The following is a 460,107-nucleotide window of genomic DNA, read 5'->3' on the forward strand; positions in this document are numbered from 1 at the left end:
CCGTCCGCCGACGCCGCCCGCGCGGCAGGCCTGCGCGTCGCGGCGGTCGCCGCGGCGCCCACCGACGCGGCGCTCGCCGCCGCCGTCGTCACCGCACTTGCGGCCCCGGCACGACCCTGGGCCACCGCACCCGAGGAGGAGAACGCACTGTGAGCAACTCAGGGATCGTCTATCGGCCACGGCGCCTGCGGGCCACACCGCGCATGCGGCGGCTCGTCGCCGAGAACCGGCTGCACGCGGCCGACCTGGTGCTGCCGCTGTTCGTCAAGGAGGGCGTGACCGCGCCCGTGCCGATCTCCTCGATGCCCGGGCAGGTGCAGCACACCGAGGAGTCGCTGCGCGACGCCGTCGCCGACGCGGCGCGCGCGGGGCTGGGCGGGGTGATGCTGTTCGGCGTCCCCGCAGTGCGCGACGCCGTCGGCTCGCAGGCCGACGCGCCCGACGGCGTGCTGCAGCGCGCCATCCGCATCGCGCGCGAGGCGATCGCCGAGGTGGAGGGCGCGACCGGGCGCCCCGGGCCCGTGGTCATGGCCGACACGTGCCTCGACGAGTTCACCGACCATGGGCACTGCGGGGTGTTGGTCTCGACAGGATCGACCACCGGGGCAGGCTCGACCGGCGGGGGCGGCTCGACCAGCGGGGGCGGCTCGACCAGCGGGGGCGGCCCGACCGACTCGGCTGGCGGGGGCGTCGAGGTCGACAACGACGCGACGCTCGAGCGCTACGCCGCCATGGCCGTCGCGCAGGCCCGGGCCGGCGCCGAGGTCGTGGCGCCCAGCGGCATGATGGACGGCCAGGTCGCCGTGATCCGCGACGCGCTCGACGACGCCGGGTTCACGGGAGTGTCGATCCTCGCCTACTCGGCCAAGTACGCGAGCCCGTTCTACGGCCCGTTCCGCGAGGCCGTCGACAGCGCGCTCCAGGGCGACCGCCGCACGTACCAGATGGACGCCGCCAACGGCCGCGAGGGGCTGCGCGAGGCCGACCTCGACCTGGCCGAGGGCGCCGATATGGTCATGGTCAAGCCCGCGGGCTCCTACCTCGACGTGCTGCGCGGCGTGGCCGACCGCTCCGACGTGCCCGTGGCGGCGTACCAGGTCAGCGGCGAGTACGCGATGATCGAGGCCGCCGCGGCCAACGGCTGGATCGACCGGCGCGCGTCGGTGCTCGAGAGCGTGCTGGGCATCAAGCGCGCCGGGGCCGACATCATCCTCACGTATTGGGCGACCGAGATCGCCGACTGGATCAAGGAGGCCTGAGCCTGTGAGCACGCCCGCCGCAACCCCCACCGAGTCCGGCGCCGTCGAGGCGAACCACGCCGCGTTCGTGCGCGCCCAGGCCGCCATCCCCGGCGGCGTCAACTCGCCCGTGCGCGCCTACGGCTCGGTGGGCGGCGACCCCCGCTTCCTGGCGCGCGCCGCCGGACCGTACGTGTACGACGTCGCCGGGCGCGAGTACGTCGACCTGGTCTGCTCGTGGGGTCCGGCGCTGCTGGGGCACGCGCACCCAGACGTGGTCGAGGCGGTGCGGTCCGCCGCGGCGCGCGGGCTGTCGTTCGGCGCCCCGACGGTGGCCGAGGTCGAACTGGCCGAGGAGATCCGCCGTCGGGTGCCCGCTGCCGAGCGCGTGCGCCTGGTCTCGACGGGCACCGAGGCGACCATGACGGCGATCCGGCTGGCGCGCGGCGTCACCGGCCGCCCCCTGATCGTGAAGTTCGCGGGCAACTACCACGGGCACGTCGACGCGCTGTTGGCCGAGGCCGGCTCGGGCGTCGCCACGCTCGCGATGCCCGGCACGGCGGGCGTGACGGCGGCGGCCGCCGCCGAGACGCTCGTGCTGCCCTACAACGACCTGGCCGCCGTCGAGCGGGCGTTCGCCGAGCGCGGCGCGCAGATCGCGGCCGTCATCGTCGAGGCCTCGGCCGCCAACATGGGCGTGGTGCCGCCGCTGCCCGGCTTCAACGCGGGCCTGCGCCGCCTGACGGCCGCGCACGGCGCGCTGCTGATCCTCGACGAGGTGCTCACGGGCTTCCGCGTGGGTCCGTCGGGCTGGTGGGGGCTGGAGGGCCGGGCCGACGCGGGCGGGTACACGCCTGACCTGTTCACGTTCGGCAAGGTCGTGGGCGGCGGCATGCCGGTCGCGGCGCTCGGCGGCCCCGCCACGGTGATGTCGCAGCTCGCGCCCGAGGGGCCCGTCTACCAGGCGGGCACGCTGTCGGGGAACCCCGTCGCGGTCGCCGCGGGCCTGGCGACGCTGCGCCTGGCCGACGACGCCGTCTACGCGCGCGTCGACGCCGCGGCCCGGGCGCTGTCGGACGCCGTCGGCGCCGCGCTGGACGCGCAGGGTGTGGCGCACCGCGTGCAGCGCGCCGGGTCGCTGTTCAGTGTGTTCTTCGGACCCGCCGCCGCGGCCGACGGCGTGCGCGACTACGCCGACGCCCAGGCGCAGGAGGCGTTCCGCTACCGCGCGTTCTTCCACGCGATGCTCGACGCGGGGGTCAACCTGCCGCCGTCGGTGTTCGAGGCGTGGTTCCTGTCGGCGGCGCACGACGACGACGCGCTGGGCCGCGTGGTCGACGCGCTGCCGGCGGCGGCTCGGGCGGCGGCCGCGGCGACCCCCGAGTGATCGACTGACCGGGTCGGTCGGCCCCTGCCGCGACAGGGCCGGCCGACCCGGCGAGCGCCGACGGCTCGTCAGGCCGCCGCGCCCAGGTAGCCGTTCGGGTCCAGGATGTACTTGCGGGCCGCTCCCTGGTCGAACTCGGCGTAACCCTGAGGCGCCTGGTCGAGCGGGATCGGCGTCGCGTTGACGGCCTTCGCGATCGCGACCTTGTCATGCAGGATCGCCTGCATCAGGCCCCGGTGGTACTTCATCACCGGGCACTGCCCCGTGGTGAACGCGTGAGATTTGGCCCAACCCAGGCCGAGCCGCAGCGACAGCGATCCCACCTTGGCCTCCTGCGTCGCGGCGCCGGGGTCACCCGTGACGTACAGACCGGGGATGCCGAGCGCGCCTCCCGCGCGGGTCACGGTCATGAGCCCGTTGAGCACCGTCGCGGGCATCTCTCGCGCCGCCTCGACGCCATGCCCGCGCGCCTCGAAGCCGACGGCGTCCACACCACAGTCGACCTCGGGCACGCCGAGGAGCTGCTCCAGCTGGTCCTCGACCGGACCCGCCGAGACGTCGATGGTCTCGCAGCCGAACGAGCGCGCCTGCGCGAGCCGGTCCGCGTTGAGGTCGCCCACAACGACGACGGCCGCGCCGAGGAGCTGCGCGGACGCGGCAGCCGCCAGGCCCACCGGGCCCGCCCCGGCGACGTACACCGTCGAGCCGACGCCGACGCCCGCCGTCGTCGCTCCGTGGAAACCCGTGGGGAAGATGTCCGACAGCATCGTCAGGTCAAGGATCTTCTCCAGCGCTTGGTCCTTGTCGGGGAACGGCAGCAGGTTGAAGTCGGCGTAGGGCACCAACACGAACTCCGCCTGCCCGCCGACCCATCCGCCCATGTCGACGTACCCGTACGCCGAGCCGGGCCGGTCGGGGTTGACGTTGAGGCAGATTCCCGTCTGCCGCTCTTTGCAGTTGCGACACCGCCCGCACGCGATGTTGAACGGCACCGAGACGATGTCGCCCACCTTCACGAACTCGACGTCGGAGCCGGTCTCGACGACCTCGCCGGTGATCTCATGGCCGAGGATGAGTCCCTCGGGCGCGGTGGTGCGGCCGCGGACCATGTGCTGGTCGGAGCCGCAGATGTTGGTCGCGACGGTGCGCAGGATGGCTCCGTGCGGCACCTTGCGGCCGACGTTCGCCGGGTTGACCCCCGGCCCATCGGTGAGCTCGAAGGTTGGATAGTCGATGTCGACGACCTCGACGCGTCCCGGTCCCTGGTAGGCGACTGCTTTGTTGCCTGGCATGGGTGCTCCTTCGGTTGTCAGCCCTGACATGCGGCGCGCGACCGCGCGCCGACCCCGTGACGCCCGGCGAGGTCCGGCGCCGCCGGCTCGTCGGTGAACAGGAGGTACTCGCGACGCTAAGCGAGCGGGCGTAGCGCGGACGTAGCGCGCCCGACCCCGCCGGCCAGTCGCCCACCGGGACGCTCAGTCCCGCAACTCGCTGTCGATGCGCTCGATGGCCGCGAGCGCCTCCTGCCGAGGCGGTGATCCTGGCGCGAACGCGGCGACCACGGCGCCCCAGAGCGAGGCGTCTTGACGGTTCTCAGGGCAGCGCGCCAGTTCGAGCAGCAGGTGGGGCTCGCCCGCCTCACCGACGGCGGTGCGCAGGCGCAGTGCGACCTCACGCCGCACCGTCTCGACCCCCGGCGCGGTCGACCAGGGCAGCACGCCACCGGCATGCGCACGCACCGCCTCTCCGAGCCGCCCCGACCGCACCAGCGACACGACACGAGCCGCGTCCGTCGTCGGCCGCCGCCGGAACCGGTAGGGCCGGGGCCGCACCGACTCACGACCGGCGAGCGGGGCGAGCGCGGCCCGTAGGCGGCGCATCTCGGCCCGCACGACGGCGGGATCGCGCCCGGCGCGCTCGAGTTCGTGCGCGAGGTCGTCGGCGGTCAGGCCCTCGGGGCGCGTCGCAAGCAGCAGCGCGATCTCGCTGTGCCTCGCGCTGAGGCTGAGCTCGCCGCGCGCCGTGCGCAGCACCGCGTGGCGCCGGGCGATGACGTCGAGTTGACTCGGGCTCTCGTCGTCCGTGGCCGCCGTCGGCTCTGGGCGGTCGATCGCCACCCGGGCCTCGACGGCGGCCGCCGCCGCAACCAGCAGGGCGAGTTCGTTGCCTCGTTCCGCACTCGGCGACCCGGAGAGGTCGAGCACCCCGACGAGGTCGCCGCTGGCGCCCCGCACCGGGACGGCCCAGCACGTCAGCGGCGGATCGAGCCGTGCCCAGTGCTCGGCTCCGCAGACCCGCACCGGTCGGCCCGCTGCCACCGCAGTGCCCAGCCCGCTGGTGCCCACGACGCGCTCCGACCAGTCGTACCCCGCACGCACCCCGGCGTTCCCCGCGCGACGACGCGCGTCGCTAGACCCGTGGACGGCGAGCACGCGCCCGCGGGGGTCGGCGACCACGAGCACGAGTCCCTCGTCACGCACCGTGGGCGCCAGCAGTGTCTCGATGACCGCCAGGTGGGGGCAGAGCGGTCCCGCCCGCAGTCGGCGAGCGGCCTCGTCGTCGGACAGCGCGCGCCGAGGCGTCGCACGGGTGCGCGGGAGCGGTCGTGACCGGGCCCATGAGGCGCGCAGGAGCGCCGACAGTTCGGCAGGCGTGGGTGGAGCCTGGACGTGCGGCAGCGTGACCACGTGACACCTCGGCGTTGAGGGTTCGTCCGCCCACGGTAGGGCAGACGGCGTCGCCCTGAAACCCTCGGCGCCGCCGGTCATCTGGTGGGCCGCGGGTCGGGGGCGGCGACGGCGGCCGCGGCGACGGCCTGATCAGGGGTGGGCGACGTCGACCGTGAGGCGGAGCGCGGCGGCGTCGAACGCGACGGTGATCGCCGGATCGGCGTCGCCCCTGACGCCGAGGAAGACGTTGACGACGCCCCCGAACCACGGGCGGATCGCCACCTGGCCGAGCGCCGGGCCGCCGACGTCGAGGACCTGCGGGTCGAGTTGCGTCGACTGCCCGTTCTCGTCGATCGGTGGCGCCATTCCGGCCAGGCGCAGCAGGACATACTGGTCTGCGGCCACATCGACGCGGTAGCCGGACTCCTCGTCGGTCGCGGTCTCCACGTGCTCGACGCTCCACCCGGGCGCGCCGGTTCCCGTGAGGTCGAGGACGAGGCGGTCGACGCCGTCGTGCGTCTCGGCGTGCGCGCCGATGGGCGTGAGCGCCGCGTCGTCGCTGGGCGCCGAGTCGAGCCACCACCAGGCGTCGGCGTCGGTCTGGAGCGGCGCGATGTCCACCGCGGCGCGTGAGGCCGCGTCGGCGTCGCGCTCGACGTCGTCGCCCGACGTCGCTGCGGCCGTCTGCACGGAGCGGGCGTCAGGGCCGTGGTCGGGGCGGGCGCCGCATCCGGCCACGAGGAGCACGGCGGCGAGGATCGACGTGGTCGTGGCGAGCCGGGTTCGGGTGCGCATCGTCGCTCTCTGGTGCGGTGGCGGGCAATACCGCGAGTCTTGCTGAATCTTGACTAAGACTTGACTATCGGGCGCGTCTCGACATGGTCCGTGGCATCGATGGCGTCCGCGCGCACACCGGGTGGCGCGCGCCGCGCGGACCCGTTGACTTCTACCCCCCGGGGGTATAAACCTGAGGCATGACCGAGTCCACCCACGACGCGCCACACGGCTACGCCTCCGACAAGGACGCCTACCTCAAGCGCATGCGCCGCATCGAAGGCCAGGTGCGCGGCATCGCCCGAATGATCGACGAAGACGTGTACTGCATCGACATCCTCACGCAGGTGTCGGCGGTCACCAAGGCGCTGCAGGCCGTGAGCATCGCGCTCGTCGAGGACCACCTCGGCCACTGCGTCGTCGACGCCGCCCGCAAGTCGCCGGACGCCGGCGCCGAGAAGGTGCACGAGGCCGCCGAGGCCATCAGCCGCCTCGTGCGCAGCTGACCACTCCCCCCGTCCCAAGGAGCCTCCATGACCACCCTCACCACCCTGTCCGTGACCGGCATGACCTGCCAGCACTGCGTCGCGGCCGTCACACGCGAGCTCAAGGCCGTCGACGGCGTCGGGAACCTCACCGTCGAACTGCGCGCGGGCGACGCGTCCGTCGTCTCGGTCCACTCGGCCTCCCCGCTCGACGAGGCCGCGCTGCGCGAGGCGATCGCCGAGGCCGGCTACGACGTCGCCAAGGTCGACGTGCTCGAGGACGCGCTCGCGGCCCAGATGACCGAGCGCTCGGACCAGTACCGCGCGACCGGCACGCGGTCGGCCGAGCCGGAGCGCGCCGGGCACGCCCACGCGCACGCCCACGGTGGCGGCCACGGTGGCGGCCACGGGCAGGGCGGCTGCGGCGGCGGCTCGTGCGGCTGCGGCGGCAAGGGCCGCCAGGGCCTGGGCGTCGGCCTGCCGATCGTCCCCCTGGGCTGATCCACGAACCCTGGGCTGATCGACCGGCCCCGGGTTGATCCACCACTCCCTGAGCTGACCCACCGGACCAGGCGACCGCCCGGACCGAACCCCCGCCCGCCACGCGGCGCCGGGCACACGACAACGCCCGGCGCCCGCGATGGTCGGCACGACCGACCGGCGGCCCGCCCTGATCGGAGCGCTCATGAGCACCGACACCCTCTCCCCCCAGCCCGTGCGCGAGGTCGACCTCGCCGTCACCGGGATGACCTGCGCGTCCTGCGTGGCGCGCGTCGAGCGCAAGCTCGCGAAGCTGCCCGGCGTCGTCGCCACCGTCAACCTGCCGCTGGAGAGCGCCCACGTGGTGCTCACCGCCGAGGTCGACGACGCCGCGCTGATCGCCGCCGTCGAGGCCGCCGGCTACGAGGCCGAGGTCACCGACTCACGCCCCGCCCCGGGCGCCGAGGCGCCGCCGTCGGACACTGCGAGCGCCGCAGACCGCGCGCAGGCCTCGCACGGGCCCACCCACGACCTACCCGAGGCCGTCCGCCCCACAGGCCACCGCGGCTACGCGGGCGACATCGACCTGCACGGGCGCGACCTGCTGCGCCGCCTGTGGGTCGCCGCCGTGCTCTCCGTGCCCGTCGTGGCGATCTCGATGATCATGTCGTGGCACTTCCCCGGCTGGGGCTGGGTGGTCGGCGTCCTCGCGCTGCCCGTGGCGACCTGGGCGGGCTGGCCGTTCCACAAGGCCGCGTTCCGCGCCGCCCGGCACGGCGCCGCGACCATGGACACGCTCGTGTCGATCGGCGTCATCGCCGCGGTCATCTGGTCGTGGGTCGAGGTGGTCCGCGGGCGCGAGCACGGCGTCTACTTCGAGGTCGCGGCCGTCGTCGTCACGTTCCTGCTCGCCGGCCGCTTCGCCGAGCACCGCTCGCGCCGCCGCGCCGGGGACGCGCTGCGCACCCTGCTCGCGCTGGGCGCAAAGGACGCCGAGCGCGTGGCCCTCACCGACGACGGCGCCCCGCGCCGCCGCGCCGACGGCGCCTGGGACACCACGAGCGTGCCCATCGAGGACCTGCGCGTGGGCGAGGTCTTCGCCGTGCGGCCCGGCGCGACCGTCGCGACCGACGGCGTCGTCGTGGACGGCGCCTCCGCCGTCGACACCTCCCTGGTGACCGGCGAGCCCGTGCCCGTGGACGTCACGGCAGGCGACGCCGTCGTGGGTGGCACGGTCAACTCCTCGGGCCACCTGCTGGTGCGCGCCACCCGTGTGGGCGCCGAGACCACGCTGGCCCGCATCGGCCGCCTCGTGGCGCAGGCCCAGACGGGCAAGGCCCCGATCGCACGCCTCGGCGACCGCATCTCGGCGGTCTTCGTGCCCGTGGTCATCGCCCTGTCGATCGCGACCCTCGTGGGCTGGCTGCTGGCGACGGGCGACGTCGACCACGCGTTCACGGCCGCCGTCGCGGTGCTCATCATCGCGTGCCCCTGCGCGCTGGGCCTGGCGACGCCGACCGCGATCCTGGTGGGCACCGGCCGTGGCGCGCAGCTCGGCGTGCTCATCAAGGGCCCCGAGATCCTGGAGCGCACGCGCACCATCGACACCGTAGTGCTCGACAAGACCGGCACCGTGACCCAGGGGCGCATGGCCCTGGAGCACGTGACGCCGTCGACCGGCGTCGACGCCGACGAGGCGCTGCGCTACGCCGCGGCGGTCGAGGCGCTCAGCGAGCACCCCATCGCCCAGGCGATCGCCGCCGCCCCGGCGCTGGCCGCCGAGGCCGCGGCCGCGCTCGCCGCCGCCCCCACGGGGTCGGGCGCCCTCACGGCGCCCACATCACGGGTCACGGCGCCCGCCGCGCCCGAGACGGTCCCGCTGGAGGTCTCCGGGTTCGTCGCGACGCCGGGCGGCGGCGTCGAGGGCGTCGTGCGCGTCGCGCACGCGGGCCTGTCCCCGTTGGGCGCGGGCAACGCGCGCCGCGTCGTCGTCGGCCGCGTCACGTGGCTGGCCTCCCAGGGCGTCACGGTGCCCGACGACGTCGCCTCCGCCGTCGACGACGCCGAGCGCGGCGGGGCCACCACCGTCGTCATCGCCTGGGACGGCGCGGCGCGTGCGGTGCTGGAGCTGCGCGACCCCGCCAAGCCGACGTCGGCGCAGGCCGTCGCCGAGCTGCGCGACCTCGGGCTGCGGCCCGTGCTGCTGACCGGCGACAGCGAGGGCGCGGCGCGCGCCGCGGCGGCCGCCGTCGGGATCGACCCCGCCGACGTCGTCGCGCGCGTGCTGCCCGAGGAGAAGGCCGCGGCGGTCGAGCGGCTGCAGCGCGAGGGACGCGTCGTGGCGATGGTCGGTGACGGCGTCAACGACGCCGCGGCGCTGGCGACCGCCGACCTCGGGCTCGCGATGGGCACGGGCACGGACGTCGCGATGGAGGCCGGCGACATCACGCTGGTGCGCGGCGACCTGCGCGCGGCCGCGAGCGCCGTGCGCCTGAGCCGCGCGACGCTGCGGATCATCAAGCAGAACCTGTTCTGGGCGTTCGCCTACAACGTCGCCGCGATCCCGCTGGCCGCCGCCGGCGTCCTCAACCCCATGATCGCGGGAGCCGCCATGGCCGCCAGCTCCGTCCTCGTCGTCGCCAACTCCCTCCGCCTCCGCCGCGCCACCTAACCCGAGATACCGACCCTCCGCCGAAGTACCGGTCCTCAGTCACGGAACCCCCCGATTCCGACCGAGGACCGGTACCTCGGCGGGGTTCCGGTATCTCGGGGTGGGGAGGGGGTGGGGTGGGTAGGGTTGGGGGGTGCGGGGGCGGCGGGGGGTTGTCTGGGAGATCTGGATCCTGCTGGGGCTCAGCCTCGGGAAAGCCGGGGTGTACGCGCTCGTCAACATCGCCGGGCGCCTGACCCAGGGCACGCCGCTCGCCGACCAGACGGCCACGCTCAACCCCTCGCAGTCACCGCGGCCCCTCCTCGACCTGACCTATCAGCTCCTGACCATCGGGTTCACGCTCGTCCCGGTGGCGCTGGCCGTCTACCTGCTCGCGATCCGCCGCGGCGCCCCGCCCGTCACCCGCGCCATCGGCCTGGACTGGCACCTGCGCGGGCGCGACGCCTTCGACCCCGACGTCGCCGCGCCTCTCCCCGCGCCCAGTCACGCGGCCAGTCACGCCTCCAGCCCCGCCTCCGGCTCCCCGCCCGTTCTCGCGTCCGGCCGACGACGGCGCGACGTCGGGTGGGGCTTCGCGCTCGCCGCCGCGATCGGCGTGCCAGGCCTCGCGTTCTACGCCGCCGGGAGGCTGCTCGGCATCACCGTGTCGGTGCAGGCCTCCGCGCTCGACGACCGCTGGTGGACCGTCCCCGTGCTGGTGCTCGCGGCCCTGCAGAACGGGGCGCTCGAAGAGGTCATCGTGGTGGCCTATCTGTTCGAGCGCACGCGCGACCTGGGCTGGTCGCCCACAGACCGGATCGACTGGAGGTTCCTGGCCTCCAGCGCGCTGCTGCGCGGCAGCTACCACCTGTACCAGGGGTTCGGGCCGTTCCTCGGCAACGTGGTCATGGGCGTCGTGTTTGCGTGGTGGTACCGGTCGCGGTGGGGACGACGCCGCGTGCTGCCGCTGGTGATCGCGCACACGCTGCTCGACGTCGTCGCCTTCGTGGGGTACGCGCTGATTCCCGCGGGGTGGCGGGAGGCGCTCGGGATCACGTAGGCGCCGGGGGTGGTTTCGACAGGCTCAACCACCGGGGTGGCGGGGGTGGTTTCGACGGGCTCAAGCACCGACGGGCTCAACCGACCGACGGGCTCGGCGCCCGGCGGGCGCGTTGGGCCTGGGGGTCCGGAATCGGCAGGGACGCCAGCAGGCGGCGCGTGTACTCCTCGCGCGGCGCCCCGAGCACCTGCTCACCCGTGCCCTCCTCGACCAGCCGCCCGTGGTAGAGCACCGCGATGCGGTCGGCCAGCAGGTCCACCACGGCCAGGTCGTGCGAGACGAACAGGCACGCGAACCCGAGCTCGCGCTGCAACTCGGCGAACAGGTCGAGCACGCGCGCCTGCACCGAGACGTCGAGCGCCGACGTCGGCTCGTCCGCGATCAACAGCTCGGGGTCGAGCGCGAGCGCCCGGGCGAGCGAGGCGCGTTGGCGCTGCCCGCCCGACAGCTCGTGCGGGAACCGGTCGCCGTACGCGCGCGGGAGCTGCACGGCCTCCAGCAGCTCGTCGACGCGGGCACGCGCGGCCCCCGGCGAGGAGGCCCGCCCGTGCACCACGAGCGGCTCGGCCACACACTCGGCGATGGTCAGCAGCGGGTTGAACGACGTCGCCGGGTCCTGGAACACGAACCCGAGCCGCGGCCGGATGGCCTTGATCGCGCGCGCCTTGGCGCCACTCAGCTCCGCGCCGAGCACCGCCAGCGACCCGCCCGAGACGGGCTGCAGGCCGGCGATGGCGCGCGCGATGGTCGTCTTGCCCGACCCTGACTCGCCGACCAGCCCGAGCACCTCGCCCGGGCGGATGCGCAGCGAGACCCGGTCGACGGCGGTGAACGGCGGCTGGCGGAACCGGCCCGGGTAGGTGATGACCAGGTCGGTGGCCGCGACCACCGGCTCGGCCGTCTCCCAGCCGTCGGCCCGCGCCGCCTCGCGCGCGACGGCTCGCGCGCGCCCCTCGCCGATGCGCGGCACGGCGCCGAGCAGGCTCTTGGTGTACGCGGCCTGCGGCGCCGCGAACAGCTCGTCCACGGGCGCCTGCTCGACGACCTTGCCCTCGTACATGACCGCGACGCGGTCGGCGAGGTCGGCGACGACGCCCATGTTGTGCGTGATGAGCACGATCGCCGCGCCGGTCTCGTCGCGCAGACGCCTCAGCAGGTCGAGGATCTCGGCCTGCACGGTGACGTCGAGCGCCGTCGTCGGCTCGTCGGCGACGATCAGCCCGGGCCCCAGCGCCAGGGCCATCGCGATGACGATGCGCTGCTTCTGCCCGCCCGAGAACTGGTGCGGGTAGTGGTCGACGCGCTGGGCGGGGTCCGGGATGCCGACCTGCCGCAACGCCTCGACCGCGCGCGCCCGCGCCTGGGCGCGGGACATGCGGGTGTGCGCCCGCAGCCCCTCGGCGATCTGCCAGCCCACCGTGTAGACGGGGTTGAGCGCCGTGGACGGCTCCTGGAACACCATGGCGACGTCGCGCCCGCGCACCTCGCGCAGCCGCGCGCCCGTCACGGCGACGACGTCGGTGCTCGCGCCCGGCGTCCCGTCGGCGCCGGGCTTCGCCGTCAGGACGACGGCGCCGCGCGTCGTGGCCGTCTCGGGCAGCAGGCCCAGGATGGTCTTGGCGGTCACGGTCTTGCCCGAGCCCGACTCGCCGACGATGGCCAGCACCTCGCCCGGCGTGACCTGCAGGTCGACGCCGTCGACGGCGCGCACGGGGCCGGCGTCGGTGGCGAAGGTGACGGCGAGGTCGGTGATCTCGACGACCGGGGGGTGGGGGGTCATCGGTCGACCTCCGGGGTGGGTTCGAGGGGGTGGGTGGTTTCGACAGGCTCAACCACCGGGGGGTCGGCCACCGGGGGGTCGGCCACCGGGGGCTTGGCGCGCACGCGCGAGCGCAGGCGCGGGTCGGCCAGGTCGTTGAGCGACTCGCCCACGAGCGTCATCCCCAGGGCGACGATGACGATGGCCACGCCCGGGAACACCGCCGTCCACCAGATGCCCGAGGTGACGTCGGCGATGGACCGCTGCAGGTCGTAGCCCCACTCGGCGGCCGCGGTCGGCTCGATGCCGAACCCGAGGAACCCCAGGCCGGCGAGCGTGAGGATGGCCTCGGACGCGTTGAGCGTGACGATGAGCGGCAGCGTGCGGGTCGAGTTGCGCAGCACGTGGCGCGTCATGATGCGGCGGTGGCCCGCTCCGATGACGCGCGCGGCGTCGACAAAGGCCTCGCCCTTGACGCGCAGCACCTCGGCGCGCACCACGCGCAGGTATTGCGGCACGAACACGACCGTGATGGCCAGGGCGGTCGCGCCGACGCCGCCCCACAGGTTCGACTGGCCGCGCGAGATGACGATGGCGCCCAGGATCGCGAGCAGCAGCGACGGGAAGGAGTAGATCGCATCGGCGAGCAGCACCAGCACCCGGTCGAGCCAGCCGCCGAAGTACCCGGCGAGCAGGCCCAGCAGCACGCCGACCACGATCGAGGCGAGGATCGAGACGATCACCACGAGCAGCGCGGTGCGCGCGCCGAAGATGACGCGTGAGAGGACGTCGTACCCGCCCACGGTGGTGCCGAGCAGATGCGCCGACGACGGCGCCTGCTGGGCGCCGAACGCGACGCCGTCGCTGCGCAGCTGGCTCTGCCCGTAGGGCGCGAGCAGCGGCGCGAGCGCCGCGACCAGCACGAACAGCCCCGTGAGCACGAGCCCGGCGACCAGCATGCCGCGTTGGAGCCCGACGCTCTGGCGCACCTGACGCACGACGGGCGCCCGGCGCAGCCGCGGCCACCGGCCGCCGTCGTGCGCGGGCGCGGCGCCGGTGACGGCGACGGGCCCGGAGGAGGCGACCTCGACCATGTCAGTACCTCACTCTCGGGTCGACGAACGCCGCGATGACGTCGACCAGGAAGTTGGTCACCGCGACGACCACGGCGATGAGCGCGACGATGCCCTGCACGGCGACGAAGTCGCGCGCCTTGAGGTACTCGGCGAGCTGGAAGCCCAGCCCGCGCCACTCGAACGTCGTCTCGGTCAGCACGGCGCCCACCAGCAGCAGCGCGACCTGCAGCCCGATCACGGTGATGACGGGGATGAGCGCGGGCCGCCACGCGTGCGCCGTCACGAGGCGCCGCTCGCGCACGCCGCGCGAGCGGGCCGCGTCGACATACTCGCGCCCGAGCGTGCCGATCATGTTGGTGCGCACCAGGCGCAGGAACACCCCGGCGGTCAGCAGGCCGAGCGCGGTCGCGGGCAGCGCGGCGTGCGTCAGCACGTCGCCCACCACCTGCGGGTCGCCGGTGCGCAACGCGTCGATGAGCATGAAGCCCGAGGCCGCGTCGGCCTTGCGCATGGCGATCTCGCCGCTGGTGGACACGCGGCCCGCGACGGGGAACCACCCGAGCCCGACGGCGAAGACCAGCTTGAGCAGCAGGCCCGCGAAGAACACGGGCGTGGCGTAGGCGAGGATCGCCAGCACCCGCAACACGGCGTCGGGCCAGCGGTCGCGGAAGTACGCGGCCACCATGCCGAGCGGGATGCCCAGCACGAGCGCGACGACGACGGCGTACGCGGTCAGCTCCAAGGTCGCGGCGCCGTAGGTGGTCAGCACCTCGGTCACGGGCCGGTGGTCGGACAGGGTGGTGCCGAAGTCGCCACGCGCGATCCCCGCGAGGTACTCGCCGTACTGGGCGAGGATGGGCCGGTCGAACCCGGCCTCGTGGATGCGCTCGGCGAGCTGTGCGGGCGTCAGACGGCCGCCGAGGGCGGCCGTGATGGGGTCACCGGTGGCGCGCATGAGCGCGAACACCGTGGTGACCAGGATGAACACTGTCGGGATGATCAGCAGGAAGCGCACCAGGACGTAGCGTCCCAGTGCGCCTCCTGCCGTGGAGCCGCGAGCCACGAGAAGGACGTCAGCCCTTGGCGAGCGCGCCGTAGCGGAACTTGAACGACGCGTCGAGCGTCTTGTCGGCGCCCGTCACATCGGCGCCGACGACGGCGGTCTGCGCGCCCTGCAGGTACGGCACGGTCGACAGGTCGGCCGCGACGGCGTCCTGGATCTGCTCGATGAGCGCGGTGCGCTCGGCCGGGTCGGTGGCCACACCCTGCTCGTGGATCAGGCCGTCGACGGTCGGGTTGTCGTAGTGGTTGCCGAGGAAGTTCTCCTTGAGGAAGAACGGCGTCAGGTAGTTGTCGGCGTCCGAGTAGTCCGGGAACCAGCCGAGCTGGTAGGCCGGGTAGACGTCGCTCGTGCGGTCCTTGGAGTACTGCACCCACTCGGTGGTCTGCAGGTCGACCGTGAACAGGCCGTCGGCCTCCAACTGGTCCTTGATCTGGGCGTACTCGTCGCCCGACGACGGCCCGTAGTGGTCGTTGGAGTACTGCAGGCTGAGCTGGACCGGGGTCGTGACCCCGGCGTCCGCGAGGGCCTGCTTGGCCTTGTCGACCGAGGGGCCGCCCTCGCCGTCGCCGTACAGCTCCTTGAGCGACTGCGTGGCGCCGGTCAGGCCGTCGGGCACGTAGGAGTACAGCGGCGTGTAGGTGCCCTTGTAGACCTGCTCGGAGATCGCCTCGCGGTCGATGAGGTCGGCGACGGCCTGGCGGACCGCGAGCGCCTTGGCCGGGTCGGCCTCGGCGGTCTGGGCGCCGTACGGCTGGGTGTCGAAGTTGAACGTGATGTAGCGGATCTCGCCGCCGGGGCCGTTGACGACCTTGACGGCGTCGTTGGTCTCCAGGTCGGCGATGTCGGTCGCCGACAGCGACCGCCAGGCGACGTCGATGTTGCCCTGCTCGACCTCGAGCTTGAGGTTCGAGGAGTCGGCGTAGTACTTGACGTTGACCTCGGCCGTCGCGGGGGCGCCGAGCAGGCCCTGGTAGCCGTCATACGCCTCGTAGCTGATGAGCTCGTTCTGCGCGTAGGAGGTGATCGTGTACGGGCCGGCGAACGCGTCGCCGTCGACGATGGTCTGGTCGGGCGTGACGGCGTCGGGCGAGAAGACCTCCTCGTCGACGATGGGGCCGACCGGCGAGGACAGCACCTGCGGGAACGTCTGGTCGTTCTCGGACTTGAGGTGGAAGACGACGGTGGTGTCGTCGACCGCCTCGGTCGAGTCCAGGTTCCACAGCAGCGACGACGGGCCGTCGGCGGCGGCGATCGCGATCTGGCGGTCGAACGTGAACTTGACGTCCGACGCCGTCAGGTCGTGGCCGTTGGCCCACTTGAGGCCCGGCTTGAGCGTGACGGTGTACTCGGTCGGCGCGGTGAACTCGGCCGACTCGGCGATGTCGGGCTGGACGTCCGGGCTGCCGTAGGGCGTGTTGAGCAGGAAGGGGAACACCTGGTTCATGACGGCGAACGAGCCGTTGTCGTAGGACCCGGCCGGGTCGAGCGACGTGACCTTGTCCGTGGTGCCGATGGTGAGCGAGTCGGCGCCGCCCGCGGCGCCGGTGTCGCCGTCGCCTGCGCCGCATCCGGCCAGCGCCAGCGCGATGGCCGTGACACCGGCCCCGGCCGCCAACGACCTTGCCCTCGGCGTGCGGATTCTCGTCATGGTCTATCCCCTCTCGACTGCCGCGGCTCTCCCCCGCGGTGCCGCAGTCCTAGCACAGCCGATGACCTGTTGTGTTAACGCTCTGGGCAACTGTGATGACACCGTGATGGTCACCTGGACACGCCAGGGCCCCATGCCGGGCGTCGCCCCGACCTAGACTGCGATCCATGCCCGAGACGGTTCCCCCCGGTGCGTCCGCGAGCCCTTCGGGTCCGCAGACCGCCGCCCTGCGAGCCGTCCTGTTCGACGACGCGACGCCCGCCGACACCGACTTCGTCCGCGTTGTCGACACGCCCGAGCAGCGGGTGCGCCACCCGTCCGACGCCCTGGGGATGATCGCCTCGGCCCTGGGCATCGCGCTGGTGCTCGTGCTGTCGGTCATCGCTCACGGCACCACCGCGGGCGTCACCCAGGACGTGCGCGGCTTCGCGAGCCTGCTGGGCGAGATCCTCGTCGTGCCGGTCAACGTGCTCGAGGGCCTGGTCACGATCGTGCTGCCGATCGCGGTGCTCATCGAGCTCGGCGTGCGCCGGTTGGGGCGGCAGGTGGTCGAGTCGATCACCGCGGCCGCCTGCGGCATGGTGCTGGGCGTGGTGACGCTGCTGCTGGTGCGCCACCTGGGCACGCCCGACTTCGTGCGCGGGCTGTCGGTGCTCGACGCGGGCCAGTGGCGCCTGACCATCCCGGCCTACGTCTCGGCCGTGGCGGCGCTGCTGACCGTCGCCGGCCCGCGCACCCGCCGGCGCACCGTGCGCTGGTCGTGGAACATGCTGACCTTCGCGCTGCTCGTCGTGCTCATCACCGCCAAGGTGTCGCTCCCTGGGGTGCTGCTGTCGCTCCTGCTGGGGCGGCTGGCGGGCCAGGCGGTGCAGTGGGTGTCCGGCGTGCGCTCCGAGCGCGCGTACGGCCCGACCCTGGTCCAGGCCGTGCGTCGTGCCGGGTTCCGCCCGACGGCGCTGGTGCGGGTGCGCGACCTGGGCGCGGCCTCGGGCGTCGACGACCTCACGCGCGTCGGCGACGCCGCGGCCGTCACACGCTCCTCCGACCCCGCCGCCGTCGCGCTCGCGCGGGCGAGCGACAACCGCGTCTACGCGATGCTCGCCGACGACGGCGCGCGCTACGACGTCGTCGTGCTCGACGGCGACCGGCAGGTCGTGGGCTTCGTGACGCGCCTGTGGCAGGCGCTGCGCATGCGCGGGCTTGAGGGCCGCGCGGCCATCTCGCTCAAGTCGGTCGCGGAGCGCACCGCGCTGCTGTCGTACGCCGCGGCCGGCGCCGGGGTGCGCACGCCGCGCCTGCTGGGCATCGGCATGGCCGACGACTCGGCGGCGCTCGTGCTCGAGCACGCGCGCGGCGCGGTCTCGCTGCGCGACCTGCCCGCCCACGACCTGGACGGCACGCACGGCGACACCGTGCTCGCCGAGGCGTGGGCGCAGCTCCTGCGGGCGCACGCCGCAGGACTGACGCACCACCAGCTCACGGCCGACGTGCTGCTGGTTCAGCACGACGAGGAGCCCGGCACGCGTGAGCGTCCGCACCCGGCCGAGGACGGCAAGGGCGCGCCCCGCGTGTGGATCACCGGCTGGGAGCAGGGCGAGATCGCCTCCTCGACGCTCACGCGCCGCCTCGACTTGACCCAGCTGCTCGCACTGCTCGCGCTGCGCGTGGGCCCGCGCCGCGCGGTCGCCTCAGCCGTGCGGGCGCTGCCCGCGGCGGATATGGGCGCCATCGGCCCGCTGCTGCAGACCGTGGCGCTGCCCACCGACACGCGCATCGAGGTGCGCCGCTCCAAGGGGCTGATCGACGAGCTGCGCACCGCGCTGGTCGAGCGCCTGCCCGAGGCGAGCGTGCAGCCGGTGCGCCTGACGCGCGTCGGCGCCCGCACGGTGATCACGCTCGCGCTGACGATCGTCGCGGTCTCGGTCATCGTGACCACCATCAACTTCCAGCAGATCCGCGACGCGGTCATGGAGGCGAACCCCTGGTGGGTCGCGGCGTCGTTCGCCTTCGGCGGCATCACCTGGTTCGGCGCCGCCCTGACGCTCGCGGCCTTCACCCCGGGGCGCCTGTCGATCTTCAAGGCCACCCTCGCCCAGATGGCGGGCTCGTTCGTGGCCCTGGCCACGCCCGCGGGCATCGGGCCGGCCGCGCTCAACATGCGCTTCCTGAGCCGCAAGGGCGTCTCGACGCCCATGGCCGTGGCGACCGTGGCCCTCATGCAGTTCTCGCAGATCGTGGTCACGGTGCTGCTGCTGGTCGTGCTGTCGCTGACCACCGGGTCGGGCGCCCTCGTCGAGCTGCCCTCGACCACGATCCTCATGGCGATCGTGATCACCGCCGTCATCATCGTGGCGCTGCTGTTGGTGCCCGGCATCCGGCGCTGGGCGTGGGGCAAGGCGCGGCCCACGCTCGAACAGCTGTGGCCGCGCCTGTCGCAGATGCTCGGGCAGCCCACGCGCCTGACGCTCGGCCTGGGCGGCAACGTCGTCATGACGATGGGCTACGTGCTCGCGTTCGACGCCGCGCTGCGGGCCTTCAGCCATCAGCTCGGCGTCGTGGACGTCGCCGTCATCTACCTGGTCGGCAACACGCTCGGCGCGCTCATCCCGACCCCGGGCGGCGTCGGCGGCGTCGAGGGCGCGCTCATCGCGGGCCTGACGACCGCAGGCCTGACGGGTGGGATCGCGTTCTCGGTCACGCTGCTGTTCCGCGTGGTGACGTACTGGATCCGCGTGCCGATCGGCTGGGTCGCGATGCGCTACCTGGAGTCGAAGGACGAGCTGTAGCCGCGCGCCGTCTGGCCGCGCACAGCCGCGCACAGTCTTCGGGGCGGGCAGGCAGCGCCTGCCCGCCCCGCGGACCTGACCGCCTCGTGCGAGGCGGACGGCTCACTCGCCGGTGACGGCCTTCTTCAGCACCGAGCCGGCCGAGACCTTCACGCCGAAGCCGGCGGGAATCTGGATCTCCTCGCCCGTGCGCGGGTTGCGGCCCGTGCGCGCGGCGCGCTCGACGCGCTCGACGGCGAGCAGACCCGTGATCTTGACGGCCTCGCCCTTGCTGAGCGACTCGACCAGCACCTCCTGGAACGCGTTGAGGGCGTCCTCGGCCTGAGTCTTGGTGAGCTCAGACTTGGCAGCGATCGCCGAGACGAGCTCGGACTTGTTGAGCGACATGCGGTTCCCTTCCTCTGTTCACGCCGCACGGCGGTTGCCTGTGGGCGTCACGTTCGGGCCTCCCACGGCCACATCAGGCCGGGAGACTGGGAACACACTAGGGAACAGCAGCCGAAATCCGCGACTTCTCGCCGTTGTGTCGGGCTGTGCGTGCCGCGTGTTGCGCCACGCGCCGTCGTCGGCCCGCGGCGCGCCGTCGCCGACTCGCCGCGCGGGTGGCCACACCGTGCGCGACGATGTGCCCAATTCGGCCCCACCTCGGGGCCACCATCCGGACAGGTCAGCGCGCACAGGGAGGTCGCACTGCGCCACGCCCCGTCACGAGCCGCCCGCGCCGTGCTCGCCCTGGTGGCGGCCGCGATCGCCGTCGCCACCTCGGCGGCCGCGTCGCCGCGCTCGCCCGACTCGCCCCCGCCGGCCGCGCTCTCACGCGCCGACGCCGCCTGGGCCGCGTCCCTGACCCGGGCCGCTCAGGTGTGGGCGAGCGCCCACACCGCGCCCACCCCAGCCGACTACCGCGCGCAGGCCGAGGCGTTCCTCGACACGCTGCCCGGCGGCGACGCCGTCACGATCGAGTGGGGCGATCCCGAGGGCCACCTGGGCGGGGTGTGGATCCCCGGGCCGCCCACCATCATCCTCAACGCCCAGCGCCTCGACGGACGCGTCGAGGCGACCCAGGACGTGCTGCGGCACGAGATCGCGCACGTCCACCAGAACCTCGCGCTCACCGCGTCGGGCCTCTCGCTCGCGCAGTACACCGCGCGGCTCGACGCGCTGTTCGACGGCGACGGCGTCGAGCGCTCGGCCGACGCCGTCGCGGCGCTGTTGGGCGCCACGACGCTGCGCTACCAGAGCGAGTTCACCCCGGCCCAGCTCGACGCGGCCCGCGAGATCCTGGCCGACCGCGTGCCGTGACCGCTCGCGGCACACCGAAGGCCCCCTGACCCCGGCCGCACTCGGGCGACTGGGGGCGGTCTCAGGGGGCCTTCGGGGGCTTAGACCGTCGGGTTCTCGAGCGTCCCGATCCCGGCGATCGAGACTCGGGCACGCTGCCCGGGTCGCGCCGCGGCGGTGGTGCCCGGCGCCCCGGTCAGGACGACGTCGCCGGGCCCGAGCGTGAGGTGCTGCGTCAGGTAGACGAGCTGCTCGGCCACGTTCCAGGCCAGCCCGGCGGTGCTCGACCGCGCCTGGGTGACGCCGTCGACGTCGACCACGATCTCGACGTCGGACGGGTCGAGGTCGGTCTCGATCCAGGGGCCAATCGGGGTGAACCCGTCGCCGTTCTTGGCTTGCGTCATCTTGTCGTCGAGGGCGATCTGGTCGACGGCGGTCACGTCGTTGCCGATCGTCCAGCCGAGGATCACGTCAGGGACCTCGTCGATGGTCAGGCGCCGCGCGCGGCGCCCGATGACGACGGCGAGCTCGCCCTCGACGGCGGTGGCGCCGTCGACGCCGGACAGCGCGACCGGCGCCCCGGGGCCGACGACGCTGCGGGTCGACTTGCTGAACGCCTGCGGCGCCAGCGCGCGGTCGCCCGGGCCCGAGTTGTGGGCCATGCCCATCACCACGTACGGCTCGCACGGGGCGAGCAGCTCGGCGCCCTGCACCGGGTACCACTCGTCGAGCAGCCGCCGGTCCGGGTCGTACAGGTCGCTGACCACGACCCAGCGGTCGCCGTCCTGGGCCACCGGACGTGGGCCGTTCGGGGTCCACACCCGTCCGAGCCTCATCCCTGGACCCCCGCTGCGGGGGCCGCGTCGACGGACTCCCCGGCGAACTCGATGACGACCTTGCTCGACGTGCGCGGGTCGGCCGCGCGGTCGAACGCGGCCAGGGCGTCGCGCGGGCCGAACACGTCGGTCACCACGTGCCCCAGGGCCGGGGTCGTGGCGAGCATCGCGACGGCGTCGTCGAGCTCGTGGTCGAACCGGAACGAGCCGCGCACGTCGATCTCGCGGGTCACGACGTCGACCAGGGTGTACGGCCGCGCGTCGCCCGGCAGCATCCCGAGCAGGACGACGACGCCGCCGCGCCGCGTGGCGCGGATGGCGGCGTCGACGGCTGCGGGCGCGCCCGCGCACTCGAGGACGACGTCGAACGCCTCGGCGGGCGCCTCCTGTGCGCCGACGCGCACGACGTCGGCTGCGCCGAGGCGCCGGGCGATCTCCAGCGGTGCGGCGTGCAGGTCGCTGACGGTCACGCTCGCGGCGCCGCTGGCGTGGGCCGCGCCCGCGGCGAGCAGTCCGATCGGGCCCGCGCCGCTGACCAGGACGCGCTTGCCCACGACGCCGTCGGCCCTGGCGATGGCGTGCAGGCCGACCGCGAGAGGCTCGGCGAGCACCGCACGCCGCAGCGGCAGGTCGTCGGGCAGCACCCGGATCTGGTCGGCGCGGACCACCGCGAGGTCGCTCATGGCGCCCTGCGTGTGCGGCGTCGTCGCGGCGCTGCCGAGGTAGCGCGAGCCCGGCCAGATGTTGGGGCGCCGCTCGATCCCCGGCTGCGGGGCGCCGGGTGTGGCGGGGTGCACCGTGACGGGCGTGCCCGCGGGCAGCCCGGGCGCGTCGACGGCGACCCGTCCGCTGATCTCGTGCCCGACGACGAGGGGCTCGCGCACCTCGAACGCGCCGACGCGACCGGAGCGGTAGTAGTGCAGGTCGGAGCCGCAGACTCCCGCGTACCCGACGCGGATCAGGACCTCGTCGGGGCCTGGCACGGGCTCGGAGCGGAACTCGAGGCGCAGGTCCTCGGCGCCGTGGACGGTGATGGCGCGCATCGTCATACCACCGCCGTCATGCCGCCGTCGACGAACAGCGTCTGCCCGTTGACGAAGTCGGAGGCCGGGGAGGCGAGGAACAGCAGCGGGCCGACCAGGTCGGCGACCGACCCCCACCGCGCGGCCGGCGTGCGGCCGACGACCCAGGAGTTGAACGACGTGTCGTCGACCAGGGCCTGGGTCATCTCGGTGTGGATGTACCCGGGCGCGAGCGTGTTGACCTGGACGCCCGAGCCGCCGAGCTCGGCGCACAGCCCCTTGGTCAGCATCACGACGCCGCCCTTGCTCGCCGCGTACGGGGTGATCGTGGGGCGGGCCAGGCCCGACTGGACCGAGCCGATGTTGATGATCTTGCCGCCGCCGCGCTCGACCATGCCGGCCGCCACCCGCTGGGCGACGAGGAACGGCGCGGTCAGGTTGGTGGCGAGCACCTGGTCCCACTCGGCGGTGGGGAACTGCAGCACCGGGTGGCGGCGCTGGATGCCCGCGTTGTTGACGAGGATGTCGATCTGGCCCAGCACGTCGAGCGTCTCGGCGACGCCGACGCGCACCTGGTCGGGTGAGGTGACGTCGAAGGAGACGGCGTCGACCTGCGCGCCGGTCTGGTCGGCGAGCCTCGCGGCGGCCTCTCGCACGCGGGTGCGGTCCTGCCCGTGCAGGGCGACGCGGCAGCCAGCCTGGGCCAGGCCGGTGGCCAGGGCGTACCCGACGCCGCGCGAGGATCCGGTGACCAGCGCGTGCCGCCCGGTGAGGTCGAACGCGGCGCTCATGCGACACCCGCCGGCTGGCGAGCGGGCTGGCTGGCCTCGGCGGCGCCGCCGACGGGGTCGCCCAGGGCGGCGTCGGCCGTCAGCGTCAGGTCGCGCGCGACGGTCTCGGGGGTCACGAACGTGGTGGCGAACGTGATGCCGGCCAGCACGAGGACGTAGGCGGCGATGGGCCACCAGGCGTTGCCGGTCGCGGTGAGCATCCAGGCGCCGAGCACGGGCGCCAGACCGCCGGCGATGACGGCGGAGAACTCACGGGCGCTCGCCACGCCGATGTAGCGGCGGCGGTTGCCGAACAGCTCGGGCATGAGCGCGCACTGCGAGCCGAGCATGATGCACACACCGAACGAGATGCCGATGGTGATGACGATGGTGGTGCCCCACGCGGTGCCGAGGCTCAGCAGCCACCAGCCGGGGACGGCGAGCGCGAGCAGCACGACGGCGCCGGCGCGGTAGACGGGCAGGCGGCCGTACTTGTCGGACGCCTTGCCGGCCAACGGGACGGTGATCATTCCGATGACCGAGCTGATGGCGACCGCGAGGGAGCCCCAGGACTTGGTGACGCCGGCGGTGACCGCGAACGAGACCGCGAGGGTCTGGAAGATGTAGGAGCCGCCGTTCTCGGCCATGCGCAGCCCGATGCCGATCAGGACGTTGCGGCGCGAGTGGGTCATCAGGTCGCGCAGCGGGTGCTCGGCGACCTGCTCCTGCTCCTCGAGGTGGATGAACGTCGGCGACTCGCGCAGCTTGACGCGGATCCAGACGGCGACGGCGATGAGGATCGCCGAGGCGAGGAACGGCACACGCCACAGCCACGCCTCGAGCACGTCGTCGGGCGCCAGGGTGACCAGGGCGAACACGCCCGAGGCGAGCAGCGTGCCGGAGAAGATGCCGATGAAGGGCAGGGCGGCGAAGAACCCGCGGCGCTGCACGGGGGCGTACTCGGCCATGAGCGTCGTCGAGCCCGCCTGCTCGGCGCCGGCGCCGAAGCCCTGCGCCAGGCGCAGGATGACCAGCAGCACGGGCGCCCAGACGCCGATCTGCTCGCCGGTGGGCAGCAGGCCGACCATGGTGGTCGACACGCCCATGAGGGCGATCGTGATCATCAGGACCCACTTGCGTCCCAGCCGGTCGCCCAGGACGCCGAAGAACAGTCCGCCCACGGGGCGGGCCAGGAACCCGACGCCGAACGTCGCCAGTGACGCGACGAGGCGCAGCCCGTCGGGCAGGGCGGGGAAGAAGAGGTTGCCGAAGATGAGTGCCGCGGCCAGGCCGTAGATCGCGAAGTCGTAGTACTCAAGCGCACTGCCGACGGAGCTGGCGAGGGTGGCGCGGCGCAGGTTCTCGGCGTACTCCGGGTCGTCGGAGCCTCGGGGATCGGCCTGCGCCGATCCGGTCAAGGGGCTGGTCATGTAGCGCTCCCAGGTCGGGACCCGGCCGACGCGGCGCCTGTAGGCGGGCCGGCCGGGTCGATTGCGCGCGCAGCTTTGCGCACCCCTGGACCGTAACAACCTGTTGAACGCGATTCAACTCCTTGAACGAATCCGGGACCTTGGTCCCGAATCCGTCATCCCACCGCGGGCAGCGGTGGGGCCATCGGGTTGGACAGGTGCTCGGCCGCATCCCGCAGCGCGGCCAGCACGTCCTGGCGCCGGGGCGCGGACAGCTCGGGCTGGATCGGCGAGTCCAGCGTGGAGACGCCCAGGGCCAGCACCTTCTCCCCACTCAGGCGCGCGGGGACCGCCACGGCCATCGCGACGACCGAGGGGAACACCTCCCCCTCGTCGATCGAGTAGCCGCGCTCACGCGTCGCCCGGAGCTTGGCGAGCAGGCCGTCGACCGACTGCGTCGAGCGCTCGGTCAACTGCGGGAACGACGCCGAGCGATAGCGCTCGCGCACCTCGTCGTCGGGCAGCGTCGCCAACAGGGCGTTGCCGACCGCCGTCAGCGCCGCCGGGAACCGGTCCCCCACGCCCGCCGTCAGGCGCAACGGCGCGCGGCCCTCGTGCCGGGCGAGGTAGACCACGTCGGTGCCCTCGAGCACCGCGATCTGCACGAGCTCGTGACTGAGCACGGGCGACTCGGCGCAGACCCGGTAGAACTCCCGGATCTGGTTGAACGAGGCCAGGTAGGCGCCCCCGAGCTCGACCGTGCGCCGCCCCAGGACGTACCCCGTCTCACGGCGCTGGACCAGACCCGCCTCTTCGAGCACCACGCAGATATTCGACGTCGAGGACTTGGCGGCCTCGATCTGGCGGGCGATCTCGGTGAGCGGCACGGGAACCCCGCGCGCCTCGGCGAGCAACGAGAGGATGCGCACCGCACGGGTCACGGCCGGAGCGAGGCTCGACTCAGAGTTCTCCGACACGGTGACGCCTCCAGACGACAGTGTGGGCATCGGACCATCGTAGCGGCGGGGCGAAAACGCCCCGGCTCAGAAGAACGCGACGGTGTCGACGACGTTGCGCAGGGGCGCCCCGGCCAGGAGCCGTTCGACGTTCTCGCAGAAGAGCTCGGCGAGCAGCAGCTCCTCCGTCGCGTTGTTCGCGGCGGTGTGCGGGCTGACGACGACGTTGGGCAGCGTCCACAGCGGGCTCTCGGAGGGCAGCGGCTCGACCTCGAACACGTCGAGCGCGGCGAAGCCGACGCGGCCGTCCTGGAGCGCGGCCGTCAGGGCCGACTCGTCCACGACGGTGCCGCGGCCGACCGAGACGAACGTCGTGCCCGGGCGCACCTGGGCGAAGACCTTCTCGGAGATGAGGTGGTAGGTCGCGTCGGTGCCCGGCAGGGTGTTGACGATCGCGTCGGCCTCGGCGGCCACCTGCTCGATCTGGTCGGGCGCGTAGACGCGCTCGACCCCCTCGACCGGGTCCGTGGTCAGGTTGACCCCGAGCACGCGGGCGCCCAGCAGCGACGCCTTGCGCGCGACCTCGCGGCCGATGCTCCCCAGTCCGACCACGAGCACGGTCTGCTCGCGGATCTGCCCCATGGCCCAGCGCCCGCTCCACTCGCGGCGCGCCTTGTGGTCCGCCAGGCGCGGCAGCTGCTTGGCGCCGGCCAGCAGGCCGAACAGCGCGAACTCCGACAGCGGGCCCGCGTGCACGCCGGCGCCGGTCGTGAACGTCACCCGGTCGAGCTCGTCACGCGTCAGGCCCGCGTCGCGCACCTGGCTGCCGCCGCCCGCCGCCATGACCTGCACCCAGCGCAGGCTCGGGTTGGCGCGCACGGTGCGGGCCAGGGCGCGCGAGTCGACGTCGGGGATCCCGTACAGCACGTCGGCCGAGTCGACGAGCGCCTCGAACGCCGCCTGCTCGGCGGGCGTGCGCCGGTAGGAGGGGTCACCGCCGAAGTCGGCGGCCCAGCGCTGCGGGGGCAGCAGGCTCTGGTCGCGCACCAGCTCGACCTGCGGCAGACGGTCCTCGATGTAGGTGCACAGGTGCTCGGGCAGGGGGGTCGCCACGGCGACGCGCAGGCGGTTCTTGGTCATGTCTGTCCTCACCTCGATGTGTCGGGACACGGACGTGGTCCCGACGTCGAGGGTAGCGGATCGTTCAGTGGGCTGAATGCGGTTCGCTATACTGGCCACTATGACGAGTCAACGCGGACCTTTGCAGAACCCCCACACCACGCCCACCGACGCCGCCCGCGGCGTCGGGTTCATCGGACTCGGCTCCATGGGCCTGCCGATGGCGAAGAACCTGGTCACCGCGTCCCCCGCGGGCACGGTGCACCTCATGACGTTCGCCCCCGGCGACGTCCAGCCGCTCATCGACGCCGGCGCCGTCTACCACGCGACCGCGCGGGAGGTCGCGCAGGAGTGCGACCTCGTCGTGCTCATGGTGCCCGACCTGCCCGACGTCGTCGCCACGCTCGACGGGCCCGACGGCCTGCTCGCGGGGCGGCGCGGCCGCCTGGTGGTCGCGGTGAGCTCCAGCGTGTCCCCCGCCGGGCTGCGCGCCCTGGCCCGGCGCCTCGACGAGGAGAGCGACGGGCAGGTGCGCGTCATCGACGCGCCCGTCAGCGGCGGGACCGAGGGCGCCGAGGCCGGGACGCTCGCGATCATGATCGGCGGCGAGGAGTCCGACGTCGCGCGGGCGCTGCCCGTCTACGAAGCCATGGGCACACCCGTGCGCCTCGGGCCCATCGGCGCCGGTCAGGTCGCCAAGGCGTGCAACCAGATCATCGTCGCCGCGACCATGACCGCCCTGGCCGAGGCCGTCGTCCTGGCCGAGCGCTCGGGCCTCGACATCGCCCGCCTGCTCGACCTGCTCCAGCAGGGGTTCGCGGGCAGTCGGCTGTTGGACGTCAAGAAGGACCGCCTGATCCGCCACGACCACAGCCCGTCCGGCGCGGCGCGGTTCATGGTCAAGGACCTGGCGGGCATGCTCGCGCAGGCGCGCTCCGTCGGCGCGCCGACCCCGATGACCGAGGCGGCGCACCGCCTGTTCTGCGACCTGACCGCGCAGGGGCTGGGCGACCAGGACCTGTCGGTCGTCCAGGCCTACCTCGACTCGCACGTCACCCCCACCATCGAAGGAGCCCCGGCATGAGCGCCGACACCACCCCGACCGCCCCCGCCCTCGCGCAGATCGGTGTGACCGGTCTTGCGGTGATGGGTCGGAATTTGGCGCGGAATTTGGCGCGGCATGGGTACACGGTGGCGGTGCATAACCGCAGTGTGGCCAGGACGCGGTCGTTGGTCGCGCAGGCGGGCGATGAGGGGGTGTTCGTGCCGTGCGAGTCGTTGGCGCAGTTTGTGGCGTCGTTGGAGCGTCCGCGCAAGGTCGTGGTGATGGTCAAGGCCGGGGCGGCCACGGACGCGGTGATCGATGAGCTGACGCCGTTGTTGGAGGAGGGCGACATCGTGGTCGACGCGGGCAACGCCCACTACCCGGACACGGTGCGTCGGGAGGCGGCGCTGCGGGAGCTGGGTCTGCGGTTTGTGGGGGCGGGGGTCTCGGGCGGTGAGGAGGGGGCGTTGCACGGCCCGTCGATCATGCCCGGTGGCACACGCGAGGCGTATGAGGTGTTGGGCCCGATCTTGGAGGACATCGCCGCGAAGGTCGACGGGGTCCCGTGTTGTGCGTATGTGGGCCCGGACGGGGCGGGGCACTTCGTCAAGATGGTGCACAACGGCATCGAGTACGCCGACATGCAGCTGATCGGTGAGGCGTATGACCTGCTGCGTCAGGGGTTGGGCGCCTCCGCGGGCGAGATCGGGGAGGTCTTCGCCCGGTGGAACACCGGGGACCTGGAGTCGTTCCTGATCGAGATCACCGCGGACGTGCTCTCGCATGTGGACGCCGAGACCGGGGCCGCGTTCGTCGACGTGGTGGCCGACCAGGCCGAGCAGAAGGGCACCGGGCGTTGGACGGTGCACAGCGGCCTGGACCTGGGGGTGCCGATCACCGCGATCGCCGAGGCCACGTTCGCCCGCGCCCTGTCGGGCGCGACGGCCGGGCGCCAGGCCGCGCGCGCCGCGCTGCCCGCCCACGCCCCCGCGTGGCAGGTCGCCGACCGCGACGCGTTCGTCGAGGACGTGCGCCAGGCCCTGTACGCCTCGAAGGTCGTGGCCTACTCCCAGGGCTTCGACCAGATCGCCGCGGCCTCGGCCGAGCACGGGTGGGGCATCGACCGCGGCGCGATGGCCCGCATCTGGCGCGGCGGGTGCATCATCCGCGCCCGGTTCCTGGACCGCATCACCCAGGCCTATGAGCGCGACACGGACCTGCCGCTGCTGCTGGCCGACCCCTACTTCACCGACGCCGTCGCCTCGGGCCTGGCCGCCTGGCGGCGCGTGGTCGCCGCCGCCGCCACCCACGGCGTGCCCACCCCCGCGTTCTCCTCCGCCCTGGCCTACTACGACGCCGTGCGCGCACCGCGCCTACCCGCCGCGCTCATCCAAGCCCAACGCGACTACTTCGGCGCCCACACCTACCACCGCACCGACAAAGACGGCGCCTACCACACCGACTGGTCCGGCGACCGCACCGAGTCGAACGCATGAGCGCGACCGCCGGCCGGATCGTCGTCATGGGCGTGTCCGGCTCTGGAAAGTCCACGGTCGCCGCCCTGCTCGCGCAGCGGCTCGGCGTGCCGTTCGCCGAGGGCGACGAGTTCCACTCCCCGGCGAGCCGGGCCAAGATGGCCTCGGCCGTGCCCCTGACCGACCAGGACCGGGCGCCCTGGCTCGCCTCGCTGCGCGACTGGGCCGCTGCCCAGCCCGCGGGGTGCGTCGTGTCCTGCTCCGCGCTGCGCCGCAGCTACCGCGACGTGCTGCGCGCCGCCGGCCCCGACGTCGTCTTCCTGCAGATCGACGTGCCCGCCGAGACCCTGCGCGCCCGCATGGACGCCCGCGAGGGGCACTACATGCCCACGGCGTTGCTGATCTCCCAGCTCGCGACGCTCGAACCACTCGGCGACGACGAGGCCGGGCGCCGGCTGGACGGCAGCGCGGACGTGGACGACGTCGTCGGCGCGGCGCTCGACGCCGTCGCGGCGCCCGACGTCGTCGCGGCGACCGCGCTGGGCTGAGCGATTCGCCGCGCGGGCCCGCCGGGAGTGCCCCGACGGGCCCGCTTGGGCGTCCGTTCTACCCCGGCGGGCCCGCTCCGCCATCAGTCCTGTCCGGGTGGACCCGCTGCGCCATCAGTCCTGTCCGGGCGGGCCGAACACGCGCGCGCCGCGACGCCGCCCCCAGGCGAGGCCCGCGAGGGCGACGGCGAGCACCGCGACTCCCGCCGCGATCCAGCCGACCACCGCGCCGCCCGACGGGCTCGCCGCGATCGGCGCGGGCGTGGGCGAGGCCGTGTCGGCCGGGCTGTCGGCCGTCGCGTCCGTCGGGGTGTCGGTCGCCCTGTCGGCCGTCGCGTCGGCCGGGCTGTCGGTGGCGGCGTCGGCCGGGCTGTCAGTCGCGCTGTCGGCCGGGCTGTCGGCCGCGGCCTGCGTGGGCTCCGCGACCGGGCTGGGCGCGGGCGCGGCCACGGTGAAGGTGAGCGAGCCCTCGACGGGGTGCCCGTCGGCGGACACGATCCGCCACGCCACCTGGTAGGCGCCGTGGGGCGCGTCGGGCGGCAGCGGCGCGGTCACGGTGACGCCGTCGACCTGTGCGGGCTGGGCGCCGACGTCGACGCCGTCGGCCGTCACGACCACCTGTGTGCCCGTCTCCAGCACCTGCTCGCTGAAGGTCAGCGTGACGGCGGCGGGCACGGCGTCGAGCGTCGTCCCGTCCGCCGGGTCCGACGACACGAGCCGGTCGTGCGCGCTCGCCGGCGCCGCGAGCCCCACGAGCGCCGCGCCCACCGCGAGCAGCGCCACCAACAGCGCGGACAGCGCCCGCGCGGGCACGGTCTGTCGCGCAGGCGACACCCCGCGAGCGACGGGCGAGGCCGGGCGCGTCGCCCCGGACGGCGCGGGCGTCAGCGGGCGACGGGACGCGCGAGAGCGCGCAGAGGTGAGGCGCGGTGAGGACATGCACGCACCTTACGACCGCGCCCACACCCCGATGACCGGGCGGACGGGTCGATCGATGTGAGATCGCCCGCGCCCACGGCGAGACGGCGGGCGGCGTCCGCCACCGCCGTCGGGCAGACTCAGGGGCATGTCCAGCAGCGAGTTCTGGTCCGCCTACGCCCACGGGTTCGCCCGGGTCGCGGCCGTGACCGTCCCCGTCCGCGTCGGCGACCCGGCCGCCAACGCCGCCCACGTCATCGAGCAGGCGCGCGCGTGCCATGACGACGGCGTGGCCGTCGCCGTCTTCCCTGAGCTGTGCCTGTCGGGGTACGCGATCGACGACCTGTTCCTGCAGGACCCGCTGCTCGAGGCCGTCCAGGACGCGCTGGCCGACGTCGTCGACGCGTCCGCCGACCTGCGCCCCGTGCTCGTGGTGGGCGCCCCGCTCGAGGCGGGCGCGCGCGTGCTCAACTGCGCCGTCGTCGTGCACGGCGGGCAGGTGCTCGGCGTCGCGCCCAAGTCGTACCTGCCCACCTACCGCGAGTTCTACGAGCGACGCTGGTTCGCGCCCGGCGACGACCGGCGCGGGCAGAGCCTGCGGCTGCTGGGGCAGGACGTGCCGTTCGGGCCCGACCTGATCTTCGCGGCGTCCGACGTCGCGGGGCTGCGGCTGCACGTCGAGGTGTGCGAGGACATGTGGGTGCCCGTGCCACCGTCGGCCGAGGCCGCGCTCGCGGGCGCGACCGTGCTGGGGAACCTGTCGGCGTCGCCCGTGACGGTCTCGCGCGCCGAGGACCGGCGGCTCATGGTGCGCTCGGCCTCGGCGCGGTGCAGCGCCGCCTACGTGTACGCGGCCGCGAGCCAGGGCGAGTCGAGCACCGACCTGTCGTGGGACGGGCAGACGATGGTCTACGAGTGCGGCGACCTGCTGGGCGAGACCGAGCGGTTCCCCGACGCCGCGCGGCGCGCCGTCGTCGACGTCGACCTCGACCGGCTGCGCCAGGAGCGGCTGCGGCAGGGCACGTTCGACGACAACCGGCGCACGCTCGCGGCGCGGACCGGCGACTTCCGCACGGTCGAGTTCGAGCTGCGACCGCCGTCGGGCGACATCGGGCTGCGGCGCAAGGTCGACCGGTTCCCGTTCGTGCCCGACGACCCCGAACGGCTCGCGCTCGACTGCTACGAGGCCTACAACATCCAGGTCGCCGCGCTCGAACAGCGGCTGACCTCGATCGGGGCGCCCAAGATCGTCATCGGCGTCTCGGGTGGGCTCGACTCGACCCACGCGCTCATCGTCGCGGCCAAGGCGATGGACCGGCTGGGGCGGCCGCGCTCCGACATCCTCGCCTACACGCTGCCGGGGTTCGCGACCGGGGAGGCGACCAAGGAGCGCGCGTGGCGGCTGGGGCGCTCGCTCGGCGTGAGCTTCGAGGAGATCGACATCCGGCCCGCCGCCGAGCAGATGCTGCGCGACCTGGGGCACCCGTACGGGCGCGGCGAGCGGGTCTACGACGTCACGTTCGAGAACGTCCAGGCGGGACTGCGCACCGACTACCTGTTCCGGCTGGCCAACCACCTGGGCGGCATCGTGCTGGGCACCGGCGACCTGTCGGAGCTCGCGCTCGGGTGGGCCACCTACGGCGTCGGCGATCAGATGTCGCACTACGTGGTCAACTCCGGGGTGCCCAAGACGCTCATCCAGCACCTGATCCGCTGGGTCATCGCCTCGGGGCAGTTCTCCCCCGAGACCGACCAGGTGCTCGCCGAGATCCTCGACCAGGAGATCTCGCCCGAGCTGGTGCCCGCCGACGCCGACGGCGCCCTGCAGTCCACTCAGGCCAAGATCGGGCCCTACGAGCTGCAGGACTTCACGCTGTACTGGACGCTGCGCCACGGGCTGCGCCCCTCGAAGATCGCATTCCTGCAGTGGCACGCGTGGCACAGCGCGGCGCTCGGCGAGTGGCCGTCCGGCTTCCCGCACGACGATCGCTCCGAGTACGACCTGGCGACCATCCGGCGGTGGATGGAGCTGTTCTTCCGCCGGTTCTTCGCCAACCAGTTCAAGCGCTCGGCCATCCCCAACGGCCCCAAGGTCTCGGCCGGCGGCACCCTGTCGCCGCGCGGCGACTGGCGCATGCCGTCCGACGCGACCGCCACCGCCTGGCTCGCCGACCTCGCCACCCTCCCCCCCACCTGACCCGCCCCCACCGCCGCTCCACACTCGCCCGGCCCCGGCCCCGGCCCGAGTTCGAGCATTTGCGCGGTGTTCGAGCGCTTGTCGCGCCGTTCGAGCGCCCGGGGGCTCGAACTCGCATCGAATGCTCGAACTCACGGCCCTCCGCTTGAGCCCCGCGCGCGCGTTCGCGTCGGCGCGACGGTCGCGCGATGGGTTGACTTTCCCGGTGGGAAAGTATGATCCTGGTTTTCCTGCTAGGAAAGTGAGGGGTCGTCATGAGCATTACTCCGGATGAGGCCCGGGCCGCGCTCGCCGCAGCCGACGCCGGGCGCCGCGCCGTCGCCGACGAGGTCGGGGCGCCCGCCTGGTACTGGTGGGGCCTCGGCGTGTGTTGGATCGCCCTGGGCGCCATCAGTGATCTCGACATCGCGTGGTTGACCACACTCGCCACGCTCGTGTTCGGCGCCGCGCACGCACAGATCTTTGGGCGGGTCGCGGGAGGCCGACGGCGCACCGGCCTGGTGAGCGTGCGCGCCGAGGTCGCTGGTCGCCACACGCTGCTTCACGTCTGGCTGCTGCTGATCGCCCTCATCGTCGTCGGCGCCGCGTTCGCCCTGATCATCGCCGCCGACGGCGCCGCGCACCCGGGCACGATCGCCTCGCTGCTTCCCGCGGCGATCGTCGCCGCCGGCGGGCCGCGCCTCGTGCGCTGGTCAGCCGCACGGGCGGCACGGCGATGAGCGGCGCGGAGGGCGGGGGCACGCCCGTCCCTCACGACCCCGCACGCCGAGGCGGACGAAGGACGGGCGCCGGCAAGGGCGTCTCGTCCACACGCGCTGGCGGCGCCCCCTCCCGCAGCGAGCCCCTCGCCCCCCTGGGCGCCGCAGGCTCGCCGCCCGGCGACCCGCGCGCGCGGGGACCGCACTCGGTCACGGTGACGGCGGTCGAGCCACGTTTCGACGAGGTCATCCACCCGGCCACGCGGCTGCAACTGGTCGCGGCCCTCGCGGCCGCCGACTGGGCCGAGTTCGCGTTCCTGCGCGATCGGCTCGCGATGTCCGACTCCGCGCTGTCCAAACAGCTCAGCGCGCTGGAGGAGGTCGGCTACGTCACCACCGACCGAGTGCTCGACGGCGGACGACGACGCGTCCGAGCTCGCCTCACCGCAGCCGGCCGCACCGCGCTGGCGTCCCACCTGGCCGCCCTCAACGCGCTGCTCGGCGCTGCACCCGACAGCGCACCAACCGCGAACTAGACCTCGCTACCGCGAACGGCCCCGCCACGCCCGAACCACCCACCCCCTGCTCAGCCACTACACCCGCTGGGCCACCCTCGTGCCAGCGACCCGCGCCCGCCGCCGCGAGTTCGAGCATTCGGGTCTAGTTCGAGCCCCCGGGCGCTCGAACACCACGACGAATGCTCGAACACTCCGCAGATGCTCGAACGCGCGGGGCGCCGGGGCGCCCGGGCACGGCGCGGCGCGCGGGGGCGTGCGCGGGGGTGGGGGGTCAGGGGGTGGTGAGGAAGGCGTGCATGAGGGGGCCGCTGGTGGTCGAGCCGCGCTCGCCGACCTCGACGAAGACCGCCACCGCGAGGTCGCCCGCGATCGCGATCATCCAGGTGTGCTGCTGCGTGCCGTCGCCGAACTGGGCCGTTCCGGTCTTGGCGCCCACGATGCCAGGCACGTCGCGCAGCACGGTCGCGCTGCCGCTGGCCACGACTCCCGCCATGAGGTCGCGCAGCGTCGCGGCCTCGTCGGCGGTGAGCTTCGAGTCAGGCACGTCCTTCGCCTCGGCGGGCGTCGCGGGCTTGACCAGCACCGGGTCGACGCGCTTGCCCGCCGCGACGCTCGCCGCGACGCGCGCCATCGTGAACGGCGACGCCTCGACGCGGTCCTGCCCGATGAGCGTCGCCGCGTGCTGGGCGGGCGTCGCGTCGCTCGGCACGTTGCCGTAGAAGACCGGCGCCCCGACGGGGGTCTCGACCCCGAGCCCGAGGTCGGTGGCGGCGGCGACGAGGTCGTCCTGTGAGACGACGTCGTGCTGGGCGATCATCGCGGTGTTGCACGACTGCGCGATGGCGGTGCGCAGCGGAATGTCGCCAAGCGCGCTGGCCGGGTACTCGGGCACGTTCTGGAACTCGCGCCCATTGACCGTGATGGTGGGCGTGCACGCCACCAGGCTGTCGGGCGTGATGCCCCGGCGCCCGAAGGCGAGCGCGTCGATGACCTTGAAGGTCGAGCCGGGCGCGTACTTGCCCAGCAGCGCGGTGTCCAGCCCGTTGCTGCCCGGCCCCGACGCCGCCGCGAGCACGTCACCCGTCGAGGGCCGGATCGCGACGATCGCGCTCGCCGGTCCCACGTCGGCGAGCACCTGCTCGGCGCGCTCCTGCAGGCCGACGTCGAACGTGGTCTGCAGCGGCGTCCCGTCGACCGCCTCCTTGGTGAACACCTCGCGGGCCGTCGAGGCGTCCGCGTCGGGCTTCGCGGCGGTGACGACGACGCCGGGCGAGCCCGCGAGCTGCGCGTCGTACTGCCGTTGCAGGCCCGAGAGCCCGGTGGTGTCACCCTGCTTGATCCGGCCGCCTGACTGCTCGATGATCTCGGCCGTCGCCTCGCCCGCGCGGCCGAGGATCGCGCGAGCGAACGTCGAGGTGGGGGCGAGCGCCGCCGATCCGGGCAGGACGCCGACCCCGGGGATCTGCCGCGCGGCCTCGATGTCGACGCCCGACCCCTCCTGGCGCAGCGTCACGAGCTCGACGAACGCCTTGGGCCCCGCCGACAGCACGCGCTGGGCGTAGGCGTCAGCGTCGACCGCCACGCCGCCCTGCGCGACGAGCTCGGCGAGCGCGCGCGCCGAGGACTCCCACTGGTCCTGGGCGGCGTGCGTCTTGTCGACGCCGACGCGCCAGACGTCGCGCGTGGTGACCAGCGGCTCGCCCGTCCCGTCGAGGATGTCGGCGCGCTTGGCCTGGACGGTCGAGACGGTCAGCCGCTCGCCCGGCTGCAGGTCCGGCACGAGGAGGGACGGCGTCCACGCCGTCGTCCATGTGCCGGGGCCGTCCGAGCCCTCGGGCGCGTCGGCGTAGGTCAGCTCGGCGCGCGTCAGGTAGGTCCAGTCGGCCTCGGCGCCAAACTGCCACGACCACTGCAGCGTGGCGGTGGCGCGTCGGGCGGCGTCCTCGCCGTCGGGCGCCGTGACCTGCGTGAGCGAGACGTCCGGGTGCTCGCCGCCGACGGCCGTGAGCAGTGGCTCGAGGATCTCGGTGAGCTGCTGCTGCGGGTCGCCGGAGGTGTCCTGGGTCAGCGCCACGCCGTCGAGCGAGCCTGACTGCAGGCCCGCGACCAGGGCCTTGGCCGCGTCGTCGGGCTGCGGGACGCCGTCTCCCGTGCAGGCCGCGAGCGGCATGGCCAGGACGGCGGTCAGCAGCAGCGCGACGAGCCGCCGAGGCCGGGCCGCCCCGGCCGACGGCGCGGCCGGCGCGGACGACGACGCGCGGCGTCGCGCGATCTCGTGCGGAGTGTTGCGGTGCGAGGTGGTGCGGGGGTGGGTGCGCACCCGGGCAGGCTAGCCGACCAGACCGACAACCCGACATCGCCGCGCGCGCACGTCCCCCCGCCGAGCCCCGAGCCGTCGGGCCCGCGAGCCCCCAAGCCCCCGCGCCGTCAGTGCGCCGGGACCGCCTTGACGACCGGATCCCACGCATCGCGCACCAGCGGCGCGGTGTCCTCGTCGGTTCGGCCCGCCCAGACGCGCACCTCGGCGATGGTCTCGGCCAGCAGCGTGCGCAGGCGGGCGTCGACGTCGGGAGCGAACGCCTCGCTGATGCCCTGCACGGCGGTCGAGACGACCGACGGCGTCGCGTCGCGCACAAACCGCTTGGTCCGCATGTGGCTGCCCGCGCAGAACTTGCGGGCCCACTCGGCGGTGCGCGGCGCCTGGTCGAGCGCCTCGACGCTCTCGGGCTCGAGCGTCCCCTCGGGCCGGTCGTCGAGGACGTCGAGCATGCGCTCGCAGCCGATGATCGCCACGGCGAGGGTCTGCTGGCGGTCGGCCGGGGCGACCGGCAGCGCGGTGCGCGCGGCGCGCAGGGCGATGCGCACGTCCCAGCGCGGGTCGCCGCTGGTCAGACCGATGACCGACGGGATGAGCGGCGCGAGCCTCGGGCGGGCGCCGTCGGACGTCAGGTCGTTGACCGCGCGCGCGAGCATCGCGAGCAGCGGGTGCGTGCACTGTGGATGGTCGCTCCACCGCTCGCCCGCGAGGAACGACGCGAGCTCCATGAAGCACGCGCCCTTCTTCGGGTTGCGGTGCTTGCCTCTTCCCAGCATGGGAAGGGCGTCGAAGGACGAAGTCGCGCTGTGTGTGCTTACCACCGTTCCACCCCCGTATCGGGTCCGGGTCCGTGTGCGCTCGGGAGGGGCCCGGGCTGGGTTCCAGTGTGCGCGCGGTGTGACGTAGATCGCAATCGAACGCAAGTCGCAACGTGTCCGGCCGCCGCGGCCCGACCAGCAGATGAGATAAACCGTCCCGTGATGTCGGGGGCTGGTGGCACGATCGAGGGGTGCGCCGATCCACGACGGTTCCGCTGGTCGCCCGCGAGCTTGAGGTGGCCACCTTTCGGCGCGCGCTCGACGCCGCCGCCACAGGCCGCCCCGGCGTGCTGATGGTGGGCGGTGACGCGGGCGTCGGCAAGACCCGGCTCGTGACGCACCTCGCGCAGGCCGCCGAGCGGGCCGGCGCACGCGTCGTCGTCGCGCACTGCGTGGACCTGGGCGAGGTCGGCATCCCCTACCTGCCGTTCTCCGAGGCGCTGACGCTGCTGCGCGACGCGGGCGGGCCCGTGGACACCGCGATCGGCGACCGTCCCGCCCTGGCCCGGCTCATCGACCCCGCCTCGGCCCCGTCTGCGGGCGACGACGCGGCCGAGCGCCTGCAGTTGTTCGACGGCATCGCGGGCGCCCTGGCCGCCTCGGGGGCGCCGGGCGCCCCGCTCGTGCTGGTGCTTGAGGACCTGCACTGGGCCGAGCCGTCGACACGCGACGTGCTGCGGTTCCTGGTGGCCCGGTTGCGCGCCGAGCACCTGCTGATCGTGGGCACCTACCGCACCGACGACGTCGGCCGCCGCCACCCGCTGCGCCCCCTGCTGGCCGAGCTGTCACGCTCCTCGGCCGTCGGCCGCGTGGACCTGGAGCCGTTCACCGCCGACGAGCTGCGCGCCTTCACCACGGCGTTGGCCGGCGCCCCGCTGCCCGAGGACGAGTTCGGGCAGGTGCTGCGCCGCTCGGAGGGCAACGCGTTCTTCGCCGAGGAGCTGCTGCGCGCCGACTGCCCCTCCGACGGCCTGCCGTGGTCGCTCGCGGAGGTGTTGCACGCCCTGCTCCAGCGGCTCGACCCGGCCGTGCAGGAGGTCGCGCGCGTGCTGTCGGTCGCAGGCCGCACCGTGCGCGAGGACCTGCTGCGCGCCGCGGCCTCGCGCACGCGCGCGCTCGCCGATCCGGCCACGCTTGACGCGGCGCTGCGCAACGCCGTCGCCCAGCAGGTCCTGGAGGTCGAGGGCGAGAACCTCGCGTTCCGCCACGCCCTGTTCGCCGAGGCGCTCTACCTCGACCTGCTGCCGGGTGAGCAGGCGGCGCTGCACCGCGCCTACCTCGCGGCGCTGACCGACGACCCGACGCTCGGCGTGCCCGCCCAGCGCGCCCACCACGCGCTGCACGGGCACGACCTGGCCACGGCGCTCGCGGCGTCGCACGAGGCAGCCGACCGGGCCGCGCGGCTGCTGGCTCCCGACGAGGAGCTGCGCCATCGCGAGCAGGTGCTGTCCCTGTGGGACTCGGTGCCCGACGCGGCCGCGCTGACCGGCCAGGACCGCATCGCCGTGGCGCTCGCCGCCTCCGAGGCCGCCAGCCGCGCCGGGCTGTTCCCCCGCGCCGAGCAGCTCGCACGCGTGGCGGTCGACGCGCTCGACGCCGAGCCGCGCCGTCAGGCGGTCGCGCGCGACCTGCTGGCGCGGCATCTGCTCGACCTGGAGCGCATCGAAGCCGCGTTCGAGCAGGCAAAGCTGGCCGTCGACGCGCTCGCGGCCGAGCGTGACGCCGGCTCCGGAGCGTCAGCGGACCTGGCGCGCGCCACCGCACGCCTGGCCCGTGGGCTGCTCAACCTCGACCGCGACGCGGAGGCCGCCCAGTCGGCGCAGGCGGCCGTCGCGGAGGCCCGCGCGGCGGGCGATCCGGGCGTCGAGGCCGACGCGCTGACGACACTGGCCGTCCTCGACGTCGACGATCCCGGCGCCGCCGCCCGCCTGCTGGCCACGGCCCGCCGCCGCGCGGTCGAGGCGGGAGACCTGCTGGTCGAGTTGCGCACCACCCAGAACCTCGCGACGACGTACTACTACGCGGGGGACATCGACAGCAGCGAGGCCGTCATCAGCGAGGGGGTGCGGCGGGCCGAGGCGACCGGGCTGGGCTGGAGCGCCGCGGGCATCCAGCTGCACGTCTTCGACGAGTTGGTGCGCTACGTGCGCGGCGACCTCGCGGCCCGCCCGACGCCGCCCGGCGTGCCCGCGCAGGCGGTCCCGTTCCTCACCTCGGTGCAGCAGTACGCCGCGGTCGCGCGCGGCGACACCGACGCGATCGCGCGTAGCGAGTCGCTGCGCGAGGCGTGGGAGCGGGACGGCCAGATCGCCCTGTACGCCGGGGGCACGCAGGTCGACGCCCTGACGTGGGCGGGGCGCCACGCCGAGGCCGTGGCCCTCGCCGTCGAGCTCGCCGACCACCTCGGCAGGGTGTGGACCGAGTTCTTCCTCGGGCGCATCTGGATCAGCGCACTCGCGCTGGCCGCGCTGGCGGACGCCGCCGAGCGTGAGGCGCCCGGCGCGAGCCGGCAGGAGGTCGCCGCGGCGCGCGCGGAGCTGCTCGCCGTCGGTGACACGCTCGCGCAGGTCGCGCACACCACGGCGGTGCGCGGGCGGCCCCGCGGCGGACAGCTCGGACCGGAGGGTCGCGCCTGGCTGCTGCGCGTCGACGCCGAGCACGCGCGGCTGCGCGCCACGGCGTCGGACGCTCCCGCCGACCCGGCGCTGTGGGAGACGGCGCTGGGCGCGTTCGGCTACGGGTACCGCTACGAGTGCGCCCGCACCCGGTGGCGCTGGGCCCAGGCCCTGCACGCGGCCGGCGACGGCGACGCGGCGGCGGCGCAGAGCGCGACGGCGCTCGCCGAGGCGGAGGCGATGGGCGCGACCCCGCTCGCCGACGCGCTGCGCGAGTGGGCGCGACGCGCGCGCGTCGGCCTTGCGGGGTCTTCCCGCCGCGCTCCCGGGCCCGGCCCCGCCCCGTTGACCGACCGCGAGGAGGAGGTGTTGGCCCTGGTCGCCGAGGGCCTGTCCAACCGGCAGATCGGCGAGCGGCTGTTCATCAGCACCAAGACCGTAAGCGTCCACGTGTCCAACGTGCTGGCCAAGTTGGGCGTCTCGGGCCGCGCCGAGGCGGTCGACGTCGCCCATCGCCGGGGGCTGCTGCGGGTGTGAGGTCCGTCTCCGGTTGGCGCTGGGGCCATGGGTCCCTGGCCGAAGATGACTGTCGCCGGTGGAACGGGGGCACATTGTGGACCATCCTGGGACGATGGCCCCGGACGTGCAGGCTCTCAGGCAACCGCGCCTCGGCCTCACCCACGCGGACGACGAGTTCGACCGGATCGCCCGGCTCGTGTGCCGCCAGCTCGACGTCTCGATCGCCACGGTCGCGCTGCTGTCGCCGGAGGGTGTCGTCCTGCCCGGCTCCCTCGGCATGCCAGAGCCCTACCAGTCCACGCGTCGCATCCCGCTCGATGGCACGCTGACCCGCCGGGTCGTCGAGTCGGGCAACCCGCTCGTGCTCCAGGACGTCTCGGCCGATCCGTCCGCCGCCCGGATCTGCGCGATCTTCGGCGTCGAGCACGGCGCCGCCGTCGCGCTGCCCGTGCACGCCGGCGACAACCGCCCCGTGGGCGCGCTGGTCGCCATGGACACCGCGCCGCGCGTGTGGACGGGCGCGGACCTGGCCACGTTGTCCGACCTCGCGGCCTCCTGCTCGGGCGAGATCCGCCTGCGCACCGAGCGCGAGCGCGCCCGCCAGGCCGAGCGCGCCGCACGGCGTGAGCAGCGGCGCTCGCAACTCCTGCTCAGCCTGTCCGAGGCGTTCGCGGGCGCGACCACGGCCGCGCAGGTCGAGCGCGCGATCCGCGGCGTCGTCGACCGCGGCATGGGCGCGTCGTCGAGCTATCTCGCGCTGGTCGACGCCGACCGCCGCGGCCTGACGTTCGTCAGCACCGCGCCCGACGTCGCCCCCGCCCCCCGCAGCGGGCGTCGGTCGTCGCGGGCGCGCATCGACGACGACCTGCCGGTGAGCGAGGTGGCGCGCACCGGCGTGCCGCAGTTCTTCTCGGGCGCGCGGGAGCTCGTCGCCCGCTACCCGCTGCTCGGCGGCAGTCTCGACGACGACGGCGCGTGCTCGCTCATGCCCGTGCACGCCGACGGCCGCGTCGCCGCCGTGGTGTGCACACGATGGGAGTCCGAGCGCGCCCTCGACCGCGACACCGCGTCGCTTGAGGCGACGCTCGCGCCCTACGTGGCGCACGCGCTCGACCGGATCGCGCTGCTGGAGGCCCGCCGACGCGTCTCCACGACGCTTCAGGCGGCGCTGCTGACAGCGCCGCCCGCGGTCGCCAACCTCGACATCGCCACGACCTACGAGCCGGCGACCCGCACCGACCAGGTCGGCGGGGACTGGTACGACGTCGTCGCGGTCGACGACGACACGACGGTGCTGATGATCGGCGACGTCACCGGGCACGACATGCAGGCCGCCGCGCACATGGGCCAGTTGCGCTCGATGCTGCGCGCGCTCGCGTGGAGCCACGACGAGACGCCGTCGGTGTTGCTGACGCTGCTCGACCGCGCCAACCACCAGCTCGGTCCGCGCGCCGGGGCGACCGCCGTCGTCGTGCGCCTCGAACGCCTGCCCGTCGTCGGCGAGCAGGGTCACAAGCCCGGCACGTACGCCGTGACCTGGTCCAATGCGGGGCATCCGCCGCCGCTGGTGCTGCGCCAGGACGGGTCGGTCGAGGTGCTGCGTCGGCCCGCCGACCTGCTGTTGGGCGTGCTGCCGGCCACCCGGCGCTCGGATCACTCGACCACGTTGCGGCCTGGCGAGACGCTGCTGCTGTACACCGACGGACTGGTCGAGCGGCGCCGCGAGACCATGGCCGACCGCATCGCGCTGCTCGCCGAGACGTTCGCGCGCACGGCCGCCGCCGCGACGGCGACGCTCCCGGCCACGCTCGTGCGCACGATGGTGCCCGCCCCCCAGCGCGACGACGTCGCGGTGCTCGCGGTGCGGGCGCGCGAGGCGGCGTCGGTGACGGCCGAGGCCCCGGTGGACGTCGACGGCGTGGTGGCGACGTCGCTGGTGCGCGCGGAGCGGCGGGTCGCCGACTCGCTCGCCGACCTGGGGCCGGCGCGGCGCTGGATCGACGACATCCTGGAGACCTCCGGCGTCGCGCAGCGCGAACGGCGCACCGCGATGCTGCTGTCGAGTGAGCTGCTGACCAACGCCTTGGAGCATGGCGGCGGGCCGGTGACCGCGACCGTGATGATCGACGCGGAGAGCGCGCACGTGCGCGTGGGCGTCCGCGACGCCTCGACCGAGCGGCCGCAGCTGCGCAACCCCGACCCGCACGAGCTGTCGGGGCGAGGCGTGCTGTTCCTCGATCGGCTCGCTGCACGGTGGGGCGTCATCGACCACGACGGCGCCGAGATGATCGGGCGGCACGGGCAGGACGTGGCCGGCAAGACCGTCTGGTTCGAGCTGCGCACCTGACCCGGGATCCGTGTCACCCGCGCGGCGTAGCGTGTGATCCATGACACAGGCAACCCAGGTCACTCCGGTCGACGCGGTGGCCGTCGAGCTCGACCGCTACCGCTCCGAGCTCACGGGCTTCTGCTATCGCATGCTCGGCGGGGTCTTCGACGCGGACGACGCCGTGCAGGAGACGATGCTGCGCGCCTGGCGCGCCTACGACCGGTTCGAGGGGCGCGCGTCACTGCGCTCGTGGCTGTACCGCATCGCGACCAACGTGTGCTTCGACCACCTCGGCTCGGCCGCCCACCGGCGCGAGCGCCCCATGGGACTCGGCGCCGCGCAGGAGCCGACGCTGGAGAACTTCGGCGAGACGCTCGCCGAGGACCGCTGGGTCGAGCCCGTGCCCGACGACGCCGTACTGCCGCGCGAGGGCGACCCCGCACAGGTCGCGGTGGGGCACGAGTCGATCCGCCTGGCGTTCGTGGCCGCGCTGCAGCACCTGCCGCCGCGGCAGCGGGCCGTGCTGGTGCTGCGCGAGGTGCTGCGCTGGTCGGCGGCCGAGACGGCGGACCTGCTCGACATGAGCGTCGCGGCCGTGAACTCGGCGCTCCAGCGGGCGCGCGCGACGCTCGACGAGAAGGCCCCGACCCCCGAGGCGACCGCGCACACGCCGGGCGAGGCCTGGCGCGACGCCATGCTGGAGCGCTACCTCGACGCGTTCGAGCGGTACGACATGGATGCGCTGGTCGCGCTGCTGCGCGAGGACGCCCACCTCAACATGCCGCCGTACGCGATGTGGGTCCGGGGTCCGCGCGACATCGCCGCGTGGATGCTCGGCCCGGGCGCCGAGTGCCGTGGCTCGCGCTGCGTGCCGGTGCGGGCGAACGGCTCGCCCGCGTTCGGGCAGTACCGGCCCGACCCCGTGCGCGGCGGCCACTTCGCCTGGGGTCTGGTGGTCCTGGAGACCGACGCCGACCAGGTCACGGGCATCACGACGTTCCTCGACGTCGCGTCGTGGTTCCCGCGCTTCGGGCTGCCGCTGCGGCTCGACGACGGCACGCACGACGACGCCACGCATCACGACGCCGCGGACGACGGCGGTCTCAGCCGATCGTCAGCGCCTTGACCGCTCCCGCGAGGGTGACGTCTTCGGGGTCGTCGAGGTCCTCGACCGTCGCGATGATCGCGTGCTCGCCGGGCGCGACCTCGGCCAGCGCCGCCCGGACCCGGTCACGGCCGAGCGAGCTCAGCGCCTGGCTGGTGAAGCCCACGTAGGCCAGGCCTCCGGCCAGGCCCAGGAACGGGGCGGTGAGCGTCAGCCAGATCAGGTCCCACCGGAAGCGCTTGCGACCCATCGCGGGCGCCACGACGTGCGCGACGGGCTGCGCCGTGTACCTGCTGCGCTCGCCGTCCCAGCCGATGAGGTAGGCCGAGCCGACGCCGGACTCGCCCAGCCGGGCCCGGGATCGCAGCGACACGGCCGCGGCCGTCGCCGACTCCTGGTCGGGGAACACCCACAGGCGCAGCGTGTCGTCATAGGTCTGAGTGCTGTCGCTCATCGCGTCTCCCGCAGTTTCTCGCACTAATCCCCGGACATTCCAACTGCACATTCAGTTTCGCAGGTCGGCGTGGCGCGCGCGAACCCGCGTGGGGCACCCGGGCGCAAACGATCACCCGCGGCGGCCCGCCCCTGCGACCCGGTCACCAGCAGCGCGCATCCGCGGGTCCGTGGGACGCTGGCGCACGTGAGCCTGCTCTTGCTCGACACCGCGTCCCTGTACTTCCGCGCGTTCTACGGGGTGCCCGACTCGCTGCGCTCCCCGCGCGGCGAGCCCGTCAACGCCGTGCGCGGGCTGCTGGACACCATCGCGTTCCTCGTCACGGAGCACCGCCCCACGCGCCTGGTCGCCTGCTGGGACGACGACTGGCGCCCGGCCTGGCGCGTGGCGGCCATCGCCTCCTACAAGGCGCACCGTGTCGCGGTCCCGGGGGGCGGGCCTGGCGGCAGGGACGTCGAGGACGTCCCCGAGGCGCTGACGCCGCAGGTGCCCGTCATCGCGGCGACGGTGGAGGCGTTCGGGATCGCCCGCGTGGGCGCCCCCGGCTACGAGGCCGACGACGTCATCGGCACCCTGGTCGCACGCGAGGCCGCGCGGGGCGCGGCCGCCGAGCCGATCAGCGTCATGACGGGCGACCGCGACCTGTTCCAGCTCGTCGACGACGCCGCCGGCGTGCGCGTGCTCTACCCCGCTCGCGGCGTGCGCGACCCCGACGTCGTCGACCAGGCGCGGCTCGCCGAGAAGTACGGCGTGCCGACCGGATCGGCGTACGCCGACATGGCGGTGCTGCGCGGCGACCCGTCGGACGGCCTGCCCGGGGTGCCCGGCATCGGCGAGAAGACGGCGGCCGGGCTGCTCGCGCGCTTCGGCACGCTCGACGGCGTCCTGGCGGCGCGCGACTCGGGGTTCGGGCTGACGGCCACGCAGCAGCGGCGGCTGACCGAGTCGGCGACGTACCTCGACGTCGCGCCCGCGGTCGTGCGGGTCGCGCGCGACGCCCCGCTGCCCGCGTTCGACGACACGCTGCCGCGCGCGGCCGCGCACCCCGAGGCTCTGGCCGAGCTGACGGCGCGCTGGGGTCTGAGGTCGAGCGTCGACCGCGTGCGCAAGGCCCTGGCCGCCACCGGCTGACCCCACCCGCTGGTTGACCCCACCGGTGGTTGAGCCTGTCGAAACCACCTCCCGGTTTCGACGGGCTCACCCAGCGGGGGCCCGGTTTCGACAAGCTCAACCAGCGCAGGGCCCGGTTTCGACGGGCTCAACCAGCGGCGTCGGTGTCAGCCCGTGTTCTGCAGGCCCGCGGAGACTCCGTTGACGGTCAGCAGCAGCAGGTGCTGCCAGCGCTCGCGCCGGGCCACCGCGTCGGTCGACGGCTCCGAGGCGCCGTCGGTGCGCAGCGCACGCAGCGCGCGCACCTGCAGCAGCGAGAGCGCGTCGACGTAGGGCGAGCGCAGTTGCACGGCGCGGCCGAGCACGCGGCGCCCCGCCAGCGGCCACGCGTTGCCCGTCACGCGCAGCACCCACTCGCGCGTCAGGCGCAGCTCGTCGAGCACCTGCTGCGCGAGATCGTCGCGGTCGCCGAGGGCCAGGTAGCGGGCGGCGATGCGCTCGTCGGTCTTGGCGATCGACATCTCGACGTTCTCGAGCAGCGTGTTGAACAGCGGCCAGTCGTGGTAGGCGGCCTGCAGGTCGGCGAGGCCGCCGTCGCGCGAGTCCGCGTAGTCGCGCAGCGCGGTGCCCAGGCCGTACCAGCCGGCCAGGTTGATGCGCGCCTGCGACCAGGAGAACACCCACGGGATCGCCCGCAGGTCGTCGAGCGAGTTGACCGACAGGCCGCGCTTGGCGGGGCGCGACCCGATGGCGAGCATGCCGATCTCCTCGAGCGGCGTCACCTGCGCGAACCACTGGGGGAAGCCCTCGGCGCGCACCAGGTGGTGGAACCGCTCGCGCGAGCTGACGTCGAGCGACGCGGCCAGGGCCGTGAACCGCTCGGTCGCCTCGGCGTTGCGCTCCTCGACCGACGGCGCCGAGGCGAGCAGCGTCGCGGCCGCGACCTGCTCGATGTGCCGGGTCGCGATGACGGGGTCACCGTAGCGGGCCAGGATGACCTCGCCCTGCTCGGTGAGCTTGAAGCGGCCGGCCACCGAGTGCGGCGGCTGGGCCAGCACGGCGCGGTTGGCGGGGCCGCCGCCACGGCCGAGCGACCCGCCGCGGCCGTGGAACAGGGTGAGCTCGATGTGGTGGCGGTCGGCCCACTCCGCGATGCGCGACTGAGCGCTGTGCAGCGAGAGCGTCGCGGCCACGGGGCCGACGTCCTTCGACGAGTCGGAGTACCCGAGCATGACCTCGACGCGGCGGCCGTTGGCCTCCAGGCGCGCCTGCACCTGCGGCAGCTCGAGCATGGCCTCGAGGATGTCGACCGACCCCTCCAGGTCCGCGAAGGTCTCGAACAGCGGGATCGCGTCGATGACGGGCCGCTCGTCAGGGTCCGGGAACGCGTGCTCGGCGAGCTGGTAGACCGCGGCCAGATGCTCGGGCGCCTGCGTGAACGACACGATGTAGCGGCGGGCGGCCCGCTCGCCGTAGCGGCTCTGCACGTAGCCCAGCGCGCGGAAGGTGTCGAGCACCTCGCGCGTGCGCGGGCTCAGGTCGGGGCTGGAGGCGCCCAACTCCTCGATCTCGGCGAGCGCGGCGGCGTGGACCTGCGAGTGCTGGCGCACCTCCAGCTCGGCCAGGTGGAACCCGAAGGTGTTGACCTGCCAGATGAGTTTCTGCAGGCTGCCGTAGGCGAGGCGGGGCGCCCCGGCCCGCACCAGCGAGTCCTGCACGACGGCGAGGTCCGCCTCGAGCCGCTCGGCGGAGGGGTAGGCCAGGTCGGCGTCGCGGCGGCGGGTGGCGGCGATGCGCTCGGCGATCATGACCAGCACCGCTCGGTGCGGCTCGCCGGGCGACTCCTCCTCGGCCTTGGCCGCGGCCTCGGCCGACAGCTGCCGCAGGCGGTTCCACAGCGAGAGCAGGGCCTCGGACGGCGGGGTGTCGCCCGCCGCGACGGTGAGCTTGCGCGCGGTCAGGAAGGCCTCGGCCTCGAGCGCCGCGAGCGCGTGCTGCGAGGCGAGCGCGGCGGCCTGGCGGGTGATCTCGGGCGTGACGTTGGGGTTGCCGTCGCGGTCGCCCCCGATCCACGTGCCCAGCCGCACGAACGGCCGCACCACGGGCGTCGCCCGGCCGGCGTCGTCGCCCAGGAGCCAGTCGTCCAGGCGGCGGTACACCTCGGGGAAGGTCTGGAAGAGCGTCGCGTCGAACACGCCGACGGCGGACTTGACCTCGTCGATCACGGTCGGCTTGGAGGCGCGCAGCGGCTGGGTTCGCCACAGCACGTCGATCTCGGCGAGCAGACGGCGGTCGGTCTCGGCGAGCGCGGTGCCGCGCGGGTGCAGCGTGTCGCGCTCGGCCAGCAGGGTCGAGATGCGGCGGACCGAGCGGGACACCGCGCGACGGCGCGCCTCGGTCGGGTGCGCCGTGAGCACGGGGCGGAACTCGATGTTCTGCAGGCGGCGCAGCGCCTCGTCACGGCCCACCTCGTCGGCGAGCTGCGTGAACGCCTGCGGGATCGACTCCTCGATCACCGCGGCGCTGCCCGGCTCCTCCTGCTCGCGCTCGCGCAGCACGCGCACACGGTGGTACTCCTCGGCGAGGTTCGCCAGGTGGAAGTAGCACGTGAAGGCGCGGGCGACGTGGTCGGCGCGATCCAGGGAGAACGAGTCGACGAGCTCGGCCGCGGCCGCCAGCGCGCCGTCGTCGTCGCCGTAGGCGCGGATGGTCAGCTCGCGCAGGCGTTCGACGTCGTCGAGCAGGTCCTGGCCGCCGGCCTCCTTGAGGATCGTTCCGAGCAGCCCGCCCAGGAGGCGGATGTCCTCGCGCAGCGGGTCAGGCATCTCGTAGCGCGCGACGACGCGCTCGGTGGCTTGCGGGTTGATCTCGCTCACGGCCACGAGAGTAGCCGCGCCACCCGGGAATGCGGCGCCCCGTCCACTCGGTGGTCCGTCCACAGGCCTGTTCGGCGTCGCGTCGCACCCCCGCACCCGCGCCGATCCGCGGCGCGCGAGGGTGCGGGGGCCGGTGCGCGCGAGCGCGCACCCCGCGTCAGAGCGCGGCGGCCGCGAGCGCGGCGGCCTCGCCCGCCCTCGCGATCTCGACCCGGTCGAGCGCCTCGATGGGCAGCGCCGACGACGCCCCGAGCCCGTGCGCCTCGGGATGCGCCGTCGTCCAGGTCGCCGCGACGCTGCGCCCGCCCGCGCGGTCCACGAGCACGAGCTGGTAGGTCACCTCGGCCGGGTCGTAGCCGCCCGCCGCCGGCCCGCCGGTGAGCGCGTAGCGGCAGCTCCACTCCAGGCGGGTGCCCCAGGGCGTCGGGGTCGCGACCAGGTCGGCGTGCAGGCCCGTGTCGCCCACGGGGACCAGTTCGATCGTGCGCGCCGCCTCCGACGCGGCCGACGACGCCGGCGGCGCCGTGGGGCTCGTGTCCACCAGCCCACTCACCGGCCCACTCACCGATCCGCTCACCAGCCCGCCCGCGACGCCCGCGACGACCGCGAGCGCCGCCCCCGCCGCCGTCAGCCGAGCGCGATGGCGACGACGCCCGCGCCGCGCGGCCGCGGCCAGGCGCGCGAGGGGGAGAACGTCGCCCTCGGCGGGTTCGTCGCCGGCTCCCTGCCCCGCGCCCACCGCGCCCAGCAGGCCGGGCAGGCCCGCGAGCGCCGCCACAGCGTCGCGGCACGCGTCGCACCCGACCAGGTGGGCCTCGAAGTCGCGGCGTTCGCCCGGGCCGAGCGCGCCCAGCACGTACGCCCCGTCCCAGTCGGCGAACGGGTCGAAGGCGTCGGCGTGCGGATCGGGCCTCACGGCGTGACTCCCCTCTCCTGGAGCGCGAGGCGCAGCGCGCGCATCGCGTAGTGCATGCGGGACTTGACGGTGCCGGGCGGCACACCGAGCTCATCGGCGAGCTGCGCCACCGACCGGTCCCCGTAGTACGCGCCGACGACGACGGCGCGGTGCTCGGGGGTGAGCGCGGCGAGCGCGTCGCCCACGAGCCAGGCGTCGAGCACGGCCTGCGTGCGATCGGGCTCGGACTGCTCGGGCACGGCGGCGGTCGAGCGCTCGTGGGCGTACCGCGCGCTGCGCCGCGCGTCGATCACGAGGTGGTGCGCGACGGTGAACAGCCAGGCGCGCACCGAGTCGGGCGGGCGTTCGAGCACCTCGGGGTGGCGCCAGGCGCGCAGCAGGGTCTCCTGGACGACGTCACGCGTCTGCTCCTCGTCCGAGGTCAGGTGCCGGACGTAGCGGTGCAGCGCCGCGGCGTGGGCGCCGTGCACGGCCACCAGAAGATCGTCGTCGCGCGCCACGCCTCACTCCGGGGCCAGCACGAGCGAGAACTCGACCGAGCCCGCCGCCTCGACCGTGACGAACCCGAGCGACGGCGCCTCGACGCCGTAGTCGGCGAACGTGACCGGCACGCTGCCGACGACCTGGATCGCGTCGCCCCCACGGGTCTGCGCGACCTGCGCGGCGACGTCGACCCGCCGGGTCACGCCGTGGATCGTCAGGTCTCCCGTGAGGGTCACGGCGGTGGCGCCGTCGGGCAACGGGGTGGGCGAGGTGAGCGCGAAGGTCGCGGTCGGGAAGTCGCCGGTGCGCAAGGCGGTGCTGCGGAAGTACAGGTCGCGCGGCGGCTGGTCGGTGGCCACCGACGCCATGTCCACGGTGACGCTCGCCGCGGTGAGCGTGCCGTCGTCGAGCGTGACCTGCGCCCGCACCTGCGGCGTGCGGCCCGTCACGGTGGCGTCCTCGCCGCGCAGCACCTCCTCGACGCGGTAGCCCGCGTAGGACCCGTCTTGCGCGGTCCACACGCCGTCGAGCCCGGCGGCGAGCGGCGCCGCGTCCGCGGCGTCGAGGGTCGGCGCGGCCTGCGCATTGCGGTCGGCCCAGCCGGCGTACAGGCCCGGCCCCCAGATCACGGCGGCGCCGACGAGCACGACGACGGCGCCCGCCACGCCGATCCCGACCTTGACCCGTGTGCGCACGATCCGCCCCTCCCCCGGACGCCGGAGCCGCATGACGACCCCGCCCGATCGCCCGACTCCGATCCTGCGACTCCCTGTGGACGACGACGAGGCGCGCCGCCGCCCGGTTCAATCCTGCGCCCGCGGGCCCGACGCGGCCGCGGGTGGGCCGCGCGAGTGGGCCGAGCGGGCGGGCCGCGGGTGAGCAGCGGCGAGCGTGAACCGCGGCGGCCCACGGCTCGTCGTCATCCAGGGAGGCGCCCCGGCCCAAACGTCGGCGTCCCCCCACGCGCCACACGAAAGGGGACCAGCCATGCGACGCGCATCACCACACCTCAGAGCCATACCCGCCAGGGCAGTGCTCGCCGTCGGGCTCGCTCTCGGTCTGGCCGCCGTGGCGGCCGGTTGCGCGAGCGGCGGCGCCGCGGACCCCGGGCCGGCGGCCACGGCGTCGGCGCCACCCGGCACGGCGCTGTCCACCGCCCGCACCAGCCTCGGCGACGTCGTCGTGGACGGGCGTGGCATGACCGTCTACATCTACACACCCGACCGGCCCGGCTCGGGCCGCAGCGCCTGCACGGGCGCGTGCGCCGCGCAGTGGCCCGCCGTCCACGCCGAGACCGCCACACCCCAGGTCCAGGGCGTCACGGCCGAAGTCGGCACGATCACGGGGACGGACGGCATGCTCCAGGTCACCCTCGACGGGCGCCCGCTGTACACCTACGCCGGTGACGGCGCCCCGGGCGACGTCACCGGTCAGGGGCTCGACGACGTGTGGTGGGCCGTCGCGCCCGACGGGGTCGAGGTCACCGAGGCTCCGGCGCCGCTCATGCCGGGCGGGTACTGACCATCCGGGCCTGACCATCCGGGCCTGACCATCCGGGCCGACACCCCGCCGTCGGCCTCAGCGCAAGAGCGCCTCCGACCATGCCTCGGCCGCAGCGCCCTCCTCGGACCCGGCCGGGTCGGCGGGCGACGCGCCCGCGGGGGTGGTGGCCGCGGCGCTCGCGGCCATCGCGGCGGCGGTCGCGGCGGCACGCTCGCGTCCGCGCTTGGCCGCGTCCACGGCACGCGCACGGGCGCCGTCACGCACGCGCCGCCAGACGGGGACCAGCCGCGCGCGCAGGAGGTACGCGGCCGCCGCGAGCGCCACCACCGCCGCCGCGATGATCCCCAGCGTGATCAGCCCCGCCGTCTTCCACCCGGACAGCTCGGCGACGACGGATTCGCTGCCCTCCGCGGCGTCGTCGACGCTGAGCCCTCCCGCCCCGAGCACCACGGACCGCACGTCGGCCACGCCCCAGCCGCCGAACGGGTCCTCGACGGAGGCGCGCAGCCGTGCGCGGAAGAACCCGTCGCCGTCGACGCGCCATCCGGTCGCGCCGAGCCCGGCGAGTCCGGCGGCGCGGGCTGCGGCGTCGAGCCCGTGGGCCGAGGCCCGCTCGATGGTGAGCGTGTACACGGCGGCGTCGTCGCCGCGGTCGACCCGCAGCGAGGAGCCGTCGCCGCCTGAGAGCATCGCCTCGAAGTCCTCGCCCACGACGTCGTCGGTCGACGCCGCGAGCGTGAGCACCACGGTCTGCGCGAACGTCAGGTCGGGGAAGGCGTGGGTCGTGACGTGCGCCGAGGTGATGGGGACAGGGCGGACGAACGTCAGCGACGCGCCCTCCTGCCCGAGGTCGTACTCGCCCGCGCCCGACTCCTGCCCTTCGCCCCACGCGCCCTCCGGCTGCCACTGGCGCGGCAGGACGAGCGTGTCGCGCACCGGGTAGGCCTGCGGCGAGCACAGCGAGCAGTCCGCCGTCGAGGTCACCGTCAGGCGCATGGCGGGCGGGTTCGCGGTGAACGACCGCCCGACCGTGAATGTGGCCTCCCCGCCGCCGAGCGCCTGGGACGTCGCCTGGGCGAGGTCCGCGGCGGGGGCGGTGATGGTCATCGTCCAGGTCTGCGCGCCGTCCACCTCCGGGCCCTCGCGCAGGTCGCCTCCCGCGGGGGTCGCCTCGGCGAGGAACGCGTCGAACTGGTCGGGATTGGTCGCGTAGGCGTCTGCCCCCATCGCGTAGTCGATCGTGCGGGTGGCCTGGCCGTCGTCGGACAACTCGGTGCGCAGGGTCACGGCCCGCATCCCGACGTCGCGGATCTGGTCGACGCCCAGCGGCTGGTACGCCTCGAAGGTGCGGCCCGCGGCGCGCACCGTGGAGTCGCCCTCCTCGATGACGTTGCCGCGCGCGCCGTCGTCGACGACGCCGTCGTCCACCAACCCCTGCTCAAGCCAGGCGAGCAGATCGCGGGACGTGAAGTTCTCCCGCACGACGACGCCCTGGAGGAACAGCGTGTCCTCGATGCGCAGGTCGATCGTGGGAATCTGCGTCTCGCCGCTCGCCGCGAGCAGCGAGGCGACCTTGGCGCGGTACTCCTTGAGCGAGCCGAACTCGAGTGTGAAGTCCGCCGCGACCTCGCCGCTCTCCTCGGGCGTTCCGTCCCCCTGCGGCGTTCCGGGCTTTTCGGACAGGCCCGCGTAGGTGAGCTCGGGCGGCAGGTGTCGCCGGATCGAGGCGTCGAGCGCCGCGTTGCCGCCGCTGACGTACTCGTCGCGGTCGTCGGTGGAGAGCGTGAGCGTCATGACGCGTGACCCGCTGCCGTCGGCGGCGACGTCGAGCACTGTGTCCAGACGCGCTCCGCAGGCGCCCAGCACCGCGACCATGACCGCCGCGGCGCACGCGGCGGCGATCCGGCTCATGTCAGCGCGTCCCAGATCGCGGCCAGCCCCACGAGGGTGGCGAGCATCCCGACGACGCTCAGCAGCAGGCCGAAGACGAGGTTGAACCAGATGTAGGGCATGAGGATCGACCGCCCCCGCCCGGCCTCGCGCGCCATGCCGATGTACAGCAGGGGCTCGGAGGCCATCGTCGCGATCAGCAGCAGCGCGCCGACGACGATGGCCGCGAACGCCCGCGCCCCATCACCGGGCAGCAGGCTCAACACCACCGCGACGGCGACGACGAACCCGTAGAGCGCGACCACGGTCGCCACCAGGCTCGACGCCGCCGAGAACGCGATGCCCGGCACGCGGGTCCGCAGCGCCCACCAGACCGTCAGGCAACGCAGCACGCAGAACCCCAGGACGGCGAGCGCGACGACGGCGAACGCCTGCAGCGCCATCCCGAACGACCCGCCCGCGACCGCGACCCCCAGGAGCGCCACGAGCCCGACGAGGACTCCCACCCCCGCCACGACGACGAACCACGTCATGCGGTTGCCGCTCGCGCGGACATGGTCGAGCGCAGCGACCGTCTCCCCGCGCCAGACGTCCCGCGGCACGCGCAGGAAGACCGGAAGCGTCTCGACGACGACGCCGCGGGCGGCGGTCGGTGCTGGTGCTGGTGCTGGTGTCGGAGCCGGCGCCGGCTCCGACGTCTCTGGGTTGGGTCCCCTGGTGGACTCGGCCATCTGTGCGCCCCCTTGCGTCACAGGGCGCCCCCTGCGCCCTGTCAGGAGCCTAGGAATTCTGGAGGTTTCCGCAACTTTTTCTGTGAGTCTGCCGCAGGCAGACCTCAGGGGCGCACGCCCCGGCGCGGGATCGCGACGACGTCGATCAGCACGCTGCGCCGCACCCCGGCCTCGCGGCACGCCTCGGCCGCGGCGGCAACCAGCAGCGTCACGGCCGCGTCGCTCCACTCGGCGACGTCGGCCTCGAAGGTGATCCGGTGGCCGCCGGCCGGGAAGTACGCGAGCACGGGCGTCGGTCCCTGCGCGTCGAACCCTCTGCCCAGGGCGCGCAGCGACGCCACCAGGGGGCCCAGCAGGAACCGCAGGTACGTGCCCACGACGCAGGCGCCGCGCACGACGTCGTCCGCGTCGCCCGAGTCGATCGTGACCCGGACGCTCGCGCGCGGGCCGCACGACGGCATCGCGAACGCCCGGCCGACCGCGTACACGCAGTCCCCGGCGTCACCGGCCAGGTGGACGGGGACCAGCGTCTGCACGCCCGTCAGCGTGAGGGCGCCCAGGCGGCGGGCCGGGGCCAGCGCCGCCGTCAGCAGTTGCGGGATCGGCAGCGGCGTCGGGGTCGGCGTCGGGCACAGGCCGTGCTGGAGCTGGAACCACGCCACGTTGGTGCCCCGCGTCGACTCGCTCCACCTCGGGGACGCCTCGCCCATGGTCCACGGCGCGGTCGGCTGTCCGTCGCCGTCGTCGCAGTCGCCGTCGTCGTCGCCGACGAGGTTCCACCCCGCCCCGGCCGCCGCGTGCACCAGCGCGCGGTACGGGTCGGCCTCGAACTCGGCGGGCTCCAGGTCGCGCAGGTGGCCGTGCCGGGCGAAGATGCCGAAGAGAGACAGGAAGAGCCTGGAGTCCCTCACCATGTCCCCTCCGCCTCACCCGTGCACGACCACCTGCTGACGAGGGCGTCCCTAGCGCCGTCGTCACCGCATACAAAGCCTTGCGCGGGCCTGCGCGCGCAACGCAAAGCGACACAATCGCCCGCGAACGATCACTCGCGCAGCGCCCGGCTCGGCCTACCCTGGCCGCCATGAGCATCCGCATCGGCGCCCATGTCGACGCCGCCGACGCCGTCGCGCAGGCCCAGGCCATCGGGGCGCAGGCCGCGCAGGTCTTTCTGGGCGACCCGCAGGCGTGGAAGGTCACCGGTCCCGGCTATCCCGGCGGCCCCCAGGCGCTGCGGGACGACGCCGCGGCCGCGGGCGTCGACCTGTACGTGCACGCCCCCTACGTCATCAACGTCGCCTCGACCAACAACCGCATCCGCATCCCCAGCCGCAAGCTGCTCCAAGCCACGCTCGACGGCGCGGCGGAGATCGGCGCGAAGGGCGTCGTCGTGCACGGCGGGCATGTGACCGGCAAGGACGACCCGGCCGTGGGGTTCGACAACTGGCGCAAGGCGGTCGACTCGCTCAACACCGACGTGCCCGTGCTCATCGAGAACACTGCGGGCGGTGACTTCGCGATGGCCCGCCACCTGGAGCGGGTCGAGCGGCTGTGGGCCGCGGTGCAGGCCTCGGCCAACGCGAGCGTCGTCGGGCTCACGCTCGACACCTGCCACGCGTGGGCGGGCGGCGTCGACCTGACGACGGCGGCGGCCGACCTCCGCGCGATCACGGGTCGCATCGACCTGGTGCACGCCAACGACTCCCGCGACACCGCCGGCTCAGGCGCCGACCGGCACGCGCACCTCGGCGAGGGTCAGATCCCGCCCGACCTGCTGGTCCAGGTCATCGCGGACGCGGACGCCCCGGTCATCTGCGAGACGCACGGCGACATGGGCCCCGACATCGCCTGGCTGCGCGAACGCCTGGCGACGCCCGCCTGACGCGTCCGAGCCCGCGTCACGAGCCGCCGCCCTTCTTCATCTCGACCATGAGCTGTTCCGCGTCGAGCGCCGACAGCGTCCGCTCCAGCTGGTGCGAGTCGTGCGCCCCGGAGCGCCGGGCCTCCAGCAGCGCCTTGCGCTGGGCGTCGATGATCCGCAGGCGCAGCGCACGGTACTGCGCCACGCGCTCGGCCGACTCACGTGCGTCGGCGTCGTCGGAGGCCTGCCCGCGCACGACGTCGGCGCGCACCCGCGCCACGACGTCGGGGGCGTAGCCGGTCCCGTCCGCGCGGACGAGGGCGGCGTCGTCGAGCAGGTCGCGCGCCGCCGAGTCGACGATGCGGCGCAGCGCCAGCACCTCCTCGCGGGAGACCTCCCCCTGCCCGGCCAGGCCCAGGCGCCGCACGATCCATGGCAGCGTGCCGCCCTGGATCAGCAGCGTCGCGGCGGCGACGCCGAACGCGACGAGCACCACGAATGAGCGTTGCGGGAACCCGGCGGGCAGCGACTGGGCCGCCGCGACGGTCACGACGCCGCGCATCCCGGCCCAGATGAGCAGTCCGCCCTCGCGCGGGCCGAGCGGCTTGGCCGTGAGGTAGTCGATGTCGGCCACGCGTCGCACCAACCCCGACTGGAGCCGCTGCACGCGCGCCACGGGCACCTCGCGCGGGCCGGCGCCCGGCCGTCCCGCGCCCGGCATCGGCAGGCGCGTCGGCGCCTCGCCCTCGCCGGGCTCGACGCCGCTCATGCCGTCGAACGCGCCCGGCCCGAACGTCACGACGCCGCTCGGCCCGGCGTCGGCCAGGCGCGTCTCCAGGCGCTCCTGCGCGCTGGCCAGCACGCCGCGCGACGCCGCGGCCCGCCGCGCCTTGCGCGCGAGCGACCGCAGCAGCGGCGCGACGTAGGCGGTGCGCACCACGAGCACGCCGAAGGCCGCGATGGCCGCGACGCCGGCCGCCAGCCACAACGACCCGCCCTCGGCGCGCACGTCCTGGACCATCTTGGGCAGCTCCAGGCCCATGAGCAGGAACACCCCGCCCTCGAGCAGCAACTCGATCGTGGCCCAGTTGGAGTGCTCGAAGATGCGGTCGCGCGGGCGCAGCCAGGCGGCCGAGCCGTAGCCGGTCACGAGCCCCGCGGTGACGACGGCGACGAGCCCCGACGCCTCCAGGTGCTCGGCGGGCAGATACGCGCCGAACGGCACCACGAACGAGACGGCGGTGCACAGCGCCGCACTGCCCACCGCACGCCGCACCACCAGGCCGATCATGCCGACGGCGGCGCCGCACAGCACCGCCCCAGCCACCGCCCAGGCGAAGTCCCCGACGATCTCGCCGAACGACACGGCCGTCGCCGTCGCCGCGACGGCCGAGCGCAGCAGCACCAGCGCCGAGGCGTCGTTGAGCAACCCCTCGCCCTCCAGCACCGTGACCACGCGCGGCGGCGCCCCGAGCCTCTTGACGATCGACGTCGCGACCGCGTCGGTGGGCGAGACGATCGCGCCGAGCGCGATGCCGCCCGCCAGCCCCAGGTCGGGCAGCACGAGCGAGAACACGAAGCCGAGCAGCACCGAGGTGACCACGACGAGCGCGACCGACAGTCCGCCGATGGTCGCGAAGTCGCGGCGGAAGTCCATGGTCGGCATGGCGACGGCCGTCGAGTACAGCAGGGGTGGCAGCACGCCCGCGAGGATGACCTCGGGCGGCACCGCGATCGCGGGCACCGCCGGCAGGGCGCTGAACGCGACGCCCAGCACCACGAGGATCAGGGGCGCCGAGACTCCGGTGCGCGGGGCCAGGGCGGTCACCGCGATGACGGCGACGCCGGCGAGCAGTCCGACGAGCAGGGGGTCCATGGGGGTCATCCTCGCAAGTGGATCGCTGCCCGAACAGACAGATCCCTGTCACGGGCTGGCACGAGCCAGTCACACCCGACGGTTGAGCCCGTCGAAACCGCCCCCCACCCCGGTGGTTGAGCCTGTCGAAACCACGCCACCGGTCGCGTCGGGTGGTTTCGACAGGCTCAACCACCGCGAGGGCTCAACCACCGCGAGGGCCGGCTCAGACGCGGATGTCTCCCGGACCGCGCAGCGGCGTCCACGCGGCCAGCGCCTCGGGCGCCGCCTCCCCGCCGCCGGGCCGCACGTCCCCGGGTCGCACGTCCGCGGACACGAGCGCGCCGAGGTCCATTCCCGAGAGTCCCGCGATGTCGGCCACGGGCGCCTGATAGGTCCGGAACGGGCCGAGCGGCGGCGCGTCGTCGGCCGCGAGCGCCCGCGCGGCCGCCTCGGCGAGCGCGCCGTCGTCGAGCAGCGGCGTCTGGTCGAGCACGAACCCCGCCGAGGCGAGCGTGACCTCCTCGCGGACGGGGCCGCCGTCGGGGGTCTGCCAGCGCGCGAGGGTCCACGCGGCGACCTTCCAGAAGCGGCGAGGGATGCCGACGCCGCGGTAGACCGGGTCGTCCGGGGCGAGCACGGGCCCGGTGAGCACCACGACGCGGCGGCGGTGCGCCTGCGCGTAGGTCAGCACGTGGTCCTCCAGCCCGTTCCACAGCTCCTTCGACTGGTTGAAGCGGCCCACCTGCGGCGCGGCGTTCGGGTAGACGAAGGTGGCCTCGCCGGCGGCCTTGGCCTCGGCGGGCGTGCCCCACATGGGGTCGCGGCGGCGCACCAGGTGGCCCCGATCGAGCGCGTTGCGGTGGTAGAGCTCGGGCCCGGCCTGCTCGGACGCGGGCGCGCGCGGGTCGAGGCGCCAGGAGCCGGCGCGCGGCAGCGCCTGGAGCCGGGCGCCGTCGATCCCGACGACGGTCGCGGCGGCCAGGCGTCGCGCCGGGTCGAGCAGCACCGTGAAGCGGGGGTAGTCGAGCCGGCGCAGCGAGCGGCCGTCGCGCGGCCGCGGGATCGGGACGGACAGGTCGAGGAACGCGGCGTCGTAACCGGGCACGCGTCCACCTCACCACGCACGGCGCCCCCCTGCGCGCGGAGAGCGCGCCCTCAGGCGACGCGCACCAGCGTGCTCCCGTCCGAGCACAGCAGCCGCCCCGCGACCGCGGCGCACTCGCTCTGGGACGGCACGAGGGCGTCGGCGTCGGCGCCGTCGAGCCGCCACACGACGGCGCCCGTGCGCAGGTCGTAGGCCGTCCACGCGGTCGGCTCCGCCCCGTCGGCGGCGCCGGGCGTGCGCAGCACGGCGACCGTGCCGTCTGTCCAGGCGCCGCGCGCGTACCCCCAGGTCCCGCCGGACCCGGGCACGCCGGGCAGGGGCGCGGTCCACCGCGTCTCACCCGTGCCCAGGTCGACGGCCCACATCTCGCCCGATCCCCCCGCCAGCAGCATCACGCCGGCGGCGCGCACCAGCGCCCCCTCGCTGCGCGGGCGGTCGGGCACTGCCCACCGCTGCGCGCCGTCCGCTCCGACGCCGATCAGGCTCGTGGCGTCGCGCATGACGATCACGCCGGCGCCTTGCGCCCCCTCGCCGCCGACGACGACGCCGCCCGTGCCGTCGGTCGCCCATGGGTCGAGCACTCCCCCGGGCAGGCGCATGACCTCACCGCCGTCGTCACCGACGACGACGGTCGAGGACGTCCGGCCGTCCCAGCCGCCGTCCGCGGACACGGAGATGCCCAGACCCCCGTCGGTCAGGGCCGAGACCATCAGCATCCCGGCGAAGGACGCCTCGCCCACCGGGTGTTGGTGCGCGACGCGCCCCGACGCCGTCAGCACCACGTCCACGCCGCACATCCACAGGCGCATGCCCTGGTCGGCCGTGCTCGCCGCCACCGTGCGACCGTCGAACCGCGGCTCGCCCGCCCCGTCCCAGGTGGTGCACGACCACCAGTTGGAGCCCTCGTCCACGACGTCGGCCTCGATGCGGGTGTCCCAGCGGGCCTCGCCCGTCAGGGCGTCCTCGGCGCTGACCTGGACGTCGGGCGGCTGGAACTCGTGGTTGAGCCGCCAGCCCATGGCCGTGTCCACCACCAACTCGACGCCCTCGGGGGGATCGCCGAGCTGGCGCACGCGCACCAGCGTCCCGCGCGGGCCGGGCAGGAGCGTCGTGTGCTCGTCGAGTCCGTCCGGGACGCGTGTGGTGACCTGGCCGTCCGCGTCGACGACGGCCACGGTCGCGTCCTGCCCTGCTCCGACGACGCACACCACCTGCGTGACCCGCCCGATCGTCAGGCGCGACTGGCCCAGGTCTCCGGGCCCCGTCCCGCACGACGCCTCCGCGTCGAGCGGCGCCTGCCAGCGCTCCGCCCCGGTGTCGAGGTCGAGGCCGTGCAGCACCGTGCGGGACTCGCGTCCGTCGCGCGCCGCGAGCGACGGCGGCCCGTCCAGATCGCCTCGGGTCTCGGCGAGCACGACGACGTCGCCGAGCGCCGCGATCGGCCAGAGCCCGGCGCCGGCCTCCTCGCCGCCGATGGTGGACGACCAGCGCTCGTGGATCGGCTGCGACAGGTCGGCGACGCCGCCCGGAGCGGCGCGCAGCGTGGCCTCGCGCTCCCGGTCGCGCAGCACCGCCGCGGCGCCCGCGGCGCCGACCGCCAGGGCGAGCACGACGCCGCCGGCGACGAGTTGGGGGCGGCTGCGGCTCCGCAGCCACCCGAGCGCGCGGCGCACCGCCGTGGTCAGCATCGAAGGCGGGATCGAGGGCGGGGTCGGGTCGGGCGCTGCGAGCGCGAGGACGGGACCCGGGCCGTCCGCGTCGTCGTCGGGCACGAGCTCGAAGGTCAGGCCGCCGGAGCGGCCATGTCGGGCCACCGGACCAGCGTAGCCAGCACGGCCGCGACGGCGTCACATCGGCTTCGCCTGAGCCGCGGCCTGGCCGGGCCCACGTGAGGGGTACAGGCTGGTGGCGTCACCACGCCCGGGCCGCCCCCACCGCTGGAGGTCGTCATGCGTTTCTGGATCTGCGCCACGTGCGGCGTCGAGCACGCCGACCGCCCGCGTGTGTGCGCCATCTGCGCCGACGAGCGGCAGTGGGTCCCCGTCGACGGCCAACTCTGGACCACGCTCGACGACCTCGCCGCCGCGGGCGCCGGCGTCGCGTTCGCCCCGCTGGAGCCGGGGCTGTGGGGGCTCACGGTCGAGCCCGCCGTCGTCGGCATCGGGCAGCAGGCCAAGCTGCTCGTCACGCCTGACGGGGCGCTGCTGTGGGACCCGCCCGCCTTCGTGGACGACGCCGCCGTGGCGCGTGTGCGTGAACTGGCGGGTCCGGCCGGCGTCGTCGCGGTGGTGGCCAGCCACCCGCACATGTTCGGGGTGCAGGTGGAGTGGGCGCGGCGGCTTCGCCCCGGGGCGGGGCGCGCCCTGCCCGTGCTGGTCGCCCGCGCCGACCTCGACTGGGTGGCCCGCCCGGGCGAGGAGATCGTGGACTGGGAGGGCGAGCGCGAGGTGCTGCCGGGGGTCACCCTCACCCAGCCGGGAGGGCACTTTCCCGGCTCGGCGGTCGCGCACTGGGCCGGCGGCGCCGGCGGGCGTGGGGTGCTGTTGAGCGGGGACACGATCTTCGCCAACCCCGATCGCGTGTCGGTGAGCTTCATGCGCAGCTATCCGAACCGCATCCCGCTGTCGGGCCGGGTCGCCGAGCGGGTCGCGGCGCATGTGGGCCGGTTCTCGTTCGAGCGGCTCTACAACAACTTCGACGGTGTGATCCCGCGCGACGCCCGCGACGTGGTGATCCGCTCGGCGCGGCGGCATCGGGAGTGGACCGAGGGCGCCCACGACCACCTGACCTGACCGTCCGGTGGTTGAGCCTGTCGAAACCACCCCATCACGGAACAGGTGGTTTCGACAGGCTCAACCACCGGGGCGCCGGTCAGCAGCAGCGGGCGCCGGGGTTGGCGTCCTGGTCGGCGTACCGAGCGCGCCAGTACTCGCTCACGCTCGGCACGGGGGCCGACGGGTGGTGGCGGCGCAGGTGGGCGACGTACCGCTGGTAGTCGCTCTCCCCCAGCACACCCTTGACGTACCACGCCAGGGCGCGCCATGCGCGTCTCACGCTCTCCATCCCGTCAGCCCCCGTGTCCCTCAGCGTGTCTTGCGGCCTCGTCCCATGATCACGCTCAGTGGGACGACGTCGTCACGCGCTCGCCGCCGCGCTCGGCGTCGTAGGCGGCCCACTGGGCGGCGACCTGCTTCTCGAGGTCGGTCATGACGAGGCTGCTCGGCGCGAACCGGTGCGACGGCGCGTCGGGCTCCTCCGTCGTCGGCAGGCCGCCCGCGCGGATCGCCCGCACGCTGACCCACACCGCGACGGCGGCGACCACGAGCACGAGCAGCGCGAACACCACCGAGAGCGTGCCCTGCACCGCGGTGTTGCGGATGACGGCGTCCATCGCCTCGGGGGTCTTGGCCGTGCCGAACGACGTCTCGCCCGCCTCACGCGCCCGGCGGAACGCGTTGTGCTGCGCCCAGAAGCCCAGCGCCGGGACGTCGCTGAAGATCTTCTGCCACGAGGCCGTCATGGTCACCGCGAGGTCCCACACGAGCGGCAGCGCGGGAATCCACGCCCACTTGAGGTAGCCCTTCTTGATGACGACGACGGTCACGAGCGACAGCGCCATGGCGGCCAGGAGCTGGTTGGCGATGCCGAACAGCGGGAACAGCGTGTTGATGCCGCCCAGCGGGTCGGTCACGCCCATGAGCAGGATGGCGCCCCACAGGCCGCACACCACGATCGACGCGATCCACGCGCCCAGGCGCCACGACGGGTCGCGGAACCGCTTGAGGCCGCCGCCCAGGTTGCCCAGGGTGTCGGTGAGCATGAAGCGCGCGACGCGCGTGCCGGCGTCGACCGTGGTGAGGATGAACAGCGCCTCGAACATGATCGCGAAGTGGTACCAGAACGCCTTGAGCCCGGCGCCGCCGAGGAACGAGTGCAGGATCTCGGCCATGCCGAACGCGAGCGTCGGCGCGCCGCCGGTGCGCGAGATGATCGACTCCTCGCCGACGCTCTCGGCCGCGGCCGCGATCGCCTCGGGCGTGATCGCCGTGCCGCCCGCCAGCGGCAGCGAGTTGACGTACTCGGCCGCCGTCTCGGGGGTGCCGCCCGTGAGGTTGGCGCCCGCGTTGAGCGTGAAGTACAGGTGCTGGTCGATCGACACGGCGGTGACCAGCGCCATGATCGCCACGAACGACTCGGTGAGCATGCCGCCGTAGCCGATGAGGCGCAGCTGGCTCTCCTTCTCGACCAGCTTGGGCGAGGTGCCGGACGAGATCAGGGCGTGGAAGCCCGACAGGGCGCCGCAGGCGATGGTGATGAACAGGAACGGGAACAGCGAGCCGGCGAACGCCGGGCCGGTGCCCGTGTGCGCGAACTGCGAGACCGCGGGCGCCTGCACGACGGGCTGCGCGACGAGCACACCGACGGCGAGCAGGATGATGGTGCCGACCTTCATGAACGTCGACAGGTAGTCGCGCGGGGCGAGCAGCAGCCACACGGGCAGCACCGAGGCGAGGAACCCGTAGCCGACGATGAGCCACGCGATCGTGGTCTTGTCGAGCGTGAAGATCTCGGCGCCCCACGTCGTGCCGGCGACCCAACCGCCCGCGATGATCGCGAGCACCAGCAGCACGACGCCGATGACGGACACCTCGGCGACCCGGCCGGGGCGCAGGTAGCGCAGGTAGACGCCCATGAACAGCGCGATCGGGATGGTCATGCCGACCGAGAACACGCCCCACGGCGACTCGGCGAGGGCGTTGACCACGACCAGCGCGAGCACGGCGATGATGATGATCATGATGACGAACACGCCGATGAGGCCCGCGGCGCCGCCGACCGAGCCCAGCTCGTCGCGGATCATCTGACCCAGGGACCGGCCCTTGCGTCGCGTCGAGAGCCACAGCACCAGGTAGTCCTGCACGGCGCCGGCGAGCACGCCGCCGATGATGATCCACAGCGTCCCGGGCAGGTAGCCCATCTGCGCGGCGAGCACGGGGCCGACGAGCGGGCCGGCGCCCGCGATCGCGGCGAAGTGGTGGCCGAACAGCACCCGGCGGTCGGTCGGGGCGAAGTCATGACCGTTCTCGTGCTGCTCGGCGGGCGTCGCGCGGTCGTCGCGCGGGCGCACCACCTTGTACTCCACGAGCCGCGCGTAGAAGCGGTAGGCGATGACGTACGTGCCGACGGCGGCCAGCACGAAGTAGGCCGCGTCGACGTCCTCGCCGCGCAGGACGGCGATGAGCGCCCACGCGACGGCCGCGACCAGCGCGATGACCGCGAAGACGATCTTCTTGCGGGGGGTCATGGGTCGTCTGTCGACGATGGCGACGGGTGGCTGGTCCGGATCGGTACGGACCAGTTCGACGTGCTCTGACGTGCGCACAGGGGCCTCCTTGCCACTGGGGTGTGTCTGACGGAACGGGCGATTCCTCCCCGTTCCGCGGCGCCCACGATAGTGGCCCGCGTCACCACGTCCACCGCAACTCGGGGGTTCTGGCTGCAAGCAACCCGGGTGAAACCTGAACGGGACCCTGACGGACCGCTGAGGACAGCGGACCGTCAGGGTCCCGTTCGGTCACAGGAGGGCCCGGCGAGGCCGGGTCGCTGCGAGGCTCAGTGAGCCGAGGTCACTTCTCCCAGCCGACGTTCTCGACGTGGGGGTTGATCGCCTTGAAGCCGCTCGACGACGCGATCGAGGAGCCGCCGTAGTTGGCCAGGCCCTTCTTGACGGCCAGCATGACCGGGCCGTTGTTCAGCGGGAAGGTGCCGTACAGCGCGAGGGCCTTCTTCTCGGCCTCGTTGAGCTGCTTGATCGCGGCCGCGGTGTCCTCGATCTGGCCGGCCTTCTTGAAGCCCTCGTCAGCCTCGGGGTCACCGATGTAGGTGAAGTTCGAGTCCGAGTCCGAGCAGTAGAGCTGGCAGCCTGAGGTCGAGTAGCCGTACGGGTCGGAGGCCGACCACGCCATGATCAGCACCTCGTACTGACCGCCCAGCACGACGTCGCTGAACTTCGAGGGGTCCTGGTTGTCGAGCTGGACGTCGATGCCGGACGCCTTGCCCATCGCCTGGATGGCGTTGGCGATCGCGGTCTGCGTCGGCGAGTCACCGAAGAAGGTGTACTTGAGCGAGACGGGCGTGCCGTCCTTCTCGTAGATGCCCGTCGAGTCGTTCTTGGTGTAGCCCGCGTCCTCGAGCGTCTTGCCCGCGGCCTCGACCGAGTAACCCGAGTCGGCCGGCATGTTGTCCTCATAGCCGTCCTGGAACGGGAACATGATCTCGGAGCCCAGCGGCTCCTCCTGCCAGTTCAGGCCCTGGAAGTCGATCTCGTTGATCTTGGTCCGGTCGATGGACTGCGTCAGCGCCTTGCGCACCGCGATGTCCTTGAGCGAGTCGGCCTTGGTGTTGAGGGTCACGACACCCGACGACGTCGCGGTGTTGACGCGGATCTGCACGTTGTCCATGCCCTGGGCGACCTTGAGGCGGTCGGCCGCGGAGACGCCGGTCGCGTCGATCTCACCGTTCTGGAAGGCGTTGATCGAGGCGGAGGAGTCCATCACCTTGAAGGTGACCTTGTCGAGCAGCGGCTTGGTGCCCCACCACTTCTCGTTCGGCACGAAGGTGGCCTGCGTGTCGTCGAACGAGTCGACCTTGAACGGGCCCGCGGCCCACTCGTTGTGCGGGTTGTTGACCCAGCCCTCGGTGAACGTCGCCACGTCGACCGCCGCCGGGTGCTCGATGTTCGCGAACAGGAACTGGTAGGGGTAGAACGGCGTCTCAAACGTGACGACGGCCTGCTTGGCGTTGTCACCCTCGGTCACCGAGGCGACCTGGTCGTAGCCGGAGGTCGACGGCGGGTTGTAGCCCTCGGTCTTGCCCGACTGCGTCTTCCAGGTGGCCTCGAAGGCCGTCCAGTCGATCGGCGTGCCGTCGTTCCAGGTGGCCTTCTCGTTGATGTCGTAGGTGACGACGAGCGGGTCTTCGGACGTGACCTCGACGTTGGTCAGGTAGTCGGGGTTCGGCGTCGGGTTGCCCGACACGTCGTAGTCCCACAGCTGCGGCTGGTAGTACGTCCAGAACTGCGCCATGTAGGCGGTGTTGCCGTCGGTCGAGAACGAGTTCCAGTTCGGCCCGACCTCGGTCGTGGCCAGGGTCAGCGTGCCGCCCTGCTGGAGCGCGTCGCGGTCCTGCGGGTTGTCGTAGGCGACGCCGTCCTCGGGCATCGGGTAGTCGGCGCCCATGGTCTTGGCGTCGAACCCGGCGAGCGGCTGCTTCGCGGTGGCGTCGTGCTCGCCGTTGTCGGCGCTGTTGTCGCCACCGGAGCCGCACGCCGAGAGCGCGAGCGCCAGCGCAGTCACGACGACGGCCGCGCGGGCCCCCGTCTTCTGGAAGCTCTTCATCGGTTCTCCTCTTTGTCCAAGGTGTTCAGGGACAGCGGAAAGTGGCAGGCGGCGGCGTGGTCGCCTCCTGCCGTCGTGGACAGCACCGGCAGTTCGGTGTCGCAGCGCCGCTGCTGGTCGGCGGGCAGGAGCGCCCGCACCTGGCAGCGGCCGGCGAACCGGCAGCCGGCGATCTCCTGTGCCGGGCTGGGCTGGTCGCCCGTGAGCACGATGCGCGTGCGAGTGCGCTCGAGCTCCGGGTCGGGCAGCGGAACCGCGGACAGGAGAGCTTGGGTGTAGGGGTGACGCGGGGCGGTGAAGACCGCCTCCGTGTCGCCCTGCTCCACGACCTGGCCCAGGTACATGACCGCGACGCGCGCGGAGATGTGCCGGATGACCGACAGGTCGTGTGCCACAAAGAGGAACGCGACGCCGAGTTTCGCCTGCAGGTCCTCCAGCAGGTTGATGACGCCGGCCTGGATCGACACGTCGAGAGCCGAGACGGGCTCGTCGAGCACCACCAGCCGCGGGCGCACGGCCAGGGCTCGCGCGATGGCGATGCGCTGACGCTGCCCGCCCGAGAACTGCGCCGGGAAGCGGTCGACGTGGTCAGGGTTGAGCCCGACCAGGCGCATCAGCTCGGCGATGCGCTCGTTGATGCGCTCCTTGGACCAGCGGTGCACCATCAACGGCTCGGCGAGGATGTCGTAGACCGGCAGGCGCGGGTCGAGCGAGCTCATCGGGTCCTGGAACACGATCTGCAGCTCGCGGCGCAGCGCGGCGCGCTCGGCGCGCGGCAGGTGGTCGAGGTTCTTGCCGAGCACCGAGATCGTGCCGCCCTGCGGCACGGCGAGCTTCATGATCTCCAGCAGCGTCGTCGTCTTGCCCGACCCGGACTCGCCGACCAGCGCGAGCGTCTCGCCCTCGCGCACGTCGAACGTGACGCCGTCGACGGCCTTGACCGTGCCGACGCGGCGGCGCATGAGGCCGCCCTTGGTCAGCGGGAAGTGCTTCTTGAGGTCGGTGACCTCAAGAACCGTGGCGCGCTCGGCGCGCGGGACGTCGGCCAGCGTCGAGGCGGCGGCCTCCTCGACGGAGTAGACGTCGTCGTAGGTCAGGCCGCGCTCGGCGATCTCGTCGGCGCGCACGCACGCGGCGAGCTGGTCCTCGCGGCCGGCGACCCGCGCGAGCGGCGGCTCGGCGGTGCGGCAGCGGTCCTCTGCGAGCGGGCAGCGCGCCGCGAACGGGCACCCGACGGGCAGGTCGACGAGCGAGGGCGGGGAGCCCTGGATCGGCACCAGACGGCGGTTCTCACCGCGGTCGGGCCGCGGCACCGCGCCCAGCAGGCCCATGGTGTACGGCATCGCGGGGCGCGCGTACAGGTCCAGGACCGGCGCCTTCTCCACGGGGCGGCCCGCGTACATGACCAGGACGTCGTCGGCGACGCCGGCGACCACCCCGAGGTCGTGGGTGATCATGACGACGGCGGCGCCCGTCTCACGCTGGGCCTTCTTGAGCACGTCGAGCACCTGGGCCTGGATGGTGACGTCCAGGGCCGTGGTGGGCTCGTCGGCGATGATCACGTCAGGGTCGTTCGCGATCGCGATGGCGATCATGACGCGCTGGCGCATGCCGCCCGAGAACTGGTGCGGGAACGACTTGAGGCGTTCGGCCGGGTTGGGGATGCCTACCAGGTCGAGCAGCTCGATCGAGCGCTCGCGCACCTGCTTGCGGCTCAGGTCCTGGTGCAGGTCGAGCGCCTCGGCGAGCTGGTCGCCGATCGAGAACACCGGGGTCAGGGCCGACAGCGGGTCCTGGAAGACCATCGCCATGTCGTTGCCGCGATGCTTGGACAGCTCGACCTCGGACAGGCCGAGCAGTTCGCGGCCCTTGAGCCGGATCGAACCGGTGGTGCGCGCGTTGCGGTCGAGCAGGCCCATGACGGCGAGCGACGTGACCGACTTTCCGGACCCGGACTCGCCGACGATGCCGAGCGTGCGCCCGGGCAGCAGGTCGAAGGAGACTCCGCGCACCGCACGGACCGTCCCGGCCTCTGAGGCGAAGCTGACGTGCAGGTCCCGCACCGACAGCACCGCCTCGGACGCCGCGCCCAGGGGGTCGAGGATGTGCCGGTTCGCCGTCGCCGCGTCGGCGACCGCGTCCTGCCTCATCACGCCTTGCCGCTTCACGCCTTGCCTCCCGAGCGCGAGTAGGGGTCGATGGCGTCGCGCAGGCCGTCACCGATGAGCTGCATCGAGTAGGTCAGGGCGACCAGGAAGACCGACGGCGCGATCAGCACCCACGGCGAGGTCAGCACGACCGACTGCCCGGCCTGCAGGATCGTGCCGAGCGACGTGTCGGGCGCCTTGACGCCCAGCCCGAGGAACGACAGCGCCGTCTCGGAGTTGACCGCGCCGACGACGCCCAGCACCGTCTGGATGATGAGCACCGAGCCCAGGTTGGGCACCAGGTGCCGCCGGATGATCGTGAACGACCGCACGCCCATGTAGCGCGCCGCGTGCACGTAGTCGAGCTCGCGCAGCGACAGGGTCAGCGTGCGCAGCACACGCGCGTATCCGATCCACCCGAACGCCGTCAGCGCCAGCGTCAGCGTCAGCCAGCCGCCCGTGCCCGATGCGCTGCGCGTGATCATCGCGATGAGCAGGAACGAGGGGATGACCAGCAGCATGTCGAGGATCCACATGCCGACGCGCTCGACCCAGCCCTCGAAGAACGCGATGGTGGTGCCGATCAGCGCCGCGACGAACGTGATCGCGACCGACGACAGGATGCCGATGAGCAGCGACCGGCCCAGCCCCCGGGCCACGAGCGCGAAGACGTCGGAGCCGCCGGTCGTGGTGCCGAACCAGTGCTCGGCGCTGGGCGCCTGGGCGAGCGCGAGGAAGTCGGGCTCGTCGAAGCGCCACTGCCCGATCATCGGGCCGAAGACGGCGAAGAGGATGAGCAGCGCCAGCAGCACCAGGCCGGCGACGGCCGAGCGCCGTCGGGCGAAACGCCGCGCGATGAGCGCGAAGCGGCCGGTGCGGCGCAGTCCGCCGCCTTGTTCGTCCGCGACGACCTCTGCGGCCGTGGCGGCGGTGACGACGAGTTCTGAGTTCGCCATGGCTCCCCCTCAGCTGATCCGCACGCGCGGGTCGAGCCACGACACGGCGACGTCGGCGGCCAGTGCGCCGACGAGCGTGCACGCGCCGCCGAAGGCCGCGATCGCGACGGAGCCGTTGATGTCGTTCTGCACGAGCGTTGTGATGAAGTACTTGCCCAGGCCGTTGATCGCGAACATCGTCTCGGTGATGACCGCGCCCGTGAACACGCCCGCGATCGAGAACGCGACCATGACCGTCGTCGGGATGAGCGAGGTGCGCAGCGCGTGCTTGCGGATCGCGACGTTGAGCGGCAGGCCCTTGGCGCGGGCCGTGCGCACGTAGTCGGCGTTCATCGTGTCGAGCAGGTAGGTGCGCTGGGTCAGGTGGTAGGTGACGGCGGTGATGACCGTCAGCACGATGGTGGGCAAGATCAGGTGCTGGCCCAGGTCACTGAGCTTGAGCAACCAGTTGTTCCCGTCGTAGCTGTGCAACCCCGTGACGTAGAAGAGGCGGAAGCCGAGCGCCTTGTTGAGGTAGATCGCCCCGATCACGACGAACAGCGCGAGCACCGCCGTCGGCACCACCAGGAAGAACGTCGAGATGCCGCCGAACACGCGGTCCTGCCACTGGTACTGGCGGATCGCGGTGTGCACGCCGAGGCCGACGCCGATGACGATGCCAAGCACCGTGGCGAGCGTGACGAGCTGGACCGAGGCGCCGATGCGGGTCGCGATGGCGCCGGCCACGGGCTCCTGGGTGGGGCTCAGGCCCCAGTTCCAGTGCAGCACGATATTGGTCAGCCACGTCCAGTACCGCTCCAGGAGCGGCGTCTGGTCGTTGATGTTCGCCGCGGTGAGCGAGGCGTTGATCGACGCCATCGGCGGGCGGGGGTTGCGCGCAAGGTAGTTCGAGCGCGGATCCATGAAGAACGACGCCAGAAAGTACGTGAGCGACGTCGCGAGGAACAGCATCACGACGTAGTTGAGGACGCGACGCGCGAGGAACCGCACCATCAGGCGCTCCGCCCAAGGACCTGGTCACACCGGGGCATTCCAACCTCTGTCTGGCTCTTGGGGGCTTGATGAGCCGCCGCTTAACCGTCTGTTAACAAACCGAACGAATCGGCGCGAGCAACTTACGCCCGACACGGGTGCGCCTTGAACCACGCTCGGCGCACAGGGCGCCACCGCGGACGTCTCAATGGGTGGGAAATCGGCGTCATTGCTGGCCAAACACGAGATGACCCACTATGTTGCGATTCGGTCACGATGTCCTCGATGGGCGTCGCTTTCTAGACTCCGGTCATGGCTGATGACCCGACGTCCCGGCGGAGCACCGCTGCGCGCGAGCGACCACCGGTGCTCGGCGTCACCCTCGCCGTCCTCGCAGGGGTCGGCGCGGCCACCCAATCACGCGTCAACGGCACGCTCGCGGACCGCATCGGCTCGGGCTTCGAGGCGGCCGTCATCTCGTTCGGCTCCGGCCTGCTCGTGCTCACGCTCGCGCTCGCGCTGTGGCCCGGCGCCCGCGCCGCGCTGCGGCGCGTGGTCCGTGGCCTGCGCGGCGAGCCCGGCGCCGGCCACGGTCTGGGCGGCGTGGCGCCGCGACTGCGCTGGTGGGAGTGTGTGGGCGGCGCGGCGGGCGGGTTCTTCGTCGCGACCCAGGGCCTGACCGTCGGGACGCTCGGCGTCGCGGTGTTCATCGTCGCGATCGTGGCCGGTCAGTCGGTCAGCTCGCTCGTCGTGGACCGCCTCGGCCTCGGCCCCGGGGGCGTGCGCCTGATCACCGTGGGCCGCGCGCTCGGTCCGGTGCTCACCGTGGCCGCGGTCGCGGTCTCGGTGTCGGGCTCGCTGAGCGCGCCGGGAGCCCTCGGGCTCGCGCTGCTGCCCCTGCTGGCGGGCGCGGGCTCCTCGTGGCAGCAGGCGGTCAACGGACGTGTGCGGGCCGTGGCGAGCGACGCCCCCGGCGGCGCGGCGCCCGGCGTCTGCGCGGCGACGTTCCTCAACTTCCTCGTCGGCACGGCCGTGCTCGCGGTCGCGCTCGTCATCTCGCTCCTCGTCCAGGGCCCCCCGCGCGGCACGCTCCCGTCCGAGCCGTGGCTCTACGCCGGCGGGGTCCTGGGCATCGCGTTCATCGCGATCTCGGCGGCGATCGTGCACCGCATCGGCGTGCTGCTGCTGGGCCTGGGCATGATCGCGGGCCAGGTCGTCGGCGCCCTGCTGCTCGACGTCGTCACCCCGGGCGTCGACCCGCCGGGACCGGCGACCTATATCGGGGCGGTCCTCACGCTCGTCGCCGTCGCGGCGCCCGCGCTGCTCCACCGGCGCCCCGCGCCCTGAGCAGGTGGCGAGTCGCGCTGAGAATCGCTCTGAGGTTCGCGATGGGGGTCGCGCTGGAGCCGAGCGCGGTGGCACGGTGGGCGCATGACGCCACGCCTCGACCCGAAGCACGCTCTGCAGGACTACCTCCAACGCGCCCGCGACGCGCTCGTGTGGAAGGCCGAGGGCCTGTCCGAGCGTGACCTGCGCCTGCCGCGCACCGCGACCGGCACCAACCTGCTCGGGCTGATCAAGCACTGCGTCGCCGTCGAGGTGGGCTACCTCGGCTACACCTTCGACCGGCCCTGGCCCGACCTCGACGAGATTCCCTGGCTGCGATCCTGGGTCGACCCGAAGACGCCCGAGATCGCCGAGGAGGACCTGTACGCCACCCGCGACGAGTCGGCCGCGTGGCTCATCGACCTGTACCGCCGCGCCTGGGCGCACGGCGACGCCACCATCGCCGCGCTCGACCTCGACTCCCCCGGCCGCGTGCCGTGGTGGCCCGCCGAGCGCGCCGACGTCGACCTCCACCTCGTGCTGGTCCACCTGCTCGCCGAGCTGCACCGCCACGCCGGGCACGCCGACATCGTGCGCGAGGGCGTCGACGGCCAGGCCGGGGTGGGCAAGGCGCACTCCAACCTGTGGACAGCCGAGGACGACCGGCCCGCCTACGTCGCGCGGCTGCGCGAGATCGCCGAGGGGTTCCCGGCGCAGTGAGGTGCGCGTTCGTGCGGCGCGGCGCACGCGTGCGCAATACCGTCATGTGAGATGGCCTGCGATCCGTCCCGGCATGGAGGTCCCTCGTGATCGAACGCGTCGATCCCGCGTCGCTCTATCACAGCCCCGCGTTCGCGCAGGGCTCGATCGCCCCATCAGGCCGCACGCTGTACGTGAGCGGTCAGAACGGCGTCGACGCCCGCGGGGCCATGGCCAGCGGCGTCGTCGCCCAGGTCGCCCAGGCGATCGCGAACGTCCGCGCGGTGCTCGCGGCGGCCGGGGCCACGCCCGACGACGTCGTCAAGCTCACCATCTACCTGGACCAGCGCGTCACCCCGCGCGAGGCGTACGACGCGGCCGTCGAGGCGTGGGGGGCACGGCGCACAGCGGTCACCGCGCTCCTGGTCGCCGGGCTCGCCGTGCCGGGCGCGCTCGTCGAGATCGAGGCCGTCGCGTCGCTGCCGGACTGACGCCGCCGGCCCTGCCCCCCGCCGGCCCTGCCCCCCGCCGGCCCTGCGCCCGCCGGCCCTGCGCGCGCCGACGCCGTCGCGCCGCTACGCCACGAAGAGGCAGAACGGGTGCCCGGCCGGGTCGGCGAGCACCCGCAGGGGCTCGGCGGCATCGTCCGACTGATCGAACAGCAGCGCCCAGCGCGATCGCCCGCTCGGTCTGCTCGTCGAGCGCGGCGACGTCGGGCACGGTGGAGTCGAGGTGGAGTTGCTGCGGCACGTCGGGCGCGGGCCACGTGGACCTCGCCAGCGCGTCGACCTGCTGGAACGCGAGTTGTGGCCCGGCCGGGTTGCGCAGCACGAGCCAGTCCGCGTCGTCGTCACGGCCCTCGGGCGGGGGCTCATCGCCCGCGCGGTACTCCAGACCGAACAGCCGTCGGTAGAACTCGGCGAGCCCGCGCACGTCGGTCGTGTCGAGCACCACCTGCGCGATCAGCGGATAGCGGGTCATCGTGGCCTCCTGCCCGCCCACGGTATCGGCGAGAATGGCTCGGTGCAGTGCCACCACTTCGACGCCGGGCGCTGCCGCTCGTGCACGCTGCTCGACGTCGCCTACCCGACGCAGGTGGCCGACAAGGAGCGGCACGTGCGCGACCTGCTCGCCCCCGTGCTGGGCGCCCGCGCGCGTGACGTCGCGTGGCTGGCGCCTGTGACGAGCGCCGAGGGCGGGTTCCGCAACAAGGCCAAGATGGTGGTCACGGGCAGCGTCGAGCACCCGGTCATCGGCATCCTCGGGGCGCTGCCCTCGGGCGAGGCGGGCGGCGTCGACCTGACCGACTGCCCGCTCTACCCGCCCACGCTGCAGGCGGCGTTCGGTCCGCTGGCCGAGCTCGTCACCCGCGCGCGGCTGCAGCCCTACGACCTGACGCCGGCACGCGGGCGCGTCACACCGCGCGACGCCGCCCGACGCGGCGAGCTCAAGCACCTGCTGGTCACGGTCTCGCCCGCGGGCGAGCTGATGGTGCGCCTGGTGCTGCGCTCGCAGGAGCCGGTCGCGCGGGTGCGCAAGCACCTGCCGTGGCTGCGCGAGGCGCTGCCGAGTCTGGCGGTGCTCAGCGTCAACCTCCAGCCCGAGCACAAGGCCGTGCTGGAGGGCGAGCGCGAGATCGTGCTGACCGAGCGCGAGACCCTGCCCATGACGCTGCCGGGCGCGGCGGGCGAGTTGACCCTGCACCTGCGCACGCAGTCGTTCTTCCAGACCAACACCGCCGTCGCCGCCGCGCTGTACCGCCAGGCGCGCGCATGGGTCGACGACGCGGCGCCCGCGAGCCTGTGGGACCTGTACTGCGGCGTCGGCGGGTTCGCGCTGACGTGCGCGGCGCCCGGACGGCAGGTCATGGGCGTCGAGCTCAGCGCCGAGGCGGTGGCGAGCGCCGAGCTCACGCGCGCCGAGCTCGGCGCGTCGCCCGAGGGGGCCGCGGCGATGGCCGGGGTGCGGTTCGCCGCGGGCGACGCGACGGCGTACGCGCTCGCCGCCGCGCCGGGCGACGCGCCCGAGCTCGTCATCGTCAACCCGCCCCGGCGCGGGGTCGGGCCCGAGCTGGCGGACTGGCTGGAGGCGTCGTCGGCGCGCTGGGTGCTCTATTCGAGCTGCAACGCCGTGACGCTCGCGCGGGACCTGGAGCGCATGCCCTCGCTGCGGCCCGAGCGAGCCCGGCTGCTCGACATGTTCCCGCAGACCCGCCACTACGAGGTGCTCACGCTCCTGACCCGCGGGTAGCCCGCGATCCTCACCGTCCGCCGAGCAGCGGCGACAGCGTCGCGGTGGTCCCCTGCGGCGCCGGGTCGGTGAGGGCGAAGGTGACCTCCCGCTCGGCGCACGCGACGCTCGACACCAGCCACGAGCCCCGCTCGACGCCCCACACGCCCACCGGAGCGGTCCACACGAGCACCCCGTGCCTCGCCAGATCGGCGCGCTGACCGGCGTCGAGCGTGGCGTCGGCCGTGGTGAGCGCGTCCCCGCGGCCCGTCCCGACGCCGGGGGCCGTGACCGCGTAGACGGTCAGTCGGTCGCGGCCAGGCGCCGCGCAGTCGCCGGACGGGACGACGACGGTCAGCGTCGAGGCCGTGACCGGATCGGGCGGAGGCGTCGGGGTGGGGGTGGAGGTCGACGGCGTGTCCGACGGCGGCGTGGGCCTCGGGCTCGCCGTCGGCGTCGGCGTCGGGCTCGCCGTCGGCGTCGGCGTCGGGCTGGGCGTGGACGTCGGGCTCGGCGTGGGCGTCGGGATCGGCGTGGGTGCCGCCCCACCCGGCGCGTCGGGCTCGCCCGGCGCCTCGTGTGCTGGGGAACCCGCCGCCGGAGAGTCCCCCGCGGGAGAGGCCGCCGCCGCGTCTGCGCCGTCGGCCCGCCCGCGCGAGTCGAGGGCCGAGGCTGACCGCGAGCCCGGGTCAGCGCCCGCCCGAGGCGTCGGGGTGGGCGCAGGCCACGTGCGCGCCGTCGACTCGTCCGCCGTCACACCGAGGTCGGCGCTGAGGTCCGCGCCGTCCGCGCCGTCCGCGCCCGAGTCTGCGGCAGGGTCCGCGGCAGGGTCAGCGCCAGGATCGGCGTCGGCGCTCCGACTGGCGCCCACCCCACCGTCCAGCGACGCGCCCGCCGCGGCGTCGGCGTCGGCGCTCTGGCCGCTGAGCGCCAAGGCCGCCGCGACGACCGCCCCGACCACCACCACGCCCGCGGCTGACCCCACCACGGCGGTCGCTCGCGTCCCCGCGCCGGTCAGCTCGCGCAACGCGTCGCCCGCGCGGTCACGCGCTCGCCCGACGACGGCGCCGACGGCGCCCAGCAGTGCGCCCCACCCACCGCTCGCGCCCGCCGCGGCGGCGCCCAGGACGACCGGTCCGGCGCCCACGACCACCGGTCCGGCGGCCGCGAGGCCGGCCGTGCCGGCGAGCAGCGCGGGCGCGGCGTCGCGCAGCGCCCAGGCGGACTGCCGCACGTCGATGAGGGCGCGCATGCAGCCCTGGCAGCCGAACAGGTGCTCCTCGAGCACGTGCCGGGAGCGGACGGGCAGGCGGTGGCGCAGGTAGTCGTCGAGCCGCGACCGCGTCGCCGAGCAGGCCTGTGGGGCGTGCGGCGAGGTCGCGCGGGCGTGCGCGGCCGCGATGCTCGTGCTCAGCGCGTTCTCGGCGCGCCGGAGCCGACGCCCGATGGCGGCGACCGGCAGGCTCAGGACCGCCGCGATCGCGGCGTCGTCGGCGTGGTCGATGTGCCGCAGCCACAACAGGCGCTGCTCCTCGTCCCCGAGGCTCGCCAGCGCGGCGCGCACCAGGTCGGGGTCGGCCGTGCCGGGATCGCCCGGACCGTGGCCGGGCGCCGCCGCGCGCATCGCGACAAGAGCCTCGTCCACCGTGCGCGGCCCATCGCCCTCGATCGTGGCCACCGTCCTCCGCCCTCGCTCACGCGACGCCGTCGGGGGCCGCCGCGGGCGCCATGATGCCATCCGCGCGCCGGATCTCCTACCCGTGGGCGGTCAGCGCGGACTCAGGCCGAAGCCGCCGACGCGGCGGTGAGCGGAGCGCGGTCTGCGGCTGCGACCAGCGAGAACAGGTCCTTGGGGTCCGATGGCTCGGCCACGAGATCAAGCCACGCGAGCAGCGGGTCGGGCGCCCGGCCCTGCCCCAGCAGGTCCTCGCGCACGAACCGCAGCGTCGTGAGGTCCTCGACGCCAAACCCGACCGAGTCGAAGACCGTCAGCTCGCCCGCGTCGCGCCGGCCCGGCGCCTCGCCCCGCACGATCCGCCACAGCTCCGTGACCGGGAAGCCGGGCGGCAGGTTCTGGATCTCGCCCTCGACGCGCGTCTGCTCCTCGTGCTCGACGACGACGACGCTCGCCCGCCGCAGTGTGGCAGGCTCCAGTTCGGTCTTGCCCGGGCAGTCGCCGCCGATGGCGTTGAGGTGCTGGCCGTCGGCGACGTCGCGGTCGAGCAGCACCGTGGCGTTGCGCTTGTCGGCCGTGCAGGTGGTCACGACGTCGGCGCCGCGCGCCGCCTGGCCGGGGTCGTCGCAGGGCGTGACGTCGAAGCCCAGCGCGGTGGCGTTGCGCGCCACCTTCGCGGTCGCGGCCGGGTCGACGTCGTACAGGCGCAGGCGCTCGACGCCGAGCTCGGCGCGCATGCCCAGCGCCTGGAACTCGGCCTGGGCCCCGCAGCCGATCAGGGCGAGCGTGCGCGCGCCGCGCGGGGCGAGGCAGCGGGCCGCGAGCGCCGACGTCGCCGCGGTGCGCAGCGCGGTGAGGATCGTCATCTCGGCGAGGAACGACGGGTAGCCGTTGTGGACGTCGACGAGCATGCCGAGCGCCGTGACTGTCTGGTAGCCGCGTGAGGGGTTGAGCGGGTGGCCGTTGACGAGCTTGAAGCCGAAGGTCGTGGCGTCCGAGGCGGGCATGAGCTCGATGACGCCGTCGCGCGAGTGCGAGGCGACGCGTGGGCGCGTCTCCAGCTCGGGCCAGCGACGGAAGTCGCGTTCGAGGGCGTCGGTGAGCTCGGCGATGACGCGCTCAGGGCCGCGCCGGGCGACCCAAGCGGCGGTCGCGGGCACGTCGAGGCACGGCACACGTGTCATCTCAGACCTCCAATCCAGCGGCGGCCCCGGTGGTTGAGCCTGTCGAAACCACCCCCACGCGGGGCGCGGTGGTTTCGACAGGCTCAACCAGCGCGGGGCGCAGCGTGAGCGTGCAGCACTTGACCGAGCCGCCGCCCTTACGCAGCTCGTCGAACTCGACGCCCACGGGCTCGAACCCGCGCTCACGCACCTTGGCGCGCATGCCCGTCGCGGCGGCGTCGAGGTAGACGTGCAGCCCGTCGCTCACGGCGTTGAGCCCGAAGGCCGCGGCGTCGGCGGCGTCGGCGAGGATCGCGTCGGGGAACAGGTCGCGCAGCGTCTCGCGCGACTTCGGCGCGAACGCCTCGGGGAGGTACGCGATGAGCGGCGGCGCGTCGTCGCGCCCGTCGTCGCGCCCGTCGTCGAGGACCGCGAGCGCCGTGTCGAGGTGGTAGTAGCGCGGGTCGACCAGGTCGAGCGTGACCAGCGTGACTCCGCGCGCGGCGAGCCCGAGGCGGCGGTCGAGCTCACGGTGCGCGGCGCGCGTCGTGCGCATCCCGGCGCCCGCGAGCAGCAACGGCCCGGCCAGCAGCAGGTCACCCTCGCCCTCGTCGACCTCGTCGGCCTGCCCGAGCGCGGCGCCGCCGGGTCCCAGGACGCCGGCGCGCGCCGCGGCGTCGAACCACCGGGCGTAGGCGGCGCCCTCCGCCCGCCGCTGGGCGTGCAGGAACCGCGCGGCGAGCGCGACGCCGTCGACGACGACGCCGCCGTTCGCGGCGTAGACCATGTCGGGCAGGCCAGGCTCGGGGTCGATGACGTGGACGGTGTGTCCGTGGCGCTCGTACGCCTCGCGCAGCGCCCGCCACTGCGCGAGGGCGCGCGCGGCGTCGACGGGGACCGTGCGGTCCATCCACGGGTTGATCTCGTAGACGACGTCGAAGTGGGTGGGCGGGCACATGAGGAACGTGCGCGGGCGCGCCGTGCGTCCGCCGGGCCGCAGGGTGCGAGCCAGGCCGACGCCGGGCAGCGCCGGGCGCGCGCGCAGGTCGCTGGTCCTCATGGCGTTGACTCTACGGATGGGGCGTTGCGCTCCGAACCCCGGTTTGTTGCGTTCAAACGGCCGTTTGTCGTCCTGATCCTCGCTCAGACAGCACCTTGATGCGGATTCTGCTCGTACGCTGACGCTGTGGACGACCTCAACCGTCGCATCGTCGGGCTCCTGCTGCGTGACGGCCGCGCGACGTTCCAGGAGATCGGCGCCGCCGTCGGCCTGTCGGCCCCTGCGGTCAAGCGGCGCGTCGACCTGATGCGCGCCCGGGGCGAGATCTCGGGCTTCGCGGCGATCGTCGATCCGCACGCGCTGGGCTGGGACATCGAGGCGTACATCGAGATCTTCTGTCGCGGCAACGTCTCCCCCGCCGAACTCCAGCGTGAGCTGGGCGGCATCCCGGAGGTTGTCGGCGTCGCGACGATCACGGGCGACGCCGACGCGATCGTGCACGTCATGGCCGCGTCGATGGCGGGCATCGAGGAGTCGGTCGAGCGCATCCGCTCGACCGGGCGCGTCGAGCGGACGCGGACGTCCGTGGTGATGTCGCGCCTCATCGACCGGCCCGTCCGCCCGCGCGGCGGCGCCTGAGCCACCACCGGCGGCAGGTTCGGGAGCGAGCGCAATTCGACAGGGAGACTGAACAGTCCTACTGTTGTTTCCGATGCCTGACACAACCATTCCCCTCGATCCCACGGACGTCGCCCGCGACGTGCGCACGGTGTTCGCACGCCTGCGCCGCCGCATGCGCGCCGTCGCCGCCAGCGACGCGCTCAGCCCGTCACAGGCCGCCGTGCTCACGCGGCTCGGCAAGGGCGAGGCCGCCACCGCGAGCGCCCTGGCGACCCTGGAGCACGTGCGCCCCCAGTCGATGGCGGCCACGGTCGCCGCGCTGGAGGAGCGCGGGCTCGTCACCCGTGCAGCCGACCCCGACGACGGCCGCCGCCAACTCCTGCGCCTGACCCCGGCCGGGCGCGAGGCGTTCGACGGCGACGTCGCGGCCCGCGCCGAGTGGCTGGCCGAGACGCTGCGCGCGAATCTCGACCAGGCCGAACTGCGCACGTTGGCCGAGGCCTTCGCGCTGCTCGAACGGATCACCCAGTGACCACGAACCACACGGTGACCACGAACCACACCATGACGACCGACCACACCGCTACGACGCCCGCCCCCGCACCGGGCCCCGTCCCTGGCCCGGCCGACGCGCGCTTCCCGCGCCGCCTCGTGGCCCCCATGGTGCTGGGCTCGGTGCTCAACCCGCTCAACACCTCACTGCTGTCGGTCGCGCTCATCCCCATCGGCGTCGCGTTCGGTGCACCCCCCTCGCAGACGGCGTGGCTCGTCAGCGCGCTCTACCTCGCCTGCGCCGTCGGGCAGCCCGTCACGGGCCGGCTCGTGGACGCCTACGGCCCGCGGCGCCTCTACCTCATCGGCGCCGCGATGGTCGGGGTCGGCGGCCTGCTCGGGGCGTTCGCCCCGCACCTGGGCGTGCTGGTCGCCGCGCGCGTGCTCATCGGGCTCGGCACCTGTGCGGGGTATCCCGCGTCGATGTCGCTCATCAAGCGCGAGTCGGCGCGCACAGGCCTGTCCTCACCCGCGAGCCTGCTGGCGGCGCTGTCGTTCGCCAACCAGGTGATCGCCGTCATCGGCCCGTCGCTCGGCGGGCTCCTGGTCGACCTCGGCGGCTGGCGCGCGGTGTTCACCGTCAACGTGCCGTTCGCCGCCGCGTGCCTGGCGCTCGGCGCGCTGTACCTGCCGCGCGAGCCGCGCGCCGCGTCGGGCCCGGCTGCGGGCCACACCCCGACGGGCGCAACGCCACCGGGCCTCACGCCGTCGGGCCTCACGCCGTCGGGCCTCCCGGCGCCGGCGGCGACGCCGCGGCGACACTGGGACCTGGCCGGCATCGGGCTGTTCTCGGCCGCGCTGGTCGCGCTCATGCTCTTCCTCATGGCGCCGTCGGTGGCCCGCGCCTGGCTGCTCGTGGTCGCCGCAGCGGCCGGAGCCGGGTTCGCCCTGCGCGAGCTGCGCGCCCCCGACCCGTTCCTCGACGTGCGCGTGCTCGGCCAGAACCGCCCACTGCTGATCACCTACGCGCGGCAGTTGCTGACCGGCGTCGTCATGTACTCGGTGATCTACGGGCTGCCGCAGTGGCTCGAGCACGGCCGCGGGCTCACGCCCTCGCAGACCGGCCTCATCCTGCTGCCGATGTTCGCCACCGCGATGGTCGGCACCGCGGTGACCCGCAAACAGCGTGGCGTGCTGGGCCGCCTGCTCGTGGGCTCGGCCCTGCAGCTCATCGCGTGCGTGGCGCTGCTCGCGGTCCACGGGTCGACGCCGGTGGTCGTGCTGTGCGTGATCATGGCCGTGTTCGGCCTGCCGCAGGCCCTCAACGGCCTGGCCAACCAGAACGCGCTGTACGACCAGGCCACGCCCGCGCAGATCGGCGCGGCCTCAGGCCTGTTCCGCACCTTCATGTACCTGGGGGCGCTGACGTCGTCGGCCGCGACGGCGTCGGCCTACCGCGACGCCGCCGACACCGCGGGCCTGCACACCCTGGCGGTGTTCGCCGCCGTGTGCGCGGCGCTGCTGCTGGCCACGGTCGTCACCGAGCTCGCCCTGCGCCGTCGGCGGGTCGCGTCGCGCGACCAGGCGTAACCCGGCCCCACCACCCGGCCATCGTGGCCGCCGGCTGCGGCGCGCCACCGCGCCGCCCTCGCCCCACCCCTGCCACCTGCCACCCACTCGGCGCTGCCCTCGGGCGCCGCCCCCACATCACAGGAGCCACCATGCCCGTCACCGCACTCGACCCCCGCACCGCGCTCATCGTCGTCGACCTGCAGGCCGGCATCGCCGGCTCGCCGACCGCGCCGCACGCCGCCGCCGACGTCGTCGCGCGCTCGGCCCGCCTCGCCGACGCCTTCCGCGCCCAGGGTCTGCCCGTCGTGCTCGTGCGCGTCACCGCCCGGCCCGACGGCGCCGACGCCGTCCCCGGACGCACCGACGCCTCGGCGTCGGGCGCGGCGCCGCTCGCCCGCCCCGCGGGCTGGGACGTCATCGTCGACGAGCTCGGCGGACCGACCGGCCAGGACGGCGACATCGTCGTCACCAAGCGCAACTGGGGCGCCTTCTACGGCACCGACCTGGACCTGCAGCTGCGCCGGCGCGGCGTGACACAGGTCGTCATCACGGGCATCGCGACCTCGATCGGCGTCGAGTCGACCGCCCGCCAGGCCGCCGAGCACGGCTACCACGTCACGATCGCGACCGACGCCGTCGCCGACCGCAGCGCCGCCGACCACGAGCACGCGGTCACGCGCATCTTCCCGCGCTTGGCGCAGACGGGCACGACCGAGCAGATCCTGGCGCTGCTGACGGCCTGAGCCAGGGATCGCCCGCCCGCCGGTCGAGCCTGTCGAGACCCCGGGCGGGCGCGCTGGCTCCGGTGGCTCCGGTGGCTCCGACGGGCTCAGCCACCCGGGCGCGGCGCGTACATGATGAGCGCCACCCCCACGAGGCAGACGAGCGCCCCGATCACGTCCCAGCGGTCGGGCCGGAATCCGTCGGCGACCATGCCCCACGCGAGCGACCCCACGATGAACACCCCGCCGTACGCCGCGAGGATGCGCCCGAAGTTCGCGTCGGGCTGCAGCGTGGCGACGACGCCGTACAGCCCGAGCGCGATCACGCCCGCACCCACCCAGGCCCAGCCGCGGTGCTCGCGCAGCCCCTGCCACACGAGCCACGCGCCCCCGATCTCCAGGAGGGCCGCGACGACGAACAGGGCGATGGAGCGCACGGGCACGGTGGCCTCCGAGTGACAGCGGGGCGGGACTCACCGCCAATCGTCGCCGCTCGGGTGCCATCGGGTCGCGGGGTGGTCCAGGATGGAGACGCCGACGACCAGCACCTGGAGGACGACATGCCGAGCACCACGCCGCGGACGACCAAGAGGTGCGGCCTGAGGAACCTGCTCACGGCGGCGGCGATCGCGTTGAGCGTGGCCGCCGTCGTCAAGGAGTTGCGCACACCCGCGCCCGAGCGCACCTGGAACGGCAAGGTCGCCGCAGTGCCCTACGACTTCCGTGTGCCCACGCTCGCGCGCGCCAAGGAGCGCCTGTGGGACCCCGAGGCGGCGAACCTCGTCGGCCCGCGCGTCTTCGGCGTCGGCTGGACGCTCAACGTCGGCAAACTCGTGGCCGAGGTCCGCGAGGTCCTGGCAGCCAAGCCCCCGGCTGCCTGAGCGCGGGGCCAATGGGAGGATCGAGCGCGTGAACGCCCTCCCCCCTGCCTCCCCGCCCGACTCCGACGCCGTCGTCCAGGACGCTGGCGGCCTGCCCGACGTGCGGCTCGTCGTCGCGGACATGGACGGCACACTGCTCCACCCGGACGGCCACGTCCCCGAGGACTTCTGGCCCCTCCTGGAGCGCATGCGCGAGCGCGGGATCGCCTTCGCGCCCGCGAGCGGCCGGCAGTACGCGACGCTCGCGCGCATCTTCGCCCAGCACCTGGAGGGCATGTCGGTCATCGCCGAGAACGGCACCTACGTGGTGCGCGACGGCGTCGAGGTCAGCTCGGTGACGCTCGACAAGCGCGTGGTGGCCGAGGTCGTGCGGGCGATGCGAGCGGTGGCGGCCACCGGACGCGACGTCGGCACGGTCGTGTGCGGCAAGCGGTCGGCGTACGTCGACCGCGTCGACGCCGCGTTCTGGGACCAGGCGCACCGGTACTACGCGGCGCTCGAGTCGGTCGTCACGCCGGTTCCCGTCACCGACCTGGAGTCGGTCGACGACGACATCCTCAAGGTCGCGGTCTTCGACTTCGACGACGTCGAAGCAGCCGTCGCCCCAGCGCTCGCGCCGCTCGCCGAGACCGAGCAGGTGGTGGTCTCAGGCCACCACTGGGTCGACATCATGCGCACGGGCGTCACCAAGGGCACCGCCGTCGAGCGGCTGCAGGCCGAACTCGGGATCACGCGCGAGCAGACGGTCGCGTTCGGCGACTACCTCAACGACCTGGAGATGCTCGACGCCGCGGCCTGGTCGTTCGCGATGGCCGACGCGCACCCCCAGGTCCTCGACCGCGCGCGCTACGTGGCGCCGTCGGCGGGCGAACACGGCGTGGTGCGCGTGCTGGAGCGGCTGCTGCGCTGACGACGGCGTGGCAGGAGGAGCGCCACCGCGAGCCCGGTGATGAGCGACCCGTGCCACCACCACGGCGTGCCCGCGGAGAACAGCGACTCGCCGAGCACCGCGACGCCGCACCGTAGGCGATGAACGCCACGCCCACGGCGACCTCGACGAAGCGCTCACGCGAGGACGCCCGGGCCACCCCCACAGGGCGGTCCGGGCGTCAGTGCTCGGCGGCCGGGTTCACTCGGCCAGGATCACCCGGCCGGGCAGATCAGGCCAGGTCGAACCGATCGGCGTTCATGACCTTGACCCACGCCGCGACGAAGTCGCGCACGAACTTCTCCTTGGCGTCGTCGCTCGCGTACACCTCCGCCAGCGCCCGCAGCTCGGAGTTGGAGCCGAAGACCAGGTCGGCGCGCGTGCCGACCCACTTCTTCTCGCCGGTCGCGCGGTCGCTGCCCTGGTAGGCGTGCTTGCCCGGGTCGAGCGCCTTCCACTCGGTGCCCATGTCGAGCAGGTTGGCGAACCACACGTTGTCGAGCACACCCGGGGTGTCGGTGAAGACGCCGTAGTCCGAGTTGTCGTAGTTCGTGCCCAGGACCCGCAGGCCACCGATGAGCGCGGTCATCTCGGGGGCGGAGACGCCGAGCAGGTTGGCCTTGTCGAGCAGCGAGTACTCGGCCGGCAGCGGCGACTTGCCCGTGTAGTTGCGGAATCCGTCGGCGAACGGCTCCAGCCACGCGAACTGGTCGAGGTCCGTCTGCGCCTGGCTCGCGTCGACGCGGCCGGGCGTGAAGGGCACCTCGACGTCGACGCCCGCGGCGGCCGCCGCCTGCTCGACGCCCACGCCACCCGCGAGCACGATGACGTCCGCGACGGACGCACCGGCGTCGTCGGCGAGACGCTCCAGCACCGGCAGGACCTCGGCGAGCTGCGCCGGGTTGTTGACGTCCCACGACCTCTGCGGCTCCAGGCGCAGGCGGCCGCCGTTGGCGCCGCCGCGCTTGTCGGAGGAGCGGTACGACGACGCCGCGGCCCACGCGGTCGAAACCAGCTGCGAGACCGTGAGGCCCGAGCCGGCGATGGCCGTCTTGAGCGCCGCGACCTTCTCGTCGCTCAGGTCGGGCAGCGTGCGCGCGGGCAGCGGGTCCTGCCAGATGAAGTCCTCCGCGGGAACCTCGGGGCCGAGGTAGCGCGCCTTGGGGCCCATGTCGCGGTGCGTCAGCTTGAACCAGGCGCGGGCGAACGCGTCGGTCAGCGCGGCCTGGTCGTCCTTGAACTTGCGCGAGATCGGCTCGAACTCGGGGTCGACGCGCAGCGCGATGTCCGAGGTGAGCATGCGCGGCTCGCGGCGGCCGTCGGAGTGCGCGAGCGGCACCAGGTCGGCGCCGCCGCCGTCGACCGGACGCCACTGCTTGGCGCCGGCGGGCGACTCCATGAGCTCCCACTCATACGCGAACAAGATATGGAAGAATTCATTGTCCCAGCGTGTCGGGTGGTAGGTCCAGGTGACCTCCAGGCCCGAGGTGATGGTGTCGTCGCCGACGCCGGTGCCGTAGTTGTTCTTCCAGCCCAGGCCCTGCATCTCCAGGCCCGCGGCCTCGGGGTCGGCCTCGAGGTTCGAGTCGGGCGCCGCGCCGTGGGTCTTGCCGAAGGTGTGGCCGCCCGCGATGAGCGCGACCGTCTCCTCCAGGTCCATGCCCATGCGGCGGAACGTCTCCTTGATGTCCACCGCGGAGGCGAGCGGGTCGGGGTTGCCGTTGGGACCCTCGGGGTTGACGTAGATCAGGCCCATCTGGACCGCGGCCAGCGGCTCCTCCAGGTCGCGCTCACCCGTGTATCGCTTGTCCTCGAGCCACACCGTCTCGGGGCCCCAGTACACGTCCTGGTCGGCCTCCCACACGTCCGCGCGGCCGCCGCCGAAGCCCAGCACCGGGAAGCCCATGTCCTCGAGCGCGACGTTGCCGGCGAGGATCATGAGGTCGGCCCACGAGATCTTCTGGCCGTACTTCTTCTTGACGGGCCACAGCACGCGGCGCGCCTTGTCGAGGCTGACGTTGTCGGGCCACGAGTTGAGCGGCGCGAAGCGCTGCTGGCCCTCACCGCCACCACCACGGCCGTCGTGCGAGCGGTAGGTGCCCGCCGAGTGCCACGCCATGCGGATGATGAGCGGCCCGTAGTTGCCGAAGTCCGCCGGCCACCACGGCTGCGAGTCGTGCAGGACCGCCTTGATGTCGTCCTTGACCGCGGCCAGGTCGAGGGACTCGAACGCCGCCTTGTAGTCGAAGTCCGCACCGAGCGGGTTCCCGACGACGGGGTTCTTCGCGAGCATCTTCAGGTTGAGCTGGTTGGGCCACCAGCGCTGGTTGGTCGCCGCTTGCGTGGGGTGCACGGCCTGGCCGCCGTGCATGACGGGGCAGGTGGCCTCAGGGTTCTCCGACATGAGATTCCTCTCGTGGACGGGGTGATCAGTCGTGGGTTGGTCAGTCGGTGGGGTGATCAGTCGAAGCGGTGCTGTGCTCGCGCCGGCTCGTCCACGTCATCGGGCCGAGAGGCCTGGCACGGCCGCGCATTGAGGGCACAGGCCCCAGAACACGACCTCGGCCTCGTCGATCCGAAATCCATGAGCGTCCGACGGCGTCAGACAGACCGTCTCACCCACGGCGCAATCCACGTCGACGACGGCACCGCACGATCGACACACAAGGTGGTGATGGTTGTCGCCGACGCGCGTCTCGTAGCGGGCGACGGAGCCGGCCGGCTTGATGCGACGCAGGATGCCGCGTTCCGTCATGGTGTGCAGCGAGTCGTAAACGGCCTGGTGAGAGACGTCGGGCAGCGCCTCGCGGACGGCGTCGATGAGCGTCTCGGTGTCCGCGTGCGGCAGCCGGTCAACGGCGGCGAGCACGGCGAGGCGAGGCTTCGTGACGCGCAGTTGCGCGTCACGCAACATCGCCTGCGCCCACGCTTCCTCGGTCACACGCCAACTGTCGCGGGTTTTCTGGAATGAGTCAAATCTATGCGGCCGGTGGCGCGAGCGGTTGCGCCGCAGCGCTGCGCGCACGCAGAGGCAGGCGACGACGCAGGCGCAGGGAGACGAGAGTAGGGCCGGAGTCGTCCCGGTCCCTCTGTGGGCAGCGCGGTCGCGAAGGTTGTCCACAGCACGCCGGCGGACGGGTCGCGGCTACGGTGGCGCGGTGTCAGCGGAGGAGTCACGAGATGTCGCGAAATGGCCTCTGACCTGGGCATTCGAACACGTGTTCGATACACTGGAGTAGTGGCCGCGGCGCTGGCGCGCACACCGCCTCGCCGACCACGATCGGGATTGGGACCACGGCAGTCACCGCACGGGCTTGCCCACGTCGCGGGCTTGCCCACGTCGCGGGAGTGCTCGCGTCGCGGGAGTGCTCGCGTCACGCGAGAGACCGGGCACGGGATGGTCCACGCAGCGTCCTCGCTGCGCGAGGCTCCATATCGTCACGAGGGGAGGGTGAGCATGGGTGAGCGGGCGAGCCACGCGTGGGGCATCAGCGGCGCTGGCGCGTTCCGGCCGCCGCAGCCCGCCCCAGCAGCGGCGCCCGTGTCGACGCCCGTGTCGACGCCAGCGCCCGTATCGATGCCAACCCCCTTGTCGGCACTGGCACCGACGGCGTCGCAGGCACTGACGGCGTCGCAGGCACCTCTGTCCGCACCCGCCCCGCGGTCCGCGGCCGCCCCCATCTCAGCGCCGACGCCCGCTTCGGCGCCGACCCTCGGCTCAGCGCCGACTCCCGCCTCAGCGCCAACGCTCGACTCAGCACCGACACCCGCCTCAACGTCGGAACCCGCCTCGGCGCCTCACCCCATCGACGTGGTGAGCGCGGTGGATGTCGTCGAGGCGGGGGTCGAGGCGTTGGCCGCGCTGGTCGCCGCGGGGGGACTGGACCAGGTGCCGACAAGGGTGCTGGGACGGGTCGAGTCGCGCCTGCGTCGTCTGGAGCAGCGGCAGGCAGCGGTGCGTGCAGCGCTTTTGCCGGTGGTCGAGGCCGAGGGGTCCTGGGCGTTGGACGGCTCGCGCACATTCGGGGCGTGGCTGGCCCGCCGCGACGACATCTCGGTCGGCGCGGCCAACCGGGAGGTGCGCGCGGGGCGGGTGTTGCGCGACCACCTACCCGCGACGCGCGCCGCCGCCCTGGACGGGCGGATCGGAACCGAGCACGTGGCCGCGATGGTCGCGGCGTGCTCGACCGACGCACGCACAGCCGCGCTGTGCGGTCCCGCGGAAGGGCTGCCCGTCCGTCACGACGACCAAGGCCGCGCGCTGCCCACCCCCACCGGAGAGGGGTTCTTGCTCGACCAAGCGCGCCTGTGCACGCTGCGCGGCTTCCAACGCCTGGTGCGCCGCTTCGCGCACGTGGCCGACCCCGACGCCGACGAGCGCGGCTACTCCCGCGCTGCCGAGCGCGAGCACCTTGAGGTGTCCGCAACCCTGGGCGGGTGGCACCTGGCCGGGTTCCTCACCGAGGAGCACGGCCAGGCAGTGCGCACGGCCCTGGACGCATTGACTCCCGCGCCGGCCGCGGGCGACGACCGGACCCCGACCCAACGCCGCGCCCAAGCCCTGGCAGACCTCGCTCGCGCCTGCCTCGACCACGGACACACCGGCGCCGGAGCGGCTGTGCGCCCCCACCTGACGGTCACGGTCTCCTGGACCGAGCTCCACCACCTCCTAGCCGCCGACACCGGGAGCCACCCCACCGACCGCCACAGCACCGTCCGCCACCCCGACCACCTCGACTGTGGCGGCCACGCCGGTCGCGGCGGCGACATCGCACGCGGCTGCGGCCCTCGCCCTGGCCCCGGCGCTGGCGCCGACGGTGGTGCGGGCCGCGGAGGCGGATACAGCGACGGCAGCGCGGGCAAGGTAGGCCGCCTCGCCACCGGTTGTGGTGGCGGAGGCGGATCTGGCTACGGCGGCGGAGGCGGTCACGCCGATCATGCTTGTGCCGATCACGCTTGCGGCTGCGGCGGCGGGGGCGGTCACGCCGATCGCGCTTGTGCCGATCCTGCTTGCGGCTGCGGCGACGGGCAGCCGAACGAGGTGGCAGCGCTGCTCGCGCTCGAACGCACGCCCGCGATCCTCGAGGGCTCGACCGGACCCCTGCCCGACAGCGTGCTGCGCAGACTCGCATGCGACAGCGAGATCACCCGCGTCGTGTTCGGCCCCGACTCCCAGATCCTGAACGTCGGGCGCGCCCAACGCACGATCAGAGGACCCCTGCGCCGCGCGGTCGTCGCCCGAGACCGACACTGCGTCTGGCCCGGATGCGAGCAACCGCCCAGCCGCTGCGAGGTCCACCACGCCCAACAGCACTGGGCCGACCACGGACCGACCTCCACCACCAACGCCGCCCTCCTGTGCTGGCACCATCACACTCTCGTCGACACCACCGGGGTCACCATGACCTGGAACCCCGCCGACCCCAGCGGCAGCAACTCCACAGTCAGCGACCCCGAGGCGAGCCACCCCACGCGCCCGCGACCCGCCGCCACCCGCGCGCCCTCCGCCGGCCACTGGACCCTCACCGACCGCCACGGCAACCCCATCACCACGCCCAGCCCCTGGACGACCAGCACCACCGACTCCACCGACTCCACCGACTCCACGAACGCCACGGCCGCATGACCGGCGCCACGACGATCCGGCGAGCCGACGACACGGCGGCCCAGCCACCCGACCACCCAGCGCCGCCACGCGGCCACCCGACCACGCAGCCACCCGACCCAGCCCGGCTACCCGACCACCCAGCGCGGCCACCCAGCCACCCGACCCGGCACGGCCACCCGGCGACCCGGCGGCAAGTCGAGAGAGCGACGCGCGAGAGAGCGACGCGCGAGAGCGCGAGAGGGCGCCGTTGTCCCGTGACTCCGTGACTCCGTGACTCCGTGACTCCGTGACTCCGTGACTCCGTGACTCCGTGACAGCCAATCCGTGACGCCGCCGCACGAGGCGTCGGCCCAGGCAGAGGCGCCGCGATCGCCCACCTCGGGCGACAGGCGTGAACCAGAACCCCCATCACCTCGGGCCATCGCGCGCTGAACCGGACCCTCAGCGGTGACCATTGGAGGCGCACGTGCCCGCGCCCACGGGGGGAGCCCACCATGCCACAGCCGGTCACCCATGCCCAGGCGGCAACCAGCCAACACCGGAGCAATCGCGAGTCTCTGCGCGCGCTCGTCGAACACGGCGACTTCGCCGCCGCCCAGGAGTGGCTGGGCGCCCATCAGGTCTGGGAGATCGTCGACGCGATCGACCGTATGGGCCCCGTCGACGCCGTCGCCGCGTTCCGCCTGCTCGACTCCGACCGCGCCTTCGCGGTGTTCGAGGACCTTGAGCCGAGCGGCCAGCAGGCGATCCTCGAGGTGATGCGCGGCGCGGAGTTCAGCGCGTTCGTCGACTCGCTCGACCCCGACGACCGCGCCCGCATGCTCGGAGAGCTGCCCGCGAAGGTCGCCCGACGCGTCCTTGAGGGCCTCAGCCCCGCCGAGCGCGCGATGACCGCCACGCTGCTCGGCTACCCCGAGCACTCGGCCGGCCGATTCATGACGCCACAGGTCGTCGTCCTGCGCGAGGGCCTGAGCGTCGCCGCGGCGCTGGCCCGCGTGCGCGACCGCGGCGCCGACGCGGAGACCGTCTACACGCTCCCCGTCGTCGACTCGCAGCGCCGCCTCACGGGCGTCGTCGAGCTGAGCGAGCTTTTGCTGTCCGACGACGCGGCGACCGTCTCCGACCTCGTCGTCACGCAGCCGCCGCGGGTGCGGGCCACCGAGCCCGCCGAGGCGGCAGCCCGCCTCATGGCCGACTCCAACGTGCGTGACCTTCCCGTGGTCGACGCCGAGGACCGGCTTCTGGGCCTGCTGACGTTCGACGACGCCGACGAGGTCATCGAGGACGCCGAGACCGAGGACGCCGCCCGTCAGGGTGGCGCCCGCCGCTGGGAGGGCCACTACATGGCGGTCTCGGTGCTGCAGCTCGCCCGCACCCGCGCGGTGTGGCTGGTGCTGCTGCTGGCCGTCTCGCTCCTGACCGTGACGGTGGCGCACGCGTTCGAGGAGGCGTTGGAGCAGGTCGCCGCGCTCGCATTGTTCATCCCGCTGCTCATCGGGACGGGCGGCAAGGTGGGCACCCAGGCGTCGTCGGCGTGTGTGCGCGCTCTCGCGATCGGCGAGGTGCGCCCGAGCGACCTCGCCCGGGTCACCATGCGCGAGGCCGCGACCGGCCTGCTGCTGGGCGCGGGGCTCGGCCTGCTCGCGATCGGCGCGGGCCTGTGGTTCACCGGGCTCGACGTCGCCGTGGTCGTCGGCGTGTCGCTGCTGCTCATCTGCCTGCTCGGCGCACTCGTGGGCGGGCTGAGCCCGCTGGTCGCGCGGCGCTTGGGCATCGACCCCGCCCTGGTCTCGGCGCCCGTGGTCACGACGGTCGTCGACGTGCTGGGCCTGGTCATCTACTTCCTCGTCGCGAGCATGATGCTCGGCCTGTGACGGCGACCCAGGCGCCCGTGTCCAGATAGTGAGAGGCTGCTCGTCCGGCTTCCGGTCACGGTCGCCTGGGTCTACCGTCCGCGACCATGGCCACGATCACGTCCGAACGCCCCGCGCGCTCACTGTTCGCCCCTCCCCCGACGCGTCTGCCCCGACCAGCCGCACCCGCGCTCCCGCCCGTCTCGCGCGTTCCGCTGGCGCTCGCGCTCGTGATCGCGGTCGCCCTCGACGCGTGGACCTGGGCCCAGCACGGCGCCAAGCCCGCGGTCGTGCTCCTGCTCGGGTTCGGACTCGGCGTCGCGCTGTTCCACTCCCGCTTCGGCTTCACCTCGGCGTGGCGCCAGCTCGTCGCGGTCGGCAACGGCACGGGTCTGCGCGCGCACACGCTGCTGCTCGGCGCGACCGCCGTGCTGTTCGCGCTCGAGATCGGGACCGGGGCCGGCGTCTTCGGCTCGGTCGCCTCCCCGAGCGCGGGACGGATCGGCGTCGGCCTGCTCGTCGGCTCGTTCCTCTTCGCCGTCGGCATGCAGGTGGGCGGCGCGTGCGCCTCGGGCACGCTGTTCGCCGTCGGTGCGGGGCAGACGTCGATCGTCTTCACCCTGGGCGGCTTCATCGTCGGCTCGACGCTCGCCGCGTGGCAGGCGCCGCTGTGGCAGGACCTGCCCGCGTACGACCCGGTGCTGTTCGTCGACTGGTTCGGCGGCTCGGGGTGGGCGTGGGCCGGCTCGCTCGCCGTGACGCTCGCCGCCCTCGCCGTCGTCTGGGGCGCCTCCCGCGCGGTCCAGGCACGTCGCACTCCCCCGCCGCTCGACGTCGTCCCCTCAGCCCGCAGGCCGCTCACCCGCGTGGTGCGCGGCTCGTGGCCGCTCGCGGTCGGCGCGATCGTGCTCGCCGTGCTGGGCGGCCTGGTCCTGCTGGTCTCGGGCAGCGCGTGGGGTGTCACCAGCGCGTTCGCGCTCTGGGGCGCCAAGGTGGTCGGCGCCCTGGGCGGGCACCCCGAGACGTGGGCGTACTACCAGTCCGACCAGCAGGCGGCGTCGCTCGCCGGGCCGGTGCTCACCGACCGCACCAGCCTGCTCAACATCGGGATCATCGTGGGCGCGGCGCTCGCCGCGGCGGCCGCGGGCGCGTGGCGGCTGCACACGCGCGTGCCGCTCAACGTCGCCACGGGGGCCGTGCTGGGCGGCGTCCTCATGGGGATCGGCGCGCGCCTGGCCGGTGGGTGCAACATCGGCGCCTACCTCGCGGGCATCGCCTCGGGCTCGCTGCACGGGTGGGTCTGGGGCGCGGTGGCGCTGCTCGGCACGTGGGTCGGGCTGCGCCTGCGCCCCGTCTTCGGCCTCTCCGTTCCCCGGCCCCGCGACTCGGTCTGCTGAGCACCGTTTGTCGAGCACCGTCGCGGCGGGGCGGACCCCCGCCGCGACGGCCGCGAGGACCCTAGAAGACCTGCCGCAGGTTCGCCCGCGTGAGGTCCACGAGCTCGTCGCCGCGACCAGACAGCAGCGTGCGCAGCGTGTACAGCGCGAAGCCCTTGGCCTGGTCGAGCTTGATCGACGGCGGGATGGTCAGCTCCTGGCGCTCGGTCACGACGTCGACCAGCGCGGGCCCGTCGTAGGCGAACGCGTCCGCGAGCGCCTGCTTGAGGTCCGCCGACCGCTCGACGCGGAACGCCTTGAGCCCAGCCGCCTCGGCGATCGCGGCGAGCGACGGGTTCTGCAGCCCAGTCGTGTGGGTCACGAACCCGGCCGACTTCATCTCGAGCTCGACGAAGTTCAGCGAGGAGTTGTTGAAGACGACGACCTTCACGGGCAGCGAGTTCTGCGTGAGCGTGAGCAGCTCTCCGAGCAGCATCTCGACGCCGCCGTCTCCCGAGAGGGTGACGACCTGGCGCCCGGTCGCGGCCGCGGCGCCGACGGCCTGCGGCACGGCGTTGGCCATCGACCCGTGGATGAACGAGCCCAGCATCGAGCGCTTGCCGTTCATGCGCAGGTAGCGCGCGGCCCAGATGACGGGTGAGCCGACGTCGGGGATGAACACGGCGTCGTCGGCGGCGAGCTCGTCGATCAGGCGGGCGACGTACTGCGGGTGCAGCGGCTGGTCGCCCTTACGCGGCGTGGCGAGGTCGTCGAGCTTGGCGCGCGTCTTGGCGTAGTGCGCGAGCGAGTCGTCGAGGTGGCCGCGGTCGCGCCGGCGCCCGGCGGGCTCGTCGAGCAGTGGCAGCAGCGCGTCGAGGGTGTCGCCGACGTCGCCCACGAGCCCGAGCGTGAGCGGCACGCGCCGGCCCAGGTGCTCGCCGCGCAGGTCGATCTGGATGACCTTGGCCTTGTCGGGCAGGAACGCCCGGTAGGGGAAGTCGGTGCCGAGCATGACCAGCGTGTCGGCGTTCTCCATCGCGCGGTACCCGGAGGCGAACCCGAGCAGGCCCGTCATGCCGACGTCGTACGGGTTGTCGTGCTCAACGTACTCCTTCGACCGCAGCGTGTGGACCACGGGCGCGGCGAGCGTGTCGGCCAGCGCGACGACCTGGTCGTGCGCGTGCTGGGCGCCGGCGCCAGCCAGGATCGTCACGCGTCCGGCGTCGCGCAGCAGTGCCGCGGCCTCGGCGAGCTCCGACGGCGAGGGCAGGATGCGCGGCGTCGTCGCGCGGATGGGCGTCACCGTGGTGTCCTGGGCCTCCGCGAGCGCGATGTCGCCGGGGATGACGACGACGGCGACGCCGCGCTTCTCGATCGCCGTCTGGATGGCGGTGCGCAGGATGCGCGGCATCTGCAGCGGCGAGGACACGTATTCGGAGTAGACCGACGCCTCGCGGAACAGCTCCTGCGGGTGCGTCTCCTGGAAGTAGCCGCTGCCGATCTCGGCCGTGGGGATGTGCGCGGCGATCGCGAGCACGGGCACCCGCGAGCGCTGGGCGTCGTACAGGCCGTTGATGAGGTGCAGGTTGCCGGGTCCGGCGCTGCCGACGGCGACGGCGATCTGGCCGGTCAGCGCCGCCTCGGCGCCCGCGGCGAACGCGGCGGCCTCCTCGTGGCGCACGTGCACCCAGTCGATGCCGGAGCCGCGCAGCGCGTCGGTGAAGCCGTTGAGCGAGTCGCCCGGGATGCCGTAGACGCGCTTGACGCCGGCGGCGACGAGGGTGTCGACCATGTTCTTGGCGACGGTGGCCATGTTGTCCTTCTTCGCGGGTGGTGGTTCGGGGGAGGTTGGGGGTGGCGGATCGGAGTGGGCTCGGGCCGGTGTCAGGGCTCGGTCGCCGCGATGCCCGGCCAGACGAGGTCGCAGACCCTGGTGGCGAGGTCGGCGTCGAGCGGGGCGTGGCCCCAGACGAGCCGGTGGTAGACGGGGGCGAAGAGCGCGTCGACGACGAGCTCGACGTCGACGTCGGCGCGCAGGTCGCCCTGGGCGACGCCGCGGGCGACGTGGTGCGCGGCGCTCTCGCGACGCGGGTCCATCCACTGGGCGAGCAGGGCGCGGGCCACGCGCTCGTCGCTCGCGGCGGCGGCGAGCAGCTGTCGCAGCAGCGCGCCGGCCGGGGTCTGCCGCAGCAGCCGGACCAGGGCGTCGACCTGCCCGGTCAGCGCCTGCCGGACGGGCAGGGCGTCGTCGAACTCGATGCTCTCGTGGAACCGGTCGAGCAGTGCCTCGGCGAGCACCGCGGCCGACGACGGCCACCACTTGTAGATCGTGGTGCGCGAGACGCCTGCGCGGGCCGCGACGGCGTCGATGGTGGGCACGCAGGTCTCGGCGAGCGCGAGGTCGGCGGCGGCGTCGAGGATCGCCCGGCGCGCCGTCTCGGAGCGGGGCCTGCCCGCCCGAGGCGCCGCGACGTCGTCGGAGCGCCTATTACTGAACACGCTGTTCACTATACGCGCGCAGGGGCCGCCAGGCGCCGCGCGCGAGGTGTGACGTCCAGAACGCCAGGACGCCGGGAGCGACGGGGCGGCCGCCGAGCGGTCCGCACGCGCCGCGCGCTTGCGCCCCGTCGTCGGCCCCGCCACTGTGGAGTGCGCCATGAAGCCATTCCTGCTGCTCGCGACCCGCGAGGAGGACGACGCCGCCGCCGGCGAGCTGGACGGCGTGCTGCGCTACGGCGGGCTGACGGCGGACCAGGTGCGCCGCGTCCGCCTTGAGCGCGAGCCCCTACCCCGCCTCGACCTCGACGACTACTCGGGTGTCCTGGTCGGCGGCGGCCCCTTCAACTCCTCGGACCCGCCCGGGGCCAAGTCGGCGCTGCAGCGGCGTGTCGAGCACGACTTCGCCACGCTGCTAGACGAGGTCGTCGACCGCGACTTCCCGTTCCTGGGCCTGTGCTACGGCGTCGGGACGCTCGGCGCGCACCAGGGCGCCGTCGTCGACCGCACCTACGGCGAGCCCATCGGCCCCGTCTCGATCGACCTCACGCCCGACGGCGTCGCCGACCCGCTGCTGGCCGGCATGCCGCCGCGCTTCGACGCGCTGGTCGGGCACAAGGAGGCGGTGCGCGAGCTGCCCGCGCACGCGGTGCTGCTGGCGTCGTCGGCGACCTGCCCGGTGCAGATGTTTCGCGTGCGCGAGAACCTCTACGCGACGCAGTTCCACCCCGAGCTCGACATCACACGCCTGCGCGAGCGCATCACGATCTACCGCGACCACGGCTACTTCGCGCCCGAGGAGTACGAGGAAACCCTGGAGCGCGCCTCGGCGCGCCCGGTCCCCCACCCCCATCGCATCCTGCGCGCGTTCGTGGAGCGGTACGCCCGCCCGGCCCGGCTACCGTAGGCGGATGCTCCAACTGGGTGACGTGACCTACCTCGTGCGCGACCTCGACGAGGCGATCGCCTTCTTCGTCGAGGCCCTCGGCTTCGAGGTCCGCTCAGACGAGGTCCGCTCAGACGAGGTCCGCGCCCCCGAGGGCCAGCCGCAGCGCCGCCGCGTCGTCGTCGGGCCCGACGGCGGTGGCGCGGGGTTCGTGCTCAAGGTCGCCCCCGAGTCCGACGCGCTCGGGCGGCAGGCGGGCGGCGGCGTCGCGTTCTTCCTGCGGACCGACGACTTCGCGGCGCAGCACGCCCGGATGCTCGCCCACCGCGTCACCTTCCGCGAGGCGCCGCGCCACGAGCCCTACGGCACGGTCGCGGTGTTCGAGGACCCGTATGGCCAGCCGTGGGACCTCATCGAGCCGTCGGCCTGAGTGCGGGCCGAGTAAGCGCCGCTCGGGCGACTACGGCGCCGCTGGCCGCTCGCAGGCCGGTGGGCGCACCACGGTCAGCGGCCCCTCCTCGGGCGTCGGGGGCTCGAAGTGGTCGAAGTACCGCGCCGCCGTCGCCTCGTCGAGCCTGACGTCGTTCGCCGTCCCTCCGTCGCGGGCCGCCACGCGCGCGAGCGCGACCTGGCGCGGTGTGGCGAGGTAGACCGTCTCGGGCGTCACGCCAAGGGGCGCGAGCAGCGCGCGGTACTCCTCGCGCATGCGCCGCGACCAGAACGACAGGTCGACGACGACGTCGCCGCCCGCCGCGACGATCGAGACCAACCGCTCCTGGACCTGCCGCTCGAACTCGTCCCGGACCGGCTCGGGCAGCGGCTGCTCCCGGTGGCCGGCCGCCCAGGCGGCCTCGTCGATCGAGAGCCGCACGAGCCCCTGCGCCTCCAACCCGCGGGCGTAGGTCGACTTCCCGGCGCCGGCGGGCCCGCACATGAGCACGACGCGGGGGCGAGTGGCCATGAGGGGACCCTAGCGGTCTCATCCGCGCGATCTCACCGTTTGCTGTCATGATCCGCCCCGCTTTCGCGTCCACACCATGAGGGGGATGTGCGCTGCGACGCAGACGCGCTCCCCGGCCCCTCTCCCGCACGACGTCAGGTGGTGAACGGTGCTCGCGGTGACCGCCAGAGGGCTGGCGATGGTCGACTCCCTGTCCTGTGAGGTGTGTGACGCGCCCATCGGCGTCGGCTGCGCCGAGAGCGCCCATCTGGCTTGGGCGTCGCGCGAGGTGAGCTGCGACTACTGCGGCGCCGCGCGGGGGCAGACGTGCGACCGGTGCTGCCCCCTGTGGATCGTCCCCGCCGCCGTGCTGCGCGACGCGCCCCTGCTGCGCACCCACGCCCTTGACCGTCTCGTCGCGCTCTCCGAGAGTTACATGTGTCGAATCTGCCTGCGGGTTCGCTGCGCGGAGGAGTGCAACCAGCGCCTGCACACGGCCTGGTGCGCTCAGTTCACCGACTGCGCGGTGTGCGGCGCGGTGATCGGTGAGATGTGCGCGACGGGGTGTGCCATGCGCGAGTTGGTCGCCAGCGTCGCCGAACTCGTCCAGGAGGGTTGAGACGTGCCCGACGACGCCACACCACGCCGGCCGCGCCGACCCTGGTCCGCGCCGCCGTCGGGCACGGGGGGCACAGCGCCGCCGTCGGGCACAGCGCCGACCGGACCGCCGGGCCCCGCTCCCGGTCGCACGCGCGTCGGCTGGCTGATGGCGCTGCTGGCCTTGGGGGTGCTGCTGGTCGCGGGCGGGATCGGCGGCGTGATCCGGCACGCCGGGCAGACGGGGGCGCACGACCACCTGCCGCGGGATCTGGCGGGGCAGCCCGTCCGGCTGGAGGAGGGCACCGAGCCGACCGACGACCAGGTCGTTCGGATGCGCGCGGTCGACGACGACGGCGCGCGGTTCCAGGCCGCGAGCGTCGGGCTCGACGTGCCGTTGGGGTCGCTGACGGAGGTCGACGCGCAGATCGTGCCGCCCGGGTTCACGACCGCCTACCGGGTCCGCAACCGGGGCGTCGACGTCGAGCACGCCGCCGAGGGGACGGTCTACGTCGTGATGCACTCGCTGCGCGGCCGAGGCACGGCCCCCGGGGACTACCTGGCCGACAGGGAGACCGGCGCGTCGCGACTGACGCCGGGCGACCCGCTGCGGGTCGTCGACGGCGGCCGCGCCGTGGAGTACACGGTGACGAGCGCGGAGTTGGTCGACAAGGACGCCCTGCCCGCGACCGCGCAGGTCTGGACCGACGAGCCGGGCCGTCTCGTGGTCATCACGTGCATGCAGCGCGCCGGTGGGGAGCCGTCGCTCCAGAACCTCGTCGTCTACGCCACGCTCCGCTGAGCGCCCCGTCGGCGCCGACGCCGGCGCCGACGCCGACGTCAGGGAACCTCGATGGCGGCCGTCCTGGTGGCGCCGGTCCGTCCGGACTGGGGCTCGACGTACCAGACGGCGAACGAGTGCGCGCCCGAACCCATCCCAGGCCAGACGGCCCGCAGGACGCCGTCGGCGGGGATCGGCATCGCCTCGGCGGGGGTGGCGTCGAGCGCGGCGCTGACCCACCGGCCCGGCTCCCCCGTGATGGGGACGACGAACTCGCCGTCGGGCGCGGACTCGACCGGTCCAATCTTGGGTGCGTCACGCTCGACGGTGACCGGCGCCGACTCCTGCGACCGCAGCCCACGCGCCTCCTGAACGGCCCGAAGCACCTGCCGTCCGGTCGGCAGGCTCCACGCGTCGATGCGCCACGAGCCCGACGGCGCCACCCTCGCCTCCCCGACCGCGGACCCCGACCGGTCCAGCACCACGACGCGGGCGCCCGGCTCCCCCACCCCCGCCAGGATCGGCAGCAACCACGGCTGGTCGTCTCCCGTCTCCAGCACGGGGACCGCGGGGGGCGCCGGCTCAGGTGACGCCGCGGGCTCGACCCGGACGGGGGGCGGCACCGGCGCCGCCGGAGCAGCCGTGAGCGGCGGCGCCGTCGGCGCCGTCGAGGCCACCAAGGTGGGCGTGGGTGTGGGCGTGGGCACGTCGCCGCGGCCATTCAGCCATAGGCCCGACGCCACCGTCGCGCCCGCGACGCCGACCGCCGCCCAGCCGGCGACGGCCTTGGTCTGCGCGCCGAGCGCATGCCACCAGCCGTGGGGCGACCATGCTGATGACCCCCAGGCCGAGGACCCCCACGCAGAGGACCACCAGGCGGGGGACCACCAGGCGGGGGACCACCACGCCGAGGCCACCGCGGCGATCGGCGCCGGGATCGCGACGCCGGCCGCGGCCAACAGCGGTCCGATCGCGGCCGGCAGCCGATCCCCCAGCACGCGCACCGACAGCGCGGCCTGGCGGCACCGGGCGCACGTCTCCAGGTGCCGCTCCAGTCGGCGAGACACGCTCGCGGGAAGGCCGTCGCCGCGCTGGCGGCGGACCATCACCCCCAGTGCGCTCTGACACTGTGGCGCCAGCTCGGGCTGCGCCAGGTGCGCCGTCAGCCATGCGCGGCGCAGGCTCTCCCGGGCCCGTGCGGCCAGGACCGCGACGCCGTTGGGGGCGAGGCCGTAGTGCGCGGCCAGGTCAGCCGGGGTGCGCCCCTCCACCACCGTGTACCACAGCACCTCCTGGTACCGCTCCGGCACCCGGCCGAACGCCTGCGCGAGCAACGACCTGTCCGCGACGATGTCGTCGAACCCCCGCACGCCCGTGGGCGCTGGCGCCGCCGACTCGACCTCGACGGCGCTGCCGAGGGCCGTCGCGTAGGGGCGGTGCGACCAGTTGATCGCCACATGGCGCGCCGTCGTCAACGCATAGGACCGAAACGTGTGCGTCGGGCCTCCCCCACGCTCGATCGCCTCCAGGACCCGCAGCATCGCCTCCTGCGCGACGTCGTCGCAGTCACGCCCGGCGCCGAACCGCCGGGCCGCCGTCCGCACGAACCGCCAGTGCCGATCGAACAGCACCCGAAACGCGGACCCGTCGGGGTCGCCGCGGCGCAGCTCGTCGATCAGGTCCGCGTCCGAGACGTTCTCCGAGCGCGCGGCGTCCCACGTGCTGGGCCTGGGCGACCTCAACGCCGCCCTCCGCGCGCAGGACCGGGCCCGGCGCCGTCACCGGCGCCGGGCCCGAATCCGTGTCGCATCATCCGCGCCCCATCACCCGCGCCGACGCCGCAGGGCCAGCAGTCCGGAGCCGGTCAGGATCACGCCGGCGCCCACCGCCGCCAGCGGCGCCAGCAGCGAGCCGCCTGTCTCGACCGGCTCCCCGCCCGTGCGGACCGAGGCGCCGTTGGCGCCCGGCCCCTTCCCACCCGGAAGCGGCGTCCAGGTCGGCAGCGGGGTCGGCGTCGGAGTCGGGGTCGGGGTCGGGGTCGGGGTCGGCTCGACGGTCTCCACGGTCTGCTCCGTGGTGCAGCCCTCCTCAGTGCCCTCCTCACAGTTCGACGGCACCTCTTGCTCCGGGTCCTGCGGGTCGACTCCCTCCGCGATCACGTGGTTGACCAGTTGCGTGCCACCCGGCAGGCCGTCGTCCACGGTCACCTGGTAGGTGAGCGCCACCGCCTGCCCGGGGGCCAAGGCGCCCGTCCACGTCAGCGTCGTGCCGTCGGGGGTCGTGTCGTCGAGGGTCGGCGGCTCGACCGACTGCCCGTCCACGGTGGCGGCCGGCGAGTCGTCGACCAACGTCGCGCTGTCGAGCACGTCGGCCATGTCGTCGGTGATGGTCACGGGGTCCAGAGGCATGGTTCCCGTGTTCGTCCCCGTGACGGTGTAGGTGATGGTCTGCCCAGCGGTCACCGGCGCGCCCGACTGCGGATCCGACGACTTGGCCGTCGTCAGGCCCCACGTCATCGGTGTGTTCGCGACCTGTCCCAGATCGATCGTGAGGTGCTCGGCGTCGATGGTGACGGAGTGCTGTGTCGAGTCCAGGAGATGCCCGCTGGGCGCCTGGATCTCGGTGAGGGTGTAGTCGCCGAACTCCAGCCGCTCGACCCGCAATTGTCCGACGGCGGGGTCCGTGTCGTTCTCACCGTTGTCGATCACGGGGAACGTGCCCCCCGGCCCCTCAAGCGACCACGCGGAGCCGTCGAGCAGGGCGCCGTCCGCGCCGACCTTCGACCACGACAGCGTCCCGGCCTCGACGACCAGGTCCACGGACGCCCTCGCCATCGGGAACAGCGAGAGGCTGTCGATCGCCAGGTCGTTGCCGGACCCGCCCTCACCGAAGTTGCGCACGCCGATGGTGATCGACGTCGCCTCGCCGGTGTCGAAGACGCCGGTGGAGTGCGTCCATTCGGTCAGCGAGTTCAGGCAGCCGGCCTGCGTGAGCGCCGGCTGGGACGAGCCGATCAGCTCATCGTGGTCGCCGGCGTCGAGATAGAACGCGGTCTGCACCGGCTGCGTCGTGTTCGGGTTGTTCGACAGGTTCGCCACATACCCGGAGAACGTGTAGAGGGTGTGCGGCTCCAAGCCCGAGATCGTCGTGGTGATGATGTCGTGTGTGCCCCACCCGATCGCGCCGTTGACCACCAAGATCTTTCCCGCGGCCGCCGACTGCGCGTCGCTCACCTGCAGGGTGTTGAGCGCCGGGTTTCCGCTGTCGTAGTACTCGCAGATCTGCTCCGAGGTCGGGTCTTCCATCGGGTTGGTGACGCTGCGCAGGTCAGACCATTGGTTGTAGTAGTGCTCCTCGGGTCCGTTCAGGGTCGCCGTCGGCCAGATCGTGTACTCCCCGTCACACGGCGAGTACTGGTGCGCGCCGGTGCAGTTGGCCGAGTTGGGGTCGGTCATCGCGGTCGGGTCGTGGTAGCCGTACAGCGTGCTGTCTGCGGGCAGTTGCGGCTTGGACTCGCCCAGATAGTCGAAGGTGCCGTTGTTGAAGTCGGTGATCAGGTTGGTCGACAGCGAGACGCGCCCGATCGTGACGTCGGGCAGCGTCCCGGTGTATATCGCGGGCGCCACGACGCGGATCTGGCCGGCCAGGGCCGCCGCGCTGTCGACGCGATAGATCACGGGGTCCGGCGACGTCGGGGTCAACGGCGTCGACCCGTCGTACACCGACCACCCCTCGGGGATCCCGGACAGCAGGTAGGAGTCGTACTCGACGCCCGAGTCGTTGGTGTCGGTCACCTCCAACGTGAACCCTTGGGGGTCGTTGACCCCCACCACCGCCGGAACGGCCCACAGCGCGAGTCCGTCGTCGCCCTCCGCGGCCGCGGCCGGTCCGGCGAGCGCACCCAGGCCGATCACCGGGATCGCCAGTCCCAGCACGGCGGCAGCGATCGCCGCGGTTCCTTGTCGAGTCGTGCGTCTCACGAATCACTCCATTGTTCGAATTCGTCCACGGAAACCCGTGCGCAAACCAGTGCCCCGTGCAGTGCGTCGGGACCGCGGCGAGGCCTCAGGCATGACACCTGCGCGATGTGATTTGGCTCACAACTGCGGCGCCGCGTGGCGGCACTCGCCGCGGTGCGGGGGCGTGCCGACCGTGGGCCTCACGCGACCTGCCCTGTGGCAGGACCGGCGCCTGCCGGATCCGACCTGACGGGTCTGTGACGCTCTGGCTTCGTCGGTTCGTCGTGCGCCCCGGGCGCGTTGCTGCGCCCGGGCGGTCGCGTTCGACGTGAGCCGACCGACGCGTCGCCGTCGGGCGCCTGCGCAGGCGCCCGGGGCCGCGGTCATTCTTCGCCGCAACGAGAAGAATGATTTCTTTGCGACATTGTCGCCGCGCACATCGACCATTCTCGTCGAACCCCCCGACCATATCGATCAGGCGCCGCGAGGCATTTCTTCGACGAGGAGTCGGCCGCCATGGACACCATGAGAGAAGACCCCAGAGCCCGCTGACCTCGACGATTAGCGGTCATGCGCGCGCGGACCGCGGCGCGATGGGCCAGTCCGATGACCTGTCCGCGGCCGTGCCGTGCGTGGCTGGGCGCGGATTTGTGGGGACGCGCGCGAACGCCGGGCCGGCCCCGGTGGGGGCCGGCCCGGCGCGGGTGATCGGTCAGTGGTCGCCGTGCGGGCCGGGCGCCGCGCTGCCGGTGTACTCCCCGAGGTCGGAGACGAGCTGCGTCAGCGTCGCGTCACTCTCGTAGCGCCGCTGGTGCAGCGCGGCGATCTTGGCGCCCAGCTCGGGGTCGTCGTCGTCGGTGAGGTCGAACGACGCGAACTTGTCCACGAGCGGCAGGCCGACACGGTCGGTGCTGCGGTGCGCGGGGTGGATGAGGTACTCCCAGTAGCCGTCGAGGTCGTCGATGACGAAGCTGGCGCCCCACTCGTACTCACCGCCGTGGTCGCGCCCGACGACGAACGAGCGCACCGACGGGATGACGCGGCCCTGGTTGCGCAGGCTTTCGAGGGCCTCTTCGAGCTGGGTGGGGGTGACGCCGGGCTTGATGGTGAAGCGGTTGCCGTGGACGATCATGGTCGTTTCCTTCCGGGGTGAGGATCAGCGGTGTGGATCAGCGGCCGCGACGCGGCAGCAGCAGCGAGGCGGCGAGTGCCGCGCCCACGAGGGTGAGGAGACCGGCGGCGACGAATGCGCCTTCGGGCCCCGCGGAGGTCACGAGCGGACCGGCCGCCAGCGGCGACAGGAACTGCCCGAGGAAGATGCCGGTCACGAGCCCGGCGAGGATGCGGCCGCGGCGCCCGTCGGGCGCGAGGTCGCCGAGGCGGAGGTTGAGGTTGGGCACGGTGAGCCCGACGCCGGCCCCTCCGACGAGCAGCCCGATGACCACGAGGCCCAGGCCGCCCGCCTGGCCGATCAGCGTCCAGCCGGCGCCCAGCAGGGCGAGCGCGGCCAGCGTGATCGCCGTCGGCGACAGGCGTCGGCGCACGGCCGGGAAGGCGAGCGATCCGGCCAGGCTGGTCAGCGTGGACCCGGCGATCGCCACGCCGACGACGCCGGGCCCGGCGCCCATCTCGCCCAGCAGGAAGGGCAGTTGCGTGGGCGCCATGTAGAAGACGGCGGTCGCGGCGAGGGCGAGCAGGTACAGCCCCACCACACGGCCGGCGAGGCGTGGCGACGGCGTGCCGGACGACGTCGTGCCACCCGAGGGCCGCGCGGCCGGGACCGACCGCGTGCGTGGGACCGCGACGAGAGCCAGGGCCGCGATCGGCGCGGCGACGGCGTAGAGCCAGAACGGCGCCCGCCACCCGACGTCGGCGAGCAGCCCGGCGAGGGGCAGGAGCACCACCCCGCCGAGGCTGGCCGCCGCCTGCTGGTAGCCGAGGTAGGTGGCCCGCCGCCGACCGGTGAACCAGTCGGTGAGCAGGGCGCCGACCGCCGTCGTGACGGCTGCGACACCCAGGCCGAGCACCGCCCGGGTGGCCAGCAGCGTGCCAAGGTTCGGCACGACGAGCCCCGCCGACCCGGCCACCGCGTACACCGCGAGCCCGCCCAGCAGCACCGGGCGGCGTCCGATCCGGTCGGCGAGCACGCCCGCGAGGGGCGCGCCGACGGCGATGGCCAGCGAGGTGATGGTCAGCGCAAGCCGGACGGCGGTCTGGTCGTCGAAGTGGCCGGCCATCGCGGGCAGGCTCGGGGCGATCAGGGCGGGGGCCATGATCGTCAGCCCCGCGGAGGCGAGGACCGCGGTCCGGGCGAGCCGCCCGGGCGGGGAGCCTGGTCGCGTGGCCGCGCCGAGGGCGTCCGTAGTGAGCGCGTCCGTGGTGAGCGCGTCCGTGGTGAGCGCGTTGGTGGTCATGGCGTCAGTCCCACAGACTCAGCGCGAGCGCGAATGTGAGGACCGGCACGAGCAGCCAGGGCTCGGCCAGGACGAACAGTGCGGTCAGGCCGAGCGACATCCAGGCCAGGACCTTCGCCCACCGGCGCCGAGGCGCCCTCTTCGCTCGCTTGGTCGCCTTGGCCTCGGCCTTGGTGCGCAAGAGCGTGAGCCAGGCGCCGAGGGAGGCGTCGAGCGCGGCGCGCTGGCCCTCGGCGTCGGCCCGGACCGGATCGCCGTCCCAGGACTCGGCGGTGCGCACGATCGTCGCGCCGCCCTCGGCCGCGAACGTCCACTCGTGGATGCCGGTGACGCCCTGCGCCGGGCCGCCCCACAGGATGCGGCGCGGTGCGTCGAGCGCGTAGACGGTCGAGGTGACGTCGATTCCGTGGGTGCTCCACCGGAACGACGCGCCCGGGACGAGGGGGCCGTCGATGTGCGCCGAGGCGACGTCGGTCTGCCAGGTGGGCCACGCGGCGACGTCGGTGTGCAGGCGCCAGACCAGGTCGATCGGCGCCTCGATGCGAACCTCGCGGCGGACGACGACGGGGGCGGACTCGTCGATGGTGGTGGGGAAGGTGTCGGTGGTGCTCATGCTGGTCTCCGTTCGAAATAGAGTGAACAGTCACTCACTTGTGAGCCGATGAGGGCGTACACAGGGGGTTGCTGGGTGGGGTGGGCGCGGCTCGACGGGCCGGGACTCAGCCGGGGTGCCGGATGCCGTCAGTGAGCAGGCGCGCCCAGGCTTCGGGGGCCTCGGAGATCTGCGCGGTGACGATGAGGTGGCACAGCTGGCCGTAGGCGACGAACCGCTGCACGGCCTCGTCCGAGGCGCGCGATCGGCTCTGGGCGTAGTCCACGACCTGGTGCAGTCCGGCGCGCAGCGCCTGGCCGATCTCGGGGAGGTCGGCCACCGACTGGGCGTGCACCTGGAGCATGAGCAGCGTCCGGTCGGAGATGAGGCGGGCGTAGGCGTCGCCCATGGCGAACAGGACGCCGTCGGGCGACGGGTCCTCGGCGCGGTCGGCGCCGGCGGCGAGCGCCTCGACGACCTGGTCGAAGCAGGTCTCCAGCGCGGTGACGAACAGACGCTCCTTCGTGGGGAAGAGCTTGACCACGTACGCCGGGGAGATCTTGGCGGCACGGGCCACGTCGGCGATCGTGGTGCCGTGGTAACCGCCGCGGGCGAACTCCCGGACCGCCGCCGAGGCGACGACCGGCTTGCGGAGCTCCGCGGTGGAGAGCGTCGTTCGGTTCATGTGAGTGACTGTACATTCACTCTTCCGAAAGCGCCACCCTGTGCGAGCATGCCGATCGTGGCCGCCCACAATCTTGATCACCTGCGCACGTTCCTGACGGCGTACCGAACCGGCTCGGTCAGCGACGCCGCGCGGCTGCTCGGAATCTCGCAGCCCACCGCGTCGAGCCACGTGCGGGCGTTGGAGGCCACCCTCGGCTACCAGTTGTTCGACCGGACACCGGCAGGCCTGGTCGCCACCGCACGCGCCACCATGCTCGCCCAGCAGGCGGCCCGGCACCTGGACGCGCTGGAGGACCTTGTCGAACTGTCGGGCGAGGCGGGCGCCGTCGTGCACGTGGGCGGCGCGGCCGACCTCGTCGCCGAGGTGCTGGCTCCACACGTGCCCGAGCTCGTCGCGGCGGCAGGCGGCCCGGTGCGCCTGCACGTGGGCATGGCCGACGACCATCTCGCGCAACTGCGGCACGGTGATCTCGACGTCGTCGTCAGCTCGGTGCGCCCGCGCGCCCAGGGGCTGAGCGGCTCCCCGATCGCCGACGAGGAGTTCGTGCTCGTCGGCGCGCCACGCTGGGGGCAAGGGCTCACGGACGGCCCCGGCGTCGTCGACGAGCTGGAGCGCATCCCGGTCGTGGCGTTCGCCGAGAACCTGCCCATCATCCGCCGCTACTGGCGGTCGGTCTTCGGTCACCGGCCCGACACCGTCCGCGCGGTGGCCGTGGTGCCGGACCTGCGCGCCATCCGCGCGGCGGTCGTCGCCGGCGCCGGCATGTCGGCGCTCCCCCAGTACCTGGTGCGCGATCAGCTCGCGGACGGGTCGCTGGTCGAGCTGCACCGGCCGCAGATCGGGCCGCTCAACACGCTGTACCTGGTCACTCGGTCCGGGAGAACCGAGGCGAGCCGGAGCCTGCGCGACCTGGCCGCCGTGATCACACGCGTCGTGATCGCGCGGGTCACGACGGCCGAGGTCTGACGTCCACCAGCGACACTCAGGCGGCGAGCAACTCCAGGACGGCGGCCGCGACCGCGTCACTGGACTGCGGGTTCTGCCCGCTGACCAGGTTGCCGTCGCGCACGACGTGGCTGCTCCAGGGGGCGGCCGACTCGACGACGGCGCCGCGCTCGGCCAGCGCGTCCGCCACGAACCACGGGGCGTTGACGCCGAGCCCGCCCGACGTCTCCTCCTCGTTGGTGAACACGGTCAGCCGCCGCCCGGCGAACGCGAACTCCCCGTTCCAGCGGGTCGCGCTCAGCAGCGCGGCCGGGCCGTGGCAGAACGGCGCGACCACGCGGCCGGCGTCGTCGGCCGCGATCAGGGCCGCGCCGACCGCCGGGTCGCCGGCCAGGTCGGCCATGGGCCCGTGCCCGCCCGGCAGGACGACGGCGTCGAACTGCGTGGCGTCCAGAGTGGAGAGGTCCGCGGGCTGCTCCAGCACGGCCTCGATGTCGCTCAGGTAAGCGGCGAACTCGTCGACCTTGCCGGCGTCGCCGACGACGGCCACGTCGAGCGAGCCAGGGTCGACGGGCGCCCGACGGCCGCCGGGCGTCGCGACGACGACCTCGTGGCCTGCGGCGGACAGCGTCCGGTGGGCCACCACCAGCTCCTCCGCCCAGAACCCGGTTGGGTGGGCCGAGCCGTCGGCCAGAGTCAGCGAGTCTGCCGCCGTGACGATCATCAGGATGCGTGACATGCGACACAGCGTGCGCGCCCGCGGCGGCGACGGCCATCAGCGGATTTGCGTGCGGCCATCAGCGCCAGCGACAGGCTCACCGTTCCGAGCCGCCGGTGAGCGCGGCCACATCGTCGTCGCCCAGGAGCAGGCTGGCCGCGCCGAGGTTCTGCTCCAGGTGCCGGATCGAGGTCGTCCCGGGGATGGGGAGCACGTGGGGTCCGCGGCGCAACAGCCAGGCGAGCGCGACCTGGGAGGGCGCGGCGCCGAGGCGGCGGGCGACGGCGTCGACGGGTCCGCCGGGTCGTGCGTGCTCGCCGATCGCAAGCGGGAAGAACGGGATGAACGCGATGCCGTGTGCGGCGGTGTGGTCGACGACCGCGTCATGCCCTCGGGCAGAGAGGTTGTAGAGGTTCTGCACGGCGGCGATCGGAGCGATCGTCTGCGCCTCCTCCAACTGCTCGACCGTGACCTCGGAGAGGCCGAGATGTCGGACCTTGCCCTGCTCGCGCAGCTCGGCCAGCGCCCCGACCTGGTCGGCGATCGGGTAGGCGGGGTCGAGTCGGTGCAGCTGGAGCAGGTCGATCGTCTCGACCCGCAGCCGACGCAGACTCAACTCGGCCTGCTGCTTGAGATAGGCCGGGTGCCCGAGCGGCGCCCACTCGGTGGGCGACGGGCGCACGTTGCCCACCTTGGTCGCGATCACGACGTCGTCCCGGTAGGGGTGCAGCGCCCGGGCCACCAGTTCCTCGCTCTCCCCGAGGGCGTAGGCGTCTGCCGTGTCGATCAACTGGACGCCACGGTCGACCGCGCGCCGCAGCAGCGCAATCGCCTCCGCCGGATCCGCGGGAGCCCGCCAGATCTGAGCGCCTGCCTGTGTGCCGTCTCCGGTGGCGTCGGTCAGCCTCATGGCGCCCAGACCGATGCGGCGGACGGGCAGGCCACCACCCAGGAAGAAGGTGTCGCCAGTAGGGGTTGTGATGTCTGTCGTAGGCGTCATGGGTCCAGACGGTAGGAACTACCACCAATGTCAGATGCAAGGGGGACGCGATGAGCGGTCCGCACGATGACGTCCTGAGCATCGGCGAGCTGTCGCGGCGGACACGTGCAAGCGTCCGATCCATCCGCCACTACGAGCAGAGCGGGCTGCTCGACGCCGCGCGCACGAGCACCGGTCACCGCCGCTTCACGGCGGACGACGTGGAGACTGTGCGCCGCATCCGCCTGCTCCTCGACGGCGGGCTCTCGCTCGCCGTCATCGCCAAGGTCCTGCCCTGCTTCGCCGACGAGGGCGCGACGCTCGACGCCTGCGTCGCCGAATACCTGCGCGACCACCTGCACACCGTCCAGGAGCGCATCGCCCACCTCGACCGCCAGCGCGAGAGCATCACTCGACTACAGCAGTTGGTGAGCGCCTGAGGTCTGGCGTCAGACCTGGGGCCCTGAGGCCGCCGCCCGGCGCCACGCGGAGACCACAAAGTACCGGGCGAAGCGCGCGAGGGTCGCAGCCGACGACGCACCGTGCCGCCCGCCGGCCCGCAGCGAGCCCACCAGCGGCACGAGGCCCGGCAGGGAGATGCGGACCACACCGGCGCCGTGCCAGGGCACGCCGTCCAGGTGGTGGTCGATCGAGACCGGGAGCGTCATCAGGTCGCGCAGGTGAGGCAACGGGCCGCCCGAGTGGGTCTTGCTGCCCACCAGCTCGCCGTGGCAGCGCTCACCGTCGGTGTAGCGCAGGTCATAGCGCATGAACGTGCCGCGCACGTCGGGGAACAGCTCCAGGGTCCCGGTGACCTGCACGCGCGTGGCTCCGAAGGAGGCGACACCGGCAACCGCGGCGGCGGGGGCGGCGTGGCCCGGCGCCGTACGGACGTCGGGCAGGTCGACGGTGAGCCCGAGCCGCAGCGGCTCGCAGACCGATCCGCCGTCGGGACGGGTCATCGTCGCCGCGCCCGCCATGGCCTCGCGGAAGTGCACGGGCCAGGGTGACGGGTCGTAGGAGCCGCCGCGCGCCTGACGCCACTGCTGCACCGCCACCATCGCCTCGTCCTCGGGGACCGGTGCGGGCCGCACCCGCGCCCGTTCGGGTGCGACCCAGCCCGGCTCGCCGGTCAGGTCACGCACCGCGGCCTCGACGTGGCGCTCGGCCAGTGCGGCGATCGTCGCCGACGGGTTGACCCCCGTCGACGCCGGGACGCCCGCGCCGTCGACGACGTACAGGCCCGGGTATCCATGCACGCGGCCGCGCTCGTCGATGACTCCCGTCGCCGCGTTCGGCCCGATCGGCGCGCCGCCGAGGTTGTGCACGGTCGCCCCGGTCCGCAGCACGCTCCAAGACGGCAAATACCGCACCCGGCCGCCGAGCTGGCGCGCCGTCTGCCTGGCCGCCCGCATCTCGGCCCGGTACAGCCCGCCGTTCGGCTTGTTGCGCCAGGCGACCCGCGCCTCGCCCTGATGGTCCAGCGTGAGCACGCCGTCGGAGGTGTCCCGCCCCATCATCAGCAAGGCCATCGTCTCGTCCCTGCGCCCCGAGCGCCGCCGACGGCGCGGCCGCGGTGGCCGCCGCGCCCGCGAACCCGCACGTCCGCGCAGCGGGTTCAGCGACCGCACCAGACCGGCGATCTGGGCCGGATAGGCGCCGTCCTGCACCTGGAACCAGACCTTCTCGTCGCCGATATGGCAGTCGACCACCGTCGTCGTCGTGATGGTCGGGCCACGCCCGGGCTGCAGCTCGGTGCGCGGACGCGAGACGAACGCGAGGAAGTCGCCGTTGCCGGAGAACCCGCGCCCGAGCGTCGGCGACAGGTCAGGAAGGGTGCGATGCACGTCGCGGTTGCGCAGCAGCAGCTCGGTCGTGGCCACCGCTCCCGCGGCCAGGAAGACGGCGCGGCCGATCACCGAGGCCTGCGCTCCGCTCGCATGGTCGACGAAGTGGACACGGTAGCCGTCCGCCTCGGGCTCGATCCGGTCGACCTCGCACCCGGTCAGCGGCGTCGCACCGTGACGTTCGGCGACCACCAGGTAGTTGCGGTCGAGGCTGTTCTTGGCGCCCTCATTGCAGCCGAACATGCACTCTCCGACGAACGTGCACGCGGGCCCCTGTGGCGCCGGCGCGCCTGCGTCCGCACCCTCGGCCTGGTCGGCGAACGTGACCGCCAGGAGGGGCCGGAGCGTGCCGGCCGGGCGGTGCAGGCGCGCGGCGGCGTCCTCCATCGCCGTCGTACGGGCGGGGACGTCACCGGTGAGCGGGTCGACGCCGACGGGCCGCACACCGAGCATGTGGGCGGCCAGGTTGTAGTACGGGTCGAGCGACGCGCGGTCGAACCCGTCCGGCCATGACTCGAAGACCTCATGCGGGGGGCGGGTGAACACGTTCGCGTACACCAGCGACCCGCCACCCCAGCCGGCCGCCTGGACGCCGATCATCGTGTCGAGCCACCGCACGTCATACAGACCACGGTCCTTCGCCCACAGCCAGCCACGGTCCAGGCTCGTGTCGTCCCGCGGGAAGTCGCCCGGCGACCACCGCCGGCCGCGCTCGAGAACCGCCACGCTCTGGCCGGCCTGAGCCAGCCTCGCGGCCGCCACCGCGCCACCGAACCCGCTCCCCACCACGACCGCGTCGAACCGCTCAGGATGTGCCACGGTGTTCCTCCCCAGGTGGTGAAAGCGCACGTCAAGCGGAACCGTAAGTCACCGCGGCCTCACACCCCGCCGCGCCGCGCACCCACCACCCGGCACACCCGGCCGAACGGTCTCCAACTGTCGACGTGCAGTGCAAGGTGCGCGGACACGCCGCCCTGCTCTTCTCAATCCTCATTCTGGGCGTGTCGTCAGCCGCGCGGCGCGAGCAGTGCCTGCCGAAGCTCCTCCGCGATGGCGATCGTCTCGGCGACACGGGCCCTTGCGAACCCGTCGAGGTCCTCGCTGCCCGCCGGCAGAAGGCTGAGCGCCTTCCAGATCCATTCGTTGTCACCCGGCTTCATGCCATGGCGGAGCCGGAGAGGTGTCGTCACTTCCTGGACGTGTCCACGGCGGGCATCCTTCTTGCCGTCCAGGGCAGTGATCGCGATGACCACTCCAACCTCGAGCCCCTCCGTCGCCAGCCACGACAGGCCCGCTCCCACGCGGGCGTACTCCGCCGACACCGGAAGGAACAGGTGCGTCCGTCTCCAGTCGGTACGCAGTTCGTGGGAGATCGCCATGTCGGAGAAGGCGTCGTCGATGGCGGCGCGCAGAGCGGCGTCGAACTCACGGTTCGCCTCCGTGCGTAGGGCAGCCCACTCCTCGATCTGCGCGCGGTGGCGAAGGTAGAAGCTGAGTTTGGCATTGTCGGTCACGCGGGACGTCCTCCGTACTCCTCGATGGTCTCCAGGTAGTCCCGAACTCCCGGGTGCGGGTTCGTCCGCCCGACGGCGGCACTCAGCAGCGAGGAGACGGACTGCCAGGTCAGCAGCCGCCACTCGTCGTCCGGCCGCGCAGTCGTCGGAGCGATACCCGACCGCGTCAGGAAGACCAGCGTCGGGGACTCGTCCTCCCACAGCTCGGCGAGCCGCTGGCACTGCTGAGGCTGCTCGGCCGCCCAGACCTTCGCCTCCAACACGACGCAGATGCCCGCGAGCGGCACGCGAACCACGATGTCCGCCCGCGTCGGATACGGCGCGACGTCGTCGACGCGGCCGTCGATCCGGTACTCCTCGGTGACGATGGTCGCCGAGTGCAGCGCCCGCTGGTCGACGTCCGTGACACCCACCTGTGTGAGGAAGGCGCTTAGGAGGGTCGAACCGAGTCCGTGCCACCCGTCCGGGGTGAGCAGCCACGCCAGACCGGCGCACAGGTGCACCTCGCTGTGGTGCAGGCGCATCGCCCGCAGAAGCGTCCGACCGCCAGGCTCGCACGCGAACGCGAGCTGGCCCCGGTGCTGGACGCCATCACCGTACCGACCCGGTTCGTGGTCGCGTCGGGCACGTCGCTGGGCAGCAAGGGCGACGAGCAGGACCGCATCCGGGCCAGCCTCGACGCGGTCGTGGCCCGCAACCCCAACCTGGCGATCAGCGCGAAGGTCGCCAGCAACCACGACCACATCCTGCGCAAGGACTTCACGGCCGTCGCCGACGCCGTGCGCGATGTGGCGCGCCTGCACACCACGGCGGAGCGGTGACCGCAGGATGCCGACGATCGCGGTGCTCTCCGACGTCCACGGCAACACTCCGGCGCTGCGCGCCGTGCTCGCAGAGATCGACCGGGAGCGAGCGGACCTCGTCGTCAACCTCGGTGACATCGTCTCGGGCGGCATTGACCCGCGCGGCACCGCGGCCCTGCTGCGCCAGCGGCCCGACGTCGTGAACATCGCCGGCAACCACGAGCGGCAGGTGCTCACCGGACGCGTGGACCAGATGGGCGCCTCCGACCGGCACGCCTACGAGGCGCTCGACGAGGCCGCCCTGGACTGGTTGTCACGGCTGCCCGCCCGCACCGAGCCCCGTCCGGGCGTGCTCGCGTTCCACGGCAGCCCGGACGACGACCTGTGCTACCTGCTGCACACCGTCGACCCGGACGTCGCCGGCGGACTGCGCGAGGCGTCCGACGCCGAGGTCTCGGCTCGCCTCGGCGAGCACGCCGGCCGGTATGCGGTGTACCTGTGCGGGCACACCCACCTGCAACGCTCCCGCCGGCTGCCCGACGGAACCCTGGTCGTCAACCCGGGCAGCGTCGGGTGCCGGCGTACGAGGACGACCTCCCTGTGCCGCACCGCGTCGAAGCCGGCTCCCCCCGCTGCGCACCGGCCGGGTAGGCAGCCCTTGACCGCTCGGCGCGCTGAGGGCCTTCGGGATCTGGACACCAGCCCAACCACGGAACTGACGGGAAGAAGGCCGAGGCCGCGTTCACGATCTCGTTCGCACGGCGCAGCTCGGCGTTCTCCCGCCGCAGCCGCCTCAACGGTCGAGCCAGCGCAGCAGCGAGTAGAGCAGCAGCGTCGAGCCGGGCATGAAGTTGTTGCCGTGGTGGTAGGTCGGGTCCATGGTCGAGGCGATGATCCGGCCCGGCGTCGAGGTGCGGTCCTCGTAGAGCATCATCCCGGCGTCGTGCGGGAAGCCGTCGGGTCCGGGCTCCTCGGCGACGACCAGCGGCGTCACCTCGTGCGCGGTGCGCAGCATCCCGTGGAAGTGCCACACCACGGACTTGGTGGACAGGTACTCCCACACCTCGTGCTCCTCTGAGCGGGTGCGGATTCCCGGATCCTCGGCCTCCCGCCACCACCAGAAGTTCGTGGGCCGGAACTCCCACTCCACGCCCGGTATCCAGGTGTGCGCCCCCGACTCGCCGAGCACCACGAGCGTGCCGCCGCGCTCGGCCACGGCCAGCAGCTCGGCGGCGTGCGAGCGCAGCAGCTCGGCGTGCAGGCGGTCGGCGACGATGACGACGTCGTGCTGGTCCAGGTCCCCGGGCTGGAGATCGAGGAGGTGGTAGGGCTGCACGCCGTGCACGGCGAGCGTGCGGTCGCGCAGCGTCGCCAGGTGGAAGTGGGACCCGCCGTGCACGAGCGCCGGACGGCGGCCGCGGGCGGCCGTCGTGGTGCGGCCCGCCGGGTCCCTCCGCTCTGCCTTGGCGGCCGCACTGGCAAGGGCACGCGCCGCCGCGACGTCGGCGTCCGACACCGTGGCCCGGGCCGCGCCGTCGGCGCCCTCGGCCAGCCATGCGAGCAGCTGGGGGAACAGGCGGGCGCCGGTGTCGCCGTCGTGCCGGAACGCCGGGAAGTCGAGGCCGCCGTGCACGAGCACCTGGCCGGCGCCGAGCGGGTAGGCGTAGTCGACGGGCAGGCGGTGCGGCCCGATCCGGGCGATCACGCTCGCAGCCTCGGGCAGCCGGTCGCTGTATCCGCGTGCGTAGAAACCGGTGACGCCGCGCCGCTGCGACACGTCGGCGCCGTCGACGCCCTCCCACACCGGGTGCGGGTCGCCGGGCGTGATCTCCAGGTCGTCGGGGCCTGTGTAGTCGAGCCGGTGCCAGCGGCCCAGGCCGGGCAGGAAGTCGGTCACGGGATGGCCCATGACGGCGACGCGGCCACCGCGCGCGACGAGGTCGGTGAGCAGGCCGGCATGCCGGGCCAGGAACACCTGGTCGGTGTTGCCGTTGATCACCAGGCCGCGCACGGACGACAGATCGAGCGCAGGCAGGTCGTACACGTCGACAGTGCGCACCCCCGAGGTGTCGTTCTCGAGCTTGGTGCCGGTCATGCCGGTGTACGAGCCCTGCGTGACGTGCAGGACGGCGGCGGGCGCGGCCTCGTGGGTCGCGGCTCCTGGCGCTTCGGCGACGGTGGTCATGCGGTGGTCTCCTCCCAGCGCGTGAACAAGACGGTGCGGGGCGTCCCGGCGTCGTCGACGACGGCGCTGCGCACGCCGATGCCGTAGAGCGCGGTCAGGACGTCGTTCGTGACGAGGTCGGACACGGGCCCGTGCCGCACGTCGTCGGGGGCCTGCATGACGACGACGTCGCCGCCGAGGTGCAGGACGTGGTCGGGGTGGTGGGTAGTGAGCAGGACTCCGGTGCCCTCCGCGGCGAGCTGGCGCAGCAGGCCGAGGACGACGGCCTGGTTGCGCAGGTCGAGCGCGGAGACGGGCTCGTCGAGGATTATCAGGCGGCACTCGGACGTCAGGGCCCGCGCGATGAGCACGAGCTGGCGCTGGCCGCCCGACAGCTCCCCGAACGCGGCGTCGGCGAGGTCGGCCGCCCCGACGCGCTCGAGCGCCGCGGTCGCGATCCCTCGGTCGGCCCGTGAGGGGCTGGCGAACGGGGAGACCGCGTGCGCCCGCCCCATGAGGACCATGTCGAAGACCGTGTACGCGAACGCACCGGTGCCGGTGGCCTGCGGTACGTAACCGATCCTTCCGGAGCGCTCGACGGTGCCCTCGATCGGCTTCTGCAGACCGGCGATGCAGCGCAGCAGGGTGGACTTGCCCTGCCCGTTCGGGCCGAGGATCGAGGTGATGCCGCGGGCGGGGACGTCGAGGTCGACACCGCGGAACAGCCAGTCCTTGCTGCCGTAGCGGTGGCCGAGGCCGCGCAGGCGCAGCGCGGGCTCCTCCGTCGTCGAACCGCTGCTCGCGGTGACCGGTGCCGTCGGCGCCCTGCGGGTGACCAGAGCCTCAGACATCGCCGAATCCCCTCCGTCGGGACGTGCGCAGCAACCACACGAACACCGGCGCGCCGATGATCGCGGTGAGGATGCCGAGCGGCAGCTCACCCGGCGTGAGCGTGCGCGAGAGCGTGTCGATGACCGTGAGGTACGCGGCACCGAGCAGGAACGTGGTGGGCATGGACACCCGGTGGTCCGGGCCGACGATCATGCGCGCGATGTGCGGGACCACGAGGCCGACCCAGCCGATGACGCCCGAGACCGCGACGGCTCCGGCCGTCATGAGGGCCACCATCGCGAGGAGCAACGCGCGCAGGCGGCCCGGGTCGACGCCGAGGGAACGGGCGTCGTCGTCCCCGAGCGACAGGACGTTGACCCGCCACCGCAGCCCGATGACGACCACCGCACCGATGAGCACCGGCACGGCGGCGATCGCGACCTGCGCGTAGCTCGCCGTGGCGAGCGACCCCATCAGCCAGAACGTGATGGACGGGAGGGTGGTGTACGGGTCGGCGACATAGGTGACCAGCGAGACCAGCGCCCCGAAGAACGCGCTGACCACGGTTCCGCCCAGCACGATCATGAGGATCGCGTTGCCCGACCGTGTGCGGCCGATCTGCATGACCAGCCACAGCGCGACGAAGCCGAACAGGAACGCCCCGCCCACCAGCGCCGCCGAGCCGAGGCCCAGCAGGAGGGCGAGCACGCCGCCGAACGACGCACCTGAGCTGACGCCCAGGATCTGCGGGCTGACCAACGGGTTGCGGAACACCGCCTGCAGCGCCGAGCCGCCCAGCGCGAGGCCACCCCCCACCAGCATGGACAGCAGCACACGCGGGGCCCGCACCGACAGCACGACCTTGGCCTCCGCCTCGGTCCACGTCTGGGGGACCGCCAGGAACGGCACCCGGTCCAGCAGCAGGCGCGCCGCCTCGTTGACCGGCACGGTGTAGCGCCCGACGGCCACCGCCACCAGCGCGACGGCCACCAACGCGACCACGAGCAGCGGGACCACGAGCGAGCGCGGGGCGCGGCGGTCGGCGTCGGGCGCCCGTTCGGGCGCCGACACCGACGACGGTTCGACCGTCGCCTCAGGCGAGAAGGGACGCATAGCCCGCGCTCCCGGAGTTCGCCTCGGCGTGCAGGATCTGATCCAGGTCGGCATCGGTGAGGTCGTAGCCGTACTGGTCGGCGAAGACCTCGCGGGCCTTGGCCCGCAGGTCGTGCTCGGCGCCGTGCAGCACCGTGGACGCCCACTGCCACATGAGGTCAGACTCGGTGCACGGCACGTCCCACGCGTAGGCACCGATGGGGGCCTTGTAGACGCGCTGGTCGCGCACGGCAGGGAGCGTGCTGAAGCGCTCGTCTGCCAGGAGCTCGGCCGGCGTCGTCGGGTCGTAGTTCGAGATGACGATGACCTCGGGGTCCCATGCGAGGACCTGCTCGAGCGTGACGGACGCGTTCGAGCCGCTGCCGGCACCCGCCGCGACGTTCTCGCCGCCGGCCAGGTCGATCCAGTAGTGCATGTAGGAGTCCTCGGCCGCCGAGGTGAGCTGGTCGACGACGTTGTACAGGTAGAGGACGCGCGGCTTGGTCTTGCTGTCGGCAGCCTTCTGCACGGTCTGGCGCACGTCGGCGAACCGGTCGAGCGTGGCCTGCGCGCGGTCCTTCGCGCCGAGCAGGTCGCCGAGCATCCCGATGGTGAACTCCAGCCGCTCTTGCGTGCCGTACTCGCACAGGAGCACCGGCAGCCCGGCCGCGCGGATGGGCTCGATGATGTCGTCGCCCTTGTCGCCCCACGTGATCACGACCTGCGGGTCCTGGGCGAGCAGCTCCTCGACGTTGGGCATGAAGTCGTTGCCCGCGATCGTCGGGGTGTCGAGAAAGGCCGGGAAGACCGTCCTGAGCATGCCTTCCTTCGCGTAGCGCACCGACACCTCGTTGACGCCCACAAGGACGTCGGTGGTGCCGGCCACGCCCGCGACCATCGCCGGCAGCGGCATGATCGCGGTCGCGAGCCGCTCGACGGGGTTGTCGAAGGTGAGCGTCGTTCCGAAGGCGTCGGTCACCGTGACGGGGCCCGACGTGGCCGCGCCGGACTTTGCCGCAGCGGTGCCGCCGTCGTCGGCCGCGCCGGCGGCCGGCTCGCGCGTGGAGCACGCGGCGAGCAGCGCGCCGGCGACGCCGAGGCCGCCGAGCTGCAAGAGGTTGCGGCGGGACAGGGTTGCGGGGGTCGGCGTCGTCACGCGGACAACACCTCCCAGCGGGCCGATCCGGCGTTGGACTCGGCGTGCAGCACCTTGTCGATGTCGGCGTCGGACATCTCGTAGCCGTACAGGTCGTCGAACGTGGTGCGGATCTTGTCGCGCAGGCCCAGGTCGACGCCGTCGTGGTAGACGGTCGCGGCCCACTGCCACATGAGGTTCGACTCGTTGCATGGCGGGTCCCAGGCGAAGCCGCCGTTGGGCACCTTGTGGACGCGCTTGTTCTTCACCGCCGAGAGGGTGGACCAGCGTGGGTCGGCCATGAAGTCGGCCGGCGTCATGGGGTCGAAGTTGCCGAGGGTGACCACTTCGGGGTCCCACGCGAGCACCTGCTCCTGCGTGATCTCCACCGTGGTGCCCTGGCCGGCGTCCTTGGCGACGTTGGTGCCGCCGGCCAGCTCGATCCAGTAGTCCATGTAGGACCCGGCGGCAGACGCCGCGGTCTGCTCGGCAGCGTTGTACAGGTGCAGCGTGCGCGGCTTGGCCCTTCCGGCGACCGTCCTGGCCACCAGTGCGCGGTCGGACTCGAAGGTGTCGAGGATGCGCTGGGCCTTGTCCTGCGTGCCGAGCAGGTCGCCGAAGATGGTGACCCAGGCCTCAAGGTCCTCCTGAGTGCCGTACCTGAGCAGGATGGTGGGCAGGCCCGCCGCCCGGAGGGGTTCGACGATGTCGTCGCCCTTGTCGCCCCACTGGATGACGACGTCGGGGTTGCCCTTGAGGATCTCCTCGACATTGGGCACGAAGTCCTGGCCAGCGATGACCGAGGTCTGGAGCAGCTCGGGGAACATCGTGGCGAGGAAGCCGTTCTGGGCGAACTTCGCGGCCACCTGGTTGATGCCGGTGATCCGGTCGGCCCCGCGGTCGGCGGCGATGATCATCGACGGCACGGGAATGATCGCCGAGGCGATGCGTTCCACCGGGCCGTCGAGCTCGATCGTCGTGCCGTACTGGTCGGTCACGGTCACAGTGCCGCTGGCATCACCCGACGACGGGGCGTCCGCCGCGTCGGCGGCGGGCGCGCGGGTCGAGCAGGCGGACAGGCCGAGCGTGGCCGCCAAGGCACCGAGGCCGGCTGCCTGGAGCAGGTTCCGGCGGGTGGGGTGGGACATCGGTGAAGTCCTTCAATTGGTTTAGGTAAGCCTTGCCTTGGCGAACCGTGCGCGCCAGACGCTAGCAGTGAAGCGAAGGCTTACCTAACTTCGGTGTATGAGATGGCTCACACGATCCCGTCACCACGAACCGCCGCGCGGCGCGCCGAGCCGGGGAGGGATCAGCCGGCCACCGTCACGACCGCCAGCACCACCAGCGGGGAGCCTGCGAGCACCAGGCCCGCGACGGTGAGCCACCCGCCGTCGCGCAGCAGCGCGACGTACTCGCGGATGGTCGCGCTCGGCCAGTAGTAGCCGGCCGTGGGAGCCCCGACGACGTGCCCTTCCATCTCGGTCCGGCGCAGCAGCGTCGCCGCGCGGAACGCATGGAAGTTGTTGGTGACCACGGTGACGCTGCCGGTGACGCCGCGCTCGGCGAGCAGCCGCCGCGTGTACCCGAGGTTCTGCTGCGTGGTGCGGGAGCGGTCCTCGCGGACGACGACGGCGGGCTCGACCCCGCGCGCATGCTCGAAGACCGTCCGCCCGACGTCGAGCCGCGACGCCAGCAGCGGCGAGACCCGTCCGCCGACCAGCCCCGAGCCCAGCACGACGACGGCGCCGGTGGGTTTGGCCCATCGGCGCACGCCGCGCTGGTACAGCCACGACCACAGCAGGTAGGCGCTGAATCCGAACGCGAGGTAGCCCGCCGGGACCATCACGGCCAGGAGCCAGAGGATGAGCCGGTAGGACTCGGTGAGGACGGCGAGGACTGCGAGGGCGAAGAACTCGAGCAGGAGCAGGCCGAGCAGCCCGGACAGCAGGTTGCCGAGCCGGCGCCCCTCCCGCCGGACCATCGTGATGCCGTTGCCGACGAGCGCAGCCGCCAGCAGCAGCACCCCGACGCGCAGCCGTCGCGGGTCGCGGCGCGCGTCGAGCGCGAACCAGCAGGCCAGGGCGATGAACCCATCGGCGGTCACGCTACTGGTCAGGCCGTCCCAGGCCGTCCAGCGGGCTGCCGTCACAGCGGCATGCCGACGTACTGGACCTCCTGGTACTCGGCGATGCCCTCGAAACCTCCCTCGCGGCCGGTGCCGGACTGCTTCATGCCGCCGAACGGGGCCGCCGCGTTGGAGATGACGCCGACGTTGAGGCCGAGGAGGCCGAACTCGAGACGCTCGGCGAAGCGCGGGCCCCGGCGGACGTCCTGGGTGAAGACGTAGGACGCGAGGCCGTACTCGGTCGAGTTCGCCAGCTCGGCCGCCTCGTCCTCGGTGGAGAAGGTGGCGACCGGGGCGACCGGGCCGAAGATCTCCTCGCGCATGCACCGGGCGTCCGTCGGCACGTCGCGCAGCAGAGTCGCCGGGAAGAAGTGGCCCTTGCCCTCCACGCGGGAGCCGCCGACGACGACGGTCGCGCCGCGCTCGACGGCGTCCGTCACGAACGCCTCGACGGAGTCGACGGCCTTGGCCTCGACGAGGGGGCCGAGCGTGGTGCCCTCCGCCAGGCCGTTGCCGACCCGGACGGCGCGCATCTTGCCGGCGAGCTTCTCGACGAACGCGTCGGCCACCGACTCGTGCACGTACAGGCGGTTCGCTGCCGTGCACGCCTCGCCGCCGTTGCGCAGCTTGGCGGCCATCGCGCCCTCGACGGCCTGGTCGAGGTCCGCGTCCTCGAACACGATGAGCGGGGCGTTGCCGCCGAGCTCCATCGAGGTGCGCAGCGCGTTCTCGGCGGCAGCCCGGATGAGGCTCTGCCCGGCGGCGGTCGAGCCCGTGAAGGAGACCTTGCGCAGTCGGGGGTCGGCGAACAGCGGCTCGCTCACGGCGGACACCGACGCCGACGGGACGACGTTGAGCACACCGGCCGGCAGGCCGGCGTCGAGCATGATCTGAGCGAAGTACAGCGAGGTCAGCGGCGTGAGGCGGGCCGGCTTGCGAATGGCGCCGCATCGACCACGTCGCCTGAGCCACCCGACAGGCCCACCCGACCACACACGGCCTGGCGGGCTCTCAGCCACACCCGGCCACCCAACAACTTACGGATCAGGGCTCAGCCAGCGCTCGAGCCGCGCAACACGAGCTGGGGTAATGGGAGCGGCTACATCTGTAAAGCGCGGAGGCGACGGCGTGCGGCTGTGATCTCCGCTGCCCGTTGGTCGAGCCTGGCGATCTCGGCATCGATGCGATCAGACGCGGCTTGGCAGCGCTGGGAGATCCCGTCGGCGCTGTGGCAGGGTGCGACCACGGCGATGGCGTCCAGAGCGAGCCCGGCAGCCAGCAGGTCGCGAATCAGAGCGACTTGTCCTATTTGATCGTCGTCGTATTCGCGGTACCCGTTAGCGAGCCGGCGTGACCGGAGCAGGCCGACGGACTCGTAGTGGCGCAGCGATCGCGGTGATGCGCCGGTGATCTGAGCGAGCCGCCCGATACGCATGCCTGCACCCTCTGACTTGACCTTGACGCTGGTGTCAGAGTTTAGCGTCGTGGTGAGCGGAGAGGAGTTCTGATGATTGACATCCACGCCCATGTCACGACCGACTTCGAGCTGTACCGGCAGCGCGCCGAGGAGGCCGGCGTCACCCGTCCTGTGTTCTTGTCCACGGCAGTACACCCCGAGCGCGCCACGACGCTGGACGAGGTCCGGGCCGAGCTCGATGGCTTGGCGGGGCTGCTCGACGGCGCGACTACTCCCGATGAGCGGTACGGGAGAAGCCAACGCGAGGTCGAGGTCGCTCTTGCCGCCTGGCCCGGGGCCTTGGCCATGCGCAAGATCGCACTTGAGTGGCCCGATGAGCGCATCATGGCGGCAACGCAGGACGCCGTGGCCGATCCCCACACCGTAGGGATCGGCGAACTGACACCCGCGGGTGGTCAAGGCGCGCTGATCGAATCGGTCGTGCGGGCATCCGCAGAGACAACGGCCGGTCGACCGCTACCCGTCTTGACCCACGGCATCGAGCCGAACAACGCGGACGACCTGCGCGCATACGCTGCCGTCGCCGCCCGCCACCCACGCGTGCCGGTCATCATCGGAGCCTTCGGCGGACTCAACAGCATGCTCGCGGTCGACCTTGCCACGCAGCACCCCAACGTCTACCTCGACCTGTCGTCCGCGCTGCAGCTGTTCGTCGTGCGCGCTGCGCTCAACGAGATCCCTGACCGATGCCTGTTCGGGTCGAACGCCCCCTACGGCGACGTACTCGCCGCCCGGGCCACCGTCGAGGCGGCGACGCAAGACCGCGCCATCCGCGCTCGCGCCCTTGAGCACAACGCGCAAGAGCTGTTCGACCTTGTTGAGTGACCACCGGCTTCCCGGACCGGGACCCTATTGCTGTCGCCCCAGGACTCCGACACTCAAGCCGTCGTCTCTGGCCCTCCTCCACCCCCTGGCTGGATGCGCTCGAGCACCGCACTCAGAGTCTCCGCGCGGGCATCGGCGGCTGCTACACGCACTGCCGCAGCCGCCGCCTCCCCCGGGGTCTTGGACTGGCAGCCGGTGATCAAGTGATCCGTGTTCGTGGTGTTTCGGCTTACGCCACCGCGACAGCGCCTCGCTCAAGAACCCGTCACTATGCGGGCACCCGCGCCAATCCGATCTTCTGCGTCGACGTTGAGCACGCGAACGACATGCGTCGCGCCCTCATCGAGGAGAACCCGGACTTGATGCTTACGAAACGTATCTGCCAGATTGCGAAAACTTGGCTGCACGTCGACAACTGTCGACGTGCAGCGCAGTCTTCGCAGACACGCCGGCCTACCTTTCTCGATCCCGCGCGTGTCTCCAGGATCGAGAAATGTAGACCGGGACTTCGTTGACCGATCGGCGCGATCGACAACTCCCGTCAGACGACGGTCGTCGCTGCCTTCACAGTCGCGTTGGCGATGCCTGCGTAGAGGAAGACGCCGAGGGTCTCGGGCCTGCCGTCGAGGCGGATCGTCATGTCCTTCTCCGCCGCGCGCCTCATGCCCTGCTTCTCGTAGAACCCGTACGAGCAGCGGGTGTCGGCGTAGAGGTAGAACTCGTTGCGGCCGTGGGCACGCAGGTGTGCCATGTAGGTGTCGTAGAGCCCAGCTTTGATCCTGTGGCCGTCCATGGCGTCCAGGTCGCGCGGTCCCCCGACGGCTGTCTGGCCGCCGTCTGCCGGGTGGTCTCGTGGTCACCCGCGTCTGCTGCGCCCATGCACCGCCGGCGCTTTGGATGGCGCGGCGATACCTGCTGACCGTCCGCCGACAGACCGTCAGCCGGCCTCGATGATCCTGCGCAGGTGCTCGAGGTTGTCCTTCATCCCCTTGCTGAAGAGCCGCTCCGCGAGGCCGCCGAGCAGCGCGGCCGGCCCTCGCAGTCCCTCGCCGCTGATGTGCCCATCCAGGGTCACGCGCGACCCGTCCGGGGTGCCGTCGACGACGTACCGGTAGACGAACGGCGTCGGCCCGGTCCGTGAGGTGAGGGTGATCTCGCGGCCCGGCTCGAACGACGTCACCTCCACCTCGTTGCGGACCGGACCGCCCGGCAGCTCCCGGACCACCTCGTAGCGGCCACCGACGCCGGGCCCGCCGCCGAGGTGACGGGCCGAACGGACCGCCGAGTACCACTGCGGCATGGTCATGACGTCGGCAACGTGTGCGAACACGTGGTCTGCGGGCGCGGCGATCTCGACGGCCATCTGGAACGCCATGTCGGCCCCCCTTTTCATGTCGTGTCATCTTTCAAGAAAGTAGATGTCACGTCATGCAGCCTGTCAAGATGGGCAGGTGGCTGACGGAGCGCGCATGACGCCGGTCGAGGAGTTCCGCTACCTGGTGCTGGCGGTGCAGCGCGAGGGCAACCGCCTGCTGGCGCGACGGCTCCGGACGGTCGGGCTGACGCCCTCGCAGGCCGAGGTGCTGCGAGTGCTCCAGGACCGAGCACCGTTGATGCTGTCCGACCTGGGCGAGCTCCTGGTCTGCGAGACGGGCACGAGCCCGAGCCGGCTCGTGGATCGCCTCGTCCTCGCCGGTCTCGTGTCACGCGACGTCGGCACGGACCGCCGGTCGGTGAGACTCGGGCTGACCCCCGAGGGCGAGCGCAAGGTGCGGCAGGTGGAGGACGCCGAGCGGGCGCTGTACGACGAGCTCACACCCCTACTCGAGGGCGGGCACCTCGACGAGACGCTGAGCACGCTACGCGCCGTCGCGGGGGCGTTCCCGGCCGGACGAGCCGTGGCTCTGCGCGCGGGCCGTCCGGTCGCCGGGTGACGGCTCGACCCGCGGCTCGCACTCGCCTTCAGGCTCGCGGAGTGCTTCACCGTCCCGGTCGAGTCGATCTTCAAGCCCTGAGGCGGCCGCAGCCCGTCAGCCGCCGCTCCAGTCCGGCTCCGCGTCGGGTTCAGCAACGCTCACCCGGAGGTGTAGCCGCGCTTATGAAACATATGTGCCCAACTATGAAAAACAGCCCGCAGATCAACAACAACACCCGCGCTACGCCTGCATGTCCACGAATCTGGAGTAGTGCCCCTGGAAGGCGACGGTGATCGTGTCCGTCGGTCCATTACGGTGCTTCGCCACGATGAGGTCGGCCTCGCCCGCGCGCGGCGACTCCTTCTCGTAGGCGTCCTCACGGTGCAGCAGGATCACCATGTCGGCGTCCTGCTCGATGCTGTTGTGGACGGCGATCCCATTGGCGATGAAGTTGTGGGTGTCGAGCACGGTCGCGTCGAAGACCTGCTTCTCCCCCAGGGGCTCGATGGAGACGACCTCGTCCCACAGCAGGTCGTTGACCGCCATGATCTCGAGCTCCTCGCCCTCCAGCACGGCGGCGATCTTTCCGAGGCGCTGACGCGACGGCGCCGCCTCCCCCAGGGGGCTCCCACCGAACCTCGCGCCGACGGCCTCGGCGAACTGCCGATGCGTCATGCCGTTCTCGACAAGCACGTCGCGCACGTCGTCCCAGACCTGCCGCGGCACATCGACGTTCGGGCTCGCGGAGGTGTCGCGGACGATCGCGAGCAGCCGCTCGGCCGCCTCGCCGTCGCCGCGGACGCCGATCTCCTGGAGGAAGCGCCGCTGGTCGTCGACACCTGAGATGTCGAGCGTGTGTCCCTGACGGTTCCTGGCCTCGCCCGTCGCGGCGCGCACCCGCGCGGAGATGCCGAAGCGCAGCAGCAGCCGCGCCACGCCGTCGAGAAGCGGGCGCGAGGTCGAGCGGTAGGAGATGCGCCCGCCGCGACCGTTCGCGTCGACGGTGACCGAGCCGCCAGTCGCCCAAAGGTGCTTGATGAAGAGCGCGATCTGCTGCTTGGGCAGGTGGAACACGCTGGTGGGCACGAATCTCTCGTGGCTGGGCGCTCTGGAGAGTCCCAGGTCGTCGAGCCACTCGGCGATGGAGTTGCGCTTGTCGATCGACGCATCCTCGGTCGCCTGGCGCGTCACGGAGGACCCGTCGCCCAGCAGGTTCGCGAGCATCACGACCTTGCGGTCGTCCCACTGCGCGCACATCTCAGGCCCGGGCACGTGCCGCGGCACGCCCAGGCGCGCGCCCACCTCGAGCTCGCCCAGCGGCGTCCAGCCCTCATACGTGAGGAACGGGTGGTTCGCCGTCGCCTCGACCTCCTTGCCGGACGCCAGGCGCAGTCGGAACACGGGCTTGACGCCCGTCGGGAACACGTGGGTGAGGTGGCGGCGGACATACTGCAGCCGCTCGTTGAGCGCCCACACGGGCACGTCCTTGGCGTTGAGCGCGAACAGCTCGCCCATCGTCGTCTCGGCACCGGTGTCGGCGCGCAGGATGCGCGTGTCCTCGGTGAGGCAGCCGGACTCGCGAAGGTCCGACATCTGCGGCTTCTTGTCGCCGCGCTGCTCCGGCCCACGGTTGAGCTGCGACAGCGCGATCACGGGGACCTCAAGCTCCTTGGCGAGCAGCTTGAGCGCGCGCGAGAACTCGGAGACCTCCTGCTGACGTGACTCCACGCGCTTGCCCGACGACATGAGCTGCAGATAGTCGATGACGATCAACTTGAGGTCATGCCGCTGCTTGAGCCGTCGCGCCTTGGCGCGAATCTCCATGAGCGACATATTGGGCGAGTCGTCGATGAACAGCGGCGCCTCGGACACCTTGCCCATGACCTTGGCGAGCTTCTGCCAGTCGTCGTCGGCCATATTGCCGTTGCGCAGCTTCTGCAGGTGCACGCGCGCCTCGGCGGCGAGCAGACGCATCGTGATCTCGTTGCGCCCCATCTCGAGCGAGAACACGACCGACGCCTGCCCGTGCTTGATCGACGCCGAGCGGGCGATGTCGATTGCGAGCGTCGAGTTATGCGTCGGGATCATCGCCCGGCTCGCGAGGTAGAGGCGGTCAGCGCTGTCGACCTGCACACACCGCACCGGCACGGACTCGACCGGGCGGACCTGAACGATCGAGCGCTGGGTGAGCCGAGCCGACGACGGACGGCGCCGGTCCTTGTGGACGAGGCGCTTGCGCTCGAGCCAGAACACGTCGTCATCGGTCGTGAACGTGATCGTGAACGCTGTAGACGAGGCGGGGCTTCGTCCGTTGACGCGCTTCTGCGACCAGCCTGTCCGGTAGCCAAGGCTGTGGAGAAGCTCTCGGACGCCGTCGGCGAGCCGTCGGCTCGTCGAGGTGAACTGAGGGCTCCCGGTGGGGTTGACCGTTCCGTCCGTGTCGAGCAGTCCGGCGAGCAGGGCGCGCCGCTGCCGCTCCGAACCACGCAGGTAACTCATCGGGATGTGCTTGTTCCCCAGCACACCGAGCGAGCGCAAGATGGCCGTGACGGGCCCCTCGTGAGGCTCGGTCTCCGTGAGGTCGTAGCCGAGCCCCTCGATCGTCATCGCGATCTCGACATCCGCAGAGGTGAACCGAGCGGACGCCGAGTGCCCGTCACCGAGCCACACGCCCAGCGCGTACGGATGCAAGGGGAGATCACGTTCGGGCAGAGCCAGCGCGCCCGTCGTGCGCACGGTGTGGTTGGCGCGCGCGTCCGTCGAGGCGCACCGCACCGTCGCGGCGATCTCCCGCGTCGTCCGTGTGGTCGTCTCTGCCGGCCGCCCAGCGTGCGCCCGGCGGCGCTGGGCCCGGGTGCTCGTCGCCCACAGGTGCTCCGCGTCCGCCACGATCACCGTGCCGTCGTCGAACTCGACCTCGAAGCACGGCCGGTCCACCATGACCTCAGTCGCCGCGACCACCCGCGTCGCTCGCCCGTCGGCCCCGAGAAGTTGGTCACCCACCGCGACCTCGCCCATCGTCGTCCAGCCGGTGGGCGTCGGGAGGGGTGTGTCGAGCGCGAGCGCCTTGCCGATCGCCGGCCGGGCCGCGATGACGATCATCTGCCCCGCGTGCAGGCCGTTGGTCAGCCGGTCGAGGTCCGCGAACCCGGTGGGCACACCGGTCATGCCCTCGCCGCGGTGACCGGCCGCCTCGATCTCGTCCATGGTGCCGCCGATGATCTCGGCGAGCGGCAGGTAGTCCTCGGTGGTGCGCCGCTCGGTGACGGCGTAGATCTCGGCCTGGGCGTTGTTGACGATGTCGTCCACGTCGCCGCCGTCGCGCGCGTAGCCGAGCTGGACGATGCGCGTGCCGGCCTCGACGAGGCGGCGCAGCACGGCGCGCTCGCGCACGATGCGGGCGTAGTAGCCGGCGTTGGCGGCGGTGGGCACGCCCGCGACGAGGTCGGCGAGGTAGGCCGCTCCCCCGACGCGCTCCAGCTCGCCGCGTCGGCGCAGCTCGTCGGCCACGGTGATGCCGTCGGCGGGCTCGCCCCGCCCGTACAGGTCGAGGATCGCGTCGTAGACGGTCTCGTGGACCGGGCGGTAGAAGTCGTTGCCGCGGATGGTCTCGACGACGTCGGCGATGGCGTCCTTGCTGATGAGCATGCCGCCGAGCACGCTCATCTCGGCGTTGATGTCCTGCGGTGGGGTGCGGTCGAACGCGGCGGGAGACCCGTGATAGGAGGATTCGAGCTCCTCGATCGACATACCGCTCCCGCCCCTAGGAATGTTGCTCGCCGCGTGCCCCCTTGTTCTACCCCGGGCCACCGACACTCGCGACGACGCTAGGCCCCGCCGCACCCCGGTGCAATCGGCCCTGTGGACGGTGGTGTGGACCGGGGTGTGGACAACCCCCTGCTACTGTGCACAGCCGGTGGACAACACTGTGCACAACTGGGGACAGCGCCTGTGTACAAGGCGTCGCGGCCCGCTGACCAGCGCGGACATTCCCCTCAGCCTGTGGAGGAAAAGAAGGTGAGTGAGGTGCATCCCACCGCGGACGACTCGCGCCCGCGGGCCGATCCTCCACGGTCAGACCGCGCGCCGCACCGCGCCGCACGCACCCCGCGCCCGCCCCGGGCGCGCACGTCCTCGATCGACCGCGAGATCCTCGCCCTCGCCGTGCCGGCGCTGGGCGCGCTCGTGGCCGAGCCGCTGTTCGTGCTCGTCGACTCCGCCGTGGTCGGGCGACTCGGCACCGCGCAGCTCGCGGGCCTCGCGCTCGCCTCCAACCTGCTGCTCACCGTCGTCGGCCTGTGCGTGTTCCTCGCCTACGCGACCACCGCCGTCGTCGCCCGGCTCATGGGCGCGGGCCGCGAACGCGAGGCCCTGCAGGCCGGCGTCGACGGCATGTGGCTCGCGCTCGGCGTCGGCGCCGGCCTGGCGGCGCTCGCCTGGCTCGGCGCGCCCGCCGCGGTCAGCGCGCTCGGCGGGACCGGCGAGGTCGCCACACACGCCGTCGCCTACCTGCGCGCCTCGGCGGCCGGGCTGCCCGGCATGCTCCTGGTGCTCGCCGCGACGGGCGTGCTGCGCGGCCTCCAAGACACGCGCACGCCGCTCGCCGTCGCGTCCACCGGCGCCGTCGTCAACGCGGGCCTGAACATCACGCTCGTCTACGGCGCCGGAATGGGCATCGCCGGCTCCGGCCTCGGCACCGCGCTCACGCAGCTCGCGATGGCCGCGACGCTCACCGTCGTCGTCGTGCGGGGCGCCCGAGCCCGCGGCGCCAGCCTGCGCCCGGCCGCCGGCGGAATCTGGGCGAGCGTCGTCGCCGGCCTCCCGCTGCTGGTGCGCACCGCGTCGCTGCGCCTGGCCATCCTGCTCACCGTCTCGGTCGCCACGCGCCTGGGCGACGTCACGCTCGCCGCGCACCAGATCGTGGGCAGCCTGTGGGGACTGGCCGCGTTCGCGCTCGACGCCCTCGCGATCGCCGCGCAGGCCCTGGTCGGCCACGGCCTGGGCGCGCGCGACGTCGCCCACGTCCGCGCGGTGCTGCGCCGCGCCCTGCGCTGGGGCATGCTCGCCGGCGTCGTCATCGGCGTCGTCATCGGCGGCGCCGGGTGGTGGCTCGCGCCGCTGTTCGGCTCCGACGACGCCGTGCGCGCGGCCGCCGCGGCGGGCCTGGCCGTGTGCGGGCTGTTCATGCCCATGGCGGGCTGGGTCTTCGTGCTCGACGGCGTCCTCATCGGCGCGGGAGACGGCCGGTACCTGGCCGCCGTCGGCATGGTGACGCTCGTCGTCTACGCCCCGGCCGCGCTCGCCGTGGCCGTCTGGGCGCCCGACGGCGCGGCGGGTGTCGCCTGGCTCTGGGCGGCGTTCGCCGGCGTCTTCATGCTCGCCCGCGCCGTGACCACGGGCGTGCGGGCCCGCGGCAGCCGGTGGATGGTCATGGGCGCCTGACACGCGGTCAGGCCCAGGGCGCGGCGAGCGCACCCTGGGCCTGACCCTCGCCTGGGACCGCTACGGCAGCGGCTTGAGGGCGAAGTCGTAGACCGTCGTCTGGCCCGCCACGATCTGGGCCTTCTTGGTCTGCGGCACGTAACCCTGCGCCGAGACGGTCACCTGGAGCGGCCCGTTCGCCTTCTGGAACCAGTAGGCGTACGTGCCGTCCTCACCCGTGATGAGGGTGATGTCGTACGAGACGCCGTCGAGCGAGACGACCGCCCCGGACAACGGCTCGCCGGCCGCGTTCGTCACGGTCCCGGTCACCTTGCCCCAGCCGGCCGGCTGCTTGACCGTCATGGTGGCGGTCACCGACGGGTTCTCGTACGGGGTCTCGGCGCCGACCGTGATGGTCGCCGAGTAGGCGCCCGGCTGGTCGACGTCCGCCGTCATGGTGGCCACGGCCACCACCGACTTGCCCGGCTGCAGCGTGAACGTCGGCGGCTGGACGTCCAGCCACGCGACACCCGAGCCGCCCCCGGTCGTCTGACCGGTCACGTTGAGCACCACGTGCATGTCGGGGAAGCCGATCTCGGCCGACGTCGCCGGGTCCGGCGTCTGGCAGAACGTCGAGGCGAGGTACGACGGCGCCGTCTCGGGCTCGGCGTTCGAGCCGATGTAGAACGTGCCGCCGATCGGCGCGACGACCTCGGCCACGAGCGTGCCGCCCGCCGGGACCGTGCCCGTCACCGGGACAGTGACCATGGCGCCGCTGCCCGCCGCGACCTGGGTGGTCGCGGTGCCGATCTTCGTCATGTTGGCGTACACCAGGTCACCGGCCAGGGTGTACAGGTTCACCGTGATCGGCTGGGCCTGGGCGTTCGACTCGACGCCGAAGCTGACGGCCGAGACGTCCAGCCCCCCGCTGATGCCGAAGTCCGCCAGCGTGAAGGTGCGCAGCCACTGCGTCGGTCCGCCCGGGCAGGCGGCCGCGTTGCCCGTCACGATGTTCTGCGACGTCGAGTGGGTCAGCGTCACCTCACCGGCCGGGATCACCGGCGCGGCCGGGGTGACCGACGTCGCGGACCCCGCGAGCTTGGACGCCTTGCCGTTCGTCGTCAGGCCGCTGCCCGGCTTGGCCTCGGCAGCGGCGCCGAACTTCGACCCCGCGGTCTTGGCCACCGTCGCCTTGCCCTCGACACCCTTGATGACACCCTGGCTCGCGGACGACGTCGAGCCCAGCATCGCGAACTCGTCGCCGCTGGCGCCCAGGTTGACCTCGACCGGCGCGGAGCCGTTGTTGGTCACCCGCACGTTGCGCGAGACGGAGCCGCCGATGGCGAGGTTGGCGTTGATCGCCGTCGTCGACACGGCGAGCTGACCCGCCTTGAGCTGCGCGTTGAACGTCTTGGGCGAGCCCTCGGCGATCGCCACGGCCTTGGAGGCGCCCTCGTACCCCGAGGCCGACACCTCCACGGTCCAGCGACCCTCGAACAGCAGCAGCTCGTAGGTTCCGTCGGCCGCCGTGGTGGCGTCCTTCACGTCGCCGTCCGCGGACGTCGCCGTGACGGTGGCGCCCGCGACGGGGGCCTTGGTGTTGTAGTCCTTGATCGTGCCCGCGACCGTCCCCTGCGGGGGCAGGTCGTAGGTGATCGTCAGACCCTCGTGCAGCACCGGCGCGTTGAGCGAGTACTGCGAGGCCACCGTGCCCTCGGCGTTCTCGATGCCGACGGTCGCCGAGTCGCCGTGGGCGGTCGAGGTGTCGGTGAGCGCGCCGTAGCCGAGGATGATCCGGCCGTCGGCGAGCAGCGTGACCGAGAAGTTGAGGCGGTCGGTGTTGGGCGAGTACTTGCGCACGTTGCGCCACTCGATCGTGAACGCCGCCACGCCGTCAACCGTGGTCGAGGCGGTGTACACGCCCGCGTCGGCGTCGAGGTACAGGTCGTCCCAGAACGGGTAGATCGCGGCATTCGGCGCCGCCGCGGCCGGGATCGCGCCGTTCGAGTACGACGACGTCGCGGCCAGGAAGTTCAGGTGGCCGTTCGAGGTCAGGTACCCGGTGCTGTACGTCTTGCCGTAGAAGGAGAACGCGAACGGCAGCGCGATGGACCCGGTGACGTCGTCACCGGTCAGCGGCAGCTTCGTCGTGCCCTGCAGGTACGCGCCCTGCGAGACCGTGCAGAAGTAGCCGTAGTCGTCAGCGCCCGCCTGGAGTGCGACGTCGAGCGTCTCATCGCCGTCCACCGTGAGCGGAAGGCTGACCGGCTCGGCGCACGCGCCCGCCGTCGCGGTCAGGGTGTACGAGCCCTCCGGGACGTCGGACACGGCGTACGTGCCGTCGGCGCCCGACGTCGCGGCGAGCCCGCCCGGGGCGATCTGGATCGAGGCGCCCGCCACCGCGGCGCCGGTGACGGCGTCGGTGACCGTGCCGGACACCGTGTGCGTCGGCGCGGCGGCGAGGTCGAAGTCGACCGTCGTCGTCTCGTCCGCGGTCACCGTGACCGCCTCGGTCTGCGGCAGCAGGCCGTACGCCGACGCCGTGGCGGTGTAGTCGCCCTCGGTGACCAGGCCCTCGAAGGCGCCGTTCGCGTCGGTGGTCAGCGTGCGGTCGTTCTCGCCGTCCAGAACCACGGTCGCACCGGCGACCGGAGCTCCCTGCGAGGTGACCGTGCCGCTCACGGTGCCCGCGGCGTCGTGCGGTGCGGCCTCGAGCAGCGCGACGACGTCGAGCTTGCCCTCGCCCCACACGTTGTTGTCCGCCGCGGTGCCGCCGCACGAGGTGTCGTCGACGTCCACGGCGGTCTGGTCGAGCAGGGCCTTGGTGCCCTCGATGTCGCCGACGAGCGACGGCGCGTAGCTCCACAGGAGCGCCACGGCGCCCGCGAGGTGCGGCGCGGCCATCGACGTGCCGTCGTAGTTCGCGTAGCCGCCGCCCGGCACCGACGAGCGCACGTTGACGCCCGGCGCCGCGAGGTTGGGCTTGGTCAGGCCGTCCTCGCCTGGTCCGCGTGAGGAGAAGTACGCGATCTGCCCGGAGCTGTCGAACGCGCCCGCCGAGTAGTCGATCGTGTTCGCGCCGGGTGACGACGTCGTCGAACAGGTCGGGCCGCTGTTGCCGGCCGACCAGGCGCCGAAGATGCCGGCCGCCTCCCACGCCGTGACGATGTCGGCGTACCAGTCGTCGATCGTGCCCGCCGCGCGGTAGCCCCACGAGTTGTTGACGATGTTCGGGCGCTTGCTCGGGTCAGGGTCCGACCCGTCGGTCCGCGTCGGGGCGACCTGCCACTCGCCCGCCTCGAGCAGGTCCGCGTCCTCGCAGGTGGCGCAGCCGTTCGCCTCGACCCACTGCGCGCCGGGGGCGACGCCGATCTGGTTCGAGCCGCCGTCCGAGCCGACCATGGTGCCCATGGTGTGGGTGCCGTGCGCGTCGGCGTCACACGGGTCGCCTGACGGTCCGCAGGAGCCCGAGGTGTCGAAGAAGTTGTAGTCGTTGTCGAACGTCCCGTCGGCCTGGTAGCCGCGGTACTTCGACTCCAGCGCCGGGTGGTGGCCGTCGACGCCCGAGTCCACCGACGACACCACGATTCCGGCGCCGGTGGCCCCCATGGCCCACGCCTCGGGCGCGTGGATGGCCACCAGGCCCCACTCAGGCGCGTTCAGGCCCTTGTCGCTCGACGGACGCTCGGCGACCGGCTTCTCGGGCTCGATCGTCACCGTCTCGTGGATCTCCTTGACCGCCGGGGCGGCGGCCAGCGCCGTGGCCAAGGCCAGGTCGCCGTCCTTGACCAGGACGCGGTTGCTGATCCAGAAGGGCTCGTAGTCGGCGCCGGCGGCGTCCAGTTGCGCGACGACGTCCTTCTGCGACTCGGCCGCGACCTTGGTCAGCGTGTCGTAGACGTACTGGCCACGCTCGTTCCAGTCGGCGATGTCCTTGGCCGCGGACAGGTCGGCCTTGTCGGCCAACTTGACCCAGAAGTCCGCCTTCTGGCCCTTCGACAGGGCGTCGGCGGCCGCCGTCGTGAACTTGTCCTCGGCGTTCGAGGCGACGTCGGCCGTGATGACCGACGGTCCGGCCGGGGCGGCGGCTGCTGGCGCCAACCCGACGGCGGTGGTCGCGGCGAGGGTGACGACGGCGCAGACTGCCGTCGTCACCACGCCCGCGAGGGAGTGCCTTCGTTGCACGGATCCTCCAGGAAGACGGCGCCCGCACTGGTCGCGCAGGCGACACGTTGCCGCGTCGGTCGACACGACGACTGCAAACCTCCTGTGTAGTTACCCCGGGCGACAAGGCTGGCCCTGGTGCAGTTGGCGGGCACTTGCCGGACGGGCACGGCGCGCGCAACCGGCTCGGATGCGGTCGGTCGGCGGGCAGAGCGCGGGCAGCGGGTCCGTTGAGGGCGCGAAATGGACCGAAATGCGGAATTCACCCGGATGAATTTGCGCGAAACATCGGATCTGGTACGCATATGCCCACCGGCGACCCGCAGGAGGAGGTCGGGACGCAGTCGACCTTCGGGGGACGATGGATGAGCGCACTGACGCAAGGGCCTGCCGTGTCGGAACCGGGGTACGTGCTCTGCGTCGGGCTGTCGCTCGCACAGATCCGTGAGGTCACCATGGCGCTCGCCGGCCGCGCCGCAGTGCTCGCCGTCGCCGACACCGACGCGGCGCGCGCGCTGCTCGGCCCGCCCGATGCCGGCCCGCCGGTCGAGTCCGTGCCGCCTGTGCCGCCCGTCACGTCGACCGAGTTCGGGCCCGACCTGGGCGCCATGCCCCGGCCGCAGGCCACCACGATCACCCTGACGCCGGCGCATCTGCTCGCCGGGCCGCCGCGCCACGCGGTCACCACCGCGACGCGGTCGACACCCGCGTCGGGGACGGCGTACCGCGGGACCTCGCAGACGCTCGCAGCGGGTGCGGCGCAGGCGGACGCCGTCACCGCGCCCGTCACCGGCGGCGTCCCGCTCGTGACACTGCACCGCGGGCCGTTGAGCGTCGACCTGGCGACCCGCGAGGTCACCGCGCGCGGGATGCGGGTCCACCTGTCTCGGCGCGAGTTCGACCTGCTGGCCGCGCTCGCCTCCGACGTCGGGCGGGTGTGGTCGTTCGAGGAGCTGACCCTGCTGGTGTGGCGGCAGGGCTACCTCGGCGACGCCGACCACGTCACCTCGGCGGTCAAGCGCCTGCGCAAGCGCCTCGGCCCGGTGCCGGGCCTGGAGGTCGCCTCGGTCCGCGGCGTCGGGTACCGCCTCGTCGTGCCCGCCTGACATGCGAAGGCCCCGGCTCCCTCGCGGGGAGCCGGGGCCCTCGATCAGCTCAGGGCGCGCCTCAGGCGGCGACGACCCTGACCGTGATCTTGGCCGACACCTCGGGGTGCAGGCGCACCGACACGGTGTACTCACCGGTCGACTTGATCGGCTGGGCGATCTCGATCTTGCGCTTGTCGACGGCGGGGGCGCCGGCGGCGACAGCCGCGGCGGCGATGTCCGCCGTCGTGACCGCGCCGAACAGGCGGCCGGACTCGCCGGCCTTCGCCTTGACGACGACGACGTTGGCGGCGATCGCCGCGGCCGTGGCCTTGGCCTCGTCGAGCGTCGCGATCTCGCGGGCCTTGCGGGCCTTGCGGATCGCGGCGACCTGCGACTCGTAGCCCTTGGTCCACGGGGTCGCGAGGTTGCGCGGAATCAGGTAGTTGCGGGCGTACCCGTCCTTGACGTCGATGACGTCGCCGGGCTCACCGAGACCGGTGACCTCGTGGGTCAGGATCAGCTTGGCCATGATTGAGTGATCCTTTCCGGTCAGCGGGCCGAGGACGAGTACGGCAGCAGCGCCATCTCACGCGCGTTCTTCACCGCACGGGCGATCTGGCGCTGCTCCTGGACGGAGACGCCGGTCACGCGACGCGCGCGGATCTTGCCGCGGTCGGAGATGAACTTGCGCAGCAGCGCGGTGTCCTTGTAGTCGACGACCTCGATCTTGGCCGTCTTGAGCGGGTTCGACTTCTTCTTGGGCTTGCGCACCACAGGCTTCGCCATGGTGTTGCTCCTTCTTCAGGAAAAGGTGATCTGGGGACAGGTGGCGCGGCGCCGAGCAGATCAGAACGGAGGCTCGTCGTTGAACGAGCCGCCCGAGGACGCGGGGCCCGCAGAGGCCCACGGGTCGTTCTGCTGCTGAGGTCCGCCACCGGAGGATCCGAAGCCCCCACCCTGGCCGTAGCCGCCACCGGGCTGGCTGTAGCCACCCTGGTTGCCGCCACCGCCGAAACCGCCACCGCCACCGCCGCCACCCGAGCGCTGGGCACGGGTGACCTTCGCCGAGGCGTTTCTCAGCGACGGGCCGACCTCGTCGACCTGCAGCTCGACGACGGTGCGCTTCTCGCCCTCACGCGTCTCGTACGAGCGCTGCGTCAGACGGCCCTGCACGATGACGCGCATGCCCTTCGTCAGCGACTCGGCGACGTTCTCGGCCGTCTCGCGCCAGACCGAGCAGGACAAGAACAGGCTCTCGCCGTCCTTCCACTCATTGGCCTGACGGTCGAAGGTGCGCGGCGTGGACGCGATCCGGAAGTTCGCGACGGCAGCGCCCGAGGGCGTGAACCGCAGCTCCGGGTCCGCGACGAGGTTTCCGACCACCGTGACGACGGTCTCACCAGCCATGCCATGCTCCTTCGTTCACCGGTCGATTGCGCGAGTTGGTTCGGGCAGATCCCATCAGACGCCACTGACAGCGGCGACCTGAGGGCGGGTTGTGGTGCTTCGGATCGGTCTCAGCGAGCGTCGCGGCGCAGGATCTTGGTCCGCAGCACGGCCTCGTTGAGGCCCAGCTGGCGGTCGAGCTCCTTGGCGGTCGCGACCGAGGCGGTGAAGTCCACGACGGCGTAGATGCCCTCGGACTTCTTCTTGATGTCGAACGCCAGGCGGCGTCGACCCCAGATGTCCACCTTGTCCACGGAACCACCCTCGGTCGGGACGACCGACAGGTACTTCTCGAGCGACGGGGCGACGGTGCGCTCATCGACCTCAGGGTCCAGGATCACCATCAGTTCGTACTGACGCATGAGTACAACCCACCTCCTCTGGTCTAGGCGGTCACGGTCCATCCGTGACAGGAGGGTCTGTGCGTCGCTGCGCCTGCCTCGCGGGATTGCGAGCGCAGACACAGACAATCACCCAGGGTACCCGACGACGCGGGCCCCGCCGTCCTCGTGCGCCGACGCGCTCGTGCTGCTGCGCGCTAGTGCTGCAGCAGCGAGGAGTCCGGCGGGTCGTGCGCCGGATCCGTCGGCGTCGGCGTCGGCGTCGGGGTGGGCGCCGGCGTCTGGGTCGGCGGCGGCGCCGCCGGTCCCTTCGACACGGTGATCGTGAGCGTCGAGCCCGGCGGCACTCGCTGCCCGGACGGGGTGCTCACCGAGAGCACCGTCGACGCCGGGTCGGGCGCGTCCTGCTCCACGACGTTCACGCGCAGGCCCAGCGCCTGGAGCTTCTGGACGACGTCGGCGGAGTTGCGGCCCACGAGCCGGTCGGGCACGGTGACCCATCCGGCCTGCGGGTCGGCGGGAGGCTCCTCGACGGTGGGCTCCTCGGTGGGAGTCTCCTCCTGCGTCGGGGTGGGCTCAGGGGACGGGGTGGGCCGCGGCGGGGTGTAGGACGGGAAGTCCTCGACGGGCACGCCGTCGAGCGCGACCTTCATGAAGTCGGTCCACGCGCGCACCGGGAACGTCGATCCCGTCATGCCCGAGCGGCTGTTGATCCACTGGCCGAACCGGTCGATGGGCTGCTCCACGGCGCGGCCGTTGTCGTCGGTCGACTCCTGGTGCAGGCCGACGACGGTCACCAGCTGCGGCACGAATCCCGCGTACCACGCCGAGATGTTGTCGTTCGAGGTGCCCGTCTTGCCGGCGGACGGGCGCTGCTCGCCGTTCGGGCCGCGCAACTCCTGCGCCGTCGCGCCCGAGCCCTTCTCGACCACCTGGGTCAGGGCATAGGTCGCGGCGGCCATGACGTCGGGCTCGAACTCGCGCGTGCGCTCGGTCGGACCCTGGTGCAGCAGCGTGCCGTCGAGCCCGCGCACCTCACGCACAATATGCGGCGTGACGCGCTGGCCCTGGCCGGCGATGGTCGAGTACGCGGTCGCGAGGTTGACGGCGCTCACGCTCGCCACGCCGAGCACGTTCGACGGGACGGCGGCGATGTCGATCGACTCGGGGATGCCCAGGCGGTGTGCGACGTCGACCGTGCGGTCGGGCCCGATGGCGATGTTGAGCTGCGCGTAGACGGTGTTGACCGAGTCCGCGGTCGCCTGCAGCAGGTCGATGCTGCGGAAGTTGGCGCCGTCGAAGTTGCGCGGGCCCAGTCCGCTCTCGGAGTCCCAGCCCGCGATGGGGATCTGGCTGCGCCCGTCGAAGCGCTCGGTGAGCGAGTGCCCCTCCTCCAGGGCGCCGATGAGCGTGAACGGCTTGAACGTCGAGCCGCCCTGCGCGCGCCCCTGCGTCGCGAAGTTGAACTGCTGGGTGACGTAGTCCTTGCCGCCGTAGACGGCGCGCAGCTCACCGGTGGTGGGGTCCATCGACACCAGCCCCACCGAGAGTTTCGCGGGGTCGGCGGGGTTGTCGCCCGTGAACGCCGACTCGGCGACGGACACCGCCGCGTCCTGCAGTCGGGGGTCGATGGTCGTGACGATGTTGAGGCCGCGCGTGCGGATCCACTCGGGGTGGTCGCGGAACGCGTCGGTCTGCTTGAGCTCGTCCTCGACCATGCGCACGAGGAAGCCCGCCTGACCGCCGAGCGTGTTGGTCGCCGCGGGGCGGGGCAGCACGGTGGGGAACTCGGCGCTGTCACGCTGCTCCTGCGTGATGTAGCCGTAGGTGTACATACGGTTGATCGAGCGCTGCCAGCGACGCTTGGCCTGTGTCTCGTTGACGTCGGGGTCCCAGTTGTTGGGCGAGGGGATGATGCCCGACAGCAGCGCCGCCTCGGAGTAGGTCAGGTCCTTGGCCGACTTGCCGAAATACGCCTGCGAGGCCGCCTCGATGCCGAGCACGTTGCGGCCCCAATAGATGGTGTTGAGGTAGCTCTCAAGGATCTCCTCCTTGGGCATGCTCCGCGTGACCTTGAGCGCGATGATCATCTCGCGCGCCTTGTCGGGCAGCGACGTCGCGCTGTAGAGCTTGGTGCGCTCGACGAACTGCTGCGTGATGGTCGAGCCGCCCTGGGTGGGCAGTCCTCGCACGTTGTTCCACAGCGCGCGGGCCAGGCCGCGCGGGTCGACGCCGTGGTTGGTCCAGAACGTCGAGTCCTCGGAGGAGACGACGGCGCCGGCCACGAACGGCGGCAGGTCGTCGAGCGCGACCTTGACGCGGCGTTCGTCGCCGAGCGTGCCGATGGGGGTCGCGCCGTCCGAGTAGTAGATCGTCGTGATCTGGTTGTTGACCGACCCGAGGGTCGTGGGGACCTCGGTGGTCACGAACGCCGCGACGACGACGCCGGCTCCGAGCGCGAAGACGCCCAGGAAGCTGCCCAGCACGACGCGCCACGAGGGGATCCAGCGGTGGATCGGACCCTTGCCGCGCCGCGGGTAGTTCCAGAACCGGCGACGGCGATTCGCCGGACGCCGTGCGCTGCTCGTGGCCACGTGGTGCTTCCTCCTGGCTGTGTGACAGAGCGCCAGTGGGCACGCGACCGCAGGGTCGAAAGACGCTCCGTCGATGAACACTAGGCGATCGGCGCGCAGCAGCCTGGCACGCGGACGTCGCTGTGCCGGTTTCGCTCGGCCTCTCCCCGCACGAACCCGACCGGCTCCCCCGAACCTTCACAAACGCCACGGGCTCTGGGCCCCATATGCGCTGTTTTGCGCCACTCGATGATGGACGGCGCAGGTCATGGGGCTTACGATGTATCGAGTCGATAGGTCAGTCGCTCACATCGAGTGATCACATCGAATGACACGCCCGGGTCAACGCCCGGGCGTTTGACCCCGGTCACGCCGTCAGGCGACCGACGAGGACGACCCAGGAGGCAAGCCGTGCGCAGTCGTTCGCCCGTGCTCGAGACGGCCGTCCTCGGCCTGCTCAGCTCGGCGCCGCTGCACGGCTACGAGCTGCGCAAGCGGCTCGCACTGCTGCTCGGACCGTTCCGGGCGTTCTCCTACGGCTCGCTGTACCCGGCCCTGAAGTCGATGCAGGCCCGCGGGCTCATCGCGACTGGGGACCACACGGGCGCCGCGACGTCGGAGCCTACGCCGTCGGGCGCGGGCTCCGGTAGCCGCGCCGTCGGGCGTGGCGCACGGCGTTCCGCCGCCCACCCCACCCATGAGTCCGAACAGCACGCGGCTGTCCCGTCCCTGACGGGACGGCGTGGCCGCATCGTCTACGAGCTCACCGCCGAGGGCAAGGAGCACCTCCAAACCCTCCTGTCCTCCTCAGGCCCCGCGGCCTGGGAGGACGAGAACTTCGACGTCCGCTTCGCGCTCTTCGCGCAGACCGACGCCGACACCCGCCTGCTGATCCTCGAGGGCCGGCGTTCCCGGCTCACCGAGCGGCTGGAGGCGGTCCGGGAGTCCGCAGCTCGCACCCGTGAGCGGCTCGACGAGTACACGCTCGAGCTGCAACGACACGGGCTCGAGCAGGTCGAGCGCGAGGTGCGCTGGCTGGACGGCCTCATCACCCAGGAAAGGGGCCGTGCGACGCGCGACCCTCGACAGAATCAGAAGGAGCGAGGATGACCTCCATCCGCGTCGCCATTGTTGGCGTTGGCAACTGCGCATCGTCACTGGTCCAGGGCGTGCACTACTACCGTGACGCCGACCCGGCGGGCAAGGTCCCGGGCCTGATGCACGTGCAGTTCGGCGACTACCACGTCTCGGACCTCGAGTTCGTCGCGGCGTTCGACGTCGACGCGAAGAAGGTCGGCTTCGACCTGGCTGAGGCGATCTACGCCTCCGAGAACAACACGATCAAGATCGCCGACGTCCCGCCGCTGGGCGTGACCGTCCAGCGCGGCCCGACGAACGACGGCCTCGGCCAGTACTACTCGGCCACCATCGAGGAGTCGGACGCCGAGCCGGTCGACGTCGTCCAGGCGCTCAAGGACGCCAAGGTCGACGTGCTGGTCTCCTACCTGCCCGTGGGCTCGGAGATCGCCGACAAGTTCTACGCGCAGTGCGCGATCGACGCCGGCGTGGCGTTCGTCAACGCCCTGCCCGTCTTCATCGCCTCCGACCCCGAGTGGGCCGCCAAGTTCGAGGCCGCGGGCGTGCCGATCGTCGGCGACGACATCAAGTCGCAGGTCGGCGCGACCATCACGCACCGCGTGCTCGCCCGCCTGTTCGAGGACCGCGGCGTCATCCTCGACCGGACGTACCAGCTCAACGTCGGCGGCAACATGGACTTCAAGAACATGCTGCAGCGCGACCGCCTGGAGTCCAAGAAGGTCTCCAAGACGCAGGCCGTCACCTCGAACCTGCACGACGGCCCGCTGGCCGGCAAGAAGGACGACCGCAACGTCCACATCGGCCCGTCGGACTACGTCGCCTGGCTCGACGACCGCAAGTGGGCGTACGTGCGCCTTGAGGGCCGCGCCTTCGGCGAGGTGCCCCTGAACCTGGAGTACAAGCTCGAGGTGTGGGACTCGCCGAACTCGGCCGGCATCATCATCGACGCGATCCGCGCGGCGAAGATCGCCAAGGACCGCGGCGTCGGCGGCCCGATCCTGTCGGCGTCGACCTACTTCATGAAGTCCCCGCCCGTCCAGACGGAGGACACCGAGGGCCGCGCCCAGCTCGAGGCCTTCATCCGCGGCGACATCGAGCGCTGACACGCCATCGGTGGTTGAGCCCGACCGGTGGTTGAGCTTGTCGAAACCCGGTGGTGGTTTCGACGGGCTCAACCACCGGTCTTCTCGTATGACAGGGTGAGCGTGTGGGTGTGATCACCGAGCTGCGCCAGCTCCTGCGCCTGAGCGGGTTCCGCCGACTGCTCACCGTCCGGCTCGTGTCGCAGGCCGCCGACGGCATGTTCCAGGTGGGCCTCGCCTCGGCGTGGTTCTTCTCGCCCGACGCCGCAGGCTCGGCCGCCGCGGTCGCGGGCCGCTACGCGCTCATGCTCGCGCCCTTCACGCTGGTCGGCCCGTTCGCGGGAGCGCTGCTCGACCGCTGGCGCCGACGTCAGGTCCTGCTGGTCGGCAACCTGGTCCGCGCACTGCTGACGCTCGCCATGGCGGCCACCGTCGTGGCCACCGGCCCCGACGCCTGGGGGGTGCTGGTGCTGGGCCTGGCCGCGCTGTCGGTCAACCGGTTCCTGCTCGCGGGCCTGTCGGCGGGCCTGCCCAACGTCGTCGAGGGTCGGCTGCTGCTGACCGCCAACTCGATCACACCGACGCTCGGCGCCGGCGCCGCGTTCCTGGGCGGCGGCGTCGGGTTCGTCGTCGCCTGGGTGCTGCCGGCCGGGCGCACCGCCGACGCCGCGGCGCTGGCGTGCGCCGCCGTCGTCATGCTGCTGGGCGCACTGGCCGCCGGGCGGCTGCGCCGCGACCAGCTCGGCCCGCTCACCCCGCGGCGCGGTGACCTGCGCGGCGACCTCGCCGCGGTGCTGCGCGACCTGGTCGCCGGCGCCCGCTACCTCGCCGCGCGCCGCACCCCGGGCCAGGCCCTGGCGGTCATGGCGGCGCATCGCTTCCTGTACGGCGTCGTGTTCATCGCCTCGATCCTCATCGCGCGCAACCTGCTCGCGCCCCCCGGAGACTCGGCCGCCGGGCTCGCCACCTTCGCGCTCATCCTCGGCCTGACGGCCGTCGGCGGGGCCGCCGCCGTCGTCGTCACACCCACGCTCTCGCGCGCGACCGGCCCCCAGGTGTGGATCGCGCTCATGCTGCTGCTCGCCGCGGCCTCACAGCTCCTGCTGTGCACGACGCCGTCGCGCGCCGTCGTGCTGACCGGCGCGGGCCTGCTGGGGCTGGCCGCACAGGCGGCCAAGATCGCCGTCGACACCATCGTGCAGCGCGACACCCGCGACGACTTCCGCGGGCGCGCGTTCGCGCTGTACGACGTGCTCTACAACGCCGCGTTCGTGGGCGCCGCCGTGCTGGCCGCGCTGTTCGTGCCCGACGCCGGGTGGTCACGCCCGCTGTTCGCCGCCCTCGCGGTCGCGTATGTGCTGGTGGCGGCGTGGGTGTGGCTGCGCGCGGCGCGCGAGCCCGAACAGATCGTCGACTCTTCCCCCTCCCGCAATCCGCAGTTGTCACCTACGCTGCCGTGACAGGCGCCCTCTGCGGCGTCCGCCCCACCAGGAGCGACGCAGCAGCGGCTGAGCAGCAGGAGATCCCATGGCCCGGGTTGAGGTCGTGCACTGGAACCCCCTGCGACGACGGCGACGCACCCTGCGCGAACGCCTGCTCGGACGCCATCCCGCCGTGCCGGTCGACAACTTCGGCGACCTGCTCGGGCCCCTCGTGGTCCGGCTGCTGCTCGCCGCCCGAGGCGTCGAGGCCGACCCGACCGACGACGCCGCGCCCGCACGCCTGCTGGCCGTCGGCTCGATCCTGCACCTGGCGCGCGACGGCGACACCGTGTGGGGCAGCGGCGTCAACGGCAAGATCCCGCTCGACGAGGTGCGCGCGCGCAGCCTCGACGTGCGGGCCGTGCGCGGGCCGCGCACGCGCGAGGCCCTGGCCCGGCTCGGCGTCCAGGCCCCGGCCGTGTACGGCGACCCCGCGCTGCTGCTGGCCACGCTCGACCCCCGGCTGCGCGCGTGGGCGGCCGATCCCGTCCACGACGTGACGCTCGTGCCCAACGTCCACGACCTGCCCGCCCACCGCGGCCACCCGGCGCTCGTCTCCCCGACGGCGCCGCTGGACACCGTGCTCGAACGCGTCGCGCGCAGCCGGCTCGTGGTCGGCTCCTCCCTGCACGGACTCGTGGTCGCCGAGTCGCTGGGCATCCCCGCGCGCGCCGTCGTCGCCGGCCACGAGGACCCGCTCAAGTACGACGACTACTACCGCGGCACGGGCCGCGACGGGTTCCACCCGGCCGCGAGCGTCGCCGAGGCCGTGCGCCTCGGCGGGGAGCCCGCCCCCCGCTGGGACCCCGGTCCGCTGCTCGCGGCCTTCCCCGAGGACCTGTGGGCGCCCGCCCCCGCCCGCGGCGCGGGCGCGGGGGCGGCGTGAACGGCCTTCAGGCGCTGCTCGCGCTCCAGCGGGCGCGCGACGCCGCGTTCAGCCTGGTGGCCGCGCGCGGGTTCGCGACCTTCGGCGCCGGCACGCGCATCCTGCTGCCTTTCCGGGTCGGCAACCCGCACCGCATCGCGATCGGCGCGCGGGCCCTGATCGGCTCGGGGTCCTGGCTCATGGTCCCGGCGCGCGGGGACACCGTCGCGCTGACCATCGGCGACCGCGTGCGCATGCGCGGCACCTCGATCAGCGCGGTCGAGAGCGTCGTCATCGAGGACGGCGTCGCCCTGGCCCACGGCGTGTACATCTCCGACCACGCCCACGGGTTCGAGGACCCCGAGGCGTTCATCCGCGACCAACCGCTGACGCGCGTGGCGCCCGTGCGCATCGGGCGCGGCGCCTGGCTCGGGCAGAACGTCGTCGTGCTCCCGGGTGTGACGATCGGCGCCGGCGCCGTCGTCGGGGCCAACTCGGTGGTGCGCGCCGACGTGCCCGCGCGCGCCGTCGCGGCCGGGGTTCCGGCGCGCGTGCTGCGAGAGCTCGCCTCATGAGCGGCGCCGACGTCGTCTTCACGTTCAGCTACGAGACATGGGACGACGCCGTGCGCCGCGGCATGATGCGACCCCCCGACCGCCTGCTGGGCACGCTGCTGGGCAGCGACGAGGTGCGCCACCTGCTGGTCGTCAACCCCTGGCGGTCGCTGCCCACGGTCGCGGCGCGGCGCGTGCTGCGGCGCGACGCGCCGTTCCCCGCCGAGGCGCGCGTGCGCCTGCACACCCCGACCCGGCTGCGCCGCGCCGACCCCACCGACGTCGCGCGGCTGGAGGCGCAGTACATCGCCTACGACCACTCGGTGCGCCGCGCCGCGCGCGCCCATGCCGACCCCGCGGTGCTCACCACCAACCCCCTGGTCGCGGGCTTCGCGCCGCTGCGCTGGGCCGGACCGGTCACCTACTTCGCGCGCGACGACTGGCTCAGCTCGCCGGCGCGCCGCCCCTACTGGGACGCCTACCGCGAGGCCTACCGCCGCATCGCCGACGCGGGCCTCGCCGTGGCGGCCGTGAGCGCCGAGATCCTGGAGCGAATCGCGCCGCGCGGCCCCGCGCGCGTGGTGCCCAACGGGGTCGAGCCCGCCGAGTGGCTCGGCCCGGCGCCCGGCGCCCCCGCGTGGCTCGACGCCCTGCCCCACCCGCGCGCGGTGTACGTCGGCACGCTCGACGACCGCCTCGACGTCGAGGGCGTCGCCGCGCTCGCCGCGGCCCGGCCCGGCCTGAGCGTCGTGCTGCTCGGCCCCTGCCCGAACCCCACGTACGTCGACGCCCTGCGCGGGGTCGCCAACGTCCACCTGCACGACGGGGTGGGCCGCGCCGAGCTGGTCGCCGCGCTGCGCTCCTGCGACCTCGCGCTGCTCGCCCACCGCCGCACCCCGCTCACCGCCGCCATGAGCCCGCTCAAGGTCTACGAGTACTTGGCCGCGGGCCTGCCCGTGCTGGCCACGGACCTGCCTCCCGTGCGTGGGGTCCACCCCCGCGTCACGCTGCTCGACGACGTGCGCTCGTTCGCCGACGCCGTCGACGACGCGCTCGACGCGGGGCCGCTCGGCGAGCCTGAGCGGACCGCCTTCGTCGAGGCGAACTCGTGGAGCCGGCGCCACCGCACCGTGCTCGAACTGACGTTGCGCGACGCCCTCGTTTCGGGGGCATGAAATTCCGCCGACAGTCAGGTAAAAGTCCCGGACAACCCCTGGCGCGGCGCGCCTTGGCCCTGTCTCATGGACGGCAGGCGGCCGGTCACACGCCACGCACCACCCGGCCCCCTCGCCACTGCATCGTCGACGTCGACCACCCCCTCGGTCTGCGCCGTCGCTGACGGAGGAACGCTTCGTCCACCCGTCAAGGTGTCCGAGGGGACGGTATGAGACCGGAACCGAACGCCGCGCTCGTCGGCGGCATGTCCGCCACCACCTCCACACTCGTCGCGGCCCAGCCCGCCCGCGAGGCGGTCGCCCGGGCCGCACGGTCCGCCGCCTCCGCGGTCGCCTGGCAGCCGCGGCGCCCGTCGTGGCGGCGACGGCTCGCCCTGGCGTTGCTCGTCACCGACGCCGCGGCCATCACCACCTCGCTCGTGGTCGCCTACCTCGTGCGCTTCGGCGCCACCGAGTGGTCGGCCGGCGCGCGCCTGCCCTACGGCTGGGTCGGGGTGCTGCTCGGCCTGGCCTGGGTGCTCACCCTCGCCCGCTCGCGCGACGTGCGCGCCGCGGGCATCGGCCTGCTGGAGTACCAACGGGTCATCGGCACGACCGTGCTCACCTTCGGCGCGCTCGCCATCGTCGCGTTCCTGGCCCGGCTCGACATCGCTCGCGGCTACCTCGCCGTCGCGCTGCCCGTGGGCCTCGTTCTGCTGGTGCTCGGCCGCTGGGCCTGGCGCCTGGCGCTCCAACGCCTGCGCCGCGCCGACCGGTGCCTGACCGGGGCCATCGTCGCGGGGCCCGCGGCCGAGGTCGCCCGGGTCGCGGAACAGTTGCGCGCCAACCTGCGCGCGGGCTACCGGCCCATCGCCGTGAGCTGCAGCGACGCCGAGCCCTTGCCCGAGCACGACGCCGCCGCGCACCTGCCCGCGGTCCCGTTCGCCGAGCTCGTCGACGTGGCCCGACGCAGCCGCACCCGCGCCGTCATCATCGCGGGCGAGCTGCCCGGGGGCCGCGAGCGGGTGCGCGAGCTCGGCTGGTCGCTCGAGGACGCCCGGATCGAGCTCATCCTGGTCTCCCAGCTCACCGACGTCGCCGCCCCGCGCGTGCACCTGCGTCCGCTCGACGGACTGCCCATGGTGCACGTCGACCTCGCCCAGCGCACGGGCGTCAACCACGTGGTCAAGCGCACGTTCGACGTCGCGGGGGCCCTGCTCGCCCTCACCCTGCTCTCCCCCGTGCTCGCCGCCGTCGCGATCGCGATCAAGCTCGACGACGGGGGGCCGGTCGTCTTCCGGCAGGTGCGGGTGTGCCAGCACGGCGGGCGGTTCACCATGTACAAGTTCCGCTCCATGGTCGTCGACGCCGAGCAGCGTCTGGGCGACCTCGCCCAGGCCAACGAGGGCGCCGGCGGTGTGCTGTTCAAGGTGCGCGCCGACCCACGGATCACCCGCGTGGGCGGCCTGCTGCGCCGCGGCTCGCTCGACGAGCTGCCGCAGCTGTGGAACGTGCTGCGCGGCGACATGAGCCTCGTCGGACCGCGGCCCCCGCTGCCGCGCGAGGTCGAGCTGTACGAGCGTCCCGCCGAGCGGCGGCTGCTGACCAAGCCCGGGGTGACCGGGCTGTGGCAGGTCAGCGGCCGCTCGCGGCTCACCTGGGAGGAGAGCGTGCGGCTCGACCTCTACTACGTCGAGAACTGGTCGCTCGCTCTCGACCTGCTCGTGCTGGCGCGCACGTTCCGTGCCGTCGTCAAGCGCGACGGCGCCTACTAGCCGTCCCCGCGATCCTCCGACGAGAGGCAGGCTCCACGATGTCCACTCCGGCTCTGCTCGTCTGCTCCGGCGGCGGGCACCTCAAGCAGCTCTTCTCGCTCGCGTCGCGTCTCGGCATCGCACCCGAGGACCAGACGTGGGCGACGTTCGACAACGCGTTGAGCCGCACGCTGCTCGCCGGGCGCGAGCTCATCCCCATCCCCTACGCCGCGCCGCGCGATGCGGCCGCCATCCTGCGGACCCTGGGGCGCGTCCATCAGATCCTCGCCTCACGCCGCTTCGGCCTGGCGGTCAGCACCGGGTCGAGCCCGGCCGTCTCGTTCCTGCCCTGGGCCGCGCGGCGGGGGGCGCGCGCGGTGTACATCGAGAGCGCCGCGCGCGCCGACGGCCCGTCGGTCAGCGGCCGGATCCTCATGCACGACCCGCTCGTGACGACGTTCACGCAGTACCCCGGCTGGGCCGACCGGCACTGGACCTATCACGGGTCGATCTTTGACGCCTTCGCCCCCGCCCCCGCCCGGTCCCGGCGGCCCGTGCGGCGCGCCGTGGTCACGCTCGGCACCCAGGAGCAGTACGGGTTCGCGCGGCTGCTGCGCGCCGTCGCGCCGCTGCTGTCCGGGTGCGAGGTGCTGTGGCAGCTCGGCCCGACCGGCGCGCGCGAGGCCGAGGCCCTCGGCATCGCCGGCACCCGCGCGGGGGTGCCGCACGACGAGCTCTCGCAGGCCGTCGCGCAGGCCGACGTCGTCGTCGCGCACGCGGGCACGGGCTCGGCGCTCACGGCGTTCGAGCAGGGGCGCTGCCCCGTCCTGGTCCCGCGCCTGGCGCGGCACGGCGAGCACATCGACGACCACCAGCTCCAGATCGCCGGGGAGCTCGAACGGCGCGGGCTGGCCATCTCGCGCGCCCCCGAGGACCTCACGCTGGCCGACCTGGAGGAGGCCGCCGCGCGCGGCACACGCCGCGTCGCAGCGCCCCGGATCGACCTGGACGGGCCTGCGTTGGACGGCGCGGGGCTGGACGGCAAGCACGGCCACGAGCACGGACCCGAGGGCGCACCCGCCCTCGCCTGCTGAGCCGGCCGACCCTTCGCCCCCCTACCCCATCGACGCCCCCGCGACGTCGGGGCTCATGGGTGAGCCCTCGATCGACTCCTTGGCGGGCTCGTGATCGCCCCACGGCGTGATGGTCGCCGAGGCGACGTCGGTCAGGCGCAGGTCGCCGCCCGCGCGGTCGGCGAGCCGGACCGAGCCTTGGCGGTTCCCGTCGCGGCCGATCACGCTCGGCACCGCGCACATCTTGGTGTTCCACTTCTCGATGACCGAGTTGGTCACGGGCGCGTCGCAGGTCGAGAGGTACTCGACGATATTGCGGTCGAACACCATGCCGTCGAGGGGGTCGACGCGCACCGAGCCGTTGAGGAAGGTGTTGTTGCGCACGGTGATGTTGGTGACGGTGCGCTCGCGCAGGTCGGTCGCCGACCCGCCCCGGCAGGACTCGGTCTTGACCACGCAGCCTTGGATGTAGTTGGCCTCGATGAGCAGGTCGTCGCTGCCGGTGCGCCGCCCGGGCGAGATGATCAGGCCGGCGTTGTAGCAGTTCGACAACCGGTTGCCGCGGATCGTCACGTGGCGCGAGTCGAAGATCTGGACGCAGTCCGCGTGCAGGCCGTTGTCCTTGGCCTGGTCGTAGTCGCGCACCGTGTTGCCCTCGACCAGCACGTCCTGCGCGCCGCCGATCTGGATGCCGTCGACCGAGGAGCCCCCCTCGAACAGCGAGTCGACCACCGTGACGCCCTGCGACCGGATGAACAGCCCCGTGCCGTCGAGGTGGGCGCGCTCGATGCGCGTGCCCTTGGCCGCCTTGTTGACGAACCACACGCCCGTCACGCGCAGCCCGCGCCACGTGACTCCGGGAACCTCGAGCGAGAGCCGGTCGAAGCTCGCCGTGACGCCCTCGGGCGCCTCGACGACGACGGGAGGGTCGAGCGACGCGAGCCGGCCCTCGCCGACCAGGTCCATCGACCCGTACTCGCCCGCGGCCAGCGCCACCACCCCGCCCGCCTCGGCGATCCCGAGCGCGCGGGGCAGCGCGCACGCCGTCTGCGCGGTGCGGCAGTCGCCGTCGCCCTGCGGGCTCGCGTACACCGTCTGACCCTGCGGCGACGGCGAGGGCGCGGGCGTGGACGCCGACGGCGCTGCGTCCGGGGCCGGAGCGCCGGTGCACCCCGCGAGCGCGGCGCCGACGAGCGCGACGCCCACCAGGAGCTTGGGCGCGCGCAGCGTGCCCGCGCGCGTCATCCGGCCCCCTCGCCCACCGGGCGCGACTGCCACACCTGCCAGGCCACGTCGGCGATCTTGGCCTGGCCCAACGCGGAGGGGTGGAAGTGGTCGATCGACGAGACCTCGTCGGCGGAGAACCGCACGTCGTGCAGCGCGCCGCCGTCGGACACGCACGTGGGCAGCGCGGCGCACGCGCCGGCGATCGCCGCGTTGAACTGCTGGACGCGCTCGGCGACGGCGGCGCGGCGCGTGGCGTCGTCGGCGGCGGTGGAGTCGGCGTGCCACAGCAGCGAGCGGCAGCTCGGGGACTTGTCCCACAGCGCGACCGCGTCAGGGTCGTCCTTGCCGATCTCCCAGATCTGGTTCAGGTCGGGCACCGAGAGCGCGAGCACCGTCGCCTCGGGCAGCCCGCGCGTCAACTCCTGCAACAGCGCGGTGATCTCGCTCGCGAAGCGGTCGGCCGGGGTCATCGCGTCGAACGTGCGCGCGCACGCGTCGTTCGCGCCGACCAGGACGGTCACGACGTCGGGACGCTGGTCGATGACCTCCTGGACGTGGTCGAGCGCGTCCTTGGCCGTGGCGCCGTCGAGCGCGAACGGCAGCGTGGTGGGCCGCGCGCCCGACTCGTCGGCGAGCCGCGCCGCGAACGCGTCGACGTCGGACGTCCCCACCGCCCACGACTCGTCGAGGCACGGGCCGCCCTCGTCGCAGGCGTTGACGCCCAGCGTGATCGAGTCGCCGACGGCGGCTAGGCGTGCGACCGTCGGGGGCGCCGAGACCGCCGTGGGGCTGGGCGCGGCCTCGAGCGACGGCGCCGACGGGGCGGCCGATCCCCCGCTCGCGCAACCGGCGGCGCAGGCGCCCAGCGCGAGCGCCGCCGCGCCGAGGGCCGTGCGGGTCCATGCTCGGTTTCTCATGCGGCAGCCCTCACGGTCGCTGGGGTCGGGTCCGAATCAGTCGGGGCCGGGTCAGTGGGGCCCGGGTCGGTGGGGCCTGGGTCGGTGGGGCCCTGGTCAGTGGGGCCCTGGTCGGTGGGGCCCTGGGCCCGCGGCGCCCGCACCTGCCGGGCGAACGAGACCATGCGCGCCAGGTCACGGCGGTAGGCGGGCAGGACGAGCGCCGTGGCGCCCACCGCGAGGCCCGCGGCGAGCGCGAGCGCCAGCGCGGCGACGTCGGACAGGGCGTCGATCTGGCACACGGCGAACGAGGCCGCGAAGCACGGCAGCACGAGCACGGCCGGGCGCACCAGGGGCGCGACGACGTCGGACCCGCGCACGAACGTGCCGCGGATCGCGTAGGCGAACCCGGGCACGAGCAGCAGGCACGTCACGACGCCGTAGACGAGCGCGAGCCCTCGCACACCGCCCCAGGCGATGCCCACCACGAACCCGGCCACGACGATCGGCCGGGTCACCAGGTAGTACCCGAGTTGCCGGTGCGCCCGCCCCAGCGCGATGTACAGCCACCCCTGGACGTTGCCGACCGCCTGGGCCACGCCCGCCACGGCGAGGATCGCGAACAGCGTTGCGGCGAGCGTCCACTGCGGTCCGAGCGCGACGGCCACGAGCGGGCGGGCCACCCCGGCCAGCAGCGCGTACCCGGGCAGCGCGGCGTAGCCGATCACGAGCATGGCCGAGCGCACGTAGCGGCGGAAGCGCTCGCCGTCGTCGCGCAGGCTCGACAGCACAGGCAGCGCGACACGCCCCAGCGGCCCCGTCAGCTGTTGCAGGGGCAGGAGGAACAGCGAGTAGGCGCGCGAGTACTGGCCCACGACCGCCGAGCCGAGCTGGTGGCCGACGATGACGTTGTCGAGGTTGCGCGCCGCGTAGTTGAGCAGCTGGACCCCGAGGATGGACCCCCCGGCGCCCGCGAGCGGCAGCACGTCGCGCCCGACGTGGGGGCGGCCGAACCGGGGCCGGACCGCGACCCACAGCTCGACCAGGCGGGTCACCTGGCCGGCGCCGGCGAGCACGACCAGCGACCACACGCCCCATCCGGCCAGCGCGGCGCCGATCGAGCCGAGCACGCCCGCCGCCATCGAGGTCACGTCGACGCGCGCGAGCAGGCCGAAGCGCAGGTCGCGCTGGGCGCGGGCCTGCAGCGGCATCGCCAGGCCGTTGAGCAGCAGCGTCGGGGCGATCGCGAGCGTGAGCACGGTCAGGCGCGGCTCGTCGTAGAGCAGGGCGATGAGCGGCGCCCCGCCCGCCACGACGCCGGTCAACGCGAGCCCCAGGCCCGCGGAGAACCAGAGCACACCCGACCACGTGCGCTCGCTCAGCTCACGCGCCTGGACGATGGCGCCGGTCATGCCGAAGTCGCGCAGCAGGTCGGCGACCCCGACCACGGCCATGATCATGGCGACCAGGCCGAAGTCCGCCGGGACCAGCAGCCGGGCGAGCACGACCGTGGAGGCCAGTTGCACGAGCGAGCGCGTCCACAGCCCGCCCATGGTCACCGCGACGCCGCGCGAGGCGGTGTGCGCGAGGCCGCCACGGGCGGGGGCGGGGCTCATGCGCGTGCCGTCTCGCGTCCGGCCCAGGCGATCGGGGCTCCACGCCGGGCGTCGACCCGCGCGCGCAGCGCCGGCGCCCCGTAGGTCACGCAGTAGACGGCGAGCGCGGGCCACAGCGCGGGGCGGCGGCCCACGCGCGCCAGGAGGGCGACCTGGGAGCGCCCGGGCGATCGCCCGGAAGAACGCCCAGGAGAACGCCCAGCCGCCGCGGCGCCCACGGGCTCGGGCGGGCTCGACGCGAGGCCGCGCGCCACCAGTTCCTGATTGCCGCGGTGGATGCGCGTGGCGCGGCGCATGAGCGCGGGCACGGTGCGCGGCGCCTGGACGGTGAAGGCGTGATCGGGCAGCGTGACGCGCTCGGCGAGGGCGAACCGCTGCTGCACGAACCGGTCGTCGGCGACGACGTCGGGGAAGGCGCCCCAGCGGGCGCGGCCCGCGGCGTTGACGGCGTAGACGCCCGATCCGACGTGGCCGCCGCGGCGGTAGTCGGTCAGCGCCCACACCCGGTAATGCTGTCGCACCGCCCAACTCGCCTCCGAGGCGTCCACGCGCAGCGTCGGCGCCCCGACGGCCGGGCCGGGGCGGGCCCGCAGCGCGGCGGCGAGCGCGAGCAGAGCGTCGGCGTCCACGACGACGTCCGCGTCCAGGTAGACGCGGGGGAAGGCGACGGCGACGGCGTCGCCCGCGGCGAGCGCGGCCGCCTTGGACGGCTCGGGGATCTCGACGACGTGGGCGCCGGCCGCGCGGGCGACCTGCGCGGTCGCGTCGGCGCACCCGTTCGCGACCACGACGATCTCGAAGGCGCCGGGACCGGCCGCCGCGAGCCGCCCGAGCAGGCCGGGCAGCGCCGTCGCCTCGTCGTGGGCGGGGATGACCACCGAGGCGCGCGGGGTCATGGCTCCTCCGCAGGAGTGTCCACAGCCGTGTCCACAGCGGTGTCCGCGTGGGCGTCGGTCAGCAGCCAGGCGCCTACGGCCAGCAGGATCGCCAGCAGCAGGAAGGTCTGAAGGAACCCGAAGGCGTCGTAGAAGAACAGCGCGGCGCCGTACCCGACCACGCTCGTGGCCAGGGCGAACGCGAGCATGGCGTCACGCTCGGGCACGCCCGCGCGCAGCGCGTGGCGCACGAGCATGACGGCGGGCACGATCACGAGCACCGCCAGGCCCAGCACGCCCACGGCCCCGGCGTCGAGCTGGGTGCCGAGCACCTGGTTGTCGAGGATGAACGCGTTGGCGTCGTCACCGACCACGACGCGCGAGCCGACACCCGTGCCGAAGAACGGGTGTTGCAGGGCGAGGGCCGTGGCCGGGGCGAGGTCGGCCAGGCGGCCCGCCCCGGTCCAGCCGGGAGAGGTGTACTGCGAGGCGACGAGCGAGTCCGGGTCGAGGAACGAGCCGACGAGCGAGCCGACGACTTTGGGCGACACGAGCGCGCCGAGCAGCAGCACGGGCACGCCGAGCACGAACAGCAGGCGCGCCAGCCGGGGCCGCAGCACCGCCGTGAGCAGGAACATCGCCCCCAGCACGACGACGGCGGTGCGGCTGATCGCCGCGGCGACGCCCAGCAGCGTGCACGCCAGGACGCCCGCGTAGAACAGGCGGCGGTTGACCGGGTGGCGCGGCCAGCCCGCGTGCCGGGCGAGGTAGACCCCCAGCGGCACCAGCATGCACAGCAGCACCGCCAGGGCGATGGGGTGCTGGGCGGGCCCGTAGGCGCGCGCCCCGCCCGCGCGCAGCGACAGGTCGGGGTCGCGCAGCAGGGTCAGCGGCGCCACCGCGTTCAGCTTGAGGAACACGTTGACGTGCGTCGCGCGCTCCACGACGGCGGCCAGGCCGATGAGGGCGCCCGACCATGACAGCCCGGTCAGCAGCACGGTCACGGTGCGCCGCGAGCGCACGAGCTGGCGCACGGTCACCAGCACGAGCGGGGCGATCATGAGGTTGACCAGCCCGCCCACGGCCGATCCGAACAACCCGCCCGCGGTGAGTGGGAGCGCGTTGACGACGATCGACAACACCATGGTCGCCAGGAAGAACCCCACGGGCGCCCCGAACCGCAGGGGCCGCCAGCGCATCGCCGGGTCGACCAGCAGGTCGGCCAGCACGATGAGCAGCGTGAGCGTCACGAGCACCCGGTAGGGCTCCAACGCGAACGGCAGCGGGATCGGGATCGCGTACCGACGGATCGGCACGAACAGGATCACCGCGACCAGCAGGAACAGCCAGGTCTCGCGGCGGCGCAACGCGCCGCGGGCCAGGTAGACCCCCGCCACGACGACGGCGAGCCCACCCGCGAACGGCGGGGGCACGGCCCAGGCGGCGACGAGCAGCACGACCGCGACGAGCGCGGCCCCGACCGTCTCGCGGCGCGTCAGGCGGCGCGGCGCACGCGCGAGGTCGGGCTCGCCGAACCCCGCCGAAGCAGGGGCCGTCGTCTCAGGGCGCGGCGCATCGGGGCTGAGGGCGAGGACCACGCCGGGCCCCGATCAGCGCTCGCCGGCGACGGCGGGCACGCGGTCGGCGTCCACCTCGCTCGGCGCGTCGTGCGGCCCGGCGAGGGGGGCGGTCTCCTGCCCCCCCTCGGCGTCCTGCTCCCCGCCGACCACCGCGCCGTCGACTCCTGCGCCGTCGACTCCTGCGCCGTCGTCCCCGGCCCCCTGCCGACGGCGGCGCCCGCCGCGCGCCCGCGTCCGACGGCCCGGCTCTGGCGCCGGCGCGGCGACCCGTCGCTGGCGCGCGTTCTCCAGCATGAACGCGAGCGCGACGAACACGAGGATCACGCCGAGCGCGGTCACCACCACAGGGATGGCCGGGTTGGACGAGTCCGCCTCGGCCGCGGAGCCCACATTGAGCGTGGTGAGCTCGACGCGCTGCTCCTTCGGCATCGCGGCCGCGTCCTGCTCACGGGTCACCTCGGCGACGAACGCCGTGGTCGCGGCGGCGGAGATCGCCTCCGCACGCCCCGGGTCGCTCGAGACGCCGACGACGTCGAGGATCGGCAGCGCCAGCCGTCCCGGGAACTTCTCGTCCCCGCCCGGCTGGGTGGTGCGCCGAATGCCGGTGATCTGCTCGTCGGGCGCGAGGTCGCCCACGGTGGCCTCGACCTCGGAGCGCACCTGGGCGCCCGCGACGATATAGGCGTAGACGACCGCGGACTGGCTCAGATCCCGCTCGGTCGGCGCGGACTGCCCCTGGGTGATCGTCTGCCCCGGAACCTCCGCCTGGTAGAGCGGCTGGTTGGGGCTGGAGACGAGCACTGTCGTCGAGGCCGCATAGGAGTGGACGGCGCGCGAGACGATCCGCCCGTCCTGCACCGTGAACCCGGCCAGAAGGCCGGCGAGCACGGCGACTGCGAATCCGGCCACCAGCAGGCGCCGGTGGTTCCACAGCACTTCGAGGTACTTCGGCACGTCCATGGCGGACGCTCCTTCCGGTCGTACCCGCTCAGACGGGTCCTGATGGAGAGGCACCGATGCCTGGACTGCACCCTCATCGTGGGGGGCTCGTGTTAACCCCACCCGCACCGCATGGTTGCGCGTGTGTAAACGCTTGGCGACCGAGCGGGGGATTCGTCGTCGAGGCCTTGCGCGGGCCGCCGCGTTGCGGTGAAGGTGGCAGGGCCGCAGGTTCCTCGCACCGGACGGAGTGCGACAGTGACTCGATTCCCTCCCCGCCCCTCGACGCACCGCCCGACGAGCGTCGACGTCGGCGCGCCCCTGACGGTGCTGTACAGCTTCCCGCACCCCGTCGGCGCCCCGGGCATCGGCTGGACCGCCTGGAATCAGGTGACCGAGCTCGTCGCCGCCGGGCACCGCGTGCACCTGGTGACCACCAGCCTGGAGCGGCCCGTGGCCGGGCTCGCCTCGCTGACCACGACGCTCGCCGTCGCCGGCGTGCGTGTTCCGCACCGCGCGCTCGGCCGCGAGCGGGCGTTTCGGCACCACGACCGCGTCGCCGCACGCGCGGTGACCCGACTCGCCGACACGCTCGACGTCGTGCACGCCTGGCCCGCCGCGTGCCTTGCGACGCTCGGCGCGGCGCGAGAGGCCGGCCTGCCCGCGGTGCGCGAGGTCCCCAACACGCACACCGCGCACGCCTTCGCCGTCGTGGCCGCCGAGTGCGCGCGGCTGGGCGTCGCGATGCCGCCGCGTCTGGCGCACGCGGGCGACCCGCGCAAACTGCGCCTGGAGGAGGCCGAGTACGAGGCGGCGACCGCGCTGCTGGTCCCCTCCGAGCCCGTGCGCCGCTCCTTCCTCGATCGCGGCGCCGCGCCCGAGCGGCTGCTGCGCCATCGTTACGGCTACCGTCCGGGCGGCGCGCCACCGCCCCGCCAGTACGACCCGGCGCGACCGCTGCGCGCGGTGTTCCTCGGCCGCGGCGAGCCGCGCAAGGGGCTGCACCATGCGCTGGCCGCGTGGGCGGCGTCGGGCGCGAGCCGGGAGGGACGACTCGTCGTGCACGGCGACCTCGGGCTCGTGCCGCAGTACCGCGCGGTGCTCGAACCCCTGGTCACGGCGGGCGTCGACGTGCGTCCCTTCACCGCCAACGTACCGGGCGCGCTGGCCGCCGCCGACGTGCTGCTGCTGCCGACCGTCGAGGAGGGCAGCGCGCTGGTCACCTACGAGGCTCAGGCCGCGGGCGTCGTCCCGCTCGTGTCGACCGCCGCGGGCGCGCTGCTCGATCACGGCGTGCACGGTCTGCTGCACGAGCCCGGCGACGTGGCCACGCTCGCCGCGCACCTCGACCTGCTCGCGCGGGACCGCGTGAGGCTGCGGCGCCTGAGCGAGGCCGCGGCCGCGCACGCCCCCGAGCTCACCTGGCAGGCCGCGGGCGGCGAGCTCGTCGCCGCCTACCGCGCGGCGGCCACCCTGCCCCGCCGAGGGTCCCGTGTCCGGGCCGCCTGAGGCGCCGCGCGTCGCGCCACCCGGCCCGGGCGACCTGACCGTGGCCGTGTGCTCACGCGACCGCGGCGACCTGCTGCGCCGCTGCCTCGCCCAGATCGCCCGTGTCACCCCCGCGCAGGTCGAGGTGCTGGTGGTCGACTCGGGCTCGCGCACGCGGGCCACGCTCGACGTCGCGGCCGCCGCCGGCGTGCGGGCGGTGCGCTCCGACACGCCGGGGCTGTCGATCGCCCGCAACCTGGCCCTGGCCTCGAGCGACCGGCCGTTCGTGCTGTTCACCGACGACGACTGCCTGGCGGTCGACGGGTGGACGGGCGCGGTGCTGGGCTGGTTCGCCGACCCCGCGGTCGTGGCGGTCACGGGCCGGATGCTCGACCACACGCTCGTGGGAGTGCCCGACCTCGCCCCCGCACGTGTGCGCCACCTGACCCGGGCCGTCGAGGGCATCGACGCCGGGCACGGCGCCCTCATGGCGTTCCGCCGCGAGCGCCTGCGCGCCCTCGGCGGGTTCGACGACGTCCTGGGCGCCGGGCGGCGCCTGGCGGGCGCCGAGGACCTCGACATGCTCTGCCGTGTGCTCGCGGCGGGCGGCGTCGTCGTGCGCGACGAGGCGAGCGTGGTGCACCACGCCAACACGCGCGAGGGCGCCGACCACACCGACCTGTACCGCGGCTACGGGCGGGGTCTGGGCGCCCTGGTCGCCAAATGGCTGCGCCTGCGCCCGGCGACGGGCCTCACGCTCGGGGCGATCGTCGCCAGGCGCGCGATGCTGCGGTGGTTGCGCGCGCGCGCCGACCGACGCGAGGGCGCCGCCCAGCTCGCACTGCTGGCCGGCGCCCTGAGCGGGTGGCGCGAGGCACGGCGCACACCCCTGGTGGCCGGGCGGTTCGTCGACCAGGCGCCACCCGCGCCAGTCACGCTCCCCACCCCGCAGGGGGTGGCCGATGCGTGACCGCCGTCCCGTCTCGGTCGAGCTGCTCGGCACGCTGGACGAGAAGTTCGTCGCCAACGCCGTGGTGTTCGAGCACGCCACCCCGTGCGCCGGACTGCTGCTGGCGGGTGAGCGGTTCCGCACCCCGTCAGGCTCGCTCGACCACGACCTGGTGCTGCGCGCGCTCGCGGACGGGCTGCGGTACGCGCCCGAGCTGCGGCGGCGCCTGCGCCCGGCGCCGCTCGGGCTGACCACACCGGCCTGGGTGCCCGACGACGCGCTCGACGTCGCCGCGCATGTGCGCTTCCACCCCGGTGTGGTCGCCGCGGACGGCCCCGACCTCCCGGTGCTGCTGGCCGGGCGCCTCAACCCGCCGCTCGACCCGCGCCGGCCGCTGTGGAACACCGTCGTGGCCGAGCTCGACGACGGCCGCCTCGCCGTCGCCTGGCGCATCCAGCACGCGGTCGGGGACGGGCTGTACGGCCTGCGCCTGCTCGACGCGCTGACCGAGGCCGACGCCGCGGCGCCCGCGCTCGGGACGCATCGCCCGCCCCGGTCGGGCGTCGAACTGCTGCGTTTCGCAGGGGCAGCGTGGTGGCGGCGGCAGGCGGGGCCGCGCGCCGCGTGGCACGAGTACTGGCGCAAACCCTTCCGCCGCCGCCTGCGCCGATGGGCCGGGCGCGTGGTGCGCCCGGTGCGCAACCGCGTCATCGCGGCCCGCGGCCTCGCGGCGACGCTCGTGCCGCGGCGGCGCTACGCGTTCGCCGTCCACGACCTGGCGCCCGTCGCGCGCCGCGCCCGCGAACTCGGCGGCTCGGTCCACGACCTGACGGTCGCGGCCGCCCTGGTCGCGCTCGACCAGATGCTGCCCGACCCCGCCGGGCCGCGGCTGGGCGTGCCGCTCTCCCACCGCGCCGCGCGCGGGGACCGGCGCAACCACGTGCGCATGACCGTCGTCGGCCTGCCGCCGGGCACGCCGCTCGCCGAGGCGGTCCCGCTCGTGCACGCGGCCGTCGCCGACGCGATCAAGGGCACAGGGCCAAGTCAGGGCATCGGGCCAGGTCAGGGCGTGCCGGGCGCCGCGCGGGTCGCCGCGCGCGGCTACGCGAGCTTCGTCCCCTGGCGTCCCCGCGTGCGCCACCTCGGCCCGGCCGCCGTGCGCGGCGCGGTGCTGTGGCCTGTGCTCGACCCGCGCGACGACATCGCGGTGTTCGGCTCGTCGTACGCCGACACGTTCGCGCTCGCCGTCGTCGGCTCGACGAGCCTCGACGTCGACGCCGTCCTGCGCGTGTTCGCCGAACAGGTGATCGGCGCGGACCGCCTTGCCGACCTCACCCCCGACCTCACCGGAGGCGCCCCGTGACCGACAACCTCACCGCGAGCGCCCCCGGGGGCGGCGGCGGCCGGTGGCGGGGCGCGCTGCGCTCCCTCGCCGACCCCCGTGTCTACCTGCACGCGCTGCGGCTCGCGCACTTCAGCGCCTACGCGCACGTGCGTCAGGTGCGGCTGCTCGCACGCGGACCCGGCGTGCAGTTCGCGCCCAACGTCTCGTTCCGCAACGCCGAGCGGATCACCCTCGGCGCGGGCGCCCACGTGGGCGAGCACTCGGTGCTGTGGGCCGGGAACGCGACGGGCCGGATCGTGCTCGGCGACAAATGCCTGCTGGGCCCCCACGTGACGCTCACCGCGTCCAACTACCGCATCGACGCGGGGACGCCCGTGATGGACCAGCCCAAGGTCGAGCGCGACATCGTGCTGGGCCGCGACGTGTGGCTGGGCGCCAACGTGGTGGTCACGGCGGGCGTGACCATCGGCGACGAGGTCGTGGTGGGAGCCGGGGCCGTCGTCACGCGCGACCTGCCCTCGGGCTGCGTCGCGGTCGGGGCGCCCGCCCGCGTCATCGGCTGGCGCCCCGGACACCCAGCGGCGGGGCGCCATCCCGATCCCCCGCCCCGCACCGCACGCGTCGACGTCGCGCCAGCGAGCACGACAGTGACCGACCCCGTGACCGAGCCAGCGACCACACCAGTGAGTACGCCATGACCGCCGCGCGCGTCGCCGGCCCTCCGACCGGCCTGGTCTCCGTCGTCGTCGTCACCTACGACACGCTTGAGGAGACCCTGGCGGCGCTGGCCACCGTCGCCGCGGGCTTCACGACGACGCCGCACGAGCTCGTCGTCGTCGACAACGGGACCGACGGGACGGGGGCGGCCGTGCGGGCCGCGCTGCCCGACGCGTGCGTCGTCGAGGCGGGCGAGAACCTCGGGTTCGCGCGCGCGGTCAACCTCGGCGTCGCCCACGCCCGCGGCGACGGCGTCCTGCTGCTCAACCCCGACACGCGGGTGCTGCCGGGCGCGCTGCAACGCCTGGTCGACTTCGCCGGCGCCCACCCGGGCCATGGCCTGTACGGCGGGCGCACACTGCGCTCCGACGGCGCCACCGACCCCTCCTCGTGCTGGGGCGCGCCGTCCCTGTGGTCGCTCACCTGCTTCGCGCTCGGCCTGACGACGGCGTTCCACCGCTCGAGGCTGTGGGACCCCGAGTCGCTGGGCCGTTGGGAGCGCGACACCGTGCGCGAGGTCCCCGTCGTCACCGGCTGCCTGCTGTTCGCGCCGCGCCCGATCTGGGACGCGCTGGGCGGGCTCGACGAGGCGTTCTTCCTCTACGGCGAGGACGCCGACCTGTCGGCCCGCGCGCGCCGCGCCGGGCTGCGGCCCGTCGTCGTGCCGGACGCGACGATCGTGCACACCGTGGGCGGCTCGACGGCGTCGAGCGGGTTCAAGCTGTGCATGGTCATGGCCGGCAAGACGACGCTGCTGCGGCGCACCTGGCGCCGCGCCCCGGCCGGGGTGGGCGTCTGGCTGCTCGCGGCCGGCGCCGGGCTGCGCGCGATGCTGGAGACCCGCCGCGGGCGGCGCGGGCACTGGGACGTCGTGTGGCGCCGCCGCGCCGACTGGCTGCCCGGGTACCCGCACGCGCGCGGCGCACTGTTCGGGCCGCCCGCCCGCGACGGGGTGGGGGCCGCGCCATGACCCGCCGCCCCCTCGTCGTCGAGGCCGAGCCCGCCTTCCGCACGGCGCACGCCAACCCCTACAACGCCAGCCTGTACCGGGCCGTGGGGCGCCTGGGCGTGCGCGTCGACGACCTGTCGGTGCGCCGACTGGCGACCCGGCGCGTCGACGTCGTGCACCTGCACTGGCCCGACCTGACGTTCCTGTCCTCGCACCGGCCGCTCACGGTGCTGCTGCGCCTGGCCACGTTCTTCGGCGCGCTGCGCCTGGCCCGGCTGCGCGGCACGCGGCTGGTGTGGACCGCCCACAACCTGGCGAGCCACGAGCAACGGTCCACCCCCGCGCTGCGGGCGCTGTTCCGCCGCCTGCTGCTGGCGAACCTCGACGGCGTCCTGACGCTGACGGCCGACGGCGCCGCGGCCGTGCGCGACCTGGACCCCGCCCTGGCCGACCTGCCGACGTTCGTGACGCCCCACGGGCACTACCGCGACGACTACGACTTCACGATCACGCGCGCGCAGGCCCGCGAGCGCCTCGCGATCAGCCCGCACGTGCGCCTGGTCGTGACCGTCGGGCAGATCCGCCCGTACAAGAACGTCCCGCGCCTCATCGAAGTCTTCGCGCAGGTCCCCGACCCCCAGGCACGCCTCGCGGTCGTCGGCAAGCCCTCGGGCGGCGTCGACGCGGACGGGCTGCGCGCGCTCGCGGAGGCCGACGAGCGCGTCATCGCCGAGCTGGAGTTCCTCCCGGCGGACCGGCTCGCGCTGTGGCTGCGCGCCGCGGACCTCGTGGTGCTCCCCTACCGCCGCATCCAGAACTCCGGCTCCGCGCTCCTGGCGCTGTCGGCCGACCGACCGGTGCTGGTCCCCGCCATCGGCGCCATGACCGAGCTGGCCGAGACCGTCGGGCCGGGCTGGGTGCGCTGCTACGACGGCGATCTCGACGCGGCCACGCTCGGCGACGCGCTCGCCTGGGCGGCGGCGCCGCGCCCCGAGGTCTGCGACCTCGACGGGCTGGGCTGGGACCGCATCGCCGTCGCCACGGTCGAGGCCTACGAGTCGGTGCTCGCCGCCCCGCGGCGCCGACGCGGCTCGTCGGCGGCCCGAACCCGGACCCCGGCGCGGGGCGCGTCGGACGCTGTCGGGAATAGAGCGCGCGCCTGACGCGTCATGTCGGTTGAGGTTGTGTGCGCCGTCGCCCGCGGCCGTCCCCTACGCCACGAACGACGGAGACACCCATGGACTCGGCACACCCGACGCCGGCGCTCGCCGACCGTCTGCCCGACAGCGACATGAGCGCCCTGCCCGACGCGCACGACACGACGTCGGGCCCACTGCCCCGCGCGCACTTCACGGCGATCGCGCTGCTGCTCGCCTCGACATTCGTCGTCATCCTCAACGAGACGACCATGAGCGTCGCGTTGCCGCCCATCATGGCCGACCTGGGCGTGACCGCCGCCACGGGCCAATGGCTCACGACGGCGTTCCTGCTGACCATGGCCGTGACCATCCCCGCGACCGGGTTCCTGTTGCAGCGGCTGGGCACACGCGGGTCGTACCTGCTGGCCATGTCGCTGTTCAGCCTGGGCACGCTGCTGGCGCTCGTCGCGCCCTTCTTCGGGCTGCTCGTCGTCGCGCGTGTGGTGCAGGCGCTCGGCACGGCGATCATGATGCCGCTGCTGATGACCACGGTGATGAGCCTGGTCCCGCCGCGTCAGCGCGGTCGCGTCATGGGCAATGTCTCGCTCGTGATCTCGGCGGCGCCCGCGCTCGGGCCGACACTGTCGGGCGCCGTGCTGGCGCCGCTGGGCTGGCGCGGCGTGTTCGGCGTCGTGATGCCGATCTCGCTCGCCGCGCTCGTGGTGGGCGCGGCGCTGGTGCGCGACGTCTCCCAGCGCGAGCGCCGACGGCTCGACGCGCTCTCGCTCGTGCTCGCCGTGCTCGGCTTCGGCGGGCTGGTGTACGGCATGACGTCGCTCGGCGAGGCCGCCGCCGGCGACGTCGCCGTGCCGCCCGCGGCACCCCTGGCGCTCGGGGCGGTCGGAGTCGGCCTGTTCATCTGGCGCCAGGTGCGCCTTCAGCGCACCGACGCGGCCCTGCTCGACCTGCGGGTGTTCGCCTCGCGCGGCTTCTCGACCAGCCTCGGGGCGCTGGCCGTCGCCATGCTCGCGATGTTCGGGTCGTTCATCGTGCTGCCGCTGGTGCTGCAGCGCTCGCTCGGCCTGTCCCCGCTGGCCACGGGCCTGCTGGTGCTGCCCGGCGGGCTGGCGATGGGCCTGCTGAGCCCCGTTGTCGGCAACCTCTACGACCGCGTCGGGCCGCGGCCGCTGGTCGTCCCGGGCACGGCGCTGGTCGCCATCGCCTTCGCGGGCCTGACGACGGTGCGACCCGGGACCGGCTGGTGGCTCGTGCTCGCCGCCCACATGGTCCTCAGCCTCGGGCTCGCGCTCGTGTTCACGCCGCTGTTCACGACGGCACTCGGCTCGCTCGCCCCGCACCTGTACTCGCACGGCTCGGCCGCCGTCGGCACGGTGCAGCAGCTCGCGGGCGCCACGGGGACGGCGCTGTTCGTCGCGCTGCTCACCGCGCGCTCACTCGGGATGGAGGCGCACGGCGCCGCAGGCCCGGCGGCGTTGGCGGGGGGTGCGCGCCTGGCGTTCCTGGTCGGCGCGCTGGTCATGGTCGTGGCCATGGCGCTGGCGTTCACGCTGCGTCGCCTGCCGCTGGCCGAGGATCCCGCGCCCGCGCACCCCTGAGGCCTACGCACGCAGGCTCAGCCCCGCACGCAGGCTCAGCCCCGCGCCTGCCACCACGCGCGCAGTTCGGCCTCGGCGCGCTCGGCCCCGAGCGGCCCGTGCTCCATGCGCAGCGCGAGCAGGTGCCGGTACGCCTCGCCCACCTCGCGACCCGGCGGGATCTGGAGGATCCGCATGATCTGTGTGCCGTCGAGGTCGGGGCGGATCGCGTCGAGCTCCTCCTGCGCGCGCAGCGCCGCGATGCGCTGCTCCAGGTCGGTGTAGGAGTCGGCCAGGCGCTGCGCCTTGCGCTTGTTGCGCGTCGTGGAGTCGGCGCGCGTGAGCCGGTGCAGGCGTTCGAGCAGCGGCCCGGCGTCGGTCACATAGCGGCGCACGGCCGAGTCGGTCCACACCGCGCGCGGCCCCGAGCCGGCGGACGTGTCGGCGTACCCGTGGAACCGCAGATGCAGCTCGACGAGCCGCGCGACGTCCTTGACCACCTGCTTGTCGTACTTGAGCGCGCGCAGCCGGCGCGCCACGAGCTTGGCGCCCACCACCTCATGGTGGTGGAACGAGACGCCGCCGCCCGGCTCGAACCGCCGCGTGGCGGGCTTGCCAACGTCGTGCAGCAGCGCGGCCAGGCGCAGCACCAGGTCGGGCGCGGGCACCGGCCCCTCGGGCCCGGTCTCCTGCGCGATGGCCTGTTCGAGCACCGTGAGCGAGTGCTGGTAGACGTCCTTGTGGCGGTGGTGCTCGTCGATCTCGAGCTTGAGCGCCGGCAGCTCGGGCAGCATGTGCTCGGCCAGGCCGGTGTCGACCAGCACCTCCAGGCCGCGCCGGGGCCGGTCGGACAGCAACAGCTTGCTCAGCTCGGCCTGCACGCGCTCGGCCGAGACGATCTCGATGCGCCCGACCATGTCGCGCAGCGCGGCGAGCGTGCCGGCCTCGACGTGGAAGCCGAGCTGGGCCGCGAAGCGCGCCGCGCGCATCATGCGCAGCGGGTCGTCGTCGAACGAGCGCTCGGGCGCGATGGGGGTGCGCAGCACCCCGCGCGCCAGGTCCCCGAGGCCGTCGAACGGGTCGACGAACGTCAGGTCCGGCAGGCGCACCGCCATGGCGTTGACGGTGAAGTCGCGGCGCGACAGGTCGCCGTCGAGCGTGTCGCCGAACGCGACCACCGGCTTGCGTGACGCCGGGTCGTACTGGTCCGAGCGGTAGGTGGTGACCTCGACGACGACGTCGGCGCCCTGGTCCGCACCGCGCGCGAACCGCCGCGCGCCGATCGTGCCGAACTCCTTGCCGATGTCCCAGTGCGCGTCACCCCAACGCGCGAGCAGCTCCTGCGTCTGGTCAGGGGTCGCCGACGTCGCGAAGTCGAGGTCGTTGCTCGCCCGGCCCAAGAACGCGTCGCGCACCGGGCCGCCCACCAGGGCGAGCTCGTGGCCCGCGGCGGCGAACACCGTGCCCAGCTCGATCGCGGCGGGCGCCATGGTGGTCAGCGTGCGCAGCGCGCGGTGCAGCAGTTCCTGCTCGGGGATCGACACGGTATGCGATTCTCCCCGATCCCCACGGCCCGCGCGCACTCGCGACGCCCCGGCGGACACCGGACGGTCCCGGGTGGATCCCACAGGCAGCCCGGTTGGCGCCCGGTTGGCGCCCGGTTGCCGCCCAGTGCGGGCGTCGCGATGCGCGCGAGGACGCCACGACGTGCGCCGAAGATCACTCGCACCAGGCGTGCGGCGTCTGACCGACCGTGCGCACTCGGTAGGGTTGTGACATGCATGGGGCGGCGGCGGCGAGCGGTGGACACCACCCACGCCCGACGGCCCGTCCGGTGCCCCCGGGCGGTAGTCCGCTGCGCGTCGACCCGCGTCGGCTGCGCCCCCTGCCAGGAGCGCTGCCCGGCACGGGCGGACGCAGTCCGCTCCCCGCCTCGAGCTCCCATCAGTCGCACCTGCCGGTGGTCGACGAGACCTCGGCCGGTGGCGTCGTCGTCCGCGCCGCGAGACCCGGTGAGGACGGACCCCAGGCCGCGGTGATCGTGCGCCGCAACCGCGCGGGTCGGCTCGAGTGGTGCCTGCCCAAGGGGCACCTGGAGGGAGCCGAGACGCCGCAGCAGGCGGCGATCCGTGAGGTGCGCGAGGAGACCGGCATCGTCGGCGAGATCCGCACGACGCTCGGCGTCATCGACTACTGGTTCTCGGGCGAGACGCGGCGCGTCCACAAGGTGGTCCACCACTACCTGCTCAGCATGACGGGCGGGCGGCTCACGGTCGAGGACGACCCCGACCAGGAGGCCGAGGACGCCTTCTGGGTGCCCGTCTCCACACTGCCCGAGCGCCTGTCGTACCCCAACGAGCAGCGGCTCGCCGTCGTCGCGCGGCAGTTGCTGCACCGCACGCCCGAGCTGACCCGGCCGAGCCCGCCACGTCCCGGACCGCCCCGCCCCGCGCGCCCGCCCGCACCCGGTTCCCCGCGGTGACGCGCCTGCTCACCCTGCGGCGTGCCCCCGGCGCCCGCCGCCCGCCCGCACGCCCAGCCGCCCGCGCCCGCGCCGCGCGGCTCGCCGTCGCCGCCCTCGTCGGCGCGACTCTCGGCGTCCTCGGGGCGGGTGCCGCTCCCGCGACGGCGGCCACGACCAGCCCGGCCACGACCAGCACCACCAACCCCGCCACCACGAGCCCGGCCACCACCAGCCCCGCCACGACCGCGCGGATCGCGCTGACGAGCCTCACGCCCGCCGTCGCGCGCCCCGGCGACGACCTGACGGTGACGGTCCGCGTGACCAACCAGACCGCGCAGCCGCTCGACGGCGCAAACCTGGAGCTGTGGGCCGGCTGGAAGCGCATCGTTGCGCGCGAGGACCTGTCGGCGTGGGCGAACGACGTCAGCCCCGGGCCACGCCAGCCGCAAAAGCGCGTCCCCGTCGAGCCGGTCGCGCCCGGGCAGAGCGTTGAGGTGTCCCTGACGATCGGGATCGACGGTCTCGGGCTCGATGGCGCGACGCGCGGCCCGCGCCAGCTCGCGCTGACGCTGCGCCAGGACGGCGGGTCGGTCGACGTGATCCGCACCTTCCTCCTGTGGGACCCCGACGCCGCGGACGAGGACGGCGCCGACGCCGACCCCGTCCGACTCTCCCTGCTGGCCCCGATGACCGGCCCCGCGGTGGACCCGTCCGATCCCCAGGCCACCGGAGCGCTCGCCGGGTCGGCCGCTCCCGGCGGCGCCCTGGCCCGCACCCTCGCGGCCGTGAGCGCGGCCGAGCAGGCCACGGGCGCCCGCGGCGCGCTGTCCCTGGCGATCGACCCGGCGTTGGTCGCCACGGCCGCGGCCTCCGACGACCCGCAGGTCGCGGCCTGGGCCGGAGCCGTCAGCGAGCTCGGCGACCGCACCGGGGTGCGCCCGCTGGCGCCCTACGACCCTGACCTGGCCGCGCTCGCGCACGCAAGCCTCGACCCGAGCGCCCTCACGGCCGCGGTGACCGCGCCGCTGCCCGGCGGGTGGACCATGCCCGACACGTGGGGCGACCCGCTCGCGTGGCCCGCCGGGTCCGCCGCCCCGGACCTGGCCACGCTCGGCGCCGCGCGGGCCGCGGGGCTGGGCACCGCCGTCGTCGCGTCGGGGCTCGCGCCGATCCGAGGCACGGGCACCGGCCTGGCGACGGTGGCCACCGGCCACGGTGACATCACGGCGGTCGTCGCCGACGGTCCGCTCTCCACGGTCCTGTACTCCGCGACGCACCGCACCAACGGCCAGACCACCGGCGAGACCACCGGCCAGACGAATGGCCAGGCGAACGGGCACGCGAACGGCGCCGTCGCGCTGTCCACCACCGAGGCGACGCAACGGCTTCTGGCCGAGACGTCGGTCGTCTCCGCCCAGTCTGCCGACAACGAGCCTCACCTGGTCGCGGTCATGCCGCGCGGCTGGTCGCCCGACCTCGACGCGCTGCGCGGCACGCTCTCCGCCCTCGCGGCGAGCGGCTGGGTGCGCCTGACGCCGCTGGACGACCTGCTCAGTGAGCCGACGCCCGACATCACACGCGTCCCCCTGGACTCCTCCGAACCCCAGGCGCAGGAGCTGGCTCCCGATCAGGTGCGACGACTGGAGCAGGCGCGCGCGGCCGTGGCCTCGCTCGCGAGCGTCGCGGCCCAGCCCAGCGACCTGACCGCGCTCGTGGGCCCCCAGCTCGCAGCCCCGACGTCGGTCGCGTGGCGCGCCTCGCCCGAGGCGCGCCCGGCGGCGGTGTCGGCGGCGGTGAGCGCGGCCGACGCGCTGCGCGGACGCCTGGCCGTCTCGGTCGTCGACACCGAGATCACGCTCATCTCGGCGGCGGGCAGCCTGCCCGTCTCGGTGCGCAACGACCTGCCGGTCGACGCGACGGTGACCGTCATGCTCGAACCCGACGACCCGCGCCTCGTCGTCGGGGCACGCCCCACGCAGACGATCGCCGCGGGCGCCGAGGCCCGCATCACGGTGCCGGTCAGCGCGCTCGCGTCGGGCGACGTCGAGGTCGAGGTGCGACTGCTCACCCCCGACGGCGCACCCGCGGCCGCGCCCGTGACCCTCCAACTGCGCGTGCGCGCCGGATGGGAGACCGTGGGCACGGCCGTCATCGCGGGGGGCGTCGCCCTCCTGCTCATCGTCGGCATCTGGCGCACCGTGCGCCGCGGCCGCTCCCCCCGACGGGCCACCGACGCCCATGTGCCCGATCCGCTCATCCCCGCCGAGGCCTCCCGCAGGACCGACAAGCGCACGTGAGCCGGACGGGTGACGGCTATTCTCGCGCCGACTGCGCCCCTGCCCGAGCGGCGCTGGCTGGTCGTCGCCCGCGTCACCCCTACGATGGGCGAGCCGGACAACACGGGCGTCCAGCCCCGTCCGGTTGAATGACCTCGAGCGGGTGAGCGCCCGCCGACACCCGAGGAGGCCAGGTGAGCAACGTCCCGCCGAGCGGACCCACACCCGGCGCCGGACACGGTCCAGCCGTCGAGGCGGGCAGCGTCGTCGTCGACCGCTACCGGATCGACCAGCCGGCCCCGACCGATCTCACCGACGCGAGCGCGTGGCAGGCGACCGACACGGTGCTCGACCGCGCCGTCCGCGTCACCCTCCTGCAGGGGCCGCACGCCGCCGCCGCGCTCGACGCCGCCCGTCGCGCGGCCCTCGTCTCCGACCCGCGCCTGGCCCGGGTTCTCGACGTCGGCACGACGCAGGTCGCCGGGATGTCGCTCTCCTACGTCATCACCGAGCCGTACGCCGGCTCGACCCTCACCGAGATCGTCTCCAGCGGGCTCGTCGACGCCCAGCAGGCCCGCGCCGTCGTCGGTGAGGCCGCCGCCGCGCTCGACGCCGCAGCGCAGCGCGGCGTGCACCACCTGGCGCTGCGGCCCGACGCCGTGCGCGTCAACGGCCACCAGGTCCTGGTCACGGGCCTTGGGATCGACTCGGGCCTGGCGGGCGTCGAGGGCGCCGGGGCCGACGGCGCCGCCGCAGACGCGCGCGACCTGGCCGCCCTCGCCTACTACGCCCTCACCGCGCGTTGGGCGGGAGACAGCCTCGACGAGCCGTGGCTCTCCTTGGACGTCGTGCGTCCGCTGCCCGCACAGCGTGACGAGCAGGGCGTGCCCGCGGCTCTGTCGTCTCTCGTGCCGCACGTCGACCCCGTGCTCGACGGCATGGTGCGCTCGGCCCTCGGCGACGGCGGTGGCCCGGCGAGCCCGGGTGAGGTCGCGGCCGCGCTGCGTCCCTGGGGAGAGGTCTCGGTCGTCGCGGCGCTGCCCGCGTTCGTGCGCCCGGCGCCGCAGGGTGGTGCGCCCGTCCGCCAGTCGGTCCGCCCGAACGGCGTGACGGGAACCCCTCCCACGCGGCGCCCGACCGGTCGGATCCCCCGAGCGACAGGCGCCGGTGCGGCCGGGATTGGCGCGGCCGGGGCCGCTGCGGTGGGCGCGGCCGGCGTGGGCGCAGCGGGTGTCGGCGCGGCGGGTGTCGGCGCCGTCCCACCGCCCCCGCCTCCGCCCCCTGGCCACGGCGCCGCCCCGGCGATCCCGCCCGGAAGGGTCGCGCCGCGGCCCACCGGCCAGCCAGGGCCCCCGTGGCCGACCCAGGCGCAGCCCGCCGCCGGCGCCGCCCAGCGGCCCCCGGCCGGGGCAGCCGCTCAGGGCTTCGCGACCGAATCCGCTCCGCGCCGGCGCGGGGTCAACCCGACGCCGATCGTGCTCGGCCTCGTGCTCGTGGGCCTGATCCTCGGCGGCGGCTGGGCGATCACCCGCTTCCTGTCGCCGTTCTCCCCGGTGACGACGACGAGCACCGCGACCCCCGACGAGGCGGCTCAGTCCCCGGACGGCGAGGGGACGACCGACTCCCCGCAACCCGAGCAGCCGGCCGAGGTGCGTCCCGTCATCGCCGGAGCCGAGCAGGTCGGCCCGGCCGCCGCCTGCAGCGGCGAGCAGCCCGAGACGGCGGCCCTCGCCGTCGACAGTGATCCGTCGACGTTCTGGTTCACGTGCACGTACGCGACGCCCACCTTCGGCGGCCTCAAGGACGGCATCGGGTTCACGGTCCACCTGCGCGAGCCGGCCCCCGTCAACTCGATCACCCTGCTGACCAACAGCCAGGGCGGGCGCGTCGAGGTCCGCAAGACCACGACCGACAGCCCGACCGAGGGCGAGGTGTTGGCCGAGGCCACGATCAGCCCGACGACCGAGCTGACGTTCTCCCAGCCCGTCGTCGGCGACTCGTTCGTCCTGTGGATGACCGAACTGCCTCAGACCGGCGGCCAGAACCGACTCGAGCTCAACGAGATCACTGTGCAGTGACACGGCACAGTGAGACGGCGCGACGACACGCGCCGTGACATCGTGCGCGTCGCGCCGCTGCTCGCACAGGGCGGCGACGACGCCGGAACATCGGCGCCCCAGGGCGCGTTACGCAGGCGGTGCCCCCGCCGTCGTCCGACGACCCCTGGCCACCGCGACAAGGAGAGACTGTGACTGACACCGCGACCGACCCGACGGGCGCCGCTCCCGAGCCCACCATTCACGACGTGGTCATCGTGGGGTCGGGCCCCGCGGGCTACACGGCGGCCGTGTACGCCGCTCGCGCCGGCCTGGCCCCCGTGGTCATCGCCGGCTCGGTGACCGCGGGTGGCGCGCTCATGAACACCACCGAGGTCGAGAACTTCCCGGGGTTCCCCGAGGCGGTGATGGGCCCCGACCTCATGGACAAGATGCGCGAGCAGGCCGAGAAGTTCGGCGCCGAGGTGGTCTGGGACGACGCCGAGTCCGTCGACCTGACCGGCGACGTCAAGCGCGTGGTGACCGGAGGCGAGGAGACCTACCTCGCCCGCGCCGTGATCCTCGCGACCGGCTCGGCCTACCGTGAGCTTGGCCTGGAGGACGAGCGACGCCTGTCGGGGCGCGGGGTGTCCTGGTGCGCCACGTGCGACGGGTTCTTCTTCCGCGAGCAGCACATCGCCGTCGTCGGCGGTGGCGACTCCGCGATGGAGGAGGCCACGTTCCTGACGCGATTCGCCTCCAAGGTCACGGTCGTGCACCGCCGCGACGCGCTGCGCGCGTCCAAGATCATGGCCGAGCGGGCCGCGGCGGACCCCAAGATCGAGTTCGCCTGGAACAGCGAGGTCGCCGCCATCACGGGAGACACGCAGGTCACGGCCCTCACCCTGCGCGACACCGAGTCCGGCCAGGAGCGCGAGCTGCCGGTCACGGGCCTGTTCGTCGCCATCGGCCATGACCCGCGCACCGACCTGGTCAAGGGCCAGGTCGACCTCGACGACGAGGGCTACATCCTGGTCGAGGGCCGCTCGACGCGCACCAACCTGCCGGGTGTGTTCGCCTGCGGCGACGCCGTCGACCACACCTACCGACAGGCGATCACGGCCGCCGGCTCGGGCTGCTCCGCGGCCCTGGACGCGCAGGCCTACCTGACCGCGCTCGACGACGCCGGCGCCCGCACGCCGGAGCTTGCGAAGGAGTACGCATGACAGACAACCACGCGACGCTCGCCGTCACGGACGACACCTTCAAGACCGAGGTGCTCGACGCCGACCTGCCGGTCCTCGTCGACTTCTGGGCGACTTGGTGCGGCCCGTGCCGCATGGTGGCCCCGATCCTCGAGGAGATCGCGCAGGAGTACGCGGGCAAGATCAAGGTGGTCAAGCTCGACACCGACGCGAACCCGAGCACCACGATGGCCTACGGCATCGTCTCGATCCCGACGCTCAACGTCTACCAGGGCGGCGAGCTCGTGAAGTCGATCGTGGGCGCCCGCCCGAAGAAGGCGCTGCTCACCGAGCTGGAGCCGATCCTCTCCTGAGGACCCCTCCCGGTGGTTGAGCCCGTCGAAACCACCCCGAAGGCCGGTGACCTCCCAGGTCACCGGCCTTCGCCGTCCCCTCCGGCGCAGCGCCCCTGCACAAACATCACAACACACTCACGCTTCTTGATCGCTCCGCGCCATCTGCGCTTTGTGAATGAGCTGCGGAGGTGTACTGTCCCCGGCATGGCCCGCAAGCTCCCGGCTGCACTCGTCACGCGCCTCCTTCAGGAGGGCCTCGGCCCGCGCGCGATCGTGGAGCACCTGCGCGTGCACGAGGGTGTCGAGGTCTCCCCCCAGGCGATCTCGACATTCCGCAAGCGGCACACCACCGTGCCGGCTCAGCACTCGACACGGCGCGTGATCCCCTGGGAAGTGCGCCCCGAGCACCGCTCGAGCACCTACCGGCGGGCCGTCCTCGCGTTCCACCGACGGGCCGAGGGTCGCACCCTCACCGGCGAGGAGCGCCGCAACCTGGACCACGTCGAGCGCACCCTGCGCGAGACGGGCCAGGTCATCACCTATCACCCGGACGAGGGCTGGCTCCTCGTCCCCGCTCGACCCGGGATTGACACCGGGATCGTGAGAGAACCGGAGGCCGCGATGACAGATCAGGCCGTGCACGCGACGACGATGCACCCCACGACGCCCCAGCACGGTGCTGCGGCAGCGGGGGCCGCCGCGGCCGCCGGCCAGGTCGAGGCGGCAGGCACGCGACTCGACCCCTGGTTCGGCGCGTACGCGCAGCGCGCTCACGGCATGCGCGCATCAGAGATTCGCGCGCTCTTCTCGGTCGCCAACCGCCCCGAGGTCGTCTCGCTCGCGGGCGGGATGCCGTTCATCCAAGGCCTGCCGCTCGAGGTGATCGGCGAGGCCATGCGACGCCTCATCACGACCAAGGGCGCGACCGCGCTCCAATACGGCTCGGGCCAGGGCGACGAGGAGTTGCGTGAGCGCATCCTTGAGGTGGTCGCGCTCGAGGGCATCACCGACGCGCACCCGGACGACGTCGTCGTGACGACGGGCTCGCAACAGGCCCTCGACCTCGTGACCCGCATCTTCGTCGACCCCGGTGACCTCATCCTCGCCGAGGCGCCGTCCTACGTCGGCGCTCTGGGAGTCTTCCGCTCCTACGAGGCCGAGGTCGCCCATATCGAGATGGACGCCGAGGGCCTGATCCCCGAGGCCCTGGAGCGCACCCTTGTCGAGGCCCGGGCAGCGGGCAAGACGGTCAAGTTCCTCTACACCATCCCGAACTACCACAATCCGGCCGGCGTCACGCTGTCCCTCGACCGGCGCCACCAGGTGCTGGAGATCTGCCGGCGTTTCGGTGTGCTGGTCGTCGAGGACAACCCCTACGGCCTGCTCGGCTTCGACCGTGAGCCGCTGCCCGCGATGCGCGCCTTCGACAACGAGGGTGTGCTGTACCTCGGGTCCTTCTCCAAGACCTTTGCCCCCGGCTACCGCGTGGGCTGGGTCATCGCGCCCCACGCCGTGCGCGAGAAGCTTGTGCTCGCCAGCGAGTCCTCGATCCTCTCCCCCTCCAACGCCTCCCAGATGGCCATCACGACCTACCTGGAGACGTGCGACTGGAAGGGGCAGATCAAGGCGTACCGCGAGCTCTACCGTGAGCGCCGTGACGCCATGATCGGCGCACTGTCGGAGCACCTGCCGAGCGCCACGTGGAACGTGCCGGACGGCGGGTTCTATGTGTGGGTCGGGTTGCCCGAGGGTCTCGACGCGCGCTCGATGCTCCCTCGCGCCGTGACCGAACGGGTCGCCTACGTTCCCGGCACCGCGTTCTTCTACGACGGCCAGGGCGCCGACCACATGCGCCTGTCGTTCTGCTACCCCACTCCCGAGCGCATCCGTGAGGGCGTGCGACGGCTCTCGGGCGTCGTCAACGCTGAGGCCGACCTGGTGCAGCTCTTCGGCACGCACGCGGAGCGTGACGAGGACCCGCGCGACGCCGAGTACCCCTCCCCCGACCTGGCCTGATCCTGCGCCAGGGACGGCCGCCCCACGACCCGGCCGCACCCTGACCCTCCGACGACGAATCGAGCAGGCGCCTCATGACCACCTCGCTGCCCTCCACCATCGCCTCGTCCGGCGCCTCCGGCGCCGCTGGGGCCACGCCCGCCCGGGTCGCCGACGTCGTCGCACCCGGTCTTGGAGACGTGCCGTCCGGGGACCCGAAGCCCGGCTCGGGCCTGTCGGTCGTCGTCCTGGCCGGTGGCCTCTCGCATGAGCGCGACGTCTCGCTCCGCTCGGGACGACGCGTCGCCGAGACGCTGCGCGCGGCGGGTGTCGACGTCTCGTTGCACGACGTCGACGCCACCCTTCTGACCTACCTGGACCAGCAGCGCCCTGACGTTGTCTGGCCACTGCTCCACGGCGCCGGCGGTGAGGACGGATCGCTGCGTGACGTGCTCGAACTCTCGGGCGTGCCGTACGTCGGGACCGGACCTCGCGCGAGTCGTCGCGCCTGGGACAAGCCGATCGCCAAGGAGCAACTGTTGGCCGCGGGGCTGTCGACCCCGGACTGGCTGACCCTCCCCCAAGACCTGTTCCGTGACCTCGGCGCCCACGGGGTCTTGACCACCGTCGTCGAGCGCTTCGGCCTGCCCGTCGTCGTCAAGCCGACGCGAGGGGGCTCCGCGCTGGGTGTGACCCGCGTCAACCGTCCGGACCATCTCGCCCGCGCGATGGTCGACTGCTTCGCCTATGGCGGCGGCGCGCTCATCGAGCGTGCGATCGACGGCGTCGAGCTCGCGGTCTCCGTGGTCGAGGGACCGCAGGGGCCGGTCGCGCTCCCCGCGGTCGAGGTCGTCGTCGACGGAGGGTATGACTACGACGCGCGGTACAACGCGGGGCGGGTTGAGTACTTTGTGCCCGCCCGGCTGTCCGCAGCGCAGGCCGACGACGTCGCCCGCGTCGCCGTCACGGCGCATCGGGCACTGGAGTTGCGGCACCTGTCGCGCACCGACCTCATCCTTCAGGCTGACGGGACCGCGCAGGTCCTCGAGGTGAACGTCGCGCCTGGCATGACCGAGACGTCGCTCTTCCCTCAGGCGGCCGCCGCGGCCGGGCATGACCTGGCGACGCTGTACCGCGGCATCGTCGAGTCCGCCGCACGAGCGACGTCCACCAACTGACCCAGCCCAGCCCAAGCCGCGGCGCGTTTCACGTGAAACGTCGCCGCCTGTGGAGGAGTTGACGACTGAGGGTCCCTGTTTCACGTGAAACAGGGACCCTCAGTCTCGCGGCGATGCGCGCCCATTACGACTTGAGCAACCCCGGATCGTCGGGCGCCATGACCGCGAGGATGCGATTGAGGTCCTCGACCGAGGCGAACTCCACGGTGAGTCGGCCCTTCGACTTGCCCACCTGCACCTTGACGCGCGTCTCGAAGCGGTCCGAGAGGCGCCCGGCGAGGTCGTCGACGGCGACGCTGCGCTGACCCGCACGTGGCGCGCGCGTCTTCGCGTCCGGCCGCTCCGAACCCATGAGCGTGACGATCTCCTCCGTCGCCCGCACCGACAGGCCCTCGGAGACGATGCGCTGCGCGAGGCGCTCGATCTCAGCCCCATCGGTGAGCCCCAACAGCGCACGCGCGTGTCCAGCGGAGAGAATGCCCGCCGCGACGCGGCGCTGGACGAGCGGCGGGAGCTTCAGGAGCCGCAGGGTGTTCGAGATCTGGGGTCGGCTCCGCGCGATGCGCGTGGCCAACTCCTCGTGCGTGCACCCAAAGTCGTCGAGCAACTGCCGGTACGCCGCGGCCTCCTCCAGAGGATTGAGCTGGGCGCGATGCAGGTTCTCCAACAGCGCGTTGCGCAGCATGTCCGCGTCATCGGTCTCGCGGATGATCGCCGGAACGGTGTCCAGTCCGGCCAACTGGGTCGCCCGCCAGCGGCGCTCGCCCATGATGAGCTCGTACTGCCCGTCGCCGTCGCGGTCCGGGCGGACCACGATCGGCTGCAGCACACCGATCTCCTTGATCGACTCGACCAACTCGTCGAGCTCCGTCTCGTCAAAGACGGTCCTCGGCTGCCAGGTGTTGGGGCGGATCGCCGCGACGGGAAGCTCAGCGAACGAGGCTCCCGGCACCGGAAGAAGATCGGAGTCAGCGTCCACTCCCCCGGATGTTTCACGTGAAACGGCGCCCAGGTTCCCGTCGCTGAACGCCTGAACGCGCGACGCTGCCACGGCGCCGCCACGGCTGGCGAGTGCGTCATGGGGAACCCGCACCGAGCCGATCGGCGTCACGGAGGCCAACTCCCCACCGACGACGGGGGTGGCGCCGGTGACGACGCCGATCTCCGCGGGGCCAACACCGCTCGACTCGGTCACAACCGTCGTGTGCCCGGCCTGGTCCCCTGTCCGTTGCGCCATCACCCCGGCCTCGGAGGCATCCTGCTCTTCCGCGACCGCGGTGCTGTCGGCGCTCGCCCCAGCGGCTGCCAGTCGAGGACCGCCCGCAGTGCGAATCGCCAGACGTCCGCTCGACATCGCGGCGTCCCACGACATGGACCGTCCGCTCACCACGCCGCTCTTCGTCAAGGCGTCGCTGGCGTCTCCGGCGCCTTCGTCGGGCTCCACCGACACCGGCGCGAGGCGTTCCCCCTCCCGTTCGGCCGCGGGAAAGAAGACGTCGACCGGGCGGTCGCCTTCGGGACCCGACGGGATGAGCGCGCCCAGCCCGCGACCCAGACCCCGCTTCTTCTGAGCACTCATACCCATTCCCTCGTCTCACGTCGACGTGTCGCCGTCATCATTGCCCTCCGCCTCGTGGTGGCGGCCCCTCGCTCGCCCGTCGTCACATGTGCGCGCTTCGGCATCGAGACTACGCACGTTCCTGCAGGTCAGCGCGTTGAACAGCGCGCTCCGCGAGCTCTCGCGCCGCCTCCAGATAGGCGAGCGCGCCCGTCGACGACGGGTCGTAGGTCATGACCGTCTGCCCATGGCTCGGCGCCTCAGAGATGCGCACCGAACGCGGAACTGTCGTCTTGAGCGTCTGCTCGGGGAAGTGCCGGCGCACCTCATCCGCGACCTGCTGTGCGAGGTTGGTGCGTCCGTCGTACATCGTCAAGAGGATCGTGGACACCGCCAGGTGCGGGTTGAGATGCGCCTTGATGAGGTCGATCGTCTTGAGGAGTTGGCTCAGTCCCTCCAGTGCGTAGTACTCGCACTGAATCGGAATGAGCACCTCGCGTCCCACGACGAACGCGTTGACGGTCAACAGTCCCAGACTCGGAGGGCAGTCCACCAGCACGTAATCGATAGGCTCCTCACCGCGCGCCTGCCTGTCGGCGAGGTACTGATCCAGTGCGCGGCGCAGGCGTGTTTCACGTGAAACAAGCGACACGAGCTCGATCTCTGCGCCCGAGAGGTCAATGGTCGCCGGAACCGCCCACAGACCGGGTACGTCGGGGCACGCCTGGATCGCTGACTCCAGGGGCGCATCCTCGACAAGCACCTCGTAGATCGACTGCGTTCCCGCCCGATGCTCGATTCCGAGGGCGGTCGAGGCGTTGCCCTGCGGGTCGTTGTCGATCACCAGCACATTCAGGCCGGCATGGGCGAGTCCGGCGGCAAGGTTGACCGTCGTGGTCGTCTTGCCGACACCGCCCTTCTGATTCGCCACGGTGAGAATTCGCGTCTGGGCTGGTCGGGGGAACTTCCGCCCCTGCAGGTCGATGCGGCGTCGAGCGTCGACCGCTAACTGCGCAGCCAGCGGGGTGTCCTCATCAACCTCGGGAATGCTCTCGATCAACGCGGCTCGGTTTCCGTCCGCGCGGCCCGTCCACGCGGGCTCCGGCGTCTCGAAGCCCTCTGTATCGATCGGTGCTCCGATCGACACCGGAGCGATCACGACCGCCTCGACGGGCGCCACCTCCGCGCTCACCTGCGAGTCTTCAGGCGCCTGGGTGAGCACCGCCGTCGTGCGACCGTCCTCACCGCGGGCCTCCGCTCCGCCTGCGGTCGGGTCTGGATCGGGAGTGGGGTGGGGTGGGTGCGTCACCGGCATTGGTGCGGGTTCGGCGTGGTCACGTCCTACGGGAGGCGTGGTCATGCGGCTCCATGGCCACCTGCGCTCCTCGGATCCCATGCTGTACGTCCCTCTCCTCGACCCGGTCTCGGCTGAGGGATCCGTACGTGCACGTCAGGGGCACTTCGACGGCGTCCAGCCACAGCCACGCGCACAGCCTACGGCCTTGAGGTGGCGTGAGCGGCGCGTCCACACCGCGGGGGACGGAATGCTGACGCGGACCCGGGCCTGCGTCACTGCCGCGCCACGGGACATGGCGCCGAGCTCGCCGATGCTTCACGCGAGACACGCGGGCGCGTTTCACGTGAAACATCAGACCGACTCAGCCTCGGCGCACCCGCAGGATCGTCGTCGGCTCGACCCCGGGGACCGTGACCCCCGACAGGAGCTCAGGCTCCGAGGCCTTGAACGAACGCAGCGCCTTGCGCGCAGGGTCGATCTCGCTTGCGACGTTCCGCCCTTTGAGGATGATCATCTCGCCGCCCCGGCGCAGGAGCGGCATGCTCATGCGGGTGAGCTTCGCCAAGTTGGCCACGGCACGGGAGGTGACCACATCGGCCTCAAAGGCCCCGTGATACTCCTCCGCGCGTCCGCGCCTAACCTCGACGTTCATCAGCCCAAAGCGCTCCACGACCTCTTCAAGCCACGTGGTGCGCCGCTCCATCGGCTCGATCAGCACGAGCCGCAACTGCGGGCGCATCATCGCGACAACGATCCCGGGCAGCCCGGCCCCTGAGCCGATATCGACCACCACACCCGTGGACGGGAGGTGGGGGACGAGGGCCGCCGAGTTCAACAGGTGCCGCTCCCACAGTCGCGACACCTCGCGAGGGCCGATCAGGCCCCGCAGCCCCCCCTGCTCGCGTAGGAGCTCCCCGAAGCAGCGCACGTTGTCGTACGCGTCCCCCAGAAGCTCGCGCACCATCGCGGACTCTCCGAGCGCGCGGTCCTGGGTGTCGTCCTCCACCGGCTGCGAGGGTCGCTCCAGCTCTTCGCTCATCGACCGATCACCGCACCCGGTGTTTCACGTGAAACACGATGCTCACTGGGCTGGCTGGACCACGACGTAGCGCTCGGGCTCAACGCCACGCGAGTCGCTCGACAAGCCGGCCGCGGCGACGACGTCGTGCACCACCTTGCGCTCAAAGGCGTTGAGGGGCTCGAGCGAGAGCTCGCTGCCCGTCTCCTTGACCTGGGCGACGGCCTTCTCGGCCAGCTCGGTGAGCTCGGCGCGGCGCTGCGCGCGGAACCCCGCGACGTCAAGCATGAGCCGGCTGCGCTCCCCCGTCTTCGCCTGCACCGCCAGCCGCGTCAGGTCCTGAAGCGCCTCAAGCACCTCTCCCTCGCGGCCCACCAGGTGCTTGAGCGACCCCTGGTCCTCGGCCAGGATCTCGACCGCTGCGCGTCCGTGGCGCACGTCGATGTCGATGTCGCCGTCGAGGTCGGCGATGTCGAGCAGCTCCTCTAGGTAGTCGGCCGCGACCTCGCCCTCCTCCTCCAGCTCCGAGGTGCGGTTGGTCGCTTCTGGTGTCGTGTTCGTCATGGCTCGTCAGCCCTTCTTCTTGCGGTTCTTGCGCTGAGGCTGCACCCGCTGGCCGCTCGGCTTGGGCTTCTCCTCCTCGGGAGCCACCTCGGGCACGATGCCCTTCGCGGCGAGCTTGCGCGCCTGACGCTCCTTGAGCGCGCGCTCTGCCTCCGACCCCGGCGCCGGCATGCGCTTGATGGTGTAGAACTGCTGGCCCATCGACCAGATGTTCGTCACGGTCCAGTAGATGAGCACACCCACCGGGAAGTTGACGCCCGACACCGCGAAGACCAGCGGCAGCACATACAGCATGGTCTTCTGCATGTTCGCCATCGGGCCCTCGAGGGCGGCCTTCGGCATGTTCTTCATTGTCAGCTGGCGCTGCGTGGTGAACGTCGTCGCCGACATCGCGACGATGAGCACGATCACGACGACGCGGGCGGCCATGCTCTCGGTCTGCAGGAAGACCTCGGACAGGTGAGCCCCGAAGAGGCTCGACGCCTCGAAGTCCGCGGCGACGGACTGATCGATCGGTCCGAACGACCACATCCTGTCGAAGTGGTCGCCCCGGGCGATGGGCTGGAGGTTGCTGAGCACGCGGAACAGCGCGAAGAAGATCGGTGACTGCAGCAGGATCGGCAGGCAGGAGGCGAACGGGTTCGTCCCGTGCTTCTTGTAGAGCTCCATCGTCTCGCGGGTCATGGCCTCGCGAGACGCCGGGTCCGTCTTGCCCTTGTACTTCTTCTGGACCGCCTGCAACTCGGGCTGCATGATCTGCATGCCGCGTGAGGCCTTGATCTGCTTGACGAACAGCGGGATCATCGCCGCTCGCATGATCACTGTGAGCGCGACGATCGCGAGCACCCACGCGTAGCCGGGTCCGGGGCCGAACCCGATGTGGGCGAACACCCAGTGGGATCCGTACAGGACCCAGGACACCACCCACATGATGGGGGCGAGGATCGGGTCAAAGAAGCCCATAGCGTCGTGTCTCCTTGGGGTACGTCAGAAGTCTGGGGACCCGGAGCGCGAGCCGGGAGGGTTCAGTGCTGGTGCGTCTGCGTGGCTACGCCAGCCTGTGCGCCGGTGTTGGTCGCGCCGTCCACGGGAAGAACGGTGCGGCGCGATGGCGGCACGTCGTCCACCCCACCAAGGCTCCACGGGTTGCAGCGCAGGATGCGCCAAAGCGCCAGCCCAGTCCCCCGCAGCGCACCGTGCGTGCGGATCGCCACAACGGCGTAGTGGGAGCAGGACGGGTAGTACTTGCAGGTCGGCCCCGTCATCGGGGAGACCACGACCTGGTAGACGCGGATCATCCCCACCAGCACGCTGGCGGGGATGTCGCGAATGCTCTCGATCCTCATGGGGTGCTCACCGCAGCGGCACGGCGTCCGGCGCGCTCCGATGCCCTCTCGCAGGCGGTCACGACGTCGCGGCTCAACTCCGTGAAGGTCGCCGAGCCGGCCGCCGGAAGGGCGCGCACGACGACGCGCGCGTGCGCGGGCAGTCCTGCGCCGTCGGCAATGACCGACCGCACGATCGCGCGCAGTCGGCGCTTGACGCGGTTGCGCTGCACGGAGTTGCCCACCGCCTTCGAGACGACGAAGCCGACCAGTGGCGCCGCATCCCCCTCGTTGTCCACAAGGAGGTGCACCACCACGGTCGACCGTCCTGCACGCGTGCCCTTGCGCACCGCCCGCCCGAACTCAGCGGGACGACGAAGCCGGTGCGCCGAGGGCAGCACGCGCGAGGTCAGGCGGACAGCTCGGTGCGGCCCTTGCGGCGGCGCGCAGCGAGGATCGCGCGGCCGGCACGGGTGCGCATGCGCAGCCGGAAGCCGTGGGTCTTCGCGCGACGGCGGTTGTTCGGCTGGAAGGTCCGCTTGCTCACGAGGTGCTCCTGAATGACGTCGGGTGCGGGCACGCCGCCCGACGGGTCGACGATGCTGGTTCTGGCCGGGTGTCCGGACCGGGTGTCCGGACGGAGGACCGACCGAACCGCCCCGAGGAAACTCACGTCGGAAAGTAGGCGCGCGGAAACACCCGGAACGGCTGTCCAACGCTACGCGGCTGGGCCCCCTGCGGTCAAACCGCAACGCCCTCGACGCCAGATGAGGCGAGCGCCACATCTGGTCGTGGCGCGTCATCCACAGGGTCGTCCACATGTCCACAGCGTGTGGAGAACTTTGTGGACAACTAGGGTGTGCTCGCGGCGGAGACGTGACAGACTCCCATCTCTCACCTCCCCCGCGCAACCCGAACCCGGGCGTTGGGTGCGGCGGACATGCCCAGCCCCTTGGGACAAAGAACCACGTGAGAACGCCTGGAAGAACCCCCGTAAGAACCACGTAAGGAGTGCCGCGGTGGCGGACGAGGACATCACCCAGATCTGGGCTCAGACCCTCGACGTGCTCGCGCAGCGGCCTGACATCACGGCCCGCCAGCTCGCGTTCGTCCGCCTCGCCAAGCCCATGGCGGTGGTCAACGACACGGCGTTCATCGCCGTCCCCCACGAGCAGACGCGCACGTACCTGGAGACCAGCGTCCGCGACCAGCTCATCTCCTCCATGTCGTCGGTGCTGGGCCACGACGTCCGCTTCGGCATCACGGTCGACCCGGAGCTCAGCGGTGAGAGCCTCGCCGGCCCCACTCAGGACTACATCGAGCCCGAGCAGGTCGATGAGCCGCCGGCCGTGCTGCCCGTCCCCGAACTGCCCACGCCCGGCCGCAAGTCGGCCGAGACAACGCGGCTGAACACCCGCTACGTGTTTGAGACGTTCGTCATCGGCTCCTCCAACCGGTTCGCGCACGCGGCCGCGGTCGCGGTGGCGGAGGCCCCGGCCAAGGCGTACAACCCCTTGTTCATCTATGGCGACTCCGGGCTGGGCAAGACCCACCTGCTGCACGCCATCGGGCACTACGCGCACAACCTGTACCCCCACGTGCGGGTGCGCTACGTGAACTCCGAGGAGTTCACCAACGACTTCATCAACAGCATCGGCGACAACAAGCAGGGCGCCTTCCAGCGCCGGTACCGCGACGTCGACGTCCTGCTCATCGACGACATCCAGTTCCTTCAGGGCAAGGAGCAGACGATGGAGGAGTTCTTCCACACCTTCAACGCGCTGCACAACGCCAACAAGCAGGTCGTGATCACCTCCGACGTGCCGCCCAAGCAGCTCAACGGCTTCGAGGACCGCCTGCGCTCGCGCTTCGAGTGGGGCCTGATCACCGACGTCCAGCCGCCGGACCTGGAGACGCGCATCGCGATCCTGCGCAAGAAGGCCGCCAACGAGCGGCTGGACGTGCCCCAGGAGGTCCTGAGCTACATCGGCTCGCGCATCTCGACCAACATCCGCGAGCTGGAGGGCGCCCTGATCCGCGTCACGGCGTTCGCCAACCTCAACCGCCAGCAGGTGGACCTGCCGCTCGCCGAGATCGTGCTGCGTGACCTCATCGTCGACGACGACCCCGCCGAGGTCACCCCCGCAATGGTCATCGCACAGACCGCCGCGTACTTCGGCCTGACGATCGAGGACCTGTGCGGCAGCTCGCGCTCGCGCGTCCTGGTCACGGCCCGCCAGATCGCCATGTACCTGTGCCGCGAGCTCACCGACCTCTCGCTGCCCAAGATCGGCCACCAGTTCGGCGGCCGCGACCACACCACGGTCATGCACGCCAACCGGAAGATCGCCGGCCAGATGGCCGAGCGCCGCTCGACGTACAACCAGGTCACCGAGCTCACCAGCCGCATCCGTCAGCAGCACCGCGGATAGCTCACACCGCCCGAGGCGGTCCGGAGCGAGTGTTCGAGGGCGTTGTCCACAGCCGATCAGGCGCCACGAGGCGCGCTGTCGCGCCGTTCGTACAAGTCGCGCCCACAGGTGTGGACAACCGTGTGGACAACTTGCGCCCTGTCATCGCCGTATCCCGTACACAACTGTGCACAACGCTGTGGATAGGTGTGGATGAACCCGCCTCTCGCTGTGGACCACACCCCGCCCTGCGGTGGACGGCTGTGGGGGACGAATCCCCCGTCCACAGTGGCCCCCAGTTCATCCACCGGCGCACCCCCAGCCTCTCCACACCCAGAAAAGGTCGCTGACCTGCGAGAACACGCGATTTCCCCAAGTTCCACAAGTGCTATGACGACGACTACTCATCTCTGAGAGGAAATCCACCTCGCCTTCATCGCTCGATCCGGCGCCTCGATCCCCCGCGCTGTGACGTCCTGTGACGCCGCCGTGCGCCGCGTGCGCTTCCCACGTGCCTGCGACCCCGCCACTCGCGTAGGGTGCGACTACGCAGTGACACACCGAGCGGACCGAGCAGACCGAGCAAGGGAGTGGGATGAAGTTCCGGGTCGACCGTGACGTCCTGGCAGATGCCGTGACCTGGACCGCGCGCACGCTTCCCACGCGCCCACCCGCGCCGGTGCTCGCCGGGGTCCGGATCGAGGCGGACACCACCGGCGTGATCAGCCTGGCGAGCTTTGACTACGAGGTCTCGGCGCGCTCGGAGATTCCCGCCGAGGTCGCCGAGCCGGGCAGCGTGCTCGTCTCGGGCCGCCTGCTGGCCGACATCGCGCGCGCCCTGCCCCACAAGCCGGTCGACGTCACGCTGGATGGCACCAAGGTCGTCGTGACCTGCGGCGCCTCGCGCTTCACCCTCCTGACGATGCCCGTCGAGGACTACCCGACGCTGCCCCAGATGCCCGAGCTCAGCGGGACCGTCTCCGGTGACGCGCTCACGCTCGCGGTCGCGCAGGTCTCGGTCGCGGCGAGCCGTGACGAGACGCTGCCGCTGCTGACGGGCGTGCGCATGGAGATCGAGGGCGAGCGCATCACGCTGCTGTCGACCGACCGCTACCGCCTCGCGCTGCGCGAGCTGACCTGGACGCCGGCGACCCCCGGATACTCGGCGGTCGCGCTGGTCAAGGCCAAGACGCTCACCGACGTCGCCAAGTCGCTCGGCGCGGGTGGCGGCCTCGTCAACATCGGGTTGTCCACAGGCTCGGGCCTCGACCTGGTCGGCTTCGAGGCTGGGGGCCGTCACACGACGTCGCAGCTCGTCGACGGCGACTACCCCGCCGTGCGCCGCCTGTTCCCCGAGTCGACCCCGATCCACGCCGTCGTGCCGACCCAGGCGCTCATCGACGCGGCCCGCCGGGTCGCCCTCGTCGCCGAGCGCAACACGCCCATCCGCCTCGCGTTCACCGAGGGCCAGGTCGTGCTCGACGCCGGCCAGGGCGACGACGCGCAGGCGTCGGAGGCGCTGGAGGCCGTGCTGGTCGGCGAGGACATCACCGTCGCGTTCAACCCGCAGTTCCTGCTCGACGGACTCTCGGCCCTCGGCACCGACTTCGTCCGCCTGTCGTTCACGCACCCCAACAAGCCTGTCGAGTTCACGGGACAGGAGTCCCTCGACGGCGAGGACTCCGCCGAGTACCGGTATCTGCTCGTGCCGATCCGCTTCGCGGGCTGACCAGTCCGCGACGGGACGGTCGCCCGCGCTCCGGGCAGGCGGTCCCGAGCCTGTTCACACCCCTGTACATGCGAGGAGCAATCATGGTCAGCCACATCGGTCTCGTCGGCCTCGGCAAGATGGGTCACAACATGCGTGCCCGTCTGCGCCGGGGAGGCATCGAGGTCACGGGCTTCGACCCCCGGCCCGAGGTGACCGACGTTGCGACGCTTGAGGCGCTGGTGGAGGCCCTGCCGTCGGGCAAGCGCGTGGTGTGGGTCATGGTTCCGGCCGGCGAGCCGACCCGTGGGGTTCTCGCGGAGCTCGGGAAGGTCCTGACCAGCGGTGACATCGTCATCGAGGGCGGCAACTCGCACTACGTCGAGGACCAGGAGCGGGCCGCCGAGCTCGCCGAGAAGGGCGTCGGCTACGTCGACGTCGGCGTCTCGGGCGGCGTGTGGGGTCTGGAGAACGGCTACGGCCTTATGGCCGGCGGCTCGAGCGAGGACATCGAGGCGCTCATGCCCGTGTTCGACGCGCTGCGGCCCGAGGGTCCGCGCGCGGAGGGCTTTGTGCACGCCGGACCCGTCGGCGCCGGCCACTTCGCCAAGATGGTCCACAACGGCATCGAGTACGGCCTCATGCAGGCCTACGCCGAGGGTTACGAGCTGCTCGCCGCCAAGGACCTGATCACCGACGTCCACGGCACCTTCAAGGCGTGGCAGCGCGGCACCGTGGTGCGCTCCTGGCTGCTGGACCTCATGGTCCGGGCGCTGGAGGACGACCCCAAGCTCGCCAAGCTCGACGACTGGGTCGAGGACTCGGGCGAGGGACGCTGGACGGTCGACGAGGCGATCGCCGCGGCCGTGCCGCTGCCCGTCATCTCGGCCGCGCTGTTCGCGCGCTTCGCCTCGCGCCAGGAGGCGTCGCCCGCGATGAAGGCCGTGGCGGCCTTGCGCCAGCAGTTCGGCGGCCACGCGGTCAAGTCCGCGCAGTGACGCGGCACGGTGGTTGAACCCGTCCAGCCACCGAGAGGACCCATGTACGTCTCGCACCTGTCGCTCCTGGACTTCCGCTCGTACGCGTCCGCCGACGTCGAGCTGGAGCCCGGGCCGAACGCGTTCGTCGGGCGCAACGGGCAGGGCAAGACGAACCTGGTCGAGGCCATCGGCTACGTCGCGACTCTCGGCTCGCACCGTGTGGCGAGTGACGCGCCGCTGGTGCGGGCGGGCGCGGAGCGCGCCGTCGTGCGCACGCGTGTGGTCCGCGGCGACCGGGCCTCGACCATCGAGCTGGAGATCACTCCGGGCCGCGCCAACCGCGCGCGCATCAACCGCGGCCAGCTCGGCCGGGCGCGTGACGTGCTGGGCATCTTGCGCACCGTGCTGTTCGCCCCGGAGGACCTGGCGTTGGTCAAGGGCGACCCCGACGGGCGCCGCCGACTGCTCGACCAACTGGTGGTGCAACTGCTGCCGCGCGCCGCGGGCCTGCTGAGCGACTACGAGCGGGTGGTGCGCCAGCGCTCGGCTCTGCTCAAGTCGTTGCGCGGGCTGCGCGCCGCGGGGCGTAGCGCCGATCTGGCCACGCTGGAGGTGTGGGACGCGCGGGCGGCCCACCTCGGGGGGCAGATCCTGGCCATGCGCCTGCAACTCGTCCAGGCGTTGCGCCCTCAGGTGCGCGCCGCGTACGCGCAGGTCAGCGACTCGGACGGCGAGGCTGAGCTGGGTTACCGGGCGAGCCTGGACGCGTTTGCCGCCGACGACGGCGCGCCGAGCAGCCTGAGCGCGCCGACCGGCGTGAGCGGCGCCGGGCTGCTGCCCGACGACGCGGCCGCGCCCGTGGCCTCGGCGGACGACCTGGAGCGGGCCTTGCTCGAGGGGATGGGCGCCGCGCGCGGCCGCGAGGTCGAGCGCGGGGTCAGCCTGATCGGCCCGCACCGTGACGACCTGGTGCTCACGCTCGGCGCCTTGCCCGCGAAGGGCTACGCGAGCCATGGTGAGTCGTGGTCGTTCGCGCTCGCGCTGCGTCTGGCGTCCTTCCACCTGCTCGGCGGTGACGCGCCGCTGCTGCGCGGGGAGGGCGAGAGCGCGTCAGGTGCGCCGTCGTCGTTCTGGATCCCGGACCACGGCGTCGACGGCGATCCGGTGCTGGTGCTCGACGACGTCTTCGCCGAGCTCGACGTGCGCCGCCGTGAGCGGCTCGCCGAGCTCGTGGCGCCCGCGCGGCAGGTGCTGGTCACCGCGGCGGTGCCTGAGGACGTGCCGCCGGGTCTGATGGCCACGCGCTTCGAGGTGACGAGCGGAAGGGTCGCCCGTGCGGCCTGAGCCGGACGCGCCGGGCGCCAACCCCGCGGGCGCCGACGCCGGCTCGGGGCCCGATCCGGACGACGTGCCGCCGACGCCGCCTGCTGAGGTCGCTCGGGCGGCGCTCAACCGCGCCCGTGCGGCGGCGCGCGCCAAGGGGCTGCGCCCGGGATCGCCGGCGCGCCGCTCACCGCTCGCCGAGCCGCGCACCTCGGGCGCCGGCCCGACGGCGCGTGACCCGCAACTGCTGTCCGACGTCGTCGGGCGGCTCATGCGCGACAAGGGCTGGCGCGACGAGGTCTCGGTCGGCGGCGTCGTCGGGCGCTGGCGCGAGGTCGTCGGCGATCAGGTGGCCGACCACTGCGCGCCCGAGACGTTCGAGGACAAGGTGCTGGTGGTGCGTGCGAGCTCGACGGCGTGGGCCACGCAGGTGAGGCTGTTGGTCCCGACTCTGCTGCGGCGGTTGGGCGAGGAGGTCGGCGAGGGCGTGGTCGAGGACGTCAAGGTGCTCGGCCCGGCGGGGCCGGGATTCCGTCGCGGCCCGCGGTCGGTGCGCGGGGGCCGTGGACCGCGTGACACCTGGGGATGAGGGCCCCGCAGCGCCACGCGTCGGCCCTCGAAAGAACGATTTCCACAGGCGTGTGGACAGTTATGCGCAGGTGTGGAGAACTCTGTGGACATTCGGGTGCGCCGCTGTCGCCCCATGACGATCAAGGCGTGCGTCGAAGGTGCTGTGATCCGCGGATTTGCGCCCCGAGACGGTAGACTAGGCAGGTCGCCCCGGTGTCCGTGGGCCCTGTGTGAACCGCCTTCCGAAGCCGCTGATCGGCTCGTGCTGCGCCTCGCGGGGACTGGCCGGGTGCGACGGCGCACCGGTCCCGCGGTGCGAACGGACATCGAGGAGCGAACCGGCCTGTGGCGAATCGGAACGACGGCGGATACGACGCCGGGAACATCACCGTCCTGGAAGGTCTCGAGGCCGTCCGCAAGCGTCCGGGCATGTACATCGGCTCCACGGGTGAGCGCGGCCTGCACCACCTGGTCTACGAGGTGGTCGACAACTCGGTCGACGAGGCGCTGGCCGGCTACGCCGACACCATCGACGTGACGCTCCTGGCCGACGGCGGTGTGCGCGTGGTCGACAACGGCCGCGGCATCCCCGTCGCGGTCCACCCCACCGAGGGCAGGCCGACGGTCGAGGTCGTCATGACGATCCTGCACGCCGGCGGCAAGTTCGGCGGCGGCGGTTACGCCGTCTCGGGCGGTCTGCACGGCGTCGGCATCTCGGTGGTCAACGCCCTGTCGACGCGTGTGGTCACCGAGGTCGCGCGCGACGGCTACCGCTGGCGCATGGAGTTCGGCGACGGCGGGCACCCCACGACCGAGCTCGAGCGGCTCGATCCCACGCAGGAGACGGGCACGACCCAGACCTTCTGGGCCGATCCGACGATCTTCGAGACCACCGAGTTCGACTTCGAGACGCTGCGCGCCCGCTTCCAGCAGATGGCGTTCCTCAACAAGGGCCTGACCATCAAGCTCACCGACGAGCGCGCCGGGCACGCCGAGGTACAGGACGAGGTCGTCGGCAGCGCCGAGCACCCGGCGCGCCCCCACCAGGACGCCGAGGGCGTCGTCGTCGCCGATCACGACGACGACCCGTCGACTCCCCCGGTGCGCACGGTCACCTACCGCTACGACGGCGGCCTGACCGACTACGTCAAGCACCTCAACGCGGGCAAGAAGGTCGACCTGGTCCACCCCGAGGTCATCGACTTCGAGGCCGAGGACACCGAGCGGCGCATCTCGGTCGAGGTGGCGATGCAGTGGACCAGCGCGTACAGCGAGTCGGTCCACACCTACGCCAACACCATCTCGACCACCGAGGGCGGCACGCACGAGGAGGGCTTCCGCGCGGCCATGACCACGCTGGTCAACTCCTACGCGCGCGACAAGGCGATCCTCAAAGAGAAGGACGACAACCTCACGGGTGACGACATCCGCGAGGGGCTCACCGCCGTCGTCTCGGTCAAGCTGGGCGAGCCCCAGTTCGAGGGCCAGACCAAGACCAAGCTCGGCAACACCGAGGCGAAGACGTTCGTGCAGCGCGTGGTGCGCGAGCAGCTCACGGACTGGTTCGACTCGCACCCCAGCGAGGCCAGGGACGTCATCCGCAAGGCCATCTCGGCCTCGCAGGCGCGCATCGCGGCCCGCAAGGCGCGCGAGGCCACGCGCCGCAAGGGCATCCTGTCCAGCGGCGGCATGCCCGGAAAGCTCAAGGACTGCCAGTCGAACCGCGCCGAGGAGTGCGAGGTCTACATCGTCGAGGGTGACTCGGCGGGCGGCTCGGCGGTGCGCGGGCGCAACCCGCACAACCAGGCGATCTTGCCCATCCGCGGCAAGATCCTCAACGTCGAGCGCGCGCGGCTCGACAAGGCGCTGTCGAACCAGGAGGTCCAGTCCCTCATCACGGCGTTCGGCACCGGCATCGGCGAGGACTTTGACCTGTCCAAGCTGCGGTACCACAAGATCATCCTCATGGCCGACGCCGACGTCGACGGTCAGCACATCGCGACGCTGCTGCTCACGCTGCTGTTCCGCTACATGCGCCCGCTCATCGAGCACGGATACGTCTACCTCGCGATGCCGCCGCTGTACCGCATCAAGTGGTCGAACGCGCCGCACGACTACGTGTACTCCGACAAGGAGCGCGACGCGTTCGTGCGCGACGGCCTCGCGGCCGGCAAGCGCATGCCGAAGGACAAGGGCATCCAGCGTTACAAGGGTCTGGGCGAGATGGACTACCAGGAGCTGTGGGAGACCACCATGGACCCCGACGTGCGCACGCTGCGCCAGGTCACCATGGACGACGCCGCCGCGGCCGACGAGATCTTCTCGATGCTGATGGGCGAGGACGTCGAGTCGCGCCGCAGCTTCATCCAGCGCAACGCCAAGGACGTCCGCTTCCTCGACATCTAGCGCCCTGCGCGTGAGCGCGCCCGGGGCGAGTGAGCTAAAACCACCTAAAGGATCTGAACGTATGACGGACGAGACCACCGACGTGCCCGAGCTCCCCGAGATCCACCACGGCCGGATCGAGCAGGTCGACCTCAACCTCGAGATGCAGCGCAGCTACCTCGACTACGCGATGAGCGTCATCGTGGGCCGCGCGCTGCCCGACGTGCGTGACGGCCTCAAGCCCGTGCACCGCCGCGTGCTCTACGCGATGTACGACGGCGGCTACCGCCCCGACCGCGGGTTCAGCAAGTGCGCCCGCGTCGTCGGCGACGTCATGGGCAAGTACCACCCGCACGGTGACTCGGCGATCTACGACACGCTCGTGCGCCTCGTGCAGGACTGGTCGCTGCGCTACCCGCTCGTGGCGGGACAGGGCAACTTCGGCAGCCCCGGCAACGACCCGGCGGCCGCCCCGCGGTACACCGAGTGCCGCATGGCCCCCATCGCCATGGAGATGGTCCGGGACATCGACAAGGACACCGTCGACTTCCAGGACAACTACGACGGCGAGGAGCAGGAGCCGGTCATCCTGCCGGCCCGCTTCCCGAACCTGCTGGTCAACGGCTCGGCGGGCATCGCCGTCGGCATGGCCACCAACATCCCGCCGCACAACCTGCGCGAGGTGGCCGAGGGCGTGCGCTGGCACCTGGCCAACCCCGAGGCGTCCCGCGAGGAGCTGCTCGCCGCGCTGCTGCAGCGCATCAAGGGCCCGGACTTCCCCACGGGCGCGCAGATCCTGGGGACCAAGGGCATCGAGGAGGCCTACCGCACGGGCCGCGGCTCGATCACGATGCGCGCGGTGGTCAACGTCGAGGAGATCCAGAACCGGATCTGCCTGGTCGTCACCGAGCTGCCCTACCAGGTCAACCCCGACAACCTCGCGGCGAAGATCGCCGACCTGGTCAACGACGGGCGCCTGGCCGGCATCGCCGACATCCGCGACGAGACCTCGGGCCGCACGGGCCAGCGGCTCGTCATCGTGCTCAAGCGCGACGCCGTCGCCAAGGTCGTGCTCAACAACCTGTACAAGCACACGCAGCTACAGGACACGTTCGGCGCGAACATGCTCGCGCTGGTCGACGGCGTGCCGCGCACACTGAGCCTCGACGCGTTCATCCGGCACTGGACGAGCCACCAGATCGACGTGGTGCGCCGCCGGACCGAGTACCTGCTGCGCGACGCCGAGAAGCGCATCCACATCTACGACGGCTACCTCAAGGCCCTCAACGCGCTCGACGACGTCATCGCGCTCATCCGCCGCTCGCCCAGCGCCGATGAGGCGCGCGTGGGCCTCATGGAGATGCTCGACGTCGACGAGGAGCAGGCCAACGCCATCCTCGCGCTGCAACTGCGGCGCCTGGCGGCCCTGCAACGCCAGGAGATCCTCGACGAGCACGCCAAGCTGCGGGCCGAGATCGAGGAGTACAACGCCATCCTCGCCTCGCCGGTGCGTCAGCGCGCGATCGTCGGCGAGGAGCTCGACGGCATCGTCGAGAAGTACGGCGACGAGCGCCGCACGCACATCCTGCCCTACGACGGCGACATGTCGATCGAGGACCTCATCCCCGAGGAGGAGGTCGTCGTCACGATCACGCGCGGCGGCTACGCCAAGCGCACGCGCTCGGACGCCTACCGCCAGCAGCGGCGCGGCGGCAAGGGCGTGCGCGGCACGCAGCTGCGCGAGGACGACATCGTCGAGCACTTCTTCGTCACGACGACGCACCACTGGCTGCTGTTCTTCACGAACTTCGGCCGGGTGTACCGCGCCAAGGGCTACGAGCTGCCCGAGGGGTCGCGCGACTCCAAGGGCCAGCACGTGGCGAACATGCTGGCCTTCCAGCCCGGGGAGCGCATCGCCCAGGTGCTCGACCTGCGCGACTACGACACGGCGCAGTACCTGGTGCTGGCCACCCGCCGCGGCCTGGTCAAGAAGACCAAGCTCCAGGAGTACAACTCGCCGCGCTCGGCGGGCCTGATCGCCATCAACCTGCGCGAGGACGAGGAGGGCAACCCCGACGAGCTCATCGGCGCGATGCTGGTGGACTCCGAGAACGACATCATCCTGGTCTCGCGCAAGGGGCAGTCGATCCGCTTCCCCGCGAACGACGACACGCTGCGGCCCATGGGCCGGGCGACGTCAGGCGTGACGGGGATGAAGTTCCGCGACGGCGACGAGGTGCTCAGCGCCGCCGTCGTGCGCGAGGACGCCTTCCTGTTCACGGTCACCGAGGCGGGCATGGCCAAGCGCACCGCGCTGTCGGTCGACAACTACCGGCAGCAGGGCCGCGGCGGCCTCGGCATCCGCGTCGCCAACCTGCCCGAGGAGCGTGGCGACCTGGTCGGCGCCCTGGTGGTCGACGAGGACGACGAGGTGCTGGTCATCATGGAGCGAGGCAAGATCGTGCGATCGGCGGTCGATGAGGTGCGCGCCACCGGCCGCACCACCCAGGGCGTCACGTTCGCGAAGCCGGACCGCGGCGATCGGATCATCGCCGTCGCGCGCAACGTCGAGCGCCGTGAAGAGGACGAGTCGGCTAGCGTGGACGACGCGGCCGCGGCCGAGGCGCCCGCCGGCGCCGATGAGAAGTGACAGGGACGCGAGGGGAACGATGACGACGCCGAAGGACAAGACCGCGAGGAGCGCTCCCCCCGTGCCCCCGCCGCCCGCGCCTGCGCCGGCCAAGCCGGCGGCCGGCGCCCAGGACGGCCGGGTGGACGCCGCGGAGGACACGACGGCGTCCGACGGCGCTCGTGCGGGCGCCGTCAAGGCGGCGCGTGCGGCGCTCGCCGCGGCCCGTGACGCCGCGCGGCGTGTTCAGGGCGCGGGCGAGGATCAGCCGACCAACGCCACACCCCAGGCGGCGGGGACGCCGTCGTCGGGGGCGCCGTCGTCGGGAGCGAAGTCGGCCAAGGCCGCCGGCGCCGCCCGATCGGGCGGCGCGAGCGAGTCCCAGATGCACTACACGGCGGGCGGCGTCCGCCTGACGGCCGACGGCGGCCCGGGCGCAGGCGGACAGGCGGCGCCAGGGCCCGCAGGCGCGGCGCGCCCCGCGGCGTCCGCGCCCGTCAGCGGGCCGCGCCGCGTGCGCCTCACGGTCTCGCGCGTCGACCCCTGGTCGATCATGAAGCTCGCGTTCCTGCTCGCCGTGGCGATCGGCATCATGACCGTGGTCGCGGCGGCGGTGTTCTGGTACGTGCTGGACGGGTTGCAGGTCTTCGACAAGGTGCAGCAGTTCATCAATGAGGTCGTCGGCCAGCAGACCAACGTGGACCTGACGCAGTTCGTCGCGTTCGACCGGGTGGTCTCGCTCGCAACCCTCGTCGCGGTCGTCAACGTGGTGCTGCTGACTGCGCTGTCGACCATCATGGCGCTGCTGTACAACATCACCGCCGCGCTCGTGGGCGGGGTGCACGTGACTTTGACGGACGACTGACGCCACGCGGCGGACGTCACAGGCCCGCGGGCTCGGATCGTTTTGGTGACCGGGCCAGGGCTGCGGTAAGGTTTCGTGCTGCACGCGCCCCGCAAGGCGCGGGCCCGGGGCTATAGCTCAGACGGTTAGAGCGCTTCCCTGATAAGGAAGAGGTCGGAGGTTCAAGTCCTCCTAGCCCCACTCACACGGCGTCCCGGCGAACCTCGCGGGGGCGCCGTCGCCGCAAGGCAACGGATCACGAAGACGAGGAGGCATTCGATGAAGAAGCTGGTCTTGCTCCTGATCGCCGCTGCCGCGGGATACACCGTCTGGCGCCGGGTCTCCGGCGGCAACGCGGAGCGCGACCTGTGGTCGGAGGTTACGGACGCGCTCGACTGAGGTCCGCGCCCTGCGGGGCGTGACCGGCACGTGCGAGCGTGCGCGGGGCCATGGCGCAATTGGTAGCGCACCTGCTTTGCAAGCAGGGGGTTAGGGGTTCGAGTCCCCTTGGCTCCACACCAGATGACCTGGGCCGAAACCTTCGGCCCAGGTCACTTTTGTCTCCTGGCCCACATGCGGGCACATCCGTCGCGCGGCGCGCCTGACGCGGTAACTACACTGACGTCTGTAGTGACGACAGTGAACTACAGTGAGGGTGCCATGGAGACGAGCCAGGGGCCAATCGAGCACGTCATCGCGCGACTGCGCGCAGCGGCGACGGATCTCTCGTTCGTCGAGGTGAAGAAGGCGGCCGGAGGACTCCCCAAGGATGTCTGGCCGACAGTGAGCGCGTTCTCCAACGGCGACGGCGGGCTCATCATCCTCGGGCTCGACGAGTCGGCCGGCTTCGCTCCGACGCAGGGCTTCGAGGCCGCCGCCATTCGAGACGGGCTGAGTGAGGGCTTGCGGCCTCGTGGTGGAGGGGAGTCTCCGGGTCCGGTCAGCCCTCGGCCGCTGGGCTCGATCGACATTGCGGTCATCGACGGAGCATCGATCGTCGTCGCCGACATCGAGCCTCTACCGGCGGCGATGAAGCCCGCCTTCGTGACGACGCAAGGCAAGGAGGGCGGTACCTATGAGCGGGTCGGTGACGGCGATCGTCGGATGAGCACCTATGGCGTCTTCCTCCTCTCGACCGACGGCGCGCAGCCGCGCCTGGACACCGAGCCTGTCCGTGGCGCGTCCCTGGACGACCTCGACGGGGAACAGCTCGAACGGTTCATCGCCAGACTGCGTCGTCGTCGCCCGCGATCCGTTGCGGACCTGGCCTCCACGGTCGACATCCTGACGCGCCACAACGTGCTGGCCCCCGACGGACAGACCCCCACCCTTGCCGGACTGCTCGCCTTTGGACGCTACCCGCAGCACTCGCTCCCCCAGGCGATGGTCACGTTCGCGGTCTACCCAGGAAGGACAAAGGACGTCTACGTCGGTGAGACCCGCATGCTGGATCGCCGAGTGATCGAGGGCCCGATCCCGGCCATGGTCGACGACTGCGTCCGCGCGGTGCTGCAGAACATCCAGGTGCGGCGCGTCGTCGTCGGCGCCGGAGCCCGTGACGAACCAGAGATCCCTGAGGTGGCGATCCGTGAGGCCGTCACGAATGCGCTCACACACCGCGACTACAGCCCGTGGGCGCTGGGCGATCAGGTGCGCGTCGAGCTGTACCCCGATCGTCTTGAGGTCACGAACCCAGGAGGCATCTGGGGTGGACGCCGCGTGCTCGATCTCTTCGACGGGTCCTCGCGTTCCCGCAATGCCGTGCTCTCCGCCATGCTCGCCGACGTCCCGATGCTCGACCGTGACGAGTCCGTGTCCGAGAACGCGGGATCCGGGATTCCGACGATGACGGGCGCGCTCGGGCGCGCGGGGCTCGCCGCGCCCCGCTACCTCGCCTCCGTGACCTCGATGACGGTCGTGCTGGATCGGCACGGCCTGCTCAACCCGGAGACCGATCAGTGGCTCGCCGGCATCGGAGCCGACTCGCTTGAGCCGGACGCTCGCCGCGCGCTCGTGCTGGTTCACCGTGGCTACGCGGTCGACAACCAAGTCTTGCGGGCTCAACTTGCCATGGACTCCGCGGACGCACGGGCAGTCCTGCGCGGCCTGGTCGACGAGGGATGGCTCCAGTACCCCCGGCGAACGGACGGCGCCTATCGCGAGGGTCAGCGCCTCGAGGCTGCCAAGACCCTCTTCCCCGAGCCGGTGGGCGACGTCCGACTGGAGGGGTCCCTCGACGAGAGGATCATCGAAGCCCTGACCCCTGGACCAGAGCTGTCGGTCCACGAGATCGGAGAGCGGCTCGGCACGACCGCCGGGTCGCTTCGCCCACGACTGCGTGTCCTCGTGGCACAAGGGGCGATCGTCGCCACGGCACCGCCGACGAGCAGGAGCCGGCGGTACCGGCTCGCTCGCGCGACGACCTGACGGGTTCATCTGTTCCACGAGCAAACTCGCCAAGAATTGTCGCACAAAACGAACAGAATCATTGTGTGGTGATTCACAGGCGGTGCGCTTGCGATCCTTTCGATGCGCAATGACACTTCTTACCAGCGCTTGGACCCCGAAGGCGGATGAGCCTTTGGCATGCCTGCGCGACGTCGAACTCAGTGCTGAGAAGGGCATCTACTGTGGTCATTGCGCAAGGGATTCTGCTGCTCGCGACATTCGCGGCGCTGATCTACTACTGCTTCAAAGGCGGGAACCTTCTCATCGGGTTCCTGGTCACCTCGGTGCTCTGGTGCGTCATCGCACAGGTGCCCGTCGCCACGGTTGTGACCGATGTCTTTCAAGCGTCGGTCGGCGGGTATGGCGGGACGATCGCGATCATCGTCTTCGGCGCGTGGTTCGGCAAGGTCATCGTCGACACCGGCATCGCCGGGTCGATCATCAAGAAGGTTGTCGAGCTCGCCGGCGACAAGGCCCTGCTCACGACAATCCTGCTCGTCGTCGTGTGCACCGCCATCTTCACCTCGGCGTTCGGCGTCGGCTCCGTGATGGCGATCGGCATGATCGTGTTGCCGATCATGTTCAGCATGGGCGTGCGGAAGAATGTGGCGCTGGCCGCGTTCATGTTCTCGGTGGCCGGCGGGATGTGGCTCAATATCGCGTACGTCTCCCAGTTCTACGTGTTCTTCGGGGAGAACCTCTACCAGCGATCCGAGTACATCAGGTTCGCCCTCGTCGCGACCGCCATTCACGTGATGATCGCGATCGCCTTTGTCGTCTTCCACCACATCCGCAGCAAGACGCGGGTGCGGCTCGCCTGGGCGGCTCCCGCGCCGAGCGCCATCTCCGACGCGACGCGGTCCGCGCCCGTCTACTCGTTCGTCGTGCCGTTCGTGCCGATCGTGATGGTCGCGATCTTCAAGTGGCAGCCCGTTCCGTCGTTCCTCGTCGGCATCCTGTTGGGCATGCTGCTGACGGGGAACCTGAAGAGTTACCGCCGTCTTGTGGACGTGGCTCAAAAGACCCTCCACGACGGCATCTCGGAGTGTGGTCTTCTCATCGGGATGCTGTATGGAATCGTGATCTTCCAGGCGGCCGCGGCGCAGGCGGCCCCCATCCTCCAGCACCTGCTCGGTGGGCTCATCCCGAGCAACCCCCTCGTCCTCGCGCTCGCCTTCGGCGTCCTGGCGCCACTCGCCCTCTTCCGGGGGCCGCTGATGATCTTCGGTTCGGGCGCCGCGACGGTCGCGATTCTCCAAGCCACAGGCAACTTCGAGAACTGGACGATGTTCGCGCTCTTCCTGGTCATGCCCGTCGCGGTCGTGGCGAACACCTGCCCGACGCAGTCGTGGGGCATGTGGGGACTGTCGTACTCGAAGGTTGAGCCGCGCACGTACCTGGCGACGGGCGTGCTGTGGTCGTGGGCGCTCGCGCTCATCCTTGAGCCGGTCGCCTACGCGATGATCGGACGCCTGTCGTGAAGGTTCGCATCGGCATCGACGTCGGTGGGACGCACACCAAAGCGGTGGCCATCGACGCGGACACCAACGAGATCCTGTCCAAAGGCACAGTGATGACGACCCACCACCATCCTCGTGGTGTGGCCCAGGGTGTCGTCGACGCGTTCCAACGGTGCCTGGAGAACGGGGACGTGGACCCGTCCGACGTCATCTTCATCGCGCACTCGACGACTCAGGCCACCAACGCGCTCCTTGAGGGTGACACCGCCGTCGTCGGGGTGGTGGGCATCGGCAAGCGCGGTCTGGAGGGATGGCTCAGCAGGAGGCAGACCGAGATCCGCGACATCGACCTCGGCACGGGCAAGTCCATCGAAGTGCGCTCCGCCTTCATGACGTCGAAGGAGTTGACGGCGGACAGCGCCCGGGGCGTCGTCGACGAACTTCGGCGGCAGGGCTCGCAGGTCATCGTCGCGTCCAAGGCCTTCGGGGTCGACGACCCGACCGAGGAGGAGTTGGTCGGCGCGGCCGCACAGGCCTGCGCGCTGCCCACCACGACGGCCTCGGCGATCACCAAGCTCTACGGCCTCAAGACGCGGACACGGACTGCCGCGCTCAACGCCTCGATCCTGCCGACGATGCTCACGACGGCGAACTCGACCGAGGCCGCGGTCCGTTCCGCCGGGATCAGCGTCCCGTTGATGATCATGCGCGGCGACGGCGGCGTGATGCGCATCGACGAGATGCGGCACAAGCCGATCCTCACGATGCTGTCGGGCCCGGCGGCGTCCGTCGTCGGGGCCCTGATGTACCTGAGGGCCTCGAATGGCATCTACTTCGAGGTCGGTGGCACATCGACCAATATCGGCGTGATCAAAGACGCTCGGCCCACCGTCGACTACTCCGTGATCGGAGGGCATCGCACCTACGTCAACTCCCTCGACGTGCGCGTCCTCGGCGTCGCCGGGGGGTCGATGGTCCGGGCATCCACGGGCGCGATCACCGACGTCGGGCCGCGGTCGGCGCACATCGCGGACCTGCCCTACGCAGCGTTCACGGACCCCGACCTGCTTCAGGGTGCGACGCTGTACAGGTTCCAACCGCGCCCGGGTGACCCGGACGACTACCTCGGGGTTCGCCTCGCGAACGGCGACTGCGTGACGATCACGACGACCTGCGCGGCGAATGCGGCCGGGGTGTTGAGCCCCGGCGACTTCTCGACGGGATCGCAGAAGTCGGCGCGCGCGGCGGTCGGGCTGCTCGCCGCGGAGCTGGGATTGACCATCGAGCAGACGGCGAAGCAGATCCTCGACCGCGCCTGCGCGAAGATCACGCCGGTCGTGGACGAGTTGATCGCGAAGTACAAGTTGGAGCGCGAGCAGGTGGTGCTGGTCGGGGCAGGCGGCGGCGCCGGCACCCTGCTCAGGCACACCGGTGAGACGACAGGGCTGCCCTACCAGATCCCTGACAACGCCGACGTCATCTCGTCGATCGGGGTGGCCCTGGCCATGGTCCGCGAGATGGTGCAACGCACGATGCCCAACCCGACGGCGGCCGAGATCGTCGAGCTCAAGAAGGAGGCCGCGAGCCTCGCTCTGAAGGCGGGCGCCGTCGAGGACACCATTGAGCTCTTCCTGGAGATCGACGACCAGACGCAGACGGTCACCTGCATCGCCGTCGGCTCGACGGAGGTGCGCACGACTGACCTCACCCGTCAGGCGACGTTCGACGAGGCGCGCCAGATGGCGGCGCAGTCGATCGGCCTTTCGGCCGCGGAGGTGAGCCTGCACGCAGACACCGGCCATTACTGGGTCTTCGGTGCGCAGAAGGAGGGGCGGCGACCGCTGCGCGTCGTGGACCGGCAGGCGTTCATCAAGGTGCAGCGCAGCAACGCATCATGTGTCCTCGCCGACACGCAGGACGCGGACGCGGCGCTGCGACGGGCGTGGAGCGAGTCGGGCAACTACTCCATGCAGATCGCCTTGCAGCCGGACGCGTTCGTGCTGCGCGGCGCCAAGTTGGTCGACTATTCCGGGCTGCCCGACGTGAGCCAGGTGGCCGACCTCATGGCGAGCGAGTTCGCGGATCCGAGCGATGAGCCGTTCGTCATCCTGACCGCCCGGAACGAACTGTGAGCGCATCCGTGCGCGCCGCGAGTCCCGACCGTGTGGACGCGGCCGGCGCCGCATGGCGGCGTGGAGGTCTCGAGACCATCGCCCGGAGTTCGGTCGGCGCGTCGCTCACTCGCGCCCACATCGAAGACCTCCTCGACCAGGCGGAGGGCGCCGCACAGGCGTCTTTCGCGGAGCTGACCCGGGTGCTCGGGCTTCGCGCTCCCGAGGACTATGTGCGGGAGTTCGCGTTACGCGTCGAAGAGGTGGGTCAGGCGTGGCCGCTGCCGTATTTCGCGCTGTATGACGGCGACGCGCGCGTGATCGAACTCAACACCACGCTGATCGCTGAGGTCGAGTCTCACCTGCGCGCCATGGGCCGGGAGGACCTCGTCGGCGAGGGGTTGCTGCGCCAGGTCGCCGTTGCCCACGAACTGCACCACCACTTGTGTCGGATCCCCGGCCAACCGAGGTCGCTGGTGCGGCGGTGGCGAGAGCGATCGACGGCGAAGGTGCGCGAGCTCCTCGAAGAGCTGGCGGCCGAGCGCTTCTCCCAACTGCTCGTCGGGATCGGGCATGCGCCCCAGGACTACGTGCAGGCGGCGGCGCAGTGGGTTCGAACCCGCGGGGAGGGCGGCACGAGTGCGGGTGGGGCCGCGGGCGGGCCCCCTCACAGCGGGCTGATGTGGCCGCGGCCCTGACCTGAGGCGGGCGTTGCCGCTCGTGTGCGCCCGGGCCCCACACCGAGGTCATCGTCCGGCGCGAGGCGTTGGCGCCGGTACTCGGTGGGGCTCAGGCCCGTCGCCGTATGGACCACGCGCCGCATGCGCGCGAGGGAGCCGAACCCGGTGCGGCAGGCGATGCGGTCAAGGCTCATGTCGATCAGGTGCGGATCGGCGAGCAGCGCCAGAGCGTGTTTCAGACGTGCCGCCGTGATGTGCTCCGCGACGCTCTGGTCTGATCCTGCGAAGAGGCGTTGGAGCGACCGCGTCGACATGCCCAGCTCGGCCGCGACGGTGGCGGGGCACAGGTCGGGGTCGGAGTGTCGGGTGGCGATGTGCTCCAGCACCCGCACCCTGCTGCGCCGCTGCACGGGTGCGGGCACGCCGCCGCTGGGTGGGAAGGCGAGCACCGAGAGCAGCACGGCCTGAGCCAGGTGCTCCAGGCTGCTGCGGGCCGCGGGACTGATGCCGCGCTCATCGCGCCGCACGATCTCGGCGAAGGCGGCCCCGGCCGCGTGCAGCACGGGGCAGTTGGCCCGCCAGGCCAGCGTCGGCACATCGTGAAGCGCGTCGGCGAAGGCCGTGCCCTCGACGTCGACGTCGAGGTGGACGCGAGTGACGTTCCCTGTGCTCTCGTACAGGTACTCCTCCCACCCATGAAGGAGGGCTCCTCCCCCGGTCTCGATGCGGACAGAGCGGCCACCGGCGCTCAGGGTCGCGGCGCCCGCCAGCATGATGAGCAGCCGGACACAGCGACGTGGGCGGCCGAAGTTGTCCCCCGGGCGCAGCACTGCGACCGCGGTGTGGTGCGCGTGGGCCACCGTGAGCCCGTTGAGCCGAGACATCGCGAGGGTGAGGCGAAACTGCTCACGGTCGGCGCGCGTGTGCGCCGTGCCGCCGAAGGCGGCCAGTCCCGGCGCCCCGGTCAGACGCACGACGCTGCGCACGTCCGGGGTGGATTCCGCGACCAATGTCGCGGGGCTCGGAGCCGGTCGCAAAGCAGTGTGGCCTGAGTCGGTCGGCGGCCGGTCGGGTGACAAGCGCAGAGCGGTGACGGAGTCGCGCACGCTTGGAGGCTGGCACACGTGTCGCGAAATCGCTCTCCACTGGTCGCGACTGCACGCGCCGTGACGCCTAGTGGCGTCTGCTCATGACGCGATCTGGCGCTTGGGCGTGCGGAGCCCGCGACGGCGAATCGACGCGAGAGGCTGCCTGACCTGCGAGTCGACGGCGCGTGACGGTCCACTCGGGCCCGAGACGGGTCGCTGCCCGCCGGGCTACGCCGTCGGCCTGAGGCAGAGGCGCCGCCCCACACTCTCTGCGACCGCACAGACGAACAGAACAACCCAAAGCGGTCAACGACGAACGAGGAGGGCGACGACAGATGAGAGTCTCTTTGGGGCGGCTCGGCTCCGTGACCCGGCTGATGGCGTGCGCTGTCGTGGCGCTGCTCGTGGTCGTGTTGGGAGCGGGCCTGGCGCCAGCGCGCGCTGACGCTCAGAAGATCGACGGCGCCATCACGAGCGGCACGCTCACTCCGACGGACCCGGTGCCTGGGGAGAGCGTCGAGCTAGAGATCACGTGGAGTGTCCCCGACGGGGTGCATGGTGGCGACTGGTTCGAGTTGGCTCTGCCCGAGGGGCTCAACCGCTTGACGTCAACGTTCGACCTGAAGGACCCGTCGGGGAACCTCGTCGCGACCGCCGCCGTCAGCGCAGGGGTCGTGAAGTTCACGCTCACGGACTTCGTCGAGACGCACAACGACGTTCACGGCACGGCGTACTTCTGGGTCCGGGTGTCTTCCGAGGCCAAGCCCGGTCAGCAGATCACCGTCACCTTGGGCTCGACGACCACGACGATCATCGTGGGGGACCCCGGCGGGCCGGGCACCGGCGGCCCGGACGACCTGAGCGCCACCAAGTACGGCCACTGGCGGGGCGAAGAGGGTTACGGCGACGAGAGCGACTTCATCGACTACGTCGTTCGGACGCCGGTGGGTCCATTCGACACCGTCACTTTCAAAGACACGCTCGGAGGAGGGCAGGCCTTCGTCTGTCACGAGACCGACGACGCTGAGGCCCCCACCGTCACCTACTACAAGATCGACCCCAATACGGGCGCCTACCTCGCGACGCAGTACCCGGACGAGGACGAGACGACGATCGACTGCACCGAGGCGAGCGCCACTCTCACGGTCACTGTGAAGGACGTCCCTGAGGAGTTCATCGCCTTCCTGACGTACACGGTCCGAGTCACCGAGTACCTCGACGTTTACAAGAACTCGGCGCTCATCACCACAGATCGGACGACGGACGAGGTGCCCAGCAAGGTGGAGCGCATGGGCGCGGGCGGCGACGGCGAGGGCGACATTCCTGACAAGCCGGCGACGGTCGTGGTCACGAAGACCGCTGACCCCATCAGCGGAACCTTGGTCGGACCGGAAGACGTCGTCACCTACACGCTCGCGTTCGATTACGAGGGTCAGGGTGCCGCAGTGCCGGTCGAATACACCGACCACCTCGGCGGAGTCCTCGACGACGCCGATTTCGTCGAGGTGACCAACGACGGCGGGCTGAGTGTCACCGGCCCGACGGACGGCGACCTGCACATCACGGGATCGCTCAGCGCGGACACGGCGGTCAGCTACTCGGTCAAGGTCAAGCCAGCCGCGCAGCAGACCGCGACCGACGGCGACTGCACGCTGCGCAACCAGGTCGTCAAGAAGGGCGAAGAGAGCGGCCCGACCACCGAGCACCCGGTGCAGTGCTTCCCTCGGGTCCACATCGCGAAGGTCGATGAGTACGGTGTCGCGCTCGGCGGTGCGCAGTTCGCGCTGACGAACGCCGCAGGCACCAAGAGCGTCGAACTGACGCCAAAGGACTTGGGCGGGTTCGTCAGTGGGGCGCTTGAGCCGGGTGACTACCGGCTCGAGGAGGTTGCGGCCCCCGAGGGTTACCAGCTCCTGGCGGAGCCGGTGCTCTTCACGGTCGACGACGAGGGTGTCGTGGCGCTGACGGGCCCGTCCGAGAACGGACCGGCCACGGTCTCCCTCTCCGACGACGGCGTGTACGTGATCACCGTGACCGATCGGCGCGCGTACACGCTCCCCCTGACCGGCGGATCGGGCGATGTGGCCTTCTGGGTCGGCGGAGCCGCGGTCCTGTCGATCGCGGCCGCGAGCCTCGTCGTCGGGCGCGGGAAGCAGACCACGCGCCGTCGTCGTGCACAGGCGGTGGATCAGTGAGACCCACCACCTGCCGTACCTCCCCCGTCGTCCCGCTACACCCGAAGGAGAAGAAGGTGCAGAACACCACCAGGCGCGGCCTGCTGCGCACCGCCGTCGTCGCCCTCGCAGGGGCACTCGCCCTCGCGAGCGGGGCAGGTGCGGCGCACGCCGCGGACCCCAGCCCAGTGATCGACCCGGCCGCCAAGGGCTCGATCACCATCCACAAGTTCGACCACCCGACGACGGCGCTGCCGCACGACGGCACGGAGGTCACCACAGGCCTTGAGGGCTTCTCTCCGATCAACGATGTCGAGTTCACCGTTCAGCAGGTCCTGGGCGAGAACGGCGCGTACGACCTGACGACGAACGCAGGCTGGACGGCGCTCGAGTCCCTCACCCCCGAGATCGCCAAGAATGGGCCGTTCGGGTCCTCGACGACCATCACGACGGGGACCGACGTCGACGGCGTCGCGGTCGCGGGCAACCTTCCGGTGGGCGTCTACCTGGTCACCGAGACCAAGCCACCGGTCGGGGCGGCGCCTGTCGCGCCGTTCCTGGTCACCGTCCCGATCATGAACCCCACCACCAAGAGCGCGTGGCTGTACGACGTCCACGTGTACCCGAAGAACTCGATCGTCGGCGCGACCAAGACCGTTGACGACGAGCCGACAACGCTCTTCCACAACGTCGTGTGGACCATCCTCGCGGATATCCCCGACACCCCCGTGGTCGACGACAGCGTGGTGATCGACGGCTACAAGATCGTCGACCCCCTCGACTCGCGCCTGACCTACACCAGCACTGCCGTCTCGTTGACGGCGGGCCCCGCCCTCACCGGCGCCGACTACACGGTGTCGTTCGACAGTGCGCACAACACCGTGACCGTGCTGTTCACGGAGAAGGGCCGGGAGGCGCTCGCCGCGAACCACGACGCCCAGGTCAAGGTGGAGATCACCACGAAGGCGAACACCACGGCCGAGATCCCGAACACGGCCATCGTCTACCCGAACCTTCCGAGCTTCTCCATCGAGCCCGGTCAGCCCGGCGGGCCGACCAAGACGCCCCCCGTCGAGACCAAGTGGGGCAGCGTCTCGATCCACAAGGTCGTCAAGGAATCCAAGCAGAACCTGTCCGGCGCGACGTTCGGCCTCTACCTCAACGAGACGGACGCGCTCAAAGCGGACGCGCAGAAGGCCGTGAAGATCGGCACGACAGGCGCGGACGGCATGCTGAGGTTCGAGGGCCTGCGGTACTCGGACTTCGCCGACGGCAAGGACGTGGTGGAGGGCGAGGCCGGCTACCAGGCCTACTGGATCGCTGAGCTCCAGGCGCCGGCCGGATATGAGCCGCTCACCAAGCCGATCAAGGTCATCGTCGGGGCCCCGGGAACCGCACCGGCCACCTACACCGTGGAGAACGCTCCGCGGCAGAACGTGATCCACCTCCCGCTCACGGGAGGATCCGGCGCCGCGATGCTCACCGTGGCGGGTGCGCTGGTCGTCGCCGGCACGCTCCTGATCGCCTCACGCCGCCGCACGACGGCGCAGGCCTGACCGAAGAACGCGGGCGGGTGTGGGCAGCGGGTGCTGCCCACACCCGCCGCACGAAGGGCCTGGAGTTGGCAACGAGATCTCGCGCCCGGCGGCGCTCGTGGACGGCGCTCGTGGGCGTGACGCTCGGATCGGGGCTCTTGTTCTACCCGGCGGCCTCCGGGTGGTTCTCCGCGTGGGCGCACGGCGCCGAGGTCACCGACTACGTCGAGAGCGTGAGCCGGCTCCCCGTCCCGGAGAAGGCGGACGAGTTGCGCAGCGCACGCGAGTTCAACGCGAACCTCGCGGGCATGCCGCTCGAAGACCCGTACGCAGGCGCCCAGATCGACGCTGACGCCTGGGGTGTTCAGGAGTACCTGGGCCAACTCGACGACACCGAGGTCATGGCGCGGGTGCGCATCCCGGAGATCGACGCCGACCTGCCCATCTACCACGGAACGAGCGAGCAGACCCTCGCTCGGGGTGTCGGACACCTCTTCGGCAGCGCGCTGCCGGTGGGCGGGTCTGGAACCCACGCGGTGCTGACGGGGCACTCCGGCATGGTCGGAGTCAGGGTGTTCGACGACCTGCACGACCTACGGATCGGCGACCAGTTCACGATCAGCGTGCTCGACGAGGTGCTGACGTACGAGGTCGACCAGATTCTCACGGTCGAGCCGACCGACATCGAGGCGCTGCGCCCTGTCGCCGGCCAGGACTACGTCACCCTCGTGACCTGCACGCCGATCGGCGTGAACTCCCACCGGCTCCTGGTGCGAGGCGTGCGGGTCCAGGCGCAGGCCGCGCTCGATCCGGTGACGACGACGGCGCCCGCCGTGGGCGCGTCGCCCGGCTTCCCCTGGTGGGCGCTCGGCGCGTTGGGCGTGCCCGCAGCGTTCGCGGCGGGGGCGTGGCGGCATGAGGTGTGGCGCTCGCGCCGTCGTCGGCCGATCCCCGCGTGAGCGTCGCCGAATGGCGTCAATCCCTGCCCAGACCACGTCATCCGCGCTCAGGCGCATTCGATGAGTCCAGACCATGAGGCGCATGCTGACGACGTCCGAGCCGCACCTGACAGTGCCGGCGGTCGCCTCGGTCCACGCCCGTGAGCGGGACCGGGTGCACTGTCCGTCGGTGTTCGCCTCGACGCTGCCCGGTGGCAAGCGCATGACGCGCGCCTTGGCGGGCGCCGCGGGCATGGCCGCCTTCGGCGCCGTCCCGCTGCGCGTCGGGGATGAGGCGCAGTTCTCGTGGCGCCTGGCCTGCGCCCGATACGGTCCGATCGAGATCGGCATCGCCCAGTTCACACCGCACCGCCGCGAGATGCCCGGGGACCAGTTCGGCCACGATCACCCCGTCTCCCGGTTGGCGATCACGCTCGACGGCTCACAGACGGTCACGGTCGCGGGGCAGGAGCTCGTCATGACGCCGGGGTCGGGTGTGCTCGTCTCGGGTGACATGCACGCGGTGTATGACGCCTCGACTGACGCGACGCGGTTGCACGTCGACATCGCCGCCGACCATCCGGGGTTCGCGCCGCTGTTGCGCAGCGTGCGATGCGGATACTGGCCGCCGAAGACGTCGCTGCTCATCGCGCTGAGCGGCTTTGTCGGAGCGCTCCTGCGCCGCAGTGACTTCGCGGACACGTGGGCCGATCGGGCGGCGGTGCGCCGCACGCTGGAGGCGATGGTGTGCGCGACCGTCTCCTCGGCGCCGCCGGTCCAGGAGGGCGGCGAGTTGGTGCTCAGCCACCGTCAGCAGGCTTTGCAGTACATCCGCGTGCATCACACCGACCCGGCCCTGACGGCGTGCGGCGTCGCGCAGGGACTGGGGATGTCGATCCGGACTTTGCAGCGCGCCTTCGCCGACGACAAGTGCGTATCGCAGTGGATCGGCGAGTTTCGTGTGGAGTCCGGCCTGGCGCTCTTGCGAGACCCGAGGTTCGTCGACACGACGCTCCATGAGATCGCCGTCCGCTGCGGGTTCGGGTCCACCGTGGCGTTGCGCCGGGCCGTGCAGACGGCGACCGGTCTGCCGCCGTCGGTCTACCGTGACCGGCATGTGGGCGCGGCGCGCGGCGCCGGCGGCGCGGGTGAGCGGTGCCATGACGGCTCGGGCACCGGCTACCTTCCGCCCGCCCATCCGGCCACGCGCCGGATGTCCCACTCGGTGGGATAGGCCACGGTCATTCCTGCGCTGCCGCATTGTGCGATTCGCGCCTGGCGGCGGTGGCGGCGCCCGCCTGCGCCGCATTCTGGCGCGATGGCAGCACGGACCATGGGCGCCACCGAGGGCGCCCGCGGACAGGCGAGACCCGCCGTCTCCGGGTGTGCCTCGATCGACCTGCCCTCCGACCCCACGGGGCAGCGGTCGATCCTTCGGCTGGCGGGCGGCGAGGGCCTTCGCGCGTTCGCGGGGCGCGCTCGCGACGGCTCCGAGCAGGACGGCTTCCGGGCGCAGATCGTGGCGGGCCGGTACGGTCCGGTCGACCTGTGCGCTTTGAGGTACACGCCGCACCAACTCGCCAGCGCGGGCGTGAACTTCGGGCACAGCTACCCGGTCAGCCGCCTGCTCATCATGCTGGAGGGCGGTGGCACGGTCTGGATCGGCGAGCACACCATCGAACTGGGCCCGGGCGGTGGAGCGCTGCTGCCCGGCAACCTCCCGGTCCGCTACGAGGTGACCGAGACCTCGTCGCGGATCCAACTCGACCTGCCCGCCGACGATCCCGTGTTCGCCAACCATCTGCAGGACGTGTCCTTGGCCCACTGGCAGTCGCGTCACTTCGCGCTGGAGGGTCTGGCCGCCTATGGGCAGGCCCTGCTGCGCTACGACGGGTCGAAGGCCAGTTGGGCCGAGCGCGCCCAGGCGCGTCGCGGGCTTGAGGCCCTGGCGTTGGAGACCGTCGCGTCGGCGCCGTCGCTGGACGAGGTCAGCCGCCAGTCACCTCGGGGCTTTGCCCTCGACTACATTCGCCGTCACTTCGCTGACCCTGCGCTCACACCCCAGAGCGTGGCTCGCGCGGCGGGCGTCTCGCTGCGCACGATGCAGCGCGCCTTCACCGGTGAGCGCAGCATCGCCGAGTGGATCGCGCACTACCGCCTCGATCACGCGCTCGCGCTCCTGCGCGATGAACGCCTCTCGATGCTGACGAACGCCGAGATCGCCATTCGCTCGGGCTACGGATCGACGACCAGCATGCGCCGCGCCGTCGCGCTGGCCACGGGATACTCCCCGACGACCTACCAACGTCTCCACGCCAGCGCCGAGCGGGAGTGACGTCGTCGGCAGTCCAGTGCCTGGGGCGAGCGTTTCGCGCCAGCCCTGCTGGTTGCCCGGGGCGATGTTCAAAACTGACGGCGAGCGGTGCGTGACCGCCAGACCGAGGAGCGTTGACCATGCCCGTCCCCCACAGGCACTCGTTCAGAACCCACGAGGAGTTGCTGGAGGCCGCCGCGGGTCTGGGCCAGCGCGAGGTCGATGAGGTCGCCCTGGCCGCGTTCGAGGCCGTCCACGCGCTGGAGGGCTGCTCGTGCACCATCAGCGACGACGCCGCACGGTTCGGGTACATCAGCGAGGTCGCCGTCAGCCAGGCCGCCGTCCGCGCCGGGGTGCGCGAGACGATCCTCGGCGACCTGTGTCGCGCCGCGCTCGACACGGTCGACGTGCTCGATGTCATCGAGGGCATGGGGCATGTGGACATCCGCGACGTCGTCTACCCCGCCGTCGCCACGGCGGCCATCGAGCACGCGCGCTCGGACATCGAAGATCGGATGAGCCAGTTCGAGGACCTTGTCTCCGACATCTCCTACACCGAGGTGTCCGTCGCCGAGGTCGCGCAGGTGCGCGGTCAGCTGCACGACGCCGTCGACTGCGCGCTGGAGATCGAGTTGGGGGTCATCGAGCTCGCCGCGGCTCAGGCGCGTGTGGGCACTTATCGAACCCGTCACCTGCGGTAGGCGCCACCGGCTCACCGGTCGCGCGTGAGCAGCGGCTCGACGCGGTCGGCCGCGTCCTGGGGGTCCTCGTGCTCCCAGATGCGCACCACCGACCAGCCGCGGGCCTCCAGCGCGGCCGTCGTCTCGGCGTCGCGGCGCATGTTCCCCGCGATCTTCGCCTGCCAGTAGTCGGTGTGGGTCGCCGGGATGCGGCAGTGGTCCGGGCAGCCGTGCCAGAAGCAGCCGTCGATCAGCACGACGACGCGCGCGCGGGTGAAGACCAGGTCGGCCGTGCGGCGCAGGGTCGGCTCGGGGCGGATGTCGACGCGGTACCGGTAGCCGCGGGCGTGCAGGGCGCGGCGCACCGCGAGCTCGGGCTGGGTGTCGCGCGAGCGATTGCCCCGCATCGATCGGCGGGCGTGCTCGGAGGAAGCCCATGACTCAGGGGCCATGCCTGGCACTGTACGCGCGGCGCAGCGGCCCGGGACGGGCGAGGCGGACCGGACCTGTCGGCGCCACCGTCTAGATTGCCTGTCGTGGCAGACGTGACGCCGATCGGCTCGGCGCGACCGGCGGCGCTGGAGTTCTTCGCCGGCATCGGCCTCGCGCGCCTGGGCCTGGAGCGCGCGGGGTTCCGCGTGTCGTGGGCCAACGACTACGAGCCCGACAAGCGGGCCATGTACACCGCTCAGTTCGCCGACCGACCGGGCGAGCACACCTTCGCGCTCGGAGACGTGGGCCGGGTCGAGGTCGACGACCTCCCGGTGGACGCGGCGCTCGCCTGGGCGTCGTCGCCGTGCACCGACCTGTCGCTCGCCGGCGGCCGCGCGGGCCTGGCGGGCGCCGAGTCCGGGTCGTTCTGGCATGTCGTGCGGCTGCTCACCGGCCTTTGTGAACGCCGCCCGCGCGTGGTGGTCCTGGAGAACGTCGTCGGGCTCGCGACCTCGCACGGCGGCGACGACCTCACCGCCGCGATCACCGCGTTCAACGGCCTCGGGTATTCGGTCGACGTGCTCGCGCTCGACGCGCGGCGGTTCCTCCCACAGTCGCGCCCCCGCCTCTTTCTTGTCGGCGCGCAGCAGCCCCCGGCGGACACCCCCGAGGCGAACCCCGACCTGCGCCCTGACTGGCTGCAGTGGGTGTACGGCGACACGTCGCTGCGGACCCACCGCGCCCCGCTGCCCGCGCCCCCGGCGCCGCTGACCGGCGGACTCGGCGACGTCGTCGAGCAGGTGCCGCTGGACGACGGGCGGTGGTGGGACGAGGCCCGCACCGAGGCGTTCGTCGCCTCGCTCTCCCCCACGCAGCGCTCGCGCGTCGCCGCGCTGCGGCGGGCGCCGGGCGTGCGGTACCGCACGGCCTACCGGCGCACGCGTCACGGGGTCGCGGTCTGGGAGGTGCGCCCGGACGACATCGCGGGCTGCCTGCGCACGGCCCGCGGCGGATCGTCGAAGCAGGCCGTCGTGCGGCTGGGGGGATCGCGGCTGCGCGTGCGGTGGATGACGCCGCGTGAGTACGCGCGCCTCATGGGCGCGGGCGACTACGACCTGAGCGCTGCGCGCACCAACCAGGCGTTGTTCGGCTTCGGCGACGCCGTCGCGGTGCCCGTGGTGGAGTGGCTGGCGAGGCACTACCTGATGCCCCTGGTGCGCGGCGAGCTGGCGCCGCGGTCGCCCGCTCAGCCCGCCGCGGCGTCCTTATCGTTCGACGGCGGCTCGGCCGCGTGGGCGTCGGCGTACAAGTAGTCGTCGCGGTTGGGGCGACTGATGTCCTCGGCCTGCGCGGGCATCTGCGGAATCTCGACCGTCGGGTGCTCGATGGGCTCCCACGGCACGGTGGCCAGGATGTGCTCGATGGCGTTGAGGCGGCTGGCCCGCTTGTCCTCCGACTCGATCGTCACCCAGCGCGCCCAGAACACATCGGTCGAGGCGAACATGCGGTCCTTGGCCCGTGAGTAGTCGTTCCAGCGCGTGATGGACTCGGTGTCCATGGGCGAGAGCTTCCATCGCCGCATGGGGTCGCTCGCCCGGGAGACGAAGCGTCGGTGCTGCTCCTCGCGGCTGACCGAGAACCACAGCTTGCACAGGATGATGCCGTCCTCGACCAGCATCTGCTCGAAGCGGGGGGCCTGCCGCAAGAACCGCTCGTACTCCTGCTCGGTGCAGAACCCCATGACCCGCTCGACCCCGGCGCGGTTGTACCAGGACCGGTCGAACAGCACCATCTCGCCGGCGGCCGGCAGGTGCGCGACGTACCGCTGGAAGTACCACTGGGACGACTCGCGCTGCGTCGGCGTCGGCAGCGCCACGACCCGCACGGTGCGCGGCGACAGGTACTCGCTGATGCGCTTGATCGCCGAACCCTTGCCGGCGGCGTCGCGGCCCTCGAACAGCACGACGACGCGGGCGCCCGTCTCACGCACCCACTCCTGCATCTCGACGAGCTGGGCCTGCAGGCGGCGCAGATCCGCGTTGTAGGTCTTGATCGGAATGCGCTTGACCTTGCTCTTGCTCTTGCCCATGGGCCCGGCTCCCTCGCCTCGACGTGGCCGTGTGGACCCCGAGGTCCACGGCGACTGGCTCCGAGCCTAGCCAAGTGCGCCCGTCACTCAGACTTGGTGGCCTGCTCTTCGTCGTCCGCGCCCTCGTCGTCGGCCTTGTCGTCGGCCTTGTCGTCGTCTGCGGCTGCCGGCTTCTTGGCCGCGGCGCGCGTGCGCGTCGTCGCCTTCTTGGCCGCGCCGGCCGCCTTGTCGACAGCCTCCTCGACGGCCTCGGTGAGCTTCTCCTGCGCCTCGGTGGCCTTCTCGACGATGTCCTCGCGCACCTCGGCGGCGCGCTCGGCCAACTTCTCACCCGCCTCGCGTGAGCGTGCGACCGCGACCCCGGCCACCTCACCCACAACCTCGGCCGCCTCACCCGCACGCATCTTCGCCTCGCGCGCGACGCCCTCGTAGTCGGGCTCGGTCGCCTGCTCCCAGGGCTCGGCCCACGGGTCGTTCTGCGGCTGGGCGCGGCGCCAGAACAGGTACCCGACGGCGGCCGCGGCGCCCGAGACGAGCAGCCAGAAGAACCCGCCCTTGCGCTTGCGCTTGGCCGGCTCCGCGGCGACGACGGCGTCGGCCACCGCCGCGGCGGTGTTGGCGGTCGCGGCCTTGGCGGCGGCGTCATTGAACGCGGCCACCAGGCGCGGCAGGTACTCGTCCACGAGCTTGTCGTGGGCGACGTCGACGGCCTCGGCGGTGCGCACGTGGGCGACGTCGACCAGGGGCAGCAGCCGCTCGTGCGCGGTGTCGACGATCGGCACGAGCCTGTCATGAGCGGTGTCGACCAGCGGGGCGGCCTTGTCGGCGAGGGCCTCGACGCGCGGGGCGGCGGCCTGGACGGACTCGTGCCACGCCTTCTCGGCGCGGGGGCGCAGCCAGGAGAGGAAGTCCTTGGCTCGCGGCTCGGCCCACTCCTTGGCCTGCTCGGCGATGACGCCAGCCTCCTTCGCGGCCCGCGACCCGGCGTCGGTCAGCGTCGCCGCCGCCCGCGCCGCCGAGTCCTTAAGGTGCTCCGCGTCGATAGATCGCACCGAGTGGGTCACCGTCTGGGTCACGCTCTTTCGCACCATGAGCCCACTCTGCCACCGGCCATCATCCTCGCGCGAGACGGCCAGGCGGTGCGGGTCACGTCGTCGGGCCCGTGGCGCTGCGTGGGCGGCGGCCCGTCGCCTCGCGTGCGTTGTCGCACGACGACGCACGGCGGGTCGCGCAGGACCCCTGATCGGGTCGATCCGGCCGGGGCCGTGAGGGTGACCCGTGGGAGGATGGCGGCATGTTCGCAACCCTGCACACCACGCTCGGCGACATCCGCATCGAGCTGCTGCCGAACCACGCGCCCAAGACGGTCAAGAACTTCGTCGGCCTCGCGACCGGGGCCCAGCCGTGGACCGACCCCAAGACCGGCGAGGAGAAGACCACCCCGCTGTACGAGGGTGTCATCTTCCACCGCGTCATCGACGGCTTCATGATCCAGGGCGGTGACCCGCTCGGCACCGGCACGGGCGGCCCGGGCTACACCTTCGACGACGAGATCCACCCCGAGCTGGGCTTCTCGGAGAAGTACCTGCTGGCGATGGCCAACGCGGGCAAGCGCCGCAACCCCGTCACGGGCGAGGCCGCCGGCACCAACGGCTCGCAGTTCTTCATCACCACGGCCGAGACGCCGTGGCTGACCGGCAAGCACACCATCTTCGGCAAGGTGGCCGACGACGCGTCCAAGGCCGTCGTCGACGCCATCGGCGCCACCAAGACCCGCCCGGGCGACCGTCCGGTCGAGGACATCGTCATCACCTCGGTCACGATCGAGGACTGAGGCTCGCGGCAGGCTCGGCCCCCGGTGGCCGAGCCTGCCGACGCCTGTGGACAACCGCCGACCAGTCGAGGGCCGAACCATCACGACCGACCAGCCGATCTCCCAGCCGCAGGCGCCGCCGGTGTGCCCGCGGCACCCGGACCGCGTCGCCTACGTGCGCTGCCAGCGTTGCGGGCGCCCCGCGTGCCCCGAGTGCCAGCGCCCCGCGGCGGTCGGCATCCAGTGCGTCGACTGCGTGCGCGATGCCGCCAAGAGCGCCCCGCGCACGACGACGGCGGTGGGCGGGCGCGTGCGCCGCGGCCGCCCCACGGTGACGTTCACGCTCATCGGGATCTGCGCCGTGATGTTCGCGCTCCAACTGACCGTGCCGGGGTGGACCGGGCGGTTCATGTACGCGCCCGTGCTGGGGGTGCACGAGCCGTGGCGGTTCCTGACGGCGGCGTTCTTGCACTCGACCGGGTTCTTCGGCCACATCATCTTCAACATGTGGGCCCTGTACGTCACGGGCCAGTTCCTCGAGCCGGTGCTCGGGCGGGCGCGCTTCACCGCGTTGTGCGTGCTGTCGGCGCTCGGCGGCAGCGTCGCCGTCTTGCTGCTCGCGAGCCCCGCACAGGCCGTCGTCGGCGCCTCGGGCATGGTGTTCGGCCTGTTCGGCGCCATGGTCCCGGTGCTGCGGCGGCTGGGCGGCAGCGCGGCGCAGATCATCGGACTGATCGCCATCAACGGCGTGATCGGGTTCCTTGTGCCCGGCATCTCCTGGCAGGGCCACCTGGGCGGGCTCGTCGTCGGGCTCGCGCTCGGCTACGGGTTCGCGCACGCGCCGCGGGAGCGGCAGAAGCTCTTCGGGTGGCTCCTGCCCGCGGCGGTCGCCCTGGTGCTCGTGGTGGCGGTGGTCGCCAAGTACGCCGCGGTCGGCGTCCTCTAGGCGGCGCTCACTTCCAGCGCGTGGTCAGCACGAACCCCGAGATGATCAGCGCGAAGCCGATCAGCAGGTTCCACTGGTGCAACGGCGGAATCGGGAACCCGCCGCCCGCGCGGCTCGACGTGATGTAGAAGACCACGAGCCACACCAGGCCGAGGATCATGAGGCTGAGCATCACGGGCACGAGCCACACGGGGTTGCCCGCCTTCGCCGCCTGGGCGGCCTTGGCGGCGCGCTCGGCGGCCGCAGGAGAGACGGGCGCGACCTTCTTCTTGCGGGACTTCGACTCGGGCACGGCGACGCGCTCCTCGATCTCGGGTGACGACCTGCGACTGAGCCGGTCGTGAACGACATTCCGTCGACTAGCGTAGTGGGCAGCCACGTGCGGCCCCGACATTTGCCCCGAGGGAGGTGCGACCGTGACGCGACGCGCGCATGTCCGGTTGGCGCTGCTCCCCGGCGCGGGAGCCCGCCTGCGCCCCACGCTCACCGTCGGAGCCGTGGCGGCTCTGGCCGGCGTGCTGTTCGCGGCGAGCGCGCAGCTCGCGCACGGGGACTCCGGGATGCGCACCCCCAGCAACCTCGCCGAGCTGGTCGAGGCCGAGACCTCCCGCGTCGACGACCTGTCCGCACACGCCGAACACCTGCGCGCCGAGGTCGACCAGATGTCGGCGGCCACCGCGGACGGCCCCGTCGAGCGCCCTGACGTGGCGCAGCGTGAGGGTATGGCGGCCGGCACGGTCGCGGTGACCGGCACGGGGCTGCGCGTCGAGCTCGACGACGCTCCGGCGTCCAGCGCCACCATCCCGGGCATGACCCCCGATGACCTCGTCGTGCACCAGCAGGACATTCAGCACGTCATCAACGCGCTGTGGGCCGGGGGCGCCGAGGCGATGACCTTGCAGGGCGAGCGGGTCACGATGACGTCGGCCTTCCGCTGCTCGGGCAACATCCTGCTGTTGCACGGCCGCGTCTTCAGCCCGCCGTATGTGATCCAGGCCGTCGGCTCCCCGGCCCGGCTGCGCGCCGCGCTCGACGCCTCCCCTGGTTTGGCGGTCTACCGGCAGTACGTCCAGGCCGTCGGGCTCGGGTGGAGCGTGCGGACCGAGGACAAGCTCGAACTGCCCGCCTACACCGGGTCGGCCGACCTGCGGTATGCGCGCCTGCCCGACGGAACGGACCCGCTGCGATGACGGCCTCCGTCACGACGGCGGCCCACGCGCGCCCGGACCGTCGGCCGCGGCGCGGCGCCGGCAGCGTCGTCATCGGCGTCCTGGGCGAACTGCTCATCACCGCGGGCGTGCTGCTCGGCCTGTTCGTCGTGTGGCAGCTGTGGTGGACCGACGTCGTCGCGCACCGCGAGCACGCCCAGGTGCTGCAGTCCCTCGACTGGCAGCCGCCCCCCGCCGTCGCTCCTGACGCCGCGCCCCCCACCGAGCGGCGCGACGACCCGCCCGTCGACCCTGAGCCGGCGTTCGGGGAGGTGTTCGCCCAGCTCTACGTGCCGCGCTTCGGCGCCGACTACGTCACCCCGATCGCGGGGGGCGTCGACCGGCAGCAGGTCCTTGACCGCCTGGGCGCCGGGCACTACCCGGGCACCGCGATGCCGGGCGACCTGGGCAACTTCTCGATCGCCGGGCACCGCACCACGTTCGGACGCCCGTTCCACCTCATCGCCGACCTCCAGGTGGGCGATCCGCTCGTGGTGCGCACCGAGACGACCTGGTACGTCTACCGCGTGATCGGCTCCGAGATCGTCTACCCCTCGCAGGTCGAGGTGGTCTCGCCCATCCCGGGCCTGCGGCCAGGCGACCCCATGCCCGAGCTGACGCAGCGGCTCATGACCATGACGGCGTGCCACCCCATGTACTCGGCGCGTCAGCGCTACGTGGTGCACGCCGAGTTCGACTTCTGGATGCCCGTGAGCGACGGCGTGCCACAGGTGCTCACCGACGCCGGGGTGCGCGTGGTCGGAATGGAGGGCTGATGTACGGCTTGTTGTGGCGGGTGCTGCCCGGGCCCGGGTGGGTGCGGGCGCTGATCCTGCTCGTGCTCGCGGCCGCCGTGGTCGCCGCCTGCTTCACGTGGGTCTTCCCGTGGCTCTCGGACTATCTGGCGCTCAACGACAACACCGTAGGCTGACGGTGTGAACACCGGGCCGCGGATCCTTGTCGTCGACAACTACGACTCGTTCGTCTACACGATCGTCGGGTACCTCGAGCAGCTCGGCGCGCGCACCGTCGTCGTGCGCAACGACGCCGTGCCGGCGTCGGTGCTGACGGCGGGTGAGGGTGAGCGCCTCCTCGACGCCGACGGCGTCGCGTTCGACGGCGTCCTGGTCTCCCCCGGGCCGGGAACCCCGCACGAGGCCGGGGCGTCCGAGGACGTCATCCGCGCCTGCGCCCGCACGCGCACCCCCATGCTCGGCGTGTGCCTGGGCCACCAGGCGCTGGCCGAGGTGTTCGGCGCGACGGTCTCGCACGCGCCCGAGCTCATGCACGGCAAGACCAGCCAGGTCGAGCACGACGAGGTCGGTGTCGTGGCCGGGCTCGCGCAGCCGTTCACCGCGACGCGCTACCACTCGCTCGCGGTCGAGCCGCAGACCGTGCCGGACGAGCTGCGGGTGACCTGCGCGACGGCGTCGGGCATCGTCATGGGCCTGCAGCACCGTGAGCTGCCCTTGCACGGCGTGCAGTTCCACCCGGAGTCGGTGCTGACGCAGGGCGGACACCGCCTGCTGGCCAACTGGCTTGCGGTGTGCGGCGACGCCGAGGCCGTGGCGCGTTCGGCGGAGATGGCGCCCCTGGTCCACCTCGGCTGATCGTCTATCTCGGCTGATCGGGCCCGGCGCTATCCGTTGCCGGAGTTACCGCCCGCGTTGCTGTCGGGCGACGGCGACGGCGTCGAGTCGCCCGACGAGCCGCGCGGACCCGTCGAGATCACCACGGTCACCACGCTCCCCGTGTCGAGCATCGTGCCAGCTTCCGGCTCCGTGCGGATCACGCTGCCGGGCGCGACGGTGTCGGAGGCCTCAAGCTGCGGCGTGCAGTTGAGTGGGGCGCACATGCCCATCGACTCCTCGTTCCACTCCCGGCCCACGAGATTCGGCACCGGGACCTGCTCGATGGGCGGCTCGACGGCGATGATCAGGTTGACCACCTGACCCTGCGGCACGTTGCCGGCCGCGGGGTCCTGGGAGATCACCGTGCCGGGCGCGGCCGTCGCCGACGGCTGTTCCTCGGTGTTGGAGTTCAGCTCGAGGTCGTTGATCGCGGCGAGCGCGTCGTCGCGCGACATGCCCCGCAGGTCGGGCAGCGCGACGGTGCCGTCGGAGACGAACACGTTGACCGTGTCCCCCACCGTGGCCGCCTCCCGGGCCGGGGGATCGGTCCGCGTGACGTTGTCCTTGGCGACGTTGACGCTCGACTCGGGCGTCACCGTGCCCCAGACCAGCCCGATGGCCTCGATCGCCGCCTTGGCGTCATCCTGCGACATGTTGGTGACGTCGGGCACCGCGATGGTGCTGGGGCCGCCCGAGAAGAAGACGGTGACGATCGAGTCGGGCTGGACCGACTCGCCGGCCTCGGGCGACTGGCGCGTCGCGGTGTCCTTCTCGGCGTTGGAGTCGGGGTCGATGGCGGCCTGGAACCGCAGGCCGGCGTCGGTGATGATCTGCTCGGCCTGTTCGCGGGTCGAGCCGACGGCGACGCTCGGCACCTCGACCGGCTCGGGCGTGTCGGGCCGGTTGCCCAGGATCAACGCCGTCACGATCGCGGCGACCGCGACCACGCCGAGGGTGATGAGGGTCCACAGCAGCGTCTTCTTGCGGCGATCGCGCTTGTGGTCCTCGTCGCTCGGTGTGTCGGCGCCTGCGGCGCCCGCGGGGACGCTCGCCGGGGCGGGCAGCCCGGTCGCGCCCCACTGCTGGGTGGGCGCCGCCTCAGGCGTCATGAGTTGCGTGCCCGCGTCGTGGGGACCCGTCGCGCCGTACGCCATCGTGGGCGCGCCCGCCCCGAGGCTCGCGGCGGCCATCCCCGCGGCGATCGTGGGCGCGCCGATCGCGCCACCGCGCATGGCGGCGTCGAGGTCGCTGCGGAACTCGGCGGCGGACGAGTAGCGCGCGGAGCGCTCCTTGGCCAAAGCCTTGAGCGTGATGCGGTCGAGCACCTCGGGCACGTCGGAGGCGATCTCGCTGGGGCGCTGGGGCGCCTGGCCTACGTGCTGGTAGGCGACCGCGACGGGCGAGTCTCCGATGAACGGGGGACGCCCGGTCAGCAGCTCGAACAGCAGGCAGCCGGTCGAGTACAGGTCGCTGCGGGCGTCGACCTGCTCGCCGCGGGCCTGCTCGGGCGACAGGTACTGCGCCGTGCCGATGACGGCGTGGGTCTGCGTCATGGTCGCCGCCGAGTCCGCGATGGCGCGCGCGATGCCGAAGTCCATGACCTTGACCGCGCCCGTGGGCGTGATCATCACGTTGGCGGGCTTGATGTCGCGGTGCACGATGCCGGCGTGGTGGGAGTACTCGAGCGCGCTGAGCACGCCGACCGTGATCTCGATGGCCTCCTCGATCGGCACCGCGGCGCCGTCCTGGAGGATGTCGCGCACCGTATGGCCCTCGACGTACTCCATGACGATGAACGGCACGTGCACCTGGTTGCCCGTGGCGGCGTCGGTGTGCACGTCCTCGCCGGTGTCGTAGACCGCGACGATCGCCGGGTGGTTGAGGGCCGCGGCCGCCTGCGCCTCGCGGCGGAAGCGGGCGAGGAAGGACGGGTCGCGCGCCAGGTCGGAGCGCAGCATCTTGATCGCGACGGTGCGGCCGAGCCGAGCGTCATGACCGATGTGCACCTCGGCCATGCCGCCGCGGCCGAGCAGCTCGCCGACCTCGTAGCGGCCAGCGAGCACGCGGGGCGTGTTGTCCACCAACTCAAACGTCCTTCGGAGTCGTGGTCGCAGCGGACTCGCCGTGCGACGCGTGAGAGAGCATCATCCCAGAGCCGTCCGGGCCGAGGGCCGCGGACGTACCGGAGATGGACGAATCGGGACCTGTGGGGCGCTGGTCGTCGGCGTCCTGGCCGGTGAGGTTGTTGACCAGTGTCGCAACCACGAGCACGACGAGCAGCACGAGCAGGCCGACCAGCGGCCAGGAGAGCTGTCCCCAGCGCCCCAGGCGCATCCCCGTGCTGGTCGAGGTTCGCTCGGGCGGGCGCTCGTGTGGGGGCTGGCTCGGGTGGCGCGCGGCCTGACGGTGCGCGGCGGCGGGGTCGGCCGGGCGTCGTCGGGCCAGGTCACGGCGCAGCGCGTCGACCGTGCGGGCCGCCTCGGCCGAGCGCCCGGTGGGCCGAGGACCGTGCACGTCGCGGCGCAGCGGGAGCGGGCGCGCGGTCAGGTCACCGGCGTGTGCGCCCCGGGCGCGCGCCGCGTGGGAGGCGGGCGCGCGGCGCGACGGGGAGAGCGGGGGCCCGTCCGGCGTGTGGCCGGCGTCGGGCGCCACGCGCCACGGGCCGGGCACAGGCGCGGCGGGCGTGGCCGGCGTGCTCGGCGTGCTCGGCGCGCCCGCCTGCGCCGTCGTGCTGCGCAGTCGGCGCGCCGTGCGCGAGCGCGCGCCGAGCGGGTCGGCGGCGATCTCCGCCGCAAGCTCGTCGAGCTCGTCGGCCAGCGCGCGGGCCGAGGTGGGCCGCTTGCGCGGGTCCTTCTCGAGCATGCGCACGATGAGCCCGCTCAACCGCGGGTGCACGGTCGTGGGCAGCGCCGGCACGGGGTTGTTGACGTGCGCGACGGCGATGTCGACCGGGGTGTTCCCGGTGAAGGGGCGCTTGCCCGCCGTCGCCTCGTAGGCGACGACCCCGAGGGCGTACACGTCCGACAGCGCCGTGGCGGCCTGACCGACGGCCTGCTCGGGCGAGAGGTACTGGGCCGTGCCCATGACCATGCCCGTCGCGGTCATTGCCGCCTGGTTGGCGGCGAGCGACACGCCGAAGTCGGTGATCTTGACCGCGGTGAGCGCCGTCGAGCGGTTCGGGGTCTCCAACAGGATGTTGCCCGGCTTGACGTCGCGATGCACGACGCCGGCCTCGTGCGCGTGGTGCAGACCGCGGGCCGTCTGCGCCAGGATCGGCAGCAGCCGCTTGGGCGCCAGGACCGGCTCACGCTCCAGCAGGTCCGCGAGAGGCTCGCCCAGCACGAGCTCCATGACGAGGTAGCCCGTCCCGTCCTGCTCGCCGTAGTCGTACATCTGGGCGATGTTGGGGTGCGACAGCGCCGCGCTGTTACGTGCCTCGGTGCGCAGGCGGCGCAGAAAGTCCTCCTGGCCCGTGTACTCCTCGCGCAGCACCTTGACCGCCACCTCGCGGCCCAGGAACGTGTCGTCCGCGACCCACACCTCGCCCATGCCGCCGACGGCGAGGCGCCGGGAGAGGCGGTACCGCTCGCCCAGGGCGAGTCCGCTCGTCGGCTTCATCGGCTCAGCGCCGCCTCGATCACCGCGCGGGCCATCGGCGCCGCCACGCGCCCACCGGTCGCCTCGCTCGTCGCGTCGCCGCCGTGCTCGACGATCACGGCGACCGCGATCTGGGGGTCCTGCGCCGGGGCGAACGCGGTGAACCACGCGTGCGGCGCCACGCCCTGCGCCGTCTGGGCGGTGCCGGTCTTGCCGGCGACCTGCACACCAGAGATGCGCGCGGCCGTGCCAGTGCCTCGCTCGACGGTGTCGACCATCATCTGCGTGAGCGCGGACGCAGTCGCGGGCGAGACGGCGTCGCGGACCTTGGCGGGCTGGGTCTGCTGGACGACCTCAAGCTCGGGGTCGCGGATCGTCTGGACCAGGTACGGCTGCATGAGCGTGCCGTGGTTCGCGATCGCGGCCGAGACCATGGCCATCTGCAGCGGCGTCGAGGTCACGTCGCCCTGCCCGATGCCCGCGAGGGCCAGCCGGTCGGGCGTGAACGCGTCACCGGCGGACGGGAACGCGCTGACGGCCGAGCGCATGGGCACGCGGAACACGTCGTCGAATCCGAACTTGGCCGCCTGATCGCGCATGGCGTCGGCGCCGAGGTCGACTGCGAGCGACGCGAACGCCGTGTTGCACGACATCACCATGGCGTCGTGGATCGACATCATGTCGGTCGGTGAGCAGACCTCGTCGCCGAAGTTGGGCAGTTCGGTGCGCGTGCCCGGCAGCGTGAAGCGGTGGGGCGCCGAGATCTGTGTGTCGCCCTGGTAGTCGCCCGACTCCAGCGCCGCGGCCGCGCCGACCAGCTTGAACGTCGACCCGGGCGGGTACAGGGCGCCGATCGCGCGGTTGATCAGCGGGTCGCCGTCGGCGTTGAGCAGGTCCTGGTAGGCCTGACCGGCCTCGCCGGTCGAGTGCACCGCCAGGGCGTTGGGATCGAACGAGGGCTTGGAGACCATGGCGAGGATCGCGCCCGTCTTGGGGTCGACCGCCACGATCGAGCCACGCTGACCGCCGAGGGCGTCCCACGCGGCCTGCTGGATCGCCGGGTCGATCGTCAGCTCGACCGACGAGCCCTGCGCCTTGCGGCCCGTGAGCATGTTCTGGAGCCGGTCGACCCACAGGGCGTCGGCCTGCCCGTTGAGGAACGCGTTCTCGGCGCTCTCGACACCTGTCGACCCGTTGACCAGCGAGAAGAACCCCGTCACGGGCGCGTACATCTGCGCCTTGTCGGCGTCACCGCCGGAGAACACGCGCTGGAACCCGAACGGCGTGTCGACCGGGACCGACTCGACGATGGGCTGGCCGGCTACGACGATCGGGCCGCGGTCCACATTGAACTCACGGAAGATGCTGCGGACGTTACGCCCGTCGGCGTTGAGCCGTTCGGCGCGGAAGAACTGGGTGTACGTCGTGGACACCATGAGGGCCAGGAACATCACCATGACGACCGCGGAGAGGCGTCGCAGAGTCGTGTTCACGCCTCACCTCCCAGCGACGTCTCGGTCGTGGAGGGGCCGGGGACCGGTCGCACGATCTGGGTCGGAGTGGTGCCGGGCGCGCCACCGGCGTCGTGCTCGCCGTCGGCCGCGGTGATGCGGCCCGGACCCACCTGGCCGCGCACGGGCAGCGCCGACGGGCGCCGCGCGCTGTCGGAGATGCGCAGCAGGATCGCGACGATGATCCAGTTGGACAGCAGCGACGAGCCGCCCTGGGCCATGAACGGCAGCGTCAGGCCGGTGAGCGGGATCAGGCGGGTCACGCCGCCGACGACGACGAAGACCTGCAACGCGATGGTGAACGCCAGGCCCCCCGCGAGCAGCTTGCCGAAGCCGTCGCGCACCGTGATGGCGGTGCGCAGCCCACGCTCGACGAAGATCAGGTAGACCAGCAGGATCGCCAGCATGCCCGTCAGGCCGAGCTCCTCGGCGAGCGAGGTGTAGATGAAGTCGGAGAAGGAGAACGGCACCAGGTACGGGAAGCCCTGGCCCCACCCGGCGCCGAACAGGCCGCCGTTGGCCATGCCGAACAGCCCCGACACGAGTTGGCCCGATCCGCCGACGGCGTTGAACACCGCCGGGTCGAACGCGTTGAGCCACCCCGTCATGCGCTGCGCGACGTGCGAGAACGTCTGCCAGGCGAGCACGGCGCCACCCGCGAACAGCAGCAGGCCGATGAGCACCCAACTGAACCGCTCGGTCGCCAGGTAGAGCATCGCGACGAAGATGCCGAACAGCAGCAGCGACATGCCCAGGTCGCTCTGGAACACGAGCACACCGAGCGAGGCGACCCACACCACGAGGATCGGCCCCAGGTCGCGCACGCGCGGCAACTGCAGGCCCAGCACCTTGGGGCCGGCCAGCGCGAGCGTGTCCCGATTCGTCACGAGGTACCCGGCGAAGAAGATCGTCAGCGTGATCTTGGCGAACTCGGCGGGCTGGAGCGAGAACCCGGCCACGTGAATCCAGATCTGGGCGCCGTTGATGCTGCGCCCGATGCCCGGCACGAGCGGCAGCGCGAGCAGCACGAGGCTCGCGAACATGGCCGTGTAGGTGAGCTTGCGCAGGCTGCGGTGGTCCTTGAGGAACCACAGCACCAGGCACGCCAGCACCACGCCGAGCGCCGACCACTGCGTGTTGCGCACGACGTCGGCGCCCGCGGCGCCGCGAGCCCCGGACTCCTGGATGCGCAGGATCATCGCGAGCCCGACGCCGTTGAGCAGCACGACGGCCGGCAGGATCGTCTGCGCGGCGAACGGCGCGCGGATGCGCACCACGATGTGCGCGGCGAGCGCGAGCACGACCAGCGCGAGCGACTCGAACCAGAAGTGGGCGGGCAGCGCGTCCTCGATCGACAGGCCGACCATCGCGAACGCGCCGACGCCGGCCGCGACCGCGAGGAACAGCAGCCACAGCTCGGCCAGGCGCAGGGGGCGTCGCACCTGCGGCTCGACCTGCTCGGAGGTCTCGGCGGCGCTCATTCGGCGGGCTCCTGCGGAGTCTCGGCCTGCGTGGGAGTGTCAGTGGGAGTGTCGGTGGGGCTGGGCGTCGGCGTGGGGGTCGCTGTCGGTGTGGGGGTTGGGGTCGGCTCCGGCAGCGCCTGGTCGATGAGCCGCTCGGCCCGCGCCCGCGCGTCCTCGCGCGACGACGCGCGGATGGTCCCGTCGAGGCGCGCCACGAAGAACGCGGGCAGGTCCGCGGTGTACGTCCCGGTCAGGTCCACGGCGTGCGACAGCGACAGTGGGCCGATCGAGGCGGGCACGCCGCGGAACACGGCCACCTGGCCGTCGGCCACACCGACGAAGTACTGCCGCTGGGTCCAGGAGTAGGCGCCCCAGGCGCCGAGGCCGACTCCGGCGAGCACCGCGAGCGTCACGAGCGTCGCGATGACGGGATGGCGGCGCGGAAGCGGGCGGGCGTCGGCGTCGTCCGGGTCGCCCAGGTCGTCCTCGTCGAGGGCAGAGCCGAGGCCCGCGTCAGGGCCGTCGGCAGAGTCGGCGCCGCCGTTGGCGCCGCTGTCATCGCCGAGGCCCGCGGCGGGGTCGGCGTCGTCGTCGGCGGGGGCCGGCGCGTCGTCGGGCGTGGCCGGCTGCGCGGGCGTCAGGTGCTCGGAGCCTGGGATCGGCTCGTCGTTCGCGGCGGCTCCGACCACCTGGACGCCGCCCACGCCCGACTCGGCTGCGACCGGCAGACCCGGATCAGCCTGCGTGTCGGCCGCGTCCGACGGCGGGTCGGGCGCGGCGTCGTCGTCGACGACGTCCGCGACCACGACGGTGATGTTGTCGGTGCTGCCACCGCGCATCGCGGCCAGCAGCAGCAGGTCGGCGGCCTCACCCGGGTCGGTGGCCTCGGCGAGGATCTCGCCGATGAGGTCGGCGTGGACGAAGCCCGACAGTCCGTCGGAGCACAGCAGCCAGCGGTCGCCCGCCTTGGCCTCGCGGATCGACATGTCGGGGTGCAGGTCGAGGTCGAAGTCCGACAGCACCCGCATGACGACGTTGCGCTGGGGGTGGTGCTCGGCCTCGTCTGGCGAGATTCTGCCCGTGTCGACCAGGTGCTGGACGAAGGTGTGGTCGACCGTGACCTGCGACAGCGCGCCGTCGCGCAGCAGGTAGGCGCGCGAGTCGCCCATGTGGGCCATGACCAGGGTTGACTCGGTGCGCAGCAGCGCGGTGACCGTGGTGCCCATGCCCGCCAGGTCGGGGTCGGCGGCGCTCGCGCGCACCAGTCCCTGCCGGGCATCCTCGACGGCGGCCTCCAGGTCGGCGAGGGCGGCGTCGGGGGTGTGCGCGCCCGTGTCGAGGCCACGCAGCGAGGCGATGGCGATGCGGGAGGCGATGTCGCCGCCCGCGTGCCCGCCCATGCCGTCGGCCACGACCAGCAGGTGCGGCCCGGCGTACGCCGAGTCCTGGTTGTTGGCGCGCACGAGCCCGACGTCGGAGCGCGCGGCGTAGCGCAGGGAGACGGTCACGCGGCGCTCACCCTTGCAGCTCGACGACGGAGCGGCCGATCTGCACACCCACGCCCACCGGCAGCGCAACGACGCCCGTGATCTGCTGGTCGCCGACGAACGTGCCGTTGGTCGAGCCGAGGTCCTCGACGTACCAGTGGCCGCCCTGCGGGAAGATGCGCGCGTGGCGGCTGGAGGAGTAGTCGTCGTCGAGCACCAGCGTCGAGCCCGGCGAGCGGCCGATGAGGATCGATGAGCCCGTCAGCGGCAGCGACGTGCCCTGCAAGGGGCCGGCCACCACGACCAGGCGCGTCGGCCCACCGCCGCGCGGCGCGGGGGTGGGGGCGGGCGCCGGCGTCGTCGTCGGCGCGGCATCGCGGGCGGCGCCGCGCGAGCGACGACGTTGCGAGCGCACGCCGACAGCGCGCGTCGACAGGTCGCGGCGCAGCACGCCGATCGAGGTGAGCACGAACACCCACAGCAGCACCAGGTACCCCAGCCGGAGCAGGGTGAACGTCAGCTCACTCATGCCGGGTCCCTTCGGACAGCGACGGGCGGCGCCAGTGACCTCGTCGGACGGCTCATCGCGCGCGGATCACCAGTCCTCGGTCTCGGAGGCGGCCGAGCCTGACCAGAACATGATGCGCGTGCGGCCGATGGTCAGGGTGTTGCCGTCGAGCAGCGTCGCCGCGGGGACCTGGTGGCCCTCGACGAACAGGCCGTTGGTCGACCCGAGGTCGGTCGCCACGACGCCGTCGGGCGTGACGCGGATCTCCAGGTGGCGGCGCGAGACTCCGGGGTCGTCGACGACGATGTCGGCGTCGGCGTCGCGGCCGATGACCGTGACGGGGCCCGTGAGCAGGTAGCGCTGCCCGTCGATGTCGATGAGCGGGTGGCGCGTGCTCGGGGCCGACGTCGTCGCGGGCGCCACTGCGCCGCGCACCGACGCCGAACGCACCTGGAAGCGACCCCCGGTCAGATCCTCGTGCTCCTCGAAGGACACGGAGACCGGACCGACGAAGGCATAGTGCTGACTGGAGGCGTACTCGGTGAGGTTGGTGGCGAGCTCGTCCGCCAACGTCTCGGCCCCCCAGGCCTCGATCTGCGCGAAGTCCTCGGGAGAGAGCTCGACCGTGAACTCGTTGGGGGCGACCGTCCGGTCGCGGCCCATGACAGCGGCGCGGTCGTCGAGCTCGCGGCGCAGCCGGCTCGCCAGCTCGACCGGCTTCACCTCACTGCGGCCGATTTTGGCGAACGCGTTGTTCATCGCGCGCTCCACGCCCTTCTCAAAGCGGTCCAGGACGCCCATGCCACCTCCTCTCGCGGGCCCGTCGCACGTGTCTCGTGCCGTCTGCCGCCCGTGCGCACGAATACCTGCGACGTCGACCGGGCCGACCGACCGGTGGGTCGAACAGGCCACGGGGCCCGACGTCGCAGGTCGCCGGGCAGGGGCGACACCGCGGGCAGACTACCTAGATCGTAGGCAGCGGCACAGCGACATGACCGGCATTCGTGTGAACGACTGGCGGACGGGTCGGGGAAATCGGCGTGTTGTGACGTGCTGATCCGCCTCCCGCAGGGGGTGGCGGACCCGATTCGGGACCACCGCCGCCACCGTGCTACCGTTCTCCAGCACGCGCGAGTGGCGGAATAGGCAGACGCGCACGGTTCAGGTCCGTGTGCCCGTGAGGGCGTGGGGGTTCAACTCCCCCCTCGCGCACCGTGTCGAAGGGCCCAGAATCGTTGGAATTCCAACGATTCTGGGCCCTTTGCTCTGCCCGCGCGGCGTCTCGTGGGCACATTCGGGGCACACTCCGCCTTGTCGCGTGCGGCGCTGAGCCGGTCGGCGCCGCCACGAAGCCCGGCGCCTGACCCCGGTCGCGATCCGACGACCAGGCGCCCCGCGAGGCGGTCAGTCCTCCGGGTTCAGCAGCGCGGCTGCTGCGGCGAGGTCCTCGGCGGCGCCCGTCGTGAGCGCATACAGGGCGTAGCCGATCGGGGAGGCGTCCCACAGGCGCTTGGCCTGGGTGGCCAGCCCGGCGTGGACGTGCCCGCCTGCCTGTCGGTACGCGTTCAGGGTGGCCTGCAGCATCTCCTCGCCTGCGGCGCCGTACTGCGCTGCCAGGTCGCGGGCGGGGTCGTCCACGCGAGCCGTGGTCCAGTCCAGCACTCCCGTGATGGTGCCGTCCTCGGCGAACAGCACGTGCGCCGGGTAGATCTCCCCGTGCGTCATCACGGTGGTGTCAGGCCAGCAGAGGTCGTCGTCGAGCCACGCGCGCCACGCGTGCGCCAGCGCCGGCGCGACGGTGAACTCGGCCTGCGCGCGCACGACGTCGTCGGCCCACGCCTGGCGGACCTGGTCGGGGGTGCGGACCTCGACGCCGGCCGCCGCCGCCTGGTCGACGCCGATGCCGTGGAGGCGTGCCAGCAGGCGGCCCAGGCGCTCGGCGTAGTCCGGGCTCGCAGGGTCCATGTGCCACACGGGCGCGGCCCCGTCCATCGTGAGGCCGGGCGCGCCGGGCAGGGCCGGGTAGGCGATCAGGTCCCGTTCACGCACCCGCCAGTCCGGGACGGCGACGCCCTCGGCGGCCAGGACGGGCGCGACGAGGTCCAGGATGCGCATCTCGGCGGCCATGCCCTCGGAGACGTCGGCGCGGCGGGGGAGGCGCAGCACCCACCGGCGGCCGCCGTCGTCGTCGGCCATGACGACGCGGTAGTCCAGGCCGGCCTCGTTCATGTGGGCGGTCGTGGGGTCGAGGCGCAGGCCGTAGGAGGCGGCGAGGGCTGCGGCGTCGTCGATCGAGCTCATGCGGCTACGTTCTCACCCGGCTGCCCGGGGCTCCATCCAGAGCGCACCTGAGCGTGACGGTGTTGTCGCGCAGCCGCGGGAGTCCCTTCGCTGGGTTGTCGTTCAGGCCGTGCTCACGGTAGGTGGTCCTCGTCGACGGTGGCCCCGGGTGCGTGTGTAGCGGCGCAAGGCGCCGGTGTAGGCGGGCTCGCCGAGGTCGACGGCCCAGGGTTGGGGAGGCCGCGTCCGACGTACCGGTCGTGCAGGTGGGTGGCGTTGGCCGGCGAGGGTGACGGCGAGCAGCAGCATCGTCGCGGTGCGTCCGAGCATGCGGAAGAAGCCGCGGTTGACGTTGAGGTCCTGAAAGCGGATCTGGGTGTCGAGGCCCTCGATGCGGGTGCGGCGGTTGTAGGAGGCGGCCCAGGCGTGTCGAGTCGCATGGAGGCGGGCACGTTCGGGCGCGGACATGTCCCGCGAGCGCGAGGCCCTTGAAGCGGTGGCCGTGGCGGCCCGGGATGGGCTTCGAGTGGCGGACGAGGACGTAAGCGTCGCGGGCGGTGACGACGTCGCGCCGGTGTGCCCCCTTCTCGCGAGCGCGGACGCCCCGCCTCAAGCGACGTTGTCGTCGTTGACTTACTCGAGGTGACCGATGACAACCTGTAGTGTGTCGTCGTTGATTAACCTGAGGGGAGCGATGACAAACTCATCCGGTGCGGCGCCAAGACGCGGGCGACCCTCACGCGAGGCCGTCTACCAGCGGTTCTCCTCGGCGATCGCGGAGCTCGCGAACTACGGCGGGCTGCCCAAGCCGTACGAGGCGCGCAAGTTGTGGGACGACCTGTGGGCGCTTGAAGCGCATCACTCGACTGCCATCGAGGGCAACACGCTCGTGCTTCGCGAGGTCGAGAGGCTTCTGTACGAGGGGCGCGCCGTCGGCTCGAAGGAGCTCAAGGATTACATGGAGGTCCTCGGCTACTCCGAAGCGGCGCGTTGGGTGTACCAGCAGGCGGTCGAGCCGACGGAGTGGGCCCACGACCGCCTGGTCACGCTCACCGAGGTCCGCCGTATTCATGCGCTGGCGATGGCGAAGGTCTGGGACGTCGCGCCCCATCCCGACGCGTACGACTCCGAGGGGCCCGGCAGCTTCCGACAGCATGAGATCGCGGAGTTCTCGGGAGGGATGAAGCCTCCGACGCATCCGTTGATCCCTGCGGAAATCGACTCGTGGATCGACCAGGCCAACGCGCTCGGGTCGAGCATCGCGGCGGGCCAGATGGATGTCGCGAACGTCCCCGAGGCGCTTGCGGGCCTGCACCGCGACTTCGAGCGGATCCACCCGTTCATCGACGGGAACGGGAGGACGGGGCGCCTGCTGCTGAACCTGGTCCTGGTCCGTCTGGGCTGGCCGCCCGCCGTCATCCTCAAGGAGCAGCGCCGTCGCTACCTGGTCGCGCTCGACAAGGCCGATCACGGTGACCTGAGTCCACTGGCAGAGATCATCTGCCGCGCCGTGATCGACAATCTCCACCGCCTCATCCCGAACATCGCCGGACCGGCCAAGTACGTGCCCCTCGAGGCGCTTGCCGACGACGAGTTCAGCCTGGTGGCACTCAAACAGGCCGCCACGCGGGGACGGCTCGAGGCAGTCCTGGGGCCTGACGGTCGCTACCGATCTAGCCGTGCCGCAGTCGAGGACTACAAGGCGTCGAAGTACACGAGGCGCCGCCAGTCACCCTGAGGGTGTGCCGGACGGCCCGGTTTGGGTGTGCCTGGACGTCTAGGAAGCGTCGCGTCGTCGCAAGCCAGGGAGATTCGGAGACCTCCCACCGTGTCGAAGGGCCCAGGATCGTTGGAATTCCAACGGTTACGGGCCCTTCGGTGTGGTCAGAGAAGGCTCAGTGAGCACTTTCTGAGCACACTGTGTTGACGCCTCGCGAAAACTGACCCCTTGAGGGGCTGGGAAGTCTGACCCCCTGGTTGATGCTTCGGGGGTGATCAGCGTGGAGAACTGGGCGGAGATCCGCCGGTTGCACAGGTCGGAGGGCGTGGCGATCAAGGAGATCGCGCGCCGGCTCGGGATCGCACGCAACACGGTGCGCGCGGCGTTGGCCTCTGATCGTCCGCCGCAGTACGAGCGGGCCAAGACCGGGTCGGTCGTCGACGCGTACGAGCCGGCGATCCGGTCGCTGCTGCTGAATGCGCCGCGGATGAGTGCACCGGAGATCGCGTCGCGGATCAACTGGCCGCACTCGATGTCTCCGCTCAAGAAGCGGTTGACGACGTTGCGGCCGCAGTACGTCGGGTTGGATCCGTCGGACCGCACCGAGTACGAGGCCGGGGACATCGCCCAGTGCGACCTGTGGTTCCCGGACTACAAGATCCCCGTCGGCCCCGGCCAGGAGGAGATCCTGCCCGTGCTCGCGATGACGCTCGGGTTCTCGAAGATGACCGCCGCCGTGATGATCCCGACCCGCAAGGGCGGAGACATCCTGGCCGGGATGTGGAACCTGATCAGGGGGTGGGGCAAGGCTCCCCGGCAGCTGGTCTGGGACCGGGAGGCCGCGATCGGCGGGCGCGGCAAGCCGACCGTGGAGGCGGCCTCGTTCGCCGGGACCCTCGGGGTGAGCATCACGCTGGCCCCGGCGGTGGATCCGGAGTTCAAGGGCGGGATCGAGCGGCGCAACAAGTACTTCGAGACCTCGTTCCTGCCGGGGCGCACGTTCACCAGCCCGCAGGACTTCAACACCCAGTTCGCCCACTGGCTTGAGACCACAGCGAACGTGCGCCGCATGCGCGTGATCCGCGCCCGCCCCATCGACCTGTTCCAGCAGGACCTCGCCGCCATGGTCGACCTGCCGCCGATCGCGCCGATGATCGGGCTCACGCACCGGGTTCGGCTCGGGCGGGACTACTACGTGCGGATCGACTCCAACGACTACTCCGTGGACCCGCGCGCGATCGGCAGGTTCGTCGACATCCGCGCCACCGCCGACCAGGTGATCGTCACGTGTGACGGGCAGGTCGTGGCCGACCACACCCGCTCCTGGGCGCGCGAGCTGACGATCACCGACCCGGAGCACCGGGAGATCGCCAAGGCGCTGCGCCACGACCTCGCCGAACGCCGTAAGGCGTCCCGGGCGACCCGCACCCACGCCGACGGGCACGTCGTGGCGATCCGGGCGCTGCCCGAGTACGACGCCCTGTTCGGCGTGGACTTCGACCCCCGCCCCGACTCCGGGGCGGGTTCTACCGCTGAAGGGACGAGATGACCACCACCACGACCACGAGACCTGACGGGCTGGCCTCGAAGCTGGCCTACCTGACGAGGGTCCTGAAGACGCCCACGATCTCACGCACCTGGGAAACGCTGGCTGACCAGGCACGGGAGGCGAACTGGTCCCACGAGGAGTACCTCGCCGCGGTCCTCGAACGGCAAGTCGCCGACCGGGAAGCCTCCGGGGCGACCATGCGGATCCGCACCGCGCACTTCCCGGCGATCAAGACACTCGAGGACTTCAACCTCGACCACCTGCCGTCCTTGCGCAAGGACGTCCTCGCGCACCTGGCCACCGCGACGTTCGTGCCCAAGGCGGGGAACGTGATCCTGCTCGGCCCGCCCGGCATCGGGAAGACGCACCTCGCGGTGGGCCTGGGCATCAAGGCCGCCCAGTCTGGCTACTCGGTCCTGTTCGATACCGCGACGAACTGGATCGACCGCCTCGCCCGTGCCCACCACGCCGGGCACCTGGAGGCCGAGCTGAAGAAGATCCGCCGCTACAAGCTGATCATCGTCGACGAGGTCGGCTACATCCCGTTCGATACCGACGCGGCGAACCTGTTCTTCCAGCTCGTCGCCTCCCGCTACGAACAGGGCTCGATCATGGTCACCTCGAACCTGCCGTTCGGCCGGTGGGGCGAGGTCTTCGGCGACGAAGTCGTCGCCGCCGCCATGATCGATCGCCTCGTTCACCACGCCGAGGTCCTCACCCTCGCCGGCGAGTCCTACCGCACCCGAGCCCGCCGCGAACTCCTCGCCAAGGACCGCGAGAAATGAGCGGAAGCTTTCTCAGCGCTCAGGTGAGCTCCCAGCCGCATCCATGGCGCGCTGGATCGCGGTTCGATAGCCCCACACGAGATGCCGAGTTCCGACCGGTGCGTCCTGGTCGTAGCGCGGTGCTGAGTCGCCTTCGACCGGCGCCCAGCCCGTCACAGCCAGGCCCGCCTTGCGGAACAGGTCAATGTGGGTCAGTCCGTGTTCGGTGGGCACCACCCCGGCGACCGTGGCCTCGACCGGCGGTGACTGGCCGCGCCACGGCAACGGCGTGACGACGAACGACGACGCAGACCCCGGTCCTGAAGGCAGAAGCACGGTGACCTGAAGACACGCCCAGGAGCCGTCTTCCAGGGGAACCCCGATCAGGTCACCAACCCGGAGGCTGCGCGACGATCGAGGCGAGAACGGGAACACACGCTCGACCTCAGCCACGCACCAAGCCTGCCCGAGTCGCAGCCGAGAGGGGTCAGTTTTCGGGAACCCGGAGGGGGTCAGTTTTCAGAGACCGTTGACACACTGCGCAAAACGCGAAGCATGTTGGTGGTTCTGAGGGGCGCCAGAAGCGCTGCCGCCGGGCGCATCGAGAGAGCGTCACGCAGCCCTGATCGAAAGCCTGACGGCGGGCCGAGTGAAGCTGGTCGGCCACGAGCGTCATCGCGGCGAACTTGTGGCCGACCAGCTTCTGTACGGCGTTGACGCTGGCGCCTGCGGAGACCGCGAGGGACGCGGCAGCGTGGCGCAGATCGTGGGGAGTGCCTCGCGGGATGCTGGGCCGGCGCACGGCGGACTCGAACCACCCGCCGGAGTAGGGGGGTAGGGGGGTCGGGGGCTTGGGCCTGAGCATGTGGCTGCCCATCCGAGACTGGCTGATCCAAGCTCACGCAGACGGGCAGGCGGTCGTGGTGACGTGCAGCGCTTTGCGCCGCACCCACCGGGACGTGCTCCGTGAGGCGGGCCGGTCACGTTCATCCACCTGACCGGCACGCCCGACGTCATCGCACGCCGCATTGCCAGCCGCGCCGACCACTTCATGCCCGCCACAATGCTGGAAAGCCAGCTCGCCACCCTCGAACCCCTGGCCTGCACCGTTGCGAGGATTCAGCTCCACCACCTCGCGCACGTGTAGGACGTTTGCCTGTGGGACGCGATCCTGTTTCGGCGTTCCCGGAGGGCTGTCGGCGCTGCGCTCCTGCTGGTTGAGCCTGTCGAAACCGAGGTCAGCTTCAGCGCTTCAGCCTCCGGACCGGGCCGGTGGCTGAGCCTGTCGGATCCACGGTCCGATGTGCCGCGCTCCAGCGGCGACTGCCAGAGCGCCGGAGTCCTGCCGCTGCGCGTTTGACCCTCGACCGGGTCGAGGCACGAGCGTGTGGGCCATGACCGTTGTCGACACGCCGGTGCGGGCGCCTGCCTCGCCCGTACATCGCCTGGCTCTCCGCAGTCACCGTCTCCCGCCTCGGCGACGCCGTCCTCGCTTTCGCGCTCGGCTGGGCAGCGTCGGGGCTCGGCGGGACGACGGCGGCCCTGATCCTGACAGTCAGCGCAGTTCCCCGTCTTGTGCTGCTGCGTTCAACCTATCCGACGACTCCCGCAGCGTGGTGATCGACTCCGAGGGCGTCGGGGTTCCTCAGCGCCTCGATCGCAGGGTGACCGGACTATGGACCGGTGCCGATGTCGTCGCGCGGGGCGCAGGCGCGCGAGGTGACGAGATGCGCGGTGTCTCCCCGGGCAGCACCCTGAGGCAGACTCGATCCGGCCCTCGAAGCCTGTCGTGGTCTTCGGCGGGGAACGCAGCAGGTGAGTGTGCTCAGACCTATGACGCTGGCGGGCACTTGGAAGGCGAAAGCGAAGCCTGTAGTGAAACTCGCCAAGCTTTGCTGACTGGGTGGTGATAGTGCCTTTCCTCGTGTTCTTCGTCAGCCTCCTGGTTCGCACGGCTTCCACGGTCCCGGACCTCTGACCTGATGGAACAGGTGGCGCAGGTCGAGGTCGAGCTGTTCGAGCGCCTGCACCGCCATCGTCACGCCGAGAGCTTGTTGTCGGTGCCCGGATTCGGCCCGCTGCTCGCGGCCGACTTCATCGCCGCGACCGGCACGCTGGCCGGGTGTGACAGCGCCGAAAAGCTCGCCGGCCTCGCGGGGCTGGCGTCCGTCCCGCGAGACTCCGGACGCATCACCGGCAACCTCCACCGCCTTCAGCGATACGACCGCAGGCTGCTGCGCGCATGCTTCATGGCCGCGCAGGTCGCCGCCCGCTGTCACCCCGCGTCGCGGGTCTATTACGAGCGGAAACGTTCGGCGGGCCGATGAGGAATCTATGTTCGTCTAGCCGGGCCCGGCGGGGTTGAGTAGCCGCAGATCTGCCTGGCGAGGTAGGGCGTGTGGCAGCGACGGATCTCGCGTGTGGGCCCCATGGCCGTGCGTCGTTCGACGTAGGCACGGCGTCGCGCTGCGGGCCCTGATCGCCGCCAGCGACCACGTGGGGGTCAACTGCGCCGTGGTGAATCCGATCCGGGTTCAACCCTGAACCTGCGCCGACAACATGCCTTTGGCTGTGGTTTCGGCAAGGTCAGCGCCGCCCTCGTCCGGACGCGCATCGCTTGAGGATGCACTGCTCCCGTGCCAAGGCCATACTCGCCGTGTGTCGGTGCGCCCTCACGCGCGTCTTGTCCACGTGAGCGGCATTACGCCGGTCAGACGTAGCCGCACGACCAGGCACCAATTGTGGAGGCGATCCGATATGGGGCTCGACCTGTCCGCTTTTGCCGGAATCCTGCCATATGACAGCCAACTGTACGGCATACATCAGCCGCTCTTGGGCTGGAAGTCGAAGGTCCAGAAGGAGCGCCTGACGAGGGGGCTGGTATCGACACGGCGCTCGTTCCTGTGGGCGGTCGCGCAGCGGTACCGGCCCGAGTTCAGCATCGAGAGCACCGTCGTCGACGCCCCGCGCTATGAACTCGGGGTAGCGTCGGCGCGACCGAGCGTCTCGGCGACCATGATCCCAGGCATGGACGGGCTGCTGACCCAGAACGTCGTGGCCGCCGTCGCTGCCGGAGGAGGCGGCGACGACGCGTGGCGCAAGTACACCAGCCGGGAGTACGTCACCGGGGCGCTCCGAGAGATCCAGGAAGGCATCCGTCAGGAGTTCATCGGCGTCTACACGGCGACGGTCGACCAGCACGCGCGAGCGGCATCCGCCTTCCAGAGGCAGAGTCTCACCGCCATCCTCACTCGGGAGTCGGTCGCCGCTGGCGTCTTGGCCGATTTCAGCGACCAAAAGACTCCCCACGAGCTCGCGCAACTGTTCTCCCCGAACGTCCGCCAGGCCCTTGATCTCCCGTCGGTGTTTGGGCAGCTCGACCCGGCCGAGTCTGATCTGGCGACCGCAGCGTTGTCACCGATCGGCGTCGTCCACCTATTTCGGCAGTACTTCTTCGAGCTTGCGACCTTCCTCGGCACGCCGGTGCAGCACGTCTGGCTCAGCCCCGGTGGCAGCGTCGAATTGATCGAGGTCAGCACCCGGCGTCAGATCCTCGACCGAACGATCGAGCAGCAGTCCGAGACGACGCAGAAGGTCGAGACGGACACGACGAACTCCGACGAGCTCTCCGACGCGGTCAAGCAGGAGAACTCGTCAGACACCAAGCTCGGGGTCACGGCGTCGAGCAACAACAACTACAACACCGGGTTCATCAACGGCTCGGTCAACGTGTCGGGCAGCTTCAACCTCGACCAGCAGCAGAAGCAGGCGCGCGAGCAGACGCATAAGACCACCCGCCAGCAGACGTCGAAGCTCTCGAGTGAGATCCGGCAGAGCTACAAGTCGACGCTGCGGACCATCACCGACACGACGGACATGAGCAGTAAGCGCTACGTGCTGCAGAACACCACCGACACCCTCGTCAACTACGAACTGCGCCGCAAGATGCGACAGGTCGGCGTCCAGTTGCAGGACTACGGCACGCGGCTGTGCTGGCAGGCCTACGTCGACAACCCCGGGGATGACCTGGGGCTGCCGATCTTCGTGCATGCTGCGCCGCCGCCGGATCTGCAGGACCTCAAGGTCCCGGAGGCGCCGCCGGCTCAGCCACCGCTGTCGCGCGGTGACGCGATCGTCGTCAAGGGCGGCTGGGACCACGGCGACAACCGCCAAGACAACTTCATCCCCATCGGCCCGCCCGTCAGCATCGTCGCCCCGGCCGGCACCGTGACCGACCACCTCGAGGTCACGCTCCAGCAGGGGCCGAGCTGGGCCTATCGCGCCTGGCCGGCCAACGCCGCGGACACGACTGTGACTATAGGTACCGGTCCCGAGACCACGGCGGGAAAGGATCTCATCGCTCAGGTGGGGAGCTCGACCGACGGTACCGACGAGACGACGGTCGTCCAGGCGTTCGTGGGCGTGCAGTGCGGGCCGGGCGGGCTTCGTGACGACGCGAAGTACGACATCACGATTCAGGTGACGCCGGTCTTCCGGCCGTCGAAGGCGTCTCTGAAGGCGGTGGCCGACGCCTACAACACCGCCATGACCACATACACCGAAGAGACGAAACTGGCCTACCAGAAGAGCTTGTTCGACTCGATCCGCGAGCGCGTGAAGCTCGCGAGCGGGATCCAGCCCCGTCCGTTCTCCGAGTTGCGCGAGGAGGAGAGGGTCGCGGTGTACCGCAAGCTCGTCGGTCAGCTTCTTGAGGTCGCCGGCGTCACGACGGTCGACCCGCACGTCCGGCATGTCTTCTCGGAAGTCGTCGAGTCGATGTTCGACATGGACAGCATGCTGTACTTCGTGGCTCCCGACTGGTGGATGCCGCGAAACTCGGTCACCTCGCAGCAGGCGCTGGCCGGGCTGGGCGTGACCAGTGCTGACGACCAGGGGGCCTACACCCCGGGCAATGCCGCGAACATCAGTGGAGCAAACGTCGTCGGCTGGGGTGGTGCGCGCGCCGTCCGGAGCGACAACTACTTCATCACCGAGGACTCGCAGCCAGCCCGCCTGGGCAGCTCGCTTGGCTGGCTCGTCCAGCTCGACGGTGACAACTTCCGCAACGCCTTCCTCAACGCCCCCTGGGTCAAGGCCGTGATCCCGCTCCAGGAGGGACACGAGTGGAAGGCGCTGGGCTGGCTGAGCAGCGACAGCATCGAGGGGGCGGATGGCCTGGATGCGATTTACCAGGAAGGCGCGCCCAGCGAGGTGGACGGCATGCTGACCGCGCTGCGCGCGTACGCCGGCTGGCCGTCGCCGGACCTCGGCCCCCGATATGCCGCGCTCGCCGCCGCGGACTTCACCATCCTGGACGCCATCCGGTACCTCATCATCACGATCCAGGGCAAGCAGGATGCGGGGCTGGTCAAGGGGGCCGGTCTGGACTATCTCCCCACCGACAAGGTCTATGAGAACGGCTTCGACCCGCTCACCGGCGGTTTCGTCGCCAAACCGTCCACGCCGTACGAGGTCTTCGACCAGTGGATCGAGGTGCTGCCCACGGATCAGATCGTCCCAGTCGAGGTGGCGTACGACCCGAAGACGGGCCAGCAGCTGTGATGCGGCCGCGGCGCCCGACGGCCCGAGAGGCGGACGTCGAACGGCCGCTGCGGCGGACTCCGGGGGAAGTCGTCCGTGGCTGAGCCGACACAGCTCGTGCTGACCGTTGCGAATGCCGTCGGCGTGCCAATCGCAGCGACCGCGGACGTCCTGGTCCGGCGTGGCGCCGAGTGGAGCCATAACCATCCCGGGCTGTCCTTGCCATCCACAATCCCACTGCCCGCCGGATTCATCCAGGTCACGATCGACGCGACCGCGGCCGACCACGGAGAAGAACGCCTAACGCTCACATACTTCGCCGACCAGGGCAGATGGGAGGCCAGCAACCCGTCTTGCACGATCGACACCCAGGACAGCCTCGTGAACGTCACCGTCCCGCTGGGGCGCATACGCTTCGCGCCGGTCGTCATGCTCAGTGACGACCTGCGGGTCCCCGCCACCGCCTCCGCGGTGCAGCCGTTCCAGCCCGGAGCGGTCCTGGTGACGCAGCAGGGTTACCGCACGATCAACCTCGACGTCGAGGAGCGAGTGCGCGTGCTGTCCGCGAAGGCGATCGGCGACCCGAACTCACCCGGTTGGGACCGCTTCAGATGGAACGAGCAGCGGGTCAAGCTCTCCGACCGGGGCAACTGGCTCGTCCTGGAGTATGGCGACATGACCGGCCAGCTCGGCGCGCTGCGCCACGTGGTCGGTGTGTGGGCGCCGCACACGTACACGGGCGACGCACCACCCGTCGTAGTGCAGATCACGCCCAACACGCGTCTGCCCTACTACCCGTCGGACCGCCTGCCCTACACCGGGGCGTACCCCTACGGTTGTGTGGCCGCACCCGGGGCAGCAGTGGACAAGGCGACCAGCACGGTGGCGCTCCGCGACTGTCGGCAGGCGTACGTGGAGCTCCCGGCGAACCGCAGTCTCGGGCAGTACAAGGTCGTCTACCAGTTGTATGCCGCGCGACCCGACATCTTTGACGGTCCGCACGGGCCGATCGTCATCACGCCGTCGCCGCCGCTCATCGCCGGTGTGGGTCCGCTCCGGTCGCCGTTCGACCATCCCGAAGGGCTCGGTCGCCTGGTTGCTGAGGTGCTGCGCTTCCTCGTCGCGCACAAGTTGACGCTCCCGAACGCTGTCGGTGGCCTCAGCGTGCGCTTCAAGGGCAGCACGGCGTACCTCAGCGGAACACGGCCCGCAAGCCCGGCGATCGGTGTTCCGACGAAGACGCTGACGACCCTGCTGTGCCACAGCGCGGGCGTGGTTCCCGTCATGAGCCTGGCGAACAACCTCGCCAACCGGGCCACCTTTCCGCGAGGCTTCCCGCGGGCGCTGTGGGGCGGCAAGAACGACTACTGCGACGCCAATTGGACGAACCTGTGGGTCGTCGACGGCGTCGCCAGTCCCGGAGGCATCGGCGTCCCGAGCGCGGGGAGCCCGGCGGCACGCACCTGGAAGACCTGGCTCGGACGTCGGGGGCGGCGCGCTGTGCTTGTCTATACGCCGTCCGGGCTGGGCGGCCCGATCGCTCCTGAGCTGATTTCGGGCATTACCGCCCCTCCCGCAGGCAAGGCAGGCAACATCGAGGAGGGTGCGTCTCAGAACGTCCGTTGGCTGCGGATGTCGTACACCTATCTTCGCGCGGACCCGAGCCAGAACCCTGCCGACTTGCGGCCCGCGTTCGGAGGCCTGTCCGACACTGCGGAACAGTCGCACAACAAGATCTACGAGTTCGGAGTCGGCTACGCGGCACGTCCGTAGGAAGTTTGTGGCGATCACCGCGGAGTCTTGATCCCCAGACGCGTCACCCGCCCACGGTACTTGTCCGGGCCACCTATCCGTGCAGCGCAAGCGATACCGGGGTCTCAGTCACCCTCCACGATCCGGCCTTCTCCATGCTGGAGCGGCGCAGTCTCATCGGCCACAATGTCGCCGCAGTCGAGGAGTTCGCTCGCGTGCGGCTCGAGTGCGTCAGCGTCCGTGACGCGGAGCACGGACAGACCGCCATCGAGCAGGTCAATCGGCATGGCGGGTAGCTGGCGGGGAGATGGCGGTCCACTGGCGGGCTCCTGTCTGCTCCCCTGACGAGTCCCGCTGCCTAGGGTGACGCTGTGAACACAACCCGCATCCCCGAACTGCGCAAGTCACGTGGCTGGACCCAGGAGCGGCTCGCCGAGGCGTCCACCGTCGCGGTCCGCACGATCCAGCGCCTGGAGTCCGGCGCCGATGCCTCGCTGGAGACTCTCTCCCTCATCGCCGGCGCCCTCGACGTCCCTGTGTCCGAACTCTTCGCCGACGTCGCGGACGACGACTTCGCCGCCTCCGTCCACGCCCTGGAGGCGCGCACCGTCGCCGCGCGCGCTAACGCTCAGCAGGCTCAGCGCTCGAGGGTCGAGCATGGGTATGACCAGGTTTTCCAGGCCCTCGGCGTCTTGATCACCATGATCGCGCTGATCCTCTTGGTGACACACGTCTTCCGCTGGCCTGTGATGCTCGCGCCTGCGCTGTTCTTCGGTGTGGGCCGGCCCCTGCTCCGCGGTCTCAAGCAGACGGTGCTGGGATCGCGTCTCGACGCGCGCTTTCCCCTCACTGTTCCTGCGGGCCACCCGAGCGCGCAGGACACGGCGAGTCGTTGACGCTCGGGCGTCGGTCAGCCGGCCAGCAACTCCAGCGTCCGCTCCCGGCCAGGCGTGGCGTCCAGTGGCTCACCGTCCCGGGATCCTGCCACCGGCACGAGCATGACCTCGTCGGCCCCGTAGCGCGCCGCGAACGCGGCGAGCTCGGCCGCCGCGACGTCGGGCGTCGCGATGAGCCATCGCGCGCGCATGTCGTCGATGAGCTGCGCCGACAGGGTGTCCGACGGCGCTGCCTGCGCCTGTTCGACGGTCTCGAGCGGGCCCATCGGCCGTCCGGAGCGCAGTCGCGCCATGGATCGCAGTTGCGGCAGGGCCCGCGCGTCCGCCTCATCCTGCGTGTCGGCGACGACGGCGTTGAGCGTGAGGAAGGTGCGCGGCTCGGGGAACGCCTCGCTGGGCTGGTAGCCCTCACGGTAGAGCCGCAGCGCCTCCTGCACCCCGGCGCCCGCGAAGTGGTGGGCGAACACGTAGGGGAGCCCCAGCTCGGCGGCGAGCCGCGCGGAGTAGTCGCTCGACCCCAGGAGCCAGACGGTGGGGGCGGCGTCGGCGGCGGGAGTGGCGCGCACGTCGTACGTCTCGCCGGTGGCGAGCCGGACGGTGGCCCCCTCGCGCCGCATGAGCGCCAGGATGTCCTGGACGTGCGCGGGGAAGCGCTCGACGTCGGCGGTGGGCCCCGAGGAGCGCAGCAGCGCGGAGATCACGGGGTCGCTGCCGGGCGCCCGGCCGATCCCCAGGTCGATGCGCCCGGGGGCGAGCGCCTCAAGCGCGGCGAACTGCTCGGCCACGACGAGCGGCGCGTGGTTCGGCAGCATGACGCCGCCCGAGCCGACGCGGATGCGCGACGTGCGGGCGGCCGCGGCGGCGACCATGACCGGGGGCGCCGAGGCGGCGACGGCTGGCATGTTGTGGTGCTCGGCGAACCAGTACCGCCGGAACCCGAGGCGGTCGGCGAGGCTGATCAGTGCGAGCGAGGCGGTCATCGCCTGTGCGGAGGACTGGCCCGTGCGCACCGGCACGAGGTCGAGCACGGACAGGGCGGGGGCGGTCGTGGCGTTCATCGCCTGTGGCAACCGACGGCGGCCGCCGACTCTTCCCGCGCGGATCAGGCCTGTGGAACGGTCGACCCGCGCACGACGAGGCGGGGGGTGACCCGTTCGACGCCCGGGGTGGCCTTGCCGTCGAGCGCGGCGAACAGCAGGTGGGCCGCGCGACGTCCGATGGCGTCGAACTGCATGTCGACGCTGGTCAGGCTGGGGCGCGTGCCTGCGATCATCGGCTCCCAGTTGTCGAACGACGCGACGGCGATGTCGTGGGGCACGCGCACGGCGCGCTCGTGCAGCACGTCGAGCGCTCCGCGGGCGATCTGGTCGGAGCCGCACAGGATCGCGTCGACAGGCTGCGGTGCGTCGAGGACGGCCGCCGTCGCGCCGCGCCCCCACGCCTCGCTCCACGACCCGTAACGCACGGGCCCGACGAAGTCGAGGCCCGCGTCGGCCAGTGCGGCGCGCGCGCCCGCGGCGCGGTCGGTCGCTGCGGTGTAGGTGGCGTCGCCGGTGATGTGGGCGATGCGGGTGCGTCCGGTCGCCACCAGGTGCTCGGCGGCGATCTCGCCGGCGCGGACGTTGTCGACGACGACGGACACGTCGGCGTCGTCGTGCGAGGGCGCGTAGGCGTAGACGACAGGGACGGAGACTCTGCGCGCGATCGACGGGCGTGGGTTGGTGCGTGAGCCGACGACGATGATGCCGTCCACGCGCCTGCTCAAGAGGGCCCGCAGGTGGTACTGCTCCCGGATCGCGTCCTCTCGGCCGTTGCACAGGAATACGGACATCTGCCCGGCGCCGAAGGCGTCCTCGGCGCCGCGGAGAATCGGCAGCGAGAAGCGGCCCTCCAGGTCGTTCGTGATGAGGCCCACGGTGCCCGAGCGGCCCGCGAGGATCGAGTGCACCAGGGCGTTGGGGACGAACCCGAGCCGTTCGGCGGCCTCGCGGACGCGGGCGCGCGTGGTGGGGCTGACCTCCGCCTTGTCGTTGAGCGCCTTCGATGCGGTCGACAGGGAGACGCCGGCCTCCTGGGCGACGTCGCGCAGGCGTGCCTTGGCGGGCGCGGGGGCGCCGTCACTGCTGGCCATGGTCCTCCGTTCCGGCGTCCGGTCCGGGGTGGACTCACGGCCGAAAGTCGTTTCGGTGGAGCCAGTATGCACGAGACGACAGGGCGATGGCGCGCGCTCGAGTGCGGTGCTAATCTCCCGAAAGGGCTTTCGGAGAGTTTCGGACTGCGTAGTTGGGGTCAGGCGCTCTCGCCGTCGTCCTCCCGGACGGCGGGCGCCCGTGGAGCAGACCCGGAACGACCCGGGCTACACCGAGGAGCGTCAATGAAGATGAGCATGACCAAGCGCGCGGCCCGCGTCGCCGCGCTCGCGACCGCGGGAGCGCTCGCCCTCGCCGCCTGCACCCCGGGTGGCGATGCGGCGGACGACGGAGCCGCGACCGACGCGGCCACCGACGGCGGCGGCGCCGAGGGCACCGTGACCGTGTGGCACTACTTCTCGGACCCGCAGCAAGTCGCGCTGATGGACAAATACGCCGAACTCGCCGAGGCCGCCAATCCGGGGATGACGGTCGACAACGTCTTCGTCCCCTACGACCAGATGAACTCCCAGCTCATCTCGGCCGCGGGCGCGGGGCAGGGCCCCGACGTCGTCATCTTCAACGGGGCGGAGACCTCGACCATCGCGCTGGCGGGCGCCCTCGCCCCGCTCGACGACTTGTGGGGCACGTTCGCCGACGCCGACCAGTTCCCCGACTCGGTGATCCACACGGTCGACGGGACGATGTACGCCGTCCAGGGCTACGTCAACCTCCTGGGGCTCTGGTACAACCAGGACATTCTGGACGAGATCGGCGTTCAGCCGCCGACCACGATCGACGAGCTCGAAAGCGCGATGGCAGCGGCCGTCGCCGCAGGGCACGGAGGCATCACGCTGTCCGGTCTGCCCAACTCTCAGGGCGAGTGGCAGGGCTTCCCGTGGCTCTCGGCCGAAGGCTTCACCTATGAGAACCCGAGCGCACAGGCGCTTGAGGCGGGCCTGACGCGCGTGTCGAACTGGGTCGAGCAGGGCTGGCTGCCGCAGGAGGCCGTCAACTGGGACCAGACGGTTCCCTTCCAGCAGTTCGCCGCGGGCGGCTTCGCGTTCGCCGCCAACGGCAACTGGCAGCAGGGCACCGCCGAGGCCGACGCGGACTTCACCTACGGCGTCGTCCCGCTCCCGCTCGGTGACTCCGGCCAGGTCTACCTCGGTGGCGAGGGCGCCGGCATCGGCGCGAACTCGGCCAACCCGGAGCTCGCGTGGGCCTACCTCACCTCGTCGTACCTCTCGTTCGAGGGGAACCTCGCCGCCGCCGACCTCGTCGGGTCGCTGCCCGCCCGCGCCGACGCCGGCCAACACGACTCGGTGACCTCCAACGAGCTGCTCAAGCCGTTCGCCGAGACCATCACCATGTTCGGCGCGCAGTACCCGAGCGCGGCGATCCCGGCTGAGGCCGTCGCCGACGTCCAGCTGCGCATGGGCCAGGCGTGGAGCGCGGTCATCGGCCGGCAGCACTCGCCTGCCGACGCCGCCCACACCGCCATGACCGCCCTCGAGGGTCTCCTCGGCTGACGCCAGGGAAGGGAAGGCGCCCCATGGCAACCATGACGTCCGGCCGACACGGGATCATCCGTGTCGGCCGGCGCCCGGGCCGCGACCGCGGCGATGTGCGGGCGCAGAGAAACTCGCTTCGCCGAACGGTCTTCCTGGTCCCCGGGATCGCTCTGCTCGGGCTGCTCGGCGTGTATCCGCTCATCCAGCTCGTCTGGATGGCCTTCCACCGTGTGACCAGCGCGACCATCAACAGTGGACCGTGGGAGTGGGTGGGCCTGGACAACTTCGTCCAGGGCTTCCAGCTCGGCGAGACCGGCCCGGCCATCACGCGCACCCTGGTCGTCGTCGCCATCGTCACGGTGTTCGGCATGGTCGGCGGGTTCGCCGCAGCCGTCGCGCTGCGCACGTCGGGATGGTGGTCGAGCGCGCTGTTGGCGCTCATGGTGTTCGTCTGGGCGCTGCCGCCGGTCGTCAACGGATCGGTGTGGAAGTTCCTGCTGTCGGACAACGGCCTCGTCAACGCCATCGTCATGGCGCTGGGACGCAGCACACCCATTCCCTTCCTCTACGACACGAACTGGGCGCTGCTGTCGGTCGCGTTCGTCGGGGCGTTCGCCGTCATCCCGTTCAACGCGCTCGTCTTCCGCGCCGCGCTGTTGGCCGTCGACCCGGAGATCTTTGAGGCCGCCGCGCTCGACGGGGTCAACCGCTGGGGCGAGGTGCGGCACATCATGATGCCGTCGGTCCGCCCCACAAGCCTGGTCCTGCTGGTTCTGACGATGGTCTACGCGTTCCGCAGCTTCGACTTCATCTTCGTCATGACCTATGGCGGGCCTGGCACGGCGACCAACACGCTGCCGTTCCTCGGGTTCCTCCAGGCCTTCGCCCGCTTCAACTTCGGCTACGGCGCCGCGACGTCCGTCCTGGCCGTCATCGTCGTGCTCGTCCTGGCAGTGATCTATGCCCGGTCGATCCGGAAGGAGGAGGCGTGAACACCAAGGCCGGTCCCGTCAACATCGCTTTGAAGGTCCTGTTCACCCTGATGTACGGACTGCCGATCCTGCGGATCGTGCAGACGTCGTTCACCTCCTCCGCGGACGTCTTCAACGCGCAGTCGAACCTGTTCTTCCGCCCGACGCTCCAGGCGTACGTCAACAACCTCGACGCCAGCCTGTTCATCGCGCTGCGGCAGTCGGTCATCATCGCGACCGGCACGACCGTGCTGGTTCTGCTCGTCGCCGTCCCCGCGGCCTACGGTCTGGCCCGCGTGAGGGGACACGTCGCGACGATCGGACTCGGTCTGCTCGTCGTCCTCCAGACGCTGCCGCAGACGGCGCAGATCATCCCGCTCTTCCAGATCCTCGGGATGTGGGGGCTGCTCGACACGATCGTCGGCGTCGTCCTGGCCAACGCCGCCCTGCTGGCGCCGTTCGCCACGCTGCTGCTGCGGCCGTTCTTCCGGTCGGTGCCGATCGCGCTCGAAGAGGCCGGCGCGATCGACGGCGCCGGGATGTTCCGCCAGTTCGCGTCGATCGCGCTGCCGATCGCCCGCAACGGCATCCTGACGGTCTCGTCGATCACGTTCCTGCTCGCGTGGGGCGAGTTCCTGTACTCGGTGCGGTTCCTGCTCACCCCCGCCAACCGGCCCCTGTCGGTGCTGTTGGCCATGCAGGTCTCCGCGTTCGGCATCGACTGGCCGGGGCTGATGGCGCTCGCCGTCCTGACGTCCCTGCCGATCCTGGCCGTGTTCCTGCTCACCTACCGGCTGCTGCGCGACGGCCTGACCGTCGGCGCGGTGAAGTAGGCGTCCCCCGCAGCGGGCCGCCGCTCGGCACGGCCCGCACACTCCCCCTACGAGAAGTGAGTCGACCATGACGATGAGTCCCGCACGTCCTGGCGTGCGTGCGCAGTCCGCGCCCGACGGCGGTCTGCCCGTGGCCCCCACCCGCGCCCGATGGCGGCCCCTCGGCCTCGCCGACGTCACCATCGAGGAAGGGTTCTGGGCCGAGCGGCAGGCGCTCAACGCCGCCGCCATGATCCCGCACGTCGACTCGTGGCTGGAGCGGCTGGGGTGGACCGGGAACTTCGACGCCGCCGCCGCGGGGCGTCTGCCTGAGGGCCGCCGCGGGCGCGAGTTCTCCGACTCGGAGATCTACAAGCTGTTGGAGGGCATGGCGTGGGAGATCGGCCGCACGGGTGACCCGGCGCTCGAGGCGAGGCTGGGGGAGATCGTGCGCCGGGTCAGCGCCGCGCAGGAGTCCGACGGCTACCTCAACACCATGTTCGGCCGCCCGGGCCAGCGGTCTCGGTACGCCGACCTGGAGTGGGGGCACGAGCTGTACTGCTACGGACACCTGATCCAGGCAGCCGTCGCCCGCGCGCGCACCGTCGGCCTCGACGACGAGCTCGTCCGAGTCGCGGTGCGCGCGGCCGACCATGTGTGCGCCACGTTCGGCCCCGACGGCGATCAGCGCGTGTGCGGGCACCCGGAGATCGAGGTGGCGCTGGCCGAGCTGTACCGGGTCACGGGCGAACGCCGCTACCTTGACCAGGCGCGGGCGTTCGTCGAGCGGCGCGGGCACGGCGTCCTCGGCGAGATCGACTTCGGCCCGCAGTACTTCCAGGACCACATCCCGGTGCGCGAGGCGACGGTGCTCGACGGGCACGCGGTGCGCGCCCTGTACCTCGCCGCCGGCGCCGTCGACGTCGCGATCGAGACGGGCGACGACGACCTGCTGGAGGCCGTGCGCAGGCAGACCCTGCGCACGCTGGCACGGCGCACCTACCTGACCGGGGGCATGGGCGCCCACCACGAGGGCGAGTCGTTCGGCGCCGACTTCGAGCTGCCGCCCGACCGGTCCTACTCCGAGACGTGCGCGGGCATCGCCTCGGTGATGCTCAACCACCGCCTCGTGATGCAGACCGCCGATGCGCGCCACGCCGACGCTGTCGAGCGCACGCTCTACAACATCGTCGCGACCTCGCCTGCGGCGGACGGCAGGGGGTTCTACTACACCAACGTCCTGCAGCAGCGGGTCGAGGGGCAGTTGCCGTCGCAGACCGAGCCGAGCGCGCGCGCCCAGTCCGCCGCGCGCCCGCCGTTCTTCGCCGTCTCGTGCTGCCCCACGAACCTCACGCGCACCTTCGCGTCGCTGGGCGCCTACCTCGCCACGCACGACGACGCCGGGGTCCAACTGCATCAGTACGCGCCCGCGACGATTCGCGCCGGCGTGACGGCAGGCGACGTCGAACTGCGGGTGGCCACGCGCTACCCGCACGACGGACGGGTCGAGGTGTCGGTGACGCGCCCCGCCCCGGGGCCGTGGACGCTGACGATGCGCGTGCCGTCCTGGGCCGTGGGCGCCACCGTGACGGCCGAGGGCCGCACCCGCGCGGTCGAGCCCGGCTACATCGAGGCGCCCGGTCCCCAGGCCGTGGGCGACGTCGTCGTGCTCGACCTGCCGGTCGCGCCGCGCTTCACCTGGGCGGATCCGCGCGTCGACGCCGTGCGCGGTCAGGTCGCCGTCGAGCGCGGACCGGTCGTCCACGCACTGGAGTCGACCGACCTGGGGGCTGACGTCGCCACCGCGCGCGTGCGCACGGACGTCGCGCCGAGCGACGACGACGGCGTGGTCCGGGTGCGCGTGGCCACGGCCCAGACGGACGACGCCGACTGGCCGTACTCCCGCGCCCCGCGCGAACCCCAAGCGGGCGACGAGCGGCTCGTTCCGCTCGTGCCGTACCACTCCTGGGCCGAGCGCGGCCCGTCGACCATGCGCATCTGGATGCCCGTGACCGACAGGTGAGCCGCGGGTGAGCGAACCGCCGGGCGCGGTTCCCAGTGTTCACCGATCAAGGGATCGTTGTTCACCGGAGCGTCACCGGACATCGCTGGGGTGAGCCGATTCCACCCAGCCTGAGGAGTGCCCGGTGAACCCTGTCCGTCCCCGTCCCACCCGAGGGGCCCCCGCCGCGCGCGCTGTCCGCGCGGCGGTGGCCGCCGTCGTCGGCGCCGCGCTGACGTTGCCGCTCGGTCTCCCGGCGCTCGCCGCTCCCGGGGCGCCCGCCGCCGCCGTCGAGTCCGACGGCGAGGCGCCGGCGCCGAGCCCGTCGCCGACAGCGCCCGCAACCGCAGCGCCCACAACCGCGGAGCCGGCAACGGCCGGCCCCGCCACCGCGGAGCTGTCGCTCACCTTCGCCGCGCTGTCGGACACCCACACGCTGTGGGGTGAGTTCCAGCAGGCGCTGTTGTTCGCCAAGACAAACGGCGCCGAGGCCGTCGTCGTGTCCGGCGACCTGACGGACCACAGCAAGGACGAGGAGTGGAGGGGCCTCAAGGCGACGCTGGGCCGGCACGCCGCAGGCATGCGGGTCATCACGTCGATGGGCAACCACGACGTGGACGACCTCGGGGACTACGCCCGCTACCGTGACGCGACCGGCCTCCGGCCGAACGAGGTGACCGAGGTCAACGGGTACACGTTCATCTCGGTCGCCCCCGGTCAGGGGCGGCTGGACCCGGCGACCGGCGCCCCAACGATCGCGGCGAACGGGACCTACGAGTACGCCTGGGAGTGGCTCGACCAGCAGCTCGCCGCCGCGACGGCCGCGCACCCGGACCGGCCGGTGTTCGTGCTGGAGCACCACCCGGTCTGCGGCACCGTGTACGTGGCGGACCTCGGCGAGTGGTGCGGGAACGGGACGGCGTCGTCGGTGCTGTCGAAGTACCCACAGGCCGTGGCCTTCAGCGGGCATATCCACACCCCGAACTCCATCGCGCGCTCGATATCGCAGGACTTGGGCTTCACCGCCGTCAACCTGCAGCCGCTGGCGTACTTCGAGTTCGAGAAGGGCTCCGTGACGGGCTCCAAGCCTCAGGACGCCGGAAACAACGCGGGCGCGTCACTCATCTCGGTGCGCGGCAGCGAGGTGACCGTCAAGAACTACGACCTGCTGTCGAAGCGGTGGATGGCGCAGACGTGGACGTTTGACGTGGCCGACCGGTCGACGTACAGGTACACCAAGGCCGAACGTACAGCGATGGCGTCGCCGCCGGTGTGGGCCGATGGAGCGTGGGCCTCGCTCAGCGAGGTGACCAAGAGCTCGGTGCGGGTCACCTACCCGCAGGCCCAGGTCGTCCCGACCGAGCCCGACGACGTCATCTGGAAGTACGAGTACTCCCTGACCAACCTGGCGACGGGGCAGACGACGCGCGCGGGCACCCACTGGTCAGGCTTCTACATCACGCCGATGCCCGCGACGCGGAGCTGGAAGTTCGACAAGCTCGCCGCGGGGACCGCGTACGAGCTGGCCGTCACTCCTGTCGAGACCTGGGGCAAGTCCGGCCCCCCGCTGACCGTGCGGTTCGTCTCCGGCGGGCACGCCGTCACCGCCGCGGGCGGTGAGCACGGCACGGCCACCGCCGACTGGGCCACGGCGACGCCTGGCCGCGAGGTCACGGTGACCGCGACGCCGAACCCCGGCTACCAGTTCGACGGGTGGAGCGCCGAGGCCGCTGGCGTGACGCTTCCGGCGACCAACCCGGCGACGCTCACGATGCCGGACGCGCCGGTCACCGTCACACCGCTGTTCGTCCCGGTTGTCACCGAGACTCCCGCGGCCCCTGAGACCCCCGAGACCCCCGAGACCCCCGAGACTCCCGCGGTTCCCGAGACCCCCGCGGCCCCCGAGGCCCCCGCGACGGCGTCGGACACCGCCGCGCCGACCGTGGCCGTCACGGGTGAGCCGAGCGGGCACGGCGGATACGCCAGCGCCAACCTCCAGGCCTTCGACCCGGGCAAGGTCGGGCGGATCGTCGTCAACGGCACGGTCTGGGCGCAGCCGCAGACGACGTCGTCGGGTCTGAGGGAGATCCGCCCCGGGTCGTACGGCGCCGTCGTGGGGCTCAACACGGTCTCGGTGGTCGACACCGCGGGCAACGCGCGCACGCTCGTGCTGAGGCTGGACATCAGCGCCCCGGCCCCGCGCAGGCCGGCGCCGAAGCCGCGTCGCACCGTGGTCAGCCCGCCGGCGCCGACCCCGACCCCGACGCCGACCCCGGCGGCGACTCCCGACGCGCCCGCGGACGCCGACGCGCAGGCCCCGCGCGACGCCGTCGGCGCTCACGCCCCCGTGTGCGTCGCGCGGGCTGCGTGGCCGACGTCCGCCGGATGGGGCGCGCCGTGGCATGTGGCGCGGGCGCCGTTCGCCTCGGTGTGGCGGCTCCTGCTGGCGCCGTGGTCCGTGTCCGGGCCCCGGTGCCCGAGCGTCCCGGCGTGGTTCCTGGCGAGCGCGTCACACCACAGATAGCCGCAGGCGCGGTAGAGCCCGCGGGGTGGAGCGATGCTCCTGCCGTGCTGGACGAGGGCACGGCCCCGCGGGCTCCGGTGGTCGCGAAAGACTCGCCACCGTGTCCCGGTCGCCGTCGGACGGCCCTGATGGGCGCCCGGCGACGGGAAGATCAGGACGCGCTAGCGCGCGACCACCTCATCGGTCCGAAGAGACTTCATCTGCTCGGATCACCTCCCTTCTTGATGTGCCGCAGACGCTACGCCGGGCACACGGAGGGGTCCAGGCAATTACGCCGACGGCACAAGGTGGCGCCACTGGTCGGGGTAGTCGTCGAGCCAGTCCGCGAACGACCGCGCCGGGCGTCCCACCAGCCGCGCCACGTCACCGGACACATGCTCGAGCGCGCCCGCCGCGATGGCGGTGTACGACGTCACCCACCCCTCGACGACCTGCGGCCCGACGTCGTAGCCCGCGCGTGAGGCGTAGGCCTCCTCGACCGTCTCGGGCTCGTAGCGGATCGGCCGGCCCGTGAGCTCGGCGAGTGTCGCGGCGGCCTCACCCAGCGTGATCGCATCGGGTCCGGTCAGCTCGTAGGCGACCTGGTCGTGTGCGTTCGCGCGCTCGTCGAGCAGGACGGCGGTCGCGCAGTCGGCGACGTCGTCGTGCGAGACCGACGCGACGCGTCCGGTCCCCGCGGGCCCGCGGATGACGCCGTCGGCGCCGACGAACATCGTCAGCGCGTGGTGGTACAGGTTGTCGCGCAGGAGCGTCCAGCGCAGGCCCGAGGCTCGCAGCAGGTCCTCGGTGTGCCCGTGGTCGCGCGCGAAGGTGAACACGGCGTCGGGCGCCGCGCCGACGAACGAGGTGTAGACCACGCGCTCGACGCCGGCCGCGGCGGCCGCCTCGATCGCGCTGCGGTGTTGGGCCACACGGCCCGCGCCCTCGCGTGCGCTGACCAGGAACAACGTGCGCACGCCGTCGAGCGCGCGGCGCATGGCCTCGCCGTCGCCGTACTCGGGCACGACGGCGACCTCGGCCTCCGGGAGCCCCTTGCCTGACGGCAGCGCGGGGGCGCGGTCCGGGTCGCGGAGGATGAGGCGCTGCCCGGCGCCCTCGGCGGCCAGGCGCAGCGCGAGCCGGGCGCCGAGCCGCCCGCTGGCGCCGGTGACCGCGACGACGCCGTCCCTGCGTCTGACCATGTCCTCACCGTAGAGCGTGGGGACCGGCGATGGGGCGCCCGCGGGTCCATCGGCGTCGCCGGATCGCCCCGGCCGCGCCGGGTGCGAGAGGATGCGGCACATGACTGCGCCGTTCCGGGTGATGACCGTGTGCACCGGCAACATCTGCCGGTCCCCCATGGCTGAGGTTCTACTGCGCGAGGCGTTCGCCGCGGAGGGGCTCGACGGGCAGGTCGTCGTGGACTCCTCAGGTGTCAGCGCCGAGGAGGAGGGCAACCCCGTCGACCGGCGCGCCCGGAACGTGCTCGCCGCGCACGGCTACCCGACGCCCGACGCGCACCGCGCGCACCGGGTCACGTCCGAGGAGCTCGCGGAGCGCGACCTGCTGCTGGCCATGACGGCGCACCACGCGCGGGCGTTGCGCCGGCTGGCGCCGCCCGAGGACGGGGCGGACGGCGCGCGCCCCGAGATCCGCATGTTCCGCGCGTTCGACCCCGAGGCGCCCGAGTTGCGTGACGGCCAGGGCGAGGAGCTGCTCGACATCGACGACCCGTGGTACGGCGGCGCGGCCGACTTCGAGGTCTGCCTGCGCGAGCTGGAGGCCGCGACGCCCGGGGTCGTGGCGTACGTGCGCTCGCGCCTGGCCGACTGAGGGCGGCCGTGAGCGACGACGGCGGGCCCTACCGTGTGCGGCGTGTGCGCGCCCAGGAGTGGGAGGCGGTCCGCCAGATTCGCCTGGCCTCGTTGTGCGACCCGCTCGCGCACCTGGCGTTCCTCGACAGCTACGAGGCGGCGGTCGCCCGGCCCGCGGAGTTCTGGCGCGAGCGCGCCGCGCGCGCGGCGCAGGGCGACGAGGTGGCGCAGTACGTCGTGGTCGACCAGGACGGGCGATGGGTCGGGTCCGTCACCGGACTGCTTGAGCCCGCGGGCTCGGTCGACTTCGAGGGGCGGGCGGTCGCACGGCGTCAGGCGCACGTCGTCGGCGTGTGGCTACACCCCGACCATCGGGGGCGTGGCCTGATCCAGCGCGCGATCGCCGCCGTCGTCGACTGGGCGGGGCAGCAGGGCGCCGAGCGCGCCCGCCTGTACGTGCACGCCGACAACGCGCGAGCGCGCGCCGCCTACCTCAAAGCCGGCTTTGCGCCGTCGGGGCAGGTGATCGCGGGGACGATCGGCCCGGAGGAGGAGTTGGCGCGGCCGATCGGCTGACCGCGCCCGGCGCCGCGAACAGCCGCCGCCACCACGGCGGCCGCGGCGTGGTCGGCGTCGGGGCGGCAGGGGCGACGTACCCGTGGAACCAGCGCGCCGTCTCGCGCCACACCACCTCGCGCACCGGGGCGGCCGACAGCGTCACGTCGTGCAGGGCGCCGTCGATCCGCACCAGCGTGACGACCGAGCCGAGGTGCGGGACGCGGCGCGCCACGCCGGGCACGTCGAGCACCGAGTCGGTGCGGAGCATGTCGTCGTGCCAACGGACCGGCGCCGTCGAGCGCGCCGAGAGCAGCACGAGGATCGGCACGTCCACTCCCAGGCCGTGCGCGACGCGTTCGTGCCCGTCGAACACCGCGGCCAGCCATGCCGGGGTGGCCCGCCAGCCGGAGTCGGGGCGCCATGCGGTGTCGTAGTCCCACTCGCCGTCGTATCGGCGCGAGATCGAGCGCACGTAGAAGCCCTGGTCGACGTTGACGAGGTGGCCGCGGGGCGCGACCGCGGCGTGCGCGCGCACCGGCCCCTCGAGCACCCGGCGGCCCAGGTAGCGGGTCTGGAACTCCAGCCAGGGGCTGTTGAGCACCAGGGCGTCCGCGCGGCCCGGGTGCCGGTCGGCCCACAGGGCGAGCGTGAGGCCGCCCGTCGAGTGGCCCATGAGCAGGAGCTTGCGCGGGTGCGCCGACGACGGCGCGTCGGGCGCCGCGTGACCCAGTGCGCGCAGCGCGGCCTCGATGTCCTCGTCGTAGACGGCGAGGTCGTCGGTGTAGCCCGGAGTCTGGTGATCGCGCAGGCTGCGCCCGTATTTGCGCAGGTCCAGGGCGTGGAACCGCACCCCCAGGCCCTCCCAGAAGTCCGCGAGGTGGGTCTGGAAGAAGTAGTCGATCCACCCGTGGACGTACAGCAGGTCGACGCCCGCGTCGGCGCCGGGCCCGACCCGGCGCACCAGGGTCGCGACGACGTCGCCCTCGTCGTCGGGCGCGAGCGGCAGCGTGAGGCGCTCGAACCCGGGCAGGACGTCGGGCTCCCAGCGCTCCTCACGCTCGGGGCCAGGGGCGATACCGCTCACGTGACGAACGTAGAACGGACCGCGGCGGCGCGCGCTTCGGCGGTCGCCGAAGCCTCGTCGCCCAGTCGCCCAGTCGCCCAGTCGCCTCGTCGCCCGGTCGCCTCGTCGTCGCGGCCTCAGACCGCGCGGAACAGGTCGGGCGTCTCGACGAACGTCACCGGCACGGGGCGTCCTGCGTCGGCGAGCACCTTGGGCAACCAGGCGGCGACGGCGCGCATGCCCTCCTGCTCGCTGGGCACGTGGCCGACGACGATCGCGCCCGCCGCGACCCCGGCGGCGACGGCGTCGACGGCGTACTCCCCCGTCTCCCACTCGTGCGCCTCGCCCAGCACGACGACGTCGACGTCCGCGCGCCGCAGCAGCGCACGGTTGCGCGCGGCGCCGCGGAAGCCCAGGTCGAGGCCCACGCGCCGCACCACCGTGGCCGGGTCGCCCACGAAGCGCGCGGCCGTGGCTCCGAGAGCGGCGGCGACGTGCCGGGCCAGGGCGCCCAGGGTGGTGGGCGCGAGGGTGGCCACGGCGGCGCCCGCGGCCGCCTCGGCGGCGTCGAGAGCCCAGCCGAGCGCGGCGGCCGTGGCGGCGTCGACGCCGTCGGGCCGCTGGTCGTGCCACTGGTCGTGCAGGTGCCAGACCACGAGTCCCCGCTCGTGTACGAAAGCGCGCTTGGCGTTGTACACCGGGTCGTCCTGCGCGGCCAGCGTGTTGCGGGCGTCGTCGGCGTGCGCGAAGTACAGGGGCTCATGCGTGATGACGAGCGTGGCGCCGTCGCCGCCCCAGTCGGCCGCGCGGCGCAGCACGTCGAGCGTGGCCATGGTCGTCACCGCGACCCCGGACACCCCGGCGCCGGGGTCGCCGTCGAGGAACCCGTCGACGGTCACGGGCCGCACCGGGGCGGGGATGGCGGAGCGGACGGCGGCGACGACGTCGGCGGCGGTGGTCACGGGCACCACGGTAGGCCCGGGCGACCGGTGCGCGCGCCGCAGCGGCTCAGTGCCTAGGGTCGCGCACCGCGGCGAGGAACAGCGGCCACGAGGTCTCGGCGTGCGCGACCTCGATGAGGAACGGCCGGTCCAGGTGCAGCTCGACCGTCGGGATGGCCGGCGCGCCGGCCGCCTCCACCCCCAGCTCTGTCACGGCGGCCGCGCGCGTGCCGTCCTCGTCGACCTGGAAGACCGCCTGCTGCACGGCCTGGCCGAGGTAGAGGCGCCGCCCGCCGTCGTCGGTCCCGAGACCCGTGAGGTCGGCGGCGGTGGGGTCGAGCACCGTGGGCGCGCCGAGCGCGGCGACGCTCGCACGCAGGTCGAGCGGGTCGGGTTGGAGGTCGAGCGTGGGCAGCCACACCTCGACCGGCTGCGGCGCGGCCGCGCTCAGCGCCGCGTCGAGGTCCGCGAGCAGAGTGGGGGTCGCCACGGTGGGGTCCCCCGGCGGCAGCAGCAGGTCGGCGTGCAGCGCCCCGTCGCCGTACGGCAGCCGCGCGGCCCGCCACCCGTCGACCTCGGCGTACGCGACGTCGAGCGTCGCGGCCATGGTCTGGGCCTCGATGCGTGAGCCGTCAGCCAGGGTGAAGGGGCGGGGCGCGGTGGCGTACTGGGGGAACGGGCTGCTCCAGCGCGCCGCGAGCACGATCGCGTCCTGCAGCACGAGCCGCAGGTCGGGATCGGGCTCGATCGCCGACTTCTTGATGAGGCCGCCCGAGTGGTGCTGGACCCAGTCGTCGAGCGCGGACGTGTCCGCGCCGAGGTCGACGCGCCGCACCCCGGCGCCGTACACGTCGGCCAGCGTGCGCAGGTACTGCGGCGACGGCGTGAGCTGGTCGTCGACCACGACCTGGGTGGCCAGGTGCACGACCGGCTGCTCGGGCAGCTCCTCGTCCTGGACGACGGCGGGGTCGCCGTCGTGCTCCGCCAGTGCGCCGCGCAGCGCGGCCACGGCGTCGCGCCGCTGCTCGCCGCTCGCGCCCAGGACCTCCTCCAACTGCGCGAGCGTGCCGCCGCGGGCGCCGTCGGCCAGCATCGACAGCGCGACGGCGAGGCTCGACGGCGAGGCGACCGCGTTGGCCTCCTCGGGCGCCGCGGCCAGCATCGCGACGCCGACGCGGCGCGTGGCCTCGACGACGTCGTCGAGCGCCGCGGCGCCCGCGGGCGCGACCTGGCGGGGCTCGACGCCGGGCGCGCGTGTGACCCCCGCCTGCGGGTCGGGGTCTGAGGCGCACGCGCCCGCCACGACGGCCAGCGCGAGCGCCAGGGTGAGCGCAGGGGCGACGGCTCGGGCACGGGCGGTGCGGCGGGAGGACCTCATACCCGACTGTGTCATGCGCCCCCAGGACCTTGCAGGCGGACGACCGGCATGATGAGGGCATGAAGGTCTCGCGCCGCTCCCACGTCCCGGCCTTCGCGGTCATGGAGATCCTCGCCGCGGCCAACCAGCGGCGCGCGCAGGGCCGCGACGTGCTCAACCTGTGCGCCGGTGAGCCGTCCACGGGCGCGTCCGACGTCGTGCGTGCGCGCGCGATCGAACTGCTGCGCGCGGGCGACCTCGGCTACACCGAGGCGCTGGGCGTCCCGGCGCTGCGCGACGCGATCGCCGGGCACTACCGGCGCTGGTACGACGTCGAGGTCGACCCCGCGCGCATCGCCGTCACGACCGGGTCGAGCGGTGGGTTCGTGCTCGCGTTCCTCGCGGCCTTCGACGTCGGCGACCGCGTGGCGGTGGCCCGGCCGGGGTACCCGGCCTACAAGAACATCCTCACGGCGCTGGGCTGCGAGGTGGTCGAGCTCGACTGCGGGCCCGACACCCGCTACCAGCCCACCGTCTCGCAGCTCATGGCGGCCTACTACGACGGCGGGCTCGACGGGCTGCTGGTGGCGAGCCCCGCGAACCCGACCGGGACGATGATCGCGCCCGGGGAGCTCGACGCCGTCGCGCGCTGGTGCGGCGAGCACGACGTGCGGCTGATCAGCGACGAGATCTACCACGGCATCGCCTACGGCGGCGATGTCCATCAGGCGAGCGCCGCGGTGTACGCCGACCTGGGCGCCGTCGTCGTCAACTCGTTCTCGAAGTACTGGGCCATGACCGGGTGGCGGCTCGGCTGGCTGGTGCTCCCCACCGAGCTCGTCTCCCCCGTCAGCGCGCTCGCCGGGAACGTGGCCCTCTCGCCGCCCGCGCTGGCCCAGCACGCCGGGATCGCGGCGCTCAGCCCCGAGGGGTACGAGGCCGCCGCGGCGAACGTCGAGCGGTACGCGGCCTCGCGCGCGGCGCTGCTGGCGCGGGCGCCCGAGCTCGGCTGGGACCCCGTGGCGCCCGCGGACGGCGCGTTCTACCTGTACGGCAACATCGCGGCGACCGGGCTCGACGCGGTCACCTACTGCGCGCGGCTGCTCGAGGAGGCCGATGTGGCCCTCACTCCCGGCGCCGACTTCGACGCGGTCGCCGGGCACGAGTGGGTGCGCCTGTCGTTCGCGGCCGCGCCCGAGACGGTGACGCGCGCGGCGGACCGCATCGCCGCCTGGCAGCGCACCCTGTAGCCGATGAGCGTGCGCCTGGCGACCTTCAACGTGCGGCACGCGCGGCTGCCCGACGAGACGAGCGACGCACTGGCGTTGGGGCGCGCGGTGGCCGGGCTCGACGCCGACGTCGTCGCGCTCCAGGAGGTCGACCGCCACCAGGTCCGCTCAGGCGGCGCGGACCTCGCGCGAGTGGCCGCCGAGGCCATGGGCGCGCTCGACTACCGCTTCGCCGCCACGATCGCCGGGCGCGTCGAGCCGCCCCGCCCCGGCCGCGGGGCGCCGCCGGAGGCGCCCGACCCCGCCGAGGCGCTCGCCCCGCTCGCCACCGCCCGCGGGCGCGCGCTGCCCGGGGCGGCCGCGCAGGTGCTGCGCTCCCCCGCGGGTCGCGCCGCCGCGCGCGCCTACCTCTCCACGTGGGTCTCACGCCACCGTGCCCGCGGCGACGAGCCCGACGCCGCGCCCGCCTACGGCGTCGCGCTGCTCTCGCGCGTGCCCGTGCGTGAGTGGCGGCGCGTGCGGCTCCCCCTCGGGGCGTTGTGGCCGTTCGGGCGCCTGCAACTCGGCCATGACGAGCCGCGCGTCGCGCTCGCGGCCGTCGTCGAGACGCCGGACGGGCCGCTCACCGTCGTGACGACGCACCTGTCGACCGGCACGACCTGGAACCGGCGTCAGCTGCGCTGGCTGGTGCGGCGCCTGCGCGGCGCCCCGCGTCCGCTGGTGCTGCTGGGCGACCTCAACATCCGCGACGACGAGCCCGCCGCCATCACGGGCTGGCGCGAGCTCGTCGACGCGCCCACCTACCCGCGCCAGCGCCCCCGCCTGCGCATCGACCACGTCCTGGTCGACGACGGCGTGGCGCCCGGGTCCGCACCGCGCCCCGCCGTGCGCTCCCTCGGCCCTGCGCGCACGCTCGACCTGGGGATCAGCGACCACCGCGCCGTTGTCGTCGACCTGGCGCGGGCCGCAGGAGCGGCGCGCGCGGCGATGTGAGGAGGGGCGCGTTGGCGCCCTGCTGATGCCCCGGGACACGGACCGGCACTACCGTCGGCCCATGGACGCCAGCGACGGCCGGCCCGAGACCCCGGAGCAGCGCTCTGACCGCAACTGGTCGGAGCTGCTGCAGGAGCTGCGCGTCATGCAGACCGGCGTGCAACTGCTCACCGGGTTCCTGCTGACGCTGCCGTTCCAGCCGCGGTTCGCGGACCTGTCCACCCCGCAGCGCGTCGGGTACCTGATGCTCGTGGTGGTCGCCGCGCTCACCACGGGCCTGGCGGTCGCGCCCGTGGCGTTGCACCGTGCGCTGTTCCGCAAGCACCTCAAGGCGCGGCTCGTGACGGCCGCCGATCACATGACGCGCGCGGCGCTGCTCCTGCTCGCCGTGCTGGTCGCGGGCGTGGTCGCGCTGGTCTTCGACGTCGTCGTCGGGACGGTGGCAGGTGCGGTGACCGGGGGTGCGGCCATCGTGGTGCTGGTCGGCCTGTGGGCCGTGCTGCCCGCGGTGATCCGCGCGCGCCGCGAGCCGTGACGCGACCCTGAACGGGGCGAGGGGTCAGGCGGCCAGGTCGAGGGCGTCGGGCGCGGTGCGCGCCCGGGCGCGCTCGGCGGCGCGCTTGCGCCAGATGACCAGCGTCGAGTGCGCGCCGATGGCGATCCACGCGAAGTTGGCGGCGGCCGAGGGCCAGACGCCGTTGGCGGCCGCGACCAGCAGCATCGCCGTCGCCGCGCCGAGGTTGGTGAGCTGGAACGCGAACGAGCCGGCGCCCCAGTAGCCCTTGGAGACCATGCCGTAGGCCAGAATCCCGGCGGCGGCGCCCACCCAGCCGAACACGGTGACCACGGCGAGCAGGGACATGACGGACTCCTTGGAGATGACGCAGCGGGCTGGGCCCGCGGGTGAGGGGGTGATCGCCCGCGCCGCCGCCCGGTGGGCTCGGCGTCGCGCGCACCCCTATCGTCGCGTCGTTTTTTGTTCAGCGCAATCGAATGATTCTGGATCTGCCATGTAGTATTGCTACATGCCAACCGACCCCCGCCGACTCGCATTCCTGCTGGCCGTCCATCGTGCCGGAGGCGTGCTCGCCGCCGCCGACTTGTTGCACGTCACGCCCTCTGCCGTGTCGCAACAGATCGCCCGCTTGGAGGCCGAGGAGGGGTTCGCGGTGCTCGACCGTGGGCCCCGCGGCGTCACGCTCACCCCGGCCGGACGCGTGCTGGCTGACGCCGCCGAGCGCATCGAGGCCGAGCTCATCGAGGCCCGCCAGGCGATCGTGGCGCTCGGCGACGGGGTCTCGGGGCGCGTGGCGATCGGCGCCTTCCAGACGGCGATCCGCGCCGTCGTCGCGCCCGCGCTCGCCCCGCTCGCCGACCGCTACCCCGGCGTCCAGCTCGACGTGCGTGAGTACGAGCCCGCCGAGGCCGTGCGCAAGCTGCGCGGAGGCGACCTCGACCTCGTCGTGCTGGAGCGCGACTCCGAGATGAAGAACCCCGCGCCGCGCGGGTCGCAGGACGTCATGCTGCTCGACGAGCCCTGGCGCCTGGTCATCCCGGCCGGCATGGCCGCCCCGGAGCACGTGGGCGACCTCGCCCGGTTGACGTTCGTGGCCTCCGACACCGGCACGGCCGCCGACCGCGCGTTGCAGCGCGTGGCGCACTCCCTGGGGACCACCATCGCCACGGTCCACTCGACCTACGACTTCGACACCACGCTCGCGCTCGTCGCCGCAGGTCAGGGCGTCGCGCTGCTGCCCGCGCTGGCCTTGGAGGCGATGGCGGTCAACGACTCCCTGCGCATCGTGCGACTGCCCGGGCTGGGCGAGCGGCAGCTCTTCGTGCGGCACCGCTCGTCGCGGCACGAGCCGGGCCCCGCGGTGCGCGCTGTCGTCGAGGTCATGACCGAGGTCGCCTCGCGCCTCCAACTCGCGTGAGCCAGGTCACGGGCCACCTCGCGGGCTGAGTAGGATCGACGCAGCACAACGCGCACAAACGCCGCTCAAATCGCGACGGGAGAGTTCGCCGGACGGTCCTCCACGGGCCCGGCCGACGGCGCCGAAGGAGCAAACCCTCCCCGGGAATCTCTCAGGCCCCCGTACCGCCGCGACGAGGCAACTCTGGAAAGCGGCCCGCGCGCGACGCCCACGCGTCGCGGACGGGCCCACCGACGGTGCAAGCCGACGTCCCGACCGGACGCGCCGGCCAAACTCTCAGGTCCGATGACAGAGCGGGGAGGGACCGCAGTCCCCCACGCCTGATGACCGGAGTGCCCCGTGACCACCTCCTCGCCCACGCCCTACGACCCCGACCGCTTCGCCGACCGCCACGTCGGGGTCTCGGACGGCCAGGCGATGCTCGCCGTGCTCGGCTACCCCTCGCTCGACGCGCTCGTCGACGCCGCGGTGCCCGCAGCGATCCGCACGCGCCGCCCTCTCGACCTGCCCGCCGCGCGCACCGAGGCGCAGGTGTTGGCCGACCTGCGCGGGCTCGCGGCGAAGAACCAGGTCAAGCGGCAGATGATCGGCCTGGGCTACTACGGGACGCACACGCCCGCCGTCATCCGCCGCAATGTGCTCGAGTCCCCCGCCTGGTACACCGCCTACACGCCCTACCAGCCCGAGATCAGCCAGGGCCGCCTGGAGGCGCTGCTGACCTTCCAGCAGGTGGTCGAGGATCTGACCGGGCTCGAGGTCGCTGGGGCGTCGCTGCTCGACGAGGCCACCGCGGTCGCCGAGGCCGTCGCGCTCATGTGGCGCGCCTCGCGCGCGACGTCGGGCTACGTGGTGCTCGACGCCGACCTGTTCCCCCAGACCCTCGCCGTCGTGCGCGGCCGGGCCGAGGCGATCGGCCTGCCCGTGGTGGTCGCGGCGCTCGACGGCGGACTCGCCGCCGTGCTCGACGGCGCGCTGCCCGACGGCGACCTGGTCGGCGTCGTCATCGCCCAGACCGGGGCGAGCGGTCGCGTGCTCGACGCGCGCGAGGTCGTGGCCGAGGCCAAGGAGCGCGGCGCCCTGGTCACCATGGCGACCGACCCGCTCGCGCTGACGATGCTGGCCTCGCCCGGTGAGCTCGGCGCCGACGTCGCCGTGGGCTCGGCGCAGCGGTTCGGCGTCCCGCTGTTCTACGGCGGCCCGCACGCCGCCTACATCGCCGTGCGCAAGGGCCTGGAGCGCCAGCTCCCGGGTCGGCTGGTCGGCGTCTCGGTCGACGCCGACGGCGCGACGGCGTACCGCCTGGCCCTGTCGACGCGCGAGCAGCACATCCGCCGCGAGCGGGCGACCAGCAATATCTGCACCGCCCAGGCCCTGCTGGCGATCGTGGCCGCGATGTACGCCGTCCACCACGGCCCAGACGGCCTGCGCGCGATCGCGCAGCGCACGCACGCCCACGCGGCCGCGCTGGCCGACGCGCTGCGCGCCGCGGGGATCGCCGTCGAGCACGAGGCCTTCTTCGACACCGTGCGCGCCGTCGTGCCGGGCCGTGCCGCCGCGATCGTCGCGGCCGCGAGCGAGGCCGGAGTCAACCTGTACAGCCCTGATGCTGACCATGTACAGATCGCGTGCGACGAGACGACCACCCCCGAGGACGTCGCCGCGGTGCTCGCGGCGTTCGGCGCGGCGCCCACCACGCCGTCGTTCACCACGCCGGCCGGCGCGGACCTGCCGCCCGCGCTGCTGCGCCGCACGCCGATCCTGACGCACCCGGTCTTCCACCAGCACCGCTCGGAGACCGCGCTGCTGCGCTATCTGCGGACGCTGAGCGACAAGGACCTCGCGCTCGACCGCACCATGATCCCGCTCGGCTCATGCACCATGAAGCTCAACGCGGCGGCCGAGATGGAGGCCATCAGCTGGCCCGGCTTCGCCGACCTGCACCCGTACGCGCCCGTCGAGCAGGCGTTGGGCTACGCCGCGCTCATCGCGACGCTCGAAGCGCAGCTCGCCGAGATCACGGGGTACGCGGCGGTGTCGGTGCAGCCCAACGCCGGCTCGCAGGGCGAGTTCGCGGGGCTGCTCGCGATCAGGGGCTACCACCGCTCGCGCGGCGAGGGTCGCCGCGACATCGTGCTCATCCCGGCCTCCGCGCACGGCACCAACGCGGCGTCGGCGGCGCTCGCGGGGCTGCGGGTCGTCGTGGTGGCCACCGCCGCCGATGGCGCCATCGACCTCGGCGACCTGCGCGCGAAGCTCTCCGAGCACGGCGAGCGTGTGGCGGCCATCATGATCACCTACCCTTCGACGCACGGCGTCTACGAGGAGCACGTGCGCGAGGTCTGCGACCACGTACATGCGGCAGGTGGGCAGGTGTACATCGACGGGGCGAACCTCAATGCGCTCGTCGGCCTGGCCCGTCCCGCCGAGCTCGGCGGCGACGTCTCGCACCTGAACCTGCACAAGACGTTCTGCATCCCGCACGGTGGCGGCGGGCCCGGTGTCGGGCCGGTCGCGGTCGCGGCGCACCTGGCGCCGTTCCTGCCCGCCTCGCCCGTGGGGGTCTCGACAGGCTCGACCGCCGGGGAGGGCTCGACCGCCGGGGAGGGCGCGACCGGCGGGGAGGGCTCGACCGGCGGGCCGGTGCCCGCGCCGGTGAGCGCCGCGCCGTTCGGCTCGGCCGGCATCTTGCCCATCTCCTACGCCTACGTCGCCCTCATGGGCCCCGACGGGCTCACCCAGGCGACCAAGGCCGCCGTGCTGAGCGCGAACTACGTCGCCGCGCGCCTCGCGCCGCACTACCCCACGCTCTACACGGGCCCGCACGGCCTGGTCGCGCACGAGTGCATCCTCGACCTGCGGCCCCTGACGGCGGCGAGCGGCGTCACGGCCGAGGATGTGGCCAAGCGGCTCATGGACTACGGCTTCCACGCCCCGACGCTCGCGTTCCCTGTGCCGGGCACGCTCATGGTCGAGCCCACCGAGTCGGAGGACCTCGCCGAGCTGGACCGGTTCGTCGCGGCGATGATCGCGATCCGCGCGGAGATCGACGCCGTCGCGGACGGGGTCTGGCCCGCCGACGACAACCCCTTGCGGGGCGCCCCGCACACGGCGGCGGCGGTCACCGCCGACGAGTGGACCCACCCCTACGGGCGTGAGCTCGCCGCCTACCCCGTGGCGTCGTCGCGCGCAGCGAAGTACTGGCCCCCGGTGCGGCGCATCGACGCCGCACGGGGCGACCGCACGCTGATCTGCGCCTGCCCGCCCGTCGAGTCGTACGCGACGGCGACCTCATGACCAGCCCGACGACCAGCCCGACGAGCAGCCCGACGAGCAAGGAGACTCCCCCGATGGCCGACACATCGACGCCCCTGGCAGCCGAGCACCGGGCGCTGGGCGCCACCATGACCGGGTTCGGCGGGTGGCTCATGCCGCTGCGCTACACCTCTGACCTGGCCGAACATCGCGCGGTGCGGTCCACGGCCGGGCTGTTCGACCTGTCCCACATGGGCGAGATCCATCTGGAGGGCCCAGGAGCGGCGGCCGCGCTCGACGTCGCGCTGGTGGGCAGCGCGACCGCGATCGCCGTCGGGCGGGCCAAGTACTCGATGATCTGCGCCGAGGACGGTGCGGTGCTCGACGACCTGATCGTGTACCGGCTCGCCGACGAGCACTTCCTCGTGGTCGCCAACGCCGGCAACGCCCCGCTCGTCGCGCGCGAGCTCGCGGCGCGCACCCACGGGTTCGACGTGGTGACGACCGACCGCTCCGCGGCCACGGCGCTCATCGCGGTGCAGGGCCCGCGCGCCGAGCGGATCGTCACCGCGCTCACCGACCCCGCCGACGTCGCCGCCGTGCGCGCGCTGCCGTACTACGCCGCGACGCGCGCGAGGCTGCGGGTGGGGGAGGGCGCCGCGGCGCTGGTGGCCCGCACGGGCTACACGGGCGAGGACGGCTTCGAGCTGTTCGTCGACGTCGCCGACGCCGTCGGGCTGTGGCGGGCCGCGCTCGCCGCGGGCGCCGAGCACGGGCTGGCGCCGGCCGGGCTCGCCGCGCGCGACTCGCTGCGCCTGGAGGCGGGCATGCCGTTGTACGGCCACGAGCTCGACACCACGACGACGCCGTTCGAGGCGGGGCTCGGCCGCGTGGTGCGCCTCGACAAGCAGGACACGGCGGGGCGCCTGGTCGAGTTCGTCGGACGCGCCGCGCTGGCGGCGCGCAAGGCCTCCCCGCCCGCCCGCGTCCTGGTGGGGCTGCGCGGCGAGGGGCGCCGCTCGGCGCGCGCCGGGTACGACGTCGTCAGGCGCGGCGCCGAGGGGTCGGTGGGCGCGAAGGTCGGCGTCGTGACGTCGGCGGCGCCGTCGCCCACCCTCGGGCGCCCGATCGCGATGGCGTACGTGACCCCGGAGGTCTGCGCGCAGGGCGTCGAGCTCGCCGTCGACGTGCGCGGGCGCGCCGAGCCGTTTGTCGTCGTCCCGCTGCCGTTCTACCGCCGCGCCACCGCGTGACCCCCGTACGCTCGACCCCAGCATCGACCGGCGCCCTGGGCGCCCCGCCCGTAGGAGAGGCCATGGCCAGCTACCCCGACCACCTGCAGTACTCGCGTGAGCACGAGTGGGTCGACCCGTCCTCGCCCGCTGTCGTGGGCATCACCTCGCACGCCGCCGATGCGCTCGGCGACGTCGTCTACCTGGAGCTGCCGCAGGTGGGCGCCGAGATCACCGCGGGCGAGGTCATCGGCGAGATCGAGTCGACCAAGTCGGTCTCGGAGCTGTACGCGCCCGTGACGGGCACGGTCGTCGAGGTCAACCAGGCGGCCATCGACGATCCCGCCCAGGTCAACGCCGACCCGTTCGGCGCCGGCTGGCTGCTCAAGGTCGAGGTGACCGCGGTCGGGGAGCTGCTTGACGCCGCGGCCTACGCCGAGTTTGCCGGCTGACTCCCGAGCGGGTGAAACCCGCCACGTTTCCCCAGGTCAGAGGACCGAGCGCAAAGAAACGACAGGAACTTGTTCGTTTGGCGTCATGATTTGACGGCTCGCGGCTCTCATGGTTACGCAGCACATCGCAGGTCGGTCACCCCTGAGGCCGGCCGGCTGCGGCCTGGAGGATCACATGAGCATCATCGAACTGGAGCGCACGGCGCCCGCAGCGTCCATCACCCCTCTGACGCGCCGTGAGCAGGTCGTCCTGTCCAATCTGAGCGAGGACGTCACCCTGGAGCAGATCGCGACCAAGCTGTTCGTCACGCGTAACACCGTGAAGTCGCAGGTGCGCAGCGTCTACCGAAAGATCGGCGTGTCAACGCGGGCGGATGCCGTCGCGTGGGCCCGCCAGGCCGGGATCCGCACTGTCTGAGCCCGTGCCGCTGCGCGAGTCGCGCGCGGCGGGGCTCTCGTCGCACGCAGACACGATGTCCGGCACTACATCGTCGAACGCTCGGCGCTCGCCTCGGTGAGCGCCGAGCGTTCTGTCCTCCCGGGGCGATGACGCCCCCGCCCGTGGCGAAAAGCCGTCACCGCGGTGTCATGAAACCGATATCCCGCGGCTACGAGAAGATGTCAGACTCTGCGCATGACGCACCAGCCCGGCCCCGATCTTGATGCGCCTGGTGCGGCGGTCGGCGCGCGTCGTCTGGTCGTCGCCGCGGCGATCGTCGACGACGTCGTCGCGCCCTCCCGCCTGCTGGCCGCGCGGCGCTCGCGGCCGTCGTCACTCGCAGGCCGCTGGGAGTTCCCGGGCGGCAAGGTCGACGACGGCGAGACTCCGGTCGGCGCGCTGCATCGCGAGCTGCGAGAGGAGCTCGGCGTGTCGGTCGACCTGGGCCCCGAGGTCGCCGGGCCCGACGACGACGCGTGGATCATCACCGACCGCCACGTCATGCGCCTGTGGCTCGCGCGCGTGACGGTGGGGGACCCGGCGCCCCTGGTCGAGCACGACGACCTGCGCTGGCTCGACGCCGAGAGCCTGTTCACCGTCGACTGGCTCGACGGCGACGTGCGGATCGTCGCGGCCCTGGCGGGGCTGCTGACGCGCTGACCAGCCCCTACACGGACCCGGCGACGGCGGGCTCACGATCCGCGACGCGGCCCGGCCTCCTGTTGGCCTCGGCGCCCGGGACCTCGGGGCGCACCTGACCCGCCGCGGCGAGGCTGACGACCATCGCGAGGGTGATGACCAGCAGGGCGTGGCGCACCCCCCACGAGTCCGCGAGCAGCCCGAGGACGGGCGGCGCGGACAGCGCGGCGATCGACCCGAACGAGCTGACCACGGACACACGCGCGGCCGCCTTGGTGGGGTCGTCGGCCGCGGCCGCGGTGCCGACGGGGTAGGCCATCGCGGCGCCCACGCCCCACAGCACGATGCCCGCCCAGGCGAACGGGAGCGAGGGGCCCAGGCCGAACACCAGGAGGCCGAGCAGGGCCGAGACGCCCGAGACGCGCAGCACCGCGACGCGGCCGAACCTGTCGATGAGCGCCGGGCCCAGCAGGCGCACCGTCAGCATCGAGACGACGAACGTGGCGTACGCGGCCGCTCCCACGGCCTCGCGCGTGGCGAAGCCGTCGACCACCGCGAGGTTGAGCCAGTTGGCGGCGGCGCCCTCCGACATCGTCGCGGCCAACAGCACCAGCCCGATCAGCAGGGTGCGCGGCTCGGTCCAGGCCCGCAGGGCGCCGCTGGAGCGGCCACGGGCGCGGGCGCTCGCGGTGAGGCGCGCGAGGAGCGGGCGGCCGGGGCCGTCGGCGGCGCGGGGCGTGGCGTCGCGCTGGGGGCGGCGCGGCTCGTCCTGAAGGGCGGTGCCCGGCGCGATCAGCACAGCGCGCGCGATCGTGACGAGCACGGCGACGGCGATGATGTGCCAGGAGACGTGCAGGCCGATCACCGACGTCGCCGCGGCGATGGCGCTGCCGATCAGCGCGCCGACGGAGAACGCGGCGTGGACGTGGGGGAGCACGGCCCGGCCGAGCGGCTTTTCGAGGCGGGCGGCCTCGAGGTTGACGGGGACGAAGGTGGCCGGTCCGACGATTCCGTTGAGCAGCACGCCGAGGGTGAACAGCTCGACCGAGCCCACCATGGTCGCGACGCCCGAGACCACGAACCCGGCGAAGGCGCCGAGCATGCCGATGCGCAGCATCGTCGCGGAGCCGAAGCGGACGATGAGGGCGCCGATGGTCGCGACGCCGACGAGCGACCCGATGGCGCCGACCACGAGCACGGCGCCGAGCTGCCCGGCCGTGACGGTGAGGTCCTCGCGCACCGAGGGCAGGCGCCCGAGCCAACTCGTCTGGATGACGCCGAAGACGCCGAACATCGCGATGAGGGACCAGCGGACCCGCTGGAGGCTGGCGTTTGGCGGGGGCGAGAGCAAAGGCATGGCGGGGACCTGACGAAGCGCGAGGGAGAGGGAGGGGATCGACGCGCTCGCTACCGAACGCGCCCGCTGTCGAATCGATTCTACTGGGCGAGGGCCACCCGTGCCGAGTCGAGTGCGCCGAACGTCCGCCATCTCACGCTCCGGGGGCGCGCAGCGTCGGGCGCCGCGCGGGGTTTAGGTTGTGCTCATGAGCGAGTTCCAGGTGGCCAAGAGGGTCAAGCAGGAGCCCACCGCGGCGGTCGCCGCGCGCGTCCTGCTGTCGTTCGTGCTGTTCCTCGGTGGGCTGGTGCTCATCGGCGCGGGCGCCTCGGACAGCGGGTCCGTGCCGTGGCTGTGGTTCGCGCTGGGTCTGATCGCCGTCGCGCTGTCGTTCGGGCTGCCGATGCGTGGGGCGTCCCGGGGCTGACGCCGCCGGCGCGCACTACCGGCTCGCGCTGACCCGCACGTCGGTGGTCGGCTCCAACAGGTCGGGCGCCTCGCGCCGCAACAGGCCGACGCCGTCGAGCAGGTCGAGCGCCGGGCGGTGCTTGTTGAACGTGTAGACGTGCAGGCCGGGCGCCCCGGCGTCGAGCACCGCCTGCGCGAGCTCGACCGAGCGCGCGACGCCGCAGGCGTGCTGCGCCTCGGGGTCGTCGAGCGCGTCGAGCGCCGCGAGCAGGTCCGACGGCGCGGCGACGCCCGTCAGCTCCTCGACCCGCCGCAGGCGCCGTGGATCGGTCGCGGGCAGCAGGCCCGCGAGGATCGGGATCGTGATCCCGGCGGCGCGTGCGTCGGCGACGAACTCGACATAGGACTCGGGCTCGTAGAAGAGCTGGGTGATCGCGAAGCTCGCGCCCGCCTCCTGCTTCTCGAGCAGGCGGCACACCTCCTGCGTGCGCGTGGTGCCCGCGCCCGGGTTGCCGTTCGGGAACGTGGCGACCGCGATCGACAGGGGATGGGCGGCGCCGCGCAGCGCCGAGCTCGGATCGGCCGCGGCGCGGGAGGCCTCGACCTCGCGCAGCAGGCGCACGAGCTCGACGCTGGAGTGGACGCCGTCGGCCGGCGGACGCCAGTCGGGCTGGTCGTGGGGCGGGTCGCCGCGCAGCGCGAGGAACGCGCGCACGCCGGCCTCCAGGAAGTCGTCGATGACCGCCGAGACGTCCTCCCGCGAGGCGCCGACGCAGGTCAGATGCGCGATGGGCAGCACTGGGGTGCCGGCGAGCAGGGTCGACACGACGCGGTGCGCCGTCGCGCGGTCCCCGCCGCCGGCGCCGTAGGTCACCGAGATGAAGTCGGGGTGCACCGCGACCAGGCGGCGGGCCGTCTCCCAGAACCGTGGCGCGGCCTCGGGTCGGCGCGGGGGCATGAGCTCGAAGGACACCGTGGGGCGATGGATCGGGCGCCTCGGGGCGTCGGTGGGGCCGCCGTGCGGCACGTGTCCCTCATCGACCACGGTTGCTCCTCGAACCACTCGGTCCCGGAGCGGACGCGCTCCAGGAGACTGAACTCATCGCAGGGCGGTCCGTAGACGCGCCCAGCGCGGGGGTTCCTCAGGAGGCTTCCGTCGGCGGGAGAGTGGCGGCACCCTCCTCGTGGAGGCCCATCGTAGCCTTCGGTCCCGCTGCGCGGGAGGGTTCTGCCCGCCATTCAAGACGGTTCGGTCCGACGGCGGTGGCGCCCGCGATGGCTCGGGTGCCTGTCGGCGCACACCACGCGCCGTGGACACGTACCGTGGCGGGCATGGACACCGAGGAGCGCCTAGCCGTCTTCATCGACTACGAGAACCTGGCGCTCGGCGCGCGCGAGCACCTCGGGGGGATGCAGTTCGACTTCGGGCCGATCGCCGACGCGCTCGCCGTGCGCGGCCGGGTGGTGGTGCGGCGGGCGTACGCCGACTGGTCGTACTTTGACGAGGACCGCCGGGCGCTGACCCGCCACCAGGTCGAGCTCATCGAGATGACGCAGCGCATGGGCGCCTCCCGCAAGAACGCCGCCGACATCAAGATGGTGGTCGACGCGATCGAGATGGCCTTCGAGCGCGAGTACATCTCCACCTTTGTGATGTGTACGGGCGACTCGGACTTCTCGCCGCTGGTCCACAAGCTCCGCGAGCTCAACAAACGCGTCATCGGCGTGGGAGTCGAGAAGTCGACCTCGCGCCTGCTGCCGGCCGCCTGCGACGAGTTCCTGTTCTACGACCGCCTCGAAGGCGTCGACGTGCCGGACAGCGACGACCAGGCCGCACGCGCGGCACGCTCCGGGCGGGGCGGCGCGGGTGACCGGGGGCGCAAGCGGTCGGCGCGCGCCGCCGAGGCCGTGGCGCACGCGCTCCACGCGGCGCCCACCGCGAATGGCGCGCCCGCGGCCAAGGGCGGCCGCGGCCGCGGTGCGACGACCGCCGCCGCAGACGCACCGGCGCCCGACGCCCCCGCGCCGGACGCCCCCGCATCGGACGCCCCCGCGCCCGACGCGACCACGAGCAAGGGACGCGGCCGCCGCCGAACGGGAGCCGCCGCCACGTCAGGCAAGCGCGCCAACGGCGCCACCCCCGAGGCGAGCGACGAGCCCGCCACCGAGCCGGCACTCGCCGAGCCAGCGCCGGCCAGCACTGGCCCGGCCAGCGCCGATCCTGCCGCCGCCGACGCCCTGGACACGGTCGCTGTCGCCGCCGCCGCCGAGACCGACGACGACGAGAGTGTGGGGGACAGCGAGGCGCCGTCGATGGAGGTGCAGGTCGCGCAGACGCTCGCGAACCTGGCGGCCTCGACGAGCGGCGCCGTGACGGCGTCGATGCTCAAGCGGACGCTGCTGCGCAAGGACCCGACGTTCGCGGAGGCCGACTACGGCTTCCGCACCTTCGGGGAGTTCCTGCGGTTCCTGGCCGATCGCGGGTTCCTGGTGCTCGGCACGGGGCCCGCGGCGGGCGACCCCGAGGTGTCGCTGCCCGAGCAGGGCAGCAGCGACCAGACCTTCGCGCTCGTGCGCGACGTGGTCGAGGACGCGGGCTCGCCCGTGCCGCTGTCCGGGCTCAAGCATCGGCTGCGCCGTCGTCGGCCGGACTTCTCGGAGAAGGCCCTGGGCTTCCGCGGGTTCCTGCAGTTCTGCCGGGCAGCCGAGGCGGCGGGCGCCGTGACACTGACCTGGGACGACGCCGCCGACGACTATCTTGTGACGGTCGCCTGACCGGGCGAGGGCACAATGGCCCGGTGACCTACCGCCTGCTCCGTCTGATCCTGTCGCTCGTGGCATACGTGACGCTGCGCCCCCAGGTGGTGGGACTGCACAACGTCCCGCGGCGCGGGCCGGTGATCCTGGCCAGCAATCACCTGTCGTTCCTCGACTCGGTGATCATCCCGCTCGTGGTGCCGCGGCACATCACCTTCATCGCCAAGGCCGAGTACTTCACCGGGCGCGGGCTCAAGGGGCGCCTGTCGCGCTGGTTCTTCACGACCATGGGCCACATCCCCGTCGACCGTGACGACCCGCGCGCGGGGCAGCGGTCGCTGCAGGACGCGCTGCGGGTGCTGGAGCGCGGGGGAGCGTTCGGCATCTACCCCGAGGGCACCCGCTCACGCGACGGCAAACTCCACCCGGGGCACACGGGCGTCGCGTGGCTCGCACTCGCGGGGCACGCGACCGTGGTGCCCGTCGCGCTGGTCGGCACCGACAAGGTGCAGCCGGTCGGCCGGCGCCTGCCCCGGCCCGCGCGCGGCATCCAGGTGCGGTTCGGCGCGCCGATCGACCCCTCGCGGCAGATCGCCGCGGGCGTCCGGCCCGCGCAGGCGCGCCGCGAGCTGACCGACCACGTCATGGCGTCGATCCACACCATGAGCGGCCAGGCGCTCGCCGACCACTGACACGCCGCCTCAGTCGGTCGAGTCCAGCAGCCCCGGCACCGTCGCGAGCCCGGCGGCCAGCTCCTCGCCGTCGCGCCCCGTCACGACGGGGCGCACCGCCGCGGCCACCTGCTCGGTGCGGCTCGCCGCCGACGACGCCGCCTCGCCCGGGCGCCGGTCCTTCGCGGCGCCCGCCGTCGCGATGACGCGCTCGGTGCGGCTCATGGTCCGGATGCCGATCGCCAGCACCGTGTCGGGGTGCTCGCGCGCGGCCTGCGCGTAGATCTCAGGGTCCTGCTGCCCGTCGTCGCCCACCAGCAGCCAGCGCACCTGCGGGAACGTCGCGAACAGCCGTTCGAGCGACGTCGTCTTGTGCTGGCGCCCGCTGCGAAACCACCCCGTCTGTGTGGGCCCGAAGTCGGTCAGCAGGAGGGGACCGGGTGGGTAGCCGTGCCGGGCGAGGAACCGCCGCAGCGTGCGGGCCGTGTTCCACGCGCCCGCCGAGAGGTACACGAACGGGGCGTCGGGGTGCGCCTGCGCGACGCTCGCATACAGCTCGGCCATGCCGCGCACCGCCCGTCGCGCCGCGGCGCGGACCCACAGCATGTTCCACGCCGCGACGAACAGCGTGGGGACCGCGGTGACCATGGCGGTGTCGTCGATGTCGCTGATCACGCCGAGGCGTGCGTCGTCGCCGACGACGACGAGGCCCGCGTGCACCTCGACGCCGTACGGGTCGGTGGTGCGCAGCGTCGCGCGCTGCCATCCGGGCTCCAACGGGGCGCCGGTGGGCAGGTCGACCTCGACGTCGATGTATCCCGCGCGGTCGGAGACGGCCTCGACCACGGTGTCGCCCACCGTCACGATCACGCGGCGGCCGGGGGCGGGCAGCGTCAGGAAGGTGCGAAAGCCCCGCTGGACGGGCCGCGGCGCGCCGTGCCCGAGGCGGCGCGGTGACAGCAGCACGCGCGCCAGCACGCGCACGCGCCGCGGCGTGCCGAAGCCCGTGTACGGCTCGACGCGCGGCAGCCAGCCGGCGCCGCCGCGCAGCAGCGCCCCGAGCGCCGCGATGACGCGGTCCTCGATGATCGCGGCGACGTGCGCGCGCGAGGCGGCCTTGCCGTCGGCTGTGCTCGGGGAGATGTGCTCCGGGCGTTCGCTCACGGGCCCACCTTGGCGCCGAGGCGCCCGCCCGTGCCCGCGCGAGGGCGACGTGTCGTGCTCTGAGGCGATCTCACCCGAGGTCGGCGACGCGCTCGACCGCGGGTGCGACGGCGTCGCGCACCCACGCGGCGAGCGACGTGGCCGGCGGGTGCAGGATCATCGTGTCGACCCCGAGCGCCGCGAACGGCCGGGCGTCCGCGACGAACCCGTCGACGTCGCCGGCGACCAGCTTGTCGCTGTTCGCGAGCATGGTGATGCGGATCTGCGTGATGTCGCGCCCGACGTCGTCGCAGTGCGCGCGCAGCACGTCGAGCTTGTGGCGCAGGTCGTCGGGGGTGGCGGCGAAGAGGTTGCACGCGTCGGCGTACTGGGCGACCAGCCGCAGCGTCTTGCGCTCACCCGAGCCGCCGATCATGACCTCGGGTCGGCTCAGCGGCTGGGGGCGGTTGAGGGTGCGCGCGAGGCGGTAGTGCGCGCCCTCGAACGGGCCGTCGTCGTCGGAGTACATCTGCCGGGCGATCCGCACGGTCTCCTCGAGCATCTCGAAGCGCTCGCGCAGCGGCGGGAACGGGACGCCGAGCCCCGCGTGCTCCTGCTCGTACCAGGCCGCGCCGACGCCGAAGGTCGCGCGCCCGCCCGAGAGCACGTCGAGCGTGGCGACGATCTTGGCGAGCAGCCCGGGGTGGCGGTAGGTCACGCCCGTGACGAGCGTGCCGAGCCGCACCGTCTCGGTGCGCCCGGCCAGGTAGCCGAGCGTCGTGTAGGCCTCGAGCATCGGGTCCTCGGCGGGGAACCCGGCGCTCATCATCTGCCAGTAGTGGTCCATGACCGACAGCCAGGCCAGGCCCGCCTCCTCGGCGTAGGCGGCGGTGTCGCCGAGCTCGCGCCGCAGCGCGGCGGGCTCGACCGAGTCGAATCGCATCAGGTGGGCGCCGAGCTTCATGCCCGCATCATGCGCCCGCCTGCGGGTCGGCGACAGCCGTGCGGGCCAGCACCATCGGGCACGTGGCGAGGTGGTCGTCCACCAGCCCGCACGCCTGCATGGCGGCGTACGCCGTCGTCGGGCCGAAGAAGCGGAAGCCGAGCCGCTTGAGCTCCTTGGACATCGCCTTCGACTCGGCCGTGAACCCCTCCAGGTCCGCGAACGTGGCGGGGTTCGTCGCGCGCGGCGGCGGAGCGAACGACCAGAACACCTCATCGAGCGTGCGGCCCGCCTCGTGCAGCGCGAGCACGGCGCGACCGTTGTCGATCGTGGCCTCGATCTTGGCGCGGTTGCGGATGATCCGGGCGTCGCCCATCAGGCGTTCGACGTCGTCGCCCGACATCGTCGCCACGAGGGCCGGGTCGAAGCCGTGGAAGACCTCGCGGAACGCCTCGCGCTTACGCAGCACCGTGAGCCATGACAGGCCCGACTGGAAGCCCTCGAGCGCGATGCGCTCGAGCAGCGCGGCCTCGCCGTGCACCGGCCGGCCCCACTCGTCGTCGTGGTAGGCCTCGTAGAGCGGGTCGCCGTCACCGAAGCAGCGCGCGGGGGCGGGGCTGTGGTCAGGGCCGCTCGTCTCGCTCGTCATGCGCGTCAGCATGCCGGGCGCCCCTGACAGGCTCCGATGCGCTCCGTCGAGCGACGTAGGCCTCGACGCCGTCGAGCACCACGTGGATGCCGAAGGCGATGTCGTCCTCGGGGTCGGAGGTCTCCGGGACTGTCGCCGTGGGACCCGCGAACGCGGCGTGCAGGTGCGGGTAGTGCGCCGGGTCGGCGAACTGCCCGAGCATGACGGCCAGGTCCTCGTACGGCTGGCCGCCCGCGCGCGCTGCCTCGATCTGGACGCGCGACTCGCCGAGCACGTGCTGGGCGAGGAGCCCGATGATCCCGAACTTCTCGTCCGCGCTCAGGGGCAGGTCGGCCAGGATCGCGAAGGCCTCGTCGATCCACCGCAGGCGATGGGGGCCGGGCATCACGGTGCTCAGTGGCAGGTCGAGGAACCAGGGGCGCCGCACGGCCAGGTCGATCTGCACCCGCATCCACCGCTCCATGCGCTCGCGCCAGGCGCCCTCGCTCGGCAGGGCGGGCAGGTCGGCCGCGACCCGGTCGGTGAGGTGGACGAGGAGCTCGTCCTTGCTGCCGACGTGCCGGTACAGGGCCATGGGGGAGACGCCCAGCGCCTTGCCGAGCCGCGCCATCGACACGGCGGCGAGCCCTTCGGCGTCGGCGAGCGCGAGGGCGGCGTCGACGATGCGCTCGACGCTCAGGTGGGCCTTGGGTCCGCGGCGCGACGGCGGCGCGGGCGCCCACAGGCGGCGCACGAGCTCGACCAGCTCGGGGTCAAGCCTGGCCTCGGGGGCGTCGGCCGGGGGTTGGTGGTCCACGGTGCTCCTCTCGTCCTCCGTCGTGCCTTGCGCGACCGCGCGGCGCTGTCGAGCAGGGTGCGCGATCACGCGCTTGACGTCTCAGTGTAGGGCGTACACACTCGGGTGTACGCCCTACACAGTGGATGCCGTACACATCACGGCGTCCCGCCACCCATTCTCCAAGGAGCCCCATGTCCGACGTCGTCGTGCGCGCCGAAGGCCTGCGCAAGGCCTACGGCGCAGTGCCCGTCCTCGAGGGGGTCGACCTCGCACTGCGCCGCGGCGAGGTCCTCGCCCTGCTCGGCCCCAACGGAGCGGGCAAGACCACCACCGTCAAGATCCTCACCACGCTGCTGCGGCCCGACGGCGGCCGCGCGAGCGTCGCCGGCTTCGACGTCGTGCGCGACGCCGCCCAGGTGCGCCGCGTCATCAGCCTCACCGGGCAGCAGGTCGCCCTCGACCTCAAGCAGACCGGGCGCGAGAACCTCACGATGGTCGCGCGCCTATCGCGCGTGCCGCGCCGCCAGGTCCGGCAGCGCGTCGCCGACCTGCTCGACGGCGTCGGGCTGACCGACGTCGCCGAGCGCCGCGTCGCGACCTACTCGGGCGGCATGCGCCGCCGCCTCGACCTCGCCGCGGGCCTCGTCGCGCGCCCCCAGGTGCTGTTCCTCGACGAGCCCACCACGGGCCTCGACCCGCGCAGCCGCCGGGCCCTGTGGGACCTGGTGCGCGACGTCGTCGCCGGCGGCACCTCGTTGCTGTTGACCACGCAGTACCTCGACGAGGCCGACGAGCTCGCCGACCGTGTCGCGCTCATCGACGCCGGACGCGTCGCGGCCGAGGGCACCGCCGACGAGCTCAAGCGGCGCGTCGGCCAGGCGCGCGTCGAGCTCGACCTCGCCGCCGCCGACGACGTCGTGCGCGTCAGGTCCGCGTTCGCCGACCTGCTCGGCGAGGCCGCCGCCGACGGACCGCCGACCGAGGGCCTCGCGCGCGGCGTCGCGCTGCCCACCGACGGCTCGCTGGCCCACGTGCGCGAGCTCATCGCGCGGGTCGAGGCCACCGGCGTCGTCCCGGCGGGGTGGCGCCTGCGCGAGCCCACGCTCGACGACGTCTTCCTCACGCTGACCGGCCACCTGCACCACGCGGCGGGCATCGCCACCACCAGCGCCGAGACCCAGGAGAAGGCCGCATGACCACCCTGACCACCACGCCGCACCTGACGCCCGCCCGTCAGGGCCCGCTGACCGCCGTGCGCCACGCTCTGGCCGACGCCGCGACCATGGCCGGGCGCTCGCTGCGCCTGGCCCGCCGCGACATCGACGTGCTGGTCACGGCGACCGCCGTGCCGGTCATGATCCTGCTGATGTTCACGTTCGTCTTCGGCGGCGCCGTGGACGTGGGCATCGACTACATCCAGTACGCGACCCCCGGGATCATCCTGCTGTGCGCGGGCTTCGGGGCCGCGAGCACCGCCGTCGCCGTCGAGCAGGACATGTCGGGCGGCATGGTCGACCGGCTGCGCTCGCTGCCGACGACGCCCTGGACGTTCCTGTTCGGGCATGTGGTCGCGGCGATGGCCCGCAACCTCGTGACCACGGGCGTGGTGTTCGCCGTCGCGGCGGCGCTCGGGTTCCGCCCGTCCGCCGGAGTGCTCGGGTGGCTCGCCGCCGTCGGCCTGCTGACGCTGTTCATCAACGCGATCGCGTGGGCCGCGGCGTTCAACGGCGCCGTCGTGCGCAGTCCCGAGGCTGCGGGGGCGTTCAGCTTCGTCGTGATGTTCTTCCCGTACGTCTCCAGCGCGTTCGTGCCGGTCGAGACGCTGCCGACCTGGATGCGCGGGTTCGCCCAGCACCAGCCGGTGACGCCGCTCATCGAGACCGTGCGCGGCCTGCTCGTGCCCGGCACACCGGGCGCCGTGAGCGGTGACGAGCTCGGGTCGACGGCGCTGCTCGCCGTCGTGTGGTGCCTGGGCCTGACCGTGGTGTTCGCGGCGCTCGCAGCGTGGGCCTACCGCCGACGGCGCTGAGCGCCGCCGCCGCTCACGGCGTCTGCGTCGGGTACGTCGTCGGGTGCGCCGGCGCTGAGTACGGGGCGCCGGGCTGCGACGCCGCCCGGCGAGCCCAGAACCTCTCCTCGCTCGGGACCAGCAGCCACAGCACGATGTACGCCAGCACCTGCGGGCCGGGCAGGAAGATCGAGGCGACGGTCAGGAGTCGCACGACGGTGCGCTCCCAGCCGAAATAGTCGGCGACGGCGGCGCACACGCCGCCGATCATCCGGCCCTGCGTGGGCCGGTAGAACGGGGGAGAGGGGCGAGGCGGCGGCGGCGCGTACGCGTACTGGCTGGAGTCGGAGGTCTGCGGGTTCGGGGTTGGAGTGCTCATGCCTCCAGCATGCGAGGAGCGCGCCGGCGGCGGTATCGGGTGCCGCCCGGATTGACCCCTGAGGCGGGCTCAGGGATTCGCCGGTGGCCTCGAACCGGGGCGCCGGGGGCGCGGCGTCCGCTGGCGCTCGCGGCGAGTGGCGGCGCTACTCGCCCGCCCCGGCGCCCGCCGCAGCCAGGGCGGCGTCGAACACCGCCCGCAGGGGTGCGCTGAACAGCACGAAACGGACGTGGTCGACCACGTGCGGACGCGCCACGGCCCAGGCGCGCACCGCTCCGATCGCGGCGTTCGCGGCGTCGTCGGGCGACCATCCGTACACGCCCGCCCCCACCGCGGGAAAGGCGAGCGTCCGCGCGCCGAGGTCGGCCGCGACGTCGAGCGAGCGCGTGAAGCAGGAGGCGAGCGCCGCCGGGTCGGTCTGGCCCGCATGCCGGTTCGGGCCGACCGTGTGGATCACCCAGCGGGCCGGCAGGTCGAAGCCGGGGGTAGCGACCGCGTCGCCGACGGGCAGTCCGTCGGGCAGCGTGGTGCGGCGCAGCTCGCGGCAGGCTGCGAGCAGGCGGGGGCCGGCCGCCGCGTGGATGGCGCCGTCGACCCCGCCGCCGCCTAGCAGCGTCGAGTTGGCCGCGTTGACGATGGCGTCGGCCTCGACCCGCGTGATGTCGCCGAGCTCGGTGGTGATCCGCACAGACCGACCGTAGGCCCCGATCATCTGCCGTGGGAGGCCGAGGTGCCGCTCGCCGAGCCCGCCGCCCGCAGCCGGCCGAGCATGCGGGCGTCACTGAGGCCGACGGCGCGGGCCGGGACACCCAGTTCGTCCTCGATCGTCTCCGGCCGCCCCGTTCGCCTACTGATCGCCTACGGATCGCCCGCGCTCGCCTCGACGCTAGAACGGCGGGTCACCGAGACCGGGGCGACCGGGCGAGTGCGCGCTATCGGGGTGCGGGATCGTGCGGCCCTCGACGTTCGGGTGAGGGCACGCTTCGCTCGCGTCGTTTGGGCGCGGGGGCGCGACGTCGTGGCGCGAACGCGGCTCGCCGAGGCGCCGAGGCTGGTCGGTGTGCTGCCCACTCGGGTCGCCGCGCTGCCCACTCGGGTCGCCGTCGAGCCATGACGGGTCGCTGAAGTCTGACAGTGGCTCATCGAACTCTGGTGACGGCGGGTCGTTGTCGGCGAGCCATGACGGGTCGCCGAAGTCTGGCGGTGGCTCGGCGAACTCTGGGGGCTGTGGCTCGTCGCCGTCGGGCGCGCTCATGTCCGGGAACCGTGGGCGCTCGCGGTGGATGGTCGCCGGGATCAGGTCGGTGGAGGTGGTGTGGCGCCGCCCTGTCGGGGTAGTCCAGGTCAAGGTTCCCTCGTCATCGATCTGGCGGACGGCGAACCGGGCTTGGTGCTTGAGCACATGGTGTCGGTGGCACAGGTGGGCGAGGTTGCTGGACGCCGTCGGCCCGCCTTCGGCATGAGCGACCGTGTGATCGGCGTCCGTCGTGGCCGCGGGGCGCGTGCACCCCGGGAAGCGGCAACTGGTGTCACGCACCTTGATGAAGTGGCGCAGTTCTGCCGGAGGCCGATACGTCTCAGCGCTCACCCCCAGGACCTTGCCGGTGTGCGGGTGGGTCAGCAGCCGCGTGAACGACGACGCCAGACCCGCCATCTCGCGGGCCGTCTCCGGATCGATCGGGACGTCGCCGTCGAGCAAGGCGGGCTCGTCGACGCGGCCCAGCAGGGTCAGCACCGGGACCGTGACGTAGACCTTCGGCCGCACCGAGCGCGCGATGCGCGCCAACTCTGCGGCCGTGCCGCCGGTACGCCCGCGGTAGTCCGCCGCGTGACCCGCGTGCGCGTCGTCGGCGTCCGTGGGGAGACCGGTGGCGAGGTGGGCCTTGGTGGCGTCAGTGATGAGGCGGTCGGTGGCGAGGCGCCCCGTGACAGTGGGCTCGGAGGTGGACTGGCTGGTGGGCTGACCTGCGGGCTCACCTGCGTGCTGGGCCGAGGGGGACATGACGGCTGACGTCGCCTTCGTCGCGGCGGTCATCACGGATGCCGCGCGCAGGTCGAGCGTGCCGTCGTCGAGCAGGAGCGCGCAGGCGACGTCGGCGCGCAGTTGGGCGAGCGTGCGCCCATCGCCTTCGGAGCGAGCCGACCGCGCGACGGTCGAGAGGCGGTCGGTGATCGCGTGCACCGCCGGCGCGGGAGCGAGCAGGGTCAGGTAGGCCATGCCGTCGCGCGCCGGATCGGTCCACACGCCGCGTTTGGTCGCAGCCTCCGCATGACGGACCTCGGCGGGCGTCGGGCACAGCCGGTCCCGCGTGCGCCGCACCGTGCGGGCGAACGTCTTCGTGTTCTGGCACGCTGCCGCGGCCACGACCTGGTCGTCCAGGCGAGCCGCTGTCCGCGGGTCGAGGTCAGCGACGGCGTCGGCCACCTTGACGGCGTTCGCCCAGGCGGCGTCGCCCGTGAGCGCGGTGGTCAAGGTGCGCGGCGCCCGCGCGACCAGCGCTTGTGCGGTCAGCATGCGCGCGCTGACGGTCTGCTCGCCCTGGCGCGTCGCCAAGGCGACCTCCGCGACCAGCGTCCTCCTGGCCAGATCCGCGCGGCGCGCCCGCCCCGCCGAGCGCACCATCGGCTCGGACTCGTTGAGCAGGCCCTCCGCGCACAACGCCTGTCGACGCGCACGCTCGAGCAGAACGCCCTCGAACGCCTCCAACGCGTTGACCCTCGCCCGCACGGAGATGATCGCCTCGAGGGTCTCGTCCAGGTCACGCACGCCGACGGCGCCGCGAACCTCGACGAGGCGTTGGACGTTCACGGGCAGCGTCGCGGTGGGGACAGCGTCGGGCTCAAGTGGCGCGTTGGAGACGGGGCTCGTCGCCCAGTCAAGATCCGCGGGATCGAGGGGGCAGCGGCCGAGGAGCGCGTTGGCGAGACCAGGGCGATCCGCGAACTGCGTGGCGAACGAGCCGTCGTCCTCGATCCGCACCGAGGCGAGCGCGGCCAGGCGTGCTTTGACGTCGGCGCGGAACGCCTCGCGCCGACGGTCCTCGGCCGTCCTGAGGTCCTCGCCGCGAGTGGGGTCCAGCGCGATCGAGCGCGGCACGTCCGCACCACGGCCTCGCGCTGGCTGGGCGGAGGTGGCGAGTACGTCAGGCGCGGCGCAGGTGGCGGGGGGCGTGGCGGAGAGGGCGGGCGGGGTGGACGCGGCGGGGGCGGGCGACGTGGCTGGCGAGATGGGCGCAGCAACAACGCGTGTTGCTTGCCTGCCTTCTTGCCGACTCACCATGCCTTGATTGTATTCGAACACCTGTACGAACTTCCAGGTCATCGCTCATTTTGCGACACCGGTGCTGCCGTGTTCGGTGTTCGTGGGGCATCGGAGCCTGTTCTGCGTCAGGACTTCGTCGACACTCCTGGCCCGGGCTGGAGCGGTCGGCCCGGCTGGCGCGGAGCTCGCCGCGCGCGTGTCACCAGCCGTTGGGCGCGAGTGTCTTGCGGATGCGCTTCTCGCTGACGGTGCCGTCCGTGCCGAGCTGCTGCGCGAAGAGGCTGACGCGCAGCTCCTCGATCTGCCAACGGGCCTCGGCGAGCTCGGCCGCGCGGATGGGGTCGGCCGGGCCTGCGGCGTACGTGGCGCGCGCCTTGGCGTACGCCTCCTCGACGTCGTGCGCGCGCCAGGCCAGCTCGGCGTCGCGGTGGGGGTTGGCCTGGGCCTTCTCCAGCCGGTGCGACGCCGCGCGCAGGTAGCGCACCAGGTGCGGCAGCCGGCGCGGGGGAGTCGCGCTGACGAAGCCGTTGTGCACCAGTGTGGCGGCGTGGTCGCGGATGTCCTGCAGGGTGTTGAGCAGGGCGAGCGACGACGTCGCCCGGACCTCTCCCTCAAGCGTGCGCCAGGCCGCCAGCGCGGCGACGACGTGGCCCGCCACGCGGTAGGTCTCGTCCTCCAGGTGCTGACGCACATGCGCCGTGGCGGTGCTGTACGTCTCGGAGTCACGAATCTGTACAGCGTCGACGCCCGCAGGGGTTCCTGGTCCGAGCGCGACATCGCCGCTGGTCAGCGCGATGACGGCCGCGAGCTGGAGGTCGTCGGCCAGGAGGTCGGTCGTGCGGTAGGGGCTCGCTGCGAGGGTCAGCGCTTGCCTGCCCGTCCAGCGCGACGTGACGCGGGCGGGCGCGAGCCGGTTCTCGGCGAGCAAGAGACGGCGCACGCCGCGCGCGTGCGCGCCCGGCTGCGCGGTGGCGTCGGCCAGGATGCGCAGCGCCACGGTCGGCTCCGCTCGCGGGCCCGGCTCCTCGACCAGGGCCGGGTAGCCGCGCACGACGACGCCGCCACCCAGGTCGCTCGACACGACCTCGGGGAGGCGGCCGTCCGGCAACCCGTCGGGCCACGTCGTCAGGCCGGTGCGCTCGGCGACGACGGGGGCGGCGGGCGCGCTTGCACCCGCCCCCGAACCCCCGTCGCGGGCGCCGGAGCGTGGGCCGGCGGCGGCGCCGGTGGGCGGGGCGGACGCGGCGCCGGCCCCGCCGGAGTTGCCGGTCGGGCGAGAGTCCGCGGACGCGTCCGAGTCGGCCGCGCGCGCCCCCGAGGCCGCGCTCGTCTTGGCGCGAGCCTCCTCCAGCGCGATCCCGACGGCGCCCTTGACAGCCGCGCGCACCGCCGCCTCGGCCTGCGCGGCCAGACGGCGCTGCAACGCCAGCAGGTCCTTGGACTCATCGAGCACGGCGGCGACGCGGTCGCGGGCCCGGCGGGCCTGGCCCGCGCCGCCCGCGCCGCCCGCAGAGCCCGGACGGGACCCGGCCGCCGAGCCTCCGGCGTCCTCGACCCGGAACGTCACCCGAAGGTGCGCGGGCAGCCGCTCGACGCGCTCGGCGTCCCACGCGTCATCAGGCACGACGACGTCGCGCAGCGCCCGCACCGCGCGCGTGAAGGCCACCGCGAACGGCTCGGCCATGTCGCCCGCCCGGGCCATGTCCTGCCAAGCGGGAGTGTTCTCGCGCAGCCACGCCGCGACGGCCGCGCCGACGTCGGGCGCGGGCACGAGTTGCACGCGCACCGGCTTGGGCAGCGAGCGGATGGTCGCGACGCACAACTCGTCGAGCAGGCCCGGCACCATCCAGTCGAACCCCGACGGCGACAGGCGCGGGAGGATCGACAACGGCACGTGCACGGTGACGCCGTCGGCGTCCTGGCCGGGACGGAACTGATAGGTCAACGGCAGGGTGACCTCGCCCTGCGTCCACGACGACGGGAACTGCGCCGGGTCCACGGCCTCGACGTCGACCAGGTCCTCCAGGCGGAACGTCAGCAGGTCCGGGGTCTGGCGGCGCGCCCTCGACCACCAAGTGTCGAAGTGCCGCGCACTGACCACCGACGCCGGCACACGCTCGTCGTAGAAGGCGAACAGGTCGTCCTCCGAGGCGACCAGCCCGCGCCGACGCGAACGCGCCTCGACCTGCTCGGCCTCCTCCAGCAGACGCCGGTTCTCGGCGAAGAACCGGTGGTGGGTGGTCCACTCGCCCTGCACGAGCGCGTGGCGCACGAACATCTCGCGCGCGGCCTCGGGATCGACCTTGGCGAACAGCACGGGCCGGTCCGCCACGATCGGCACGCCGTACAGCAGCACCTTCTCGGTGGCCATCGCGGCGCCCTGCTTGGTCGACCAGTGCGGGTCGGAGTAGGTGCGCCGGGCCAGGTCGCCCGCGAGCGCCTCGACCCACTCCGGCTGGACGCGGGCCACGTCGCGCGCCCACAGGCGCGAGGTCTCGACGAGCTCGCCCGCCATGACCCAGGCCGGGGGCTTCTTGGACAGCGGCGAGCCGGGGAAGATCGCGAACCGCGCGCCGCGGGCGCCCAGGTACTCGTTGCGGGCGCGCTTGGCCTGCTGGCGCAGGGCGCGGGCGCGGGCCTCGCCCTTGAGGTGCGCGACCGACGACGCCTTGATCTCGCCCGTGTCCTGCATGCCGATCTGCGACAGCAGGCCGGACAGCAGGGCGCGGTGCACGGTCTCGCCGGCCCACTCGCGCCGCAGCTCGCCGCGCGCGGGGCCGCCGGTGGTGGGGGCTGCGGCAGTGGGGGCTGCGGCGGTGGGGGTGTTCGGGGTGGTTTCGACAGGCTCAACCACCGGGGGCGGGTCAACCACCGGGGGCGGGGCGGCCGCGGGGGTGGGGCGGCGTCCGGCGGAGAGGTTGATGCCCAGGTCGTTCGACATCTGTCGCAGCTGCTGGACGACGTCCTGCCACTCGCGCACGCGCAGGAAGTTCAGGTGCTCGGCCTTGCACAGTCGGCGGAACGCCGACCCGCTGAGCTCGCGCTGCTGCTCGCGCAGGTACTCCCACAGGTTGAGGTAGGCGAGGAAGTCCGACGTCGGGTCGGCGAACCGCGCGTGGAGCTGGTCGGCCCGCTCGCGCACCTCGGCGGGGCGCTCGCGGGGGTCCTGCACCGACAGCGCCGCGGCGACGACGGCGACCTCGCGTGCGACGCCGAGCCGCGCGCCCTCGATGATCATGCGCGCCAGGCGCGGGTCCATGGGCAGCGCGGCGAGCTGGCGGCCGACGTCGGTGAGCGCCGTCGTCGTGCCGTCCGGGGAGGTCTCCAGGGCGCCGAGCTCGCGCAGCAGCGTGACGCCGTCGCGCACGGCGCGCGTGTCGGGCGGCTCGACGAACGGGAAGCGGGCGACGTCGCCGGGCGCGGCGACCACGCCGACGGCGATCATCTGCAGCAGCACGGACGCGAGCGAGGTGCGCAGGATCTCCGGCTCGGTGTACTGGGGGCGGGCGTCGAAGTCGTCGCGCGAGTACAGGCGGATCGCGACGCCGTCGGCCACGCGCCCGCAGCGGCCCGAGCGCTGGTTGGCGCTGGCCTGCGAGATCGCCTCGATGGGCAGGCGTTGCACCTTGGTCGCCTTGGAGTAGCGCGAGATGCGCGCGAGCCCGCTGTCGACGACGTAGCGGATGCCGGGCACGGTCAGCGACGTCTCGGCGACGTTGGTCGACAGCACGATGCGCCGGCCCGGGTGTGAGGCGAACACGCGGTGCTGCTCGGCGGCCGACAGGCGTGAGTACAGCGGCAGGATCTCGACGTGCTGGGGGTGGCGGGGGTCGCGCGCGCGGGCGCCGAGGTGGCCGTCGAGCGCGTCGAGCGCGTCGTGGATCTCGCGCTCCCCCGACAGGAACACCAGGATGTCGCCCGGCCCGCAGGTCATGAGCTCGTCGCACGCCTCGACGATCCCTGTGACCAGGTCCTTCTCCTCGCCCTTGCCCTTGCGCAGGCCGGATGCGGGGTCCGTCTCGGGCGCCAGCGGGCGGTAGCGGACCTCGACCGGGTAGGTGCGCCCCGAGACCTCGACGACGGGCGCCGCCTGGGGCAGCACCTCGACGACGGCGTCGGGCGCCCCGCCGACCTGGGCGAGGTGGGAGGGGGAGAAGTGCTCCGCGAACCGCTGCGAGTCGATGGTCGCCGAGGTGATGACGACCTTGAGGTCGGGCCGGCGCGGCAGCAGGCGCGAGAGGTAGCCGAGCAGGAAGTCGATGTTGAGTGAGCGCTCGTGCGCCTCGTCGATGACGATCGTGTCGTAGGCGAGCAGGTCCGGGTCGCGCTGGATCTGCGCGAGCAGGATGCCGTCCGTCATGACCTTGACGAGCGTGCCCTCGCTCGACTGGTCGGTGAACCGCACCTGATAGCCGACGACCGTCCCCAGGGCGCCTGGGCCGCTGATCTCCTCGCTGATGCGCTCGGCGACCGAGCGCGCGGCGATGCGGCGCGGCTGGGTGTGGCCGATCTGCCCGGCCCGGCCGCGGCCCAGGTCGAGCAGGATCTTCGGCAGCTGCGTCGTCTTGCCTGAGCCGGTCTCGCCCGCGACGACGACGACCTGGTGGTCGGCGATGGCGCGCGCGATGTCGGCGCGCCGCGCGCTGACGGGCAGCTGCTCGGGGTAGGTGATCGGGGGCACGACGACGTCGGCGCGCGCGGCGGCGAGCTTGTCCAGGTGGGCGCGTGAGACGCGACGGGGGCCGGCGGTCGAGCGGCGGGCGCCGCGGCGGCGGGTGGCACGGGCCTGGCTCGCCCGCCGGGCGCCCGAGGCGGGCGGGGGCGCCGAGGCGCCCTCGGTGGGCTGCGGGTGGGAGGCGGGAGTGCTCACGACCTCCCATTCTCGCAAGCGGCGCAAGGTGATAGCGCAGGGCACGGACGCGGCGTCCGATGTGTGCCGTTCGCCACGATGTCCGGGGTTTTCCCGAGCCTGGGTTGCCGAGCGGTTCACCGAGACGTCAGATGGAGAGCGGGGGAGCGTCCTCGGGGGTTCGCCCGTTCGTGCGAAGATGCCCGAACCTCGCAGGTTCGCTCGGAAGGTCTCGATCGTGAGCGCTAGTCATCTCGACGAAGGACCATCGCGGTGCGGTCGGCACCGCCAGCCGCCGCCGCGGTCGTACGCAGGGTTAGCGGCTGTCGTCCTGGTGGCCGGGGCGCTGACGAGCGCGAGCGCGAGCATGCTGCCCGGTGTGTCGGGGCCGACGGCGCAGCCCGTCGCCGCGGTGGCCGCGGCCGCCGTCGCGAGTGCGCCGATCACCGTGGGGCAGGTCGGCGGGATGACGTCGTCGGACCTGGTCACGCTGGACCAGGTGTTCGCGCTGCTGGAGCGCGCCGAACTCGCCGCCCACGACGAGGACCGCGCGATCACACCCGAGATCAGTCAGGCGGCGGCCGAGCTCGGCATGCTGCTGTCCGCGTACCTCGCCCAGAACCCCGCGGTGGCCGCGGAGGCCGTGTCCACCGACGTCGCGCCCGTCGAGGTCACTCCGGCCGGGCAGGCGGACGAGAGTGCCGACGCGGAGCCGGAGGCTGCTGACGCGGAGCCGGTGAGCGTTGAGGTGTCTGAGGGTGAGGAGTCAGGGGACGCCACGCCGGGGGCGCAGGGCGATGAGAGGGTCGTCACGTTCGACGAGGTCGTGGTCGCCGCGATGCGGCTCGCCGCGCTGCTCGACCCGGACCTCGCCGAGCGCGTCTCGGTCACCGTCGCGGGGGATCTGGCCGCCGACGCACCGCTGACGGCCGCTTTGCGCGACGCCGTCGCGCGCTTCGGCGACTCGACGGCCGGGTACTCCAACGGCCGCATTCCCAACGACGTGCTGTGCGCGCTCCCGTTCGCGCCCGGACACCGGCTGCGCTGCGACGCGGCCGCCCAGCTCACGGCGCTCAACGCGGCCTACCAGGCGCGGTTCGGCAAGCCGATCGGGATCACCGACTCCTACCGGACGCTCTCGACCCAGTTCGCGCTCAAGGAGACCAAGCCGTACCTGGCCGCGACGCCGGGGTACTCGCTGCACGGGTGGGGCCTGGCCGTGGACCTGGCCAGTCCCATCAGCGGTGGCCGCTCGGCCGAATATGTGTGGCTGCGCCTGCACGCCCCCGACTACGGCTGGGACAACCCGTCATGGGCGCGCCTCGACGGGTCCAAGCCCGAGCCGTGGCACTTCGAGTTCTTCGCGGCGGGTCCGGTGCCGAACCGTGCGCTGTCGGCCGACGACATCGCGCAGTACCGCCGGGCGAACCAGTCCACGCCGTCGACGCCGTCCACGCCGCCGCCCGCGGCGCCGTCGAACGAGCCGGCCACGCCCACCGTGCCGACCACGCCGACCGAGGAGACCACGCCCACGGAGCCTTCGGCCGAGCCCACCACACCGCCCAAGCCCACCCCGTCGCCCGAGCCGACCACGCCGCCCGAGCCCGCGAGCCCGGGCCCGAGCACGCCGAATGATCCCAGCACGACGCCCGATGACTCCCACGGCGACACGGAGGATCCCGGTGGCACGGGCACGGCCGCCGACGACCCGGGCACCCCGGGCGACCAGGGACCCCAGGGCGACGACCCGGGCGTCATGGTCGCGGTGCCGTCGATCGCGGCGCTCGACCTGAGCGGTCTTGGCCCCGACGCGATCGCGGCGAGGGTCGCGCAGGCGATCACTGACGCGGGCCTGGTCCCCGACGTCGCCTGGGCCGACTCCGCCAGCCCGCTGGGGGCCGTGGTCGAGTTGTCGGTGGGAGGGATCTCGGGCGTGCGCGCGGGAGACGAGGCGCCACTGGGCGCCACGATGCGCGTCGTGCTCTCGCGCGGTCCCGCACCAGCTCCGGCCCCCGCGCCGGCCCCCGCCCCGGCCCCTGACCCGGCGCCCGCGCCGGACGCGTCGACCGAGCCTGGCCGTCTGCCGGAGCAGGCGGCGCCGACCCCGGACCTGCCCCCCGCCGTCGACCCGTCGGCGTGAGGCGGGGCCCGGCCCCCGCGTCGAGGACGCGCTCGCACAGCCCGGTTCTCCGCTCGGAGCGGACCCAGCCTGGACTCACGGCGACGAAAAGGGAACACTCGGACAGACGCGGTGGAGTTCGCACCGCCCGACTTGGCCGTCGACGAGTGGAGCGACCTTGACCATGGACCTCGACGAGACCGGTTCGCGCACCGTGACGGGATCCGGCATCGTGTGCCGATCGACGGCCGGTGGCACCGTCGTCTCCCTGTGGGGCGAGGTCGACGCCGCGCTGCGCGAGGCCGCGAGCGAGGCCATGGCCGTGCTCGCCGCCCACATCGCCGGGGTCCCGGTGATCATCGAGGCCAAGGACGTCACCTTCATCGACTCCTCGGGCGTCGCGTTCATCCTCCAGGTCTACGTGCTGGGGCAGGAGACGGGCACGCCGGTGAGCCTGCGCGATCCGTCACCCGCCGTCGTCGAGGTCCTGGACATGGTGGGCATCGGTGGGCGGATTCCGGTGATCCGCGCCGTGGGCGAGGGCTCCTGAGCCGCGCGGACCGCGAGCCGGGCGCGCGAGGGGAGCGACGTCGGACGTTCGCGGCCGCGATCGTGGCGCTCGCGCTGCTCGCGGCCCTGGCCGTCGGCGCCGACCGCGTGGCCGCCTGGGTCACCGAGCGCAGCGTGGCGACCGCCGTCGTGCTGGGCGGCACTGGGGTCAGCGGCGCGCACGTCGACATCCACGGGTTCCCGTTCCTCACGCAGCTCGCCGCGGGGCGGATCGACCACGTGACGGGTCGTCTCGACGCCGGCACGTTCGGCGGCCACACGGTGAGCGACGTCCACCTGGACGCGCGCGGAGTTCAGTCGCGCGCGCCGTGGAACGTCGAGGACGCGCGCGTCGACGGCATCGTGACGTTCGACACCTTGGCGAGCCTGCTGTCCGAGCAGCTCGGCTACGACGTGCGGGTGGCGCGTGCGCCCGAGGAGCCCGACGCCCTGAGCCTCACGCTGACGGCGTGGGGCCTCGACCTGGGTGTGGTCGCCGCGCCCGCCGTCGTCGACGACACCGCGGTCGCGGTGCAGGTCAGGAGCCTCGTCCTCGGCGGCCTCACCGTCGACGCGTCGGCGATCCCCGGAGGTCTCGGGTCGCGGTTGGCCGCGTTGCGGATCCCGCTGCGCCTGCCGGACGGCGTCGCGCTGCGTGCGGTCTTCGTCGAGCCGGGCGGCTTGCGGCTGGTGGCGCAGGCCCACGACGTCGCCCTCTCGCAGCTCGCCCGGTAGCGATCACGGTGCGACGCATTGGCCGTCGCTACTCAGAGTGGTGCATACTTATGCACGCTTCAGAGAACCCACTCAGACCGGAGCCTGTTATGCGTACGCGTCCCGCCCTTCCCGTCGCCGTCCTGGCGGTGGCCACGCTCGCCCTCGGCGCCTGCACCTCGGCGTCCCAGGCGCCGCAGGACGCCCAAGGCTTCGACGTCTCGGACATCGCCAAGGACGAGGCGATCGCCGCGATGGTCCCCGCCGCGATCGCCGCGGACGGCAAGCTGACGGTCGGCGCCGAGCTGTCCTACGCCCCGCTGGAGTTCGTCGCCGAGGACGGCACGACGCCGGTCGGCCTCGACGTCGACATCGCGGGCGCCGTGGCGCGACTCATGGGCCTGGAGGCCGACATCCAGTCGAGCCAGTTCGACTCGATCATCCCCGGCATCGGCACGCGCTACGAGGTCGGCATCTCGGCGTTCACGGTCAACCCCGAGCGCCTTGAGGCCGTGACCATGGTCAGCTACTTCAACGCCGGCTCGCAGTACGCCGCCGTCAAGGGCAACCCCGACGGCGTCAACCCGGCCGACCCGTGCGGCCTGACGGTCGGCGTGCAGACCGGCACCGTCCAGCAGGAGGAGCTCGACGACGCCACCGCGGCGTGCCCCGCGGGCAGCGCCCTCGACGTGCTGCCCTACGGCAAGCAGGCCGACGTCACCACCAATCTGGTCGGCGGCAAGCTCCAGGCCATGTACGCCGACTCGCCCGTGGTCGCCTACGCCGTCGAGCAGTCCGGCGGGGCCATCGAGACGGTCGGCGACATCCGCGACGCCGCGCCCTACGGCGTCGTCGTCGCCAAGGACGACACCGCGCTGGCCCAGGCCGTGCAGGCGGCCCTGCAGCGGCTCATGGACGACGGCACGCTCGCGAAGATCGCCGCCGCCTGGGGCAACGAGCAGGGCGTCATCACGACGGCGGAGATCAACCCGTCCGTCGGCTGACCCCGGCGCACTTGGTGATTCAGGCATCAGTGCGCATACTCATGCAACCCGGCCCGTAGCCACCCACAGGGAGCCTCCCATGCGCACGCGTCACGCCCTCACCGCCACGGCCGCCGCAGTGGCGACCCTCGCCCTGGCCGCCTGCACCTCGGCCTCGCAGTCCGCGGAGGGTGGCGGCTCCGCGAGCTTCGACGCCGCCACGGTCGCCAAGGACGACGCGATCGCCGCGCTCGTGCCGGCCGCCGTCGCGCAGGACGGCAAGCTCACCGTCGGATCCGACCTCACCTACGCGCCCGCCGAGTTCGTCGGCGCCGACGGCAAGACGCCGGTCGGGTTCGACATCGAGATCGCCACGGCCATGGCGCGGCTCATGGGGCTCGAGGCCGACATCCAGTCGAGCACCTTCGACGCGATCATCCCGGGCGTCGGCACGCGCTACGAGGTCGGCGTCTCGTCGTTCACGGTCACGCCGGAGCGCCTTGAGGCGGTCGACATGGTCACCTACATCAACGCCGGCTCGCAGTTCGCGGTGGCGACGGGCAACCCCGACGCCGTCGACCCCGACGACCTGTGCGGCCTGACGATCGGCGTCCAGACGGGCACCACGCAGCAGGACGAGCTGGAGCAGACCAAGACCACCTGCCCGGCCGACAAGCCGCTGACGCTCCTGCCGTACGAGAAGCAGGCCGACGTCACCACCAACCTGGTCGGCGGCAAGGTCCAGGCCATGTACGCCGACTCGCCCGTGACGGCCTACGCCGTCGGGCAGGCCGACGGCAAGCTGGAGCTGCTCGGCGACATCCGCGACGCCGCGCCCGAGGCCGTCGTCGTCCCGCACGGGGACGCCGAGATGGCCAAGGCCGTGCGGGCGGCGCTCCAGAAGCTCATGGACGACGGCACGCTCACCCAGATCCTCGCCGGGTGGGGCAACGAGGACAGCGCGCTGTCGACGTCCGAGATCAGCCCGCAGGCCGACTGATCCTGCATGCTGGACCCATGGTCCAGCCGAGACGGAGGAACGGCGCATGAGCGACCCGATCCCGCATCGCATCCACGCCCGGCCAGTGCCCCGGCCCGGGCGGGTGGTCGGCGCCCTGGTGGTGCTCGTGCTCGCGGCCATGGCCGTGCACGGCCTGGTCACCAACGCGACCTTCCGCTGGGACACCGTGTGGCTGTACCTGCGCGACATCGTCGTGATCCGGGCCATCGGCTGGACGCTCATCCTGACCGTCGGCTCGATGGCGCTGGCGATCGTCATGGCGGTGCTGCTGGCGATCATGCGGCGCAGCGACAACCCCGTCATGCGCGGGGTGAGCTGGGTCTACATCTGGTTCTTCCGCGGCACCCCGGTCTACGTGCAACTGGTCTTCTGGGGCCTGCTGTCGGTGCTCTACCCGCGGTTGAGCGTCGGCATCCCGTTCGGCCCCGAGTTCGTCTCGTTCGACACCAAGGTCGTCATCACGGCCTTCTGGGCCGCGCTGTTCGGCCTGGCGTTCAACGAGGCGGCCTACCTCGCCGAGATCGTGCGCGCGGGGCTCACCTCGGTCGACCCGGGCCAGGCCGAGGCCGCCCGGGCGCTCGGCATGAAGGACTCGACCATCCTGCGCCGCGTCGTGCTGCCCCAGGCCATGCGCGTCATCGTGCCGCCGACGGGCAACGAGACCATCTCCATGCTCAAGACGACGTCGCTGGTCATCGCGGTGCCGTTCACGCTCGACCTGTTCTACGCGACCAACGCCATCGGCAACCGGCTGTTCCAGCCCATCCCGCTGCTCGTGATCGCCTCGCTGTGGTACCTGGTCATCACCTCGATCCTCATGGTGGGCCAGAGCTACCTGGAGAAGTACTACGGGCGCGGGTTCGGCACCGAGACCGCCAGGCGGCGCGGGTTCGGCGGCGGCCCCGGCAGACCCAGCCGGCAGCAGGCCATCCAGGCCGCCGGCACCACCACGGACGACCCCTTCCTGGACGTGACGCCATGACCTCGCAGACGGATGCCCGCGCGCCGCACATGGTGGAGATCCGCGACGTGCACAAGGAGTTCGGCCACGGCCACGCGGCGGTGCACGTGCTCAAGGGCGTCGACCTCGACGTCGCGCGCGGCTCGGTCACCGTGATCCTCGGTCCGTCCGGGTCGGGCAAGTCGACGCTGCTGCGCTGCGTCAACGAACTGGAGGACATCACGGCGGGCTCGGTCGTCGTCGACGGCGAGCGCATGGGCTACCGCGTCGACGGCAAGGGCGTGCTGCACCGCCTGCACCCCAAGGTCGTCGCACGCCAGCGCCGTCGCATCGGCATGGTGTTCCAGCGCTTCCACCTGTTCCCGCACATGACGGCGCTCGAGAACGTCATGGAGGCGCCCCGGCGGGTGCGCGGGATGTCCAAGGCCGACGCGCGGCGGCGGGCCGCCGAGCTGCTGGCCCGCGTGGGCCTGGCCGACCGGGCCGACCACTACCCGGCGCAGCTGTCGGGAGGTCAGCAGCAGCGCGTCGCGATCGCGCGCGCCCTGGCGATGGACCCCGAGCTCATGCTGTTCGACGAGCCGACCTCGGCCCTCGACCCCGAGCTCGTGGGCGAGGTGCTCGCCGTCATGAAGGACCTGGCCGCCTCGGGCATGACGATGATCGTCGTGACCCACGAGATCGGCTTCGCGCGTGAGGTCGCCGACAAGGTCGTGTTCATGGACCAGGGCGTCGTCGTCGAGGAGGGGCCGGCGGCCTCGGTCATCGACAACCCGCGCGAGCGGCGCACGCGCGAGTTCCTGGCGCACGTGCTCTGAGCGCGGGCCCGGCTGGCAGAGCGCCGAACGTCGGCGCGTCGGGGATGGAACCTGCGCCCCTGATGTGCGTGTTCCGGGTATGACGTCCTTGAGCGCCGCGTCGGCGGCTGCCGCGCCCCGCGCCGTGCGGGAGTTCGACGACGACGCCGTCGTCGACGTCGTGCTCACCCATGCCGACCGCAACGCCGAGTTCATGGCGTTCATGCAGGCGGCGCACGAGCCCCTGCACCGCATGGCGTACCTGCTCAGTGGCGACCCGCACCGCGCCGACGAGCTGACTCAGCAGGCTCTGGAGCGCACCTATCGTTCGTGGTCGCGGGCCAGGCGGGGCGATCCGCTGGCGTACGCGCGGCAGGTGCTCGCCAACCTGCGGATCGATGCCTGGCGGCGCACACGCCGCGAGGTCCTCACAGGCCCCGATGCGCTGCCCGACCCGCCTGACGGCGGCCAGGGGGCGTCGGGCGGGAGACGGCCGGCGACCACCGCCGTCGACGATCGTGACGCCGTGGTGCGCGCGTTGCTTCTGCTGCCCGTCAAGCAGCGGCGGATCGTGGTGATGAGGCACCTGCTCGACCTGAGTGAGGCGGAGGTCGCCACTGAGCTCGGCGTGCCCGTCGGGACCGTCAAGTCCAGCGCCTCGCGCGGACTCGCGCACCTGCGAGCCATCCTCGAGCTCGGCCCGCGACGGGGAGCGGAGCACGACGGCGCACGATCCACGAGCGGAGAGGCGCGATGACCAGGCCACAGGACGAGCGGTTCGTTGAGCGCCTGCGCCACGCGACGGCCGAGGCGCCGCCGTCGGGACTCCACCTCGACGAGGTGCTGCGCTCGGCGCGCGGCAAGGCGCGCAGAGCGCGGGCCGTGACGGGGATCGCAGTCGCCGCGGCGGTCGCCCTCGCCGGTGCGGGGGCGTGGCGGGTCGTGCCGTCAGACCGCAGCAGCGGTCCTGCCGATGGTGTCACCGGCGAGGTGTGCGCGCCCGACGACGTCGATGTCCGGTTCGGCCCGGTGACGAGCGCGCCGGTGGTCACCGCCGTCGCGCGCCTGACCGAGTCCGACGACGGCCAGCGCACCGAGGACGTGGCGCCCTACGACCCTTCGGTGTCGGGGGTGCGGCTCGAGGTGGCCGCCTCGCCTGCGGGGCTGCGTGCGGCGATCCTCGCCGCGGCGCGCGCGGCGTCCAGCCCGCTCGAGGGGTTCGCGGGGGCCGAGGCGCCGCGGCCCGACTCGGCCAGCGCCGGAATCGCCATCACCTCGCCTCTGGACGGCACACACCTCGTCTGGCGCGCGGGGGAGCGCCACGAGGTGCGCGGTACGGCCACGTGTGGCGAGCGGTCGGAGGCGTTCGTGCTGCGTTACACGACGGAGGACGATGTCGCCCTGGTGCGCTGCGCGGACGGCGCTCCGTCGTCGTGGGCCTTCGGGCCCCAGGTTGTCGCGGCGTGGTGCCCGGTCGACGAGTTGCCCGAGGCCGACCGCGCCGCGCTCGAGCGCGCGCAGGCCGAGCGTGCCGCGGCGGCCGCCGAGCGTCAGCGGATGCTCGAGCTCGGGGTCATCGCGCCGTAGCGGCGGTCACTCGCAGGCCATGCCGTTGTTGTCGCGGTCGAGCGCTCGGGAGTAGCCGGGGTCGCCCTCGGCGATCGGGGTGCTCACGCCGCTGCGGCGTAGCTGGCCGCACGTCTGGAGACCCGTGAGGCCGTCGGTCGTGGGATTGCTGGCCCCGGGAGTCGGCGACGGGGTGGACTGCCGGGCGGCCCGCGTGTCGAGCTCCTGCTGCCGGGCGGTCTGCTCGGCCTCCTTCTGCGTGGCGGCCTGCTCGCGCGCCGTCACGTCGGCCTCGCGCTGGGCGACGGCCTCCTTCTCCTTCGCGAGCGACGCACGCTCGGCGTCGAGGTCCTTGCGGTCCTGGGCCACCTGGGCCTGCGCGCTGCGCGCGTCGGTCAGGGCCTGGGCGGCGTCCGAGGCGCGCGCCACCGACGCGACCACGCCGATGATCACGCCGAGCGCGAGGCAGGAGAGCGCCACAGTGGCGATGAGCCCGCGGCCCGGCTGTGCGCGCGACGGGCGGCGCGTGCCCGGCGCCGCCGACGACGACGCGGACGACGGCGCGGACGTGGTCGGCGCGGACGTGGTCGGCGGGGCCGGGGGGCGGCCGAGCGGGCCGTCCGGCAGCGGGATCGCGGCGGCGGTGCGCGCGACCGAGCGGGTGCGCTGGGGTGTGGCGGTGGCGGTGGCGGCCACGGCGGGCTGCGCCGTCGTCGGGGCGTCCTCGACCCAGTACTCCCAGCCGGGCGGGGCCGGCGGCCAGGACGGGTCGGGCGCCCAGCCCTGCTCGGGCCGGAACCCCGTCGGGACCTGCCAACCGGGGGGCGGGTTGAATCGCGCGGCCATCCGTCCTCCCTCGACGCTCGACTGGCGGTGGCGGCGCCCACTATGGCGGAAAACGGTCCATCAGGTCCAGACGGGTCGGAGGCGACGCCGCAGAGCGGCCCCCGCACACGGCGACGGCCGACCGCCCCGAGGGGCGACCGGCCGTCGTCGTGCTGTGATCTGAGTGTGGTGCGGCCTTCGGCCGCTCCGCCTCGGGGATCAGAGCGGGCGGATGTTCTCCGCCTGCAGACCCTTGGGGCCCTGCGCGGTGTCGAACTCGACGCGCTGACCCTCCTCAAGGCTGCGGTAGCCATTGGTCTGGATGGCCGAGTAGTGCGCGAAGACGTCCTGCGAGCCGTCCTCGGGGGCGATGAAGCCGTAGCCCTTCTCCGCGTTGAACCACTTCACGGTTCCGGTAGCCATGTCCTGCTCTCCTTCAAGAGTGACGACCTCGACGTCCGAGGTCGTGCATCACGGTGTTCGTCGTCAACTCTTGGTAGAACAAGGTTCGTCTCAGGCCGCGCACATCTTCTGCGCGACCCCCGACGCAGGACGGGGGACCGTCCGGGACAACCGAGGCACTGCAACGAAGCAGAACGCTACGCGACGGGTCCCGGCCGCGCTACCCCCTTCTCCGGCTGTGCTCCCTGTTTGCGCCCGGTTCGATGGTCACGGTCTTGTCACGATGCCCCGCCTGTGACGTGAGCGACACCCGTACGTCACACTTTCTCGCTATCTTCGCCGCCACTACATGCCGTATTCGGCGTAGGTGAACAACCGGAGGAACCACATGATCCGACGAATCACGGCCGCGAAGGGCGTCGCCCTCGCCACGGTCCTCGGCCTCGGCCTCGCGGCGTGCGCCAGCTCCAGCGAGGGCTCGCCGTCCGAGGAGGGCTCGGCGAACGGCGCCAGCGCCGACCCGCTCAAGATCGGCACCATCCTGCCGGTCACGGGCACCCTCTCCTTCCTCGGCCCGCCCGAGATCGCCGGCGTCGGACTGGCGGTCGCCGACATCAACGAGGCCGGCGGCGTGCTCGGCAACACGGTCAGCGTCGAGGCGGGCGACTCGGGCGACACCACCGACCTGTCGGTCGCCCGTGGCACCGCGACCGACCTCATCGGCAAGGGCGTCTCGGCCGTGATCGGCGCGGCGTCGTCGGGCGTCTCGCTCGCCGTCGTCGACCAGTTCGCCGAGGCGGGCGTCATGGAGGTCTCCCCGGCCAACACCGCGACCGACCTGTCGGGCTACGGCGAGTACTTCGCCCGCACGGCCCCGCCGGACACCGTCCAGGGCGCCGCGCTCGGCGCGCAGATCCTCGACGACGGGCACACCAAGGTCGGGTTCCTCGTGCAGAACGAGGCCTACGGCAACGGCCTGCGCGACAACATCGAGAAGACCATCGAGGCCGGCGGCGCCGAGGCGGTCTACGGCGCCCAGGGCGCCGGCGAGGAGTTCGCCCCCGGTGAGACGAACTTCGGCGCCCAGGTGACCGCGCTGCTCGCGCAGAAGCCCGACGCCATCGCCATCGTCGCGTTCGAGGAGACCGTCGCGATCATCAACGAGCTCGCGGCCCAGGGCTGGAGCTTCAACGGCTCGACCTACTTCGTCGACGGCAACCTGTCCAACTACGGCGACCAGTTCGACCCGGGCACGCTGGAGGGTGTGCAGGGCACGCTGCCGGGCGCACAGTCGGGCGACGACTTCCGCAACCGGCTCAAGGAGTGGTCGACGGCCAACGACAACGGCGAGCTCAACGACTTCTCGTACGCGGCCGAGTCCTACGACGCCACGATCCTCGTCGCCCTCGCCGCGGTGCGTGGCGGCGCGACCGACGGCGAGACGATCTCCAAGAACATCCGTGCGGTCTCGGGCTCCGAGGACGGCGCGGTCGAGGTCACCTCGTTCGCCGACGGCGTCAAGGCGCTCGAGGACGGCAAGGAGATCGCCTACAAGGGCCAGTCCGGCATCGGCCCGCTCGACGAGAACAACGACCCGTCGTCGGCGTTCATCGGCATCTACAAGTACGGGGCCGACAACAACTACACCTATGTGAAGTCGGTCGAGGGCAAGCCCTGACCTGACACAGACTGCGGCCCGGCCCCCTCAATGGCGAGGGCGCCGGGCCGCATCATGCGCGGGGCCTTGCGGGGCTCGGGCTACGGCGTGGCGCTCTCGGCGAGGGTGCCGAGGTAGAGGGAGACCACCTTGGGGTCGGCCTGGAGCTGCCTGCCGGTGCCCGTGTAGGCGTCCTTGCCCTGGTCGAGCACGTACGCGCGGTCGCAGATCTGCAGGCAGCGGCGGGCGTTCTGCTCGACCATGATCACCGAGACGCCCGACTTGTTGATCATGCGCGTGCGCAGGAACGTCTCGTCCTGCCGCACGGGCGACAGGCCCGCCGACGGCTCGTCGAGCAGCAGCACCGACGGGTTCATCATGAGCGCGCGGGCCATCGCGACCATCTGCCGCTCCCCGCCCGACATCGCCCCGGCCCGCTGCGCGCGCCGGTCGTAGAGCGTGGGGAACAGGTCGGCGATGAACGCCCACCGCTCCGCGAACGCCCGAGGGCGCAGGAACACGCCCATGCGCATGTTCTCCTCGACCGAGAGCGAGGGGAACACGTTGTTGGTCTGCGGCACGAACCCGACGCCGCGGGCCACGAGGCGGTTGGCGCGCAGCCCCGTGATGTCCTGTCCGCCGAGCGTCACGCGGCCCGAGCGCACCGGCACCAGGCCGAAGAGGGCCTTGAGCAGCGTCGACTTGCCGGCGCCGTTGGGGCCGATGATGCCCACGAGCTCGCCCTTGCCGACCTCGATCGAGCACCCGTTGAGGATGTTCACCCCGGGCAGGTAGCCCGCCACGATCTCCTCGGCGCGCAACAGCGCCTCGCGGCCGCCCGACGGCGGGGCGCTCGCGGCCTCGATCGGGTCGGCCACGGGGGCGGGGGTCGTGTCCGTCATCGCTTCTCCTCCTCGCTCTCGAGCCGGGCGAGCATCGCCGGGTCGAGCAGGGCGTCGTCTCCCAGGTCGGTGTCGTGGTGCGCGCCCAGGTAGGCGTCCACGACGGCGGGGTCGCTCATGACGCTTGACGGCGGCCCCTCGGCCACCACGCGGCCCTCGGCCATGACCACGACCCAGTCGGAGATGTGCCGCACGGCGTGCATGTCGTGCTCGACGAACAGCACCGTCATGCCCTCGTCGCGCAGCGCCTGCACGTGCCCCAGCAGCGACTGCACCAGGGCCGGGTTCACCCCGGCCATGGGCTCGTCGAGCATGATCATGGTCGGGTCGGTCATCAGGGCCCGGGCCATCTCCAACAGCTTGCGCTGGCCGCCCGACAGCGAGCCCGCGTAGTCGTCGCGCTTGGCGTCGAGCTTGAACCGCTCCAGGATCTCGAGCGCCTTGGCCTCGGCGGCCCGCTCGTGGGCGCGCCAGGTGAACGGCAGCCACGACAGCCAGAACCGCTCGCCGGGGTGGTGCGGCGTGGCCAGCAGCATGTTCTGCAGCACCGTCAGGCGAGACAGGGCCTTGGTGAGCTGGAAGGTGCGCACCATGCCGGCGCGGGCCACGCTCGCCCCCGACTTGCCCGCGATGGGCCGCCCGTCGAAGGACCACGTGCCCTGCCCGGGCTGGTCGAACCCGGTGAGCAGGTTGAACAGCGTCGTCTTGCCGGCCCCGTTGGGTCCGATGAGCGCCGTGATGACGCCGCGCTGCACCTCCAGGTGGTCGACGTCGACGGCGGTCATGCCGCCGAAGCGGCGCTGGACGCCGTCGACCACGAGGATCGGGTCGGGCTTGGGCGAGCCGACGACAGGCTCGGCGAGCGTCGCGGTGGTCTCAGTGGCCATGGAACGACAACTCCTTCTTGTTCCCGAGGATGCCCTGCGGGCGGAAGATCACCAGCAGCATGAGCGTGACGCCCACGAGCATTCCGCCGATCTGCTCGACCTGGGTGGCGCCGAGCGCCGAGCTCAGCCCGGTCCGCATGCCGGTGCGCAGCAGCATGTAGACGAAGAAGAACAGCATCGAGCCGAGCACCGGGCCGAACAGGGTCGCGGCGCCGCCCAGCAGCAGCACGGTCCACGTGAAGAACGTCATGGTGCGGCCCATGGCGTCGGGCGTGATCGCCGAGGGCAGCACGTACAGCACGCCGCCCAGCGCGCCGAGCACCCCGCCCAGCACCAGGGCCTGCATCTTCATGGCGTACACGTTCTTGCCGAGGGCGCGCACGGCGTCCTCGTCCTCGCGGATGCCCTTGAGCACGCGCCCCCACGGGCTGCGCGTGGCCAGGTAGACGAACAGCAGCGCGGCGGCGACCAGCGCCCAGGCGAACAGCCGGGTCCACCACGAGTCCGACCCGTTGTTGATGTACTCCAGCGGCCCGATGGCGGTGCGTCCCTCGGGCAGGAACGACAGCGCCTGGAACGTCTCCTTGTAGGACTTGCCGAGCAGGCCCGAGGCGCCGCCCGTCCACTCTTGGAAGGCGGTCGAGCGGCCCAGCCAGCGCACGATCTCGGCGGCCGAGATGGTCACGATGGCCAGGTAGTCGCCGCGCAGCTTGAGCGTGGGGATGCCCAGGATCAGTGCGAACACCGTGCCCGCCGCGATGGCGATGAGTATCGCCAGGACGAACGGGGCCCCCGCGATGGTGGCGATGCCGAACCCGTAGGCGCCTACCAGCATGAAGCCCGCCTGGCCCATGTTGAGCAGTCCGGTGTACCCGAAGTGCAGGTTGAGGCCGATCGCGGCGAGGGCGTAGGCCGCCGTCGTCGGGGCCACGAGCTCGGCCAGGGCCTGGGTGAGGATGCGAGTCAGCTCATCCATGTCCGTACTCCTTTCAGCCGATCCGCTCGCGGCGGCCGAGGATGCCCTGCGGCCGGACCAGGAGCACGAGGATGAGGATCACGAGCGCCGACGCGTAGCGCAGGTCGCTCGGAATGACGAGGTTGGACAGCTCGACGACCAGCCCGATGAGGATCGAGCCGACCAGGGCGCCGAACGCCGTGCCGAGCCCGCCGAGGGTCACCGCCGCGAACATCAGCAGCAGGAGCTGCAGGCCGAGCGACCAGTTGAACGAGCCGAACGAGATCGCCACGAGGATGCCTGACAGCCCGGCGAACGTCGTCGCCATGACCCACACGACCCGGATGATCGTGTTGGGGTTGATGCCTGTGGCCGCCGCGAGCGCCGGGTTGTCGGACACGGCGCGCGTGGCCCGGCCGATGCGGGTGCGCGTCAGCCACCACGCGATGCCCGCGATGCAGACGGCGGCGATGGCCATCGAGATCCACGACGAGCGGGAGAGGGTGATGCCCGCGAGGTGCACGGGCTGCGGGTTGCCCGAGATGACGCGCAGCGACCGCCCGCCGATGAGCATCTGGATGAGGAACTGCAGTGCGATCGACAGGCCGATCGTGACGATCATGGCCTGCATGACCGGGGTGCCGCGCTTGCGCAGCGGCCGCCAGATCGCCGCGTCCTGCAGCCAGCCGGTCGCGCCGCACAGCACGAGCGTGACGGGCAGTGCGATCCAGACCGCCAGCCCCCAGGAGTGGATGGCGAGGAAGGCGACCGCGGCGCCGAGCGTGACCTGCTCGCCGTGTGCGAAGTTCGACAGGCCCGTGGTGCCGAACACGAGGTTGAGGCCGATCGAGGCGAGCGCCAGCAGGAGCCCGAACCGTAGGCCCGAGCCGACCTGCTGCCACACCTGGCCGAGCGTGAGGTCGCGCGTCGAGGCGTCGCCCTCGGGCGTCTGGCCCACGCTCTCGTCTGCGCCGCTGCCGCCGGCGTTGTCGCCGGTGGCGCTCGTGGTGGTGTCCGACGGCGTGGCGGTCTGCTCGGGGGCCTGCGCTCCCTCGCCGACGCGGAAGGCGGCGCGGGCGGTGGAGCCGACCTGACCGGTGACGGTCGCCGACGACGGCGCCCCTGCGGGCAGTTGCTTGTCGGCCGGCAGCGTCGCCGGGTCGAGTGTGACGGTGTACTCGCCTGGCCCGGGCGCCTCGACCGAGGTGACGGCGTCTGCGGAGGTGACGACGTCGACGCTGAAGCCGTCACCGCTGATGGTCGCGCGCACGTCGGGGATGCGGTTGTTGTCGGCGTCGAGCACGAGCACCGCGACGCACGCGACGGCGTCGGGCGTGCAGTTGGCGTCGCCGGGGGCGGCGGCGGCGGGCGACGCGAACGCCAGCGGCGCGGCCGCGAGGGCCAGCGTGGCCAGGCGGCGCCAGCCGCGGCGCGGGCGCGCGGGTGTCTGCTCGTGCGGTCGGGGAGCGTCGTGGGCGCTCCCCGGGATCGGTCGGTCCGTCGTCATCGGCCCTCCGTGGTCGGAACTGAGCGGGTCGTGGCCCCGCTGGTCGTCCGGGGCCACCCACCGACCTATGAAGCAAAACTGAATAGGCCATGCAGGACAACCGGTTGGACGTGGCCGCGAGTGTAGTTGCCTCGTGTGACCAAAAGAACACGATCTGATCACATGCGTGGGTCACAGTCCGGTCACAGAGCGGGTCCGGCCGACGTGAGGCGCGGCCCTGCGCGTCGCCGACGCCGACGCGTAGCCTGACCGCGTGCCAGAGCCCGAACCCGCCGCAGACGCCGTCGCGCCCGTCGCGGCCCGCCGCCCGATCACCCGCACCCACCACGGCGACGTCGTCACCGACGACTACGAGTGGCTGCGCGACGCCGACGATCCCGCCGTCGTCGCGCACCTGGAGGCCGAGGACGCGTGGACGCGGGCACGCACCGCACACCTGCGGCCGCTGCGCGAGCGGCTGTTCGCCGAGATCAAGGGCCGCACGCTCGAGACCGACCTGTCGGCGCCCGTGCGGCTCGGCGCGTCCTGGTACTACACGCGCACCGTCGAGGGGCAGGCCTACGCGGTGCACGCGCGCGTGCCGGTGAGCGGGACGGCGGGCGGCGCCGCGGGATGGGAGCCGCCCACGCTCGAACCCGGCGTCGCGCCCGAGGGGGAGCAGGTGCTGCTCGACGAGAACGCGCTCGCACAGGGCCATGACTTCTTCGCGCTCGGCGGCGCCGAGGTCAGCGCCGACGAGCGCCTGCTCGCCTACCAGGTCGACACCCAGGGCGACGAGCGCTACACGCTGCGGCTGCGGGACCTGGCGACCGGCGTCGACCTGCCCGACGAGATCGAGCAGACCTCGCCCGGCGTCGCCCTCACCCCCGACGGCGCGCACGTCTTCTACACGACGGTCGACGACGCGTGGCGGCCCTCGCGCGTGTGGCGGCACCGGATCGGCGGCCCCGTCGCGGACGACGTCCTGGTGGCCGACGAGCCCGACGAACGGTTCTGGGTCGGGGTGGGGCTCTCGCGCTCGCGGCGGTTCGTGCAGATCGAGCTCGCCTCCAAGCTCACGAGCGAGGTGCGCCTGACGCCCGCCGACGAGGCGACGACGCCCCCGTTCGTCGTCTGGCCCCGACGCGAGGGCGTCGAGTACACGGTCGAGGACGCCGCGGGGCACCTGCTGGTGCTGCACAACGACGGCGCGCAGGACTTCGAGCTCGCCGCCGTCGAGCTCGGGCCACGCGAGGGATGGGAGCGGCCCGGGGCGTTCGCGCCCGAGCGCTCGTTCGTCGTCGTGCCGCACGAGTCGGGGACGCGGCTGGAGGCCGTGGACGCGTTCGCGCGGCACGCTGTGCTGAGCTACCGGCGTGAGGCGACGGCGCGCGTCGCCGTCGCCGACCTGGAGGCGCTGCTCGCGGCGGGGCGCGCAGGCAAGGCGGGTCAATGGCGCGAGGTCAGCACGGGGCAGGCGCTGGAGACCGTGGCGCTCGACGCCTCGCCGCTGCCCGACCAGCCGACCGTGCGCGTCGTCGTCGAGTCGTTCACGACGCCGCGCGCCGTCTACGACCACGTGCTCGCCACCGGCGAGATGCTGCTGCGCAAGCGCCAGCCCGTGCTCGGCGGCTACGACCCGGACGACTACGCCCAACGCCGCGAGTGGGCGATCGCGCCCGACGGCGCCCGCGTCCCCGTGTCACTCGTGTGGCGGCGCGACGCCGTCGACGTCGACGGCGCCCCGCAAGCCCCGGCGCCGCTGCTGCTGTACGGGTACGGGGCCTACGAGTACTCGCTCGACCCGTGGTTCTCCGTGCCGCGGCTCTCACTGCTCGACCGTGGGGTCGTGTTCGCCGTCGCGCACGTGCGCGGGGGCGGCGAGCTCGGCCGGCGCTGGTACGACGAGGGCAAGCTGCTCGCCAAGCGCCACACCTTCACCGACTTCATCGCCGTCGCGCGGCGCCTGGTCGAGGTGGGCTGGACGACCCCCGACCGCATGGCCGGCGAGGGCGGCAGCGCGGGCGGGCTGCTCATCGGCGCCGTCGTGAACCTCGCCCCCGAGCTGTTCGCGGGCGTGCACGCGGCCGTGCCCTTCGTCGACCCGCTGACCTCGATCCTCGACCCCTCGCTGCCGCTGACCGTGACCGAGTGGGAGGAGTGGGGCGACCCGCTGCACGACCCCGAGGCGTACGCCTACATCCGCGGGTACGCGCCGTACGAGAACGTGCCGCCCGGACCCGACGGCGCCGCGCACTACCCGCGCATCCTGGCGACGACGTCGCTGCACGACACGCGCGTGCTGTTCGTCGAGCCGGCCAAGTGGGTCGCACGGCTGCGCGCCGCAGGCGCCCCCGCGCTGCTGCGCGTCGAGATGGCGGCCGGGCACGGCGGCGTCTCGGGCCGCTACGCGCGCTGGGAGCAGATCGCGGAGGAGAACGCCTGGCTGCTGGACGTGCTGGGAGCCGCCGACCTCGACCCGCACGACGCGCGGCCGTAGCGGATCACAGCAGCACGACCGTGGCCAGCGACAGCGTCGCGCGGTCGAGCTCGGTGGCCGCGAGCGCGTCGTACGGCGCCGGGTCCTCGCCCGCGGCCACCGCGTCCGCACGCAGCGGGGCCAGCGCCCGCCGCAGCACGACGCCGTCGTGCTGTTGGCCCAGCACCTCCTGCACGTGCTCGAACCGGCGGGCCGCCTCCTGCGCGTCGCGCGCGACGCCGCCCTTGCCGCGCCCGACCACCTCGGCCGCGTAGCGGGCGCGTCGGGCCGCACGCCGCACCGCGTGCAGCGCGTCGTCGAGCGCGGCCGGCTCGGCCCGCGTCGCCGCGCGCACCCGCCGGGTGACGCGCCGCGCCGCGCGCCGCGCGCCCCGCGGCGCCTCGGCACGCCAGGGCTCACGCGCCTTGGCGGTCAGCGGTGGACGCGCGGCGAGCTCGTCGAGGTCGGCGCGCAGCCGCGCGTGCTCGGGCGTGGCCAGCCGCCCGACGGCGGCCGCGCGCGCCAGGGTCAGGCGCGGCCCCAACGCGGCGTGCGCGCGGCGGCGCACGGCGGCGTCGTCGACCGTGTCGAGCCGGGCCAGCAACACCTCGAGATCGCGGGGCTCACCCAGCGCGCGGCCCAGCGCGCGCAGACGCTCGTTCAAGTCACGGGCGTGGGCGGCGTCGACCATGCGCGGGAACTCGGTGAGCCCAGCGCGCAGGCGCCGGATGGCGACGCGCGCGTCGTGCACCCCCTCCGGACCGTCCGCGACGACGTCGTCCAGGGCGGTGGCGAGCGCGGCGACCTGGACCCGCAGGTGCTCGGTGAGCAGGGCGCCAGCGGTGGTTCCCATCCCCCGTCGTACCACGTCAGGGGCGTGACGGCATCCGGCGGGTGCGACGGCGCGCGCAGCGAAGCCGTGGCGCGAGCGGCGCCGTCAGCCTCTGGCGGCGGCCACGCGGGCGGCCGCGGCGTCGACCTTGGCGGCGAACGCCGGGTCCGAGCGCGCCCGGTCGACCAGGGCGTCGAGCATGGCGTCGGCGGCCGACGGGTCGGCGCTGGCGAGCACGAGGTCGCAGCCCGCGTCGACGGCCGCCACCGCGCGCTCGCCGGGCGACCACGCCTGGACCTGGCGGGCGGCCGAGACGTCGTCCGTGACCACCACGCCGTCGAACCCGAGGCGCTCGCGCACCAGCGAGACCACGGCGGGGGAGAACGCCGCGGGCAGCGCCGGGTCGATCTGGGCGTAGATCGCCGTCGAGACCATGACCCACGGGCGTGGGCCGGCGCTCGCCGACGTGCGGGCGAGCAGGTCGACGAACACGCCGACCGAGGCGTCGTGCGACGTCGTGACCGAGTCCGTCACGCCCGCGGTCGTGTCGGTGTTCGCCGTGACGCGGCCCAGGCCCGGGAAGTGCTTGAGCGTCGGGATCACTCCGGCCGCGCGCAGACCCTGGGCGAACGCGCTCGCCCCGGCCACGACGTCGGGCGCGGTGAACCCGTAGTTGCGCTCGAAGTGCCCGATCGGGGCGTTGGCGTCGGCGAGGTCGGGCGGCACCAGGTCGGCGACGGGCGCGAGGTCGACGTCGACCCCGGCCGCCGCGAGCTCGCGGCCCCAGGTCGTCGCCTGGGCCTCGAGGCCGGGCAGCGTGACCTGCGCCGTCGCGGGCGGGATGTCCGAGAAGCCGGGGCCCTGGAGCACCCGGACCGACCCGCCCTCCTGGTCGGTGGCCACGAGCAGGGGCACGGGGTCGGGGCTCAGCGCCCGGTAGGCGTCGGCCAGCGCCCGCACGTGCGCGGTGTCGGCGTGTGAGCGGCCGGACAGGAAGACGCCGCCCACGTGCCGGTCGGCGACCAGACGCTCGGTCACGTCGCGTGAGCCCGCGACCGGCAGGCCCACCATGACGAGCTGGCCGACCTTCTGCTCTAGCGTCCACCCCGCGAGGGGGTCGCCGGTGGGTGAGGCGCTGGGCGGCGTCGGGCTGGGGGGCACGGGCGTCGTCGTCGGGCTGGGCGAGGGTGAGGGCGACGGCGGTGGCGGCGATGTCGAGGTCGGTGAGGGGGAGGGTGTCGCGGGTGAGGCCCCGCCGACGCACGCGGTCAGCAGCGTGAGGGTGAGGCCCAGTACGGCGGCCGTCGCCGCCGTGCGGGGCCCGCCCCGGGCCATCAGTGGCGGTGCGCTCCGTCGCTGTGCGCGAGCGAGCACAGGGCGTGGCTCCAGTGCTCCTGGCTGGCCCGGGCGTGCTCGGCCGAGTCGATGTTCTGCTGCACCACGGTGATCCGGGTGCCGCCGTCGGCGGGCTCGAGAGCGATCCGGATGTCGTGGTAGTTCTCGGGCACGTCGTCCAGGCCCGACAGGGGCGCGAAGTGCGTGAAGTGCATGAGCCGCGGGCGCTCGAACGCGAGCACCGTGCCGTGGTCCTCGAACTGGCGGCCGAAGAAGTGCCCCTCGAACGTGATCGGGCTGCCCACCTGGAAGTCCGACTCGATGTTGGCGCCCAACATCCAACGGGCGCCCGGGTGCATCAACTCGGCCCAGACCCGCTCGGGCGGTTGGGTGACGAACGTCGAGGCGGACGCGGTGTGGCGTTCGGTGCTCATAGAGCGAACCTAACGCGTCACAGCGACTGCGCCAGCGCCGCGAGGAATCCCGCCACGTCGCTGTCGCTGGTTGCCCAGCCACACATCCACCGCGCCTCGACGCGCTCGGGGCTCTCCCCGTCGGCCCAGTTGTAGAACAGCGTCCGGGCCCGCAGGCGGTCGGCGGCGTCGCGGGGGAGCGTGGCGAAGACGGCGTTGGCCTGCGTGGGGCGCGTGAGTCGCACGACGTCGCCGCCCAGGGCCTCGACGCCGGCGCGCAGACGCGCCGCGGCGGCGTTGGCGGCGGCCGCGTTGCGCCACCACAGCGGCGCGGTGGTTGAGCCTGTCGAGACCACCGGGGTTCCCGGCTCGCCCAGCAGGGCGAGCAGCTGCGCGCTGACGTACCGCGTCTTGGAGGCGAGCTGCATGGTCGACTTGCGCAGGTACGGCACGGCCGCAGCCGCCGCCCGGCGCGCGGCCGCGGCGCCCGGGGTCGGGGCGTCGTCGGGCCCCAGCACCACGACGGCCTCGCCCAGCAGGCCGCCGTTCTTCGCCGCGCCCAGCGAGACGATGTCGACGCCGACGTCGGTGGTCAGCTCCCGCAGGCCCACTCCCAGGAACGCGGCGGCGTTGGCCAGCCGCGACCCGTCGACGTGCACCGCGAGCCCCATCGCGTGCGCCGCCTCGACGAGCGCGCGCAGGTCCTGCGTGCGGTAGACGGTGCCGAGCTCGGTGGACTGCGTGAGCGTCAGCACGGCGGGCTGCGCGCGGTGCACGTCGCCGAGCTCGCCCGCCCACGCCTCGATGTCGCCGACTGTGAGGCGCCCGTGCGCCGTCGGGCGCGTGAGCACCTTGAGGCCGCCGACGCGCTCGGGGGCGCCGCCCTCGTCGGTGTTGAGGTGCGCGACGTCGGAGGCGACGACTCCGGCCCAGCGCGACGTCGTCGCCATGAGCGCGACGACGTTGGCGCCCGTGCCGTTGAGCACCGGGAACGCCGCGGCCCCGGCGCCGAACACCTCGCGCACGCGCTCGGCGAGGCGGGCCGTCCAGGGGTCCGCGCCGTAGGCGACGGCGTACCCCTCGTTGGCCTGCGCGATCGCGGCGAGCACCTCGGGGTGCGTGGGGGCGTAGTTGTCGGAGGCGAACGGCGGCAGCACGCGGTCAGCGTAGGTCGTGGGGGCGGGTGAGGGCAGCGCCGCGGCGACGTTCGATCACCAGCCGCTCGCCTGCGGCCGGGGCGCGTGCCCGTAGGGTGGGCGGATGCGCTGGCTGCGAGGGCTGTTCGTCGTCTACCTGGCGGCCGTGTTGACCCTGACCATGTGGCCGCAGCTTGAGGACACGTCGGTGCCCGGATGGGCCGACGCCACCATCGAGGCGCTGGCCCGGGTCGGGATTCACGTCGACGTGACGTTCCTGGAGGCGGCGTCGAACCTGGTGATGTTCCTGCCGTTCGGCGTGCTGGGCCTGGTGCTCGTGGCCCACGCGCGGCGCTCGTGGGGCGCCGGGACGCTCGTGCTCGCCGTGGCCGGGGCGGGGTTCGCGTTGTCGACGCTCATCGAGACGACGCAGCTCGCCATCCCGGGTCGCGTGAGCACGCTGCAGGACGTGGCGCTCAACACCGGTGGCGCGCTGGTGGGGGCGGCCGCCGCTGAGGCCGTCCGCTCGGCACTTCGTCGTCGGGTCGTGCCCCCGAGCGGACGACCCGACGACGAAGTGCCGACGTGAGCGGGCTGTGACGCGAGAGTCTGGTCAGCGGGGCGCGGCGGTCGGGGCCGCCATGGGGGTGGGAGCAGGGCGGGCGCCGAGCGGTCCTTGCCCGGCGACGTCGAGGCCCGCCTCGACCACCTGAGCGACGCCGTCGGCGAGGCGCACCGTGGAGACCGAGGCGTTGGGCAGCGGGACCAGCGGGCCCGGCCGCACCGTCCACAGGTAGGCCCCCAGGGTGAGCCCGTGCCCGACGACGAGCACGTCGCCCTCAGGGTGCTCGTCGGCGATGCGCTCGAACACCCCCGCGACGCGCCCCATGAACGCGGCGCCCGACTCGCCCTTCGGCAGCCCGGGGTGGCGGCCCGAGAGCACGGCCGGAACCAGGTCGGCCCACGGCTCGACGGCCTCGAGCTCGCGTTCGGGGCGGCGCTCGAACACCCCGAAGTCATACTCGCGCAGGTCGGCGTCGACCCGCAGGCGCAGGTGCTCGTGGTGCCGCAGGATCTCGACCGCCGTGGCCACCGCGCGGCCCGACGGCGAGGAGTACACGGCGGTGAAGTCCGACGCCGCGAGGTGGTGCGCCGTCGACCGCACGCCCGCGCGGCCGGTGCGTGTCAGTGGCGAGTTGGAGGATCCCTGCAAGATCGAGCGGGCGTTGAACTGTGTCTGCCCGTGTCGCACGAGCGTGAGGGTGAGGGTCATCGTGGTCCCTTTCGTTGTCCGTCCCCCAGACAGTACTCACGCCACGGTGGCCGCGGGGAGACCGGAGGGTGACCTCCACGCGAACACTCGTGTGGTGACGGGGCGAGGGGGTGGAGCGTGTACCTGATCGGTGACGACCTGGTGCTGTCGGCGAGCGACCTGACAGCCGCAGCGACCTGCGAGCTCGCGTTCCTGCGCTCGCTCGACGCGCGGCTCGGCCGCATCCCGGACCCGCCCGCAGCGGACGATCCGATGCTCGCGCGCACCGCGTCGCTCGGGCAGCGGCACGAGCTGCGTGTGCTGCGCGAGTACGAGGAACGGTTCGGGTCCGCGCGCCCGGCGAACGAGGGCGGCGGCGGCGTCGTCGTGGTCGACCGGCCCGCGCTGCGTGACCCCGACGCCGTCGGCGCGGCGCTCGCGGCCACGCGCGCGGCGTTCGACGCGGGCGCCGACGTCGTCTTCCAGGCGATGTTCGCCGAGCCGCCCGCCACGGGTCCCGACGGTGGCGCGCGCCCGGGCTTCGTCGGGTTCGCCGACTTCGTGGTGCGCGAGCCCGACGGGCGCTACCGCGTGCAGGACACCAAGCTCGCGCGGCACGCGCGCGTCACCGCGCTGCTGCAACTGGCCGCCTACGCCGGGCGGCTGCGCGCGCTGGGCGTGCCGGTCGCCGACGAGGTCGACCTGGTGCTCGGCGACGGCGCGCGCAGCACGCACCGGCTCGCCGACGTCGAGCCGGTCTACCGGCTGCGGCGCGCGCACCTCGAACGCCTCGTCGCCGACCACCTCGCCGACCCCGGTCCCGCCGCGTGGGGCGACGCGCGCTGGTCGGTGTGCGGGCGGTGCGCGGTGTGCGACGCCGAGGCGACCGCCCACCGCGACGTCCTGCTCGTGGCGGGACTGCGGGCCAGCCAGCGGGCGCGGCTCGCCGCGGTGGGCGTCACAACCATCGACGGGCTCGCGGCGTCGTCGGGCGCGGTCGAGGGCATCGGCCAGGCGACGCTCGACACGCTGCGCGAGCAGGCGGCGCTGCAGATCGAGTCGGAGGCGGGCGGGGCGGCGCGCGCGCCCGTGGTGCGCGTCGTCGACCCGCAGGGGCTCGCCGTGATCCCCGAGCCCGATGAGGGCGACGTGTTCTTCGACTTCGAGGGCGACCCGCTGCACACCGAGGGCGACGGCACGCGGTGGGGGCTCGACTACCTCTTCGGGCTCGTGGAGGCGGACGGGACGTTCCGGGCCTGGTGGGCGCACTCGTTCGACGAGGAGCGGCGCGCGCTGCTCGGATTCCTCGACTACCTGCGCGAGCGCCGCCTGCGGCACCCGGGCCTGCACGTCTACCACTACGCCTCCTACGAGCGCACGCACCTGCTGGCGCTCGCGGCCCGGCACGGCGTCGGCGAGCAGGAGGTCGACCAGATCCTGCGCGAGCACGTGCTGGTGGACCTCTATCCGGTGGTGCGCCGGTCGGTGCGCGTGGGCAGCCGGTCCTACTCGATCAAGAAGCTTGAGCCGTTGTACATGGGCGACGACCTGCGCTCGGGCGACGTGCAGACCGCCACCGCCTCGATCGATGAGTACGCCGCGGCGCGTGACGCGCTCGCGCGCGGCGACGAGGAGCGGGCCCGCGCGCTGCTCGACGCCATCGCCGACTACAACGCCTACGACTGCCGCTCGACGCTCGCGCTGCGCGACTGGCTCCTGGGGCTCGCGCGCGAGCGCGGCGTGACCCCGGCGCCCGTGGCCGAGCCGGCGCCCGGGCCCGAGGTCGAGGCCTCGCCGCTCGCGGCCCGGCTCGCGGCGCTCGCGGGCGACCCGCTCGACGCCGACCGCACCGCGGACCAGCGCGCGCTCGGGCTCGCCGCCGCCGCGATCGACTACCACCGGCGTGAGCAGAAGTCGTTCTGGTGGGGGCACTACTCGCGGCTCGTCGAGCCGCTCGCGGACTGGGCCGCCACGCGCGACGTGCTGCGCGTCGAGGGCGTGCGCGTGGTGCGCGACTGGTACCGCGAGGGCCGCCAGCGCACCGACCGGCGGCTGCTCGAACTGCGCGGCGAGTGGGCGCCCGGCTCACGCCCGACCGCAGGCGGCCAGGCCTACCTGCTCTACGAGCACCCCGGCCCGTACCCGAACCCGGCGGCCGACCCTGGCGCGCGCTCGGCGCGGACCGTGCGCGTGGTCGAGGCGCTCGACGACGGCGCGGTGCTGGTCGAGGAGACGCTGCCGGCCGGGGTCGAGTCGCATGCGATGGTGCCCAGCGCGCTCACGCCGGGGCCGCCGCCGAGCGCGGGGTCCCAGGTGGGCGCCATCGAGGAGTGGGCCCAGCGCCTGATCGACCCCGCGGTGGTTGAGCCTGCGGTGGTTGAGCCTGTCGAAACCACCCGGACCGACCGTGGAGTGGTTTCGACAGGCTCAACCACCGCGGGAGATCACCCCGGGTGGCCGCGTGACGCGGTGGTCGACGTGCTGCGGCGCGTCCCGCCGCGCACGCGTTCGGGCGCCCTGGCGCCCGTCGTGGTCGGTCCGGACGGCGAGGGCGACACCCTGAGCGCGGTCGTGGCGAGTGTCGCCGACCTCGACCACTCCTACCTCGCGGTTCAGGGGCCGCCCGGCACCGGCAAGACCTACCTGGCCGCGCGCGTCATCCGCGCGCTCGTGGAGCGGCGGGGGTGGCGCGTCGGCGTCGTCGCGCAGTCGCACGCCGTGGTCGAGAACGTGCTGGACGGCGTGGTGCGAGCAGGGCTCGACCCCGATCTGGTGGGCAAGGAGCCCGCCGACGCCGAGGCCGAGCACGCCTTCACCGCCGTGCCCCGCGCGCAGTACGCGGCGTTCGCCGCCGAGCGTGCGAGCAGGGGGTGCGTGCTGGGCGGCACGGCGTGGGACTTCTCGAACGTCGACCGGGTGGAGCGGCGCTCGCTCGACCTGCTCGTGGTCGACGAGGCGGGTCAGTACTCGCTGGCCACGACCATCGCGGCGAGCGTCGCCGCGCGCAACCTGCTGCTGCTCGGTGACCCGCAACAGCTCCCGCAGGTCTCACAGGGCACGCACCCCGAGCCGGTGGACACCTCGGCGCTGGGCTGGGTCACCGACGGGCACGACGTGCTGCCGCCCGAGCTCGGCTACTTCTTGGCCGCGAGCCGGCGGATGCACCCGCAGGTCTCGCGGCCGGTGTCCGAGCTGTCGTACGAGGGCCAGTTGCACTCACACCCGACGGCGTCGCTGCGCGATCTCGACGGTGTCTCACCGGGGCTACACCTGCGGCCCGTGCGGCACACGGGGCGGTCGACCGAGTCCCCCGAGGAGGCCGCCGAGGTCGTCGCGATCGTCCGCTCGCTCGTCGGCAGGAGCTGGCGCGCGGGGCCGGGCGGCGCGGGTCCCGACAGCGCTGCGCGCGCGCTCACCGCGGCGGACGTCGTCGTGGTGACGCCCTACAACGCGCAGGTGCAGTGCGTGCGCGCCGCGCTCGACGCCGCCGGGCTGGGCGAGGCGAGGGTGGGGACCGTCGACAAGTTCCAGGGGCAGGAGGCCGCGGTCGCGATCGTGACGCTCGCGGCGTCGGACGCGGGCGAGGCGCCGCGCGGCATGGAGTTCCTGCTGATGAAGAACCGCCTCAACGTGGCGATCTCACGCGCGCAGTGGGCCGCGTGGCTGGTGTGGAGCCCCGCGCTGCTCGACCACCTGCCCTCCACACCGGCCGCGCTGGCGCAGCTCAGCGCGTTCGCGCGCCTCGTGGACGCGTAGCGGGCGCTCAGGGCAGCAGGTCGCCGTCGACGTAGAGCCAGTGGCCGTGCTCACGGATGAAGCGGCTGACCTCGTGCAGGCGGCCGCGCTCACCGGTGGCCGCGTGGCGCCACGCGGCCGCGAACTCGACCTCGCCCGCGTCGTCGAACGGTCCGCCCGCGCGCGTGGCGAGGATGTCGAGGCGGCGCCAGACGACGTCGTCGTCGAGGTCGAGCGTGGCCGGGCGCGTGCTCGGGTGCCAGGAGGCGCGCAGCCAGGCGTCGTCGCCCGCGGCGAAGGCGCTGTAGCGCGAGCGCATGAGCGCCTCGGCGGTGGCGGCGGGGCGCTGCCCGCGGTGGACGGGCGCGCAGCACTCACCGAAGGCGAGGCCCGACAGGCAGGGGCAGCGGGCGCCGTCGTCGATCATGCGGATCCTTCGGGGGCGGGCGGGGAGGTGGGCTGCGGGGAGGCGAGGGCCGCGTCGACCTCGTGGCGGTGGACCGGCAGCGGCGGGTTGAGGCGGTTCTCGGCGAGCGCGACCACCAGGGCGAGCAGCACCAGCACGGCGCCGACGGCCGGGACCGCGCGCACCCCGACCGTCGCGGTCAGCGCCGCGCCGAGCGCCGAGCCCGAGGCGATGCCGAGGTTGAAGGTGGCCGAGGACACCGCGACGGCCATGTCGGTCGAGCCGGGCGCCACGAGCATCACGCGGTGCGAGAGCGCGGGCGGCACGGTCGCGAACGCGCCGCCGAACAGGATGAGCCCCACGATGGCGAACATATGGTTCGGGCTCAACGCCCACAGCAGCACCTGGGCGACCGCGACGATCGCGATCGCCGTGATGAGCGAGCCCGACGAGTGCCGGTCGAGCACGCGTCCGACGACGAGCGCGCCGATCACACCGGCCCCGCCCTGGATCGCCAGCAGCCACGGCATGTCGGATCGCGCGTACCCGGCGACGTCCTGAAGGAGCTGGGTCACGAACGTGATGAGCCCGAACGACCCGGTGACGACGAGAGCCGTGGTGACCAGTTGGAAGCCGAGCCGGCGCCGGCTCGGGAACGGGGCGCGTGAGGCGCCGCCCTCGGACGGCTTGACGGTCGGGAACAGCACGATCACGAGGACGAAGATGACCAGCGAGAGCGCCGCGACGGCCCAGAACGCGGCCCGCCACGTGGTGTGCTCGCCCAGCCAGGTGCCCGCGGGGATGCCGAGCACGGGGGCGAGCGAGTTGCCGAGGGCGAGGCGGGCCATGACCCGGCCGCGCACGCGCGGTGGGAACAGGCCCACGGTGCCGGGGATGACCGCGACCCAGAACAGGGCCTGGGCCAGCGCGGTGACCAGGCGCGCGGCGAAGAGCGACTCGTAGGTGTCGGCGAGGCCCGCCCACAGCGTCGTCACGGCGGCGAGCCCGACGGTCGCCGACAGCACCCAGCGCCGGGGCACACGCTTGGTCCAGAGCGCGAGCGGCACCGTGGCGACCAGGACCACGAGCGCGTAGCCCGTCACCAGCAGGCCGATGCGCGACGTCGTCGTCTCCAGGTCGGGCGCCATGAGCGTGAGCAGGCCGCTCGGCAGGCCCTCGACCAGCACGAACAGGAATGTCGAGACGGCCATCGCGACGAGGATCACGGTCGCGCGGCGCGGGTCGACGATCCCGGGGCGGCCGGGCGTGGGCGCGTGCTGTGAGGGGGTCACTGTCACGAGGGTGCCTTCCGGCGTCGGACGGCGCCCGCGGGGGGCGCGGGCGGGGGTGGGAGCCCGCGGACGCGAACCGGGGTCGAATCGATTCTACGGAGTTGCGGCGGCCCGCGTGAGCACGAGGTGACGCGCGGTTGGCCCCTCTGCGTCCCGCGGGCCGCTCGACCTGCGCGCCGGGGCGCCCGAGGCGACGATGAGTTCGGCGCCGTCGCGACGTCTGCTCCACCACCCAGCCCAGCCATACCCAGCGAAGGAGCCCGCAGTGCCCGCCACGAAGACCGCGACCCTCTCCGTCCCCGGAGCCGTGCTCACCTATGACGTCCACGACCCGTCCGAGCCCTCGGAGTCCTCGACCGCGCGACCGCTGTTCATCATCGGCAGCCCGATGGGCGCCGCGGGGTTCGCGACGCTCGTGAGCCACTTCCCCGACCGCACCGTGGTGGCCTACGACCCGCCCGGAGCGGACCGCAGCACGCTCACGGGCGCGGGTCCCCACCCCGACCCCGCCACGCGCGGCGCGGCGCTGCATGCGATCGCCGAGGCCGTCGGGCTCGGGCCGTACGACCTGTTCGCCAGCAGCGGCGGCGCCGTCGACGGCCTGGCGTGGATCCAGCAGTTCCCGCATGACCTGGTGCGCGCGGTGCTGCACGAGCCGCCGCTCGCGGCCGTGCTGCCCGACGGCGACGTGGTGGCCGCCGCGATGGACGACGTGCACCTGACCTACGAGTCGCACGGCTTCGGCGCGGGGATGGCCAAGTTCATCGTGCTCGTCTCCACCGAGGGCGAGCTCGCGACACAGTTCCTCGACCAGCCCGCGCCCGACCCCGCGCAGTTCGGGCTGCCCACGGCCGACGACGGCGTGCGCGGCGACGCGCTGCTCGGCGTCAACATGCGCACCATGCAGCACTGGACTCCTGCGATCGCCGCGGTGGCGGCGTCCACGACCCACGTCATCCCGGCCTTCGGCGCCGAGTCGGGCGAGACGATGGCGGCGCGCGCCGCCCGCGCGCTGGCGGGCGAGCTCGACATCGAGGCGGTCGCGCTTCCCGGGGACCACGCGGCGTTCCTGGGCGGCGAGTACGGCCAGACGGGCAAGCCCGAGGAGTTCGCGGCGGCGCTGCGCGACATCCTGGTCTGAGCCCGGGCCGCGAGCCCGCCCGCCGCGGTACCTCCCCGGGGTAGGGGCAGTCGATCCTCGACCGGAGGCCGAGCGGGACGCGCCAGCAAGTCGCGCGCGACCCACCCCCGGCGCCTACCGTCGTGGCCACTCGAATGGCGTGCGCCCGCGCGCCGCCCGCCGCCCCCTCCCCGACCTGCGGCCCTGAGGAACTTCGTGAACTCTCGCACCCACGCGCGACACCGCGCCGAGCGCGCGACGCTGTCGACCCTGACCGGCGCCATCAAGGCCGTGGCCGGCGACGCCAAGGGCGCTGGTCGCAGCGCCGTCGTCGTCGCCACCGCTGGCGGCATCGCGATGTCGGCGATGGCCCCCGCGGTCGCCGAGCCGCTGCCCGCCTCGGCCGACGAGACGGGCGAGATGGTGTTCTTGGCGCCCGTGTCGTCGGCTGACGACTCCGCGGTGGTGCTCGCCGACGCCGTCGCCGACCGGGTGCCCGCCGCACGCCGGACGGTCGTCCAGGGCGGCGAGGGGGACGAGACTCGGGCGCGAGTCGAGAAGCTGAGCTACCAGGCGCGCCACGCCCTGGCCGTGACGCCCGCGGTCACGGTGGCGCAGGAGGCGCGCATCGACGTCGAGCGTGTGAGCGACGACGGCGTGGTCCAGACCGTCGACGTGACGCCCGCCCCGCCGCCCCGGCCCGTCGCGCCGGTGTCGCGGACGCCGGCTGCCTCGCGCAGCGCGGACCGCGGCGGCTGGGGCGCGGCGGCGTCGATCGCCCAGCGGTACACCGGCATCCCCTACGTGTGGGGTGGGTCCACCCCGGCGGGGTTCGACTGCTCGGGTCTGGTCGCCTACGTCTTCGGCCAGCTCGGCGTGAGCCTGCCGCACCAGTCCTCGGCGATCCGCAACTCGGCGCGCACCCAGCATGTCGCGCGGGCGCAGGCGCTGCCGGGGGACATCATCTGGTCGCCCGGTCACGTGACGATCTACATCGGCGGGGGCCGGCAGGTCGAGGCGGTGCGGCCCGGAGTCGCCTCGCGCGTCTCCCAGATCTGGCAGTCGAACCCGCACTTCCTGCGCGTCGTGTGAGGCGCGGCCGCGCCGACGTGGTGGTCGCGGCCGGAGCATAAACCCCCGGGGGTATGCTCCGAGTCATGAAGATCGTCATCGTGGGCGGGGTCGCCGCCGGAATGAGCGCCGCTGCGCGAGCCCGGCGCCTCGACGAGTCCGCCGAGATCGTCGTCCTCGAACGCGGTGAGCACGTGTCCTTCGCGGGCTGCGGTCTGCCCTACCACGTGGGCGGCGAGATCGGCTCGGCCGACGCCCTGCTCGTCCAGACCCCCGCCTCGCTCCAGGCCGCGCTGCGCCTGGACGTGCGCACGCGGCACAACGTCGTCGGCCTCGACGCCGACGCGCGCACCGTGCGGGTGCGCACCCCGGACGGGGAGCAGGCCATCGGCTACGACGCGCTCGTGCTGGCGCCCGGCGCGCAGGCCGTGCTCGGCTTCGACTCGCCGCGCGTGCGCACGCTGCGCACCGTGCCCGACGCCGTCACGATCCGCGGCTGGGTCGACGCCGGGGCCCGCCGCGCCGTGGTGCTGGGCGCGGGCTTCATCGGGCTGGAGGCCGCCGAGCAGCTCGCCGCCGCGGGCGTCGCGGTCGACCTGGTCGAGCGGGCGGACCACGTGCTGCCCCCGCTGGAGCCCGAGCTCGCGATCCTGGTGCGCGAGGAGCTGACCCGCCTGGGCGTCACGGTCCACGAGTCCACGTCCGCCACCGCCGTCACGCCCGCCGAGTCGGGCGCGGACCGCGACGTCGTCGTCCTGTCCGACGGCGCCCGCCTGGAGGCCGACCTCGTCGTCCTGTCGGTCGGGGTGCGCCCCGACACCGCCGTCTTCGCGGCGGCGGGGGTGGCGACCGAGCGCGGCGCGATCGTCGTCGACGAGCACGGCCACACCAACCTGCCGCACGTGTGGGCGGCGGGCGACGCCATCGTGTCGACCGACGCCGTCACCGGCGCGCGGCGCCCCGTGCCCTTGGCCGGGCCCGCCAACCGCGCCGGGCGCCTGGTGGCCGACGCGATCCTGCGCCCCGAGACCGCCAGGCCCATCCCCGCGGCGGTCGGCACCGCCGTCGTGCGCGTGGGCCGCCTGGCCGCGGGCCTGACGGGCGCGAACCGCGAGTCGCTCGTACGGGCCGGGATCAGCCACCACACGCTGCACCTGCACCCCACCCAGCACGCGGGCTGGTTCCCGGGCGCGACCCAGGTCCACCTGGTCGTCCACGTCGGCCAGGACGGGCGGCTGCTCGGCGGGCAGGCCGTCGGCGCCGACGGCGTCGACAAGCGCCTCGACGTGCTCGCCACCGCCATCCGCGCCGGGCTGGGCGCCGAGGACCTCATCGACCTCGACCTCGCCTACGCCCCGCCGTTCGGGGCCGCCAAGGACCCGATCAACCTCGCCGGCATGGTCGCGGGGAACGTGCTCGACGGCACGCTGCGCCTGTGGCACGCGGCCGACCTCGACGAGGTGATGGCGTCGGCGCTGGTCCTGGACGTGCGCTCGCGGCAGGAGTTCGCCACGGGGAGCATCCCCGGCTCGCTCAACATCCCGCACACCGAACTGCGCGAGCGGCTGGAGGAGGTGCGCGAGGCCGCCGCCGGGCGGCCGGTGCGCGTGACCTGCCAGTCGGGGGTGCGCGCGCACATCGCGCACCGTGTGCTCACCCACGCAGGGTTCGACTCCGCGTCGTTGTCCGGCGGGATGCTCACGCTGCGCGCGGCGCTCGGCTCACCCGCGGCCGACCGGCTCACCCGTGCCGACGCGCCCGCGAAGGAGCCGGTCCGATGACCCCCGACGCCCAGGCCCACAAGCGGATCGTCAACCGGCTGCGCCGCGCGCGCGGCCAGCTCGACGCCGTGATCGCGGCCGTCGAGGGCGGCGGCTCGTGCAAGGACGTCGTCACGCAGCTCGCCGCGGTGTCCAGCGCGCTCGACCGCGCGGGCTTCACGATCGTCTCGACGGCGATGCGTGACTGCCTCGCCGACCCCGAGGGCGCCGCGCAGGCCGAGGGGCTGAGCCCCGAGGAGCTGGAGCGGCTCTTCCTCATGCTCGCCTGAGCCCGCCCGCACCTCGCCCGCCCCCGACCCACACCCCCGGCCATCCCCAAGGAGACCTCGATGTGTTACCCCGTCACCTGCTCGACCTGCGGCAAGACGACCTGGGCGGGCTGCGGCCAGCACGTGGACAGCGTCAAGGACCAGGTGCCGCCCGCCCAGTGGTGCGGTGGGCACGACGACGCCCCGCAGGGCAAGGGCGGACTGCTGGGGCGGCTATGGGGGCGCTGAGCGTCGGTCAGCCGGGGGTGCGGGCCTCGGCCAGCGCGACCAGCCGTGCGACCGTGTTGACGTTGCGGGCCGTGCCCTGCGCGGCGGCCGGAACCCGCAGGCGCGAGCGCCCCATCCCGTTCGGATAGTGCACGTACAAGACCCGCTCGCCGAGATGGACAACCTCGCCGTCGTCGGCGCGCGAGACGGTGTCGAGGGCGTCTGACGGTGCCGCTCCCGGCAGGAAGACGACGGCCACCCGGTTGCCGGGCGCCTCGTCGAAGGGGTTCGCGTCGAGCACGCGGCGCAACTCGCCCGGGCTGCGCACCAGGACGCCCACCGGCCTGCCCGCGTACGCCCCGAGCGCACGCTCGAGCCTCCGGCCGACCGTGGCCTCCTCGTCGTCGGACTCCAGGAGCAGGTTGCCGCTCGCGATGTACGTCTCGACGCCGGTGAAGCCGACGTCCTGCGCGAGCCGCCGCAGGTCGGCCATGGGCAGCTTGCCCGTGCCGCCGACGTTGACCGCGCGCAGCAGCGCGATGTGGGTGCTCACGGGGTGACGGTAGGCGCCGTCGGCGGCCCGCGCACGGGCAGGTGAGTCAGGCGAGAATCCGGGCGAGCCCCGCCGCGACGACGGCGAGCGCCGACGCCGCAGACAGGACGCCGAGGGCGACCGACTCGGCGCGCGGGCGGGCGGTCGAGGTCAGGCTCGCGACCTCGCGGGGGCTGAGGGGGTGCAGGTGCGTGGTCATGCCATCGACGCTACGGACGGCGCGCGGCGACGTCGTCGGACCTGCGGTGGAACCTGTGGACGACGGCGTCCGACCGCGGGATGAGGGTCGTGTGCGGCCCTACGCCGCAGGTGGGTCAGGCGGCGCGGCCGCCCATGTCGACGGCGACCCGCCCGGCGACGTACGCGGCGTTGGCTCGCAGCACCTCGCCCGGCGTCAGGGGCAGGCACGCCTCCCAGTCCTGAAGTGGCGAGCCGCGCAACTGAGGCAGCCGGGCGGGGCGCCCGAACAGGAACACGTGCAGGTGCGCCGAGCCGTCACCGTACTTGCCGACGTGCGCGCGCCCGACGCTCGGCAGCGCCTCCATGGCCGCCGCGACCGACACCAGAAGCTGGCCCAGCTCCGCCGCGAGCTCGGTCGTCAGCCCCGGCAGGTCGTGGTGGGCGCGCGGCCCCAGGCTGAGCGTCAGGGGCAGGCTCGACGGCTCGACCAGCCGCAGCACCCACCGCTCGTTGCCCCACACCTCGCCGTGGGCGCCGTCGGGCGAGGCGCACCAGCACTCGGCGGGGTCCTCGCCGCGGCGGGGCGGCTCGACGTCGGCCAGCGGCTCCAGCGGCTTGAGGCGCAGCGAGGCGGCCTCGAACGGGAAGACGTCCCAACTGAGCGGCCCGTCGGTGACCAGCGGCAGGCGGCCGCCCGCGTCCGTCGCGGCGGCGAGGCGGGCGTAATACGACTCGGCGGACTCCGGCTCCATCACACCATCCAACCAGGCGCGCGTGATCCCCGACAGGTCGCGGCGCCGGCGACAGTCGGGGTGGACGCGCGTCAACCGCACACGGGGCGCTGCGCCGCACGCCGTCGCCCGCGCGCACCAGATGTCAGACTTCGGGGGTGAGTGAGGAGTGGATGGCGCAGCGCACCGAGGCCGCGCGGGTGCAGGCCGACCGGTTGCGCGCGCGGCAGGACGCCGTGCACGAGCAGGCCGAGGGGCTGCTGCGCGAGTTCCTGCCCGTCGTGCTCGCCCACGGCCCCGCGCCCACGCCCCTGCGCGTGCGCGGCTACGGCGGCCGCGGCGAGGCCCGCACCCCGCTGCGCGGTTGGCACCTGCGCCTGGACCGCACGGCCGCGCTGGGGGCCGACGGCCACTTCTACGTGCTCATCGCCCCGCTCTCGGCGCTCGACCGCGTGCGCGGCGTGCGCCCGGCGCCGGCTCGCCCGCCCATGGTGCTGGGGGAGGGCGGCAAGGACGGCGAGTCGGTCGAGTTGCCCGTCGCGCTCGAACGCGTGCTGCCGGGGTGGCGCGAGCTCGCCTGACGGGTGATGGCGCGCATCGAAAGCCATTTTCACCCGCGAAACGCCCAGATCGGGCGCGCGAGACGGCACAGTTGTCCGCGTGAGCCTCGTTGACACCCATCGCCCCTCGTTCTGGATCGGGATCTGCGGCCTGCTGCTCGCCGGGCTGATCGGCCTCGTCGGGGGACTGAGCGGCATGCTGGCGTTCGCGCTGCTCTACCTGGCCGCCAGCGCAGCCTGGGGTGTGCTCACCACGCGCACCTGGTGGGGGCGCATGCGCCGGCGCACCGCGTCCGCGGTGGGCGCCGGATCGCTGGTCGCCGTGCTGGTCGTCGCCGGGGCCGCCGGGGCGTCCGACGACGTCGGCGCGCGGGGGGCGCTCGCCGCGTCGTCGGTGAGCGCGCCGTCGCCCGACGCGGAGTCGGCCGTGGCGGGCGAGACGCCCAGCGACATGGCGAGCGACATGGCGAACGAGGTGGCGAGTGAGGAGCCGAGCGCCACGCCGAGCGAGCCGGTGGCCGAGCCGCCCGCGGCAGCGGCGGACACGGGCGCGACGGAGACGGGCGCGACGGAGACGGGCGCAGAGGGGCCCAGCGCGGCGCTCGCGGCCGTCGCGACGCTCACCGTCAAGGGCCGCGCCCCGATGACCGGGTACGACCGCGACCTGTTCGGCCCGGCGTGGGCCGACGTCGACCGCAACGGCTGCGACACGCGCAACGACATCCTCGCGCGCGACCTGACCGACATCGCCACCAAGGCCGGCACGCACGGCTGCGTGGTGCTGACCGGCACGTTCGCCGACCCGTATTCGGGCGAGACGATCGCCTTCCAACGCGGGCAGGACACCAGCGCGCAGGTGCAGATCGATCATGTGGTGGCGCTCGCGGACGCGTGGCAGAAGGGTGCGCAGCAGTGGGCGCCCGAGACCCGCAAGGCGTTCGCGAACGACCCGCTCAACCTGCTCGCCTCCAAGGGCTCGGTCAACCAGGCGAAGGGCGCCGGCGACACCGCCACATGGCTGCCGCCGAACAAGGCGTTCCGGTGCGCGTACGTCGCACGGCAGGTGGCGGTCAAGGCCTCCTACGGTCTGTGGGTCACGGCGCCCGAGCGCGACGCCATGGCGCGCGTGCTGGGCGCCTGCCCCGACGAGCCGCTGCCGTCGGGTGGGTCGGCCGGGCTGGTTGTCGCCCCGCCTGCGGCGCCCGCGCCCGCCCCGGCTCCTGCTCCGGCGCCCGACCCGGCGCCTGCGCCTGCCCCTGCCCCCGCGCCTGCCCCGGCGCCCGCTCCGGAGCCCGCGCCCGCTCCGGCTCCGGTCGACGCGAGCGTCTACTTCAAGAACTGCACGGCGGCCCGGGACGCGGGCGCGGCCCCGCTCTTCGCGGGGCAGCCGGGCTACCGCTCGGCCCTCGACCGTGACGGCGACGGCGTGGCCTGCGAGTAGCGGCTCACTCCGCGGGGGGTGTGCCCGGCTCGGTCGCGCCGGGGGTGCGGTCGAACGGCAGCGAGACGCGCACGCGCGCTCCACCCAGCGGGCTGGGTCCGAGCCGCAGCGACCCGCCGCGCGACTGGAGCCGTTCGGCGTGCCGGGCCAGCCCGAACAGCTCGGGCTCGCCGTCGGGCAGGCCCGTGCCGTCGTCGTCCACGGTGACGTCGAGCAGCCATGGGCCGCCCGGAGCGGACCGGTCGGCCGGGCGCACCTCGGCGGCGACGCGCACCTGCGTCGCGCGCCCGTGTTTGAGCGCGTTGGTCACGGCCTCCTCGACGGTGTAGACCGCCACGAGGCGCTCGGCGAGCGGCAGCGGCTCCTGGCCGGCGTCGGACAGGCGCCGGTACTCGGGGCCGATCTCCAGCGACGTCGCCAGGCGCACCGGCAGCCGGCGCAGCATCTGCTCGATGGCGCGGTGCGCGCCCAGCTCGACGCCCGAGGGGAACACCGCGTGGCTCAGTGAGCGCACCTCCTGGTCGCGGACCTCCTCCAGTCGTTCGGCCCACTCGCGCAACTCGGCCGCCGCCGCCTCATCGGTGGTGGCCAGCCGCGCCGCGAGCCCGTCGAGACCCGCGGTGACCGCGACCAACCGGTGCTGCAGCGTGCCGTGGAGCTGGTCGGAGACCATGCGGCGCACGCGCATCTCCTCGGTCTGCAGCTCCTCGACGGCGCGGGCCGCACGCCGGGCCTCGCGCAGCCTGCGGGTCTCCTCGTCGCGCGCGCGGGTCACGAGTTGCGCGGTGAGCACGCCCGCGCTCACCGCGACGAATCCGGCCGCGAAGCCCGCGACCCACTCGGCGATCGCGAAGACGGCGCCCGACGGCGTCGAGTAGATGGCCCGCAGCCCGGCGACGCGCGGCAAGGACGCCACCAGCGCCACCGCCGCGATGATCAGGTATCGGGTCCGCGGCGGCCACGACATCGGGCGCAGCGCGAACGTGCCGGCCACGACGAGCAGCCCGTAGCCGAGGTTGACGCCGGTGACCCCGAGGGCCTGGGCGAGCGTCGCGGCGCCCGTGAGCTGGGACGCGGTGTACCACCCGCCCCACCCGGCCCACTGCGCGAGCGACATGAGCGCAAACAGCAGCGCGTTGGTCGACGCGAGCACGACGCCCATGCGGGTCGTCGCGTGCCGGGTGAGGTCGGCCCGCAGCGCCGGGAGGCGTTCGGCGCGGCGAGTGGGGCCGGGCGCGGAGGTCATGTCCGCCACGCACGCCCGGTCTGCTCGATGAACGCGAGCACGGCCGCGACGCGCCGGTTGCTGCCGTCGCCGTCGATCCCCAGGCGCTGGTAGATGGACTTCAGGTGGCTCTCGACCGACCGCGTGTTGATGCCGAGCCGTTCGGCCGCCGCCTGGTTCGACAGACCCTCCGCGACCAGCCGCAGCACACCGAACTGCGCGGGCGTGAGGTCGGCCACCGCCGAGCCGGTGCGCGGCTCGGAGCGCTGCACCAGGTACGGGTCGACGACGACCTGCCCCTCCGCGGTCGCCGCGACGGCGCGCACCAGCACGTCGCGCGCGAAGCTCGACCGCTTCGACAGGTAGCTCCACGCCTTGGGCGCCTCCTCCTGCACCGAGGTGAACAGGCCCATGACGTCCTCGGCCGACAGCAGCATGATCGCGAGGTTCGGGTCCTGCCGCTGCAGTTGCACGCCCAGCGCGACGCCGTTGCCGTCGGGCAGGTGCACGTCGAGCAGCGCGACGTCGATCGATCCAGGGGTGAACACCAGGCGCGCCTCCGTGGCTCCCGGCACCGCGTGAACGACGCGCAGGTTCGGCTCGGCCGAGAGCGTCTGTTCGAGCATTCCGCGCATGAGCGCCTCGTCCTCGACGATTCCGACACGTACCACCTGATCCGTCACGGGACGATCGTATGGCGGCGATCGGAACATTGGGCTCACGTCATACCACTTCTGCACCATGACACCATGGCGCGGTGCGGGTTCTGCCCCTGACCTTCGACGCCCTGGTCACGCGCCTGGTGGCGCGCGCGCTGGACTGCCCCGAGGAGCCCGCGCGAGGCCCGGAGGGCACGACGGCGGTGCGGCTGCTCGTGGACGGGCACCCCGCCGCGCGGCCCGAGGCGCTCGCGGACGCGCTGGTCGACCCGCTGCGCGCGGCCGGGCGGCCCGTCGCGCGGGTGCGGCTGCGCGACTTCCTGCGCCCCGCGTCGTTGCGGCTTGAGCACGGGCGACGCGACGCCGACGCGCTGCTCGACGGCTGGGTCGACGCGGGCGCGCTCAACCGTGAGGTGCTCGGCGCCGTCGTCGAGCGCGGGCGCTACCTGCCGACACTGCGCGACCCGGTGACCGACCGCTCGACGCGCGCCCCGTACGTCACCGCGGCGCCGGGCGCCGTCGTCGTGCTCGACGGGTCGCTCGCCCTGGGGCTCGGGCTCGACGTCGACCTGACGGCGCACCTGGCGCTGTCGCGCGCGGCCGAGACGCGCGGCACCCCGCTCGACGACGCGTGGCAGCTCGCCGCCTATGACCGGTACCGCCGCGAGGTCGCCCCCGACAGGCGCGCCGACGTCGTCGTGCGCTTCGACGACCCACGGCATCCGGCGCTCGTGGAGCGAGCCGGGCGGGGCTGAGGCGTGGCCCCCTCCCGCGGCCTCATCCCCAGCACAGGCAGAACGGGTGCCCGGCCGGGTCCGCGAAGACGCGGAACGTCTCGCCCCCGCCCGGCAGGGCCGTGGCGCCGAGCGCGAGTGCGGCGGCCTGCGCGTCGTCGGGGTCGCGCTCGCCGATGCCCAGGTCGAGGTGGAGCTGCTGCGGGCGGGCCGGGTCGGGCCAGGCGGGGGCGTGGTAGTCGGCGACCTGCTGGAACAGGAGGGTGCGCTCGCCGCCCAGCATGGCCATGCCGTCGCCCTCGTAGGCGACCTCCTCGCCCAGCAGGCTCGCCCAGAAGCGCGCGGCGGCGCCGGCGTCGGGCACGTCGAACGTCAGCGCCCACACTGCGGCGTGGTCGACCTCGTCGCTCACGCACAGGTCGAAGGGGTGCCCGGCGGGGTCGGCAAGCGTGTTCCACGTCGGGTTCTCACGCAGCACCGTGGCGCCCGCCGCGACCGCGGCGGCCGTGGCGGCGGGCAGGTCGGGAACCCGCAGGTCCAGGTGGAGCTGCTGCGGGCGCTCCTGCCCGGGCCACTGCGCGCGCTGGAGGTCGGGGGCGGGCTGAAACCCCACCAGCCAGCCCTCGCGGGTGCCCAGCACCAGGAACTGCCCGTCGTCGTCGGCCTCCTGAAGCACCCGCGACGGCGCGACCTGCTGCCAGAAGGCGCCCGCGGCGGCGACGTCGGGCACGTCGAGCACGACGGTCTCGACCACTCCCACACCACTCTTCGTTGTCCCCATACGCCCACAATCACCCGGGCTTGTGCCCCCCGCAACTGTCTCGGTCCGCGCTCCCGCCCGCCGCGCGGGCCGCTCGTGCGCGAGGATGCCGAGCAGGGAGGTGGTCGTGTGATCGTCGCGCCGTTCGGACGGTTCACCGAGGGGCGCGTGCCCGACCCCGGGATCGCGGCGCTGTTCTCGCGTGAGCACCGCTGGCAGGCCCGGCTCGACGTCGAGGCGGCGTTGGCGCTCGCGGAGGCTGACGCGGGCCTGGTGCCGCTTGAGTCGGCGAAGGCGATCGCGCTGACGGCGCGGCTGGAGAAGCTCGACATCAAGCGGGTGCTCGCCGCGACCACGGAGGCCAGCCACCCCCTGGTGCCACTCATCGAGGAGTTCGCGCGCGTCGTCGGGACGCAGCACGGCGGGTGGGTGCACTGGGGCGCGACGACGCAGAACGTCACGCAGACCGCGGACGTGCTGGTGCTGCGCGAGGCGCACACCAAGATCAAGGAGCTGGTGGGCGCGGCGTTGCGGTCCGGTGCGGAGCAGGCGCGGCGCTCGGCCGCGCTGCCGCTCGCCGGGCGCACGCACTCCCAGCACGCGGTGCCGATCACGTTCGGATTCAAGGTGGCCGTGTGGATCGACGAGCTCGTCGCGCACGCCGACCGGCTCGAACGGGTCGAAGAGCGGCTGTTCTGTGTGCTCATGGGTGGTGCGGTGGGCACGTTCGCGTCGTTCGGCGCGGCCGGGCGCGCCGTCGAGGCCGGGGTGGCGCGACGGCTGGGTCTGCGCCCCATGCGCGTGCCGTCACGGGCCATCAACGACGGCATCGTCGAGTATGTGCTGGTGCTGGCGCAGATCGCCGGCACCATCGGCAAGATCGCCAAAGACGTGTACGCGCTCATGCAGCCCGAGTTCGGCGAGGCGTTCGAGCCCATCCCGCCCGGCACCGTCGGGTCCTCGACCATGCCGCACAAGCGCAACCCGCAGTTGGTGCTCGACATGTTGACCATGTCGGCCGAGCTGCGCGCCCTGGCCGCGCCCGCGCTCGAGTCGATGCTGCACGACCACGAGGCCAACGGGGCGATGACGGCGCTGCTGGAGGACATCTCGGCCTCGGCCACGGTGCTGGCCGGCGACATGCTCGCGCGGCTCGACGTCGTGCTCGGAGGGCTGGAGCTCGACGGCGAGCGGATGCGGGCCAACCTGCGGCTGTCGGCCGGGATGATCGGGTCCGAGTCGCTCATGCTCGCGCTGGGGGAGCGGATCGGGCGGCAGCGGGCGCACGAGGTGGTCTACGACGCCGCGCAGAAGGCCGCGGTGACCGACACCCCGTTCCTCGACCTGCTCGCGCAGGACTCGGTGGTGATGGGCGCGTTCACCGTCGAGGAGGTGCGCGAGCTGCTGGACCCGACGGGGTACCTGGGGCGGTCGGTGCAGATCGCCCACGCCATGGCGCAGGTCGCGGACGAGGTCGCGCAGCGGTTGGGCCCGGCGCGCGGCTGAGCGCTGGGATCGGGCGCCCAAGGGCCGTCTCGGAAGGTCGAGCGGGCGCCGACACATTGCGAGACGTGGTATACGCGCCCGCGTCTGCCTGGGTGGGCGGTTTGGGATGGGGATCGTTTTCGTTTTTGTGCGAATCGGGTCCCTGCGTGGCGATTTCAGCTCGGTTCTCACGGATGTGGTTGGACCACTATGACGGTGGGCCGCGACTCCTTGAAACATCAGGAATCGAGCGGACTTGCAGGGGTGGCGGACGCATGGACGAGCGTGCGTCGAAGGGGTCATGCGAAGCGGCGGTGTTCATCGGCGGGATCGGCGCCCGGCGGCCAGCGCCGTCGCATGTCGCCTCTCGAATTGTGACCTGCTAGCCAAAACGCGTCGCTTCTGCGCCTGTGTGGGACATATCGGTAACGATGAGGTAACGATCATCGGATGTTGGCGTCGTTGTCGATCAACCGCCGCCATGCGCCGCAAGGTCCGCGCGATCCGGTACTTAGCGTGAGGCACGCCCCTACGTAGGCGACGGCCGGGGGCGGCGCGAATCGCCGCGCGCACCGACGAGGGAGTACTGCCATGATCGCTCACCGATACCGCAGCAGGCGCCGCTCCGGCTATGCCTCGACCGTGGCCGCGATTCTCGCGTTGGCTCTTGTCGGTACGGGTGCAGTGGCGGTGGCCGGGCCCGAAGAGATGGTGGGCGCAGCGGCGGCTGACGATCCGTCAACAAGCACTGAGCGCCCGGACCACCTCGCGACGCCTGAGAAGCTCGTCGACCCAGAGACGCACCACGAGTATCCGGGTGCGAAGGACCCCGACTACTACGCCATCTCAAGCCAGGGGCCAGGCCGCATCTGGACCGACAAGACCGTCTTCAAGAATGACGTTCCGGTGCCTCCAGGAATGGAAGGCGAAGAAGACCCGGGACCTCTTGTCGTCGGCCCGGATGAACTTGCCGTCGCACTGTCCGCAGTCGGATCGACGCGCCACGTGATGAGCTCGGTGCCAGTGCCGATCGACGTCGTGCTCGTTCTCGACAACTCATACTCCATGAGGCAGTGTGTCGGAAACACTGAAACCTGCGACGAGACGGGTGCGACAACGGCGCCCCGGTCGTGGCTCAACTCTCGTGCGTATGCCATGGTGGACGCAGTCAACTCGGCGATCTCCATCATCCAGGCGGACAACGACGCCAACAAAGTCGCCCTCGTGTTGTTCGGCAACAACGCCGAGGTGCTCGAAGGGCTTGCCCCGCCGACAAAGATCAAAGACTCTGAGGCATACATCTCCTTGACGCGCGGGTCGGGTGGCGCGCTGACGTTGCAGACTGCGACCCAAACACGGACCGTCGGGACGCAAGGCGGAACTCAATCCACGAACATCCAACGAGGTGTGACGACCGGCATGGGCTTGCTCGCGAACCCGAGCGAACCTGTCACGGGACTGAACCAGCGCGTGCCCAACGTCATCCTCTTCACCGACGGCGAACCCACGCTCTCAGCGACCTCACCCTCCTGGTGGAACCCCACGGACGACGGAACCCACGGACCGAGCGCACCGGCGACCCAGAACAACCCCGCGCAGTACTACGGGAACGGATTCAAGGCGGCGCTGGCGGCTTCCCTGCTCAAGGAGAAGATCAGGGCGGCCTACAACGACGACGACTACAACAGGGCCCACGGAGTCAACGGAGTGGAGTCCAGTGTCTACACCGTCGGTCTCGGGATCCCAGGTCTGATCGGACAAGGTCAGGACCTCGCGTATGCGACGCTCGACCCAGCGATGAAGCGCGAGGACGTGGTACAGAACGACATGGATAGGAGCTTCAGCGGCGCCCTCGATCAGTACCTTTCGGGCGTTGAACCTTTCTCCGTCCTTGTGGATAGGAGAAACAACTCTAATGTGGACTATCCCGTCACGCACCCAACGGACGAGGACTATTCTTCCTTTGACCTCGAGAGAGTTAGCGACTTCGCATACAACACCGACTTCTTCGCCCCTGTTACGACCGATGACCTGAAGGACTCGTTCGAAGAGATCGCGGAGACAATCGTCGACGCGGCGCCGAACTTCCCCGTCGCCGTCGGATCCGACGGGGCCAATGCCGACGGGTATGTCACATTTATCGATCAACTCGGGTCCTACATGCACGTCACCGACATGAGCCGAATCGCATTCTGCTCGTTTGACGACCGGGCGATGGAGGAAGCCGAGCCCGGCGATGTTGAGACCGATTGTGTCGCGACGACGTTCACGGTCAAGAGCAGCGTGCAGCAGAGTCAGAACGTGGACGCATACGAGTTCGCGGGTTCGTACGACGCCAACTCAATCATGCCGGGCGCGACGGAACTGACGGCAATCAAGATCACTGTGGCCAGGAGCGATGACCTCAGCGTCGGAGACACCGTGACCGTCCGCGTGCCGGTCGGCCTCCTGCCCGTGTATGACAAGCGTGTCACTCTCGACGAGAACGGCGACCCGAAGAGCATCGCCTCTTTCGTCTCGCACCCCTTGCACGTCTACTACAAGGTGGCACCGAAGAGCGCAGTGCTCGAGTTCCTCGCAAACCCCGTCCCAACTGACCCAGGCGCTGAGCACTTGTTGTCCGCTGCCGAACGGGTTGCGTTGACCAATTACATCTCCGGGAACTCTGTTGACGGCAAGGTACGGTTCTATTCGAACGCCTACAACGACGGCGCCGCGGAAGGACTCACCACTGCCTCCTTCACGCCGTCGCTCCGCAACGACTTCTATCGCATCTCGGCTGCGTCGCCGCTCTTCATGGACGCGCAGGTGAGCGAGCCGCTCACGCAAGCCGACTGGGGAGACCGGAGTACCCCGGTCTACTACCAGGATGTCGTTTACACACGCCCCGACGGAACGACGCCAGAACGGACGCTTCTGACGATCGGCACAACGATCGGCGACCTGCGGGATGCGGGATTCAACCCGACCGCGGCGCAGGGACAGATCGTCGCGCCCGCCGGCCTGCTTGACATCGGCGCCGAACGCATCCAGAGCCTCGACTATGACAAGTGCTCGAATGCCACTTGGGATTACGATGCTCCCACCTGTGTCGGTGGTTCGGGAAACAACACCGGGACCGCGACCTCTGTGCGCACGACGCGCAGTGCGATCACGTCGACAAGTGGGCCCGACGGCGTCGTCACCGTCGCGCTCGGTAATAACGGAACGCTCGACTACCCGGCGCCGGGAACCCTACGGGTGTCGAAGTCTGTTGTGTTCGACGAGAGCGCTGGCCTTCACCCGCAGGCCTCGACGCCGTTCACGTTCCAGCTCGATGTGGCCCGGTCGGAGGAAGCGGCGCAGGACGACGAGGCGCCGTTGGCAGAATCGTTCCTGGCGTCGGTTTATCGCAGCGATCACTCGCTCGACCGCAACATCATAGTCGAGAACCATGATCAGTTCACCCTGTTCGCGGACGAGTACGCGATCTTCTACGGGCTCCCTGCAGGGGCCGAGTACGTCGTGACCGAAGTCGAGTCTGAGATTCCTCCGGGGTATTACCTCGAGAGTCCGGATGGCCCGCCTGCAGGTGTGATTCCCTCTCCGCCGGCGAGCGGGAGTTCAGCGGACTTCGTCAACCGCTACGAACCTGCGAGTGCCGTTTCCGATGGGCCATCGGTCCAAAAGGTTATTGAGGGTCGCAGTTGGCGCGAAGACGACACCTTCCAATTCTCTCTGTGCGATGAGGTGCAGACCTGTAGGACTGTTGACGTAACGAGCGGCGCAGCCGTCTCGTTCCCGCCGATCGAGTTCGAGTCAGCGGGCGAGTACGCCTACACGATCTACGAGCGCGACGATTATGCTGTGGACCCGGCGCTCTCGTTCTCTTCGGCGGCCTACTCGTGGGTGGTGACGGTCTCGGATGAAGGCGACGGCGTGCTGCACGCGTCCGCCGTGCTCACCCCAGTCCGCGACGACGACGGCACCGTTCTCTCCCCTGCCTCGGCAGTGGACGTCGCTTCCTTTGTCAACACGTGGGACGACGGTGAGGTGGGCGGCACGCTGCAGGCGACGAAGCAGGTCAATGACCTCACGAGCTCTGATGGCACCGTATGGCGGAGCCCGACGCTGGCGCATGAATTTCTCTACAAGTCCCTCGGCGCCGATCTCGAGAAGCCGCCGGGCGACCGCACTGGCGTCGAGGGACCGTCGTTCGGGGAGAAGGGAATCGTAGTCACGAATGTGCCGGGTCAGAGTATCGTCCACTCGCCACGCCTGTCGTTCACCGCAATTCACGCGGGACACACATTCTACTACTCGGTAGAGGAAGTGGACCCGAACGATTCGGACTCTTTCGTCTCCTACGACGCGCGCGTCTACTTCTATGCAATTCGCGTGGCTCTGGAAGATCTGGGTGAGACGCCGGATGGAGCAGAGGGGCCAATGGACCTCACAGCGTTCTCTGAGCGTTGTGTGACGACGAAGGACGAGATCAGTGAGGCGAGTCCCTACGGTGAGTGTGATCCAGGTCCCGGCACGTACGGCGTCGACGTCCCTGCGGCATTCGAGAACACCTATGACGCGGGCGAGGCATCGGCCAATATCACGGGCACAAAGTCGCTTGTCGGGCGCGAATGGGCGGACGGCGAGGAGTTCACGTTCACGCTCGAAGCATGCGACGCGTTGACCGAGGCTGCGCTTGACGACGGGACGGTGACGATCCCTGAGGTTCAGGTGACGGCCTCGGCGACGGGAGTGGCAGACGCGCGATTCGCCTTCGAATCACTGACGTTTGCGAAGCAGGGCACGTACACGTTCTGTGTCCGAGAGGTCGCCCCAACTGACGACGGCAGTGGGATGGTCTACGACCGGGATCCTGTGACATACACGGTCAAGGTCACGAACCCCGATGACGCCGGAGACGCGAACCTCGCGGTTGAGGTCACGGCGAGCGGGACGAAGCAGGGATTCGTCAACACGTACATCCCAAGCCCGGCGACGGCCACACCGACGTTCAGGAAGGTGCTCCAGGGACGCGCGTGGTCGGCGTCCGACGTTTTCATCTTTGATCTGAAGGCCCAAGAAGGAGCGCCACTGCCAGCGAGGACGGAGGTGACAGTGGACTCGGGCGCGGGGGCGACGCCGTTTGGCTTCGGTGACATCACTTTCCACGCGAAGGGCACCTACACCTACACGGTGACGGAACGAACACCCGTCCCCGCGCCGTCATGGATGGATTATGCGGACCCCATCACGGTGACGATCGTGGTCGAGGACGATGGGATCGGCGCCTTGTCGATCACGAGCATCGAGTACTCAAACTCGACTGGGGCGTTCGTCAACACGTACTCGGCGAGCCTTCCGTGGCGGCTCGACCTCACAAAGTCGCTCGTAGGCCGGCCAATGAGCGCTGGGGAGTTCGAGTTCACCGTGACGCCGCAGGACGCGGCAACGATCAGCCGTTTCGGCGCCGAGCCTGGAGCACCGGTGCCAACTCTGCTGAGCGCAGCGAACACGCCCGTGACGATGACGGGCCTGGTCGCGACGTTCACGCAAGACGACATCGGCGCGCGGTACTGCTGGGACGTCAGAGAGGTGGTGCCGCCAGCACCGCTCCCCGGCGTCACTTACGACGGAGTGCTGTACGTCGTCTGCACAGTGGTCGCTGACCGCGGCGAAGGAGTGCTCGCTGCGGAGACGACCGTCGCGGGGTACGGCGGCGTGAGTGGCGGCAGCACCGTGACCTCCACGGTGACCACCACGGACCCCGAGCCTCATTGGCCGGTCGCGACGTTCGCCAACACCTTCCACCCCTCGTCCTGGTCGCTGGCTAAGTCGAGCAACCCGGCGGACCGCGCGGTTGATCGCGGCGGACTCATCACCTACACGGTGACTGCCACCAACACGGGCGGCGAGGGCGCAGAGCCCCCCACCGGCCTCGTCATCACCGACGACCTGAGCGGAGTGCTGGATGGGGACAACGCGACCTTCGTCGAGTTCCTCGAACCATATTCAGGCACGGCGTCGTTCGATCCGATCCACCAGAGCATCACGTGGGTGTTTGGATCGCTCGCTGACCAGGAGAGCCTCACGTACACCGTTCGGGTCAGTGAGAAGGCTTACGGCGTGACGTTGCGCAACGTCGTCACTGGCACGGCCAGCGGCAGCCCGGAGACTGTGGAAGACGACCTCCCGCCAACCACGTGTGCGGCGGGCACTCCCTTCGACGAAATCGGCGCCGAGTGCATGACGGAGCACGTGACGGATCCGACGTGGTCGTTGAAGAAGACGAGTAGCGACAACGATGGCAAGGCAGAGCCCGGCCAGCTCATTGTCTACGCGGTGGAGGCCGCGCCGGTCGGAGGAAGCGTCGACGGTCTGACCGATCTGGTCGTCACCGATGACCTGTCCGACGTGCTCGGCGACGGCAAGGCGACCTTCGTGGAGGTGCTCGACCACCAGGACGCGGCGAAGCTCAGCGAAGACGGCATGACGCTCGTGTGGAGGATCGACAAGCTCACCGAGCCCACCGTGCTCCACTACTCGGTGCAGGTCGCCGACGACGCCTACGGCGTGTCGCTGCGCAACGTGGTCACAGGCTCGGGCGGCACGGATCGCGACGAGGACGGCGAGGGCGACTTCCCTCCGATGTCGTGCGCCGAAGGAACCCCGAACGCGTTGCTGGTCGAAGAGTGCATCACCACGCACGCTACGGACCCGGTCTGGCGGCTGAGCAAGACGAGCACCGACACCACCGGCACGGTGGCGCCCGGATCGAGGATCACCTTCACGGTGACCGCCTCGGCGATCGGCGAGGAGTATGCGACGGTGCCGGGCGTCGTCGTCACGGATGACCTGTCCGACCTGCTGACGCACGCGACGCTCATCGATGGTTCGATCACGGCGAGCAGAGGCTCCGCGAAGGTCGCGGACGACGGGCAGAGCATCGAGTGGAGCGTTGGCGCCCTCACCCGTGAGGCGACCTTGACGTACACCGTCATCGTCGACGCCGACGCCTACGGAGTCACGCTGCGCAATGTCGTCACCGGCATGGGCGGGGTGGACCCCGACGAGCCGGGCGACCCCGTCCCGCCCGAGACCTGCGTTGACGGTGTCGAGGTCGAAGACCTTGATGAGGTGTGCGTGACCGTCCACACGATCGACCCGACCTGGTCGCTGACCAAGTCGAGTGACGACCAGGACGGCAAGGCCGATCGCGGCCAGGTCATCACCTACGCGCTGACCGCCACACCCCTCGGCGAGGACATCGACGGTCTGACCGACCTGGTCGTCACCGATGACCTGTCCGACGTGCTCGGCGACGGCAAGGCGACCTTCGTGGAGGTGCTCGACCACCAGGACGCGGTCACGCGCAGCGACGACGGCATGACGCTTGAGTGGAGGATCGACAAGCTCGCCGAGCCCACCGTGCTCCACTACTCGGTGCGGATCGCCGACGACGCCTATGGCGTCACGCTGCGCAATGTCATCACGGGCACGGGAGGCGCCGGCAGGCTCCCGCCGACGTCGTGCGCGGCGCCTGACCTCATGCAGCCGCTGCTGTTCGACGCGGTCGCGCTGCTCGAGCCCGAGGCGACGTTCGTCGACCCCGCCTGCTCGACGACGCACGCGACGGCCCCGGCCCCGCCGAAGCTCCCGGTCACACCTCAGGGCATCGTGTCGCTGCCCCGCACCGGTGCGACAGTCGGCGTGCTGCTGCTTGTCGCGGGCGCGCTCGTGGGGATTGGGTACCCGCTGGCGCGACGGAGGGAGGACGACGCCGCCGTCTGACACGAAACTCTGGGCGGCGGGGGCCTCGCGCATCACGCGCCGGGCCCCCGCCGCGTCATTGTGTCGATGCGGAGACCCAGCGACGGCGCCTCCCGCCTCGTGGTGATCACGTGTCTGCAGCGAGCCGACGGGCCACGGCGGGCTCCGGAGAATCTGGTGCTGCGCGCGTCACGTGCGTGAGGCGTGCCGCGCGGCTCACCTCGTGCGACGCATGAGGGCTGACATCATGTCAGCAACACACCCGACATGTTGTGCCTACTGGCCCTGCGGACCACTAGATGTTGTGGTACTTCTTGAACCACACGGCGGTGATTCACCGCCCTCTCACCGCGAAGGACGCACACATGGGCCGCAGCATCGACGTCGCCTCGACGATCGGGGAGTACCTGGACCGCTCGGACTGGCGCGTGCGCGCCAACGCCAACCAGGGCTTCTCGCTCGGCGGCCTGATCCTCAACGTGGCCGGCAAGGTGACGGCGAACTACTGGCTCGACGAGGTCTACGAGCCCGAGCTCGGCGAGGCCCACCGCTCGGGCGCCATCCACGTGCACGACCTGGACGTGCTGGGTGGCTACTGCGCCGGATGGTCGCTGCGCCAGCTCCTGCAGGAGGGCTTCGGCGGCGTCCCCGGCAAGATCGACTCAGGCCCCGCCAAGCACTTCTCCAGCGCGCTGGGCCAGGTGGTCAACTTCCTCGGCACGCTGCAGAACGAGTGGGCCGGCGCCCAGGCGTTCTCAAGCTTCGACACCCTCATGGCGCCCTACGTGCGCCGCGACGGCCTGACCTACCCCGAGGTGGTCCAGGGCATCCAGGAGCTCGTCCACAACCTCAACGTGCCCTCGCGCTGGGGCACCCAGACGCCGTTCACCAACCTGACGTTCGACCTGGTCTGCCCGGACGACTTCAAGGACCAGCACCCCATCATCGGTGAGGAGGTGGCCGACTTCACCTACGGCGACCTCGCGCCCGAGATGGCGATGATCAACGAGGCGTTCGTCGAGGTCATGACGGCCGGCGACGCCGCGGGGCGGGCCTTCACCTTCCCGATCCCCACGTACAACATCACCAAGGACTTTGACTGGGACGCCCCGGTCGCCGACAAGATCTTCGCGATGACGGCCAAGTACGGCACGCCCTACTTCCAGAACTTCGTGAATTCCGAGCTCAACCCGGGCGACGTGCGCTCGATGTGCTGCCGGCTGCAGCTCGACCTGCGCGAGCTGCTCAAGCGCGGCAACGGCCTGTTCGGCTCGGGCGAGCAGACGGGCTCGATCGGCGTCGTCACGCTCAACATGGCCCGGCTCGGGTTCGTGCACACCGGATCGTGGAGCGACCTGCTCGCGGCGCTCGACCACCTCATCGAGATCTCGGTCGACTCGCTGGAGACCAAGCGCGTGGCCGTGCAGCGGCTCATGGACGACGGCCTGTTCCCGTACACCAAGCGCTACCTGGGCACGCTCGACTCGCACTTCTCGACCATCGGCGTCAACGGCGTCAACGAGATGATCCGCAACTTCACCGGCGACCGCGAGGACATCACCACGCCCGCCGGCCGGCTCATGGCGCTCGAGGTGCTCGACCACGTGCGCGCCCGCATGGTCGAGGCGCAGGAGCGCACCGGTCACCTGTACAACCTGGAGGCGACCCCCGCCGAGGGCACCACCTACCGGTTCGCCAAGGAGGACCGCCGCCGGTTCCCCGGCATCCTGCAGGCGGGCACCGACGCCGAGCCGTACTACACCAACTCCTCCCAGCTTCCCGTCTCGTTCACCGACGACCCGTTCGAGGCGCTCGAGCAGCAGGAGGAGCTGCAGACCAAGTACACGGGCGGCACCGTGCTGCACCTGTACATGGGCGAGCGCGTCTCGGACGCGCAGGCGTGCAAGGCGCTGGTGCGCCGCTCGCTGGAGAGCTTCCGCCTGCCGTACATCACCGTCACGCCGACGTTCTCGGTGTGCGAGGTGCACGGATACCTCACGGGCGAGCAGCACGCGTGCCCCACGTGCGGGCGCGGCACCGAGGTGTGGACGCGCGTCATGGGCTACCTGCGCCCGGTGAGCTCGTTCAACACGGGCAAGCAGGGCGAGTACCACGAGCGGGTGACGTTCCGTGAGCCGGCCTTCGCCTGACCCCACCACCCCACCCGCACCCTCGGTGGTTGAGCCTGTCGAAACCACCCCACCCGCGCCCCCCGGCCCGGTGGTCGCCGGGCTGGTCCGCCTCTCCACGGTGGACTGGCCCGGCAAGCTCGCCGCCGTCGTGTTCCTCCAGGGCTGCCCGTGGCGGTGCGTGTACTGCCACAACGAGGACATCCTCGACCCGCGGGCGCCGGGCGCGATGGCGTGGTCCGACGTCGTCGCGTTCCTGCGCCGCCGCCGCGGCCTGCTCGACGGCGTGGTGTTCTCGGGGGGCGAGCCACTGCTGTCGCCCGCGCTGCCCGCGGCGATCGACGAGGTCCGCGACCTCGGGTTCGCCGTCGGGCTGCACACCGGGGGCGCGTGGCCCCGGCGCCTGGAGGCGCTGGCGGCCCGCGGAGCCCTCGACTGGGTGGGCCTCGACATCAAGCACCTGCCGGAGAAGTACGCACAGGTCACGGGCGTCACGACGTCGGGCTCGGCCGCGTGGCGGTCGCTCGACGTGGTGCTCACCCACGGCGTCGCGCACGAGGTGCGCACCACGGTGGACCCGACGGTGCACACGCGTGACGACGTCGTCGAGCTCGCGGCCCGGCTGCGCGCGCGCGGCGTGCAGCATCACGCGATCCAGGAGGCCCGCCCCGACGGGCTGGCGGCCGAGCACGCCGAGGCGTTCGACGACTGGCGCCTGGCGGACCTGCTGCCCGCGGACGAGGCGCCCGGAACCGAGCGCCGCGCCGCCTGACCGGCCCCGCTCGGCCCGGTCCCGCTCAGCCCAGCAGCAAGTGCCAGCCGCCCACGCCCAGCAGCCCGCCCAGGAGGGGCGCCGCGACCGGCACCCAGCCGTAGCGCCAGTCCGACCCGCCCTTGGCGCGCAGCACCGACGTCGGCAGCAGTTGGTGCAGCAGACGTGGCCCGAAGTCGCGCGCGGGGTTGAGCGCGGGCCCGGTCGGCCCGCCGAGCCCGACGACCAGGGCCCACACCAGGAACCCGATCCCCAGGTGCGCGACTCCCTGCTCCTCGCGCATGAGCGGGGAGTGCACCAGCGCCAGCGCGCACGAGAACAGGATGACCGACCCCAGCGTCTCCGACAGGAACCCGTTGAGCCGGCTGTGGGCCGAGTTGATGGTCGAGAACGTGGCCAGCACGTCCTGCGCGTCGTCGGTCAGGTCGTAGTACGGCTTGTGGGTCACCACGATGGCGAGCTGCCCGGCCATCGCGCCGAGCACCTGCGCGAGCCAGTACAGCGGCACCAGGTGCCAGGGGAACATGCCCCAGATCGCGAGCCCGAGCGTGAATGCCGGGTTGATGTGGTTGCCGCTGATCCCGCCGAACATCATCGCGGGGATCATGACGCCCAGGCCGTAGCCCATCGCGATGAGGCTCCACCCTCCGCGGTACCCCTTCGAGCCTTTGAGGTGCACGTTCGCGACAGTGCCGTTGCCGATGATGATGAGGATCGCGGTGCCGATGAACTCACACGCGAGCCGGATCCACAGGTCGACCGAGGGGTCCATTCGCACACTCTCGCAGCGCGCGCCGGGCCCCGCGCGCGCTAACGCGGCGGCGGCACGCGCCGATCGAGATCAGTTTTCGACGCGGCCCGGATCGTCGCCGTCGGCCGACCGGCCCAGGCCCTCCCAGGCGCGCCACGCGTCGAGCCGCGCCTGTGTCATCGGGATCACGGCGTCCGCGGCGAGGTCCCCGACGAGGATCCGCAGCGGCGGGGCGGGCGCGTCGACGACGGCGAGCACCACCGCCGCGACCGCCTGCGGCGTCGAGGCGCCCGGGGGGTGCCACGCGGCCGCGCGGGCGTCGTCGTAGGCGGGCAGCGGTGTGGCGTGGACGGCGGAGGCGCCGCGCCACGCGGTGTCCACAGGGCCGGGCTCGACCAGCGTGACCGCGACGCCGAAGCGCGCGACCTCCTGCGCGAGCGCGTCGCTCAGCCCCTCGAGCGCCCACTTGGAGGCGTGGTATCCGCCGAGGCCGGGCCACGCCGCGACGCCACTCGAGCTCGACACCTGCACGATGTGGCCCGACCCCTGCGCGCGCAGGAGGGGCAGGGCGGCCTGCGTCACGTGCAGCGCTCCGAAGAGGTTGACGTCGAGCTGGTCGCGCAGCAGCCGCGGGTCGAGCTCCTCGACGTACCCGAACAGCCCGTAGCCGGCGTTGTTGACGACGACGTCGAGGCGGCCGAGCCGAGCGTGCGCGGCGGCGACGGCGTCACGGGCCGCGGCGGCGTCGGTCACGTCGAGCGCGAGCGGCACGACGGCGTCGCCGAAGCGGTCGGCCAGGTCGCGCAGCGCGTCGAGCGACCGCGCGGTCGCGGCGACGAGGTCGCCCCGTTCGAGCGCGGCGACCGCGATGGCCCGCCCGAGCCCGCGGCTCGCGCCCGTGACGAACCACGTGGTCATGAGCGCCTGCGGGGCGGCTCGGTCGGGGGGCGCTCGCCGTCGTCGGAGCCGTCGTCCTGATCCCACAGGAGCTGCTGGATGGTGCGGTGCACCGCGTCCACGCGCGGCACGTCGTGCAGCACCATGCCGGGCTTCTCGGTCGCGTCGGCGATCACGAGCGTGCCGCAGCCGAGCAGCCGGTCGACCAGGTCCTTCTCGATCGAGATGTCGTTGATCCGGTACAGCGGGATGTCGCGCCCGACGCGCGTGACGATGCCGCGCCGCTCGGCGACGCGCTGGGTGGTGACCGCGTACGACGTCGTGCGCCAGCGCAGCCAGGGCAGGAACACCCATCCGACGGCGACCACGGCGGCCACGGCCAGCACCACCCAGGTGACGACGTCGTTGCTGGACAGGAGCATGACGGCGATCGCCGCCGCCACCAGCGCGAGGAACAGGGCGAACGGCCCGATCATCACCTTGGCGTGCGTGCGCAGGTCGAGCACGACGGACTCGTCGTCGATGAGGTTGCGATCGCGCAGGGCCATGCCCGCATGCTCCCACGAGCGGGTGACGCCCGGCCGCGGCGCCTCACGCGGTCACACGGTGGGCGGCAGGTTCCACCCCTCGATCGTGCGCAGCGAGTGCCCGTATCCGAGCAGGCAGATCGCCGCGGTGCCGAGCTCCAGCCGCTCACCGAGGCGCGGATCGGCGCCCAGCCAGGCCGTGGCGAGCACGCGCAGCAGGTGCCCGTGCGCGACGACGAGCACGTCGCCGCCGTCGCGCAGCGTCCGCTCGGCGCGCTCGACGACGGCGGTGGCCCGCGCGTAGACCTCCTCCAGCAGCTCGCCGGGGCGTCCCTCGGAGTGGGCGGGGTCGGGCGGCAGCGCGCGCACGCCGTCGGTGAAGATGCGGAACTCGTGGCCGATCAGGGTGGAGACCTCGTGCGCGGTGCGTCCGTCGACCGGCCCGTAGTCCCACTCCGCGAGATCGGGGTCGACGACGGCGCCGGCGAATCCCGCGAGCTGCGCGGTGCGCCGGGCCCGCGCCAGCGGGGAGGTGTAGACGGCGTCGAAGTCGTACGCCGCCAGCGCCGCGCCAGCCTGCCGGGCCTGGTCCTCACCGGCCCGCGTCAGCGGAATATCGGAGCGGCCGGTGTGCTGCCCGGTGACCGACCAGGCCGTCTCGCCGTGCCGCAGCAGGACCAGTTGGGGCTCTGGGGTCGGGGTGAGTGGCATGCCTCGATCGTCACCCCGCGCAGGGTGAATCGCCGCCTAAGTGACCCGGATCACATGCGTGGGGATGGATTTTGAGACCGAGTGCCACGCACAATCGGCACCTGTCCCCCGCGACGACGCGGGACCCCGCGGGACGTCCACGAGCCTGAGCCCGCTACGCATGGAGGAGCCACAATGAGCGAGACCGCGACTCTCAACCGATCGATCGCCAACCCGCGCCGCACCACGCTCGCCGGTCGCACGCACGCCGAGGTCACGGCTGCGCAGCAACCGGCGCGCGGCGAGGAGGACGCCGAGCGCTGAGCGGGGCGTCCCGCCCGCCACGGCGGGCCGGGCGGTCCGGCCTTTCGGGTCACATGCGTCGGTAGTCCGCGACTGCGAGCCGCGGCCCACGTCGCGGCGCCCGCGGGCGGCCCCCGACCGACAGGAGCCGCACCACGCGATGGCGGTGCGGTGAGTACGGCGCGAGCAGCGCGAGCATCGTGGCCTCGTCGGTGCGCTGCCCGGTCAGCGCCCACCCGACCGCCGCGGGTAGGTGCAGGTCGCCCACCGAGACGGCGTCGGCGTCGCCGAAGGCCCGCTGGGCCACCTCGGCCGACGTCCACGGGCCGACACCCGCGACCCGCTCCAACAGCGCCCGCGCCTCGTCACCCGCGAGCGAGGACGCCGTCTCCAGGCGCGCGGCCAGGCGCGCGCACGCCACTGCGGTGCGCGCCCGCCGCGGGTCGACGCCGGCGCGGTGCCAGTCCCACACAGGCGCCGTGGCCCACGCCTGCGGTGAGGGCGGAACCCGCATGCCCTCGGGGGCGGGCCCAGGCGCGGCAGCGCCGTGCTGCCACACGAGCCGGCGCCAGGCGGCGTGTGCGCTTGAGGCGTGCACACGCTGTTCGAGCACCGCGGGCACCAGCGACTCCAGCACGCGCCCGGTGCGCGGCATCCGCATCCCCCGCGCCCGCCGGGCGGCGTCACGCAAGGCGTCGGGAGGCGTGAACCCCGTGGCGTCGTCGTCCTCGCCGAGCAGCGCGGGCACGGCGTCGGCGGCCTCGCGCGCGCCGTCGCCCCACAGGGTCACGACGGCGTCATGGGGCCCGGCCTGGACGATGCGCTGCGTGAGGGGCCCGGTGGGCAGCAGCGACGTGCGCCACCAGGCGCCGTCGGGCGTGCGGCGCACCGTCGGGTCGGCTGGGCCGTGCCGGAGCGGGGCGAGCGTCAGCGCGACGTCGAGCGGTCGCGTCGAGTGGTGGCGTACCTCCACGCGCAGGACTCCCTCAGCCGCATCGTTCGCTCAGTCGAAGAGGGTGCCGAGCTCCCACTGCGGTTCGGCGTCGGGGCGCGACGCCTCGGCGCGTGCGCCGGCCGCGGTGGGCACGCGCGCCGCGCTGGGCACACGGGGCGCCTCGGGCTGGTGCAGCGTGTCGATGTCGGCGATGAGCACCGATCCGACCTCGCCGCGCCCGGCCGCCCAGTCCTCGGCGGCGTGGCCCGCGAGCTCGTCGGCGCGCTCGTTGAACGGGTTGCCCACATGGCCGCGCACCCAGCGGAAGCGGACCGGGCCCTCGCGGCCGGTGATGGCGGCGTCGATGGCCTGGACGAGCTCCAGGTTCTTGACCGGGCTGCCCGACGCCGTCCGCCAGCCCTTGCGCCTCCAGCCCTCCAGCCACTCGGACGAGCAGCGGATGGCGTACTGCGAGTCCGACTCGATGAGCAGCGGCTCCGGACCCGGGTGCGCCTCGACCGCCCGCAGCACCGCGGTGAGCTCGGCGATCTGGTTGGTGCCCGAGGCGGCGCCGCCCGAGTCGAAGCGCCCGCCCTCGTGGTCGATCCACGCCCAGCCGATCGCGCCTCCGGGGTTGCGCAGGCACGAGCCGTCGGTGCTGACGATGATCACGCCCGTGATTCTGCCCTGAGGCGCCGACAGCGTCGAGCATCCGGCGCACCCCGCGTGGCCCCTGGTCCTCTTGGACGCGGCCTCACCAGGCATGGATGGGGTGATGCGAAAGCGTGGTCGGGCCTCACCGCTCACAATCGATCTCATGGCCATCCTCACTCGCGCCGAGCGCTCCGCCGGGCAGCCCCCCGCCGGTCCGCGCTCCGCCGCCGACATCCGCCGATGGCGGCGCTACCTCGCCGACGAGCGCGCCGAGGCCGCCGTCTACCGCGACCTGGCGAGCCGACGTGACGGCGAGGAGCGGGACATCCTGCTCGCGCTCGCCGCGGCCGAGGGGCGCCACGAGCAGCACTGGCTCGACCTGCTCGGCGACGACGTCGGGCGCCCGCTGCGCGGCGACCGGCGCACGCGCGCGCTGGGCTGGCTCGCGCGGCGCTTCGGCGGCGTGTTCGTGCTCGCGCTCGCCCAGCGCGCCGAGGCCCGCTCGGCCTACACCGACGACGCCGACGCGACGCAGGCCATGGCCGCCGACGAGCAGATCCACGAGGAGGTGGTGCGAGGGCTCGCGACGCGCGGGCGCAACCGCCTGTCGGGCACGTTCCGCGCGGCGGTCTTCGGCGCGAACGACGGTCTGGTGTCCAACCTCGCGCTCGTGCTGGGCATCGGGGCGTCGGGCGCCTCGCAGCAGACCGTGCTGCTCACGGGACTCGCGGGCCTGCTCGCGGGAGCGCTGTCGATGGGCGCCGGCGAGTTCATCTCGATCCGCTCCCAGCGCGAGCTGCTGGAGGCCTCGACCCCCGGCCCGGGCGCCGCCCACGCCCTGCCGCACCTCGACGTCGACGCGAACGAGCTCGCGCTGGTCTACCGCGCGCGCGGCATGGACGCGCACGAGGCCCAGGCGTACGCCGACGGGGTGCTGACGCGCCTGGCGGTGGCCGCGGCGACGTCGGGCACGGGCGCGGTCCCCGTGGCGCCGAGCACGGCCGACCTCGGCGCGGCGACCAGCGCGAGCGCCGACGAGGACGACACGCACGGCACCGCCTGGGGCGCCGCGATCTCCTCCTTCTGCTTCTTCGCCTCGGGCGCCGTGGTGCCGGTGCTGCCCTACCTGCTCGGCGCGCAGGGTCTGGCCGCGGTCATGCTCGCCTCGGTGCTCGTGGGCCTGGCCCTGCTGGTGACGGGCGCCGTCACGGGCCTGCTGTCGGGCACCTCGCCGATGACGCGCGCGCTGCGCCAGCTCGCGATCGGGTACGGCGCGGCGGCCGTGACGTACCTCCTGGGGCTCGCCTTCGGCACCACGATCGGCTGACGCCGCTACAGCAGCAGTCCGAGCAGCATCACCACGCCGCCTGCCACGACCGACACGACGGTCTCCATGAGCGACCACGTCTTGAAGGTCTGGCCCACGGTCATGCCGAAGTACTCCTTGACCATCCAGAACCCGGCGTCGTTGACGTGCGAGAGGAACACCGAGCCGGCGCCGACGGCCAGCACCAGCAGCGCCGCCTGAGTCGGATCGAGGCCCGCGGCGATCGGGGCCATGATGCCGGCGGCGGTGATGGTCGCCACGGTCGCCGAGCCGGTGGCGACGCGGATGAGCACGGCCACGAGCCAGCCGGCGAGCAGCGGGCTCAGGTGCGCGGACGTGATGGCGTCGGCGATGACCTGGCCGACGCCGGAGTCCACCAGCGTCTGCTTGAAGCCGCCGCCGGCGCCGACGATGAGCAGGATGCCCGCGATCGGCAGGAACGACGCGCCGACCAGGTCGGACAGCTCGGCGCGCGAGCGCCCGACGCCGAGGCCGAACACGCCCAGCGCGACGAGCGAGGTCAGCAGCAGCGCGACCAGCGGCGTGCCGAGGAACAGGAACGCGCTGCCCACCGCCGTCGTCTCCTGGTGCAGCACCTCGACCACGGCGCGCGCGAGCATGAGCGCCACGGGCAGCAGCACGACGCCGATCGACACCCAGAAGCTCGGGCGGCGGCTGCCGTCGGCGGGGGCGTCCGAGACGCCGAGCACCGTGGTCGGCGGGTCGAGGCGCACCCAGCGCACCAGGATCGTGGCGAGCACAGGGCCCGCGAGCACGACGGTCGGGACGGAGACCAGCAGGCCGAGGCCGAGCGTGAGGCCCAGGTCGGCGCCCAGCGCGTCGATGGCGAGCAGCGGGCCGGGGTGCGGGGGCACGAGCCCGTGCAGCGCGGAGAGCCCGGCCAGGGCCGGGATGCCCACGAGGATCGGCGAGACCCGGGCCCGGCGGGCCACGAGCATGACCACGGGGATGAGCAGCACCACGCCGACCTCGAAGAACAGCGGGATGCCCACGATGAACGCGATGAACGCGAGCGCCCATGGCACGCGCCGCGCGGGCGTGCGGGCGAGGATCGTGTCGACGATCTGATCGGCGCCGCCCGAGTCGATGAGCAGTTTGCCGATGATCGCGCCGAGCGCGATGAGCACGCCCACGCCGCCGACAGTGGATCCGAGGCCCTTCGAGAACGAGTCGAAGGCGGCGACCAGGTCGGTGCCCGCGACCAGCGCGAGCACGCCCGAGCCGATCACGAGGGCCAGGAACGGGTGCAGCTTGGTCCAGACGATGAGCGCGACGATGACGGCGATGCCGATCACCGCGGCGAGCACGAGTTGCCAGGTGGGGACCGTGGGGGCGGAGGTGAGCATCATCGCTCCTTCGTGGCGGCGAGGCCGATGGGTGTCGGCGGGGTCGGGGTCGGTGGTGTCGGGGTCGGTGGTGTCAGGGCCGGGTCGAGCGGCACGCCGCGGCCAGGTGCGCGACGACATCCTGGGCGAGCCGCTCGGGGCGCGCCGCGACGTCGAGCACGACGCCCGGCTCGTCGGGGCCGAGCGGCTCCAGGGTCGCGAGCTGGCTCGTGAGCATGTCGGGCTTCATGAAGTGGCCGGCGCGGCCCTGGATGCGCTCGCGCAGCAGGTCGGCCGAGCCGGTCAGGTGCACGAACAGCACCGGTCCGGCCTCGCGCAGCAGGTCGCGGTAGGCCCGCTTGAGCGCGCTGCACGGCACGACGGCGGGGCGTGAGGCGGCGTGCTGCGCGGCGAGCCAGTCGCGGATGCCGCGCAGCCAGGGCCAGCGGTCGTCGTCGTCGAGCGGCACACCGCTGGCCATCTTGGCGACGTTGGCCGGCGAGTGGAAGTCGTCGCCCTCGGCGAAGGCGGCGTCGAGGCGGCCTGCGAGCAGGGCGGCGACGGTCGTCTTGCCAGAGCCGGCGACGCCCATGACGACGACGAGCGGGGCGCAGGAGCCTGCGGAGTCAGGGGAGGGGGAGACGTCGGTGTCCACGCCCGACAGCATGGCCCATTGGTAACACCTTTGGCAAGTGATTGGTGATACCAATCGACCGGTACCCTGGCCCCGTGCCAGAGAAAGCGCTCCACGGCCCGGTGCTCGACGCCCTCGGCCGGCGCATCACCGGCGGAGACCTGCCCGCGGGCGCGGTGCTCACGCTCGAGGGGATCGGCGCCGAGTTCGGCGTCTCGCGCACCGTCGCGCGCGAGGCCATGCGGATGCTCGAGAGCTTCGGGCTCGTGCGCTCGCGCCGCCGCGTCGGCATCGTCGTGCTCGCCATGGACGACTGGCAGGTGCTCAGCCCGCGCGTCATCGCCTGGCGGCTGCAGGGGACCGGGCGCGTGGACCAGCTGCGCACGCTGACCGAGCTGCGCCACGCCGTTGAGCCGCTGGCCGCCGCCGGAGCGGCCCGCCACGCCACCGCCCAGGTGCGCGCCGAGCTGCTGGAGATCGCCCGCCGGATGCGCGCGCTCGGCGAGGCGGGCGAGGGCGACCACGAGGACTTCCTCACCCTCGACGTGCGCCTGCACGAGCTGCTGCTGCGCTCGAGCGGCAACGAGCTGTTCGGCGCCCTGGCGGGCGTCGTCGCCGCAGTGCTCTCGGGGCGCACGGCGCTCGGACTCATGCCGGCCTCGCCCGATCCCAGCGCCCTCGACGGCCACGAGGCCGTGGCGCGCGCGGTCGCCGCGGGCGACGCCGCCGCCGCGCAGGACGCGATGTCCGGCATCGTCGACGAGGTCCAGGCCGCGCTGCTCGTGGTCGACGACGCGCTCGCCGCCGCCCCGTCGCACACCACGTCCACCGCAACGTCCACCGCGTGACGCCGTCGTCGGGCACTCGGGAGCCTGGGGCTACGATCACGGAACCATGCCCCGCCTGCTCGCCGACCTGACGCCTCTGCGCGTCTCGCCGGACTTCCGCCGCCTGTGGTGGGGCCTCGGGGTCTCCAACCTCGGCGCGCAGCTCACCGTCGTCGCCGTCGGCCTGCAGGTCTACAGCCTGACCCGCTCGACGCTCGCCGTGGGCACGCTCGGCGTCTTCGCGCTCGTGCCGCTCATGGTGCTGGGCCTGTACGGCGGCGCGCTGGTCGACCGCTACGACCGACGCACCGTCTCGCTGCTCGCCTCGATCGCGCTGTGGCTCGTGACCATCGCGATCGCGCTGCAGGCATGGTTCGACGTGCGCTCGGTGCACCTTCTGTACGGGCTGGTCGCGCTACAGTCCGCGGCGTTCGCGATCAACAACCCCGCGCGCTCGGCGATCATCCCGCGGCTGCTGCCCGCGCACCTGATGCCCGCGGCCAACGCCCTGCAGACGCTCGCGCTCAACGTCGCGCTCACCGGCGGGCCCGTGGTGGGCTCGGCCCTCGTGCTCGCGGGCGGCTACGCGTGGGCCTACACGATCGACGCCGTCGCCTTCACCGCCGCACTGTGGGCCACCTGGCGGCTGCCGAAGCTCCCGCCGCAGGCGCAGCCCGGCGCGGGGGACGCCGACGACGGCGCCGCGCCGCCGCAGCGCGCGGGCGGGCTGCGGTCGGTGCTCGACGGGCTGCGCTACCTCGCCACGCGACCCAACCTGCGCACCTCGTTCGTCGTCGACCTGTGCGCCATGGTGCTGGCCTTCCCACGCGTGCTGTGGCCCGCCGCGGGCCTGGTGTACCTCGGTGGCGGGGCGGGCACCACGGGCGTGCTCGCGGCGGCGTTCGCGGCGGGCGGCATCCTCGCCACCCTGTTCTCCGGGTCGCTCGGCCACGTGCGCCGGCAGGGCCGCGCGATCGTCTGGGCGATCAGCGCCTGGGCGGTCTCGATCGCGCTGTTCGGCGTCGTGCTCGTGCTCGTGGGGCGCGGGCGCCCCTCGGGCGTGCTGCTCGGCGCGCTCGTGGTCGCCTGCCTCGCGCTGGCGCTCGCGGGCGGCACCGACGCCGTCTCGGCGATCTTCCGCCAGTCGATCCTGCAGACCGCCGCGCCCGACCACATGCGCGGGCGCCTGCAGGGCGTGTTCATCGTCGTCGTCGCGGGCGGGCCGCGCCTGGGCGAGCTGTGGCTGGGCGCGCAGGCGAGCTGGTTCACCGAGGGGTGGGCCGCCGTCGCGGGCGGGCTGCTGTGCCTCGCCGCGCTGTGGCTCGTGGTGTGGCGCACGCCGCGGTTCTGGCGCTACGACGCGCGCACGCCTGAGCCCTGAGGCCTGAGCCCGAGCCCTGAGCCCCTGAGCCATGGCGCTCAGGCGCCGGCGGGCGTGCCCGGGTCGGGGACCTGCTCGACGGCCAGGCCGGCGCGGCCCTGCTGGCGGCGCAGGGTCGGCAGCGCCGCCACCGCGAGCACCACGCACACCCACCCGGCGACCATCGCGACCAGGAACCCGCCGTGTGAGCCCGCGGCGTCGATGCGCGCGCCCGCGAGCCACGACCCCGCCGAGGCGCCGGCCCCGATCGACGTGCCGACCCAGGCGAGCCCCTCGGTCAGGCGCTGCGGCGGGACCAGGGCCTGCACCATCGCGTTGCCGTTGATCACCGTGGGTGCGATCGCGAACCCGGTGACACACATCACGAGGGCGAGCACGGGCAGCGACCGCACCGTGAAGAAGAGCGAGACGCCCGCCGCGAGCACCACGGTGCCGATCGCGAACCTCGTCGACAGCCGCGAGGTCCAGTGCATGGCGCCGTACGCCAGTCCGGACACCAGCGAGCCCAGCGCGAACGCGGCGAGCACGACGCCCGCCAGCGCGCGGCGCTCGTGCTCGGTCGAGAACGCGACGGTCGCCACGTCGACCGCGCCGAAGATCGTGCCCATCGCCAGGAACACGAGCGCGAGCGCGGGCATGCCGGGCACGAACAGCGCCGAGCGCGGCCCCGGCGGGCGCACGCGCGAGCGTGCGAGGCCGGCGCCGTCGTCGTGCGCCGCGCCCTCGAGGTGCGCGCGCACGGGCGGCTCGGTGCCGCGCAGCGACAGGAACACGAGCCCGCCGACGCCGCCCGTCACCGCCGCGAGCAGCAGCGCGGCGGGCGGGATCACGGCCGTGGCCAGCACCGTCGCCAGCACGGGTCCCACGATGAACACGAGCTCGTCGACGGCCGACTCGAAGGAGAACGCGGCGTGCAGGCGGTGCGGGTCGCCGACGAGCGCGTGCGTCCACCGGGCGCGCACGTAGGAGCCGTACGAGCCGCTGGTCGCGCCCGCGACCATCGCGAGCGGCCACAGCACCGGCTCGGGCGCGCCCGCGGCGGCGGCCGTGACCAGACCCAGCAGGCCCGCGGTCGTGACCGCGAGCATGGGCAGGAGCACGCGGCGCTGACCCGCGCGGTCGACGAACCGCGCGACCTGCGGCGAGCCCAGCGCCTGCGCGATGACCAGCACCGCCGAGACGCGGCCCGCCACGGCGTACGAGCCCGTGTAGGCCTGGATCATCAGGACGGTGCCGATGCCCACCATCGACATGGGCAGGCGGGCCAGGCCGCCTGAGGCGGAGAAGGCCGCGGCGCCGGGAATGCGCAGGACGTCGACGTAGGGGTTGCGGGGCACCTGACCGATTCTTGCAGGCTCGACGGCTGAGCAGCGGGTACGGTTCGGGCATGACGGAACGGACGCAGCCTGCGGACCAGGCGCCGGTGTGCATCATCGTCAAGGTTCCGCAGCAGTCGCGCTACGAGGCGCACCATCCCGACAGCGACCGCGTCATGGGCTGGCTGAAGTACCGCGTGGAGGGCGACGTCGTCGTCATTCCGGCGACGGTGACGGTCCCGGAGTTCCGTGGTCAGGGCGTGGCCGGCATGCTGGCGCGCCAGGCCCTGGAGGACGCGATGGACGTCGGCAAGAAGGTCGACGCGCTGTGCTGGTACGTCGCCGAGTTCATCGAGCGCAACCCCCGCTACTACTCGCTCCAGGTCTGATCGACGCGGGAAGTCGACGGCGACACGACACTCAGCGTCACCGATGCGTCACCCGCCGACGCGATTTGCTGTGAGCAGCATCACGGTGTTAAGGGGCGGCGTGTGCGGCCGTGCGGGATGGGAGTGCGCGCCGCGCCGGTGGAAAGGCGGCCGCTCTCAGGTCACGATGGGCGCATGACCGAGGCTAGAGCGCACGTCACCGTCGCGGACGACCCGTCCCGATCCGCGTTCGTCGCCCTGCTCGACGACGGCACGGTCGCGGGCGGCGCCTACTACGAGCGGCGCGGCGCCACCGTGGTCTTCACCCACACCGAGGTCGAGCCCGCGTTCGAGGGCCAGGGGATCGGCTCACGGCTCGCCGCGGGCGCCCTGACCCTGGTGCGCGAGGCCGGCGACGCCGTCGTGCCGCTGTGCCCGTTCATCCGCGCGCACATGGCCAAGCACCCCGAGTACGACGACCTGCTCACGACCCGCACCGACTTCGGCACGCGCGTGGCGGACCCCGCGGGCCACCGCGCCGGGCACGACGCCGGACCAGGCGCCGGACCAGGCGCGGGAGCGGTCGGGGGCGGCGCGTGACGGTGCGCGTCGAGCACGCGGACGTCATCGTCGTCGGCGGCGGGGCCGCCGGCCTGAGCGCGGCGCTCGCGGCCGTCGAGTCGTTCGCCGCGGCCGGGCGGGACGACGCCGTCGTCGCGCTCGTGTCGAAGGTCTACCCGATGCGGTCGCACACCGTGGCGGCCGAGGGCGGCGCGGCCGGCGTCGTGCCCGGCGGCGACGACACGCTCGACCAGCACGTGGCCGACACGCTCGCGGGCGGCGCCGGGCTCGCGCACGAGGCGGCGGTGCGCTACGTCGTCGAGCGCGCGCCCGCCGAGCTCGCGCGCCTGGAGCGGCTCGGCATGCCGTGGTCGCGCACCGCCGAGGGGCGCCCCGCGGTCCGCCGCTTCGGGGGCATGAGTCGCCCGCGCACCTGGTTCGCGGCCGACAAGACGGGCTTCCACCTGCTGCACACGCTCTTCCAGACGAGCCTGCGGCACGAGGCCATCCGCCGCTACGACGAGCACGTCACGCTCGACCTGCTGCGCGCCGACGGCGAGTTCCGGGGGGTGGTCTGCCACGACCAGCGGCGAGGCGAGCGCGTCGTTCTGCTCGGCGGCGCCGTCGTGCTCGCCACCGGCGGGTACGCGCGCGCCTGGGCGACGTCGACCAACGCCGGCATCGTCACCGGGGACGGGCTCGCGATGGCGCTGCGCGCCGGGCTCGCGCTGCGCGACCTGGAGATGGTGCAGGTGCACCCCACCTGCCTGCCCGGCAGCGGCATCCTCATCACCGAGGCCGTACGCGGCGAGGGCGGCGTGCTGCTCGACGCCGACGGCGAGCGGTACCTCGCCGACTACGGACTCGGGCCCGTGACGCCCGTCGGGGCGCCCGAGCCGCGGCGCATGGAGCTCGGACCACGCGACAAGCTCTCGCAGGCCTTCTGGCACGCCGACCGCGACGGGCGCACCGTGCCCACGCGCGACGGCGGCGTCGTCCACCTCGACCTGCGACACCTCGGCAAGGCGTTCCTCGACGAGCGCTTGCCGCTCGTCACGGGCCTGGCCCGCCGGTTCGCGGGCGTCGACCCCGCGCATGAGTTGGTGCCCGTGCGCCCCGCGGCGCACTACACGATGGGCGGTGTGCCGACGACGGCGCAGGGCGCGGTGGTCGACGGCCAGGGCGCCAGGGTCGCGGGCCTGTTCGCCGCCGGGGAGTGCGCGTCCACCGGGCTGCATGGCGCCAACCGGCTGGGCTCGAACTCGCTGGTCGAGACCCTGGTGGTGGGGCGCGCGGCCGGGCAGGCCGCCGCGCGCGCCGCGGGAGTGGGCGCTGCGGGATCGGGCGCCGGGGCAGTGGGCGCCGGGGGAGTGGGCGAGGCCGCGCTGGTGGACCAGGCGCGCGGACTCGCCGAGAGATGGCTGGCGATGCGCGGACGCGGCGGTGAGTCGCCCGCGGCGCTGCGCCGCGAGCTGGGCGCCGTGCTCGACGCCGACGTCGGCGTCTACCGGGACGCCGACGGGCTCGCGCGCGCCGCCGCCGCGCTCGACGGCCTGCACGAGCGCTACCAGGACGTCCGGGTCGCCGACACCTCCGACGTGCTCAACACCGACTGGACCCAGGCGATCGAGCTCGGCGCGATGCTCGCCGTCGCGCGCGGCGTGGTCGCGGCGGCGATCGCACGCACCGAGTCGCGAGGCGCCCACCAGCGCCTCGACCACCCGCAGTCCGACGACGTCGCCCGGCACAGTCTGGTCACGCTCGGCGCCGACGGGGCCGTGGACGTGCGGTTCGAGGCGGCGGACACCGCGGCGCAGGCGCTCGCGGCCGGCGGCGGCGTCGGGCAGGGGGAGGCAGGCGCATGAGCGACGACCTGAGCGGCGAGGCCCACGAGACGCTGCGTGTGACGGTGATGCGGCAGGAGCCGGGGCAGGCGCCGCGCGAGGAGACCTTCGACGTCCCGTTCGACGACCGCACCTCGGTGCTCGACGCGCTCGACTGGATCAAGGACCACGCCGAGCCGAGCCTCACGTTCCGCTGGTCGTGCCGCATGGGCGTGTGCGGGTCGTGCGGCGTCATGGTCAACGGGCGCCCCGTGCTCGGGTGCGAGACGACCGTGGCCGGCTACCGGACGTCGGGCATCACGGTGGGTCCGATGGCGCACGCGGCGGTGCAGCGCGACCTCGCGGTCGACACCGACGAGTTCCTCGCCAAGCTCCGCGGCGTCTCGCCGTGGATGCTCCCACCCCCGGCCGAGCCGCCCACGCTGACCGAGCCGCCCACGGTGGTCGAGCCTGTCGAGACCCCCGGTCCCACCGCGGTGCCCGCCCTCGACGTCCTCGCCGTCCACACCCAGACCCCGGGCCAGGTCGAGGCCTACCGGGGCCTGTCCCAGTGCATCGACTGCATGCTCTGCTACGCCGCGTGCCCGGTGCTCGACGACGTCGCGGGGTTCACCGGCCCGGCCGCGATCGCCACGGCCCGCCGCTGGGACCTCGACTCGCGCGACCAGGGCAACGAGGTCCGCATGGTCGCGCTCGCCGAGAACGAGGAGGGCATCTGGCCCTGCACGCAGGTCGGGGCGTGCACGCGCGCGTGCCCCAAGGGCGTCGACCCGGCCCGCGCGATCCGCGACGCCCAGCGCGAGGCCATGGGCGGCTGAGAACGGGGGAGCCGAGTGTCCGTCAGGCCAGGGCGTCCCCGACAACCTGCTTGGCCGCCTCCTGCACCTGGGTCAGGTGCTCGGCCGACACAAAGCTCTCGGCGTAGATCTTGTAGACGTCCTCGGTGCCCGAGGGCCGCGCGGCGAACCACGCGTCCGCCGTCGTCACCTTGAGGCCGCCGATCTTCGCCCCGTTGCCCGGCGCCGCGGTGAGCTTGGCCGTGATGTCCTGCCCGGCCAGCGACGTCGAGGTCACCTGCTCGGGCGAGAGCGCCGCGAGCCGCGCCTTCTCCTCGCGCGACGCCGCGGCGTCGACCCGCGCGTACCAGGACTGCCCGTAGCGCGAGACGAGGTCGGCGTGGTGCTGAGACGGCGACTTGCCCGTCGTCGCGATGATCTCGCTCGCTAGCAGGGCCAGCAGGATGCCGTCCTTGTCGGTCGACCACACGCGCCCGTCGCGGCGCAGGAACGAGGCCCCGGCCGACTCCTCGCCGCCGAACCCGACCTCGCCCGACAGTAGACCGGGCACGAACCACTTGAACCCGACCGGCACCTCGATCACGCGCCGCGAGAGCCCGGCGCCGACGCGGTCGATGAGCGACGACGACACGAGCGTCTTGCCGATCGCGGCGTCCGCGGGCCAGCCCGGCCGCGCGCCGCCGTACAGGTACTCGATCGCGACGGCGAGGTAGTGGTTGGGGTTCATGAGCCCCGCGTCGGGGGTGACGATGCCGTGCCGGTCGGAGTCGGCGTCGTTGCCGGTGGCGACGTCGAACGGCGCGGCGCCGCCAGGCCCGCCGGTCATCTTCTCGCGCAGCGACGCCATCGCGTACGGCGACGAGCAGTCCATGCGGATCTTGCCGTCCCAGTCGAGCGTCATGAACGCCCAGCGCGGGTCGACCTGCGGGTTGACGACCGTCAGGTCGAGCCCGTGCCGCTCGGCGATGGCGCCCCAGTACTCGACCGACGCCCCGCCCAGCGGGTCGGCGCCGATGCGCACGCCCGCCGACCGGATCGCGTCGAGGTCGATGACGCTGGGCAGGTCGTCGATGTAGGCGGCGAGGAAGTCGTGGCGGTGCGTCGTGTCGGCCGCGAGCGCCCGCTCGACCGAGACGCGCCGGATCTGGCCGATCCCGGCGCGGATGAGCTCGTTGGCCCGGTTCGCGATCCACGACGTCGCGTCGGTGTCGGCGGGGCCGCCGTGCGGCGGGTTGTACTTGAAGCCGCCGTCGCGCGGCGGGTTGTGCGACGGCGTCACGACGATGCCGTCGGCCAGCCCCGGCCCCGACGTGCGCACGCCGCCCTCGGCGACGGCGCCGTTGTGCAGCAGGATCGACTGCGAGACGGCGGGCGTCGGCGTCCACGAGTCGCGCGCGTCGATCATCACGGTGACCCCGTTGGCGGCGAGCACCTCCAGGGCCGACCGCCACGCGGGCTCGGACAGCGCGTGCGTGTCACGGCCGATGAACAGCGGCCCGTCGGTGCCCTGCGACGAGCGGTACTCGACGATGGCCTGCGTGATCGCGACGATGTGCGCCTCGTTGAACGCGTGGTCGAACGACGACCCGCGGTGACCCGAGGTGCCGAACACGACCTGCTGGCCGGGATCGTCCGGGTCGGGCGTCAGGTCGTAGTAGGCGCCGACGAGTGCGTCGACGTCGATGAGGTCATCGGGAAGGGCGGTCAGGCCGGCGCGTGCGTGCATGAGTTGATAGTGCCAGCGCCGCGGGGCCGTGGCGCTCCCGGGGGCGGGTGATGGTGGTCGGCGGGCGCGCCCGAGGTGCGCCGTCGCCTCAGAGGTACTGCCCCGGCGAGGGCCGCCCGTCCTCGCGTGCGTGGTGCGGAATGCCGGGGGTGGTCGGGCCTGCCGCCGCCTCAGGTCCTGTCGGGCCGCCGAACGCCCCGGGGGGCAGGCCGCGCCGCATCTGCGACAGTTGCGCCTGAGCGGCCATCTGCTGGGCGACGAGCGCCGTCTGGATGCCGTGGAACAGCCCCTCCAGCCAGCCCACGAGCTGCGCTTGGGCGATCCGCAGTTCGGCGTCCGACGGCGGTGTGCCGTCGTCGGCGAAGGGCAGCGTGATGCGGTGCAGCTCGTCGACGAGGTCGGGGGACAGCCCGTCCTCGAGCTCGTGCAGCGAGCGCTCGTGGATCTCTGCGAGGCGTGAGCGGGCGGCGTCGTCGAGCGGGGCGTCACGGACCTCGTCGAGCAGTCGCTTGATCATGCCGCCGATGCGCATGACCTTCGCCGGCTCCTCGATGCGTGAGGTCTCCTCGTCGTCGTCCTCGGCCGCGCGGCTCGGCTCCGCGGGCACGTCCTCCCCCTCGGGGGTGACGACGCGGTGCTCGGGTGGCTGCGGGTCCTCGGTCGGGGTCTGCTCGGGGTCCGTCATACCCCCATCCTGACGCGCGTCGCCGAGCCCCGCACAGCCCGGTGGCTGGTCACGGCACCAGCAGCACCTTGCCGAACGCCTCGCCGCGCTCCAGCGTCGCGAGCGCAGCCTCGGCGTCGGCGAGCGGCAGCCGGGCGTGGACGACGGGCCGCACGCGCCCGGCGGCGATCAGGGGCCACACGTGCTCGCGCACGGCCGCGACGATCTGCGCCTTCTCCTGCGGCGTGCGTGAGCGCAGTGTCGTCCCGGTCACCGTGGCCCGCTTGGCCATGAGCGCGCTCAGGTCGAGCTCGCCGCGCCGCCCCTGTTGCAGGCCGATGACGACGAGGCGCCCGTGGTGCGCGAGCGCCCGGACGTTGTCGGGCAGCGCCCGTCCGCCGAGCACGTCGAGCACGACGTCGGCGCCGCGCCCGTGCGTGGCGGCGCGCACCGCCGCCACGAAGTCCTCGCGGCGGTGGTCGACGACGGCGTCGGCGCCCAGCGCGCGCACGCGCTCGGCCCGCTCGGGGCCGCCCGCCGTCGCGATGACGTGGGCGCCGAGCGCGGCGGCGAGCTGGACGGCGATGGTTCCGACGCCGCCTGATCCGCCGTGGATGAGCACCCACTCGCCGGGCCGCACGCGGGCGGTGTCGACGAGGTTGGTCCAGGCGGTGCACACGGCCTCGGGCAGCGCGGCGGCGTCCACGAGGTCGACGCCGTCGGGCGCCGGGAGCGTCTGGGCCGCGCGCGCCACGACGAGGTCGGCGTACCCGCCCCCTTCGAGCAGCGCGACGACCCGATCGCCGACGCTCACGCCCGACACGCCCGGGCCTGTCTCACGGACTGAGCCGGCGACCTCAAGGCCGGGCCAGGGGGGCGCACCGGCCGGCGGCGGATACTTGCCGGCGCGTTGTAGCAGGTCAGCGCGGTTGACGCCAGCGGAAACGTTCTCTATAAGGACCTCGCCCACACCCGGCCGAGGCGCCGGTACGTCAGAAACAGCTAGTTTCCCTCCGCTGGCCTGGGGGGATATCGTGACCGCTCGCACACCCCGGAGCCTATCGATTCGCGCCGCCACAGCGAGCATCGGACGCCGGGCGTGCGCACGAACGACGCGCCGCGGACCACCCGTGGGCGAAGGGAAGGCAGGCCACATGCTCCGCAGGTTGGGTGTTCGCGGGAAGATCCTTGCGACTCTCGCCATGCCGATCCTGGTGCTCGCGCTCGCCGCGGGCTGGGTCTCATGGTCCTCGCTGCGCGAGTCACGCGTCGCCGCGCAGACATCCGCCCTCGTGGACTCGCTCGCGCAGCAGGACCGCGCCGGCTCGGCCTTCGCGGCCGAGCGCTCGCTCAACATCGCCGCCTCGATCGGCGTGCCCGGGGCCCAGGAGGGCTTGGAGGCCGCGGTCAAGGAGACCGACGCCGCGCTCGCAGAGCGCGCCAAGGCGTTCGACGCCGTCGACACCGACGCGCTCGACCCGCGGGTGCGCGCCGCCCTGGCCAAGACCGTCGAGGACCGCGTGCGCATCGAGGCGCTCCAGGAGCAGGTGGTCGCCGGCGCGATCGCCGAGGCCGACGCGACGGCCGCCTACACGGGCTTCATCGAGGACGCGCTCGACGTCGCGCGCGAGCTGGCCGGCACGACGTCGGACCGCGCGCTGGCGCTGCGACTGGAGACGTACGTCGACGCGGACGAGGCGATGCTCGCCGTCGTGCTGGAGCGACCCCTGGTCGGCGGCCTGCTGGTGAGCGCGTCGACCGGCTCGATCCCTCCCGCGACGATGGCGCGCGTGACGTCGGCGATCGACAGCACCAACACCAAGCACTCGCTGGCCCAGCGCGAGCTGGAGCGCCTGCCCGGCGACCTCCAGCTGCCATCGCTCGACGGCCGCCTCGGCACGGTGCGCAGCGCGCTGGTCCGCGCCGACATCGAGTCGGCGATCCCGTTCCTCGCGGCGAAGGGCTGGGACGAGCTCTCCCAGCAGTGGGTCACCGACGCCCAGCCCGTCCGTGACGCGCTGCGCGACCAGACCCGCGACTACGCGGCGCACAGCTCGGACGACTCGCGCACGACGGCGCTGCTCACCGTGGCGGGCGCCTTCGGCATCCTCGCGCTCTCGCTCGCCATCGCCTTCCTCATCGCCGGCCGCATCATCGTGCCGCTGCGGCGCCTGACGAGCGCGACCGGTGAGATCCGCGACCGCCTGCCGCGCATGGTCGAGCAGATGGCGGTGCCCGGCCAGGCGCCGTCGGTCGACCTGTTCGAGATCCCGGTCGAGTCGAACGACGAGATCGGCCGCCTCGCCCAGTCCTTCAACGACGTGAACGCCACCACTGTCGCGGTCGCGAAGGAGCAGGCGGCGCTGCGTGGCTCCATCGCGGAGATGTTTGTCAACGTCGCCCGGCGTGACCAGGTGCTGCTCAACCGCCAGCTCGCCTTCCTCGACGAGCTGGAGCGATCCGAGGAGGACGCGACGACGCTGTCGAACCTCTTCCGGCTCGACCACCTCGCCACGCGTATGCGCCGCAACGCCGAGTCGCTGCTGGTGCTCGCGGGCATCGACTCGGGACGCCGCGTGCGCCAGCCGATGCCCGTCTCCGACGTGATCCGCACGGCGTCGTCCGAGATCGAGCTGTACGACCGCGTGCGCCTCGACCTGCACCTCGACCCGCTGATGCTCGGCCACAACGCGTTGACGGCCGCGCACCTGCTCGCCGAGCTGCTGGAGAACGCGACGATGTTCTCCGAGCCGCACACCCCGGTCGAGGTCATCTCGACGCGCGACCACCGGGGCGTCGTCGTCACGGTGCGCGACCACGGCCTGGGCATGACGCCCCAGGAGATCGCCGAGGCGAACGCCAAGGTCGCCTCCCGCAGCGCGCAGGACGCCGTCGGCGCCCAGCGCCTGGGCCTGTACGTGGTGGGCCGCCTGGCGGCCCGCCTCGGCGCCGCCGTCGGGTTCGCGACAGGCCCTGACGGCTCCGGAACCCTCGTCACCGTGGTGCTGCCCGAGGCGCTCTTCGTGCCCGACGACACGGTGCCGCTGCCCCAGCCGACCGACCCGCTCGCGGCGGCCACGCAGCGCGAGGCCGAGAGCCTGGGCCAGGGCGCCGCATTCGGCGAGGTCGCGGCGTTTGGCGAGGTGACCTCGGCGGCCTTCGCCGCCCCCACGCCCGAGCCGCCGGCCACCGCGTACGACGCCGGCCCCGCGTACGACGGCGGGCCTGCGTACGACGGCGGGCCTGCGTTCGACTCCGGCCCCGCGCACGACGGCGGAGCCGGCCCCGCATACGAGGCGCCGGTCGCCGCGCCCGAGCCGGCGCCCGCCCCCGTGGCGGAGCCCACCCCGCCCGTCGCGACGCCCGTGGACCTCGACGCCCTGACGGACGGCACGACCGCCACGGGCATGCCGCGTCGTCGTACGACACGGACCGACCCCGTCTCGGCGTCGCAGCCCGCGCTCGTCCTGCCGCCGATCGAGACGCCGCACCTCGCCCCCGACCTGAGCAACGACGAGGCGTGGGCGCCGCCGGCGGACGCCGCACCGAGCGAGCGCGCGCTGCCCAGCCGGCGCCGCGCCGACGCCGTCGCCGAGCCCGAGCCCGTCTCGGCGCCCGTCTTGGCCGTCGACCAGCGCACCGGGCTGTTCTCGGGCTTCCGCTCGCTGACCGACCTTGAGTCGGCCGCCGCGGTCACCGGAACGCTGCACCTGGACGCGTCCGTCGAGGATCCGGCGGCCCTCCCGGCGCCGCTGACCGCTCCGGCTCCTTCGGCCCCCGCCGCGGCGCCGCCGGTCGAGGCAGCCGTGGCGGTCGAGCCACTGGTGGCCGTTGAGCCCGCCCCTGTCGCGGAGTCGGCTCGCGTGCCGTCGGCCGCGCCGGCGCCGGCTGAGACCGCCGCGGACCGCGAGGTTCCCGCCTTTGACGAGCTCATCTCGGACCTTCCGTCCCGTCGGTCGGTGCGTGAGTCGGCGAGTGCGGGGCGCAAGCGGGGTCTGTTCGGGCGCCGCCCCGAGATCAGCCCCGAGATCAGCCCCGCGAACGGCGACGGCTTGGTCCCGGTGACCGGCGCTCCGGCGACCGCCGTCCTGGCGTCGGTCGCGCCGACCGCCGCACCGGTTGCGCAAACCGCCGCGCCGGTTGCGCCCGCGGCGCAGTCCGCCGCGCCGGTTGCTCCACCGGCGCCGGCAGGCGTGGGCGCCGCGCCGTTCGCGCCCGAGCCCTTCACGTTCGCCTCGATGCGACCGGCGAGCCCGCGGCCTGCCGCCGTGCCACCCCGGGGCGCGGGCGCCGTCGAACCGACCGTGCGGGCCGGCGTCGGACAGGTCGCGACGACCAGCATGTCGCGTGGTGGCTCAGCGCTGCCGCTGCGTGACGCCTCCACCGACCCGCTCACCGACCCGCTCGACCCGTACGCGATCCCCGACACCATCGAGGCGCGCTCGGAGTGGATGGCCTCGGCCGTCCTCTACGAGGAGATGTCCTCGCTGCTGCGCCGTGGGGTCTTCGAGGAGCACAGAGTGACCCCCACACCCGACGACGTCGCCTACCGTCCGCTGGCCACCGCCCCCGCGGCGTCCTCGGGCCTCGCGCGCCGCGCGTCGCGTCCCACCGTCAACCCGGCGGTGGACCGATTCACCGCTCGCATCGAGCGTGACCCCGAGCAGCTGCGCTCACGCCTGTCGGCGTTCCAGTCCGCAACGGCTCGTGGTCGACAGGCGAGCGAAGACGAAGGGCCCTCGACGTGGGCCCCGGCACCGTGAATGATGGCGACCATCCGGCGCCCCGACGAGGAGGAAGAGTGACCCTCAGCACCGAAGCGACGAATTTCGGGTGGCTTCTCGACAACTTCGTGCGCACCGTTCCGGGTAGCCGGCACACGCTGGTGGTCTCGGCCGACGGATTGCTCATGGCCATGTCCGACCAGCTCGACCGCACGAGCGGCGACCAGCTCGCCGCGATCGTCTCGGGGATGTCGAGCCTGACCCGCGGCGCCGCACGCCAGCTCCACGGCGGCAACGTGCGTCAGGCCATCATCGAGATGGACAACGGCTTCCTGTTCCTGATGAACGTCTCGAACGGCTCCGTCCTGGCGGTCGTGGCCGAGGCGTCCTGCGACATCGGCCTCGTCGGTTACGAGATGGCCCTCCTGGTCACGCGCACCGAGCAGACCCTGACCCCCCAACTGATCTCCGAGATGCGCGGCAACCTCCCCGTCGAGGGCGCCCAGCGCACGGTCTCGGTGGGATGAGGTAACCGATGCCCTACGGTCCCCTCGGAGCGGCGAGTCACGGCTCCCACGCGGCGGACGGCTACGAGGCCGCCACGGTCCGGCCCTACGCGGTGACCGGCGGGCGCGTGCGCTCGGCGTTGTCCGACCTGCCGCTCGAGGCACTCGTCGAGGTCCTTCCGGGCGCGGTCGCGAGCCGCGGCCTGACGCCGGAGAAGCGCGCGATCCTGGCGCACGCGGCCCACACCTACGTGTCGATCGCTGAGCTCTCGGCCCTGCTGCGCCTGCCCCTGGGCGTCGTGCGAATCCTTGTCGCCGACATGCAGGAGGAGGGGCAGCTCGCGGTGCACACGTCGACTCCGGTGAACGTCCACACCGGGCACGGCAGCTCTCAGTCGGGGCTGTCACTGAGCGTCTTGGAGAGTGTTCTCAATGGCATTTCCGCCCTCTGACCGCGCGAACGGCCAGGCGAGCGGGGGTCTGGCTCCGGCGTGGGCGCCCGTCAGCGGTGGCGTCGCCGTGAGCGCGACCACGCAACCCGACCCGGCAGCCCAGACCGCGCCGGCCCCGGCCGCCTCGGGTGCTTCGGGCGTCCCGGGTGCTCCGTTCGCCCCCGGTGCTCCGCTTGCCGCGGGCGCCCCGGTGGCGCAGGCGGCTTCGGCGGCCTCGGGCGCGCCGTCGGCGCCCGGCCCAGCGCGCACCAGCGTTCTGAGCGGCCCGGCGCGCCCGCCCGAGGGGGGCCCGCAGGCCCCGCTCGGCAGCCCGACGCCGTCCGCGGCCGCGACGCCGTCGGCGGCCGGCACGCCGTCGGCGCAGGCGGCTCCCGCATCCGCGGCCCCCGTAGGGGCGCGGCCGGCCGCTCAGGCCTCGCCGGTGCCGTCGACAACGCCCGTGCCGCGGCAGGAGCCGCCCGCCGTGCGACCCGCCGCCGTCGCGCCCCTCGCGCCGCGCGCCGGCGCCGAGCGGGTGGCGCCGACCGTCGTCAAGATCGTCGTGGCGGGCGGGTTCGCCGTCGGCAAGACGACGTTCATCGGCTCGATCTCCGACGTCGAGCCGCTCAACACCGAGGCGGCGATGACCGAGCACTCGGTCGGCGTCGACGACGCGGGCGGCGTCAGCGACCGCAAGACCACCACGACGGTCGCCATGGACTTCGGGCGCGTGGCGCTGCCGGGCAACCTGTGGCTCTACCTGTTCGGCACCCCCGGGCAGGACCGCTTCCTGTTCATGTGGGACGACCTCGTGCGCGGCGCGATCGGCGCCGTCGTCCTGGTCGACACCGACCGTCTGGAGCAGTGCTTCCCCGCGATCGACTACTTCGAGTCGCGCGGGATCCCGTTCGTCGTCGGCGTCAACTGCTTCGACGGCGTCGCCAAGCACCGCCTGGAGGACGTGCGCGAGGCGCTCCAGATCCCCGCGCACGTGCCGATGCTCTACACCGACGCGCGCTCGCGCGTCGCCACCAAGCAGACGCTCATCTCGCTGGTCCAGCTCGCGATGCGCCAACTGCGCGCCGGCGCTACGAGCTGACGGGACCGGACGGCGGCGCCGACCCGCGGCTCGCGGGGACGGCGCCGCGCAGGCGGGCGGCGGTGTCCCACTAAAGCCTGTCGAACAACCTTGGTGAGGTGCTCGGCAGCGTCCTTCTCGGACGTCCCTATGCCGCGGTGGCGGTGAGGGTTCCCACGTCATCCCGGCTGGTTTCGTCGACGCGAGGGCGTCGGCCAGAGTCGTCCGGTCGGTGGGCGTTGTTGACCTGGCCTCGTGCTTCGGGGTCCAGGACCTGGGAGTGTCGCTGTTCGCCCCAGGCGGCGAGGTTGATCGCGGCGTTGCGGTCGCGGTCGATGGTCAGCCCGCATGTGCCGCAGGTGAAGACGCGGTCCGCGAGGGTGAGCGTCGCCTTGACGTCACCGCACCCTGAGCAGGTCTTCGACGACGGGAACCACCGGTCCGCTGTGAGGAGTTGCCCGCCGCGCCAGGTCTGCTTGTAGGTGATCTGGTGGGCGAGCTCACCCCAGGCCGCGTCAGAGATGGCTGCGGCGAGCCGGTGGTTAGCGAGCATGCCGGTGATGTTGAGGTTCTCGATAACGAGCCGGTCGTGGGTCTTGACCAGCAGGTTCGAGACTTCGTGCAGGAAGTGGTGACGGCGGGCACGGACCCGCTCGTGGTGACGTGAGAGGCGTTTGACGGCGGCCCGCCGGCCCGCGGAGCCCTTGACCTTCCGGGAGACCGACTTCTGCAACCGGCGTGTGACCGGTTGCGCGGTCCGGAGCGCCTTGGGCGCCTCGTCGATGCGGAGCACCTCGGTGCCGTCGGCGGTGGCGGCGGCGACGGGTGCGCGCAGCCCGCGGTCCACGCCGACCCACCCGTTGTGGTCCGCGTCGTCACGGGCGGGATGCTGGGCGGCGGGGTGGAGGTCGGCGGCTTCGATGTTCAAGCTGATGCGCCACCGCCCGCCACGCCGGGAGACGGTCGCGAACAGGATCCGTGCCCGGCCCGTGTCGAGCATGCGACGCAACCGGCGGGTGTCGTCGTGGACCTTGATGGCGCCGATGCCCGGCAGGGTCACCGAACGAGGACCGTTCTCACCAACCCGGATCGTTGACCGCTGACCGGTCTTCGTCTGGGAGGTCTTGTTCCGCATGCGGAACGAGCCGCGCTCCGGGTTCTTCTTCTTGAGCCGAGGGTGCCCGACCGGCCGTCCGGCGCGCTTGCCCCGCCGAGAGGCCGTCCACGCCCCCAGCGCCTTGCCAAGGTCGACGACAGCCTCCTCGAACACCTGGGCGCTGACCTCGGCCCGCCAGGCCAGGCCAGTGACTTCCAGCTCAACGTTGCCGGAGCCGTCAACGACGAAGCGGCGGCCGGCGTCCTCGGTCTTCTTCCACGCGTTGAACGCGTTGATCAGGTCGAACCCCGTCCACGGCACCCGCACGACGTCGTCGCCGACGGCGTCCTTGGCCGCATGGCGGGCGTTCAGGTGCAGGCGAAGTCCCTGGTTGAACGCGAACCGTGCTGCGCCCTCGTGTCGGGCCAGCGCACGCGCCTGCTCCGCGGTGGGGTCAGCCACCCACTGGAACGTCGTATGCCGGGCCACGACGCGCACGCTACCGACGGGCGCCGACACGGTCCGGCATGTCGGTGCTGGTCAAGAGGATCTGTCCCGTGTGAACTCATCCCGCGCCGCCCGTACCCCTCCGACCTGACCGACACGGCCTGGGCGCGCATCGCCGCGCTCGTGGTCCCCACCCACACCCGTGGCGGGCGGCCATGCTGCGAGCACCGGTGGCGCGAGTACGTCAACGCGCTGCTCCTCATCGTCGCGACCGGTATCCCGTGGCGCTCGCTCCCGCACGACTTCGCCGTGACCTGGTCCGCGACGCACAAGCACTTCAGCAGGTGGACGAAGAAGCAACTGTGGGGGCAGATGCTGACGATCCTGCGCGCCGAAGACCGCGTCCACGACGGCCGCGACCAGGAACCGACCGCAGCCGTCGTCGACTCCTCGTCCGTCAAGTCCACCCCGGCGCCCGGGGAGCGCGGGTTCGACGGCGCGAAGAAGGTCGACGGGATCAAACGCCACATCCTCGTCGACACCGCCGGACGGCTCCTGGCCGCCCACGTGACCGCGGCGAACGTCCAGGACCGGGCCGCGTTCGCCGACCTGCTGACGAAGAACCCGTGCCCGTCCGTGACGCACGTCTGGGCCGACAAGGGCTACACCGGCCAAGCCCCAGCCACCGCCGCGGCAGCGGCCGGGATCGAACTGGAGATCGTCTCCGGTCCCAAGCCCGTCGGCGGGTTCGTCGTCCAACCACGCCGGTGGGTCGTCAAGCGAACCAACGGGTGGATCAACCGACATCGACGCCTCGTGCGGCAGCACGAAGCCACCCTCACCGCTCACGAAGCGCTCGTGATCCCGTCCCAGATCCGCCTGCTGCTCCGCCGCCCCGACCAACACGGATAGTTGTTCGACAGGCTTTAGACTGGGCGCCCGCGACCCGGGCGCAGCGCGCCCGGTCCGAGGAGGGCTGACCGAGCGGCCGAAGGTGACGGTCTTGAAAACCGTTGTGCGGTAACCCCGCACCGCGGGTTCGAATCCCGCGCCCTCCGCATGAGGCCACGGAGCGCGACGCCGCACGGCGTCCGCGCTCCGTGGCCTGACCTCTCTATGCCCCCTGCGACCAGCGGTCCTGTCACGATCAGGGTCGGCTCTGCGTTCGCCGGACGCCTCCCGCTCGCAGTCCATGGCGGCCCCGGGCGATCATGGCCACGTGACTACCGAGGACCCGCAGCCCGGGACGGCTGGCGAGGCAGGGCTTGAGCCCGTCGAACTGATCCGGCAGTCAGGGACGGTGCAGCGTGCCGGTCGGCTCGCGCTCGCCTCCGGGCACGGCAGCTACCGCGTCAAGTCGCACATGGAGCGCGTCGGCCGCTCGCTCGGCCTCGACGACGTCAAGGCGCACGTGGCGCTGACCGAGATCACGACGACGTCGGTGCGCCAGCAGATCTTCCGCACCGAGGTCTCGGAGGTCCGCACCGTCGGCATCAACGCCGACCGGCTCGCGGAGCTCGAGAACTACATCGGCGACCTGTCGGTCCGCGAGAGCGTCGACCGCGTCGAGCGCGAGCTGGACCGCATCGCGACCAAGCCGCCCTTGTACCCGCCGTGGGCCAACGCCCTGTCAGCCGGCGCCGCGTGCGCGGCGTTCGCCTTCCTCAACAACGGCGGCCCGCTCGAGTGCGCGGCCGTGCTCGTGGCGGCGTCCGTGGGGCAGTACCTGCGGCGCAGTCTGATCCACCGGGGCATCAACCAGTTCGGGGTCACGATGCTGGCCGCCGCGGTGGCGTGCTTGGCCTACCTCGGGCTCGTGTTCGTCGTCGGCAGCGCTGCGGGGCTGCCGGGTCAGCACGTGGCCGGCTACGTGTCCGCGGTGTTGTTCCTGGTCCCGGGGTTCCCGCTGGTCACCGGGGCGCTCGACTTGGCCCGGCTCGACTTCTCGGCGGGGATATCCCGCCTGACCTATGCCGTCATGGTGCTGTGCTCGGCCGCGCTGTCCTTGTGGGCGGTGTCCGCCATCGTCGGATTGGAGCCGAACCCGCCGGTCGCGGCCGCGCTCGACCCGGTGTTGCGCTGGAGCCTGCTGACGATCGCGAGCTTTGTGGGCGTCCTGGGCTTCGCGCTGATGTTCAACAGTCCGTGGCGCATGGCGCTCGGCGCCGCGGGCGTCGGCATGGTGGCCAACGTGATGCGCCTGGCGCTCGTCTTCGAGTGGGACCTCGCGCCGCAGGCGGCCGCCGCGGCCGCCGCGCTGCTGGTCGGTCTGCTGGCGCGGTGGATCGCGACGCCGTTGCGCGTCCCGCGACTGACGGTGTCCGTGCCGGCGGTCGTGATCATGGTTCCGGGCGTCGCGGCGTACCGCGCCGTGTTCGAGTTCAACGGCGGCGACTCGGTCGCGGCGCTGGGCTTCACGGTCGACGCCGGCCTGGTGGTCGCCGCTCTCGCGATCGGCCTCGCCGCCTCGCGCATGCTGACCGACCGGGAGTGGACCTTCGAGCAGCGCCGGGGGCTGTGACGCAGGTCGCCCCCCGCCGCTTTGACGCATGGGGCAACCTCTGGTTAATGTTCTCGACGTTCGCCCGGCAGGGGGGAACGGACACCAGGCCAAGAGCCGGTGGCCGGTCCCACGGGCGGGATCCTGACTCCTTCTTCTCGGGGACGCGCTGCGCCTCCGGTCAGGACCGGTGCGCCCGGATCGATCTTCCAGCCTCACGGCGAGGGAGTTTGACTCCGAGAAACGGATCGGGTAAGGTTGAAGGGTTGCCCCGGATGGGGCCGGTTGAAGCGAACTGGTCCTGATGGTGTGCGTCGGTTGTTTGAGAACTCAACAGTGCGTTTGATAGTCAATGCCAAATTTTTATCCCTTGTCGGGTTGGCCCTTGTGGGTTGGCTCGTGAGGATTCCTTTGGACATGATCAAGCAGTTCAGCTTGGTTCTGTCAGTGTTGGACGAACCGTATGGTTGTTGACTCTGGCCGCTCTTTTGGGGTGGTGGGGGTTGATGTTTTCTTTTACGGAGAGTTTGATCCTGGCTCAGGACGAACGCTGGCGGCGTGCTTAACACATGCAAGTCGAACGGTGAAGCCCTTCGGGGTGGATCAGTGGCGAACGGGTGAGTAACACGTGAGCAACCTGCCCTCCACTTCGGGATAAGCCTTGGAAACGGGGTCTAATACCGGGTATGAGCGTCTGCCGCATGGTGGGCGTTGGAAAGTTTTTCGGTGGGGGATGGGCTCGCGGCCTATCAGCTTGTTGGTGGGGTGATGGCCTACCAAGGCTTCGACGGGTAGCCGGCCTGAGAGGGCGACCGGCCACACTGGGACTGAGACACGGCCCAGACTCCTACGGGAGGCAGCAGTGGGGAATATTGCACAATGGGCGAAAGCCTGATGCAGCGACGCCGCGTGAGGGATGACGGCCTTCGGGTTGTAAACCTCTTTCAGCAGGGAAGAAGCGCAAGTGACGGTACCTGCAGAAGAAGCGCCGGCTAACTACGTGCCAGCAGCCGCGGTAATACGTAGGGCGCAAGCGTTGTCCGGAATTATTGGGCGTAAAGAGCTCGTAGGCGGTCTGTCGCGTCTGGTGTGAAATCCCGAGGCTCAACCTCGGGCTTGCATCGGGTACGGGCGGACTAGAGTGCTGTAGGGGAGACTGGAATTCCTGGTGTAGCGGTGGAATGCGCAGATATCAGGAGGAACACCGATGGCGAAGGCAGGTCTCTGGGCAGTCACTGACGCTGAGGAGCGAAAGCATGGGGAGCGAACAGGATTAGATACCCTGGTAGTCCATGCCGTAAACGTTGGGCACTAGGTGTGGGGGCCATTCCACGGTTCCCGTGCCGCAGCTAACGCATTAAGTGCCCCGCCTGGGGAGTACGGCCGCAAGGCTAAAACTCAAAGGAATTGACGGGGGCCCGCACAAGCGGCGGAGCATGCGGATTAATTCGATGCAACGCGAAGAACCTTACCAAGGCTTGACATGCGCCGGACAGCGTCAGAGATGGCGTCTCCGCAAGGTCGGCGCACAGGTGGTGCATGGTTGTCGTCAGCTCGTGTCGTGAGATGTTGGGTTAAGTCCCGCAACGAGCGCAACCCTCGTCCCATGTTGCCAGCGGGTTATGCCGGGGACTCATGGGAGACTGCCGGGGTCAACTCGGAGGAAGGTGGGGATGACGTCAAATCATCATGCCCCTTATGTCTTGGGCTTCACGCATGCTACAATGGCCGGTACAGAGGGCTGCGATGCCGTAAGGCGGAGCGAATCCCAAAAAGCCGGTCTCAGTTCGGATTGGGGTCTGCAACTCGACCCCATGAAGTCGGAGTCGCTAGTAATCGCAGATCAGCAACGCTGCGGTGAATACGTTCCCGGGCCTTGTACACACCGCCCGTCAAGTCACGAAAGTTGGTAACACCCGAAGCCCATGGCCCAACCACCTTGTGTGGGGGGAGTGGTCGAAGGTGGGACTGGCGATTGGGACTAAGTCGTAACAAGGTAGCCGTACCGGAAGGTGCGGCTGGATCACCTCCTTTCTAAGGAGCTCACCGGCGTCCGCCGTCTGGGGCCTTCGGGTCTGGGTGGGGGGCGTCCATGGTGGACCACGCGCCGGCCGAGTGTGCTGGTGGTGGTGCTCTGGGTGGAACGTTGACTGTTGAGTCGGTTCGGGTCGTTGGCCTGTCCAGTACGCCTGGTCGCCGTCGTCGTGTCCTGTGGGCTTGTCCTGTGGGGTGTGGTGGTGGTGGTGGGGTGGGAACGCTGGTCGGTGATCTGGGTTGGCTCGTGAGCGCACTGTTGGGTCCTGAGGCAATCGCCGCGGGGCCGCCTGGCTCCCCTGGTGGGCTCTGGGCCTCCTGGTTTCGTGCTCGTCCTCCCCTGGTGGGGTGGGTGGGGCGGGGTTGGGGGGTGTGGGGTCTGGTGGGGGTGGGTGGTTCGTTGGTGGGGGTTGTGCTCTGTAGCGGGTCGCTGGTGGTGTCGTACCGCCTCCCAGGTTTGTGGGGGTGGGCGCGCTGGGTCTGGCGGGTCGTCCGTAGCTTGAGAACTGCACAGTGGACGCGAGCATCCAAGATGTTCATACGGCGGTCGCCCTTGGGGTGGCCGTCCCTGAATGTCTCTGTAGTGTGATCGTATTTTTGTTGAAGTTTTTAAGGGCACAGGGTGGATGCCTTGGCACCAGGAGCCGAAGAAGGACGTCGTAGCCTGCGATAAGCCTCGGGGAGTTGGCAAACGAGCTGTGATCCGAGGATGTCCGAATGGGGGAACCCACCCGCAGTCATGTGCGGGTACCCACACCTGAATATATAGGGTGTGTGGGGGGAACGCCGGGAAGTGAAACATCTCAGTACCGGCAGGAAGAGATATTCCGTGAGTAGTGGCGAGCGAAAGCGGATGAGGCCAAACCGTGGCGGTGTGAAAGCTGTCAGGCGTTGCCGTCACGGGGTTGTGGGACCGTCTGGGAGGGGCTGACACCTCTCCAGCCAGTCAGAAAGCCGTGTCATAGTCGAACCGGGTTGAATACCGGACCGTAGAGGGTGGCAGTCCCGTAGACGAAATGGTGCGGCCTGGTGGACGGGATCCCAAGTAGCACGGGGCCCGTGAAATCTCGTGTGAATCTGGCGAGACCACTCGCTAAGCCTAAATACTACCTGGTGACCGATAGCGGACTAGTACCGTGAGGGAAAGGTGAAAAGTACCCCGGGAGGGGAGTGAAATAGTACCTGAAACCGTGTGCCTACAATCCGTCGGAGCCTCCTTTGCAGGGGTGACGGCGTGCCTTTTGAAGAATGAGCCTGCGAGTTAGTGCTCGGTGGCGAGGTTAACCCGTGTGGGGAAGCCGTAGCGAAAGCGAGTCCGAACAGGGCGCCCATAGTCGCCGGGTCTAGACCCGAAGCGAAGTGATCTAGCCATGGGCAGGCTGAAGCGACGGTAAGACGTCGTGGAGGGCCGAACCCACCAGGGTTGAAAACCTGGGGGATGACCTGTGGTTAGGGGTGAAAGGCCAATCAAACTTCGTGATAGCTGGTTCTCCCCGAAATGCATTTAGGTGCAGCGTCTCGTGTTTCTTGCCGGAGGTAGAGCTACTGGATGGCCGATGGGCCTCACCAGGTTACTGACGTCAGCCAAACTCCGAATGCCGGTAAGTTTAAGCGGGGCAGTGAGACTGCGGGGGATAAGCTCCGTAGTCGAGAGGGAAACAGCCCAGATCACCGGCTAAGGCCCCTAAGCGTGTGCTCAGTGGGAAAGGATGTGGAGTTGCACAGACAACCAGGAGGTTGGCTTAGAAGCAGCCACCCTTGAAAGAGTGCGTAATAGCTCACTGGTCAAGTGATTCCGCGCCGACAATGTAGCGGGGCTCAAGCACACCGCCGAAGCCGTGGCAGCGCAGCGACACCCAAGCCGCGACCCTTGTGGTCGTTGGTTCAGGGGCTGTGCTGGGTAGGGGAGCGTCGTGTGGGCGGTGAAGCCGCGGGGTGACCCAGCGGTGGAGACCACACGAGTGAGAATGCAGGCATGAGTAGCGAATGACGGGTGAGAAACCCGTCCGCCGAATGACCAAGGGTTCCAGGGCCAGGTTAATCCGCCCTGGGTAAGTCGGGACCTAAGGCGAGGCCGACAGGCGTAGTCGATGGACAAGGAGTTGATATTCTCCTACCGGCGAAGGACCGCCCATACCGAACCTCGAGATGCTAAACGCCCCAAGCGCGCCACCGCCGGCTTCGGCCGGCACCGGCGCGGGCGGCGCGTGACCCGATCGGGCAGTAGGTAAGCGTGTTAACAGGGGTGACGCAGGAAGGTAGCCCGGCGTGGCGATGGTAGACCACGTCCAAGGCCGTAGCCCGGTGTGTAGGCAAATCCGCACACCACCACGGGTGAGAGCTGACAGTGACCGCGTATGCGGGAAACGGGTGATCCTCAGCTGCCAAGAAAAGCCTCGACGCGAGGTCCTAGCCGCCCGTACCCCAAACCGACTCAGGTGGTCAGGTAGAGAATACCAAGGCGATCGAGCGAATCGTGGTTAAGGAACTCGGCAAAATGCCCCCGTAACTTCGGGAGAAGGGGGGCCCGAACCGTCAACCCACTAGCTGGGGGAAGCGGGGAGGGCCGCAGAGACCAGGGAGAAGCGACTGTTTACTAAAAACACAGGTCCGTGCGAAGTCGCAAGACGATGTATACGGACTGACGCCTGCCCGGTGCTGGAAGGTTAAGAGGACGAGTCAGCGCAAGCGAAGCTCAGAATTTAAGCCCCAGTAAACGGCGGTGGTAACTATAACCATCCTAAGGTAGCGAAATTCCTTGTCGGGTAAGTTCCGACCTGCACGAATGGCGTAACGACTTCTCCGCTGTCTCAACCGCGAGCTCGGCGAAATTGCACTACGAGTAAAGATGCTCGTTACGCGCAGCAGGACGGAAAGACCCCGGGACCTTTACTATAGCTTGGTATTGGTGTTCGGCGCAGTTTGTGTAGGATAGGTGGGAGACTATGAGACCCGGGCGCCAGCTCGGGTGGAGTCAACGTTGAAATACCACTCTGACTGCTTCGGACATCTAACCTCGGTCCGTGATCCGGACCAGGGACAGTGCCTGGTGGGTAGTTTAACTGGGGCGGTTGCCTCCCAAAATGTAACGGAGGCGCCCAAAGGTTCCCTCAGCCTGGTTGGCAATCAGGTGTCGAGTGCAAGTGCACAAGGGAGCTTGACTGTGAGACCGACAGGTCGAGCAGGGACGAAAGTCGGGACTAGTGATCCGGCGGTGGCTTGTGGAAGCGCCGTCGCTCAACGGATAAAAGGTACCCCGGGGATAACAGGCTGATCTTGCCCAAGAGTCCATATCGACGGCATGGTTTGGCACCTCGATGTCGGCTCGTCGCATCCTGGGGCTGGAGTAGGTCCCAAGGGTTGGGCTGTTCGCCCATTAAAGCGGTACGCGAGCTGGGTTTAGAACGTCGTGAGACAGTTCGGTCCCTATCCGCTGCGCGCGCAGGAAACTTGAGAAGGGCTGTCCCTAGTACGAGAGGACCGGGACGGACGAACCTCTGGTGTGCCAGTTGTACTGCCAAGTGCACCGCTGGTTAGCTACGTTCGGGAAGGATAACCGCTGAAAGCATCTAAGCGGGAAGCCTGCTTCAAGATGAGGTTTCCAAGACCCTCGGGTCTGAAGGCACCCAGCGAGACCACTGGGTAGATAGGCCGGATGTGGAAGGCAGGACCAACGACTGCCGCAGCTGACCGGTACTAATCAGCCGACAACTTCAACACACACACTTACATGCGACGCGTCCACTGTGCGGTTCCCGAGTCACGGGCAACCACCCCCCACCCCCACACACGTGAGGGACACGAGGGGGCACCCCGAACAACTCGACACTGTTACGGCGGTCATAGCATAGGGGAAACGCCCGGTCCCATTCCGAACCCGGAAGCTCAGCCCTATAGCGCCGATGGTACTGCCCTGGAGACGGGGTGGGAGAGTAGGACGCCGCCGGACACCCTTCACGAAAGACCCCGCACCCCAGGTGCGGGGTCTTTCGCATACCCAGACACCTCTCGCGGGTCCGCACCTCTCGCGTGTCCAGGCGCCCGGGGGAGAGCCGAGGGGGCGGTTGGGGGACGGCCCCCGTGTCGGTTGGGGTGATCGCGCGGGACGCGCGCGGGGGAGGCGCTCCGGGATGCGGAGGAGGGCTGGCTGATGCCTCTCCTCGCAGGTCACGAGGCTAGGAGGGACTCATTCCCTCGCCTCAGGAGCCTCGATGGGCGCCTCGCCTGCCACCGCCCCGCTGGACACCACCACGCTGGACACCACCACGGACAACGCCGCCGTGGCAGGGCTCACCCAGCCTGGACTCAACCTGCCCGGACTCAACCCGGCCGGACTCAACCCGCATGAGCGCCCCCTGACCCCAGGGGCGCCGGTCGGGGGTCGTTCGGCGGCACCCGGCACGAGAGCTGCGGCCACGTCGGCAAGGCGGCGCGAGCCGGGCCGGGACCGCTTCGTCGACGCCGTGCGGGCCGTGGCGACCCTGGGGATCGTCGCCCTGCACTGGCTCATGCCCGAGGCCGCGTGGGACGGGCAGACGCTGTGGATCGGCAACGCGCTGGGACACGGACACGCCTGGACGCTGACGTGGGTGTTGCAGACGCTCCCGCTCCTCTTCTTCGCGGCGGGCGCCTCGGCCGGCTACCAGCATGCGCGCCTCGCGCGCGGTGAGGGCTGGGGTCGGGTGCTGGGTAGCCGGCTGCTGCGCGTGGCCCGCCCGGTCGGCGCGTTCCTCGCCGCGTGGGTGGTGGCGGTCGCCGTCCTGCTCGCCGCGGGGGTGCCCGACGGCGCGGTGTGGCGCCTGGCGCGGATCGCGCCGCAATTGCTGTGGTTCCTCGGCGTGTGGGTCGCGCTCGTGGCGCTGGCGCCCGTGCTGGCGGCGGCGTGGCGCCGGTGGCAGGGGCGTGCGGTGCTCGTGGTCGTCGCGGCGCCGCTCGCCGTCGATCTGTTGCGCTTCGGCATGGGGATCGAGGGCCTGGGCTGGGCCAACGTCCTGCTGGTCTGGTCGGCGCCGTTCCTCCTGGGCATCGCCTATGCCAACCCCGGTGCCGACAGTGACGCCAACCCCGCCGCCAACCCCGCCGCCGACCCCGATGCCTACCGCGGAGCCGCCTCGTGTGCCGTCGGGTTCGCGGGGACGTCACGTGCGCGGCTCGCGGTCCTGGCCGTCGCCGCGGTGGGTGCGATGGTGGCGCTCGTCGCGCTCGGCCCGTATCCGGCGAGCATGGTCGGCATGCCCGGCGACGCGATCTCCAACCTCTCCCCGCCCACGGCGCCCGTCCTGGCCCAGTCGCTCGCGCAGGTCGCCCTGGCGCTGCTGGCCCGCGCGGTACTGACACGCTGGGCGCTCGGAAGGGGACGGCGCCTCGTCGATTCGCTCGCGCGCCGCTCGATGACGGTCTACCTGTGGCACCTGACGGCGATGTTCGCCGTGCTGGGCGCGGTCATGCTCGGTCTGGGGGAGCAGCCGCCCGTGCCGTGGAGCACCGACTGGTGGTCGACGCGCCCGGTGTGGTTCGGCGCGTTCGGACTCACACTGCTCGGGCTGGTGCGCGTGTTCGGGCGCTTCGAGGCGCGGCGCACCCCCGCGGTCAGGCAGTCGGCGTCGCGGACGACGACGCGAGTCGGGCCACGTAACGGCGGGCGCCCTGGTGCGCGAGACGACGAGCGAGCACCGCGACAGCGCCCGACACCGCTGCGAACGTCACCGCCTGGACGATCGTGACGCTCTCGTCGTCGGGGTCCTTCGGCGCGGCGTGCCCGGTGCTCTTCGCCCAGATCATCCCGACCGCCCGCTGCGCCAACCATCCGGCGGCGAGCGTGAGCGCCATCGTGCCCACCTTGACCGCCAGGGACTCGTCTCGCTCGGCCACGCGCATGCCTCTCTCGTTCATCGACGCTGCCCGCCCACCGTATCCCTCCGGGCGGTCCCGGCACGCGCGCAGCGCACGCAGCGCGCGGTCGCCGCGGCCGCCGTCGTCGTTGAGGTAGCCTGACCAGGAACGACAGGGGAGCGCCACAGGCGCTGAGAGTGCGGGACACCGCAGACCCTCGAACCTGATCCGGTTAGCACCGGTGGAGGAAGTCGGGCTTCTCATCCTTGTGTCCCTCGCCCGCACGGCGAGGCGGAGGGCACAAGCCCCTTCTCGACATCAGAGGAGGAACCACCATGACCACCACGTCCCCCCGCCGCGGACGCATCGTGGGCGCGGCGCTCGCCGTCGCGCTCCTGCCCGCGCTCGCGGCCTGCGGCGGCTCCGAGCCCGCGGCTGACGCGGCGTCCGGCGCGGCGTCGGACACCGTCACCCTCATCACGCACGACTCCTGGGCCGTGTCCGAGGATGTGCTCGCCGCGTTCGAGCGGGAGAGCGGGCTGACCGTCAAGCAGGTGCCCATGGGCGACGCCGGAACCCTGGCCAACCAGGTCGTGCTGACCAAGGACTCGCCGCTGGGCGACGTCGTCTTCGGGATCGACAACACGTTCGCCTCGCGCGTCGTCGACGCGGGGGCGCTCGAGCCGTACACGCCCGCCGGGCTGGACGCCTCGGCGCAGCCGTACGTGCTCGGCGACGGCGCGCTGACCCCGATCGACCGCGGCGACGTGTGCCTCAACACCGACGTCGCGTGGTTCGAGGAGCACGACCTGCCCGAGCCGACCACGCTCGAGGACGTCGCCAAGCCCGAGTACAAGGACCTGCTGGTCGCGCTCAACCCCGCGTCGTCCTCGCCCGGCATGGCGTTCCTGCTGGCCACCATCGGCGCGTTCGGCGACGACGGGTACGACGGCACGGGGTGGACGGGCTACTGGGCCGCGCTGCGCGCCAACGGCGTCAAGGTCTCCGACTCGTGGGAGGACGGGTACTACTCCGAGTTCTCCGGGGCGGGCGAGGGCGGCACGCGCCCGATCGTCGTGTCCTACTCGTCGTCGCCCGCGTACACCGTGAGCGAGGACGGCTCGGCGACGACGACGCACGCGCTGCTGGGCACGTGCTTCCGCCAGGTCGAGTACGCGGGCGTCCTGCGCGGCGCCGCCAACCCCGCCGGCGCCCAGCGGCTCGTGGACTTCCTGGTCTCCCAGCCCTTCCAGGCGGACATCCCCGGGCAGATGTACGTCTACCCCGCTGACGCGTCGGTCGAGCTGCCCGCCGAGTGGACCCAGTTCGCCCCGCTGGCCGACGAGCCCTTCGAGGTCCCCGCGGCCGACATCGCCGCGAACCGTGACTCCTGGATCGAGAAGTGGACGGCGACGGTCATCGGCTGACGTCCGCCGCGCGGGGTGCGACATTGGGGAGGATGACCGGCCGTCGACCCCTGCGTGTCGCGCCCCCCGCGGTGGGGTGGGCGGTCGCGGCCGCGCTGCCCCTGGCGTTCCTGGGCGTCTTCTTCGCCTGGCCCGTCGCGGCGCTCGTCGCGCGCGGGTTCGTGGCCGAGGCCGGCGGCCTCGACCTGACCGGACTGCGTGACGTGCTCGGCGCCCCGCGCACCTGGCGGCTGCTGGGCACGACGCTCGCGCAGGCCGCGGCTGGGTCCGCCGGGTCGGTGGTGCTCGGACTGCCCGTCACCTACCTGCTGTACCGCACCCGCTTCCCAGGGCGCACGCTGCTGCGTGGACTGGTCACGGTGCCGTTCGTGCTGCCCACCGTCGTCGTCGGCGTCGCGTTCCGCGCGCTGTTTCGCCCAGACGGGCTGCTCGGGTTCGCGCACCTCGACGAGACGTTCGCGGGCGTCGTGCTCGCGCTCGTGTTCTTCAACGTCTCGGTCGTGGTGCGCACCGTCGGCGGGCTGTGGGAGCGCCTCGACCCGCGCGCCGAGCAGGCCGCCCGCGCGCTGGGCGCCTCGCCCGCGCGCGCCTTCCGCACGGTCACCCTCCCGGCGCTCGCCCCGGCCATCGCCTCGGCCGCCGCCGTGGTGTTCCTGTTCTGCGCGACGGCGTTCGGCGTCGTGCTCGTGCTCGGCGGCGCCGGCTACGGCACCATCGAGACCGAGATCTACCGCCGCACCACGCAGTTCCTCGACCTGCGCACCGCCGCGGTGCTCTCGATCCTGCAGCTCGTCGTCGTCTCGGCGGCGCTGTGGGCCGCCGGCCGGGCGCGCGCCCGCCGCGAGCACGCGCTGCACCTCGAGCACGAGGACGTCGCCGCGCACCGTTGGAGCGTGCGCTCCCTGCCCGACGTCGCGGCCGCCGTCGCCACCGCGCTGGTCGTGGGCGGGCTCATGGTGACCCCGCTCGCCGGGCTGGTGGTCCGATCGCTGCGCCACGGCGACGGGTCGTGGACGCTCGACAACTACCTCGCGCTCGGCACGACGGGCGGGCGCAACGCCCTGGTCGTCACCGTGTGGCAGGCGCTGGCGACCTCGCTGCGCACGGCCCTGGTCGCCACCGCGATCGCCGTCGTCGTGGGCGGGCTCGTGGCCCTCGTCGTCTCGCGCCGCCCGCGCGGGAGCGGCGCGCGGCGCGCCGTGGGCGCGCTCGACGCCGTCGTCATGCTGCCGCTCGGGGTCTCGGCCGTGACGGTCGGGTTCGGGTTCCTCATCACGCTGGACCGCCCGCTCGGACTCGACGTCGACCTGCGCACCTCGGGCCTGCTGGTGCCCATCGCACAGGCGGTCGTCGCGATCCCGCTCGTGGTGCGCACGGTGCTGCCGGTGCTGCGAGCCATCGACCCGCGGCTGCGTGAGGCCGCCGCGGTGCTGGGCGCCGCGCCAGGTCGCGTGCTGCGCGACGTCGACCTGCCGATCGCGCTGCGCTCGCTCGGGCTCGCCATCGGGTTCGCGTTCGCGGTCTCGCTCGGCGAGTTCGGCGCGACGGCGTTCCTGGCCCGCCCCGACTCGGCGACGCTGCCCGTCGTGATCTTCCGGCTCATCGGGCGGCCGGGCGCGCAGAACTACGGCATGGCGCTCGCGGCGTCGGTGGTGCTCGCGGCGCTCACCGCCGCCGTCATGATGCTGGCCGAGCGGCTGCGCGGGGACCGCGCGGCGGGCGCGGTCGGAGGGGAGTTCTGATGGACGGTCTCGCGGTGCGGGGCGCCGTCGTGCGCTACGGGGGCGCGGGCGGCACGACGGCGGTCGACGGCGTCGACCTGGACGTCGCCGACGGCGAGATCCTCGCGCTGCTGGGGCCCAGCGGCTGCGGCAAATCGTCGCTGCTGCGGGCCGTGGCGGGCCTGGAGCCGCTGGCGGCGGGATCGGTCACCTACGACGGCGCCGACCTGACGGGCGTGCCGGTGCACCGGCGCGGATTCGGGCTGCTGTTCCAGGACGGGCAGCTCTTCGCGCACCGTGACGTCGCGCGCAACGTCGCCTACGGGTTGGAGACCATGCGCACGCCGCGGGCCGAGCGCGCCGCGCGGGTGCGCGAGCTGCTCGACGCCGTCGGGCTCGCCGGGTACGAGCGGCGCGCCGTCTCGACGCTGTCGGGCGGCGAGCGGCAGCGGGTGGCGCTCGCTCGGGCGCTGGCCCCCCGGCCGCGGTTGCTGCTGCTCGACGAGCCGTTCTCGGCGCTCGACCGCGCGCTGCGCGAGCGGCTCGCCGTCGAGGTGCGCGACGTGCTGCGCGGCACCGGGACGACGGCGGTGTTCGTCACGCACGACCATGACGAGGCGTTCACCGTGGCCGACCGGGTCGGCGTCATGCGCGCGGGGCGGCTGTTGCAGGCGGCGGCGCCCGAGGAGCTGTGGCGGGCGCCGGCCTCACGCGCGGTCGCGGAGTTCCTCGGCTACCAGGCGTTCGTGCCGCGCGACGGCGGCTGGCTCGCCGTCGGCCCTAACGGGCTGCGCGTCGAGGCCAGCGCGCGGCCCGACGCGAGCGCTCGGCCCGACGGCGCCGCGTTGCTCGACGCGAGCGCGCCGCCCGGCGGCGCCGTTGTGGACGGCGCCGCGGGCGACGGCGTGTGGCGCGCGGTCGTGGTCGCCGCGGCCTTCCGGCGCGGGCGGGTCGAGGTGACCGTCGACGTCGACCTCGGTGGCGGTGTGGAGCGGTTGGTCGCGCACCTGACCGCGGACGCTCCCGCGCCTGCGCCGGGCGACAAGGTCGCGGTGCGGCTCGATGCGGCGGGCTGCGCCGTCGTCCCCGCCTGAGGACGACGGCGCAGCCCGCGGGACAACGGCGCGGCCCGCGTGCCGCAGGCGGTGACGCGGCCCGCGTGCCGCAGACGTCGGCGCAGCCCGCGCGCGGCGGACGGCGGCGCCGCGCGCGTGACCGGGCGGGTCAGGCCGCCGAGAGGCGGGCGACCTCCTCGGGCGTCAGCGTGAGCTCGACGGCGCCGGCCGAGTCCTCGATCGACTCGGGCCGCGAGGCGCCGGGGATCGGGATGACGACGGGCGCGAGCGCGAGCTCCCAGGCGAGCGTCACCTGGAAGGGTGAGACGCCGTGCTCGCGCGCGACGTCGAGGAACGGCGCGTAGGCGTCGCCGAGCTCGCCCGAGCGGGCCAGCGCGATGCCTCCCAGCGGGCTCCAGGGCAGGAACGCGACGCCGAGCTCGGCGCACAGCTCAAGCTCGGGCAGCGAGGAGCGGAAGCGGGGTGAGAACTGGTTCTGCACCGACACGAGCCGCCCGCCCAGGATCGCCTGGGCCTCGCGGATCTGGTCGGGATTGGCGTTGGAGATGCCGGCCATCTCGATGACGCCCTCGTCGAGCAGGTCGCGGATCGCGCCCACCGAGTCCGCGTAGGGCACGCGCGGGTCGGGACGGTGGAACTGGTACAGGCCGATGGCCTCCACGCCGAGCCGGCGGGCCGAGGCCTTCGCGGCCTCCTTGAGGTAGGCCGGGTCGCCGTTCTGGGTCCAGGTGCCGTCCCCCGGGCGCAGGTGGCCGCCCTTGGTCGCCACGAGCACGTCGGACACGTCGGAGCCGTAGGTGCGCAGCGCGCGGGCGATGAGCTCCTCGTTGTGCCCGACCTCGTTCGCGTCGCGGTGGTAGGAGTCGGCGGTGTCGATGAGCGTCACGCCGGCGTCGAGGGCGGCGTGGATGGTCGCGACGGATCGCGCCTCGTCGGGGCGCCCCTCGATCGACATGGGCATGCCGCCGAGGCCGATGGCGCTGACCTGACGGTCTCCGAGCGTGCGAGTCTGCATGGATCTCCTCCAAGATCGAATCGTTCCGATTCGATCTTACGCCCGGCGAGCGTCCCGGAATGTCGGCCAAGACCCTCGGGATGCCGACTTTCCGGGACGCTCGACCGACCTCAGGCCCCGCGCAGCGCGCGGTAGCGGCGCAGCAGGGACTGCGTCGAGGGGTCCTGGGCCGCCAGCGCGGCCTCGTCGCCCGAGACCGCGGGCGCGATCTCCAGCGCGAGCTTCTTGCCGAGCTCGACACCCCACTGGTCGAACGAGTCGATGCCCCACACGATGCCTTGCGTGAACGTGATGTGCTCGTACAGCGCGACGAGCTGGCCCACGACCGACGGCGTCAGCGCCGGCGCCAGGATCGACGTCGTCGGGCGGTTGCCCGGGAACACCCGCGCCGAGACGATGTGCTCGGGCGTGCCCTCGGCGCGCACCTCGTCAGCCGTCTTGCCGAAGGCGAGCGCCTTGGTCTGGGCGAAGAAGTTCGCCAAGAACAACTCGTGCACGTCGGCGCCCGCGGACACCGCGCCGCCATCGCCCTCGGCGTCGACGAGCGGGTAGGCGGGCCTGGCGACGGCGATGAAGTCGGCCGGGATGAGCTGCGTGCCCTGGTGGATAAGCTGGTAGAAGGCGTGCTGGCCGTTGGTGCCCGGCTCGCCCCAGAACACCTCACCGGTCGCCGTCGTGACGGGCGAGCCGTCCCAACGCACCGACTTGCCGTTCGACTCCATGGTGAGCTGCTGCAGGTACGCCGCGAAGCGGTGCAACTGCTGGGCGTAGGGCAGCACCGCGTGCGAGGCCGCGCCCAGGAAGTTGACGTACCAGACGTTGAGCAGGCCCATGAGCGTCGGCACGTTGCGCTCAAGAGGAGCCGTGCGGAAGTGCTCGTCGATGATCCGGAAGCCGTCCAGCAGCTCACGGAACCGGTCGGGGCCGACCGCGATCGCCAGCGACGTGCCGATGGCCGAGCCGACCGAGTAGCGCCCGCCGACCCAGTCCCAGAACCCGAACGCGTTGGCCGGGTCGATGCCGAACGCCGCGACCTTGTCCAGAGCCGTGGACACCGCGACGAAGTGCTTGCCGACGGCCGTGCGGCGCGCCTCGTCGTCGTCCGCGATGGCGCCGCGGGCCACGAGCCCGTCGAGCAGCCACGCGCGGGCCAGGCGCGCGTTGGTCAGCGTCTCCAGCGTTCCGAAGGTCTTGGACGCGACGATGAACAGCGTGGTCTCGGGGTCGAGGTCGGCGGTCTTCTGCGCGACGTCGGTGGGGTCGATGTTCGAGACGAACCGGACCGTGAGCCCGGCCTGGCGGTAGGGGGCCAGCGCCTCGTAGATCATCACGGGGCCCAGGTCCGAGCCGCCGATGCCGATGTTCACGACGGTCTCGACGCGCTTGCCGCTCACGCCGGTCCACTCGCCCGAGCGGACCTGGTCGGCGAACGCGCTGAGCTTGTCGAGCTCGGCGGCGACGTCGTCGTCCACCTGCTGGCCGTCGACGACCAGCGGCGGGCGCGTGCCCGGGGTGCGGCGCAGCGCGGTGTGCAGCACCGCGCGGTCCTCGGTGACGTTGATGTGCTCGCCCGTGAACATGGCCTCGGTGCGATCGGTCAGGCCGACCTCCTGCGCCAGGCGCACCAGCAGCGCAAGGGTCTCGTCGGTCACGAGGTTCTTCGACAGGTCGACCCACAGGTCGCCGGCCTCGAAGGTGAGCCGCTCGGCGCGCGCCGGGTCGGCCGCGAACCAGGAGCGCAGGTCAGCGTCGAGGCTCTCGTGGTGGGTGGTGAGGTCGGCCCAGGCCGAGGTGGTCGTCGGGTCGACGGGTGGGGGCGTCGTCATGGGTCCCAACCTAGTGATCCAGGGCGCCATGCGCGCTGCTCAGACGCGACCGTTGCGTGGACAACGCCGTGTGATGACCGGCAGGATTCCGTGCGTGGCCTCCGTTGACGTACGCCCCCTTGCCCTTGAGATCGCCGTCCAAGATGTCGCTGGCGCATTGATCGCCGCCCGCAGCGGCGCCAGGCGCATCGAGCTGTGCTCGGCGCTCGCCGCGACCGGCGGCCTGACGCCGTCGGCCGGGCTGGTCGCCGCGGTCGCCGAGGCGCTCGCCGGCACGGGCACCGGCGTGCACGTGCTGGTCCGCCCGCGCCCGGGCGGCTTCACCTACGACGCCGTCGAGCTCGACGTGCAGGTGCGCGATGTGCGCGCGGTGCTCGACGCCGGCGCCGACGGCGTCGTCGTGGGCGCGCTGACCGGGTCGGGTGACGTGGACCTCGCCGCGCTCGACGCGCTGGTCGCCGCCGCGGACGGCGCCGAGGTGACCTTCCACCGGGCGTTCGACGTCGCCGGCGACCGCGGGCTCGCGCTGCGCCAGGTGCGCGAGGCGGGCGCGCGGCGCGTGCTGACCTCGGGCGGCGCCGCGGCGGCCGGGGCCGGCGTCCCCGAGCTGGCGCGGCTCGCGCCGATCGCCGCAGACCTCGGCGTCGAGCTCATGGCCGGGGGCGGCGTCAAGCCCGAGGACGTCGCCGCGCTGGTCGCGGCGGGCGTCGACGCGGTGCACCTGTCGGCCCGCCGGGTCGTGGCGGGCGACGGCGGCCCGGGCGGCGGCGACGGCGCCCGCGACGTCACGGACCCCGACGTCGTCGCGGCGGCGGCCGCGGCGCTCGCGGCCGCCACACGCCCGGCGTAGGCGCTGAGTACGGCGCCGCCGCGACGCCTGGCGTCGGCGCTGACTGCGGCGTCGGCGCTCAGACCGGCGCGGGCGCCTCCTCGGGCGCGGCGACCTTCTGGAGCACCGCCGCGCCGCCCGCGGGGCGGAACCCGAGCGCGACGTTGATCGCGAGCATGGGCCCGTTCTCCTCGGCGTTCCAGGTGTGGACGCGGCGGACGGCCGGACACAGCTCGGCCAGACGTCGCAGGTTGGCGCACTTGACCAGCATCCCGAGCCGGTGGCCCCGGTGCGGGCGCAGCACGATCGTGTCCCACTGCATGGCGAAGTCGGCGCGCGAGCGCGACCAGTCGAGCATGGTCATGGCCGCGAGCTCGCCGGTGGCGACGTGCTCCGCCGCGGTGATGACGAAGTCGTGGCCCATGGCCGCCCGGTCGCGCTGCATGCGCAGCACGCGGCCGGCGTCCCACACGTCCTCGCGGAGGTCGAGGCCGCCCATCGGGGCGTCGGTGGACATGCGGGTCTCCAGCAGCGCAAACCCGTCGAGCCACCGCTCGGGGATCTCGCCGTGCCAGGTGTGCAGGCGGTACCCCGCCGCGTGTGAGGCGGCGTCGGCGGCGAGGGCCTCGACGGCGGCGCGCGCGTCGGGCGCGAGGGGCAGAGCCAGCGTCGAGCGGCGGTCGACCTGCACGAGGTCGAAGCCGTGGGCGAGCGCGAACCGGACACCGGGCGCGGCCAGGGGCGCCGCGCCCGCCCCGGTCGGCGCGGGCGCCTGCGGCCCGTCGCTGTCCTCAGCGAAGGACACCTCGGCCTGGAGCGTGCCGCGCCCGGCCTCGTGCGCGACGCGCTGGGCATGGGCGAGCAGGTGGGCGCCGATCCCGCGACGGCGGTGGTCGGGGTGCGTGTGGACGAGCGTCCAGGCGGCGTGCAGGTTCGCCGTCCGTGTGCGGTCGACCCGCGCCCAGCCCAGCACCGCCTGCGGTTCGGGTGCGCCGGCCCCGACGGCGATCAGCAGCGTGCGCTCCTCGTCGTCCTGGTGGGCGAGGTCGGCCGCGGACTCGGCGGCGAACAACGCGTCGTCGTCGTGCCCGTCGCGCTCCATGGCGCACGCCCTCCCGACGCGCTCGACACCGCGGTGCGCCCAGCCGTCGGCGGGCTCGTCGGGCGAGACCTCGACGATCCGCCACGCGGGCTCGACAACCTGCCACTTGGGGGCGTGCGAGCCCGTAGGCCCGAGGTGCGAGAGGGTCGGATGTGTGGCGCTCATACGCCCAGCCTCAACCCTCACGCGCCCGCGCGTCACGCGCAATCCGGAGCGCGGCGCTCGCTGCGCAGAGCCTGCGCGTCCCCGCAGGGTGTCCGGCCCCGAGGTGTTCGAGCATTCGTCAGGGTTTTCGAGCGCTCGGGTGCTCGAAAACCGCGACGAATGCTCGAACTCTCCGCAAGGGCTCGAACGCGGCGGCGGGCGGCGAGCGGGGCCGTCAGGGGGCGTTTGGCTCGGGCGGCGGGGCCGTCGAGCGGCGGACCACGAGACGCGAGGGGAGCTGGACGTGCGCCTCGACCTCGCGGCCCTCGAGCAGCGCGATCAGCATGGTCACGGCGCGGGCGCCCATCTCCTGGAGCGGCTGGGCGATGGTCGTCAGGCGCGGGGTGGCGCTGCCGGCCTCGGGGATGTCGTCGAAGCCCACGATCGACAGATCCTGGGGGATGCGCAGGCCGAGCTCATGGGCGACCTCCATGACGCCGAAGGCCGACAGGTCGTTCGCGGCGAACACGGCGGTGGGTCGGTCGGGCAGTGTCAGCAGCTCGCGCGCCGCGTCGATGGCCCACGCGGCGCGGTAGCCGCCGTCGCGCACGAGCCCGGGGTCGTAGGCGATGCCCGCGGCCTCCAGCGCGTCGCGGTAGCCCTGCTCGCGCAGCAGCGCGGACTCCAGGTCGGTGCGGCCGCGCACGTGCGCGATGCGAGTGTGGCCGAGCTCGATGAGGTGCCGGGTCGCCGCGCGGGCGCCCTCGATGTTGTCGCAGTCGATCGTCGACGGTCCGCCCGAGCCGGTGTGCGGGTCGACCGCGATGACCGGGACGCTCGACGTCGGGACGGAGACCGTGGGCGTGAGGATGATGGCGCCGTCGATGAGCGTGCCGCCCAGCCGGGACAGCGAGCGCCGCTCCCAGCCGACGGCGTTGTCGTCGCTGATGGCGCCCGAGTAGGCGAGCAGTTCGTAGCCCTTGCCGACGGCCTCGGCCGAGATGCCCTTGAGGATCTCGGTGGCGAACGGGTCGAATCCCGCGAGCAGGATGCCGATGACGTTGGTGCGGCTGCGGCGCAGAGAGCTCGCGACGAGCGAGGTCTCATAGCCGAGCTGCGCGACGACCTCCAGAACTCTCTCGGCCGTGCTCGACGCGACGCCGTAGCGGCCGTTGACGACCTTGGAGACGGTCGCGACCGAGACTCCCGCTGCGCGGGCGACATCGGTGATCGTCACGCGACCGATCGTTGTGGGCGGGTTGTCTCGGGGGTGGGCTTCGGTGCTCACAAGTGAACATTAGCCTGTCATGTCGCTTTCGTGACCAGTTCAAGGCTCGTGACGCTCCCGTGACCCTCCGAAGCGAAATCGTTATCGATAACGATTGACACTCGATCGATCATCCTGCGACAGTCCCGGTTGACAGATTTCCCTGTCGATGTTGTCGACGATGACCAAGGGGTTTCCACGATGACGAGGAAGATGCGCGGAGGGGCGATCGTCGCCCTCGGTGCGACCGTCGCGCTGCTCGCCGCGGGTTGTGCGGGATCGGGCGGCGCGGCCACCACGGGCGCCAGCGGATCGCCGAAGGCGGCGGACGCGGACGCCAAGACCATCACCTGGTGGCACAACTCGAACACCGGTGACGGCAAGGACTACTACGACCAGGTCGCCAAGGACTTCGAGGAGAAGACCGGCGTCCACGTCGAGGTCAGCGCCATGCAGCACGAGGACATGCTGACCAAGCTCTCGGCCGCCCTGCAGTCGGGCGACCCGGACCAGATCCCGGACGTCTTCATGTCCCGCGGTGGCGGCGAGCTCCAGAACGAGGTCGACTCGGGCGTCACGCGCGACCTGACCGACGTCGCCTCGGACACCATCTCGAAGATCTCGGCCTTCACCGGCCAGTACACGGTCGACGGCAAGGTCTACGCCCTGCCGTTCTCGATCGGCCTGGTGGGCTTCTGGTACAACAAGGACCTGTTCGCCCAGGCGGGCATCACCGACGTCAACCCGGCCCCGACGATCGATGAGTTCAACGGCTACATCGACAAGCTCAAGGCCGCGGGCATCGCCCCGGCGTCGGTCGGCGCCGGCGACAAGTGGCCGGCCGCGCACTACTGGTACTACAACGTCGTCCGCGAGTGCCCCTTCGACACGGTCGAGAGCGCCATCGCCGACAAGGACTACTCGGACCCGTGCTTCCTCAAGGCGGGCGAGCACCTGCAGGACCTCGTGGCCACCCAGCCGTTCAACGACGGCTTCCTGTCGACCAAGGCGCAGGAGGGTCCGACGTCGGCGTCCGGCCTGCTCGCGACCGGCAAGGTCGCCATGGAGCTCGCCGGCCACTGGGAGCCCGGTGTGGCGGGCGGCCTGACGGCCGACGGCAAGGTCCCCAGCTTCCTGGGCTGGTTCGCCTACCCGACCTTCCCGGGCCAGGGCGGCGACCCCAAGGACCAGATGGGTGGCGGTGACGCGTGGGAGGTCTCGACCAGCGCCCCCGACGCGGCCGTCGACTTCGCCAAGTACCTGCTGTCCGACGAGGTCCAGCAGGGCTTCGCCGAGCGTGACATGGGCCTGCCGACCAACCCCGCCGCGACCGACTCGATCTCGAACGCGACGCTCAAGCAGCTCATCCCGGTGCGCGACGCCGGTGGCAACACGCAGCTGTACCTCGACACCCGCCTCGGCGCCGCCATCGGCAACCCGATGAACGACGCGATCGCGCAGGTGTTCGCCGGAAACCCCGGTCCGCAGGAGATCGTCGACGCGATCCAGAGCGCGGCCGACTCGGAGTAAGGACGTGGCAGACGACGTGACCACCCCTCGTGTGGCCGCCTCGCCTGCGGCGTTCGTCAGCTCAGCCGGGCCCGCCCCCCTCGCTCACGCGAGGGTGGCGGGCTCCGGCCTGGGCCGGCGCCGCGGGAGGAGTGCCGCAGCCTGGCGCAAGCGTGCGGAGATCGCCTTCTTCGTCGCGCCCGCCCTTGTCCTCTTCCTCATGTTCGTGGTCTGGCCGATCATCACGGCGGTCCAGATCTCGCTGTACAAGTGGAAGGGCATCGGACCCCTGGTCGACTTCGTCGGCCTGCACAACTACGTGTCGGTGCTGACCAACCAGCTGTTCACCGACGCCCTGACGCACAACCTCATCATCATCGTGGTCTCGATCGCGGTGCAGCTCCCGCTCGGTCTGGGGATCGCGCTGCTGCTCAACCGCAAGATGTGGGGCCAGGGACTGCTGCGCACGCTCATCTTCGTGCCCTACGTCCTGTCCGAGGTCGTCGCGGGCGTCGTATGGCGCCAGCTCCTGGTGCCGACTTACGGCGGCGTCGACGCGATCGCCCGCTTTTTGCACATCCCGACGCCGCAGCAGGGCTTCCTCGGCACACCCGACATCGCGCTGTGGACCGTGCTGTTCGTGCTCACCTGGAAGTACCTGGGCCTGGCGGTCATCCTGTTCCTCGCCGGCTTGCAGGGCGTGCCTGAGGACCTGTACGAGGCCGCGCAGCTCGACGGCGCCTCGTGGTGGCAGGTGCAGCGCAAGATCACCGTGCCGCTGCTCGGGCCGACGGTGCGCACGTGGGCGTTCCTGTCGATGATCGGCTCGCTGCAGATCTTCGACATGGTCTGGATCCTGACCGGCGGCGGCCCCATCGGGCGGACGTCCACGATGGCGACCTTCCTCATCTACCAGGGCACCAAGAGCCAGGCGTTCGGCATCGCCAGCGCCGCCTCCGTGATCCTGTTCGTGATCGCGCTGGTCCTCGCGGTGGCGTATCAGCAGCTCGTCCTGCGCCGCGACACGCGCCCGGACCAGCCCCGGCGAAAGGCCAAGCGATGAGCGCGACGACGCTGACCCGGCACGCGGCCCCCGCGGCTGTCCGCCGCCCCCGGCGGTTCGACCTCAAGCCGTCGACGGCGGCGGTGTACTTCGTCGCGCTGGTCGTCGTGGCCCTCACGCTCGGCCCTGTGATCTACGGCGTGCTCGGGGGTTTTCGCACCAACGCGCAGATCGCCGAGAACCCGGCGGCGCTGCCGCACCCGTGGGTGCTGTTCAACTACACGGGCGTGCTGACCAACCCGGACTTTTGGCGGTACGCGCTCAACTCGACGGGCATCGCGGTCATCACCACGGCGCTCGTGGTGATCTGCGGCATCATGGCGGCCTACCCGCTCGCGCGGTACGAGTTCAAGTACCGCGAGGGCGTCTTCATGGTGTTCGTCGTCGGGCTGCTGTTCCCCGCGTCGGTCGCGATCATCCCGCTGTTCATCCTCATCACGCAGAACTTCCACCTCGGCAACACGTGGATCGGCATCGCGCTGCCTCAGGCCGCGTTCGCGCTGCCCACGACGGTGGTCATCCTGCGCCCGTTCCTCGTGGCGCTGCCCAAGGAGCTTGAGGAGGCGGCCCAGCTCGACGGCGCCAGCCGGATCGGGTTCTTCTGGCGGATTTTGCTGCCGCTGTCGGGGCCTGGCATGGTGACGGTAGGTGTCCTGGCGTTCGTCGGCTCGTGGAACGCGTATCTGTTGCCGCTGCTCCTGCTCGGGCCGCAGAACAAGACCCTGCCGCTCGGTGTCGCCGACTTCTCCTCGGAGCACGGCTCCGACACGGCCGGCGTCTTCGCGTTCACGAGCCTCGCGATGATCCCCGCACTGGTCTTCTTCTTGGCGATGCAGAAGCGCATCGTCAGCGGTCTTCAGGGCGCTGTGAAGGGGTGAGCGCGGCGCGTTGGACGACGCAGTTGGAGCCTCGATGCCACAACCGCGGCGTTGTGCGCCAAAATCGATTTCTGTGAGCGGGGGCCTCGTAGCGTGGAAGCGCTACGGGGCCGCCCCGTGACCTTGACCGTGTCATAAGGAGACGACCCGTGACCGACGCCCTGTCCCCGGCCCCCGTGCGGGCCATGCCCGAGGTGTCCGACCGCGTGCGTGAGCTGCACGCGCAGATGACTCTCGAGGAGAAGCTGGCGCAGATCGTCGGCTACTGGCTCGACCAGGGCGGCAACGTCGTCGCCCCCATGCAGGGCGAGATGGCGGCCGAGACGGCCGGCACTCCGCTCAACGAGATCACCAAGGACGGCCTGGGCCAGTACACGCGCGTGTACGGCACGCGCCCCGTCGACCCGGTCTCGCGCGCCGCGTGGCTGTGGGCCGAGCAGCGCCGCCTGAAGAAGGAGACGCGCCTGGGCATCCCCGCGCTGGTGCACGAGGAGTGCCTGACCGGCCTCGCCGCCTGGCAGGCCGCGACCTTCCCGACGCCGCTGGCCTGGGGCGCCTCGTTCGACCCCGAGCTGGTCTACGAGGCCGGCCACGTCATCGGTGAGTCGATGCGGACCCTCGGCGTCCACCAGGGCCTCGCGCCTGTCATGGACGTGGTGCGCGACCCGCGCTGGGGCCGCGTCGACGAGTGCATCGGCGAGGACCCCTACCTCGTCGGCACCGTCGGCACCTCCTACGTGCGCGGCCTGCAGGACGCGGGCGTGCATGCGACGCTCAAGCACTTCGTCGGCTACTCCGGCTCGCGCGCCGGGCGCAACCACGCCCCGGTCTACGCCGGGCCGCGCGAGGTCGCCGACGTGTTCCTGCCCCCGTTCGAGATGGCCATCCTCGACGGCGGCGTCAAGTCGGTCATGAACTCCTACACCGACCTCGACGGCGTGCCGATGGCGGCGAACGTCGACTACCTCACCGGCATCCTGCGCGAGAAGCTCGGGTTCGACGGCGTCGTCGTCGCCGACTACTTCGCCGTCGCGTTCCTCGAGGTCATGCACGCCGTCGCCGCCGACCGCGGCGAGGCCGCGGCCCTGGCGATCGAGGCCGGCATCGACATCGAGCTGCCCACGGGCGACGCCTACCTCAAGCCGCTCGCCGCCAAGGTGCGCGCGGGCGAGGTCGACGAGGCGTTCATCGACCGCGCCGCGCTGCGCGCGCTGCGCCAGAAGGAGGAGCTCGGCCTGCTCGAGCCCGGCGCCTTCGAGGACGAGCCGCCGACGTCGATCGACCTCGACTCCCCGAAGCACCAGGACATCGCGCGCCGCCTGGCGCAGGAGTCCGTCGTGCTGCTGTCGAACGACGGCGTGCTGCCGCTCGGCCGCGGTGGCGCGGCGCCCGCGCGCGTCGCCGTCATCGGCCCCAACGCGGACCGCACCGAGGCGCTGCAGGGCTGCTACTCGTTCGCCAACCACGTGCTGGCGCACTTCCCCGACCACGAGCCGGGCTTCCACATCCCCACGGTGCGCCAGGCGCTCGACACCGCGTTCGCCGACGCCGGACTGGCCCAGCCGCAGTTCGTCCAGGTCGCCGGGTGCGACGTCGAGGGCGAGGACCGCTCCGGGTTCCCCGCCGCCGTCGAGGCCGCCTCGGGCGCCGACGTCGCCGTCGTCGTCGTGGGTGACCAGGCCGGCCTGTTCGGCCGTGGCACCGTGGGCGAGGGCAACGACTCCGAGTCGCTCGAGCTGCCGGGCGTGCAGCGTGAGCTGGTCGAGGCCGTCGTGGCGACGGGCACGCCCGTCGTCATGGTGCTGCTGACCGGCCGCCCGTACGCGATCAACTGGGCTCTCGACGCCGCGGGACCGCAGACCGGCGACAAGCGGCCCGGCGCGGTGCTTCAGGCGTTCTTCCCGGGGGAGGGCGGCGGTCTGGCGATCGCCGACGTGCTCACCGGGCGCGTCAACCCCTCGGGCCGCCTGCCCGTGTCGCTGCCGCGCTCGACCGGCTCGCAGCCCTACTCCTACCTGCACCCGATCCTGGGTGGCCCGTCCGACGTCACCTCGACCGACTCGACGCCGCTGCGTCCGTTCGGCTTCGGCCTGTCGTACACGACGTTCGCGTACACCGACCTCGTCGTGGACGAGTCCGTGGCCGCGGGCGGCACGTTCACCGCGTCGGTCACCGTGACCAACACGGGCGACGTCGCCGGCGCCGAGCCCGTGCAGCTGTACGGGCACGACGTCGTGGGCTCGATCACGCGCCCCGTGGTCCAGCTGCTCGGCTACCAGCGCGTGACGCTCGAGCCGGGCGCCTCGGCGCGGCTGACCTTCGAGGTCCCCACGACGCGCTTCGCGTTCTCCGACCGCCGCATGGTCAAGGTCGTCGAGCCCGGCGACGTCGAGGTGTGGGTCGGCTCGCACGCCGCGGCCTCGGCGGCCTCGGCCTCGACCGAGGAGTCGACGGGCGGCGCGATCACCAACGAGAAGGCCGCCGCGAAGGTCGAGATCCCGGGCGCGGCGACCGCGCGCGCGACGCTCACGATCACGGGCCCGCTGCACGAGGTCACCAACGCCGACGCCCGCTGGGTCACCGCCACCACGGCCTGACCTGGCCCACCCGGCCGCGAAGCCCGGCGCCGAGGACGAGAGGACGCTCTCGACCTCGGCGCCGGGCTTGTCTGCGTAGGGTGGGGCGATGCGGGTCGACGTGTGGTTGTGGGCGGTGCGGCTGTTCAAGAGCCGGTCGGCCGCGGCGACGGCGCTGCGCGCCGGGCGGGTGCGCGTGAACGGCGTCATCGCCAAGGCGTCCAGCGCGGTCAGGCCCGGCGACCGGGTCACGTGGCGCGAGCCGCTGCGCGAGCGCGTCGTCGAGGTCGTCGAGCTGTTGCCCAAGCGGGTCGGCGCGCCCCTGGCCGTCAAGGCCTACACCGATCACAGCCCCGCGCTGCCCACCCGCGAGGAGCGCTTCGCCGTCGGCGTCCGCGACCGCGGAGCGGGCCGTCCCACCAAGCGCGAGCGGCGCGAGATCGACCGCCTGCGGGGCGACCGGCGCGCCTGAGCGCCGTCGTCGGGCGGCGGGGGTGAGCACGGCGAGTCCGGGCCGATCGCGGGCGCCGCCGGCCGACTCACCTGGGTGAATCTGCGGCCGCGCAAGACCGCGCGTGACGTGGTCGGCGACCGCGTGAGCGCCCGCGACCGCCGCTCGCCGGGGCCGCCCGCGCGCCCAGCGAGGTTGCGGACGCCGATAGCGTGGGCGTCATGAACCCCGTACGCGTGTTCCTGGTGGACGACCATGAGGTCGTCCGGCGCGGCGTCGCCGACCTGCTCGGCGCCGAGCCCGATCTGGAGGTGGTGGGCGAGGCGGGCACAGCCGCCGAGGCCCTCACCCGTGTGCCCGTGCTCGCCCCCGACGTCGTCGTGCTCGACGTGCGCCTGCCCGACGGCGACGGCGTGACCGTCTGCCGCGAGCTCAAGGCGAGGCTCGACGTCGCGTGCCTGATGCTCACCTCGTTCGACGACGACGAGGCCCTGTTCGACGCGATCCTCGCTGGGGCCGCCGGGTACGTGCTCAAGCAGGTGCGGGGAACCGACCTGGTCGAGGCGATCCGCACAGTCGCGGCGGGCGGCTCGACGCTCGACCCGCGCGCGGCCGAGCGCGTCATGGCCCGGATGCGCTCGCAGGCGGACTACGAGGACCCGCTGGCCGCGCTGACGGCGCAGGAGCAGCGCATCCTCGCGCTCATCGGGCAGGGCATGACCAACCGGCAGATCGGCGGCGAGCTCTTCCTCGCCGAGAAGACGGTCAAGAACTACGTGTCGAGCCTGCTGGCGAAGCTGGGCCTGGAGCGCCGGGTCCAGGCCGCGGTCCTGGCGACCAAGCTGGGCCGCGCCGAGCCGCGCTAGCGGCTGCCCGGCCCGCTCACCTCGCGGGCAGGGGGACCCGCCAACGCAGGTGGGTTCCCCGGCCCCCGGGGCAGGCGGTCACCGACAGGCTGCCGTTCAGGTCGCGCGCCCGGGTGCGCAGGTTCTCCAGTCCGCTCAGCCGGGCGCCCGGCCCGATCCCGACGCCGTCGTCGGACACCGTGAGCACCACGTCGTCGGCGGCGACCAGCAGCACCTCGACCGCCCCGGCGTGCGCGTGCCGCGCCACGTTCGACAGGCTCTCGCGCACGACGGCGATGAGGTGGTCCGCGGTCGCCGCAGGCACCAGGGCGTCCACGGGCCCCTCGAAGCGCAGCGCGGGCGCGAACCCGAGCGCGCGCGAGGCGGCCTCGACCTCCGCGATCACGCGCGAGCGCACCCCGACGCGCCGTGCGTCGTCGGTGGGCGGCTGCAACCCGCGGATGGTGGTGCGGATCAGGCCGATCGTCTCGTCGACCTCGTCGACCGCCCCCAGGACGCGCGCGGCGCCGTCGGCGTCCTCGGCGCGCTCAAGGCGCCGCGCCACCCCCTGCAGTCCGAGCCCGGTCGCGTACAGGCGCTGGATCGCCAGGTCGTGCAGGTCGCGCGCGATGCGGTCGCGGTCGCGCACGACGGCGAGGCGCTCGGCGTCGCGCCGTCGCTCGGCGAGCTCGATCGCCACCGCTGCCTGGGACGCGAACGCCTGCAACGCCTCGATGACGACGTTGGAGAACGCGAGCTCGCCGCGCGTGCGGCCCACCGACAGCACGCCCAGCGTCCGGCCCGGCTCACCCAGGGGGAGCGCGGCGAACGGCCCGATGGTCTCCTGCGCCGCCGTGAACGCGGCGGCCGCCCGCGGGTCGCGCGCGGCGTCCACGGTGACGATGGGCAGCCCCGAGTCGTAGACCTCGGCCGCGAACGAGCCCTCGGGCGGCAGCGTCTTGCCGCGGATGTCGTCGGCGCCGACGACGGCGCGCACCACGAGCCCGTCAGGTCCGGGGACGATGAGCGCCGCCAGGTCGGCCCGCGCGACGTGCGCGGCGTGCACCGCGACGAGGTCGAGCACCTCGTCGGGCGCGTCGCCGGCGAGCAGCCGACGTGAGATCTCGTCGCTCGCCACGGCCCACCGCTCACGCAGCCGGGCGTCGGAGTACAGCCGGGCGTTCTCGACCGCGACGCTGGCCGCCGCGGCGAGCGCCTCGATGCGCCGCTCGTCGGCGTCGGTGAAGTCGCCCCCGCCGCGCTTGCTGGTGAGGTAGAGGTTGCCGAACGGGGTGCCGTGCACGCGTAGCGGCATCCCGAGGAACGAGCGCATCGGGGGGTGGTTCGGCGGGAATCCGACCGAGCGCGGGTCGGCGGTCAGGTCGTGCAGGCGCAGCGGACGCGGGTCGCGGATCAGCTCGCCGAGGATGCCGCGCCCGGTGGGGTAGGGGCCGACGGCGCGCACCTCGTCCTCGCTCATCCCCACGGTGAGGAACTGGCCGATACGCCCCTCGGCGTCCAGGACGCCGAGCGCCGCGTACCGCGCGTCGGCGAGGTCGGCGGCCGCCTGGACGATCCGCTGGAGCGTCGCGCCGAGCTCAAGTCCGCGCCCGACGGCCAGGACCGCCTCGAGCAGGACGTCCACCTCGCTCGGGCAGGGGGTCTGGGGCGGTCGCGCGTCCACGCCCCCAACCTATCGGTCGGCCCCCGGGCCCCGGGCCGGGACCTTTGGCGTGCGCGACGGGGCCCGGGGCCCCTGTGCTGCGCTCGGGGCCGGTTGTCCACTGGGGTTGAGTCGACGGTGCGCGCACCGTAAACGATGTCCGGAGGGGGGTCATCATGGTCAGGTGGTGCCAGGGGGTCGTCGTCGGGGTGGACGGCTCGCAGGAGGGGTATCAGGCGCTGGACTGGGCGGCCGCGGCGGCCGACCGCCACGACGCGCGGCTGACTGTCGTCGGCACCTATGTCGTGCCGCTCGCTCCCGTGCCGGCGGGGGGCCTGCTCATCCCCGACAGCCTGCACGCGGGCGCGGACCAGGCGGTCGATCGCGCGCTGGCCCGGCTGGGCCCCCACCGTCCGGGTGGACGCACGCCGTCGACCGAGCTCGTCCCGGGCGCGGCCGCCCACGTCCTGGTGCAGCGCTCGCGCCACGCGGACCTCGTCGTCGTCGGGCGGCGTGGGCTGGGCGCCGTGAGCCGGGCGCTGGCCGGCTCGGTGTCATCCGCCGTGGCGGCGATGGCGCACGGGCTGGTCGCCGTCGTGCCCGCCTGCGCGAGCGGGACGACGCCGCAGCGCGTCGTGGTGGGCGTGGCCGCGGACGTGCGGCCCGAACCGCTGCTCGACGCCGCGTTCAGCGAGGCCGAGCCGCTCGGCGCGAGCGTCGAGGTGGTCCACGCCGTCGACCCGGGGCCGCTGGAGGCGGTGCTCGACGCCTACGCGGGTTGGGGCCAGGCATGGCGGGCCTCCACACTCGAAGCCGTGCGCGACGACATCGACCGCTGGGCCGCCAAACACCCGCAGGTCCCGTGCACGACCCGCATCGAGGACGGGCGGGCGGCCGACGTGCTCATGCGGACGCTGACCCCCCACGACCTCGTCGTCGTCGGCGGGCGGTCACACCGACGCGCGGCGGGACGGCTGCTCGGGTCCGTGCCCGACACGCTGCTGCGCTCGGCGCCGTGCGCGACGCTGGTGGTGCACCAGCCCGACAAGACGCGCGACGGTTGAGCCGCGGCGCGTCACAACGACAGGCGGCGGCGCTCCCAGCCCACGCCGAGCGAGTGCAGCACGGCCTCGCGGTCGCGCTGCGTGGCGTCGGTGAACGCCCGCAGCGACACCACCGACGCCGTCAGCATCGTGGTCAGGACGGCGCGCGCGAGCTGCGGGTCGGCGCTGGCCTCGTCCAGCAACTCCTGGACGACGCGTGAGCCGATGCCCGGCCCCTGCGGGTCCGAGCACGCGGTGAGCAATGCGATGGTCAGCGAGCCTGCGTCGACGTCGGTCATGAGTCCCCCTGCTCGGCCGTGCCTGGTCCACTGTTACCCCACGCGGCGTGACCTCGCACGTGGAGGGGGTCCACGGTGTGACCTGGCGCGACACGGCGCGCGGGGGGACCGTCCCCGTCAGTCGCGCGGCCGCTCGTTCGCCAGGCGCGGCTCGCGGCGCCGGGACGGGTCGTCGCCGGCCTTGTCGGCGTAGAACGCGCGGATGACGTCCATGTCGGCGCCGACGTCGCCCGTGAGCTCGATGGTCGGGCCGACGCCGAGCGTCATCGTGGTGCGGTCGACGAAGCCCAGCGTGACCGGCAGGTGAGCCTCGCGCGCGATGCGGTAGAAGCCGCTCTTCCACGGGCCGCTCGCCGAGCGCGTGCCGTCGGGGGTGATGATGAGGTGGAAGACGCGGCCCTCGGCGACCTCGGCCAGCACGTTCTCGACCACGCGGTACGGGTTGCCGCGGTCGACCGGGATTCCTCCCAGCCGACGCATGATCGGGCCCCGCCATCCGGTGAACAGCGTGTGCTTGCCCAGCCAGCGGATCGGCGCGTCATTGCGCCACGCGAGGGCGAGCATGTGCACAAAGTCCCAGTTGGACGTGTGTGGGGCGCCCAGCACGATGCCGGGATGCTGGGGGAAGGCCTCGTCGACGGGCGTCCAGCGGCTCAGCCGCCAGAAGAGGGCGGCGATCGCGCGGGTGGGCGAAAAGCGGCGCATCGGGACACTCTAGGCCAGCGCCGCGCCGGCGCCGCCCGCGTCCTGCGGCGCCGCAGGTCGCTCCGCACGTGCCACCCGCGCGGGGCGCGACGCGTCACGAGACCTGGCCGCGGGCCGGCGGCGGCCTAGCGTCGCAGCCGGACCACGCCCACGGGGCCCGTCGACAGGAGGCCCGATGCCCGACGAGCGCGCCACGTTCCTGGTGCGCGGCGTCGTGCAGGGCGTCGGGTTCCGCCCGTTCGTCCACCGCCTCGCGCATGAGCTGGGCCTGGCCGGGTCGGTGCGCAACACCAGCGTGCAGGTGGTCGTCGACGCCCAGGGGCCGCCCGGCGCCCTGCGCGAGCTCGGGCGGCGGCTGCGCGACGACGCCCCGGCCCTCGCGGCGGTCATCGACGTCGAGGCCGTGCCCGCCGTCGTCGACCCGGCGCTGCGCGGCTTCGCCATCCTCGGGTCCGACGACGAGGCGGGGGCGCGCACGCTGGCGCCGCCCGACAGCGCGACCTGCCCCGACTGCCTGCGCGAGCTGTTCGACCCCGCCGACCGCCGCCATCGGCACGCGTTCATCACCTGCACGGGTTGCGGGCCGCGGCTCACGATCATCCGCGACCTGCCGTACGACCGTCCACGCACCACATTGGCGCACCTGCCGATGTGCGCGCGCTGCGCGGGCGAATACGACGACCCGCTCGACCGCCGGTTCCACGCCCAGCCCATCTCGTGCCATGACTGCGGCCCGCGGCTGTGGTGGGCCGTGGTCCGTGGTGGCCGACCGGCGCGCGTGCGGGCCAGTGACGACGAGTGTCTGCGCCGCGCCGTGCGGTCGCTGCGCGCCGGGGGGATCGTGGCGGTCAAGGGCGTGGGCGGCTTCCACCTCGCGTGCTCGGCGCTCGACGGGCACGCGGTGCGCGCGCTGCGGGCGCGCAAGGGGCGTGAGGCCAAGCCGTTGGCCGTCATGGTGCGCGACCTGGACACGGCGCGCGCCCTCACGCACGTGAGCGATGCCGAGGCCGCGCAGCTCACGCGTCCCGCCCGCCCTATCGTGCTGCTGCGCCGTCGCGACGACGCCGCCTGGCCCGTCGCCGCCGAGGTGGCGCCTGGCACGGGCGAGCTGGGGGTCATGCTGGCCTACGCCCCCGTCCACCACCTGCTGTTCGCCGACGGCGCCCCGCCGGTGCTCGTCATGACGTCGGCGAACCTGTCGGGCGAGCCGATCTGCTACCGCGACGAGGACGCGCTCACACACCTCGCCGGGGTCGCGGACGCGCTGCTGGGGCACGACCGCCCGATCGCCGTGCCGTGCGACGACTCGGTGGTCCGCGTGGTCGACGGCGCCGTGATGCCGCTGCGCCGCTCGCGCGGCTTCGCCCCGCTGCCCGTGGCCCTCGGCGTCGGCCCGGCCGGGGCGACGACGCCGGTCGTGCTCGCCGTCGGCGGGGAGCTCAAGGCGACCGCCTGCCTGCTGGTGGGCGACCGCGCGCTCCTGTCGCAGCACCTGGGTGACATGCAGTCGCTCGCGGGGCAGGACGCGCTCGCGTTCGCGGCCCGGCATCTCGCGCGGCTCGCCGACGCGCGGCCCGAGGCGTGGGCGTGCGACCTGCATCCCGACTACCACTCGACGCGCTGGGCGCAGCGGCGCCACGGCGACCTGCCCGTGGTGCGCGTCCAGCACCATCACGCTCACGCGGCCGCGCTGCTCGCCGAACACGGGCGGCTCGGCGACGACGCCCTGGTGCTGACCTTCGACGGCACGGGCTATGGGAGCGACGGCGGTGTGTGGGGCGGCGAGGCGCTGCTGCTCGGCGCCGACGTCGGCCGGTTCGCGCGCGTGGGCCACCTGCGCGCCGTCGCGCTGCCCGGCGGTGACGCGGCGGTGGCCGAGCCCTGGCGCGTCGCCCTGGCCCACTTGGCGCAGGCGGGCGTCGCATGGACGCGGGACCTGGCGCCGGTGCGCGCGGCCGGGTCGCGCGCGTTGCTGTTGCGGCAGGTGCTCGGCTCGGGAGTCGGGGCGGCGCGGTCGACCTCGATGGGCCGGCTGTTCGACGCCGTCGCCTCGCTGCTCGACGTGTGCCAGGACCAGCGATACGAGGCGCAGGCCGCGATCGAGCTCGAGCAGGCGGCGCTCGCGGCGGCGCGCGGGCGGCCCGCGCGCGCATGCCCGGTGACGCTGCCGGTGACGGCGACGGGCGTGGCGTTGATGGGCGCGGCGGTGACGGGCGTGGCCGAGGACCACGCCGACCGCGATCCCGTGGTGATCGACCCGGCGCCGGCGCTCGCCGCGATCGTCGCCGCGCTGCGGCGCGGCGCGCCGGCCGAAGTGATCGCCTGGGCCTTCCACTCCTGGGTCGCCGACTGTGCCGTGACCTGGGCCGAGGCGATCCGCGCGCGGACGGGCACGGCGACCGTCGGGCTCTCGGGCGGCGTGTTCTCGAACGCCCTCCTGGTCGCGGCCACGCGGGACGCGCTGGCCGCGCGCGGGTTCGAGGTGCTCACGCACGCCGTCGTGCCGGCCGGAGACGGCGGCCTCGCGCTCGGGCAGGCGGTCGTGGCCGCCGCCCGGCTCGCTCCGGGATGGCCCGGCGCCCGCGCGAGCCGCAGCGGCGTCGTCGTCGAGACGTAGGAGGGCGTGTGCACGAGCTCTCGCTGTGCGGGTCGATCGCGCGCATCGCCGAGCGGCGCCGCGCGGGACGCCGGGTCGAGCGCGTGGGCGTCCGCCTCGGGGCGCTGCGCCAGGCCGTTCCCGAGGCCATGGACAGGTGCTGGGCCGTGGTCACCGCGGGCACCGCGCTGGCGGGCAGCCGGCTCGTGTTCGAGCTCGTCCCGCTCGTCGTGCGCTGCGACGCGTGCGGCGCCCGCACGCGCCTGGACGAGGTGTGGCTGCGCTGCGGGTCCTGCGCCGGCTCGCGCGTCGAGGTGGTCGAGGGCGACGAGTTCCTGCTGACCCATCTCGACCTGGCCGACGACGTCGAATCGCGTCACCGCGCCGCGCCGCCGGGGGCGTCGTCCTAGCCTCGGGCCAGCCCGCCCGGACCCGGCGACGCCGCCGGGGCACACGGAGGCGACGAAGGAGAGACCATGGGCCGCTTCCACCGGCACGACGACGCGCAAGACCACGGCCACGACCACGGCCACGAGGGTGGCCACGACCACCTGGGCGACCACTCGGGCTACGGCACGGGCTCGGACCGCATCGCGGTGCTCGAGCGCATCTTCGACGAGAACGACCACTGCGCGGCGCACAACCGCGCGGACTTCGACGCCGCGGGCGTGCGGGCGGTCAACGTCATGTCGTCGCCCGGCGCCGGCAAGACGGCGCTGCTCGCGCGCACGCTCGACGCGCTCGACGCGAGCCGGGTCGGCGTCATCGAAGGCGACATCGAGACGGCGCTCGACGCCGACCGGCTCGCCGCCACGGGGGCGCGGGTCAGCCTGCTCAACACCGCGCACGGGTTCGGCGGCGAGTGCCACCTCGACGCCCCGATGGTGCGCGACGCGCTCGGCCGGCTGCCGCTCGACGGGCTCGACCTGGTGTTCGTCGAGAACGTCGGCAACCTCGTGTGCCCGGCCGAGTTCGCCGTCGGGGAGCATCTGCGGGTCATGGTCTATGCGATCACCGAGGGTGAGGAGAAGCCCGCCAAGTACCCGGTGATGTTCCGCTCGGCCGACGTGGTGCTGGTCAACAAGACCGACCTGCTGCCGCACCTGGACGTCGACCTCGGCCGGTTCTACGACTACCTGGCACGGGTCCACCCGGGCGTGACGACCATCGAGCTGTCCGCCCGCACCGGCGAGGGCGTCGAGGCCTGGATCGGGTGGCTGCGCGAGCACGCGAACGCCCCGCTGCGCGAGGCGCCCGCCTGAGACGGATCGGGCGCGCAGCGCGGGCGGGTGTGACGATACGGGCATGCCAGGTCGCACCTTCCCCGCGGGCTTCGTGTGGGGCGCCGCCACCGCCGCCTATCAGATCGAGGGGGCGGCCGCGGAGGGTGGTCGCACGCCCTCGATCTGGGACACCTACGCCCACCACTCGGGCCGGGTCGAGAACGGCGACACGGGTGACGTCGCCGTCGACCACTACCACCGGTGGGAGGAGGACGTCGAGCACCTCGCGGCCCTGGGGGTGGGGGCGTACCGCCTGTCGATCTCCTGGTCGCGCGTCATCCCCACCGGCCGCGGCCCGCTCAACCCCGAGGGCGTCGCCTTCTACCGGCGGTTGCTGGAGGCTCTGCGGGCCCGCGGGATCGCGCCCTGGGTGACGCTCTACCACTGGGACCTGCCCCAGGAGCTGGAGGACGCCGGCGGCTGGCCCGAGCGGGCCACCGCCGAGGCATTTGCCGACTACGCCCGGGCCATGGCCCGCGAGCTGGGCGACCTCGTCGAGGTGTGGACCACGCTCAACGAGCCCTGGTGCTCGGCCTACCTCGGCTACGCGTCTGGCGTGCACGCCCCGGGCCGGTCGGAGCCGGCCGCGGCGCTCGCGGCCGTGCACCACCTCTCGCTCGCGCACGGCCTCGCCGCCGCGGCGATCCGCCAGGAGACTCCGGGCGCCCGGGTGTCGGTCACGCTCAACCTGCACGTGCTGCGGGCCGCCGACCCGTCGTCCCGCGCGGACCGCGACGCGCTGCGCCGCATCGACGCGCTCGGCAACCGGGCGTTCCTGGAGCCGATGCTGCGCGGGCGGTACCCGGCCGACCTGCTGGCCGACACGCGTGCGATCACCGACTGGGCGTTCGTGCGCGACGGCGACCTCGAGGTCATCCGCCAGCCGCTCGACGCGTTGGGCGTCAACTACTACTCCACGACGACGGTGCGGGCGGGCGGGGGCAGTGCGCCCGCGGCGGGCTCGGCCGCGTCCACCGCCGCCGACGGGCATCGCCCCTCCGCGCACGGCGCGTGGGTGGGCGCCGAGGACGTGGAGTTCGTCCCGCACGAGGGGCCGTCCACCGCGATGGGCTGGAACATCGAGCCGGCCGGGCTCACCGAGCTGCTCACCGACCTGCACCGCCGCTACGGCGTGCCGCTCGTGGTCACCGAGAACGGCGCGGCGTTCGACGACGAGGTGACGGTCGGCCCCGACGGCGCCGCGCGGGTGCACGACGAGCGCCGGGTCCGCTACCTGCGCGATCACGTCGACGCGCTCGGCGCCGCGCTCGACGCCGGCGCCGACGTGCGCGGGTACTTCGCCTGGTCGCTGCTCGACAACTTCGAGTGGGGTTGGGGCTACACCAAGCGGTTCGGCGTCATCCGGGTCGACTACGACACGCTGGAGCGCATCTGGAAGGACTCGGCGCACTGGTACCGGCGCCTGGTGCGCACCCACGCGCTGCCGCCGCTCGCCCCGGCCCCGTCCGCCTAGCCAGGCGCGTCCAACAGCCCGTCCCCCAGCCCGTCCCACAGTCCCAGGTCGGCGAACGCGGCGAGTGACTCCGCCGCGGACAGCGGGTCCAGCAGCAGGACGGCGAACCCGTTCTGAACGAGCACGTAGTCGCCCACGGCGGCCTGGGGGAGGTAGGCCAGGCAGCACGACGCGGATCGCCCCGCGACGTCGAGGCGCGCCGTCGGCAGCGGGCCTGGGGTGATCTCCTCGATCCGCGCCGGGATCGCGACGCACATGTCAGGTCCCCCTCGGTACGCGTGCGTCGGTGACCGTGAGCCGCATCGTCCCGAGCGGCGCGGCGGTGCACGGCAGGCACGGGTCGGCCTCGCGCACCGCCCGTTCGAGCGCGCCCGCGGCCGCGCTACGGGCCACCGCCGCGCGCAGCAGGTCGGCCAGCCACGGCTCGTTCTGGGCCGTAGGCGTCAGGATCGTGGCGGCCCGCAGCAGCCCGTCGCCGCCTGCGACGTAGCGGTGGACCAGCAGTCCCCGCGGTCCGTCGACCCAGCCGACGCCCACGGCGCCGGCGGGCACGCCCGCGAGGGCGGCCAGGTCCACCGGGGCCCCTGGGACCACGGGGAGGGACACGTCGTCGTCGCCCAGCACCTCGGCGATGGCCTCGACCGCGGCCAGCACCATGACCGCGCGGGCCGCGCTCGCGGTGCGTGCCCCGTCGGACCAACGGGCCTGCGCGTCCGCGGCGAGCGGGGTGGTCAGCGGACCGACGCCGAGCTGGGCCGCGGGGCCGACCCGGTAACGACCGCGGTCGGCGCCCAGCGCGCGCAGGTACGGTCGCGGCGCGGGCGCGCCGGGACGCGACTCGGCGAGCACCGCGTCGAAGCGCGCGGCGGGCTCGGCCGCGTGGAGCACGCCGCCGTCGGCGGCCACCACGCGCAGGTGCGTGCCGAGCAGGTCGGGTCGGCCGTCGGCGTCGACCAACGCGACGTCGGCGCCCGTGAACGACGGGTCCGCCCCGGCGTCGCCGGCCCCGCCGCGCGCGCCGGACTCACCCCGCGCGCCGGACTGATCCAGCGCGTCGGACTGATCCAGCGCGTCGAGCGCGAGCCGGTGCGCCGCGGCCAGGGCCTCGGGCGCGGCGTGGCGCAGCGCGTCACGGGTCGCCGGCGAGACGCCCACGCGCACGCCGCCGGGCGCCGCCGTCGTCGGGAAGTGGGACTGCGCGCCCACCGCGTCGAGCGTGGATCGCGCGAACCCGGCCAGCGCGGCGAGGGCGGACCGCTCCCCGCCGACGGCGCCCGCGCGCTCGGCATGGGCCGCGACGGCCGACGCGTGGTGCAGCAGCCGCCGGATCGCGACGGCCTGTGGGGGCAACGGCCCGATCCCGGCCAGCGCCTCCAGCGCGCGCACGCCTGCGAGGTGGTGGGCGGCGGGGCACAGCCCGCACAGGCGCTCGACGAACGCGGGGACGCGTGCGATCGGGCGGCCCACGAGCAGCGGCTCGACGCGGGGCAGGTCGGCCAGCGAGAGCCGTGCGCCCGTCAGGCGTCCGTCGGCGGCCCGCTCGACGACGACGCGGACCTCGGACGGGTCGAGGAGCTCGTCGAGCACGAGGCGCGTCACCCGCAGGCGCCCGTCGCCGGGGAGCGTGTCACGATCGCCCCATGCATGAGCTGAGCCTGTTGCGCGCCGTCGTCGACTCGGTGGCGCGTGTCGCCGCGCAACGCAGGGCGCGTGGCGTCGAGGCTGTGGGTCTGCGCGTCGGGACGCTCGCCAGTGCGACACCGGAGGCGCTGCGCACCGCGTGGCCGCTCGCCATCTCGGGGACGGCCGTGGCCGGGGCGCGCCTCGACATCGACGTCGTCCAGGCGGCGGTGCGCTGCGCCGAGTGCGCCAGGGACGTGCCGGTCGACCGGTTCTACGCGCTGGTCTGCCCGGTGTGCGCGACGCCGACGGGCGAGCTGGTGACGGGCCGCGAGCTCGCGGTGGCCTATGCCGACCTCGCCGACGACGCCGCCGCCGAGAACCCTGCCGAGAACCCTGGCGACGCTGCGCTCCCTGCGCGCGACCGGCCGGCGGCCTCGTGCCCGGGTCATGACCACCGCCGCTGAGTGACGCAGTCCAACTCCCGATAGTCGGCCTCCGCGAGCCAGTGCTCGACGACCTCGTACGCCATCGCGGCCGCCTCGTCCAGGGCCTCGGTGACGACGTCGGACAGGGAGAAGCGCAGGTCCACGACCTCCGGAACGATCCCGACGATCACGACCTCGCGCGGTTCGCGGCCCAGCAGCCGGGCGACGGAGAGCACGTCGAGCAGGCCGACCTGGTGGGGCGAGAGCTTGCTCGCGAGCAGGCGCGGGACCTGGTCTCCGGTCAACAGCACGACCGTTCCGGGCTCGGGGCCCGCGACCGCGTCGAGCACCAGCAGGCGCTCGGAGTCCTGCACCACGGGCACGAGCTCCATGCCCCCGGTGCCGCCGTCGATGATCTGGACCCGCGGGTCGGTCACCGAGCGCGACAGGTAGGCGATGAGCGCGAGGCCGACGCCGTCGTCGGCCATGATCGGGTTGCCGATCCCCAGCACAGTGATGGTGGCGGCCATGGCGGATCACTCGATCGGAGGGCCGTCGACGGGTCGGGCGCCGCGGCGCACCCACACCCCACCGTTGACCATCGAGGAGACCCCGCCGTGGCGTTCGAGCGAGTCGGCGCGCACCGCGAGGTAGATGTGCATGATCACGAAGGCCCACAGCGCGAACATCAGGAGCGTGTGCGCCAGGCGCACGACGCCGATGCCCACCCAGCCGCTCGGCGCGGCGACCAGCGCCCAGAACGGCGAGTCGACCCGTGCCAGCCCGTAGAGCATGAGCCCCGTCGCCATCTGGAGGGCGCAGGCCGCGTACACGCCGGTGTAGGCGAGTTGCTGGAGCGGGTTGTGCGACAGGTACAGCGGGCTGTGGTCCCTGATGAGCGCGTAGTGCTGCGCCACATGTCCGAGGTTGCGCAGGTCGGCGCGCGACCACAGCGGCCAGAACGAGCGCCACCGCATGGTGCGGTAACGCGAGGTGAAGGTGAGCACGAACCGGGTGGCGCCCAGCACGATCCACGCGAACCCCGCCACGAAGTGCGCCAGGCGCATGCCGCCCATGAGGAACCCGGAGGCGGCGCCGTCGACCGGGGTGGGGCCGAAGAACGGGTCCATGACGTAGTAGCCCGTGGCGCTCAGCACGCCGATCAGGGCGACGTTGGCCCAGTGCTGCAGGCGCAGCGCGGCCGGCCACAAGGCCACGCGGGTCCAGCCGCTCTCGGCGGCGCCGGGGTCACTGGTGTCATGCGGCCCCTGCGGGGTCACCGCGACGAGTCCCTGCAGGTGGAAGCGGCCGACAACGCCGTCGCTGACCGCGGCGGCGGCGACGGCGAGCGGGCGCTCGCCGCGCACGAACGCGCGGTCGGCGTTGCGGCGCACGAGGGATCGCTCCTGCCGGGTGCTGATCGAGGTGGCCAACACCTCGCGCACGGCCCCGCGCATGACGACGACGTCGCGCGTCGCGCCGCTCGGCAGCGCCAGTTCGCGCACCCGCACCAGCGTGTAGCGCCGTTGGGGCGTGGCCGGGTCGACGTCGTCGGCGCCGACCCACGGGACGGGGATCTCGTGGTGGTCGGACTCGAGCGCGGCGGCGGCGGCGCGCACCACCGGGTCGTCGCCGCCCGGGGCCGCGGCGGCGGCGAGCGCGAGCAGTCGCCCATGACTGAGGCCGTCGCTGCTGTGGATCTCCCCGACGTGCAGGACGGCGGCGGGAGACGGCGCGCTCATGGCCCCACGACCGGGGGCCGGGCGTCGCCCAGGTCGAGCACGTGCACGGCGCACGACATGCACGGGTCGAAGGAGTGGATGGTGCGCAGCGGCTCGAGGGGCCGGGCCGGGTCGCGCAGCGGGTGGAGCCCGTCACCGGCGAGCGACTCCTCGTAGGGGCCCTGCCGCCCGCCGACGTCGCGCCCGCCGGCGAGCCAGGTCGTGGGCACCACCGCCTGGTAGCGGGCGACCTTGCCGTCCTCGATCGTGACCCAGTGGCTGAGGTTGCCGCGCGCGACCTCGACGAACGAATAGCCCTCGGCTGTGGCCGGCCAGGTCTTCGGCTCCCAGCGGGAGTTGTCGAACACGTCGAGGTCGCCTTGCGCGATATTGGCCACGAGTTCGGGGAAGGTCACCTCGGCGAGCGTCTCGGCCGAGACCATCGCCTCGATCGCCCGGGCGAGGGTGCGGCCCGCCGTCGAGTTGAGTTGGCCGACGGTGATGCCGAGCTGCCGGGCGGCGTCGTCGACCAGCTCCGTCATGCGGGCGTGCCCCTGGGCGTAGGCGAGCAGCACGCGTGCGACCGGGCCCACCTGGATGGGTCGGCCGTCGTAGCGCGGGGCCTTGCACCACGTGTACCGCTCGGAGTCCGCCAGCCAGTCGAAGGGCGGCTTCGGGCCGGTGTACCGCGGCGTCGTCTCGCCCTGTGCGGGCGGCAGGCCGACGTCGTCGCCGTCCTCGTAGGCGTACCAGGCGGACGCGATGTACTCGGCGATCTTGGTCGGGTCGAACGGGTGCACGGTGGACAGGTCGCCGTCGAGCAGCACGCCGGGCTTGACCGCGGTGTGGGCCGTCGTGGTCCGGGCCGTGTTCGGGTCGCCGCCGAACGTCGCCCCCGCCAGCCCGACCGCGAGGTAGTTCGGCTGGGCGGCGCCGATGTCGAAGTAGTCGCGGTAGGCGCCCATGATCGCGATCGCGTCGGGCAGGTAGCAGTCCCGCACGAACTGGCGCGTCTGGTCGACCCAGTCGGTGATCTGGTCGATCTGGACCTGGTTGATCGACTCCGAGCGGTCGGGGTCGATGGTGCAGGCCATGCCACCCACGAGGAAGTTGGGGTGCGGGTTCTTGCCGCCGAACACCGTGTGGATGCGGATCATCGACCGCTGGAACTCCAGCGCGTCCAGGTAGTGGGCGACGGCCATGAGGTTCGCCTCTGGCGGCAGGCGGTAGTCCGGGTGATCCCAGTAGCCGCCCGTGAAGATCGACAGCTGGCCCGAGTCCAGGAGTTGCCGGACGGTGTCGCGCACCTCGGTCATCCGTTCGAGCGTGTTGCCCCTCCAGGTCGAGCCGATGGCGCGCGCGAACGCGACGGCCGCGGCCGGGTCGGCGGTGGCGGCCGAGGGGACGTGGACCCAGTCGAGCGCGTGCAGGTGGTAGAAGTGGATGACGTGGTCCTGGACCTCCTGCGAGGCCAGCACGATGTCGCGGATGAGCCGAGCCTGCGTGGGCGGGTGGGAGCCGATCGCGTGCTCGACGGCGACGACCGAGGCGATGGCGTGCACCGAGGTGCACACGCCGCAGATGCGCTGCACGAACACCCAGGCGTCGCGCGGGTCGCGGTCCTGCACGATGGTCTCGATGCCGCGGAACTGGGTGGTCTCGCTCCAGGCCCGGGCGATGGTCTCGCCCTGTGTCTCGAGCTCGACGCGCAGGTGGCCCTCGATGCGGGTGATGGGGTCGATGACGACGCGGGTCGACATGGTCACTCCTCCTCGGTGGAGCGGGATGGGAGGGCGTCGTGGCGCACCGACGGGTCGGGGAGCCAGACCTTCTCGCCGAGGGCGTCCAGCGGCGCGCCGTCGGCCCGTCTGCGGGCGGCCGTCCGGCGCAGCGCCGTGAGGCCCGCGTGGGCCGCCACGCCGGCCGCCGTCGCGCCGACCAGCCCCCAGCCGACGGCCTCGGCGGTGGCCTCGACGCCCAGCCCGGCGACGTCGGGCAGGGTTTGGTAGAAGGGCGTGAACCGGTCGAAGAACCGCCTCTCGGTGCAGCCGACACACGGGTGCCCGGCCCCGATGGGCCAGCTCGTGTGCTGGTTCCACTGGATGATCGGGCAGGCGGAGAACGTGCTGGGACCCTTGCAGCCGACGTCGTACAGGCACCAGCCCATGCGCGCGGCCTCGTCGTCGAAGGTCCGCACGAACTGGCCGGCGTCGAAGTGCGGGCGGCGCGGGCACGAGTCGTGCACGCGCTGGTCGTAGGCGAACAGGGGCCGGCCCTCGCCGTCGACGGCGGGCAGGTCGTCGTGGGTCAGGATGTAGGAGACGGCGGCCGTGATGACCTCGCCGATGGGTGGGCAGCCCGCGATGTTGACGATCGGCTTGTCGGTGATGATCTGGTCGACGCCGACCGCGTCCGTCGGGTTGGGGCGTGACGCCTGCACCGAGCCCCAGACCGCGCAGGCGCCGACGGCGAGGATCGCCGAGGCGTGCTCGGCCGACTCGCGCAGCACCTGCTCGGCCGACTTGCCGCCGATGGTGCAGTACGCGCCGCCCTCGCCCCGCGGCACCGAGCCGTTGACGACGAGGATGTGGTCGGACGCGTTGGTCTCGTCGAGCGCGCGGTTGGCGGCGTCGCCCGCGGCCGCCATGACGAGTTCGTTGTAGTTGACCGACAGCAGGCGCAGCACGGCCTCCTCGATCGTGGCGCCGCCCGAGCGCAGCGTCGACTCCACGCATCCGGTGCACTCCTGGAGCTGGAGCCAGACGACGGGGGGCTTGGTCACGGCGGAGAGCCGGTCCGCGATGAGCTCGGCGGTGATCGGCTGGGCCGACGCCGGGCGCGCGAGGGCGGCGTCTCCCATCGCGAAGACGCCCGCGAGGACGCCGCAGAAGGCGAGGAAGTCGCGGCGGCTGACGCCGACATGGGCGAGGTTGCCTCCGAGCGTCGGCGCCCTCCAGCGGCTGGCCTCGACCGGTGTGGCTCCGGTGGGCGGCGGCAGAGACGTCATCGTCTGACCCCTTCGTGGCTGAGGTGGTGACGGCAATCTAGGAAGGAAGCGCGGGCGGGCCGCGTCCGCGTCGTGCCACGTTCACCGCGCGGCGCGGATCGTGCGACGGCGAGGCCGTGCTGCGAGGCAGTGCGGCGAGCCGGCGGCCGAGGCGAACTGACATATGGATGCTGTTCGTCCGGATCGATGCGCTGCTGGGCGATCGTGACGCGTCGCGCGCGGCGGGCCGCGGGCGGCCCGGGGCCACGATGTCCCGGTTCACTGTGGAGCGGGAGGACGTGCGGATGTGCCTCGGCATCCCCGGCAGGATCGTGCGCGTCTGGGACGACCAGGGCACGCGCATGGCCGACGTCGACTTCGGCGGCGCGACCAAGGACGTGTGCCTGGCCTACCTCCCGCACGCGCGCGCCGGCCAGTACACCATCGTGCACGCGGGGTTCGGGCTGACCCTCGTGGACGAGGCCTCCGCGGTGGAGTCGCTGCGGGTCTTCCACGAGCTCGGCATGCTGGAGGACGAGCTCGGCATCCCCTCACGCGCCGGGTCGCCGGGCCGCGTCTCGGCGGCCGGGTGAGGAGCCCGGGATGAGGTTCCTCGACGAGTTCGCCGACCCGGTCCTGGCCCGCCGCATGATCGAGCAGATCAAGGCGACCGCGACCCGCACCTGGACCCTCATGGAGGTGTGCGGCGGGCAGACGCACTCGATCATCCGCAACGGCGTCGACACGCTGCTGGCCGGCGCCGTCGAGTTCATCCACGGCCCCGGGTGCCCCGTGTGCGTGACGCCGCTGGAGATGATCGACCGCTCGCTGGAGATCGCCTCGCGGCCCGACGTCGTCTTCTGCTCCTTCGGCGACATGCTGCGCGTTCCGGGGTCCGGGCGCGACCTGTTCCACGTGCGGGCCGACGGCGGCGACGTGCGCGTCGTGTACTCCCCGCTCGACGCGGTGCGGATCGCGGCCGACAACCCCGCCAAGCAGGTCGTGTTCTTCGGTGTGGGCTTCGAGACGACGGCGCCGGCCAACGCCATGGCGGTGGTCGCCGCGCGTGAGCGCGGCCTGCGCAACTTCTCGATGCTGGTCTCGCATGTGCGCGTGCCCCCGGCCATCACCGCTGTGATGCGCTCCCCGCGCTGCCGCGTCGAGGGGTTCCTCGCGGCGGGGCACGTGTGCACCGTCATGGGCACGGCCGAGTACGGGCCGCTCGTGGAGCGGTTCGGCGTGCCGATCGTCGTGACCGGGTTCGAGCCGCTCGACCTGCTCGCGGGCGTGCGCCAGAGCGTCGAGCTGTTGGAGGCGGGCGCCCCCGCGCTGCGCAACGCCTACCCGCGCGCCGTCGCCGCCGAGGGCAACCCGGTGGCGCAGCGGGTGCTCGCGGACGTCTTCGAGGTGTGCGACCGCAAGTGGCGCGGCATCGGTGAGATCCCCGCCTCGGGCTGGCGGCTGTCGGGGGAGTGGGCCGACTTCGACGCCGGGCGCCGGTTCGCCGTCGACGACCTGGAGGTGCGTGAGTCGCCCGACTGCCGCGCGGGCGAGGTGCTGCAGGGCCTGCTCAAACCCCACCACTGCCCGGCGTTCGGCTCCCGCTGCACCCCCCGCTCGCCGCTGGGCGCGACCATGGTCTCGTCCGAGGGGGCGTGCGCCGCCTACTACGCGTTCCGTCGCCTGGAGGTGCCGTCCGGTGCCTGAGATCTCCCCTCCCGATCAGTGGAGCTGCCCGCTGCCCGTGCGCGCGGGCGAGCGCGTCGTCCTGGGCCACGGGGGCGGCGGCGTCCTGTCGGCCGAGCTGATCGAGCAGGTCATCCTGCCCGCGTTCGGTGGCGCCCCCGCCGGCGGCCTGCGCGACTCCGCGCTCGTGGACGTGCCCGCCGCACTCGCCGACGGCGGCCGCCTCGCGTTCTCGACCGACTCCTACGTCGTCGCGCCCCTGTTCTTCCCCGGCGGGTCGATCGGGGACCTGGCGGTGCACGGCACCATCAACGACCTGGCGATGTCGGGCGCGCTCCCGCTCATGCTCTCGTGCGGGCTCATCCTCGAGGAGGGCCTTGAGATCGACACGCTCGCGCGCGTCGCGCGTGACATGGGCCGGGCGGCGCACGCGGCCGGCGTGCCGATCGGCACGGGGGACACCAAGGTCGTCGGCCAGGGCCACGCCGACGGTCTGTATGTCAACACCGCCGGCATCGGCGTCGTGCCCGCGGGCGTCGAGATCGGCCCCGCACGGGCCCGCCCGGGCGACGTCGTCATCGTCTCGGGGCCCATCGGCGAGCACGGCGTCGCCATCCTCTCCCAGCGCGAGGGCCTGGAGTTCGGCACCACGCTGCGGACCGACTCCGCGTCGCTGCACCGCATGGTCGCCGGGCTGCTGTCCGCCGGGATCGACGTGCGCGTGCTGCGCGACCCCACACGCGGCGGCCTCGCGGCCTCGCTGACCGAGATCGCCGCCGACTCCCGGGTCGGCGTCGTGCTCGACGAGGCCGCGGTGCCTGTGCCCGACGCCGTCGCCGCGGCGTGCGGGTTCCTGGGGCTCGACCCGCTGCACGTGGCCAACGAGGGCAAGCTCGTCGCCGTCGTCGCGCCCGACGACGCCGACCCGGCGCTCGCGGTGATGGGCGCCGACCCCGCGGGGCGCGGCGCCGCCGTCGTCGGCTCGATCACCGACGCGCACCCGGGCCTGCTCGTGGGCCGCACCCGGCTCGGGGCGCGGCGCGTGATCGACCGGCCGCTGGGTGAGCAGCTTCCGCGGATCTGCTGACGCCGCCGCCTCGACGCCCCCGCCTCGACGCCCCCCGCCTCGGTGCCCCACCGCCTCGACGCTCCGCGAACGCCGCGCGCACACTGACGTGAGGGAGACACCGATGAGCGTACCCACCCCGACCCCGGCAGCCGCGCGCGTCGTGGGACTGCGCGTCGCGGGACTGCGCGCCGTCGCGCTGGGCGTGGTGGCCGCGCACCTGGCCGCCGCGCTCGCACTGGCCGCGGCCGTCCTGGCGGGCCATGCCGCCGCGCTCGCGCTGGTGGGGACCGCGTACCTGCTGGGGCTGCGGCACGCGCTCGACGCCGACCACATCGCCGTCATCGACTCCGCGACGCGGCGCCTGACGACGCGCGGCCTGCCCGCGGGCGCCATGGGGCTGTGGTTCTCGCTCGGGCACTCGACGGTCGTGCTCGTCGCGACCGTGGCCGGGTGGGCCGGGCTGCGCTGGCTCGCGGCGGGCGCCGCGCAGAGCGCGGTGGACGCGCTCGCGCGCGTCGGGACGGTCTCGGCCGCCGTGGTGCTCTCGGCGCTCGCCGTCGTCAACGGCGTCACCTGGTGGCGTCAGCTCCGCTCGGCGGCGCCCGTGCGCCCGGGGCCGTCCGGGGTGCTGACGCCGCTGCTGCGGCGCCTGACCGCGCGCGGCTCGCGCGCCTCGGGCCTGTTCCCCGTGGGGCTGATGATGGGGCTCGGGCTCGACACCGCGTCGTCGGTCACGCTGCTGGTGCTGGCCGCGGGCGCCGAGGCGTCGGCGTGGAGCGCCCTGGCCGCCCCGCTCGCCTTCGCCGCCGGGATGTCGCTGCTCGACACCTTCGACGGCGTCCTGATGTCGCAGGCGTACGGGTTCGCCGCGCACGGCTCGCCCGCCGCGCGGCGGCGCTACAACCTGACGGTCACGGGCGTGTGCGTCTCGGCGGCCTCGGTGATCGGCGCGCTGCTCTGGGCCGGGCTCGCGGCCGACACATGGCCCGGAGCGGCGGCGCTCGGCCGCCTCGGCGCGGTCGACACGACGGCGGTGGGCGTCGGGCTCGTCCTCGTGCTGGCCCTCGCCTGGGGCGTCGCGCTGGCCCGGGGCCGCAGGCGGCCCGACCGCCGCGGACCCCAGGTGTGAGGGGAAGGTCAGCGCCAGCGGAAGAGCTTGACCGCGAGCGGGGCGCACACCAGCGTCCAGGCGGCCAGCACCACCATCTGGATCCACGGGAAGGTCTCGCCGCCGATCCAGCCGTACTGCATGATCTGCGCGGCCGCGCCCATCGGCGTCGCGCGCGCGATCTCGTACAGCAGGTCGCCCGGAGCCGCGGAGCCGCCCATGGCGCCCGAGACGAACAGGAAGATGAAGAACAGCGTGTTGCCGACGATCGTGCCGACGTTGGTCTTGGGGACGACGGCGGCCACGAGCGACCCGATCGCCAGCAGCGCGGCCAGGCCCAGCAGGATGCCGACCAGGGTGAGGGCCAGGTTCTGCGGCATCGCGATGGGCGTCATCGCGGCGGCGACGGCGACCATGACCACTGCGCCCAGCAGGGAGGCGGCCACGTTGATCAGGGCGTGCGCGGCGAACAGGGCCTGCGGGCGCATGGGCGAGGCTGAGAACAGCGTGAGCACTCCCTTCTCGCGGAACCCGCCGAAGGTGGCCGGGAGGATCGCGAGCGTGGTCATCCCCATACCCATCGCGATGAACCCGGGGATCAGCGCCAGGATGACGGCCGACCCGTAGATCGGGTGGCCCTGGGCGTCCTGCCACCCATACCCCTGGGCGACCTCGCGCAGCTCGGGCGCCATGAGCATGTTCACCAGCAGTATCAGCGTCGGGAACGCGACCCAGAAGATCGAGGAGTCGCGCAGCCACACCTTGGCCTCGGTGGCCAGCAGCGTGGTGAAGCCGCGCCCGAGCAGGCCGGGGCGCGCGGCTCGCGTCGGGGCGGTCTGCGGCGCGGCGGTCGGCGGCGCGTCAGTGGCGATGGAGGTCATGTCGGCGGTCCTTCGGATGTCCGGGGGAGGTCAGCGGCTCGGCGCGGGCGCGGGCGCGGGGGCGCTCAAGAGGCTCAGGAGGCTCAGGCGAAGACGTGTCGCGGCGAGCTGGCGGCGGTGCGCGCGACGAACACGTCCTCGAGCGAGGCGGCGTCGGGGGTCGCGGCGATGAGGTCGGCGGGTGTGCCCTCGGCGACGACGCGGCCTGAGTCGATGAGCACGAGGCGGTCGCACAGCCGCTCGGCCTCCTCCATGAAGTGGGTGACCAGCAGCACCGTGGTCCCCGCCTCGCGCACCGCGCGGATCGCGTCCCAGACGTCGCGGCGCGCCTGGGGGTCCAGTCCGGTGGTCATCTCGTCCAGGATCGCCACGGCGGGCTTGCCGATGAGCGCGAGCGCGATCGACACCCGCTGCTTCTGCCCACCCGAGAGCGTCTTGAACCGGGCGTCGGCCTTCTCGGTCAGGCCCAGCATGCCGATGAGGTTGTCGACGTCGGCCGGGTTCGCGTGGAATGCGGCGAACATGCCCAGCGCCTCGCGCACCGTGATCTTGTCGTGGAGGTGGGTCTCCTGGAACTGGACGCCGATGTGCTCGCGCACCGCCTCGGGGTGGGCCTGCGGGTCCACGCCGAGCACCGTGATCTGGCCGCCGTCGGCCTGGCGCAGCCCGGCGACGCACTCGACCGTTGTCGTCTTGCCGGCGCCGTTCGGGCCGAGCACCCCGAAGATCTCACCGGGGCGCACCTCGAACGACACGTCCTGGACGGCGACCTTGCCCGGGTAGGCCTTGCGGAGGTGGGTGACCCGGATGGCTGCGCTCGTCATGGCGACCATGGTCCGTGACCGTCGCCATCCCGATTCATGCCTGTGAGCAGAAGGTTCCATGACCTGGCCGCAAGTGAGCGACGGTCGCCGGCGTCGCACGGGGATTTCGCTGCGCGTGAAAGTTGAGCGGGCCAGGCTCAAGTTTCGCGACGCTGGCTTGCCTTGCCGGGAGACGCGAACTAAGTTGAGCGCAGCAGACTCAACCCAGTACCACCGGAGGAACACCACCATGGCTCGAGCAGTCGGCATCGACCTCGGCACCACCAACTCCGTCGTCGCCGTCCTGGAGGGCGGGGAGCCCACCGTCATCGCCAACGCCGAGGGCGCGCGCACGACGCCGTCGGTCGTCGCGTTCTCCAAGACCGGCGAGGTGCTGGTCGGCGAGGTCGCCAAGCGTCAGGCCGTCACCAACGTCGACCGCACCATCTCCTCGGTCAAGCGCCACATGGGCACCGACTGGTCGGTCGAGATCGACGACAAGAAGTACACCGCGCAGGAGATCAGCGCCCGCGTGCTCGGCAAGCTCAAGCGCGACGCCGAGGAGTACCTCGGCGAGCCCGTGACCGACGCCGTCATCACCGTCCCGGCCTACTTCAACGACGCCGAGCGCCAGGCCACCAAGGACGCCGGGCAGATCGCCGGCCTCAACGTGCTGCGCATCGTCAACGAGCCCACCGCCGCCGCGCTGGCCTACGGCCTCGACAAGGGCAAGGAGGACGAGCTCATCCTCGTCTTCGACCTGGGCGGCGGCACCTTCGACGTCTCGCTGCTCGAGGTGGGCAAGGACGCCGACGACGGCTTCGCCACCATCCAGGTGCGCGCCACCTCGGGCGACAACCGCCTGGGCGGCGACGACTGGGACAACCGCGTCGTCGAGCACCTGATCAAGCAGGTCAAGAACTCCTCGGGCGTCGACCTGTCCAAGGACAAGATCGCGCTGCAGCGTCTGCGCGAGGCCTCCGAGCAGGCCAAGAAGGAGCTCTCGTCCGCGACGAGCACCAACATCTCGATGCAGTACCTGTCGATGTCGGAGAACGGCCCCATCCACCTGGACGAGAAGCTCACGCGGGCCCAGTTCCAGCAGATGACCCAGGACCTGCTCGACCGCACCAAGGCGCCGTTCCACAACGTCATCCGCGACGCCGGCATCTCCGTGTCGGACATCGACCACGTCGTCCTGGTCGGCGGCTCGACCCGCATGCCCGCCGTCGCCGACGTCGTGCGCGAGCTGACCGGCGGCAAGGAGCCCAACAAGGGCGTCAACCCGGACGAGGTCGTGGCCGTCGGCGCCGCGCTGCAGGCCGGCGTCATCAAGGGCGACCGCAAGGACGTCCTGCTCATCGACGTCACCCCGCTGTCGCTCGGCATCGAGACCAAGGGCGGCGTGATGACCAAGCTCATCGAGCGCAACACCGCCATCCCGACCAAGCGCTCGGAGATCTTCTCGACGGCCGAGGACAACCAGCCGTCGGTGGCGATCCAGGTGTTCCAGGGCGAGCGCGAGTTCACGCGCGACAACAAGCCGCTGGGCACGTTCGAGCTGACCGGCATCGCGCCGGCGCCGCGCGGCGTCCCGCAGGTCGAGGTCACCTTCGACATCGACGCCAACGGCATCGTGCACGTCTCGGCCAAGGACCGCGGCACGGGCAAGGAGCAGTCGATGACCATCACGGGTGGCTCGGCCATCCCGAAGGAGGACATCGACCGGATGATCAAGGACGCCGAGGCGCACGCCGCCGAGGACAAGAAGCGCCGTGAGGAGGCCGAGACCCGCAACCAGGCCGAGGCCTTCGCCTACTCGATGGAGAAGCAGATCGCGGACAACCGCGACAAGCTCCCCGCCGACGTCGTCACCGAGGTCGAGGCCGACATCGCCGGTGTCAAGACCGCCCTGGAGGGCGAGGACGCCGACGCTGTCAAGGCCGCCTACGAGAAGCTCGGCGCCTCGTCGCAGAAGATCGGTCAGGCGCTCTACGCCCAGCAGGAGCAGGCGGCCCCGGCCGACTCCGAGGCCGCGGGCTCCGCGCCGTCGTCGGACGACGACGTCGTGGACGCCGAGATCGTGGACGAGGACGAGTCCAAGTGACGGACGAGTCGCAGGGCGCCGGTCAGGTGCCGGAGGGCGACAAGCCCTTCACGTTCTCCGACAAGCGCAAGGTCGACCCGGCGACCGGCGCCCCCCGTGAGGGGGGCGCCCCCGCCGCCGACGAGGCGTCCGACGTCGACCCGCTGTCCGGGCTCGACTTCGAGCCCTCGGCCGAGACCGCCGAGCTGGAGAAGGCCAAGGCGGAGGCGGCCGAGCACCTCGACGCGCTGCAGCGCGAGCGGGCGTCGTTCACGAACTACCGCAACCGTGCGCTGCGCGACCAGGAGGCCGCGCGCGCCCGGGGGCTGGAGGACGTGCTGACGGCGCTGCTGCCCGTGCTCGACGACATCGAGCGGGCCAAGGCGCACGCCGAGCTCACGGGCCCGATGGCGGCGATCGCGGAGAAGCTCGACGCGTCGCTGGCGAGGTTCGGGATCGAGCGCTACGGCGTCGTGGGCGAGGAGTTCGACCCCACGGTGCACGACGCGCTCATGCACCGCACCACCGCCGACGCGGAGTCGACCACCATCGAGTTGGTCATCGAACCGGGCTACCGCATCGCCGACCGCGTCGTCCGCGCCGCCCGCGTCGGCGTCGTCGGCCCCGAATGACCCGCGAGGTACCGGTCCTCGGTCGAGGTACCGGTCCTCAATCACCGAGGACCGGTACCTCGACCGAGGACCGGTACCTCGGCGGGGTGGAGTGAAGGGAGGCGGGGGTTGTGACCGGGCAGGATTGGATCGAGAAGGACTTCTATAGCGCGTTGGGCGTCGCCAAGGACGCTGACGACGCGGCGATCAAGAAGGCGTACCGCAAGCTCGCGCGCCAGTACCACCCCGACCAGAACCAGGGCGACGCCAAGGCGGAGGCCAAGTTCAAGGAGATCGGCGAGGCGTACGCCGTGCTGTCCGACGCCGAGCAGCGCAAGCAGTACGACGCCATCCGGACGATGGCGGGCGGCGGCGCGCGGTTCCAGGCCGGCGGCCCAGGCGCGGGCGGCGGCGGGTTCGAGGACATCTTCGGCGCGATGTTCGGCGGGGGAGCCCCCGGCGACTCGCGCGTGCGCTACTCGACGGCGGGCGGCGGCGGATTCGAGGACATCCTCGGGTCGATGTTCGCCGGAGCCGGAGCCGGAGCCGGAGGCGGGCGCGGCTTCGGCGGCGGGCGCCGTGCGGGCTTCCAAGCACCCGAGAAGGGCGCCGACCTCGCCGCCGAGACGACGCTGCCGCTGCGCACCGCGGTGCAGGGCGCCACCGTCGAGCTCACCGTCGACGGCAAGAAGGTCACGACCCGCATCCCCGCGGGCGTCAACGACGGGCAGAAGCTGCGCATCCGCGGCAAGGGCCGACCCGGCGGCGCCGGAGGCGCGGCGGGCGACCTGGTCATCACCGTCCACGTGGGCGCCCACCCGGTGTTCACCCTGTCGGGCCGCGACCTGCGCGCGAGCGCGCCGGTCACGTTCGCGGAGGCCGCGCTCGGCGCGCAGATCGAGGTGCCGACGCTCGGCGGCGACACGGTGCGCCTCAAGGTTCCGGCCGGCACGCCGTCGGGCCGCGTGCTGCGCGTCAAGGGCCGCGGCGTGACGACGCCCAAGGGCACGGGCGACCTGCTCGTGACGGTGCAGGTCGTGGTGCCGCAGAAACTCAGCAAGAAGGCCAAGGAGGCGCTGGAGGCGTTCGCCGCCGAGAGCGACCACGTCGACCTGCGCGCCGACCTGGTGGCGCGCGCCGCCCAGGCCTGAGCCATGAGTGACGACGCCCCTGTCCTGACCGTCTCCCAGGCCGCCGCGCTCGCGGGCATGCACCCGCAGACGCTGCGCCAGTACGACCGGCTGGGCCTGGTCGTGCCGCGGCGGACGATCGGGCGGGGGCGGCGCTACTCGCGCCGCGACGTCGAGAACCTGCTCGAGGTGCAGCGGCTCGCGCAGGTCGAGGGCATCAACCTCGCCGGGATCAAGCGCATCCTCGACCTGGAGCGGCACGTCAGCGCACTGGAGGGGCAACTCGCCCAACTTCTGGCCTACCAGGCCGAGCAGTACCAGGCCGAGCGCCGCGTGTTCGCCGCGGGCACGGAGGGCGACGTCGTCGTGGTGCAGCGTGGGCGGCGCGTGCGGTATTCGGACCTGCGTGAGGGCGACTCGCGGGCCGCGAGCGGCGCGCTCGTGCTGTGGCGTCCGAGCCGGGGGTCGCGCGAGGGCTGACGCCGGCGCGCACCGTCAGCGCGTGCGGCCGGTCTGTGTTTCGGCGCGTCGGCGGATGTGGCGCTCTCCGCGTGCGCGCGGGTCAACGCCCGAGGTGGCCCAAGAGGTCGACGGCGTCGGCGTGCGTGGCCGGCAGCCTCTCGATCCACACGCGTGTGGGACGGCGCATCGCGCCCGCCAAGCCGAGGATCTCGGCGTTCTTCTCCACCACGCGACGCAGCGTCTGCGCCAGGTGCGGGGTGACGTTCGTGCGCGAGGTCAGGACGGCGTACAGGCCGTCGGTCAGCACCGCCATGGGGTGCCCTTCGCCGAAGACTTGGTCGAGGGTGCGCCCCACGGTCGCCGACCGTGCGGTGCGCCGCCACGTGTCGAGGTCGTCGAGCGCGACGTCGAGCACCACGAGGCACGCGGTCTCAGCCACCGCGGTCCCCGAGCGCTGCGCCTCTCCGTACGCCTCGCGGAGGCGTTCGCCCAGGTAGTCGGCCGTGGGCAGCCCCGTCGAGGGGTCGCGGACGGATGCCTGGCTCGCGGCTCCCTGGCTCTCGGCCCAGCCGACCGCCACGGCGCGCAGCGCCGCCGGGTCCGTGGGGCAGCCGGTCGTGCGGTACAGGCACATGACATCGTCGAGGGCCTCGCCCATTCCGACACCGGCCACGGCGCGCGCGGCGCCCAAGCGCTGGGCGGCGGCGACGGGGCTGCGGTCGGCCTCGACGGCCTCGGCGAGCGCGTCGACGGCGGGGTGATACCAGTCACTCGGTCGCAGCCAGACGTCCGCGAGGCTCGTGGCGCGCCAGCGGTCGCGCAACTCGGCGGCCCTTGGCACGCCAGCCTGGAACCTGCTCACGTCACACACCCCCCATGGCGTCCCATCATCGCCCACCGTCGCGCGTTCAACCACCCATCGCTTCTGTCCACAGTGTGGTTTCACCCTCGGCAGGTGGGTGACACGCACCTATAGTGACCAAGGTAACCCAAGGTGTCCCTTGGGATAGGTGTGGCTGCCCGAGGTCGGGAGTACGGAACGGACGTCTATGTCGAATCAGACGATCAGTTCCCTTCGCCGAGCGATGCGGAGCTGATCGTCGGGGTGCGCTCGGGAGACCTGAGCGCGTACGGCGAGCTCTACGGGCGGCACGCCGCCGCGGCTCGGCGGCTGGCGCAGTCGTACGTCCGCAACGCCTCCGACGCCGACGACGTCGTCTCGGACGCCTTCGCCCGGGTGCTCGGCGTTCTGCAGGCAGGCCAGGGTCCCGACCAGATGTTCCGCGCCTACCTCTTCACCGTCGTGCGCAATGTCGCGGTCGAGATGACCCGCGGTAACCAGCGCATGCGCCCGACCGGGGACACCGCCACGTTCGAGTCGGCCCTGTCTGCGGAGCCCTCGTCGGAGGACCCGGCTCTGGCCGGCTTCGAGAAGACCGTCGTGTCGCGCGCCTACCAGAGCCTGCCCGAACGCTGGCAGGCCGTGCTCTGGTACACCGAGGTCGAGGGCTGCACGCCCGCTCAGATCGCGCCGATCCTCGGCCTGACCCCGAACGGCGTCTCGGCGCTCGCCTACCGTGCGCGCGAGGGCCTGCGGGTCGGATACCTCCAGCAGCACCTGTCGAGCGAGCCCGCCGATGGGTGTCGGACGGTCAACGCGCTGCTGGGCGGGTACGTGCGTGGTGCGCTCGCCAACCGTGAGGTCGCGAAGGTCGACGCCCACCTCAAGGAGTGCGGCGACTGCCGCACCCTCGTTCTTGAGCTGTCCGACGTCGCACACGGGATGCGTGGCGTGATCGCGCCGCTCGTGCTCGGCGTCGCCGGGCTCGGGCTGCTCGGCGCGCTCCCGTTGGGCGCCCTTGCCGGTTCGACGGCGGCCGCGGCGGCCACCGGGGCCGCTGCGACGGGCGCGGCTGCGACCGGCGCGGCTGCGACGGGCGCGGCGTCCGCTGCGGGTACGGCCGCCGCCGGAACTGCTGCTGCGGGTACGGCCGCCGCCGGAACTGCTGCCGCAGGCACCGCCGCCGCCGCCGGCACGGCCGCCGCCGGGACCGCCGCGGCTGCCACCGGGTCCGCCGTCGCCACCTCGGTCGCCGTGACGGCGGGCGCCGGAGCGCTCGTCGGCGGCACCGGCATGGCCGCAGCGGCGGGCGCGGTCGCCGTCGCCGCCGTCGGTGTGGTGACGATGCTTCAGACCTTGGCGCCGGTCACCGACGTCCCCGCGCCCACGCCGACGTCGATCGTCCAGCAGGCGCCCTCGGTCTTCGATCCGCCGTCGATCTCCGGCCCGGTGGACATCGGGCCGTCGGACACCTCGGTGCTGGGGCAGGCGATGATCGTCGCCGAGCCGGCGAAGCTCTCGGTCGTGCCGGTCATCACGGGAACGCTGGAGCCGCGCGTCCCGCAGCGGGTCGCGATGCGTGTGGTCAACACCGGCGAGCAGATCGCGCGGGACGCCACGGCCCGTCTCACGCTGGCGCCCGGTCTCGAACCTGACTTCACCCACCTGGTGTTCGGGAATGCCGCGTCGGTCCTCGGCCTGCCGATCTCGGCCGCGGCGCTGCGCTGCGAGCTGGCGGACGACGGCAGCGGCGACGTCGTGTGCCACCTCGGTGACATCGAGGGTGGGGCGACCGCGACGGTGGAGTTCGACGTCGTCGCACGCGCTGGGGGCACGTACGGGATCGACGGGGAGGTGTGGGCCGCTGGGGTCGAGCGCACCGCTGTCGCGTTGCCGCCTGCCGCAGTCGACACGTTCGGTCCGGAGCTGACGGCCCAGCTGGGTGACGTGCCGAGCCTGGCGAACCCCGGGACGGGCGACCTGCCGCTGAGCGTCGTCAACACGGGTGACCAGGACGCCCCCGTGGGCTGGTCGCTCAGCGTCACCCTGCCTGACGGGCTGCTGCTCGCGGGAGCCGACGGCGTCGCCTGCGCGCCGGACGATGGCGCGCCGCAGACCGTGACCTGCGCCGCGGTCGAGGCAGCGCCGATGGCGCCGGGCGACGGGTTGTTGGCGACGCTGCACCTGGTCGCCGCGGCGACGGCCCACGACGGCGTGCGCCGCGTCGACGCGGTTCCCGTCGTCGCCGACGGCGGTCACGTCGTCTCGGGCAGGAGCGCCGTGACCGTGGCGCCCGCGTGGCAGGGCGCCGCGCCCGACGGCGGCGTCGTCGCGCAGTGCGCCGCGACGGGTGGGGTCGGGGTGGCCGACGCCGTCGTCGCCGGCACGTACCGCAACACGACGACGCAGCCGCTCACCGTCCGACTCGACGCGGCCGGATCCTCGGCGACCTCGCGCGTGCTGGCTCCTGGGGAGAGCGTCGACCTGGTGGCCCACGACGGCATCCGCGTGCCCGCGGGCGCCGCCACCTGGACCGTCACGGTGCCGGCCGGCGGCGTCGACTACTCGACGACCTTCTCCGCCGGCGGGTTCGACGCCGTGGACTGCTACGACCCGCCGTGGGACGTCACGACCGATGTGATCGCGCAGAACGTCGGCGGGCAGGTGCGCCTGATCGGTGTGATCACCAACGCGACGAACGAGCCGTTCCGGGCCGACATGAGCGCGGGCGGACTCACGAGCGCGTCGGTGAGCGTCGCCGCCGGTGAGACGGCCCGCCTGCCGATCGACACGGGCCGGACCTCGGCGCCGGACGGCGTGGCGACCTTCGACCTGTACCGCTGGGTGGCCGACTCCGACGGCGACCTGCCGACCAAGGGGGTCGTTCCGCGGGAGGTTCCGACCGCCGCGTACACGGGCGCCACGGTGGCGCCCGCCCTCGGCGCGCTCGACGGCGACATCCTCGATCCGGCCTGCGTCTACGACCCGAGCACCGAGACGTCGACCCAGGTGGCGCGCATCCCGCTCGACAACACCGGCTCGACGCTGCCCGTCACGTTCACGGTCGGAGGTCTGACGTTCCCGGTGCCGGCGGGCGCATCGCGGATCGCCGACGTGCCCGTCGCCTTCGGGACGACGTCGCTGGCGGTGCTCGCCGATGGGCGTCCGATCGGTGAGGCGCCGACGCCGGTGTCGAGCTGCGCGGCGCTCGACTGGCCGCAGGGTGTGACCGCCTCTGCGCCGACCCAGTGCTCGGCGCAGTCGCGGCCCGAGGTCGCCGTGTCACTGGCCTCGGACGGCGCCGCCGCGTACACGGCCAGGGCCAAGCGCGGTGGTGGCCCGTGGAGCGACGACGTCGCGGCCGAGTCGGGCAACGTGACCGTGGCCTCGTGGCCCCTCGGCCGGGGCCTGACCGCCCGGGGCGGGAAGGTGACCGTCGAGCTCGCGCGTGTGATCGAGGGCAAGGAGCACTCGGTGACACGCACGGTCGAGTACGACGCCGTCGACTGCACCGTCGTCGCGCCCGACGCCCACCTGGAGCTCGGAGACATCACGGTCACCGACAAGGGCAGCCCGACCTCGACGCGCAGCGCCCAGGTGGTGCTCGACAACCGCGGCTCCAACGTGTCGGTGCGCTTCACCGTCGACGGTGGCGCGCACGACACCGTGGTGGTGCCCGCGGGCGCGACCAGGACGGTGGACGCCGGCGTCGTGCTCGGCCGCACGGGCGCCAGCTACGCGGTCTCGACGCGGACCTGGTCGACGACGCTGACGGTCGATCCGTTCACCGGGACGACCGGCTGGTGCGCTCCGGCCTGGGACCGCGCGACTGAGGCGAGCGGGGGCTACGGCGTCGGCGCCCAGGTGAGCTTCGGGTCGAAGGGCTACACCTACCTCGGTCCGGCGGCGCCGCAGTCCCCGTCCTCGGCGCCGCAGTCCCCGTCATCCCCGTCATCCCCGTCATCCCCGTCGTCGTCCGAGGCGGCCTCCGCCGAGCAGACCTCGACGGCGTCACAGTCCGCGGGCGGTGACGCCGACCGCGACCGAGGCGCGACGTGGGGCTCGAACTGGGGCGCGGGCTGGGGTCAGGAGCGCGGTCGCCACGCGGCCGGCGCCGGCGCCGGCGCCTCGCGCGGCGTGATCGGGGTCGTGTTCGCCTCGGACGCGTGGGTCGTGACGCCGCAGTGGAGCCGCGCCTGGCAGTCCACGGGGGTCTGCGAGTCGCGCTGAGTCGCTCTGGGTCGCTCCGGGTCGCTCAGACCGAGCCGCTCAGACGATGCCGTACAGCCGGTCGCCCGCGTCGCCGAGCCCGGGGACGATGTACTTCTTGTCGTTGAGCCGCTCGTCGACGGCGGCCACGACGACCTGGACGTCGACGCGGTCGCCGACAGCCTTCTCGACGACCTCCAGGCCCTCGGGCGCGGCGAGCAGGCACACGCAGGTGACGTCGCGCGCGCCGCGCTCGAGCGCATAGTCGATCGCGGCGACCAGCGTGCCGCCCGTCGCGAGCATCGGGTCGAGCAGGAAGACCTGCCGGTCGGTCAGGTCGTCGGGCAGCCGGTTGGCGTAGGTGACCGCCTCGTAGGTGGTCTCGTCGCGCAGCAGGCCCAGGAATCCGACCTCGGCCGTGGGCAGCAGGCGGGTCATGCCGTCGAGCATGCCGAGGCCGGCGCGCAGGATCGGGATGACGATCGGGCTGGGCTCGGACAGCTTGACGCCGGTGGTCGCGGTCACGGGCGTCTCGATGTCGTGCGGGTGCGTGCGCACGTGCCGGGTCGCCTCGTAGGCGAGTAGGGTCACCAACTCGTCGACGAGCAGCCGGAACGTCGCCGACGGCGTGTTCTTGTCGCGCAGGACGGTGAGCTTGTGGGCGACCAGCGGGTGGTCGGCGACGTGCAGGCGCATGGGCCCCACGCTACCGGCCCGACCGCGTTGACGACGGCCGGCCTGGCGCGAAGCCCGCGGGGCGTGACCGGGGCGCGGGCGACGACGTCGTCCGGGGACACGCGCGCCGTCGCACGCCACCTGCGCAGGGGCGCGGTCTATAGGCTGCTTGCGAGCCTGAGGACCGCGGGAGGGTGCGTGAGCGACGACGACGCCGGAGGCGTGCGCGCCGCAGGCCTCGCGCTGCCCTGGGCGCAGGGCACGTTCCCGCCCGCAGGCCTGTCCGAGCGGCGCGTGGTGTGGGACGCCCTCATGGGCATGGCGCTGCACGAGGCGAGCCACGCGATCGCGTCAGGCGACGTGCCGGTCGGCGCCCTCGTCGTCGGACCGGATGGGCGGCTGCTGGGGTTGGGCCGCAACCGGCGCGAGGAGACGGGCGACCCGACCGCGCACGCCGAGGTGCTCGCGCTGCGCCAGGCCGCGATGTCGCGCGGACAGTGGCGGCTGGATGGCTGCACCCTGGTCGTGACGCTTGAGCCGTGCGCCATGTGCGCCGGGGCGCTCGTCGCGGCGCGTGTGCGCCGGCTCGTGCTGGGCGCCTGGGACCCCAAGGCCGGGGCGAGTGGATCGGTGTGGGACCTGGTGCGCGACCAGCGGGCCAACCACGCCGTCGAAGTCGTGGGCGGCGTGCGCGAGCAGGAGTGCGCCGACCTGCTGAGGGCATTCTTCGAGCCGCATCGGGAGCGAACGTGAAGGTCGTCTTCGAACCGGGCAACATCTGGCGCACGGGGTTGGTGGTGCTCGCGCTCATCGCGCTCGCCGCCACCGTGATGGCGGTGCTGGACGCGGGTGGCTCGCTGCTGTTCACCGTGTTCACCGCGTGGTTCGTGTCGCTCGCGATGGAGCCCGCGGTCAGCCGACTGGCCCGGCGCATGCCCCGGGCCGCGGCGACCGGGCTGGTCATGCTCGCCGTCGTGCTGTTCCTGGGGACCTTCTTCACGCTGTTCGGCAACCTCGTGGTCCAGCAGATCTCGTCGCTGGTGCAGGGGATCCCGGGGCTCATCGACCAGGCGCTCGACTGGTCCTACGAGCAGTTCGGCGTGCGCTACTCGCTGGAGGACCTGCTCGCCCAGGTCCAGGCCAACGCGGGCAGCGCCGCCACCTTCGCGACCCAGATCGCCGGCGGCATCGTGGCGGTCATCGGCTCGATCGCGGGCGCCGTGGGCACGTTCTTCATCTTCGCGCTCATGCTCTTCTACCTGTCGGCCGACGGCCCGCGCCTGCGCCGCTGGATGGCGTCGCTATTCCCGCCCCGCGCGCAGGAGGCGACGCTCGTGGTGTGGGACACCATGGCCGACAAGACCGGCCGATACGTCGGCGCGCGCCTGCTGCTGGCGACCGTCAACGCGTTCTGCAGCGCCATCGTGTTCGGGGTCATCGGGCTGCCCTCCTGGCTGGCGCTCGCGCTGTGGACGGGCATCCTGGCGCAGTTCATCCCCGCGATCGGCACGTACATCTCGATCGCCCTGCCGGTGCTTGTGGGCCTGCTGAGCCCCAACCCGTGGCTCGGGGTCATCGTGCTCGGCTGGGGTGTGCTGTACCAGCAGGTCGAGAACCTGACGATCGAGCCGCGCATCAGCTCGCGCGCCGTCAACGTGCACCCGGCGGTGAGCTTCGGGTCCGTGATCCTCGGGTCCTCGATGTTCGGCATCGCGGGAGCGCTGCTCGCCGTGCCCGTCGTGGCCATGCTGCTTTCCTTGCTGGAGCTGTACCGCACGCGGTACGAGCTGGTGCCCGCGCTCGCCGCCGACGCCGCCGCGCCCGATCCTGGCGCGACGCGGACCTCGGACGGGGCCCGGGCCGCGAGGGCCGGTGCCGCCGGCGCCCCCGGAGCAGGGGCGGCGTCGGGCGCGGGCGCGTCGCGGGACCGAGCAGCGGGCCCGGCACACGACGGGACCGGGAGGCTCGACAGGCCCGAGGGGTCCCCGGGGCCCGACGCGCCGGGCACGGAGCCCGGGGCAACCACGCCGCGCGAACCAGGCCCGACGGGCTGAGCATGGGGGAATGGCCGCACCCGACCCCGACGAGCCCGGCTCTACGGGCATAGCGAAGCCCGCCCCCGTCGCCGCAGACGCGTCGTCGCCGGCAACCGCGGCCGCGTCGTCGTCGTCGCCCATCGCGGGCACACCCGGGCAGCCGGTGTTGCGTCGCGTCGCGACGCTGCTCGCCCCCTACAAGGGCCAGCTGCTGCTGGTGGCGGTGGCCGTCGTCATCAGCGCCGGGCTCACGAGCGTGGCCCCGTTCCTGACCCGCGCGGTGTTCGACGACGCGCTGTTCCCGGTGGGCCCGACGGGCGCCGTCGCGCCGCCGGACCTGCGGCTGCTCGCCTGGCTCATCGGGGGGCTCGTCGCGATCCCGCTGGTGAGCGCGCTCATCGGCGTCGGGCAGACCTGGCTGACCACGCGCATCGGCAACGGCGCCATGGCCGATCTGCGCGTCGCGCTGTTCGAGCATCTGGAGCGCATGGAGCTCGCGTTCTTCACCTCGACGCGCACGGGCGACATCCAGTCGCGCCTGGCCAACGACGTCAGCGGGGTGCGCTCGGTGCTCACCTCGACCGCGACCACCATCCTGCAGAACGTCGTCACCGTCATCGCGGCATTCGTGTCGATGGTCCTGCTGAGCTGGCAGCTCACCATCATCACGCTCGTGCTCATGCCGCTGTTCATGGTCATCCAGGTGCGGGTGGGCAAGCGGCGCAAGGCGCTGCAGCGGCGCACGCAGGAGTCGCTGTCGGAGATGACCGCGATCACCGAGGAGTCGCTCGGCGTCTCGGGCGTGCTGCTGGCCAAGGTGTTCAACCGCGCCGACGTCGAGGTGGCCCGCTACCGGCGCGAGAACCGCCGCCAGACGCGTCTTCAGGTGCGCAACGCGATGACCGGGCAGACCTTCTTCTCGATCGTCTCGACCTTCTTCGGCCTCACGCCCGCGATCGTGTACCTGGTGGCTGGGCTGCTCATCAACGGAGGCACGCTGGTCGGCGGCGCCACCCTGACGGCCGGCACCATCATCGCGTTCACCACGTTGCAGTCACGGCTGCAGCAGCCGCTCGTGCAGCTCATGCGCGTCACGCTCGACGTGCAGACGTCGTTCGCGCTGTTCGCGCGCCTGTTCGAGTACCTCGACCTTGAGCCCGCGATCACCGACCGCCCGGGCGCGCGCGTGCTGCGCAAGAGCGACGTGCGCGGCGATGTCGAACTGCGTGACGTGTGGTTCCGCTACCCGTCCACCCGCGCCGAGTCCGCGCCCGGCGGGGCGGCGTCGTCGTCGTCCGACGGCGGTGGGCGCCGCGGGGCTGGTGGGCGCGGCGGGGCTGGCGGCGGCACAGGTGGCGGCGCAGGCGGCCGCCGCGGGCCGCGGGGCCGCTCCGGGCGCGGGTATCGGGCGCTCGAGGTGCCCATGGTCGCGGCCCTGACCGACATGGCGGGCGCCAACGTGCTGCCGCCGACGTCGGCGCCAGGCCTCGCGGCGGCCGTCTCCCTGCGCGTCTCCGAGCCTCTGGTCGTGCCCGCCGAAACCACGCGAGGCGCCACGCACCCGCTGGTTGAGCCTGTCGAAACCACGCGAGGCGCCACGCACCCGCTGGTTGAGCCTGTCGAAACCACGCGTCGCGCCACCCACTCGCCGATTGAGCCCGCCGAAACCGCCCCGCCGTCCCCGACCCCGCTGCCCGAGGCCCGCAAGTACCTCGACATCGACGTGACCGACCTCGCCCAGGTGGGCGAAGACCTCGACGCAGACGGCCGCATCTCCGACGACGAGAAGTGGGCGCTCGCGGACCTCTCACTCACGGTGCGCGCCGGGCAGCTCGCGGCGCTCGTCGGGCCGTCGGGCTCGGGCAAGACCACGCTGACGTACCTGGTGCCGCGCCTGCACGAGGTGACCCGCGGCGCCGTCCTCGTCGACGGCGTCGACGTGCGCGACGTGACGCTCGGATCGCTGGCCGACGTCGTCGGCATGGTCACGCAGGAGCCCTACCTGTTCCACGGCACGATCACCGAGAACCTGCGCTACGCCCGCGCCGACGCGACGGACGCGGAGATTGTGGAGGCGTGCCGCGCGGCCAACATCCACGACCGGATCATGAGCTTCGCCGACGGGTACGAGACGATCACGGGGGAGCGCGGATTCCGGCTGTCGGGCGGCGAGAAGCAGCGGTTGTCGATCGCGCGCGTGCTCATCAAGGACCCGCGCATCCTCATCCTCGACGAGGCGACCTCGGCCCTGGACACCGCCACCGAGCGACTGGTGCAGCAGGCGCTCGAACGCGCCATGGCCGACCGCACGACGTTCGCGATCGCGCATCGCCTGTCGACCATCATGAACGCCGACGTCATCTTCGGAATCGCTGACGGGCGCCTCGTGGAGCAGGGCACGCACGCCGAGCTCTTGGAGCGCGGAGGGCTGTACGCGCGGCTGTACCAGGAGCAGTTCGGCGCGGGCGCGGTCGAGGCGCGACTCGCAGACGCAGTCCAGTTCGCCGACGGCGCCACGCTGCCGCGCGCGGCCACGCACCCGAAGCCCGACGTCGCGATCTGACCCCCGGGTGGTCGAGCCCGTCGAAACCACCCCCACACCCTGCTCGCTCAAGGCGTCCGCGCTGGCCACGAGGTTATCCACAGGGCGCTTGGGCGTGGTCGTCGGCCTGGCTATCTTGACGCCTGTTGGGGTCGGTCGACGAGGGGACTGCTCGGATGGGTCACAGGGTGCGTCGGGGCGCCGCGGTGCTGGGGGCGCTCATACTGCTGGGCGGCGTCGGGTGCTCGCCTGATGGCCGCGGGCCCGATGGGAGCCGGTTCGACGGGAGTTCGCCGGCTGGCGTCGCGAGCGCCGACACCGAGGTGACCGACTCGCCGCCGGAGCCCAGCCCAACGCCGTCGCGCGTCGTGGTCAAGCCCGAGCGTCCCGCCGCGATGGACGACGACGGCCCCGCCGGCGCCGAGGCCGCAGCGGTCTATTTCGTGAAACTGGACTCGTATACGCAGGCGACCGGAGACACGGCCGAGTGGGAGGCGATGTCACACGAGGTCTGTGGCTTTTGTGCAGGGCGACTCGCGCAGGCGCAGAGGATCGCGGAGCGCGGCGATGCTTTTGTCGGAGGCGAACTCTGTGCCGAGGTTCGGCACACCTATCGGATGGACTTGCCAACCGGAATCTGGCCCATCGACCTCGATATCGCCGAAAGCCCAACGCGGATCATCAGGCCAGATGGGACCGTTGCCTTCGAGACGGGTGAGTCGCGTTACGTCAAACGCGTTGAGGTCGCGCGTCGCCATGGCGCCTGGGTCGTGTTCACCGTCGGTTCAATTCCGGAGAGCTAGCGTGCGAGTGACAACAGGACTCCTGGCGGCGAGCCTCGCCGCTGGATCTCTGACCGGCGTTCCATCCGCTGTCGGCGCCGATCGCGAGGGCTACTACGGGTTCGTCGATGGTGACGTTGGCGAGTTCCAGGTCGAGGCGGAGGATTCTGCGTGGGAGTCGTCGGGTGGGGGCCGGACGGAGAAGGAGCAGTCGTTGCCGGCGGAGTTGTTCTTCCGGGCGGATGCGACCTATTGCGCGCTCGCCTCTGCGGGGTCGGACTGGATCGAGTCGTCTCCGAGCGGCCCGTGTGGCGAGGACGCCCTGTATGAGTTCACGCTGCCGCCCTGCCAGGACGGGTCCTACGAGCTCGCCCCCCTGTGGGTCCAACGCCTGCGGCCGGACGGGACGTACGGGACCCCCGAGCTCGTCTCGGGACGTCAGTGCGTGACCGCCGCGGACCTGCAGGCCGAGGCGCGTCGGGAGTTCGCGACCCTGCACGTGCCCACCCCCGACGCGACCTTGCAGACCGCGTCCCCGACCCTGCTGGTCAACGCCTGGTACCCCGCCCACACCACCGCCACCCCCATCACGCGCGAGGCCACCCTGCTCGGCGTGCCCGTCCAGGTCCGCGCCATCCCCACCCAGTACACCTGGGACTTCGACGACCCGTTCTCCCCCACCGGACCCACCCTGACCACCACCGACCCCGGCAGGGCGTGGACCCCCGGCGACGGCGACGTCGACCACACCTGGACCGCGCACGCCTGGACCCGCCTCGGCGACCCCGACACCCCCACCGGCAAGAACGCCGAAACCCACCGCGCCGCCAACGGCGCGAAATACCGCACCAACGTCACCATCACCCTGACCACCACCTGGCAAGGCCAATACCGCATCCTCGGCGCCCCGACCTGGACCACCATCCCCGACACCCTCACCACCACCAGCCCCGCCGGGACCTACACCCTCACCGAGGCCCGCACCCACCTGTACTGCGACACCCTCAACGGGGACACCACCTGCTAAGAGGGCGGGAGGGGCTGGGGCCTTCGGCTTGCCTGCGACGACTCACAGCGCAGGGATGCGCACCCCGAAGACCTCGCGGAGCGCCCGGCGGGCGGCGTGGTAGCCCGTCATCCCATGCACGCCGGGACCGGGAGGCGTCGACGCGGAGCACAGGTAGACCCCGCCGCCGACGCCATACGGGTCGAGCCGAGCCGAGGGGCGCGCGATCATCTGCCACATCGTGACGGCTCCGGCCGCGATGTCCCCGCCCACATAGTTCGCGTTGTGATCCGGCATGCGGGATGCCGGCACGCACCGCGAGGCGACGACGACGTCGCGGAAGCCGGGGGCGAACCGTTCGATCTGCGCGGTGACGGCCTGCGTGACGTCGAGCGTCGACCCTGACGGCACGTGCGCGTATGCCCACAGGGGGCGTCGTCCGTCGACGGCGCGTCCTGGGTCGACGACCGATGGGTCGCTGACCAGCACCATCGGGCGGTCTGCGTGCCGCCCGGCGTGCACTTCGGCCTCGGCGTGCGCCATCTGGGCTCGCGTCCCGCCGACGTGCACCGTCCCGGCGCGGGCGATCGCGCCGTCGTGCTCGGGATCGGACCAGGGCACCGGTCCGGAGAGCACGAAGTCGACCTTCGCGGCGGCGTCGCCGTGGCGGAACCGCGTCAGCGCGCGCCGCACGCGCTCGGGCACGGCGTCGCCGACGACGTCGAGCAGCGTGCGGGGAGTGGTGTCGAACAGGTAGGCGCGGGCCGGTGGCAGATCGGCGCGCGACCGCACCCGGTGTCCCGTGACGACGTCGCCGCCGTGCGCCCGCAGGTCCCGCAGGAGAGCGTCGACGATCGCCTGCGAACCGCCTCGCGGAATCGGCCACCCGCCGCCAACGCCGCCGCCACCACCACCACCACCGCTGCCGCCGCCGCCGCTGCCTCCAACGTCGTCGTCGTCGTGTTCGAGCATTCGTCGCGAGTTCGAGTCCCCGGGTGCTCGAACTCTCGACGGATGCTCGAACTCGCGGGGTGGGGGTGCTGCTGCGGGGGTGGCGTGGGCGAGGGCGCCGAGGAGGAGCGCGGTTCCTGACGCGGCGAGCGACGGCAGCGGCGTGATCGTGTGCGCGGCGACGCCGGTCAGCAGCGCGGCCGCCTCCGGGGTTCGCCAACGCAGGTTCCACGCGGGGCTGCCCTGCTCCAGCACGCCGAGCCCGAATCGGGCGGCGCCAAGCAGGCCCGCGCCGAGCGCGCCGCCGCCGAGCGCGCCCCCACTGAGTCCTGGGGGCGCCGACCGCTTGTCGCCCAGCCCGACGGCGGTCACCGCCCGCCACTGGTCCGACGCCGGGCCCAGGAGCGAGCGCCAGGCGCCGCCGTCGGGCCCGAGCCGCTCGATGGTCGCGTCGAGCGAGTGGAACGCGACCGCCGCGGGCCGCCCGTCGATCGGCTGCGTGTACGACACCTCGGGGGTGAGCAGCTCCACGCCGTGCGCCGCGAGGTCGAACGCGCGGAAGAACGGCGACGCCCACGCCATCGGGTGCACGGCCGAGCACACGTCATGCACGACGCCGGGCGCGAGCCCGAGGTCGAGCGTGCGCGCACCGCCGCCGATGGTCTCTTCAGCCTCGAGGACCGTCACGCGCAGCCCCGCGCGGGCGAGCGTCACGGCCGCGGCGAGTCCGCCGGGCCCCGAGCCGATGACGACGGCGTCGTCCACATGCGCCTCCCCGTTTCAGGCCACCATCCAATCACCGCGACGGGGGCGAGCCGCTGTCCGGCGGCCCTGGACCCTGTCCCGCCGCCGTCGGACGGTGCTACCTTGCCAGCGCCCGCAACCTTGAGGAGCCTTGATGGTCTGCGCCGAAGCGCGGCAGCGACGCCGCGCCCGAGCGGTCACGTACGGCATGGTCGCGGTGCTGCTGGTGGCCGCGGTCACCCACGTCGAGCTGTGGCCGTTGACGTCCTTCCGCCTGTTCAGCAGCGTGCGCACTGGAGGCGGCGCCGCCTACGAGCTCACCGCCGTCGCCGACGACGGCGCGCGCACCCGCGTCCCGGCCCGCGGGCAACTGCTCGCCGCGCTCCCGCGCCGATCGCCCGACGCCGCCGTCGCGCAGGTGGACGCGTGGCTCGGCGATGCCGGGATCGACCCGGCGTCGGTCGACGTCGTCGTCCTGGAGCGCGCGTCCTGGCGCCTCGACCCGGAGACGCTCACGCGCCGGGAGACCGGCCGCGAGGTCGTCCTGGAGGTGCGGCCGTGAGCGCGGCCGCCTGGCTCGGGCGCGAGCGGCGCCGGTTCGACGCGCTGCTCATCGCCCCCGGCGAGGCGCGCCACGCCCGCTGGGTGCACGCGGGCGTCGCCGCCGTCGTCGGGCTGCGGTTGGCCGCGCGGGACTGGACCGTGCTCGCGGACCGCGATCCGGCCCTGCGCACGCACACCAACCTCTTGGGGTGGGCGCCGGACCTGCCCGCCTCGGCGCTGATCGCTCTACAGGTGGTCGGTGTGCTGGCAGCGGTGGCGGCGATCGCGCGGCTGCGGCCGCGGGTGGCGTTCGCGGTCGCGTGGGCGTGCTATCTGGTGCTGTGCGGCCTGTGGACGAGCTCGGGCAAGGTCATGCACAACGACGTGCTGACGGTGTGGGTGGGCGCGGTGTGGCTGTTCGCGTCGCCGCCGGGGCGCGGTGTGCGGCCCAGGGAGCGCGGCGCGGGTTGGGGTTGGCCGCCGCGCGCGAGCCTCGCGGTGCTCGGCTGCGTCTACTTTCTGACGGGGTTCCAAAAGCTTGTCCACAGCGGGCCGCGGTGGGCGTTCTCGGACAACATGACGTGGGTGCTGCTCGAGGGCGCGCACGGCAGCCCGTTCGGGGCCGCGTTCCCGCAGGCGATCGCGCACCTTCCGGTGATCCCCCAGGCCCTCGCGACCGGGGCGCTTCTGCTCGAGCTGACGGCTCCGCTCTGGTTGTACTGGCGCTGGACGCGTGCGCCGTTCGCGCTCGCCGTGGCGGTGATGCACACGAGCATCTGGGCCTGCCTCGGCCTCGACTACTCGGCGTGGGTGCTCACGGCCGCGGCCGTCGCGCTGCCCACCGGGCTCACGCCGTGGCTTGCGGCGCTCGAACGCCGACGTCGCCCCGACGGCGTCGGGCCGATGGCGAGCGCCGCCCGCGACCGCTCTACCGTGCGGTGAGCAGCGCCGTCAGCGCCGTGAGCGTCTCGGTGACCCCGGCGTCGACCTTGACCGTCGCGAGCGGGTCACCGCGCGTCTCGCCCCGGTTGACGATGACCACCGGCTTGCCCGCCTTGGCCGCGTGCCGCACGAATCGCAGCCCGCTCATCACCGTGAGCGACGTGCCCGCCACGAGCAGCGCGCCGGCGTCGTCGACCATGGCGTAGGCCCGCGCGACGCGCTCGCGCGGCACTGACTCGCCGAAGTAGACGATCTCGGGCTTGAGCACGCCGCCGCAGAACTCGCACGGCGCGGGCCGGAAATGGGCGGTCTGCTCGATGACGGCGTCGGCGTCGGGAGCGACCTCGACGTCGGTCACGCTGCGGACGCCGCCAACCACCTCGTCGAGGAAGTGCGGGTTGAGCGCGGTGAGCCGGTCGGCCAGGTGCGCACGGGAGATGACGCGGCCGCACTGCAGGCACACGACGCGGTCGGAGCGTCCGTGCAGGTCGATGACCTTGCGTGAGCCCGCCTCCTCATGCAGGAGGTCGACGTTCTGCGTGATGACGCCGCGCACCAGGCCGCGGTCCTCCAGGGCGGCGAGCGCGCGGTGTCCGCCGTTGGGCCGCGTGCGGCGCACGTGCTGCCAGCCCACGTGATTGCGCGCCCAGTAGTGGCGGCGGAACGCCTCGTCGCCGACGAACTGCTGGTAGGTCATGGGATTGCGGGGCGGCGCGTCGGGGCTGCGGTAGTCGGGGATGCCCGAGTCGGTCGAGACGCCCGCGCCGGTCAGGGCGGTGAACGTCAGGCCGCGCAGCACGCGGGCAGCGTCGTCGACCGTGCCGCGGCGCACGACGGCGTCGTCGGGCAGGGTCCAGGTGCGCTGTTGGTACGTGGGCGCCTTGAGGATCGGACTCGGGCGTGCGTCGGCGGGCACGGGTCGAGCCTACGGCGCGCTCGCGCGTGCCCGCGCGCAGCGGGGACGCCCCGCTCATACTCCGAAGATGGGCACTCACGAGCCGGAGGGCTGGTGGCGCAGGCTCAGCGCGGACGTGCGGCGTTGGCTCAAGGAGAATCCGCGCTCGGAGCTCAGCACCACGATCTTCGACGCCGTGATCGGCGCCGGCGGCCCCTACCGCAGCGACCCCGACCGGCATCCCGACGAGTTGCCCGATGGCCGCCTGCTGAGCGACGAGGCGTGGGAGTACATCAAGGAGCAGCCGCACCCCGACGAGGTGCTCGACGAGGGGCCCGACGCACTCGACGAGGGGCTCGACGACAGAGGGTAGGCGTCGCGCGGCGCGATCCGACGCGGTCGGCGGGCGCCGCCGGGAGCGGGATTTGGGGCGTGCGGTCGGAGCGGGTATCCTCGGACGGCCGGTTGCGACCGGCAAGGTAGCGTGTCCGAGCGGCCTAAGGAGCACGCCTCGAAAGCGTGTGTGGGTGAAAGTCCACCGTGGGTTCAAATCCCACCGCTACCGCCCCCGCAAGAGCCCCAGCCGCAGAATCGTGCGGCTGGGGCTCTTCGCATTCCGCCGTACTGCTTTTTCACTGCTTTTTCGTTCCCGCGGCCAGGTCTGCGGAGGCCTGGGTGACGAGCTGATCGATGACGACTCGCAGGTCCGGAGCGAGGCGATTCCGCTTCACGTAGTGCAGCCGCGTCGTCGCCTCGCCGGCGTGGCCCAGCTGCGCGGAGGCGGAGGCGATCGACGTCGTGTTGGCGACCATCGTGCCGACCGTGCGCCGGAAGTCGTGCGGTCGGATGTCGAGTCCGGTGCCCTGCTGCGCGTGCTTGAGTTGGGTCCGGACGTTCGAGGGCGAGCGCGGCCTTGCGGTCGACGTCGGGAACACGAGCCCGTCGGGACCGCCATCGAGGCCAAGGTCGAGAGCCTCGCGAAGCGCGACGACGACGAAGTTCGGCAGGCTGATGGTTCGACGAGACGAGTCGGACTTCGGCATCGGTTGGCGCAGGAGCTTTCCGCCGGCCCGGACCACCGTCCCCTCGACCGTCAGGGTCGGCACCTCCGCATCGAGGTCGAGATCCTCCTCCCGGAGTGCAAGACACTCGCCAATCCGTAGCCCGGTGCCGAGCATCGTGTCGACGATCTGCGGCAGCATCGACACGTTCCGCAACCCTCGGATGGCCGGCCTGTCCTCCCATGCCCGGACGGCCTTGCGGAGAAGGGCGATGTCCTCGAGCGGGATGGTCCTCACCTCGCCGCGCTTCGGCGTCCGCACGGTCATCGCGTCGCGCACGGGATTGTGGGGAGCGGCGCCGTACCGAACGCACAGCATCATGACCTGCTGCATGACGTTCCGGCACTGCCTTGCAGTCGCGTACTTCCGCGCCTTCGTGAGCGCCATGAGCACCCGGTTCACAGCGACCGGTGTCACCTCGCGGACGCGGAGTGCGCCGAGCGCTGGTCGGAGATCCCGGTCGAGCACCCCGACGTACTTCTCCATCGACTGCGGAACGACCTGAGCCTCCGCATGTTTCTCGGCGACCCACTGGTCGAAGACGACGTTCATCCGGGTTTCGGGTGCGATCGGCATCAACCCGCCGACCGTGGCGTCGGTGACGACGCGATGGGGCTTGTCCTCCAGGCGGCGCTGCGCCTCGGCTCCCGATGCACCACGCGCTTCGTACTTGCGGATCACTCCCGCGAAGTCCCGGTAGGACGCCCGAGCCCGCCACACGCCAGGGGACAGTTCCTGCCGCGTGATCACACCCCAGCGACCGGGGTCGAGCGGAACCCTGGGCATCAGTCAGCCCTCCCGCCGGTCGTCGGTCACCGCGTCGAGCCATTCCTCGACGTCGTCGGGCCGGTACCGCAGGCGGCCACCGACGTGGATCACCTTCGGCCCGCCGCCGTGGCTCGACCAGGCGTACACGCAGTACATCGTCACGCCGAGGTACTCGGCGAGTTCCGCGGGCGTCATCAGTCGCCGACGGGTGGTCTGTTCGGTCGTGCTGCTCATCTCGGGTTCCCCTCTCTCGGATGGTGCTCGCTTGTTCGTGACGGTGCTCGGCTCGCCACTGCGCGTACTCGCGGGCGCGCGCGGCTGCGGCGTCGGCGAGAGCCGTGTCCCCGATGCGAGGCCAGCCGGTGCCCTGGAACGTCCAGGCGCCGACGACGAGCGTGGTCTCTTCCTCGTCGGCCAGGAGGCGGGCTTCGAGGTCGCGGGTGTCGAGGGTCTCGCCGCGGCGCCGGGACTCAGCGAGCAGCCGGGCCGCGCGAGGCCGGCGGGCGCGGAGGCGGCCGAGGGTCACGGAGTAGTGGCGTGACTTGGTGGAGAAGTGGCCCCGGAAGCCGAGCATGGTGGACCAGTGACCGAGGAGCGCGGAGGGGTTCTCCTTGCAGTCGCCGCACAGGCCAGGGTGACGATCCCCGGCGCGCTCGTCACACCCGAACGGGCAGCCCGTGAGCGCGCGAGCCGCGAGGGACCGGCACGTCTCCATGATCCGTTCGTGGTGCGGCGCCGGTCGCGAAGGGTCGACGCCGGCCGACTTCGTGGCGTACTTGGCGAGGAAGGCCGCCACCTGTTCAGCGGTGATCTCGTCGCCGACAACGCCGCCCTCGCGCACGACCCGCACGTTGGTCTGCACGCCGAGGTGGAGTTCGCGCGCGATGTCCTCGTCGTCCACAGGGGCCGCGGTGACGACGACGGCAGTGGCGGCCGCGGTGACGATGTCGCACACCCGCGAGGCGGTGATCGGCGCGGGGAGCCCGGTCCGTCCGGCCCGTCGACACGGATGAGCGCGTGGAAGTGGACCACTCCACCGCCCGGATTGAGGCGGCCTCGTTGGCGTACGAGCGCCAGCGGAGCCGTCGGTCCGTTGCCACCAAGACGTGCTGCACGCCGAGGTCGCTGCGCCGACGCCGGAACGCGTTCGTCGTCGTGGACCGGAAGCCCTTCCGAGGGCGACGGACCGCGCCGAGCTCGTGCCCGAACGTCGCGGCCAGGACGGAGATCGGCCGCTCGCGTGAAGCGTGGTCAGCGATCCAGACGGACAGCCGCACGACGACGGCCAGGCCGATCCCGACGGACAGCAACGAGAAGCCGATGCCGGTGCGGTACAGCAGCGCCGCCCCAAGCGCAGCCAGCAGCGGGACGATCATCACCACGCGAAGGCGAAGGCGGGCGATGTAGTACCCGGGAGGGCCGAGGTACGTCATGTCGACGTCGTAGATCTCGTCGTCGTCGTCCGGGAGGCGCATGATGGCTCACGCCCCACCGACCAGGCCGAACAGCCAAGCGCTGATCTCGTCGGCCTTGCCAGACAGGACCATCCCGAGGAACAGCAACCCGACCAGGGCGACGCCCATCTTGGTCACCGCCTTCGAGACGTTGCCTGCGTTGCCGGCCCACAGCACCCCGATCGCGATGACGATCAGGATCAGCGGGACCAGGTTGGTCTCGATCCACCCGGCGATGCCGGTCGTAGCAAACATGAGGGTCCCCGTTCGTTCAGCGTGAAACACATACCGTCTAATGCGTTACACGTTGCGCCGATCTGGAGTGATCGCAAGGGGTCTGGCGGAACAGGTGGAGAACGGCTGCCGGACCGCCCGCCGAGGGTCAGGCGTCGGGGTGCTGCGCCAGGAACGCGCGGGCCTGCTCGGCCGTCGTGATCGTCTGCTGCTGCGTCCTCTGGATGTAGGCCACCATGCTCTTGGACAGGCCAACATCGGCGGCAACTTTCCCGAGCGTGGCCCCGGGGATCGCGAGCATCGCCAGCACCTCCGCGTCGCGGTCCAGACGCGCACGGCGGTCAGCTTCAGCCGCCTTCGCCTGACGCGTGATCGCAGCACGAGCGCGGGCGCGGTGCTCGTCGTACTCAGAGCTCGGCGACTCAACCATGCTCGAGACTGTACGCGCGCAACGTGCAGTATGGTGCACGTTGACCACGTCGCGTTGCCGTGTCACACCCGCGTGAAAGGATCCCGACCATGGCCGTGGCAGAAGTGGGGTTCGTCGAGTACGGGGAGGTCTTCACCCGACGCTGGGTGGTCGAGACCATCCTCGACCTCGTGGGCTACACGGCCGATCGGAACCTGGCCGCTACGACTCTCGTCGAGCCATCGGTGGGCTCAGGGGCGTTCATCGGCCCCGTCGTCGAGAGGCTCGCTGCCAGCGCGACGGCGCACGGCGTGCGCTTCGAGGATCTCGCCGACGCTGTCCGTGGGTATGACCTCCGGCCCCAGCACGTCGAGTCTTGTCAAGCGCTGGTCGCCGAGATCCTGCGCACGCACGGAGCGTCCGACGGCGTCGCGCGTTGGCTGGCGATGACGTGGCTTCGCAGCGCCGACTTCCTCTTGGACGACGCGGACACCCCGGCCGACTTCGTCGTCGGGAACCCGCCATACATTCGCTCTGACGACCTCGACGACGAGACCGAGGCGGCCTACCGCGCGCGATGGACCACGATGTGGGGTCGCGCCGACATCTTCGTCGGGTTCTACGAGCGCGCACTCGCGATGCTCAAGCCTGACGGCAAACTCGGGTACATCTGCGCCGACCGGTGGATGCGCAACGCATACGGTGCGCGCCTACGGGAGCTCGTCGCCGAGCGGTACGCGGTCGAGGCCTTGTGGCAGATGCACGACGTCGACGCGTTCCACGCCGAGGTATCTGCGTACCCGGCCATCACCATCCTTGCCCGGCACGAACAGGGCACCGTGGCCGTCCTCGACACGACGGACGAGTTCGGCCCGCGCGGTGCCGCTGAGGCGCTCAACTTCAGCAAGTCCGGCGCCGACGATGCGCACGGTCACGGATGGACCGGGTCACGGCTGGCTGACTGGTTCGAAGGGCGCGACCTGTGGCCGGCTGGCAGGCCAGCACTGATCCGGGTGCTTGAGCGGCTCAACGAGACGTTCCCGACGCTCGAGGAGACGGGCGGCACGACGAAGATCTCGATCGGCGTCGCGTCCGGGGCGGACAAGGCGTTCATCGTCGACGCGCACGCCGATGTCGAGGCTGATCGTCTCCTTCCCCTCGTCATGGCCGACGACATTCGCGCCGGAACCCTCGGCACGGCTCGTCGACTCCTGATCAACCCGTGGGATGAGCGGGGCGAGCTCGTCGACCTGACCGCGTACCCGCGCATGGCTCGGACACTGGCGGCGCACCCGGCGGTCAAGCGACGCTTCGTCGCGCGCAAGAACCCTGGCCGGTGGCACCGGACGATCGACAAGGTCTACCCGGGCCTGGCCGAGCGTCCGAAGCTGCTTCTCCAGGACATGAAGGCGCAGATCACACCCGTCCTCGAGCCCGGCGGCCTCTACCCGCACCACAACCTGTACTACATCGTCTCGACGGGGTGGGACCTCGAGGTGCTCGGTGGCCTGCTGCTGAGCGAGGTCGCCGAGGCATTCGTCGACGCCTATGGCGTCAAGATGCGCGGGGGGACGCTACGGTTCCAGGCGCAGTACCTCCGCAAGATCCGGGTGCCCCGGCCTGAGGCGATTCCGCCCGAGATCGCGACACAACTGCGGAAGGCGTTCCGAGCGCGAGACCGCGCCGCGGCGACGCGGGCTGCAGAGGCGGCCTACGGCCTGCCCGAGGGAACGATGGCCGCTGTCCGAGGTGTCGGGCCCGGCAGATCACCGTCCTTGTTCGGGTGACGCCGGGGTCAGTACACGCTGTCGGCGACTTCCCTGATCCGCGCCCGTGCCTCACGGTGCATGGTCACGGGAGTTGCGTCGATGACACGGCGGACCATCGTCCCGAGAAACCGTGAAGGGGACAGCGCGGCCGGGATCTTGTCATGCAGGATCTTCACGGCGGGAAGTGCGGCAAGCACTGCATCGACGTCGGAGCTCGGCTCGCTAGGAACGTCCTCGTCTTCCGGTTCGCTCTCGAGCCCGGCGGACACCAGAGGGTTCTCGGCATCGAGGACGTCGTCATCCGCCGGTGCCTCAACGCTCCCGCCGTACTCGATCATGACTAGGCACGTCGCGTGGTACGCGTCGTCCTCACGGCCGAGCTTCTCCAGGAGATCGATCAGCCACTCCGCCTTGTCGGGCTCTTCGTCGAGGATCGTCGAGCGGAGCCCGAACAGGAAGCCCAGCGCTGCGAGCGGGTGACGGAGCCGAAGGTTCTTCGCGTCGCCATACGACTCCTCGACACGGTTCGCCGCGTTCTTCCCGAATGACGAGTCCATGCGCTTGGTCGAGATCAGCAACTCAGGCCCGGTCTGCCAGTCCGTCATGATGACGTCGACCTGCTTGAGGTAGTTCTTCCCGAGGATGCTCGCCGACGACGACGTCACGCCCTGGATCGACGTCTTCGTCGTCAGCAGCCTCGAGATCTCCGCCTGGAGCCGCTTCGGCGCACCATCCATCAGTTTGGCGACGGGCTGCGGCAGGATCCGTGGGTGCGCGGCGCGCGGCCAGACAGCGTCCTTGCCGAAGCCCGCACGTCGGAGTTCGTAGCTCAGCCACACATCGAGAGCGAGCGCGGGCACGCCGGTCGTTGTGGCGGCCTTGAGGTACAGAGGCACACCGAGCAGGCGCTCGAGCGTGTCAAAGTCCGCTGCGTAGGCCAGGAGCCCCTCAGGGTCGATGATCCACGGGTTGCTGTGGGCTCCGTCGAGAGCCGCGTCGGCGACTATGCGATCGAAGTAGGCCCAGGCTCTGGTCTTCACGCTCACGCTGGGCAGCGTAGCGGTTGGCACGGCTCCCGATGCTCCGAAACTGTCGGCACGGCCACGTGACGCACATGAAGTGGCCGACCGTCGAGACAAGCTCGACGACTACGTCGCCGCCGGGCTGTCCGAGGATCGATCAACTCGGTAGCGGCGTTGACGCGCGTAGTCGGCGATTTCGGACCCGATATGAAGGAGTACAAGCGTCGCATCTTCGATGTATCTGGCAATCTCCTTCGCTGACCGGGACTCGTCATCTCTATGGAACAACTCGTCGATCGGCGCATTTGCATGTGCGACGTCGTTTCTGACGCTCGCGAGTTTTGTGATCGATGCATCCGCTGAGGCAGATGGCATCGCGTCGCCACCGATCTCAAGTAAGGACCATACCCGCCTAAGGTGACTTGGCCTAATGGTCCGACCGTCCAGAGGTGGTTGCGGTCCGCTCGATGTGGGCCCTGGCAGTCGAGCGATCTCCGTATCAAGTTCGAGGCGGCTCACTTCGAGGCGGCTTGCCCAATGTGAATCGGCATTGCGCGTGTCCGAAAGACTCTGGAACTTCGAGTGTGCGGCGAGTACGCGAACTCCAGGCACAAGCCGTCGAACCTCCAGGCGGGCGCCATTAATCTCGTAGGAGAGTCCGACGAGGATCTCGCGAACGAGCCGCTCGAGTTCTGCCATCGTCGCCACGACAGCTGCCGCGCGCATCTCCTTGCCCAGGAAGTCATCCTCAGCTAGTCCTGGCATCGACCCATCGGTGAAGCGGAGCAGAAACGCCCGCCATTGGTCCAGTCGGCTTGCGCACTCCTCGGCTAGTTCGACTGCGCGAAGGGCGAGGGGCCTATTCTTCGCCACCGAGGAGTACCTTCGCGCGAGCAATTCTTCGGCGCAGCATCGAACGGGTGTTTGTGCCACCGGTGCTCGAGTCGACGAGCTCGCTATCGTTTAACCAGTCTTGATCTGGCGTAACGAGAGGGACGCCTGCCTCGATCAACTCACCAACCGCAACTGCGCAGGCCTCGAACTGCACCAGAGGTGTGACGTGGGTGTTTCGGCGGAGGAAGGGGCCTTGAATTATGGAAGCGAGATGCTTCATGGTGTCTGCGAAAAGGCGACCCTCGTCCGCGTATGCGAAACTCTTTGATGATTTCTCGACATACGAGTTTAGGAAGTCTGTGACAGCGCCTTGGAAGTTCTCCCGGTAGTTCTTGTATGCGAAGAACTTCAGTGCCTGCTCCGCTGCCGTGCCGTCGCTCTTGTTTGCCTCTTGGAGTTTCAGCAAGCTTGCGAAGTTGGGGTCAGATACCAATCCTTCGAGGAAGTCGATGAAGTCGCCGCGGAACACGGCTGAGCGGACTTCTTGAGGCGACAGCGAGATGGCGCCAGAGTTCAACCGTTCGAAGAGATCGAAGCGAACCTCCTTGTCGCTCTTGTCTGTGAGTGAGATGACTTGCAGGGGCTGGCGGCCGAAGTAGCGCTGGATCGACACCGGCATGTCGCCGAACGCGACGCCATTGAGTTGCGAGAGCTTATCTAGGCCTTCGAGAATGAGTGGAGTCTCTCGCCGGATCGCCTTGAGGTGCGCTTCATCCTCTGCGAGGAACATGATGAGTGTCGAGATGCGTTGGAGGCCATCGACGACCTCCCACTGAAAGTTATCATTTGTGGCGACGAACACGGGCGGAATTGGGAGTCCTAGGAAGACGGATTCGACGAACGTCGAGGCGACGGCTGCAGACCACCTGTACTTCCGTTGGTACGACGGCGCGATGCTAAGCTCGCCGTCGGCGAACATCCGCACAAGCTCGCGGACCGAAAAGCTGACGCTTGACACGTCGACCTTCTTGCGTTCCTTGGTGAGCTGTGCTTCAAGTGCTTCGTAGTCAACGGTCGCTACCACGGCCCGATCCTATGGGTCAGACAGACGGGTTCGCGCGACAAGCGTCGCCCGGCGAGTTGACGCTGTTGGGCGCGGAACGCGGCGAAACGGGCCGCGGCGCCGTCCGCGGATCTCGTGAGGACTTTCCCTACTGACTCAAGCGCGCGGCTTCGCCGCGCGGGCCGGGCCTCCCGGGGCACCACGTTCCGGGGCCCCGCGCTCCGGCGCTTCGCGCCTCCGCGCACCCCGCCCGGCCGGCCCGGCGCACGACAAGCGCGCCGATTCCGACTGTCCCCGAGGCCGCGTCGGATCGTTGCAGCTTCCGGCAGTGTCTGCGTTGGTCGTCGCACGGCTCGCCCCGTCGAGCTCGTCCACCCCCTGGGGACACGTACCGCTCCAGTGTGACACGTACTGTTGACACAACGCACGTACCCCTATATCATTGCACGTATGAGCCTGCCCGGTGGGGGTGAGTCTCGATCACAGGAGGACGACATGAGCACGTATAGGGGTGAGCCGGTCGCCGAGATCGTGCACCTGCGCGAGGTGGACGATGCTGGCGCCAAGCACTTCGAGGGCATTTTCACTGGCGATTGGTTTGACGAGGCCGAGCGGACGGGCCTTCTTCAGCTCAAGGGCAACATCCGTCCTGACTGGCAGACCGGCAGGATGGGCGCGAAGACCAAGCGCAAGGTCGAGCGATGGACCGAGGAGCTGCTCGCGAACAACGCGGTCATGGGGAATCTGAGCGTTCGGTTGGATCCGAGCTCTGCCGTCTACGAGGTCGAGCGGGACGAGGACGGTGACTACACGATCAAGATCTACGAGGGCGCACTCGACACGGGCGTCGACTCGCAGTCCCGCATCACGAGCATCCTCATGGCTCGACGGAACGAGCTCGGTACGTTTCGCGGGAGCACGACGTTCGCCACGCGGATCTGGATCGCCGGAGAAGAGCTCGCTGCGAGAGTTGGATCGGACTACAACACCCGCGGTGACAAGGTGAACGACACCGCGGCGAAGTTTGCTTACCAGGACAACGCTGAGAAGCGCATTGCGCGAACCCTGCTCCAGGACAGCGTCCACCTCGGTATCGACAATGTCGAGGTTCTGAAGAACACGGTCTCCGCCTCCAGCTCCAAGCTGGTGGCTTTCAACACCCTGACCCAGGCGATGGAGAGCTACTGGCAGGGCGACCCCGTGAACCCGGCCGAGGAAGCAATGCAGGCCGCGTTCCTGGTCAAGTTCTGGGACGGTCTCGTCGGCTTCCGCCGCGAGTTTGGGAGGCTCGGCAAGGCTGAGCGCCAGGCGCTTCGCGGAGCCTCCATGGCCGGAACCGCCCTCTCGGTCCATGGCGTGATTGCCGTCGCCAACGCCATCTACACGCAGGGGCTGGACCCGCAGCAGGTGCTTGCGCCTCTGGCCGAACCCGTCTATCACGGCGGCAAGGGCCTGGACTACTTCTCGTACGAGAACCCTGTCTGGACCAAGATCGGAGCGCTTGTTCCGGCCACTGACAAGGGCGGGCAGGACCGCCTCACGCTCCGTATGAGCTTCCAGACGCGCAAGGCCGTGGCGGACGAGCTCATGCGACGCGTCGGTCTCATGCCCGAGGCGTGAAACGGTGGTCGGCCGGGTGCCCACTCGTCGGAAGGCTTGTGAGTGGCGCACCTGCGCTGGCCGCCTGCACCATCTCGCGTCCTGGCGCCGTACCAATACCCGAGCATCCGGCTGACTCCGGCAACCATCAAGGGCGCTTACGGCGTCGCGATGCGATGGGCGAAGCCCACCCTTGACCCTGACCTTCGTCAGTCTCTTGTGCTCCGCTATCGGTGCGGCGCCTCCGAGTGTCCCCACCTCCGGAGTGCGACAGAGGAGTCACGTAGGCGACGCGCATCAGTGACCGCCCTTGCCCCACTCGACGAGCTCGTCGACCTCAGCAGACGTGTACGCGTGCGCGTTCGCGGCGGCCGCTCCGTCGCCCGACGGAATCGGCTCCTGGGCGGCCTGGACGAGGCCGCGGGCGACCAAGGCTGCCAGTGGATCCGCAGGTTCGGTCCCAGCGACAAGGGTCCACCGGTCGTTGACCGCGACGGTGCCTTCTTAGTCTGCCAGCGCCAGAGCCTCCGCCGTGAGTCGTGACAGGAATTGCCGGGTGATGGTCCTCATGTCTGACGTCCTATCGTCAATGCCTGACGTATGAGCATCGACGTGCGTCCGGCCCCGCATCGACAGCCGAGCATCTGGCCGACTCCGACCCGCGTCACGGGTGCCGACGGCGTCGCTGCGCGCGATGGGCCGCGCCCGCCCTTGACGCGGTCAACCGCCAGCGTCCCGTGCTCCGCTACGGGTACCCCGGCCAGCGTTCCCCGCAGATGAGTCTCGGGTGGCCGGATGGTCCACAGGTGCGCGACGTGAGTCGCACCCAGCCCTGGACCGAGGAGGACTGTGATGACCCGTTACCTGATCTCGTTCGACGACGGAGCGATGACCGTCTCTGGCGAGGACCTGGCTGCGGCGGGCGTGGCCTCGCACGCGGTGGTCCGCGCCGCCCAGGCTGCGGGCGTCTGGGTCTTCGGCGGCAGGCTCCAGCGGCAGCGGGCCACCGTGGTCTCGGCCGACGGGACGGTGGTCGACGGGCCGTTCCCCGAGACCAAGGCCGTGGTCGGCGGCTTCTGCGTCCTCGACGTGCCCACGCGCGCCGACGCGGAGGCGTGGGCGGTCCAGTTCGCGTGGGCGTGCCGCTGTGACCAGGAAGTCCGCGAGATCATGGACGACCCCGACGTCTGAGTCCGTCGAGCGCACCCTGGGCGAATGACGCCGCCCGCTACGCCGCCCGCGGCGTGCGCGGCTCGGTCTCGACGGTGGCCGTCAGCGATGGCGACGCGTCGGGGGAGCGGCCGCGGACGTCGTCGGCGAGCGCGCGCAGCAGACCTGGCGCGAAGTCGCGCCCGCGCCGCACACACCAGGGGATCCCCGCCACGATGAGCCACGCGAGCCGGGCGCGGACGGGTGCCGGTGGCGGCGCCGACGGCAGCGAGGCGACCAGGGCCGCGAGGGTGTCGGGGCCTGGCGGCGACGCCTGGGTGCGGCCCGGCGGCACGACGACGGCGGGCCGCACGCCCGGGATGTCGAGCACCCCGGCGCGACCCAGCGTGATCGCCGCCAGCGCCGCGAGCCGCCGGTGCGCGGCTGCGGACGGGTGCACGCGGTCCGAGTGCCACGCGGTGTGGCCGAGGTCGCGCGCGGCCGCCTGGATGTCGACGACGACGACGGCGCCCTGGCGCGGGCGTTGACCGTCGCGGCCGCGTCTCGCCGCCGCCACCTGCTCGACGGTGCGCGGACGCGCGGCGAGCGCGACGGCGTCGACCGTGGCGTTGACGGCCGCGACCCGGGCGCGCATGACGCGGCGCACGCGCGTGGGCATGAGCTCGAACAGGCCGATCGCGGGCAGGCGGGCGAGCACGACCGAGCAGCCGCAGTCGCGCAGCGCGGTGACGGCGGTCGACAGGTCGCGCGCGACGTCGTACGCCGAAAAGTCGGAGCGCAGCACGTCGTTGCCGCCGATGACGAGCGTGGCGACGTCGGGCAGCAGGTCGAGCGCGTGGGGGAGCTGCTCGGTGACCACGTGCTGGGCGCGGGCGCCGTTGCGGGCGAGGTTGACGAACTGAGACGCGCCGGCCAGGTGCGCGAGGTGCGCGGCCCAGCCCGCGCCGTGCGGGGCGTCGCCGCCCGTGGCGTCGCCGACGCCCGCGCTGATCGAGTCGCCCAGAGCGACAATGCGCGGGCCCTGCGCGCCCCGCCGCGCGCCCGCCGCGCCCAGCCCGCCCGGCTCGCCCGGCCCGGCCGGCTCGCCCGGCCCGGCCGGCCCTCCGGACGGCGGGGCCATGGTCACGCGCCGACCTCCGAGAGCTCCCGCGCGCCCACCGCCTTGCCGGAGCCCGTGGCGCCCTCGCCCGCCCGGTGGATCGCCAGCATGGCCGCGCCCGCCGCCGCCCAAGGGAACAGCTCGGCGCGCTCGCGCGCGGCGGCCCGTCGCGCCCCCACCGGTCGGTCGAGCAGGTCGTGCACGGCGAGCGCGATCGCGTCCGGCTCGGGCGCGGCGACCGCCCCGGCGCCGCCGACCACCTCGGGCAGCGCGCTCGTCGCACTCACCGCCACGGGCGTGCCCGAGGCCAGCGCCTCGAGGGCCGCGAGCCCGAACGTCTCGACGGGCCCGGGCGCGACGACGGCGTCGACGCTGGCCAGCAGCGTCGCGAGCCGGGCCCGGTCGGGCACGAACGACAGGAACGTGGCGGGCACCCCGAGGCGTCGCGCACGGCGTTCGAGCGCCCCCGCGAGCGGCCCGGCCCCCGCGACCACGAGTCGCGCCCGTCGCCCGTCGGCGCGCAGCCGCGCGACGGCGTCGACGGCCAGGTCCACACGCTTCTCGCGCGACAGGCGGCTGACGACGAGTACGAGCGCGGCGCCGTCGGGTGCGAGCTCGGCGCGTGTCGCGGCGCGGCACCGGTCGGGGGTGAACGTCTCCAGGTCCACGCCGAGCGGCACGCGGTGCAGCGGCGGCAGCGCGGGGACCCGTCCTCCGGGGATGCCGCCGCGCACGGACCGCGCGCGCCACCGGGCCGCGAGGCGCTCGGCCTCGCCCGCGGCGAACGCGGTGGTGGCCACGAGGTGGTCGAACCTCGGCAGCGTGCGCGCCCCGAGCGCGTCGGCGAACGCGCACAGCCCGGCGCCCACGGGCGGGGTCACGCGTGCGGCGCCCCAGCCGGGCCCGAGCGCGCGCAGCACGCCGTCGACGCGCTCGTGCAGCCACAGTGCGGACGGCACGCCCGCCGCGCGCGCCCAGTCGCCCAGCCCGGTGAGCGTGGTGCGGTCGGAGACCTCGAGGCGGTCGGGCGCGAGCGCGTCGAGCAGTCGCCGCACGCGGGCGGGCCGCGTGACCAGGCGGTAGCCGCCGAGCCCCGGCACGCGCGGGGCGGGCACGGTGACCACCGCGACGCCGTCGTGCCAGGTGACGGCGTCACGCTCGCCCGGGACGACCAGCACGGGCTCGTGCCCGTGGCCGCGGTACTGGCGCGCGAGCGCGTGCATCGCGGTGCGGATGCCACCCGAGCGCGGCCCGTAGAAGTTGGCGACGTGGACGATCCGCATCTCAGACCCCGCTCGCCGTGCGGGCGTGGGCGAGCCGCGCGTCGCGGTAGTGGTCCAGCAGCTCGTCGCACACGGCCGCCCACGTGCGCCCGGTCGCGCGCCGGCGTGCCGCGACGCCGAACGCGCGCCGGCGTGCCGCGACGCCGAACGCGCGCCGCTTGCGGTCGTCGCCGATCAGGTCGACGACGCGCTCACGCATGGCGTCGAGGTCGCCGGGTGGGTAGAGCCATCCGGTGCGCGAGTGGTCGACGATGTCGAGGGGCCCGCCGGCGGCCGGGGCCACGACCGGGACGCCGCTCGCGTGCGCCTCCTGGAGCGTCTGCCCGAACGTCTCGAGCTCGCCGGGGTGGACCAGCACGTCGAGGCTCGCCATGGCGCGCGCGAGGTTGCCGTCGCGCAGCATGCCGGTGAAGACGGCGCCGGGCAGCAGGCGTTCGAGCGGCTCGCGCTCGGGTCCGTCGCCGACGACGACGAGGCGCACGCCGGGCAGGTCGGCCAGCGCGCGCAGGTCCTCGACCTGCTTCTCGGGCGCCAGCCGCCCGACGTACCCGACCAGCAGCCGGCGCCCGGCCCCCACGGCCGCCCGCCAGCGCGCGTCGCGGCGCAGGGGGTGGAACCGGGTGGTGTCGACGCCGCGCCCCCACAGCCGCAGCCGGGGCAGCCCGCGCTCGGTCAGCGAGGCCAGCACCGCCGACGACGGCGCCAGCGTGAGCGTCGCGCGCTCGTGCACGTTGCGCACGCGCCGCCACAGCAGCGGCTCCAGGTGGCGCACGCCGTACCGCGCCGCGTAACCGGGCACCTCGGTCTGGTAGACGGCGACGGTCGGCAGGTGGAGGTTGTCGGCCGCGCGGATCCCGTGCCACCCGAGCGCGAACGGCGAGGCCAGGTGGACGACGTCGGGCCCGAACGCCGCGAGCGTGCGCTGGATGCGGGCGCGCTGGCCGACGACGAGGCGCACCTGGGGGTAGCCGGGCAGCCCGACGGCGCCCATCTCGACCACGGGCGCGCCGGCCACGAACGGGGGCACCACGCCGTCGTCGGCGTCGGGCGCCAGCACGAGGGCCTCGTGTCCGCGGCGCTCCAGGTGCTCCAGCACGCGCAGCACCGAGTGGGTGACGCCGTTGACCTGCGGCAGGAACGACTCGGCGATGATGGCGACCCTCATGGTCCCAGGGCACCAGGGCGGGTTGGCCGGGAGGTACCCGCAGGGCGTCGGGCCGGGGAAACCCCGAAGAACGTCAGTCGAACTCCGCCGGCGTCTGGCTGCGGGAGCCTCAGCGTCCCGGAATGTCGGCTTCCCGGCCCCGGAGTGCGACGTTCCGGGACGCTCGCCGATCAGGCAGTGCGAGCTGGCCCAGCCGCCACACGGCGCCGACGAGCAGCGCCACGAGCGCGAGGTTGCGCAGCGCGGGCACGACCACCATCCAGACCTCGCCGCGCAGGAACTCGCCGTAGGCGATCGGGTAGAGCGTCTGGGTCAGCACGCCGACGCCCAGCATCCCGAGCGCGGGCGGCGACCACAGGCGTCGCGCGCCGGGCCCGGCGAGGGCGAGGGCGGCGGCCACGGGCGGTCCGAGCCAGGCGATGAACTGCGGCGAGCCCACCTTGTTGAACACGATGAGCGCGAGCAGCGTGGCGGCCGCGCTCAACAGCAGCACGTCGCCAGCGAGGTCCCGGCGCCGTCGTGCGGCCAGCCAGGCCAGCAGGCCGATCAGGACGACGGCGATCGGCAGGGCGGCGTCGAGCAGCGAGGCGACCTGACGGGCCGCGGCGCCGTGCACCTCGTAGGTGAAGATGACGTCGTTGTACTCGATGCGCACGTCCGGGTTCCACAGGCGGGCCACGCTGAACGCGGTGGCCGCGACCGACTCGGCCTGCAGCGTGCGCGCCTCCTGCTCGCCGAACACGCTCCACGCGCGCGCCCCGGCGCCGCCGGCCAGCGCCAGCCCGACGACGACGGCGCTGACCACCGCGCCGGGCACGACGACGTCGCGCACCAGGCGCCGCACACCGTGCGCCGTGGCCGCGAGCGCGACGACGACGGCGCCGGGCGCGATCTTGATCCACGCGCCGAGCGTGGCGACGGCGGCCGCGACCGCGGGGCGGCGCGCGGCGAGCAGCAGCGCGATGAGGATGAGCGGCGCGGCGACGCCGTCGAGCCGACCGAGCCAGATGGGGCCGAGTGCGACGAGGAACACGAGCCACCACCACGCGGCGAGGCGGCCGCGCGGGGGTGTGCGCACCAGCGTCCACATCGCGACGGCGTTGAGCGCGATGACCCCGGCCGACCAGACGACCGCGTAGGCGAGGAACCCGGTGGTGCCCGCGGCCGGGGCCGCGATGGGTAGCAGCGCCGCGGCGGGGTAGACCCAGTCGTAGTCGAGCACGGGCCAGTTGCCCGTAGCGAACCCCTGGTGGGCCCACCAGTGGTAGAGCGAGACGTCGCCGAAGATCTCGCCCTGCCAGGAGATCGCGTCCAGGACGATCCACGCGTGGGCGAGGACGAACCCGGTGATCAGGCCCCAGCGGGACAGCAGCACCTCGCCCGCCGCGGCGAGGGCGGCGTGGGAGCGGTCGGTGGTCGGCGTGGCGGGCACCGGCCCATGGTGACAGACGAGCCGACGGGCGGGCTGGGAGCGGGACACAGTGCGCGCGCCGCGGCGCCGAGTTCTCTTGGCCCGCGATCCGCGCTAGTTTTCGGATATCCGAAAAATCGGGGAGGGGATGTGGCCAGCGCACGGGTCTCACGAGATCGCCGCCCACGGCTGCCGTCGTCCGGCGGCGTCGGGCGGGCGCGGTTGGTCACGCTGCTCGGCCCGGCGTTCGTCGCCGCGATCGCGTATGTCGACCCGGGCAATGTCGCGGCCAACCTCACGGCGGGCGCGCGCTACGGATACCTGCTGGTGTGGGTGCTGGTCGCGGCCAACGTCATGGCGGTGCTGGTGCAGTACCTGTCGGCCAAGCTCGGCGTGGTCACCGGGCGCTCGCTGCCCGAGGTGCTGGGAACGCGGCTGCGTCGCCCGGCCCGGCTGGCGTACTGGGCGCAGGCCGAGGTGGTGGCCGCGGCGACCGACCTGGCCGAGGTCATCGGCGGGGCCATCGCGTTGCACCTGCTGTTCGGCGTGCCGCTCGTGCTCGGCGGCGTCATCACGGGCGTGGTGTCGCTCGCCGTCCTGGGCGTACAGCAGCGCCGCGGGCAGCGCGTGTTCGAGGGCGTCATCGTCTCGTTCCTGGTGGTGCTGACCGTGGGCTTCTGCGCCGGGCTGCTGTTCGCGCCGCCCGACGCCGGCGCCGTGCTCGGTGGTCTCGTGCCGCGCCTGGCGGGCGCGGACTCGCTGTTGCTGGCCGCCTCGATGCTCGGGGCCACGGTCATGCCGCACGCGATCTACCTGCACTCCTCGCTCGCGCGCGACCGCCGCCGCCACGACACGGAGGTCCGACGGCGTCAGGGCGTGGCGGTCTCGCCCGCCTCGACCGCGCGCCTGCTCGCCGCGACCCGGTGGGACGTGGCGTGCGCGCTGGTGCTCGCGGGCGGCGTCAACGTGGCGATGCTGCTGGTCGCGGCCGCGAACCTGGCGGGGCGCAGCGGCACCGACTCGATCGAGGGCGCGCACGCGGCGATCCAGGACTCGCTGGGCGGCGCCGTCGCGCTGCTGTTCGCCGTCGGGCTGCTCGCCTCGGGGCTGGCCTCGTCGTCGGTCGGCGCGTATGCGGGGTCCGAGATCATGGCCGGTCTGCTGCGTGTGCGCGTCCCGCTGGTCGCGCGGCGGATCGTGACGCTCGTGCCCGCCGTCGTGCTGCTGGCCACGGGCATCTCACCGACGTGGCTGCTCGTGGTGAGCCAGGTGGTGCTGAGCTTCGGAATCCCGTTCGCCGCGGTGCCCCTCGTGGTGCTCACACGCCAGGGCACACTGCTGGGCGAGTATCGCAACGGCATCGTCACGCAGGGGTTCGCGTGGCTCGTGGCCGCGGTGATCGTGGTGCTCAACGTCGCGCTGCTGGTGATGACGGTCCGCGGCTGACGGCTGCCACCGCGAGGCACCATGAGACGCGGTGTCGCTTGACGTGAGACTGAGTGTCGCATCACGATAGCCCGCATGAGCGCAGCGCAGCCCGTCCTGCCCGGGGTCACGGCCCCCGCCTACGACGTCTCCACACCCCTCGACCTCGACTACGTGGGCGCGTTCGCGCACGCCACGCCCGCCGAGCGCGCGCACCAGCTCGCCGCGCGCGCGTTCGTGCAGGACGAGGTGCTCGGCGTCATCGACGGGCACTGGGAGCGCGCCGAGGTGCCGTTCGGCCTGGTCAAGGGCCTGGCCGAACGCGACCTGCTGCGCGACGGCGTCGACGTGCCCGGGCGGGCGACGGTCTCGGCGCTCGCGGCGGGGCTCGCCGCGATGGAGCTGTCGCGCGGGGACGGCTCGGTCGCGACGATCTGCGGCGTGCAGGGCGGGCTCGCGCTGCGCTCGATCGCGATGCTGGGCTCGGACGAGCAGATCGCGCGCTACGCCGAGCCCCTCGCGCGCGGCGAGATCCTGGCCGCGTTCGCGCTCACCGAGCCCACCCACGGCTCGGACTCGGTCTCGCTGGAGACGACGGCCCGGCGCGTCACGCGCGACGGCGTCGAGGGCTACGTCATCGACGGCGAGAAGCGGTGGATCGGCCTCGGATCGTGCGGCGACCTCGCCGTCGTGTGGGCGCGGCTGGTCGGCGAGGGCGGCGACGGGCAGGTTCACGCCTTCCTCGTGCCGCAGGACGCCGCGGGCTACCGCGCCACGACGATCGAGGGCAAGGTCGCGCTGCGCGCGATCACGCAGGCGCACATCGTGCTCGACTCCGTGTTCGTGCCGCTCGACGCCGCACTGCCCGGCGCGACGTCGTTCCGGGCGGCCTCACGGGTGCTGTTCGCGACGCGGCTCGGCGTCGCGTGGGCCGCCGTCGGGCATGCGATCGCCTGCTACGAGGCGGCGCTCGCGTACGCGGGCCAACGCGTCCAGTTCGGGCGGCCGCTCGCCGCGAGCCAGCTCGTCCAGGAGCGGCTGGCCCGCATGCTCGCGATCGTGACGCAGTCGCAGGTCCTGGTCGCCCAGGTCACGCGCCTGGCCGAGTCTGACGCGCTGACCGGGCCGCAGGCCTCACTCGCGAAGATGACGTGCACGCGCGGGGCGCGCGAGGTCGCCGCCATCGCGCGCGACCTGCTGGGCGGCAACGGCATCCTGCTGGCGAACCGCGTCGCGCGGCACTTCGCCGACATCGAGGCGTTGCACACCTACGAGGGCACCGAGTCGGTCAACGCCCTGATCATCGGGCGCGACGTCACCGGCTACTCGGCGTTCGCGTAGGCCAACGGCGCGGGGCGCGACTCGCGGCGGTGGATGCGCCACCACACGATGAACCCGACGATGGTGAACGCGCCGTAGAACACGTACATCAGGCCGGTCGCGTAGTACCCGCCGCGGAACAGGAGCGGCACGCCGACGGCGTCGACCGCGACCCAGATGAGCCAGAACTCGACCCAGCCGCGGGCCATGCCGTAGGTCGCGAGCACCGAGCCCATAAAGATCCAGGCGTCGGGCACGGGCGCCCAGGAGTGCAGCATCCCGAACACCCAGGCGAAGAACGCCGTCCCGGCCGCCATGGCCAGCACGAGGCCCCCGCGCTGACGCCACGAGGCCCAGGTCGGGTGCACCGCCACGGCGTTGGCGCCGCCCTCGCGTCGGGTCTGGCGCCAGCGCACCCAGCCGAACACCGAGACCGCGATGAACATGACCTGACGGCCCGCCTGGCCGAGCATGTCGGGGTGATCCCCGGCGATGCCGAACCACGAGCCCAGGAACACGGTGAACAGCAGCACGTTGCCCAGGATCCCGACGGGCCAGGCCCACACCTTGCGCCGCATCCCGCCGAGCGCCGACGTCATGCCGATGACGTTCCCGACGATCTCGCGCCAGTACATGGACTGGTCGCCGATCGTCAGCTGAGCGTCGAACAGGTGCTCGAAGATCCCCATTCCCGCGTCCTCCCTCGTCAGGCACCGGTGCGCGGGATGAGGAGGGACGTCGCCGCGTGTGCGCGGCGCGCCAGAACGTCGCCCTGCGGCGACGCGTGCTTCCTCCCATCCGGACTATGACCGTCGGCCCTGGAGTTCCACCAGGTCAACCGGCCGGCCTCCGCAAGGAGGGGGCGCGGGTCGCGGGCTATCACCGCCGGTTCGGATTCTCACCGACCCCGGAGCACGTCGTGCGTTTCTTGCTCGATCAAAGCATGACACAACGTCGTTCATTCCCGGACATGCGGCCCCTACCGCTCGTGCCCGGCCGCGTCGCCGTCAGCCGAGCGCGTCGCGCACCGCGCGTGCGACCGCCTCCGGCTCCGCACCCGGTTCCAGGTATGCGACGACGACGCGCGCGCCGTTCGCGCCCGCCGTCGTCGTCGCCAGGCTCGCCGCGCCCGACGCGAGCTCACGACGGCGCACCAGGTCCGCCGTCGCGCCGCGGCGCAGCTCGGCGAACGCCTCCTCCAGGTCGGGAACGAGGTCCAGCTCGGGGTTGCGCAGCCACCGGCGCAGGATCGCGTTGTGCACGGCGACGACGCCGGCCGAGAACGCGATCGACTGCACCGTCGAGGAGCGGTCGGCGGGCAGCGTGTCGCGCAGGTACTTGGTGAACGCCCGCTCGTAGCGGTGGGTGGTCACCAGCTCGCGGTCGCGCAGCGCCGGCACGATCTGGAGCAGGTGGTGACGGGCCAGCGACGTCTCGCGCTGGCCCACGTGATGGTCGAAGACGAGGCGCGCGGCGCGGCACACCTCGAGGTAGGGGTCGACGGCCGGGTCCCAGGAGCGCTCGGGCAGGTCGCCGTCGTCGAGCGCGTCGGGGCGCGTCGCGGCGAGCATGACCACGACCTCCTCGAGCAGCAGCTCGTGATCGGCGAAGACCACATCCTCCTTGGAGCGGTAGCGGCGGAAGAAGGTGGCGCGGCTGACCTGGGCGGCGTCCGCGATCTCCTCGACGGTGGTCTGCTCGTAGCCCTGCCGGGAGAAGAGCTCGATCGCGGCGTCGACGGCCTGTGCGTGGGTGTTCGACGTCCGGACGGCGGTCATGGGGCGAGGTTATCGTCCGGCCCGCCGCGGGGGGAGGGACTCAGCGCCGGGGACGGTCGAACTGCGCCTCACGCGCCTGTCGGTGTCGCCGCCCGAGCCATCGGACCTCGCGCAGCGCCACGGCGGCCGACACCGCGAACGGCGCCCACGCCCAGGGGTGTCCGCGCAGCACGCCGCCGAGCGAGACGAGCGCGAGCCCCGCGCCGCCCATCACCGTCCACACGCTGGCCCACCGGATCCCCACGCCCGGCAGCGTACGCGTAAGGTCGGCCGCGTGACCGCGACGCCTGACACCTCGCCCGTCCCCCCGGCCGCCACGACGGCCCCGCCCACCGTCGACGTGTACGTCGACCCTCTGTGCCCGTTCGCGTGGATCACCTCGCGCTGGGCGCTGGAGGTCGCGGCCCAACGCCCGGTGAGCCTGGCCTTCCGGCTCATGAGCCTGTACCTGCTCAACGAGGGCCGTGACCTCACGCCCGAGTACCGGGCATCGATCGACGCGAGCCGAGGCATCGGCCGCGTCGCCGCCGCCGTCCAGACCGAGCACGGCCCCGACGCGTTCGCCGCGTTCTACACGGCCGCCGGCACGCGCATCCACCCTGGACGCGACAAGGACTACGACGCCGTCGCGCGCGCCGCGCTCGCCGAGGCGGGGCTGCCCGCGGCGCTCGCGGACGCGGCGACGTCGGACGCCTACGACGAAGCCCTGCGCCAGTCGCACGAGGCCGGCATGCGGCCCGTGGGGCAGGACGTGGGCACGCCCACCATCCACGTCGACGGCGTCGCGTTCTTCGGGCCGGTGCTCAACCGCATCCCGCGCGGGCAGGACGCGGTGCGGATCTTCGAGGGCGCGCTCGCCCTCGCGAGCTTCCCCGGGTTCTTCGAGCTCAAGCGGACCCGCACGGGCGGACTGGACTTCTCATGACCCTCGACCTGCGCGTCTTCACCGAGCCTCAGCAGGGCGCCTCCTATGACGACCAGCTCGCCGTCGCCCAGGCGGCCGAGCAGCTCGGGTTCTCGGCGTTCTTCCGCTCCGACCACTACCTGGCCATGGGCGGCGACGGGCTGCCCGGCCCGACCGACTCGTGGACCACGCTCGCCGGCATCGCCCGCGAGACCTCGACCATCCGGCTCGGCACCCTCGTGACGTCCGCGACCTTCCGCCACCCGGGCGTGCTCGCCATCCAGGTCGCGCAGGTCGACCAGATGTCGGGTGGGCGCGTCGAGCTGGGGCTCGGCGCCGGGTGGTTCGCGCGCGAGCACGAGGCCTACGGCATCCCGTTCCCCGCCAAGCGCTTCGGCCTGCTGGAGGAGCAGCTCGCGGTCATCACGGGGCTGTGGGGCACGCCCGTGGGCGAGACGTTCAGCTTCGCGGGCGAGCACTACACGCTGACAGACTCCCCGGCGCTGCCCAAGCCCGCCCAGGCGCGCGTCCCGATCGTCGTCGGGGGCGGCGGGCCCACGCGCACCCCGGCGCTGGCGGCCCGGTTCGCCACCGAGTACAACCAGGCGTTCCCCGAGCTGGCGACCATCGCGCCGCGCATCGCCGTCGTCGACAAGGCGCTGGCCGACGCCGGGCGCGAGGCGTCGTCGATCACGCACTCGGCGGCGCTCGTGGTGGCCGTGGGGCGTGACGAGGCGCAGTTCCGCGCCCGTGCGGCCGCCATCGGACGCGAGCCGGACGAGCTGCGCGAGCACGGGGTCGCCGGGACGGTCGCGCAGGCCGTCGACCGCCTCGCGCAGGTCGCGGCCGACGGCGTCGAGCGCGTGTACCTCCAGGTGCTCGACCTGCACGACCTCGACCACCTGGAGCTCATCGCCCGCGAGGTCGCGCCGCAGGTCTGAGGCCCGCCGACGCCGGGCGGTGTGGTGGCGTCATGTGAGCGAGAGGGGCCGGGGCAGCCATTACGGTTTCCCCCGACAGGACCCGTTCACACGACCTTCACGGATGGAGCTCCATGCCCACCACAACTCGACCCGGCGTCGGCTGGACCCTGCACGGGAACGGCAAGACGCTCACGCCCGGCGCCGTCGTCGGCCCTGACGAGCGGCTCACGTGGCCGCGGACGGTCGGCATCGGCCTGCAGCACATCGTCGCGATGTTCGGCGCGACGTTCCTGGTGCCGCTCATCACCGGCTTCCCGCCGTCCACCACACTGTTCTTCTCGGCGATCGGAACCATCGGGTTCCTGCTGATCACGGGCAACCGGCTGCCCAGCTACCTCGGCTCATCCTTCGCGTTCATCGCGCCGATCATGGCCGCCAAGGCCTCGGCGGGCGGCGACCTGGGCACCGCCGTCGGCGGCATCCTCGCCACGGGCCTGCTGCTGGCCGTCATCGGCCTGGTCGTGCACTTCACGGGCGGCGGCTGGATCGACGCCGTCATGCCGCCCATCGTCACGGGCACGATCGTGGCGCTCATCGGCTTCAACCTCGCCGGGGCGGCCTGGTGCACACCCAGCGAGGCGGTGGTCGACGGGCAGCGGGTCCTGTACCCGGACCTGTGCACGGGCGGCCTCAAGACGGCGCCGCTGACGGGTGTCATCACGCTCGGCTCGATCATCCTCGCCTCGGTGCTGTTCAAGGGCATGCTCGGGCGGCTGTCGATCCTGGTCGGCGTGCTGGTCGGCTACGTCGCCGCCGTGATCCAGGGTCAGGTGGACTTCTCGGGCGTGGGCCAGGCCGCGTGGTTCGGGCTGCCCGAGTTCCATGCCCCGCGCTTCGACCTGAGCGTCATGGGCCTGTTCCTGCCCGTCGTCCTGGTGCTGATCGCCGAGAACGTGGGCCACGTGAAGTCGGTGTCGGCCATGACGGGCCGCAACTTCGACAAGCTCACCGGCCGCGCGCTGCTGGCCGACGGCGTCGCGACGACGTTCGCGGGCCTGGGCGGCGGCTCGGGCACCACCACCTACGCCGAGAACATCGGCGTCATGGCGGCCACACGCGTCTACTCGACGGCGGCGTACTGGGTCGCGGCGATCGGCGCGCTGGTGCTGTCGCTGTTCCCCAAGTTCGGGGCGCTCATCGCGACCGTGCCCGCGGGCGTGCTGGGCGGCGCCGGCACCATGCTCTACGGCATGATCGGCATCCTCGGCGCGCGCATCTGGGTGCAGAACAAGGTCGACTTCTCCAACCCGATCAACCTCACCACGGCCGCGGTGCCGCTCATCATCGGCATCGCGGACTACACCTGGGTCGTCGGCGACCTGACGTTCAAGGGCATCGCGCTCGGGACGGCCGCCGCGCTCGTCATCTACCACGGCATGCGCGCCATCTCGCGGCGTACGGGCGCCCACCAGGAGCCGGCCACGCCGGCGTCGGCGCCGGCCGGGACCGAGCTGGAGGGCTGAGGACTCAGCCCTCGGGAGCGGGCTCGCCCTCGTCGGCGGGCTCGCTCCCGGCGTCCTCGGCCTCCTCGGGGCTCGGGGCCGGCAGCGGGGTGAGTTGGTCGGCGGGCTTGCAGCCCGCCATGTTCGTCAGGGGGGTGTCGCTCGCGAGCGTGACGTCGTCGACGCCGAGCGGTTCGTCGTACTTCTCGCCGACGAGCAGGTCGACCGTCGCGTCCTCGCGCGCGTCGAGCACAAGGCGAATCTGCGGGAAGTGCGCGGCCAGCGTGTAGGCCGCGACGATGCCCTGGGCGCCGAAGCGCAGCTCGTTGCGCGCGAGCGTGGTGGCGTAGTTGCCGACCGAGTCGATGATGAACCCGCGCTTCTCCAGCACGGTCTGGTTCGCCTTGGCGATCCCGGTGGCGCCCGACGCGTTGAGGATGCGCACGTGCACCTCGCTCGCGGGCACGGGCAGGGCGCCGTCGGGCTGGTCCTCGATCGCTGGCAGGCACGGCGCCGTCGCGTCGTCGGACGCCGCCGCCGTGGTGAAGTCGCGAGCGAAGGGCGCGTCGATCGCGCCGGTGTAGACCGCGAGGGCGCCGAGGCCGACGAGCAGCAGCAGAGCGACGAGCACACCGAAGATGACGGCCTGCCGCTCATGCTCGCGGCGGCGGCGCGCGAGACGGGCTGGGTCCTGGGCAGGTGAGGTCACGCCACGAAACTACCGGAGCGTGAGCACGCGGGCGTGGAGGACCGGCCGCTGTTGCAGCGCGGCGCGCACCGCGCGGTGCAGTCCGTCCTCCAGGTAGAGCACACCCTGGTAGTCGACGACGTGCGCGAACAGGTCGCCGTAGAAGGTGGAGTCCTCAGCCAGGAGAACGTCGAGGTCAAGGGTGCGTTTGGTGGTCACGAGCTCGTCGAGGCGCACCTGCCGTGGGGGCACGACCGCCCAGTCCTTGGCGCTCACGAGCCCGTGGTCCGGGTAGGGGCGTCCATCCCCGACGGCCTTGAAGATCATGCCGCCATGGTAGGGGCCCGCCCTCAGGTGTGATCACCGACACAAGCCCGCCGGGTCCGGGGTGAGCGGTGGGCCTGTGGCCCGCAGACGACGCCGCCCCCGACCTGTCTTGCGCAGGTCGGGGGCGGGTCTGTGGCGGAGGATGGGGGATTCGAACCCCCGAGGGCGTGAACCCAACACGCTTTCCAAGCGTGCGCCATAGGCCGCTAGGCGAATCCTCCTGGTGGTGCGGCCGTGAGGCAGCCACAGAAGGATACCGGACCCGCGCGTGTGCCTTGGAACCGTGGGCCTCGCGCGCCCGGCGCGCGCGCAGGGGCGGCCGGATTTCGGCGCTGGCCCCTGGCTCCGATAGGCTCATACGCAGACCCCTCGTGCGGCGTCATCGCGCCGAACTCCCCCAGGGCCGGAAGGCAGCAAGGGTAGGTGCGCTCTGGCGGGTGCGCGAGGGGTCCTCTCTGTTTCCGGCGCGACGCGCTGACCTGCGGATTCTCATTTCTTGGGACGAAGGCGTCCCAATCCGCGGGATTTCCCCCGTTCCGGTTCGTCAGCGCGCCAGTGCGCCGCGCATGATGGCGTCATGCCCGCCACCACGACGCACGCCGCACCGACCTCGCGCACCGCATCGCGCGCCGTCATGTGCTGCCGTCGCATGCCGGCCGGGCGAATGTGCCGCACCGCTCGCTGAGCCACGGGCCGTTCTGAGGCCCACGCTCGCGCGGGACAGCCACCTGGCTGGCGCCCCCTCGCATGCGCCTTCGGGCGCGTGCCCGCAGACCCCCTCACCACCCACGCTCCACGGGCGCGGCGCACCGCCGTCGCCCGCCACCGGAAGGAAGACCTATGTCCCGCTCTCGCTTCTCCCTCGTGGCCCGGTCGGCCGCGATCCTCGGCGTCGTCGGCTCGCTCGCCCTGGCCGGCTGCGGCCGTGCCGGCGGTGACGACGCGGTGGCCGCCGGGTCGAAGGAGGACCCGATCGTCATCGGCATCGTCTCCTCGGGCGAGGCGTACTGGGACACCTTCAAGGCCAAGGCCGAGGCTGAGGGCATCTACGTCGAGCTCAAGAACTTCTCGGACTACCAGCTGCCCAACCAGGGCCTGTCCGACGGCGACCTCGACCTCAACCAGTTCCAGCACCTGCAGTTCCTGGCCGACTACAACGTCAAGACCGGCAGCGACCTGACGCCCATCGGCGCCACCGCCGTCTACCCGCTCGACCTGTACTCGACCAAGGTCGACGACGTCGCCGACATTCCCGACGGGGCCGAGGTCGCCATCCCCAACGACGCCTCCAACCAGGCCCGCGCGCTGCTCGTGCTGCAGGACGCCGGCCTCGTGACCCTCAAGGACGGCGGCAACTCGTTCTCGACGACGGCCGACGTCGTCGCCGACCAGTCCAAGGTCAAGGTCACCGCGCTCAAGGCCGACCAGACGCCGTCGGCGCTGCAGGACCCGCAGGTCTACGCCGCCATCGTCAACAACGACTACGTGCCCAACATCGACGCCGCGCACCAGAAGCCGGTCTACTCGACCGACGCCGACTCCAGCGCCAACGACCCCTACATCAACGTGTGGGTCTCGCGGAAGGCCGACGCCGACAACCCGACCTTCGCCAAGCTGATCACGCTGTTCCACGAGGCGGACGTCACGGACGGTGTGGTCGAGGCATCGGGCGGCACCGGCGTCATCAAGGACAACTCGGCGCAGGAGCTCCAGGGCATCCTGGCGACAATCGAGAAGAACGAGAAGGCCCAGGGCTGACCTTCCTGACATCCTGATCATCGTGAGCGAACCCATCATCAGCTTCCGGGACGCCGCCAAGGTGTTCCCGGGAGGGCGCCGACGGCCCGAGGTCCGGGCCGTCGACGGCGTCACGCTCGACATCGAGACCGGCGAGATCTTCGGCGTCATCGGATACTCCGGCGCCGGCAAGTCGACGCTCGTGCGGCTCATCAACGCGCTCGAGCGCACGACGTCGGGCGCCGTGGTGGTGGGAGGCGTCGACCTCACGGGGCTGGGCGAGTCCCGGCTCCGTGAGGTCCGCGCCGGAATCGGCATGATCTTCCAGCAGTTCAACCTGCTCTCCTCGCGCACCGTCGCGGGGAACGTCGCCTACCCGCTCGAGGTCGCCAAGTGGCCCCGCGGCGAGCGCGAGGCACGCGTGCGCGAACTGCTCGATTTCGTCGGC

Annotated in this window: 392 protein-coding genes, 6 tRNA genes, 3 rRNA genes, 1 other RNA gene, 5 pseudogenes and 3 riboswitches (2 of these 410 running past the window's edge); of the genes and pseudogenes, 215 read left to right on the forward strand and 192 right to left on the reverse strand. The window is 72.6% G+C overall.

The features are described 5' to 3' along the window. The 3 genes in view from EV386_RS14055 to hemL are tightly spaced (at most 50 nt apart) and all read left to right on the forward strand, a layout consistent with a single transcriptional unit that may run on beyond the window. Window positions 1-153 carry the 3' portion of a uroporphyrinogen-III synthase gene (locus tag EV386_RS14055; RefSeq protein WP_130415974.1) on the forward strand. The gene continues 828 nt to the left of window position 1, outside the view, so only the last 153 of its 981 coding nucleotides appear in the window; its start codon lies off the left edge, out of view; the stop codon is at window positions 151-153. Between the two features lie 50 nt (window positions 154-203). Next, on the forward strand, window positions 204-1,259 hold the full coding sequence (gene hemB, locus EV386_RS14060) for a porphobilinogen synthase (RefSeq protein ID WP_207216620.1): 1,056 nt from the start codon (window positions 204-206) through the stop codon (window positions 1,257-1,259). Between the two features lie 4 nt (window positions 1,260-1,263). Further along, on the forward strand, window positions 1,264-2,625 hold the full coding sequence (hemL, locus tag EV386_RS14065) for a glutamate-1-semialdehyde 2,1-aminomutase (protein WP_130415978.1): 1,362 nt from the start codon (window positions 1,264-1,266) through the stop codon (window positions 2,623-2,625). A gap of 68 nt (window positions 2,626-2,693) precedes the next feature. Here hemL and fdhA read toward each other — a convergent pair whose 3' ends face one another. The 3 genes from fdhA to EV386_RS14080 all read right to left on the reverse strand — a co-directional run bounded on the left by fdhA (window position 2,694) and on the right by EV386_RS14080 (window position 6,089). Continuing rightward, window positions 2,694-3,917, reverse strand: a complete 1,224-nt coding sequence (fdhA, locus tag EV386_RS14070) for a formaldehyde dehydrogenase, glutathione-independent (RefSeq protein WP_130415980.1) — start codon at window positions 3,915-3,917, stop codon at window positions 2,694-2,696. A 183-nt stretch (window positions 3,918-4,100) separates the two neighbouring features. Next, complete coding sequence (locus EV386_RS14075) at window positions 4,101-5,312, reverse strand: GAF domain-containing protein (RefSeq protein WP_165399946.1); 1,212 nt, start codon at window positions 5,310-5,312, stop codon at window positions 4,101-4,103. 132 nt (window positions 5,313-5,444) lie between these two features. Beyond that, window positions 5,445-6,089, reverse strand: coding sequence for an AMIN-like domain-containing (lipo)protein (locus EV386_RS14080; RefSeq protein ID WP_130415983.1), 645 nt, complete (start codon window positions 6,087-6,089; stop codon window positions 5,445-5,447). Between the two features lie 179 nt (window positions 6,090-6,268). On the opposite strand from EV386_RS14080, the gene EV386_RS14085 reads away from it, so the two are divergent. The 4 genes from EV386_RS14085 to EV386_RS14100 all read left to right on the forward strand — a co-directional run bounded on the left by EV386_RS14085 (window position 6,269) and on the right by EV386_RS14100 (window position 10,743). Next, window positions 6,269-6,574, forward strand: a complete 306-nt coding sequence (locus EV386_RS14085; RefSeq protein WP_130415984.1) for a metal-sensitive transcriptional regulator — start codon at window positions 6,269-6,271, stop codon at window positions 6,572-6,574. Between the two features lie 27 nt (window positions 6,575-6,601). Next, the gene (locus tag EV386_RS14090; protein WP_130415985.1) at window positions 6,602-7,054 is read left to right on the forward strand and encodes a heavy-metal-associated domain-containing protein; all 453 of its coding nucleotides are present in this window, start codon (window positions 6,602-6,604) and stop codon (window positions 7,052-7,054) included. Window positions 7,055-7,238: 184 nt separating this feature from the next. Further along, a complete protein-coding gene (locus tag EV386_RS14095; RefSeq protein ID WP_130415986.1) occupies window positions 7,239-9,704 on the forward strand; it encodes a heavy metal translocating P-type ATPase in 2,466 nt (821 codons plus the stop codon). 133 nt (window positions 9,705-9,837) lie between these two features. Further along, entirely contained in the window at window positions 9,838-10,743 is a 906-nt protein-coding gene (locus tag EV386_RS14100; RefSeq protein ID WP_130415987.1) for a CPBP family intramembrane glutamic endopeptidase, read from the forward strand. 76 nt (window positions 10,744-10,819) lie between these two features. Here the strand turns inward: EV386_RS14100 and EV386_RS14105 are convergent, their stop codons facing one another. From EV386_RS14105 to EV386_RS14120, 4 genes are read right to left on the reverse strand one after another with little or no spacing between them, the layout of a single operon-like run. After that, window positions 10,820-12,523: a dipeptide ABC transporter ATP-binding protein gene (locus EV386_RS14105; protein WP_130415988.1), complete on the reverse strand. Its 1,704-nt coding sequence runs from the start codon at window positions 12,521-12,523 to the stop codon at window positions 10,820-10,822. Next, window positions 12,520-13,596 carry an ABC transporter permease gene (locus tag EV386_RS14110; protein ID WP_130415989.1) on the reverse strand — a complete coding sequence of 359 codons (1,077 nt, stop codon included), beginning with the start codon at window positions 13,594-13,596 and terminating at the stop codon, window positions 12,520-12,522. The genes EV386_RS14105 and EV386_RS14110 overlap by 4 nt, the downstream gene beginning before the upstream one ends. A gap of 1 nt (window position 13,597) precedes the next feature. Next, the gene (locus EV386_RS14115) at window positions 13,598-14,641 is read right to left on the reverse strand and encodes an ABC transporter permease (RefSeq protein ID WP_130415990.1); all 1,044 of its coding nucleotides are present in this window, start codon (window positions 14,639-14,641) and stop codon (window positions 13,598-13,600) included. Between the two features lie 10 nt (window positions 14,642-14,651). After that, a complete protein-coding gene (locus EV386_RS14120) occupies window positions 14,652-16,289 on the reverse strand; it encodes an ABC transporter substrate-binding protein (protein ID WP_130415991.1) in 1,638 nt (545 codons plus the stop codon). Between the two features lie 167 nt (window positions 16,290-16,456). Here EV386_RS14120 and EV386_RS14125 point away from each other — a divergent pair, with 167 nt between their 5' ends. Further along, entirely contained in the window at window positions 16,457-19,075 is a 2,619-nt protein-coding gene (locus EV386_RS14125) for a lysylphosphatidylglycerol synthase transmembrane domain-containing protein (protein ID WP_130415992.1), read from the forward strand. A gap of 102 nt (window positions 19,076-19,177) precedes the next feature. On the opposite strand, the gene EV386_RS14130 is transcribed toward EV386_RS14125, so the two are convergent. Continuing rightward, window positions 19,178-19,462 (reverse strand): HU family DNA-binding protein, encoded by a 285-nt coding sequence (locus EV386_RS14130; RefSeq protein ID WP_130415993.1) that lies wholly within the window; start codon window positions 19,460-19,462, stop codon window positions 19,178-19,180. 336 nt (window positions 19,463-19,798) lie between these two features. Between EV386_RS14130 and EV386_RS14135 the strand changes: the two genes are divergently transcribed. Next, entirely contained in the window at window positions 19,799-20,377 is a 579-nt protein-coding gene (locus tag EV386_RS14135) for a hypothetical protein (protein ID WP_130415994.1), read from the forward strand. A gap of 80 nt (window positions 20,378-20,457) precedes the next feature. Here the strand turns inward: EV386_RS14135 and EV386_RS14140 are convergent, their stop codons facing one another. The 6 genes from EV386_RS14140 to EV386_RS14165 form a co-directional block, all read right to left on the reverse strand. Next, complete coding sequence (locus tag EV386_RS14140; protein WP_130415995.1) at window positions 20,458-21,192, reverse strand: fumarylacetoacetate hydrolase family protein; 735 nt, start codon at window positions 21,190-21,192, stop codon at window positions 20,458-20,460. Then, window positions 21,189-22,241 carry a zinc-binding dehydrogenase gene (locus tag EV386_RS14145; protein WP_341272819.1) on the reverse strand — a complete coding sequence of 351 codons (1,053 nt, stop codon included), beginning with the start codon at window positions 22,239-22,241 and terminating at the stop codon, window positions 21,189-21,191. The genes EV386_RS14140 and EV386_RS14145 overlap by 4 nt, the downstream gene beginning before the upstream one ends. Next, window positions 22,238-23,005, reverse strand: a complete 768-nt coding sequence (locus tag EV386_RS14150; RefSeq protein ID WP_130415996.1) for an SDR family oxidoreductase — start codon at window positions 23,003-23,005, stop codon at window positions 22,238-22,240. Before EV386_RS14150 ends, EV386_RS14145 begins: the two co-directional genes overlap by 4 nt. Further along, complete coding sequence (locus EV386_RS14155; protein ID WP_130415997.1) at window positions 23,002-24,414, reverse strand: MFS transporter; 1,413 nt, start codon at window positions 24,412-24,414, stop codon at window positions 23,002-23,004. Before EV386_RS14155 ends, EV386_RS14150 begins: the two co-directional genes overlap by 4 nt. 155 nt (window positions 24,415-24,569) lie before the next feature. Beyond that, a complete protein-coding gene (locus EV386_RS14160) occupies window positions 24,570-25,400 on the reverse strand; it encodes an IclR family transcriptional regulator (RefSeq protein WP_207216541.1) in 831 nt (276 codons plus the stop codon). A gap of 36 nt (window positions 25,401-25,436) precedes the next feature. Continuing rightward, complete coding sequence (locus EV386_RS14165) at window positions 25,437-26,489, reverse strand: D-2-hydroxyacid dehydrogenase (protein WP_130415998.1); 1,053 nt, start codon at window positions 26,487-26,489, stop codon at window positions 25,437-25,439. A gap of 100 nt (window positions 26,490-26,589) precedes the next feature. Between EV386_RS14165 and EV386_RS14170 the strand changes: the two genes are divergently transcribed. Genes EV386_RS14170 through EV386_RS14180 form a run of 3 tightly spaced genes read left to right on the forward strand, consistent with a single transcriptional unit; the run spans window position 26,590 to window position 29,536 of the window. Further along, on the forward strand, window positions 26,590-27,552 hold the full coding sequence (locus tag EV386_RS14170) for an NAD(P)-dependent oxidoreductase (protein WP_130415999.1): 963 nt from the start codon (window positions 26,590-26,592) through the stop codon (window positions 27,550-27,552). Further along, window positions 27,549-29,009, forward strand: coding sequence for an NADP-dependent phosphogluconate dehydrogenase (gene gndA / locus EV386_RS14175; RefSeq protein WP_130416000.1), 1,461 nt, complete (start codon window positions 27,549-27,551; stop codon window positions 29,007-29,009). The genes EV386_RS14170 and gndA overlap by 4 nt, the downstream gene beginning before the upstream one ends. Beyond that, on the forward strand, window positions 29,006-29,536 hold the full coding sequence (locus tag EV386_RS14180; protein WP_130416001.1) for a gluconokinase: 531 nt from the start codon (window positions 29,006-29,008) through the stop codon (window positions 29,534-29,536). The genes gndA and EV386_RS14180 overlap by 4 nt, the downstream gene beginning before the upstream one ends. A gap of 114 nt (window positions 29,537-29,650) precedes the next feature. Here the strand turns inward: EV386_RS14180 and EV386_RS14185 are convergent, their stop codons facing one another. Then, complete coding sequence (locus EV386_RS14185) at window positions 29,651-30,475, reverse strand: copper resistance CopC family protein (RefSeq protein ID WP_130416002.1); 825 nt, start codon at window positions 30,473-30,475, stop codon at window positions 29,651-29,653. A 127-nt stretch (window positions 30,476-30,602) separates the two neighbouring features. Between EV386_RS14185 and EV386_RS14190 the strand changes: the two genes are divergently transcribed. The 3 genes from EV386_RS14190 (at window position 30,603) to EV386_RS14200 (ending at window position 33,885) form a co-directional block, all read left to right on the forward strand. Further along, window positions 30,603-32,651, forward strand: a complete 2,049-nt coding sequence (locus EV386_RS14190; RefSeq protein ID WP_130416003.1) for an NAD(+) synthase — start codon at window positions 30,603-30,605, stop codon at window positions 32,649-32,651. A 254-nt stretch (window positions 32,652-32,905) separates the two neighbouring features. After that, the gene (locus tag EV386_RS14195) at window positions 32,906-33,370 is read left to right on the forward strand and encodes a hypothetical protein (protein ID WP_130416004.1); all 465 of its coding nucleotides are present in this window, start codon (window positions 32,906-32,908) and stop codon (window positions 33,368-33,370) included. A 194-nt stretch (window positions 33,371-33,564) separates the two neighbouring features. Continuing rightward, window positions 33,565-33,885, forward strand: a complete 321-nt coding sequence (locus tag EV386_RS14200; protein WP_130416005.1) for a transcriptional regulator — start codon at window positions 33,565-33,567, stop codon at window positions 33,883-33,885. 253 nt (window positions 33,886-34,138) lie between these two features. Here EV386_RS14200 and EV386_RS14205 read toward each other — a convergent pair whose 3' ends face one another. Together EV386_RS14205 and EV386_RS14210 are read right to left on the reverse strand one after the other, a co-directional pair. After that, window positions 34,139-36,187: a penicillin-binding transpeptidase domain-containing protein gene (locus tag EV386_RS14205; protein WP_242607977.1), complete on the reverse strand. Its 2,049-nt coding sequence runs from the start codon at window positions 36,185-36,187 to the stop codon at window positions 34,139-34,141. A gap of 107 nt (window positions 36,188-36,294) precedes the next feature. Further along, window positions 36,295-36,960 carry a hypothetical protein gene (locus EV386_RS14210; RefSeq protein ID WP_130416006.1) on the reverse strand — a complete coding sequence of 222 codons (666 nt, stop codon included), beginning with the start codon at window positions 36,958-36,960 and terminating at the stop codon, window positions 36,295-36,297. A 233-nt stretch (window positions 36,961-37,193) separates the two neighbouring features. On the opposite strand from EV386_RS14210, the gene EV386_RS18865 reads away from it, so the two are divergent. From EV386_RS18865 to EV386_RS14225, 3 genes are all read left to right on the forward strand, one after another. After that, window positions 37,194-40,154 carry a helix-turn-helix transcriptional regulator gene (locus tag EV386_RS18865; RefSeq protein ID WP_130416007.1) on the forward strand — a complete coding sequence of 987 codons (2,961 nt, stop codon included), beginning with the start codon at window positions 37,194-37,196 and terminating at the stop codon, window positions 40,152-40,154. 94 nt (window positions 40,155-40,248) lie between these two features. After that, window positions 40,249-42,483 (forward strand): SpoIIE family protein phosphatase, encoded by a 2,235-nt coding sequence (locus EV386_RS14220; protein ID WP_130416008.1) that lies wholly within the window; start codon window positions 40,249-40,251, stop codon window positions 42,481-42,483. Window positions 42,484-42,523: 40 nt separating this feature from the next. Then, window positions 42,524-43,591: a sigma-70 family RNA polymerase sigma factor gene (locus EV386_RS14225; RefSeq protein ID WP_130416009.1), complete on the forward strand. Its 1,068-nt coding sequence runs from the start codon at window positions 42,524-42,526 to the stop codon at window positions 43,589-43,591. Here EV386_RS14225 and EV386_RS14230 read toward each other — a convergent pair. Beyond that, window positions 43,569-44,024 (reverse strand): hypothetical protein, encoded by a 456-nt coding sequence (locus EV386_RS14230; RefSeq protein ID WP_130416010.1) that lies wholly within the window; start codon window positions 44,022-44,024, stop codon window positions 43,569-43,571. The genes EV386_RS14225 and EV386_RS14230 overlap by 23 nt on opposite strands. Before the next feature lie 186 nt (window positions 44,025-44,210). Between EV386_RS14230 and EV386_RS14235 the strand changes: the two genes are divergently transcribed. After that, window positions 44,211-45,155 carry a 5'-3' exonuclease gene (locus EV386_RS14235; RefSeq protein WP_130416011.1) on the forward strand — a complete coding sequence of 315 codons (945 nt, stop codon included), beginning with the start codon at window positions 44,211-44,213 and terminating at the stop codon, window positions 45,153-45,155. Window positions 45,156-45,301: 146 nt separating this feature from the next. Here EV386_RS14235 and EV386_RS14240 read toward each other — a convergent pair whose 3' ends face one another. The 4 genes from EV386_RS14240 to EV386_RS14255 all read right to left on the reverse strand — a co-directional run bounded on the left by EV386_RS14240 (window position 45,302) and on the right by EV386_RS14255 (window position 50,104). Continuing rightward, window positions 45,302-47,959 carry a phosphoenolpyruvate carboxylase gene (locus EV386_RS14240; protein WP_130416954.1) on the reverse strand — a complete coding sequence of 886 codons (2,658 nt, stop codon included), beginning with the start codon at window positions 47,957-47,959 and terminating at the stop codon, window positions 45,302-45,304. A gap of 208 nt (window positions 47,960-48,167) precedes the next feature. After that, entirely contained in the window at window positions 48,168-48,926 is a 759-nt protein-coding gene (locus EV386_RS14245; protein WP_130416012.1) for a zf-HC2 domain-containing protein, read from the reverse strand. Further along, entirely contained in the window at window positions 48,923-49,426 is a 504-nt protein-coding gene (locus EV386_RS14250) for a sigma-70 family RNA polymerase sigma factor (protein ID WP_130416013.1), read from the reverse strand. Before EV386_RS14250 ends, EV386_RS14245 begins: the two co-directional genes overlap by 4 nt. A gap of 3 nt (window positions 49,427-49,429) precedes the next feature. Continuing rightward, entirely contained in the window at window positions 49,430-50,104 is a 675-nt protein-coding gene (locus tag EV386_RS14255) for a YceI family protein (protein ID WP_130416014.1), read from the reverse strand. A gap of 337 nt (window positions 50,105-50,441) precedes the next feature. Here EV386_RS14255 and EV386_RS14260 point away from each other — a divergent pair, with 337 nt between their 5' ends. Beyond that, window positions 50,442-50,930, forward strand: coding sequence for a COG4315 family predicted lipoprotein (locus EV386_RS14260; protein ID WP_242607978.1), 489 nt, complete (start codon window positions 50,442-50,444; stop codon window positions 50,928-50,930). Between the two features lie 57 nt (window positions 50,931-50,987). On the opposite strand, the gene EV386_RS14265 is transcribed toward EV386_RS14260, so the two are convergent. From EV386_RS14265 to EV386_RS14275, 3 genes are all read right to left on the reverse strand, one after another. Then, entirely contained in the window at window positions 50,988-52,823 is a 1,836-nt protein-coding gene (locus EV386_RS14265; RefSeq protein ID WP_130416016.1) for a hypothetical protein, read from the reverse strand. After that, window positions 52,820-53,533, reverse strand: a complete 714-nt coding sequence (locus EV386_RS14270; protein ID WP_130416017.1) for a hypothetical protein — start codon at window positions 53,531-53,533, stop codon at window positions 52,820-52,822. The genes EV386_RS14265 and EV386_RS14270 overlap by 4 nt, the downstream gene beginning before the upstream one ends. 104 nt (window positions 53,534-53,637) lie before the next feature. Further along, window positions 53,638-54,444 (reverse strand): hypothetical protein, encoded by an 807-nt coding sequence (locus tag EV386_RS14275; RefSeq protein WP_130416018.1) that lies wholly within the window; start codon window positions 54,442-54,444, stop codon window positions 53,638-53,640. A gap of 170 nt (window positions 54,445-54,614) precedes the next feature. Between EV386_RS14275 and EV386_RS14280 the strand changes: the two genes are divergently transcribed. Continuing rightward, window positions 54,615-55,412, forward strand: coding sequence for a deoxyribonuclease IV (locus EV386_RS14280; protein ID WP_130416019.1), 798 nt, complete (start codon window positions 54,615-54,617; stop codon window positions 55,410-55,412). A gap of 16 nt (window positions 55,413-55,428) precedes the next feature. Here the strand turns inward: EV386_RS14280 and EV386_RS14285 are convergent, their stop codons facing one another. The 3 genes from EV386_RS14285 to EV386_RS14295 form a co-directional block, all read right to left on the reverse strand. Next, window positions 55,429-57,267 (reverse strand): cation:proton antiporter, encoded by a 1,839-nt coding sequence (locus tag EV386_RS14285; protein WP_130416020.1) that lies wholly within the window; start codon window positions 57,265-57,267, stop codon window positions 55,429-55,431. A gap of 205 nt (window positions 57,268-57,472) precedes the next feature. Beyond that, on the reverse strand, window positions 57,473-58,354 hold the full coding sequence (locus EV386_RS14290; protein WP_130416021.1) for a DNA/RNA non-specific endonuclease: 882 nt from the start codon (window positions 58,352-58,354) through the stop codon (window positions 57,473-57,475). A gap of 50 nt (window positions 58,355-58,404) precedes the next feature. Next, entirely contained in the window at window positions 58,405-60,168 is a 1,764-nt protein-coding gene (locus EV386_RS14295) for a hypothetical protein (protein ID WP_130416022.1), read from the reverse strand. A 135-nt stretch (window positions 60,169-60,303) separates the two neighbouring features. Here EV386_RS14295 and EV386_RS14300 point away from each other — a divergent pair, with 135 nt between their 5' ends. Next, window positions 60,304-61,146 carry an MBL fold metallo-hydrolase gene (locus EV386_RS14300; protein WP_130416023.1) on the forward strand — a complete coding sequence of 281 codons (843 nt, stop codon included), beginning with the start codon at window positions 60,304-60,306 and terminating at the stop codon, window positions 61,144-61,146. A gap of 79 nt (window positions 61,147-61,225) precedes the next feature. Here EV386_RS14300 and EV386_RS14305 read toward each other — a convergent pair whose 3' ends face one another. The 6 genes from EV386_RS14305 to EV386_RS14330 all read right to left on the reverse strand — a co-directional run bounded on the left by EV386_RS14305 (window position 61,226) and on the right by EV386_RS14330 (window position 69,847). After that, on the reverse strand, window positions 61,226-61,417 hold the full coding sequence (locus EV386_RS14305) for a YbdD/YjiX family protein (RefSeq protein ID WP_130416024.1): 192 nt from the start codon (window positions 61,415-61,417) through the stop codon (window positions 61,226-61,228). Between the two features lie 55 nt (window positions 61,418-61,472). After that, window positions 61,473-63,659, reverse strand: coding sequence for a carbon starvation CstA family protein (locus EV386_RS14310; protein ID WP_130416025.1), 2,187 nt, complete (start codon window positions 63,657-63,659; stop codon window positions 61,473-61,475). 322 nt (window positions 63,660-63,981) lie between these two features. Then, window positions 63,982-65,751: an ABC transporter family substrate-binding protein gene (locus EV386_RS14315; protein WP_130416026.1), complete on the reverse strand. Its 1,770-nt coding sequence runs from the start codon at window positions 65,749-65,751 to the stop codon at window positions 63,982-63,984. After that, window positions 65,748-67,901 (reverse strand): ABC transporter ATP-binding protein, encoded by a 2,154-nt coding sequence (locus EV386_RS14320; RefSeq protein ID WP_130416027.1) that lies wholly within the window; start codon window positions 67,899-67,901, stop codon window positions 65,748-65,750. Before EV386_RS14320 ends, EV386_RS14315 begins: the two co-directional genes overlap by 4 nt. A gap of 14 nt (window positions 67,902-67,915) precedes the next feature. Next, window positions 67,916-68,854 carry an ABC transporter permease gene (locus EV386_RS14325; protein WP_130416028.1) on the reverse strand — a complete coding sequence of 313 codons (939 nt, stop codon included), beginning with the start codon at window positions 68,852-68,854 and terminating at the stop codon, window positions 67,916-67,918. Window positions 68,855-68,863: 9 nt separating this feature from the next. Continuing rightward, entirely contained in the window at window positions 68,864-69,847 is a 984-nt protein-coding gene (locus EV386_RS14330) for an ABC transporter permease (RefSeq protein WP_130416029.1), read from the reverse strand. 291 nt (window positions 69,848-70,138) lie between these two features. Here EV386_RS14330 and EV386_RS14335 point away from each other — a divergent pair, with 291 nt between their 5' ends. From EV386_RS14335 to EV386_RS14345, 3 genes are all read left to right on the forward strand, one after another. Next, window positions 70,139-71,173 carry a DMT family transporter gene (locus tag EV386_RS14335; protein ID WP_130416030.1) on the forward strand — a complete coding sequence of 345 codons (1,035 nt, stop codon included), beginning with the start codon at window positions 70,139-70,141 and terminating at the stop codon, window positions 71,171-71,173. An 84-nt stretch (window positions 71,174-71,257) separates the two neighbouring features. Next, on the forward strand, window positions 71,258-71,872 hold the full coding sequence (locus EV386_RS14340) for a DinB family protein (RefSeq protein ID WP_130416031.1): 615 nt from the start codon (window positions 71,258-71,260) through the stop codon (window positions 71,870-71,872). 86 nt (window positions 71,873-71,958) lie between these two features. Further along, a complete protein-coding gene (locus tag EV386_RS14345; RefSeq protein ID WP_130416032.1) occupies window positions 71,959-72,342 on the forward strand; it encodes a RidA family protein in 384 nt (127 codons plus the stop codon). On the opposite strand, the gene EV386_RS14350 is transcribed toward EV386_RS14345, so the two are convergent. Continuing rightward, complete coding sequence (locus EV386_RS14350) at window positions 72,263-72,832, reverse strand: VOC family protein (protein ID WP_423218980.1); 570 nt, start codon at window positions 72,830-72,832, stop codon at window positions 72,263-72,265. The genes EV386_RS14345 and EV386_RS14350 overlap by 80 nt on opposite strands. 42 nt (window positions 72,833-72,874) lie before the next feature. On the opposite strand from EV386_RS14350, the gene rlmC reads away from it, so the two are divergent. Beyond that, window positions 72,875-74,101 carry a 23S rRNA (uracil(747)-C(5))-methyltransferase RlmC gene (gene rlmC, locus EV386_RS14355; RefSeq protein ID WP_130416033.1) on the forward strand — a complete coding sequence of 409 codons (1,227 nt, stop codon included), beginning with the start codon at window positions 72,875-72,877 and terminating at the stop codon, window positions 74,099-74,101. A gap of 10 nt (window positions 74,102-74,111) precedes the next feature. Here the strand turns inward: rlmC and EV386_RS14360 are convergent, their stop codons facing one another. The 3 genes from EV386_RS14360 to ddaH form a co-directional block, all read right to left on the reverse strand. Beyond that, window positions 74,112-75,758: a zf-HC2 domain-containing protein gene (locus EV386_RS14360; RefSeq protein WP_165399947.1), complete on the reverse strand. Its 1,647-nt coding sequence runs from the start codon at window positions 75,756-75,758 to the stop codon at window positions 74,112-74,114. Window positions 75,759-75,859: 101 nt separating this feature from the next. Continuing rightward, window positions 75,860-76,939 carry an ornithine cyclodeaminase gene (locus tag EV386_RS14365; protein ID WP_130416035.1) on the reverse strand — a complete coding sequence of 360 codons (1,080 nt, stop codon included), beginning with the start codon at window positions 76,937-76,939 and terminating at the stop codon, window positions 75,860-75,862. Between the two features lies 1 nt (window position 76,940). Then, complete coding sequence (gene ddaH, locus EV386_RS14370; RefSeq protein ID WP_130416036.1) at window positions 76,941-77,978, reverse strand: dimethylargininase; 1,038 nt, start codon at window positions 77,976-77,978, stop codon at window positions 76,941-76,943. Window positions 77,979-78,104: 126 nt separating this feature from the next. Between ddaH and EV386_RS14375 the strand changes: the two genes are divergently transcribed. From EV386_RS14375 to EV386_RS14390, 4 genes are all read left to right on the forward strand, one after another. Further along, entirely contained in the window at window positions 78,105-78,557 is a 453-nt protein-coding gene (locus tag EV386_RS14375) for an Lrp/AsnC family transcriptional regulator (protein ID WP_130416037.1), read from the forward strand. A gap of 73 nt (window positions 78,558-78,630) precedes the next feature. Next, a complete protein-coding gene (locus EV386_RS14380) occupies window positions 78,631-79,071 on the forward strand; it encodes a MarR family winged helix-turn-helix transcriptional regulator (protein ID WP_130416038.1) in 441 nt (146 codons plus the stop codon). After that, a complete protein-coding gene (locus EV386_RS14385; protein ID WP_207216543.1) occupies window positions 79,068-80,621 on the forward strand; it encodes an MFS transporter in 1,554 nt (517 codons plus the stop codon). Before EV386_RS14380 ends, EV386_RS14385 begins: the two co-directional genes overlap by 4 nt. Before the next feature lie 131 nt (window positions 80,622-80,752). Further along, window positions 80,753-81,346 carry a hydrolase gene (locus EV386_RS14390; protein WP_130416039.1) on the forward strand — a complete coding sequence of 198 codons (594 nt, stop codon included), beginning with the start codon at window positions 80,753-80,755 and terminating at the stop codon, window positions 81,344-81,346. A gap of 86 nt (window positions 81,347-81,432) precedes the next feature. Here EV386_RS14390 and EV386_RS14395 read toward each other — a convergent pair whose 3' ends face one another. Then, window positions 81,433-81,768: a YnfA family protein gene (locus tag EV386_RS14395; protein WP_130416040.1), complete on the reverse strand. Its 336-nt coding sequence runs from the start codon at window positions 81,766-81,768 to the stop codon at window positions 81,433-81,435. A gap of 72 nt (window positions 81,769-81,840) precedes the next feature. Here EV386_RS14395 and EV386_RS14400 point away from each other — a divergent pair, with 72 nt between their 5' ends. Both EV386_RS14400 and EV386_RS14405 read left to right on the forward strand, forming a co-directional pair. Then, entirely contained in the window at window positions 81,841-82,206 is a 366-nt protein-coding gene (locus EV386_RS14400) for a DUF5808 domain-containing protein (protein WP_242607979.1), read from the forward strand. Window positions 82,207-82,234: 28 nt separating this feature from the next. Next, the gene (locus tag EV386_RS14405; protein WP_341272821.1) at window positions 82,235-83,116 is read left to right on the forward strand and encodes a Cof-type HAD-IIB family hydrolase; all 882 of its coding nucleotides are present in this window, start codon (window positions 82,235-82,237) and stop codon (window positions 83,114-83,116) included. 250 nt (window positions 83,117-83,366) lie between these two features. Here the strand turns inward: EV386_RS14405 and katG are convergent, their stop codons facing one another. Then, a complete protein-coding gene (katG, locus tag EV386_RS14410) occupies window positions 83,367-85,538 on the reverse strand; it encodes a catalase/peroxidase HPI (protein WP_130416041.1) in 2,172 nt (723 codons plus the stop codon). A gap of 96 nt (window positions 85,539-85,634) precedes the next feature. Further along, window positions 85,635-86,048, reverse strand: coding sequence for a Fur family transcriptional regulator (locus tag EV386_RS14415; protein WP_130416958.1), 414 nt, complete (start codon window positions 86,046-86,048; stop codon window positions 85,635-85,637). Between the two features lie 900 nt (window positions 86,049-86,948). On the opposite strand from EV386_RS14415, the gene EV386_RS18770 reads away from it, so the two are divergent. From EV386_RS18770 to EV386_RS14435, 3 genes are all read left to right on the forward strand, one after another. Further along, window positions 86,949-88,760, forward strand: a complete 1,812-nt coding sequence (locus tag EV386_RS18770) for an HNH endonuclease signature motif containing protein (protein ID WP_242607980.1) — start codon at window positions 86,949-86,951, stop codon at window positions 88,758-88,760. Window positions 88,761-89,236: 476 nt separating this feature from the next. Next, window positions 89,237-90,616 (forward strand): magnesium transporter, encoded by a 1,380-nt coding sequence (mgtE, locus tag EV386_RS14430; protein ID WP_130416042.1) that lies wholly within the window; start codon window positions 89,237-89,239, stop codon window positions 90,614-90,616. Window positions 90,617-90,702: 86 nt separating this feature from the next. Further along, window positions 90,703-91,992, forward strand: a complete 1,290-nt coding sequence (locus EV386_RS14435; RefSeq protein WP_130416043.1) for a YeeE/YedE family protein — start codon at window positions 90,703-90,705, stop codon at window positions 91,990-91,992. Between the two features lie 61 nt (window positions 91,993-92,053). On the opposite strand, the gene poxB is transcribed toward EV386_RS14435, so the two are convergent. Both poxB and EV386_RS14445 read right to left on the reverse strand, forming a co-directional pair. Continuing rightward, complete coding sequence (poxB, locus tag EV386_RS14440) at window positions 92,054-93,784, reverse strand: ubiquinone-dependent pyruvate dehydrogenase (RefSeq protein WP_130416044.1); 1,731 nt, start codon at window positions 93,782-93,784, stop codon at window positions 92,054-92,056. Window positions 93,785-93,855: 71 nt separating this feature from the next. Beyond that, the gene (locus EV386_RS14445) at window positions 93,856-94,470 is read right to left on the reverse strand and encodes a TetR/AcrR family transcriptional regulator (protein WP_242607981.1); all 615 of its coding nucleotides are present in this window, start codon (window positions 94,468-94,470) and stop codon (window positions 93,856-93,858) included. Window positions 94,471-94,627: 157 nt separating this feature from the next. Between EV386_RS14445 and EV386_RS14450 the strand changes: the two genes are divergently transcribed. After that, entirely contained in the window at window positions 94,628-95,374 is a 747-nt protein-coding gene (locus EV386_RS14450; protein ID WP_130416046.1) for a glutamine amidotransferase, read from the forward strand. Window positions 95,375-95,378: 4 nt separating this feature from the next. After that, the gene (locus tag EV386_RS14455) at window positions 95,379-95,783 is read left to right on the forward strand and encodes a VOC family protein (protein ID WP_130416047.1); all 405 of its coding nucleotides are present in this window, start codon (window positions 95,379-95,381) and stop codon (window positions 95,781-95,783) included. Between the two features lie 30 nt (window positions 95,784-95,813). Here EV386_RS14455 and EV386_RS14460 read toward each other — a convergent pair whose 3' ends face one another. Continuing rightward, window positions 95,814-96,314 (reverse strand): P-loop nucleotide/nucleoside kinase family protein, encoded by a 501-nt coding sequence (locus tag EV386_RS14460; protein ID WP_130416048.1) that lies wholly within the window; start codon window positions 96,312-96,314, stop codon window positions 95,814-95,816. A 157-nt stretch (window positions 96,315-96,471) separates the two neighbouring features. On the opposite strand from EV386_RS14460, the gene EV386_RS14465 reads away from it, so the two are divergent. Together EV386_RS14465 and EV386_RS14470 are read left to right on the forward strand one after the other, a co-directional pair. Continuing rightward, window positions 96,472-96,912, forward strand: coding sequence for a hypothetical protein (locus EV386_RS14465; RefSeq protein ID WP_130416049.1), 441 nt, complete (start codon window positions 96,472-96,474; stop codon window positions 96,910-96,912). Between the two features lie 3 nt (window positions 96,913-96,915). Next, on the forward strand, window positions 96,916-97,692 hold the full coding sequence (locus tag EV386_RS14470) for a class F sortase (RefSeq protein WP_130416050.1): 777 nt from the start codon (window positions 96,916-96,918) through the stop codon (window positions 97,690-97,692). 38 nt (window positions 97,693-97,730) lie between these two features. On the opposite strand, the gene EV386_RS14475 is transcribed toward EV386_RS14470, so the two are convergent. The 6 genes from EV386_RS14475 to EV386_RS14500 all read right to left on the reverse strand — a co-directional run bounded on the left by EV386_RS14475 (window position 97,731) and on the right by EV386_RS14500 (window position 105,321). Then, window positions 97,731-99,413, reverse strand: a complete 1,683-nt coding sequence (locus EV386_RS14475) for a sigma-70 family RNA polymerase sigma factor (RefSeq protein WP_130416051.1) — start codon at window positions 99,411-99,413, stop codon at window positions 97,731-97,733. Between the two features lie 81 nt (window positions 99,414-99,494). Next, window positions 99,495-101,651, reverse strand: coding sequence for a DUF7927 domain-containing protein (locus EV386_RS18360; protein ID WP_165399948.1), 2,157 nt, complete (start codon window positions 101,649-101,651; stop codon window positions 99,495-99,497). Window positions 101,652-102,342: 691 nt separating this feature from the next. Next, window positions 102,343-102,762: a Dabb family protein gene (locus tag EV386_RS14485; protein WP_130416052.1), complete on the reverse strand. Its 420-nt coding sequence runs from the start codon at window positions 102,760-102,762 to the stop codon at window positions 102,343-102,345. 37 nt (window positions 102,763-102,799) lie between these two features. After that, complete coding sequence (locus EV386_RS14490) at window positions 102,800-104,044, reverse strand: MFS transporter (protein ID WP_130416053.1); 1,245 nt, start codon at window positions 104,042-104,044, stop codon at window positions 102,800-102,802. Window positions 104,045-104,048: 4 nt separating this feature from the next. After that, window positions 104,049-104,657, reverse strand: coding sequence for an SRPBCC family protein (locus EV386_RS14495; protein WP_130416054.1), 609 nt, complete (start codon window positions 104,655-104,657; stop codon window positions 104,049-104,051). A 106-nt stretch (window positions 104,658-104,763) separates the two neighbouring features. Then, window positions 104,764-105,321, reverse strand: a complete 558-nt coding sequence (locus EV386_RS14500) for a TetR/AcrR family transcriptional regulator (RefSeq protein ID WP_130416055.1) — start codon at window positions 105,319-105,321, stop codon at window positions 104,764-104,766. 48 nt (window positions 105,322-105,369) lie between these two features. On the opposite strand from EV386_RS14500, the gene EV386_RS14505 reads away from it, so the two are divergent. Further along, a complete protein-coding gene (locus EV386_RS14505; RefSeq protein WP_242607982.1) occupies window positions 105,370-106,290 on the forward strand; it encodes a LysR family transcriptional regulator in 921 nt (306 codons plus the stop codon). Window positions 106,291-106,306: 16 nt separating this feature from the next. Here the strand turns inward: EV386_RS14505 and EV386_RS14510 are convergent, their stop codons facing one another. Both EV386_RS14510 and EV386_RS14515 read right to left on the reverse strand, forming a co-directional pair. Next, entirely contained in the window at window positions 106,307-107,008 is a 702-nt protein-coding gene (locus EV386_RS14510) for a type 1 glutamine amidotransferase domain-containing protein (RefSeq protein ID WP_130416057.1), read from the reverse strand. A gap of 76 nt (window positions 107,009-107,084) precedes the next feature. Next, entirely contained in the window at window positions 107,085-107,987 is a 903-nt protein-coding gene (locus EV386_RS14515) for an aldo/keto reductase (RefSeq protein ID WP_130416058.1), read from the reverse strand. Between the two features lie 50 nt (window positions 107,988-108,037). Between EV386_RS14515 and EV386_RS14520 the strand changes: the two genes are divergently transcribed. Continuing rightward, window positions 108,038-108,406, forward strand: coding sequence for a MerR family transcriptional regulator (locus tag EV386_RS14520; RefSeq protein ID WP_207216544.1), 369 nt, complete (start codon window positions 108,038-108,040; stop codon window positions 108,404-108,406). A gap of 9 nt (window positions 108,407-108,415) precedes the next feature. Here EV386_RS14520 and EV386_RS14525 read toward each other — a convergent pair whose 3' ends face one another. From EV386_RS14525 to EV386_RS18365, 3 genes are all read right to left on the reverse strand, one after another. Next, window positions 108,416-110,632: a GMC oxidoreductase gene (locus EV386_RS14525; RefSeq protein WP_165399949.1), complete on the reverse strand. Its 2,217-nt coding sequence runs from the start codon at window positions 110,630-110,632 to the stop codon at window positions 108,416-108,418. A 188-nt stretch (window positions 110,633-110,820) separates the two neighbouring features. Beyond that, a complete protein-coding gene (locus tag EV386_RS14530; RefSeq protein WP_130416060.1) occupies window positions 110,821-111,327 on the reverse strand; it encodes a hypothetical protein in 507 nt (168 codons plus the stop codon). Beyond that, window positions 111,324-111,851 (reverse strand): PD-(D/E)XK nuclease family protein, encoded by a 528-nt coding sequence (locus EV386_RS18365; protein WP_165399950.1) that lies wholly within the window; start codon window positions 111,849-111,851, stop codon window positions 111,324-111,326. Before EV386_RS18365 ends, EV386_RS14530 begins: the two co-directional genes overlap by 4 nt. Here EV386_RS18365 and EV386_RS18370 point away from each other — a divergent pair. Beyond that, window positions 111,837-112,148, forward strand: a complete 312-nt coding sequence (locus tag EV386_RS18370) for a hypothetical protein (protein WP_165399951.1) — start codon at window positions 111,837-111,839, stop codon at window positions 112,146-112,148. The genes EV386_RS18365 and EV386_RS18370 overlap by 15 nt on opposite strands. Window positions 112,149-112,155: 7 nt before the next feature. Beyond that, window positions 112,156-112,713, forward strand: a pseudogene (locus tag EV386_RS19015) (metallophosphoesterase family protein); the annotation flags it as partial. A 210-nt stretch (window positions 112,714-112,923) separates the two neighbouring features. On the opposite strand, the gene EV386_RS18775 reads toward EV386_RS19015, so the two are convergent. The 8 genes and pseudogenes from EV386_RS18775 to EV386_RS14580 all read right to left on the reverse strand — a co-directional run bounded on the left by EV386_RS18775 (window position 112,924) and on the right by EV386_RS14580 (window position 121,005). Next, window positions 112,924-114,315 carry a hypothetical protein gene (locus EV386_RS18775; RefSeq protein ID WP_242607983.1) on the reverse strand — a complete coding sequence of 464 codons (1,392 nt, stop codon included), beginning with the start codon at window positions 114,313-114,315 and terminating at the stop codon, window positions 112,924-112,926. Beyond that, the gene (locus EV386_RS14550; protein ID WP_130416061.1) at window positions 114,312-115,145 is read right to left on the reverse strand and encodes an ABC transporter ATP-binding protein; all 834 of its coding nucleotides are present in this window, start codon (window positions 115,143-115,145) and stop codon (window positions 114,312-114,314) included. Before EV386_RS14550 ends, EV386_RS18775 begins: the two co-directional genes overlap by 4 nt. Beyond that, window positions 115,138-116,238 carry a FecCD family ABC transporter permease gene (locus EV386_RS14555; RefSeq protein ID WP_130416062.1) on the reverse strand — a complete coding sequence of 367 codons (1,101 nt, stop codon included), beginning with the start codon at window positions 116,236-116,238 and terminating at the stop codon, window positions 115,138-115,140. The genes EV386_RS14550 and EV386_RS14555 overlap by 8 nt, the downstream gene beginning before the upstream one ends. Further along, complete coding sequence (locus tag EV386_RS14560) at window positions 116,219-117,373, reverse strand: ABC transporter substrate-binding protein (RefSeq protein WP_130416063.1); 1,155 nt, start codon at window positions 117,371-117,373, stop codon at window positions 116,219-116,221. Before EV386_RS14560 ends, EV386_RS14555 begins: the two co-directional genes overlap by 20 nt. Further along, a complete protein-coding gene (locus EV386_RS14565) occupies window positions 117,370-118,500 on the reverse strand; it encodes an ABC transporter substrate-binding protein (RefSeq protein ID WP_130416064.1) in 1,131 nt (376 codons plus the stop codon). The genes EV386_RS14560 and EV386_RS14565 overlap by 4 nt, the downstream gene beginning before the upstream one ends. Window positions 118,501-118,661: 161 nt before the next feature. Next, entirely contained in the window at window positions 118,662-119,501 is an 840-nt protein-coding gene (locus tag EV386_RS14570; RefSeq protein ID WP_130416065.1) for a YdcF family protein, read from the reverse strand. Then, window positions 119,498-120,427: pseudogene (locus tag EV386_RS14575) on the reverse strand (aldehyde dehydrogenase family protein); the annotation flags it as partial. The pseudogene EV386_RS14575 and the gene EV386_RS14570, both read right to left, overlap by 4 nt. Before the next feature lie 149 nt (window positions 120,428-120,576). Next, window positions 120,577-121,005 carry a MerR family transcriptional regulator gene (locus EV386_RS14580; RefSeq protein ID WP_207216545.1) on the reverse strand — a complete coding sequence of 143 codons (429 nt, stop codon included), beginning with the start codon at window positions 121,003-121,005 and terminating at the stop codon, window positions 120,577-120,579. On the opposite strand from EV386_RS14580, the gene EV386_RS14585 reads away from it, so the two are divergent. Continuing rightward, on the forward strand, window positions 120,985-121,779 hold the full coding sequence (locus EV386_RS14585; protein ID WP_130416068.1) for an amidohydrolase family protein: 795 nt from the start codon (window positions 120,985-120,987) through the stop codon (window positions 121,777-121,779). The genes EV386_RS14580 and EV386_RS14585 overlap by 21 nt on opposite strands. Window positions 121,780-122,320: 541 nt before the next feature. Here EV386_RS14585 and EV386_RS14590 read toward each other — a convergent pair. Further along, window positions 122,321-122,530: a hypothetical protein gene (locus EV386_RS14590; RefSeq protein WP_130416069.1), complete on the reverse strand. Its 210-nt coding sequence runs from the start codon at window positions 122,528-122,530 to the stop codon at window positions 122,321-122,323. A 186-nt stretch (window positions 122,531-122,716) separates the two neighbouring features. After that, window positions 122,717-123,154 carry an SRPBCC family protein gene (locus EV386_RS14595; protein ID WP_165399953.1) on the reverse strand — a complete coding sequence of 146 codons (438 nt, stop codon included), beginning with the start codon at window positions 123,152-123,154 and terminating at the stop codon, window positions 122,717-122,719. 76 nt (window positions 123,155-123,230) lie between these two features. On the opposite strand from EV386_RS14595, the gene EV386_RS14600 reads away from it, so the two are divergent. Beyond that, window positions 123,231-123,713, forward strand: a complete 483-nt coding sequence (locus EV386_RS14600) for a MarR family winged helix-turn-helix transcriptional regulator (protein ID WP_207216546.1) — start codon at window positions 123,231-123,233, stop codon at window positions 123,711-123,713. 222 nt (window positions 123,714-123,935) lie between these two features. Here EV386_RS14600 and dnaB read toward each other — a convergent pair whose 3' ends face one another. Beyond that, window positions 123,936-127,445, reverse strand: a complete 3,510-nt coding sequence (gene dnaB, locus EV386_RS14605) for a replicative DNA helicase (RefSeq protein WP_130416071.1) — start codon at window positions 127,443-127,445, stop codon at window positions 123,936-123,938. Between the two features lie 387 nt (window positions 127,446-127,832). On the opposite strand from dnaB, the gene EV386_RS14610 reads away from it, so the two are divergent. After that, window positions 127,833-129,137, forward strand: a complete 1,305-nt coding sequence (locus tag EV386_RS14610) for an MATE family efflux transporter (protein ID WP_130416962.1) — start codon at window positions 127,833-127,835, stop codon at window positions 129,135-129,137. Between the two features lie 60 nt (window positions 129,138-129,197). Here the strand turns inward: EV386_RS14610 and EV386_RS14615 are convergent, their stop codons facing one another. After that, window positions 129,198-133,301, reverse strand: a complete 4,104-nt coding sequence (locus EV386_RS14615) for a carboxypeptidase regulatory-like domain-containing protein (RefSeq protein WP_130416072.1) — start codon at window positions 133,299-133,301, stop codon at window positions 129,198-129,200. Window positions 133,302-133,585: 284 nt separating this feature from the next. On the opposite strand from EV386_RS14615, the gene EV386_RS14620 reads away from it, so the two are divergent. Further along, a complete protein-coding gene (locus EV386_RS14620; RefSeq protein ID WP_130416073.1) occupies window positions 133,586-134,386 on the forward strand; it encodes a winged helix-turn-helix domain-containing protein in 801 nt (266 codons plus the stop codon). A gap of 61 nt (window positions 134,387-134,447) precedes the next feature. On the opposite strand, the gene rplI is transcribed toward EV386_RS14620, so the two are convergent. The 5 genes from rplI to EV386_RS14645 form a co-directional block, all read right to left on the reverse strand. Next, a complete protein-coding gene (gene rplI, locus EV386_RS14625) occupies window positions 134,448-134,897 on the reverse strand; it encodes a 50S ribosomal protein L9 (protein WP_130416074.1) in 450 nt (149 codons plus the stop codon). Between the two features lie 20 nt (window positions 134,898-134,917). Further along, complete coding sequence (gene rpsR / locus EV386_RS14630; RefSeq protein ID WP_129205118.1) at window positions 134,918-135,154, reverse strand: 30S ribosomal protein S18; 237 nt, start codon at window positions 135,152-135,154, stop codon at window positions 134,918-134,920. A gap of 60 nt (window positions 135,155-135,214) precedes the next feature. Next, complete coding sequence (locus tag EV386_RS14635) at window positions 135,215-135,775, reverse strand: single-stranded DNA-binding protein (RefSeq protein ID WP_130416075.1); 561 nt, start codon at window positions 135,773-135,775, stop codon at window positions 135,215-135,217. Between the two features lie 110 nt (window positions 135,776-135,885). Then, complete coding sequence (gene rpsF, locus EV386_RS14640) at window positions 135,886-136,176, reverse strand: 30S ribosomal protein S6 (protein ID WP_130416076.1); 291 nt, start codon at window positions 136,174-136,176, stop codon at window positions 135,886-135,888. A 176-nt stretch (window positions 136,177-136,352) separates the two neighbouring features. Next, window positions 136,353-138,749, reverse strand: a complete 2,397-nt coding sequence (locus tag EV386_RS14645) for a transglycosylase domain-containing protein (RefSeq protein ID WP_130416077.1) — start codon at window positions 138,747-138,749, stop codon at window positions 136,353-136,355. A 390-nt stretch (window positions 138,750-139,139) separates the two neighbouring features. Between EV386_RS14645 and EV386_RS14650 the strand changes: the two genes are divergently transcribed. From EV386_RS14650 to EV386_RS14685, 8 genes are all read left to right on the forward strand, one after another. Further along, complete coding sequence (locus tag EV386_RS14650; RefSeq protein ID WP_130416078.1) at window positions 139,140-139,838, forward strand: PadR family transcriptional regulator; 699 nt, start codon at window positions 139,140-139,142, stop codon at window positions 139,836-139,838. After that, entirely contained in the window at window positions 139,835-140,929 is a 1,095-nt protein-coding gene (locus EV386_RS14655; protein WP_130416079.1) for an inositol-3-phosphate synthase, read from the forward strand. Before EV386_RS14650 ends, EV386_RS14655 begins: the two co-directional genes overlap by 4 nt. A 104-nt stretch (window positions 140,930-141,033) precedes the next feature. After that, window positions 141,034-142,368, forward strand: a complete 1,335-nt coding sequence (locus EV386_RS14660; RefSeq protein ID WP_130416080.1) for an MFS transporter — start codon at window positions 141,034-141,036, stop codon at window positions 142,366-142,368. Between the two features lie 67 nt (window positions 142,369-142,435). Next, window positions 142,436-143,275 (forward strand): polysaccharide pyruvyl transferase family protein, encoded by an 840-nt coding sequence (locus tag EV386_RS14665; RefSeq protein WP_130416081.1) that lies wholly within the window; start codon window positions 142,436-142,438, stop codon window positions 143,273-143,275. Then, window positions 143,272-143,829, forward strand: a complete 558-nt coding sequence (locus EV386_RS14670; RefSeq protein WP_130416082.1) for an acyltransferase — start codon at window positions 143,272-143,274, stop codon at window positions 143,827-143,829. Before EV386_RS14665 ends, EV386_RS14670 begins: the two co-directional genes overlap by 4 nt. Then, window positions 143,826-144,983, forward strand: coding sequence for a glycosyltransferase (locus tag EV386_RS14675; RefSeq protein WP_130416083.1), 1,158 nt, complete (start codon window positions 143,826-143,828; stop codon window positions 144,981-144,983). The genes EV386_RS14670 and EV386_RS14675 overlap by 4 nt, the downstream gene beginning before the upstream one ends. A gap of 209 nt (window positions 144,984-145,192) precedes the next feature. Further along, window positions 145,193-146,737 carry a sugar transferase gene (locus tag EV386_RS14680; RefSeq protein ID WP_130416084.1) on the forward strand — a complete coding sequence of 515 codons (1,545 nt, stop codon included), beginning with the start codon at window positions 145,193-145,195 and terminating at the stop codon, window positions 146,735-146,737. A gap of 38 nt (window positions 146,738-146,775) precedes the next feature. Continuing rightward, window positions 146,776-147,810, forward strand: coding sequence for a glycosyltransferase (locus EV386_RS14685; protein WP_130416085.1), 1,035 nt, complete (start codon window positions 146,776-146,778; stop codon window positions 147,808-147,810). 21 nt (window positions 147,811-147,831) lie between these two features. Here EV386_RS14685 and EV386_RS14690 read toward each other — a convergent pair whose 3' ends face one another. From EV386_RS14690 to EV386_RS14715, 6 genes are read right to left on the reverse strand one after another with little or no spacing between them, the layout of a single operon-like run. Beyond that, window positions 147,832-149,034, reverse strand: coding sequence for a right-handed parallel beta-helix repeat-containing protein (locus tag EV386_RS14690; RefSeq protein WP_130416086.1), 1,203 nt, complete (start codon window positions 149,032-149,034; stop codon window positions 147,832-147,834). Continuing rightward, the gene (locus EV386_RS14695) at window positions 149,031-149,933 is read right to left on the reverse strand and encodes an SGNH/GDSL hydrolase family protein (RefSeq protein WP_130416087.1); all 903 of its coding nucleotides are present in this window, start codon (window positions 149,931-149,933) and stop codon (window positions 149,031-149,033) included. The genes EV386_RS14690 and EV386_RS14695 overlap by 4 nt, the downstream gene beginning before the upstream one ends. After that, window positions 149,930-151,528, reverse strand: coding sequence for a lipopolysaccharide biosynthesis protein (locus EV386_RS14700; RefSeq protein ID WP_130416088.1), 1,599 nt, complete (start codon window positions 151,526-151,528; stop codon window positions 149,930-149,932). Before EV386_RS14700 ends, EV386_RS14695 begins: the two co-directional genes overlap by 4 nt. Beyond that, window positions 151,525-152,424: a glycosyltransferase gene (locus EV386_RS14705; RefSeq protein ID WP_130416089.1), complete on the reverse strand. Its 900-nt coding sequence runs from the start codon at window positions 152,422-152,424 to the stop codon at window positions 151,525-151,527. The genes EV386_RS14700 and EV386_RS14705 overlap by 4 nt, the downstream gene beginning before the upstream one ends. Continuing rightward, window positions 152,421-154,001 carry an O-antigen ligase family protein gene (locus EV386_RS14710; protein ID WP_130416090.1) on the reverse strand — a complete coding sequence of 527 codons (1,581 nt, stop codon included), beginning with the start codon at window positions 153,999-154,001 and terminating at the stop codon, window positions 152,421-152,423. The genes EV386_RS14705 and EV386_RS14710 overlap by 4 nt, the downstream gene beginning before the upstream one ends. A 12-nt stretch (window positions 154,002-154,013) precedes the next feature. Further along, window positions 154,014-154,943 (reverse strand): YveK family protein, encoded by a 930-nt coding sequence (locus tag EV386_RS14715; RefSeq protein WP_130416091.1) that lies wholly within the window; start codon window positions 154,941-154,943, stop codon window positions 154,014-154,016. 237 nt (window positions 154,944-155,180) lie between these two features. Here EV386_RS14715 and EV386_RS14720 point away from each other — a divergent pair, with 237 nt between their 5' ends. The 7 genes from EV386_RS14720 (at window position 155,181) to EV386_RS14750 (ending at window position 163,125) form a co-directional block, all read left to right on the forward strand. Continuing rightward, window positions 155,181-156,431 carry a glycosyltransferase family 4 protein gene (locus tag EV386_RS14720; protein WP_165399954.1) on the forward strand — a complete coding sequence of 417 codons (1,251 nt, stop codon included), beginning with the start codon at window positions 155,181-155,183 and terminating at the stop codon, window positions 156,429-156,431. Beyond that, window positions 156,415-157,380: a glycosyltransferase family 2 protein gene (locus EV386_RS14725; protein WP_130416093.1), complete on the forward strand. Its 966-nt coding sequence runs from the start codon at window positions 156,415-156,417 to the stop codon at window positions 157,378-157,380. The genes EV386_RS14720 and EV386_RS14725 overlap by 17 nt, the downstream gene beginning before the upstream one ends. Next, complete coding sequence (locus tag EV386_RS14730; RefSeq protein ID WP_130416094.1) at window positions 157,373-158,722, forward strand: wax ester/triacylglycerol synthase domain-containing protein; 1,350 nt, start codon at window positions 157,373-157,375, stop codon at window positions 158,720-158,722. Before EV386_RS14725 ends, EV386_RS14730 begins: the two co-directional genes overlap by 8 nt. Next, window positions 158,719-159,402 carry an acyltransferase gene (locus EV386_RS14735; RefSeq protein WP_242607984.1) on the forward strand — a complete coding sequence of 228 codons (684 nt, stop codon included), beginning with the start codon at window positions 158,719-158,721 and terminating at the stop codon, window positions 159,400-159,402. Before EV386_RS14730 ends, EV386_RS14735 begins: the two co-directional genes overlap by 4 nt. Next, the gene (locus tag EV386_RS14740) at window positions 159,399-160,391 is read left to right on the forward strand and encodes a glycosyltransferase family 2 protein (RefSeq protein ID WP_130416095.1); all 993 of its coding nucleotides are present in this window, start codon (window positions 159,399-159,401) and stop codon (window positions 160,389-160,391) included. Before EV386_RS14735 ends, EV386_RS14740 begins: the two co-directional genes overlap by 4 nt. After that, entirely contained in the window at window positions 160,388-161,533 is a 1,146-nt protein-coding gene (locus EV386_RS14745) for a glycosyltransferase (RefSeq protein ID WP_130416096.1), read from the forward strand. Before EV386_RS14740 ends, EV386_RS14745 begins: the two co-directional genes overlap by 4 nt. Before the next feature lie 74 nt (window positions 161,534-161,607). After that, the gene (locus tag EV386_RS14750; RefSeq protein ID WP_242607985.1) at window positions 161,608-163,125 is read left to right on the forward strand and encodes an MDR family MFS transporter; all 1,518 of its coding nucleotides are present in this window, start codon (window positions 161,608-161,610) and stop codon (window positions 163,123-163,125) included. Between the two features lie 35 nt (window positions 163,126-163,160). Here EV386_RS14750 and EV386_RS14755 read toward each other — a convergent pair whose 3' ends face one another. Then, complete coding sequence (locus EV386_RS14755; RefSeq protein ID WP_130416097.1) at window positions 163,161-164,648, reverse strand: CCA tRNA nucleotidyltransferase; 1,488 nt, start codon at window positions 164,646-164,648, stop codon at window positions 163,161-163,163. Between the two features lie 233 nt (window positions 164,649-164,881). Between EV386_RS14755 and EV386_RS14760 the strand changes: the two genes are divergently transcribed. From EV386_RS14760 to EV386_RS14790, 7 genes are all read left to right on the forward strand, one after another. Next, window positions 164,882-165,586, forward strand: coding sequence for an NUDIX hydrolase (locus EV386_RS14760; protein ID WP_130416098.1), 705 nt, complete (start codon window positions 164,882-164,884; stop codon window positions 165,584-165,586). Beyond that, window positions 165,583-167,865, forward strand: coding sequence for a DUF6049 family protein (locus EV386_RS14765; protein ID WP_130416099.1), 2,283 nt, complete (start codon window positions 165,583-165,585; stop codon window positions 167,863-167,865). Before EV386_RS14760 ends, EV386_RS14765 begins: the two co-directional genes overlap by 4 nt. Window positions 167,866-168,038: 173 nt before the next feature. After that, complete coding sequence (locus EV386_RS14770; protein WP_130416100.1) at window positions 168,039-169,922, forward strand: protein kinase family protein; 1,884 nt, start codon at window positions 168,039-168,041, stop codon at window positions 169,920-169,922. A gap of 170 nt (window positions 169,923-170,092) precedes the next feature. Continuing rightward, window positions 170,093-171,106 (forward strand): thioredoxin-disulfide reductase, encoded by a 1,014-nt coding sequence (gene trxB, locus EV386_RS14775; protein WP_130416101.1) that lies wholly within the window; start codon window positions 170,093-170,095, stop codon window positions 171,104-171,106. After that, window positions 171,103-171,438 carry a thioredoxin gene (trxA, locus tag EV386_RS14780; protein WP_130416102.1) on the forward strand — a complete coding sequence of 112 codons (336 nt, stop codon included), beginning with the start codon at window positions 171,103-171,105 and terminating at the stop codon, window positions 171,436-171,438. Before trxB ends, trxA begins: the two co-directional genes overlap by 4 nt. A 633-nt stretch (window positions 171,439-172,071) precedes the next feature. Continuing rightward, window positions 172,072-173,436: an aminotransferase-like domain-containing protein gene (locus EV386_RS14785; RefSeq protein ID WP_130416965.1), complete on the forward strand. Its 1,365-nt coding sequence runs from the start codon at window positions 172,072-172,074 to the stop codon at window positions 173,434-173,436. A gap of 74 nt (window positions 173,437-173,510) precedes the next feature. Continuing rightward, complete coding sequence (locus EV386_RS14790) at window positions 173,511-174,593, forward strand: D-alanine--D-alanine ligase family protein (RefSeq protein WP_130416103.1); 1,083 nt, start codon at window positions 173,511-173,513, stop codon at window positions 174,591-174,593. Window positions 174,594-174,717: 124 nt separating this feature from the next. On the opposite strand, the gene EV386_RS14795 is transcribed toward EV386_RS14790, so the two are convergent. The 8 genes from EV386_RS14795 to rpmH form a co-directional block, all read right to left on the reverse strand. Next, the gene (locus tag EV386_RS14795; RefSeq protein WP_130416104.1) at window positions 174,718-176,172 is read right to left on the reverse strand and encodes a ParB/RepB/Spo0J family partition protein; all 1,455 of its coding nucleotides are present in this window, start codon (window positions 176,170-176,172) and stop codon (window positions 174,718-174,720) included. Between the two features lie 109 nt (window positions 176,173-176,281). Continuing rightward, complete coding sequence (locus EV386_RS14800) at window positions 176,282-177,511, reverse strand: ParA family protein (protein ID WP_278025449.1); 1,230 nt, start codon at window positions 177,509-177,511, stop codon at window positions 176,282-176,284. A gap of 298 nt (window positions 177,512-177,809) precedes the next feature. Then, the gene (rsmG, locus tag EV386_RS14805) at window positions 177,810-178,487 is read right to left on the reverse strand and encodes a 16S rRNA (guanine(527)-N(7))-methyltransferase RsmG (protein ID WP_130416105.1); all 678 of its coding nucleotides are present in this window, start codon (window positions 178,485-178,487) and stop codon (window positions 177,810-177,812) included. Window positions 178,488-178,529: 42 nt separating this feature from the next. After that, window positions 178,530-179,030 (reverse strand): Jag family protein, encoded by a 501-nt coding sequence (locus tag EV386_RS14810; protein WP_130416106.1) that lies wholly within the window; start codon window positions 179,028-179,030, stop codon window positions 178,530-178,532. A 6-nt stretch (window positions 179,031-179,036) separates the two neighbouring features. Next, window positions 179,037-179,993 (reverse strand): membrane protein insertase YidC, encoded by a 957-nt coding sequence (gene yidC / locus EV386_RS14815; protein WP_130416107.1) that lies wholly within the window; start codon window positions 179,991-179,993, stop codon window positions 179,037-179,039. A 62-nt stretch (window positions 179,994-180,055) separates the two neighbouring features. Further along, complete coding sequence (gene yidD, locus EV386_RS14820; protein WP_130416108.1) at window positions 180,056-180,376, reverse strand: membrane protein insertion efficiency factor YidD; 321 nt, start codon at window positions 180,374-180,376, stop codon at window positions 180,056-180,058. Beyond that, window positions 180,373-180,756 (reverse strand): ribonuclease P protein component, encoded by a 384-nt coding sequence (gene rnpA / locus EV386_RS14825; protein WP_130416109.1) that lies wholly within the window; start codon window positions 180,754-180,756, stop codon window positions 180,373-180,375. Before rnpA ends, yidD begins: the two co-directional genes overlap by 4 nt. 8 nt (window positions 180,757-180,764) lie before the next feature. Then, a complete protein-coding gene (rpmH, locus tag EV386_RS14830) occupies window positions 180,765-180,902 on the reverse strand; it encodes a 50S ribosomal protein L34 (RefSeq protein WP_034225701.1) in 138 nt (45 codons plus the stop codon). 472 nt (window positions 180,903-181,374) lie between these two features. Here rpmH and dnaA point away from each other — a divergent pair, with 472 nt between their 5' ends. The 15 genes from dnaA to EV386_RS14900 all read left to right on the forward strand — a co-directional run bounded on the left by dnaA (window position 181,375) and on the right by EV386_RS14900 (window position 199,922). After that, window positions 181,375-182,787, forward strand: a complete 1,413-nt coding sequence (dnaA, locus tag EV386_RS14835) for a chromosomal replication initiator protein DnaA (RefSeq protein ID WP_130416110.1) — start codon at window positions 181,375-181,377, stop codon at window positions 182,785-182,787. 574 nt (window positions 182,788-183,361) lie between these two features. Continuing rightward, window positions 183,362-184,495: a DNA polymerase III subunit beta gene (dnaN, locus tag EV386_RS14840; RefSeq protein WP_130416111.1), complete on the forward strand. Its 1,134-nt coding sequence runs from the start codon at window positions 183,362-183,364 to the stop codon at window positions 184,493-184,495. An 83-nt stretch (window positions 184,496-184,578) separates the two neighbouring features. Continuing rightward, window positions 184,579-185,472, forward strand: a complete 894-nt coding sequence (gene gnd, locus EV386_RS14845; RefSeq protein WP_130416112.1) for a phosphogluconate dehydrogenase (NAD(+)-dependent, decarboxylating) — start codon at window positions 184,579-184,581, stop codon at window positions 185,470-185,472. A 42-nt stretch (window positions 185,473-185,514) separates the two neighbouring features. After that, window positions 185,515-186,798 (forward strand): DNA replication/repair protein RecF, encoded by a 1,284-nt coding sequence (gene recF, locus EV386_RS14850; RefSeq protein WP_130416113.1) that lies wholly within the window; start codon window positions 185,515-185,517, stop codon window positions 186,796-186,798. A gap of 64 nt (window positions 186,799-186,862) precedes the next feature. Then, complete coding sequence (locus tag EV386_RS14855; RefSeq protein WP_130416967.1) at window positions 186,863-187,366, forward strand: DciA family protein; 504 nt, start codon at window positions 186,863-186,865, stop codon at window positions 187,364-187,366. 326 nt (window positions 187,367-187,692) lie between these two features. Beyond that, window positions 187,693-189,753 carry a DNA topoisomerase (ATP-hydrolyzing) subunit B gene (gene gyrB / locus EV386_RS14860; protein WP_130416114.1) on the forward strand — a complete coding sequence of 687 codons (2,061 nt, stop codon included), beginning with the start codon at window positions 187,693-187,695 and terminating at the stop codon, window positions 189,751-189,753. A 61-nt stretch (window positions 189,754-189,814) separates the two neighbouring features. After that, on the forward strand, window positions 189,815-192,382 hold the full coding sequence (gyrA, locus tag EV386_RS14865) for a DNA gyrase subunit A (protein WP_130416115.1): 2,568 nt from the start codon (window positions 189,815-189,817) through the stop codon (window positions 192,380-192,382). A gap of 61 nt (window positions 192,383-192,443) precedes the next feature. After that, window positions 192,444-193,226: a DUF3566 domain-containing protein gene (locus tag EV386_RS14870; protein ID WP_242607986.1), complete on the forward strand. Its 783-nt coding sequence runs from the start codon at window positions 192,444-192,446 to the stop codon at window positions 193,224-193,226. A gap of 106 nt (window positions 193,227-193,332) precedes the next feature. Next, a tRNA-Ile gene (locus EV386_RS14875) sits at window positions 193,333-193,406 on the forward strand. A gap of 78 nt (window positions 193,407-193,484) precedes the next feature. After that, window positions 193,485-193,604, forward strand: a complete 120-nt coding sequence (locus EV386_RS18780) for a DLW-39 family protein (RefSeq protein WP_242607987.1) — start codon at window positions 193,485-193,487, stop codon at window positions 193,602-193,604. 44 nt (window positions 193,605-193,648) lie between these two features. After that, window positions 193,649-193,721, forward strand: a tRNA-Ala gene (locus tag EV386_RS14880). Between the two features lie 144 nt (window positions 193,722-193,865). Beyond that, a complete protein-coding gene (locus EV386_RS14885; RefSeq protein WP_130416117.1) occupies window positions 193,866-195,632 on the forward strand; it encodes an ATP-binding protein in 1,767 nt (588 codons plus the stop codon). Between the two features lie 203 nt (window positions 195,633-195,835). Further along, window positions 195,836-197,134: a citrate transporter gene (locus EV386_RS14890; RefSeq protein WP_130416118.1), complete on the forward strand. Its 1,299-nt coding sequence runs from the start codon at window positions 195,836-195,838 to the stop codon at window positions 197,132-197,134. Then, on the forward strand, window positions 197,131-199,245 hold the full coding sequence (locus EV386_RS14895) for a hydantoinase/oxoprolinase family protein (RefSeq protein WP_130416119.1): 2,115 nt from the start codon (window positions 197,131-197,133) through the stop codon (window positions 199,243-199,245). The genes EV386_RS14890 and EV386_RS14895 overlap by 4 nt, the downstream gene beginning before the upstream one ends. Next, on the forward strand, window positions 199,242-199,922 hold the full coding sequence (locus EV386_RS14900; protein WP_130416120.1) for a hypothetical protein: 681 nt from the start codon (window positions 199,242-199,244) through the stop codon (window positions 199,920-199,922). The genes EV386_RS14895 and EV386_RS14900 overlap by 4 nt, the downstream gene beginning before the upstream one ends. On the opposite strand, the gene EV386_RS14905 is transcribed toward EV386_RS14900, so the two are convergent. Then, window positions 199,892-200,890, reverse strand: coding sequence for an AraC family transcriptional regulator (locus tag EV386_RS14905; RefSeq protein ID WP_130416121.1), 999 nt, complete (start codon window positions 200,888-200,890; stop codon window positions 199,892-199,894). The genes EV386_RS14900 and EV386_RS14905 overlap by 31 nt on opposite strands. 437 nt (window positions 200,891-201,327) lie before the next feature. On the opposite strand from EV386_RS14905, the gene EV386_RS14910 reads away from it, so the two are divergent. The 6 genes from EV386_RS14910 (at window position 201,328) to EV386_RS14935 (ending at window position 208,654) form a co-directional block, all read left to right on the forward strand. Continuing rightward, window positions 201,328-203,187, forward strand: a complete 1,860-nt coding sequence (locus EV386_RS14910) for a DUF7927 domain-containing protein (RefSeq protein ID WP_130416122.1) — start codon at window positions 201,328-201,330, stop codon at window positions 203,185-203,187. 56 nt (window positions 203,188-203,243) lie between these two features. Beyond that, window positions 203,244-204,722 carry a SpaH/EbpB family LPXTG-anchored major pilin gene (locus EV386_RS14915; RefSeq protein WP_165399955.1) on the forward strand — a complete coding sequence of 493 codons (1,479 nt, stop codon included), beginning with the start codon at window positions 203,244-203,246 and terminating at the stop codon, window positions 204,720-204,722. Window positions 204,723-204,787: 65 nt separating this feature from the next. Further along, window positions 204,788-205,660 (forward strand): class C sortase, encoded by an 873-nt coding sequence (locus EV386_RS14920; protein WP_165399956.1) that lies wholly within the window; start codon window positions 204,788-204,790, stop codon window positions 205,658-205,660. 82 nt (window positions 205,661-205,742) lie between these two features. Further along, window positions 205,743-206,873: a helix-turn-helix transcriptional regulator gene (locus tag EV386_RS14925; RefSeq protein ID WP_165399957.1), complete on the forward strand. Its 1,131-nt coding sequence runs from the start codon at window positions 205,743-205,745 to the stop codon at window positions 206,871-206,873. Between the two features lie 84 nt (window positions 206,874-206,957). Further along, a complete protein-coding gene (locus EV386_RS14930; protein ID WP_130416125.1) occupies window positions 206,958-207,974 on the forward strand; it encodes an AraC family transcriptional regulator in 1,017 nt (338 codons plus the stop codon). Window positions 207,975-208,093: 119 nt separating this feature from the next. Further along, on the forward strand, window positions 208,094-208,654 hold the full coding sequence (locus EV386_RS14935) for a hypothetical protein (RefSeq protein WP_130416126.1): 561 nt from the start codon (window positions 208,094-208,096) through the stop codon (window positions 208,652-208,654). Window positions 208,655-208,665: 11 nt separating this feature from the next. Here EV386_RS14935 and EV386_RS14940 read toward each other — a convergent pair whose 3' ends face one another. Further along, window positions 208,666-209,085 (reverse strand): very short patch repair endonuclease, encoded by a 420-nt coding sequence (locus EV386_RS14940; RefSeq protein ID WP_130416127.1) that lies wholly within the window; start codon window positions 209,083-209,085, stop codon window positions 208,666-208,668. Between the two features lie 84 nt (window positions 209,086-209,169). On the opposite strand from EV386_RS14940, the gene EV386_RS14945 reads away from it, so the two are divergent. After that, window positions 209,170-210,378, forward strand: a complete 1,209-nt coding sequence (locus EV386_RS14945; RefSeq protein ID WP_130416128.1) for a DNA cytosine methyltransferase — start codon at window positions 209,170-209,172, stop codon at window positions 210,376-210,378. Here EV386_RS14945 and ppk2 read toward each other — a convergent pair. Beyond that, window positions 210,312-211,154 carry a polyphosphate kinase 2 gene (ppk2, locus tag EV386_RS14950; RefSeq protein WP_130416129.1) on the reverse strand — a complete coding sequence of 281 codons (843 nt, stop codon included), beginning with the start codon at window positions 211,152-211,154 and terminating at the stop codon, window positions 210,312-210,314. The two genes, EV386_RS14945 and ppk2, sit on opposite strands and share 67 nt — an antisense overlap. 83 nt (window positions 211,155-211,237) lie before the next feature. Next, a complete protein-coding gene (locus tag EV386_RS14955) occupies window positions 211,238-212,245 on the reverse strand; it encodes a hypothetical protein (RefSeq protein WP_130416130.1) in 1,008 nt (335 codons plus the stop codon). A 203-nt stretch (window positions 212,246-212,448) separates the two neighbouring features. Between EV386_RS14955 and EV386_RS14960 the strand changes: the two genes are divergently transcribed. Together EV386_RS14960 and EV386_RS14965 are read left to right on the forward strand one after the other, a co-directional pair. Continuing rightward, window positions 212,449-212,988 (forward strand): peptidylprolyl isomerase, encoded by a 540-nt coding sequence (locus EV386_RS14960; RefSeq protein WP_130416131.1) that lies wholly within the window; start codon window positions 212,449-212,451, stop codon window positions 212,986-212,988. A gap of 79 nt (window positions 212,989-213,067) precedes the next feature. Next, window positions 213,068-213,913: a rhomboid family intramembrane serine protease gene (locus tag EV386_RS14965; protein WP_130416969.1), complete on the forward strand. Its 846-nt coding sequence runs from the start codon at window positions 213,068-213,070 to the stop codon at window positions 213,911-213,913. 7 nt (window positions 213,914-213,920) lie between these two features. On the opposite strand, the gene EV386_RS14970 is transcribed toward EV386_RS14965, so the two are convergent. Continuing rightward, window positions 213,921-214,205, reverse strand: coding sequence for a cell division protein CrgA (locus EV386_RS14970; protein WP_130416132.1), 285 nt, complete (start codon window positions 214,203-214,205; stop codon window positions 213,921-213,923). A gap of 124 nt (window positions 214,206-214,329) precedes the next feature. On the opposite strand from EV386_RS14970, the gene EV386_RS14975 reads away from it, so the two are divergent. Genes EV386_RS14975 through EV386_RS14985 form a run of 4 tightly spaced genes read left to right on the forward strand, consistent with a single transcriptional unit; the run spans window position 214,330 to window position 216,731 of the window. After that, window positions 214,330-215,103: a DUF881 domain-containing protein gene (locus tag EV386_RS14975; RefSeq protein ID WP_130416133.1), complete on the forward strand. Its 774-nt coding sequence runs from the start codon at window positions 214,330-214,332 to the stop codon at window positions 215,101-215,103. Further along, window positions 215,100-215,897 carry a class E sortase gene (locus EV386_RS14980; protein WP_130416134.1) on the forward strand — a complete coding sequence of 266 codons (798 nt, stop codon included), beginning with the start codon at window positions 215,100-215,102 and terminating at the stop codon, window positions 215,895-215,897. The genes EV386_RS14975 and EV386_RS14980 overlap by 4 nt, the downstream gene beginning before the upstream one ends. Further along, entirely contained in the window at window positions 215,897-216,052 is a 156-nt protein-coding gene (locus EV386_RS18380; protein ID WP_165399958.1) for a hypothetical protein, read from the forward strand. The genes EV386_RS14980 and EV386_RS18380 overlap by 1 nt, the downstream gene beginning before the upstream one ends. 4 nt (window positions 216,053-216,056) lie before the next feature. Beyond that, the gene (locus tag EV386_RS14985) at window positions 216,057-216,731 is read left to right on the forward strand and encodes an aminodeoxychorismate/anthranilate synthase component II (protein WP_130416135.1); all 675 of its coding nucleotides are present in this window, start codon (window positions 216,057-216,059) and stop codon (window positions 216,729-216,731) included. 29 nt (window positions 216,732-216,760) lie between these two features. Here EV386_RS14985 and pknB read toward each other — a convergent pair whose 3' ends face one another. The 7 genes from pknB to EV386_RS15020 all read right to left on the reverse strand — a co-directional run bounded on the left by pknB (window position 216,761) and on the right by EV386_RS15020 (window position 226,119). Continuing rightward, on the reverse strand, window positions 216,761-218,836 hold the full coding sequence (gene pknB, locus EV386_RS14990) for a Stk1 family PASTA domain-containing Ser/Thr kinase (RefSeq protein ID WP_130416136.1): 2,076 nt from the start codon (window positions 218,834-218,836) through the stop codon (window positions 216,761-216,763). Between the two features lies 1 nt (window position 218,837). After that, window positions 218,838-220,370, reverse strand: a complete 1,533-nt coding sequence (locus EV386_RS14995; protein ID WP_130416137.1) for a serine/threonine-protein kinase — start codon at window positions 220,368-220,370, stop codon at window positions 218,838-218,840. After that, window positions 220,367-221,842: a peptidoglycan D,D-transpeptidase FtsI family protein gene (locus tag EV386_RS15000; protein ID WP_130416138.1), complete on the reverse strand. Its 1,476-nt coding sequence runs from the start codon at window positions 221,840-221,842 to the stop codon at window positions 220,367-220,369. The genes EV386_RS14995 and EV386_RS15000 overlap by 4 nt, the downstream gene beginning before the upstream one ends. Beyond that, window positions 221,839-223,341: an FtsW/RodA/SpoVE family cell cycle protein gene (locus tag EV386_RS15005; RefSeq protein ID WP_130416139.1), complete on the reverse strand. Its 1,503-nt coding sequence runs from the start codon at window positions 223,339-223,341 to the stop codon at window positions 221,839-221,841. Before EV386_RS15005 ends, EV386_RS15000 begins: the two co-directional genes overlap by 4 nt. Beyond that, the gene (locus tag EV386_RS15010) at window positions 223,338-224,831 is read right to left on the reverse strand and encodes a PP2C family protein-serine/threonine phosphatase (RefSeq protein WP_130416140.1); all 1,494 of its coding nucleotides are present in this window, start codon (window positions 224,829-224,831) and stop codon (window positions 223,338-223,340) included. The genes EV386_RS15005 and EV386_RS15010 overlap by 4 nt, the downstream gene beginning before the upstream one ends. Before the next feature lie 7 nt (window positions 224,832-224,838). Beyond that, window positions 224,839-225,339, reverse strand: coding sequence for an FHA domain-containing protein FhaB/FipA (locus EV386_RS15015; protein WP_130416141.1), 501 nt, complete (start codon window positions 225,337-225,339; stop codon window positions 224,839-224,841). A gap of 66 nt (window positions 225,340-225,405) precedes the next feature. Then, window positions 225,406-226,119: an FhaA domain-containing protein gene (locus tag EV386_RS15020; protein ID WP_130416142.1), complete on the reverse strand. Its 714-nt coding sequence runs from the start codon at window positions 226,117-226,119 to the stop codon at window positions 225,406-225,408. Between the two features lie 327 nt (window positions 226,120-226,446). On the opposite strand from EV386_RS15020, the gene EV386_RS15025 reads away from it, so the two are divergent. Then, a tRNA-Leu gene (locus EV386_RS15025) sits at window positions 226,447-226,530 on the forward strand. Window positions 226,531-226,722: 192 nt separating this feature from the next. On the opposite strand, the gene EV386_RS15030 is transcribed toward EV386_RS15025, so the two are convergent. Both EV386_RS15030 and EV386_RS15035 read right to left on the reverse strand, forming a co-directional pair. Next, window positions 226,723-227,619, reverse strand: coding sequence for a macrolide 2'-phosphotransferase (locus EV386_RS15030; protein ID WP_130416143.1), 897 nt, complete (start codon window positions 227,617-227,619; stop codon window positions 226,723-226,725). A gap of 102 nt (window positions 227,620-227,721) precedes the next feature. Next, window positions 227,722-228,066 (reverse strand): hypothetical protein, encoded by a 345-nt coding sequence (locus EV386_RS15035; protein ID WP_130416144.1) that lies wholly within the window; start codon window positions 228,064-228,066, stop codon window positions 227,722-227,724. A gap of 358 nt (window positions 228,067-228,424) precedes the next feature. Between EV386_RS15035 and EV386_RS15040 the strand changes: the two genes are divergently transcribed. The 3 genes from EV386_RS15040 to istB all read left to right on the forward strand — a co-directional run bounded on the left by EV386_RS15040 (window position 228,425) and on the right by istB (window position 231,652). Further along, window positions 228,425-229,336: a Fic family protein gene (locus tag EV386_RS15040; protein WP_242607988.1), complete on the forward strand. Its 912-nt coding sequence runs from the start codon at window positions 228,425-228,427 to the stop codon at window positions 229,334-229,336. A 253-nt stretch (window positions 229,337-229,589) separates the two neighbouring features. Further along, a complete protein-coding gene (gene istA / locus EV386_RS15045) occupies window positions 229,590-230,867 on the forward strand; it encodes an IS21 family transposase (RefSeq protein WP_130413726.1) in 1,278 nt (425 codons plus the stop codon). Continuing rightward, on the forward strand, window positions 230,864-231,652 hold the full coding sequence (gene istB / locus EV386_RS15050; protein WP_130413728.1) for an IS21-like element helper ATPase IstB: 789 nt from the start codon (window positions 230,864-230,866) through the stop codon (window positions 231,650-231,652). Before istA ends, istB begins: the two co-directional genes overlap by 4 nt. A 12-nt stretch (window positions 231,653-231,664) precedes the next feature. Here the strand turns inward: istB and EV386_RS15055 are convergent, their stop codons facing one another. Next, a complete protein-coding gene (locus tag EV386_RS15055; protein ID WP_130413730.1) occupies window positions 231,665-232,084 on the reverse strand; it encodes a hypothetical protein in 420 nt (139 codons plus the stop codon). Window positions 232,085-232,118: 34 nt separating this feature from the next. Continuing rightward, window positions 232,119-232,457 (reverse strand): annotated as a pseudogene (locus EV386_RS15060) (tyrosine-type recombinase/integrase); the annotation flags it as partial. A 1,156-nt stretch (window positions 232,458-233,613) separates the two neighbouring features. On the opposite strand from EV386_RS15060, the gene EV386_RS15070 reads away from it, so the two are divergent. The 3 genes from EV386_RS15070 (at window position 233,614) to EV386_RS15085 (ending at window position 238,945) form a co-directional block, all read left to right on the forward strand. Continuing rightward, entirely contained in the window at window positions 233,614-233,958 is a 345-nt protein-coding gene (locus tag EV386_RS15070; RefSeq protein WP_130416147.1) for a transposase, read from the forward strand. 430 nt (window positions 233,959-234,388) lie between these two features. Continuing rightward, window positions 234,389-237,193: a hypothetical protein gene (locus tag EV386_RS15080; protein ID WP_130416148.1), complete on the forward strand. Its 2,805-nt coding sequence runs from the start codon at window positions 234,389-234,391 to the stop codon at window positions 237,191-237,193. A gap of 75 nt (window positions 237,194-237,268) precedes the next feature. Further along, the gene (locus EV386_RS15085) at window positions 237,269-238,945 is read left to right on the forward strand and encodes a hypothetical protein (protein WP_130416149.1); all 1,677 of its coding nucleotides are present in this window, start codon (window positions 237,269-237,271) and stop codon (window positions 238,943-238,945) included. Window positions 238,946-239,049: 104 nt separating this feature from the next. Here the strand turns inward: EV386_RS15085 and EV386_RS18385 are convergent, their stop codons facing one another. Further along, window positions 239,050-239,211, reverse strand: coding sequence for a hypothetical protein (locus EV386_RS18385; RefSeq protein ID WP_165399960.1), 162 nt, complete (start codon window positions 239,209-239,211; stop codon window positions 239,050-239,052). Between the two features lie 84 nt (window positions 239,212-239,295). Between EV386_RS18385 and EV386_RS15090 the strand changes: the two genes are divergently transcribed. Beyond that, on the forward strand, window positions 239,296-239,820 hold the full coding sequence (locus tag EV386_RS15090; protein ID WP_130416150.1) for a helix-turn-helix domain-containing protein: 525 nt from the start codon (window positions 239,296-239,298) through the stop codon (window positions 239,818-239,820). A gap of 14 nt (window positions 239,821-239,834) precedes the next feature. Here EV386_RS15090 and EV386_RS15095 read toward each other — a convergent pair whose 3' ends face one another. Next, window positions 239,835-240,878 carry an LLM class flavin-dependent oxidoreductase gene (locus EV386_RS15095; protein ID WP_130416151.1) on the reverse strand — a complete coding sequence of 348 codons (1,044 nt, stop codon included), beginning with the start codon at window positions 240,876-240,878 and terminating at the stop codon, window positions 239,835-239,837. Window positions 240,879-240,922: 44 nt separating this feature from the next. Further along, the gene (locus EV386_RS15100) at window positions 240,923-241,951 is read right to left on the reverse strand and encodes a LacI family DNA-binding transcriptional regulator (protein WP_130416152.1); all 1,029 of its coding nucleotides are present in this window, start codon (window positions 241,949-241,951) and stop codon (window positions 240,923-240,925) included. 243 nt (window positions 241,952-242,194) lie between these two features. Here EV386_RS15100 and EV386_RS15105 point away from each other — a divergent pair, with 243 nt between their 5' ends. The 5 genes from EV386_RS15105 to EV386_RS15125 all read left to right on the forward strand — a co-directional run bounded on the left by EV386_RS15105 (window position 242,195) and on the right by EV386_RS15125 (window position 249,772). Continuing rightward, window positions 242,195-243,481 carry a sugar ABC transporter substrate-binding protein gene (locus EV386_RS15105; RefSeq protein WP_165399961.1) on the forward strand — a complete coding sequence of 429 codons (1,287 nt, stop codon included), beginning with the start codon at window positions 242,195-242,197 and terminating at the stop codon, window positions 243,479-243,481. A gap of 23 nt (window positions 243,482-243,504) precedes the next feature. After that, a complete protein-coding gene (locus EV386_RS15110) occupies window positions 243,505-244,455 on the forward strand; it encodes a carbohydrate ABC transporter permease (protein WP_130416154.1) in 951 nt (316 codons plus the stop codon). Further along, on the forward strand, window positions 244,452-245,267 hold the full coding sequence (locus tag EV386_RS15115) for a carbohydrate ABC transporter permease (RefSeq protein WP_130416155.1): 816 nt from the start codon (window positions 244,452-244,454) through the stop codon (window positions 245,265-245,267). The genes EV386_RS15110 and EV386_RS15115 overlap by 4 nt, the downstream gene beginning before the upstream one ends. Window positions 245,268-245,334: 67 nt before the next feature. Further along, complete coding sequence (locus EV386_RS15120) at window positions 245,335-247,269, forward strand: glycoside hydrolase family 127 protein (protein ID WP_242607989.1); 1,935 nt, start codon at window positions 245,335-245,337, stop codon at window positions 247,267-247,269. Between the two features lie 124 nt (window positions 247,270-247,393). Then, window positions 247,394-249,772, forward strand: coding sequence for an InlB B-repeat-containing protein (locus EV386_RS15125; protein WP_130416156.1), 2,379 nt, complete (start codon window positions 247,394-247,396; stop codon window positions 249,770-249,772). A 269-nt stretch (window positions 249,773-250,041) separates the two neighbouring features. Here EV386_RS15125 and EV386_RS15130 read toward each other — a convergent pair whose 3' ends face one another. Next, window positions 250,042-250,953, reverse strand: coding sequence for an SDR family oxidoreductase (locus tag EV386_RS15130; protein ID WP_130416157.1), 912 nt, complete (start codon window positions 250,951-250,953; stop codon window positions 250,042-250,044). 100 nt (window positions 250,954-251,053) lie between these two features. Here EV386_RS15130 and EV386_RS15135 point away from each other — a divergent pair, with 100 nt between their 5' ends. Together EV386_RS15135 and EV386_RS15140 are read left to right on the forward strand one after the other, a co-directional pair. Beyond that, window positions 251,054-251,584, forward strand: a complete 531-nt coding sequence (locus EV386_RS15135) for a low molecular weight protein-tyrosine-phosphatase (protein WP_130416158.1) — start codon at window positions 251,054-251,056, stop codon at window positions 251,582-251,584. Window positions 251,585-251,592: 8 nt separating this feature from the next. After that, window positions 251,593-252,141: a GNAT family N-acetyltransferase gene (locus EV386_RS15140; protein ID WP_130416159.1), complete on the forward strand. Its 549-nt coding sequence runs from the start codon at window positions 251,593-251,595 to the stop codon at window positions 252,139-252,141. Here the strand turns inward: EV386_RS15140 and EV386_RS15145 are convergent. From EV386_RS15145 to EV386_RS15155, 3 genes are all read right to left on the reverse strand, one after another. Next, the gene (locus EV386_RS15145; protein ID WP_130416160.1) at window positions 252,059-253,207 is read right to left on the reverse strand and encodes an alpha/beta hydrolase; all 1,149 of its coding nucleotides are present in this window, start codon (window positions 253,205-253,207) and stop codon (window positions 252,059-252,061) included. The two genes, EV386_RS15140 and EV386_RS15145, sit on opposite strands and share 83 nt — an antisense overlap. A 116-nt stretch (window positions 253,208-253,323) precedes the next feature. After that, the gene (locus EV386_RS15150) at window positions 253,324-254,148 is read right to left on the reverse strand and encodes a Nif3-like dinuclear metal center hexameric protein (RefSeq protein WP_130416161.1); all 825 of its coding nucleotides are present in this window, start codon (window positions 254,146-254,148) and stop codon (window positions 253,324-253,326) included. Window positions 254,149-254,194: 46 nt separating this feature from the next. After that, window positions 254,195-255,505 carry a serpin family protein gene (locus tag EV386_RS15155; protein ID WP_242607990.1) on the reverse strand — a complete coding sequence of 437 codons (1,311 nt, stop codon included), beginning with the start codon at window positions 255,503-255,505 and terminating at the stop codon, window positions 254,195-254,197. 59 nt (window positions 255,506-255,564) lie between these two features. Here EV386_RS15155 and EV386_RS15160 point away from each other — a divergent pair, with 59 nt between their 5' ends. The 3 genes from EV386_RS15160 (at window position 255,565) to EV386_RS15170 (ending at window position 258,241) form a co-directional block, all read left to right on the forward strand. Beyond that, a complete protein-coding gene (locus tag EV386_RS15160; protein ID WP_130416163.1) occupies window positions 255,565-256,734 on the forward strand; it encodes an aminotransferase class I/II-fold pyridoxal phosphate-dependent enzyme in 1,170 nt (389 codons plus the stop codon). A 3-nt stretch (window positions 256,735-256,737) separates the two neighbouring features. Beyond that, complete coding sequence (locus EV386_RS15165; RefSeq protein ID WP_130416164.1) at window positions 256,738-257,706, forward strand: endonuclease/exonuclease/phosphatase family protein; 969 nt, start codon at window positions 256,738-256,740, stop codon at window positions 257,704-257,706. Window positions 257,707-257,767: 61 nt separating this feature from the next. Beyond that, window positions 257,768-258,241, forward strand: a complete 474-nt coding sequence (locus EV386_RS15170) for a DUF6328 family protein (protein ID WP_130416165.1) — start codon at window positions 257,768-257,770, stop codon at window positions 258,239-258,241. A 24-nt stretch (window positions 258,242-258,265) separates the two neighbouring features. Here EV386_RS15170 and EV386_RS15175 read toward each other — a convergent pair whose 3' ends face one another. Continuing rightward, window positions 258,266-258,568: a CBU_0592 family membrane protein gene (locus EV386_RS15175; RefSeq protein ID WP_130416166.1), complete on the reverse strand. Its 303-nt coding sequence runs from the start codon at window positions 258,566-258,568 to the stop codon at window positions 258,266-258,268. Between the two features lie 163 nt (window positions 258,569-258,731). Between EV386_RS15175 and EV386_RS15180 the strand changes: the two genes are divergently transcribed. The 6 genes from EV386_RS15180 to EV386_RS15205 all read left to right on the forward strand — a co-directional run bounded on the left by EV386_RS15180 (window position 258,732) and on the right by EV386_RS15205 (window position 265,675). Beyond that, window positions 258,732-259,640: a LysR family transcriptional regulator gene (locus EV386_RS15180; RefSeq protein ID WP_130416167.1), complete on the forward strand. Its 909-nt coding sequence runs from the start codon at window positions 258,732-258,734 to the stop codon at window positions 259,638-259,640. A 66-nt stretch (window positions 259,641-259,706) separates the two neighbouring features. Next, window positions 259,707-259,817: riboswitch (glycine riboswitch) on the forward strand. Between the two features lie 162 nt (window positions 259,818-259,979). Next, on the forward strand, window positions 259,980-262,934 hold the full coding sequence (gene gcvP, locus EV386_RS15185) for an aminomethyl-transferring glycine dehydrogenase (protein ID WP_130416168.1): 2,955 nt from the start codon (window positions 259,980-259,982) through the stop codon (window positions 262,932-262,934). A gap of 53 nt (window positions 262,935-262,987) precedes the next feature. Next, complete coding sequence (gcvT, locus tag EV386_RS15190; protein WP_130416169.1) at window positions 262,988-264,145, forward strand: glycine cleavage system aminomethyltransferase GcvT; 1,158 nt, start codon at window positions 262,988-262,990, stop codon at window positions 264,143-264,145. Between the two features lie 62 nt (window positions 264,146-264,207). Further along, a complete protein-coding gene (gene gcvH / locus EV386_RS15195; protein ID WP_130416170.1) occupies window positions 264,208-264,576 on the forward strand; it encodes a glycine cleavage system protein GcvH in 369 nt (122 codons plus the stop codon). Between the two features lie 175 nt (window positions 264,577-264,751). Further along, a complete protein-coding gene (locus EV386_RS15200; protein WP_130416171.1) occupies window positions 264,752-264,994 on the forward strand; it encodes a LuxR C-terminal-related transcriptional regulator in 243 nt (80 codons plus the stop codon). Between the two features lie 216 nt (window positions 264,995-265,210). After that, on the forward strand, window positions 265,211-265,675 hold the full coding sequence (locus EV386_RS15205) for a (deoxy)nucleoside triphosphate pyrophosphohydrolase (RefSeq protein WP_130416172.1): 465 nt from the start codon (window positions 265,211-265,213) through the stop codon (window positions 265,673-265,675). Window positions 265,676-265,682: 7 nt separating this feature from the next. Here EV386_RS15205 and EV386_RS15210 read toward each other — a convergent pair whose 3' ends face one another. Then, entirely contained in the window at window positions 265,683-267,011 is a 1,329-nt protein-coding gene (locus tag EV386_RS15210) for an MFS transporter (protein ID WP_130416173.1), read from the reverse strand. 187 nt (window positions 267,012-267,198) lie between these two features. On the opposite strand from EV386_RS15210, the gene EV386_RS15215 reads away from it, so the two are divergent. Next, window positions 267,199-267,417 (forward strand): hypothetical protein, encoded by a 219-nt coding sequence (locus EV386_RS15215; protein ID WP_130416174.1) that lies wholly within the window; start codon window positions 267,199-267,201, stop codon window positions 267,415-267,417. 15 nt (window positions 267,418-267,432) lie between these two features. Here the strand turns inward: EV386_RS15215 and EV386_RS15220 are convergent, their stop codons facing one another. Next, window positions 267,433-268,443, reverse strand: a complete 1,011-nt coding sequence (locus EV386_RS15220; protein ID WP_242607991.1) for a methylenetetrahydrofolate reductase — start codon at window positions 268,441-268,443, stop codon at window positions 267,433-267,435. 287 nt (window positions 268,444-268,730) lie between these two features. On the opposite strand from EV386_RS15220, the gene EV386_RS15225 reads away from it, so the two are divergent. Together EV386_RS15225 and EV386_RS15230 are read left to right on the forward strand one after the other, a co-directional pair. After that, the gene (locus tag EV386_RS15225) at window positions 268,731-270,173 is read left to right on the forward strand and encodes an NYN domain-containing protein (protein WP_130416175.1); all 1,443 of its coding nucleotides are present in this window, start codon (window positions 268,731-268,733) and stop codon (window positions 270,171-270,173) included. Between the two features lie 23 nt (window positions 270,174-270,196). Further along, entirely contained in the window at window positions 270,197-270,847 is a 651-nt protein-coding gene (locus tag EV386_RS15230; RefSeq protein WP_130416176.1) for a lysophospholipid acyltransferase family protein, read from the forward strand. Between the two features lie 9 nt (window positions 270,848-270,856). Here the strand turns inward: EV386_RS15230 and EV386_RS15235 are convergent, their stop codons facing one another. From EV386_RS15235 to EV386_RS15250, 4 genes are all read right to left on the reverse strand, one after another. Beyond that, window positions 270,857-271,990, reverse strand: coding sequence for an App1 family protein (locus EV386_RS15235; protein ID WP_242607992.1), 1,134 nt, complete (start codon window positions 271,988-271,990; stop codon window positions 270,857-270,859). 70 nt (window positions 271,991-272,060) lie between these two features. After that, a complete protein-coding gene (locus EV386_RS15240; RefSeq protein WP_130416177.1) occupies window positions 272,061-272,933 on the reverse strand; it encodes an LLM class F420-dependent oxidoreductase in 873 nt (290 codons plus the stop codon). 7 nt (window positions 272,934-272,940) lie between these two features. Then, window positions 272,941-273,561: a DNA-3-methyladenine glycosylase I gene (locus tag EV386_RS15245; protein WP_130416178.1), complete on the reverse strand. Its 621-nt coding sequence runs from the start codon at window positions 273,559-273,561 to the stop codon at window positions 272,941-272,943. Further along, the gene (locus EV386_RS15250) at window positions 273,536-274,357 is read right to left on the reverse strand and encodes a TetR/AcrR family transcriptional regulator (protein ID WP_130416179.1); all 822 of its coding nucleotides are present in this window, start codon (window positions 274,355-274,357) and stop codon (window positions 273,536-273,538) included. Before EV386_RS15250 ends, EV386_RS15245 begins: the two co-directional genes overlap by 26 nt. A gap of 173 nt (window positions 274,358-274,530) precedes the next feature. Here EV386_RS15250 and EV386_RS15255 point away from each other — a divergent pair, with 173 nt between their 5' ends. Next, complete coding sequence (locus tag EV386_RS15255) at window positions 274,531-275,535, forward strand: ATP-binding cassette domain-containing protein (protein WP_130416180.1); 1,005 nt, start codon at window positions 274,531-274,533, stop codon at window positions 275,533-275,535. Continuing rightward, window positions 275,532-276,368, forward strand: a complete 837-nt coding sequence (locus EV386_RS15260; RefSeq protein ID WP_130416181.1) for an ABC transporter permease — start codon at window positions 275,532-275,534, stop codon at window positions 276,366-276,368. Before EV386_RS15255 ends, EV386_RS15260 begins: the two co-directional genes overlap by 4 nt. A gap of 13 nt (window positions 276,369-276,381) precedes the next feature. Here the strand turns inward: EV386_RS15260 and EV386_RS15265 are convergent, their stop codons facing one another. The 4 genes from EV386_RS15265 to hrpA all read right to left on the reverse strand — a co-directional run bounded on the left by EV386_RS15265 (window position 276,382) and on the right by hrpA (window position 284,705). Beyond that, window positions 276,382-276,726, reverse strand: a complete 345-nt coding sequence (locus EV386_RS15265) for a PspC domain-containing protein (protein ID WP_130416182.1) — start codon at window positions 276,724-276,726, stop codon at window positions 276,382-276,384. A gap of 145 nt (window positions 276,727-276,871) precedes the next feature. Further along, a complete protein-coding gene (locus EV386_RS15270; protein ID WP_130416183.1) occupies window positions 276,872-277,414 on the reverse strand; it encodes an O-acetyl-ADP-ribose deacetylase in 543 nt (180 codons plus the stop codon). A gap of 198 nt (window positions 277,415-277,612) precedes the next feature. Further along, window positions 277,613-279,823, reverse strand: a complete 2,211-nt coding sequence (locus EV386_RS15275) for an HNH endonuclease signature motif containing protein (RefSeq protein WP_242607993.1) — start codon at window positions 279,821-279,823, stop codon at window positions 277,613-277,615. A 364-nt stretch (window positions 279,824-280,187) separates the two neighbouring features. Then, window positions 280,188-284,705: an ATP-dependent RNA helicase HrpA gene (gene hrpA, locus EV386_RS15285; protein WP_242608111.1), complete on the reverse strand. Its 4,518-nt coding sequence runs from the start codon at window positions 284,703-284,705 to the stop codon at window positions 280,188-280,190. 499 nt (window positions 284,706-285,204) lie between these two features. Here hrpA and EV386_RS15290 point away from each other — a divergent pair, with 499 nt between their 5' ends. The 9 genes from EV386_RS15290 (at window position 285,205) to EV386_RS15325 (ending at window position 293,568) form a co-directional block, all read left to right on the forward strand. Further along, window positions 285,205-286,977 carry a M15 family metallopeptidase gene (locus EV386_RS15290; protein WP_130416185.1) on the forward strand — a complete coding sequence of 591 codons (1,773 nt, stop codon included), beginning with the start codon at window positions 285,205-285,207 and terminating at the stop codon, window positions 286,975-286,977. 163 nt (window positions 286,978-287,140) lie between these two features. Continuing rightward, window positions 287,141-287,506, forward strand: coding sequence for an STAS domain-containing protein (locus tag EV386_RS18390; protein ID WP_165400032.1), 366 nt, complete (start codon window positions 287,141-287,143; stop codon window positions 287,504-287,506). A gap of 62 nt (window positions 287,507-287,568) precedes the next feature. Beyond that, a complete protein-coding gene (locus EV386_RS15295) occupies window positions 287,569-288,240 on the forward strand; it encodes an LmeA family phospholipid-binding protein (RefSeq protein ID WP_165399962.1) in 672 nt (223 codons plus the stop codon). An 89-nt stretch (window positions 288,241-288,329) separates the two neighbouring features. Further along, window positions 288,330-289,223, forward strand: a complete 894-nt coding sequence (locus EV386_RS15300) for a transporter substrate-binding domain-containing protein (protein ID WP_130416187.1) — start codon at window positions 288,330-288,332, stop codon at window positions 289,221-289,223. A 79-nt stretch (window positions 289,224-289,302) separates the two neighbouring features. Then, window positions 289,303-290,202, forward strand: a complete 900-nt coding sequence (locus EV386_RS15305) for an ABC transporter substrate-binding protein (protein ID WP_130416188.1) — start codon at window positions 289,303-289,305, stop codon at window positions 290,200-290,202. A 46-nt stretch (window positions 290,203-290,248) separates the two neighbouring features. Then, complete coding sequence (locus tag EV386_RS15310; RefSeq protein ID WP_130416189.1) at window positions 290,249-291,205, forward strand: amino acid ABC transporter permease; 957 nt, start codon at window positions 290,249-290,251, stop codon at window positions 291,203-291,205. Further along, the gene (locus EV386_RS15315; protein WP_130416190.1) at window positions 291,202-292,002 is read left to right on the forward strand and encodes an amino acid ABC transporter ATP-binding protein; all 801 of its coding nucleotides are present in this window, start codon (window positions 291,202-291,204) and stop codon (window positions 292,000-292,002) included. The genes EV386_RS15310 and EV386_RS15315 overlap by 4 nt, the downstream gene beginning before the upstream one ends. Before the next feature lie 79 nt (window positions 292,003-292,081). Then, window positions 292,082-292,738 (forward strand): SigE family RNA polymerase sigma factor, encoded by a 657-nt coding sequence (locus EV386_RS15320; RefSeq protein WP_130416191.1) that lies wholly within the window; start codon window positions 292,082-292,084, stop codon window positions 292,736-292,738. Continuing rightward, entirely contained in the window at window positions 292,735-293,568 is an 834-nt protein-coding gene (locus EV386_RS15325) for a hypothetical protein (protein WP_130416192.1), read from the forward strand. Before EV386_RS15320 ends, EV386_RS15325 begins: the two co-directional genes overlap by 4 nt. A gap of 6 nt (window positions 293,569-293,574) precedes the next feature. On the opposite strand, the gene EV386_RS15330 is transcribed toward EV386_RS15325, so the two are convergent. Further along, complete coding sequence (locus tag EV386_RS15330) at window positions 293,575-294,393, reverse strand: excalibur calcium-binding domain-containing protein (protein ID WP_130416193.1); 819 nt, start codon at window positions 294,391-294,393, stop codon at window positions 293,575-293,577. Window positions 294,394-294,591: 198 nt separating this feature from the next. After that, window positions 294,592-294,795, reverse strand: coding sequence for a cold-shock protein (locus EV386_RS15335; protein WP_129205215.1), 204 nt, complete (start codon window positions 294,793-294,795; stop codon window positions 294,592-294,594). Window positions 294,796-295,162: 367 nt separating this feature from the next. Here EV386_RS15335 and EV386_RS15340 point away from each other — a divergent pair, with 367 nt between their 5' ends. Then, window positions 295,163-296,452 (forward strand): ABC transporter substrate-binding protein, encoded by a 1,290-nt coding sequence (locus tag EV386_RS15340; RefSeq protein WP_130416194.1) that lies wholly within the window; start codon window positions 295,163-295,165, stop codon window positions 296,450-296,452. Between the two features lie 80 nt (window positions 296,453-296,532). Here EV386_RS15340 and EV386_RS15345 read toward each other — a convergent pair whose 3' ends face one another. The 4 genes from EV386_RS15345 to EV386_RS15360 are packed head-to-tail and all read right to left on the reverse strand — an operon-like array spanning window position 296,533 to window position 300,682. Continuing rightward, complete coding sequence (locus EV386_RS15345) at window positions 296,533-297,333, reverse strand: ABC transporter ATP-binding protein (protein WP_130416195.1); 801 nt, start codon at window positions 297,331-297,333, stop codon at window positions 296,533-296,535. Beyond that, window positions 297,330-298,220 carry an ABC transporter ATP-binding protein gene (locus EV386_RS15350; RefSeq protein ID WP_130416196.1) on the reverse strand — a complete coding sequence of 297 codons (891 nt, stop codon included), beginning with the start codon at window positions 298,218-298,220 and terminating at the stop codon, window positions 297,330-297,332. Before EV386_RS15350 ends, EV386_RS15345 begins: the two co-directional genes overlap by 4 nt. Then, on the reverse strand, window positions 298,210-299,196 hold the full coding sequence (locus EV386_RS15355) for a branched-chain amino acid ABC transporter permease (protein ID WP_130416197.1): 987 nt from the start codon (window positions 299,194-299,196) through the stop codon (window positions 298,210-298,212). Before EV386_RS15355 ends, EV386_RS15350 begins: the two co-directional genes overlap by 11 nt. 13 nt (window positions 299,197-299,209) lie before the next feature. After that, window positions 299,210-300,682 carry a branched-chain amino acid ABC transporter permease gene (locus EV386_RS15360; protein ID WP_130416198.1) on the reverse strand — a complete coding sequence of 491 codons (1,473 nt, stop codon included), beginning with the start codon at window positions 300,680-300,682 and terminating at the stop codon, window positions 299,210-299,212. Between the two features lie 253 nt (window positions 300,683-300,935). Here EV386_RS15360 and EV386_RS15365 point away from each other — a divergent pair, with 253 nt between their 5' ends. Then, entirely contained in the window at window positions 300,936-303,161 is a 2,226-nt protein-coding gene (locus EV386_RS15365; RefSeq protein WP_130416199.1) for a S9 family peptidase, read from the forward strand. 4 nt (window positions 303,162-303,165) lie between these two features. Here the strand turns inward: EV386_RS15365 and EV386_RS15370 are convergent, their stop codons facing one another. The 4 genes from EV386_RS15370 to EV386_RS15385 all read right to left on the reverse strand — a co-directional run bounded on the left by EV386_RS15370 (window position 303,166) and on the right by EV386_RS15385 (window position 306,877). Then, window positions 303,166-303,993 (reverse strand): CHAD domain-containing protein, encoded by an 828-nt coding sequence (locus EV386_RS15370; RefSeq protein ID WP_130416200.1) that lies wholly within the window; start codon window positions 303,991-303,993, stop codon window positions 303,166-303,168. Between the two features lie 84 nt (window positions 303,994-304,077). Continuing rightward, window positions 304,078-305,133 (reverse strand): glycoside hydrolase family 3 N-terminal domain-containing protein, encoded by a 1,056-nt coding sequence (locus EV386_RS15375; protein WP_242607994.1) that lies wholly within the window; start codon window positions 305,131-305,133, stop codon window positions 304,078-304,080. A gap of 173 nt (window positions 305,134-305,306) precedes the next feature. Then, window positions 305,307-305,741, reverse strand: coding sequence for an SRPBCC family protein (locus EV386_RS15380; RefSeq protein ID WP_130416202.1), 435 nt, complete (start codon window positions 305,739-305,741; stop codon window positions 305,307-305,309). Window positions 305,742-305,758: 17 nt separating this feature from the next. Beyond that, complete coding sequence (locus EV386_RS15385; RefSeq protein ID WP_423218981.1) at window positions 305,759-306,877, reverse strand: threonine aldolase family protein; 1,119 nt, start codon at window positions 306,875-306,877, stop codon at window positions 305,759-305,761. Between the two features lie 103 nt (window positions 306,878-306,980). On the opposite strand from EV386_RS15385, the gene EV386_RS15390 reads away from it, so the two are divergent. Next, window positions 306,981-307,445: a VanZ family protein gene (locus EV386_RS15390; protein ID WP_130416204.1), complete on the forward strand. Its 465-nt coding sequence runs from the start codon at window positions 306,981-306,983 to the stop codon at window positions 307,443-307,445. A 24-nt stretch (window positions 307,446-307,469) separates the two neighbouring features. Here the strand turns inward: EV386_RS15390 and EV386_RS15395 are convergent, their stop codons facing one another. After that, on the reverse strand, window positions 307,470-308,129 hold the full coding sequence (locus tag EV386_RS15395; RefSeq protein WP_130416205.1) for a histidine phosphatase family protein: 660 nt from the start codon (window positions 308,127-308,129) through the stop codon (window positions 307,470-307,472). Window positions 308,130-308,246: 117 nt separating this feature from the next. Here EV386_RS15395 and EV386_RS15400 point away from each other — a divergent pair, with 117 nt between their 5' ends. After that, on the forward strand, window positions 308,247-311,864 hold the full coding sequence (locus tag EV386_RS15400) for a TM0106 family RecB-like putative nuclease (protein WP_130416206.1): 3,618 nt from the start codon (window positions 308,247-308,249) through the stop codon (window positions 311,862-311,864). A 7-nt stretch (window positions 311,865-311,871) separates the two neighbouring features. On the opposite strand, the gene EV386_RS15405 is transcribed toward EV386_RS15400, so the two are convergent. Further along, complete coding sequence (locus EV386_RS15405; RefSeq protein WP_207216548.1) at window positions 311,872-312,270, reverse strand: YchJ family protein; 399 nt, start codon at window positions 312,268-312,270, stop codon at window positions 311,872-311,874. Beyond that, window positions 312,267-313,541, reverse strand: coding sequence for an MFS transporter (locus EV386_RS15410; protein ID WP_242607995.1), 1,275 nt, complete (start codon window positions 313,539-313,541; stop codon window positions 312,267-312,269). The genes EV386_RS15405 and EV386_RS15410 overlap by 4 nt, the downstream gene beginning before the upstream one ends. A 265-nt stretch (window positions 313,542-313,806) precedes the next feature. On the opposite strand from EV386_RS15410, the gene EV386_RS15415 reads away from it, so the two are divergent. The 5 genes from EV386_RS15415 to EV386_RS18395 all read left to right on the forward strand — a co-directional run bounded on the left by EV386_RS15415 (window position 313,807) and on the right by EV386_RS18395 (window position 318,010). Then, window positions 313,807-314,682: an alpha/beta fold hydrolase gene (locus EV386_RS15415; protein WP_130416207.1), complete on the forward strand. Its 876-nt coding sequence runs from the start codon at window positions 313,807-313,809 to the stop codon at window positions 314,680-314,682. Window positions 314,683-314,877: 195 nt separating this feature from the next. Further along, window positions 314,878-315,753, forward strand: coding sequence for a C40 family peptidase (locus tag EV386_RS18870; RefSeq protein ID WP_278025450.1), 876 nt, complete (start codon window positions 314,878-314,880; stop codon window positions 315,751-315,753). A 65-nt stretch (window positions 315,754-315,818) separates the two neighbouring features. Next, window positions 315,819-317,513: an FAD-dependent oxidoreductase gene (locus EV386_RS15425; RefSeq protein ID WP_130416208.1), complete on the forward strand. Its 1,695-nt coding sequence runs from the start codon at window positions 315,819-315,821 to the stop codon at window positions 317,511-317,513. Next, complete coding sequence (locus EV386_RS15430) at window positions 317,510-317,782, forward strand: metal-sensitive transcriptional regulator (RefSeq protein ID WP_130416209.1); 273 nt, start codon at window positions 317,510-317,512, stop codon at window positions 317,780-317,782. Before EV386_RS15425 ends, EV386_RS15430 begins: the two co-directional genes overlap by 4 nt. A gap of 60 nt (window positions 317,783-317,842) precedes the next feature. Further along, window positions 317,843-318,010 carry a hypothetical protein gene (locus EV386_RS18395; RefSeq protein ID WP_165399963.1) on the forward strand — a complete coding sequence of 56 codons (168 nt, stop codon included), beginning with the start codon at window positions 317,843-317,845 and terminating at the stop codon, window positions 318,008-318,010. 7 nt (window positions 318,011-318,017) lie between these two features. Here the strand turns inward: EV386_RS18395 and EV386_RS15435 are convergent, their stop codons facing one another. The 3 genes from EV386_RS15435 to EV386_RS15440 all read right to left on the reverse strand — a co-directional run bounded on the left by EV386_RS15435 (window position 318,018) and on the right by EV386_RS15440 (window position 319,474). Beyond that, window positions 318,018-318,542: a DUF1697 domain-containing protein gene (locus EV386_RS15435; RefSeq protein WP_130416210.1), complete on the reverse strand. Its 525-nt coding sequence runs from the start codon at window positions 318,540-318,542 to the stop codon at window positions 318,018-318,020. Between the two features lie 46 nt (window positions 318,543-318,588). Then, window positions 318,589-318,741: a hypothetical protein gene (locus EV386_RS18400; RefSeq protein WP_165399964.1), complete on the reverse strand. Its 153-nt coding sequence runs from the start codon at window positions 318,739-318,741 to the stop codon at window positions 318,589-318,591. Between the two features lie 115 nt (window positions 318,742-318,856). Next, window positions 318,857-319,474: a hypothetical protein gene (locus EV386_RS15440; RefSeq protein WP_130416211.1), complete on the reverse strand. Its 618-nt coding sequence runs from the start codon at window positions 319,472-319,474 to the stop codon at window positions 318,857-318,859. A gap of 137 nt (window positions 319,475-319,611) precedes the next feature. Here EV386_RS15440 and EV386_RS15445 point away from each other — a divergent pair, with 137 nt between their 5' ends. After that, a complete protein-coding gene (locus tag EV386_RS15445; RefSeq protein ID WP_130416212.1) occupies window positions 319,612-320,034 on the forward strand; it encodes a hypothetical protein in 423 nt (140 codons plus the stop codon). Between the two features lie 79 nt (window positions 320,035-320,113). Continuing rightward, window positions 320,114-321,454, forward strand: coding sequence for a GmrSD restriction endonuclease domain-containing protein (locus EV386_RS15450; protein ID WP_242607996.1), 1,341 nt, complete (start codon window positions 320,114-320,116; stop codon window positions 321,452-321,454). Window positions 321,455-321,458: 4 nt separating this feature from the next. On the opposite strand, the gene EV386_RS15455 is transcribed toward EV386_RS15450, so the two are convergent. Both EV386_RS15455 and EV386_RS15460 read right to left on the reverse strand, forming a co-directional pair. After that, window positions 321,459-322,700: a sensor histidine kinase gene (locus EV386_RS15455; RefSeq protein WP_130416213.1), complete on the reverse strand. Its 1,242-nt coding sequence runs from the start codon at window positions 322,698-322,700 to the stop codon at window positions 321,459-321,461. Beyond that, on the reverse strand, window positions 322,697-323,362 hold the full coding sequence (locus tag EV386_RS15460; RefSeq protein ID WP_242607997.1) for a response regulator transcription factor: 666 nt from the start codon (window positions 323,360-323,362) through the stop codon (window positions 322,697-322,699). Before EV386_RS15460 ends, EV386_RS15455 begins: the two co-directional genes overlap by 4 nt. A 74-nt stretch (window positions 323,363-323,436) precedes the next feature. On the opposite strand from EV386_RS15460, the gene EV386_RS15465 reads away from it, so the two are divergent. Next, on the forward strand, window positions 323,437-324,093 hold the full coding sequence (locus EV386_RS15465; RefSeq protein ID WP_130416214.1) for a nucleoside/nucleotide kinase family protein: 657 nt from the start codon (window positions 323,437-323,439) through the stop codon (window positions 324,091-324,093). Between the two features lie 22 nt (window positions 324,094-324,115). Here EV386_RS15465 and EV386_RS15470 read toward each other — a convergent pair whose 3' ends face one another. Next, entirely contained in the window at window positions 324,116-324,853 is a 738-nt protein-coding gene (locus EV386_RS15470; RefSeq protein ID WP_130416215.1) for a VOC family protein, read from the reverse strand. Between the two features lie 108 nt (window positions 324,854-324,961). Here EV386_RS15470 and EV386_RS15475 point away from each other — a divergent pair, with 108 nt between their 5' ends. From EV386_RS15475 to EV386_RS15490, 4 genes are all read left to right on the forward strand, one after another. Continuing rightward, window positions 324,962-326,338: a lyase family protein gene (locus EV386_RS15475; RefSeq protein WP_130416216.1), complete on the forward strand. Its 1,377-nt coding sequence runs from the start codon at window positions 324,962-324,964 to the stop codon at window positions 326,336-326,338. Between the two features lie 621 nt (window positions 326,339-326,959). Then, complete coding sequence (locus tag EV386_RS15480) at window positions 326,960-334,090, forward strand: Spy0128 family protein (RefSeq protein ID WP_165399965.1); 7,131 nt, start codon at window positions 326,960-326,962, stop codon at window positions 334,088-334,090. A 344-nt stretch (window positions 334,091-334,434) separates the two neighbouring features. Continuing rightward, the gene (locus EV386_RS15485; protein WP_207216549.1) at window positions 334,435-336,219 is read left to right on the forward strand and encodes a ribonucleoside triphosphate reductase; all 1,785 of its coding nucleotides are present in this window, start codon (window positions 334,435-334,437) and stop codon (window positions 336,217-336,219) included. Then, window positions 336,200-336,970, forward strand: coding sequence for an anaerobic ribonucleoside-triphosphate reductase activating protein (locus tag EV386_RS15490; RefSeq protein WP_242607998.1), 771 nt, complete (start codon window positions 336,200-336,202; stop codon window positions 336,968-336,970). The genes EV386_RS15485 and EV386_RS15490 overlap by 20 nt, the downstream gene beginning before the upstream one ends. A 25-nt stretch (window positions 336,971-336,995) precedes the next feature. Here the strand turns inward: EV386_RS15490 and EV386_RS15495 are convergent, their stop codons facing one another. From EV386_RS15495 to EV386_RS15510, 4 genes are all read right to left on the reverse strand, one after another. Then, a complete protein-coding gene (locus EV386_RS15495) occupies window positions 336,996-337,742 on the reverse strand; it encodes an MIP/aquaporin family protein (RefSeq protein ID WP_130416219.1) in 747 nt (248 codons plus the stop codon). Between the two features lie 69 nt (window positions 337,743-337,811). Next, the gene (locus EV386_RS15500) at window positions 337,812-338,639 is read right to left on the reverse strand and encodes an SDR family NAD(P)-dependent oxidoreductase (protein WP_130416220.1); all 828 of its coding nucleotides are present in this window, start codon (window positions 338,637-338,639) and stop codon (window positions 337,812-337,814) included. Then, window positions 338,636-339,166: a PH domain-containing protein gene (locus tag EV386_RS15505; RefSeq protein WP_130416221.1), complete on the reverse strand. Its 531-nt coding sequence runs from the start codon at window positions 339,164-339,166 to the stop codon at window positions 338,636-338,638. The genes EV386_RS15500 and EV386_RS15505 overlap by 4 nt, the downstream gene beginning before the upstream one ends. A 51-nt stretch (window positions 339,167-339,217) precedes the next feature. Next, the gene (locus EV386_RS15510) at window positions 339,218-339,856 is read right to left on the reverse strand and encodes a histidine phosphatase family protein (protein ID WP_130416222.1); all 639 of its coding nucleotides are present in this window, start codon (window positions 339,854-339,856) and stop codon (window positions 339,218-339,220) included. Window positions 339,857-340,030: 174 nt separating this feature from the next. Between EV386_RS15510 and EV386_RS18875 the strand changes: the two genes are divergently transcribed. Then, window positions 340,031-340,159: a hypothetical protein gene (locus EV386_RS18875; protein ID WP_278025451.1), complete on the forward strand. Its 129-nt coding sequence runs from the start codon at window positions 340,031-340,033 to the stop codon at window positions 340,157-340,159. Between the two features lie 49 nt (window positions 340,160-340,208). On the opposite strand, the gene EV386_RS15515 is transcribed toward EV386_RS18875, so the two are convergent. Beyond that, on the reverse strand, window positions 340,209-341,111 hold the full coding sequence (locus EV386_RS15515) for a DNA-3-methyladenine glycosylase family protein (protein WP_130416223.1): 903 nt from the start codon (window positions 341,109-341,111) through the stop codon (window positions 340,209-340,211). Between the two features lie 30 nt (window positions 341,112-341,141). Next, window positions 341,142-341,744 carry a ribonuclease H family protein gene (locus EV386_RS15520; RefSeq protein ID WP_130416224.1) on the reverse strand — a complete coding sequence of 201 codons (603 nt, stop codon included), beginning with the start codon at window positions 341,742-341,744 and terminating at the stop codon, window positions 341,142-341,144. A gap of 145 nt (window positions 341,745-341,889) precedes the next feature. Here EV386_RS15520 and EV386_RS15525 point away from each other — a divergent pair, with 145 nt between their 5' ends. Further along, window positions 341,890-343,053: a VIT1/CCC1 transporter family protein gene (locus EV386_RS15525; protein ID WP_130416225.1), complete on the forward strand. Its 1,164-nt coding sequence runs from the start codon at window positions 341,890-341,892 to the stop codon at window positions 343,051-343,053. 5 nt (window positions 343,054-343,058) lie between these two features. Here EV386_RS15525 and EV386_RS15530 read toward each other — a convergent pair whose 3' ends face one another. Together EV386_RS15530 and EV386_RS15535 are read right to left on the reverse strand one after the other, a co-directional pair. Then, window positions 343,059-344,420 (reverse strand): GntT/GntP/DsdX family permease, encoded by a 1,362-nt coding sequence (locus tag EV386_RS15530; RefSeq protein ID WP_242607999.1) that lies wholly within the window; start codon window positions 344,418-344,420, stop codon window positions 343,059-343,061. Window positions 344,421-344,493: 73 nt separating this feature from the next. Next, on the reverse strand, window positions 344,494-345,066 hold the full coding sequence (locus EV386_RS15535) for a gluconokinase (RefSeq protein WP_207216550.1): 573 nt from the start codon (window positions 345,064-345,066) through the stop codon (window positions 344,494-344,496). A gap of 62 nt (window positions 345,067-345,128) precedes the next feature. Between EV386_RS15535 and EV386_RS15540 the strand changes: the two genes are divergently transcribed. Further along, window positions 345,129-345,881 (forward strand): FadR/GntR family transcriptional regulator, encoded by a 753-nt coding sequence (locus EV386_RS15540; RefSeq protein ID WP_130416227.1) that lies wholly within the window; start codon window positions 345,129-345,131, stop codon window positions 345,879-345,881. Between the two features lie 46 nt (window positions 345,882-345,927). Continuing rightward, entirely contained in the window at window positions 345,928-347,241 is a 1,314-nt protein-coding gene (locus tag EV386_RS15545; RefSeq protein ID WP_130416228.1) for an MFS transporter, read from the forward strand. Window positions 347,242-347,279: 38 nt separating this feature from the next. On the opposite strand, the gene EV386_RS15550 is transcribed toward EV386_RS15545, so the two are convergent. Beyond that, window positions 347,280-348,578, reverse strand: a complete 1,299-nt coding sequence (locus EV386_RS15550; protein ID WP_130416229.1) for an MFS transporter — start codon at window positions 348,576-348,578, stop codon at window positions 347,280-347,282. Between the two features lie 50 nt (window positions 348,579-348,628). On the opposite strand from EV386_RS15550, the gene EV386_RS15555 reads away from it, so the two are divergent. The 4 genes from EV386_RS15555 (at window position 348,629) to EV386_RS15570 (ending at window position 352,148) form a co-directional block, all read left to right on the forward strand. Beyond that, window positions 348,629-348,946, forward strand: coding sequence for a GNAT family N-acetyltransferase (locus EV386_RS15555; protein WP_130416230.1), 318 nt, complete (start codon window positions 348,629-348,631; stop codon window positions 348,944-348,946). 174 nt (window positions 348,947-349,120) lie between these two features. Beyond that, complete coding sequence (locus EV386_RS15560; RefSeq protein WP_130416231.1) at window positions 349,121-349,525, forward strand: GNAT family N-acetyltransferase; 405 nt, start codon at window positions 349,121-349,123, stop codon at window positions 349,523-349,525. Further along, window positions 349,522-351,351, forward strand: coding sequence for an FAD-binding protein (locus tag EV386_RS15565; protein ID WP_165399966.1), 1,830 nt, complete (start codon window positions 349,522-349,524; stop codon window positions 351,349-351,351). The genes EV386_RS15560 and EV386_RS15565 overlap by 4 nt, the downstream gene beginning before the upstream one ends. Further along, window positions 351,348-352,148: a succinate dehydrogenase/fumarate reductase iron-sulfur subunit gene (locus EV386_RS15570; protein ID WP_207216551.1), complete on the forward strand. Its 801-nt coding sequence runs from the start codon at window positions 351,348-351,350 to the stop codon at window positions 352,146-352,148. Before EV386_RS15565 ends, EV386_RS15570 begins: the two co-directional genes overlap by 4 nt. A gap of 22 nt (window positions 352,149-352,170) precedes the next feature. On the opposite strand, the gene pgm is transcribed toward EV386_RS15570, so the two are convergent. The 3 genes from pgm to EV386_RS15585 form a co-directional block, all read right to left on the reverse strand. Beyond that, a complete protein-coding gene (gene pgm / locus EV386_RS15575; RefSeq protein ID WP_130416233.1) occupies window positions 352,171-353,853 on the reverse strand; it encodes a phosphoglucomutase (alpha-D-glucose-1,6-bisphosphate-dependent) in 1,683 nt (560 codons plus the stop codon). 88 nt (window positions 353,854-353,941) lie between these two features. Then, the gene (locus EV386_RS15580) at window positions 353,942-354,538 is read right to left on the reverse strand and encodes a bacterial proteasome activator family protein (RefSeq protein WP_130416234.1); all 597 of its coding nucleotides are present in this window, start codon (window positions 354,536-354,538) and stop codon (window positions 353,942-353,944) included. 49 nt (window positions 354,539-354,587) lie between these two features. Further along, window positions 354,588-355,721, reverse strand: a complete 1,134-nt coding sequence (locus EV386_RS15585; RefSeq protein WP_341272824.1) for an NAD(P)H-quinone oxidoreductase — start codon at window positions 355,719-355,721, stop codon at window positions 354,588-354,590. On the opposite strand from EV386_RS15585, the gene EV386_RS15590 reads away from it, so the two are divergent. The 4 genes from EV386_RS15590 to EV386_RS15610 all read left to right on the forward strand — a co-directional run bounded on the left by EV386_RS15590 (window position 355,672) and on the right by EV386_RS15610 (window position 361,277). Next, on the forward strand, window positions 355,672-359,280 hold the full coding sequence (locus tag EV386_RS15590) for a sensor histidine kinase (RefSeq protein WP_130416235.1): 3,609 nt from the start codon (window positions 355,672-355,674) through the stop codon (window positions 359,278-359,280). The genes EV386_RS15585 and EV386_RS15590 overlap by 50 nt on opposite strands. 38 nt (window positions 359,281-359,318) lie before the next feature. Further along, window positions 359,319-359,768: a roadblock/LC7 domain-containing protein gene (locus tag EV386_RS15595; RefSeq protein WP_130416236.1), complete on the forward strand. Its 450-nt coding sequence runs from the start codon at window positions 359,319-359,321 to the stop codon at window positions 359,766-359,768. 8 nt (window positions 359,769-359,776) lie between these two features. Next, window positions 359,777-360,199: a DUF742 domain-containing protein gene (locus tag EV386_RS15600; protein ID WP_130416237.1), complete on the forward strand. Its 423-nt coding sequence runs from the start codon at window positions 359,777-359,779 to the stop codon at window positions 360,197-360,199. A 463-nt stretch (window positions 360,200-360,662) separates the two neighbouring features. Beyond that, entirely contained in the window at window positions 360,663-361,277 is a 615-nt protein-coding gene (locus EV386_RS15610; RefSeq protein WP_130416982.1) for a GTP-binding protein, read from the forward strand. A gap of 127 nt (window positions 361,278-361,404) precedes the next feature. Here EV386_RS15610 and EV386_RS15615 read toward each other — a convergent pair whose 3' ends face one another. Beyond that, window positions 361,405-362,841 (reverse strand): RNA-guided endonuclease TnpB family protein, encoded by a 1,437-nt coding sequence (locus EV386_RS15615; RefSeq protein WP_165399967.1) that lies wholly within the window; start codon window positions 362,839-362,841, stop codon window positions 361,405-361,407. On the opposite strand from EV386_RS15615, the gene EV386_RS15620 reads away from it, so the two are divergent. From EV386_RS15620 to EV386_RS15650, 7 genes are all read left to right on the forward strand, one after another. Continuing rightward, window positions 362,830-363,711 (forward strand): IS5 family transposase, encoded by an 882-nt coding sequence (locus tag EV386_RS15620; protein WP_165399968.1) that lies wholly within the window; start codon window positions 362,830-362,832, stop codon window positions 363,709-363,711. The two genes, EV386_RS15615 and EV386_RS15620, sit on opposite strands and share 12 nt — an antisense overlap. 58 nt (window positions 363,712-363,769) lie before the next feature. Further along, window positions 363,770-363,857 (forward strand) — tRNA-Ser (locus EV386_RS15625). A gap of 161 nt (window positions 363,858-364,018) precedes the next feature. Next, window positions 364,019-365,320, forward strand: a complete 1,302-nt coding sequence (locus EV386_RS15630) for a threonine/serine exporter family protein (protein WP_130416240.1) — start codon at window positions 364,019-364,021, stop codon at window positions 365,318-365,320. Window positions 365,321-365,814: 494 nt separating this feature from the next. After that, window positions 365,815-367,333: ribosomal RNA gene (locus EV386_RS15635) — 16S ribosomal RNA — on the forward strand. A gap of 599 nt (window positions 367,334-367,932) precedes the next feature. Continuing rightward, window positions 367,933-371,053, forward strand: a 23S ribosomal RNA gene (locus EV386_RS15640). Window positions 371,054-371,165: 112 nt separating this feature from the next. Next, a 5S ribosomal RNA gene (gene rrf / locus EV386_RS15645) occupies window positions 371,166-371,282 on the forward strand. The 16S, 23S and 5S rRNA genes sit together here, the layout of an rRNA operon. Window positions 371,283-371,544: 262 nt before the next feature. Then, complete coding sequence (locus EV386_RS15650; protein WP_130416241.1) at window positions 371,545-373,056, forward strand: acyltransferase family protein; 1,512 nt, start codon at window positions 371,545-371,547, stop codon at window positions 373,054-373,056. On the opposite strand, the pseudogene EV386_RS18920 reads toward EV386_RS15650, so the two are convergent. Further along, window positions 373,013-373,225 (reverse strand): annotated as a pseudogene (locus EV386_RS18920) (DUF4235 domain-containing protein); the annotation flags it as partial. The gene EV386_RS15650 and the pseudogene EV386_RS18920 sit on opposite strands and share 44 nt — an antisense overlap. 103 nt (window positions 373,226-373,328) lie before the next feature. Further along, window positions 373,329-373,432, forward strand: a riboswitch (TPP riboswitch). A gap of 68 nt (window positions 373,433-373,500) precedes the next feature. Between EV386_RS18920 and EV386_RS15660 the strand changes: the two are divergent. From EV386_RS15660 to EV386_RS15670, 3 genes are read left to right on the forward strand one after another with little or no spacing between them, the layout of a single operon-like run. Beyond that, window positions 373,501-374,592: a thiamine ABC transporter substrate-binding protein gene (locus EV386_RS15660; protein ID WP_130416242.1), complete on the forward strand. Its 1,092-nt coding sequence runs from the start codon at window positions 373,501-373,503 to the stop codon at window positions 374,590-374,592. 32 nt (window positions 374,593-374,624) lie between these two features. After that, window positions 374,625-376,334 carry an ABC transporter permease gene (locus EV386_RS15665; RefSeq protein WP_130416243.1) on the forward strand — a complete coding sequence of 570 codons (1,710 nt, stop codon included), beginning with the start codon at window positions 374,625-374,627 and terminating at the stop codon, window positions 376,332-376,334. Next, on the forward strand, window positions 376,334-377,407 hold the full coding sequence (locus EV386_RS15670; RefSeq protein ID WP_130416244.1) for an ABC transporter ATP-binding protein: 1,074 nt from the start codon (window positions 376,334-376,336) through the stop codon (window positions 377,405-377,407). Before EV386_RS15665 ends, EV386_RS15670 begins: the two co-directional genes overlap by 1 nt. Window positions 377,408-377,537: 130 nt before the next feature. Here the strand turns inward: EV386_RS15670 and EV386_RS15675 are convergent, their stop codons facing one another. Beyond that, window positions 377,538-378,404 (reverse strand): aldo/keto reductase, encoded by an 867-nt coding sequence (locus EV386_RS15675; protein WP_130416245.1) that lies wholly within the window; start codon window positions 378,402-378,404, stop codon window positions 377,538-377,540. Window positions 378,405-378,514: 110 nt separating this feature from the next. Beyond that, window positions 378,515-380,230 (reverse strand): glucose-6-phosphate isomerase, encoded by a 1,716-nt coding sequence (gene pgi, locus EV386_RS15680; RefSeq protein WP_130416246.1) that lies wholly within the window; start codon window positions 380,228-380,230, stop codon window positions 378,515-378,517. 94 nt (window positions 380,231-380,324) lie between these two features. Here pgi and EV386_RS15685 point away from each other — a divergent pair, with 94 nt between their 5' ends. Next, entirely contained in the window at window positions 380,325-381,080 is a 756-nt protein-coding gene (locus tag EV386_RS15685; RefSeq protein WP_242608002.1) for a copper homeostasis protein CutC, read from the forward strand. A gap of 58 nt (window positions 381,081-381,138) precedes the next feature. Here EV386_RS15685 and EV386_RS15690 read toward each other — a convergent pair whose 3' ends face one another. Next, window positions 381,139-382,326, reverse strand: coding sequence for a GNAT family N-acetyltransferase (locus tag EV386_RS15690; RefSeq protein WP_130416248.1), 1,188 nt, complete (start codon window positions 382,324-382,326; stop codon window positions 381,139-381,141). 214 nt (window positions 382,327-382,540) lie between these two features. Beyond that, window positions 382,541-383,542 carry a LacI family DNA-binding transcriptional regulator gene (locus EV386_RS15695; protein WP_130416249.1) on the reverse strand — a complete coding sequence of 334 codons (1,002 nt, stop codon included), beginning with the start codon at window positions 383,540-383,542 and terminating at the stop codon, window positions 382,541-382,543. Between the two features lie 231 nt (window positions 383,543-383,773). Between EV386_RS15695 and EV386_RS15700 the strand changes: the two genes are divergently transcribed. The 6 genes from EV386_RS15700 to EV386_RS15725 all read left to right on the forward strand — a co-directional run bounded on the left by EV386_RS15700 (window position 383,774) and on the right by EV386_RS15725 (window position 390,915). Next, window positions 383,774-385,102, forward strand: a complete 1,329-nt coding sequence (locus EV386_RS15700; RefSeq protein ID WP_130416250.1) for an extracellular solute-binding protein — start codon at window positions 383,774-383,776, stop codon at window positions 385,100-385,102. Window positions 385,103-385,118: 16 nt separating this feature from the next. Next, the gene (locus tag EV386_RS15705; RefSeq protein WP_242608003.1) at window positions 385,119-386,144 is read left to right on the forward strand and encodes a carbohydrate ABC transporter permease; all 1,026 of its coding nucleotides are present in this window, start codon (window positions 385,119-385,121) and stop codon (window positions 386,142-386,144) included. Beyond that, window positions 386,141-387,022: a carbohydrate ABC transporter permease gene (locus EV386_RS15710; RefSeq protein WP_130416252.1), complete on the forward strand. Its 882-nt coding sequence runs from the start codon at window positions 386,141-386,143 to the stop codon at window positions 387,020-387,022. Before EV386_RS15705 ends, EV386_RS15710 begins: the two co-directional genes overlap by 4 nt. Window positions 387,023-387,207: 185 nt before the next feature. Then, entirely contained in the window at window positions 387,208-389,619 is a 2,412-nt protein-coding gene (locus EV386_RS15715; RefSeq protein ID WP_207216626.1) for a beta-xylosidase/alpha-l-arabinosidase, read from the forward strand. Window positions 389,620-389,707: 88 nt separating this feature from the next. After that, on the forward strand, window positions 389,708-390,070 hold the full coding sequence (locus EV386_RS15720; RefSeq protein ID WP_130416253.1) for an RNA-binding S4 domain-containing protein: 363 nt from the start codon (window positions 389,708-389,710) through the stop codon (window positions 390,068-390,070). Window positions 390,071-390,270: 200 nt separating this feature from the next. Next, complete coding sequence (locus EV386_RS15725) at window positions 390,271-390,915, forward strand: response regulator (protein ID WP_130416254.1); 645 nt, start codon at window positions 390,271-390,273, stop codon at window positions 390,913-390,915. Between the two features lie 16 nt (window positions 390,916-390,931). Here the strand turns inward: EV386_RS15725 and EV386_RS15730 are convergent, their stop codons facing one another. Beyond that, window positions 390,932-392,578 carry a sensor histidine kinase gene (locus tag EV386_RS15730; protein ID WP_242608004.1) on the reverse strand — a complete coding sequence of 549 codons (1,647 nt, stop codon included), beginning with the start codon at window positions 392,576-392,578 and terminating at the stop codon, window positions 390,932-390,934. A gap of 155 nt (window positions 392,579-392,733) precedes the next feature. Between EV386_RS15730 and EV386_RS15735 the strand changes: the two genes are divergently transcribed. Continuing rightward, window positions 392,734-393,621: a universal stress protein gene (locus EV386_RS15735; protein WP_130416255.1), complete on the forward strand. Its 888-nt coding sequence runs from the start codon at window positions 392,734-392,736 to the stop codon at window positions 393,619-393,621. Between the two features lie 11 nt (window positions 393,622-393,632). Here EV386_RS15735 and EV386_RS15740 read toward each other — a convergent pair whose 3' ends face one another. Together EV386_RS15740 and EV386_RS15745 are read right to left on the reverse strand one after the other, a co-directional pair. Continuing rightward, window positions 393,633-393,899 carry a hypothetical protein gene (locus EV386_RS15740; RefSeq protein ID WP_130416256.1) on the reverse strand — a complete coding sequence of 89 codons (267 nt, stop codon included), beginning with the start codon at window positions 393,897-393,899 and terminating at the stop codon, window positions 393,633-393,635. A gap of 117 nt (window positions 393,900-394,016) precedes the next feature. Next, a complete protein-coding gene (locus tag EV386_RS15745; protein WP_130416257.1) occupies window positions 394,017-394,604 on the reverse strand; it encodes a 1-acyl-sn-glycerol-3-phosphate acyltransferase in 588 nt (195 codons plus the stop codon). Window positions 394,605-394,779: 175 nt separating this feature from the next. Between EV386_RS15745 and hypF the strand changes: the two genes are divergently transcribed. From hypF to EV386_RS15765, 4 genes are all read left to right on the forward strand, one after another. Beyond that, on the forward strand, window positions 394,780-397,221 hold the full coding sequence (hypF, locus tag EV386_RS15750; RefSeq protein ID WP_130416258.1) for a carbamoyltransferase HypF: 2,442 nt from the start codon (window positions 394,780-394,782) through the stop codon (window positions 397,219-397,221). A gap of 8 nt (window positions 397,222-397,229) precedes the next feature. Then, window positions 397,230-397,610, forward strand: coding sequence for a hydrogenase maturation nickel metallochaperone HypA (locus EV386_RS15755; RefSeq protein WP_130416259.1), 381 nt, complete (start codon window positions 397,230-397,232; stop codon window positions 397,608-397,610). A gap of 66 nt (window positions 397,611-397,676) precedes the next feature. Beyond that, window positions 397,677-398,462 carry a hydrogenase nickel incorporation protein HypB gene (gene hypB, locus EV386_RS15760; RefSeq protein WP_130416260.1) on the forward strand — a complete coding sequence of 262 codons (786 nt, stop codon included), beginning with the start codon at window positions 397,677-397,679 and terminating at the stop codon, window positions 398,460-398,462. A 43-nt stretch (window positions 398,463-398,505) separates the two neighbouring features. Next, complete coding sequence (locus EV386_RS15765) at window positions 398,506-399,957, forward strand: glycoside hydrolase family 1 protein (RefSeq protein WP_130416261.1); 1,452 nt, start codon at window positions 398,506-398,508, stop codon at window positions 399,955-399,957. Here EV386_RS15765 and EV386_RS15770 read toward each other — a convergent pair. Further along, entirely contained in the window at window positions 399,954-400,214 is a 261-nt protein-coding gene (locus tag EV386_RS15770) for a HypC/HybG/HupF family hydrogenase formation chaperone (RefSeq protein ID WP_130416262.1), read from the reverse strand. The genes EV386_RS15765 and EV386_RS15770 overlap by 4 nt on opposite strands. A gap of 1 nt (window position 400,215) precedes the next feature. Then, complete coding sequence (locus EV386_RS15775) at window positions 400,216-401,556, reverse strand: nickel-dependent hydrogenase large subunit (protein WP_165399970.1); 1,341 nt, start codon at window positions 401,554-401,556, stop codon at window positions 400,216-400,218. A 41-nt stretch (window positions 401,557-401,597) separates the two neighbouring features. Between EV386_RS15775 and EV386_RS15780 the strand changes: the two genes are divergently transcribed. Continuing rightward, entirely contained in the window at window positions 401,598-402,044 is a 447-nt protein-coding gene (locus EV386_RS15780; protein WP_130416264.1) for a hydrogenase maturation nickel metallochaperone HypA/HybF, read from the forward strand. Here EV386_RS15780 and EV386_RS15785 read toward each other — a convergent pair. From EV386_RS15785 to EV386_RS15800, 4 genes are read right to left on the reverse strand one after another with little or no spacing between them, the layout of a single operon-like run. Continuing rightward, on the reverse strand, window positions 402,026-402,535 hold the full coding sequence (locus EV386_RS15785; RefSeq protein ID WP_130416265.1) for a HyaD/HybD family hydrogenase maturation endopeptidase: 510 nt from the start codon (window positions 402,533-402,535) through the stop codon (window positions 402,026-402,028). The two genes, EV386_RS15780 and EV386_RS15785, sit on opposite strands and share 19 nt — an antisense overlap. A gap of 6 nt (window positions 402,536-402,541) precedes the next feature. Then, window positions 402,542-403,747: a Ni/Fe-hydrogenase, b-type cytochrome subunit gene (cybH, locus tag EV386_RS15790; RefSeq protein ID WP_130416266.1), complete on the reverse strand. Its 1,206-nt coding sequence runs from the start codon at window positions 403,745-403,747 to the stop codon at window positions 402,542-402,544. Continuing rightward, a complete protein-coding gene (locus tag EV386_RS15795; protein WP_130416267.1) occupies window positions 403,744-405,486 on the reverse strand; it encodes a nickel-dependent hydrogenase large subunit in 1,743 nt (580 codons plus the stop codon). Before EV386_RS15795 ends, cybH begins: the two co-directional genes overlap by 4 nt. Window positions 405,487-405,488: 2 nt before the next feature. Then, a complete protein-coding gene (locus EV386_RS15800; protein ID WP_130416268.1) occupies window positions 405,489-406,733 on the reverse strand; it encodes a hydrogenase small subunit in 1,245 nt (414 codons plus the stop codon). A gap of 167 nt (window positions 406,734-406,900) precedes the next feature. Here EV386_RS15800 and EV386_RS15805 point away from each other — a divergent pair, with 167 nt between their 5' ends. From EV386_RS15805 to EV386_RS15820, 4 genes are all read left to right on the forward strand, one after another. Beyond that, window positions 406,901-407,305, forward strand: a complete 405-nt coding sequence (locus EV386_RS15805) for a HypC/HybG/HupF family hydrogenase formation chaperone (protein WP_207216552.1) — start codon at window positions 406,901-406,903, stop codon at window positions 407,303-407,305. Between the two features lie 10 nt (window positions 407,306-407,315). After that, the gene (gene hypD / locus EV386_RS15810; RefSeq protein ID WP_130416269.1) at window positions 407,316-408,419 is read left to right on the forward strand and encodes a hydrogenase formation protein HypD; all 1,104 of its coding nucleotides are present in this window, start codon (window positions 407,316-407,318) and stop codon (window positions 408,417-408,419) included. Continuing rightward, window positions 408,412-409,485 carry a hydrogenase expression/formation protein HypE gene (hypE, locus tag EV386_RS15815; RefSeq protein ID WP_130416270.1) on the forward strand — a complete coding sequence of 358 codons (1,074 nt, stop codon included), beginning with the start codon at window positions 408,412-408,414 and terminating at the stop codon, window positions 409,483-409,485. Before hypD ends, hypE begins: the two co-directional genes overlap by 8 nt. A 103-nt stretch (window positions 409,486-409,588) precedes the next feature. Beyond that, window positions 409,589-410,596, forward strand: a complete 1,008-nt coding sequence (locus EV386_RS15820; RefSeq protein WP_130416271.1) for a HoxN/HupN/NixA family nickel/cobalt transporter — start codon at window positions 409,589-409,591, stop codon at window positions 410,594-410,596. 8 nt (window positions 410,597-410,604) lie between these two features. Here the strand turns inward: EV386_RS15820 and EV386_RS15825 are convergent, their stop codons facing one another. After that, entirely contained in the window at window positions 410,605-411,456 is an 852-nt protein-coding gene (locus EV386_RS15825) for an ABC transporter permease (protein ID WP_130416272.1), read from the reverse strand. Window positions 411,457-411,539: 83 nt separating this feature from the next. Next, window positions 411,540-412,280 (reverse strand): ABC transporter ATP-binding protein, encoded by a 741-nt coding sequence (locus EV386_RS15830; RefSeq protein ID WP_130416273.1) that lies wholly within the window; start codon window positions 412,278-412,280, stop codon window positions 411,540-411,542. 229 nt (window positions 412,281-412,509) lie between these two features. On the opposite strand from EV386_RS15830, the gene dnaK reads away from it, so the two are divergent. From dnaK to EV386_RS15850, 4 genes are all read left to right on the forward strand, one after another. Further along, a complete protein-coding gene (gene dnaK, locus EV386_RS15835; protein ID WP_130416274.1) occupies window positions 412,510-414,366 on the forward strand; it encodes a molecular chaperone DnaK in 1,857 nt (618 codons plus the stop codon). Next, the gene (gene grpE, locus EV386_RS15840) at window positions 414,363-414,977 is read left to right on the forward strand and encodes a nucleotide exchange factor GrpE (protein WP_130416275.1); all 615 of its coding nucleotides are present in this window, start codon (window positions 414,363-414,365) and stop codon (window positions 414,975-414,977) included. Before dnaK ends, grpE begins: the two co-directional genes overlap by 4 nt. A 110-nt stretch (window positions 414,978-415,087) precedes the next feature. After that, window positions 415,088-416,107: a DnaJ C-terminal domain-containing protein gene (locus EV386_RS15845; protein ID WP_130416276.1), complete on the forward strand. Its 1,020-nt coding sequence runs from the start codon at window positions 415,088-415,090 to the stop codon at window positions 416,105-416,107. Window positions 416,108-416,110: 3 nt separating this feature from the next. After that, on the forward strand, window positions 416,111-416,566 hold the full coding sequence (locus EV386_RS15850; protein ID WP_130416277.1) for a heat shock protein transcriptional repressor HspR: 456 nt from the start codon (window positions 416,111-416,113) through the stop codon (window positions 416,564-416,566). A gap of 82 nt (window positions 416,567-416,648) precedes the next feature. On the opposite strand, the gene EV386_RS15855 is transcribed toward EV386_RS15850, so the two are convergent. Then, window positions 416,649-417,410, reverse strand: a complete 762-nt coding sequence (locus EV386_RS15855; RefSeq protein WP_130416278.1) for a hypothetical protein — start codon at window positions 417,408-417,410, stop codon at window positions 416,649-416,651. Window positions 417,411-417,560: 150 nt separating this feature from the next. Here EV386_RS15855 and EV386_RS15860 point away from each other — a divergent pair, with 150 nt between their 5' ends. Beyond that, window positions 417,561-421,619, forward strand: coding sequence for a sigma-70 family RNA polymerase sigma factor (locus EV386_RS15860; protein WP_165399971.1), 4,059 nt, complete (start codon window positions 417,561-417,563; stop codon window positions 421,617-421,619). Between the two features lie 39 nt (window positions 421,620-421,658). On the opposite strand, the gene upp is transcribed toward EV386_RS15860, so the two are convergent. Continuing rightward, the gene (upp, locus tag EV386_RS15865) at window positions 421,659-422,294 is read right to left on the reverse strand and encodes a uracil phosphoribosyltransferase (RefSeq protein WP_130416280.1); all 636 of its coding nucleotides are present in this window, start codon (window positions 422,292-422,294) and stop codon (window positions 421,659-421,661) included. A 291-nt stretch (window positions 422,295-422,585) separates the two neighbouring features. On the opposite strand from upp, the gene EV386_RS15870 reads away from it, so the two are divergent. From EV386_RS15870 to EV386_RS15890, 5 genes are all read left to right on the forward strand, one after another. Beyond that, window positions 422,586-423,026 carry a nucleoside deaminase gene (locus EV386_RS15870; RefSeq protein WP_130416987.1) on the forward strand — a complete coding sequence of 147 codons (441 nt, stop codon included), beginning with the start codon at window positions 422,586-422,588 and terminating at the stop codon, window positions 423,024-423,026. Then, entirely contained in the window at window positions 423,023-424,327 is a 1,305-nt protein-coding gene (locus EV386_RS15875) for an AI-2E family transporter (protein WP_242608005.1), read from the forward strand. The genes EV386_RS15870 and EV386_RS15875 overlap by 4 nt, the downstream gene beginning before the upstream one ends. A 10-nt stretch (window positions 424,328-424,337) precedes the next feature. Further along, the gene (locus EV386_RS15880; RefSeq protein ID WP_130416281.1) at window positions 424,338-426,872 is read left to right on the forward strand and encodes an ABC transporter ATP-binding protein; all 2,535 of its coding nucleotides are present in this window, start codon (window positions 424,338-424,340) and stop codon (window positions 426,870-426,872) included. A 302-nt stretch (window positions 426,873-427,174) separates the two neighbouring features. After that, a complete protein-coding gene (locus tag EV386_RS15885; RefSeq protein WP_130416282.1) occupies window positions 427,175-427,654 on the forward strand; it encodes a DUF6318 family protein in 480 nt (159 codons plus the stop codon). A 1-nt stretch (window position 427,655) separates the two neighbouring features. After that, the gene (locus EV386_RS15890) at window positions 427,656-428,660 is read left to right on the forward strand and encodes a hypothetical protein (protein WP_130416283.1); all 1,005 of its coding nucleotides are present in this window, start codon (window positions 427,656-427,658) and stop codon (window positions 428,658-428,660) included. A gap of 42 nt (window positions 428,661-428,702) precedes the next feature. Here the strand turns inward: EV386_RS15890 and EV386_RS15895 are convergent, their stop codons facing one another. Then, window positions 428,703-430,355 (reverse strand): phytoene desaturase family protein, encoded by a 1,653-nt coding sequence (locus EV386_RS15895; protein WP_130416284.1) that lies wholly within the window; start codon window positions 430,353-430,355, stop codon window positions 428,703-428,705. A gap of 133 nt (window positions 430,356-430,488) precedes the next feature. Between EV386_RS15895 and EV386_RS15900 the strand changes: the two genes are divergently transcribed. Next, entirely contained in the window at window positions 430,489-430,896 is a 408-nt protein-coding gene (locus EV386_RS15900) for a hypothetical protein (protein WP_130416285.1), read from the forward strand. Beyond that, window positions 430,893-431,819 (forward strand): hypothetical protein, encoded by a 927-nt coding sequence (locus tag EV386_RS15905; protein ID WP_207216553.1) that lies wholly within the window; start codon window positions 430,893-430,895, stop codon window positions 431,817-431,819. Before EV386_RS15900 ends, EV386_RS15905 begins: the two co-directional genes overlap by 4 nt. Here the strand turns inward: EV386_RS15905 and EV386_RS15910 are convergent. Continuing rightward, entirely contained in the window at window positions 431,806-432,651 is an 846-nt protein-coding gene (locus EV386_RS15910) for an NAD-dependent protein deacetylase (protein WP_242608113.1), read from the reverse strand. The two genes, EV386_RS15905 and EV386_RS15910, sit on opposite strands and share 14 nt — an antisense overlap. Window positions 432,652-432,802: 151 nt before the next feature. Here EV386_RS15910 and EV386_RS15915 point away from each other — a divergent pair, with 151 nt between their 5' ends. Beyond that, window positions 432,803-433,087 (forward strand): hypothetical protein, encoded by a 285-nt coding sequence (locus tag EV386_RS15915; protein ID WP_130416286.1) that lies wholly within the window; start codon window positions 432,803-432,805, stop codon window positions 433,085-433,087. Window positions 433,088-433,192: 105 nt separating this feature from the next. Next, a tRNA-Ser gene (locus EV386_RS15920) sits at window positions 433,193-433,279 on the forward strand. 67 nt (window positions 433,280-433,346) lie between these two features. Here EV386_RS15920 and EV386_RS15925 read toward each other — a convergent pair. The 5 genes and pseudogenes from EV386_RS15925 to EV386_RS15945 all read right to left on the reverse strand — a co-directional run bounded on the left by EV386_RS15925 (window position 433,347) and on the right by EV386_RS15945 (window position 436,661). Beyond that, entirely contained in the window at window positions 433,347-434,456 is a 1,110-nt protein-coding gene (locus tag EV386_RS15925; RefSeq protein WP_165399972.1) for a tyrosine-type recombinase/integrase, read from the reverse strand. Between the two features lie 108 nt (window positions 434,457-434,564). Then, window positions 434,565-434,777, reverse strand: coding sequence for a helix-turn-helix transcriptional regulator (locus EV386_RS15930; protein WP_207216554.1), 213 nt, complete (start codon window positions 434,775-434,777; stop codon window positions 434,565-434,567). Window positions 434,778-434,916: 139 nt separating this feature from the next. Then, a pseudogene (locus tag EV386_RS19020) lies at window positions 434,917-435,498 on the reverse strand (replication initiator); the annotation flags it as partial. Window positions 435,499-436,024: 526 nt separating this feature from the next. Then, the gene (locus EV386_RS15940; RefSeq protein ID WP_130416289.1) at window positions 436,025-436,252 is read right to left on the reverse strand and encodes a hypothetical protein; all 228 of its coding nucleotides are present in this window, start codon (window positions 436,250-436,252) and stop codon (window positions 436,025-436,027) included. Window positions 436,253-436,379: 127 nt separating this feature from the next. Continuing rightward, window positions 436,380-436,661 (reverse strand): hypothetical protein, encoded by a 282-nt coding sequence (locus EV386_RS15945; RefSeq protein ID WP_130416290.1) that lies wholly within the window; start codon window positions 436,659-436,661, stop codon window positions 436,380-436,382. Window positions 436,662-436,750: 89 nt separating this feature from the next. On the opposite strand from EV386_RS15945, the gene EV386_RS15950 reads away from it, so the two are divergent. After that, window positions 436,751-438,427 carry an Eco57I restriction-modification methylase domain-containing protein gene (locus tag EV386_RS15950; RefSeq protein WP_130416291.1) on the forward strand — a complete coding sequence of 559 codons (1,677 nt, stop codon included), beginning with the start codon at window positions 436,751-436,753 and terminating at the stop codon, window positions 438,425-438,427. An 8-nt stretch (window positions 438,428-438,435) separates the two neighbouring features. Here EV386_RS15950 and EV386_RS15955 read toward each other — a convergent pair whose 3' ends face one another. From EV386_RS15955 to EV386_RS15965, 3 genes are all read right to left on the reverse strand, one after another. Then, window positions 438,436-439,455: a hypothetical protein gene (locus tag EV386_RS15955; RefSeq protein WP_242608006.1), complete on the reverse strand. Its 1,020-nt coding sequence runs from the start codon at window positions 439,453-439,455 to the stop codon at window positions 438,436-438,438. Window positions 439,456-439,557: 102 nt separating this feature from the next. Continuing rightward, complete coding sequence (locus EV386_RS15960) at window positions 439,558-440,304, reverse strand: hypothetical protein (protein ID WP_130416292.1); 747 nt, start codon at window positions 440,302-440,304, stop codon at window positions 439,558-439,560. Then, a complete protein-coding gene (locus EV386_RS15965) occupies window positions 440,291-441,349 on the reverse strand; it encodes a DUF262 domain-containing protein (protein WP_207216555.1) in 1,059 nt (352 codons plus the stop codon). Before EV386_RS15965 ends, EV386_RS15960 begins: the two co-directional genes overlap by 14 nt. Window positions 441,350-441,823: 474 nt before the next feature. Here EV386_RS15965 and EV386_RS15970 point away from each other — a divergent pair, with 474 nt between their 5' ends. Further along, on the forward strand, window positions 441,824-442,948 hold the full coding sequence (locus EV386_RS15970) for a ParB N-terminal domain-containing protein (RefSeq protein WP_207216556.1): 1,125 nt from the start codon (window positions 441,824-441,826) through the stop codon (window positions 442,946-442,948). Window positions 442,949-443,224: 276 nt separating this feature from the next. Here the strand turns inward: EV386_RS15970 and EV386_RS18880 are convergent, their stop codons facing one another. Continuing rightward, window positions 443,225-443,359, reverse strand: coding sequence for a hypothetical protein (locus EV386_RS18880; RefSeq protein WP_278025453.1), 135 nt, complete (start codon window positions 443,357-443,359; stop codon window positions 443,225-443,227). A gap of 420 nt (window positions 443,360-443,779) precedes the next feature. Here EV386_RS18880 and EV386_RS15975 point away from each other — a divergent pair, with 420 nt between their 5' ends. Further along, window positions 443,780-444,118, forward strand: coding sequence for a YciI family protein (locus EV386_RS15975; RefSeq protein WP_130416294.1), 339 nt, complete (start codon window positions 443,780-443,782; stop codon window positions 444,116-444,118). Between the two features lie 37 nt (window positions 444,119-444,155). Here the strand turns inward: EV386_RS15975 and EV386_RS15980 are convergent, their stop codons facing one another. The 4 genes from EV386_RS15980 to EV386_RS15995 all read right to left on the reverse strand — a co-directional run bounded on the left by EV386_RS15980 (window position 444,156) and on the right by EV386_RS15995 (window position 449,076). Next, on the reverse strand, window positions 444,156-445,217 hold the full coding sequence (locus EV386_RS15980; RefSeq protein WP_242608114.1) for a GDSL-type esterase/lipase family protein: 1,062 nt from the start codon (window positions 445,215-445,217) through the stop codon (window positions 444,156-444,158). A 2-nt stretch (window positions 445,218-445,219) separates the two neighbouring features. Then, window positions 445,220-446,479 (reverse strand): glycosyltransferase, encoded by a 1,260-nt coding sequence (locus tag EV386_RS15985; protein WP_130416296.1) that lies wholly within the window; start codon window positions 446,477-446,479, stop codon window positions 445,220-445,222. Window position 446,480: 1 nt separating this feature from the next. Next, entirely contained in the window at window positions 446,481-447,644 is a 1,164-nt protein-coding gene (locus tag EV386_RS15990) for a glycosyltransferase family 4 protein (protein ID WP_130416297.1), read from the reverse strand. A 109-nt stretch (window positions 447,645-447,753) separates the two neighbouring features. Continuing rightward, complete coding sequence (locus EV386_RS15995; RefSeq protein WP_130416298.1) at window positions 447,754-449,076, reverse strand: glycosyltransferase 87 family protein; 1,323 nt, start codon at window positions 449,074-449,076, stop codon at window positions 447,754-447,756. 129 nt (window positions 449,077-449,205) lie between these two features. Here EV386_RS15995 and EV386_RS16000 point away from each other — a divergent pair, with 129 nt between their 5' ends. Both EV386_RS16000 and EV386_RS16005 read left to right on the forward strand, forming a co-directional pair. Further along, window positions 449,206-450,501: an Nramp family divalent metal transporter gene (locus tag EV386_RS16000; RefSeq protein ID WP_423218982.1), complete on the forward strand. Its 1,296-nt coding sequence runs from the start codon at window positions 449,206-449,208 to the stop codon at window positions 450,499-450,501. A gap of 75 nt (window positions 450,502-450,576) precedes the next feature. Beyond that, window positions 450,577-451,821 carry an acyl-CoA dehydrogenase family protein gene (locus tag EV386_RS16005; protein ID WP_130416299.1) on the forward strand — a complete coding sequence of 415 codons (1,245 nt, stop codon included), beginning with the start codon at window positions 450,577-450,579 and terminating at the stop codon, window positions 451,819-451,821. On the opposite strand, the gene pnuC is transcribed toward EV386_RS16005, so the two are convergent. The 3 genes from pnuC to EV386_RS16020 all read right to left on the reverse strand — a co-directional run bounded on the left by pnuC (window position 451,803) and on the right by EV386_RS16020 (window position 453,822). Beyond that, complete coding sequence (gene pnuC / locus EV386_RS16010) at window positions 451,803-452,489, reverse strand: nicotinamide riboside transporter PnuC (protein ID WP_130416300.1); 687 nt, start codon at window positions 452,487-452,489, stop codon at window positions 451,803-451,805. The genes EV386_RS16005 and pnuC overlap by 19 nt on opposite strands. A 93-nt stretch (window positions 452,490-452,582) precedes the next feature. Then, a riboswitch (FMN riboswitch) is annotated at window positions 452,583-452,718 on the reverse strand. An 89-nt stretch (window positions 452,719-452,807) separates the two neighbouring features. Then, window positions 452,808-453,578, reverse strand: coding sequence for a TetR/AcrR family transcriptional regulator (locus tag EV386_RS16015; protein ID WP_130416301.1), 771 nt, complete (start codon window positions 453,576-453,578; stop codon window positions 452,808-452,810). Window positions 453,579-453,618: 40 nt separating this feature from the next. Then, window positions 453,619-453,822, reverse strand: a complete 204-nt coding sequence (locus EV386_RS16020; RefSeq protein ID WP_130416302.1) for a hypothetical protein — start codon at window positions 453,820-453,822, stop codon at window positions 453,619-453,621. Between the two features lie 30 nt (window positions 453,823-453,852). On the opposite strand from EV386_RS16020, the gene EV386_RS16025 reads away from it, so the two are divergent. From EV386_RS16025 to EV386_RS16035, 3 genes are all read left to right on the forward strand, one after another. Continuing rightward, window positions 453,853-454,503: a mycothiol-dependent nitroreductase Rv2466c family protein gene (locus EV386_RS16025; protein WP_130416303.1), complete on the forward strand. Its 651-nt coding sequence runs from the start codon at window positions 453,853-453,855 to the stop codon at window positions 454,501-454,503. Further along, entirely contained in the window at window positions 454,500-455,423 is a 924-nt protein-coding gene (locus EV386_RS16030; protein ID WP_130416304.1) for an LLM class F420-dependent oxidoreductase, read from the forward strand. The genes EV386_RS16025 and EV386_RS16030 overlap by 4 nt, the downstream gene beginning before the upstream one ends. A 113-nt stretch (window positions 455,424-455,536) precedes the next feature. After that, on the forward strand, window positions 455,537-456,928 hold the full coding sequence (locus EV386_RS16035; protein WP_130416305.1) for a uracil-xanthine permease family protein: 1,392 nt from the start codon (window positions 455,537-455,539) through the stop codon (window positions 456,926-456,928). Window positions 456,929-456,932: 4 nt separating this feature from the next. On the opposite strand, the gene EV386_RS16040 is transcribed toward EV386_RS16035, so the two are convergent. From EV386_RS16040 to EV386_RS16050, 3 genes are all read right to left on the reverse strand, one after another. Continuing rightward, on the reverse strand, window positions 456,933-457,616 hold the full coding sequence (locus EV386_RS16040; RefSeq protein ID WP_130416306.1) for a LytR C-terminal domain-containing protein: 684 nt from the start codon (window positions 457,614-457,616) through the stop codon (window positions 456,933-456,935). Between the two features lie 9 nt (window positions 457,617-457,625). Then, the gene (locus EV386_RS16045) at window positions 457,626-457,922 is read right to left on the reverse strand and encodes a type II toxin-antitoxin system VapB family antitoxin (RefSeq protein WP_130416307.1); all 297 of its coding nucleotides are present in this window, start codon (window positions 457,920-457,922) and stop codon (window positions 457,626-457,628) included. A gap of 133 nt (window positions 457,923-458,055) precedes the next feature. Next, window positions 458,056-458,143: transfer RNA gene (locus EV386_RS16050), tRNA-Ser, on the reverse strand. A 139-nt stretch (window positions 458,144-458,282) separates the two neighbouring features. On the opposite strand from EV386_RS16050, the gene ffs reads away from it, so the two are divergent. The 3 genes from ffs to EV386_RS16065 form a co-directional block, all read left to right on the forward strand. After that, window positions 458,283-458,379, forward strand: an RNA gene (gene ffs / locus EV386_RS16055) — signal recognition particle sRNA small type. Between the two features lie 383 nt (window positions 458,380-458,762). Further along, window positions 458,763-459,680 (forward strand): MetQ/NlpA family ABC transporter substrate-binding protein, encoded by a 918-nt coding sequence (locus EV386_RS16060; protein WP_130416308.1) that lies wholly within the window; start codon window positions 458,763-458,765, stop codon window positions 459,678-459,680. Window positions 459,681-459,699: 19 nt separating this feature from the next. Further along, window positions 459,700-460,107: the start of a methionine ABC transporter ATP-binding protein gene (locus EV386_RS16065; protein ID WP_242608116.1), read on the forward strand. Its footprint extends 819 nt past the window's final position; the window shows 408 of its 1,227 coding nt (coding positions 1-408); it begins with the start codon at window positions 459,700-459,702; its stop codon lies beyond the right edge, outside the window.

The sequence above is a fragment of the Xylanimonas ulmi genome (assembly GCF_004216535.1).
GTDB classification, from domain to species: Bacteria; Actinomycetota; Actinomycetes; order Actinomycetales; family Cellulomonadaceae; genus Xylanimonas; species Xylanimonas ulmi.

What these genes read in the sequence shown, in the direction of transcription:
- EV386_RS15715 (WP_207216626.1), top strand. Translation starts at nt 387,208, where the DNA reads ATGCCCGAGGTGTCCGACCGCGTGCGTGAGCTGCACGCGCAGATGACT.
- EV386_RS15975 (WP_130416294.1), top strand. Translation starts at nt 443,780, where the DNA reads ATGACCCGTTACCTGATCTCGTTCGACGACGGAGCGATGACCGTCTCT.
- EV386_RS15070 (WP_130416147.1), top strand. Translation starts at nt 233,614, where the DNA reads ATGGAACAGGTGGCGCAGGTCGAGGTCGAGCTGTTCGAGCGCCTGCAC.
- EV386_RS14740 (WP_130416095.1), top strand. Translation starts at nt 159,399, where the DNA reads ATGACCGCCGCGCGCGTCGCCGGCCCTCCGACCGGCCTGGTCTCCGTC.
- rpsR (WP_129205118.1), bottom strand. Translation starts at nt 135,154, where the DNA reads ATGGCGAAGCCTGTGGTGCGCAAGCCCAAGAAGAAGTCGAACCCGCTC.
- EV386_RS14515 (WP_130416058.1), bottom strand. Translation starts at nt 107,987, where the DNA reads ATGACGCCTACGACAGACATCACAACCCCTACTGGCGACACCTTCTTC.
- EV386_RS14180 (WP_130416001.1), top strand. Translation starts at nt 29,006, where the DNA reads ATGAGCGCGACCGCCGGCCGGATCGTCGTCATGGGCGTGTCCGGCTCT.
- EV386_RS14230 (WP_130416010.1), bottom strand. Translation starts at nt 44,024, where the DNA reads ATGAGCGACAGCACTCAGACCTATGACGACACGCTGCGCCTGTGGGTG.
- EV386_RS15670 (WP_130416244.1), top strand. Translation starts at nt 376,334, where the DNA reads ATGGACGGTCTCGCGGTGCGGGGCGCCGTCGTGCGCTACGGGGGCGCG.
- EV386_RS16015 (WP_130416301.1), bottom strand. Translation starts at nt 453,578, where the DNA reads ATGACCGCCGTCCGGACGTCGAACACCCACGCACAGGCCGTCGACGCC.
- EV386_RS14695 (WP_130416087.1), bottom strand. Translation starts at nt 149,933, where the DNA reads ATGAGAAACCGAGCATGGACCCGCACGGCCCTCGGCGCGGCGGCGCTC.
- EV386_RS14495 (WP_130416054.1), bottom strand. Translation starts at nt 104,657, where the DNA reads ATGAGCACCACCGACACCTTCCCCACCACCATCGACGAGTCCGCCCCC.
- mgtE (WP_130416042.1), top strand. Translation starts at nt 89,237, where the DNA reads ATGCCACAGCCGGTCACCCATGCCCAGGCGGCAACCAGCCAACACCGG.
- EV386_RS15585 (WP_341272824.1), bottom strand. Translation starts at nt 355,721, where the DNA reads ATGGCGAGAGTCGCAAGGATCTTCCCGCGAACACCCAACCTGCGGAGC.
- EV386_RS18780 (WP_242607987.1), top strand. Translation starts at nt 193,485, where the DNA reads ATGAAGAAGCTGGTCTTGCTCCTGATCGCCGCTGCCGCGGGATACACC.
- gnd (WP_130416112.1), top strand. Translation starts at nt 184,579, where the DNA reads ATGGTCAGCCACATCGGTCTCGTCGGCCTCGGCAAGATGGGTCACAAC.
- EV386_RS15290 (WP_130416185.1), top strand. Translation starts at nt 285,205, where the DNA reads ATGCTGCCCGGTGTGTCGGGGCCGACGGCGCAGCCCGTCGCCGCGGTG.
- EV386_RS15165 (WP_130416164.1), top strand. Translation starts at nt 256,738, where the DNA reads ATGAGCGTGCGCCTGGCGACCTTCAACGTGCGGCACGCGCGGCTGCCC.
- EV386_RS15130 (WP_130416157.1), bottom strand. Translation starts at nt 250,953, where the DNA reads ATGGTCAGACGCAGGGACGGCGTCGTCGCGGTCACCGGCGCCAGCGGG.
- EV386_RS15210 (WP_130416173.1), bottom strand. Translation starts at nt 267,011, where the DNA reads ATGCCTTTGCTCTCGCCCCCGCCAAACGCCAGCCTCCAGCGGGTCCGC.
- EV386_RS15930 (WP_207216554.1), bottom strand. Translation starts at nt 434,777, where the DNA reads ATGAGCAGCACGACCGAACAGACCACCCGTCGGCGACTGATGACGCCC.
- EV386_RS15710 (WP_130416252.1), top strand. Translation starts at nt 386,141, where the DNA reads ATGAGCGCGACGACGCTGACCCGGCACGCGGCCCCCGCGGCTGTCCGC.
- pnuC (WP_130416300.1), bottom strand. Translation starts at nt 452,489, where the DNA reads ATGGGGATCTTCGAGCACCTGTTCGACGCTCAGCTGACGATCGGCGAC.
- EV386_RS14220 (WP_130416008.1), top strand. Translation starts at nt 40,249, where the DNA reads ATGGCCCCGGACGTGCAGGCTCTCAGGCAACCGCGCCTCGGCCTCACC.
- EV386_RS14500 (WP_130416055.1), bottom strand. Translation starts at nt 105,321, where the DNA reads ATGAACCGAACGACGCTCTCCACCGCGGAGCTCCGCAAGCCGGTCGTC.
- EV386_RS15310 (WP_130416189.1), top strand. Translation starts at nt 290,249, where the DNA reads ATGAGCGACCCGATCCCGCATCGCATCCACGCCCGGCCAGTGCCCCGG.
- EV386_RS14390 (WP_130416039.1), top strand. Translation starts at nt 80,753, where the DNA reads ATGCCCGTCACCGCACTCGACCCCCGCACCGCGCTCATCGTCGTCGAC.
- EV386_RS15315 (WP_130416190.1), top strand. Translation starts at nt 291,202, where the DNA reads ATGACCTCGCAGACGGATGCCCGCGCGCCGCACATGGTGGAGATCCGC.
- EV386_RS15105 (WP_165399961.1), top strand. Translation starts at nt 242,195, where the DNA reads ATGAAGATGAGCATGACCAAGCGCGCGGCCCGCGTCGCCGCGCTCGCG.
- EV386_RS14940 (WP_130416127.1), bottom strand. Translation starts at nt 209,085, where the DNA reads ATGGCCCCTGAGTCATGGGCTTCCTCCGAGCACGCCCGCCGATCGATG.
- dnaK (WP_130416274.1), top strand. Translation starts at nt 412,510, where the DNA reads ATGGCTCGAGCAGTCGGCATCGACCTCGGCACCACCAACTCCGTCGTC.
- hemB (WP_207216620.1), top strand. Translation starts at nt 204, where the DNA reads ATGCGGCGGCTCGTCGCCGAGAACCGGCTGCACGCGGCCGACCTGGTG.
- EV386_RS15215 (WP_130416174.1), top strand. Translation starts at nt 267,199, where the DNA reads ATGAGCGAGTTCCAGGTGGCCAAGAGGGTCAAGCAGGAGCCCACCGCG.
- EV386_RS14095 (WP_130415986.1), top strand. Translation starts at nt 7,239, where the DNA reads ATGAGCACCGACACCCTCTCCCCCCAGCCCGTGCGCGAGGTCGACCTC.
- EV386_RS15390 (WP_130416204.1), top strand. Translation starts at nt 306,981, where the DNA reads ATGCGCTGGCTGCGAGGGCTGTTCGTCGTCTACCTGGCGGCCGTGTTG.
- EV386_RS14490 (WP_130416053.1), bottom strand. Translation starts at nt 104,044, where the DNA reads ATGACCACCAACGCGCTCACCACGGACGCGCTCACCACGGACGCGCTC.
- EV386_RS14320 (WP_130416027.1), bottom strand. Translation starts at nt 67,901, where the DNA reads ATGAGGCAGGACGCGGTCGCCGACGCGGCGACGGCGAACCGGCACATC.
- EV386_RS15800 (WP_130416268.1), bottom strand. Translation starts at nt 406,733, where the DNA reads ATGACGTCTCTGCCGCCGCCCACCGGAGCCACACCGGTCGAGGCCAGC.
- yidD (WP_130416108.1), bottom strand. Translation starts at nt 180,376, where the DNA reads ATGAGGATCGAGAGCATTCGCGACATCCCCGCCAGCGTGCTGGTGGGG.
- EV386_RS14505 (WP_242607982.1), top strand. Translation starts at nt 105,370, where the DNA reads ATGCCGATCGTGGCCGCCCACAATCTTGATCACCTGCGCACGTTCCTG.
- EV386_RS15825 (WP_130416272.1), bottom strand. Translation starts at nt 411,456, where the DNA reads ATGACCTCCATCGCCACTGACGCGCCGCCGACCGCCGCGCCGCAGACC.
- pgm (WP_130416233.1), bottom strand. Translation starts at nt 353,853, where the DNA reads ATGCACGCACGCGCCGGCCTGACCGCCCTTCCCGATGACCTCATCGAC.
- EV386_RS15255 (WP_130416180.1), top strand. Translation starts at nt 274,531, where the DNA reads ATGTCCGACGTCGTCGTGCGCGCCGAAGGCCTGCGCAAGGCCTACGGC.
- EV386_RS18395 (WP_165399963.1), top strand. Translation starts at nt 317,843, where the DNA reads ATGTGTTACCCCGTCACCTGCTCGACCTGCGGCAAGACGACCTGGGCG.
- EV386_RS14160 (WP_207216541.1), bottom strand. Translation starts at nt 25,400, where the DNA reads ATGCCCACACTGTCGTCTGGAGGCGTCACCGTGTCGGAGAACTCTGAG.
- EV386_RS15360 (WP_130416198.1), bottom strand. Translation starts at nt 300,682, where the DNA reads ATGACGACGGACCGACCGATCCCGGGGAGCGCCCACGACGCTCCCCGA.
- EV386_RS14635 (WP_130416075.1), bottom strand. Translation starts at nt 135,775, where the DNA reads ATGGCTGGTGAGACCGTCGTCACGGTGGTCGGAAACCTCGTCGCGGAC.
- EV386_RS14315 (WP_130416026.1), bottom strand. Translation starts at nt 65,751, where the DNA reads ATGAAGAGCTTCCAGAAGACGGGGGCCCGCGCGGCCGTCGTCGTGACT.
- EV386_RS15900 (WP_130416285.1), top strand. Translation starts at nt 430,489, where the DNA reads ATGGTCTGCGCCGAAGCGCGGCAGCGACGCCGCGCCCGAGCGGTCACG.
- EV386_RS14335 (WP_130416030.1), top strand. Translation starts at nt 70,139, where the DNA reads ATGGCTGATGACCCGACGTCCCGGCGGAGCACCGCTGCGCGCGAGCGA.
- EV386_RS15175 (WP_130416166.1), bottom strand. Translation starts at nt 258,568, where the DNA reads ATGTCCCTGCTCGCCGTGGTCACCGTGTTCGGCTGGGTGGGCGCCGCC.
- EV386_RS14810 (WP_130416106.1), bottom strand. Translation starts at nt 179,030, where the DNA reads ATGACGAACACGACACCAGAAGCGACCAACCGCACCTCGGAGCTGGAG.
- EV386_RS14285 (WP_130416020.1), bottom strand. Translation starts at nt 57,267, where the DNA reads ATGGACCCCCTGCTCGTCGGACTGCTCGCCGGCGTCGCCGTCATCGCG.
- EV386_RS15945 (WP_130416290.1), bottom strand. Translation starts at nt 436,661, where the DNA reads ATGGTTGAGTCGCCGAGCTCTGAGTACGACGAGCACCGCGCCCGCGCT.
- EV386_RS14155 (WP_130415997.1), bottom strand. Translation starts at nt 24,414, where the DNA reads ATGACCAGCCCCTTGACCGGATCGGCGCAGGCCGATCCCCGAGGCTCC.
- EV386_RS15850 (WP_130416277.1), top strand. Translation starts at nt 416,111, where the DNA reads ATGAGTGACGACGCCCCTGTCCTGACCGTCTCCCAGGCCGCCGCGCTC.
- EV386_RS15720 (WP_130416253.1), top strand. Translation starts at nt 389,708, where the DNA reads ATGCGGGTCGACGTGTGGTTGTGGGCGGTGCGGCTGTTCAAGAGCCGG.
- EV386_RS14195 (WP_130416004.1), top strand. Translation starts at nt 32,906, where the DNA reads ATGAGCATTACTCCGGATGAGGCCCGGGCCGCGCTCGCCGCAGCCGAC.
- EV386_RS14580 (WP_207216545.1), bottom strand. Translation starts at nt 121,005, where the DNA reads ATGGGCGTGGATGTCAATCATCAGAACTCCTCTCCGCTCACCACGACG.
- EV386_RS15335 (WP_129205215.1), bottom strand. Translation starts at nt 294,795, where the DNA reads ATGGCTACCGGAACCGTGAAGTGGTTCAACGCGGAGAAGGGCTACGGC.
- EV386_RS14165 (WP_130415998.1), bottom strand. Translation starts at nt 26,489, where the DNA reads ATGACCAAGAACCGCCTGCGCGTCGCCGTGGCGACCCCCCTGCCCGAG.
- EV386_RS14185 (WP_130416002.1), bottom strand. Translation starts at nt 30,475, where the DNA reads ATGTCCTCACCGCGCCTCACCTCTGCGCGCTCTCGCGCGTCCCGTCGC.
- EV386_RS15765 (WP_130416261.1), top strand. Translation starts at nt 398,506, where the DNA reads ATGCCAGGTCGCACCTTCCCCGCGGGCTTCGTGTGGGGCGCCGCCACC.
- EV386_RS15570 (WP_207216551.1), top strand. Translation starts at nt 351,348, where the DNA reads ATGAGCGACGACCTGAGCGGCGAGGCCCACGAGACGCTGCGTGTGACG.
- dnaB (WP_130416071.1), bottom strand. Translation starts at nt 127,445, where the DNA reads ATGTCGATCGAGGAGCTCGAATCCTCCTATCACGGGTCTCCCGCCGCG.
- EV386_RS15590 (WP_130416235.1), top strand. Translation starts at nt 355,672, where the DNA reads ATGCTCCGCAGGTTGGGTGTTCGCGGGAAGATCCTTGCGACTCTCGCC.
- recF (WP_130416113.1), top strand. Translation starts at nt 185,515, where the DNA reads ATGTACGTCTCGCACCTGTCGCTCCTGGACTTCCGCTCGTACGCGTCC.
- EV386_RS15980 (WP_242608114.1), bottom strand. Translation starts at nt 445,217, where the DNA reads ATGGCCCCGCCGTCCGGAGGGCCGGCCGGGCCGGGCGAGCCGGCCGGG.
- EV386_RS14790 (WP_130416103.1), top strand. Translation starts at nt 173,511, where the DNA reads ATGACCACCTCGCTGCCCTCCACCATCGCCTCGTCCGGCGCCTCCGGC.
- EV386_RS14760 (WP_130416098.1), top strand. Translation starts at nt 164,882, where the DNA reads ATGCATGGGGCGGCGGCGGCGAGCGGTGGACACCACCCACGCCCGACG.
- EV386_RS14680 (WP_130416084.1), top strand. Translation starts at nt 145,193, where the DNA reads ATGAGACCGGAACCGAACGCCGCGCTCGTCGGCGGCATGTCCGCCACC.
- EV386_RS15180 (WP_130416167.1), top strand. Translation starts at nt 258,732, where the DNA reads ATGCCAACCGACCCCCGCCGACTCGCATTCCTGCTGGCCGTCCATCGT.
- EV386_RS15525 (WP_130416225.1), top strand. Translation starts at nt 341,890, where the DNA reads ATGGCCATCCTCACTCGCGCCGAGCGCTCCGCCGGGCAGCCCCCCGCC.
- EV386_RS14085 (WP_130415984.1), top strand. Translation starts at nt 6,269, where the DNA reads ATGACCGAGTCCACCCACGACGCGCCACACGGCTACGCCTCCGACAAG.
- EV386_RS14340 (WP_130416031.1), top strand. Translation starts at nt 71,258, where the DNA reads ATGACGCCACGCCTCGACCCGAAGCACGCTCTGCAGGACTACCTCCAA.
- EV386_RS14455 (WP_130416047.1), top strand. Translation starts at nt 95,379, where the DNA reads ATGCTCCAACTGGGTGACGTGACCTACCTCGTGCGCGACCTCGACGAG.
- EV386_RS15395 (WP_130416205.1), bottom strand. Translation starts at nt 308,129, where the DNA reads ATGACCCTCACCCTCACGCTCGTGCGACACGGGCAGACACAGTTCAAC.
- EV386_RS14955 (WP_130416130.1), bottom strand. Translation starts at nt 212,245, where the DNA reads ATGGTGCGAAAGAGCGTGACCCAGACGGTGACCCACTCGGTGCGATCT.
- EV386_RS15600 (WP_130416237.1), top strand. Translation starts at nt 359,777, where the DNA reads ATGCCCTACGGTCCCCTCGGAGCGGCGAGTCACGGCTCCCACGCGGCG.
- EV386_RS14595 (WP_165399953.1), bottom strand. Translation starts at nt 123,154, where the DNA reads ATGGCGTTCCAGATGGCCGTCGAGATCGCCGCGCCCGCAGACCACGTG.
- EV386_RS15500 (WP_130416220.1), bottom strand. Translation starts at nt 338,639, where the DNA reads ATGACCACGTGGTTCGTCACGGGCGCGAGCCGCGGGCTCGGGCGGGCC.
- EV386_RS15740 (WP_130416256.1), bottom strand. Translation starts at nt 393,899, where the DNA reads ATGACCGACGTCGACGCAGGCTCGCTGACCATCGCATTGCTCACCGCG.
- EV386_RS14240 (WP_130416954.1), bottom strand. Translation starts at nt 47,959, where the DNA reads ATGCCTGACCCGCTGCGCGAGGACATCCGCCTCCTGGGCGGGCTGCTC.
- EV386_RS15770 (WP_130416262.1), bottom strand. Translation starts at nt 400,214, where the DNA reads ATGTGCGTCGCGATCCCGGCGCGGATCGAGGAGATCACCCCAGGCCCG.
- EV386_RS15265 (WP_130416182.1), bottom strand. Translation starts at nt 276,726, where the DNA reads ATGAGCACTCCAACCCCGAACCCGCAGACCTCCGACTCCAGCCAGTAC.
- EV386_RS14800 (WP_278025449.1), bottom strand. Translation starts at nt 177,511, where the DNA reads ATGACCACGCCTCCCGTAGGACGTGACCACGCCGAACCCGCACCAATG.
- EV386_RS15095 (WP_130416151.1), bottom strand. Translation starts at nt 240,878, where the DNA reads ATGAACGCCACGACCGCCCCCGCCCTGTCCGTGCTCGACCTCGTGCCG.
- EV386_RS15200 (WP_130416171.1), top strand. Translation starts at nt 264,752, where the DNA reads ATGAGCATCATCGAACTGGAGCGCACGGCGCCCGCAGCGTCCATCACC.
- EV386_RS14125 (WP_130415992.1), top strand. Translation starts at nt 16,457, where the DNA reads ATGCCCGAGACGGTTCCCCCCGGTGCGTCCGCGAGCCCTTCGGGTCCG.
- EV386_RS14510 (WP_130416057.1), bottom strand. Translation starts at nt 107,008, where the DNA reads ATGTCACGCATCCTGATGATCGTCACGGCGGCAGACTCGCTGACTCTG.
- EV386_RS15880 (WP_130416281.1), top strand. Translation starts at nt 424,338, where the DNA reads ATGGCCGCACCCGACCCCGACGAGCCCGGCTCTACGGGCATAGCGAAG.
- EV386_RS15580 (WP_130416234.1), bottom strand. Translation starts at nt 354,538, where the DNA reads ATGACGGACCCCGAGCAGACCCCGACCGAGGACCCGCAGCCACCCGAG.
- EV386_RS15005 (WP_130416139.1), bottom strand. Translation starts at nt 223,341, where the DNA reads ATGAGCGCCGCCGAGACCTCCGAGCAGGTCGAGCCGCAGGTGCGACGC.
- trxA (WP_130416102.1), top strand. Translation starts at nt 171,103, where the DNA reads ATGACAGACAACCACGCGACGCTCGCCGTCACGGACGACACCTTCAAG.
- EV386_RS14380 (WP_130416038.1), top strand. Translation starts at nt 78,631, where the DNA reads ATGCCTGACACAACCATTCCCCTCGATCCCACGGACGTCGCCCGCGAC.
- EV386_RS15745 (WP_130416257.1), bottom strand. Translation starts at nt 394,604, where the DNA reads ATGCGCCGCTTTTCGCCCACCCGCGCGATCGCCGCCCTCTTCTGGCGG.
- EV386_RS16030 (WP_130416304.1), top strand. Translation starts at nt 454,500, where the DNA reads ATGACCCTCGACCTGCGCGTCTTCACCGAGCCTCAGCAGGGCGCCTCC.
- EV386_RS15970 (WP_207216556.1), top strand. Translation starts at nt 441,824, where the DNA reads ATGAGCACGTATAGGGGTGAGCCGGTCGCCGAGATCGTGCACCTGCGC.
- EV386_RS15455 (WP_130416213.1), bottom strand. Translation starts at nt 322,700, where the DNA reads ATGACCTCCGCGCCCGGCCCCACTCGCCGCGCCGAACGCCTCCCGGCG.
- cybH (WP_130416266.1), bottom strand. Translation starts at nt 403,747, where the DNA reads ATGAGCGCGCCGTCTCCCGCCGCCGTCCTGCACGTCGGGGAGATCCAC.
- EV386_RS15345 (WP_130416195.1), bottom strand. Translation starts at nt 297,333, where the DNA reads ATGACGGACACGACCCCCGCCCCCGTGGCCGACCCGATCGAGGCCGCG.
- EV386_RS14450 (WP_130416046.1), top strand. Translation starts at nt 94,628, where the DNA reads ATGAAGCCATTCCTGCTGCTCGCGACCCGCGAGGAGGACGACGCCGCC.
- hypF (WP_130416258.1), top strand. Translation starts at nt 394,780, where the DNA reads ATGCCCGACGAGCGCGCCACGTTCCTGGTGCGCGGCGTCGTGCAGGGC.
- EV386_RS15985 (WP_130416296.1), bottom strand. Translation starts at nt 446,479, where the DNA reads ATGCGGATCGTCCACGTCGCCAACTTCTACGGGCCGCGCTCGGGTGGC.
- EV386_RS15690 (WP_130416248.1), bottom strand. Translation starts at nt 382,326, where the DNA reads ATGAGCGCCACACATCCGACCCTCTCGCACCTCGGGCCTACGGGCTCG.
- EV386_RS14700 (WP_130416088.1), bottom strand. Translation starts at nt 151,528, where the DNA reads ATGAGCCCCGCCCCCGCCCGTGGCGGCCTCGCGCACACCGCCTCGCGC.
- EV386_RS14675 (WP_130416083.1), top strand. Translation starts at nt 143,826, where the DNA reads ATGAGCGGCGCCGACGTCGTCTTCACGTTCAGCTACGAGACATGGGAC.
- EV386_RS14885 (WP_130416117.1), top strand. Translation starts at nt 193,866, where the DNA reads ATGGAGACGAGCCAGGGGCCAATCGAGCACGTCATCGCGCGACTGCGC.
- EV386_RS18875 (WP_278025451.1), top strand. Translation starts at nt 340,031, where the DNA reads ATGAGCGAGACCGCGACTCTCAACCGATCGATCGCCAACCCGCGCCGC.
- EV386_RS15805 (WP_207216552.1), top strand. Translation starts at nt 406,901, where the DNA reads ATGCTGTTCGTCCGGATCGATGCGCTGCTGGGCGATCGTGACGCGTCG.
- EV386_RS14715 (WP_130416091.1), bottom strand. Translation starts at nt 154,943, where the DNA reads ATGGACGTGCCGAAGTACCTCGAAGTGCTGTGGAACCACCGGCGCCTG.
- EV386_RS15100 (WP_130416152.1), bottom strand. Translation starts at nt 241,951, where the DNA reads ATGGCCAGCAGTGACGGCGCCCCCGCGCCCGCCAAGGCACGCCTGCGC.
- EV386_RS15340 (WP_130416194.1), top strand. Translation starts at nt 295,163, where the DNA reads ATGATCCGACGAATCACGGCCGCGAAGGGCGTCGCCCTCGCCACGGTC.
- EV386_RS15560 (WP_130416231.1), top strand. Translation starts at nt 349,121, where the DNA reads ATGACCGAGGCTAGAGCGCACGTCACCGTCGCGGACGACCCGTCCCGA.
- EV386_RS14730 (WP_130416094.1), top strand. Translation starts at nt 157,373, where the DNA reads ATGCGTGACCGCCGTCCCGTCTCGGTCGAGCTGCTCGGCACGCTGGAC.
- EV386_RS14150 (WP_130415996.1), bottom strand. Translation starts at nt 23,005, where the DNA reads ATGAGCGCCGCGTTCGACCTCACCGGGCGGCACGCGCTGGTCACCGGA.
- EV386_RS15795 (WP_130416267.1), bottom strand. Translation starts at nt 405,486, where the DNA reads ATGTCGACCCGCGTCGTCATCGACCCCATCACCCGCATCGAGGGCCAC.
- EV386_RS14280 (WP_130416019.1), top strand. Translation starts at nt 54,615, where the DNA reads ATGAGCATCCGCATCGGCGCCCATGTCGACGCCGCCGACGCCGTCGCG.
- EV386_RS14925 (WP_165399957.1), top strand. Translation starts at nt 205,743, where the DNA reads ATGCTGACGACGTCCGAGCCGCACCTGACAGTGCCGGCGGTCGCCTCG.
- EV386_RS14415 (WP_130416958.1), bottom strand. Translation starts at nt 86,048, where the DNA reads ATGTTGCGTGACGCGCAACTGCGCGTCACGAAGCCTCGCCTCGCCGTG.
- EV386_RS15990 (WP_130416297.1), bottom strand. Translation starts at nt 447,644, where the DNA reads ATGAGGGTCGCCATCATCGCCGAGTCGTTCCTGCCGCAGGTCAACGGC.
- EV386_RS15030 (WP_130416143.1), bottom strand. Translation starts at nt 227,619, where the DNA reads ATGAGCTCGATCGACGACGCCGCAGCCCTCGCCGCCTCCTACGGCCTG.
- EV386_RS15330 (WP_130416193.1), bottom strand. Translation starts at nt 294,393, where the DNA reads ATGGCCGCGCGATTCAACCCGCCCCCCGGTTGGCAGGTCCCGACGGGG.
- EV386_RS15370 (WP_130416200.1), bottom strand. Translation starts at nt 303,993, where the DNA reads ATGGGAACCACCGCTGGCGCCCTGCTCACCGAGCACCTGCGGGTCCAG.
- EV386_RS15940 (WP_130416289.1), bottom strand. Translation starts at nt 436,252, where the DNA reads ATGTTTGCTACGACCGGCATCGCCGGGTGGATCGAGACCAACCTGGTC.
- yidC (WP_130416107.1), bottom strand. Translation starts at nt 179,993, where the DNA reads ATGGGCTTCTTTGACCCGATCCTCGCCCCCATCATGTGGGTGGTGTCC.
- EV386_RS14105 (WP_130415988.1), bottom strand. Translation starts at nt 12,523, where the DNA reads ATGACCCCCCACCCCCCGGTCGTCGAGATCACCGACCTCGCCGTCACC.
- EV386_RS15425 (WP_130416208.1), top strand. Translation starts at nt 315,819, where the DNA reads ATGAAGATCGTCATCGTGGGCGGGGTCGCCGCCGGAATGAGCGCCGCT.
- poxB (WP_130416044.1), bottom strand. Translation starts at nt 93,784, where the DNA reads ATGGCCACCGTCGCCAAGAACATGGTCGACACCCTCGTCGCCGCCGGC.
- rplI (WP_130416074.1), bottom strand. Translation starts at nt 134,897, where the DNA reads ATGGCCAAGCTGATCCTGACCCACGAGGTCACCGGTCTCGGTGAGCCC.
- EV386_RS14225 (WP_130416009.1), top strand. Translation starts at nt 42,524, where the DNA reads ATGACACAGGCAACCCAGGTCACTCCGGTCGACGCGGTGGCCGTCGAG.
- EV386_RS14980 (WP_130416134.1), top strand. Translation starts at nt 215,100, where the DNA reads ATGACGGCCTCCGTCACGACGGCGGCCCACGCGCGCCCGGACCGTCGG.
- katG (WP_130416041.1), bottom strand. Translation starts at nt 85,538, where the DNA reads ATGTCGGAGAACCCTGAGGCCACCTGCCCCGTCATGCACGGCGGCCAG.
- fdhA (WP_130415980.1), bottom strand. Translation starts at nt 3,917, where the DNA reads ATGCCAGGCAACAAAGCAGTCGCCTACCAGGGACCGGGACGCGTCGAG.
- EV386_RS15665 (WP_130416243.1), top strand. Translation starts at nt 374,625, where the DNA reads ATGACCGGCCGTCGACCCCTGCGTGTCGCGCCCCCCGCGGTGGGGTGG.
- EV386_RS15530 (WP_242607999.1), bottom strand. Translation starts at nt 344,420, where the DNA reads ATGCTCACCTCCGCCCCCACGGTCCCCACCTGGCAACTCGTGCTCGCC.
- EV386_RS16045 (WP_130416307.1), bottom strand. Translation starts at nt 457,922, where the DNA reads ATGATCTTCAAGGCCGTCGGGGATGGACGCCCCTACCCGGACCACGGG.
- EV386_RS15545 (WP_130416228.1), top strand. Translation starts at nt 345,928, where the DNA reads ATGCCCCGCCTGCTCGCCGACCTGACGCCTCTGCGCGTCTCGCCGGAC.
- EV386_RS15485 (WP_207216549.1), top strand. Translation starts at nt 334,435, where the DNA reads ATGGGCCGCAGCATCGACGTCGCCTCGACGATCGGGGAGTACCTGGAC.
- EV386_RS15430 (WP_130416209.1), top strand. Translation starts at nt 317,510, where the DNA reads ATGACCCCCGACGCCCAGGCCCACAAGCGGATCGTCAACCGGCTGCGC.
- EV386_RS15350 (WP_130416196.1), bottom strand. Translation starts at nt 298,220, where the DNA reads ATGGCCACTGAGACCACCGCGACGCTCGCCGAGCCTGTCGTCGGCTCG.
- EV386_RS14795 (WP_130416104.1), bottom strand. Translation starts at nt 176,172, where the DNA reads ATGAGTGCTCAGAAGAAGCGGGGTCTGGGTCGCGGGCTGGGCGCGCTC.
- EV386_RS14785 (WP_130416965.1), top strand. Translation starts at nt 172,072, where the DNA reads ATGCACCCCACGACGCCCCAGCACGGTGCTGCGGCAGCGGGGGCCGCC.
- EV386_RS15405 (WP_207216548.1), bottom strand. Translation starts at nt 312,270, where the DNA reads ATGATCGACGACGGCGCCCGCTGCCCCTGCCTGTCGGGCCTCGCCTTC.
- dnaN (WP_130416111.1), top strand. Translation starts at nt 183,362, where the DNA reads ATGAAGTTCCGGGTCGACCGTGACGTCCTGGCAGATGCCGTGACCTGG.
- EV386_RS14935 (WP_130416126.1), top strand. Translation starts at nt 208,094, where the DNA reads ATGCCCGTCCCCCACAGGCACTCGTTCAGAACCCACGAGGAGTTGCTG.
- EV386_RS15035 (WP_130416144.1), bottom strand. Translation starts at nt 228,066, where the DNA reads ATGTCCGCGCCCGAACGTGCCCGCCTCCATGCGACTCGACACGCCTGG.
- EV386_RS14330 (WP_130416029.1), bottom strand. Translation starts at nt 69,847, where the DNA reads ATGGTGCGGTTCCTCGCGCGTCGCGTCCTCAACTACGTCGTGATGCTG.
- EV386_RS14960 (WP_130416131.1), top strand. Translation starts at nt 212,449, where the DNA reads ATGTTCGCAACCCTGCACACCACGCTCGGCGACATCCGCATCGAGCTG.
- EV386_RS15155 (WP_242607990.1), bottom strand. Translation starts at nt 255,505, where the DNA reads ATGAGGTCCTCCCGCCGCACCGCCCGTGCCCGAGCCGTCGCCCCTGCG.
- EV386_RS15240 (WP_130416177.1), bottom strand. Translation starts at nt 272,933, where the DNA reads ATGAAGCTCGGCGCCCACCTGATGCGATTCGACTCGGTCGAGCCCGCC.
- EV386_RS14690 (WP_130416086.1), bottom strand. Translation starts at nt 149,034, where the DNA reads ATGACGCGCGCGGGCACGCTGCGCGCGCCCAAGCTCCTGGTGGGCGTC.
- EV386_RS14300 (WP_130416023.1), top strand. Translation starts at nt 60,304, where the DNA reads ATGCGTTTCTGGATCTGCGCCACGTGCGGCGTCGAGCACGCCGACCGC.
- EV386_RS14745 (WP_130416096.1), top strand. Translation starts at nt 160,388, where the DNA reads ATGACCCGCCGCCCCCTCGTCGTCGAGGCCGAGCCCGCCTTCCGCACG.
- EV386_RS14270 (WP_130416017.1), bottom strand. Translation starts at nt 53,533, where the DNA reads ATGGCCGAGTCCACCAGGGGACCCAACCCAGAGACGTCGGAGCCGGCG.
- EV386_RS14120 (WP_130415991.1), bottom strand. Translation starts at nt 16,289, where the DNA reads ATGACGAGAATCCGCACGCCGAGGGCAAGGTCGTTGGCGGCCGGGGCC.
- rsmG (WP_130416105.1), bottom strand. Translation starts at nt 178,487, where the DNA reads ATGAGCGAAGAGCTGGAGCGACCCTCGCAGCCGGTGGAGGACGACACC.
- EV386_RS15870 (WP_130416987.1), top strand. Translation starts at nt 422,586, where the DNA reads ATGGGCATGGCGCTGCACGAGGCGAGCCACGCGATCGCGTCAGGCGAC.
- EV386_RS14130 (WP_130415993.1), bottom strand. Translation starts at nt 19,462, where the DNA reads ATGTCGCTCAACAAGTCCGAGCTCGTCTCGGCGATCGCTGCCAAGTCT.
- EV386_RS14665 (WP_130416081.1), top strand. Translation starts at nt 142,436, where the DNA reads ATGGCCCGGGTTGAGGTCGTGCACTGGAACCCCCTGCGACGACGGCGA.
- EV386_RS15260 (WP_130416181.1), top strand. Translation starts at nt 275,532, where the DNA reads ATGACCACCCTGACCACCACGCCGCACCTGACGCCCGCCCGTCAGGGC.
- EV386_RS15510 (WP_130416222.1), bottom strand. Translation starts at nt 339,856, where the DNA reads ATGCCACTCACCCCGACCCCAGAGCCCCAACTGGTCCTGCTGCGGCAC.
- EV386_RS15325 (WP_130416192.1), top strand. Translation starts at nt 292,735, where the DNA reads ATGACCAGGCCACAGGACGAGCGGTTCGTTGAGCGCCTGCGCCACGCG.
- EV386_RS15020 (WP_130416142.1), bottom strand. Translation starts at nt 226,119, where the DNA reads ATGGGCGTCCTGGACCGCTTTGAGAAGGGCGTGGAGCGCGCGATGAAC.
- EV386_RS16060 (WP_130416308.1), top strand. Translation starts at nt 458,763, where the DNA reads ATGTCCCGCTCTCGCTTCTCCCTCGTGGCCCGGTCGGCCGCGATCCTC.
- EV386_RS14520 (WP_207216544.1), top strand. Translation starts at nt 108,038, where the DNA reads ATGAGCGGTCCGCACGATGACGTCCTGAGCATCGGCGAGCTGTCGCGG.
- EV386_RS18385 (WP_165399960.1), bottom strand. Translation starts at nt 239,211, where the DNA reads ATGCCGATTGACCTGCTCGATGGCGGTCTGTCCGTGCTCCGCGTCACG.
- EV386_RS14585 (WP_130416068.1), top strand. Translation starts at nt 120,985, where the DNA reads ATGATTGACATCCACGCCCATGTCACGACCGACTTCGAGCTGTACCGG.
- EV386_RS15245 (WP_130416178.1), bottom strand. Translation starts at nt 273,561, where the DNA reads ATGACGAGCGAGACGAGCGGCCCTGACCACAGCCCCGCCCCCGCGCGC.
- EV386_RS14325 (WP_130416028.1), bottom strand. Translation starts at nt 68,854, where the DNA reads ATGGCGAACTCAGAACTCGTCGTCACCGCCGCCACGGCCGCAGAGGTC.
- upp (WP_130416280.1), bottom strand. Translation starts at nt 422,294, where the DNA reads ATGCGCCTGCACGTCGCCGACCACCCGCTGGTCGCCCACAAGCTCACC.
- ddaH (WP_130416036.1), bottom strand. Translation starts at nt 77,978, where the DNA reads ATGAGGACCAGCGACCTGCGCGCGCGCCCGGCGCTGCCCGGCGTCGGC.
- EV386_RS14090 (WP_130415985.1), top strand. Translation starts at nt 6,602, where the DNA reads ATGACCACCCTCACCACCCTGTCCGTGACCGGCATGACCTGCCAGCAC.
- EV386_RS14310 (WP_130416025.1), bottom strand. Translation starts at nt 63,659, where the DNA reads ATGACCCCCCGCAAGAAGATCGTCTTCGCGGTCATCGCGCTGGTCGCG.
- EV386_RS18775 (WP_242607983.1), bottom strand. Translation starts at nt 114,315, where the DNA reads ATGACCACCGTCGCCGAAGCGCCAGGAGCCGCGACCCACGAGGCCGCG.
- EV386_RS15160 (WP_130416163.1), top strand. Translation starts at nt 255,565, where the DNA reads ATGAAGGTCTCGCGCCGCTCCCACGTCCCGGCCTTCGCGGTCATGGAG.
- EV386_RS15725 (WP_130416254.1), top strand. Translation starts at nt 390,271, where the DNA reads ATGAACCCCGTACGCGTGTTCCTGGTGGACGACCATGAGGTCGTCCGG.
- EV386_RS14435 (WP_130416043.1), top strand. Translation starts at nt 90,703, where the DNA reads ATGGCCACGATCACGTCCGAACGCCCCGCGCGCTCACTGTTCGCCCCT.
- EV386_RS15205 (WP_130416172.1), top strand. Translation starts at nt 265,211, where the DNA reads ATGACGCACCAGCCCGGCCCCGATCTTGATGCGCCTGGTGCGGCGGTC.
- EV386_RS14265 (WP_130416016.1), bottom strand. Translation starts at nt 52,823, where the DNA reads ATGAGCCGGATCGCCGCCGCGTGCGCCGCGGCGGTCATGGTCGCGGTG.
- EV386_RS14930 (WP_130416125.1), top strand. Translation starts at nt 206,958, where the DNA reads ATGGCAGCACGGACCATGGGCGCCACCGAGGGCGCCCGCGGACAGGCG.
- EV386_RS16005 (WP_130416299.1), top strand. Translation starts at nt 450,577, where the DNA reads ATGAGCGCAGCGCAGCCCGTCCTGCCCGGGGTCACGGCCCCCGCCTAC.
- EV386_RS14145 (WP_341272819.1), bottom strand. Translation starts at nt 22,241, where the DNA reads ATGACGATGCGCGCCATCACCGTCCACGGCGCCGAGGACCTGCGCCTC.
- EV386_RS15470 (WP_130416215.1), bottom strand. Translation starts at nt 324,853, where the DNA reads ATGGGGACAACGAAGAGTGGTGTGGGAGTGGTCGAGACCGTCGTGCTC.
- gyrA (WP_130416115.1), top strand. Translation starts at nt 189,815, where the DNA reads ATGACGGACGAGACCACCGACGTGCCCGAGCTCCCCGAGATCCACCAC.
- EV386_RS18380 (WP_165399958.1), top strand. Translation starts at nt 215,897, where the DNA reads ATGTACGGCTTGTTGTGGCGGGTGCTGCCCGGGCCCGGGTGGGTGCGG.
- ppk2 (WP_130416129.1), bottom strand. Translation starts at nt 211,154, where the DNA reads ATGGGCAAGAGCAAGAGCAAGGTCAAGCGCATTCCGATCAAGACCTAC.
- EV386_RS15225 (WP_130416175.1), top strand. Translation starts at nt 268,731, where the DNA reads ATGGACACCGAGGAGCGCCTAGCCGTCTTCATCGACTACGAGAACCTG.
- EV386_RS15700 (WP_130416250.1), top strand. Translation starts at nt 383,774, where the DNA reads ATGACGAGGAAGATGCGCGGAGGGGCGATCGTCGCCCTCGGTGCGACC.
- EV386_RS15650 (WP_130416241.1), top strand. Translation starts at nt 371,545, where the DNA reads ATGGGCGCCTCGCCTGCCACCGCCCCGCTGGACACCACCACGCTGGAC.
- EV386_RS14590 (WP_130416069.1), bottom strand. Translation starts at nt 122,530, where the DNA reads ATGGCACACCTGCGTGCCCACGGCCGCAACGAGTTCTACCTCTACGCC.
- EV386_RS14750 (WP_242607985.1), top strand. Translation starts at nt 161,608, where the DNA reads ATGGACTCGGCACACCCGACGCCGGCGCTCGCCGACCGTCTGCCCGAC.
- EV386_RS15660 (WP_130416242.1), top strand. Translation starts at nt 373,501, where the DNA reads ATGACCACCACGTCCCCCCGCCGCGGACGCATCGTGGGCGCGGCGCTC.
- EV386_RS15015 (WP_130416141.1), bottom strand. Translation starts at nt 225,339, where the DNA reads ATGAGTGAGCTGACGTTCACCCTGCTCCGGCTGGGGTACCTGGTGCTG.
- EV386_RS14140 (WP_130415995.1), bottom strand. Translation starts at nt 21,192, where the DNA reads ATGAGGCTCGGACGGGTGTGGACCCCGAACGGCCCACGTCCGGTGGCC.
- EV386_RS14460 (WP_130416048.1), bottom strand. Translation starts at nt 96,314, where the DNA reads ATGGCCACTCGCCCCCGCGTCGTGCTCATGTGCGGGCCCGCCGGCGCC.
- EV386_RS15120 (WP_242607989.1), top strand. Translation starts at nt 245,335, where the DNA reads ATGACGATGAGTCCCGCACGTCCTGGCGTGCGTGCGCAGTCCGCGCCC.
- EV386_RS15950 (WP_130416291.1), top strand. Translation starts at nt 436,751, where the DNA reads ATGGCCGTGGCAGAAGTGGGGTTCGTCGAGTACGGGGAGGTCTTCACC.
- rpsF (WP_130416076.1), bottom strand. Translation starts at nt 136,176, where the DNA reads ATGCGTCAGTACGAACTGATGGTGATCCTGGACCCTGAGGTCGATGAG.
- gcvT (WP_130416169.1), top strand. Translation starts at nt 262,988, where the DNA reads ATGGCCGACACATCGACGCCCCTGGCAGCCGAGCACCGGGCGCTGGGC.
- EV386_RS15620 (WP_165399968.1), top strand. Translation starts at nt 362,830, where the DNA reads ATGCCGGGCCACGACGCGCACGCTACCGACGGGCGCCGACACGGTCCG.
- EV386_RS15820 (WP_130416271.1), top strand. Translation starts at nt 409,589, where the DNA reads ATGAGCGTACCCACCCCGACCCCGGCAGCCGCGCGCGTCGTGGGACTG.
- EV386_RS15305 (WP_130416188.1), top strand. Translation starts at nt 289,303, where the DNA reads ATGCGCACGCGTCACGCCCTCACCGCCACGGCCGCCGCAGTGGCGACC.
- EV386_RS14550 (WP_130416061.1), bottom strand. Translation starts at nt 115,145, where the DNA reads ATGTCTGAGGCTCTGGTCACCCGCAGGGCGCCGACGGCACCGGTCACC.
- EV386_RS14555 (WP_130416062.1), bottom strand. Translation starts at nt 116,238, where the DNA reads ATGCGTCCCTTCTCGCCTGAGGCGACGGTCGAACCGTCGTCGGTGTCG.
- EV386_RS14170 (WP_130415999.1), top strand. Translation starts at nt 26,590, where the DNA reads ATGACGAGTCAACGCGGACCTTTGCAGAACCCCCACACCACGCCCACC.
- EV386_RS15495 (WP_130416219.1), bottom strand. Translation starts at nt 337,742, where the DNA reads ATGGACCCCTCGGTCGACCTGTGGATCCGGCTCGCGTGTGAGTTCATC.
- EV386_RS14995 (WP_130416137.1), bottom strand. Translation starts at nt 220,370, where the DNA reads ATGAAGCCGACGAGCGGACTCGCCCTGGGCGAGCGGTACCGCCTCTCC.
- EV386_RS18390 (WP_165400032.1), top strand. Translation starts at nt 287,141, where the DNA reads ATGGACCTCGACGAGACCGGTTCGCGCACCGTGACGGGATCCGGCATC.
- EV386_RS15170 (WP_130416165.1), top strand. Translation starts at nt 257,768, where the DNA reads ATGGACGCCAGCGACGGCCGGCCCGAGACCCCGGAGCAGCGCTCTGAC.
- EV386_RS15735 (WP_130416255.1), top strand. Translation starts at nt 392,734, where the DNA reads ATGGTCAGGTGGTGCCAGGGGGTCGTCGTCGGGGTGGACGGCTCGCAG.
- gcvH (WP_130416170.1), top strand. Translation starts at nt 264,208, where the DNA reads ATGGCCAGCTACCCCGACCACCTGCAGTACTCGCGTGAGCACGAGTGG.
- EV386_RS14190 (WP_130416003.1), top strand. Translation starts at nt 30,603, where the DNA reads ATGTCCAGCAGCGAGTTCTGGTCCGCCTACGCCCACGGGTTCGCCCGG.
- EV386_RS15535 (WP_207216550.1), bottom strand. Translation starts at nt 345,066, where the DNA reads ATGCTGTCGGGCGTGGACACCGACGTCTCCCCCTCCCCTGACTCCGCA.
- EV386_RS18365 (WP_165399950.1), bottom strand. Translation starts at nt 111,851, where the DNA reads ATGCGCCTGCACCACAGCGAGGTGCACCTGTGCGCCGGTCTGGCGTGG.
- EV386_RS15110 (WP_130416154.1), top strand. Translation starts at nt 243,505, where the DNA reads ATGGCAACCATGACGTCCGGCCGACACGGGATCATCCGTGTCGGCCGG.
- EV386_RS15380 (WP_130416202.1), bottom strand. Translation starts at nt 305,741, where the DNA reads ATGAGCACCGAACGCCACACCGCGTCCGCCTCGACGTTCGTCACCCAA.
- EV386_RS14705 (WP_130416089.1), bottom strand. Translation starts at nt 152,424, where the DNA reads ATGACCCCGCGCGCCTCGGTGGTCATCCCCGCCCACGACGAGGCGACG.
- EV386_RS14350 (WP_423218980.1), bottom strand. Translation starts at nt 72,832, where the DNA reads ATGACCCGCTATCCGCTGATCGCGCAGGTGGTGCTCGACACGACCGAC.
- EV386_RS14305 (WP_130416024.1), bottom strand. Translation starts at nt 61,417, where the DNA reads ATGGAGAGCGTGAGACGCGCATGGCGCGCCCTGGCGTGGTACGTCAAG.
- pgi (WP_130416246.1), bottom strand. Translation starts at nt 380,230, where the DNA reads ATGACGACGCCCCCACCCGTCGACCCGACGACCACCTCGGCCTGGGCC.
- EV386_RS15440 (WP_130416211.1), bottom strand. Translation starts at nt 319,474, where the DNA reads ATGGAGCCGGAGTCCGCCGAGTCGTATTACGCCCGCCTCGCCGCCGCG.
- gndA (WP_130416000.1), top strand. Translation starts at nt 27,549, where the DNA reads ATGAGCGCCGACACCACCCCGACCGCCCCCGCCCTCGCGCAGATCGGT.
- EV386_RS14485 (WP_130416052.1), bottom strand. Translation starts at nt 102,762, where the DNA reads ATGATCGTCCACGGCAACCGCTTCACCATCAAGCCCGGCGTCACCCCC.
- EV386_RS14910 (WP_130416122.1), top strand. Translation starts at nt 201,328, where the DNA reads ATGAGAGTCTCTTTGGGGCGGCTCGGCTCCGTGACCCGGCTGATGGCG.
- EV386_RS15355 (WP_130416197.1), bottom strand. Translation starts at nt 299,196, where the DNA reads ATGGATGAGCTGACTCGCATCCTCACCCAGGCCCTGGCCGAGCTCGTG.
- EV386_RS15320 (WP_130416191.1), top strand. Translation starts at nt 292,082, where the DNA reads ATGACGTCCTTGAGCGCCGCGTCGGCGGCTGCCGCGCCCCGCGCCGTG.
- EV386_RS18400 (WP_165399964.1), bottom strand. Translation starts at nt 318,741, where the DNA reads ATGACCACGCACCTGCACCCCCTCAGCCCCCGCGAGGTCGCGAGCCTG.
- istB (WP_130413728.1), top strand. Translation starts at nt 230,864, where the DNA reads ATGACCACCACCACGACCACGAGACCTGACGGGCTGGCCTCGAAGCTG.
- EV386_RS15505 (WP_130416221.1), bottom strand. Translation starts at nt 339,166, where the DNA reads ATGGCCCTGCGCGATCGCAACCTCATCGACGACGAGTCCGTCGTGCTC.
- EV386_RS14110 (WP_130415989.1), bottom strand. Translation starts at nt 13,596, where the DNA reads ATGGTCGAGGTCGCCTCCTCCGGGCCCGTCGCCGTCACCGGCGCCGCG.
- EV386_RS14080 (WP_130415983.1), bottom strand. Translation starts at nt 6,089, where the DNA reads ATGCGCACCCGAACCCGGCTCGCCACGACCACGTCGATCCTCGCCGCC.
- EV386_RS14685 (WP_130416085.1), top strand. Translation starts at nt 146,776, where the DNA reads ATGTCCACTCCGGCTCTGCTCGTCTGCTCCGGCGGCGGGCACCTCAAG.
- EV386_RS14565 (WP_130416064.1), bottom strand. Translation starts at nt 118,500, where the DNA reads ATGTCCCACCCCACCCGCCGGAACCTGCTCCAGGCAGCCGGCCTCGGT.
- hypB (WP_130416260.1), top strand. Translation starts at nt 397,677, where the DNA reads ATGGGCCGCTTCCACCGGCACGACGACGCGCAAGACCACGGCCACGAC.
- EV386_RS14655 (WP_130416079.1), top strand. Translation starts at nt 139,835, where the DNA reads ATGACCTCCATCCGCGTCGCCATTGTTGGCGTTGGCAACTGCGCATCG.
- EV386_RS15555 (WP_130416230.1), top strand. Translation starts at nt 348,629, where the DNA reads ATGACGGAACGGACGCAGCCTGCGGACCAGGCGCCGGTGTGCATCATC.
- EV386_RS15675 (WP_130416245.1), bottom strand. Translation starts at nt 378,404, where the DNA reads ATGCAGACTCGCACGCTCGGAGACCGTCAGGTCAGCGCCATCGGCCTC.
- EV386_RS15300 (WP_130416187.1), top strand. Translation starts at nt 288,330, where the DNA reads ATGCGTACGCGTCCCGCCCTTCCCGTCGCCGTCCTGGCGGTGGCCACG.
- EV386_RS15785 (WP_130416265.1), bottom strand. Translation starts at nt 402,535, where the DNA reads ATGGCCGCCACCATCACTGTGCTGGGGATCGGCAACCCGATCATGGCC.
- EV386_RS16035 (WP_130416305.1), top strand. Translation starts at nt 455,537, where the DNA reads ATGCCCACCACAACTCGACCCGGCGTCGGCTGGACCCTGCACGGGAAC.
- EV386_RS15780 (WP_130416264.1), top strand. Translation starts at nt 401,598, where the DNA reads ATGCATGAGCTGAGCCTGTTGCGCGCCGTCGTCGACTCGGTGGCGCGT.
- EV386_RS15915 (WP_130416286.1), top strand. Translation starts at nt 432,803, where the DNA reads ATGGGCACTCACGAGCCGGAGGGCTGGTGGCGCAGGCTCAGCGCGGAC.
- EV386_RS15135 (WP_130416158.1), top strand. Translation starts at nt 251,054, where the DNA reads ATGACTGCGCCGTTCCGGGTGATGACCGTGTGCACCGGCAACATCTGC.
- EV386_RS14620 (WP_130416073.1), top strand. Translation starts at nt 133,586, where the DNA reads ATGCCCACCGGCGACCCGCAGGAGGAGGTCGGGACGCAGTCGACCTTC.
- EV386_RS14210 (WP_130416006.1), bottom strand. Translation starts at nt 36,960, where the DNA reads ATGCTGGGAAGAGGCAAGCACCGCAACCCGAAGAAGGGCGCGTGCTTC.
- EV386_RS15080 (WP_130416148.1), top strand. Translation starts at nt 234,389, where the DNA reads ATGGGGCTCGACCTGTCCGCTTTTGCCGGAATCCTGCCATATGACAGC.
- EV386_RS15830 (WP_130416273.1), bottom strand. Translation starts at nt 412,280, where the DNA reads ATGACGAGCGCAGCCATCCGGGTCACCCACCTCCGCAAGGCCTACCCG.
- hypD (WP_130416269.1), top strand. Translation starts at nt 407,316, where the DNA reads ATGAGGTTCCTCGACGAGTTCGCCGACCCGGTCCTGGCCCGCCGCATG.
- EV386_RS14365 (WP_130416035.1), bottom strand. Translation starts at nt 76,939, where the DNA reads ATGACACGTGTGCCGTGCCTCGACGTGCCCGCGACCGCCGCTTGGGTC.